Source organism: Corynebacterium felinum (genome assembly GCF_030408755.1).
GTDB classification, from domain to species: Bacteria; Actinomycetota; Actinomycetes; order Mycobacteriales; family Mycobacteriaceae; genus Corynebacterium; species Corynebacterium felinum.
Genome location: NZ_CP047209.1, coordinates 1,325,903 through 1,787,275, shown reverse-complemented (window position 1 = coordinate 1,787,275; position 461,373 = coordinate 1,325,903). Strand labels below are relative to the sequence as shown.

Annotated in this window: 365 protein-coding genes, 9 tRNA genes, 3 rRNA genes, 3 pseudogenes and 1 CRISPR repeat array (2 of these 381 only partly in view); of the genes and pseudogenes, 213 read left to right on the top strand and 167 right to left on the bottom strand. The window is 53.3% G+C overall.

The genetic code is table 11. The features are described from left to right. Positions 1-1,466 carry the 3' portion of a urocanate hydratase gene (gene hutU / locus CFELI_RS07650; protein WP_277103770.1) on the top strand. The gene continues 220 nt to the left of window position 1, outside the view, so 1,466 of the gene's 1,686 nt are visible here — the last part of the coding sequence; its start codon lies off the left edge, out of view; the stop codon is at positions 1,464-1,466. Positions 1,467-1,496: 30 nt separating this feature from the next. Beyond that, the gene (gene hutI, locus CFELI_RS07645; RefSeq protein ID WP_277103771.1) at positions 1,497-2,675 is read left to right on the top strand and encodes an imidazolonepropionase; all 1,179 of its coding nucleotides are present in this window, start codon (positions 1,497-1,499) and stop codon (positions 2,673-2,675) included. Between the two features lie 188 nt (positions 2,676-2,863). On the opposite strand, the gene CFELI_RS07640 is transcribed toward hutI, so the two are convergent. The 4 genes from CFELI_RS07640 to CFELI_RS07625 form a co-directional block, all read right to left on the bottom strand. Continuing rightward, positions 2,864-3,127 carry an HPr family phosphocarrier protein gene (locus tag CFELI_RS07640; RefSeq protein WP_277104993.1) on the bottom strand — a complete coding sequence of 88 codons (264 nt, stop codon included), beginning with the start codon at positions 3,125-3,127 and terminating at the stop codon, positions 2,864-2,866. Positions 3,128-3,549: 422 nt separating this feature from the next. After that, positions 3,550-5,691, bottom strand: a complete 2,142-nt coding sequence (locus tag CFELI_RS07635; RefSeq protein ID WP_277104994.1) for a PTS fructose transporter subunit IIABC — start codon at positions 5,689-5,691, stop codon at positions 3,550-3,552. 211 nt (positions 5,692-5,902) lie between these two features. Next, positions 5,903-6,865, bottom strand: a complete 963-nt coding sequence (locus tag CFELI_RS07630) for a 1-phosphofructokinase family hexose kinase (protein ID WP_277104995.1) — start codon at positions 6,863-6,865, stop codon at positions 5,903-5,905. Beyond that, complete coding sequence (locus CFELI_RS07625; RefSeq protein ID WP_277104996.1) at positions 6,862-7,668, bottom strand: DeoR/GlpR family DNA-binding transcription regulator; 807 nt, start codon at positions 7,666-7,668, stop codon at positions 6,862-6,864. The genes CFELI_RS07630 and CFELI_RS07625 overlap by 4 nt, the downstream gene beginning before the upstream one ends. Positions 7,669-8,259: 591 nt before the next feature. On the opposite strand from CFELI_RS07625, the gene ptsP reads away from it, so the two are divergent. After that, positions 8,260-9,960 (top strand): phosphoenolpyruvate--protein phosphotransferase, encoded by a 1,701-nt coding sequence (ptsP, locus tag CFELI_RS07620; protein ID WP_277104997.1) that lies wholly within the window; start codon positions 8,260-8,262, stop codon positions 9,958-9,960. 67 nt (positions 9,961-10,027) lie between these two features. Here the strand turns inward: ptsP and sugR are convergent, their stop codons facing one another. Both sugR and lexA read right to left on the bottom strand, forming a co-directional pair. Further along, on the bottom strand, positions 10,028-10,807 hold the full coding sequence (gene sugR, locus CFELI_RS07615) for a transcriptional regulator SugR (protein WP_277104998.1): 780 nt from the start codon (positions 10,805-10,807) through the stop codon (positions 10,028-10,030). A 514-nt stretch (positions 10,808-11,321) separates the two neighbouring features. Continuing rightward, positions 11,322-12,035: a transcriptional repressor LexA gene (gene lexA, locus CFELI_RS07610; RefSeq protein WP_277104999.1), complete on the bottom strand. Its 714-nt coding sequence runs from the start codon at positions 12,033-12,035 to the stop codon at positions 11,322-11,324. Positions 12,036-12,442: 407 nt separating this feature from the next. Between lexA and CFELI_RS07605 the strand changes: the two genes are divergently transcribed. Continuing rightward, a complete protein-coding gene (locus CFELI_RS07605) occupies positions 12,443-12,805 on the top strand; it encodes a hypothetical protein (protein ID WP_277105000.1) in 363 nt (120 codons plus the stop codon). An 89-nt stretch (positions 12,806-12,894) separates the two neighbouring features. Then, complete coding sequence (gene nrdR, locus CFELI_RS07600; protein WP_277105001.1) at positions 12,895-13,353, top strand: transcriptional regulator NrdR; 459 nt, start codon at positions 12,895-12,897, stop codon at positions 13,351-13,353. 39 nt (positions 13,354-13,392) lie between these two features. Here nrdR and hrpA read toward each other — a convergent pair whose 3' ends face one another. Continuing rightward, a complete protein-coding gene (gene hrpA / locus CFELI_RS07595) occupies positions 13,393-17,559 on the bottom strand; it encodes an ATP-dependent RNA helicase HrpA (RefSeq protein ID WP_277105002.1) in 4,167 nt (1,388 codons plus the stop codon). Between the two features lie 453 nt (positions 17,560-18,012). Here hrpA and CFELI_RS07590 point away from each other — a divergent pair, with 453 nt between their 5' ends. Both CFELI_RS07590 and CFELI_RS07585 read left to right on the top strand, forming a co-directional pair. Beyond that, positions 18,013-18,933: a hypothetical protein gene (locus CFELI_RS07590; RefSeq protein WP_277105003.1), complete on the top strand. Its 921-nt coding sequence runs from the start codon at positions 18,013-18,015 to the stop codon at positions 18,931-18,933. Positions 18,934-19,333: 400 nt separating this feature from the next. Continuing rightward, positions 19,334-20,431 carry a hypothetical protein gene (locus tag CFELI_RS07585; protein WP_277105004.1) on the top strand — a complete coding sequence of 366 codons (1,098 nt, stop codon included), beginning with the start codon at positions 19,334-19,336 and terminating at the stop codon, positions 20,429-20,431. Positions 20,432-20,521: 90 nt separating this feature from the next. Here CFELI_RS07585 and CFELI_RS07580 read toward each other — a convergent pair whose 3' ends face one another. Continuing rightward, on the bottom strand, positions 20,522-21,475 hold the full coding sequence (locus tag CFELI_RS07580) for a hydrogen peroxide-inducible genes activator (protein WP_277105005.1): 954 nt from the start codon (positions 21,473-21,475) through the stop codon (positions 20,522-20,524). 670 nt (positions 21,476-22,145) lie between these two features. Here CFELI_RS07580 and CFELI_RS07575 point away from each other — a divergent pair. Together CFELI_RS07575 and ahpD are read left to right on the top strand one after the other, a co-directional pair. After that, on the top strand, positions 22,146-22,742 hold the full coding sequence (locus tag CFELI_RS07575) for a peroxiredoxin (RefSeq protein WP_277105006.1): 597 nt from the start codon (positions 22,146-22,148) through the stop codon (positions 22,740-22,742). Beyond that, positions 22,743-23,270 (top strand): alkylhydroperoxidase, AhpD family, encoded by a 528-nt coding sequence (ahpD, locus tag CFELI_RS07570; protein ID WP_277105007.1) that lies wholly within the window; start codon positions 22,743-22,745, stop codon positions 23,268-23,270. A 156-nt stretch (positions 23,271-23,426) separates the two neighbouring features. On the opposite strand, the gene CFELI_RS07565 is transcribed toward ahpD, so the two are convergent. Continuing rightward, complete coding sequence (locus tag CFELI_RS07565; RefSeq protein ID WP_277105008.1) at positions 23,427-25,964, bottom strand: DEAD/DEAH box helicase; 2,538 nt, start codon at positions 25,962-25,964, stop codon at positions 23,427-23,429. 119 nt (positions 25,965-26,083) lie between these two features. Next, positions 26,084-27,064, bottom strand: a complete 981-nt coding sequence (locus tag CFELI_RS07560; RefSeq protein WP_374724733.1) for a PAC2 family protein — start codon at positions 27,062-27,064, stop codon at positions 26,084-26,086. Positions 27,065-27,471: 407 nt separating this feature from the next. Between CFELI_RS07560 and CFELI_RS07555 the strand changes: the two genes are divergently transcribed. Further along, positions 27,472-28,584 carry a DUF4192 domain-containing protein gene (locus tag CFELI_RS07555; RefSeq protein WP_277105009.1) on the top strand — a complete coding sequence of 371 codons (1,113 nt, stop codon included), beginning with the start codon at positions 27,472-27,474 and terminating at the stop codon, positions 28,582-28,584. A 203-nt stretch (positions 28,585-28,787) separates the two neighbouring features. Here CFELI_RS07555 and CFELI_RS07550 read toward each other — a convergent pair whose 3' ends face one another. The 5 genes from CFELI_RS07550 to CFELI_RS07530 form a co-directional block, all read right to left on the bottom strand. Next, positions 28,788-29,471 (bottom strand): metal-dependent transcriptional regulator, encoded by a 684-nt coding sequence (locus CFELI_RS07550; RefSeq protein ID WP_277105010.1) that lies wholly within the window; start codon positions 29,469-29,471, stop codon positions 28,788-28,790. 496 nt (positions 29,472-29,967) lie between these two features. After that, entirely contained in the window at positions 29,968-31,200 is a 1,233-nt protein-coding gene (locus CFELI_RS07545; protein WP_277105011.1) for a sigma-70 family RNA polymerase sigma factor, read from the bottom strand. Positions 31,201-31,557: 357 nt separating this feature from the next. Then, a complete protein-coding gene (dtd, locus tag CFELI_RS07540; protein ID WP_277105012.1) occupies positions 31,558-31,992 on the bottom strand; it encodes a D-aminoacyl-tRNA deacylase in 435 nt (144 codons plus the stop codon). Between the two features lie 6 nt (positions 31,993-31,998). Then, on the bottom strand, positions 31,999-33,600 hold the full coding sequence (locus CFELI_RS07535) for a DUF7782 domain-containing protein (RefSeq protein ID WP_277105013.1): 1,602 nt from the start codon (positions 33,598-33,600) through the stop codon (positions 31,999-32,001). Between the two features lie 143 nt (positions 33,601-33,743). Then, positions 33,744-34,346, bottom strand: coding sequence for a DUF3099 domain-containing protein (locus CFELI_RS07530; RefSeq protein ID WP_277105014.1), 603 nt, complete (start codon positions 34,344-34,346; stop codon positions 33,744-33,746). A gap of 58 nt (positions 34,347-34,404) precedes the next feature. On the opposite strand from CFELI_RS07530, the gene CFELI_RS07525 reads away from it, so the two are divergent. The 4 genes from CFELI_RS07525 (at position 34,405) to CFELI_RS07510 (ending at position 38,661) form a co-directional block, all read left to right on the top strand. After that, positions 34,405-34,641, top strand: a complete 237-nt coding sequence (locus CFELI_RS07525) for a DUF3039 domain-containing protein (RefSeq protein ID WP_277105015.1) — start codon at positions 34,405-34,407, stop codon at positions 34,639-34,641. Then, positions 34,641-36,359 (top strand): DEAD/DEAH box helicase, encoded by a 1,719-nt coding sequence (locus CFELI_RS07520; RefSeq protein ID WP_277105016.1) that lies wholly within the window; start codon positions 34,641-34,643, stop codon positions 36,357-36,359. The genes CFELI_RS07525 and CFELI_RS07520 overlap by 1 nt, the downstream gene beginning before the upstream one ends. Positions 36,360-36,686: 327 nt before the next feature. Beyond that, the gene (locus CFELI_RS07515) at positions 36,687-37,154 is read left to right on the top strand and encodes a hypothetical protein (protein ID WP_277105017.1); all 468 of its coding nucleotides are present in this window, start codon (positions 36,687-36,689) and stop codon (positions 37,152-37,154) included. 121 nt (positions 37,155-37,275) lie between these two features. Next, on the top strand, positions 37,276-38,661 hold the full coding sequence (locus CFELI_RS07510; protein ID WP_277105018.1) for a DUF418 domain-containing protein: 1,386 nt from the start codon (positions 37,276-37,278) through the stop codon (positions 38,659-38,661). A 268-nt stretch (positions 38,662-38,929) separates the two neighbouring features. On the opposite strand, the gene CFELI_RS07505 is transcribed toward CFELI_RS07510, so the two are convergent. Together CFELI_RS07505 and ppgK are read right to left on the bottom strand one after the other, a co-directional pair. Further along, entirely contained in the window at positions 38,930-40,555 is a 1,626-nt protein-coding gene (locus CFELI_RS07505; protein WP_277105019.1) for an RNA polymerase sigma factor, read from the bottom strand. Positions 40,556-41,373: 818 nt separating this feature from the next. After that, positions 41,374-42,126, bottom strand: coding sequence for a polyphosphate--glucose phosphotransferase (gene ppgK, locus CFELI_RS07500; RefSeq protein WP_277105020.1), 753 nt, complete (start codon positions 42,124-42,126; stop codon positions 41,374-41,376). 345 nt (positions 42,127-42,471) lie between these two features. On the opposite strand from ppgK, the gene CFELI_RS07495 reads away from it, so the two are divergent. The 3 genes from CFELI_RS07495 to CFELI_RS07485 all read left to right on the top strand — a co-directional run bounded on the left by CFELI_RS07495 (position 42,472) and on the right by CFELI_RS07485 (position 44,740). Further along, positions 42,472-43,272 carry an inositol monophosphatase family protein gene (locus CFELI_RS07495; RefSeq protein WP_374724776.1) on the top strand — a complete coding sequence of 267 codons (801 nt, stop codon included), beginning with the start codon at positions 42,472-42,474 and terminating at the stop codon, positions 43,270-43,272. 298 nt (positions 43,273-43,570) lie between these two features. Further along, a complete protein-coding gene (locus CFELI_RS07490) occupies positions 43,571-43,864 on the top strand; it encodes a DUF4193 domain-containing protein (protein WP_277105022.1) in 294 nt (97 codons plus the stop codon). Positions 43,865-44,449: 585 nt separating this feature from the next. Further along, positions 44,450-44,740 (top strand): hypothetical protein, encoded by a 291-nt coding sequence (locus tag CFELI_RS07485; protein ID WP_277105023.1) that lies wholly within the window; start codon positions 44,450-44,452, stop codon positions 44,738-44,740. A gap of 602 nt (positions 44,741-45,342) precedes the next feature. On the opposite strand, the gene CFELI_RS07480 is transcribed toward CFELI_RS07485, so the two are convergent. Together CFELI_RS07480 and CFELI_RS07475 are read right to left on the bottom strand one after the other, a co-directional pair. After that, the gene (locus CFELI_RS07480; protein WP_277105025.1) at positions 45,343-45,522 is read right to left on the bottom strand and encodes a hypothetical protein; all 180 of its coding nucleotides are present in this window, start codon (positions 45,520-45,522) and stop codon (positions 45,343-45,345) included. A 398-nt stretch (positions 45,523-45,920) separates the two neighbouring features. After that, the gene (locus CFELI_RS07475; RefSeq protein ID WP_277105026.1) at positions 45,921-46,442 is read right to left on the bottom strand and encodes a DUF3093 domain-containing protein; all 522 of its coding nucleotides are present in this window, start codon (positions 46,440-46,442) and stop codon (positions 45,921-45,923) included. Between the two features lie 441 nt (positions 46,443-46,883). Between CFELI_RS07475 and dut the strand changes: the two genes are divergently transcribed. The 5 genes from dut (at position 46,884) to dxs (ending at position 52,700) form a co-directional block, all read left to right on the top strand. Next, positions 46,884-47,321, top strand: a complete 438-nt coding sequence (gene dut, locus CFELI_RS07470; RefSeq protein ID WP_374724775.1) for a dUTP diphosphatase — start codon at positions 46,884-46,886, stop codon at positions 47,319-47,321. A gap of 131 nt (positions 47,322-47,452) precedes the next feature. Further along, positions 47,453-48,283, top strand: a complete 831-nt coding sequence (locus tag CFELI_RS07465; RefSeq protein ID WP_277105028.1) for a DUF3710 domain-containing protein — start codon at positions 47,453-47,455, stop codon at positions 48,281-48,283. A gap of 6 nt (positions 48,284-48,289) precedes the next feature. Then, positions 48,290-48,991 (top strand): DUF3159 domain-containing protein, encoded by a 702-nt coding sequence (locus CFELI_RS07460; RefSeq protein ID WP_310129056.1) that lies wholly within the window; start codon positions 48,290-48,292, stop codon positions 48,989-48,991. A gap of 170 nt (positions 48,992-49,161) precedes the next feature. Next, positions 49,162-50,427 carry a class I SAM-dependent RNA methyltransferase gene (locus CFELI_RS07455; protein WP_374724732.1) on the top strand — a complete coding sequence of 422 codons (1,266 nt, stop codon included), beginning with the start codon at positions 49,162-49,164 and terminating at the stop codon, positions 50,425-50,427. A 359-nt stretch (positions 50,428-50,786) separates the two neighbouring features. Then, positions 50,787-52,700 (top strand): 1-deoxy-D-xylulose-5-phosphate synthase, encoded by a 1,914-nt coding sequence (gene dxs / locus CFELI_RS07450; RefSeq protein ID WP_277105029.1) that lies wholly within the window; start codon positions 50,787-50,789, stop codon positions 52,698-52,700. Between the two features lie 184 nt (positions 52,701-52,884). On the opposite strand, the gene CFELI_RS07445 is transcribed toward dxs, so the two are convergent. Together CFELI_RS07445 and CFELI_RS07440 are read right to left on the bottom strand one after the other, a co-directional pair. Then, complete coding sequence (locus CFELI_RS07445; RefSeq protein ID WP_277105030.1) at positions 52,885-54,105, bottom strand: HRDC domain-containing protein; 1,221 nt, start codon at positions 54,103-54,105, stop codon at positions 52,885-52,887. A gap of 211 nt (positions 54,106-54,316) precedes the next feature. Beyond that, on the bottom strand, positions 54,317-54,940 hold the full coding sequence (locus CFELI_RS07440; protein ID WP_374724731.1) for a DUF3000 domain-containing protein: 624 nt from the start codon (positions 54,938-54,940) through the stop codon (positions 54,317-54,319). A gap of 459 nt (positions 54,941-55,399) precedes the next feature. Here CFELI_RS07440 and hemQ point away from each other — a divergent pair, with 459 nt between their 5' ends. Continuing rightward, positions 55,400-56,104 (top strand): hydrogen peroxide-dependent heme synthase, encoded by a 705-nt coding sequence (hemQ, locus tag CFELI_RS07435; protein ID WP_277105031.1) that lies wholly within the window; start codon positions 55,400-55,402, stop codon positions 56,102-56,104. Between the two features lie 69 nt (positions 56,105-56,173). Here hemQ and msrB read toward each other — a convergent pair whose 3' ends face one another. The 4 genes from msrB to CFELI_RS07415 all read right to left on the bottom strand — a co-directional run bounded on the left by msrB (position 56,174) and on the right by CFELI_RS07415 (position 58,997). Further along, positions 56,174-56,602, bottom strand: a complete 429-nt coding sequence (msrB, locus tag CFELI_RS07430; protein ID WP_277105032.1) for a peptide-methionine (R)-S-oxide reductase MsrB — start codon at positions 56,600-56,602, stop codon at positions 56,174-56,176. Between the two features lie 98 nt (positions 56,603-56,700). Beyond that, on the bottom strand, positions 56,701-57,957 hold the full coding sequence (locus CFELI_RS07425) for a glycosyltransferase family 87 protein (protein ID WP_277105033.1): 1,257 nt from the start codon (positions 57,955-57,957) through the stop codon (positions 56,701-56,703). Positions 57,958-58,008: 51 nt separating this feature from the next. Then, the gene (locus CFELI_RS07420) at positions 58,009-58,782 is read right to left on the bottom strand and encodes a pyrimidine reductase family protein (RefSeq protein WP_277105034.1); all 774 of its coding nucleotides are present in this window, start codon (positions 58,780-58,782) and stop codon (positions 58,009-58,011) included. A gap of 143 nt (positions 58,783-58,925) precedes the next feature. Beyond that, positions 58,926-58,997: transfer RNA gene (locus CFELI_RS07415), tRNA-Val, on the bottom strand. A gap of 1,564 nt (positions 58,998-60,561) precedes the next feature. Between CFELI_RS07415 and CFELI_RS07410 the strand changes: the two genes are divergently transcribed. The 18 genes from CFELI_RS07410 (at position 60,562) to CFELI_RS07325 (ending at position 77,713) form a co-directional block, all read left to right on the top strand. Further along, positions 60,562-60,637 (top strand) — tRNA-Gly (locus tag CFELI_RS07410). 29 nt (positions 60,638-60,666) lie between these two features. After that, positions 60,667-60,738 (top strand) — tRNA-Val (locus CFELI_RS07405). A gap of 34 nt (positions 60,739-60,772) precedes the next feature. After that, positions 60,773-60,845: transfer RNA gene (locus CFELI_RS07400), tRNA-Gly, on the top strand. A gap of 43 nt (positions 60,846-60,888) precedes the next feature. Then, positions 60,889-60,962: transfer RNA gene (locus tag CFELI_RS07395), tRNA-Cys, on the top strand. Between the two features lie 5 nt (positions 60,963-60,967). Next, a tRNA-Val gene (locus CFELI_RS07390) sits at positions 60,968-61,039 on the top strand. A gap of 33 nt (positions 61,040-61,072) precedes the next feature. Then, positions 61,073-61,145 (top strand) — tRNA-Gly (locus CFELI_RS07385). A gap of 579 nt (positions 61,146-61,724) precedes the next feature. Then, a complete protein-coding gene (gene ltrA, locus CFELI_RS07380) occupies positions 61,725-63,047 on the top strand; it encodes a group II intron reverse transcriptase/maturase (protein WP_290258958.1) in 1,323 nt (440 codons plus the stop codon). Positions 63,048-63,747: 700 nt separating this feature from the next. After that, a complete protein-coding gene (locus CFELI_RS07375) occupies positions 63,748-64,347 on the top strand; it encodes a copper resistance CopC family protein (RefSeq protein ID WP_277105039.1) in 600 nt (199 codons plus the stop codon). Positions 64,348-64,460: 113 nt separating this feature from the next. After that, positions 64,461-65,054, top strand: coding sequence for a copper chaperone PCu(A)C (locus tag CFELI_RS07370; protein WP_277105040.1), 594 nt, complete (start codon positions 64,461-64,463; stop codon positions 65,052-65,054). A gap of 306 nt (positions 65,055-65,360) precedes the next feature. Next, complete coding sequence (locus CFELI_RS07365) at positions 65,361-66,668, top strand: Dyp-type peroxidase (protein ID WP_277105041.1); 1,308 nt, start codon at positions 65,361-65,363, stop codon at positions 66,666-66,668. Between the two features lie 432 nt (positions 66,669-67,100). After that, complete coding sequence (gene thrS / locus CFELI_RS07360; RefSeq protein WP_277105042.1) at positions 67,101-69,173, top strand: threonine--tRNA ligase; 2,073 nt, start codon at positions 67,101-67,103, stop codon at positions 69,171-69,173. Between the two features lie 590 nt (positions 69,174-69,763). Next, positions 69,764-70,387, top strand: coding sequence for a CAP domain-containing protein (locus CFELI_RS07355; protein WP_277105043.1), 624 nt, complete (start codon positions 69,764-69,766; stop codon positions 70,385-70,387). Positions 70,388-71,838: 1,451 nt separating this feature from the next. After that, on the top strand, positions 71,839-72,429 hold the full coding sequence (locus CFELI_RS07350; RefSeq protein ID WP_277105044.1) for an ATP adenylyltransferase: 591 nt from the start codon (positions 71,839-71,841) through the stop codon (positions 72,427-72,429). After that, on the top strand, positions 72,422-73,093 hold the full coding sequence (pgsA, locus tag CFELI_RS07345) for a phosphatidylinositol phosphate synthase (protein WP_277105045.1): 672 nt from the start codon (positions 72,422-72,424) through the stop codon (positions 73,091-73,093). Before CFELI_RS07350 ends, pgsA begins: the two co-directional genes overlap by 8 nt. Before the next feature lie 111 nt (positions 73,094-73,204). Then, positions 73,205-74,134 (top strand): phosphatidylinositol mannoside acyltransferase, encoded by a 930-nt coding sequence (locus tag CFELI_RS07340; protein WP_277105046.1) that lies wholly within the window; start codon positions 73,205-73,207, stop codon positions 74,132-74,134. Positions 74,135-74,487: 353 nt separating this feature from the next. After that, entirely contained in the window at positions 74,488-75,603 is a 1,116-nt protein-coding gene (locus tag CFELI_RS07335) for a glycosyltransferase family 4 protein (RefSeq protein WP_277105047.1), read from the top strand. 2 nt (positions 75,604-75,605) lie between these two features. Beyond that, a complete protein-coding gene (locus CFELI_RS07330) occupies positions 75,606-76,058 on the top strand; it encodes a hypothetical protein (RefSeq protein WP_277105058.1) in 453 nt (150 codons plus the stop codon). 35 nt (positions 76,059-76,093) lie between these two features. Continuing rightward, positions 76,094-77,713 (top strand): cryptochrome/photolyase family protein, encoded by a 1,620-nt coding sequence (locus CFELI_RS07325; protein WP_277105048.1) that lies wholly within the window; start codon positions 76,094-76,096, stop codon positions 77,711-77,713. Here CFELI_RS07325 and CFELI_RS07320 read toward each other — a convergent pair. Both CFELI_RS07320 and CFELI_RS07315 read right to left on the bottom strand, forming a co-directional pair. Beyond that, on the bottom strand, positions 77,708-79,024 hold the full coding sequence (locus CFELI_RS07320) for a glycosyltransferase 87 family protein (RefSeq protein ID WP_277105049.1): 1,317 nt from the start codon (positions 79,022-79,024) through the stop codon (positions 77,708-77,710). The two genes, CFELI_RS07325 and CFELI_RS07320, sit on opposite strands and share 6 nt — an antisense overlap. Positions 79,025-79,211: 187 nt before the next feature. Beyond that, positions 79,212-79,685: a DUF3817 domain-containing protein gene (locus tag CFELI_RS07315; protein WP_277105059.1), complete on the bottom strand. Its 474-nt coding sequence runs from the start codon at positions 79,683-79,685 to the stop codon at positions 79,212-79,214. Positions 79,686-80,216: 531 nt separating this feature from the next. On the opposite strand from CFELI_RS07315, the gene CFELI_RS07310 reads away from it, so the two are divergent. Both CFELI_RS07310 and CFELI_RS07305 read left to right on the top strand, forming a co-directional pair. Beyond that, positions 80,217-81,107 (top strand): acyl-CoA thioesterase, encoded by an 891-nt coding sequence (locus CFELI_RS07310; protein ID WP_277105050.1) that lies wholly within the window; start codon positions 80,217-80,219, stop codon positions 81,105-81,107. Between the two features lie 153 nt (positions 81,108-81,260). After that, positions 81,261-82,016, top strand: coding sequence for a YebC/PmpR family DNA-binding transcriptional regulator (locus CFELI_RS07305; protein WP_277105051.1), 756 nt, complete (start codon positions 81,261-81,263; stop codon positions 82,014-82,016). 200 nt (positions 82,017-82,216) lie between these two features. Here the strand turns inward: CFELI_RS07305 and CFELI_RS07300 are convergent, their stop codons facing one another. After that, positions 82,217-82,360: a hypothetical protein gene (locus CFELI_RS07300; RefSeq protein WP_277105060.1), complete on the bottom strand. Its 144-nt coding sequence runs from the start codon at positions 82,358-82,360 to the stop codon at positions 82,217-82,219. Here CFELI_RS07300 and ruvC point away from each other — a divergent pair. The 6 genes from ruvC to secF all read left to right on the top strand — a co-directional run bounded on the left by ruvC (position 82,326) and on the right by secF (position 88,796). Further along, positions 82,326-83,054, top strand: a complete 729-nt coding sequence (gene ruvC, locus CFELI_RS07295) for a crossover junction endodeoxyribonuclease RuvC (RefSeq protein ID WP_277105052.1) — start codon at positions 82,326-82,328, stop codon at positions 83,052-83,054. The genes CFELI_RS07300 and ruvC overlap by 35 nt on opposite strands. 58 nt (positions 83,055-83,112) lie before the next feature. Beyond that, entirely contained in the window at positions 83,113-83,727 is a 615-nt protein-coding gene (ruvA, locus tag CFELI_RS07290) for a Holliday junction branch migration protein RuvA (RefSeq protein ID WP_277105053.1), read from the top strand. Between the two features lie 107 nt (positions 83,728-83,834). Continuing rightward, on the top strand, positions 83,835-84,953 hold the full coding sequence (gene ruvB / locus CFELI_RS07285; protein ID WP_277105054.1) for a Holliday junction branch migration DNA helicase RuvB: 1,119 nt from the start codon (positions 83,835-83,837) through the stop codon (positions 84,951-84,953). Between the two features lie 90 nt (positions 84,954-85,043). After that, on the top strand, positions 85,044-85,355 hold the full coding sequence (gene yajC, locus CFELI_RS07280) for a preprotein translocase subunit YajC (protein WP_277105055.1): 312 nt from the start codon (positions 85,044-85,046) through the stop codon (positions 85,353-85,355). 469 nt (positions 85,356-85,824) lie between these two features. Next, positions 85,825-87,696: a protein translocase subunit SecD gene (secD, locus tag CFELI_RS07275; protein WP_277105056.1), complete on the top strand. Its 1,872-nt coding sequence runs from the start codon at positions 85,825-85,827 to the stop codon at positions 87,694-87,696. Positions 87,697-87,698: 2 nt separating this feature from the next. Then, a complete protein-coding gene (gene secF / locus CFELI_RS07270; RefSeq protein WP_277105057.1) occupies positions 87,699-88,796 on the top strand; it encodes a protein translocase subunit SecF in 1,098 nt (365 codons plus the stop codon). Between the two features lie 257 nt (positions 88,797-89,053). Here secF and CFELI_RS07265 read toward each other — a convergent pair whose 3' ends face one another. Next, positions 89,054-89,848, bottom strand: a complete 795-nt coding sequence (locus CFELI_RS07265; RefSeq protein WP_290258955.1) for a transposase family protein — start codon at positions 89,846-89,848, stop codon at positions 89,054-89,056. Between the two features lie 691 nt (positions 89,849-90,539). Here CFELI_RS07265 and CFELI_RS07260 point away from each other — a divergent pair. From CFELI_RS07260 to CFELI_RS07250, 3 genes are all read left to right on the top strand, one after another. Continuing rightward, positions 90,540-92,114 (top strand): ABC transporter substrate-binding protein, encoded by a 1,575-nt coding sequence (locus CFELI_RS07260; protein WP_277105644.1) that lies wholly within the window; start codon positions 90,540-90,542, stop codon positions 92,112-92,114. 111 nt (positions 92,115-92,225) lie between these two features. After that, positions 92,226-92,798, top strand: coding sequence for an adenine phosphoribosyltransferase (locus tag CFELI_RS07255; protein WP_277105565.1), 573 nt, complete (start codon positions 92,226-92,228; stop codon positions 92,796-92,798). 160 nt (positions 92,799-92,958) lie between these two features. Beyond that, a complete protein-coding gene (locus tag CFELI_RS07250) occupies positions 92,959-95,247 on the top strand; it encodes a RelA/SpoT family protein (RefSeq protein ID WP_277105645.1) in 2,289 nt (762 codons plus the stop codon). Between the two features lie 75 nt (positions 95,248-95,322). Here the strand turns inward: CFELI_RS07250 and CFELI_RS07245 are convergent, their stop codons facing one another. From CFELI_RS07245 to CFELI_RS07230, 4 genes are all read right to left on the bottom strand, one after another. Continuing rightward, entirely contained in the window at positions 95,323-95,769 is a 447-nt protein-coding gene (locus CFELI_RS07245) for a hypothetical protein (protein ID WP_277105566.1), read from the bottom strand. Between the two features lie 352 nt (positions 95,770-96,121). Further along, a complete protein-coding gene (locus CFELI_RS07240; protein WP_277105567.1) occupies positions 96,122-96,475 on the bottom strand; it encodes a hypothetical protein in 354 nt (117 codons plus the stop codon). A 272-nt stretch (positions 96,476-96,747) separates the two neighbouring features. After that, positions 96,748-97,029: a hypothetical protein gene (locus CFELI_RS07235; protein ID WP_277105568.1), complete on the bottom strand. Its 282-nt coding sequence runs from the start codon at positions 97,027-97,029 to the stop codon at positions 96,748-96,750. A 462-nt stretch (positions 97,030-97,491) separates the two neighbouring features. Beyond that, a complete protein-coding gene (locus CFELI_RS07230; RefSeq protein ID WP_277105569.1) occupies positions 97,492-98,373 on the bottom strand; it encodes a peptidylprolyl isomerase in 882 nt (293 codons plus the stop codon). 212 nt (positions 98,374-98,585) lie between these two features. Between CFELI_RS07230 and tpx the strand changes: the two genes are divergently transcribed. From tpx to CFELI_RS07210, 4 genes are all read left to right on the top strand, one after another. Next, complete coding sequence (gene tpx, locus CFELI_RS07225; RefSeq protein WP_277105646.1) at positions 98,586-99,092, top strand: thiol peroxidase; 507 nt, start codon at positions 98,586-98,588, stop codon at positions 99,090-99,092. Positions 99,093-99,204: 112 nt separating this feature from the next. Beyond that, positions 99,205-99,843 (top strand): MBL fold metallo-hydrolase, encoded by a 639-nt coding sequence (locus tag CFELI_RS07220; RefSeq protein ID WP_277105570.1) that lies wholly within the window; start codon positions 99,205-99,207, stop codon positions 99,841-99,843. A gap of 63 nt (positions 99,844-99,906) precedes the next feature. Further along, the gene (hisS, locus tag CFELI_RS07215) at positions 99,907-101,172 is read left to right on the top strand and encodes a histidine--tRNA ligase (protein WP_277105571.1); all 1,266 of its coding nucleotides are present in this window, start codon (positions 99,907-99,909) and stop codon (positions 101,170-101,172) included. A gap of 1,681 nt (positions 101,173-102,853) precedes the next feature. Further along, a complete protein-coding gene (locus tag CFELI_RS07210) occupies positions 102,854-103,213 on the top strand; it encodes a hypothetical protein (RefSeq protein ID WP_290258954.1) in 360 nt (119 codons plus the stop codon). Between the two features lie 1,741 nt (positions 103,214-104,954). Here the strand turns inward: CFELI_RS07210 and CFELI_RS07205 are convergent. From CFELI_RS07205 to CFELI_RS07195, 3 genes are all read right to left on the bottom strand, one after another. Next, a complete protein-coding gene (locus CFELI_RS07205) occupies positions 104,955-106,313 on the bottom strand; it encodes an L-serine ammonia-lyase (RefSeq protein WP_277105573.1) in 1,359 nt (452 codons plus the stop codon). Between the two features lie 21 nt (positions 106,314-106,334). Continuing rightward, positions 106,335-107,039, bottom strand: a complete 705-nt coding sequence (locus CFELI_RS07200) for a hypothetical protein (RefSeq protein WP_277105574.1) — start codon at positions 107,037-107,039, stop codon at positions 106,335-106,337. A 75-nt stretch (positions 107,040-107,114) separates the two neighbouring features. Then, on the bottom strand, positions 107,115-107,768 hold the full coding sequence (locus tag CFELI_RS07195; protein ID WP_277105575.1) for an NAD(P)H-dependent oxidoreductase: 654 nt from the start codon (positions 107,766-107,768) through the stop codon (positions 107,115-107,117). A 210-nt stretch (positions 107,769-107,978) separates the two neighbouring features. Between CFELI_RS07195 and CFELI_RS07190 the strand changes: the two genes are divergently transcribed. The 3 genes from CFELI_RS07190 (at position 107,979) to CFELI_RS07180 (ending at position 113,781) form a co-directional block, all read left to right on the top strand. Further along, a complete protein-coding gene (locus CFELI_RS07190; protein ID WP_277105576.1) occupies positions 107,979-108,836 on the top strand; it encodes a hypothetical protein in 858 nt (285 codons plus the stop codon). Continuing rightward, positions 108,833-110,842, top strand: coding sequence for a YhgE/Pip domain-containing protein (locus tag CFELI_RS07185; RefSeq protein WP_277105577.1), 2,010 nt, complete (start codon positions 108,833-108,835; stop codon positions 110,840-110,842). The genes CFELI_RS07190 and CFELI_RS07185 overlap by 4 nt, the downstream gene beginning before the upstream one ends. A gap of 119 nt (positions 110,843-110,961) precedes the next feature. Next, positions 110,962-113,781, top strand: a complete 2,820-nt coding sequence (locus CFELI_RS07180) for a DEAD/DEAH box helicase (RefSeq protein ID WP_277105578.1) — start codon at positions 110,962-110,964, stop codon at positions 113,779-113,781. A gap of 221 nt (positions 113,782-114,002) precedes the next feature. Here CFELI_RS07180 and ypfJ read toward each other — a convergent pair whose 3' ends face one another. Then, a complete protein-coding gene (gene ypfJ, locus CFELI_RS07175) occupies positions 114,003-114,887 on the bottom strand; it encodes a KPN_02809 family neutral zinc metallopeptidase (protein WP_277105579.1) in 885 nt (294 codons plus the stop codon). Between the two features lie 98 nt (positions 114,888-114,985). Here ypfJ and aspS point away from each other — a divergent pair, with 98 nt between their 5' ends. From aspS to CFELI_RS07110, 13 genes are all read left to right on the top strand, one after another. Further along, positions 114,986-116,773 (top strand): aspartate--tRNA ligase, encoded by a 1,788-nt coding sequence (aspS, locus tag CFELI_RS07170; RefSeq protein WP_277105580.1) that lies wholly within the window; start codon positions 114,986-114,988, stop codon positions 116,771-116,773. A 103-nt stretch (positions 116,774-116,876) separates the two neighbouring features. Further along, positions 116,877-118,223 (top strand): phosphotransferase, encoded by a 1,347-nt coding sequence (locus CFELI_RS07165; protein WP_277105581.1) that lies wholly within the window; start codon positions 116,877-116,879, stop codon positions 118,221-118,223. Between the two features lie 7 nt (positions 118,224-118,230). Beyond that, positions 118,231-119,559: a replication-associated recombination protein A gene (locus tag CFELI_RS07160; RefSeq protein WP_277105582.1), complete on the top strand. Its 1,329-nt coding sequence runs from the start codon at positions 118,231-118,233 to the stop codon at positions 119,557-119,559. 52 nt (positions 119,560-119,611) lie between these two features. After that, a complete protein-coding gene (gene alaS / locus CFELI_RS07155; protein WP_277105583.1) occupies positions 119,612-122,278 on the top strand; it encodes an alanine--tRNA ligase in 2,667 nt (888 codons plus the stop codon). Between the two features lie 239 nt (positions 122,279-122,517). Then, positions 122,518-123,027 carry a Holliday junction resolvase RuvX gene (gene ruvX, locus CFELI_RS07150; protein ID WP_277105584.1) on the top strand — a complete coding sequence of 170 codons (510 nt, stop codon included), beginning with the start codon at positions 122,518-122,520 and terminating at the stop codon, positions 123,025-123,027. A 51-nt stretch (positions 123,028-123,078) separates the two neighbouring features. After that, positions 123,079-124,230 (top strand): endolytic transglycosylase MltG, encoded by a 1,152-nt coding sequence (gene mltG, locus CFELI_RS07145; protein ID WP_277105585.1) that lies wholly within the window; start codon positions 123,079-123,081, stop codon positions 124,228-124,230. A 212-nt stretch (positions 124,231-124,442) separates the two neighbouring features. After that, entirely contained in the window at positions 124,443-125,291 is an 849-nt protein-coding gene (locus CFELI_RS07140) for a shikimate dehydrogenase (protein WP_277105586.1), read from the top strand. Positions 125,292-125,400: 109 nt separating this feature from the next. Continuing rightward, positions 125,401-125,961 carry a prepilin peptidase gene (locus CFELI_RS07135; RefSeq protein ID WP_277105587.1) on the top strand — a complete coding sequence of 187 codons (561 nt, stop codon included), beginning with the start codon at positions 125,401-125,403 and terminating at the stop codon, positions 125,959-125,961. Positions 125,962-126,008: 47 nt separating this feature from the next. Further along, on the top strand, positions 126,009-127,214 hold the full coding sequence (gene aroC, locus CFELI_RS07130) for a chorismate synthase (RefSeq protein WP_374724730.1): 1,206 nt from the start codon (positions 126,009-126,011) through the stop codon (positions 127,212-127,214). A gap of 9 nt (positions 127,215-127,223) precedes the next feature. Next, positions 127,224-127,721 (top strand): shikimate kinase, encoded by a 498-nt coding sequence (locus CFELI_RS07125; RefSeq protein WP_277105588.1) that lies wholly within the window; start codon positions 127,224-127,226, stop codon positions 127,719-127,721. 18 nt (positions 127,722-127,739) lie between these two features. Continuing rightward, positions 127,740-128,834, top strand: coding sequence for a 3-dehydroquinate synthase (gene aroB, locus CFELI_RS07120; RefSeq protein WP_277105589.1), 1,095 nt, complete (start codon positions 127,740-127,742; stop codon positions 128,832-128,834). A gap of 29 nt (positions 128,835-128,863) precedes the next feature. Then, the gene (gene aroQ, locus CFELI_RS07115; RefSeq protein ID WP_277105590.1) at positions 128,864-129,307 is read left to right on the top strand and encodes a type II 3-dehydroquinate dehydratase; all 444 of its coding nucleotides are present in this window, start codon (positions 128,864-128,866) and stop codon (positions 129,305-129,307) included. Between the two features lie 264 nt (positions 129,308-129,571). After that, a complete protein-coding gene (locus CFELI_RS07110; protein WP_277105591.1) occupies positions 129,572-130,663 on the top strand; it encodes an aminopeptidase P family protein in 1,092 nt (363 codons plus the stop codon). Positions 130,664-130,793: 130 nt separating this feature from the next. Here the strand turns inward: CFELI_RS07110 and CFELI_RS07105 are convergent, their stop codons facing one another. Further along, positions 130,794-131,984 (bottom strand): hypothetical protein, encoded by a 1,191-nt coding sequence (locus CFELI_RS07105; protein ID WP_277105592.1) that lies wholly within the window; start codon positions 131,982-131,984, stop codon positions 130,794-130,796. A 272-nt stretch (positions 131,985-132,256) separates the two neighbouring features. Between CFELI_RS07105 and efp the strand changes: the two genes are divergently transcribed. The 3 genes and pseudogenes from efp (at position 132,257) to CFELI_RS07090 (ending at position 135,275) form a co-directional block, all read left to right on the top strand. Further along, complete coding sequence (efp, locus tag CFELI_RS07100) at positions 132,257-132,820, top strand: elongation factor P (protein ID WP_277105593.1); 564 nt, start codon at positions 132,257-132,259, stop codon at positions 132,818-132,820. A gap of 21 nt (positions 132,821-132,841) precedes the next feature. Next, positions 132,842-133,289: pseudogene (gene nusB / locus CFELI_RS07095) on the top strand (transcription antitermination factor NusB); the annotation flags it as partial. Between the two features lie 1,248 nt (positions 133,290-134,537). After that, positions 134,538-135,275, top strand: a complete 738-nt coding sequence (locus CFELI_RS07090) for a hypothetical protein (protein WP_290258952.1) — start codon at positions 134,538-134,540, stop codon at positions 135,273-135,275. Between the two features lie 276 nt (positions 135,276-135,551). On the opposite strand, the gene CFELI_RS07085 is transcribed toward CFELI_RS07090, so the two are convergent. The 3 genes from CFELI_RS07085 to CFELI_RS07075 form a co-directional block, all read right to left on the bottom strand. Beyond that, complete coding sequence (locus CFELI_RS07085; protein ID WP_277105595.1) at positions 135,552-136,031, bottom strand: hypothetical protein; 480 nt, start codon at positions 136,029-136,031, stop codon at positions 135,552-135,554. After that, positions 136,031-136,417: a type III secretion system chaperone family protein gene (locus CFELI_RS07080; RefSeq protein WP_277105596.1), complete on the bottom strand. Its 387-nt coding sequence runs from the start codon at positions 136,415-136,417 to the stop codon at positions 136,031-136,033. Before CFELI_RS07080 ends, CFELI_RS07085 begins: the two co-directional genes overlap by 1 nt. Before the next feature lie 229 nt (positions 136,418-136,646). Further along, entirely contained in the window at positions 136,647-138,224 is a 1,578-nt protein-coding gene (locus CFELI_RS07075; RefSeq protein WP_277105597.1) for a TIGR01777 family oxidoreductase, read from the bottom strand. 884 nt (positions 138,225-139,108) lie between these two features. On the opposite strand from CFELI_RS07075, the gene pyrR reads away from it, so the two are divergent. From pyrR to pyrF, 6 genes are all read left to right on the top strand, one after another. Then, the gene (gene pyrR, locus CFELI_RS07070; protein ID WP_277105598.1) at positions 139,109-139,675 is read left to right on the top strand and encodes a bifunctional pyr operon transcriptional regulator/uracil phosphoribosyltransferase PyrR; all 567 of its coding nucleotides are present in this window, start codon (positions 139,109-139,111) and stop codon (positions 139,673-139,675) included. A 6-nt stretch (positions 139,676-139,681) separates the two neighbouring features. Continuing rightward, positions 139,682-140,623 carry an aspartate carbamoyltransferase catalytic subunit gene (locus CFELI_RS07065; protein ID WP_277105599.1) on the top strand — a complete coding sequence of 314 codons (942 nt, stop codon included), beginning with the start codon at positions 139,682-139,684 and terminating at the stop codon, positions 140,621-140,623. 61 nt (positions 140,624-140,684) lie between these two features. Continuing rightward, positions 140,685-142,055, top strand: a complete 1,371-nt coding sequence (locus tag CFELI_RS07060) for a dihydroorotase (protein WP_277105600.1) — start codon at positions 140,685-140,687, stop codon at positions 142,053-142,055. A 95-nt stretch (positions 142,056-142,150) separates the two neighbouring features. Continuing rightward, a complete protein-coding gene (carA, locus tag CFELI_RS07055; RefSeq protein WP_277105601.1) occupies positions 142,151-143,305 on the top strand; it encodes a glutamine-hydrolyzing carbamoyl-phosphate synthase small subunit in 1,155 nt (384 codons plus the stop codon). A gap of 53 nt (positions 143,306-143,358) precedes the next feature. Beyond that, complete coding sequence (gene carB, locus CFELI_RS07050; protein ID WP_277105602.1) at positions 143,359-146,712, top strand: carbamoyl-phosphate synthase large subunit; 3,354 nt, start codon at positions 143,359-143,361, stop codon at positions 146,710-146,712. A gap of 15 nt (positions 146,713-146,727) precedes the next feature. Continuing rightward, entirely contained in the window at positions 146,728-147,576 is an 849-nt protein-coding gene (pyrF, locus tag CFELI_RS07045) for an orotidine-5'-phosphate decarboxylase (protein WP_277105603.1), read from the top strand. A 658-nt stretch (positions 147,577-148,234) separates the two neighbouring features. On the opposite strand, the gene CFELI_RS07040 is transcribed toward pyrF, so the two are convergent. Beyond that, positions 148,235-148,411 (bottom strand): hypothetical protein, encoded by a 177-nt coding sequence (locus tag CFELI_RS07040; protein WP_290258951.1) that lies wholly within the window; start codon positions 148,409-148,411, stop codon positions 148,235-148,237. Between the two features lie 403 nt (positions 148,412-148,814). On the opposite strand from CFELI_RS07040, the gene mihF reads away from it, so the two are divergent. The 22 genes from mihF to CFELI_RS06930 all read left to right on the top strand — a co-directional run bounded on the left by mihF (position 148,815) and on the right by CFELI_RS06930 (position 176,707). Continuing rightward, positions 148,815-149,138 carry an integration host factor, actinobacterial type gene (gene mihF, locus CFELI_RS07035; protein ID WP_277105605.1) on the top strand — a complete coding sequence of 108 codons (324 nt, stop codon included), beginning with the start codon at positions 148,815-148,817 and terminating at the stop codon, positions 149,136-149,138. Positions 149,139-149,143: 5 nt separating this feature from the next. Continuing rightward, positions 149,144-149,725, top strand: a complete 582-nt coding sequence (gene gmk / locus CFELI_RS07030) for a guanylate kinase (protein WP_277105606.1) — start codon at positions 149,144-149,146, stop codon at positions 149,723-149,725. 308 nt (positions 149,726-150,033) lie between these two features. Next, positions 150,034-150,312: a DNA-directed RNA polymerase subunit omega gene (gene rpoZ, locus CFELI_RS07025; RefSeq protein WP_277105607.1), complete on the top strand. Its 279-nt coding sequence runs from the start codon at positions 150,034-150,036 to the stop codon at positions 150,310-150,312. A gap of 124 nt (positions 150,313-150,436) precedes the next feature. Beyond that, positions 150,437-151,723 carry a bifunctional phosphopantothenoylcysteine decarboxylase/phosphopantothenate--cysteine ligase CoaBC gene (gene coaBC, locus CFELI_RS07020; RefSeq protein WP_374724774.1) on the top strand — a complete coding sequence of 429 codons (1,287 nt, stop codon included), beginning with the start codon at positions 150,437-150,439 and terminating at the stop codon, positions 151,721-151,723. Positions 151,724-152,002: 279 nt separating this feature from the next. Continuing rightward, complete coding sequence (metK, locus tag CFELI_RS07015) at positions 152,003-153,247, top strand: methionine adenosyltransferase (protein WP_277105608.1); 1,245 nt, start codon at positions 152,003-152,005, stop codon at positions 153,245-153,247. 111 nt (positions 153,248-153,358) lie between these two features. Beyond that, a complete protein-coding gene (locus CFELI_RS07010; RefSeq protein ID WP_277105609.1) occupies positions 153,359-155,455 on the top strand; it encodes a primosomal protein N' in 2,097 nt (698 codons plus the stop codon). 268 nt (positions 155,456-155,723) lie between these two features. After that, complete coding sequence (gene def, locus CFELI_RS07005; protein WP_277105610.1) at positions 155,724-156,233, top strand: peptide deformylase; 510 nt, start codon at positions 155,724-155,726, stop codon at positions 156,231-156,233. Positions 156,234-156,455: 222 nt separating this feature from the next. Further along, complete coding sequence (gene fmt / locus CFELI_RS07000) at positions 156,456-157,403, top strand: methionyl-tRNA formyltransferase (protein WP_277105611.1); 948 nt, start codon at positions 156,456-156,458, stop codon at positions 157,401-157,403. Next, entirely contained in the window at positions 157,400-158,980 is a 1,581-nt protein-coding gene (locus CFELI_RS06995) for an RsmB/NOP family class I SAM-dependent RNA methyltransferase (protein WP_277105612.1), read from the top strand. The genes fmt and CFELI_RS06995 overlap by 4 nt, the downstream gene beginning before the upstream one ends. A 123-nt stretch (positions 158,981-159,103) precedes the next feature. Continuing rightward, entirely contained in the window at positions 159,104-159,787 is a 684-nt protein-coding gene (gene rpe, locus CFELI_RS06990) for a ribulose-phosphate 3-epimerase (protein ID WP_277105613.1), read from the top strand. A gap of 368 nt (positions 159,788-160,155) precedes the next feature. Continuing rightward, entirely contained in the window at positions 160,156-160,761 is a 606-nt protein-coding gene (locus CFELI_RS06985) for a riboflavin synthase (RefSeq protein ID WP_277105614.1), read from the top strand. Between the two features lie 247 nt (positions 160,762-161,008). After that, complete coding sequence (locus CFELI_RS06980) at positions 161,009-161,569, top strand: PH domain-containing protein (RefSeq protein ID WP_277105649.1); 561 nt, start codon at positions 161,009-161,011, stop codon at positions 161,567-161,569. Positions 161,570-161,711: 142 nt separating this feature from the next. Further along, entirely contained in the window at positions 161,712-163,745 is a 2,034-nt protein-coding gene (gene uvrC / locus CFELI_RS06975) for an excinuclease ABC subunit UvrC (RefSeq protein ID WP_277105615.1), read from the top strand. Between the two features lie 60 nt (positions 163,746-163,805). Then, complete coding sequence (rapZ, locus tag CFELI_RS06970; protein ID WP_277105616.1) at positions 163,806-164,702, top strand: RNase adapter RapZ; 897 nt, start codon at positions 163,806-163,808, stop codon at positions 164,700-164,702. Positions 164,703-164,756: 54 nt separating this feature from the next. Further along, positions 164,757-165,773: a gluconeogenesis factor YvcK family protein gene (locus tag CFELI_RS06965; RefSeq protein ID WP_277105617.1), complete on the top strand. Its 1,017-nt coding sequence runs from the start codon at positions 164,757-164,759 to the stop codon at positions 165,771-165,773. A 337-nt stretch (positions 165,774-166,110) separates the two neighbouring features. Further along, the gene (gene whiA, locus CFELI_RS06960) at positions 166,111-167,097 is read left to right on the top strand and encodes a DNA-binding protein WhiA (RefSeq protein WP_374724729.1); all 987 of its coding nucleotides are present in this window, start codon (positions 166,111-166,113) and stop codon (positions 167,095-167,097) included. A 790-nt stretch (positions 167,098-167,887) separates the two neighbouring features. Next, on the top strand, positions 167,888-168,892 hold the full coding sequence (gene gap / locus CFELI_RS06955; RefSeq protein WP_277105619.1) for a type I glyceraldehyde-3-phosphate dehydrogenase: 1,005 nt from the start codon (positions 167,888-167,890) through the stop codon (positions 168,890-168,892). Between the two features lie 438 nt (positions 168,893-169,330). Continuing rightward, positions 169,331-170,545: a phosphoglycerate kinase gene (locus CFELI_RS06950; protein ID WP_277105620.1), complete on the top strand. Its 1,215-nt coding sequence runs from the start codon at positions 169,331-169,333 to the stop codon at positions 170,543-170,545. 288 nt (positions 170,546-170,833) lie between these two features. After that, positions 170,834-171,616, top strand: coding sequence for a triose-phosphate isomerase (gene tpiA / locus CFELI_RS06945; RefSeq protein ID WP_277105621.1), 783 nt, complete (start codon positions 170,834-170,836; stop codon positions 171,614-171,616). 289 nt (positions 171,617-171,905) lie between these two features. Then, positions 171,906-174,674 carry a phosphoenolpyruvate carboxylase gene (gene ppc, locus CFELI_RS06940; protein ID WP_277105622.1) on the top strand — a complete coding sequence of 923 codons (2,769 nt, stop codon included), beginning with the start codon at positions 171,906-171,908 and terminating at the stop codon, positions 174,672-174,674. Between the two features lie 352 nt (positions 174,675-175,026). Next, positions 175,027-175,263 (top strand): preprotein translocase subunit SecG, encoded by a 237-nt coding sequence (gene secG / locus CFELI_RS06935; protein ID WP_277105623.1) that lies wholly within the window; start codon positions 175,027-175,029, stop codon positions 175,261-175,263. Positions 175,264-175,678: 415 nt separating this feature from the next. Further along, positions 175,679-176,707, top strand: coding sequence for a hypothetical protein (locus CFELI_RS06930; protein ID WP_277105624.1), 1,029 nt, complete (start codon positions 175,679-175,681; stop codon positions 176,705-176,707). Between the two features lie 74 nt (positions 176,708-176,781). Here the strand turns inward: CFELI_RS06930 and pgl are convergent, their stop codons facing one another. The 5 genes from pgl to tkt all read right to left on the bottom strand — a co-directional run bounded on the left by pgl (position 176,782) and on the right by tkt (position 183,780). Next, a complete protein-coding gene (pgl, locus tag CFELI_RS06925) occupies positions 176,782-177,498 on the bottom strand; it encodes a 6-phosphogluconolactonase (RefSeq protein ID WP_277105625.1) in 717 nt (238 codons plus the stop codon). Between the two features lie 182 nt (positions 177,499-177,680). Then, a complete protein-coding gene (locus CFELI_RS06920; RefSeq protein ID WP_277105626.1) occupies positions 177,681-178,643 on the bottom strand; it encodes a glucose-6-phosphate dehydrogenase assembly protein OpcA in 963 nt (320 codons plus the stop codon). 14 nt (positions 178,644-178,657) lie between these two features. Further along, positions 178,658-180,232 (bottom strand): glucose-6-phosphate dehydrogenase, encoded by a 1,575-nt coding sequence (zwf, locus tag CFELI_RS06915; RefSeq protein WP_420869447.1) that lies wholly within the window; start codon positions 180,230-180,232, stop codon positions 178,658-178,660. 152 nt (positions 180,233-180,384) lie between these two features. Continuing rightward, complete coding sequence (gene tal, locus CFELI_RS06910; protein ID WP_277105627.1) at positions 180,385-181,467, bottom strand: transaldolase; 1,083 nt, start codon at positions 181,465-181,467, stop codon at positions 180,385-180,387. 222 nt (positions 181,468-181,689) lie between these two features. Further along, on the bottom strand, positions 181,690-183,780 hold the full coding sequence (gene tkt, locus CFELI_RS06905; protein WP_277105628.1) for a transketolase: 2,091 nt from the start codon (positions 183,778-183,780) through the stop codon (positions 181,690-181,692). A 596-nt stretch (positions 183,781-184,376) separates the two neighbouring features. Here tkt and CFELI_RS06900 point away from each other — a divergent pair. Beyond that, positions 184,377-185,309, top strand: coding sequence for a heme o synthase (locus tag CFELI_RS06900; protein WP_277105629.1), 933 nt, complete (start codon positions 184,377-184,379; stop codon positions 185,307-185,309). A 163-nt stretch (positions 185,310-185,472) separates the two neighbouring features. Here the strand turns inward: CFELI_RS06900 and CFELI_RS06895 are convergent, their stop codons facing one another. The 5 genes from CFELI_RS06895 to mptB form a co-directional block, all read right to left on the bottom strand. Then, on the bottom strand, positions 185,473-185,625 hold the full coding sequence (locus CFELI_RS06895; protein WP_277105630.1) for a hypothetical protein: 153 nt from the start codon (positions 185,623-185,625) through the stop codon (positions 185,473-185,475). Positions 185,626-185,725: 100 nt separating this feature from the next. Continuing rightward, positions 185,726-186,661, bottom strand: a complete 936-nt coding sequence (locus CFELI_RS06890) for a COX15/CtaA family protein (protein WP_277105631.1) — start codon at positions 186,659-186,661, stop codon at positions 185,726-185,728. 96 nt (positions 186,662-186,757) lie between these two features. Beyond that, on the bottom strand, positions 186,758-187,537 hold the full coding sequence (locus tag CFELI_RS06885; RefSeq protein ID WP_277105632.1) for an ABC transporter permease: 780 nt from the start codon (positions 187,535-187,537) through the stop codon (positions 186,758-186,760). Positions 187,538-187,556: 19 nt separating this feature from the next. Further along, a complete protein-coding gene (locus CFELI_RS06880) occupies positions 187,557-188,486 on the bottom strand; it encodes an ABC transporter ATP-binding protein (protein ID WP_420869448.1) in 930 nt (309 codons plus the stop codon). Positions 188,487-188,492: 6 nt separating this feature from the next. After that, positions 188,493-190,313 (bottom strand): polyprenol phosphomannose-dependent alpha 1,6 mannosyltransferase MptB, encoded by a 1,821-nt coding sequence (mptB, locus tag CFELI_RS06875; RefSeq protein ID WP_374724773.1) that lies wholly within the window; start codon positions 190,311-190,313, stop codon positions 188,493-188,495. 419 nt (positions 190,314-190,732) lie between these two features. Here mptB and CFELI_RS06870 point away from each other — a divergent pair, with 419 nt between their 5' ends. From CFELI_RS06870 to CFELI_RS06840, 7 genes are read left to right on the top strand one after another with little or no spacing between them, the layout of a single operon-like run. Further along, the gene (locus tag CFELI_RS06870) at positions 190,733-191,461 is read left to right on the top strand and encodes a helix-turn-helix transcriptional regulator (RefSeq protein ID WP_277105634.1); all 729 of its coding nucleotides are present in this window, start codon (positions 190,733-190,735) and stop codon (positions 191,459-191,461) included. Between the two features lie 14 nt (positions 191,462-191,475). Then, a complete protein-coding gene (gene sufB / locus CFELI_RS06865) occupies positions 191,476-192,918 on the top strand; it encodes a Fe-S cluster assembly protein SufB (protein WP_277105635.1) in 1,443 nt (480 codons plus the stop codon). A 5-nt stretch (positions 192,919-192,923) separates the two neighbouring features. Continuing rightward, positions 192,924-194,111, top strand: coding sequence for a Fe-S cluster assembly protein SufD (gene sufD / locus CFELI_RS06860; RefSeq protein WP_277105636.1), 1,188 nt, complete (start codon positions 192,924-192,926; stop codon positions 194,109-194,111). Positions 194,112-194,148: 37 nt separating this feature from the next. After that, positions 194,149-194,907: a Fe-S cluster assembly ATPase SufC gene (gene sufC, locus CFELI_RS06855; RefSeq protein ID WP_277105637.1), complete on the top strand. Its 759-nt coding sequence runs from the start codon at positions 194,149-194,151 to the stop codon at positions 194,905-194,907. A gap of 38 nt (positions 194,908-194,945) precedes the next feature. Next, complete coding sequence (locus CFELI_RS06850) at positions 194,946-196,226, top strand: cysteine desulfurase (RefSeq protein ID WP_277105638.1); 1,281 nt, start codon at positions 194,946-194,948, stop codon at positions 196,224-196,226. Beyond that, positions 196,223-196,672: a Fe-S cluster assembly sulfur transfer protein SufU gene (sufU, locus tag CFELI_RS06845; RefSeq protein WP_277105639.1), complete on the top strand. Its 450-nt coding sequence runs from the start codon at positions 196,223-196,225 to the stop codon at positions 196,670-196,672. Before CFELI_RS06850 ends, sufU begins: the two co-directional genes overlap by 4 nt. Then, positions 196,669-197,043: a metal-sulfur cluster assembly factor gene (locus CFELI_RS06840; protein WP_277105640.1), complete on the top strand. Its 375-nt coding sequence runs from the start codon at positions 196,669-196,671 to the stop codon at positions 197,041-197,043. The genes sufU and CFELI_RS06840 overlap by 4 nt, the downstream gene beginning before the upstream one ends. Positions 197,044-197,056: 13 nt before the next feature. On the opposite strand, the gene CFELI_RS06835 is transcribed toward CFELI_RS06840, so the two are convergent. Continuing rightward, the gene (locus CFELI_RS06835) at positions 197,057-198,250 is read right to left on the bottom strand and encodes an HNH endonuclease signature motif containing protein (protein ID WP_277105641.1); all 1,194 of its coding nucleotides are present in this window, start codon (positions 198,248-198,250) and stop codon (positions 197,057-197,059) included. Between the two features lie 148 nt (positions 198,251-198,398). On the opposite strand from CFELI_RS06835, the gene CFELI_RS06830 reads away from it, so the two are divergent. From CFELI_RS06830 to ltrA (CFELI_RS06820), 3 genes are all read left to right on the top strand, one after another. Beyond that, a complete protein-coding gene (locus tag CFELI_RS06830; protein ID WP_277105642.1) occupies positions 198,399-200,030 on the top strand; it encodes an ABC-F family ATP-binding cassette domain-containing protein in 1,632 nt (543 codons plus the stop codon). Positions 200,031-200,051: 21 nt separating this feature from the next. Continuing rightward, on the top strand, positions 200,052-201,152 hold the full coding sequence (locus CFELI_RS06825) for a hypothetical protein (RefSeq protein WP_277105643.1): 1,101 nt from the start codon (positions 200,052-200,054) through the stop codon (positions 201,150-201,152). 712 nt (positions 201,153-201,864) lie between these two features. Then, positions 201,865-203,187, top strand: coding sequence for a group II intron reverse transcriptase/maturase (ltrA, locus tag CFELI_RS06820; RefSeq protein ID WP_290258968.1), 1,323 nt, complete (start codon positions 201,865-201,867; stop codon positions 203,185-203,187). Between the two features lie 94 nt (positions 203,188-203,281). On the opposite strand, the gene CFELI_RS06815 is transcribed toward ltrA (CFELI_RS06820), so the two are convergent. Both CFELI_RS06815 and CFELI_RS06810 read right to left on the bottom strand, forming a co-directional pair. Then, positions 203,282-204,646: a PFL family protein gene (locus tag CFELI_RS06815; RefSeq protein ID WP_277103716.1), complete on the bottom strand. Its 1,365-nt coding sequence runs from the start codon at positions 204,644-204,646 to the stop codon at positions 203,282-203,284. A gap of 20 nt (positions 204,647-204,666) precedes the next feature. Then, positions 204,667-204,936, bottom strand: a complete 270-nt coding sequence (locus tag CFELI_RS06810) for an ACT domain-containing protein (RefSeq protein WP_277103715.1) — start codon at positions 204,934-204,936, stop codon at positions 204,667-204,669. Between the two features lie 27 nt (positions 204,937-204,963). On the opposite strand from CFELI_RS06810, the gene CFELI_RS06805 reads away from it, so the two are divergent. Next, positions 204,964-205,449 (top strand): DUF1990 domain-containing protein, encoded by a 486-nt coding sequence (locus tag CFELI_RS06805; RefSeq protein ID WP_277103714.1) that lies wholly within the window; start codon positions 204,964-204,966, stop codon positions 205,447-205,449. Here CFELI_RS06805 and CFELI_RS06800 read toward each other — a convergent pair. The 3 genes from CFELI_RS06800 to acnA all read right to left on the bottom strand — a co-directional run bounded on the left by CFELI_RS06800 (position 205,422) and on the right by acnA (position 209,730). Further along, positions 205,422-206,150 carry a glutamine amidotransferase-related protein gene (locus CFELI_RS06800; protein ID WP_277103713.1) on the bottom strand — a complete coding sequence of 243 codons (729 nt, stop codon included), beginning with the start codon at positions 206,148-206,150 and terminating at the stop codon, positions 205,422-205,424. The two genes, CFELI_RS06805 and CFELI_RS06800, sit on opposite strands and share 28 nt — an antisense overlap. A 24-nt stretch (positions 206,151-206,174) precedes the next feature. Further along, the gene (locus tag CFELI_RS06795) at positions 206,175-206,738 is read right to left on the bottom strand and encodes a TetR/AcrR family transcriptional regulator (RefSeq protein ID WP_277103712.1); all 564 of its coding nucleotides are present in this window, start codon (positions 206,736-206,738) and stop codon (positions 206,175-206,177) included. A gap of 217 nt (positions 206,739-206,955) precedes the next feature. After that, on the bottom strand, positions 206,956-209,730 hold the full coding sequence (acnA, locus tag CFELI_RS06790; RefSeq protein ID WP_277103711.1) for an aconitate hydratase AcnA: 2,775 nt from the start codon (positions 209,728-209,730) through the stop codon (positions 206,956-206,958). An 813-nt stretch (positions 209,731-210,543) separates the two neighbouring features. Here acnA and CFELI_RS06785 point away from each other — a divergent pair. From CFELI_RS06785 to CFELI_RS06775, 3 genes are all read left to right on the top strand, one after another. Continuing rightward, complete coding sequence (locus tag CFELI_RS06785) at positions 210,544-211,011, top strand: Rv1476 family membrane protein (RefSeq protein WP_277103710.1); 468 nt, start codon at positions 210,544-210,546, stop codon at positions 211,009-211,011. Positions 211,012-211,355: 344 nt separating this feature from the next. Continuing rightward, positions 211,356-213,155 (top strand): DIP1281 family NlpC/P60 protein, encoded by a 1,800-nt coding sequence (locus CFELI_RS06780; protein ID WP_277103709.1) that lies wholly within the window; start codon positions 211,356-211,358, stop codon positions 213,153-213,155. A gap of 119 nt (positions 213,156-213,274) precedes the next feature. Then, entirely contained in the window at positions 213,275-214,351 is a 1,077-nt protein-coding gene (locus CFELI_RS06775; protein ID WP_277103708.1) for a ferrochelatase, read from the top strand. Here CFELI_RS06775 and CFELI_RS06770 read toward each other — a convergent pair. Further along, on the bottom strand, positions 214,315-215,097 hold the full coding sequence (locus CFELI_RS06770) for an Rv1486c family protein (protein WP_277103707.1): 783 nt from the start codon (positions 215,095-215,097) through the stop codon (positions 214,315-214,317). The two genes, CFELI_RS06775 and CFELI_RS06770, sit on opposite strands and share 37 nt — an antisense overlap. Positions 215,098-215,126: 29 nt before the next feature. On the opposite strand from CFELI_RS06770, the gene CFELI_RS06765 reads away from it, so the two are divergent. From CFELI_RS06765 to CFELI_RS06755, 3 genes are read left to right on the top strand one after another with little or no spacing between them, the layout of a single operon-like run. Beyond that, the gene (locus CFELI_RS06765) at positions 215,127-215,957 is read left to right on the top strand and encodes a DUF3097 domain-containing protein (RefSeq protein ID WP_374724727.1); all 831 of its coding nucleotides are present in this window, start codon (positions 215,127-215,129) and stop codon (positions 215,955-215,957) included. A gap of 10 nt (positions 215,958-215,967) precedes the next feature. Beyond that, positions 215,968-216,399 carry an NfeD family protein gene (locus CFELI_RS06760; protein ID WP_277103705.1) on the top strand — a complete coding sequence of 144 codons (432 nt, stop codon included), beginning with the start codon at positions 215,968-215,970 and terminating at the stop codon, positions 216,397-216,399. Positions 216,400-216,408: 9 nt separating this feature from the next. Continuing rightward, positions 216,409-217,581 (top strand): SPFH domain-containing protein, encoded by a 1,173-nt coding sequence (locus tag CFELI_RS06755; RefSeq protein ID WP_277103704.1) that lies wholly within the window; start codon positions 216,409-216,411, stop codon positions 217,579-217,581. 79 nt (positions 217,582-217,660) lie between these two features. Here CFELI_RS06755 and CFELI_RS06750 read toward each other — a convergent pair whose 3' ends face one another. Both CFELI_RS06750 and CFELI_RS06745 read right to left on the bottom strand, forming a co-directional pair. Continuing rightward, positions 217,661-218,221: a MarR family transcriptional regulator gene (locus CFELI_RS06750; protein ID WP_277103703.1), complete on the bottom strand. Its 561-nt coding sequence runs from the start codon at positions 218,219-218,221 to the stop codon at positions 217,661-217,663. A 34-nt stretch (positions 218,222-218,255) separates the two neighbouring features. Further along, positions 218,256-218,966: a TVP38/TMEM64 family protein gene (locus tag CFELI_RS06745; RefSeq protein WP_277103702.1), complete on the bottom strand. Its 711-nt coding sequence runs from the start codon at positions 218,964-218,966 to the stop codon at positions 218,256-218,258. A 281-nt stretch (positions 218,967-219,247) separates the two neighbouring features. On the opposite strand from CFELI_RS06745, the gene CFELI_RS06740 reads away from it, so the two are divergent. The 6 genes from CFELI_RS06740 to CFELI_RS06715 all read left to right on the top strand — a co-directional run bounded on the left by CFELI_RS06740 (position 219,248) and on the right by CFELI_RS06715 (position 228,767). Next, complete coding sequence (locus CFELI_RS06740; protein ID WP_277103701.1) at positions 219,248-221,056, top strand: methylmalonyl-CoA mutase family protein; 1,809 nt, start codon at positions 219,248-219,250, stop codon at positions 221,054-221,056. Positions 221,057-221,061: 5 nt separating this feature from the next. Next, the gene (gene scpA, locus CFELI_RS06735; protein WP_277103700.1) at positions 221,062-223,272 is read left to right on the top strand and encodes a methylmalonyl-CoA mutase; all 2,211 of its coding nucleotides are present in this window, start codon (positions 221,062-221,064) and stop codon (positions 223,270-223,272) included. Positions 223,273-223,434: 162 nt separating this feature from the next. Next, a complete protein-coding gene (gene meaB, locus CFELI_RS06730) occupies positions 223,435-224,538 on the top strand; it encodes a methylmalonyl Co-A mutase-associated GTPase MeaB (RefSeq protein WP_277103699.1) in 1,104 nt (367 codons plus the stop codon). Between the two features lie 82 nt (positions 224,539-224,620). Beyond that, on the top strand, positions 224,621-225,049 hold the full coding sequence (locus tag CFELI_RS06725) for a cupin domain-containing protein (RefSeq protein WP_277103724.1): 429 nt from the start codon (positions 224,621-224,623) through the stop codon (positions 225,047-225,049). 202 nt (positions 225,050-225,251) lie between these two features. Then, positions 225,252-226,877, top strand: coding sequence for an ABC transporter transmembrane domain-containing protein (locus CFELI_RS06720; protein WP_277103698.1), 1,626 nt, complete (start codon positions 225,252-225,254; stop codon positions 226,875-226,877). Positions 226,878-227,024: 147 nt separating this feature from the next. After that, on the top strand, positions 227,025-228,767 hold the full coding sequence (locus tag CFELI_RS06715; RefSeq protein WP_277103697.1) for an ABC transporter ATP-binding protein: 1,743 nt from the start codon (positions 227,025-227,027) through the stop codon (positions 228,765-228,767). A 27-nt stretch (positions 228,768-228,794) separates the two neighbouring features. Here the strand turns inward: CFELI_RS06715 and CFELI_RS06710 are convergent, their stop codons facing one another. After that, positions 228,795-230,366 carry an SDR family NAD(P)-dependent oxidoreductase gene (locus CFELI_RS06710; protein ID WP_277103696.1) on the bottom strand — a complete coding sequence of 524 codons (1,572 nt, stop codon included), beginning with the start codon at positions 230,364-230,366 and terminating at the stop codon, positions 228,795-228,797. Positions 230,367-230,575: 209 nt separating this feature from the next. Between CFELI_RS06710 and CFELI_RS06705 the strand changes: the two genes are divergently transcribed. Next, a complete protein-coding gene (locus CFELI_RS06705; protein WP_277103695.1) occupies positions 230,576-232,075 on the top strand; it encodes a carbohydrate-binding domain-containing protein in 1,500 nt (499 codons plus the stop codon). Between the two features lie 290 nt (positions 232,076-232,365). Here CFELI_RS06705 and CFELI_RS06700 read toward each other — a convergent pair. Next, a tRNA-Leu gene (locus tag CFELI_RS06700) sits at positions 232,366-232,451 on the bottom strand. A gap of 170 nt (positions 232,452-232,621) precedes the next feature. Between CFELI_RS06700 and CFELI_RS06695 the strand changes: the two genes are divergently transcribed. From CFELI_RS06695 to CFELI_RS06680, 4 genes are read left to right on the top strand one after another with little or no spacing between them, the layout of a single operon-like run. Beyond that, positions 232,622-234,184: an ABC transporter transmembrane domain-containing protein gene (locus CFELI_RS06695; protein WP_277103694.1), complete on the top strand. Its 1,563-nt coding sequence runs from the start codon at positions 232,622-232,624 to the stop codon at positions 234,182-234,184. After that, positions 234,181-236,079, top strand: a complete 1,899-nt coding sequence (locus CFELI_RS06690) for an ABC transporter ATP-binding protein (RefSeq protein ID WP_277103693.1) — start codon at positions 234,181-234,183, stop codon at positions 236,077-236,079. Before CFELI_RS06695 ends, CFELI_RS06690 begins: the two co-directional genes overlap by 4 nt. A gap of 15 nt (positions 236,080-236,094) precedes the next feature. After that, positions 236,095-236,640 carry a YbhB/YbcL family Raf kinase inhibitor-like protein gene (locus CFELI_RS06685; protein WP_277103723.1) on the top strand — a complete coding sequence of 182 codons (546 nt, stop codon included), beginning with the start codon at positions 236,095-236,097 and terminating at the stop codon, positions 236,638-236,640. Beyond that, the gene (locus tag CFELI_RS06680; RefSeq protein WP_277103692.1) at positions 236,633-237,022 is read left to right on the top strand and encodes a hypothetical protein; all 390 of its coding nucleotides are present in this window, start codon (positions 236,633-236,635) and stop codon (positions 237,020-237,022) included. The genes CFELI_RS06685 and CFELI_RS06680 overlap by 8 nt, the downstream gene beginning before the upstream one ends. A gap of 97 nt (positions 237,023-237,119) precedes the next feature. Here CFELI_RS06680 and CFELI_RS06675 read toward each other — a convergent pair whose 3' ends face one another. Beyond that, positions 237,120-238,235: a quinone-dependent dihydroorotate dehydrogenase gene (locus CFELI_RS06675; RefSeq protein WP_277103691.1), complete on the bottom strand. Its 1,116-nt coding sequence runs from the start codon at positions 238,233-238,235 to the stop codon at positions 237,120-237,122. Positions 238,236-238,431: 196 nt separating this feature from the next. Then, on the bottom strand, positions 238,432-239,457 hold the full coding sequence (locus tag CFELI_RS06670) for a hypothetical protein (protein WP_277103690.1): 1,026 nt from the start codon (positions 239,455-239,457) through the stop codon (positions 238,432-238,434). A 358-nt stretch (positions 239,458-239,815) separates the two neighbouring features. On the opposite strand from CFELI_RS06670, the gene CFELI_RS06665 reads away from it, so the two are divergent. From CFELI_RS06665 to CFELI_RS06610, 12 genes are all read left to right on the top strand, one after another. After that, positions 239,816-240,640: an undecaprenyl-diphosphate phosphatase gene (locus CFELI_RS06665; protein ID WP_277103722.1), complete on the top strand. Its 825-nt coding sequence runs from the start codon at positions 239,816-239,818 to the stop codon at positions 240,638-240,640. Positions 240,641-240,885: 245 nt separating this feature from the next. Next, on the top strand, positions 240,886-242,169 hold the full coding sequence (gene mshC / locus CFELI_RS06660; RefSeq protein WP_277103689.1) for a cysteine--1-D-myo-inosityl 2-amino-2-deoxy-alpha-D-glucopyranoside ligase: 1,284 nt from the start codon (positions 240,886-240,888) through the stop codon (positions 242,167-242,169). After that, positions 242,166-242,567, top strand: a complete 402-nt coding sequence (locus CFELI_RS06655; protein ID WP_277103688.1) for a hypothetical protein — start codon at positions 242,166-242,168, stop codon at positions 242,565-242,567. The genes mshC and CFELI_RS06655 overlap by 4 nt, the downstream gene beginning before the upstream one ends. 256 nt (positions 242,568-242,823) lie before the next feature. Beyond that, positions 242,824-243,732, top strand: a complete 909-nt coding sequence (locus CFELI_RS06650; protein ID WP_277103687.1) for a hypothetical protein — start codon at positions 242,824-242,826, stop codon at positions 243,730-243,732. A 239-nt stretch (positions 243,733-243,971) separates the two neighbouring features. Further along, positions 243,972-247,562: a methionine synthase gene (gene metH, locus CFELI_RS06645; RefSeq protein ID WP_277103686.1), complete on the top strand. Its 3,591-nt coding sequence runs from the start codon at positions 243,972-243,974 to the stop codon at positions 247,560-247,562. Positions 247,563-247,972: 410 nt separating this feature from the next. Continuing rightward, positions 247,973-248,185 carry a hypothetical protein gene (locus tag CFELI_RS06640; RefSeq protein WP_277103685.1) on the top strand — a complete coding sequence of 71 codons (213 nt, stop codon included), beginning with the start codon at positions 247,973-247,975 and terminating at the stop codon, positions 248,183-248,185. 48 nt (positions 248,186-248,233) lie between these two features. Next, a complete protein-coding gene (locus CFELI_RS06635; RefSeq protein WP_277103684.1) occupies positions 248,234-248,893 on the top strand; it encodes an HAD family hydrolase in 660 nt (219 codons plus the stop codon). After that, positions 248,872-249,165 carry a phosphoribosyl-ATP diphosphatase gene (locus tag CFELI_RS06630; RefSeq protein WP_374724726.1) on the top strand — a complete coding sequence of 98 codons (294 nt, stop codon included), beginning with the start codon at positions 248,872-248,874 and terminating at the stop codon, positions 249,163-249,165. Before CFELI_RS06635 ends, CFELI_RS06630 begins: the two co-directional genes overlap by 22 nt. A gap of 8 nt (positions 249,166-249,173) precedes the next feature. Continuing rightward, on the top strand, positions 249,174-250,019 hold the full coding sequence (gene hisG / locus CFELI_RS06625; protein WP_277103683.1) for an ATP phosphoribosyltransferase: 846 nt from the start codon (positions 249,174-249,176) through the stop codon (positions 250,017-250,019). A gap of 369 nt (positions 250,020-250,388) precedes the next feature. Beyond that, positions 250,389-251,066, top strand: a complete 678-nt coding sequence (locus CFELI_RS06620; protein ID WP_277103682.1) for a hypothetical protein — start codon at positions 250,389-250,391, stop codon at positions 251,064-251,066. Between the two features lie 271 nt (positions 251,067-251,337). Next, positions 251,338-252,849, top strand: coding sequence for an aspartate ammonia-lyase (aspA, locus tag CFELI_RS06615; RefSeq protein ID WP_277103681.1), 1,512 nt, complete (start codon positions 251,338-251,340; stop codon positions 252,847-252,849). Between the two features lie 258 nt (positions 252,850-253,107). After that, the gene (locus CFELI_RS06610; protein ID WP_277103720.1) at positions 253,108-254,757 is read left to right on the top strand and encodes a formate--tetrahydrofolate ligase; all 1,650 of its coding nucleotides are present in this window, start codon (positions 253,108-253,110) and stop codon (positions 254,755-254,757) included. 76 nt (positions 254,758-254,833) lie between these two features. On the opposite strand, the gene CFELI_RS06605 is transcribed toward CFELI_RS06610, so the two are convergent. Both CFELI_RS06605 and CFELI_RS06600 read right to left on the bottom strand, forming a co-directional pair. Further along, entirely contained in the window at positions 254,834-255,070 is a 237-nt protein-coding gene (locus tag CFELI_RS06605) for a HigA family addiction module antitoxin (RefSeq protein WP_277103680.1), read from the bottom strand. A gap of 493 nt (positions 255,071-255,563) precedes the next feature. Then, a complete protein-coding gene (locus CFELI_RS06600; protein WP_277103679.1) occupies positions 255,564-256,361 on the bottom strand; it encodes a RecB family exonuclease in 798 nt (265 codons plus the stop codon). Positions 256,362-256,395: 34 nt separating this feature from the next. On the opposite strand from CFELI_RS06600, the gene CFELI_RS06595 reads away from it, so the two are divergent. From CFELI_RS06595 to tatC, 10 genes are all read left to right on the top strand, one after another. Next, positions 256,396-257,661, top strand: coding sequence for a M18 family aminopeptidase (locus tag CFELI_RS06595; protein WP_277103678.1), 1,266 nt, complete (start codon positions 256,396-256,398; stop codon positions 257,659-257,661). A gap of 6 nt (positions 257,662-257,667) precedes the next feature. Next, a complete protein-coding gene (locus tag CFELI_RS06590; protein WP_277103677.1) occupies positions 257,668-258,504 on the top strand; it encodes a tRNA (adenine-N1)-methyltransferase in 837 nt (278 codons plus the stop codon). Positions 258,505-258,809: 305 nt separating this feature from the next. Further along, positions 258,810-260,387 carry a proteasome ATPase gene (gene arc / locus CFELI_RS06585; RefSeq protein ID WP_277103676.1) on the top strand — a complete coding sequence of 526 codons (1,578 nt, stop codon included), beginning with the start codon at positions 258,810-258,812 and terminating at the stop codon, positions 260,385-260,387. A gap of 80 nt (positions 260,388-260,467) precedes the next feature. After that, positions 260,468-261,943 (top strand): depupylase/deamidase Dop, encoded by a 1,476-nt coding sequence (gene dop / locus CFELI_RS06580; protein WP_277103719.1) that lies wholly within the window; start codon positions 260,468-260,470, stop codon positions 261,941-261,943. 3 nt (positions 261,944-261,946) lie between these two features. Beyond that, on the top strand, positions 261,947-262,132 hold the full coding sequence (locus CFELI_RS06575; RefSeq protein ID WP_277103675.1) for a ubiquitin-like protein Pup: 186 nt from the start codon (positions 261,947-261,949) through the stop codon (positions 262,130-262,132). Positions 262,133-262,207: 75 nt separating this feature from the next. Beyond that, positions 262,208-263,626 carry a Pup--protein ligase gene (gene pafA, locus CFELI_RS06570; protein ID WP_277103718.1) on the top strand — a complete coding sequence of 473 codons (1,419 nt, stop codon included), beginning with the start codon at positions 262,208-262,210 and terminating at the stop codon, positions 263,624-263,626. Next, the gene (locus CFELI_RS06565) at positions 263,619-264,806 is read left to right on the top strand and encodes a helix-turn-helix transcriptional regulator (protein WP_277103674.1); all 1,188 of its coding nucleotides are present in this window, start codon (positions 263,619-263,621) and stop codon (positions 264,804-264,806) included. The genes pafA and CFELI_RS06565 overlap by 8 nt, the downstream gene beginning before the upstream one ends. A gap of 39 nt (positions 264,807-264,845) precedes the next feature. Further along, positions 264,846-265,976, top strand: a complete 1,131-nt coding sequence (locus tag CFELI_RS06560) for a helix-turn-helix transcriptional regulator (RefSeq protein ID WP_277103673.1) — start codon at positions 264,846-264,848, stop codon at positions 265,974-265,976. Between the two features lie 81 nt (positions 265,977-266,057). Continuing rightward, positions 266,058-266,342 carry a Sec-independent protein translocase subunit TatA gene (gene tatA / locus CFELI_RS06555; protein WP_277103672.1) on the top strand — a complete coding sequence of 95 codons (285 nt, stop codon included), beginning with the start codon at positions 266,058-266,060 and terminating at the stop codon, positions 266,340-266,342. A 36-nt stretch (positions 266,343-266,378) separates the two neighbouring features. Continuing rightward, entirely contained in the window at positions 266,379-267,410 is a 1,032-nt protein-coding gene (tatC, locus tag CFELI_RS06550; RefSeq protein ID WP_374724725.1) for a twin-arginine translocase subunit TatC, read from the top strand. Positions 267,411-267,619: 209 nt separating this feature from the next. On the opposite strand, the gene CFELI_RS06545 is transcribed toward tatC, so the two are convergent. The 3 genes from CFELI_RS06545 to CFELI_RS06535 all read right to left on the bottom strand — a co-directional run bounded on the left by CFELI_RS06545 (position 267,620) and on the right by CFELI_RS06535 (position 270,816). Then, the gene (locus CFELI_RS06545) at positions 267,620-269,407 is read right to left on the bottom strand and encodes a hypothetical protein (protein ID WP_290259910.1); all 1,788 of its coding nucleotides are present in this window, start codon (positions 269,405-269,407) and stop codon (positions 267,620-267,622) included. Then, on the bottom strand, positions 269,404-270,036 hold the full coding sequence (locus CFELI_RS06540) for a hypothetical protein (RefSeq protein WP_277103196.1): 633 nt from the start codon (positions 270,034-270,036) through the stop codon (positions 269,404-269,406). The genes CFELI_RS06545 and CFELI_RS06540 overlap by 4 nt, the downstream gene beginning before the upstream one ends. Positions 270,037-270,186: 150 nt before the next feature. Continuing rightward, positions 270,187-270,816: a DUF3558 family protein gene (locus CFELI_RS06535; protein WP_277103195.1), complete on the bottom strand. Its 630-nt coding sequence runs from the start codon at positions 270,814-270,816 to the stop codon at positions 270,187-270,189. A gap of 751 nt (positions 270,817-271,567) precedes the next feature. Here CFELI_RS06535 and CFELI_RS06530 point away from each other — a divergent pair. From CFELI_RS06530 to CFELI_RS06500, 7 genes and pseudogenes are all read left to right on the top strand, one after another. Continuing rightward, positions 271,568-272,359 (top strand): alpha/beta fold hydrolase, encoded by a 792-nt coding sequence (locus tag CFELI_RS06530; protein WP_277103194.1) that lies wholly within the window; start codon positions 271,568-271,570, stop codon positions 272,357-272,359. Between the two features lie 711 nt (positions 272,360-273,070). Further along, complete coding sequence (locus CFELI_RS06525; RefSeq protein WP_277103193.1) at positions 273,071-275,836, top strand: DEAD/DEAH box helicase; 2,766 nt, start codon at positions 273,071-273,073, stop codon at positions 275,834-275,836. 113 nt (positions 275,837-275,949) lie between these two features. Then, positions 275,950-277,098, top strand: coding sequence for a M24 family metallopeptidase (locus CFELI_RS06520; RefSeq protein WP_277103192.1), 1,149 nt, complete (start codon positions 275,950-275,952; stop codon positions 277,096-277,098). Continuing rightward, positions 277,095-277,873: pseudogene (locus CFELI_RS06515) on the top strand (SDR family oxidoreductase). The gene CFELI_RS06520 and the pseudogene CFELI_RS06515 overlap by 4 nt, the downstream one beginning before the upstream one ends. Before the next feature lie 125 nt (positions 277,874-277,998). Then, positions 277,999-279,273 carry a precorrin-6y C5,15-methyltransferase (decarboxylating) subunit CbiE gene (gene cbiE, locus CFELI_RS06510; RefSeq protein ID WP_277103191.1) on the top strand — a complete coding sequence of 425 codons (1,275 nt, stop codon included), beginning with the start codon at positions 277,999-278,001 and terminating at the stop codon, positions 279,271-279,273. Continuing rightward, on the top strand, positions 279,274-280,047 hold the full coding sequence (gene cobM, locus CFELI_RS06505; RefSeq protein ID WP_277103190.1) for a precorrin-4 C(11)-methyltransferase: 774 nt from the start codon (positions 279,274-279,276) through the stop codon (positions 280,045-280,047). Further along, a complete protein-coding gene (locus tag CFELI_RS06500) occupies positions 280,035-280,772 on the top strand; it encodes a cobalt-precorrin-6A reductase (protein ID WP_277103189.1) in 738 nt (245 codons plus the stop codon). Before cobM ends, CFELI_RS06500 begins: the two co-directional genes overlap by 13 nt. Before the next feature lie 89 nt (positions 280,773-280,861). Here CFELI_RS06500 and CFELI_RS06495 read toward each other — a convergent pair whose 3' ends face one another. From CFELI_RS06495 to CFELI_RS06475, 5 genes are all read right to left on the bottom strand, one after another. Continuing rightward, the gene (locus CFELI_RS06495) at positions 280,862-282,049 is read right to left on the bottom strand and encodes an MFS transporter (protein ID WP_277103188.1); all 1,188 of its coding nucleotides are present in this window, start codon (positions 282,047-282,049) and stop codon (positions 280,862-280,864) included. A gap of 264 nt (positions 282,050-282,313) precedes the next feature. Next, positions 282,314-282,628 (bottom strand): hypothetical protein, encoded by a 315-nt coding sequence (locus CFELI_RS06490; protein ID WP_277103187.1) that lies wholly within the window; start codon positions 282,626-282,628, stop codon positions 282,314-282,316. Between the two features lie 151 nt (positions 282,629-282,779). Beyond that, on the bottom strand, positions 282,780-284,309 hold the full coding sequence (gene cobJ, locus CFELI_RS06485; RefSeq protein WP_277103186.1) for a precorrin-3B C(17)-methyltransferase: 1,530 nt from the start codon (positions 284,307-284,309) through the stop codon (positions 282,780-282,782). Positions 284,310-284,392: 83 nt separating this feature from the next. Next, a complete protein-coding gene (locus CFELI_RS06480) occupies positions 284,393-285,067 on the bottom strand; it encodes a precorrin-8X methylmutase (RefSeq protein ID WP_277103185.1) in 675 nt (224 codons plus the stop codon). Continuing rightward, a complete protein-coding gene (locus tag CFELI_RS06475) occupies positions 285,064-286,263 on the bottom strand; it encodes a ferredoxin-like domain-containing protein (protein ID WP_277103184.1) in 1,200 nt (399 codons plus the stop codon). The genes CFELI_RS06480 and CFELI_RS06475 overlap by 4 nt, the downstream gene beginning before the upstream one ends. A gap of 587 nt (positions 286,264-286,850) precedes the next feature. Here CFELI_RS06475 and cobN point away from each other — a divergent pair. After that, the gene (cobN, locus tag CFELI_RS06470) at positions 286,851-290,474 is read left to right on the top strand and encodes a cobaltochelatase subunit CobN (protein WP_277103183.1); all 3,624 of its coding nucleotides are present in this window, start codon (positions 286,851-286,853) and stop codon (positions 290,472-290,474) included. 51 nt (positions 290,475-290,525) lie between these two features. Here the strand turns inward: cobN and CFELI_RS06465 are convergent, their stop codons facing one another. Then, positions 290,526-290,771: a hypothetical protein gene (locus tag CFELI_RS06465; protein WP_277103182.1), complete on the bottom strand. Its 246-nt coding sequence runs from the start codon at positions 290,769-290,771 to the stop codon at positions 290,526-290,528. 616 nt (positions 290,772-291,387) lie between these two features. Here CFELI_RS06465 and CFELI_RS06460 point away from each other — a divergent pair. Genes CFELI_RS06460 through CFELI_RS06450 form a run of 3 tightly spaced genes read left to right on the top strand, consistent with a single transcriptional unit; the run spans position 291,388 to position 294,335 of the window. Beyond that, positions 291,388-291,900 carry an FxsA family protein gene (locus tag CFELI_RS06460; RefSeq protein WP_277103181.1) on the top strand — a complete coding sequence of 171 codons (513 nt, stop codon included), beginning with the start codon at positions 291,388-291,390 and terminating at the stop codon, positions 291,898-291,900. Positions 291,901-291,951: 51 nt separating this feature from the next. Beyond that, positions 291,952-293,514 carry an apolipoprotein N-acyltransferase gene (gene lnt, locus CFELI_RS06455; RefSeq protein WP_277103226.1) on the top strand — a complete coding sequence of 521 codons (1,563 nt, stop codon included), beginning with the start codon at positions 291,952-291,954 and terminating at the stop codon, positions 293,512-293,514. A 17-nt stretch (positions 293,515-293,531) separates the two neighbouring features. Further along, positions 293,532-294,335, top strand: a complete 804-nt coding sequence (locus tag CFELI_RS06450) for a polyprenol monophosphomannose synthase (protein WP_277103180.1) — start codon at positions 293,532-293,534, stop codon at positions 294,333-294,335. Positions 294,336-294,393: 58 nt separating this feature from the next. Here CFELI_RS06450 and CFELI_RS06445 read toward each other — a convergent pair whose 3' ends face one another. Then, a complete protein-coding gene (locus CFELI_RS06445) occupies positions 294,394-294,795 on the bottom strand; it encodes an RNA polymerase-binding protein RbpA (RefSeq protein ID WP_277103179.1) in 402 nt (133 codons plus the stop codon). A gap of 366 nt (positions 294,796-295,161) precedes the next feature. On the opposite strand from CFELI_RS06445, the gene CFELI_RS06440 reads away from it, so the two are divergent. The 3 genes from CFELI_RS06440 (at position 295,162) to CFELI_RS06430 (ending at position 296,457) form a co-directional block, all read left to right on the top strand. Next, positions 295,162-295,494, top strand: coding sequence for a hypothetical protein (locus CFELI_RS06440; protein WP_277103178.1), 333 nt, complete (start codon positions 295,162-295,164; stop codon positions 295,492-295,494). 11 nt (positions 295,495-295,505) lie between these two features. After that, positions 295,506-296,198, top strand: a complete 693-nt coding sequence (locus CFELI_RS06435) for a YceI family protein (protein WP_277103177.1) — start codon at positions 295,506-295,508, stop codon at positions 296,196-296,198. Positions 296,199-296,262: 64 nt separating this feature from the next. Beyond that, the gene (locus CFELI_RS06430; protein WP_277103176.1) at positions 296,263-296,457 is read left to right on the top strand and encodes a hypothetical protein; all 195 of its coding nucleotides are present in this window, start codon (positions 296,263-296,265) and stop codon (positions 296,455-296,457) included. Positions 296,458-297,101: 644 nt separating this feature from the next. Here the strand turns inward: CFELI_RS06430 and CFELI_RS06425 are convergent. Then, positions 297,102-298,079, bottom strand: a complete 978-nt coding sequence (locus tag CFELI_RS06425) for a bile acid:sodium symporter family protein (protein ID WP_277103175.1) — start codon at positions 298,077-298,079, stop codon at positions 297,102-297,104. A gap of 211 nt (positions 298,080-298,290) precedes the next feature. Between CFELI_RS06425 and CFELI_RS06420 the strand changes: the two genes are divergently transcribed. The 5 genes from CFELI_RS06420 (at position 298,291) to CFELI_RS06400 (ending at position 304,702) form a co-directional block, all read left to right on the top strand. After that, complete coding sequence (locus CFELI_RS06420) at positions 298,291-301,146, top strand: FAD-binding and (Fe-S)-binding domain-containing protein (protein WP_310128883.1); 2,856 nt, start codon at positions 298,291-298,293, stop codon at positions 301,144-301,146. 230 nt (positions 301,147-301,376) lie between these two features. Then, the gene (locus CFELI_RS06415) at positions 301,377-302,279 is read left to right on the top strand and encodes an ABC transporter ATP-binding protein (protein WP_277103174.1); all 903 of its coding nucleotides are present in this window, start codon (positions 301,377-301,379) and stop codon (positions 302,277-302,279) included. Between the two features lies 1 nt (position 302,280). Continuing rightward, entirely contained in the window at positions 302,281-303,036 is a 756-nt protein-coding gene (locus tag CFELI_RS06410; protein ID WP_277103173.1) for an ABC transporter permease, read from the top strand. Next, on the top strand, positions 303,033-304,100 hold the full coding sequence (locus CFELI_RS06405; RefSeq protein ID WP_277103172.1) for a sensor histidine kinase: 1,068 nt from the start codon (positions 303,033-303,035) through the stop codon (positions 304,098-304,100). The genes CFELI_RS06410 and CFELI_RS06405 overlap by 4 nt, the downstream gene beginning before the upstream one ends. Beyond that, a complete protein-coding gene (locus CFELI_RS06400; RefSeq protein WP_277103171.1) occupies positions 304,097-304,702 on the top strand; it encodes a response regulator transcription factor in 606 nt (201 codons plus the stop codon). The genes CFELI_RS06405 and CFELI_RS06400 overlap by 4 nt, the downstream gene beginning before the upstream one ends. On the opposite strand, the gene CFELI_RS06395 is transcribed toward CFELI_RS06400, so the two are convergent. Beyond that, complete coding sequence (locus CFELI_RS06395; protein ID WP_277103170.1) at positions 304,699-306,024, bottom strand: class I SAM-dependent methyltransferase; 1,326 nt, start codon at positions 306,022-306,024, stop codon at positions 304,699-304,701. The genes CFELI_RS06400 and CFELI_RS06395 overlap by 4 nt on opposite strands. A 428-nt stretch (positions 306,025-306,452) precedes the next feature. Between CFELI_RS06395 and CFELI_RS06390 the strand changes: the two genes are divergently transcribed. The 3 genes from CFELI_RS06390 (at position 306,453) to CFELI_RS06380 (ending at position 309,910) form a co-directional block, all read left to right on the top strand. Continuing rightward, positions 306,453-307,850 carry an NAD(P)/FAD-dependent oxidoreductase gene (locus CFELI_RS06390; RefSeq protein WP_277103169.1) on the top strand — a complete coding sequence of 466 codons (1,398 nt, stop codon included), beginning with the start codon at positions 306,453-306,455 and terminating at the stop codon, positions 307,848-307,850. A gap of 83 nt (positions 307,851-307,933) precedes the next feature. Then, a complete protein-coding gene (locus tag CFELI_RS06385; protein ID WP_277103168.1) occupies positions 307,934-308,755 on the top strand; it encodes a bifunctional hydroxymethylpyrimidine kinase/phosphomethylpyrimidine kinase in 822 nt (273 codons plus the stop codon). An 87-nt stretch (positions 308,756-308,842) separates the two neighbouring features. Next, positions 308,843-309,910, top strand: coding sequence for a magnesium and cobalt transport protein CorA (locus CFELI_RS06380; protein ID WP_277103167.1), 1,068 nt, complete (start codon positions 308,843-308,845; stop codon positions 309,908-309,910). On the opposite strand, the gene CFELI_RS06375 is transcribed toward CFELI_RS06380, so the two are convergent. After that, positions 309,907-310,323, bottom strand: coding sequence for a PaaI family thioesterase (locus CFELI_RS06375; protein WP_374724772.1), 417 nt, complete (start codon positions 310,321-310,323; stop codon positions 309,907-309,909). The genes CFELI_RS06380 and CFELI_RS06375 overlap by 4 nt on opposite strands. Before the next feature lie 178 nt (positions 310,324-310,501). Here CFELI_RS06375 and gnd point away from each other — a divergent pair, with 178 nt between their 5' ends. Next, positions 310,502-311,956 carry an NADP-dependent phosphogluconate dehydrogenase gene (gene gnd / locus CFELI_RS06370; protein ID WP_277103165.1) on the top strand — a complete coding sequence of 485 codons (1,455 nt, stop codon included), beginning with the start codon at positions 310,502-310,504 and terminating at the stop codon, positions 311,954-311,956. Between the two features lie 313 nt (positions 311,957-312,269). Here gnd and CFELI_RS06365 read toward each other — a convergent pair whose 3' ends face one another. The 7 genes from CFELI_RS06365 to CFELI_RS06340 all read right to left on the bottom strand — a co-directional run bounded on the left by CFELI_RS06365 (position 312,270) and on the right by CFELI_RS06340 (position 317,713). Further along, a complete protein-coding gene (locus CFELI_RS06365; protein WP_277103164.1) occupies positions 312,270-313,904 on the bottom strand; it encodes a hypothetical protein in 1,635 nt (544 codons plus the stop codon). Positions 313,905-314,155: 251 nt separating this feature from the next. After that, positions 314,156-314,563 carry a transposase gene (locus CFELI_RS13630; RefSeq protein ID WP_353959545.1) on the bottom strand — a complete coding sequence of 136 codons (408 nt, stop codon included), beginning with the start codon at positions 314,561-314,563 and terminating at the stop codon, positions 314,156-314,158. Next, complete coding sequence (locus tag CFELI_RS06360) at positions 314,559-315,506, bottom strand: transposase (RefSeq protein ID WP_290260029.1); 948 nt, start codon at positions 315,504-315,506, stop codon at positions 314,559-314,561. Before CFELI_RS06360 ends, CFELI_RS13630 begins: the two co-directional genes overlap by 5 nt. A gap of 279 nt (positions 315,507-315,785) precedes the next feature. Further along, positions 315,786-315,908: a hypothetical protein gene (locus tag CFELI_RS06355; RefSeq protein ID WP_277105249.1), complete on the bottom strand. Its 123-nt coding sequence runs from the start codon at positions 315,906-315,908 to the stop codon at positions 315,786-315,788. After that, positions 315,905-316,546, bottom strand: coding sequence for a DUF3558 family protein (locus CFELI_RS06350; RefSeq protein WP_290259884.1), 642 nt, complete (start codon positions 316,544-316,546; stop codon positions 315,905-315,907). Before CFELI_RS06350 ends, CFELI_RS06355 begins: the two co-directional genes overlap by 4 nt. Positions 316,547-316,690: 144 nt before the next feature. Then, positions 316,691-317,329, bottom strand: a complete 639-nt coding sequence (locus CFELI_RS06345) for a DUF3558 family protein (protein ID WP_277103364.1) — start codon at positions 317,327-317,329, stop codon at positions 316,691-316,693. A 132-nt stretch (positions 317,330-317,461) separates the two neighbouring features. Beyond that, positions 317,462-317,713 carry a hypothetical protein gene (locus CFELI_RS06340; RefSeq protein ID WP_277103365.1) on the bottom strand — a complete coding sequence of 84 codons (252 nt, stop codon included), beginning with the start codon at positions 317,711-317,713 and terminating at the stop codon, positions 317,462-317,464. Between the two features lie 417 nt (positions 317,714-318,130). On the opposite strand from CFELI_RS06340, the gene CFELI_RS06335 reads away from it, so the two are divergent. The 5 genes from CFELI_RS06335 (at position 318,131) to CFELI_RS06315 (ending at position 324,554) form a co-directional block, all read left to right on the top strand. Continuing rightward, complete coding sequence (locus CFELI_RS06335; protein ID WP_277103366.1) at positions 318,131-319,528, top strand: DEAD/DEAH box helicase; 1,398 nt, start codon at positions 318,131-318,133, stop codon at positions 319,526-319,528. 128 nt (positions 319,529-319,656) lie between these two features. Continuing rightward, entirely contained in the window at positions 319,657-321,063 is a 1,407-nt protein-coding gene (locus CFELI_RS06330) for a hemolysin family protein (protein ID WP_277103367.1), read from the top strand. Further along, positions 321,063-322,121 (top strand): hemolysin family protein, encoded by a 1,059-nt coding sequence (locus CFELI_RS06325; protein WP_277103368.1) that lies wholly within the window; start codon positions 321,063-321,065, stop codon positions 322,119-322,121. Before CFELI_RS06330 ends, CFELI_RS06325 begins: the two co-directional genes overlap by 1 nt. 2 nt (positions 322,122-322,123) lie before the next feature. Then, the gene (locus CFELI_RS06320; protein ID WP_277103369.1) at positions 322,124-323,008 is read left to right on the top strand and encodes a 3-methyladenine DNA glycosylase; all 885 of its coding nucleotides are present in this window, start codon (positions 322,124-322,126) and stop codon (positions 323,006-323,008) included. Positions 323,009-323,141: 133 nt separating this feature from the next. Then, on the top strand, positions 323,142-324,554 hold the full coding sequence (locus CFELI_RS06315) for a vWA domain-containing protein (protein WP_277103370.1): 1,413 nt from the start codon (positions 323,142-323,144) through the stop codon (positions 324,552-324,554). A gap of 116 nt (positions 324,555-324,670) precedes the next feature. Here the strand turns inward: CFELI_RS06315 and CFELI_RS06310 are convergent, their stop codons facing one another. The 5 genes from CFELI_RS06310 to secA2 all read right to left on the bottom strand — a co-directional run bounded on the left by CFELI_RS06310 (position 324,671) and on the right by secA2 (position 329,910). Beyond that, the gene (locus CFELI_RS06310; RefSeq protein ID WP_277103371.1) at positions 324,671-325,216 is read right to left on the bottom strand and encodes a MerR family transcriptional regulator; all 546 of its coding nucleotides are present in this window, start codon (positions 325,214-325,216) and stop codon (positions 324,671-324,673) included. A gap of 202 nt (positions 325,217-325,418) precedes the next feature. After that, complete coding sequence (locus CFELI_RS06305; protein ID WP_277103372.1) at positions 325,419-326,036, bottom strand: bifunctional nuclease domain-containing protein; 618 nt, start codon at positions 326,034-326,036, stop codon at positions 325,419-325,421. A gap of 5 nt (positions 326,037-326,041) precedes the next feature. Beyond that, on the bottom strand, positions 326,042-326,776 hold the full coding sequence (gene ftsR, locus CFELI_RS06300) for a transcriptional regulator FtsR (RefSeq protein ID WP_277103373.1): 735 nt from the start codon (positions 326,774-326,776) through the stop codon (positions 326,042-326,044). 142 nt (positions 326,777-326,918) lie between these two features. Further along, positions 326,919-327,341 carry an oxoglutarate dehydrogenase inhibitor Odhl gene (gene odhI / locus CFELI_RS06295; protein WP_277103374.1) on the bottom strand — a complete coding sequence of 141 codons (423 nt, stop codon included), beginning with the start codon at positions 327,339-327,341 and terminating at the stop codon, positions 326,919-326,921. Between the two features lie 274 nt (positions 327,342-327,615). Then, positions 327,616-329,910: an accessory Sec system translocase SecA2 gene (gene secA2 / locus CFELI_RS06290; RefSeq protein WP_277103375.1), complete on the bottom strand. Its 2,295-nt coding sequence runs from the start codon at positions 329,908-329,910 to the stop codon at positions 327,616-327,618. Between the two features lie 300 nt (positions 329,911-330,210). Here secA2 and CFELI_RS06285 point away from each other — a divergent pair, with 300 nt between their 5' ends. From CFELI_RS06285 to CFELI_RS06260, 6 genes are all read left to right on the top strand, one after another. Continuing rightward, positions 330,211-331,401 carry a bifunctional alpha/beta hydrolase/OsmC family protein gene (locus CFELI_RS06285; RefSeq protein ID WP_277103376.1) on the top strand — a complete coding sequence of 397 codons (1,191 nt, stop codon included), beginning with the start codon at positions 330,211-330,213 and terminating at the stop codon, positions 331,399-331,401. Between the two features lie 99 nt (positions 331,402-331,500). After that, positions 331,501-331,896 (top strand): YchJ family protein, encoded by a 396-nt coding sequence (locus CFELI_RS06280; protein ID WP_277103377.1) that lies wholly within the window; start codon positions 331,501-331,503, stop codon positions 331,894-331,896. A gap of 9 nt (positions 331,897-331,905) precedes the next feature. Then, the gene (locus CFELI_RS06275) at positions 331,906-332,601 is read left to right on the top strand and encodes a type 1 glutamine amidotransferase (protein ID WP_277103378.1); all 696 of its coding nucleotides are present in this window, start codon (positions 331,906-331,908) and stop codon (positions 332,599-332,601) included. A 51-nt stretch (positions 332,602-332,652) separates the two neighbouring features. After that, positions 332,653-332,726 (top strand) — tRNA-Pro (locus tag CFELI_RS06270). 213 nt (positions 332,727-332,939) lie between these two features. After that, entirely contained in the window at positions 332,940-333,560 is a 621-nt protein-coding gene (locus CFELI_RS06265; protein ID WP_277103379.1) for a hypothetical protein, read from the top strand. A 1,498-nt stretch (positions 333,561-335,058) separates the two neighbouring features. Next, positions 335,059-335,967, top strand: coding sequence for a hypothetical protein (locus CFELI_RS06260; RefSeq protein ID WP_277103380.1), 909 nt, complete (start codon positions 335,059-335,061; stop codon positions 335,965-335,967). 103 nt (positions 335,968-336,070) lie between these two features. On the opposite strand, the gene CFELI_RS06255 is transcribed toward CFELI_RS06260, so the two are convergent. The 4 genes from CFELI_RS06255 to CFELI_RS06240 form a co-directional block, all read right to left on the bottom strand. Further along, the gene (locus tag CFELI_RS06255; protein ID WP_277103381.1) at positions 336,071-336,574 is read right to left on the bottom strand and encodes an FcoT family thioesterase; all 504 of its coding nucleotides are present in this window, start codon (positions 336,572-336,574) and stop codon (positions 336,071-336,073) included. A gap of 40 nt (positions 336,575-336,614) precedes the next feature. Next, entirely contained in the window at positions 336,615-337,484 is an 870-nt protein-coding gene (gene scoE, locus CFELI_RS06250; RefSeq protein WP_277103382.1) for a (3R)-3-[(carboxymethyl)amino]fatty acid oxygenase/decarboxylase, read from the bottom strand. Positions 337,485-337,873: 389 nt separating this feature from the next. Next, positions 337,874-339,400: a glycerol kinase GlpK gene (glpK, locus tag CFELI_RS06245; protein ID WP_277103383.1), complete on the bottom strand. Its 1,527-nt coding sequence runs from the start codon at positions 339,398-339,400 to the stop codon at positions 337,874-337,876. Next, positions 339,400-341,124 carry a glycerol-3-phosphate dehydrogenase/oxidase gene (locus tag CFELI_RS06240; RefSeq protein WP_277103384.1) on the bottom strand — a complete coding sequence of 575 codons (1,725 nt, stop codon included), beginning with the start codon at positions 341,122-341,124 and terminating at the stop codon, positions 339,400-339,402. The genes glpK and CFELI_RS06240 overlap by 1 nt, the downstream gene beginning before the upstream one ends. Before the next feature lie 374 nt (positions 341,125-341,498). Here CFELI_RS06240 and CFELI_RS06235 point away from each other — a divergent pair, with 374 nt between their 5' ends. Beyond that, positions 341,499-342,587: a DMT family transporter gene (locus tag CFELI_RS06235; RefSeq protein WP_277103385.1), complete on the top strand. Its 1,089-nt coding sequence runs from the start codon at positions 341,499-341,501 to the stop codon at positions 342,585-342,587. 20 nt (positions 342,588-342,607) lie between these two features. Here CFELI_RS06235 and CFELI_RS06230 read toward each other — a convergent pair whose 3' ends face one another. The 3 genes from CFELI_RS06230 to CFELI_RS06220 form a co-directional block, all read right to left on the bottom strand. Next, positions 342,608-343,618 (bottom strand): hypothetical protein, encoded by a 1,011-nt coding sequence (locus CFELI_RS06230; protein ID WP_277103386.1) that lies wholly within the window; start codon positions 343,616-343,618, stop codon positions 342,608-342,610. Positions 343,619-343,734: 116 nt separating this feature from the next. Beyond that, positions 343,735-345,312 carry an AMP-binding protein gene (locus tag CFELI_RS06225; protein ID WP_277103387.1) on the bottom strand — a complete coding sequence of 526 codons (1,578 nt, stop codon included), beginning with the start codon at positions 345,310-345,312 and terminating at the stop codon, positions 343,735-343,737. Between the two features lie 83 nt (positions 345,313-345,395). Then, a complete protein-coding gene (locus tag CFELI_RS06220) occupies positions 345,396-346,448 on the bottom strand; it encodes a thioesterase domain-containing protein (RefSeq protein ID WP_277103388.1) in 1,053 nt (350 codons plus the stop codon). Positions 346,449-346,561: 113 nt separating this feature from the next. Between CFELI_RS06220 and CFELI_RS06215 the strand changes: the two genes are divergently transcribed. Together CFELI_RS06215 and CFELI_RS06210 are read left to right on the top strand one after the other, a co-directional pair. After that, complete coding sequence (locus CFELI_RS06215; RefSeq protein WP_290259848.1) at positions 346,562-348,055, top strand: hypothetical protein; 1,494 nt, start codon at positions 346,562-346,564, stop codon at positions 348,053-348,055. A 15-nt stretch (positions 348,056-348,070) separates the two neighbouring features. Continuing rightward, entirely contained in the window at positions 348,071-349,183 is a 1,113-nt protein-coding gene (locus tag CFELI_RS06210) for a glycosyltransferase (RefSeq protein WP_277103421.1), read from the top strand. Positions 349,184-349,362: 179 nt separating this feature from the next. Here the strand turns inward: CFELI_RS06210 and CFELI_RS06205 are convergent, their stop codons facing one another. From CFELI_RS06205 to CFELI_RS06150, 12 genes are all read right to left on the bottom strand, one after another. After that, positions 349,363-350,139: a glycoside hydrolase family 16 protein gene (locus tag CFELI_RS06205; RefSeq protein WP_277103390.1), complete on the bottom strand. Its 777-nt coding sequence runs from the start codon at positions 350,137-350,139 to the stop codon at positions 349,363-349,365. Between the two features lie 50 nt (positions 350,140-350,189). Next, positions 350,190-351,338, bottom strand: a complete 1,149-nt coding sequence (locus CFELI_RS06200) for a glycosyltransferase family 2 protein (protein WP_290259844.1) — start codon at positions 351,336-351,338, stop codon at positions 350,190-350,192. A gap of 162 nt (positions 351,339-351,500) precedes the next feature. Next, positions 351,501-352,682, bottom strand: a complete 1,182-nt coding sequence (locus CFELI_RS06195; protein WP_277103392.1) for a serine hydrolase domain-containing protein — start codon at positions 352,680-352,682, stop codon at positions 351,501-351,503. Further along, the gene (locus tag CFELI_RS06190; protein ID WP_277103393.1) at positions 352,679-352,918 is read right to left on the bottom strand and encodes a hypothetical protein; all 240 of its coding nucleotides are present in this window, start codon (positions 352,916-352,918) and stop codon (positions 352,679-352,681) included. The genes CFELI_RS06195 and CFELI_RS06190 overlap by 4 nt, the downstream gene beginning before the upstream one ends. Beyond that, a complete protein-coding gene (locus CFELI_RS06185) occupies positions 352,915-355,149 on the bottom strand; it encodes a hypothetical protein (RefSeq protein WP_290259839.1) in 2,235 nt (744 codons plus the stop codon). The genes CFELI_RS06190 and CFELI_RS06185 overlap by 4 nt, the downstream gene beginning before the upstream one ends. Positions 355,150-355,259: 110 nt before the next feature. Beyond that, a complete protein-coding gene (locus CFELI_RS06180) occupies positions 355,260-356,330 on the bottom strand; it encodes a glycosyltransferase (RefSeq protein WP_277103395.1) in 1,071 nt (356 codons plus the stop codon). Positions 356,331-356,431: 101 nt separating this feature from the next. Then, a complete protein-coding gene (locus CFELI_RS06175) occupies positions 356,432-357,361 on the bottom strand; it encodes a glycosyltransferase family 2 protein (protein WP_277103396.1) in 930 nt (309 codons plus the stop codon). Further along, positions 357,358-358,116 (bottom strand): glycosyltransferase family 2 protein, encoded by a 759-nt coding sequence (locus tag CFELI_RS06170; RefSeq protein ID WP_277103397.1) that lies wholly within the window; start codon positions 358,114-358,116, stop codon positions 357,358-357,360. Before CFELI_RS06170 ends, CFELI_RS06175 begins: the two co-directional genes overlap by 4 nt. Before the next feature lie 289 nt (positions 358,117-358,405). Next, positions 358,406-358,579, bottom strand: coding sequence for an antitoxin (locus CFELI_RS06165; protein ID WP_277103398.1), 174 nt, complete (start codon positions 358,577-358,579; stop codon positions 358,406-358,408). A 218-nt stretch (positions 358,580-358,797) separates the two neighbouring features. After that, positions 358,798-359,589, bottom strand: a complete 792-nt coding sequence (locus CFELI_RS06160) for an ABC transporter ATP-binding protein (RefSeq protein ID WP_277103399.1) — start codon at positions 359,587-359,589, stop codon at positions 358,798-358,800. 3 nt (positions 359,590-359,592) lie between these two features. Then, positions 359,593-360,477 carry an ABC transporter permease gene (locus CFELI_RS06155; RefSeq protein WP_277103400.1) on the bottom strand — a complete coding sequence of 295 codons (885 nt, stop codon included), beginning with the start codon at positions 360,475-360,477 and terminating at the stop codon, positions 359,593-359,595. Then, complete coding sequence (locus CFELI_RS06150) at positions 360,474-361,466, bottom strand: ABC transporter substrate-binding protein (RefSeq protein WP_277103401.1); 993 nt, start codon at positions 361,464-361,466, stop codon at positions 360,474-360,476. The genes CFELI_RS06155 and CFELI_RS06150 overlap by 4 nt, the downstream gene beginning before the upstream one ends. A 411-nt stretch (positions 361,467-361,877) precedes the next feature. On the opposite strand from CFELI_RS06150, the gene CFELI_RS06145 reads away from it, so the two are divergent. Together CFELI_RS06145 and CFELI_RS06140 are read left to right on the top strand one after the other, a co-directional pair. Further along, on the top strand, positions 361,878-362,744 hold the full coding sequence (locus tag CFELI_RS06145; protein ID WP_277103402.1) for a class I SAM-dependent methyltransferase: 867 nt from the start codon (positions 361,878-361,880) through the stop codon (positions 362,742-362,744). Positions 362,745-362,798: 54 nt separating this feature from the next. Next, positions 362,799-363,572, top strand: coding sequence for a hypothetical protein (locus tag CFELI_RS06140; protein ID WP_277103403.1), 774 nt, complete (start codon positions 362,799-362,801; stop codon positions 363,570-363,572). Positions 363,573-363,830: 258 nt separating this feature from the next. On the opposite strand, the gene der is transcribed toward CFELI_RS06140, so the two are convergent. From der to bioA, 7 genes are all read right to left on the bottom strand, one after another. Beyond that, positions 363,831-365,531, bottom strand: coding sequence for a ribosome biogenesis GTPase Der (gene der / locus CFELI_RS06135; protein WP_277103404.1), 1,701 nt, complete (start codon positions 365,529-365,531; stop codon positions 363,831-363,833). A gap of 5 nt (positions 365,532-365,536) precedes the next feature. Next, positions 365,537-366,253 (bottom strand): (d)CMP kinase, encoded by a 717-nt coding sequence (gene cmk / locus CFELI_RS06130; protein WP_277103405.1) that lies wholly within the window; start codon positions 366,251-366,253, stop codon positions 365,537-365,539. Then, complete coding sequence (locus tag CFELI_RS06125; RefSeq protein WP_277103406.1) at positions 366,253-367,221, bottom strand: pseudouridine synthase; 969 nt, start codon at positions 367,219-367,221, stop codon at positions 366,253-366,255. Before CFELI_RS06125 ends, cmk begins: the two co-directional genes overlap by 1 nt. A gap of 156 nt (positions 367,222-367,377) precedes the next feature. Beyond that, complete coding sequence (scpB, locus tag CFELI_RS06120; protein ID WP_290259821.1) at positions 367,378-367,941, bottom strand: SMC-Scp complex subunit ScpB; 564 nt, start codon at positions 367,939-367,941, stop codon at positions 367,378-367,380. A gap of 6 nt (positions 367,942-367,947) precedes the next feature. Then, the gene (locus CFELI_RS06115) at positions 367,948-369,534 is read right to left on the bottom strand and encodes a cation:proton antiporter (RefSeq protein ID WP_277103408.1); all 1,587 of its coding nucleotides are present in this window, start codon (positions 369,532-369,534) and stop codon (positions 367,948-367,950) included. A 904-nt stretch (positions 369,535-370,438) separates the two neighbouring features. Then, positions 370,439-371,185 carry a dethiobiotin synthase gene (gene bioD, locus CFELI_RS06110; RefSeq protein ID WP_310128819.1) on the bottom strand — a complete coding sequence of 249 codons (747 nt, stop codon included), beginning with the start codon at positions 371,183-371,185 and terminating at the stop codon, positions 370,439-370,441. Positions 371,186-371,281: 96 nt separating this feature from the next. Next, positions 371,282-372,700: an adenosylmethionine--8-amino-7-oxononanoate transaminase gene (bioA, locus tag CFELI_RS06105; RefSeq protein ID WP_277103410.1), complete on the bottom strand. Its 1,419-nt coding sequence runs from the start codon at positions 372,698-372,700 to the stop codon at positions 371,282-371,284. A gap of 244 nt (positions 372,701-372,944) precedes the next feature. Here bioA and CFELI_RS06100 point away from each other — a divergent pair, with 244 nt between their 5' ends. Then, positions 372,945-374,408: a peptide MFS transporter gene (locus CFELI_RS06100; RefSeq protein ID WP_277103422.1), complete on the top strand. Its 1,464-nt coding sequence runs from the start codon at positions 372,945-372,947 to the stop codon at positions 374,406-374,408. A gap of 67 nt (positions 374,409-374,475) precedes the next feature. On the opposite strand, the gene bioD (CFELI_RS06095) is transcribed toward CFELI_RS06100, so the two are convergent. From bioD (CFELI_RS06095) to CFELI_RS05945, 31 genes and pseudogenes are all read right to left on the bottom strand, one after another. Beyond that, positions 374,476-375,078 carry an ATP-dependent dethiobiotin synthetase BioD gene (gene bioD / locus CFELI_RS06095; protein WP_277103411.1) on the bottom strand — a complete coding sequence of 201 codons (603 nt, stop codon included), beginning with the start codon at positions 375,076-375,078 and terminating at the stop codon, positions 374,476-374,478. Positions 375,079-375,154: 76 nt separating this feature from the next. Further along, positions 375,155-375,979 (bottom strand): segregation and condensation protein A, encoded by an 825-nt coding sequence (locus tag CFELI_RS06090; RefSeq protein WP_277103412.1) that lies wholly within the window; start codon positions 375,977-375,979, stop codon positions 375,155-375,157. Further along, complete coding sequence (locus CFELI_RS06085) at positions 375,980-376,852, bottom strand: ParA family protein (protein ID WP_277103413.1); 873 nt, start codon at positions 376,850-376,852, stop codon at positions 375,980-375,982. Positions 376,853-377,185: 333 nt separating this feature from the next. Continuing rightward, positions 377,186-378,100: a site-specific tyrosine recombinase XerD gene (gene xerD / locus CFELI_RS06080; RefSeq protein WP_277103414.1), complete on the bottom strand. Its 915-nt coding sequence runs from the start codon at positions 378,098-378,100 to the stop codon at positions 377,186-377,188. Further along, entirely contained in the window at positions 378,097-378,747 is a 651-nt protein-coding gene (locus CFELI_RS06075; protein ID WP_277103415.1) for an NUDIX domain-containing protein, read from the bottom strand. Before CFELI_RS06075 ends, xerD begins: the two co-directional genes overlap by 4 nt. Then, positions 378,747-379,706: a copper transporter gene (locus CFELI_RS06070; protein ID WP_277103416.1), complete on the bottom strand. Its 960-nt coding sequence runs from the start codon at positions 379,704-379,706 to the stop codon at positions 378,747-378,749. Before CFELI_RS06070 ends, CFELI_RS06075 begins: the two co-directional genes overlap by 1 nt. Before the next feature lie 23 nt (positions 379,707-379,729). Then, positions 379,730-380,938 carry a putative cytokinetic ring protein SteA gene (steA, locus tag CFELI_RS06065; RefSeq protein WP_277103423.1) on the bottom strand — a complete coding sequence of 403 codons (1,209 nt, stop codon included), beginning with the start codon at positions 380,936-380,938 and terminating at the stop codon, positions 379,730-379,732. Positions 380,939-381,109: 171 nt separating this feature from the next. Then, the gene (gene recN / locus CFELI_RS06060) at positions 381,110-382,849 is read right to left on the bottom strand and encodes a DNA repair protein RecN (RefSeq protein ID WP_277103424.1); all 1,740 of its coding nucleotides are present in this window, start codon (positions 382,847-382,849) and stop codon (positions 381,110-381,112) included. Positions 382,850-382,965: 116 nt separating this feature from the next. After that, entirely contained in the window at positions 382,966-383,919 is a 954-nt protein-coding gene (locus tag CFELI_RS06055; RefSeq protein WP_277103417.1) for an NAD kinase, read from the bottom strand. Further along, positions 383,919-384,743 carry a TlyA family RNA methyltransferase gene (locus tag CFELI_RS06050; protein WP_277103418.1) on the bottom strand — a complete coding sequence of 275 codons (825 nt, stop codon included), beginning with the start codon at positions 384,741-384,743 and terminating at the stop codon, positions 383,919-383,921. Before CFELI_RS06050 ends, CFELI_RS06055 begins: the two co-directional genes overlap by 1 nt. Before the next feature lie 24 nt (positions 384,744-384,767). Further along, a complete protein-coding gene (locus CFELI_RS06045; protein ID WP_277103419.1) occupies positions 384,768-384,926 on the bottom strand; it encodes a hypothetical protein in 159 nt (52 codons plus the stop codon). Further along, on the bottom strand, positions 384,923-385,912 hold the full coding sequence (locus CFELI_RS06040) for an HAD hydrolase-like protein (RefSeq protein WP_277103425.1): 990 nt from the start codon (positions 385,910-385,912) through the stop codon (positions 384,923-384,925). The genes CFELI_RS06045 and CFELI_RS06040 overlap by 4 nt, the downstream gene beginning before the upstream one ends. 19 nt (positions 385,913-385,931) lie before the next feature. Next, on the bottom strand, positions 385,932-387,194 hold the full coding sequence (locus CFELI_RS06035) for a tetratricopeptide repeat protein (RefSeq protein ID WP_277103420.1): 1,263 nt from the start codon (positions 387,192-387,194) through the stop codon (positions 385,932-385,934). 104 nt (positions 387,195-387,298) lie between these two features. Then, positions 387,299-387,415: ribosomal RNA gene (gene rrf, locus CFELI_RS06030) — 5S ribosomal RNA — on the bottom strand. A gap of 106 nt (positions 387,416-387,521) precedes the next feature. Beyond that, positions 387,522-390,608 (bottom strand): 23S ribosomal RNA (locus CFELI_RS06025). A gap of 385 nt (positions 390,609-390,993) precedes the next feature. Then, a 16S ribosomal RNA gene (locus CFELI_RS06020) occupies positions 390,994-392,516 on the bottom strand. The 16S, 23S and 5S rRNA genes sit together here, the layout of an rRNA operon. Before the next feature lie 607 nt (positions 392,517-393,123). Next, a complete protein-coding gene (locus tag CFELI_RS06015) occupies positions 393,124-393,537 on the bottom strand; it encodes a DUF2871 domain-containing protein (protein WP_277104353.1) in 414 nt (137 codons plus the stop codon). A gap of 40 nt (positions 393,538-393,577) precedes the next feature. Then, on the bottom strand, positions 393,578-394,477 hold the full coding sequence (locus tag CFELI_RS06010; RefSeq protein WP_277104354.1) for a hypothetical protein: 900 nt from the start codon (positions 394,475-394,477) through the stop codon (positions 393,578-393,580). 35 nt (positions 394,478-394,512) lie between these two features. Beyond that, complete coding sequence (tyrS, locus tag CFELI_RS06005) at positions 394,513-395,772, bottom strand: tyrosine--tRNA ligase (protein ID WP_277104355.1); 1,260 nt, start codon at positions 395,770-395,772, stop codon at positions 394,513-394,515. A 173-nt stretch (positions 395,773-395,945) separates the two neighbouring features. Continuing rightward, positions 395,946-396,128, bottom strand: a complete 183-nt coding sequence (locus CFELI_RS06000) for a Trm112 family protein (RefSeq protein ID WP_277104356.1) — start codon at positions 396,126-396,128, stop codon at positions 395,946-395,948. A 79-nt stretch (positions 396,129-396,207) separates the two neighbouring features. Further along, positions 396,208-397,056: a hypothetical protein gene (locus CFELI_RS05995; RefSeq protein WP_277104357.1), complete on the bottom strand. Its 849-nt coding sequence runs from the start codon at positions 397,054-397,056 to the stop codon at positions 396,208-396,210. Positions 397,057-397,314: 258 nt separating this feature from the next. Then, positions 397,315-398,748 carry an argininosuccinate lyase gene (argH, locus tag CFELI_RS05990; RefSeq protein WP_277104358.1) on the bottom strand — a complete coding sequence of 478 codons (1,434 nt, stop codon included), beginning with the start codon at positions 398,746-398,748 and terminating at the stop codon, positions 397,315-397,317. 218 nt (positions 398,749-398,966) lie between these two features. Beyond that, positions 398,967-400,163, bottom strand: coding sequence for an argininosuccinate synthase (locus CFELI_RS05985; RefSeq protein ID WP_277104359.1), 1,197 nt, complete (start codon positions 400,161-400,163; stop codon positions 398,967-398,969). Positions 400,164-400,308: 145 nt separating this feature from the next. Next, positions 400,309-400,794 (bottom strand): annotated as a pseudogene (locus CFELI_RS05980) (arginine repressor); the annotation flags it as partial. A 15-nt stretch (positions 400,795-400,809) separates the two neighbouring features. Beyond that, complete coding sequence (argF, locus tag CFELI_RS05975) at positions 400,810-401,796, bottom strand: ornithine carbamoyltransferase (protein ID WP_277104361.1); 987 nt, start codon at positions 401,794-401,796, stop codon at positions 400,810-400,812. A gap of 45 nt (positions 401,797-401,841) precedes the next feature. Beyond that, positions 401,842-403,086, bottom strand: coding sequence for an acetylornithine transaminase (locus CFELI_RS05970; protein ID WP_277104362.1), 1,245 nt, complete (start codon positions 403,084-403,086; stop codon positions 401,842-401,844). 39 nt (positions 403,087-403,125) lie between these two features. Continuing rightward, positions 403,126-404,061 (bottom strand): acetylglutamate kinase, encoded by a 936-nt coding sequence (argB, locus tag CFELI_RS05965; RefSeq protein WP_277104363.1) that lies wholly within the window; start codon positions 404,059-404,061, stop codon positions 403,126-403,128. A gap of 86 nt (positions 404,062-404,147) precedes the next feature. Beyond that, positions 404,148-405,305, bottom strand: coding sequence for a bifunctional glutamate N-acetyltransferase/amino-acid acetyltransferase ArgJ (argJ, locus tag CFELI_RS05960; RefSeq protein ID WP_277104364.1), 1,158 nt, complete (start codon positions 405,303-405,305; stop codon positions 404,148-404,150). Between the two features lie 89 nt (positions 405,306-405,394). Then, positions 405,395-406,438 carry an N-acetyl-gamma-glutamyl-phosphate reductase gene (argC, locus tag CFELI_RS05955; RefSeq protein WP_277104365.1) on the bottom strand — a complete coding sequence of 348 codons (1,044 nt, stop codon included), beginning with the start codon at positions 406,436-406,438 and terminating at the stop codon, positions 405,395-405,397. A 299-nt stretch (positions 406,439-406,737) separates the two neighbouring features. Next, a complete protein-coding gene (locus CFELI_RS05950; RefSeq protein WP_277104366.1) occupies positions 406,738-408,117 on the bottom strand; it encodes a YeeE/YedE thiosulfate transporter family protein in 1,380 nt (459 codons plus the stop codon). A gap of 282 nt (positions 408,118-408,399) precedes the next feature. Continuing rightward, on the bottom strand, positions 408,400-409,191 hold the full coding sequence (locus CFELI_RS05945) for a YwiC-like family protein (RefSeq protein ID WP_277104367.1): 792 nt from the start codon (positions 409,189-409,191) through the stop codon (positions 408,400-408,402). 350 nt (positions 409,192-409,541) lie between these two features. On the opposite strand from CFELI_RS05945, the gene CFELI_RS05940 reads away from it, so the two are divergent. The 3 genes from CFELI_RS05940 to CFELI_RS05930 all read left to right on the top strand — a co-directional run bounded on the left by CFELI_RS05940 (position 409,542) and on the right by CFELI_RS05930 (position 417,065). Continuing rightward, complete coding sequence (locus tag CFELI_RS05940) at positions 409,542-410,378, top strand: DUF4132 domain-containing protein (protein WP_277104368.1); 837 nt, start codon at positions 409,542-409,544, stop codon at positions 410,376-410,378. A gap of 20 nt (positions 410,379-410,398) precedes the next feature. Next, positions 410,399-414,778: a hypothetical protein gene (locus CFELI_RS05935; RefSeq protein WP_277104369.1), complete on the top strand. Its 4,380-nt coding sequence runs from the start codon at positions 410,399-410,401 to the stop codon at positions 414,776-414,778. A gap of 466 nt (positions 414,779-415,244) precedes the next feature. Continuing rightward, a complete protein-coding gene (locus CFELI_RS05930) occupies positions 415,245-417,065 on the top strand; it encodes a hypothetical protein (RefSeq protein WP_277104370.1) in 1,821 nt (606 codons plus the stop codon). A 155-nt stretch (positions 417,066-417,220) separates the two neighbouring features. Here CFELI_RS05930 and CFELI_RS05925 read toward each other — a convergent pair whose 3' ends face one another. The 3 genes from CFELI_RS05925 to CFELI_RS05915 are packed head-to-tail and all read right to left on the bottom strand — an operon-like array spanning position 417,221 to position 423,100. Then, a complete protein-coding gene (locus CFELI_RS05925) occupies positions 417,221-418,705 on the bottom strand; it encodes a hypothetical protein (protein ID WP_277104371.1) in 1,485 nt (494 codons plus the stop codon). Continuing rightward, a complete protein-coding gene (locus tag CFELI_RS05920; protein ID WP_277104372.1) occupies positions 418,702-421,998 on the bottom strand; it encodes a DUF5682 family protein in 3,297 nt (1,098 codons plus the stop codon). Before CFELI_RS05920 ends, CFELI_RS05925 begins: the two co-directional genes overlap by 4 nt. Beyond that, positions 421,985-423,100: an ATP-binding protein gene (locus CFELI_RS05915; RefSeq protein WP_277104373.1), complete on the bottom strand. Its 1,116-nt coding sequence runs from the start codon at positions 423,098-423,100 to the stop codon at positions 421,985-421,987. The genes CFELI_RS05920 and CFELI_RS05915 overlap by 14 nt, the downstream gene beginning before the upstream one ends. A 389-nt stretch (positions 423,101-423,489) precedes the next feature. On the opposite strand from CFELI_RS05915, the gene CFELI_RS05910 reads away from it, so the two are divergent. The 6 genes from CFELI_RS05910 (at position 423,490) to CFELI_RS05885 (ending at position 433,717) form a co-directional block, all read left to right on the top strand. Then, a complete protein-coding gene (locus tag CFELI_RS05910; RefSeq protein ID WP_277104374.1) occupies positions 423,490-424,086 on the top strand; it encodes a type I-E CRISPR-associated protein Cas6/Cse3/CasE in 597 nt (198 codons plus the stop codon). 31 nt (positions 424,087-424,117) lie between these two features. After that, positions 424,118-425,494, top strand: a complete 1,377-nt coding sequence (locus CFELI_RS05905) for a type I-G CRISPR-associated protein Cas7 (RefSeq protein ID WP_277104375.1) — start codon at positions 424,118-424,120, stop codon at positions 425,492-425,494. A 3-nt stretch (positions 425,495-425,497) separates the two neighbouring features. After that, positions 425,498-426,892 (top strand): type I-G CRISPR-associated protein Csb2, encoded by a 1,395-nt coding sequence (gene csb2 / locus CFELI_RS05900; RefSeq protein WP_277104376.1) that lies wholly within the window; start codon positions 425,498-425,500, stop codon positions 426,890-426,892. Continuing rightward, complete coding sequence (gene cas3g / locus CFELI_RS05895) at positions 426,885-430,571, top strand: type I-G CRISPR-associated helicase/endonuclease Cas3g (protein ID WP_277104377.1); 3,687 nt, start codon at positions 426,885-426,887, stop codon at positions 430,569-430,571. The genes csb2 and cas3g overlap by 8 nt, the downstream gene beginning before the upstream one ends. A 40-nt stretch (positions 430,572-430,611) precedes the next feature. Next, a CRISPR array of direct repeats spans positions 430,612-432,592; the repeat unit is 29 nt; unit sequence GTAAGCCCCGCACACGCGGGGATGATCCG. A gap of 611 nt (positions 432,593-433,203) precedes the next feature. Then, positions 433,204-433,449, top strand: a complete 246-nt coding sequence (locus tag CFELI_RS05890; protein ID WP_277104378.1) for a type II toxin-antitoxin system Phd/YefM family antitoxin — start codon at positions 433,204-433,206, stop codon at positions 433,447-433,449. Positions 433,450-433,459: 10 nt separating this feature from the next. Next, positions 433,460-433,717, top strand: coding sequence for a type II toxin-antitoxin system RelE family toxin (locus CFELI_RS05885; protein WP_277104379.1), 258 nt, complete (start codon positions 433,460-433,462; stop codon positions 433,715-433,717). A 176-nt stretch (positions 433,718-433,893) separates the two neighbouring features. Here the strand turns inward: CFELI_RS05885 and pheT are convergent, their stop codons facing one another. The 4 genes from pheT to CFELI_RS05865 all read right to left on the bottom strand — a co-directional run bounded on the left by pheT (position 433,894) and on the right by CFELI_RS05865 (position 439,474). Then, entirely contained in the window at positions 433,894-436,392 is a 2,499-nt protein-coding gene (gene pheT / locus CFELI_RS05880; RefSeq protein WP_277104380.1) for a phenylalanine--tRNA ligase subunit beta, read from the bottom strand. A gap of 27 nt (positions 436,393-436,419) precedes the next feature. Further along, entirely contained in the window at positions 436,420-437,451 is a 1,032-nt protein-coding gene (gene pheS, locus CFELI_RS05875; RefSeq protein WP_277104381.1) for a phenylalanine--tRNA ligase subunit alpha, read from the bottom strand. Between the two features lie 336 nt (positions 437,452-437,787). Then, a complete protein-coding gene (locus CFELI_RS05870; RefSeq protein ID WP_277104382.1) occupies positions 437,788-438,558 on the bottom strand; it encodes an alpha/beta fold hydrolase in 771 nt (256 codons plus the stop codon). 103 nt (positions 438,559-438,661) lie between these two features. Continuing rightward, positions 438,662-439,474, bottom strand: a complete 813-nt coding sequence (locus CFELI_RS05865) for a TrmH family RNA methyltransferase (protein WP_277104383.1) — start codon at positions 439,472-439,474, stop codon at positions 438,662-438,664. A 104-nt stretch (positions 439,475-439,578) separates the two neighbouring features. Between CFELI_RS05865 and CFELI_RS05860 the strand changes: the two genes are divergently transcribed. From CFELI_RS05860 to CFELI_RS05850, 3 genes are read left to right on the top strand one after another with little or no spacing between them, the layout of a single operon-like run. Next, the gene (locus CFELI_RS05860; RefSeq protein ID WP_277104384.1) at positions 439,579-439,746 is read left to right on the top strand and encodes a DUF8730 family Cys-rich protein; all 168 of its coding nucleotides are present in this window, start codon (positions 439,579-439,581) and stop codon (positions 439,744-439,746) included. A gap of 3 nt (positions 439,747-439,749) precedes the next feature. Continuing rightward, a complete protein-coding gene (locus CFELI_RS05855; RefSeq protein WP_277104385.1) occupies positions 439,750-441,363 on the top strand; it encodes an FAD-dependent oxidoreductase in 1,614 nt (537 codons plus the stop codon). Positions 441,364-441,368: 5 nt separating this feature from the next. Further along, a complete protein-coding gene (locus CFELI_RS05850; protein ID WP_277104386.1) occupies positions 441,369-441,629 on the top strand; it encodes a metal-sensitive transcriptional regulator in 261 nt (86 codons plus the stop codon). Positions 441,630-441,844: 215 nt separating this feature from the next. On the opposite strand, the gene CFELI_RS05845 is transcribed toward CFELI_RS05850, so the two are convergent. The 4 genes from CFELI_RS05845 to infC form a co-directional block, all read right to left on the bottom strand. Beyond that, a complete protein-coding gene (locus tag CFELI_RS05845; protein WP_277104387.1) occupies positions 441,845-442,405 on the bottom strand; it encodes a TM2 domain-containing protein in 561 nt (186 codons plus the stop codon). 317 nt (positions 442,406-442,722) lie between these two features. Further along, positions 442,723-443,106, bottom strand: a complete 384-nt coding sequence (rplT, locus tag CFELI_RS05840) for a 50S ribosomal protein L20 (protein WP_277104388.1) — start codon at positions 443,104-443,106, stop codon at positions 442,723-442,725. A gap of 68 nt (positions 443,107-443,174) precedes the next feature. After that, positions 443,175-443,369, bottom strand: coding sequence for a 50S ribosomal protein L35 (gene rpmI, locus CFELI_RS05835; protein ID WP_277104389.1), 195 nt, complete (start codon positions 443,367-443,369; stop codon positions 443,175-443,177). Positions 443,370-443,399: 30 nt separating this feature from the next. Next, complete coding sequence (gene infC, locus CFELI_RS05830; RefSeq protein ID WP_277104390.1) at positions 443,400-443,942, bottom strand: translation initiation factor IF-3; 543 nt, start codon at positions 443,940-443,942, stop codon at positions 443,400-443,402. Between the two features lie 301 nt (positions 443,943-444,243). Between infC and CFELI_RS05825 the strand changes: the two genes are divergently transcribed. Further along, positions 444,244-446,316, top strand: a complete 2,073-nt coding sequence (locus CFELI_RS05825; protein WP_277104391.1) for a hypothetical protein — start codon at positions 444,244-444,246, stop codon at positions 446,314-446,316. A gap of 80 nt (positions 446,317-446,396) precedes the next feature. Here the strand turns inward: CFELI_RS05825 and ltrA (CFELI_RS05820) are convergent, their stop codons facing one another. After that, entirely contained in the window at positions 446,397-447,719 is a 1,323-nt protein-coding gene (gene ltrA / locus CFELI_RS05820; RefSeq protein WP_290259768.1) for a group II intron reverse transcriptase/maturase, read from the bottom strand. Between the two features lie 754 nt (positions 447,720-448,473). Between ltrA (CFELI_RS05820) and CFELI_RS05815 the strand changes: the two genes are divergently transcribed. Both CFELI_RS05815 and CFELI_RS05810 read left to right on the top strand, forming a co-directional pair. Beyond that, the gene (locus CFELI_RS05815) at positions 448,474-448,773 is read left to right on the top strand and encodes a hypothetical protein (RefSeq protein WP_277104134.1); all 300 of its coding nucleotides are present in this window, start codon (positions 448,474-448,476) and stop codon (positions 448,771-448,773) included. Positions 448,774-448,859: 86 nt separating this feature from the next. Then, complete coding sequence (locus tag CFELI_RS05810) at positions 448,860-449,000, top strand: hypothetical protein (protein ID WP_277104133.1); 141 nt, start codon at positions 448,860-448,862, stop codon at positions 448,998-449,000. Here CFELI_RS05810 and CFELI_RS05805 read toward each other — a convergent pair. Then, a complete protein-coding gene (locus CFELI_RS05805) occupies positions 448,997-449,305 on the bottom strand; it encodes a hypothetical protein (protein ID WP_277104132.1) in 309 nt (102 codons plus the stop codon). The two genes, CFELI_RS05810 and CFELI_RS05805, sit on opposite strands and share 4 nt — an antisense overlap. A 204-nt stretch (positions 449,306-449,509) precedes the next feature. Continuing rightward, positions 449,510-452,368, bottom strand: a complete 2,859-nt coding sequence (gene uvrA, locus CFELI_RS05800) for an excinuclease ABC subunit UvrA (RefSeq protein ID WP_277104131.1) — start codon at positions 452,366-452,368, stop codon at positions 449,510-449,512. Positions 452,369-452,454: 86 nt separating this feature from the next. On the opposite strand from uvrA, the gene CFELI_RS05795 reads away from it, so the two are divergent. The 3 genes from CFELI_RS05795 (at position 452,455) to CFELI_RS05785 (ending at position 456,505) form a co-directional block, all read left to right on the top strand. After that, complete coding sequence (locus tag CFELI_RS05795) at positions 452,455-453,054, top strand: MBL fold metallo-hydrolase (RefSeq protein ID WP_277104130.1); 600 nt, start codon at positions 452,455-452,457, stop codon at positions 453,052-453,054. 159 nt (positions 453,055-453,213) lie between these two features. Further along, a complete protein-coding gene (locus CFELI_RS05790; protein WP_277104129.1) occupies positions 453,214-454,080 on the top strand; it encodes a DoxX family protein in 867 nt (288 codons plus the stop codon). Between the two features lie 157 nt (positions 454,081-454,237). Then, positions 454,238-456,505, top strand: a complete 2,268-nt coding sequence (locus tag CFELI_RS05785; protein WP_277104128.1) for a HelD family protein — start codon at positions 454,238-454,240, stop codon at positions 456,503-456,505. Positions 456,506-456,684: 179 nt separating this feature from the next. Here the strand turns inward: CFELI_RS05785 and CFELI_RS05780 are convergent, their stop codons facing one another. The 4 genes from CFELI_RS05780 to uvrB all read right to left on the bottom strand — a co-directional run bounded on the left by CFELI_RS05780 (position 456,685) and on the right by uvrB (position 460,434). Continuing rightward, positions 456,685-456,831 (bottom strand): hypothetical protein, encoded by a 147-nt coding sequence (locus CFELI_RS05780; RefSeq protein ID WP_277104127.1) that lies wholly within the window; start codon positions 456,829-456,831, stop codon positions 456,685-456,687. Between the two features lie 558 nt (positions 456,832-457,389). After that, on the bottom strand, positions 457,390-457,830 hold the full coding sequence (locus tag CFELI_RS05775; protein ID WP_277104126.1) for a universal stress protein: 441 nt from the start codon (positions 457,828-457,830) through the stop codon (positions 457,390-457,392). Between the two features lie 60 nt (positions 457,831-457,890). Further along, positions 457,891-458,340: a universal stress protein gene (locus tag CFELI_RS05770; RefSeq protein ID WP_277104125.1), complete on the bottom strand. Its 450-nt coding sequence runs from the start codon at positions 458,338-458,340 to the stop codon at positions 457,891-457,893. A gap of 30 nt (positions 458,341-458,370) precedes the next feature. Next, positions 458,371-460,434, bottom strand: a complete 2,064-nt coding sequence (gene uvrB, locus CFELI_RS05765) for an excinuclease ABC subunit UvrB (protein WP_277104140.1) — start codon at positions 460,432-460,434, stop codon at positions 458,371-458,373. A gap of 84 nt (positions 460,435-460,518) precedes the next feature. Here uvrB and CFELI_RS05760 point away from each other — a divergent pair, with 84 nt between their 5' ends. Continuing rightward, positions 460,519-461,373: the 5' portion of a glycoside hydrolase family 183 protein gene (locus tag CFELI_RS05760; protein ID WP_277104124.1), read on the top strand. Its footprint extends 621 nt past the window's final position; only the first 855 of its 1,476 coding nucleotides appear in the window; the start codon lies at positions 460,519-460,521; the stop codon falls past the right edge of the window.

Sequence of the window (461,373 nt, the reverse complement as noted above, 5' to 3'; positions counted from 1 at the left end):
ACAACGAAACTCTCCTGGTTCAATCCGGCAAACCCGTCGGCGTATTCACCACCAACGTGTGGGCACCGCGCGTTTTGCTGGCAAACTCCAACCTTGTTGGCGACTGGGCAAACTGGCCGGAATTCCGCCGCCTCGAAGCCGAAGGACTCATGATGTACGGCCAAATGACAGCAGGATCATGGATATACATCGCAACCCAAGGAATCCTCCAAGGAACCTACGAAACCTTCGCCGCCATTGCCCGCAAACGCTTCAACGGCACCCTCGCACACACCATCACCCTCACCGGCGGATGCGGCGGCATGGGTGGAGCACAACCACTAGCCGTGACCCTCAACGGGGGAGTGTGCATCATCGCTGACGTGGACAAGTCCCGTCTCGAACGACGCGTAGCAAAACGCTACCTCCACGAAATCGCCGACAACCTCGACCACGCCATCTCCCGAGCCAACAAGGCAAAAGAAGACGGCGAAGCAGTCTCCATCGGACTTGTCGCCAATGCTGCCGACGTTTTCCCAGAATTGCTGGCACGCCACAAAAACGGTGAAATCACCATCGACATCGTCACCGACCAAACCTCCGCACACGACCCACTGTTCTACCTCCCACGCGAAATCCCCGTGGAGGACTGGGAGCGCGAACGCACCGAAGACCCCGTCACCTTCACCAAAAAAGCCCGCGAATCCATGGCCGCCCAAGTCCAAGCAATGGTCGAATTCCAAGACCTCGGAGTAGAAGTCTTCGACTACGGAAATTCCATCCGCGATGAAGCACGACTCGCCGGATACACCCGCGCCTTCGAATTCCCAGGATTCGTCCCAGCCTACATCCGCCCACTCTTCTGCGAAGGACTCGGGCCCTTCCGCTGGGCAGCGCTATCAGGCGACCCCGAAGACATCAAAACCACCGACGCCGCACTCAAAGAACTCTTTCCCGACAACGAACACCTCCACCGTTGGCTCGACGCGGCAGAAGAATTCGTCGAATACGAAGGACTACCAGCCCGAATCTGCTGGCTCGGCTACGGCGAACGCCACCAAGCAGGCCTTTTGTTCAACCGCCTCGTCGCCGAGGGCGAAGTATCTGCACCAATCGTCATCGGCCGCGACCACCTCGACTCCGGCTCCGTCGCCTCCCCCTACCGCGAAACCGAAGCCATGCTCGATGGCTCCGACGCAATCGCCGACTGGCCACTACTCAACGCGCTAACAGCCACCAGCTCCGGCGCTACCTGGGTCAGCATCCACCACGGCGGTGGCGTAGGCATCGGCCGTTCCATCCACGCCGGCCAAGTCTGCGTCGCAGACGGCACCGAACTTGCCGCAGCAAAACTCACCGCCGTACTCACCAACGACCCCGGCATGGGCGTCATCCGCCACTTCGACGCCGGCTACAACCGCGCCCACGAAGTAGCCACCGAACGCGGCGTACGCATCCCCATGCCATTCCACTCCCGCGAAAACTAGCCACACAACAACCACCCCAAGGGACACACCGTGAGCAGCACACTCTTCCACAACATAGGCGAACTCCGCACCGTCGGCCCCCACGGCACCATCCACAACGCGGCACTGGTCGCCGACAATGGAACAATCGCCTGGATCGGCTCACACGAGCACGCCCCCGACTGCGATCACGCACACGACCTCGGCGGGCGTGCCGTCCTACCCGGTTGGGTTGACTCCCACACCCACATGCTTTTCGACGGCAACCGCGCCCACGAATTCGAAGCACGCATGGCTGGCCAAAACTACGCGGCAGGGGGCATCAACATCACAGTCGACGCCACCCGCGCAGCCACCACCGCACGCCTCGAACAACTCCTCATCGACCGCATCCGCGCCGCCCGCCACCAAGGCACCACCACCATAGAAACCAAAACCGGATACGGACTCGACGTCGAAAGCGAAGCACACGCCGCCCAACTCGCACACCGCTACGTCGACGATGTAACCTTCCTCGGCGCCCACGTCGTACCACGAGGCGCGAACGCCGAGGACTACGTCACCCTTGTATGCACCGACATGCTCGATGCCGTGATCGACCACGTGCACTGGATCGACGTCTTCTGCGAACGTGGCGCATTCAACGAAGACCAGGCGCGCCAGGTTTTGCAGGCAGGTAAAGATCGTGGGCTTGGGTTACGGGTCCACGGCAACCAGTTGGGTGAAGGCCCAGGTGTGAAGCTGGCGGTTGAGATGGGGGCGCGGAGCGTCGATCATGTGAATTATCTCAGTGCCGATGATATTGAGTTGCTTGCAGCCCATGACACTGTGGCGACGGTTTTGCCGGCCTGCGATCTTTCCACCCGCGCACCTCTTGCGCCCGCTCGCACGCTTCTCGACGCCGGGGCAACTGTGGCTATCGCATCGAATCTCAACCCTGGCACAAGCTATACATCAAGCATGAATTTCTGTGTGGCTACAGCGGTGCTGCAAATGCATTTGAGTTTAGATGAAGCGATTTGTGCTGCAACTCATGCAGGTGCGGTTTCGTTGAATCGTCATGCAGTTCATAACGGCCTAGATCCCCGTGGTCGACCAGCCGTGGGTAGCCTCGTCGAAGGGGCAGAAGCGAACCTGCATGTACTCGATACCCCTCATGCGATTGATTTAGCGTATCGGCCAGGAATGCCGTTGAGTTGGGCTACGTTTATCCGCGGGGAGAAAGTCTAATCCACCCTACTGGTTAACCACACAACTGAGGTGACTTGGGATAATGTTTATCGCTTTCTTTGTCAACCAAGGGAATAAAAACTTCACAGTCTTGGTTGGGGGTTAGTGAGGAGATAGTAAAAGTGGCGGTGCTCCTTCTTAGAAAAGAAGGAGCACCGCCACTTTTTTAAAGCGCTTATCAGGCGATCTTAAGCGTCGAGATCCTGTTCGATCAACGCAGCAATCTTTTCAACAGCCTCGGCGTTTTCTGAGGTGACAGTTACCTTGTCGCCCTTTTCAGCACCCAAAGCCATAATCATCAGGGAAGAAGCGGCATCGGTTTCTTCGTCTTCTTCACCCTCGAGGAACAAGAAGATGTCCTCATCATACTCGCCAGCAGCCTCGGCGATGATGGAAGCTGGACGAGCGTGCAGACCAACTGCAGAACCGACAACTACGGTCTTGGAAGCCATCTCAATGGGTCCTTTCATAAAAACCGCGCACTACCACCCCACGCCCGCAAGCCTAGGGGAGTGCCACGAAACAATAAGTGAATGAAGCTGCCCGAATATTCCCACAGCTTCCTACCCAACGCACAGATAGCACGAAAGTAGCGTGAATAAAGTGGGAACAACCAAAGCAAACCTATGTCCGATTCTATGTCTAAATCTGTGTTTGCGCCATCAAACGGACACAATGTTCATAAGTGCTGTGTCACATGATGCGGAGTAGTTTTCACAAAGGTGACAAAGGTGCTGCTCAGTGCGTGCATACGGTGATTTCATCGTCAAAAACTGTGAACAAAATCCCAGTATCCGGTCGGGCTCACTTGTGTATGCACAGCCGCAGAAAACACAACCATCCCCACAGTGACCAACACTTTTAAGTTTTCACATTAGGTTTGAAGAGCCTTCGACGGCCAAAATTGCTTGAGCAACAACACCGCCACAGCACTGACAATCACACCGGCGCCCAAAGCCACGAACCAAGCCCACAACGGTTCAACTGCAAAGAACACAAACATACCACCATGTGGAGCGCGTGAACCTACACCAAAGCCCATCGATAGTGCACCAGCAGTGGCTCCACCGAGCATCAGTGATGGAATGACCCGCAATGGATCGGCGGCAGCAAAGGGAATAGCACCTTCGGAAATAAACGCACATCCAAGAAGCCACGCCGATTTAGCGTTTTCTTGCTCCGCAGCACTAAACAAATTTCGTCGGATCAATGTCGCTATTGACATAGCAATTGGTGGAACCATGCCGGCAACCATAACGGCAGCCATAATCGCCAACGAGGCTTTATCGCCAGTCGATAGCCCCGCAGTGGCGAACAAATACGCTGCCTTATTCACAGGTCCGCCCAGATCAAAGCACATCATCACACCCAATACGGCACCTAAAACCATGGCGGAAGTCCCACTCATGCTTCCAAGCAACATTTGCAGCAGATCTAAGGTTTTATGGAGTGGCCGACCCAAGAAAAAGAACATGGATACACCGACTAGCATGCTGGTAACAAAAGGAATAATCACCACCGGCATCAACGAATTCACCACGCGGTGCACCTTGATCCGTGCCAGCCCCATTGCGATGAGACCTGAAAGCACACCAGTGACAAGACCACCGAGGAAGCCTGCCCCAATGAGCACACTGACAGAACCGCCAATAAAACCTGGGGCAATACCGGGTCGGCCAGCCAAAGCGAATGCAATATAGCCAGAGAGCGCAGCCACAATAAAACTCATCGCCGACTGGCCCACCCCGAACAACACCGCACCGAAATACAGCATAAACCCAGATCGGTCAGTAGTAATCGTATAACCAGCAGCCTCAATCGTGGAGCCTGGAAGCGTAGACAGGGAATGGAAAAGGACAATTTCTTTCCACGCAGGTGCCATATCGTAGCCACCAAACAGGAAACCTAAGCCAATGAGCAAACCGCCAGCAGCGACGAAAGGCACCATGTAGCTAACACCAGTCATCACGGCCTGCTGGAGACGTTTGCCTATGCTGAGCCCAGAGGCAGTAGACACCCCATGAGACTCATCGCCCACGCGGCACGGCCCAGCACTGACCCGTCGGGCATGAGGATCATGCACTGCAAGCGCGGCGGATTCCAACAGCTGTTTCGGATGATGAATCGCCTTTTTCACACCAGATTCGATCACGGGTTTACCGGCGAAGCGCTCGCGATCCTTCACACCAACATCAGTGGCAAAAATAACCGCATTAGCGTGCGCAATATCGGTGCTTGAAAGCGAATTATAAGCAGAAGAGCCTTGAGTTTCGACCATGACGGTCACGCCAGGCATGGATTCACTCGCCTGCACAAGAGCATCCGCAGCCATATACGTGTGCGCAATGCCGGTGGGACAGGCGGTGACTGCCACAATCCGAATCTCCTGGTCAGGCGCTAAGTAAGGAGAGGATAGGGATTGCGGCGAATCGAAAGTTTGCGTGTCAGTCGCATGGGCACCACCCACGGGGTGATCTTCCGGGGAATTAGATAACGAGCCCGAAGGCGAGCTGATAATTCCTGTGCGTGGTGCCGATGTGGACTGATTCTTCGGGGGAGTAGGGGAATCAAACACGCCCTCAATGAGTGCAACAGCCTCATCCGGCGACGAAACTGCGCGTAATGCCGCAACGAAATCTTTCTTCAACAAAGCGCGCGCAAGCTTTGACAACAGCACCATATGCTGACGCGACTGTGAATCCGGAACAGCAATAAAAAACACCAGATCACTAGCCCCGTCAGGGCCCGAAAAATCAACCGGGTTGCTCAACCGAACAAAACACAATGTCGGTTCGACTACTGTGGCGCAGCGACAATGTGGAATAGCCACCCCACCAGGAATACCCGTCGGCGACTGAAACTCCCTCGCGCACACGGCGTCGAAAAGCAGATCCACGTCCTTTGCCCGACCTTGAGCCACAACGAGCTCAGAAATAAACCGGGCGACAGACTCAACCGACCCACCACACTCAACATCGAGCCGAACCAAATCGCTCGTCAACACAGCGGAACTCATCGGAAAACCAAAATCCTATCCAAGGCTAAAACAAGGAGAAAAACTAACCCCTCACAATCCCCACACAACACAAGACAAACCACAAACAACACTCATGCATTGTCACAAGGGAAGTCACACTCAATAGGTGCGCATACCAAAGAAATTCTAATCCGAAAACACCCGATATGAACGCACAAATCTCCCAAACGGGGGAGCAAGCCCTTCAACGCTACAACTCACGCAACTCAATCTCATGCTCAGACGCCTGCTGCGGACACGGAATCATCGTGCCTGGCAACAACACCGCAGCCGAACCAAAACCCACACCATAAGCCAACGCATCCGGAGCCGACAACCCCCGCACACGACCCATCACATACCCCGCCAAGGTGCAATCACCAGCACCGACAGTCGAAACCACGTCCAACGGCGAGGTGGAAGCAACAAACGCTGCACTGGCGTCGACAAGCACCGCACCAGCCGAACCCAACGTCACCATCACCTCAGGAACACCGCGAGCAACCAACTTTTGCGCCGCCGCTACAACCGGCTCAAAATTGCCTTGTACAGCCTCCAACTCCAAAATCTCGCCAGGAATACCCACGATCTGCCCCAGCTCCATGCTGTTCGGAGTGATCAAATCCGGCGCCGAACGCTCAATATTGTCCGTCAACGACTTAAACGGACGATCCGACGTATCAACAGCCACCTTCGTGTCCGGAGCATACGCATGAATCAGCGACACCAGCTGTGAATACCAATCAACAGGAGCCCCCGGCGGCAACGAACCAGCTAACACCACCCACTGAGCCAACGCCGCATGCTCAACAACCATCGCCTCAAGCGCAGCGACCGACTCAGCAGAAAGCGTGGCCCCCACACCATTCAACTTCGTTGTCGTACCATCTGGGCTCGTCAATGTCGTATTCACCCGCACCGGCTCATCAACCGAACAATACTGAAACGGAATACCCGTCTCCTGCATCAACTGCACAAAGCGATCCTGTGCTTGCGCTGGGAAAAGTGCCAACGTGGGCACACCAGCCTTCAAAACAGCATGGGCAACATTAATGCCCTTACCCCCAGCCACACTCACTGCCGCATTCAAACGGTGAACGTGTCCCGGAACCAACATTGACTCCAACGCAAAGGTCATATCAATGCTCGGATTCGGAGTGAGCGTCACTATCACGGAATCACCAATTCAGTCTCAAAGGAACGAAGAACCTGACCAAAACCCTCCGGCGCATGTCGATCTGTCACCACAACATCAACATCACGCACCGAAGCAAAACTCACCCCAACACGCCGACCCAATTTCGTCGAATCACACAAGACCACAGAACGCACAGATTGCCCAATCATCGTCGACTTCACCTGTGCCTCCCGTGAATCTGACGTACTCAAGCCAAACTCAAGATCAAGGGCATTCGTTCCCATAAAAGACACATCAGCGCGTAACAAACGCAACTGCTCAACAGTGCTTTCACCAACAACTGCCTGGGTGCGTGCCTTCAAAAAACCACCCACCACGCACACATGGGGAACCCCAGCAGAAGCGACGATGCGGGCCACATTGGGAGAATTGGTCACAACCGACCAATTCTGGCCGACATAATTCTTCGCCAAAACATTGGCGAAAGCCTCAGTCGTTGACCCTGCATCAATAAACACCGAACCACCAGGTCCAGGCATTAAACCAAGTGCAGCCTGCGCAATAAGCTGCTTACGGCGCTGCGACTGATGCGTCGGCAGCTGGTCATCATCCTCATCGATTGCCATGAAATCGCCAGGGGAGGAAGGCAAAGAAATAACAGCACCCCCATGCACTCGACTGAGCAGGCCCTGTGCCTCAAGCGCTTTAAGGTCACGGCGAATAGTCTCGGCGGTCACCACGAAGCGCTCAGCCAAATCAGCGACAGCGACCCGACCATGATCATTCACCAAGGAGACAATTTCTTCGTGTCGTCCATTGATGTGAGCAACAGTTGCCATGATGATCCGAGACGAGCCTTTCGCAAATAATCCGTATAAACACTTCCCCTTAATGGACAATGGCGACACCGCCCGAAGCGGGGCGTCGAAAGTGCAGCGTGCCCGAACCGGTACGTGTGTGAAAAATTTTCTCAGCAGTACAAGGAGGGAAAATGTTCAGTTGTATCAACAAGATTGTAAAACGCACACACTCGTTGTCAGTGAGAAACGGCGACAGTTTCCCCCAAGTCAGGGGAAAAATCTCCAGTTGTGACCAACTTGTCTCAGTCATTTCGCACACATTCCTTCATGGGGTGGAAGGGATAGGTTACAAGCCGACCAAGGGCGGAAGGTAGTTAACTCTAGGCACATCTAAAATCTTGTGTTCACGTTGGGTTTTTCCGAGCCTCAGGCGCGAAAAATGTTGGAACTACCCCTCACTTTATGTCCAATTATTTTTGATTGTCAATTAATTTCTTCGCTTTTGCTCCCGAGTTTGTGCCCGTTTAGCGTCCGCTTGGGCGTTTGAATTGTTGGAGTTTGGTTGCGCACGTAGGCATTTTGTGGTGTCCTAGTGCTAATAGACACTCAGAAAGTGAGGATAGGTATCTGATGTACAGCAATGTGACAAACGACACCGTTATCAAGGGCACCGCAGTCGTCCCCGGTGTACGCTACGCTAAAGCCGTGTGGATCAGCCCACGGCCAGAACTCCCCCAAGCAGGAGAAGTTATTGACGAACAGGCACGCGAAGCAGAACTTGAGCGATTCACTCTAGCCGCCGACACCGTGGCATCGCGATTGCTCAACCGTTCCGAAAAAGCAACGGGCGATGCAGCAGCCGTGCTGAAGGCTACCGCTGGCATGGTTAATGACCGCGGTTGGCGCAAAACAGTGAAGAAAGGTATCAACGGGGGACACCCTGCTGAATACGCGGTGGTTGCTGCGACCACGAAATTCGTGTCCATGTTTGAGGCAGCAGGCGGAATCATGGCGGAGCGCACCACCGATCTACGAGATATTCGTGACCGTGTGATCGCCCAACTGCGCGGCGAAGCTGAGCCAGGTTTGCCAACCGTGAGCGATCGTGTGGTGTTGTTCGCCGACGATCTTTCCCCAGCCGATACCGCCGCGCTGGATACCACCTACTTTGTGGGTCTTGTTACAGAACTGGGTGGTCCCACCTCCCACACTGCGATCATCGCGCGCCAGTTGAATGTGCCGTGCATTGTCGCGGTCGGCGAAGATGTGCGTCAGATTGCTGACGGCGAACCAGTGCTTATCGACGGCTCACTCGGCACCGTGACCGTGGGCGCTGATCCAGAAACTGCTGTTGCTGCAGAGCAAGAATCCAAGATTCAGGCAGAACGCATCGCACAATGGCGCGGTCCAGCACAAACCAAGGATGGGCACCGTGTGCAGCTTCTAGCAAATGTACAAGACGGTAACGCAGCACGTCTTGCCGCACAGAACTCTCAGGCAGAAGGCGTGGGCCTGTTCCGCACTGAGCTGTGCTTCCTCACCGCGACTCAAGAGCCCAGCGTTGAGGAACAAGCGGAGGTGTATAAGAAAGTCTTGGAGCAGTTCCCTGACTCCAAGGTGGTTGTGCGCTCTCTCGACGCAGGTTCAGATAAGCCAGTTGCTTTCGCCACTATGGCCGATGAAATCAACCCAGCCCTAGGCGTGCGTGGTTTGCGCGTGGCACGGGCTAATGAGTCGTTGATGACCCGCCAGCTCGACGCAATCGCCAAGGCTGCAAATGATCTTGGCCGCGATGAGAACTCGCCAACGTGGGTAATGGCGCCAATGGTTGCCACCGCGCGTGAAGCCAAGTGGTTCGCTGATCTATGTAAAGAGCGTGGATTGATTGCTGGTGCGATGATCGAGGTACCCGCTGCAGCGTTGATGGCAGACAAGATCATGCCACATCTTGACTTTGTTTCGATCGGCACCAACGACTTGACCCAGTACACCATGGCAGCCGATCGCATGTCCCCTCAGTTGGCATATCTCACTGATCCATGGCAGCCAGCTGTTCTTCGCCTTATTGAGCACACCTGTAAGGAAGGTCAACGCCTTGGCACTGCAGTGGGTGTGTGCGGTGAGGCAGCCGCTGATCCGCTGCTTGCTTGTGTGCTGACTGGTTTGGGTGTGAATTCCTTGTCTGCTGCTTCCACTGCAATTGCCAGCGTAGGCGCTCAGCTTGCTGCGGTGGATCTTGATACCTGCAAGAAGGCTGCCGCAGCTGCGCTGAATGCAGAGGGAGCAACCCAAGCTCGCAGTCTTGTGCGTGAAATCTTGATTAGCGTGTAACGCACCTTTCACGTAGATGAAACCCCGTTACAGTATTGTGGCGGGGTTTCACACATTAACTGGAAAATTAGCCGGCGATAATAACCTCGACATCGCGCTCCCGTAGCGCCTTAACAAAGGATTCTGGGGCGTTTGCGTCGGTGATGATCACATCGATGTCGGAGATAGCACCGAAGCTAACGAGGTAATCAGTACCCATCTTGGTGGAGTCACATAACACAACAACCTTGTGCGCGTTGGTGATCATTGCGGACTTAATTGCTGCTTCTTGGGAGTCCGCAGTTGACAGGCCGTGGTCCAAAGTCAGTGCGTTCGTGCCAATAAACGCCACCTCGGCGCGCATGAGGGCGAGGGTGCGTAGTGCAGTATCACCGACGACAGCTTGGGTAATACCACGCACACTGCCGCCAAGAAGCTGAATTTCATCCAGCCCGGCATTAGCAAGCGTCAATGCGATCGATAGCGAGTTAGTGACGATCGACCAGTGCTTTGCTGAAGGCTGCATTGCGATGAGGTCAGCCAGTGCAGCGGTCGTGGTGCCGGCATCAAGAAACATGCCACCCTGGGATTCGGGGAGGAATTTCAGGGCAGCTTGCGCGATAGAGTTTTTCGCGCCTGATGCTGAGCGCGCGCGGGTGTCGAGTGAATATTCTGCAGTTTGGAACGTTTGGTTCGCTACCGCACCGCCGTGCACGCGGTGCACCACGCCCTCGCGATCCAAAACTGCAAGATCGCGACGAATGGTTTCGGCGGTGACGTCGAAACGGGCAGCGAGCTCGGTTACGTTCACGCGTCCCTCAACGGCGGTCAAAGAGGCGATTTGGCGGCGGCGTTCCTCCGAGTACATGGCCCTAAAGTCACTCCTTCAAAATGTGAGTTGTCAACATGTGAGTTTTTCTGGGCAATGTGTGTTTTAGTGGGATCAAACGAAGATCCAGATACACTTGCCCGTTTCCGCATCCGTGGAAGCGGAAATTTCTCCACTCATTCTTGCACGCATTCTGTGATTTTTGTGCTTGTATTCTCAGAATGACAGTTTCAAACGGGCAGACTCTCACGGTCGGACGCGCGTTTTAGCACGAAGTATAGCGTCATGTGGTGCGCAAACCTCACAAATATGTGGCTTTGTGTGAGAGTATGTGATTCTTCATACAGGAGCTCTAATGGGGGTAGTTTTTCGGGGGTAGGTTTTGTGGGAAAGACGTATCTGAAGAGGCTTCAGGTTTTAGACATCAGACGAATTAGGTACGGCTAATGTGCCCACTGAGGTCAAAATCAAACATATAGGCAAAGCCTTCCCCGGAGAGCTTCATTGAAAGGTTGAAGTGGGGGAAGGCTAGTGTGAAAAATACAGAGGTGTTCTAGAGCTTGCGCAATACGGAGACTACCTTGCCAAGAATCTCAGTGTCGGGGGTAACGGCAATAGGGTCGAAGGCATCGTTGTGTGGCAGCAGCCAAATGCCAGTGGAGTCTTTGAAGAATTCCTTTACAGTCGCTTCATTGTCAATCATGGCAGCAACGAACTCGCCTTGTTCGGCGACCTTTTGCGAGCGGATAACAACGTAGTCACCGTTGAGAATTCCAGCATCGCGCATAGATTCGCCAACAACTTCCAGCATGAACAAATCGCCATCGCCGGTAAATTCCTCTGGCAGGGGATAGTAGGTGGAGACGTTTTCCTCAGCAAGAATTGGGCTTCCGGCAGCAATCGAACCTACAAGGGGGACGTACTGAGAAGCGGATGATTCTTCAAGTGGAGGAACGGCCTGGAGCTTCTTTTTTGGCTTTGGGCCCACCTTCGGAATGTTGTCATTTGGAAGGGTGCGAAGATCAACGGCACGTGGCTTATTAGGATCACGGCGCAAGTAGCCCTTACGTTCCAATTCTTTGAGCTGATACGCCACAGAGGAGGTGGACTGCAAGCCTGCGGCGTCGCCAATTTCGCGGATGCTTGGTGGATAGCCGCGCAGAACCACTGCATCGCGAATTACTTGAAGAATACGGCGCTGGCGTTCCGTGAGTTTTTCTTGACCTTGGCCCTGGGTGGCCGATTTAGGGCCTGGCTTCCGTGGCATGTTGTGGACTCCTTGGATCTGGTGTGGCTGGACAGTGTGGTGAAATGACACGTTCGAACAATGCTCTTGAATGAGACATGTCATAAACCTGAACCCCAATTGATGGTTGTTCGAAAATATTGGGGGAGGGTTTCGTGTTCGAAGGAAAAGTGTTTCTCTACTACCACCATAGCGGAAATGGGGGTAGAGACAAGACATTTGTTCGAAATTTTTTCAAAAGTGTTGACAGCATGTTCGAATATGGGCATAATTCGAACAAGAAAGATCAATTCGAACACACAGTCGCGTATCACTTCTGACATGTTTGTCTTGCTGCGTACGATTTCTCTTCAGTTAATACTTCAGAGTTCTCGTGAAATCGTTGATGCTCATTGGTGTTCCTAGTTGTACATGAAGAGAGGTTGCTCATGACTATCGCTGCATTTTCTCACAAGAATACCCCTGCTGTTCGTGCAGTGGTTGTCCCACCAGCGGCAGTGTGGAATGGTGGAAGGCTTATTGACCCGTTGATCGGCGAGCATAACGGAGTCGATTCTGGGGCCGGTTTGGGACATGTCTTTTATGATTCAGTTGTTCGAATGCCTGCGGGGGTGGATGGGGCGCATGGGGGACGGCGTGTCTCCGAGAATGCGTTGAGCTATTTTTGGGCAGTTTTCTTTGGGCTAAGCGTTGCCATCGGTATTTTCCTGGCCGGTTCTCATGATTCTGATTTCAGTGAACAGCCCGTGCCGGTGCAGTTCTCCCAGACTGAATTTCCTACTTCGCGGTAGGGCGAACCACGTTACGGGCGTGAATGGTCAATAATGATTAAAGGACTTGTGCCTTAAGCTGTGTCTTCATAGGAGAGGTTGACTATTTCATGCATTGCCCGTTTTGCCACCACGAACATTCCAAAGTCATTGATTCCCGTGTGATCGATTCTGGTACCGCTATCCGGCGGCGCCGCGAATGTGGGGCGTGCAATCGGCGTTTTACCACGATTGAAAAGGCCCAGTTGTTGGTGATGAAGCGTAACGGTCTTACTGAGCCCTTTAGTCGTGAAAAAGTGATTGTGGGTGTGCGTCGTGCCTGTCAGGGCCGTGATGTGTCTGATGATGCTTTGAAAAAGCTGGCGCAGCAGGTTGAGGAAAAAGTACGTGCTATTGGTCATTCCCAAGTGCATGCCAATGATATTGGCTTGGCAATTTTGGAACCGTTGCGCGAGTTGGATGAGGTCGCATACTTGCGCTTCGCCTCTGTGTATAAGAGTTTCGAGTCAGCAGAAGATTTTGAATCAGAAATTCGGCTGATGAATCGGCGTGATCGCAGCGTTACATAGACAAACAAAATCCGGGGCGATTGCCCCGGATTTTGTGTTTTAACGAAGCGCTGCGATTGCCTTTGCAATCTTTGACTCGCTGACCTTATAGGCAGTGCCGAGTCGCTGGGCAAAGAAACTCACGCGCAGTTCCTGCATCATCCACTGGATATCTTTAACCGCAGTAGTTTTACTACGGTTTGGCGGAAGTTTCGACAGTTTTTCGGCAAGCAAATCTTCCAGATCATTGATAATGTCTTGGCGAATAGAATCACGGGTAGGTTGAATGCGCATCTCCTCCAAGCGAACCTTCATCGCTGCCAGATAACGCTGCAAGTGGCGCAGCCGGGAAATTCCATGAATCGTCACAGCGTTTTTCGGTAGAAGGAATGCCAACTGATCCTTCATATCCTCAATCGCAGGTCCTTTTCGTTGGCTAAGTTCAAGCTGAAGTGCGTGGAAATCAACCAACGCTGGAGCAAGCTGTACAACCATCTGGCGTACCAAAGACGGGACCTCGCCACGGATTTTCTCTGCCAATTGGGCAAAAACATCTGGATCGCGAACAGCGCCACCGTGTGCCATTAATGCGTCACGAACTGCAGACACTCGAGCGTCTTCGACAAGTCCTGCGGCACCCCCGTGTGGGAAGTTTTCCACGCCTACTCGTTCCTTTAACGGCAAACCATTGAGCACCTTTGAAGCGTTGACAGTGATTTGGCGTAAAAGAAGCGTTAATGTGGCGGTGATCATTGACGCATCCGCCTCAGCTTGAGTACCCATGACTTTTAATGCCACACCATCAGCGGTAGCAACCAGAGCTGGGAAAGTCGTAACCTTTTGGCCGTCAACTTCAGTGACAAACTCTTCAGGGATTGTGCCGAGAGTTTCAGATGTCCAGTGGGTGGCAGGGGGAAGTTCCATTCCTTGGGTGACTTGGGAAACAGAGGATTTAATTTGTCCCTGGCGGCGCTCTTTCAACGCGGTCAGGGACTTATCCGTGTCGATGACTTTTCCGCGCCGATCGATTGCCGCAAAAGTCATGCGCAGATGCTGCGGTAAGCCGGCAAAGTTGAAATCTTCAGCGTTAATGCCTTGACCACCGACTTTTCGCAACGCTTGAGCAAGCTGAAGCGCAAGAGGGACAGGCTGGTTTGGTTGCAGAAGGGGTAAGACCCGAGCAGCGAAATCTGGAGCCGGAACAACAGTGCGACGAATTGTTTTCGGCAAACTGCGGATAAGCTCAGTGACAAGATCAAGCCGCATGCCTGGGACAAGCCACTGGAAACTTTCGGCGCTCAGTCCAGCGAGCAGCGGTACGGGGATGCACACTGTGACGCCGTCGTCAGGCGTGCCCGGGGCGAACTGGTAGCTGAGCTCAAATTCTAGTTCCCCTTCCTGCCACAAGCTGGGGAAGTCTGCTTCCGTGACTTCGGCGGCTTGCTCATACACGAGTGTGTCAGGGTCAAAGTCGAGCAGTGTGGGGTTTTTCGCGCGGTTCTTTTTCCACCAGTTGTCGAAGCTTGCGCCACTGGCTACGTGGGCGGGAATGCGTGCATCGTAGAACGCAACGAGTGTCTCTTCATCGACGACGATGTCGCGGCGACGCGCACGGTTTTCCAGGTCCATTGCTTCGTCGAGTTTGCGTACATTCTCGTGGAAAAAGTGGTGTGTTGTGCTCCATTCACCGTTGACCAGTGCGTGGCGGATGAACATCGCGCGTGCTGCTTCTTGGTCGACGTGGTGGTAGGGGACGAGTCGGTCGGTGACAATCGGGACGCCGTAGAGGGTAGATCGCTGGTTGACTACTGCGCTGGCGCGTTTGTGGGACCAGTGCGGATCGGAGTATTGGTGTTTGAGTAGCCCGGCTGCAAGTTTTTCCACCCAAGCTGGGTCGATTTCGGCGACATCGCGAGCCCACAGGCGCGAGGTTTCTACTAGTTCGCTTGCCATCACGCACTGGGGGGTGGATTTTGCTACGGAGCTGCCGGGGAAAATGGCGAAGCGAGTATTGCATGCGCCAATATATTCGCGGGTGTCACCCTGACGAATGCCAATGTGAGACAGTAATCCGGCTAACAGTGACTGGTGCAGTGCGGTGGCTTGGGAGGGGTCTAAGCTAAATGACCTTGGGTCCTCAGTGACGTTGACCAGTGCTTGTGCAACGCGTTGGAACGGTTTGGTCGAGGACGAATTTTTTGCCTTGTCGCGGGATTCAGGGATTAAACGGTCGAGGGAGGAATCGTGCAGTTTAGTCCACCCAATTTGTTCACAAATTGCTTTGAGTTGGCGCACGAGGTCGAACCACTCGCGAATGCGCATGTAGTGCAGGAATTCTTGGGTCATCCGCTTTTTAAAGGCGTTGCCGGTGTTTTCATTGCGTACACCGGTGACGTATTCCCACAAGGTGAGGTAGCTGAGGAAATCCGACGACTTGTTTGTAAAACGTGCATGTTGTTGGTCTGCTTGAGCTTGGAATTCTAGGGGGCGTTCCCGTACATCTTGGATGCTTAATGCAGCCACGACGATTTGTGCTTCCCGCAGGACACCGAGCCTATTGGCTTCCACTAGCATGCGTGCCATGCGTGGGTCGAGTGGAATGCGGGCGATATCTCTACCTATTGGGGTCAGTTGTGGGTTTCCGTCTGAGCTTTCGCGTTGTTCGAGGGCACCGAGTTCGTGCAGTAGCGCTAGGCCGTCGCGGATGGCGCGGGTATCGGGGGCTTGGATGAAGGGGAATTCTTCAATGTCGCCGAGTTTGAGTGCCGCCATCTGCAAAATCACGCTTGCTAGGTTGGTGCGCACGATTTCTGGGTCGGTGAATTCGGGGCGTGAGAGGAAATCTTGTTCGGAGTAGAGTCGAATAGCGATACCGTCGGCGACACGTCCGCAGCGGCCTGAGCGCTGATTTGCCGATGCTTGTGAGATAGGTTCGATCGGCAGGCGCTGTACTTTGGTTCGGGTTGAGTAGCGCGAAATGCGGGCTGTGCCGGTGTCAATAACAAAGTGAATGCCGGGCACGGTGAGCGAGGTTTCAGCGATATTGGTTGAAAGCACGATGCGACGCGTGGAATGGGGGCTAAAAACTTTGTGCTGTTCTTGGTTGGATAGGCGTCCAAACAAGGGGGTGACTTCCACGTTCGGGTAGCGGCGGGCTTCGATTGCTTCCATGGCTTCGCGGATATCTGCTTCGCCAGGGAAGAAGCAGAGAATGTCGCCGTCGCCGTATTCCATGAGTTCTTCGATGGCGCTGAGGAGGCCGTCGATCGGGTCAATGTCGATTGTTTTGTCGCCCATCTCTACCTGGAGTGGGCGGTAGAGAATTTCGACAGGGTAGGTGCGGCCTGAGACTTCGATGATCGGTGCTGGGTTACCGTCGGCGTCGGCAAAATGTTCGGCGAAACGCTCAGGGTCGATGGTGGCGGAGGTGATAATGACTTTGAGGTCTTTGCGGCGGCGTAGAAGCTGCTTTAAGTAGCCGAGAATGAAATCGATATTGAGGCTGCGTTCGTGTGCCTCGTCGATGATGATGGTGTCATATGCGTTGAGGTAGCGATCGTGTTGCATTTCGGCCAGCAGGATGCCGTCGGTCATAAGTTTGACCGTGGTTGTGGGGTTGACGTGGTCGTCGAAGCGGATGGCGTAGCCTACGGTGTCGCCTACTCGTTGTCCGAGTTCGTCGGCGATGCGTTCGGCAACTGTGCGGGCGGCCAGACGCCGCGGCTGAGTGTGCCCGATGAGCCCAGTGCGTCCGCGCCCGAGTTCAAGGCAAATTTTTGGGATCTGGGTGGTTTTACCTGATCCCGTCTCACCAGCGATGATCACAACTTGGTTGTTGTTAATTGCTTCAGCAATGTCGTCTTTGCGGGCGCTGACAGGTAGCGACTTCGGGTAGGTAATTTCAGGGATGCGCTCAAGGCGTGCGTGGAGGCGTTCCCGCGCATGACTCATGTCTGTGGCAATCGCGTGGAGTGCTTTGAGCGAACGTGCGTTGGTGATTCGGCGTCGAAAAGCGAGTGCATCAGTCAGCGCAAGGGAGTGAGTATCTTTTTTAAGCGTATTTTGTAGCTCGATAACATCGGGTGATAACGGGGAGTGAGTGCGTCTTCTTTTCGTTTTTCCGCGACGTTTCTGGTTCTGCTGCGCACTCTCCGCAGGCTGCGTGCGCGGGGTGGGGGTGTGGTCGGTGTGGGCGTTGTGCGACAAAGGCGTGGTGTTGTTAGACATAATTATTCAATATTCTAGCGCCCACCGGCGGGAGGTTAGGTGTCGCGAACTGAAGTGCTAGGACGTTCGCGCAAGCGCCACAGCGTATCGACGGCGGGGATAGGGTGCCACCGCAACCCACTGCACCCTTCGCGGCACTGTAGGGACACAGTATCGTGGTGTACAAAGGATGAAAGCGCAGGCAGACGTGCGAACAACAGTGGTGAGCACGGGATCAATGTAGTGTTTAGATCCCCCAATAGTGGTTAAGGAATATCCTTAATTTCTCACCATCACGGCATAAAAGTGCAGGTTATGGTTTTGGGCCAAACTCAGACAATATTTAACCAAGATTACCCATGAGCAAACGTTGTTCACCCTGCATACACTACTTTTCAATCGCAATAGTGTTCTTCAAAGCCTATGAAAAACACGCCCACCCTTAGACATGCAAAGAAAAGAGTGATCCGACGAGTGGATAATCAACCATTTAATCCATACATGCCCACCAACCCGTATCAAGGCGCACAACCGGCACACAACCCATACTCGCATACACCGACTATGCCTTACACTGGGATGCTATCGATTCGCGCTTCTCTAAAATACGCATTCACCGCAACATTCAATGCACTATGGATATGGCTGGCACTATCCTTGCTCCACACGGCCACTCTCGGTGTGACAAATGCAATCCAGGAACGTATTCGCCAGAATGACTTGTTGGTGGAGCACTTGATGCACGGCGACGAATTTCCTTGGCTTGAGATCCTCAATGTTGTATTCGCACCACAAAATCTCGCGATCAGCTTTATCTTCCACTTGCTGACCACCACATTTTTCGTGCCCCTATTCCTCGCTATTGCGCTGGTGCAATTGGATGGGCTCAAACTTCACTGGGAGAACATCAAACCTAAGCTCTCAAGCCTCAGAGGATTTGTCACCGCGGCTTTGCTATGGGTCATCGTCCAAACCCCACTAGCCGTTCTGATGATCTTTTTCCTCGACTTACCTTATCGTGACCTCGTTACTGGTACTATCGTTGGATCTTTTAGCTACTCCATCGCAGTCTTTTGTGTTGGCACAGCCTGGGCAGTGCTGACCATTACCCTCTTTTTCTTTATGGTGCACAGTGTGCTTGATGGTAAAGCAACGGTATTTGGCGCATTGGGCGAGTCTTTCTCACTGTTTGCTCAACACCCCTTGAGAGTCTTTGCCGGACTGCTCTCCATTCATGTGATTAACACACTTATGACCCTTTCAACCTGCGGATTAGGAGCGCTTCTTGTCGCACCCCTGCTTGCTAACTTCTCAGCACACCTCTACCGACAACTCAGTAATCAACGGTATACACAGGTATTAAGCGCAGGGAACAATCCCCCATTTACACCATGAGCACAATCGCGCCGAGTCGATGCCTTTGTTACTAAAAGAAAGGCTCCCCTTAAGTGGGGGTGGATTTGTGGCTGTGTGAGCGATGAAGATAGTGAGAGATTTTCTGGGTTGTTCAATCGGTGGACACGTTTCGGTTGAAGTCGCATTATCCCTGTCATAGCTGCATTTTTTGAACAGCGCTTGTGGAGCAGAACCATGCTCACTTGCGCAACGCTCGAAGCGCGAAAAGATAACAGGTAAGTGTGCCTTGAGGTCGATCAACGTGTTTTGTGAATATGATTGGGTGCGGAAGTCTCCGCTTTGCACACCTTCACAAGTAGTCGCACGAAATACAGTGGGGGATAGAACGCTGTACAGCGAGGGAGAGTCAAATTAATGTGTGAAAGAAAGGACGTGTTCCATGAGCGACGATCAGAATCGAAATAACGGTATGCCTTCGCAGCCTGAAGATCGGCCCGCACACAATCAGGACAATTCAGATTCCACTTTTGGTTATGGCCCCACAAACCACCCTGAAGACCACACCGGATTTGGAACTCAGCCACCCACTTACCCAACTTACCCAACTGGTGAAGATCAAGGACACTATGGCTCCTACGGTCATGGGTATGACGTCGGCTATTCTGATCCGCATGCGATGAACGCTGGCCATAGTGGTCAATTAGATGAACTGAACCGTTATACAAATACGCGCATGGTGACTCGTTCACAGGGTGCAGATTTTATGATGGCCATTAACTACGGCTTCAAAGCAACCTTTGCTAAGCCACTGTTTTGGTTGGGCACGACAGCCATTATCATCATCATCACGATGATTATTGGCCTCATCGTTTTCTTCTCCAATCCTCTCTTTGGGGCCTCACTTGATCCGACAAATATGGATCCAGAAACATTGGCTCTGTTGCAGGATCAATCGAAGTTGGATGTAGGCCAAGCGCTGGGCTCCTCCTTTGCCACGATTATCATGATGTCGATTGTGACGCCATTCTTTGTTGGCGCAAGCTTGGCTCAGATCGATAACAAGGATTTGAACTGGAAGTCGATTACAGAATCGGCAAACATGCCAGTCAGCTTCCTAGCGGCATTTTTCGTCATGCTCCTGACGCAGCTACCAACCACTTTCATTCAGTTGGCGCTGTATAAAGAACCGGAATTTGATCCAGATACCGGACTGCCATTGATGGGGGGCTTCAGTGCTTTCATGCCTAGTTTTGTCAGCTTTTTGTGGGCAATATTCGTGGCTATCCTGTTCACCATCGCTGTGCATTTGGTGGCTGATCGTCGTGAAACCAGTGTTGGGTCGATCGGTGCCTCGGCACAAATTGTTGGCCGCAACTACTTCCAGTTCTTCTTCGGCTCGCTGGCCGTGAGCATCATTTTGGGCTTCGGTACTGTTCTGACGTGCTTTATTGGTTCGATCGTCTTCTTGCCCATGATGTTTAACTACCAGGCGCACCTTTACCGCCAAGCAGCTCAAGGGCGCTATCCCGAAATGTAAATGTAGAAATACTTTTGGAGATGAGACATAGGTGACAATCAAAAAGTTCCCACCCTCGTAGACTCTACGAGGGTGGGAACTTTTTAGTCCTTATGAGGTTTCTTGAGCGGGACGTCCAGTGACTTTTTCAAAAGCCCGGGTGACCACATTGCCCAACAACTCAAAATCATCGACGCGAGTAGAGGAAGCGCGGAAGGTCAAACCAACAGTGCGGGAAGCTGAAACATCCTCAGCAAAATGAGCAGTCGTTAATCTCAGACGAGTACATTCAATATCTTTTGCCGATTCAGGAATCAACGTTGCACCCATACCAGCTGTAATTAACTGAAGCACAGTCGTCAGTGATGATGCTCGTGTTTCAGTTTGTGTGTTCAACATAGGATTGAATTCGGCATGGCGACACAGATCGACAACTTGGTCGCGAAGGCAGTGGCCGTCATCGAGAAGCAGTAAGGATACATCCTTAATATTATCCAACGAAAGATCGTCACGTCCCGCCAGCTCATGATCGTTTGGAACAACCATGATGAAGTTTTCCTCAAAAAGTTCGATTTCTTTCAACCCTGGGGTTGATGTCGGCAATGCGACGAGCGCACAGTCAATTGCGCCATCGCGCAACGCAGTGAGCAAGTGTTTTGTCTGGTCTTCAACGATGTGAAGTTCAAGCTCCGGATATTCTTCGCGGACAATCTCAATGATAGTGGGAAGCAAGTAGGGTGCAACGGTGGGGATAATGCCGATAGACAACGGTCCTGATAAAGACCCAGTGGCACCATGTGCATGCGCCAAGAAGTTGTCGGCGGCATCCAACGTTGCTTTGGCTAAGGGGAGCAATTTTTCCCCCGCAGGAGTGATAATCACGCGACGGGTAGAGCGCTCAATAAGTTGAACATTCAAGCCTGCTTCTAAGGCAACGAGTGCCTGGGAGAGAGAAGGCTGTGAAATATTAAGCTTTGCCGCTGCGGTGCCAAAGTGCTTGTTTTCAGCAATGGTGACGAAAGTGCGCAACTGGGCCAGCGTTGGCCGGTACTCTTTATTGCTCATGCTTATAAACACTAGCAAATCTATTTAAGAAAATGTATTTATACTGGTCAGTGCGCCCGTTAGTTGTGAGCAAACTGACGCTCGGGGGTGGCTTAAGGGGGTGTGTTAGTGGGCTAATTCTACATTGACTGCCCGTTATTTCGCGGGTGATGAGAGCTGTGGGGTGATTAAGGCTATTTTACTTCGGTATGCGTGGTGGCGGTGCGCGAGCGTGTGAGATTTTTATTCCACTTTAGTGCTGGGCTTGAAGAAAAACTTGGGAAACGCAGGTGGTGGGGGCTGGACGAAGGGGTGGTGCTGGAGGTGGTAGAAACGTAACGCTCATCACAAATCTATTGTTAAATTTTAGTTAAAAATGCAGGACATCGGGTTGGTCTGATTAGGTCTAATAGGCTGTGTCTCATTCACTATTTAGAAATAATAGGTAGGTTTGCTAGGGTTGTGTTTGTGTCCTCGTCTACCAATGAAGCATCAGTTTTTGCCCGCAAATTCTTTCCTTGTGTCGTCTAGCGCGCATGGAAGTAGGCGTTTGCGCTGATTGGTCTACTCTTTCGGCGTGTAGCGTCTAGTGCGAAGGACGAGGCGGGGGTGTTACGTATGTGAACAGGATCCTCTTTTTCCTTAATTATTTATTTCAGTTTTCCGCACTCTCTATTCCATTGGAGGAATAATGGCTGTTTTGTCCGTTGGTGAAAAGTTCCCTGAGTTTCGCTTGACCGCTCTCAAAGGTGGCAACTTGCATGACGTGAATGCTGCTGCACCAGAAGACTACTTTGAGACTGTTTCCCTAGATTCCTACGTGGGCAAGTGGAAGGTCATTTTCTTCTACCCTAAGGACTTCACTTTCGTATGCCCAACCGAGATCGCTGCTTTCGGCAAGCTGAACGAAGAGTTCGAGGATCGCGACACTCAGATTCTGGGAGGCTCCGTGGACAACGAGTTTTCTCACTTCAACTGGCGTGCACAGCACCCAGAGCTGAAGGAAATCCCATTCCCAATGTTCTCTGATATCAAGCACGAATTGATCCGTGCTCTTGGCGTTGAGAATGCTGATGGCGTTGCCGATCGTGCTACCTACATCGTCGATCCTGACGGCATCATCCAGTTCGTAACTGTGACCCCAGACGCTGTAGGCCGCAACGTTGACGAAGTTCTTCGTGTTCTGGATGCGCTGCAGTCTGAAGAGGTGTGCGCGTGCAACTGGCAGAAGAATGACCCAACCAAGAATATTGACCGCTTCGAGGAGCTAAAGGCAGGACTGAAGTAAATGAGCGTTGAAAACCTGAAGTCTGCTCTCCCTGACTACGCGAAGGACCTCAAGCTGAACTTAGGTGCCCTCGCTCGCCAGACTGTTTTGAGCGACCAGCAGAAGTGGGGCACTTTCCTAGCTTGTGCTGCAGCAACGAAGAACCCTACCGTGATTCGTGAAATCAATGAAGAGGTTGCTGCGGTTTTGAGCCCAGAAGCACAGTCCGCAGCTTTCGCAGCTGCGTCTATCATGGGCATGAACAACATTGCTTACCGTGCCAAGGGTTGGTTGGGTGAAGAATTCGCACACGTCCGCATGGGCTTGCGTATGAACATCATGGCTAATCCTGGCGTAGAAAAGGCTGACTTTGAATTGTGGGCTACTGCTGTGTCCGCCATCAATGGTTGCGAGCACTGCACCATTGCTCACGAGAAGGTTCTCACCGCAGAAGGCGTGAGCAAGGAACAGATCTTTGAGGTAGTCAAGATTGCTGCCACTGTTTCTGGTGTTGCTCAGGCACTGAGCATTCAAGAGGCACTGGCCTAAACTTTATATTTCGCACTGTCACTCCCTGCACCACTGATGAAGAGGTGCGGGGAGTGAAGTCATTTCACAACAGCACATGCCTTTGAGTGAAATTCACACACGCAAAAGCGCCTGAACCGGTCATCATTAAGAACAATTCAGGCGCTGAAGTGGAATTTAGCTTTCAAACGTGAGGGAACTCAGCCGGACTTCACCTGCAGCGTCGGAAGCATCAAGATCGATTGTTGCACGGAAGCGGAAAGCATTATCACCTTCGGGATCTTTGATAATCTGGGTTGCCGTCCATATGCGCCCGTTTTTTACAAGACGGAAATACTCAGGACCACGAGCTTCAGGTCCGGTGTCGAGATCAGAATACTCATCAAAGTACTCGTCCATGGCGGCGCCAAAATCAGGTAGATCCTCAACATACTCAAACATGCTTGCTAGATCGTCTTCCTTTTCATCAGCGAAAAGGCTGACAATACGGAACATAAGGTTGCGTACCATAATGGTCAACGCTCGCTGATTAGCAGACAATGCTGTTGGATCTTCCACCCCGAAGGCGAGTTCACGTGCCAGAGTATCGGCGGAAATTGGAGTATCGGGATCAGCCATTTGAGCCCACTCATCCACGAGTGAGGAGTCAACCTGGCGCACGACCTCACCAAGCCACACAATGATGTCGTCTAGCTCATCCGTCACAAACTCGGCAGGTACGGAATGCTGTAACGTACGCCAAGCATCGGTGAGGTAACGAAGCACAACACCCTCAGCACGAGCCATGCCATAAGTGGCAATAAGATCAGAAAACGTCATGCCATTTTCGATCATGTCCCGCACGACCGACTTCGGGCTGAGATCAAATTCGCGTGCCCACGGCAGTTGCTTGGCATACATATCGTATGCCTGTTGCAGTTCCTGCGCTAACGGTTGGGGCCACGTAATTTCCTCAACAATGGCCATGCGCTCGGTATAGTCAACACCCTCAGCCTTTAGTGCTGCTATCTCTTCACCGCGACGAGCTTTTTGCTGTGCGATAAGCAGAGCCCGAGGGTCTTCCAAAATTGCCTCATAAGTACTGACCACATCCAAAGCGTAGGTAGGGGAGTCCTTATCCAGAAGCTCAAGTGCTGCCATAGCAAAAGGCGCAAGAGGTTGGTTCAAGGCGAAATCGCGCTGAAGTTCCACCGCAAGACTGTATCGTCGCCCCGTGGGGTCCGGCTCGTCGAGACGAACAACAATCCCGGCGTCGACAAGGCTACGCACTAGCTCTAGAGTTTTCAGAATGTCTTTGTTCTGCTTTTCCCGCGAATCATGGTTCCCGCGAAGGAGGTTTCGAAGGTGCTCGAATCCGTCACCAGGGCGGGAGAGCACGTTAAGAATCAGCGAATTGCTTACCCTAAATTGGCTTGTGAGCTGTTCAGACTCGGCCGTGATGAGGCGTTCGTACGTTTTTTCAGTCCACGTCACCTCGCCGTCGCGGGCAGACTTCTTTCGGAGCTTTTTCAGCTTCGCGGGATCTTGACCGGCACGTTGACGCAAGCGATAGTTCTCGATTTCATGCTCGGTTGCTTCGATATACACATGACCTTGGGTATCGTAGCCTGCTCGCCCCGCACGCCCGGCGATTTGGTGGAATTCACGGGAGGCCACAATGCGCATCTTAGAGCCGTCGAACTTAGCCAAGCCGGTAAACAACACGGTGCGAATCGGCACATTGATGCCCACGCCAAGGGTATCAGTGCCACAAATAACCTTCAATACACCAGCTTGGGAGAGTTTTTCCACCAATCGACGGTATTTAGGAAGCATCCCAGCATGGTGAACACCGATGCCACGGCGCAACAGCTTCGATAGTGTACGGCCGAAGGTAGTAGTGAAGCGAAAATCACCAATCTCAGCAGCGATACGCTTTTTTTCTTCAGCATTAACCATGCTGAGCGACGTCAGGCTTTGCGCCCGCTCTGCAGCCTCGCGCTGCGTAAAGTGCACCACATAAATAGGTGCCTTATCGGTGGAGAGCAACTGTTCAATTGTTTCGTGCACGGGCGTATACACGAACGTAAATTCTAGCGGAACCGGGCGAGTGGCTTCGCTGCCCACCAGCGATGTGGTGCGCTGAGTGCGCCGCGAAAGATCCTCCGAAAGCGCTGTTGTATCGCCGAGTGTGGCTGACATTAAAAGGAATTGGGTATGGGGGAGCTCAAGGAGCGGAACTTGCCAGGCCCAACCACGATCAGGTTCGGAATAGTAATGGAATTCATCCATCACCACCTGGTCAATAGTGGCGCGAGCGCCATCGCGCAGCGCAATGTTGGCCACGATTTCGGCAGTGGCGCAAATAATCGGTGCGGAACCATTCACCGTGGCATCGCCTGTCATCATGCCAACTGACTCAGGGCCAAAGATCTCACACAGGGCGAAGAACTTTTCACTCACCAATGCCTTGATAGGCGCGGTATAAAAACTGCGTTGCCCACGCGCAAGAGCAATAAAGTGAGCAGCAATCGCCACCATAGACTTACCACTGCCAGTGGGGGTCGCGAGAATAACGTTATCGCCAGCGAGAATACCCAACGCTGCCTCTTCTTGGGCGGGGTAAAGCTCAATACCGCGGTGCTTTGTCCATGCAAGAAAGGAATCGAAGATTGATTCGTCGATGAGCGATTCGGGGACTTCCTGCAAATCGGGCAGCATTTGGGTCAAATTCACACTCCCCACACTATCCTAGGTTGCGTGAAATTCTGCTGAGTTACACGCAAAAGGTGGTGAAGACAAACCCCCTTCACGTGCATGCGGCTCGCACGTGAAGGGGGAAGGTCTTGGAATGTTTAGATTTGTGGATGCTCTGGATCTTCAGGGCTATCGAGATCAGCTAAGAACTTCTCAAACTCTTCACCCAATTCTTCGCCCGACGGCATCTCGTTAGGATCGATATCGACGACCACGGTGTCAGTTTCAGATTCGAGCTCTTGCTGCTGCTGTTCCTTCTCGTAACGAGCCATCGCCTCGTCGTATTGTTGTTCAAGAAGCTCAACAACGGTAGAAACTTCATGGGACTGAGCCATTTGCTCCTCGATTTGCAGCGCTACTTTCGCAGCGTCTTCCTCCAAGGTGCGCAATGGCAGTTCCAACTGAGCGACCTCCGCTACTGCTTCAAGAAGCTGCAATGTGGCTTGCGGATAGGCAGAAGCTGACACGTAGTGGGGAACATGCGCAGTGAAACCAACCACGTTACAGCCACGCTTGACCAATTCCCGCTCAATATACAGCGCAGCTGAGCCGGGGATTTGGAAGCGAGCATCCATGCGGTGATGGGAACCAAAAAGCGAGTGATCGTTGCCGTGGGCACTAATCATCAGCGGCCGCGTATGCGGCACTGCCATAGGGGCTGCGTAGAGGCACACAGTTTGAGACACGTTGTAGCGTTCGACAAGGTCACCGACTACTTCGCTAAAAGCTGTCCAGCGCAAGTCTGGTTCAGGACCAGACAACAGCAAGAAAGACTGTTCGGCATTGTCGTGAACAGCGTGGATTCCCAAGTGGAGATCGTCGATTTCAGCGAGCGAATTGTGATCGAGGGTAACGACCGGCCTACGGGAGCGGTAGTCAATGAACTCGTCGTTGTTGAAAGAAACGACAGGGCGGTGTTCTAATGCGGCTAGCAGGTGTTCGGAACTAGCATCGACGGCATGGCCAGCGTCTGCGTAGCCTTGCAATGCAATCACAAGGGTGGGTCCGGAGTTTTTCTCTGTGGACAGTACTGGTGCAGGAAACTCTAGTTCGTACATGGGCTTGATGTGCTCGTTCACGATGAAATCCTCCTTTTAACCTTTCACTATCCCCATTTGTTTGTTCTTTGTTACTCTTTTCCGCATGGTTTTAGCAATTGCGGCGCACAAGCGTGCAGCTGAGAGTCGGCGCTAAAAAACCCAATCTTACCTTAAGACATGCTGTTTTTCATGTTCCTAAGCCTTAAGCGTGTCTGTTCTCACACCGCGTTGAGTGGGCGTGTTAGTGCGGTGAAAACTGCCGTGCTTTTCACATGCAGTTGAGTGAAAATTTTTAACCACAATTAGTTCCGGCTCGCAACTCGAAACAACGCAAATTGCCAAAATCTGTGGATAACTCGGGGGTGTTTTTCAAATTCCACAGATTTTGGTGCTGCGCTGAGTGCTTCGATTTGCGCGCCGTAGCATTTGGCCTTCAAGTAGAAAGTATGACTAGTTCGTATTGCCAGCTTCCTGGAACGTTGCTGGCGAATATTCCAGGGATCTTGGGTTTCTACCCCCATGATTCCGTTGTTTTCGCTGTCTTTACTCACCCAGAATTGAGTGAGGATGTCGATGGCGAAGCTGGGACGAGTTTTGATCTCGGTCCAGTGCTCAGGATTGATATTTCGCGCCTGCGTTACCTACCAGACTTGGGTGCAAGTATCGATGAGCTCAATCCCGCGTATGTGTTTGCCTTCATCATTTCCGATCGCGACAAAGACCCCAACTTTGTGGATCAGGCCTACCTGTTGCTCACACAGGGAGCTGATGCACAAATCGTGCATATCGATGCATGTTGGCACACAAACGACATTATGAGTGGCAATCCGTACCACTTATGGTTCCAGCGCGAGCCGCGAGGCGAAGTGGATCAGACACAACGCGTATTTCCGCCAGTAGACCCTAAGGGTGTGTGGATGAAAGGATCGATTCCATCTGTGGCGCAGGCTGTGAGCACGCAGTCACTGCTCAAGCAAGGGTTTTTGCCGGAACTGAGTCGGGATGATTGTGTGGCGTATTTCGATGCTCACGTTGAGCCTGAGTCGCCGACGCATTGGCGGCGCAGGGATGCGGTCATTCAGAAATCGTCAGCGATGCTTTTCGACGCCGAAAACGACGTCGAAACGCTCACGCCACACTTTGCGCGACTTCATGCTGTCATCGATACGCTCGATCACGATCCCGACTACACACTCACCGAAGCGGAGTTGGAATTCGTGGGTGCGATACTCGCGCGACTTGCGTTAAGAGATGCGTTTTTACAAACCCTGACAAGCAAGGCACAACCGTGCCTGAATTTGGCACTCCAAGTCGCGCGGGCACACCGCGACCAGGTACGCTGCAACGCCTTGTGCGTCTACGCGCTGACTGATGCGATGCACCTTGCCAGCCCACGCGTATTCCATGCTCTTATCGCCTCCCAGGAGGAGAACCCCGAGCATCGGCTCACGCAGTTACTGCTCACTGGCTATCAGCATGGCAAACTACATCAGGCAGTAGCAGCAGTGACCAAAGGCAGCGAAGCAACCTTAAATAACTTTGGGAAACGAGCTGCCTAACTGCTCGCGCACAGAAATTTGCACAGAGACAAACCCCAGTAAGTATCGAAATTACGAAGGTTTAGGCAACTGTGTAGCCACATGAGCGACACTAAAAAACACTGCGCGCAGGCCTTCTCCCCACCGGAAGATGTGCCTGAGCGCAGTGATTATTTTTTGCCTATACCCTCACGCCTAGTCTGAATCCTGCTGATATGCGGGAACTAGATAAGCTCGATGCGAACAGCGTGGGCGAGATCATCATCCAATTCAACAATCATCTCACCGTTGATCAGGCGGATCTGACCATCCTTGTGCTCAAAATCGACCTCGGAGCCAACCTCAATACCTGCATTTAGCAGAGCCTTGAACTGGCTTGGATCAACCTGAAGAATCTCGTTAATCTGAACAATGCGGACTTTGCGTGCGATATCACTTTCCTCAGTATCGATCGTGCGCAAACCCGGTGCCACAGGCTCTTTTATCTCGACACCAAGTTCCTCCAACCCTGGAATCGGATTGCCAAATGGGGAGCGGTCATATACGTCCAACACACTAACCAAGCGACGCTCAACCTCATCACTCATCACGTGCTCCCAGCGGCACGCTTCCTCATGCACCTTGTTAATGTCGAGGCCAATGATATCGGTTAACAGACGCTCAGCGAGACGGTGCTTACGCATCACAGCAATCGCAAGCGCACGACCCTCAGGAGTCATTTGCAGGCTCCGGTCGGAGGCAACAACTACGAGGCCGTCACGCTCCATGCGGGCAACGGTCTGGCTAACAGTTGGGCCGGACTGCTCAAGGCGTTCGGCGATACGCGCCCGAAGGGGAGTAATTCCTTCTTCTTCCAGCTCGTAAATGGTGCGGAGATACATTTCAGTGGTATCGACCAGATCCTTCACGTCAAAAGCCTTTCGTGCAGTTTTTCGTATCCGTTTGTAAAAAATTCATAGTGAGCAGCAGGCCCCACAACGCTCGGTCACACGATATGTGACCACAGCTATCGCAGCACAGCGGTATGAACTTGTGGGTAAAACAAGAAAAAAGGGGGCATAGACTCAAGTAATGGAGTGGATTCTCATTGTAGAAGAAGTGTAAAGCTTCCGCTATGAAAACGTTCCCACAGCATCATCAAAGGGTAGCGGCCGCCGCAACCTTGTCTTACTGTCACCAATGTCCTCAATGATAGCCTATTTGTAATTCTGAGGCGAAAATGTATAGGCCCAAACTATTTGCAATGTTTTAGCTGCATAACCAACTGCCTTCCAAAACTTCACAAGGTCTTCCTAGCTCGCGATGAACTCATCATCACCGAAACACACTTTGAACAGCATCAAACAAAGCCTGGTTGCACATTCATGCAACCAGGCTGAAAACAACGGGGGAGAAGAACTCACACTAATGAGCGTAGGCGCGAAGCTTATCGGCACGCTCACCGTCACGTAACTTCCGCATAACTTCCCGCTCAATCTGACGCACGCGCTCGCGCGACAAACCATAACGACGACCGATCTGGTCCAGGGTGCGTGGGACGCCGTCGTCAAGCCCGTAGCGCATGCGGATCACATCCTGCTCGCGCTGTTCGAGAGTGGCAATCACCTCACGAATATCGGAATGGCGTAAGGAGGCAACCACGGCGGACTCAGCATCTGCAGCTTCGGAATCTTCAATGAAGTCGCCCAGCGGAGCTTCCTCATCAGCACCGACCGGCATATCCAGCGATACAGGATCGCGGGACTGGCGAAGAAGCATCTCAATCTTCGACTCATCGATACCGGTCTCTTCAGCCAGCTCTTCATGAGTGGCTTCACGACCCAAGTGTTGGTACATCTCACGCTTAATACGCGAAAGTTTATTCACCTGCTCCACCAAATGAACTGGTAGGCGAATCGTGCGAGACTGATCTGCCATGCCACGAGTGATAGCCTGGCGAATCCACCACGTAGCATAGGTAGAGAACTTAAAGCCCTTGGAGTAATCGAACTTCTCCATTGCGCGGATCAACCCTAAATTGCCTTCCTGGATCAAATCCAGCAATGGCATTCCACGGCCCGTGTAGCGCTTTGCTAACGACACCACCAAACGAAGGTTTGCTTCCAATAAATGAGAGCGAGCCTTGCGCCCTTCCTTGACCAAGACCTTCAAATCACGCTTCATCGCACGAGTGAGATTCTGGTCGGAATCATTAAGCAAATACTCGGCATAGAGACCAATTTCAATGGTCTGGGCCAAATAAACTTCATCTTCAGCGCTGAGTAGTGCAGTTTTACCAATGCCGTTCAGATACACGCGAACAAGATCAGCGGAAGGGTTATCGTTCGTATGCCCTCTTCGGGAACCCCGATCTAGTTCTTTAGCTTCCTCATCGTCGAGCTCGTCAACATTGACGTTATCGGGCGAAGCAAGGGAAATTGTCCGCACCGAGCGGGAAGGGTCATCCTCTTCCTCCGAATCCGCCACATCATCTACATCATCTACATCATCAATGAGGGCAGGATCATCGGAATCATCGACGTCAAGGGAATCGATGGCGCTACCATAATCGTCTCCTTCGGCAGGAGTAGGAAGATCATCACCGACGAACTCGTATGAATCGTCTGAGTCAAATTCCCGAAGGGTAGAACTGCTCATACTTGCCTCCTGAAGACACTCGTTGATTATTCACACCACTTAACGCACGAACTTCGCATTAAGTTCCCAACTATCAATCCCGGAGCATTTTACGAGGTCACCTACAAAAAGCGGGGGTAGCAAAATGGGGGTAGTCCACGTTGGTGAACTACCCTGAAAACTGGCAAGAACAATCGCAATCAAAACAGAAAGTGGGTTAAATCCCCGAATTTAAGGGGGTAAAATGCCTCTACTTGTTCCTTGGATGTACAGGCCACTCACAGCTTTGCATTAGCAACTCTTTACTTTTTAATAGTCTGCAGTCGGCAATGAACACTGAATCTACTAGGTGACTTTGGTGCCTTCAGATAGAGGGCCCTAGCACTCGATAATGACGGTGAACGGGCCGTCATTGACACTGTGTACATCCATCATTGCGCCGAAACGACCTTGTTCAACCTCAATCCCGCGCGCCTGCAAACCCTGAGCTATCTGATTGATCACCGGTTGGGCAACGTCGCCACGCGCCGCATCGGACCACGAGGGGCGACGCCCCTTCTTCGTCCTCCCCATCAAGGTAAACTGCGACACCAACAACACTGGTGCGCCAGCCTCCTCCACCGAACGCTCATCACGCAAAATGCGTAGTTCGGCAAGCTTACGCACCATTGTCTCCCACGCATCAGGAGCATCATCAGCGCCAACACCCACCAAGGCTAACAATCCGCCAGTTTCTGGGCATTCAATAGCACCCACAGTTTCACCATCAACCACCACACTCGCTTGAGTGACGCGCATGACAACAGCTTTCAAAAGAAACTACTCCTCATTATCGCTATCATCGCTTGCACGCATCAAATCAGCGGGCAACAACAGCCCATGGCGAACCAAATCCACCACAGGGCCAATCACTGCTTCACGCACAACCTCAGGATCAAGCCCGCGACTGAGTGCAAACAAATCAACAATCTCACCCAAACATAATCCTTGTGGATGCATGCCACTAATAATCGACACCAGACCGGCATCAACCTCGTGGCTCCAGCGAGGACCATCCATCCGCACTAAGCGAACAACCTCGACGCTAAAGCCCATACCAGCATCACGATCAGCAACGCTGACTTCTTCCTTAGCTACGGTTGGGCGCAACATGAAACAGGAATTCACAATGTCCTCGGCCGAGCGTTGGTTTAGCCACTCCAAGCGAAGGAAATACTCCTGAATTTCTTCACCCAACTGGGAATCAGTGGCATGCGAAAACTCCTCCAAAAGAACATCGGAAGCCTGATTATCATCAACGCGAACAATGGCTATATAGCCAAAACCAATAGCCTCCACCTGTTCACGGGCGAAATGCTCCAACCACTCACGCGTACGGCGTTGACCTAATTCTGAGCGGGGATCAATCGACTCATCCCGCAACCAGGTACCCACATAAGTCTCCGGCGAAACAACATCACGCTGCAAAATTAATGCGCACACCCCCTGATCAGGAAGCCAACTAGCCACACGCTCCCGCCAGGACTGTCCACGAACATGCGCCCACGCCCCCAACAAATGAGCACTGCCATGCAACGCCAAATGCTCGCATGCGCCCCCAACCACAAGCTCAGTAGCGCCATCGAGATTCAATCCAGAATCGCGGTACACCAAATCAACTGCACCAGCACCGACAACAAACGGAGGATTCGCAATAATCCGGTCAAAACTTCGCCCAGCAACCGGCTCAAACCAACTGCCTTCGAGCAACTCAATCTCCGAGCCAGAACACCCTGCCAACGTAGCCGAAGCAAAATCCAATGCCCGGCCATGAATATCCGTTGCACAAATAGAACCAGCAACCCCCAACTGGCCCAACACCTGAACACCAGAACCAACACCTAAATCCAACACCGTATCTACAGGCGTGGAAGGAGTGGTGGCCAAAAGCGACAGACTCGCCGCACCCACACCAAGCACATGCTCCGAACCCGGAACATAATCGACAAGCTGGGACGCATCTACATCGGAGAAAACAAAACAGTTCCGGCCAGCAATGATGTGCGGCTGCACATCAATGAGTGCTGTCAAACCTTTATCCTCACACGGTGACTTCATGAAAACACTCCGGCTACCCAAAACCCCGGCGTCGATAAGCGTGCTCACCAAATCCTCGCCCAAGACACGCTCCAACTCTTCGCGAGCAACAGATGCATGTACCAAAAACGCGGAAATCAGAACCGCCAACGGCTTGTGCTTACGAGACTCCACAGACCACAACACCGCACCGGGCTCACCCCGACGCAACGCCGCATACCCCTCCGCGCCTAAAAACGACTGAATGCCCCCAACATGGAAACCACAATCAAGCAACTTCGCCTTTAACTCACCAGCAACCGCCCCCAACACACCACGGGACGGAACAAAACCAGAATCAGACACCTTTAAACTCCCCAACACGCACCAGCAACAACAATCAAAACCCCCCACGAACACCAACCGCAAAGAATCTAGGCATTGCGACGAAGCTGTAGGAGAAAATACGCACCTACATTACTATCCGCAAACCTAGTCAGCGAGCTGAGCTAGGAAACGTCGTCTGAATCCACTACAGAATCATCCCGCACGCTTGGCAAGGACAATGGCCCACCGCCAACACTTTGCTGCGAGGAAGCGTGAATCTGCGAGGCCATCTGCGCGCGAATCGCGGCCGGTTTATACACTGCCGGTGCTCGCGAATCTCGAGGCTCACCCACGCCATTAGCGATCACCACAGCAATCCAAGGCAACGGCACCGAAATAATAAACAACACCGATGCAATAAGCACCGAATTGAAATACATGTACGCCAAGGCCGCAAGGACCAAAAACGGCAAGCGCACACCCTGAATCCACGTGTACTGTTTTTCACGCTTGCGACGATTCTCACTGACAGACTGGCCAGCAGTGGTAACTAAAATCACATTCTTGCGACGCTTCAGCGACAACTTTCGCCGCTTAATCCCAGCCCCAGAATCACCCGCGTTGGAAGAATCACCTTCGTCTACATCAACAACATCACACTCGCTGGCATCAAAAAATCCCGCGTGTTCAGTGCGCGCGTAATCCTGTGCAGCAGAATTTCGAGTGTGGTGGCTGAAACCATCAGCAGAAAAAGGTCGGGAACCGTGTTTTTTATCTGGGTCCATACATACCAACCTAGCCCCGCGTGGCGCGAAGAGCGAACGATGGGGCAATATAGGTAGGGTGACTACTAGTACCCAAACCATTGAACGTCCAGATGTTCGCGAAGATATTTCGACGGATGACGATACCCCTCAGTTTTTCCACTACGTGAAAAAGGATCAAATCGTGGAGTCGGCTGTATCAGGCCGGATGGTTGTCGCGCTCTGCGGAGAGGTCTTCCCTGTAACTAAGCAGGCTAAACCTGGATCACCGGTGTGCCCCGACTGCGAGCGTGCATATAGGAGTCTGCGTAAATAGTGAGTAGTGATCTTCGCGTTTGGCAGCGCCAAGCGCTGACGAAGTACCTCATGAACAAACCGCGAGACTTCCTCGCGGTTGCAACGCCAGGTGCCGGTAAAACAACATTCGCCCTCCGCGTGGCCACCGAACTCACAGCAGCACGGACAGTTGACCGTGTCATCGTTGTGGTGCCCACTGAACACCTCAAGATTCAGTGGTCGGAAGCTGCAGCTCGCGTGGGGCTTTCACTTGACCCCACATTTAAAAACACGGATGCGGTCAATCCCCAATATCACGGAGTGGTTGTCACCTACGCACAGGTGGCCATGCATCCGTACAAGCACTATGCGGTTGCTACAGCGAAGCGTTCGCTTGTGATCTTGGACGAGATTCACCACGGTGGCGATGCAAAAAGCTGGGGTGACGGTATCCGAGAAGCCTACCGCGATGTCGAACGACGCCTCGCTCTGACCGGTACGCCATTCCGATCCGATGATTCCACGATTCCTTTCGTGCGCTACGAAGAGGATGGTCAGGGGCACCTCGTTTCCCAAGCAGACCATACCTATGGCTATTCCGATGCGCTTGCCGACGGCGTGGTGCGCCCCGTTGTGTTCCTTGCGTATTCCGGTGAGGCGCGGTGGCGTACGAGTGCCGGTGAAGAATACGCGGCCAGGTTGGGTGAGCCGCTGAATCCTGAGCAGACTGCGCGTGCATGGAAGACTGCGTTGGATCCTAAGGGTGATTGGATTCCTGCCGTGTTGAAGGCTGCGCATACGCGTTTGTTGGAGCTGCGTAAGGTGATTCCTGATGCTGGTGGTTTGGTGATCGCTACTGATAAGACGACGGCTCGTGCCTATGCCCGTATTTTGGAAACGCTCAGTACTACGCCGGTGTCGGTGATTCTTTCTGATGAGCCGGGTGCGTCTGATCGGATCGAAGAGTTTTCGGCTGGTGATGATGAGTGGATGGTTGCGGTGCGCATGGTGTCGGAAGGCGTGGATGTTCCGCGTCTTGCGGTGGGTGTGTATGCGACGAGTTCTTCAACACCTTTGTTCTTCGCGCAGGCTATTGGGCGTTTTGTGCGTAAGCGTCGTCCGGGGGAGACTGCGAGCGTGTTTTTGCCGTCTGTTCCGGTGTTGTTAGATTTGGCGGCGAAGCTTGAAGTGTCGCGTGATCACGTGTTGGGTAAGCCACATCGTGAAAAGGATGGTTGGGATGACGACTTGTTGGCGCAGGCGAACAAGAAGGAATCCGAGGGTGAGTTGGAGAAAAGCTACGAATCGGTGGGTGCTGAGGCAGAACTTGATTCGCTGATTTATGACGGTTCGACCTATGGGACTGCAACTTTGGCTGGTTCTGCGGAAGAAGCGGACTATCTTGGTTTGCCTGGGTTGCTGGATGCTGATCAGATGCGTGAATTGCTTCGCAAGCGTCAAGCTGAGCAGCTTGATGCCCGGGAAAAAGAGGCGAAGCAGTTGCGTGCGCAGGCGGAGAAGGATAAAAAAGAGAAGCTTCAACAGGGCGAATCTGATGAGGATTCGCAGGTGGCCAGTAAAGAGATTCCTCAGTTGCGTCGGGAGCTTAATGCGCTGGTTGCTATTACTGCGCAGCGTACGGGGCGTCCTCATGGGGCGATCCATACTGAGGTTCGTGCTAAATGCGGGGGTCCGCCGACTGCGATGTGTACTGCTGATCAGTTGAAAGCACGTATCGAGTATTTGCGGCGCTGGTAGCCTTAGGGTCCTAGAATGCTGCTTTTCTTGAACTGTGAACAGTGGAGTGAAAAATTTTTTGCCCAAACTTTTCCACGGTTTAGGAAAAGCTTATCGACGACCCTCAGATATCGCCTGTACGCTGGGGGTTTGCGGGCAATTGGGGTTAGTTAAAAGTTAGAGTTTTGTGCCGACTTTTAGGGCAATATTCTCAACCAGATGGTGGAAAGGGTTCTGTACTTGACAGCGATTTGCGGTATTGTTGGGTGTTGGCTTGAGCGCCGTTGTATGTGTAACCCCTAATTCTGCGGACGTGGAATGTGAACCGCTGAAAGCGAGTGAGACTTTATGACTACCCCAAATAATGATCCTTATGGTTCTCCTGAGGTTCCTGCCTATAATTCCCAGAACTTCGATGCTGGTTTCAATGATCAGTATCTAGCCTCTGGTGTTGACCCTGTTGCTAAAAATGGCTTGGCCTTGGCCGGTTTGATTGTCAGTGTGATCGCTGTCGTTGCACTCATTTCTTTTATCGGTACGGCTCTCGCGTGGGCACCTGCGATTGTTGGTTTGATTTTGAGCATCATTGGCCTAGTAAAGGCCAAGAAGTTTGCTCCAGGCAACGCACGTAAGGGTATGGCTGTTGGCGGTTTGATTCTGTCGATTCTTGTACTGGTTATTTCTGTCGTGCTTTTGTTCGTGGTGTTTTATTTTGCCGGTGATGCAATCACCGAGTGTTCTCACCTGACTAATCCACAAGAGCAGCAACAGTGCATCATGGACAATCTTGAGCAAAAACAGCGCGAGCTTTCTTAATTGTTGTTTTGCTGATCATTCCCATTAATGGGAATGAAATCACGAGGGGTACATCTCGCCGGTAGCACTGGTGCTGAAGTGCCCCTTTTGTGTGTCTTATTTAGAGAAGAGTGTTAAAGATTTGAGTTCCCAAAATTTAGAGAAGCAACAACGCTTGCTCACCCCAGACTTTGCGCGTGGAATTGCGCTGTTGGGTATTGCCATTGCCAATGGTTTAACAGCGTGGGCGACAAGTCCGGACTCCTCAGCACCGGGAGCAACGACCAGTGGTTTGATTGTTGATGGTTCTATGGTGGATAAAACTGCCGTGATTTTCAGCGCCATGTTTGCGCATGTCCGTGGCTTGCCTATGTTTGCTACATTGCTGGGCTATGGCATTGGCATGATTATGATTCGCCAATTAAATAAGGGCTACAGTGTGCGCGAAACACGTGGGCAACTTTTGCGCCGTTATGGCGCTTTGGTTGCGTTCGGTGCAGTACACACTGTTTTTCTGTTCTGGGGTGACATCATGTTTACCTACGGTTTGATCGCGCTCGTGGTAATTTTCATGCTGGCATTAAGTGACAAAAGGCTTGTGCGCATTGCGGTGATCGTGTGGGCAGTGTCCCTTCCCCTCATTGCTCTGAGTTTTGGATTCTTCGGGTTAGGGGATGGAATGCAGGTTGCAGGCGGACTTGTCACTGATTCTTCCACCTATTTTCAAGGGCAGCTGAAACCTGGGTTTTTGCAGCTATTGTTTGGCATTTTTGGGGCAGTCCTCGTTGTTCCCATGATTGGGCCACTGATCATTATTGGATTTATTGCTGGCCGACGTGGGATGCTGGCTAATCCGGAACCGTATGAGCGTTTTCTCAAACCCTGCATGTGGGTGACCGCGGCAATCATTGTGGGCATCGGACTTCCCTTGGGTTTGTCGCAGGCTGGGTTCATCCCGGGTGTTTCGTGGTGGTGGGCGCTGAACAACACCGTGGGCTTTCTCTCGGGCCCAGGCTTTGTAGTTGCGGCACTGTATATTTGCCGTTTTCTTGCGCGGAATAACTGGCAGTCCGCGTGGCCGGTCACCATGATTACTCGGCTCGGTGCGATGAGCATGACTGGCTATATTCTTCAGTCCGTTTTGTTTGGCATTTTTGTGGCCAACTACGGTTTAGGGATAGGATTCGACGCCGGTGCAGCTATGGTCACTGTAGTTTCAGCACTGGTGTGGGTTGGTACCTTAATTTTTGCCAACCTGTGGGCTTTCAGCGGTAAGCGTGGGCCATTTGAAATCGTGCACCGCGCATTGGGCTATGGCACACCACTACCACCGGCAGCACAGTCTGAGAGGATGCAGGCTTCACAGGCAATGGTGAACCCACCAACTCAGCCCCCTGCTGAGGGGGTTCAGGGGCCGACTGCACGCACGATGCCGCCACATAGTGTTAATGACCGTGAAGGCTTTTCGCAGCCGCATACGCAACCTGGTACATATCCTGGGTATCCACCGGAGGAAAGCACTCACTAGGATTTCTACCGTTTTACCTGGCACATGAACGAAGAGTCACATTCAAGATGTGCGCAGCCGGTGGTGTGGGGTTGAACGAAACGTTCGCGAACCCAGACCACCGGCTGAGTTGTTCAAAGGGGAAAAAGATAAAGCTCAATAGTGTAGGAGGGGGGGAGAAAGAGGTAAAAAGGGCGGAGTGCGCACAAGAGTAAAAGTGTGGGCGATATGCCCACACTTTTACTCTTGTGCGTTTTATGTTTGAAACGCCAGGTGTTACTTGAAGTTCCTAGTCGAGGTAGTCGCGCAGCACTTGGGAACGCGATGGGTGGCGCAGCTTCGACATGGTCTTCGACTCAATCTGGCGGATACGTTCACGAGTAACACCGTAAACCTGACCAATTTCGTCTAAAGTGCGAGGCATGCCATCGGTCAGACCGAAGCGCAACTTCACCACACCTGCTTCACGCTCAGACAGCGTGTGCAAAACATCTTGGAGTTGATCCTGCAGCAAGGTGAAGGACACAGCATCAACTGCTATTACGGCTTCGGAATCCTCAATGAAGTCACCCAGCTGCGAGTCGCCTTCATCGCCAATGGTCTGGTCGAGAGAAATAGGCTCACGCGCGTACTGCTGAATTTCCAGAACCTTTTCCTCGGAGATATCCATCTCCTTAGCCAGTTCCTGAGGGGTTGGTTCACGGCCGAGATCCTGCAGCAATTCGCGCTGAATACGACCCAGCTTGTTGATCACTTCCACCATGTGCACTGGGATGCGGATGGTTCGGGCCTGGTCGGCCATTGCACGAGTGATGGCCTGACGGATCCACCAGGTGGCGTAGGTGGAGAACTTATAACCCTTGGTGTAGTCGAATTTCTCAACTGCACGGATCAAACCGAGGTTTCCTTCCTGAATAAGGTCAAGGAAAGCCATGCCACGGCCGGTGTAACGCTTGGCCAAAGAAACAACAAGACGAAGGTTTGCTTCCAACAGGTGGTTCTTTGCCTTACGTCCATCACGGGCAATCGCACGCAGATCACGCTTCACGGCAGGGGTCAGCTTCGCATCCTTATCCCCTTTGTTGTACGCCTCTTCCATCTGCTCCATGCGATAGGTTGCGTACAGGCCCGCCTCGATGCGCTTAGCGAGGGAAACTTCTTCTTCCGCGTTCAGCAGGGCAACCTTGCCGATCTGCTTCAGGTAAGCGCGAACAGAGTCAGCGGATGCAGTCAGCTCCGCATCCTTACGGGCTTGGCGCAGGGCAGCGGACTCGTCCTCGTCCCACACCGAAGAACCGTCATCTTCCTCTTCTTCGTCAGACTCGTCAGAATCTTCATCGTCTTCCTCAGAATCGTCGAAAGAGTCGATATCGGCGACGAAACTAACGTCATCGTCGTCATCGTCATCCAAGCCGAAGTCATCGTCGTCATCGAGGCCGAGATTGTCGTCATCGTCATCCAAGCCGAGATCATCATCAGTTACCACTGGTGTGGCTTCAACAACAGCTGGCTTCTTCGCAGTAGCTTTCTTTGCGGTCTTCTTGGTCGCCTTCGCCGCTGCCTTCTTAGCAACCTTCTTGGCAGCTTTCTTTACAGGAGTTTCTTCCTCTTCGGAAGGTAGCTCCAAAATCGGCTCATCATCGAGGTCAGGACTAAACGTTGGCTTCGGAACCTTCGGCGCCTTCTTTGCCACGGCTTTCTTGGCAATCGACTTCTTCGCTACCTTTTTCACAACTGTGATAGCGGTGTCATCACCAGCGGAAACAGAAACCTGCGAAGAAACGGTCTCTTCAATAGGGCTATCAACCGAGGATTCAACTGGAGTTGCAGCACGGGGTGCAGCAACTTTGCGTGCAGCCTTTCGTGCAGTCTTTTTCGCAACCTTCTTGGCTGCCTTCTTCGGAGTTTCAGTCACAGTTGCCCCTTCGTCGGCGTCGTTGTTTCAGCACAGCATCTTCACAATCCTTGCCGTACCCACACCGTGTACAGGCAATGCTTGGAAGACCATGATGAAAAAGTGCAGCAGAAATGTGAATATTTCGGCATGTCACTTAATACTTTTAATTTTTAACTTCGGGCCAGTGCAGAAAATTCCCACATCAATGAGTAGAAACTCGCTGCACTTCCCGCTTTCGCGCTGACCTACGATCCATGTCCTTCAATATCACAGTGATGGCAGGATCCCATGAAAACCAATACCTTAAGAATACCTAAGGGTTAGTGAGTGGGATGTCCTGGGGGTTTGACCATGCGATGAAGATCATGCTTGAAAAGGTAGGGAAGTATATTTCCTAGCCTTGGACAAAGTGCCATTATAAATCACTCGTTAAATTTTTGCCGAAACGAAAAGTGTTTCTTGGTCACGGGGGCAAACCTTTTTACGAGTTGTGTCACTTGCGCAACCGTGCATATCGCTAAAACGCGATGAGAAAAATCTTGAAAAAACAACCCTCAACCTCCCCAAACGATGTTCATCGAATGGGGGCTTAGCTACGAGGGCAATCCGTGTGGATAGGGGGGTGGAAACATAAAGGCACAGTAGATCGGTCGTAGCCAAAGCCCTGGGGAACTGAGGGTTGTCAAGGTGTTGATGGGTACGTGACGTTCTGGCATATACGATACTGTGGCGCACCAATGCTGTGACGCCCATCAACCCACAAATCTGATTCTGTGGACAGGTGAATTGTGAGCTGGTGTCACCAAAAATTACGCCACAAATCTAAGAAGCGTTTTTTAAGGCTTGAGGTTTTGCTCAGCTGCCATCGCCGCGCCCACAATACCCGCACGATTGCGGAGCTTTGCCGGTACTACCGGTGTGCTACAGCTCAGCTTTGGAACCCACTTGTCAGCTTTGCGTGAAATGCCGCCACCAACAATAAACGTGGCAGGGTTGAAAAGGCGCTCAATTTCGCACAAAACCTCTGATACGCGCGCAGCCCATTTGGTGTAGCCGATTTCGTCGCGATCCTTGGCCGCGGAGGACGCGAAGCTTTCAGCTTCCCTGCCTCCAACGATCATGTGGCCGAGTTCAGTGTTGGGGTAGAGTACGCCGTCGATAAGCAAGGCGGAGCCAATGCCTGTGCCGAAAGTCAGCAAAACTGTTGCGCCCTTCGCAGCGTCAGGTACACCGTAGCGAGCTTCGGCTAAACCTGCGGCGTCGGCGTCGTTGAGCACGCAAACGTCTCGTTCTGCTAAATGCTGGGCAAACAGTTCGCCTACATTGATGCCGATCCAGCTGGGGTCGATGTTTGCTGCGGAGAGAACGAACTGGTTTTTGATCACCGAAGGCAATGTGATGCCGACGGGGCCGTGCCATTGTGCAATGCGCAGGATTTCGGCGCAGGTTTGGGCGATGGCTTCAGGGGTTGCGGGTTTGGGGGTGAGAATTTTGATGCGGTCACCGATGAATTCGCCGGTGTCGAGATCAACTCGGGCGCCTTTGATACCGGAGCCGCCAACGTCAATACCAAATCCTATTCTGGTCATAAGACATATCTTAAGCGACAAAGTCTTCTATTAAAGATCTGTGCTGACGTGAGAAATATCGCGTGTGTATTTTTGTCACACCCACGTGCGGGTAATGGGACCGCTGCGATTTTTCTGATTTGCTGTGTTAACGCTTCGCAGTGTGCGTGGTCGCTTCGAGGGGGAGGGGGTGTTTTCAGGTTTGTGGCCTACAATGGCGTCGGTATTCATAGTCAAAAAGAAGGTTGTGTTGTTGTGGCTACTCACTGTGTACCTGATATCGAGCCGTTGCGGGAGGAACACGTATCGTTGCAGCGTGCAAGCAATGTCAACGCGCAGTTTGCCCGCCGCGCGTTTGTTGCGGAGTTGGGTGTGGTGGCTGCGGAGATTGCGGTTGATGCAGGGGTGGCTGTTGCTGCGAAGCGTGCTGAGTTAGGCGATGTGAGGGCGTTTAGTCAGTCGAAGTCGTCGCCGGTGGATCCGGTCACGATCGCAGATACGTTGGCTGAGGATTTGATTGATGAGCTTTTGCTTCAGCGTCGGCCCGAGGATGGGTTGATCGGCGAGGAGGGAACACAGCGGGTTTCGGTGTCGTCGGTGACGTGGATCGTTGATCCGATCGATGGGACTGTGAATTTTATTTATGGGTATCCGCAATACTGCGTGTCGATTGCCGCAGTGTGTGATGGGGCGCCGATTGCGGGCGCTGTGTTTAATCCTGCAACGGGTGAGCTGTTTGCTGCTAGTGAGGGCAATGGTGCGATGAAGTTCAAGCCAGGTTGCCCACCGAAGCGACTGTCGGTCACAGCGGAGTCTTCGTTGGGCCAGGCGCTGATTGCTACTGGTTTTGGGTATTCACACAAGCGACGATCAGCCCAAGCTGAGTTTTTGGTTGAGGTGTTGCCGAAGGTGCGCGATATTCGACGGTTGGGTAGTGCTGCGCTTGATTTGTGTGCGTTGGCTGAGGGTTTGGTTGATGGTTTCTATGAGCATGGTTTGAATGCGTGGGATTATGCTGCGGGTGCAATCATTGCGCGGGAGGCTGGCGCGGTGGTGTCTACGCCGGCATTGAGCACGCCGAGTTCGCAGGGCGAGCTGGTGGCGGGGTGGACGCCTGGTATTGGGGATGCTTTTCAACGCCTGCTCGATGTGGCTGGGCGCATGTAGCTGTTGTGTGGGGGTTGGGGTGGAAAAGATGGCGAAAGTGCGTTGAGTTAGCCGTTGCAGTCGTGTGGGTTTTTTGCAGCTGACGCGCGTGTTCAAGAATTCTTTTTTCGCCAATTGTATGCCCCTGTACTGGGGTTTTTCCTATTCGTGTGGTGTAGTTGCTTGCAATGCGTGTGACAAGCTTTGTGATTACGTGTATAACTATCGGCAACTACCGAAAAAACTGTATTCACCACGGGGGATTGTTGTATTCCTCGGGTGCATGTTGTGTACATAGGAAAGCGAGAGAGTCTAGGACATGGCAACCGATTACGATGCACCACGCCGCCGCGCTGAAGACGAGCTTGAGACTGATTCTCTTGAAGGTCTCAAGGCAGCCGAGAGCGTAACCAATGATATGGATGACGACGGCGAGATTGTGGATTCTTTTGATATCCCGAGCATTGATTTGACCGGCGAAGAGCTTAATGTCACCGTCATTCCACGTCGCGCAGATGAGTTCACCTGCTCGTCTTGTTTCTTGGTTCAGCGCAACAACCGAATTGATCACACCGAGGACGATGGTTCTGTGATCTGTAAGGACTGCGCTTAAACTGTAAGCCAGTAATCGCCGGTGGGTAGTGCGCGTTTTAAGAAGCGTACTGGTTATGTCGCAGGCAGTTTAAGTGCATCATGTATGCACCACAACAATTGTGGCTGTGAGCTTTATCAAATGAGCTCGCAGCCTTTTTGCATGCCAACCAAACTTTTAGTGTGGCTGTTGATTGAGGTAGGCCATATCTCGTGCGCAAGCCTGCTCGGCAGGCATTGTTCGCTCAGGGGGGAAGAAACACCTGTGTGCTGTGCGGTACGCCGTTTTGTATGATGGTGTGATGTTCACAAGCCCCAACCAAAACTTAGCCCTGCGTGCTTAAGCGGTTAAGTACCACCCATCAAACCTCAGATAATCTGAGAGTGGGTTTTCACGCAGCTTTGTGCCGAGAAAACCTCAATATCTAGTGCTAGTGAGCAAATCTCAGTAGACTTCGTGAATAAGGCTTTAGTTGGGAAGCTGAACTTCACACCCATTAATCACTCTCGCGTTGATTGAGCGCGGGTGGGTAGTGGAGATTAAGGTGTGTGGATCTCCACCGCAACGCAGTGATCAAACGGTTTTTGGGTGAAGAGAGGAATTGACATGGGAGTCGAAAGTTTCACACCGCGCATTCCAAGCGGCGTTTCATATGGCCTTTTGGGAACATGGCTTGTCTCATCAGTGTTGCTCATCTTCTTTCTGAGCGGAGTGATTTCCAAAGGGGAAATTACCGCCCTGACGATGTTCGCAGGTGCTTCCGGTATCCTCAGTTCAGCATTACTTGAAAAGCTTGTCTTTAAATATTGGCAAAAGAGTGTTCCTTATGTCATTTTGATTGTCAACACTATTATTATTTCTGCCATTATTTTTGTTCTTGGTTTAAGTATAATCTAACGATTATCTTTAGTGCTTAGGCTTGCATATCGATGAAATATAGCCAAAGGAGCCTAAAATGTTGCGAACGTGTAATTCGTAGCGGTGTGGTAACTATCGTGTAGCGCTTGGGTGAGGATCGCGTAGCGCTTTTTATCGCCAGTGATGTGACCTTTGGAGTAGCACCCAGCAATCCGGTTGCGCGCGATACATGGAAAGTTGCCTGCCGTGATTCTGAGCAGTTGATCAGGGCGTTGCTGTTACAAGGCATGTCTTGCTGCGACATTATTGCCTGAACTCGCGCATCATGTTGTGACGGGGTCTCTCTTGAAAAGGCTCATCGGTGTGATGATCCCAACATGCGCCTGAAACCGACAAGTCACAACTAAAGCAAAATCACCCTCAAGTCACCGAGGAACCTGACCCCGTTTAGTAGATCCAAAGGTGTCTTGAGGGTGCTACACGATGCCCACTCTGGCGCTACTCGATCGTTACCACACCGCTACGAAAAGCTCGTCCGGAACACCTAAAAATTAGACGCCCAGATCCGCTGGTGGCATTGAATCGTTGATGGGGTAGGTGTGTGACTGCTTTTAGGTGAAGCTCCTCGTAGCTTTTGCTTACTATTGGCTACGTTCTTGAGCTTGCTTGATTACATTGGCGATTGCGACTTCTACGTCGAGCTCACCCAGCATAATGAGCTCCAACTGATGCTTCGTTTCTTCATCGAGAGGTGCACCTGCCATTTCGGCAGAAGCGATAATGTTTGCGAGCTCCAGGCGCTGTTTTGGTGTCAGGGACATAATGAGACCTTTCTGGTGCTAATCGTAAGTTCGTTTATCGTGATTAACTGAGCTTTTCGCAGAAGATAACTATTTGTTGGCGACTTGCTGCTGGACACTAAAGGCAGTGAAGATCTTAACGGGGATGTTTGCTATTTTTCCTCGACTCCCTTGTTTGGTTGGGTTGCGCCCAGAACCAGGTGCGGGTTGTCGAGGTTGGATACGTTGGTGGGGGTTATATTTTAACATGCTAAAATTTTGTGATAATGCTCTTTTATGCATCATTTTCCCCTATTTTCGTGAGAAAATCCCACGCACTGTAATCATGTATTAGTGCGTGGGGTTTAGGAAACTATGCGAAAAAGTGGGGTAAAGCCACCACGGAAAACGTGCCGGCAAAACCTCAAAGCATCTATGCGCTAATGCGTGCGCAAACTCTTCGTTGCGCTTTCAGCCTGTTCAGGAACAAAAGCTTGCAGTAAAGCCTCAGGGTTGCGGGTGGCAATCAACCAATAAGGGGTGGGGTCTTCAGGATCGTCCAGAACCAGCATCACCATCTCCGGCACCCAGCCATGGGAGACCACGAACGCAGCCGGGTCCAACTGACGTCCCATAGCATTACGCTTTGCAGTGGCGGGAACAGCCAAAGAACGAGGAACAACAGTATTCGGCAAATTTGCCTGGCCAGTAACCAACCAGCGCGTGCCATCAGGATCAAGCTCAACTCGAACCCGAGTGTCGGACATGCTCAACAGCACCCAAACAGCTAAACAGCTCAGTGTGATCGCGGGAATATACAGCCACAAAACAGAACGATTGAAACTCAATTGGGCAGAAATTAACGCCACAATAAATGCGGCGATCAGCCACCAGTACCACGGCACCCATTGGCGCTCCGAGTACAGGATCTTCGGACCATTTTGCGTTTGCGTATCACTCACAACCCACCAGCATACCGCCAACACCAGTGATAAAGATAGCAACAAGATTTTCCACCCCACGCCGACTGCCCGCTCACTGAACTAATCAGCGGTTATCGTTGCGCAAGAATAATCGCATGAGAAGAAAAAAGCTTCAGGAAAACCACCACAACAACCTTTAACGCTCGCGCTTGTGCGTGTGGCGGGGTAGTCGACGGCTGGGAGGCACCGCACCAATGTGGGTGTAGTGATGCGATAACTGCGGACAAGTGGAATACACCGCAATCGAGCACGACTGAAGAAAAAGCATGTGCACCGCTATCTGAAACACTGAAGAAGCCAGCGGTAGGGTGGGTTGATGAAGACAATGGTATTTTTGTACCTTTCTGAACGTTCATCTTCCTTCACATGAAAGGCAGCACTTAGCCAGTGAGCACACCAACCAACTTTTATTCTGAGCCAGTGACCAGCATTCGGCTCAAGCGACTCGACAAACAACTGCCGGTGCCCACTCGTGCGCACCGCGGTGATGCCGGCGTGGATCTTTATGCCGCAGTCGATGTTGAACTGCAGCCAGGACATCGCGCACTCGTACCCACCGGTGTTGCTATCGCCCTGCCACTGGGCACTGTGGGTCTTGTCCACCCACGTTCCGGCCGAGCGCTAAAAGAAGGCTTGTCTATTGTCAATGCCCCTGGCACCATTGACGCTGACTACCGTGGTGAATTGAAGGTGTGCCTGATCAACCTGGACCCCACCACACCTATTCGCATTGAGCGTGGTGAGCGCATCGCACAGCTGGTAGTGCAAAAGGTTGAACTGTTCGACTTTGAAGAGGTCGAAGAACTCGATCAGACAGTGCGCGGCGATCAAGGACACGGCTCTACAGGCGTGCACTAACTGCCCTCATATCACCTAGACTGACCTTTTTCGGTGACGAAAGACTCATCAATGAGCTACTCCGGGTGATGGTGGACTAGCATGTGAAAACATAACGAAGTGACAACAATTGAGAGTTAGAGGAATGACTCATGGCATTATGGCCCTTTGGTAAGAAAAAAGAGGACGACGCCGCCGCCCACACCAGCGCTGAGATGGAAACCCAGCCAGTAGATGAAACCATTGATCTGGTTGGCAAGAACCTCACCGATAACGAGGCTGCGTTTGAGGGCGACGATGATGACCTACTCGCACCAGACCCCATTCATGATGCAGTTGAGGGTGAATCCGGTCCCTTCGATGGGGATACCGTCGCCTTCGAGGATTTTGACTTCAGCGATTTCGGCCAAGGCGCACTCAATCTTGGGTCCCTGCTCATTCCACTTCCCCACGGAAGTGAAGTACAGGTTGAGATGGGTCCTGAGGGCCCAAGCATGCTGCACATCCTCACCCAGTACGGTCGTTGCACCCCAGTAGCCTTCGCTGCGCCCCGCAGCCCAGGCCAGTGGCGTGAAACTGTGCGCGAACTCTCCGAAGACATGCGCTCCCAAGGCCTTGAAGTCACCATTGAATACGGCCCTTGGGGTCGCGAAATCGTAGGATCGCGCGAAGATGGTGGCGGAATCGTGCGCATTCTCGGCGTCGATGGCCCACGGTGGATGCTGCGCATGACACTCGCCGCCCCAACCGAGCATGCTGACGCAATGGCTCAATTGGGTCGTGAAATCACTGCCCGCACTTTCGTTTATCGTGGCAGCGAACCAATCTTGGCGGGCACCTCCCTTCCGGTGGCACTACCACAGCCTTTGGCGGAGCAGGTGCAAAAAGAAATGGAACGTCGCCAGCGGGCCCAAAACCAAGCACAAACAACGGCGCAGGGTTTCCCCAACAACCCGAGCCCATTTGGTACCCCAGGGAATTAATAATTTATGAACGAACACGAGCACGTCGACTTTCACGCAGAAAACGGCGCCCAGCATTCCGAATCGCCAGAAGTAGAAACTGCGGAATCGGAGAGCGACACTCCCACGTTATTGGATCAAATGGGTGGGCTTGGGGGCCTAGTGTCCTCCACCTTGCCAATCTTGGTGTTTGTTCCAGTGAACAACAAGTGGGGGTTGAATGCTGCACTTGTGTCGGCCCTGATCATCGCCACAGTTATTTTGCTGTGGCGAATCGCCCGTAAAGAAAATCTCCAGCCGGCCATTTCAGGGTTCTTCGGCGTTGGCATCGGTGCCGCCATCGCGTGGTACACAGGCTCAGCAAAAGGCTACTTCCTCTATGGCATTTGGATGTCTTTGCTCTATGCGGGCGTGTTCTTCGTCTCTATCCTGGTCCGCTGGCCTTTGGTCGGCGTGATCTGGAAAGGCATCAATGGCGATGGTATGGATTGGCGCAAAACCCCTGCTGCCTTGTACGCCTACATGTGGGCGACCGGGGCGTGGGCGACCGTGTTCCTTATGCGCTTTATTGTGCAAAACAATTTCTACAATGCCGACGATACTAATGCGCTCGCGATTGCGCGTATTGTCATGGGGTGGCCTTTAACTGGTCTCGTGATGCTCTTTACCGTGTTCATGGTGAAGAAAGCAGCTGCGGCAACGTCTGCGTCGACCCAGCTGGAAAAGTAGGAACCCTCCGCATAGGGCAAGCGGCGTTTCGGCGTCGATACGCAGACAGCTGATTTTTCACACCTCCCGCACAACTTTTGCTCACGTGTAGCACGGTGTCAAACGCCGTGTATCACGCGAGTACGCGGGATGTTTTACTACTTTCAAGGAAGGCTTTAGGCCAGATAACGTTGACTATCAACACCGAACATCAGTCCTCGCACGCGCTCGAAAAGGGAACTGAGGCAACCTTCGACGTGACGCGCTGTGCACACGGGGGTGAAGGCATAGCAGTTTTCGACGGTCGTGTCGTCTTCATCCGCGGCGCCTACCCCGGTGATATCGTGCGCGCACAGATCCACACTGTGAAAAAGAACTTTGCCAAAGCTGAGCTTATCGAAGTGATGACACCGTCACCGTTGCGTGTTGCACAGCGATGCGAGGCTGCGGCGCAAGGCGCAGGCTGCTGCGATTTCGGGGATCTCGATCCGGAAAAAGAAGCTGAGTTCAAAGCAGAAATCGTGCGTGGCCAGCTGCAAAAAATTGGGCGCGTGAATCCGCTTCCACCTATTGAGGTCGTTGATCTCGCACCGAATGCTGGCTGGCGTAGTCGTGTGCGTTTGGGAGTTGATGCGCACGGTCGTGTGGGTGTGCGTAAGGCACAGTCGACCGATGTAGTTGCAGGTTTAACATGCGCTCAGGTGGTACCGGGACTGTGCGACGGTGTAATCGGTGCTGATGCTCAGCGATTCACCCCAGGTGCCGAGGTTATCGTTGTGCGTGACGACGCCGGTGCCCGCCACGTTGTCGAGGTGCGGAAAGCCTCCCGTGGGCGTCGCAGTGAAACAGTGACCAAGGTTTTAGAAGGTTCCGGTGTAGCAACGCAAAAGGTTGGGGCTTGGGACTTTGAGATCCCCGCGACGGCTTTCTGGCAGGCGCACACTGCAGCTGTGTCTGCCTACAGCACGCTCATCGCGCGGTGGGCACAACCTGCAGCAACCCAGGAAGATGCACAACGCCCGAGCCCCGTTGTTGCGTGGGACCTGTACGGTGGTGTGGGCGCATTCGCCCCAGCATTGTTTAACGCTTTGGGTAATGCTGTAGAGATTCACTCAGTGGAATCTTCCAAGAGTGCAGCACTAGCTGGGCGCAAGGTGTTGGGGGACAAAGTTGTTTTCCATTCGGCAACGGTTGAAAACGTGGTCAGCCAGCTGCCGAAGCCACAGGTAGTTGTGCTTGACCCACCGCGTGTGGGCGCGGGCGCACGTGTGATCGAAGCTGTGGCGCAGTCCCGCCCGAAACGCGTGATTCACATTGGCTGCGATCCGGCAACCTTTGCCCGCGATGTGTATACCTGGTCGCAGCAAGGCTATGAGTTGGCTGAAGCTGTTGTGTTTAATGCGTTCCCTGGCACTCATCACTGCGAAACAATTGGCCTGTTGTTGCCGAAAAGCTAACTGGGTCTAGCCCGCGGTTTGTGCTGTTTTCCGTGGTGGTTGAGGGTAGGATGTGTTTTCATTCACCGTAGAGTTCTTCTTTCATTGAAGATTCAGAGTAGGATAGTCGTAATATATCCAGCCCTCGACAATGTGCGTGAGCTGACACCTGACCAGATGGTGCATCAAGGTTAGTGTGTGCTGATGAAGTGCACACTTTGTGTGCTGTGTGGGTGTATTCATAGCAAGTGAATGCATGGCCTATCATGGTTTAAATCTGTGAATCATGAAAGTGGGGTGTTTTTTCTTCGTGCTGTTGTGGTTGGTGCTTTCTTCATTCTTATCCCCCGAGAAAGGGTACAAAGGTTTTCCCTCCGCCCATGAGTATTCTCTCTACTATTTCAGCCCCGGCTGACCTAAAGAACCTTGACTTAGGTCAACTTGAGCAGCTCTCTCATGAGATCCGCCAGTTCCTTGTGAGCAAGGTGTCGGTTACTGGCGGGCACCTAGGCCCGAATCTAGGTGTTGTGGAACTCACCATTGCCTTGCATCGGGTTTTTTCTTCCCCACAGGACCCGATTATTTTTGACACCAGCCATCAGTCTTATGTGCACAAGATCTTGACTGGCCGGGCGGATCAATTTGATACGCTGCGACAAAAAGGTGGTCTGAGTGGCTACACGTCGCGTGCAGAGTCAGAGCATGATTGGACTGAATCGTCACATGCTTCGGCCGCGTTGAGTTATGCCGACGGTTTGGCTAAAGCCTTTGAAATCAAGGGTGAAAAAGACCGCACTGTGGTTGCGGTGGTAGGCGATGGTGCCTTAACTGGCGGCATGTGTTGGGAAGCGCTGAACAACATTGCAGCGTCGAAGAAACGCAAAGTGGTCGTGGTAGTCAACGATAATGGCCGTAGTTATTCCCCAACTATTGGTGGTTTTGCGGAGAATTTGAAAAATCTGCGCATTCAAAGCTCCTATGACAAGGTCATGGAACATGGTAAGTCCACATTAAAATCCTTGGGTTGGGTGGGGGAGCGCACCTTTGAGGCCCTGCACGCTTTCAAGGAAGGCGTGAAGTCCACGGTGATCCCTACCGAAATGTTCAATGAGCTTGGCATGAAATATGTTGGCCCAGTAAATGGACATGATTCAAAAGCTCTTGAAGCTGCGCTTAAGTATGCACGCGATTTTGAGGGACCCTTGATTGTGCACGTGGTTACTGAGAAGGGTCGTGGTTACGCGCCGGCGGAAAACGATGTGGCGGAACTGATGCATTCAACTGGTGCCATCAACCCTGAGACCGGGTTGCCGCTGAAGATTAGCAAACCGGATTGGACCTCTGTTTTTAGTGCAGCTTTAGTGGAGGCTGGACAGCGCCGTGACGATATCGTTGCCATTACCGCGGCGATGGCTGGCCCAACTGGTTTGACTGCGTTTCAGCAGGAGTTCCCTGAGCGCTTTTTCGACGTCGGTATCGCTGAGCAGCATGCGTTGACCTCAGCTGCTGGTTTAGCTTTGGGTGGTTTGCATCCAGTTGTGGCTATTTACGCCACATTTTTAAACCGTGCGTTTGATCAGCTGTTGATGGATGTGGCATTGCTGAAGCAGCCGGTTACCGTGGTGCTCGACCGCGCTGGTGTGACTGGTTCAGATGGTGCGAGCCACAATGGTGTGTGGGATTTTTCGATCACGGGTACTGTTCCTGGTATCCGCGTGGCTGCGCCACGTGACGGTGTGCAGTTGAAAGAGCTTTTTGATGAAGCTCTTGAGGTTGCAGGACCCACGGTTGTGCGTTTCCCGAAGGGGGAGTTGGCTTCGCCTCGTGCGGCACTGTCTCGTTTGGCCGATGGCGTTGAGATTCTTCATGGTGAGCATTCTGCGCAGGGTGAGGATCAGCCGAAGGTACTGATTGTTGCAGTAGGCCCTATGGTTCACGCTGCGCTGTCGGCTGCTGTGCAGCTGGAGCAGCGAGGTTGCGCTGTCACGGTTGTGGATCCGCGGTGGGTTGTTCCCATTCCTGCGTCAGTGGTGGACTTGGCTCAATCACATGATGTGGTGATCACAGTTGAAGATGGTGTACTTCAAGGCGGTGTGGGGACGATGGTGGCGTCGGCCATGAGCACGGCAGGTATTGATACGCCGATTCGCCACTGTGCTTTCCCCATGATTTTCCCTGAGCATGCAACTCGCCCAGAGATTTTGGCGGACGTTGGCCTCGATGAGGCTGGGATTATTCAATCCTGTCGAAGCTGGGTTGAGGAACTGTTTCCGGCAACCACTCCAACTCATTAGGGACTTTCCACGCTAAAAGTCGCACACCCCACTGGTGGGTTGAGCCGCACAATTGTGAAGCGTTGAGGTTTTCACTTCCACGACCACTAGAACTTAAGCGGCTTCGGGAAAACTTGCCAGGTGGATCCGCGTGCATAAGAGTAAAGCCACCGTTGTGATATCACGGTGGCATTTTCAATATGCCCTAGAGGATGCGCAGGAATGCGCGCATACATAATTCTTGCTGCCACGGGCGCACCCCCACACTCTCCATGGCGGCTTGCAACTGCGCGCGGGAGGAAATGAGCCCTTCGTGCTTCATCTGCCACACTAACGTGCGCATATCGCCAGGGGAGATGAGATTTTCCAGCGGCAACTGATTTTTCTCCGCCACAACGTCCAACATGGTTTTCACACGATCCAAAGCGGAATACACAACCGGATAATCCGCCTGCAAACTCCGCTTATCCGGCACACCGCTAAACTTTGCGGCGTGATAAGCAATAACCTCTGCTGGCTTCGGCCAACTACGCCTATTACTCGCCTTGGCAAACGTGACTTCTCTAGCCCAGATGGTGGCGCTCTTACGCAACCGTGGCGGATAGTTCTTCACACTCATCACCTGGTGCGCGGCAGTCGGTAATTCAGCGGCTAAAGCAACCAGTGCGCGATCTGGCAGCAACGCAGACGGCGCAGTATCAGTCGAACGTGCCTGACGATCGCGCACCTCCCACAGATGCTTAGCCACCGCCAACTTCATCGGCGTGCGCAAATTGGACAAGCCCTTAAGATCAAGCCACGTTTTGGGGCTAAACTCATAGTGCGCAAAACGCTTCTGGATATGCGCACACTCCTGATCAGCCCACTCCACCTTATTCTGACGCTTCAAATCTTTAGCCATCGCACGCGCCAAGTCTAAAAGACACTCAACATCTAAAGCAGCATAGGCCAGCCATTCTTGGGGTAACGGACGCTTCGACCAATCCTCAGCACCATGCCCCTTGGCAAGATCTACACCACAGTAGTGGTTCACCATCGCAGCCAAATTCACCCGCTCGTGGCCAAGCAGCCGACCAGCCAATTCCGTATCAAACAACCGGCCGGGATACAGATCGAGGCGGGACAAACACGGCAGATCACTCGGGGCAGCATGAATAATCCAATCGGCACCACCAAGTACTGGCTGCAACGCTGCGGTAGTCGCAGTCGGTGACGATTCGACGTCGATAAGCACAGTGCCCGCACCCGCACGACGGATCTGTAATAAGAAAGCGCGGTCGTCGTAGCGGAAACCGCTCGCCCGCTCAGTATCAACAGCAAAAGGGCCATGGCCTAGCGCTAAAACATCAGCGGCCGCAAAAATCCCCGCTTCACCAGCAGACACCAACGGAACGCCATCACGAGGAACAGAAAGAAAATCGGGCATACAATGACTCACACACTTGAATAAGACAACAATTTGGTCAAATAAACAGCAACAAACAATGTGCAGCCACAACCCACACATAACCACGCACACACGCAGTGGCGAAGAAAAAACGCTTCAAACACTATGAGTTAAAAATACCAGTGCTTGAAGCGAAGAAAACACACCCCCACACTCACCTGCACAACAGAGAATCCGGGGAATACGAGCTTTAGCGACCCAACTGAGCGATCCCCTCAGGTGGAAGACCAGCAACATTAGCCAACACTTTGGAAAATGCCACCACATGCGGAGTTAAATTGATTCCTGACGCCGTCCACGAAGCACGCATCTCCAACTGATAGGCGGAGGGAGGGCCGCCAATCTCACCGAAACGAACGCTTGACGTCGAGGTGACAGTGCCGCCCAAATTCGTGTAATCAGCACCGCCTTCGCTCAAACCCTCCGTCAGCCACTGCCAAGCAACTTCAGGCAACAAGGGGTCGGAAGCAACAGCGTGATCCATATCAGCTTGAATGTAGGCGACCAGTCGCATGCTGCCATCCCACGCATCATCGGCGCCAGGATCGTGGAGCAAAATCAGACGACCAAAAGCGTCACCCTCAGCATCAGCGGGATTGACCAAATCCAACTCGCTGCCACGAATAACTTCCAAACCAATGGCATGGCTGAAAGGTGCGAGACGCTGCGGTGGGCGAATCGTGCCGAGCGAAATTTCGGGACGCAGCCGTGCCTGATGCATGGAATCAACCGCACGTGAAAAATCGTCAGGCGCGGAGTTGTCTGTGCCCTTATGCAGCGGTACTGCTTGCGGCGAATGTGGGGTTCCAGTCACGTGAAAAACGGTATCGAAAATTTATTGATAGGCGGGATTGCCACGCCGATGGTTCACTTCGAAAAGCACGCTCCCCATGATTAGGGTAGTCCGTGGCATGCTGTGTGAGTGTCCGGCGGGTAGTTGGTGCGTGAGATCTGGATAAGTTTGAGTGGGGGAGTTTTGCAAACATGTGCTTCGAACTGGGGATTTGTAGAGTTTTACGTGATATTACGTGAGGTCAGGTGAACCTATCCTTGTACAAAAGTAGGGTTTAGTACCACTGTTTGTTTAGTTGTTTTACTCAAACTTATGGTGGATACTTGGGGGAGTGTAAGCATCGATGTGCGTATAAAGAAGATGTGTGAACACACGTTTCTTTCCGGCGTGTTGAATGTTTACGTGTTGAATGGGGCCAAGCTGTGCTGCCGCTGGCGATGGCCCTGATCGCTATCTTTTAGAAGGTGAGTGGGAAAAACCATGGCTGAAAAACTGAATTACGACGAACTCAATAGCATGCAGCGTTATACGCAGTGGGCAGTGTTCCGTGCCATCCCAGGTGCATTGGGGACCGAACGTGACGAGATTATCGAACAGGCTCGCGCATTTTTCGCGCAGCTGGAGCAGCAGGGAACGGTTGTTGTTCGGGGCATTTATGATCTCGCAGGCTGCCGCGCCGATGCTGACTTTATGATTTGGTGGCATGCGGAAGAATTCGATGATGTTCAGAAAGCTTTTGCCGATTTCCGTCGAGAGACATCATTGGGCCAGTTGACGGAAGTCAGCTGGATTGGTAACGGTTTGCACCGACCAAGTGAGTTCAACAAGTCCCACCTTCCAAGCTTCATCATGGGTGAGGAGCCTGGCGCGTGGATTACGGTATACCCATTCGTGCGTTCCTACGATTGGTATGTAATGGATCCGAAGGATCGTCGCCGGATTCTTGCCGAGCACGGTATGCAAGCGCGTGATTTCCCAGACGTGCGAGCCAATACCGTTCCATCCTTTGCATTGGGTGATTACGAGTGGATGCTTGCCTTCGAGGCACCGCAGCTGCACCGCATTGTTGATTTGATGCACCAAATGCGTTACACAGAGGCACGTTTGCACGTGCGTGAGGAAATCCCGTTCTTCAGTGGTCGCCGAGTAGGCGATATTGCTGAACTGGTGCGCGTTTTGCCTTAAGTATTTACACAAAAAACTACGGTTACTTTCCCGCTGTATGGAGAAAGTAACCGTAGTTTTTATTTGTTATTAGTTGTCGTCGGTTGCTGTTTCGATAGGCTTTTCCTCAAGGCTAAGGCAGATGGAGTTAATGCAGTAACGCAGGTTTGTGGGGGTATCGTAGCCTTCGCCGGAGAAGACGTGGCCAAGGTGGGATTCACATGTGGCGCATAACACTTCGGTGCGGACCATGCCATGGCTAAGATCTTGGCGCTCGATGATCTTGTCGCCGGCAAGGGGCGAGAAGAAGGAGGGCCAACCACAGTGGGATTGAAATTTTTCACTGGAGCGGAAAAGCTCGGTGTTGCATGCTTTGCAGGAATAGACACCCTCGGTGGTGGTGTTGGTGTACTCGCCGATATGTGGTGCTTCGGTGCCTGCTTGGCGTAGTACGCGGTATTCCTCGTCGTTGAGGCGCTCACGCCACTGCGCGTCGGTGATGAGCTTGAAGTCGGTCATGTTTTCTCCTGTATTCGTGGGTGGATTGGATTGGGTTTGCCCACTTGCTGGGTTTTGAGGATAGAGGTGAAAAACCTAGGTCGTGGTGGTTGTTTCATTCAACCCTGGGTGGATCTGTTTTTATTCCCACGGTGTGCTTTATCTTCCCACCACCACAGTATGGCGGTGGCGCTGATGGCAATGATGAGAATAGCCCAGCCAGTGGTGGCTTGGAATACGTTAAGCCATCGGCCCAAGTTGGGGTAGTTGACGAGGGTGAAGTCGAAGGGGGTGAGGCTAAAAAATGCGCCCAACCACCCAGCTGCGCTGTGCATGACTGAGCGTGAGCGCAGGACGGTAAACAGGAGGGGGAACAGGAGGATGGAGTAGTACATTTGCCCGAGGGCAGACAGGAAGAAGACTCCAGTCAGTAGCAGGGAGGTAGTGGTGATCATCCATACGAGGGGGTCGGCATTGCGGATGCGCAGAAGGAAGATAATACCGACGATGATGGTGAGGGCAAAGAGGATGAAAAGCCCGGTTTCAACGATGCTGGGGATGGAAAAGTAGGTGGAGAATCCGCGCATGGAGGCGTTGGCGTAGTTGCGAACTTCTTTGAGGTAGGGGATTGTGCGGTGGATGTAGTTGTTTGCCCCTGGTACGAGAAACCATCCGAGGAGATTAAAGGCTGCAGGTACGCCGATACCGAGGATGATAGTGCTGATTTGGCCTCGGATAAAGGGCAAGAACAGTAGTGGCAGGAAGATGGGTTTAATGAGAATCGCAAGCCCAATGATGATTACGGCGGTGATGCTTTTCTTGCGGTGAAGCGCCCAGATGTAGCAGGTGAGTGCTAGAAAGAGGATGCCGTTGATGTTGGCGAAAATAAGGGTGCTCTGGACTGCTTCGGTGAGGAATGCAATCGTTAGCGCAACGGGAAAGATAGCGGATTTCAAGCTGTAGTGAAACAGTCTCGTAAGTAGTGCTAGTCCTGCGATAATGGCGAGTGCGTTGACGATGATGAAGATCATTCGTGCAACGGTGATGTTGTCGAAATACGCCAGTGGTGACAGCAACAAGGTGGCACCGGGGTTGTAAAGGTAGTGGGGGTCGACATAGTAGTAGGTTTCGCTGTAAACGTCGATGCCGTCGATGTGGCGGCGGAGTGCTTGGTAGACAGTCGTGTAGTCGTCGGTAATGGAGCCGTTGGCGGCGAGGAAGAACACGCGGTGCACGATGGTGAGAATCGCGATCGGCCACAGCGCGATTGTTGCGAGCGCATCTATGCGGGTGCGCTGGGGTGTGTCGGGCGCTGTGGGGGCGTTGTGCGGGCTGGTCCATATGTGCTGGAGGCGGTGGGTGAGTGTGGGTGTCACGGGGCTGGGCTTGGTCTTCCTTGTGTGGTTTTTTTCTTCTGAGTGTCTACTTTATCGTGTTCGGCGTTGGTAGCGGAGGAAGAGCAGACCGTCGTCGCTTGTGGCTGTGGCTTCGAGTTGGAGGTGGTGGGTGTATGAGGTGGTTGCGGGAAAAAGTGGGTGTGTGGTGGGCTGTTGGATGCGCGGGCTGATGCTTAAGTGGAGGGTGTCGATGAGGTTGTGGTGCAAGATGTCTGCGAGTGTTGTGGGCCCGCCTTCGACCGTGATGCGAGGGTAGCCGCGGCGTTTGAGTTCTTTTATGCAGGCCTGCGGTGTGAGGTTGGGGATGTCGATAATGGTCACGCCGTGTTCGTTGAGTGCGTGTCGACGCCGTCGCCACGTTGAGTGCTCGATACTGGTTTGGTGGGGGTTTGTGAAGATAAGTGGTGGCGCAGCGGCGTGAATGAAAGGGGAGTGTGTGTCAAAGTTCAAGCTGTTGCTCAGCGTGGCAATAGGTGGGACGGCGGCTTGGTTTAAGCGCTTACGCCTAAGCTGCGTGCGTTCATCGAGAACTGCGCCTTTATAGTTTTCGCTACGGATCGTCTGCGCCCCGACGAAGATGACGTCAGCCCACGCGCGCAAACCATGAAGAATAGATTGGTCAACGGTGTTGCCAAGTGCGCCACTGGTGCCGTTACTTGTGCTCGAGCCATCCAGGCTCATAATTGCACACGCCCGCACCCCATGCGTGGAGTCCTGTGTGTTAAGAAGAAACTCACGCTGGCTATCAGTAGGTTCGCAGTGGGCGGGCAAACAAATAGGCAAGTGTTCTGGCAGGGAGCTCATGGGGCTAGTGTAGCGGTTTGTTTCCCCCAAGAACGGCCACATAAATACAGAATCGAAAACCCTGCGAGAAGTCCTCTCGTCGGATTTTGGAATCTCTGGTGGTAAATGTAAAAAACCCAGAAGAAAAATCTTCTGGGTAATTGTGGTCCTAGCTGGGATCGAACCAGCGACCTTTCCGGTGTGAACGGAACGCTCTTCCACTGAGCCATAGGACCATAAAGCACTAACAAGCTGTTGTTGCTTCGGCACAAAATTTAACACGAACTTCCCCCGTTCGCATAATTACACACATGGAATCCATAAAAAGACCAGTTCATGCACGTTTCCATGGGGGAGTAGGGCACGATTTTATTAAGCGAAGTCAAGGCACGATCGGAATAATCCGATTACAACCTCAGCTATGAACAAGCGAGTGCCACCTCAGCTATGTGCGGTCGATGATAATACGGGAGACAACCAACACCGCTGTACATACGGGAGAAGACCAACACGGCTGTAAATAAGGATGTAAACGCATCCACAGGCAGCACCCACATTCCCTAGTGATAGCTCACTTCACCTCAACACGAGCAACGCGCATCCGCCACCATCTTTCCCCAAAAACCCGCCCACCATTGGTGCTGAATGCCAATGATCGCAAACCCAGTAAACCCTCAACCCACATTCATCCAGACCAAGCGGGAAGCTGCGCACAAATGCTCTGCATTCCTCACCCCACGCTCAACCTGCTCCACAAGCCTTGCCATATACAGATGCACATACAGATATAGACGCCAAGTAAACACGCTAGGCGGAACCCAAGTACTTGGACTTCAAGTACTTGGACTTAAGGAAATAACAAGCACCCAATCGAACAAACATCATGATGAGGCAATGAAAAACACAAAATGAACCACAGGGCAAAGACATCCGTCCTCGTGTAGGGACACTGCGTTATATGGGACATTGCGTTGCGAACAATCGGGAACCCGCCACTACTTACTACTTGAGCCACGCTCCCTAGCTACTCGCGAACCTCGACGCGAGCGCCCCCAAACACATAGCTCGCTACAAAACTCCAGCGAAACACAAGCAGAAAAAACAACACCCAAGCGCAGACTCGCTAAAAAGGCGCACCAAACAACAGCTCGCCGCACCTCCGATAAATTGACGCCTACCGCACCACATAAACAACTGATACCTTGCGACCATCCCCGCGCCAGCCACATTAGGCAGCCAAACATCGCCAAACACAACAACTGCCCTTATAGAAACACACCCCATTTGAATGCCGCGGCACACGCACGCAGATACCGAAGGCAAACCCGAGACGACGTCGACACGCACAAAACCCACACACCCGCACTTTTGCAAGCGCGCCGGGTCCAATGGACAAGCGATGTGATTGTGCAAAGACTCGCGCAATCAAGCACCGGCCATGCGAGCTAGGGCATGGGGATAGTGGCAGCAAGGGGATCGGCGAGAAAGGTGGCGTGCAGGAAGCGGAGCAGGAGGGTGAGTAACGGCGCGGCAAGAAAGCGGAAGACAGGTGGCGTGGGGGACTGGGGAGATTAAAAAAACTAGGAAAGCGGGTGCGGAATCGTTGAAATGGGGGCAAAAGTGGGGCAAAAGCCCACGAATTACAGCGATGTAGTTTTTCCTCACTGGGGACAATGATCCTAAAACATGCTCCGAACTGGGGATTTGCGAAAACCCTGAGAACGCAATAAAGTACTTTCTCGCACCGCAAACAACGGCTTCCAGCAGAACGAAGGAAGTTGAAGTTGCTCAAGGTGCAATGCGGATGTAGCGCAGTTGGTAGCGCATCACCTTGCCAAGGTGAGGGTCGCGAGTTCGAGTCTCGTCATCCGCTCCAACATTCACTTGTGAATGTTTAGCCCGAAAGCGCGTTTAGCTCAGCGGGAGAGCGCTTCCCTGACACGGAAGAGGTCACTGGTTCAATCCCAGTATCGCGCACACAGAGCATGGTAAGCTCTTTAAAAAAATACATGCGGATGTAGCGCAGTTGGTAGCGCATCACCTTGCCAAGGTGAGGGTCGCGAGTTCGAGTCTCGTCATCCGCTCAGGTACTTTCTTACGAGGTACTCACAGGGGCAGGAATGCCACGGTGGAATGGCCGAGTGGTGAGGCAACGGTCTGCAAAACCGTGCACACGGGTTCGATTCCCGTTTCCACCTCCACCAAAGCGCGTTTAGCTCAGCGGGAGAGCGCTTCCCTGACACGGAAGAGGTCACTGGTTCAATCCCAGTATCGCGCACACAGAGCATGATAAGCTCTTTAAAAAATACATGCGGATGTAGCGCAGTTGGTAGCGCATCACCTTGCCAAGGTGAGGGTCGCGAGTTCGAGTCTCGTCATCCGCTCAGAAGAAAAGCCTTTCCCGATAAAAAGGGAAAGGCTTTTCGCGGTTCGCCCGACATGGGCATGTTCTTAAGGGTGTGAGTCCCTGATAGTGAAGGTGGTTTAACTATGTAGCTGATGGCAACTGCAGCATCGTGAGGTGTTGTGGGGAGGAAGCTTCAAGCGAAATCCTGCACCGAGGTATACGAATCACATATAAGGCGCGCTGATCTGGGTAAGGCTGCCGAAGAAGTCGAAGCCCGTTCCATCGAAGTGGTTAGTGCGTAGATGTGGCGGTTGTAGGAGGAAAGAGCATGTTCTTAATCGGGGAGGCCTGTCACAGACTGTGCCAAGTAGGTGTGGTAAGCCCTGTTGTGGGTTGGTGTGGTAGGAGTCAGCCGAGGTCATAGTACTCGTGGGAGACACCGCGGTCCGCGGTAGCCCTTATGGTGGGTGAGCGAGGAAGGACTGAACTTTACATTGTTGAGTATGGAACCTGGATTGTAGTTATGCATAACGGTGAAAGCTGCCAACCACGTGTGTGTGGGCATTATGGGGAGGATAGGGTGAATCCCGACGATAGCCATGGTGTGCTTAGTTGTGTGTCTGCCGATGTAGGGGAAGTGTCAACTGGTGCGGGTGCTGATCTGTGGAATCAAGTCTTTTCAGGTGGCAATCTCCGCACTGCATTAGAGCGGGTTAAGACGAATAAGGGTGCTGCTGGTGTGGACGGGGTAGGTGTTGAGGATATTGACGTTTATCTGCGCGAACACTGGAGTGGCATTCGTGAGCGTCTTGACGCGGGAACGTATAAGCCGTTGCCGGTTCGTGAGGTGATGATCCTAAAGCCTTCGGGTGGTTGGCGTATGCTTGGTGTTCCGACTGTTGTTGATCGTGTGATTTGTCAGGCGATCGCGCAGGTACTTACGCCTATCTTTGATGTGGGGTTTGTGCCTGTGTCTTTTGGTTTCAGGCCTCAACGTAGCGCACATATGGCGTTAAAGACCGCACGTGGGTTTCTTAACGAGGGGTATGTGTGGGTTGTTGAGGTTGATTTGTCGAAGTATTTCGACACGGTTAATCACGACATGTTGATGTCGAGGGTGGCTCGTAAGGTTGACGATAAGCGCGTGTTGAAGCTTATTCGGGCGTATTTAAACGCTGGGATTATGGCTGATGGTGTTGTTCGGTGTAGTGATGCAGGGACTCCGCAGGGGTCACCGTTATCGCCGTTGTTGAGCAATATCATGTTGGATGATTTTGATCATTATCTTGCATCTAAGGGCACGAAGTTTGTTCGTTATGCTGATGATATTCGGGTCTTTGTTCGTTCCAAGCGTGCTGCGCAGCGTGCGCTTGCCCAGTCTGGGAAGTTTCTGGAGGGGAAGTTAAAGCTGCGGGTTAATCAGGAGAAGTCCACTATTTGTCATGCGATTAAGGCGGAGCTTTTAGGCTATGGGTTCTATCTGGTTCGTGGTGATCAGTATCGGTTTCGACTTACTAAGGCCACGAAGGTGAGGGTTTTAGCCCGAGTGAAAGAGCTTACGGCAAGATCGTGGTCGGTGTCGATGGAGTATCGCATTGACCGGTTAAACAAATATTTGCGTGGATGGCTTGGTTATTTCGCGTTGGCGGATGCGAAGGTGTTTCTTAACCGGCTGGATGAGCATCTTCGTCGTCGACTGCGGATGTGCGTATGGAAGCAGTGGAAACGTATCCGAACGCGGATACGGAACCTCTGCCGCTTGGGTGTGGATAAACAAAAGGCCTATGAGTGGGCTAATACCAGTAAGTCCTACTGGCGTATCGCTGGCTCGTGGGTGCTTACAACCACGCTTACTAATGCGTATTGGAATGACCAGAACCTCGTATCAGCCGTGGCGTATTGGAACTATAAGCACAGTCAATACTCTGTATTGGTGTAAGGAACCGCCGTATGCGATGAACCTCACGTACGGTGGTGTGAGAGGGCTGCCGGGAAACCCGGCACCCTACTCGATTACCCGCAACTATTGTGCCAAAACTGGGTTGAAGATTAAAGGACAAGCTTAAAAGCAGGGCTTAGGGGACAAGCTAAAAAGCAACAAGCAAGTACTCGTTCACTCAAGTGCTGCAGTCACCTGGGAAGACGGTGCGCCGTCAGTTCGGCACGATTGTTGAGCCTAACGCGACGTTCGGGGAAAGAGGCGCGACAGTGGGCGCGATATTCTTCGACAGTACGATATAAACATTTGTGACATGGAAGCGATAAACCGCAGCAGATGAACAGACAATAATAAGCCGGGGCTACAACAAGTGCGAGTAAGCAGCGCGGAATAACGTCGTATCATCTCGTGTCAAAAGTTGTACGGGTGTGTGCGAAAATACGACAAAAAGCTGAGAAACGCACCACAATTAAAAACCCAAAGATTGCGATAAACAGGTAAAACGTTACTCAGTGGCCTTTGTGAAAAAAGTTAGGGAACTAAACCGCAATCCGCACCGACTACTATAGTGACCGAGCGCGTGCGCCACGAAGATATCACCGATGGACCCTCCACCAAGAAGGTTGGTCGATGAATTGTTGTGGTGTACGCGTGACGTTATGGAAACCGAAACAAACCCACAAGGGAGTGTGCGCAACACATGCAAAGGAAAACGCTCAAGCAGCGCCTCGCAGCTTCCAGCTTGGCAGCAGGGCTGACCCTCGCAGGAGCAACCACCTTCAGCATTGCCAGCCAGCACAACCACGCCTGGGCACACGATGCAGTAGTAGGTGGCAAACCTTTCGACGGCGAAACCCTCGAAACAATGCCAGACACACTCGTGCTGGAATTTTCAGGCGAACCCAAAAACGGGTTCAACACCATGGCAGTCAGTGACGCCAACAAAAATGTCCTCTTCAGTGGTGAACCCACCGTCGAAGGTCGAAATATCAGCATCAAAGTTCCAGACAACATCGAATTCCCACCAGGCGAATACACCATCGGTTTCCAAATCACCTCCTCCGACGGGCACTCCACCCGCGGAAAAACTAACTTCTTCATCAGTGATTCAGCCCAGCAAACACCCACGCCAACAACCAAAAACACCCCAGCGGAAACAACAGCCCAAACAGGTGACCCAGTGATAGATGGGATCACCGCCGCCGGATTCGGAGGCGTATGGTTGTGGGTGGCTGCAGCAATCGGGGTTTGTGCCCTCATCGCACTGGCAGTCATGACCATCATGCGGAACAAGAAATAACCACCCGCACACAATCACAGGTAGGGCATCAAAACGGCGCTACTACGAAGAAAACAGCCCACACCCTCGCCAACAGATGGCAGGCGTGGAAACACCAGAAAGTTGATATAAGTATGTCTTTGAAACTCAACCGTCGCGCAGGACTTGCACTGACCGCCGTTACCGTCGCCGGACTTTTGCTGGCAGGCTGCTCCAACTCCGCACAAGACTCCACCGCAAAGGTAGACACCGCCTCCAGTGCAGCAGCAACCACCTCCGCTACCGCAACCGAAGCACAGAAGATCACCTTCACTGACTCCTACATCAAGGCAATGGCCCCCGGTGCTGACATGACCGCAGTCTTCGGCGTTTTGCACAACAATACTGACAAGGACATCAACATCGTTGCCTTCAAGGCAGACATTGATGCCGATGTATTTGAACTTCATGAGGTCGTTGACGGCAAGATGCGCATGAAGGAAGGCGGTTTCATTATCCCAGCAGGTCAAGACTATGTCCTTGAACCAGGCTCCGACCACTTGATGATCATGAACGTCCATGACCCAATCGAAGCTGGCGAAGACACCGACATCACCATCACCCTAGCCGACGGCACGGAGCTGTCCTTCGAGAACATCCCAGCCCGCACCATCGCATCCGGCGACGAAGAATACGTCGGCGGACACGGTGAGCACGGCAGCCACGGTGACTCCAAAGACAAGCACTAAAAACACCCACCACACGGTGCAAAAACTTGGCTCTTGTGGTGAATTCACCGCAACGGGATTCACCACAATGAGCCACCACCATGCTCAAACGTGAAGCATGGTACACACAATCAGAGATTTCACGACTGTGAAAAAAGCTGTACTCCACTACTCGTGGCACACTCACCTGCAAATCTGTACATTCCTTCGCTTGCACACCACTAGGCAAGGACTACAGGTTTTTTCTCAATCGTGAAACCCTGCCAGCTGCACAAAAATGCGCAGCACAACACTCACAGACACACATTCAAGGGTCGAAAAATAACCATGTCCTCGCTTTGCCCACACAACGCCAACGACAACAATCGCCACCACGAACCTTCCGGTCCCGTACTTAGCCGCCGCAATTTCATGCTCGGCGCCTCAGTTGCCTCCTCAGCAGTAGCGCTCGCCGCCTGCAGCAACGCAGTCACCGCAAGCACCGATTCCTCCGCGGAACAAGCTGCTGACCCGCAACTACACCTCACCACTGCGACGGTGCCTTTCGACGGCGAACATCAGGCGGGCGTCGATACGCCAGGGCAAGCCCACGTCAACGTCATCGCTTTTAGCCTTCGTGCCGGAAACAACGCCGAATCCGTCTCCCGTCTGCTGAAACTCTGGACCGAAGATGCACGACGCCTCACCCAAGGTGAAAACCCCCTCGGATCTCTCGAACCAGAAATGACAACCACGCCCGCAAATCTGACCATTACCTGCGGATTCGGGCCCCGTTTCTTCGATATCATCGGCAAACCAGAGCAACGCCCTGAATGGTTAGCGCCACTACCAAAATTCAGCGAAGACAAACTCGACCCAGCCTGGGGCGACTCCGACATCGTCCTGCAAGTGTGCTGCGACGACCCCGTCACCCTTGCCTTTGCAACGCGACACATGCACCGCGCAGCAGTCGACTTCGCTCAAATCCAATGGATGCAGCAAGGATTCCTCACAGCCAACGGCTCCCGAAAACCAGAATCCACCCCACGTAACCTCTTCGGACAGCTCGACGGCACAGTAAACCCACGAAAAGATGAAGAATACGACGACTACGTCTGGATCAACTCCACCAAACAAGCACCCAAGTGGGCACAAGGCGGAACCTGCATGGTCGTACGACGAATCAATATGGACCTCGACCGCTGGGAAATCCTTGACCGTTTCTCCCGCGAAGAATCGATGGGACGTTTCCTCCACAACGGTGCGCCGCTGACAGGCACTGACGAATTCGACCCAGCGGATTTCGAAGCCCGCGACGACTACGGTCTACCTGTCATCGACCCCCGCAGCCATATGGCACTGGCGGCACCAGCTGCAAACGAACCCAAGCAGCGCATGCGACGCCGCGCCTACAACTACGATGAAGCCCCAATTCCAGGCTCAGACCAGTCATCCAATGCAGGTCTTATCTTCATCTGCTTCCAGCAAAATCCACTGACACAATTTGTTCCCATCCAGCAGCGCCTCAACGACGGCGACCGCTTGAACGAATGGATCACCCACATCGGATCGGCAGTCTATGTTATCCCTCCAGGAACATCGGAGAATGAAAGCACTCGTGACACCTACTGGGGTCAGTCCTTGCTGGAATCTTAAGGTGCACATCAGCTAGGATAAACCTGTTACCCACCTTCAAATCTTATGCAATGATCTCGCTTGGGATTCTCGTGGTCTTCAAAGCGTCGATCCTGTGGGGTGCGAGACTTCCATCCACTTTCGTTGGGTGTTCTCGAGCCCCACTTTTGCATTTTCGCATCACTATGTGATGAAAAACACTGAAGCAAGTATCCCCACATCGTGTGTAGACACAGTTTGCCCTATCAACGCTGGATACAACGTTTACCGCCGTTTCTACCAGTACTAACTGTGAACCTCACACAATGGGGGAGCTTGTTCTGCAAGGATTTCTCTGTCTCGTGCATGTGAAAACCTCAAAGGGTGGGTGGCGCCATACCATAACTTTTCCTATGCACCTCGCGTCCAGGTATGACGTGTGGGTGCCTGAGCTCACAAAGGAGCGCACTACTCATGGCACAGTTCACTACTGCTGCTGCAAATCCACACAAGCCTTTCACGGTACCCGCCGGAACCCCAGCTGGTGCTGCTATGCGCGAGTTGGAATTGCCAAACAAAGGCCCCGAAGCCATCGTTTGCATCAAGGATGTTGAGGGAAACCTGAGGGACCTGTCCTTCGTTCCCGACACTGATATGGACGTCACCCCAGTTCCCGCAAACACTGAGGAAGGCCGTGGCGTCATCCGCCACTCAACCACACACGTGTTGGCTCAAGCTGTGCAATTAGAGTTCCCCGGTACCAAACTTGGTATCGGCCCAGCCATCGACAACGGCTTCTACTACGACTTCGATGTAGCTGAACCATTCACCCCAGAAGATCTTCAGCGTATTGAAAAGCGCATGAAGAAGATCATTAAGCAGGGTCAAAAGTTTGAACGTCGCGTTTACGCTGATCAAGCTGATGCTGCCCAAGCACTGGCAAACGAGCCCTACAAGCTGGAACTGATCGAGGACAAGGGATCCGTTGATCCTGACTCTGATGAAGCAACGGAAGTAGGAGCAGGCGAACTCACCGGCTACTACAACCTCAACCCCCGCACCGGCGAAGTTGAATGGTACGACCTGTGCCGCGGCCCTCACGTTCCTACTACGAAGTACATCCCAGCGTTCGCGCTTACCCGCTCCTCGGCAGCATACTGGCGTGGCGACCAGTCGAAGGCTGGCCTGCAGCGAATCTACGGCACCGCCTGGGAGTCCCAAGAAGCACTCGAAGAGTACCAGCACCAGCTGGCTGAAGCTGAAAAGCGCGATCACCGTCGCCTTGGCTCCGAACTCGACCTCTTCTCCTTCCCAGATGAAATCGGCTCCGGCTTCCCAGTGTTCCACCCCAACGGCGGCATTGTGCGTCTTGAGATGGAAGAGCATTCGCGTCGCCGTCACATCCAGGCCGGTTACTCCTTCGTAAACACCCCTCATATCACCAAGGGGGATCTGTTCCAGAAGTCAGGACACCTGGATTTCTATGCTGATGGCATGTTCCCTCCGATGCAGCTTGACGGCGAAATCGACGAAGACGGAAACGTGACCAAGCCTGCGCAGGACTACTACGCAAAGCCCATGAACTGCCCGATGCACAACTTGATCTTCGCATCCCGCGGCCGCTCTTATCGTGAACTTCCCCTACGTTTGTTCGAATTCGGTACCGTATACCGATACGAAAAGTCCGGGGTTATTCACGGTTTAACGCGTGCCCGTGGCTTCACGCAAGACGACGCCCACATCTACTGCACCGAGGATCAGCTTGAACAAGAGCTGACCACAGTTTTGGACTTCATCATCTCGTTGCTCCGTGACTATGGCTTGGACGACTTCTATCTTGAACTGTCCACCAAGGACCCCAACAAATTCGTTGGCTCAGACGAGATCTGGGAAAAATCTACCGCAATCTTGCAGCGCGTAGCTGATGCCTCCGGTTTAGAGCTCGTTCCAGACCCAGCCGGTGCAGCCTTCTATGGCCCGAAGATTTCCGTCCAGGCTCGTGACGCTATTGGCCGAACCTGGCAGATGTCGACCGTACAGTTGGACTTCAACTTGCCTGAGCGTTTCAACCTGGAGTACACCGCCAACGACGGTGCCAAGAAACGCCCAATCATGATTCACCGTGCACTGTTCGGCTCAATCGAACGATTCTTCGGAGTTCTTCTGGAGCACTACGCTGGGGCATTCCCCGTGTGGCTTGCTCCGCATCAGGTTGTGGGTATCCCGGTTGCTGATACGTTCTCCGAGCATTTGGAGAAGATAACCCAGCGTCTTCGCGATCAGGGTATCCGTGCGACGGTGGATACTTCCGACGATCGTATGCAGAAGAAGATTCGTAACCATACTCAGGGCAAAGTTCCGTTTATGTTGCTTGCAGGTGCCCGAGATGTGGAGTCAAACGCCGTTTCCTTCCGTTTCTTAGATGGAACTCAGGTAAACGGGGTGCCGGTTGATGCCGCTGTTGAACTTGTTGCTGAATGGGTGCGTTCTCGCACGAACGTTCAGCCAAGTCAGCAGAATGTTTCTGAACAGTTGGGCACCCATTAAATTTGCTTTAAGCAGGCCTTAGTCTCTGACTAAGGCCTGCTTTTTTAGTGCCCTCTAGCGTCGAGCAAAAAGACAACCTTGGTTTAAAAAGGGGGTGGTCACGGGGGTAAACTGACGGTCTATTGGCGAACGCTATTGGAGAAAGCTGTAAGGACTAACAGTGCGTTGAGGTTTCCGATTTTGGGGAAAGTGGACAAAAGTTAGTTGTCTTTTAAGGTAATTCAGTTTGGTTTTTAAGTTGTTCCTTATGTGTCTCGCACTCGTGCACAAATCTTTCATCTGTAGCCCTGCGGCGGGGGTGGCAGAAAAAATTTTTTAACGACAGTTTTCGACTGGATTTAATAAGACGGAAATTTCCATGTTTATTACAATTCTGCAGGTTATTAGCTTGTAGAAAGGTTGTCAAAGATGTGTCGGGCCTTTTGTTGACACAAACTACTAATTTGTTGACTGTGTCTACATTTTTTGACAAGGATCACTTTTATTTGATGTTGTTTTTTTGAGCACTTTCTTAGCTAAGTGACCAAAATGCTCGTGTCCCTGAGCTTTTAGCTCATTTGTCAGACTTTACAAGCGAGGTGCTATAACCCATGGACACCAAGATTCGGCGTAATCTAGCCCTAATTTTCGCCACTGTTGGCATCGCACTACCCTTCGGTGTCAGCCACTTTGATCAAGACGTGAAGGATGAGACGTCTTCATTGTCCTACCAGGCTGCATCACCTCAATTCCCAGGTGTGCCTGTGCATTTCACGAATCTCAGGACGGTTGATCCCGCCGGTCTGAGCTCGATGATTACTGCGCAAGTCAATGGACACCGCTTGATTCACGGCAAGAAATCAGTCAATCAAGCTTCAGACCTGGATGCCAGCGCTCAGCAATGGGCTGATCACTTGGCTCGTACCGGCGAGTTCTATCATGATAGCGATGGTCGGAACATGTGCTCCCATGGCTTCTGGCATGGCGAGAATATTGCCGTGACCTTCCGTGACCAGCCTGAACGTGCATTTGGTATGTGGGTGGGAAGCCCGGGCCACAATGCGAATCTCCTGGGTGGTGGCTACCGTGAGGTAGGCCACGGCGTGGCGATCTATCAGACCGGTAAGTACAAAGGTCAGCCAATTGTTGTGCAACGTTTCCGCTTAGAACATAGCTGCACGATCCCTGATGCTCCACAAGCAACACGGGGCACTCTCGGATTGCTCAGCTCCTAGCGCTTCTGACGGCTGACGTCCCTTAAAGGTTGGGTGTGGGTTGGTGCTGAAATGACCTGTGATGATTCCCGGATTACAGTGCATGCGCACTATCCCCACCATTCCTTAAATCCAGAACGTTAGTAATAATTTGGTGCTCTTGTGACGTCGTTTTCTAGGCGCTCACATACGCACTGTTCGATCCATACCGCAGGTTTCTTGGCAATGTCTGCGCAACAATATTGCTATTTTTTCTTCAAAACTTCGCGGTGCACCAAGCTGTTTTCGGGCGAAAGAGCAGGGTCAATAACGAAAAATGCCTCATTTTTTCACGAGGGTATAGATTTGAATAACTCTCGTTTCCCGCGATAGTGTGTTCAAGAACCAAATGGTGGGTAATGGTTAAGTAAATTCAATAGGGCGACCGTAGCAAAATATTTTACGAATAGGCTTTCGGCGATCTATCACTACGTACTCGCTGGCCTCGGAAACTAGAATTTGTATTTTTCTCGTTATTGACTACTGGCCTTTGCTTATGGTGATAACGAGGCATTACATGCGTGGTGTAGCTTTCAATTTCAGTCTCAATTGTTGAGTGTTGATCGGGTATTGATCGGGAGCTTGGGCTACGAATTTGTCAGCGGGGTGTCAACCTCTCACCTAGGGCTTCTCAGACTGGAGGTGACCATAGAATCAGTCTTCTACCTGCGATTTATTTGGGCATGCCAGACCCAGTTCTTCGCGGGAGGGCGCCTGGAAATGGCAGAGCGATCGTGTGGTGTTGCGTCGTGTGCACGTGCGTAATCGCTCGTATTTTATTATTTCGTTATAATGCTTTTGGTGTGATTAAGTAGCTTCGGAACTTCCCTGCATAACACACATCTTTGTTGGACGTTTATGGTTTCCTTTTGCTGCTTGTGTTGTACAGCGCAAGTATCAGAGCTGGTCGCGGCTCGTTCCTACACATTCGAGGTTGGACTAGCAGGAGGTAATGCTTTCAACGGGGATGGTTTTGAAAAAGTTCTCCCCATGTGTGTGATGGTTTAACGCATTCTGTTTGTTGATTTCGGGGGTAGGGCATTGTTTTAGGCCGTAACAGGCCGGGGGAGAGGGGGTGAATTGGATGTACAGGTGGAGGTCGGCAGCTGGCTACTTTCAGGTTTCCCATCGTGCGGGTGTTGTTGAGCTTCCTTCGCAGCGGTGTGAAAAGTAGTGGGCCGGATCAAAGCCCTTTGATAGGCCCGCAGACAAAAGTCCTATGGTGTGGATTTAGTTCATAGCACTGTGTGGTTGACACTGCCTAGGGTAGTGGCTACTCGGGATAAAATGGGTTGGTGCTGCGTGGCCAGAATGCTTTTCGCATTGGGTGCAGACTAAGATAGTCGGAATACTCATTCTCTTGTGCCGCGTGGGCGTGCGCTGCGTGTTTGGTGCGCGGAGGGCTCCTTGTTATCGGCAGAAACGGAAAAATAATGACCAGCGAACAGGATTTTTGCGATCAGGGTGTCGGTATCCCTGACCGGTTGGAACGGCTGTGGGCTCCGTACCGTATGAATTACATTGTGAACAAAGGGGCACAGCACGAAAGTTCACCGAAACGCAAAAACCCTTTCGTTGAGATTCCACAGATGAGTGACGAAGAAGGTTTGATTGTTGCTCGTGGTGAACTGGTCTATTGTGTTCTCAACTTGTACCCCTACAATTCGGGCCACATGATGGTGGTGCCTTATCGCCAGGAGCCGAATTTAGAGAATCTTTCCGTGGCGGAGTCTGCTGAGCTAATGGCTTTCGCGCAGACTGCGGTGAAGGTGTTAAAGCGGATTTCACAGCCAGATGCGTGCAATGTTGGTTTTAACTTAGGTCGTTCGGCAGGGGGAAGTGTGGGTGAGCATCTTCATTTGCATATTGTTCCGCGCTGGAATGGGGATGCGAATTTTATGACGGTTATTGAAGGGACGAAGGTGTTGCCGCAGTTGTTGCGGGAAACCCGTTCGTTGCTCGCTCAGGGGTGGGCTTCGTTAGTTGCGGAAGAACCGTTGACTCCAGGGGTTGCCCGTGCTTAGTGTGAAGGGGCGTAAGCCTGCTGCTGTTGTGATGGAGCCTATCGCGCGTGGGTTGTTGCGGATGGGTTTAAGCCCGAATGCTGTGACGATTGTGGGCGCTGCGTGCACGATTGCTATTGCGGTCGTGTTGATTCCGATGGGGCATTTGTTTGCTGCTGCTGTGTTGTCGGGTGTGTTTGCGGCCTTTGACATGGTGGATGGAACGATGGCTCGTATGAAGGGGTCGGGGACGAAGTTTGGTGCCACGCTTGATGCAACGTGTGATCGGATTACGGATGGCGCGTTGTTCGCGGCTATTACGTGGTGGCTGGTTTTTGGTGTGCAGGCGCATGGGTCAGTGATTGCTGCGAGTTTTGTGGTGTTGGTTGCTTCCCAGGTCATTTCGTATGTGAAGGCTCGTGGTGAGGCGAGTGGTTTGACTGTGGTGGGCGGGCTTATTGAACGCCCTGAGCGGTTGATTCTTGGTCTGTTGGGTGTTGGCTTGAGCGGTTTGGGCGTGCCGTTTGCGCTTGAGGTTGCTCTTTGGTTGCTTGCGGTGGGCAGTGTTGTCACGGTTGTGCAGCGGTTGATGTTCGTGGCTCGCGATGAGCATGCGAAAGATGCGTGTGCGGCTCCTGCTGGTGCGAAGGAGCATCCGCAGGTTGAGAGTGGTTCGCAGCGGTAGTTTCGGGCAACTGTGCTTGTGTGTGGGGATGCGTGTCGACGTCGTCAGGCATTCTCGTACCGTTGCGGTTGGGTGAATGGGTGTTGTGTGGGGTTTTTTATAAGGAGCGGTATGAAGCGGTTGGGTTTGGTTTCGTGGGCAGATGTGAAGTCTGCTGTGAGTGCGCAGGGGTATCTGTTGGGGTGGAAGTGTGTAGGTTGGTTGCCGTTGCCTGTGGCGGCGTGGGTTTTTCGCGTGGGGGCTGATTGTGTCAGTGATCGGGGGCGGGGGATGGATCAGTTGCGTCGTAATTTGTCGCGTGTGGTGGGGGCGGAGAATGTGACACGTGAGTTGGTGCGTGATTCGGTGCGTTCGTATACGCGCTATTGGTTGGAGGCTTTCCGGTTGCCGAAGATGTGTGATGATCCTTCATTGGTGGAGCGGATGGATCGCACGATTGAGGGTAAGGAGCATTTGCTTGCTGCGACGCAGAAGAAGTCGGGGACGGTGATTGTGCTGTCGCATTCGGGCAATTGGGATATGGCGGGATTGTATTTGGTGCGCACCTGTGGGAGATTTAGCACGGTTGCTGAGCGGTTGAAGCCGACTGAGGTTTTTGATGCTTTTGTTGATTTCCGCACGAAGCTGGGGTTTGAGGTTCTTCCACATGTGGGGCCGGAGGGCGAATCCCCCTATCCAGTGTTGGTGGAGCGTGCGCGTGAGGGCGGGATTGTGTGCCTGTTGGGTGAGCGGGATTTGAAGGGTAGGGGGGTTGAGGTGGAGTTTTTTGGGGAGAAAACGACGATGCCGATTGGTGCTGTGCGTTTAGCGCAGGAGACAAATTCGACGTTGCTTGTGGCCCATACGTGGTTTTTGGGTTCGGATACTCAGCCGGAGTGGGGGATTCGTATTTCAGCACCTGTCGATACTTCTGATCTTGTGTCGGCTGTGCAACAGCAGGCGCGGTTGATTGAGGAGAATATTGCGAAGAATCCTGTGGATTGGCATGTGTTACAACCCTTATGGATAGCGGATCGTGATCGGAGGCCGGTCCAGAAGTAGGCGAAGCAACACGCGACCAAGTTGCCTGAAAAATTGACAGGTAAGTAAACGAAGGCGCACTGCATCCTGTTCGAAAAGCTTCATGCAAAAGTAGGGTGCAACAGTGGTTTATTAGTGGTGAGTGTGGCGATTGTGGTGGCGTATACACTGGTGGGGAATTTCACCTGTGGGTTCGTTGGAGTGTATCCGCTTGTGTTCGGTGTGTGATGGATACACTGGGAGGAATAATTGCGGAAGTCTGCTTTTTCTCATGCAACGTTAAAACACTGGTTGTTGTATGAGTAAGTGCGTGGGCTGTTCGTGAGTGATGCGTTGGTTCGTGGTTTTTTGCCGGGTTACAAGGAGTACAAGTTATGCGTATTGGGTTTGTGTGCCCCTATTCTTTTGATGAACCTGGTGGTGTTCAAGCCCATATCCTTGATCTTGCGCATGTGTTGATTGATTTAGGCCATGAGGTGAAGGTGATTGGGCCGTGTTCTGCTGATACGGTCGTGCCTGATTTTGTGGTCAAGGGTGGCAAGAGTGTGGGGATTCGCTATAACGGGTCGGTGGCGCGTTTGAGCTTTAGTCCGCGTACGTTCCGGCGTGTTCGTGACTTTATTGCGGATGGTGATTTCGATATTGTGCATATTCATGAGCCGAATTCGCCGAGCTTTTCTCTTGCGGCACTGATGGTGGCGGAGGGTCCCATTGTGGCGACGTATCATGCGTCGTCGTCGGGGTCGAAGGCGTTGAAGGTGGCGTTGCCGGTATTGCGTCCGTTGCTGGAGAAGATTCACGGTGGTATCGCGGTTTCTGAGATGGCGAGACGGTGGCAGGTGGAGCAGTTAGGTGGGGACCCGGTGTTGATCCCCAATGGGGTCTATACTGCCCTTTTTCATGAGCGTTTCCGTGCCGTGGCTTCGGATAAGAAGCCACAGGAGAAGGTTGAAATTGTTTTTTTAGGCAGGCTTGATGAACCACGCAAGGGCCTTGACGTGCTGGTGCGGGCTTTTGCTGGGTTGGAAGATCGTGCACACGTGGTTGTGATCGGTGGGGGAACCAAGCGAAAAGTGGCGGGTATGAGTTTTGTGGGTCGTGTGAGTGATGAAGAGAAGGCGGAAATTCTTGCCCGTGCTGATATATATGTGGCACCGAATGTAGGTGGTGAGAGTTTCGGCATTGTGTTGGTTGAAGCTATGGCGGCGGGCTGTGCTGTTGTGGCGAGTGATCTTGAGGCGTTTGCTGCAGTCTGTGATGCAAATGGCCCTCAACCGGCGGGTGTGTTGTTCCGGACGGGTGATTCGGCTGATTTGCGGGCGAAGTTGGACATGCTCATTGCATCGCCACAGATGCGTCAGCAGTTGGTGGAGGTTGGTCGGGCGCGTGCAGCGGTTTTTGATTGGTCTTCGGTGGTTAAGGAAGTGTTGCGTGTGTATGACACGGTTGCGGATGGCACGAAGGTGAAAGTGACCAGGAGGTTTCGATGACGCTGACGACGATGGTTGCGGTTGTCACCGCTGTAGTGGTGACTGTGCTGGTGTTTTGGGCTAGTTCGACTGCTAATCGGCTGCATCGTTTGCATGTGCGTACTGAGGCGGCGCTGAATGCGTTGCAGGCGGCTTTGGATCGTAGGTGTGCGGTGTTGGCGGCGTTGTATCCGCAGCATTGGTTGTTGGCGCATGAGGCGGAGTCGGTGAGTTTGGATTATCAGAGTTTGGAGCTGCGTGCGGAGAAAGAGCGCGCGGTGGCGTCGGCGATCGCACAGTTGGGTCAGGAACTTCCGCCGGCAATTGTGGATGCTGAGGCTCGTGTGCAGTTGGCGCATCGTTTTTATAATGACGCGGTGACCGATACGCGGCATCTTCGCGTCCAACCGGTGGTGCGGGTGTTGCGTTTGGGTGGTACTGCGCGTTTGCCGGAGTATTTTACGTTGGCAGTGTAGATTGCATAGTTCGCCCAGCAGGGAATAATGGGGGGATGTCTATTATGGTGCAGGGTCTTGAGCATTCGGTATTTTCCTCCTCTTCGCAGGGGAGTGGCTCTGGTGTTGGGGTGGGTGAGCAGGTTCGGCGTCTCCTCGCTGATTATGGTTGTGGGTCGGCGGATCGGGTGATGTGGTTTCGCGATGATCTTCGTCTTCGCGATAATGCTGCGTTTGAGTGGCTGTGTGGTGGGGGTGTGGGTGGGAAACCTGCGTCGGTTGTGGCTGTATTTGTTCTGGAGTCCCAGCAGGGTTCACGTCCGCTGGGGCGGGCTTCGAAGTGGTGGTTGTATCACAGTCTGTTTAGTCTGACGCGGGATTTGGCACAGGTGGGCGTTCCGTTTGTGGTGTGCGCTGGGGATTCTTCTGTAGTGGTTCCGGAGTTGGTGCGGCAGTTGGGGGCGAGGAAGGTGGCGTGGTCGAGGCGTTATCATGCGCCGTTGTGTGCTGTTGATGCGTCGGTGAAGGAGACGTTGAAGCAGCGTGGGGTGGTTGCGCGCAGTTGTGCTGGTTTTTTACTCACTGAGCCGTGGCAGGTGCGCACCAATCAGGGTGGGGATTATCGGGTGTATGGTCCGTTTTCGAAGAAGGCGATGCAGGTTCTTGAGCAGGAGCGTATCGACGCCCCTACTAGCTTGTCGCACACGGTTACTGCGGATCTCAGTGCTGTGCGTTCGAGTGTCGGTGGCCGTGAGGAAGCGACTATGGCAGCTGTGGATGGGTTGTGTTTGCTGCCTGCACAACGGGGTGAACCTGCGTGGGACAAGGAGTTTGCGCAGCATCACAGGCCAGGTGAAATTGGTGCGTGGGCGAGGGCGGAGGAATTTTTTAGAACTATTGGCACGCGCCACGGTGATGATGGCTATGCTTGTGGGCGCGATTTTCCTTCTAAGCAAGTGGTCAGTGGGTTATCGCCACATTTCCGTTTCGGGGAGATTTCACCGCGCGTAGTGTATGACCAGGTCATAGGTGTGGGCGGGCAGGATGCGCTTGTGTTTTGCAAGGAATTGCTGTGGCGTGATTTTGCATGGCATAGGTTGTTCCACAACCCGTTGATGGAGGTGGAGTGCATTCGCGGTGAATTTGAACAGTATCCGTGGGCGCGTTTTCCTTTAGAACTCGACGTGGTTTATCGCAGCCAGCCTGCGGGAAGCAGGGATGAGTTTCGCCTTGTGAGTGAACAGTTTTCGACCCCAGGTTCTGATTTTGTGGCTTGGGCGCGAGGAACTACTGGGATTTCGCTGGTGGATGCCGGAATGCGGGAATTGTGGCGCACCGGTGTGATGCACAACCGGGTGCGCATGGTGACCGGCTCATTGTTGACGAAGAATCTCGGTATTGATTGGCGTCTGGGCGAGCAATGGTTCTGGGATGCGCTGGTGGATGCTGATCTCGCTGCGAACCCATTTAACTGGCAGTGGGTTGCTGGTTGCGGTGATGATGCGGCCCCATTCTTTCGTATTTTCAACCCCGATACCCAAGCCAAGCGCTTCGACCCTGATGCGACCTACCGCAAGGAGTTTATTGAGGAGTTTTCGACCCCAAGCTACCCGCCACCACTAGTTGATCTGAAAGAATCACGCCGCTGCGCTTTAGATGCTTACCGTTCGTTATGAGCGTTGCGCTACAGCGCGGCGCAGCTCGCTGTAGGCGAAGCTGCAGGCGATGATTGTAAGAACTAGAATGCTGAGGTTGCGTAGCACCAGCATGGTGATTCCCGTACTAGCGGCGAAGGGAACAGTGAGCATTTCATCGTAGTGGAACGGGTAGATCACTTGCCCCATCACGGCCACCGCGCACACACCTGCGGCAAGAACATAGACGTAGCGAACAGGGTGCAGCAGTAAAGCTACTGCCAGAATAGGCCCTAACCATACGATGTACTGGGGTGAGAACACTTTATTGGCGGTTATTAGTAGGAAGATCATTGCGATAAAAAAGCTCAACGCAGCATGAGGTGTCCATGCATTCTTCCACGCCATCACAAGTGCCCACGCAATCCCTGCAAGTACTGTGCAGACCATGACAGTCGTGCTCAGTTGCAACCCGATGTCCACCCCAGGGCCTGTGATTTCAAAGCTTTTCGACGGCGCATACCACACCGCATAACTACCCGAGTGGTCCTGACTTGCGGCAAACATAAAGGGAGTAGCGGCAATGGATTCGATCTGCAAACCCCGCTCGTCTTGATACTCCAAAGGGGACGTCAGGCGGGAAAAACCACCGGTGACTGCTACCAATGCACCCAGTATTACCAAGCTGAAAGAAAACCATCCCAAGGAAACGTAGGTTGAACGGTTTTTCCACCCAGACACTAATCCAGCGGTCAAGGCAACCGGCCACAGCTTAATCATGGTAGCTAAAGCCAAAAGCGCACCGCTGACAGCAGGTCGGGTAAATAACGAAAGCCCCGCTAATGCCACAATAACCGCAGGGTAGAGATCAAGGCGGTGGACAAAAGTGGCACCAGTAGCAGGGGCAAAAACAATCCACATCAGCGCCGCAGAAATAATAGTGCAACTCGAAGACGCGGAAACCCCGCGTAACAAAACGGCGAAGAATACGGCGTCGATAAGCAAACAAGCCCCTATAAACTGCGGCAAGTACTGCTCAATCGAACCATCAGTGAAAAAATACACAAGATGAGCCGGCCACACCCCAACCGCCGGATACTCCCGCATCGCCTCCGGCGCCAACCCCGAAACCCCCAAAAAATAATAGTGAACATCACCCGTTGTCCACTCATTCATGCTAGTCAACCGCAACAACAACACGCGACTGATCAACCACGCACCCCACAACACCGCGCCAATACCGACACCGAGCCTCGGCCGGGGAAAACCTAAATTCCCCACTTTATCAGGCGAAACAGTAGAAACATCGCCTTGGGCGGGGGAAGTATCGGGGAGCGATTGAGGAATAGTCACAATGGTGAAGAGTACTTTCGAAAACAGTGTCAAGCGAAAAACACGGCACCCACACTCCCACCCCACGAACCTGGGCACCGCCACAATGAAAAATAATTCATTGATTCAACACAGCTTGCACCATCACGCACACCCCGTCAAGATCGAAAAACAAAGAGGGGGGTACAAACAAAGCACAGCGAGCTTTCTACGAAGAAGAGCTCAACGCCTTTTCCACATCCACAGGCGGACCCAGATGCAGCAACACAGTAAACACGAACGCCACCAGCACTACACCGACCACTACCGCACGCACTGGATTCCGCACCACAAGCGCTAAAACCTTCTCCGCGACAGTGCGAGGCTGCTCACCATCACGGAAGCGCCAATCCTGGTCCAACAAACCCTTCTTTTCGGCCAGCAGCATGAACGGCAAAGCCGCAAAAGGAATCGCTGACACTGCAACACCCAGCACACCCCAGGAAGCTGGCCAGGAATTATTTACCCAAATAGCGAGAGTGAAAATAACAAAGCACAAGAAACCGAAACCATGAATGCCACCAGCAATCGGAACAACCGCCGCAGTGGTGGAGGAATACTTCAAGATCATGCCAATAATCAGAAAAGACCAGGTAAACATTTCCCCAATCGCCACAGCCTTATGCACACGGCGAGGATGCATAAAACTAAACGTGGGCGATTTCGACTCGGCTGCGAAAGAATTCATGCACACAACAATGACAGACTCGCGCAAAGAAAACCAGCTTCAGCGCGCTCACGGCCAACAAATACATCGAGCTGACCGATCCACACTCAACCCATCGGTTGAGTAACAACCCACCGACATGCCCCATACAGTGGAAAACGGGCCACGATAGACGACTCACGCACAAACGCAACCGAGAATAGTGGCGAAAAAGTAGCTCTTTAAAGCAGCAACTTCAATGAACAACGCCGTGTGAGAATAACCAAGATACCGCGACTTAACAGCAAAGAATACGGATTCATCCCCCCGCGTGTAGCCCCTGTACTTCAGGGATTGATGATCAGCTTCGTTAGGATGAACGAAGACTTACACGCTGCCACCACCTTCCATCAAGTACACACGCATGAGCGCGTAATCTATTCACGGTAGGTGGGAAAGGTCAGTAGTGTCGGAAAGTGACAGTGCATAACTATGACAACACTGGAGACAAAGAAAGCTAAAAGTCCCATGAACGTAACCGCCCCACACTTTTCTGAAGGCGCAGGCATCGCCGACATCCTCACCTTAGAAAAGATCGACCCGGGCCTCTACCGCGGACCCGTCATCCCCTCCTTGCTCACCCGCACATTCGGCGGGCAGGTAGCTGCCCAAGCGCTGTCGGCTGCAGTCGATAGTGTCGACCCAGAATGTGCACTGCATTCACTTCACGGATACTTCGTCGGACCTGGTGATTCCACCAAACCCACCATTTTCCATGTGGATACCGTGCGGGATGGCCGCAGCTTCCGCAGTCGCCAAGTAACCGCTGTACAAAACGGCGAAGCAATATTCATCATGAACTGCTCTTTCCACCGCCGCGGTGACCTAGGCCTTGAGCACAGCGACGAAATCCCCGACGTGCCCAAACCACACGACATTCCAGTGGACTACGATGCGCTACCCGAAAGCGCGCAAACACTGTTGAAATCGTGGACCGAATGGGACTTTAGGATCGTCAACACCGCCGACTACGACGGACGCACCCACGCGCGCCAACTCGTCTGGTTCAAATCCAAAAAACGACTGCCAGATATTGAACACTTCCACCAGTGCACCTTGGCCTATATGTCCGATATGACCCTGCTGTACACAGCACTCGTGCCCCATCCAGGTGCAGAAATCCAAATGGCCTCACTCGATCACGCCATCTGGTTCCTGCGCCCATTCCGCGCCGACGAATGGCTGCTCTACGACCAAATCACCCCATCCGCCCACGCCGGTCGTGCGCTCACACACGGGCGAGTATTCAACGAAACAGGCGACCTTGTTGCCATTGTTACCCAAGAAGGACTGACCCGCAACCGCGCCAAAGGTGTGAGTATCCTCCCGATGACTCAAGCAAACCCCGCCACCACATAGCCGGATAAAACCCGACAAACACACTAGAGGTAGGGGTGAGGGCACCTTTTGCCGTATAATTTTTATTTCGTCAGAGCACATCGGAGAAACTAGAAAAATTCTAGGGACACATTCTCACGATATTCCCAGCTACAACGAGCAGAAAGGGACCCAATGGCAGGCCATTCTAAATGGGCAACCACCAAGCACAAGAAGGCAGCGAACGATGCCAAGCGCGGCAAAGAATTTGCCAAGCTCATCAAAAACATCGAAGTAGCTGCACGCACCGGTGGTGGCGACCCATCCGCCAACCCAACGCTCGACGACATGATCCGCAAGGCAAAGAAAGCCTCCGTCCCCAACGACAACATCGAACGCGCCCGCAAGCGTGGCTCCGGTGAAGAAGCCGGTGGTGCCGACTGGCAAACCATCATGTACGAAGGTTACGGCCCCAACGGCGTTGCAGTGCTGATCGAATGCCTCACCGACAACCGCAACCGTGCCGCCACCGAAGTACGCACCGCCATGACCCGCAACGGCGGCAATATGGCCGAGTCCGGCGCAGTGTCCTACATGTTTGAACGTAAGGGCGTTGTCCTCGTCAACAAGGGTGAGCTCAGCGAAGACGACGTATTGATGGCTGTGCTCGACGCCGGCGCTGAAGAAGTATCCGAAGTAGGCGACAAGTTCGAAGTTCTCTCGGCACCAGGCGATATGCCAGCGGTGAAAGCAGCCCTAGAAGAAGCAGAGATTGAAGTCGAAGATTCCGATTCCGACTTCCGCGCCTCTGTAGAAGTTGAACTCGGTGTTGAAGATGCGAAGAAGATTTTCAAACTGATCGACGCCCTCGAAGACTCCGACGATGTTCAAAACGTGTTCACCAACATGAACCTTTCTGAGGACGTACTCGCAGCCCTCGAAGCAGAGTAAAATCTATCCTTCGTCTAAAGTTTCCCACAGGCCCCAACCGTGCTCGAAGATGCACAGTTGGGGCCTGTAGCTATCGCTGCTTTCACGCTGCGTAGGCGAGGCAGTGGGAGCAAAGCAAAATCGCGAAGCTGTCCTAGCACACCAAGCAGTACAAAGCCCGCATTTTTAGCACTACTGTGCTAAGTTATATACCAATTGACTTACTTAACAAGGCAGGAAGCGCCGATACGTTCGCACGCCACAACAACGGTGAACATGTGAATGCCGATGCCCAAAGCCCCAAGCTCGTGAAAAGGAGGTGGCGGAACGATGAATGTCGTATCCATCGAAGGAATGCGCGTCATGGGAATCGACCCTGGGCTTACCCGTTGTGGCCTTTCCGTCGTGCAAGCAGGCCGCGGGCGAAGTGTTATTCCAGTAGCCGTCGGGGTGGTACGAACCCCAGCTGACGCCGATCTTGCCCACCGTCTCCTCGAACTCAGCGACTCGGTCAACGAATGGATGGATGAATACCAGCCCGACGTCGTTGCAATCGAGCGCATCTTTGAACGAGGAAATGTCTCCACTGTCATGAACACCGCCCATGGCGTAGGTGTCCTCATGCTCGCCGCCGCACAACGCGGCATCGACGTACATATGTATACCCCCAGCGAAGTAAAAAAGGCTGTCTCCGGAAACGGTCGCGCTGACAAAAAGCAAATGACCAGCATGATCACGAGGATCCTCGGGCTGACTGAGGCACCGAAACCAGCTGACGCTGCCGACGCACTCGCGCTTGCAGTATGCCATTGCTGGCGTGCCCCCGTACTCGCTATGCATAAAGACAATGCCGAACGAGCCGCAGCCCAAGCAAAACGCACCCAAGGGATACTTGGTCAAGCCAAACAAGCACAAGCCCGAAGCCACGGTCGCCAATCCCAACACCACATGATCGAAGGCATGGCCACCAGATCCCCCATGTCAGGTGGCATGACCCCTGAACAACTCAAAGCCCAGCTACAGTCACAAGCACAGGTGCGTGGAGCATGGCGTCGATAAGCGCTGAATAACTAACACTCGCACACCTTTTTATTCACGAAAGAAACCCCAGCACACCATGATTGTTTCACTCCGCGGAACCGTAATCGATATTGCACTCGGTAGCGCCGTCATCGAATGCAACGGCGTAGGCTACCAAATCCTCGCAACGCCCCACACGCTCAGTCAGCTTGTGCGCGGAGAAGAAGCACGCGTGCTTGTAACCATGATCGTGCGCGAAGACGCACATACTCTCTACGGATTCCTCGACGCAGATAGCCGCGCCCTGTTTAGCCTCCTGCAAACCGTCTCAGGCCTTGGCCCGAAACTCGCACTCGCCGCGCAATCAGTACTGAGCGCAGCCGAGCTTTCAGCAGCTATCGCTCACGGCGACTCTAAAACCCTGCAAAAAATCCCAGGCGTGGGCAAACGCATGGCAGAACGCATGGTAGTAGATCTCAAAGACAAGGTTACAGCCTTCACTACCGCTGCAGTAGACACCGCAACCACCGCCCACGCGCCGATGGCTGGAAACGCTCTCGTTGTGGCCGAGCAAGTGATTGAAGCGCTCGTCGGCTTGGGCTTTAGTGAAAAAATTGCTGAACCTACCGTCACAGCAGTGCTCGCCGAAAACCCCGATATCAACACAGCCCAAGCGCTCCGCACCGCACTGGCAGCGTTGGGCACAAAATAAAACACGTGCACAATCATTGCACAAACCTCATGGAATAAGGTTGAACTGTAAAGTTGGACCCAGCTTATAAGCAGTAATTCACCGTACACACTAAGGCACAAAGAACAATGGCGAGCGTAGAAAAAACAGAGTTCGTGGTTCCCGAACCACACCCACAGAATCGGGCAACCCACGACCCATCCGCGCCCGCACACGGTTTAGGGCGCGATGCGGAAGCAGCAGTGGATGCGCGCCAACACAGCGGTGAAAATGATATTGAAACCACCCTTCGCCCACGAAGCCTCGGTGAATTTATCGGGCAGCCCAAAGTACGCGATCAGCTCAATCTCGTGCTCACCGGTGCAAAAAATCGTGGAGTGACCCCTGACCACGTGTTACTTTCAGGCCCGCCTGGGTTGGGTAAAACCACCATGGCAATGATTATCGCCTACGAACTCGGCACCTCCTTACGCATGACCTCCGGCCCCGCCTTGGAGCGAGCAGGGGATTTGGCTGCCATGTTGTCGAACCTGATGGAAGGTGATGTGCTCTTTATCGATGAAATTCACCGTATGGCACGCCCGGCCGAAGAAATGTTGTACATGGCAATGGAGGATTTCCGCATTGACGTGATCGTGGGCAAAGGACCTGGCGCAACCTCCATTCCTCTAGAATTAGCACCATTTACCCTCGTGGGGGCGACCACCCGCTCCGGCATGCTTACCGGCCCATTGCGGGATCGCTTTGGTTTCACCGCGCAAATGGAGTTCTATAACACCGAAGATTTAACCAAAGTGGTTACCCGTGCGGCGAAAATCATTGGGGTCAGCATCGACCCAGATGCGGCAGTCGAAATTGCTTCCCGTTCTCGGGGCACCCCGCGCATTGCCAATCGTCTGCTGCGTCGTGTGCGTGACTATGCGGAAGTGAACTCCAATGGTCACATCGACCTTGCCGCTGCGCAGGCTGCACTCGTTGTGTTCGACGTAGACGAAATGGGGCTCGACCGCCTCGACCGCGCAGTGCTTGAAGCACTCATCAAGGGACACGGTGGTGGCCCAGTAGGTGTCTCGACCTTGGCAGTAGCAGTGGGTGAGGAGCCTTCGACAGTGGAAGAAGTCTGCGAACCCTACCTCGTGCGTGCCGGCATGATTAGTCGCACCGGACGCGGCCGTGTGGCTACTGCCGCTGCATGGCTCCACCTTGGCCTCGAACCTCCTGCTGGGATCATGAACACTCTATACTGATCACCGTTCGAGTTCGCATGCGCTCAGAGCAGTTTGTTGTGTGAGTGTTGAGCTCGCACTTTTGGTGGGTCTTTGGCAAACTTAATCACCATGGATTCAATTATTTTGCTATTGCTGATCTTGGCTGCCGTCATGGTTCCCAACATCATGATTCAGCGCAAGCAGCGTCGTCGTCTCGCAGAGATCCACCAGATGCAGGAAGACCTCAAGATTGGCGATCAGGTGGTAACCACCGCAGGGCTCTATGGAGTTGTGACAGGTATTGAAGAAACTCGTGTCGAACTGGAGATTGCACCCCAGGTGCGCACGTGGTGGGAGCGCCTTGCGGTTGTGCGTAATGTGACCAATGAAGAGCTCAAGTCCACCGCATCTGTAGACGACACCCAGCCAACCGTTGAATAGAATAAGTAGCCTGGTGGTGCGCTGTGCTGGCGCACGATGAGGTATCAGATACTTGTACTCAGCTTTTCGACGCCCACACATCCTCATTGACTCTCGCGGCAATCCCCCCTAAACGTGGGTGAGGGTAGGCTTAGCTGTGGCCTTGTTGCTGCGTGTTGCTCTCTATCGGCATAATCGCGAGTGGAAATCAGCGAACCTTCTGTGAAAAATCTTAAGGTGTCCTGATTGTGCCGTAGCATGGTCGATGAAACATTTATTGCCCCACACTGTCATATTCGCCTGCGTGGATATGGATGTGTTGGTGGCAGTCCTGCATTCTTACTCGTACCCACCTAGTCGTGGGTTCGGGGATGTAGTGTGGTGCGGATTCGACACCGCACGGTGGGTTTCGGTTTTAAAGTGCAGTAGCGTGCTGTCTATTGTGAATTAAGAAAAATAACTTTCATTTCTCATACAAGGAGATTGTTCATTGGCTTCGTCATCCCGAAGCGGCGGGACTCGATGGGAAACATGGCCCCGTAAGGCCATTGCTTTTTTCATTGTGCTCCTCGTCTCGATTTATGCCCTGATATTCCTCACCGGTGATCGCAGCGCTACACCAAAGCTGGGCATTGACCTGCAAGGTGGTACCCGTGTCACTCTTGTTCCTCAGGGAACTGAGCCGACCCACGAGCAGCTTAACCAGGCGCGCAATATCTTGGAGAACCGCGTTAATGGCATGGGTGTGTCCGGCGCCAGTGTTGTTATCGACGGTAAGACCTTGGTGATCACTGTCCCAGGTGAGGATACTTCCCAGGCTCGTGCTGTGGGCCAAACCTCGCAGTTGTTCTTCCGTCCAGTGGCGCAGCCGGGCAATGCTGATCTGACTCAACTGTTGCCAGCAATTGAAGAGATGGCTAACCGTTGGGTTGCCGCCGGTGTAGCTACTGCCGATCAACTCAAGCCAAAACTTGAAGAGGCAGAAAAGAACTTCAAGGCAGCTCAAGAAGCAGCTGATGCTGAGAAGAAGGAAGGCGAGCAGGAAGCCGCTCCTGCTGAAAGCAAACCTGTTGAGTCGATCAAGATTACTGCTCAAGCTCCTAGCCAGCCAGCAAACTCCATTGAGTCAGCTGATCGCCGCGAGGAGATTATGAATGTGCTTAAACAGGATCGTCAATCAACCGATCCTGTGGTGCAGCTGGCAGCAGCATCGTTGATGACTTGCGATGATACCCCAGATTTGTTGCAAGGCAGCGATGACCCCGCTAAGCCATTGGTTGCCTGTGAAGCAGACAGTAATCAGGTCTATATTCTTTCCCCAGTGCCATTGTTGGTGGGTGAAACGGATGAGGCCACTGGTAAGCGTTTAACTGGCGAAGAAATCGATACCAACCGTCCGATTGCTGGTGGGTTAAACTCCCAGAGTGGCCAGATGGAAATTAACTTCGCATTCAAGTCAGATGGTGCAAGCCAAGGTTCGGCTACGTGGGCGAAGCTCACCACCGACTATCTCAAGCAGCAAGTAGCTATCACACTGGACTCGAAGATCATTTCCGCACCAGTGATTCAGTCGGCAACCCCAGTGGGCTCGGCTACTTCGATTACTGGTAGCTTCAGCCAGCAGGAAGCGCAAGACTTGGCAAATAACCTCCGTTATGGTGCGTTGCCATTGTCTTTCGCTGGCGAAAATGGTGAGCAGGGTGGTACCGCTATCACTGTTCCAGCATCTTTGGGTGTGGCATCCTTGGAGGCTGGTTTGATCGCTGGTCTTGTGGGTTTTGCACTCGTGGCGTTGTTCTCCTTGTATTTCTACCGTTTCTTCGGTGTGATTTCGCTGGTTTCTCTAGGCATGTCTGGGCTGTTTGTCTTTGGTTCGCTTGTCCTTTTGGGCCGTCTGATTGGTTATTCTCTTGATCTTGCCGGTGTGGCTGGTTTGATCATTGGTATTGGTACTACTGCGGACTCCTTCGTGGTGATTTACGAACGCATTAAGGATGAGATTCGTGCTGGTCGCACGTTCCGTTCTGCGGTTCCGCACGCATGGGAGCGAGCAAGGAATACTATTGTGACGGGTAACTTCGTCACCTTGATTGCTGCGGTTGTGGTGTACATTCTCGCGGTGGGTGAGGTCAAGGGCTTCGCCTTCACTTTGGGTCTGACTACTGTCTTCGACCTTCTGGTCACCTTCCTGTTCACCGCACCGTTGGTTATCATGGCTTCGCGTAAGCCGTGGACAGCCAAGCCTGCTGCAAATGGATTGGGTAAGGTCATGGATTTGGTCAAGCGCGAGGGGCCTATTCGGAAGTCCGAGTCCGATGCTGAACGTGCCGCCGCGTTCGCTGAGATGGAAGTAGGAAAATAACAGTGTCTTCCTCTAGTACTTTTTCAAAGATTTTTACCGGCGAAGGCGGAATTGATTTCGTAGCCAAGCGTCGTGTCAGCTACATGGTCACTCTTGCGGTGTTGGCTGTGTGCGTGTTGAGTGTTTTGCTGCGTGGTTTCAACCTGGGTATTGATTTCCAGGGTGGTACTAAGATGAACATGCCTGCGGGCACTCTTGAAACTCACGCCGTTGAGCGGGTTTTCGAGGAGGCAACCGGTGTTGATCCGGTTCTCGTTCAGATTGTGGGTTCGGGTGACACCCGCATTTTGGAAGTGAACTCTGAGCGTTTGCCGCAAGCGAAGATCGATGCTGCTCGCGAGGCATTGTTTGAAGAGTTTAAGCCTGTCGACGCCACGGGCACCCCAACTCCTGATGTGATCGGTGATTCTACGGTTTCTGAGTCGTGGGGTTCAACGATTACCAACCGTATGCTGATTTCCATGGGCGTGTTCCTGCTGGCAGTGTTCGTTTATATCGCATTGCGACTGCAACGTGAGATGGCCGTGGCAGCTGTTGCTGCTTTGGGTGTCGACCTCGTGTTCATCATTGGTGTGTATGCACTGTTTGGTTTTGAGGTGACTCCTGCCTCGGTTATTGGTTTGCTTACAGTGTTGGCCTTCTCTTTGTACGACACCGTGATTGTGTTTGATAAGGTGCGTGAGAATACGGTGAATTATTTGGGTAATAGTCGTGTCACTTATGCGGAGCATGCGAACTTGGCTATTAACCAGACTGTGATGCGTTCGATTTCGACGACCGTTATTTCGGTGTTGCCAATTCTGGCGCTGATGGTGATTGCTGTGTGGCTGATGGGTGTGGGCACATTGAAGGATTTGGCTCTGGTTCAGTTGATTGGTGTTGTCGAAGGTACTGTGTCGTCGATTTTCCTTGCCACACCGTTCTTGGTGTCGTTGAAGAACCGTACTCGTGCAACGAGGGAGCATAATGCGAAGGTGGAGCAGCTACGCGCGACTCCTGTAGGGTATGTGCACCCAGTGTGGCCGGAGCCTGAAAAGCGCACGGTTGTGTCTCCTGAGCAGCCGTCGTCTGGTACTGCTTCTTGGCGCCCTGGCACCTAGATCTTGAAAGGGATTAATCGGTGACAGTTTTCCCCTGTGCAGTGGTAGTAGCGGTTTGCTCTCCACTGCACAGGGGGTTATTTTTGTCCGGTACGTAGGCGATACCCGCACCATTTATAAGCAGCCTTGCGATTATTCGGCATTCATTTATATCAGAAAGGAAAGAAAAGTAAATGTCTATTGACCCAATGGTGATTATTCATACAGAAGGTTCCGATTCTTTTTCCAACGAAGTTGTTGAGGAGATTGAGGTTTTCTCACCAGAGTATTTTGCGGGCTAGGTGTAGGACGACTAAAGCAGTTTTTGCGATGGCTGTAATGGTTTTAGGGCATAGTGTTACACGCCGTAGTGCTTTGAGTTGTTTGAGCATGGCGTTTGCTCGTTCTGATGGTGCTCGCAAACCGTTAAGACGACGGTTGTACTCGTATTCGTCATCTGCCAGATTCCTTCCTCTGATCGGTGTGTGTACGTTGTGACCTGCACCAATGTAGCCTTTGTCGGCAAGAACGCAAATATCAACAGTGCTTATTGCATCAAGAACATGCTCACGCGCTGCTGTGATGTCGTGGGTTGATCCAGGAGATACTGAGGATACCCATAGTGGGTACCCACTCTCGTCAGTGAGCACCTGTACATTGCCACCAAATGCCTTATGTTTTCCGGAATACCACAGATCGTGACGGTTTTTCGGGTTCTTTCTCGCTACGCGGTCTGTTCGGATGAGTGTTCCGTCAAGGCAGACGAAAAGATTATTGGCGTCCTTGGCATGGCGTAGTGCGTCGATGAGGGTGGGAGATTTGGCGGAAACAACCCTGAGTGCTTCATGGATGTAGCGGTAGCCTGTGGCTTGTGAAACACGAGCATCACGAGCAATAGTAGCGATACTTGTTGCTTCATAAAGCCAGCGTAGAAGCATAATTGCTTGCTCCCAACACGTTGTGGCACGTTGATGGGGGCGAAGGTCATGTCGACGGCGATGAGCTTGAAGCCAAGCGCTGATGGTACGTGCAGTGGAAATTGGGACGTCAAGTGTGGCAGAATAGCGAAGCACGCGGGAGTTCCTTTCAGTTTGATTTTCCTGTATCAAAAACCATTCTGAGTAAGAACCCCGCGTGCTTTCGTTACGACACACCCACAAAACCCCCAAAACCACAGGTCAGCGTTTCAAACGCATTTCCCCGGTGAGAAAACCTCATTGAGCGCCGAGTTCGTGATAGCTTCGGGAGTGGAGAAAGACCTATCCTTTATTTTAACCCTACACGTGAAGATTTTGACGATTGGATCGGCTATTTTTGTACGTGCAAAGATATTTCCGAAGCGAGTATCAAGGCGATTGATCGGTTGTATCGGGAATTGGAAGCGACTACTGATTGGGCTATTGAGCTGGATTGGGCAGGGCTTGAAAACCCATCCTACGAGGCTGTCGATGAGTGGGGTCTTCCCTTATGCAATCGGCATAGGGGAGTATCTGACCCTGGTTACTAGCTCAATTTTTTTGGTGCTAGGCACAGTGCGGTTGCGATATTAATCAGGGTCACAGTTTCGGTGGTGTTTGGGGGATTGTGCCCCAAGCGCGACTAGACTCGTGGGCATGCGCTTTTTGCCCAACCATATGGTGGGTGTGACGCGTGTGTGTTTTTAATTCTGATTTTTAAAGGATGTGACCGTTCATCGTGGGCAGTAATAGTTGGCAACCCAATCTAGGTTCGTTCAAACGCGGTGCTAGGGTGTTGGTGTCATCGATGATGGTCTGCGCGTTGGTGCTAACGGGATGTTCTTCGTCAAGGGATCCTAAGCAGTCGTCGAGTCATGAGTTTTTCGGTTATGCCATTGATGATTATTTGGTTACCACAAATGCTGGATCCAATGAAGGCGTGTCCACGAACGCGCATCAGTTAGCCGGCCGACTCTACCCAGGTGTCTATGTCACCGGGCCAAAGGGGCAGCGGATTCCGAATACGGATTTGGTGCAGGCACGCCCACTGCCGGGTGAGACGAAGCGTTTGCAGTTGCGTATTTCTGATAAGGCACAGTATTCCGATGGTGCGCCAGTAACCTGCGATTCTTTCTTATTAACCCAAGTCGCCGCCACAACGCGCCCGATGTTTGATTCCTCAATGCCACTACATGAGCAAGTGGAGCGTGTTGAGTGTGTGCCGGGGACGAAATTAGCCACAGTGGTGTTTAAGCATGATTTTGGTCCGCGCTGGCGCCAGCTGTTTGCGGCGGGTACGCTGATGCCGGCACATGCGATTGCACGGAAGCTAAATATGGATTTACCGAAGCTCAATGAGGCACTGAATTCAGGTGATCCTGCACGGTTACAGCCAATTGCGGATATTTGGAACCATGGTTTTGATCTCGGCGTGTTGGATCCGATCTTGCAAGTCAGTGCTGGCCCATTCAAGGTAGATTCTGTGGGGCCTGAAGGGGAAGTGACTCTAGTTCGAAACGAGAATTACTACGGTGAGAAAGCTGTAAATGATAAATTGGTGCTGTGGCCCAAAGGTACTGATTTAAAGCGGCTGGCTACAGAAGGTAATCTTCAGTTGGCTGAGGTTGATGCAGTGCGGGATTCCAATTGGGTGGATCGTAATGATCCGAAGAATCCATACCGGTTAAAGACCACCGCGGGTATTTTGAGCGAGCAGCTGGTGTTGGCGACTGCGGGTGTTTTTTACGATGTAGAGAATCGTCGCGCTTTCGCAGCGTGCGTGGATCAAGCAAAGCTGGCTGAGGTGAGCTCCCAGGAATCTGGGGTGGAGTTGAAGCCGACGTTGGCGCGTACTGTGCGTCCTGAAGATCCGGTGATTGCGCATTTCCATGACATCATCGACCACCGGGTGGCGGTGGATATTCCTACTGCTGAACGTTTGCGGGGACAAATCGTTCGAATTGGGTATTACGGAACTGATGAGCGTAAGGCTGCAATGGTGCGCGCGATTGCCGATAGTTGTGCCCCCGCAGGTATTACTGTTGTGGATGTGTCGGTGGGGGCGCAGGCGTTGAATATGCTCAGTGAGACGTTCACGAATGCCGCAGGTTTTGAGACTTATACTGAAGGCGGTGCTGATGCTATTTTACAGGCGGTTGATCCGATGTTCTGGTTTCCGCATGCGCCGCGTTTGAGTGATGATATTGAGGCTGCGCGTGCTGCTGAGCATGAGAGTTGGGAGTTGATGCAAACGATTCCTATTGCGCCGGAGCCACGTGTCTTTATCGTGGATAAGACGGTTCGTAATGTGGTGGAAAATACTGATCTGTATGGTATTGGTTGGAATATGGATCGTTGGCAGGAAGAGAATTTGCATAACTAGTATTCAGCTTGTGCTTTGTGCGGGGTGAATTTGGCATTAGTGCTTGTCACCCCGTATTTTTTAGGGTGTAGTTTCGTTGTTGTTGTGTGCACTGGGAGCAAATTTTTTTCCATGACTGAGTCTGATATGACCACCACTGATGTTCGTTCGTACGTTGATGCTCGTGATGCGTTGGCGAAGAAGACAAGGTTTGTGCCGGGTTTCCCTGCAGAGGGGATTGTTTTTGAGGATTTGACCCCTGTGTTGGCGGATGGGGAGGCGTTTGCTTTGCTTGTCGACGCCCTCGCGGCGAAGGTTCGTGAGTGGGGCGCTGACATGGTGGGGGGATTGGATGCGCGAGGTTTCTTGTTGGGTTCGGCAGTGGCTTATAAGTTGGGTTTGGGGATTTTGGCGATCCGCAAGAAGGGGAAACTTCCGCCTCCTGTGTATACGAAAACGTATGCGTTGGAGTATGGTACTGCGGCGTTGGAGTTGCCTTCTTCAGGCATTGAGCTTGGGGGTAAGAAGGTAGCGTTGATTGATGATGTGTTGGCTACTGGTGGCACGTTGGTTGCTGCGAGTGAGTTGATTTCCGAGCTGGGTGGAGAGGTTGTTGGCTATGGGGTTGTGTTAGAAGTTGAGGGTTTGGGGGCGCGTGAGCGTTTGCAACAAGCTCCTGTGTTTGTGGTGAATGTGGATTCTTAAGTTGTGGTGTTGTGGTGTGTGCACGGGCTGATGGTTGGTAGGAGCGTTGTCCGTGGAGTGGGTGTGGGGTTGGGGGTTACCCCGCATTCTTGTGAATGTCGTTCTTCTGCCTAGAATTGTCGTTTAAGGCTTTTGTTGAGTGAAAGGCATGCAGCACAAGATGAATCAGCAGCGCAGTGTTAAGCAACCTACTACTATGCGGAGCATGTCGGCGCGTTTGGCGCGAAGTTTGACGGGTAATCGGGTTCGGGTGAATCCGGTGTTGGAGCCGTTGCTGAGCATTCACCGTGAGTTTCATCCGAAGGCGGATGTTGAGGCGTTGTCGCGTGCGTATGATACTGCTGAGCGGTTGCATGAGGGGGTGTTTCGCAAGTCGGGGGAGCCGTATATTACGCATCCGTTGGCGGTTGCGACTATTGCGGCTGAGATTGGCATGGATACGACCACGATTATTGCGTCGTTTTTGCATGACACGGTGGAGGATTGTGAGGATTATTCTTTAGAGGATCTTGCTCGCGATTTCGGGGATGAGGTTGCTAGGCTTGTCGACGGCGTGACTAAGCTCGATAAGGTTGCTCTGGGTGCGGCGGCTGAGGCTGAGACTATTCGGAAGATGATCGTGGCTATGGCTCACGATCCGCGTGTGTTGGTGATTAAGGTTGCCGACCGTTTGCACAATATGCGCACGATGCGTTTCTTGCCGCCGGAGAAGCAGGCGAAGAAGGCTCGCCAAACGTTGGAGGTTATTGCTCCGTTGGCGCACCGTCTGGGTATGGCGAGTGTGAAGTGGGAGTTGGAGGATCTTTCTTTCGCTATTTTGTACCCGAAGAAGTATGACGAGGTGGTTCGTCTTGTTGCGGATCGTGCGCCGTCACGGGATCGGTATTTGCGGGAGATTACGTCGCTTCTTCAGCAGGGTTTGAAGGAGAATCATATTGATGCTGAGGTGATGGGGCGTCCGAAGCATTATTGGTCGATTTATCAGAAGATGATTGTGCGGGGGAAGGATTTTGACGAGATTTTTGATCTCGTGGGAATTCGCATTTTGGTTGATTCTGTCAATAATTGTTATGCCGCTATTGGTGTTGTGCATTCGTTGTTTGCGGCAATGCCTGGCAGGTTTAAGGATTATATTTCCAATCCGAAGTTTGGCGTGTATCAGTCGTTGCACACCACTGTGATGGGTGAGGGCGGAAAGCCCCTTGAGGTGCAGGTTCGTACCCACGAGATGCATTTCAACGCAGAGTATGGCATTGCCGCGCACTGGCGCTATAAGGAAACTAAGGGCAATCATAGTCAGGGTGACGCTGAGGTTGATCAGATGGCGTGGATGCGCCAGCTGTTGGACTGGCAGAAGGAAGCTGCTGATCCAAACGAGTTCTTGGATTCGCTGCGCTATGATCTCACCTCCCAGCAAATTTTTGTGTTCACCCCGAAGGGTGATGTGGTGAATTTGCCGGTGGATGCCACCCCTGTTGATTTCGCGTATGCGGTGCATACAGAAGTGGGGCATAGGTGTATTGGTGCCAAGATTAATGGCAAGCTCGTTGCGCTTGAATCGAAGTTAAAGAGTGGCGACCGTGTCGAGATTTTCACTTCCAAGGATCAGAGTGCTGGACCGTCGCGAGATTGGCAAGATTTCGTTATCTCTCCTCGCGCGAAGGCGAAGATTCGCCAGTGGTTTGCCAAGGAACGGCGTGAAGAGTACTTAGAGGCTGGCCGTGATGCCTTGGCTGCTGAGGTGCAGCGTGGTGGATTGCCGATGCATAGGTTGTTTACTGCGCAGTCGATGAAGACGGTGGCTCAAGAGCTTCACTATGCCGATGTTGATGCGCTGTACACCGCTATTGGTTCTGGCTCAATTTCTGCAGGACATGTGGCTAATCGCTTGATGGCTGCATTTGGCGATATTGAAGATGCCGCCGATACGTTGGTGTCTCGCACTCCGTTCTCTGAGCTGATCTCTTCAAAGGCGAAGGCACAAACCTCGGATGGTGCTGGGATTTTGGTGGAGGGTTCGCCGGATGTGATGGCGAAGTTGGCCAAGTGTTGTATGCCGGTTCCTGGTGACCAGATTTTTGGTTTCGTGACTCGTGGTGGCGGTGTCAGTGTGCACCGTACGGATTGTACGAATGCCGATAAGTTGAAGGAAGAGCCTCAGCGTATGATTTCTGTGTCGTGGGCTTCAGAAGGCCAGGGATCGGTCTTCCAAGCTACGTTGCAGTTGGAGGCCCTCGATCGTACTGGGCTGCTTATGGAGCTCACGAGGGTTATTAATGAGCAGAAGGTAGCAGTGGTGGCCATGAGTTCTCACGCCACGGAGGACCATATTGCGACAGTACGTTTCACCTTCACAGTATCGGATACCAAGCAGTTGGGTTCGCTGATGACGCAGCTGCGAAATACCGAGGGCGTATTCGATGTCTACCGCGTCACTTCTGGTGGATAGTTTTCTCAGCCATTAAATACGTTCAGCCGGAGTATCTGTAGTAGATACCCCGGCTGATTCGATTTTCAGGTGTGCTTAGCGACGCAAGCCTTGTGCTGCCCCGATTAAGCCGATCACACCAGCGAGAGCTGTGAGAACGCTACCGATGATCTTGATCCATGCGGTTGCCTCCTGCATAGGAGTTTGTGGGGTGTCTTCATCTTCGCCGGAGTCCTTGCTCAAACCCAAGATGGTGGAGAACTTACCGCCGGTGAGGAAGTTGATGATGGTCAAGATGGTGCTGCGATCGATCGAGCTACCGCTTGCTGGCTTTTCTGGCTCAGAAGTAGGAGCACTAGAAGTGCTGGTAGTACTTGGAGTAGCACTTTCATTGGCCGGTTTAGTGGTAGTGGTGGTAGCGGCCGCAGTGACGCTAGGGGTGGTTGTGCTTTCAGTTGCTATTGCTGGAACGGTAACGGTGCCCAGTGCGACAGAAACAGCGGTAACGGCGGCAAGGCTGGCCTTGAGGGTGATGTTCTTCATGCTAAAGGGTTAATTCCTTGGAGGTCTGTGAGGCGTCGTACTAGAGACACCGATAACGGGAGTAGATGTGTTTTCCTTGCAAAAGGATAATTGCTTTATGGGTGAGAAGCAAGAGCAAGGGGGGGTCTAGCTTGATTCATGATGCGAGACGCACCAGCTAAATCAAAGGCACTGAAAGCACCTTTTTCTTAAGTGTCGAATGAACGAGCAAAATCGTTACGCCGACTGCTCGACCCAGCGAGGGGGTGCGTGTGTAGACGAAAGCCACCCTGCCGTTGGTGTGCAGTAGGGTGGCTGAGTCTAGGTTAAAGTCTGAGGATGTAAGACTTTTATGTTTACAAAGCCTGAAAAACTAAGCCTTGAACATGTTTGGCAGCTTGGCGAAGAAGCCGAGCAGGGAGGTCAGCACGGTGATCACGGTGCCGATGATCGCGATCCACTCACCGATCTTCTTAGGAGAAACGTTGCCCTTGTCGTCCTTGGAGCCCTGGCGCAGCTTCTCAGTGGAAGTTAAACGATCATTTTCGGCCTTCTCCACGCAGTTCTTGTAATCAGTCTTGGTGGTGTCTGGGAACTTTTCCTTGCACTTCTGGATCTCCTGAGCGAGGCTGTCAGATGTGTCTTGCGCCATGACAGGAGTGAAAGCACCAGTGGAGATTGCAGCAGCAGCGGCCAAGGAAACAATGGCCTTGCGGGTGATCTTCATAAAGAATCCTTCGATGAATAAAAGAATGGGATGATCTGAAAGCGAAAATGCTTATCAGAAGCTGGAATGTAGAATACACGAAATAATCTACTAAAAGAAGCGAAACACCAAAACTTCTTCACAGAAGTTTAGTAACTGAGGCTCGCCATATGGAGTTTTCTGGACATCCGCGCTCACAATCCCAGAGAAATCGAAAAAGAACTTCGAACCACAGTGGGACAATAAGCATAGATTTCTTCACCTCTTCCCCCGGAACGAGGAGAGATGATGTATTAACGTCCGAGGTTACCCGCGAAGTTGGTCAAAGAAGTCAAAGTACGAACGATGGTCTCGATCAACTGGAGCAGCTCACGAATCTTGGAAGGACTGATGAGACCGGTGTCATCGGTGGACATAGTTGTCAAACCATCAAGTACGGATTCCTTGCTTTCTGGAGCCTCGGTAGTGGTCGCAGTGGTGGTGTCCTGCGCGAATGCTGGAGCCGCAACAGTTGCGGTAGCAAGGGTTGCTGTCACAGCCATAGCTGCAACGGAAGTGCGGACGAAGCGCTTCATGCAATGCCTACTTTCGAAAGAAAAGTGTGAGTAAAGCTAAGGGATCAGACAACGAGCTTTCCATATCATCGTCAGAGAAAAACGGAATAAAAAGCAGGTCGAACACGATCCTTGTATTAGATATCGTGACCCTCACTCAGCTTTGTTACTGATGAAGCGGGTCTCTTGAAACAAGATAGGCCGAAAGATTGCTTTTAGCAAGGTGTTTAGCATCACTGCACCGTGAACAATAAAGATGTGGAGTGGACATATAGCAAAGAAAACCATTCTCACATGCAGTTATGGGCAAGGGCTCATAACAATTGAAATTACGAAAGCAGTAACAACAGGCTTGACTCAGTAGTGATTGTGTGACGTAGCCTGAAAGCACTTTTCCTGCTGATATGTTGGGGTTATTAACAATGAGAAAAATCCTGCACAAGTTGATTCACCCGTGCAGGATTTTCAGTAGCAATGGGGAAGCTACTTCACTTCAGCCTTCGTGATCTTCACTTCCTTGGCTGGGGCGCCATCGGCACCACCTTCCGCCACGCCCTCAGCAGCAATCGCATCCAAGACCTTCAGGCCCGAATCGGAAATCTTGCCGAAATAGGTGTACGCAGGAGGTAGTAGAGAATCGCCGTAGTTCAAGAAGAACTGGGAACCATTCGTATCAGCCCCGGCATTCGCCATCGCGATCGTGCCACGTGGGTACTTCACAGGATTCAAAGCATCCTGTCCCTCAAACTCATCAGTGGGGTACTCGTTCTTGAAGTTAAAGCCAGGGCCGCCTGCGCCAGTGCCGGAAGGATCACCACACTGCAGCACCTTCAGACCCTCGCTGGTGGTCAAACGGTGGCACACAGTGTTGTCGTAGTAGCCTTCCTTTGCAAAATGCTCAATCGCATTCACAGTACAAGGCGAAACCGAACGATCCAGCTCAAGTGGAACCTCACCCTGGTTAGTGTTCAACACAACATTGACAGTGCCAGTTGCAGGAACGTCCTTCGTTGCAGGCTTCGAAATTTCCTTCGCAGCCTCACCAGAATCCTTGTACTCACAGGTGACCGTCTCAGGCAAAGCCTGTGCACGCGCAAGTGCCAGTGGCTCAGTAGGTGGCAACGTAGGCGTTGTCATTTCCTCTGTTGTTACTGGTGCGGCCTGCGTTTCGGAAGCGACAGTCTCTTCCTTCGAACCACCTGTGTACAACGTTGCCCACACAATGCCACCAACAATTATTGCAATGGCAGCCGCAGCCATAAGAATCAGGCCTAAAGGCTTTAATTTCTCCGAACGATCGCGCGAAGCGATCGCTGATTCCAAGCTACGCATAGCTTCAGCGCGGCGTTTTGAATTATCGCTCACTAAAATTTCCTTAATCTAGAAAAACGTGATTCCCACACGCACCCATCACGGATACGTGTACACATCCAAAATATTCTAGTCCGGACAAAAACCATCACGCCAAGGCACGAACGTAAGCGGGGGGATCATACACACTCACTCACGGTGTGCAGACGACGTCGATACGCGAAAAAATAATGGCACGATACGCACAATCCGACTACGCTGTTGTCATGGCTAAAACTCATTTCAAAGGTACAGAAGCAAACACCAACGGCAACCTGCCCGAAGTAGGATCCACCATCCCAGAATTCAGCCTCGTCGGCGCGGATCTGGCCGACATCACCAACGCCACCCTTGCCGGAAAGCGCGTTATCTTCAACATTTTCCCCAGCATCGACACCGGAATCTGCGCACAATCCGTTCGCCGCTTCAACGAAGCAGTGACCAAACTCGACAACACCGCAGTTGTGTGCGCATCCGCTGACCTACCATTCGCACACGCACGGTTCTGCGGGGCTGAAGGTATCGACAACGTCATGGCCGGCTCCGGATTCCGCTCCAGCTTCGGCGAAGACTTCGGCGTACTGCTCACCGACTCCCCACTCCAGGGCCTATACGCCCGCGCAGTGATCGTCACCGACGTCGACGGTACCGTGCTTCACACCGAACTCGTCGAAGAAATCGGCACAGAACCAACCTACTCCAAGGCGCTCGAAGTCCTCGAAGAGCTCGCTTAACACGAAAAATAAGCTCTCGCATGCCGTAAACATGTGCTGCGGGTCAAGCCCCTGATAGTTTTCTTGGTCAACAAGTGCGACGGTCAGGGGCTTGTGCTTTAGGGTAGTAACCATGGAAATTTTCGGCTTCGCTTCTGGCCCCTACAAAACAAACTGCTTCGTGGTGATCAACGACGGTGCTGCCACAGTCATTGATCCCGGAATGCACACCTACAACTACCTCGTTGAGTATTTCGAGGAGCACAACGTGACGCTCGAACAAATCCTGCTCACGCACGGGCATATCGACCACACCCGCGATGCCGGAACCCTCGCTGCACGCTATCACGCGCCGGTTTACATCCACCCCAGTGACGCGTTCATGCTCGAAGACGGCAAAGGGGTGTCCGCCGAATCCCGCGTGCTTTTCGACGCCGCCAACATGACCCCCATCAAAGATCTACGCCACCTGAGTCATGGCGACGAACTGAAAATCGGGGGTGAAATCTTCCACATTCGCCACGCCCCAGGTCACTCCCCAGGATCTGTCCTCATTGTGGGGGATGAAGTAGTGTTCGCCGGCGACGTCCTATTCAAGGGTTCAATCGGGCGCACCGACCTGATGCAGTCCGACCCAGAAGCTATGGATCAAAGCCTGAAAAATCAAGTACTCACCCTTTCCGATGAGCTTCAAGTACTACCCGGGCACGGGCCATTGACAACCATGCGGGCGGAGCGTCGCACTAATCCCTTCCTCGCCCGACTGCCATAAAACTCGCGCGCAACACACTTTCGCAACTTCGTTTCACAACCAGAACGCATTAAGGTATTTCACGTGACTGATAAGAAGCTATCTAAAATTGCCGCACCCAAAGGTGTGCCGGACTATATCCCGCCGCAATCCGCCGAGTTCATCCACATTCGTGACATGTTCGCGCATCAGGCTAGGCTTGCTGGATACGAGCACATTGAGCTTCCAGTCTTCGAAGAAACCTCCCTGTTTGCCCGCGGTGTCGGCGAATCCACCGATGTGGTGAGCAAAGAAATGTACACCTTTGCCGACCGTGGCGAACGCTCCGTCACCCTGCGCCCTGAGGGTACCGCTGGTGTGATGCGAGCGGTCATTGAGCACAATCTTGATCGTGGTCAATTGCCTATCAAGCTTAATTACTATGGCCCTTTCTTCCGCTACGAGCGCCCACAGGCTGGGCGATACCGCCAGCTGCAGCAAGTAGGTGTTGAAGCAATCGGTGTTGACGATCCTGCGCTTGACGCTGAAGTGATCGCCCTTGCAGATCGCTGCTTCAAGTCCATTGGCTTGACTGGATACCGTTTGGAACTGACTAGCTTGGGCGATAATACTTGCCGCCCGCAGTACCGTGAGAAGCTTCAGGAATTCCTGTTTGATCTTCCACTGGATGAAGAAACCCGTAAGCGTGCTGAGATTAATCCGCTACGTGTGCTCGATGATAAGCGCGAAGAAGTACGCGCTATGACCGCCGATGCGCCGTTGATGCTGGATTATCTCTCGGATGAGTGCCGCAACCACTTTGAAACCGTCACTGGTTTGCTCGACGATCTTGGGGTGGGGTACATCATCAATCCTCGCATGGTGCGCGGCCTTGACTACTACACTAAGACCTGCTTCGAGTTCGTCCACGACGGACTTGGCGCACAGTCCGGTATTGGCGGCGGTGGCCGCTACGACGGGTTGATGGCTCAGCTCGGTGGCCAAGAGCTTTCGGGTATCGGCTTCGGTTTGGGTGTGGACCGCGCATTACTTGCCCTTCAGGCTGAGAAGAAACACGTGACCGACGGCTCCCGCGTCGATGTTTTTGGCGTGGCTATGGGTGCTGATGCAAAGCGTGCCATGGTGCGCCTGCTGGATTCGTTGCGTGCCAGCGGTGTACGCGCCGATATGTCTTATGGTGACCGTGGACTTAAGGGTGCTATGAAGGGCGCTGACCGTGCCGGTGCACGCTACGCTTTGGTTCTCGGCGACCGTGAGCTCGACAATGGTGTTGTTGCTGTCAAGGACTTACGCAACCAAGAGCAAACTGAGGTGTCCTTGGATAAGGTCATCGAGTTTGTCACCCGCTAAATAAGAAACCACGGCTGAGCTATCTGCGCGTTAAAGTTTCGTGTGCAGCGTATCTTAAACCAACGCGGCACACAATGAGCTTTTCTCACCAAAAAATTGCCTGTGAAACGTTGTCCAGTGGTTTTAGGGGAGTGGTGGGTGTGTCATAGCGAAAGCACGCGGGATTCCAAGTTCAGAATGTTTTTTTAAATGGAAAATCAAACTGAAAGGAACACCGCGTGCTTGCGTGTTCCGGACGAGCTTTTCGTAGCGGTGTGGTAACGATCGAGTAGCGCCAGAGTGGGCATCGTGTAGCACCCTCAAGACACCTTTGGATCTACTAAACGGGGTCAGGTTCCTCGGTGACTTGAGGGTGATTTTGCTTTAGTTGTGACTTGTCGGTTTCAGGCGCATGTTGGGATCATCACACCGATGAGCCTTTTCAAGAGAGACCCCGTCACAACATGATGCGCGAGTTCAGGCAATAATGTCGCAGCAAGACATGCCTTGTAACAGCAACGCCCTGATCAACTGCTCAGAATCACGGCAGGCAACTTTCCATGTATCGCGCGCAACCGGGTTGCTGGGTGCTACTCCAAAGGTCACATCACTGGCGATAAAAAGCGCTACGCGATCCTCACCCAAGCGCTACACGATAGTTACCACACCGCTACGAACTACACGTTCGCAACACTTGCGTTTCTGCCACACTTTTTCGTCCCAATTTCTACTGCACGTACCATCAGTGCTTAGTGTCGCCCCCTCCGCAAACGCCATGATCGCCGTCCCCATCAACGTGCCACAACCTGTTGGACGAAAAGGATTATGCTTCTGCGCTAGATTTATGAAGCTACAAGCTTTACTGCCATTGCCTGTGATGCACGTGTTTCACAAGGCATCAGGTTATCGCCATATTCATGAAGCACTGAAGGGTGTTTCCTTAAAAATCTCCCACCTCATAGTCGTACGACAACATGCCAAGGAGAACAATAATCTTTTCGTCTGTCTGGCCGGAACGTCTATCCGAACAGATCGGGTAGCATGAACACCCCCCTAAGAGTCGCCCTGGCCTGTGGTATTCCGGCAAGTACAAGGCGTTTGGTGGCAATGTGCAGGCACCAACTGACGAGTGCGGCTATCCACTATGGGGATCCCCAGTGTCCCCTAGCTCTGTTCAGGACATCACCGCAGCGCGTAAGCCATGTCCTTAATGAATTAGACAGCGTCGATATCCACATTCTTGCCAACGAAGGAAACATTGGTGCAGTTCACAATGTACACATGCCGATCAAGGGGAAGAATTTAGTGGATGCCGAATACGAGTAGAACCGTCGTGTGAAAGGTTTGCGAGCACCAGCGGACGCTCTGCTCAAACAGCTCAAAGCTTTACGGCGTGTATCCCTATGCTCGAAGGTGACTACAATTTTCGTCAAAACCGCACGTGTTTTCTTACGCCTCAACCACAAGAAATTCTGCTGAGAAAACCTCAGGGGCTTAGAAAACTGAACAGCCCCAAGAGGCCGCAGCACTCAAGGGGCCGAGACATGCTACTGCTGGGAATACCAGGTTCCCAGAAGACACATGCTCCATGCGTGTAATTGTAGCGATGTCTATAATTTTTGCAACCCTATTTTCAAAAGTTTTCAAAGAAAGCCGCGCGATTGTTTGTCGCTTGCCAATAATCGTTATATCTGCAGTCATTGTGGAAAAAATGGGTAACGCCGAAGCTGCCGTTGGTGCAGGTATTGCTTCGATAGGGCTTGCGCACACCGTGTGGCAGTTGGTGCTTGCAGCGTTGCTGATCGTGCTTGCTAACGGTGTGCACCACACGTGCATGTCTGGGTTTATGCTCAAACGGATTGCCGCTGATCAGCGTGCCTTCCAGATGCCGGAGTACATATTGGTTATTCAGGTGTCGGTGTTTCTTGGCTTTTTAGGTGCGGGGTTTGACCCAGTGTATGGGGCAGGATCTGTGCTCGTTGTAAGTGGAATTGTGGCGTTGTGTATTGGGGTAGTGGGGGCACTTTTTAATCGCTCAAATATCTCAAGGTTGCAGGTGTAGGCAGTTTTTTACTTACAGGTGTAGGCAGTTTTCCCTTGAGTTTCCTTACAGCATTAGTGTTAGTTTTCTTAGCAGCCCTGAGTAGGGAAATACTGATTCGACATAGAGTAAGTGCTATCTGCAAAACCGCAGGTCAATTTTTAACAACTGTGCTGAAGGTCGAATCAGTGTTTTTGAATCAATCCCCCCGTATTGATAGGTGTTTTTGTTAGGGTGGGTGCCTTGTCGCCGCACTCATTCCGCAGGGGCTTAGTTCCTTGTGGAAGGATAATTCTGCGCAGAGGTGCTTCCCTAGGGAGAAAACCTCCTTGTATGACTTCAGGCCGAATGTTTCGTTAAAGTTAACGAAACATTCCGCTAGAACTATATGAATCAAAGCTGATCTGAAGGAATCAGAGCGAAAGGGGCTTTCGAACGCGGGCAGAAGATTGTACTGGATTCGCGAGCACCTTCCCTAGAATGCCGTTTTACCTTCCGATCAGCTGCAACAGTGGAAATCGTTTGCTATAAAGGTAGTCCAAACATCATTATGCACGGCTGTGATAAAGTGCCCTCGGATGGAATCCGTACCGTTGGTACTGAAGGAAAGGGCAGGGTATCAATGCAAACACTTCGGTTTTTCTGCGTTTTGCTCTTAGTCTGGGCAGGTTCGCAAATAATTACGTGGGGCTACTCGGAACTCATCTTGAAAGGTAGCCAACTGGAACGCATGCTAGGGCTCGAAGATGTAGGCTTGCCCTTAAAAATCTTTGTCTATACCCTGTTCCCACTTCCTTTCTCCGTGGTTATCACACGCCGTTTACTGGGGGGAGAGCCCTACTTAGTGTTAGGCACTAGTACTTAGAGGGTTTCTCACGGGAGAATGCGCCTGCGCAGAATTATCGCACGGGAAAGGGTAGGGAGCTGCGGGATAAACGAAGTGGTTAGGTGTTCGCCTCGGCAAAAATTTTCCTATTAATACGAGGGAATTGATTCAAAAATACTGATTCGACTTTCAGTGACCATGTCAAAATCTGACCTGCGGTTTTATGTGTAGCACTTGCTCTATGTCGAATCCATATTTCGCTTATACATTAAAGCCCTCGAGCACCACCGAAGCGCACACGATCACAGTTCAGATACGTTCAACGTCGCGTGCTGTATGCGCGATCCGACTACCACTCCTTTGCAGCATTTCGAGCGCATAAAGTAAGGGGGTAGAGGTTAAGGCAGTTGTAGTTTTTCCAGCAGCGTCGATCAGGATTTGCCTATCCCCGTAGGATCTTGAAAGCACTACGTGCGGCTGTGATCTCCTGTGTAGCCCAGGCCGAAGCTTAAGCATGCCTGTAGTGGGTACCCAGTGGGGCAGAAAGTACAAGTGCACAGGTGTTTTTTGATCAGGGCGTTTTTCCAGGGCGACAACTTACATCACACTGGGTGCTTGGCGTTGATGAGACCCTCAAACCCACAGGTTGGGGTCTCACACGCAGTTTCCTGGCGTGAAAACCGCATTATCCACTCTGGTTTCCCGGACAGGAAGATGTCTGTAAAACTTTGGCGAGTAGTTATGTTGAGTTGGTGGCGGTATTGCCACGGACATTCAGGGAAGTTCATGTTCACACGTGATTGTTTGAAACCTAGGCTCATGTGCTTTGGGGTATGTTTATCCGTTTCGCAATTGAGAGGTGTTGCCCGTACCTTTTCGGCACTGTAATTCACATTGGCGCATAACTAGCTGTTGGCTGATTCGCACTGAGCAGAACTAGCACTCGGTGATGGTCACGGGCAAACCAAGCATCACGGCAAGACCACCAGTAGCAGTCTCCTTGTACTTACTCATCATGTCGTGACCGGTTGCAGCCATCGTGGCCACGGCGTCGTCAAGCGTGACTCGGTGTACACCAGAACCATGCAAAGCCAGACGCGCAGCATTCACCGCCTTCACCGCAGCAATCGCATTACGCTCAATGCACGGAATCTGCACCAGACCACCCACCGGATCACAGGTCAAACCCAAATTATGCTCTAAGGCAATCTCAGCAGCATTCTCCACCTGCTTCGGCGTGCCGCCGATCACCTGACACAAGCCGGCAGCCGCCATTGCCGCCGCTGAACCCACCTCACCTTGGCAGCCAACTTCAGCACCAGAAATAGAAGCATTTTCCTTAATGATCATCCCCACCGCACCAGCAGCCAACAAAAACTCCCGCGGCCACTTCTCATTCTTCGGGGCACAAAAATCCCGAATATAGTGCATCACCGCAGGGATAATGCCAGCAGCACCATTCGTCGGGGCAGTAACCACACGACCACCAGCAGCATTCTCCTCATTCACCGCCAGCGCATAGAGATTAATCCACTCCATTCCCGCCAAAGCGTCAAAACCAAAAGCAGACTTTGGGCTTGCCAACCGCTTATACAAATCAGCAGCACGCCGCTGAACCCCCAAACCCCCAGGCAAAATACCCGAAGTACGCATTCCCGCCTTCACGCACTCCTGCATCGTTGCCCACACCCGATCCAAATGATCGCTCATCACTCGGAAATCACCGTGCAACACTTCCTCATTCGCGCGCATAATCGCTGGAATAGATAAACCAGAATCCGCACACACCTGAAGCAACTGAGTGGAAGTAGTAAAAGGAAACGGTAACGATTGGGCACTCACAGCAACCGCAGCTGCGCCAGCAGCGGCTTGGTTTGCCATCTCATCTTCACGCAGCACAAAACCGCCACCGACAGAAAAATAGCGCCACGAAACATCGTTGCAGCTAAAACTAAGGCCATTCGGATGCTCCGGCAGCGGGGTAGGGTCGAAAACAATCGAATAAAAAATCCCATTGATGCATCCCGTGGGCTCAACATCAGCACCAGGAGTTGGCTCTTGGGCCGGATCAACAGTGGCAGGATCTAGGCCTGCAAGCCCGAGTAACACCGCACGGTCTGTGCCATGGCCTTTGCCCGTGGCGGCAAGAGAGCCATGAAGAATTATTTCAACATGGTCGCCAGCATGGACATTGCCATGCTCAAGGAAAAGTTTGGCGGCCTTCATGGGGCCGACGGTATGCGACGAGGATGGGCCGATACCGATGCTAAAAAGATCCACAACACTGATGGTCATAAAGATAAGAGTATATGAGATCTAGGTCACTAACATAGCGAGCTCTGTGGGGGTGATAATCCGCAACGGCTTTTGATCGGCCGTGCCCTGCTCAGTGATGATTCCAGCCCGCGGAAGATATTTCCCCATTGGGGTAGTCATTGCCCGCATCACCTCCACCTTGGTGGCATTTTTAGGCAAGAACACACAACAGTGTGGCGCCCGCGATGCGGAGATAACCTCACCTAAAGTCGTGGCCGGATCGATACAATAGTCCGGTTTTGTGCGCTTGAGCCACGTCACAATATCTTGGGCAACAATCAGGCCCTGGAAGATTTTGTGCTCATATACCGGAAATTTTGAAAACGGCTTCTTCAATGCCTCAATGAGTAAAAAGTCAGGTGCAAACACACTAACTTTTTGCTCTGGTAGTAAATCCAACACCGCGGTAGGGTTGGTCAAAAGTGTGCGCAAGGCCATGATTTGGTCCACGGTCTTTTGATTCGGCTCGGCAATCGGCTCAAAATCGTGATCATAGGCCCCATGAGAAATAGCGTTACGCAGCTCTGTAAATTCCAACAACATGTGAGCCTGAGGAGTGGTCAAATAACGTTCCCGCTCCGCCTCACGGATCAGGCGGGAAAAACTCTCACCGGACTTTGCATCCAGCTTGGAACGAATAAAAGCCTCAATGTCATTAAATGCCGCCAGAAACGGGTAAGCGCGATGGATGTGTGCTGTGCTCATGGTATTCAAGCTTATTGCTTCGATAAGCATCTAGGGCACACATTGGGCAGGATTACGCGCACAACGCCGCGGCGACTAGGTCGACGCTGACGGCGTGGTGTGGTTGGGCAGCAGCGAGATAAGTTCCTCGGCGGCCCGAGCAATGCGGGATTCGAACTTCGCTTGGGCTTCAGGCGAACCAGGATCACGATCGGAGGGTGTAAACAAAATACTGGTCGGAACAACCTTGGCTTTTAAGAAGCTAAAGAGCGGGCGCAAACTGTATTCCAACACCAGTGCGTGGCGCTGTGAGCCAGCATTAGCGGCAATAATCAAAGGCTTACCCTTGATCAGATCACAGTTGAGCACATCGAAAAACATTTTGAAAAGCCCAGTATAGGAAGCTTGGAACACAGGTGTTACTGCAATAAGTGCATCGCTTTTTTCCACCAGTGCGAAAGCCTTGTCCAGCAAAGGAGTGTCAGGTGGTGTAGGGGAATAGAGCTGCGTCATAGCTACTGCTAATTCCAGTGCGAGATCTTTAAGCTCGATCACCTCAACAGTGCACGACTGCGAACCTGAAACCATACTGGGGAAGTTCCGTAAATTCCCCTGAGGCTCAGCTTGTTGCAAGCTGTGCGAAAAATGAGATTGTGCCTGCTTAATCACGGCATCTGCAATGGATAAACCTAAGCGGGTGGAGGTCGATGACTCGGAAAGTCCAGCGGAAATAACGGTTAAAGTAGCCATATCAAGAAAAATAATACTCCCGTTTTCCGCCGTGTTTAGTGAAAAAGCTCAAGGTACGGGGGAGTGCAGGGGGTGGATGAGAATTACACAGCGCTAAAACTTTCACACCGACTACCATGGACTGCAAAACGTGACAATCACTCAGTGCAGGACAAAGATAGATGCTTAACTTCACCGTGAACACGTGCAAGATAACGAAAGCTAAGAGCCGTGAACAACATCATAACCGTCGAAGAATTGACGGTGATTTCGGGGGTAACATTCCCCAACTTTTCTCTCCCACGTGAGGGACTAACCCTCATCAAAACCCAACGCGAGCAATCCGCAACCACCCTCTCCATGACCATTGTGGGACGTATGCACCCACAATCCGGTCGAGTAGTGTTGCACACCGACTCGCATGATTTGGAAAGCAGCCGCCAGCGATTTTTCGCTATTGCCTTTGCAGGTGTCCCAGAAATTGACACGTTAGAGCGCCTAGTTCCTGTCCGCAGCGTGATTCGGGAACAAGCAGCGTGGCATTTGCCGTGGTACAAGCTCACCCCACGAAGCATCGACAACATCAGTTCCTATGTGCACGCCGCACAAGTCGTGGGCTTCCACCCATTCGGTGGCGATTTTATGAGCAACGAGCAGGCGAAAACGTTGAAGGTGAACGATTTGAATCCTTCTGATCGTTTCCTCTTGCGTGTGGTGCTTGCTATTATGGCGCGTCCTGATGCAGCGATGTTGCTTGTCGACGACCTCGACCAGGTCCGCAGTTTGGAACTACGCGATCACCTGCTGCGAGAGCTGAAGAAATTCAGTGCGATCATGCCTGTCGTAGTGTTCTCCTGTAATCCTGACTCGGAAAATATTTGCGACACGGTGATTGACTTGTCGCATCTTTCTTATTCCGATAACCCGGCGCGTTTGAGTACTGAAGATAACACTGCGCGCTACCGAAACCAACATGCAAAGAACAAGCGTATAAGCCTGCGGGGACGCACTAAGCCACAGGCTATGGACGAAAACATTCGCACCATTTCGGCTGCGCATGACCACAACACCGAGGGAGGTGCACAATGAGCCTTGTGCACATAGGCACAGAATTGCGCCGCTTTGGTAGGGGCAAGCTTCCACCGCTGGCCTTACTTGTCATCATCTTGATGCCGCTGTTATTCGGTGGACTTTTTGTGTGGAGCTACTGGGATCCAATCGGCCGCATGCCACAATTCCCTGTAGCACTTGTCAATTCTGACGAAGGAGCAAAGGTAGGGGATAAGCAGCTGAATGCCGGTGACCAGATTGTTGAAAAGCTACTGGAAACCAAAGCCGTTGATTTTCACCCCGTCAGCGCGCAGCAAGCACGAGAAGGTGTTGAAGATGGCACGTATTACTTTGCTATCGAATTCCCCACAGACTTCTCCCAAGCAGTGGCGAGTGTGAATACCGATTCGCCACATCAGGCCACCATGCATGCGGTGTATGACAACACCAATGGCTTGCTGGCCACCACTTTAGGTAACCAAGTGGTAATGCGCGTGCTGTCGGAAGTCAACGATAATCTGGGTGAAAAGATTGTTGATCAGCTCATCGTGGGCTTTGAAACCATCAACCAAGGGTTGGATAAAGCAGGCCATGGTGCCGAAAAGCTCCACGAAGGTTCCACTAAAGCTGGTGAAGGTGCAGCAAAGCTGAATGATGGCGCGGAGAAACTCTCCGCCAACCTCGACACAGCAGCCGAAGGTGCAGCAAAGCTCAATGATGGTGCACAGCAGCTCAACGACGGGCTTGGTGTTGCATCAAACGGTTCCGAACAGCTTGCCCAAGGCTTGGAACAACTGTCAGCCGCAACCGATCGCCTCGGTGACGGTGCGGGCCAAGTTGCTGCCGGCGTCGATACGCTCGTCGGTGGCGCCACTCGCGCAGTCGACGCGCAAAATCAAGCACTAGCGCCACTGATCAACTTAAGCACCCAACTGCGCCAAACAGGGATCCCGCAAGCAATTCAGCTTGCCCAAGCTGCCGACGACCTTGTTGCCAACATCCAAGCAAACGGCCTAGGTAACGGCACAGACATCGTGAGTAAACTCAACCAGCTCAACCAAGGTGCCGCAGAAATCCATCGCCAACTGACCGACCCCGAAGCTCAATACCGCGGCGGTGTGGACAAAGCCGCCGAGGCTGCACGCACTCTCGCCCTAGGCTTGCATAAGCTCAACGATGGTAGCGAAAAACTCGTGCTGGGCACACGTACCCTTGCCGACGGCACCAGCAAGCTCGCCGCAGGATCGCAGCAGCTTACCGTCGGGGCAAACCAGCTCGCCACCGGCCTTGTCAGCCTCGATGAAGGTACAGGGGAGCTGGCGCTGAAACTGAACCAGTCCGCGGAGAAAATCCCCAACTTCGGCGATAACGCCGCACAGGCAATCTCCACACCCGTGAAGCAGGTGGAAACCCGCGACAGCATGGGGCTATTTGGGCAAGGCCTCGCCCCCATGTTCATCTCACTGGGGCTGTTCATGGGTGGAACCGTCACCTTCATGCTGCTGCATCCGCTGCAGCGTCGCGCCATCGACTCCGGCGCAACCCCCATACGAGGTGTGCTCGCCAGCTACCTCCCAGCCGCAGTTGTGGGTATTGCACAGGCAACCGTCATGTTCTTAGTTCAGCGCTTCGGTCTCGGCATGCATGCAGAGCACGAGCTTGGACTGTTGCTTGCCATGTGCCTGACTTCAGTGGTGTTTATGACAATCACACAGGGGCTCAACGCCGTATTCGGCGCAACGGTGGGACGTGTGCTGTGTATCGGCTTAATGACACTACAGATCGTTTCCTCCGGTGGACTTTACCCGCCTGAGACTCAACCTGCGCCACTGCGCTGGTTCCACACCTACGACCCGATGACCTATTCGGTGAACCTCCTGCGTGAGATGATCTTCACCACCGACTACTGGCAGGACCCACGCACCCTTCAAGCAATCATGGTGCTTTTCGGCATCGGTGCGTTGTTCCTCACTGCCTCCACATTGGCAGCCCTGCGCGACCGACAGTGGCGCATGAAGGACTTCCGCCCAGAAGTATCTGTGTAACACGCGAAAAGCACATGGCATTTTCACCAACTCCCCGTTTCTATCCTCCACAAAACAAAGGGTAGAAGCGGGGAGTCTGTGTATCCAAAGCCAGTCGGTGTGGCCTAGCATTGAAAGCTATGGACCGAAACCGCCTCAATGCTCTTCGCAACCGAGCAGCAGCCCTGAATTCCATGCTGCCTGCCCTTCTCGCTTTACAGGCTGACTTGACAAGTGATCGGGCAGCGCAGGTGAGTATCCCACAGCGCATCAGCATTGAATCGGCAAAGGAATATCTTTATCTCATCGATCCAGCCACCGTTGCCTGGCCCCACGGATTGTATGTACGTGCCGAACTACTGGGTACCCACAGTGGCATTGATACTCGCGCGAATGCGCCTGAGGTGGAAACGGGGACTTCGGCTAATTCGTCTGAATGCTTCGCAGTACTATCTGCGTTGATTGAGAAAATTCAACCACTAGGCCAGCTTTATCGTGACTCTCAGCATGCCGCTGACGGATTCTTTGGCAAACTCATGCGCGGTGGCGCAGTAGAGCGTGCGCAACTGGCAGCGGAAGAATTAGAGCAGCGCCTTATGGATCCACATCTACTTGAGTTAGACACTCAGGCGCGTTTCTATCTTCAGCGTGCCGCGGATGCGCATAGAAAGCAGCAGGCGGGAGTGTCTTTGACAACCACAGATTACCCCGAAGCTGTGCATGCGGCTCTATGTGAAGCGCTCGATGTGCACGCCCCGAAAGTAGACACCCTCGACCGCAGCTTTATTTATCCGGCAGTGCAGCTGGTGGCACGCATTCACCAGTGCCCCTATGGTGAGCCGATGCTCGCCCAAGCGGCTACACAGGCGTTGGCACGGATTCGCGCTGAGCGTGCCGAGGTTCTGATCAAAGCGATGCCCTTGGAAAAGCTGAAGGATGTGACCAATGAGCGCTTACGCTTTCAGGGAGTTGAACCCGCCGGAATTTGTACCGTCTACGACGTGTACAAAGCACCACTGAGCGCTTTGACCCAAATCTCAGGCATTGGCGTGCAAACAGCAAGCAGAATGAAAGCCGCAGCCCAAACACTGTATACGGAGGCTGCAACGAGTACCGATATGCGCATCGGCAATGAGCCAACCCAAGCAGCGATGGAACTGGTCCGCGTTTTAGCGACCTATGCAGCAGCGGATACGCTAAATGCTGAACAAAAGGCTCGCCGTGAGCGGCTGTTAGGTTATTTCACCCCAGTGCCGACACTGTCGCCCACGGGGGCGCCCTTCATAATGCTGAGTAATTCTCAGGCGTTGCCGAGTCAGTTTTTAGATGATTTAGCATGGGCCGGCGCTGTCCCAGATTCTTTCCTTCCGCCAGAACCCGCCCCAATTTCCGGTGATACAGCCTGGGCCGACTATCTTACGCGCCCTGCCCATTACCAGTCGTTACTTAACAGTTTGGTAGGGACGGGGGATTATTCCACTGACCTAGGCTTAGATGACGATACTTTACAGGCGATTCGGGAACTAAGGCTGAACGACACACTGCTCAAAGACTTGTATCTACGTGGCTATCAGAGTTTTGGTGCGAAATTTGCGATCGTTCGCGCGAAAACTGTGCTCGGCGATGAGATGGGTTTGGGCAAGACTGTTCAGGCTTTGGCTGTCGCAGCGCATATCGCCGCTGACGGTGGGCGTATTGTGTGCGTGGTTCCCGCAAGTCTGATTGTGAACTGGGCCCGTGAGACGGCGAAATTCACCCATTTGGATGTGCATATCGGCCACGGGGATGCTAAGCAACTGGTGGTGGATCAGTGGGCAGAGAATGGGGGCATGCTCATTGTTACTTATGAGGGTGCGCGGTCGTTGACGATCCCGAAGCCTACATTAGTGATCGTTGATGAGGCGCATATGGTGAAGAATCCTTCAGCGTTGCGGTCGAAGGCTTGCGCACGTTTGATTGCGGAAGCCGATTGTGCGTTATTGATGACCGGCACGCCGATTGAAAATCGCATCGGCGAATTTGTGCAGCTGATTCGGTATGTACAGCCTGAACTGGTTGCTGGTTTGGATCAGGCGCGTTCCCCGCAGGCGTTTCGAAAACAGGTGGCTCCGGCTTATTTGCGGCGAAACCAAAAGGATGTGCTTGATGAACTTCCGCAGAAAATCGAAAGTGTCGAGTGGGTGGAGCTGAGTACTGCTGATCACGCTGAGTATGCGGATGCGATTGCGCAGGGGCATTGGATGAAGGCACGTCGCGCGGCCTTCGTCGCACCTTCCCCGATGTCGGCGAAGGTTGAACGCATCCGCGAAATAGTGGAAGAAGCGACCGCTGAGCAGCGTAATGTGTTGATTTTTTCGTACTTCCGTGACGTCTTGTCCAGGTTGGAGTCGGAGTTGGGTGCACGCTGCGTAGGTGTGATCAGTGGCGATGTTCCCCCTGCTGGCAGGCAGACGCTTGTCGACGCACTCGGACAGAGCGGCAATGTGTTGCTAGCGCAGATTGGTGCTGGTGGTGTGGGCCTGAATATTCAAAAAGCGAGTGTGGTTATTTTGGCGGAGGTGCAGGTGAAGCCTTCGTTGGAGGATCAGGCTATTGCCCGTGCTCACCGTATGGGGCAGACCGAAGTGGTACAGGTGCACCGGATGGTGGGGGATGAAACCGTGGATGAGATTTTGTTGGATGTTACTGCGGGCAAGCGAAAGATTTTTGACGAGTATGCGCGTGTGTCGGAGGTTGGGGAGATTCCTGATGCGATTGATGTTTCGGAAAGCAAACTAGCCGCTTTCATTATTCATGCTGAACGCGAACGCCTTGGACTGCTTGTGCCCAGCGATGATCAGAGTGTCGAAGAAAATGCTCAAACCGAGGCCGGAGATACTGGCGTGATCGACTCTAATGCAGATGCCAGCGGTGCAGAGAGCACGCCTGTTCAACCTGATCACAAGGACGTTGTGGGGTAGTAGGTAGTGGAAATATCACCGACAAACTGCTGCGTTTGCACACTATTGCGCTCAATCCCACACCAGCGTGCGGTTACGACGTTCGCTTGCGTGCAGCCGTGCTAACAGGTGGCGGTGATACTGACTGGGGTAAGGTGGGGTCGTCGAAACGCACGACGGCACCTAGCCTGCAATAGTGGTGTGCACACTATCTGTGACGCCAGTATGAACATCGCCTGCCACTACAGCGTGCACGCCTTCATATTTCCCGTGGAATAGCCGGTAAAGAATGCCTGCTGGCGCTGCTCAGAAGAACCATGTGTGAACAAATCAGGACGCACCTGACCACCCGAACGACGCTGAATATTATCGTCACCCACCGCTGCGGCAGCCAACATCGCATCAGCGACCTGCTGCTTCGTAATAGGCTGCAAGAACGCATCTGCACCCTTATCGGCAAAATGAGCCCACACACCTGCATAACAATCAGCTTGCAACTCTAAACGCACAGCAGCTGAATCAGGACCAGGCTCATTATAATTACTCTTGCTCAATGTGCCCTGCATGTGCTGCAAATGATGCCCAAACTCGTGCGCAATAATATACTCTTGCGCAAACGGTGCATTCTTCGCGCCAAAACGATGCAACTGATCAAAAAACGTCACATCAAAATACGCAGTCTGATCAGCTGGACAATAAAACGGCCCAGTCGCGGCACTCGCCATGCCACAACCAGAACCAGTCGAACCTTTAAATACCTTCACCGCAGGTGGCACATACTCCATACCAATCTGGCGTGGCAGCTGTACGCCCCAGACCTTATCCAAAGACAACGCGGTATACTCCACGCGACAATCAGCGTACTTATTCGCAGAATCGCTCACATCACAGTGATCCAAACCCCGTTCGCCCTGATTCTGATCCTTACCCTGTTCAATGGCAGGCTGTTGATTCAAAATCTGATTAATATCCTGCACATCCCCACCCAGCAGCCATACGATACCAATCAACACTAAGGTGCCAATGCCGCCGCCGACCGCTATTCCGCCAGCCCGGCCACCTGAACCCCGGCCACCCCCAGTAGTCACACGATTACCGGATTTCCTAATATTGCCTTTGAAAGTCATACCCTACATTGTTTCATATTGACCCACCTTGGTGTGCGGGGTGTACAATTCTTAACTCTGAACACAGTGTAAAAATAAATTGAAAGGATTTGGTGCACGTGCTGCGCACTCATCTCGCGGGAGAACTCCGCAAGGAGACAGCTGGCCAGACAGTAACCCTGACAGGCTGGGTATCCCGCCGTCGCGACCACGGTGGCGTAATCTTTATTGACCTACGCGACTCCTCCGGCATCGCACAGGTCGTATTCCGCGAGAATAAGGTAGCGGAGCAAGCTCACCACCTCCGCAGCGAATTTTGCCTCAAGATCACCGGCGTTGTCGAACTACGACCAGCAGGATCTGAAAACCCCAACCTCCCATCTGGCGACGTCGAAATTAACGTCACCGAAATGGAAGTGCTCAATGAGGCCGCACCACTGCCATTCCAAATTGACGACTCTGCCAAGGGGGGCGAAGTAGGCGAAGAAGCGCGACTCAAGTACCGCTACCTCGACCTGCGACGCCCAACCCAAGGCGGCGCACTACGCTTACGCTCGAAGGCGAATCAGGCAGCACGCAAAGTTCTCGACACCCACGACTTTGTGGAAATCGAAACCCCCACTCTCACCCGTTCCACTCCTGAAGGTGCGCGCGATTTCCTGGTTCCAGCACGCCTCAAGCCAGGCTCTTGGTACGCGCTGCCTCAATCCCCACAGCTGTTCAAACAGTTGCTCATGGTTGCGGGCATGGAACGCTACTACCAGATCGCACGCTGCTACCGCGATGAAGACTTCCGTGCTGACCGCCAGCCAGAATTCACCCAGCTCGACATCGAAATGAGCTTCGTGGATCAGGAAGACGTGATCGCGCTTGCCGAAGAAATCGTTGCAGAGTTGTGGAAGCTCATCGGCTACGAAATCCCACTGCCAATCCCACGCATGACCTACCACGAAGCCATGCGCCTTTATGGCTCCGACAAGCCAGACCTGCGTTTCGACATTCAGCTTGTCGAATGCACCGAGTTCTTCGCCAACACCCCATTCCGTGTTTTCCAAAATGAATACGTCGGCGCAGTGGTGATGGAAGGTGGCGCATCCCAGCCACGCCGCCAACTTGACGGCTGGCAAGAATGGGCAAAGCAGCGCGGCGCCAAGGGCCTTGCCTACATCCTCGTGGGCGAAGACGGTGAACTCGGTGGGCCTGTAGCCAAGAACCTCTCCGATGACGAGCGCGCAGGAATCGCAGCACACGTCGGCGCTAAGCCAGGCGACTGCATCTTCTTCGCAGCAGGCGACACCAAGAGCTCCCGCGCACTGCTCGGCGCAGCTCGTGGCGAAATCGCCCGCAAACTCGACCTCATCAAGGAAGACGACTGGGCATTCACCTGGGTCGTCGACGCCCCAATGTTCGAGCCATCCGCTGACGCGACCGCTTCCGGCGACGTCGCTCTCGGACACTCTGCATGGACCGCAGTTCACCATGCATTCACCTCCCCGAAGCCAGAGTCCCAGGACACCTTCGATACCAACCCAGGCGAAGCACTGGCATATGCATACGATATCGTGTGCAACGGCAACGAAATCGGTGGTGGCTCCATTCGTATCCACCGTCGCGACATTCAAGAGCGCGTGTTCAAGGTGATGGGCATTAGCGAGGAAGAAGCACAGGAAAAGTTCGGCTTCCTGCTCGAAGCCTTCGCATTCGGTGCACCTCCTCACGGCGGTATTGCATTTGGCTGGGACCGAATTGTCTCCCTGCTGGGCGGATTCGATTCCATCCGCGACGTCATCGCCTTCCCGAAGTCCGGTGGCGGCGTCGACCCACTGACCGACGCGCCAGCCCCAATCCCAGCGCAGCAGCGCAAAGAAACTGGTGTTGATTTCAAACCTAAGGCTGAAAAGAACTAGCGCAAGGTAACATGGAAGACCTATCTCCACATCCCCACGACATAGTCGCGGGACACAAGGGGATAGGTCCTTCTTGATTGTTAAGCAAAGAGGTTTCCTAAGGATGAACAACCCTAGCCCAGAACTGACCCAAGAAATTGTTGCCAATGCTCAAGCATTACTCTCGCAACGATTCGGTGGCACCCAGCAACTATTAGAGGCCAAAGACCTCGCTGGTTCTGGAAACGCTGTGGTCATGCGCGTAAAAGTAGCGCCCTCACCGTTCTTGCAACACAAATCCGTGGTACTCAAATACGTGCCCAGCGCCGACAACGTTGCTGAGAAAGCAAGCCTCATTCGCGAAATCGTCGCCTACCAATTCACCACCAGCCTCAACGAAGAAGTACGCCCTGGGCCAGTGCTTCTCGCTTATGATGTGGAGAAGAAACTCCTCGTCATTACTGATGCTGGCGACGGCGACACCGTGGCGGATCTACTGACAACCAAAGAAGACAGCACCCGCCTTTCCCTGCTGCGCAACCTTGGGCGTGCACTGGGCAAAATGCACTCGGGCACCGCAAGTAAAGAGCAGGACTTTCATATCCTTCTTGGGCGCATGCTTGCACGCCACCCGAACATCAAGAGATTCCACGAATATCGTGAACGCATGATCCAGCTCGCAATCCCCTGCGGGCAACGACTCGTGGCGGCAGCAGGGATCACGATTCCCGACGACGTGCACAATTTTGCAACTGATGCCAGCCGTCGACTCGTGTCGGGGCAACATCGGGCATTCACACCCTTTGACCTGAGCCCAGACAATATTTTGGTTGCCGATCACCGCACCCACTTCCTTGACTACGAATGGGCTGGATTCAGGGACGCCACCTTCGATGTTGCCTGTGTGATTGCAGGTTTCCCGCAATTCTTAGGCACCCAACCCATTTCCGATCAGGAAGCAGATGCTTTCATCGACTCGTGGGTGCACGAAGTGTCGAAGATCTGGCCAAACGTGAACAATAGGGAACGTCTGCACGCACGGATCGTCACGGCGCTGGTGGGCTGGAGTTTCTCCTCCGTTGCCCTCATGCACTTTGGAGTGGATGAAGAAACATTTAGCACCCTTGATCTCGAACGCTTCGATTCCGAAGAGTTCATTGCTGAATTGGTCGAGACATCCGCACCGTGGGCTATTGAATTGCTTTCTGGTAACCCCTTAAGCTCCGCCAACCCACTCAGCGGGGTGGCAACTGGCTCTAGCAATACTATGGCTGGTGCAATTCGTAGTGGCGAAAACTTCGACTCTTCGGATGAAATGGGGGCGATTGACCCAGTCGAAGATCTTCGTTTAATTCGCCGCGACCTTTTTGAAACCTTCGAAGCGCTGCACCGTTTCGCCTCCCGCGGCAAAGATGCGCGCTTCCCAGCCGTGGCAGAATTTGCCCACGATGTCGTTGAACGGTTGAGCTAAGGCCTTGATGCTTTTCGACGACCCCACGCCGTCACCCGACTACTTCGAAATCTCCGCGCACGCGCCACTAGCCGCACGAATGCGGCCGCGCACGCTGGAGGAAGTGGTCGGGCAAGAGCATGTGTTAGGCCCCGGTCGGCCTTTGCGCAGGCTTATCGACGGCCATGGTGAGGCCAGCGTGATCCTTTACGGTCCCCCTGGAACTGGTAAGACCACCATCGCCTCCTTGATCTCCACTGCAACCGGAAAGAAGTTCGTGGGGCTTTCTGCGCTGAATTCTGGAGTAAAAGAAGTCCGCGCGGTTATCGATCAAGCCCGCCGCGATCTTATTCACGGCACCACTACGGTGCTGTTTATCGATGAGGTCCATCGCTTTTCTAAGACACAACAAGATGCACTATTAGCAGCTGTTGAAAACCGCGTGGTTTTGCTGGTCGCTGCAACAACGGAAAACCCCAGTTTCTCCGTGGTTTCGCCACTATTATCACGTTCTCTTCTTATTCAGTTGCAACCGCTGTCGGATCAAGCAGTAACGCAAGTGATTCACCGTGCGCTCGTCGATAAGCGAGGGCTTGGCTCACGCATCACCGCAGAAGACGACGCTATTAATGTGCTTGTCTCTCTCGCCAGTGGGGACGCTCGGCGCAGCCTCACCTATCTTGAAGCTGCCGCCGAAGCCGTCCCCGATGGGGGAGTACTCACACGAAGAATCGTCGAAGACACCATCGATAAAGCTATTGTGCGCTACGACCGCGACGGGGACCAGCACTACGACGTCACCAGTGCCTTTATCAAATCGATTCGTGGATCCGACCCCGATGCAGCACTGCACTACCTTGCCCGAATGGTCGACGCTGGGGAAGACCCACGTTTCATCGCACGACGCCTCATCGTGCACGCCGCCGAAGACATCGGAATGGCCGATCCCCACGCCCTCCCGATTGCAGTAGCCGCCGCCGAAGCCGCCCAACTCATCGGACTACCTGAAGCACGGATTCCACTAGCAGAAGCCACCATTTATCTTGCGACAGCACCGAAATCTAATGCTGTTCTTAGAGCAATTGACGCCGCTATCGCAGACGTTCGTGCCGGAAAATCTGGAACAGTACCCGCACACCTGCGTGACGGACACTACTCAGGGGCAGAAGCACTGGGCAACGCCGTCGGCTACCTGTACCCACACGATCACCCAAACGGCGTGGTCAGGCAACAATATCTTCCCGATACGCTCCAAGGAGCACAGTATTATCAACCCTCTAACCACGGAAATGAATCCCGCATTCGTGCAGTTATGAGCAAGCTAAAAGCATTAACTCGTGGCAAGGTGCTAAAGTAAGCAAACTGTGTATGCGCTTTGAAAAAGAAAGCGCAAATGAGAAAGAGGAAGAATGCAAACTCACGAAATTCGGGAGCGATTTACCAACCACTTCGTTAAGGCCGGGCACGTTGCAGTCCCGTCCGCCTCACTAATCTTGGACGACCCCAACCTGCTATTCGTCAACGCGGGTATGGTCCCCTTCAAGCCCTACTTCCTCGGGCAACAAAATCCACCCTTCGAAAGCGGCACCGCAACCTCGATTCAGAAGTGCGTGCGTACTCTCGACATCGAAGAGGTTGGAATTACCACCCGCCACAACACCTTCTTCCAGATGGCCGGCAACTTCTCCTTCGGCCAGTACTTCAAAGAAGGTGCGATCAAGCATGCGTGGGCTCTTTTGACCAACTCCGTTGACGAAGGTGGCTACGGCTTTGACCCGGAAAAGCTCTGGGTCACCGTCTACCTCGACGACGACGAGGCCGCTGAAATCTGGGAGAAGGAAATCGGTCTTCCTGCTGATCGCATTCAGCGCCTCGGCATGGCTGACAACTACTGGTCCATGGGTGTTCCCGGACCGTGTGGCCCGTGCTCGGAAATTTACTACGACCGTGGCCCAGCATACGGCAAAGAAGGCGGCCCTATTGCCGACGATTCCCGCTACCTCGAAATTTGGAACCTTGTGTTCATGCAGAATGAGCGCGGGGAAGGCATCGGTAAAGATAACTTTGAAATCCTCGGTCCACTGCCGAAGAAGAACATCGATACCGGCATGGGTGTCGAGCGCGTCGCCTGCCTGCTGCAGGGCGTCGACAACGTGTACGAAACTGACCTTCTTCGTCCTGTTATCGATGCTGCGCAAAAGCTTAGCGGCTCCGAATACGGTAAGGACAAGGACAGCGATATTCGCTTCCGTGTAATCGCTGACCACTCCCGCACCGCAATGATGCTGATTCTCGACGGAGTTACCCCAGGTAACGAAGGCCGTGGCTACATTCTGCGCCGCTTGCTGCGTCGCATTATTCGTTCTGCCCGACTACTGGGTGCACAGTCGAAGACCATGGATGTATTCATGAACACCATCATGGACACCATGACTCCGTCTTACCCAGAAATCGCGGACAACCGTGAGCGCATTCTTCGCGTCGCAATTACCGAAGAAAACGCTTTCTTGAAGACCCTCGAATCCGGCACTCAGCTTTTCGAAGAGGCAGCAGCCAAAGTCAAGGCTTCCGGTGCAAGCACCCTCGTGGGCAAAGATGCCTTCGCATTGCACGATACCTACGGTTTCCCTATCGACCTCACTTTGGAGATGGCTGCCGAAGCTGGCCTGAGCGTTGATACCGAAGGTTTCGATACTCTCATGGCGCAGCAGCGCGCCCGCGCCAAGGCCGATTCCCGCGCTAAGAAGCACGGACACACTGATCTGTCCATTTACCGCGAGTGGGTGGACAACAACCCTACCGAGTTTGTTGGTTACGACAACTTGGAAGCTGAATCCACGATCGTTGGCCTGATCTTAGACGGCGAGAAGGTCAACGAGGTACATGCAGGCCAGCAGGTTGAGGTCATTTTGGATGCCTCACCATTGTATGCAGAGTCCGGTGGCCAGATTGGTGACCGCGGTGAAATTCTTGTCGGCGACACTGTTCTGAAAATCAACGATGTTCAAAAGATTGGTAAGAAGCTGTGGGTACACCGTGCCACAGTGGAAACTGGTGGTTTGGGCCTAGGCGATACCGTCACCGCTCAGGTGGATAAGGCGTGGCGCCATGCCGCACGCCAGGCACACTCGGGTACACACTTGATTCACGCAGCATTGCGTGAAGTTCTTGGACCAACAGCGGTTCAGGCTGGTTCCATGAATAAGCCAGGCTACCTGCGTTTCGACTTCAACTACACGGAGGCACTGACTCCTGACCAGCTGAAGCAGATCGAAGAAGTCACCAACCAAGCAGTGGATGCTGACTGGGCTGTGAACACTATCGAGACTTCGCTCGACGAAGCAAAAGCAATGGGTGCACTGGCCCTGTTCGGTGAGAACTATGGTGATCTGGTGCGTGTTGTAGAGATTGGTGGCCCTTTCTCTATGGAGCTATGTGGTGGTACGCACGTTGCGCACTCTTCTCAGATCGGCCCTGTGGCGGTTTTGGGGGAGTCTTCCGTGGGCTCCGGTGTCCGCCGCATTGAGGCTTATTCCGGTCTTGATTCCTTCCGCTACCTGTCGAAGGAGCGCGCTGTGATGAGTGGAATTGCTACTGCGTTGAAGGCTCCTTCTGAAGAGGTTCCTGACCGTATTGCTGCGCTGAGCCAGAAACTCAAGGAAGCAGAAAAGAAGATTGAGGATCTGCGTCAAGCTCAGCTGATGGCACAGTCTGGTGATCTGATCCACGCTGCACATGACATCAATGGTGTGCGTGTGGTTTCTGTGCGACTTCCGGACGGCACTTCTGCCGGCGACCTGCGTACCTTGGCGTTAGATGTGAAGAACAAGCTCGGCGAGAACGCCGGTGTGGTTGTATTGGCAAGCGCTGAAGGTGCAAAGGTACCATTTGTGGTTGCTGCAACGAAGGCTGCTGTTGCCAAGGGCATTAAGTCCGGTGATCTTGTCAAGGCTATGGGCGAGTACGTCGATGGACGTGGTGGCGGTAAGCCTGATATGGCTCAGGGCTCCGGTTCCCGTGCTGAGGGCTTGGACGCTGCGTTTGGTGCTGTGGCAACAGTAGTGTCTCAGATCTAGTGTGGTCCGCCTGAGCGCGGACAAGTCGAGAAAGTAAAACCACTAAGGTTTGTAGCGTTGTAGTGGTTTCTGCTCTCGGCGAGGGGGAGTGCTTTGAGAGGTTACTTTCAAAGCGCTCCCTTTTCTGGTTTTCCTGTGTGGAGTAATCCTGGGCGTAGTTGTTGCGAATGCTTGCGGTGCGAATGGCTTTCGCCGGGAATAGGACAATAGCGAATTGTATGTGAGGATGGTTAAGGTTTATGGCTCAAATTGTTCCCGATCAGCCTGGCGAAAATGATCCAGGTGCTGGGCGTCGTCTGGGTGTTGATGTGGGCACGGTGCGCATTGGTTTAGCGCTCTCAGGCTCCGATGCAACACTTGCTATGCCGTTGGAAACTGTGCCCCGGAAAACGGGTTTTAAGGATTCTGATCAGGAAGATATCGATCGGATTGTGGAATTAATTGCACAGCATTCTGTGGTGGAAGTTGTGGTGGGTCTTCCGCGCACCTTGAAAGCTTTAGATTCGTCGAGCATAAAGCATGCGAAGGAAATTGCGTTTCGTATTCGTCGCCGGTGCCCACATATTCCGGTGAAAATGGCTGATGAGCGCCTTTCGACTGTGATTGCGGCGCAAGCACTGCGTGCTTCTGGTGTGTCTGAGAAGCACGGACGTAAGGTTGTTGATCAGGCCGCGGCGGTGGAGATTTTGCAATCGTGGTTGGATGGGCGGGCCGTGTTCCTTAGCCACGTCAATGAAACCAACCAGTAGTATGGAAACATCTGTAACTGTTTTAGGCAACCGAAGGAGAACCAGGTCACTATGCGCATGGAGCCTAAGTATGTAAAGAGGCGGCAGCGTGCGGCAGCAGTGCTTATTGCTGCCCTGGTCCTTTTGATAGGGGCAGTCGTGTATATCGGTGTCTCAATTGTTAACCGCCCGCCTACTGATTATGTGGGGCAGGGTAATGGGGTTATTCAATTGGTCACGATTGAAGAGGGGTCTTCGATTTCTGAAATTGGCCCAGAGCTTGCTGAGCGGGGGATTGTGGCCACAAATCAAGCCTTTCAGACGGCTGCTTTAAGTAATCCTAGAGCAGCGAGTATTCAACCGGGTGTGTATCGGCTTCAAGAAATGATGAGTGCTGATTCCGCAGTGGCAGCATTATTAGACCCCAATAACCAAGTGGAAATGCTGGATATTCCTGGTGGTTCGACGTTGATGGATGTCACGGTGGTTGCGGGTTCTACTCGGCCGGGTATTTATAGCCAGATTTCGCAGGTGACGTGTTCGGCGGGGTCTACAAATTGTATTAAGCCGGAAACGTTGCACAATGTTGGTGCTACTGCAAAACTTTCTGATTTGGGTGTTCCGCAGTGGGCGCAGGAAAAGGTGAGCGCCCGCGGGAATGATCCGCGTCGTTTAGAGGGCTTGATTGCCCCTGGCAAATATGTGGTGAATCCGAATCATGATGCACGCCAGATTTTGTCGGATTTGATTTCGCGTTCGGCTAAGCAGTTTGAATCTACTGGTATTCAGCAGCGTGCTCAGGCTGTGGGTATGTCGCCTTATGAGCTGTTGATTGCTGCTTCTTTGGTGGAGCGCGAGGCACCAGCTGGTGATTTTGATAAGGTTGCGCGGGTTATTTTGAACCGTTTGGCTAAGCCCATGCGTTTGGAGTTTGATTCAACCGTGAATTATGGGCTCAGTGATGTTGAGGTGGCTACCACCGATGAGGATCGTGCCCGTGAGACGCCATGGAATACTTACGCTAAGGATGGGTTGCCAGAAACGCCTATTGCAGCGGCCAGCTTGCCAGCTCTTGAAGCGATGGAGAATCCTGCTGAGGGTGACTGGTTGTTCTTCGTGACCACCCATACTGATGGCACGACGGTATTTACGAATACCTTCGAGGAACATCTCGATGCTGTTCAGCAGTCGTTAGCTAATGGTGTGCTGAATTCTAATCGTTAGTTTCAACGCGAAGGAAAAGCAGGTGTGGTTGTGAAAGCCGCATCTGCTTCTTTTATTTTCGGTAGTGATGCGCCTTATGGTTTCGCACAAGTGTAAATATCGCGTGTCACGAGCGTGCGAGGAGTGTGCGGGGTGTGTGGGGTGGGTTGTTCGTACTGGTGGGGTAGAGTATGCGCACAGAGTTTTTCAGTGAAGAAAGTAGGTTTGTTGGCATGGCTGGTAGTTCACGTGCTGGGGTTTTTCGTGCTGCTGTGTTAGGCAAGCCCATTACGCATTCTCGTTCGCCTGTGCTGCATAATGCTGGTTATAAGGCGTTAGGTTTGGATAACTGGGTGTACAGTGCGATCGAATGCGACGATGTGCAGCTTCCTTCCGTTGTGGAAAATGCGGGAGCAGAATTTGTTGGCTTTAGTGTGACTATGCCGGGCAAATTTGCTGCGCTGGCGTTTGCGAGCTCGGTGACTCAGCGGGCGCAGTTAATTGGTTCGGCGAACACGCTGGTGCGTGATGGCGATGGTTGGTTAGCTGATAATACTGATTGTGACGGAGTTGTTGGTGCACTTGATGAGCTTATCGACGCCGACATCACGCCCGAAGATTATGCACTGATTATTGGTGCAGGCGGCACAGCCCGCCCAGCGTTGTGGGCGTTAGTACACAAAGGTGTGCGCCGTGTGGTGATTGTGAACCGTTCGGATCGTCGTGCTGAGTTTTCGTCGCTGGTCGATGCGTTGGGTATTGAAGTCCAATGGGTTGATTTTTCTGCGGATCTGGCTGCTTTGGCAGAAAAGGCTGTGGTTGTGGTGTCGACGGTTCCTTCGGCGGGAATTGCAGATTATGTGGATGCATTGGCTCGCACGCGGGTGTTGGATGTGATCTATGATCCGTGGCCGACGGTATTGGTGTGTACTGCCCAGGCGCGTGGTTATCAGGCTGTGGGAGGACACGTGATGTTGGCGCATCAAGCCTATGGGCAGTTTAAATTGTTTACTTCGCATGAAGCTCCGCGTGAGGCGATGTGGCAGGCGTTGTGTGCTGATCTTGGCATTGATGCTGGTTGATGGCGATCAGCTGTGGTGGGTTGAAGAATTAGCTGATAAGTTGCGAGGAATCGTGGTGTTTTCGCGCTATTTCGCGGATTGAAGGGGCGCACAATTCTATGCTGTATGCATGATGTGGGTTGGGTTTGGTTATGCGGTCGCTATTATTTGGGCGTTGGCTTTAAGTTATTATGATTTCCGTTATTTACGCCTGCCTAACTTTCTGACTCTTCCCGCGATTCCTGTTGCTGCTCTTTTTATTCATCCGTGGTGGCCAGGTGTGGTGTGGTTTTTGTTTTATCTCCTGTTCAATCTCACACTCATGTTTTTCGATCCTCGAAGGGGGCGAAGTGCGAAAACGCATGCGGCAGTAAGTGTGGATGATGATTGTGGTTCTTCCCAACAACTGCCACTGAGCGGGGAGGAGCCCGATAGTAGCGGGGTTAGTTCTGAATGTCGGAGGTTAACGCAGGCTGGTGGTATAAAGCCACGGATGCGCCCCATGGGCATGGGGGATGTGAAACTTGCGTTTCCTGCTGGTGTGATTGCCGGTGAATCCGTTTTTATTGCGATCCTGGTCGCGCAAATTTTGACTATTCTCGGTGCAGTGATTAGTCGGAGGAGTAGAGTTCCTCATGGTCCTGCGATGCTCCTGGCTGCTTTTGGTTGTCATTTTTGGTGGGGTGCTTAGGGGGTAGAGTTCATTAATTTAATTGAAACCATGTAATAATTGCGTTCATGCTTCGTTGGACTACTGCAGGAGAATCTCACGGCCAGGCGCTGGTGGCAATGCTTGAACATATGCCCGCTGGCGTCCCAATTACGCGGGAGGAGATTTCATATCAGCTTGCTCGTCGCCGTCTCGGCTACGGTCGTGGTGCTCGTATGAAGTTTGAGGCTGATGAGGTCACCATGCTGGGCGGTATCCGCCACGGTAAGACCCTTGGTAGCCCGATCGCTGTCATGATTGGTAATACTGAGTGGCCGAAGTGGACTACCATCATGTCTGCAGATCCCATTGATATGGAGGACGAAGAGGTTCGCTCGGCAATGAGCTCGGGACGCGGTGCGAAACTGACTCGCCCACGCCCCGGACATGCGGATTTTGCGGGCATGTTGAAGTACGACCTTGATGAGGCGCGCCCCATCTTAGAGCGCGCGTCGGCACGCGAAACAGCAGCACGCGTAGCTGCGGCGACTGTTGCCCGCAATTTCTTAAGAGAAACGCTCGGCGTGGAAGTATTCAGCCACGTGATTTCTATTGGTCGCTCCGAACCTTTCGCGGGGGAAGACCCTACGTTTGCCGATCTTGAGGCTATTGATGAATCGCCTGTGCGCGCTGCATCGAAGGCTGCTGAAGAGTCCATGATTGCTGAAATTGAGGCTGCGAAAAAGCAGGGCGATACTCTCGGCGGCATTGTTGAAGTGCTTGTTCACGGTCTTCCTATTGGCCTTGGCTCCCATATTTCCGGGGACGATCGCCTTGATGCGCAACTAGCAGCAGCGGTTATGGGTATTCAGGCCATTAAGGGTGTGGAAATTGGTGATGGATTCGAAGAAGCTCGTCGCCGCGGTTCTGAAGCGCACGATGAAATGGTGCGCGAAGAAGACGGTACCGTGTGCCGTACAACTAATCGTGCCGGTGGTCTCGAAGGCGGTATGACCAACGGTGAAACGTTGCGTGTTCGCGCAGCTATGAAGCCAATTTCTACTGTGCCGCGTGCGCTTAAGACTGTGGATATGGCAACGGGTAAGCCTGCAACGGGTATTCACCAGCGCTCCGATGTGTGCGCGGTGCCTGCAGCCGGTGTCGTTGCTGAAGCGATGGTAGCGTTGGTGCTGGCACGTGCTGTGTTGCAGAAGTTCGGCGGGGATAGTCTTGCTGAAACGAAACACAATATTGCCTCCTACCTTGAGCGCGTTGAGCATAGGTTGCAGTTCTAAGGAGTTTTCATGGCACCTCTCGTTGTATTGGTCGGCCCTCCGGGGGCTGGGAAGTCGACGATTGGCACACGCTTGGCTCGTGCTTTGAACAGTGAGTTTGTTGATTCGGATCAACTCATCGAGCATAAGTTGGAGAAAAGTTGCGCGCAGATCGTCGCGGAATTCGGTAAAGAGAAGTTCCGCGAGATTGAGGCTAAGGTCATCGCCCAGGCGCTTGCTGAAGAGGGTGTGCTTAGTGTAGGGGGCGGTGCGGTTGTTACTGATTCCACTCGCGAGCTGTTGAAAAAGCACCAGGTTGTGTGGGTTGATGTGAGTTTAAAGGAGGGTGATCGTCGCACGTCGTGTGATGATTCCCGACCGTTTTTGCGCGGTACGAGTTATGCTGAGCTGGTTGGGCCTCGAATTCCGTTGTATCGTGAGGTAGCGCAGTTCCGTGTCCGCACTGATGGGCGTACTGAGCAGCAGGTTGTGGCAGAGATTCTGTCTTTTATTGAAACGAACAGCTAGAAAGGGGACAGCTGCGTCATGTCGTTGAGTGCTACTGTCACGGTCCAAAGTCAATCTCCGTACACGGTTATTATTGGGCATGATTTGAAGTCGGGGATTATTGATTGCGTGGCTGCGCATTCGCCTTCCCAGGTGGCGATTATCACCCAGCCTGCTGTGGCTGCGTATGCGCACACGCTTGCCGACGCCGCCACTGACGCTGGCATTACACCCACTGTTTTCGAGGTACCCGACGCTGAAGCAGGAAAAACGCTGAGTGTGTGTGAGGATCTGTGGAATGCTCTCGGGCAGAAGGCATTTGGTCGCACTGACATGGTGATTGGTCTCGGTGGTGGTGCAGCTACTGATCTGGCTGGTTTTGTGGCAGCAGCATGGATGCGTGGCATTAAGGTGGTGCAGGTTCCTACAACATTGTTGGCCATGGTGGATGCCGCCGTTGGTGGCAAGACTGGTATTAATACTCAGGCAGGTAAGAACCTAGTGGGTGCTTTCCATGAGCCTACTGGTGTTTTCATTGATCTTGATTTCCTTCCTTCGTTGCCTCAGGCTGAATTAGTTGCGGGAAGTGCGGAGATTATCAAGACTGGTTTTATTTCCGATACTCGCATTCTTGAGCTGTATGAGACTGATGCGAAAGCCTGTTTGAAGGTTGATGGTTTCCTGCCTGAGTTGATTCGGCGTTCGGTGACTGTGAAGGCTCGTGTGGTGGGTCAGGATTTGAAGGAGTCTGGCCTGCGTGAGACTTTGAATTATGGGCATACTTTTGGTCATGCAGTGGAATTGGCAGAGAATTTTACATGGCGCCATGGCAACGCAGTGGCGGTTGGCATGATGTTTATTGCACATTTGAGCCATATTGTGGGGTTGATTGATGATCAGCTTGTTGCTCGCCACGCGAAGATTCTGCGTTCTATTGGTTTGCCTACCAGCTATAGTGGGCATGATTTCGATACCTTGTATCAGGGTATGACTAGGGATAAGAAGAATCGCGACGGCAAGATTCGTTTCGTCGCACTCACCGCTGCTGGTGAAACCACTCGACTTGAAAATGCCACCTATGAGCAGCTGCTACAGGCCTATGAGCGGGTGTCCGTTACAGAAGAACCCAGTTAGCGTCCCGTAAAGCAAGGAAGTGGAAGATTATGAATCGCAGTGTGCTTGTTCTCAACGGGCCGAACTTAAATCGCTTGGGCAAACGTCAGCCTGAGGTGTATGGCACCACGACGTTGGCTGATGTGGAGACAATGATTCATGCCCGCGCCAATGAATTGGGTTTGACTGTCACCTGTAAGCAGTCGAACCACGAGGGGCAGTTGATTGAGTGGATTCATGAGGCTGCCGATAAACAACAGCCGGTGATTATTAATCCTGGTGGTTTTACCCACACGTCAGTGGCGTTGCGTGATGCTTTGGCGGAGATTGCCGATGGGGCTGGTTTTGTTGAGGTGCACATTTCTAATGTGCATGCCCGCGAACCGTTTCGTCAGCATTCCTACTTAAGTCCGATTGCTCGAGGAGTGATTGCTGGACTCGGGGTGTACGGTTATGTTCTCGCCTTGGAGTATTTCGCGTCGTTGATGGGGTAGGCCCCGTTTGTCTGTCCGCCACCACCTGCATGCTTGCGTGTGTTGGTGTTGGTTTTTTCTGCTGTGGTTGCTTGGTTTGTGGGGGCGTGGTGTGTGGTGGGGGTAGCACTGTGGTGGGGCAGAGTACTATTAGTCACATATTCACTTTTGGTGGTTTTCTTCGTCTGGGTGGATATGTGAGGTTGTTTCGTTGTGTGTTTTTATGCCTTTGTGGTGAATGCACAATGAGCTGTTGTGAGTTTTATTGAATCGAAAGAGGCTTTCATGGCACTATCTGATACTCGGTTTCTTACTCGGCGTCGGGCATTGGCAGCAACGTTGGCTGCGCAACGTGTCGATACTATGTTGGTGACGCACCTTACTCATGTGCGGTATCTGTCGGGGTTTTCGGGTTCCAATGGTGCTGTGATTGTGTCGAAGGATCTTTCTGCCCTGATCGCCACTGATGGTCGTTATACCACCCAGATTGCTGAAGAAGTTCCTGATATCGAGGTTGTGGTTGCCCGCAATTGTGCTGTGGAGTTGCTCAAAGGCATTGAGGGTCCTCGTCGAGTGGGCTTTGAGGCTGATTTTGTTAATGTCGCGCAATTGGAAAAGTTGAAGGAAGCGTGCCCAGAGGATGTCACTTTAGTGCCTATTTCTGGGGTGATTGAGAAGATTCGGATCACCAAAGATCCGATTGAACGTGAGCGTCTGCGTGCGGTTGCTGATCTGGCTAACTCGGCTTTCCAGGAGCTGCTTGATGAGGGTGGCATTCGCGCAGGTCGCACTGAGCGTGAAGTGGCGGCTGATCTTGAGTTTAAGATGCGTGTGAAAGGTGCGGAGCACCCCAGCTTCGATACTATTGTTGCCTCCGGCCCAAATTCTGCGAAGCCTCATCACTCGGCGACGGATCGGGTGATTGAAGTTGGCGATCTCGTTACAGTGGATTTCGGCGCGCACGATCGAGGGTTCAACTCTGATACCACTCGCACCGTGGTTGTGGGTGAGGCGAATGCTTTTAGCAAGGAAATTTACGACATTGTGCTCCAAGCGCAGCTCGCGGGTTGCGCTGCCGCGGTTCCGGGTGCGAAGCTTGCCGACGTCGACAAGGCGTGTCGCGATGTGATCACCAATGCTGGCTATGGAGAGTATTTTGTGCACTCCACTGGGCACGGTATCGGCTTGGACGTTCATGAGGCGCCGTGGGCGGCGGCAACTGGCACTGGTGAGCTGGAAGAGCATATGACTTTGACCATTGAGCCGGGTATCTATGTGCCGGGTAAAGGCGGGGTGCGTATCGAGGATACGTTGATTATTACGTCCGGTCGCCCTGAGAATCTCACCAATCTCAGTAAGGATCTCACCATCGTCTAGTATGACGGCCTGACTACAACCCGCACCCGGATGCGTGTTGGTGCGACAGTTGAGCCCTCGTTTCTTATCACGGAGAAAGAAACGAGGGCTTCAATAGTGTGCCTATTGAGTATGGATAGGCTGTGCGGTTTTAATCTAGCCACTTGGGCGATGATGCAGTGGGGTCAGGGGAGTAGCCTTGATTCAGCAGCACATAGTCGTATCCCACTGGGGTCTTCACCCTGCTCTCTGATCCTTCGCCGAGGTGGAATTGGACATGCCCGTGGCTGTAGATTTTTTCACCCTCGTCCACGGTGGGTGCTTCCGGAATCTCAGGCAGCTGGGTGCTGTCACCTTCAATGAAGTGCTGCGGCGCTAGACCACCTTCGTATGTTCCCATGACCTCACCATCGTGGCGGACGGTGCAGAAGTAGTGCCCCTTGGTATTGATATACCCGCGCGCATCGGCATCTGGTGTGGGGATAAAGCACGTATGCACGTCGGTAACTTCTGGGCCGTCAGGCCAGGTGAATTTTCGACTGTGGCTAAAGACAACGCCATTGAGTCCCTGATATTGGGTGACAAAGGTATTTCCGCGTGTAGGGCCTGTATGAGCCAGTGCTTCTTTTTCACCGTTGTTGTCCCATACTTTGTGGCCATCGGTGACAAAGAAAGTGCCCTGTGCATCTTTGCATCCGAAGTAGTTCAACTTTTGGGCGCACGTAGCCGCATTGGTTGTAATCATGGATCCTACGGGGAGGGTGCGAATGAAATCGCCAGCTAACCGTTCGGTTTGGCTAGGCATGTTCATTTTCACTGCATTGTCGATCACAATTTCACTGGTGAAGGTTGTGCCAAAGTCTGAGTCACAAACCACTGGCTGGGCGTTTTCGGAGGAAAGACGCGTTAGGCACTGGATTCCGGTGTTAGCGGAGCTGATCAGAATATGCGAATAAGGGTCAGGGATGGAGGTGGCATTGAGGCTGCGCTGGAAGTCTTCGGGGTCGAGTGCACGACCTGTGAAAAATGTGTCGACTGAACCGAAGGGATAGTCTGGGGTTGGCGATTGGCTGGTTGTTTCCGCAACACTTGTTGCTGCTTGTGTTTGTGTCACAGGCGCGGTGGGGGTGGTTGTGGATTCTGGGCTGGGAGTTGAACACGCAACGAGGGTTGCTGCGCCTACGGTGACCATCGTTGTGATGATGAACACCTTGCGTTGTTGGTACGTGATCATCAGGCAAGCTCCTTCGAGGCTGGGTTCTATCCTTCTATGAATGCCCATCATACGCAGGATACAAGTGTCGCCGGTGGCCAGTTTGATGGCATTGTGGACATGAGTCATAACCTCAACAAGCTAGTGAAGTGCTGGAATGCTATAAATAATGGCTAATATCCACACGCTATTACTCAGTGAATCGTGCAATCATGGGGCTTAATCTATGGGCGTAGAGTGTCGCCGCCGCTGTCATGGTTTGAGCAAGGGTGCATGGTGTGACAGTGAGCTAGGGCTGGTAGTGGGGTCTGGCGTACTGAGGAAAAGTATGTTTTGGGCGATTTTTCATGTATCATCGAACAGTTAAAACATGACATCGACCTAGAAGGAAGTACCCTCCCGTGGCAACTACCGCTGATTTCAAGAACGGTCTTGTTCTCAAGATCGATAACAAGCTGCAGCAAATCGTCGAGTTCCAGCACGTGAAGCCGGGCAAGGGCCCTGCATTCGTGCGTACCAAGCTCAAGGATGTTGTATCTGGCAAGGTTACTGACAAGACCTTCAACGCTGGTGTCAAGGTCGAGACCGCAACTGTTGATCGTCGCGATATGACCTACCTGTACCATGACGGCACCTCCTACGTTGTCATGGATGAGAAGACCTACGAGCAGGTTGAGCTTCCTGAGCACATCGTTGGCGATGGCGCAAAGTTCCTGCTGGAAAACACCACCATTCAGGTGTCCTTCCATGAGGGTGAAGCATTGTTCGCTGAACTTCCTATCTCTTTGGACTTGAAGATTTCCCACACTGAGCCTGGCCTGCAAGGCGATCGCTCCAACAGCGGCACCAAGCCTGCAACTTTGGAGACCGGCGCTGAGATCCAGGTTCCTTTGTTTGTTGAGACCGGCAATGTGGTGAAGGTCGACACCCGTGACGGTTCTTACCTGTCTCGTGTGAACAACTAAGCTGTGGGTGCTCAAGATACAATGACCCCATCCTCTAAGGATTCCAGCGATAACGAACGCCGGTGGAAGCGTCACGGCTCGCGCTACAAGGCTCGTCGTCGCGCTGTGGAAATTCTGTATGAAGCAGAAGCTCGTGATGTTGATCCCGTGGCAATCGTGCAGGATCGAATTTCGCTTGCGCTACATCAGGAAAGCAACGTTGCTCCGGTAGCTCACTACACTCGGGAGATTGTTTCCGGTGTGGCTGAGGAGCTGAATCGTATTGATGAAATCATCGCGGCCTACCTGTCGAAGGATTGGGAGCTTCACCGCATTGCCGCTGTTGATCGCGCTATCTTGCGTGCATGTGTGTGGGAGATGATTTTCAACGAGGATGTTCCTGTTCTTACTGCTGTGACTGAAGCGATTGAGTTGGCTTCCCAGTATTCCGCTGATCGCGCACCTGCGTATATTAATGGTGTTCTGGACGCTGCGGTGAAGAATATTGATGCGTTGAAGTCACCAGTTGATGCCGATGTGGCTGAGGTTAATGTTCAGTTCGATGACGGTGTGGATACTGAACATGATGCTGAAATTTCTGGTGCTTCTTTCGCTGAGGCGTTAGCTGAAGCTGAAAATTTGGTTGAAGCAACAGATGATGAGTCGGTATCGGATTCCGATGATGCTTCTGATGTTGATCAAAATGTGGTTGATACTGCTGGAACGGTAGCTGTGGAGCCTGACGCTGATGCTGTACAGTCAGATGAGTCTGTTGGGCAGGATAGTGTCGAAGAAGGGGATGCGCACGATGCGGTCACCGGATCAGCTTCGGCAGCCGATGATTCACAGGAGTCCCACTCCTAATTGCGGCAGTGGATGCTGTGTGCTGCGCATGCTGAAACTCGCCTAGACTTGAAGCCTTTCCTTTTTACGCCGGTCGAGCGTGAACAGGGGAAGGCTTTGTGCATTTTGACTAACTGTGTGAACAACTATCAAAATGGCTGGTGAGGGGTAGTTCGAGTGTGCACTTGCGTATCGACGTCGTGTCCGTTTTACCTGAAAATTATCCGTTCGCAACCGCACTGATTTTTCGCCCCCCAATCAACTGTGCACAACTCGGCTTTTCGTCACTGTGGAACAAAGCGCTGAGTGCCACAAGGGTGGCAAGAGCCCTTGCTAGGCGAGTGTGCGTACTCATTGTACGCTGAGCAAACCTGCTGTATGCGATGGGGTGTTTAGCTGTTTTCTATCGCCACAATTTTCATCACCTCAAGTCAAGCCCCGAAGCTAGAATTAGTGGGCGAAGGTGGTGGAGCGCCTGCAAAATATCTAGGGCATTTAACAAGTATAAAAGCAAGCTGTTGCCTAGGTCCTTTTTGTAGGGGTGAAAGCCACAGTTTTTAGATGCAGCATGTGCTGCAGCGAGTCGAGTGGGTACAACGATGGGTGAGGGGGCGTCGATAAGCAAGCACGTGGTTATGAAAACCTGTCTCGACTCGCCCTAGGGTTTATGGATGGTTGTGCCCCAGCTAAAGGTACCTAAATTAATTGTTAGTGTATATTATCAAAACCTCCCTAGCTTTTCTGTGAAGATTGTGACTAGAATGAACAAAGTTACTTCTGTTAATTGAGTTACTGGTGTTGTTGTCTTGCATTCATCAACCCCCAGGATCTCACAGCACTGCTCAACACCGCGTTGAGCAGCGTGCACACAGGAAAGAAAGTGAGTAGTTCACATATGAAGCTTAATCTGCCCGCAGTCGGCGACATCAACATCGATGCCAATATCCTTAAGCAGATCATTTCCCTGATGACCACGGTATTGCTCGCCATTGCCGGCGGAACAAGCCTCGATACCGCACAGCTGAAAAACATGGTCCCCGACAACGCACTGGCCGCAGTGAAATCAATCGGTGCCGATATTCTCAAGGAACAAGGACTTGGCGACGCCGTCCCATTCGTCGACCGTATCCTCAGCGCAGACCCTGGCACTGCCGAACTTCCACTTGCGCTCGAAGATTCCGCCAATGCAGCTACCCGCAGCATCACCGACAGCGCACCGCAAACCGAAAAACCCCGCACAGTAGCACCGGTTGCGGAACAACCTCATGATAACGTCCCAGCATCCGAAACTTTCATGGTGGCCAACTTCCCTCAAGCGCCAGCAGCAGACGAAGAAGTCCCAGTTGTCTTCAGCTTTGTAGAAAAGAAAGATGGCAAGGTTACCCCATTTGAAAAAGGCACTTGGTCAGGCACGATCAATGGGCGCGACGTCAATAGTTACAAAGCAAAAACTAATCGCGAACTCGCCGAAGGCATTCTTGCGCTGAAGATGAAGCCAAGCGAAATGAAAGACATTGACGTGCAATTCGAGTCACAGTCCACCGCAACACTCGGTGCAAAGTCTGCTCGCTTCCACAAAGACAGCATCAAACTCGACACCGCAGGTCAAACCACACTATTTAGCGGCAAATAGTATTGTGGCTAACCAACCAGCGCTGATGTAGTGAAAACTCAGGCCACAAAACTGCGCAGATTTTCTTTCCCTCTTCAGAACACCCCCCAGACTTTCACACCGAACGCATTCCACACTTGAAGAATGCGCCGACACAAGTCTGGGGGTTTGCTATTCACAATGCACACAACCACAACCCCTCATTCCATGTGGGGCACACACGCGCGACGGAATAGCAGTCCCAGTAAAAAAGCCGTTGCGGGCGCAAACACATCCACAACGGCGAAAAGAAAAACGTTAAAAAGAATGCTGCGCAATCTGCTTGTGACTGAGCTCAAAACGGTCCAGCAAACCAAAAACCTGATCAACGCTCGCTTTCAGGGCAGATTTCAGCTGCAGCGGAGTCAAACCCGCAGCAATCGTGATCTCAACCTCTGCACGCACACGCAAATCCTCCTCCAGGTCCATAACGCAAACGCTGCCGGTTACCGCCGAATTAGTCACCTCATTGGCAGCAAGGAAAAACGCTGGACTCGCACCAAAAGTCTGCACACCCACATCACGATCGCCACGGACAAAAAGGGTTGCAGGCAACAAACCAAAACTGAAACAAACATCATTAAGCACAGCGTGCGCCATTGTGCCCTGCTCATTCGCAGGCATTAAGACAACGCCCAACAAAGCCATTGCCTCAACCACATTCAGCATATGAACAGGCGCAGCCACATTCACATCATTCTCGGCTGGTGCGCCATGAGCATTCGGTTCAATCCCCATCACAGCTCCTCATCCCACGACACATAATCCGGCAACTGCACGGCAGCATTATTCCAACACGCCATAAATGCATCAATACTTGTCACCACGAACGCACCCACCTGATTAAAACTCACACCTTCAGCCACGCGGAAAGAACGCACAGCCGTAAGCGCCAACGTCTCAGCATCACGATTATGAAAACGCAACGAAGGCATCAACTGGTGCAGATTCCACTCATGGCACAACCCCAACACATCCGCCGCACGAGCCACCGGAATCTCACCGCGCCACTGCGAAGAGGCCACAAGATAGTTTCCACTGATGCTAAAAACAATCGACTGATCAACAAAACCAGTGCGTACCTGATCATCGAGGCGCTCAAAAACCACGTTTTCTTTCGCCAAAACCCGACAAAGAGCATGAAAAAGGGGAGAAGGATCAGCCTCAAAAACTCTTTGAGGCTCCAACTCCCACAAACAAACACCGCCACCTGACGGTGAATCCGAGAGGGACAAATTTTCCACCATATATCAGCACAATACTAGACCAACGCGCACTCACCCCGCACCCAAACGCACCACCCCCCAAGAAACCCACAACAAAGGGAAACGTGAGGGGGTGGTACAACACAACTTAGAAACCAGGTAAACGCCAGCGCTTCGATTGCCCCTGCGACACCTGCTCACCAGCACCCTGATCGCTTAGCGCACCTTTCTCACCAGAGGCACAATCCTCACCGTCAGAATCCATATCCTTCGCCGAAGAACGCAACATCTTGACCTTTTTTAACGAAATCTTTGAGGATTGTACATCCTGAGTTGACTCAACAGAATCATCACCGGCAACGGTCGCGGGGGCGTCGAAAAGCTTCTCATTGCCCAACTCATGCGCCAACGCAGCCGACAAATCCTCATAACGAAACACATGCCCGCGACTAAGCAACGCAGTAGGAAGCACACGCTGATCAGCCAACGCAAACTCCGCAGCACCCTGCGAGCCCAACAACACCTTCGGACCAATCGAAGGAATAGGAAAACGCGCCGGACGCCGTAACTGCTGACCCATCGTGCGGGCAAGCTCCTTATTAATCACCGGATTCGGGGCAGTCACATTCACCGGACCCGACAAGGAAGAATCAAGACACGCAGTAATAATCACATCAGTCACATCATCCAACGCAACCCACGAAAACCACTGCTGACCATCATCAAAATGACCACCCAAACCAGTAGAGAACAACGTACGCAACACCGGCAAAATACCCCCACGGCCAGAAATAATAATGCCCGTCCGCAAATTCACCACACGCTTACCCTCAACCTGGGCAGGAACAGTCGCCTCCTCCCAATTCCGCGCTAAATCAGCCAAAAAGCCCTGACCTAACTCAGAATCCTCACTCAACGCCACCTCACCACGGTCATGGCCATAAATACCCACCGTCGAAGCAGAAACAAAAGTATGACACGACTTCGACACCGCAACCAGCTTCGCCAACGCCTCAGTCGGACCCACCCGCGAATCCCACAACGCCTTCTTATGCGCCTCAGTAAAACGCCCAAAAATCGGCTCACCAGCAAGATGAACAAGCACATCAACCCCATCAAGCAGATTCACATCAGGCCGCACAGGATCCCACAACCGCTGACCAGGCTTCGGATTCGACCGCACTAACGGAACAACCTCATGACCGAGCGTTGTCAACTGCGCCGATAACGCACGACCCACCAAACCCCGGGAACCAGTAATCGCCACCGTCAACCTGCGCGAAGAAATAGCCTCAAAACGTGCCTTCGCCCGCATATCCTCAATCAACTGCTGCTGACGGTACGCAAACATAGGTGCCAAGGTTGCTTTCGGCAACCGCGTAAACACCTCATCAGTGACAGTCGTTGCAGGGCCAGAATCAGCAGAACTGGCATCAAGAAAATTATGGACATGACGCCAATTAGCCAACGCCTTAATCGGCGCAGTCACACACACATCAGTGAATTTAAAGCCCTTCACATAACCAGAAAGATCATGGCGGGCAACCCACCGCAACCCAGCAGGCAACGCAAATACAGTCGTCCCAGTACTTAAAGAATCAGCTTGCTGAATCGGAGTGAAGGGGAAGAAAGGGGGGCTTAAACGAGCAACCGCACCAGGGCGGGTATGCCATTGCCACACCTCAGACCTACTGGCAGGAACAACATGGGAGGTAGTAAGACTCATGGATTCTTCCTTTACTGTTCCTTAAAAAATGACACGTCGGCGACGGGAAACAACCTGCGCATGCACTGCCCGAAGGCACAGACGCTTAACCTGTGCGAGTGATTTGCTCAACGCACAAGTAACAACAGGTGCGAGGCCACAACTTTTTTACCTAGCCTACAGCGTGCAGCAGCGACCTGATCTACAGGCAGGCTGAAAATTAAGGGAAAATTCTTAAAAATTTTCGTCGTCGATCACGCACATGCCTGTACTTCAAGCACGGACTACTGCACAAGAGGGTTCACCAACCATCGGGGGTGTGAAACATGCGCACTGAAACGACTCACCGCCGAAGAATTGCGCGTGTTCACGGCTGCGCTAAATAGTGTCGCGTATTCAATCCTTGATGCGCCGGTGACGAAGCTTCAAGGAATGCCTAACGTGAACGTCAACCACCGTACTTACACATTCCCCCCTCGATGGGGGGAATGTTTAGTGCCCAATGCCACCTATTCAGCACTGGAGGGCGAAGGGAACAATGTTCCGACAATGTTGAAGTGATGCGCAGCGTTCATCATGGCACTGCTTCGCGCCATGCTGGGATGATAGTGGGAGAACTGCCTAAAAATAGTAGGCAAGGTGCGAAGCAATGATTTCGCCAGCGAAGTAAATGGGGCCAAGACAGTGCATGTGCAGCAATTTTGCGAAAACGGTTGATAAAAACCGCAGTGGCAAAAAATGCTAAGCTTTTGCAAGAGCTTGTATGCGACCACAACCCATGCGTAATTTCGCGAGGGTCGTTGTGAGCGTGCAACTTTGAAAAACAAAATCTCAAACAGGGGCTGTTCCTCAGCCCTAGGACATCCTTTAACGGACCGCACAGAGAGGCGGGGAAGGAGGTCACGATGAGTGAAAATGTTTCCGACATTGTCGAGCTGCTCAGCGCAGAGGACGTGTCGCGTACTATCGCACGCATCGCGCACCAGATTATTGAAAAAACGGCACTTGATGCCCCTGATGCTTCACCAGTTCTTCTGCTGGGCATCCCCTCGGGAGGCGTGCCACTAGCGCAGCGATTGCAAGAAAAAATCGCCCAATTTACAGGTACCAAGGTGCCCGTGGGCAGCCTTGACATCACGTTGTATCGGGATGATCTGCGTACCAAACCACATCGTGCTCTGCAACCAACAACCATTCCATCGGGGGGAATTGATGGGATGAACATCATTTTGGTTGATGATGTTTTGTTCTCAGGTCGCTCCATCCGTGCGGCACTTGATGCTTTGCGTGATCTAGGCCGCCCAGAATCAGTTCAGTTGGCGGTTTTGGTGGATCGCGGTCACCGTCAGTTGCCGATTCGCGCTGATTATGTGGGGAAAAACTTGCCTACCGCACGCTATGAAGACGTTTCCGTTTTGCTGAAAGAAATCGACGGCTGCGATGCTGTCATACTCACTCGAGGGGAAGCTTAGTTACCCATGAAGCATTTGCTTTCTATTTCCGACCTCACCGCCGACGAAATTGTTGGGTTGATGGATGAGGCGGATCGTTTCCGTGAAGCGCTTGAGGGTCGGGAGTTAAAAAAACTTCCTACTTTACGCGGACGCACGATTTTCACAGTTTTTTATGAAAATTCCACCCGCACCCGTTCGTCTTTTGAAACGGCGGGGAAGTGGATGAGCGCAGATGTGATTAATATTTCTGCCTCCTCCTCCTCGGTGAAAAAAGGGGAGTCGCTGAAGGATACTGGTTTGACGCTGAGCGCAATTGGCGCTGATGCGTTGATTATTCGCCATCCTTCTTCCGGCGCTGCGCAACAGTTGGCGCAGTGGGTTGCCCCAGGTGGTGTGGGCCCGAGCGTGATCAACGCTGGCGACGGCTCCCACCAGCATCCCACTCAGGCGCTTCTCGACGCCGTCACTATGCGTCAACGCCTTGGCGGCATTGATGGGCGCAAGATTGTGATCGTCGGTGACTGCCTGCATTCACGCGTGGTTCGCTCCAACGTTGATCTGCTATCGACGCTTGGTGCTGAAGTAGTACTGGTTGCCCCACCAACGCTGTTGCCCGCTGGGGTAGAGAACTGGCCTGTGCGCATCAGCTACGACATGGATGCAGAAATCTACGATGCCGATGCCGTGATGATGCTTCGCGTGCAGCAAGAACGAATGCATGGTGGATTCTTCCCAAGTCACCGCGAATACGCCACTTTGTACGGGATGAGCAAGGAACGCGCAGCAAAGCTACAAGATCACGCGATTGTCATGCACCCAGGGCCCATGTTGCGAGGTATGGAAATCAACTTCGCTGTTGCTGATGCCCCGCATACCGCTGTTTTGCAGCAGGTCAACAATGGTGTTCACAGTCGCATGGCTGTGTTGTTCACCTTGATTTCTGGTGCAGAAACCCCTGGTTTTTAAACAGCTCAGTTGCTTCTCGCTCCCCTTTACTCAGCCCATTTGAATAGGACTCGTAGATTTTATGTCTGATCATTCTTCCCCCTCTAGCTATCCGGCTACTGGTGAACTCGCCCCTGCTGAAGCTGGCACCCTGCTGGTGACTAATGTTCGCCCCTATGGTGAAGGTAGCCCAGTGAATATCTTGATCACCGATGGTGTGATTAGCGCGGTTGATGCACCAGCGGATACTCACGCTGACCGCATTATTGATGGGCAGGGTGGTGTTCTGCTTCCCGGTCTTGTCGATATGCATGTGCATTTGCGTGAGCCTGGTCGCGAAGATACTGAAACTATCGCAACTGGTTCAGCGGCCGCCGCTAAGGGCGGTTTTACTGCAGTTTTCACCATGGCGAATACGACCCCTGTGATGGATCAGCCGGTGATTGCTGAATCTGTCTGGTTTAAGGGCCAGAACGTTGGGTTGTGCGACGTGCACCCAGTGGGTTCTATTACTAAAGGCCTTGAAGGTAAAGAACTCACCGAATTTGGCATGATGGCTCGTTCTGAGGCGAAAGTTCGCATGTTCTCTGATGACGGCAAATGTGTGGATAACCCCTTGCTGATGCGCCGAGCAATTGAATACGCGAAGGGCTTGGATGTGTTGTTAGCACAGCACTGCGAAGACCCCCGCCTGACCGAAGGCGCCTGCGCGCACGAAGGCGAAACCGCAGCCCGTTTGGGTTTGCGTGGGTGGCCTCGTGTGGCTGAGGAGTCCATTGTTGCCCGCGATGCTATCTTGGCCCGCGACTACGGCAATCGGATTCATATTTGCCACGCATCCACCGAAGGAACTGTGGAACTGGTGAAGTGGGCTAAGTCCCACGACATTCCAATGACCGCTGAGGTCACTCCACACCACCTGCTGCTGACCGATGAACGCCTCGAAACTTACGACGGCGTCAACCGAGTGAACCCACCATTGCGGGAGCACCGCGACACCATCGCACTGCGTGACGCATTGTTGGACGGAACTATTGACTGCATTGCCACCGACCATGCGCCACATGGTTCCGAAGACAAGTGCTGTGAATTTGAGCATGCAAAGCCCGGCATGTTGGGACTGGAAACGTCCTTGTCCATTGTGGCGGAACTGTTTGTGAAGACTGGTCTGGCTGATTGGCGTTTCATTGCCAAGGTGATGTCGGAGCGTCCCGCTGAGATTCTTCGCTTGCCAGGCCACGGTCGCCCGATCGCAGTCGGTGAGCCCGCAAACCTCACAATTGTGGATGAAGGCAAGAGGTGGACTGTGCGCGGCGTCGAACTGGCATCGAAGGCGGAAAACACCCCGTTCGAAGGCATGGACTTTGATGCTAAAGTCACCACCACCATTCTGCGCGGTCGCCTGACCTGTGTGGATGGGCAAGCTCAGCAGCCCCGCAACGCTGGTAACTAGGTTGCCCTCGGGGATGAACACCCCCCCGCACTATTTTCCAAAGCTTTGTTAAGACAATTCTTCTCTTCACGAGATTTTTCGAAAGGTATTACGCTGTGACCTCCACACACACCGCTTGCAACTCACGGGCTAAGGCCTTGCTAGTGCTCGCTGATGGCCGTGTCTTCCAAGGTGAAAGCTTTGGTGCCCAGGGCACTACTTTGGGTGAAGCCGTATTCACCACCGCAATGACCGGTTACCAGGAAACCATGACTGATCCTTCCTACCATGGTCAGATTGTGGTCGCTACTGCTCCACAGATTGGCAACACTGGTTGGAATGATGAAGATTGCGAGTCTTATGGTGACAAAATTTGGGTCGCCGGCCTCGTGATTCGTGACCTGTCTGTTCAGGTTTCTAACTGGCGCGCAAAGCGTTCCCTTGAAGATGAAATGATCGCCCAGAACCTTGTGGGTATCTCTGGTGTAGATACCCGCGCAATCGTGCGCCACCTGCGTAACTTCGGTTCCGTTTCCGCCGGAATTTTCTCCGGTTCCGATGCCCACAAGCCTATTGAGGAGCTTGTTGAGATCGTCAAGCAACAGCCTTCAATGGCCGGCCTCGACCTCTCCGAGCAAGTATGCACCGATGAACCTTACGTGGTTGAAGCACAAGGCGATGCGCAGTACACCGTGGTGGCCTACGACATGGGCATTAAGACCAATACGCCACGCAATTTTGCGAAGCGCGGAATCCGCACCATCGTGGTTCCAGCTAATACCCCGTTCGCAGAGATTCTGAAGCACAACCCTGATGGTGTGTTTATCTCTAACGGCCCTGGCGACCCTGCAACAGCTGACGTGATGGTGGGGATTGTTCAGGAAATTCTTGCAGCCAAGCTGCCACTGTTTGGCATTTGTTTCGGCAACCAGATTCTTGGTCGCGCCCTAGGTTTGGAAACCTACAAGCTCAAGTTTGGTCACCGCGGCGTGAACGTCCCAGTATTAAATCACTTGACTGGCAAGATCGACATCACTTCCCAGAACCATGGCTTCGCACTCAAGGGGGAAGCAGGCAAGGTCTTCAGCACTCCTTTTGGTGATGCGCAGATCACCCACACGTGTTTGAATGACGGCACTGTTGAAGGTGTGGCGTTGGTTTCTGGCCTTGCATATTCGGTTCAGTACCACCCTGAATCGGCTGCTGGCCCTAATGATGCGAACCCGCTGTTCGATCAGTTCATCGAGCTGATGAACGCGAATAAGAAGTAAATCACCAGGAAATATCCGCACACCCTTTAATAGTTCAAGGAAGAGAAAAGTATATGCCAAAGCGTAGCGATATTAATCACGTCCTGGTGATCGGTTCCGGCCCGATCGTCATCGGCCAAGCGTGTGAGTTCGATTATTCCGGCACCCAGGCCTGCCGCGTGCTCAAAGAAGAGGGATTGCGCGTCACCTTGATCAACTCGAATCCGGCCACCATCATGACCGACCCTGAGTTCGCTGATCACACTTATGTTGAACCAATCGAGCCTGAGTACATTGAGGCGATTTTTGAAAAGGAAATCGCTCAGGGACACCCCATCGACGCTGTGCTCGCAACCTTGGGTGGCCAGACCGCATTGAACGCAGCAATCCAGCTGGATCGTCGCGGATCGTTGGAAAAGTACAATGTTGAGCTCATTGGTGCAGACATCGATGCGATTGAGCGTGGCGAAGATCGCCAGAAGTTCAAAGACATTGTGGACAAGATTGGTGGCGAGTCGGCTCGCTCCCGCGTGTGCCACTCCATGGAAGAGGTTCGCGAAACTGTTTCCGAGTTGGGCTTGCCAGTGGTGGTTCGCCCATCCTTCACCATGGGCGGTTTGGGCTCTGGCCTTGCTTACAACGATGAGGATCTGGAACGAATTGCAGGCGGTGGCTTGGCAGCTTCACCTGAGGCAAACGTGCTGATCGAAGAGTCCATCCTTGGGTGGAAGGAATATGAGCTAGAGCTCATGCGCGATGGGGCAGATAACGTGGTCGTGATCTGTTCGATTGAGAACGTGGATGCTTTGGGTGTCCACACAGGTGACTCGGTCACCGTTGCGCCAGCCATGACCTTGACCGACCGTGAATACCAGAAGATGCGTGACCAGGGTATTGCGATTATTCGTGAGGTCGGCGTTGATACTGGTGGTTGTAACATCCAGTTCGCTCAAAACCCGGTGGATGGTCGCCTGATCACCATTGAAATGAATCCACGCGTGTCGCGCTCTTCGGCACTGGCGTCGAAGGCTACGGGCTTCCCCATTGCGAAGATTGCCGCGAAGCTGGCTATTGGTTATACCTTGGATGAGATCACCAACGATATCACTGGTGTTACCCCTGCAGCGTTCGAACCAACCCTTGACTACGTGGTTGTCAAGGCTCCACGCTTTGCTTTTGAGAAGTTCGTCGGCTCTGATGACACCCTGACCACCACGATGAAGTCGGTGGGTGAGGCTATGAGCTTGGGCCGTAACTACATTTCGGCACTGGGCAAGGTGATGCGTTCGCTGGAAAATAAGCAGGCTGGTTTCTGGACTGTTCCAGATGAGTTCTTCGCTGGCGAAAAAGCTACTGATGTCGCTGCAGTGCTCGAAGATCTTAAGCGTCCTACTGAGGGTCGTTTGTACGATGCTGAGCTGGCCTTGCGCCTGGGCGCGACCGTCGATGAGGTGTATGAAGCATCCAGCATTGACCCTTGGTTCCTCTCTGAGTTGAAGAATCTGGTTGACTTCCGCGAAGAGCTCATTGGTGCAAAGACTTTGGACGAGCACCTGCTGCGTAAGGCAAAGTTCTTTGGTCTTTCGGACCGTCAGATTGCGGTTTTGCGCCCTGAGTTCGCGGGTGAAGATGGTGTTCGACGTCTACGTTGGTCGCTGGGTATCCGCCCAGTTTTCAAGACTGTGGATACCTGCGCTGCTGAGTTCGAAGCGCAGACTCCTTATCACTACTCGGCTTACGAGATGGATCCTGCTGCGGAGTCTGAGGTTGCGCCTCAGACCGAGAAGGACAAAATCATCATTCTTGGTTCCGGTCCAAACCGTATCGGCCAGGGTATTGAGTTCGATTATTCCTGCGTGCATGCTGCGCTTGAGCTGTCCCGCGTGGGCTACGAGACCGTGATGGTCAACTGTAACCCTGAGACTGTGTCTACTGACTATGACACCGCTGATCGCCTTTACTTTGAGCCTTTGACCTTCGAAGATGTGATGGAGGTCTACCATGCTGAGTCATTATCCGGCACTGTGGCTGGTGTGATTGTCCAGCTGGGTGGTCAGACTCCGCTGGGTCTTGCTGAGAAGCTTCGCGACGCCGGTGTCCCTGTGATTGGCACCAGCCCTGAAGCCATTGACTTGGCGGAGGATCGTGGCGAATTCGGTGAGGTTTTGCGTAAAGCTAATCTTCCTGCGCCAGCTTTCGGTACTGCTACTTCTTTTGAAGAAGCAAAGGAAGTAGCTGCGAAAATCGGTTACCCAGTTCTGGTGCGCCCATCCTATGTTCTGGGTGGACGCGGCATGGAGATTGTCTACGATGAGGCTTCTCTGCACGACTACATTGATCGTGCTACCGAGATTACTTCAGACCACCCCGTGCTGGTCGACCGCTTCTTGGATAACGCCATTGAAATCGACGTCGATGCGCTTTGCGACGGCGAAAACGTCTACCTTGCTGGTGTTATGGAGCACATTGAGGAGGCTGGTATCCACTCCGGTGACTCCGCGTGTGCACTGCCACCAATGACTCTGGGGCCAGAGGATATTGAGAAGGTTCGTCGATCCACTGAAGCTTTGGCTCACGGTATCGGGGTGAAGGGCCTGATGAACGTCCAGTTCGCTCTGAAGGATGACATTTTGTATGTGATCGAAGCGAACCCTCGCGCATCCCGCACGGTGCCATTCGTATCCAAGGCAACTGGGGTACACCTAGCTAAGGCTGCCTCGCGCATTATGACCGGCGCCACCATTCCTCAGCTGCAGGCAGAGGGCATGATCCCGACCGACTACGACGGTGGTTCCTTGCCTTTGGATTGCCCAATTGCAGTGAAGGAAGCTGTTCTGCCATTCAACCGCTTCCGCCGCCCAGATGGCACCATGCTTGACACTTTGCTCAGCCCCGAAATGAAGTCCACCGGTGAGGTTATGGGCTTGGCTGATAACTTCGGTGCAGCATACGCGAAGGCTGAGCAGGCTTCCTTCGGCACCTTGCCAACCGAAGGCACCGTATTCGTTTCTGTTGCAAACCGCGACAAGCGTACGTTGATCTTCCCGATCCAGCGCCTAGCGTCGATGGGCTTCCGCATGCTGGCTACCGCTGGTACTGCAGCTATGCTGCGCCGTAACGGTGTCGCTTGTGAGACTGTGTTAAAGCGCTCTGAGGTGTCGGAAGGTACTCATGAGGGCAAGCAGTCGATCGTTGATTTGATTCGTGCGGGCGAGGTTGATCTGATCCTGAATACCCCTGCAGGTTCTTCTGGTGCACGCCACGACGGTTACGAAATTCGTGCCGCTGCTGTCAGCGTGGGAGTTCCACTGGTCACCACTGTTCAGGGTGTCACTGCAGCAGTGCAGGGCATTGAGGCGCGTCGTTCCGGTGATTTGTCGGTGCGCGCACTTCAGGAACTTGAGCACGCCCCAAGCACGAGCAAGTAAAGGTGTGAACTAACGATGACTTTCCAACCAGTGTCTGCTGAATATGGTTTCGGCGAAGCGCTCAAAGCCGCAGGAGCTAAATTTGGTCGCCTATGTGTGGGCATTGATCCCCATGCTCAACTGTTAGAAAAGTGGGGTTTGGGGGCTAACGTTGATGGCCTGAAACGCTTCACTGATGCTTGCGTGGTTGCGTTTTCCGGTAACGTCGCATTGGTTAAACCTCAGGTTGCTTTTTATGAGGCTTTTGGTCACCAGGGTTTTAAGATCCTTGAGGATGCCATTGACGCTCTGCGTGCAGCGGGCACTTTGGTGGTTGCCGATGCTAAGCGGGGTGATATCGGTTCGACGATGGCAGGTTATGCCACTGCGTGGTTGGAGGATCGTTCACCTTTGTGCTCTGATGCCGTGACGGTGAGTCCGTTCCTTGGTTTTGGTTCCCTGTCACCTGCATTTGAGGTTTCTCAGTCAACTGGTCGGGGAGTATTTGTTCTGGCGGCAACGAGTAATCCTGAGGCTCGGCAGTTGCAAGATCAGGCTAATGCTGATGGGGTATCTATTTCTCAGCAAATGGTGGATGCGGCGGCTGCGCTCAATGCTGCTGCTGGACACCAAGGGCAGGCTGGAAATATTGGAGTTGTCATTGGCGCAACCTTGGCAGCACCACCGCGTTTGAATGAGCTGAATGGCCCAGTGTTGCTTCCAGGTGTGGGAGCACAAGGTGCTTCGGCTGCTGATGTTGCTCGCATTACCGAAGGCGTGGAGGATTTAAGTTTCGCCAACATTTCCCGCGCGATTTTAAGCGCAGGTCCTTCCGCGAAGGATCTGCGTGATGCAGCGCTGCGTGCAGCAGCGGAATTCTCCTAACGTTAGTTTGAATCAGTAGAAAAAGGGACGCTTGGAGTGTCCCTTTTTCTATATCCCAGGTTGGCAGTGAACGGCGAAGTTGAAGGAAATCAGGAGTAGGGAAATTAAATTGCCGTGTCATTGCGCCATCACACGATACCCGTGGCAGTATCTGATTTCTTTATTGTGTCGTCAATTCCCCACAAACAACAGCATCTTCAGTGGGGAAAAGCATCAGCGCTTGTGCGATTGATCTACGTTTGCGTTCGTTCAGCTATCGTCTACACACACCAGGAAATTAGCGTCTCATTGAATATGGCAATAGTCCCAAGGCGTTGATCCTAGGGGCGGAAAACATTGCCACAGTTGCTCGCACTCCTTATTGTCTTACCTAGCGCCGGAGTAGCGCATAAGATTGCCGTGGTTTTATAGCGTTAGGCTGAGGAAAACGTCGTTTTCATCTCATGCTCGGCTGCTCATAACCAGAGGAAAAGACAACGAATCACGAGCGAATACTGCCGAAAATCCGCAGCCTGAAGTAGTACGTAAAACTAGTGGGATCGATTAGCGAGTTCGTTTTTCTCGAAGTGCTCGTCCACGAACAAGCGCCACTAGACAGATTAGGGACTGTTTGCCCAACGCGATTGGCATTGGCACGGATATAGGATTTGGGTGCGGTTTAAAAAAGGGGGAGAGGTACGAACACCACTACTGCCAGAGTGCCAAGCAGCTGTTGGACATCTTCCTTGTCCAAGGTGACGGAAGACACCTCGGTGCGTTGAACGTGCATCAGAAGCACGCGCGGTTGATTCCGTAGCCAGCGGATGCTCGTGAGGTCGAAACCCGTGAAAAGCACGAACGATGAATGTACTTTTTGCGTTACTCCTGTCACAAGATTCATCGACGAGGACACTAAAATTGCCGCCAGCGCGCCGAAAAACAAGAAGTTTTCTAGGTATTTTTCGCTTGAATCTGAATGATAAGTAAGGAATAGCAATTTTACATTTGTGCAGGTAGAGATAGGTTTTGGGTTTGCCGAAGAGAATCTGCAGTGACCTGCGGATTTAGTTTTCAAACACGCCGTTACCTGAACTTTTATCTTTCGGTGCTACACTTGAGCACAATCTATCAAGACTTGCAGCGTTGTAATGCCTAAAGTGTGTGGTAGATTTTCGCTTGTACGGTTTGCCCCATGGGGTAGGTTGGTACAAAGTTTTTCAAGACGATATCCATTTTCATTATTGAATCGGAGGCACCCCGTGGCACTTCCACAGTTGACCGATGAACAGCGCAAGGAAGCTCTGGCTAAGGCAGCCGAGGCTCGCAAGGCACGTGCACAGCTCAAGGAAGAGCTCAAGCGTGGCGACATTTCCCTGAAGGAAGTTCTGGATAAGGCTTCCAGCGACGAGATCATTGGCAAGACCAAGGTTTCTGCACTTCTGGAGTCCCTGCCAAAGGTGGGCAAGGTTAAGGCTAAGGAGATCATGGACGAACTGGAGATCGCCCAGACTCGTCGCCTGCGCGGTCTTGGTGACCGTCAGCGCCGCGCACTGCTCGAGCGCTTCGGCTTTTCCGAGGACTAATCAGAGTGAGTGGCGATAACCCCCGCGGCCAGCTCGTAGTATTGCTTGGCCCCTCCGCCGTGGGTAAGTCCACGGTGGTTCATCGCCTGCGTGAAGAACTCCCTGAGATGTACTTCTCGGTCTCAATGACCACTCGGGCACCGCGCCCAGGGGAAGTACATGGCATTGATTATTTCTTTGTAAGCCCAGAGGAGTTCCAGCAACGAATTGATGCCGGAGAAATGCTTGAATGGGCCGACATTCACGGGGGCTTACAACGCTCCGGTACTCCGGCAGGCCCCGTCGACGAAGCACTAGCAGCTGGGCGACCAGTGCTGGTCGAAGTTGACTTAGTAGGTGCCCGTAACGTTGCTGCACTCAAGCCTGAAGCCCACACTGTGTTTCTTGCCCCACCGAGTTGGGAAGTTCTTGTAGAGCGCCTTACCGGCCGGGGAACGGAGTCTGAAGAAGTAATCCAACGTCGATTGGAAACTGCTCGGACTGAAATCGATGCACAAGATGAATTCCGCCACATCGTTGTCAACGACGATCTGGAAGAAACAGTAGTGGCGCTTCGAAACATTCTGTTGGGAACCCATAGCTTTTAAAATGTGCACACGAAGGTGTAAGTGCACCTTCTCTTGAGCATTGAGGCAGAGGTTGAATATTATGCCCCTTCTCCTTGAAGCTACGGTAAATAGAGGTGGACAGCATCCTCATGACGAAGGTTTTGTTCCCACAGTTTCTTCGCTATGCTTTCCGATAGAGAATGTCCAAGCTGTATCGGAAAAATTCGCGATTGACGGACTTTCGGCAGCTTTCAAGTACCAAACTCCGCAATCCTAAGGCAGTGGTTGGGAACAACCACAAAGTCAGACTTTAAAATTTTCAATACATAAGGTGAGTAGTGACCAACGTGAGCAACGTGATCGAGAGTAACCAGGGTGTTTATGACAAGCCGACTGGTATTACTGCCCCTCCCATTGATGAACTCCTAGGCCGTGTTTCTTCAAAGTACGCGCTCGTAATTTTCGCAGCGAAGCGTGCACGCCAAATCAACTCCTACTTCCAGCAGGAAGACGAAGGCGTGTTTGAATTCGTTGGCCCACTGGTCAACCCAGACCCACAAGAAAAGCCTTTGTCGATCGCACTTCGCGAAATCGAAAGTGGCCTCTTGGATCACGAAGAGGGATAGTCCTTTCACCAAACTACACCTCCGCCCTTTTTGGCCTCGGCCTGAAAGCGGGGGTGTTTTGCTTTACCAGCGCTACAATAGCTACAAAACAACCACCACTGACCGCGCGAAAGTGAGAATTGCCATCAACGCCCACAACCACACCCCACCATCCCACACAGCCACCACTTTAGGGTCCGGCCGCAATATCGTTGTGGGTGTTGCAGGGGGAATCGCTGCATACAAGGCCTGCCATCTTATTCGAGATTTCAAGGAGGCAGGGGACATTGTACGAGTGGTGCCCACTGAGGCAGCGTTGCAATTTGTGGGCAAAGCGACCTTTGAAGCTCTCAGTGGCAATCCTGTCTCCACAACAGTCTTTGATGCCGTAGATGAAGTCCGGCATGTGCATGTGGGGCAACAAGCAGACCTTATTGTCGTAGCACCCGCAACCGCAGACCTGATTGCACGCGTCACCCATGGCCGCGCCGATGACCTACTAGCCGCAACCATTCTGATGGCGACCTGTCCGGTTGTCTTAGCGCCAGCAATGCACACTGAAATGTGGGAAAACAAAGCCACACAGGCTAATGTTGACATTCTTCGCTCCCGCGGAATCGTGGTCCTTGAACCCGCCCACGGACGACTCACTGGCACGGATACAGGCCCTGGCCGACTGCCAGAACCAAGCCAAATTGCCACACTCGCCCGCGCTGCTATGGAAGGTGTGCTCTTCGATCGGTCCCTCGAAGGGAAGAAAATACTCATTACAGCAGGTGGTACCCGTGAAGCCCTCGACCCTGTCCGCTTCCTAGGCAATCACTCCTCCGGTCGTCAAGGCTTCGCCTTGGCTGAAATCGCAGCCCACCGCGGGGCGGAAGTAACCATCATTGCAGGAAGCATCGACAATGATCTCCACACCCCAAGCGGGGCACGAATCATTAATGTTTCCAGCGCTCGGGAAATGTACACCGAAGTGCATCGCCATGTCTCGGAATCCGACCTAGTGATCATGGCGGCCGCCGTCGCCGATTTCAGGCCCGCGCATCAAGCCGAATCAAAGATGAAAAAGGGCAGCGAAGCCCAGCAGGCGCTGGAGCGCATTGAACTGATCGAAAACCCCGACATTTTGCGTGCGATAACAACAGCCCGGGCCACGGGAGAGATCCCCAGCGACCTCGTGGTAGTGGGCTTTGCCGCAGAAACCGGTGACGAAAACACCTCAGCCTTAGAATTTGCTCGAATAAAGCTGACAAAGAAAGACGCCGATTTTCTCATGTGCAACGAAGTCGGTGAAGGGAAGGTGTTCGGCCAGCCGAAAAATTCCGGCTTCCTGCTCTCGCGCACAGGTGAAATTACGGAGATCGAAACCGCCGATAAACACGTGGTAGCTGGGCGAATTCTCGACGTCGTGACGCAAAAAATCCGCTAAAACCACTCGGGGTTGTTTTATTAGACAGCTTGGTCTATATTTAGCTGGGTGTGTGAGAACGCTTCATTTCATAACTCAGCCATGAAAAGGCACAGGCAGCACACATGCTGAATGCACACTGTTTCCAATTCTCACATCCATTACGAAGTGGATTCCGCCCCCAGTGAGCACCACTTTTCTTTGCACTAAACATATTAATGCCCATCACAACTTGGCGCGCTTTGGCTCCTAGGGCGCGTTGCTTATATTCACATTTACTATCGTTCAGGAAGAATTACGTTGACTCTCAAAGCTTCGCGCGGTTTGCGCCTCTTCACAAGCGAATCCGTTACTGAAGGGCACCCAGATAAAATCTGCGATGCCATCTCCGATGCCGTATTAGATGCAATGCTGGCCATTGATCCCCACTCGCGAGTGGCGGTTGAAACCCTCGTGACCACCGGCCAGGTTCACGTTGTGGGTGAGGTGCGCACCGAATCGTATGTTGATATTGCCACCCTCGTGCGCAAGACACTCGTCGATATCGGATTTACCTCCTCAGCTGTCGGTTTCGACGGCACCACCTGCGGTGTGAATATCGCAATTGGTGAGCAGTCTGCCGAAATTGGCGATTCTGTATCTACCTCCCAAGAAGTGCGCGAAGGGGCACAAACCGATGAAGATGACCAGGCAGGCGCAGGCGACCAAGGTCTCATGTTTGGTTATGCTTCCGACGAAACCCCTGAGTTCATGCCTCTTCCTATTTCTTTAGCCCATCGGTTATCCCGCAGGCTGACCGAAGTGCGCAAGTCCGGGATCGTGCCTTCCCTGCGTCCTGACGGTAAAACCCAAGTCACCTTGTCCTACGATGACAACGGTGCACCAGTTGCACTCGACACCGTGGTGATTTCCACTCAGCACGACCCTGATGTCACCCAGAAGTGGCTGGCAGAACAGATTAAGACTCATGTTGTTGAATGGGTGATCAACGACACCGAGTTGAACAAGATTATCGCCACCGACTCCTACCAGCTACTGGTGAACCCTTCCGGGTCCTTCATCCTTGGTGGCCCAATGGGCGATGCCGGCTTGACTGGCCGAAAAATTATTGTCGACACCTATGGCGGCATGGCTCGCCACGGTGGTGGTGCTTTCTCAGGCAAGGATCCTAGCAAGGTTGACCGCTCGGCAGCATACGCCATGCGCTGGGTAGCAAAGAATATTGTTGCCGCGGGCCTTGCCCGGCGCGCGGAGGTACAGGTTGCGTACGCGATTGGCCGTGCAAAACCAGTCGGGCTGTATGTAGAAACCTTCGGTACCGCACAACATGGCCTCAGTGATGCACAAATCCAAGAGGCGGTACTTAACGTCTTCGATTTGCGCCCAGCCGCCATTATCCGTGAGCTTGATTTGCTTCGCCCCATTTATCGCCAAACTGCAGCGTATGGGCACTTCGGGCGAGACGATCTTGATCTTCCATGGGAGCGTACTGACCGCGTCGAAAAGCTGCAGGCAGCAGTGGGGATCACCGCACCAACGGTCTAAGCCGCAACCTGTCTTCCGCGCAGGGTTAAGCACGTTTGTAGTAACGTCGAAAGCTGCTCAACACGCAACTAAACTCGCGCATAAACCGCAAATTTCTAGTATATTGCTGGTATGCCTAAAACCCGTGAACCTGCCCCATACGCGCCGGTAGCACGGGTTTTACCTCTTTTAGGGATTTCACATCTTGACCGAGTCTTCGAATACACCATCGACACTGAGCAAGATGCCCTCGCACAACCCGGTGTGCTTGTGCGCATTCGCTTCGCAGGACGCCTCATCAACGGATTGTTGCTCGAACGCAGCACGAGCGCACAACACACCGGAAAACTGCAATGGCTCGACCGCATCATCTCACCAGAAGTGGTCTACCCCGAACGCACCCGGGCGTTGGTGGAATCCCTCGCACAACGCTATGGCGGGATTACCTCTGACATCATCCGCGCAGCAATCCCGAGCAGACACGCCAAAGCTGAAGAATCTGATACCCACACCCCGTGGGAAGATCTAGGGGAGGTCACCGAACCCGACCTGAGTTACTGGTCCTCCTACCAGCACGGGGAGAGCTTTGTCGACGCCGTCTTAGGTGGCACCATCGCACGCGCAGCCTGGCAAATGACCCCCGGCGAAGCCTGGGCAGACGCGCTTTCCGCACTCGCCGTTAAAGTAGTGCTCGGCGGTAAAGGTGCACTGATTATCGTGCCGGATCAACGCGACCTCGACACGTTAGAAGAGGCTCTAAAAAAGCTCATTGGCCCGAAACAAATCACCGTTTTAAACGCCGCACTGGGAAACCAAGCACGCTACCGACGCTTCCTCTCCATCCTGCATGGACAGGCTAGGCTGGTGATCGGCACCCGCAGCGCCGCGTTCGCCCCACTGGTCAACCCGGGGCTTATGGTGATCAAAGACGACGGCGACGACAACCTCGTCGACCCGCGTGCACCGTATATTCACGCACGAGAAGTACTCACAACTCGCTCCACCTTGGAAAAATGTTCACTGATCCTTGCTGGTGTTTCGCGCAGTACTGAAACCCAATTACTGGTCGAGTCTGGTTGGGTACACGATCTCGTGGCCAGCCGTGACACTATTCGCACGCGCATGCCGCGCATCCGTGCAACAGCTGATAGTGATATCGCCCTAGAACGCGACCGATTCGCAGCCACCGGTAGACTCCCAGCCCTTGCATTTAGTGTTATCCGGGATACACTCGCCCGTGGCGAATCCGTGCTTGTTCAAGTACCACGCACAGGCTATGTGCCAACCCTCGCCTGCAAAAATTGTAAAACCTCCGCTAGATGTAGGCATTGTAACGGCCCATTAGGAATTCCCGAAGTGCGAAGCAATGGCCAGCAACCACCTGCCCACATCCTGCCAGGTCCGCACAATCAGCGCAGGGGAAATAATGAACAACTCTGGCATGCTGCAGTGCCCACCTGCCATTGGTGTGGGCGTAAAGACAACCATTTCACCTGTTCGTCTTGCGGGCATCATGCCGTACGCGCCGTCGTGTTAGGTCAAGCACGCACCGCTGAAGAATTCGGTCGTGCATTCCCCAAAACCCGCATCGTCACGTCAGGCGGCAATCGCGTGCTCGACACCATTCCCGCCGGCGCATCGCTTGTGATCGCAACCCCAGGCGCCGAGCCAAAAATCAGTCAGGGAAGTTATGGCGCGGCGGTCCTGCTCGACAGTTGGGCTCTCCTTGGGCGTCAAGATCTTCGCGCAGCCGAAGACACCTTCGCCAAATGGACTGCTGCAGCAAGCCTGGTGTGCTCACACCTTAAAGGTGGGGAAGTAGTAGTTGTCGCCGACGCTGCTCTTTCCGTAGTGCAGCATTTCATCCGCTGGGATGTAGTCGGTCGCGCTGCCCAAGAACTTGCCGAGCGACGCGACGTACGTTTCCCGCCAGCCGTGAACATGGCCGCTGTCGACGGACCAAGTAAAGCATTAGACCAGTTCATCGACATCGTTGAGCTACCTGAGCATGCAGAAATCCTCGGACCAGTCGACCTCCCACCTGGTGTGAAACTTCCCGGTGAATATGACGAGGCCACGTTTGGGCCACCCCAGCGACTGTTGATCAGAACACCGCTAGGTCCACGTGCCCAACTTGGCAAAGCACTGCGCGCTGCACACCAAGGACGTCTTGCGCGCAAAGATGCGCTTCCGTTGCGGATCCAAATCGATCCTATTCGCATCGGCTAAACCAACGTATTGTGGCAGTGCAGCTGGGGAAAGTTCTCAGCGTTAAGCTACAATAAGTTTTTTAAAAAAATACAGTCGTCACTCTTTCAAGCGCTTACGATCACGAACGCCTGACACCCCCACACGCAGTTCTTAAGACCAAGTAGGCAGGGCAAGGCTTAATCACTGTGACTTAAAACCTTGACCGCACACAGCAGTGACAACAAATATTTATGGTGTGGGCAAAACACAGTAACGCACAGCACCTCGTGAGAACAGAAGGAGTTTCATGACCATCCGCGCAATCCGACTTTTCGGTGATCCAGTACTAACCACTCGTGCACAAGAAATCACTGAATTCGATGCTGCACTAGAAACACTCGTTAACGACATGCTCGAAACCATGGATGATGCTGGGGGAGTCGGCCTCGCCGCCAACCAAATCGGAGTGCTACGACGGATCTTCGTCTACGATTGCTCCCACACTGAAGATGGCCTGCGCGGACATATCATCAACCCAGTATGGGAACCTGTGGGAGAAGACACTCAAACAGGAACCGAAGGATGCCTGTCGATTCCCGGCATTTCTGCGGAAACCGAACGTTTTGAAACTGTGCGCGTATCTGGACAAGACATGCACGGCAACCCTATTTCGATGGTGGCCTCCGGACTGATGTCTCGCTGTATCCAGCATGAAACTGACCACCTTGATGGCCGGTTGTTTATCAAGCAGCTGAGCCCACAACGCCGCAAAGAAGCAATGAAAGCGATTCGTGAATCCGACTGGTTCCAGCTGTAACCACTTCAGGAAACGAGCAACGACTTCACTAGGTATAAATCTAGCTGCATGTGTGCACGGACAGTGTTATGCACAACCTCAGCACACTAACAGGTAGTGACCAAACCTCCTCACCCATCCTCTACATGCGGCGACGTTGCTCTTTTGTACACTTAGTGGGTACACACTGCCCCTTAGACTATCTCCATTCTCCTCCTTTTACAGAAACGAGTCGTTTCCAGTATGCGCCTAATCTTCGCTGGTACTCCAGAACCCGCCGTGGTGGCTTTAGAAAAACTCCTTGCCTCTGAGCACGAGGTCATTGCCGTACTTACGCGGCCCGATGCTCCCAAAGGGCGTGGACGCACCCTGCACCCCTGCGCGGTAGCAGCATTTGCTGAAAAGCACGGCATCGAAGTTCGCAAACCCGCCACCTTAAAGCAAGGTACTGAAGACGGCGATGCCTTCCGTGCGCGTTTGCAGCAACTAGCCCCCGATTGTGTGCCTGTAGTCGCCTACGGCAACCTCATTCCACAAGACGTGCTCGACATGGTTGAACACGGCTTTGTTAATCTCCACTTCTCCCTACTGCCGAAATATCGTGGTGCTGCACCAGTCCAAGCTGCAATCGCAGCAGGCGAATCAATCACGGGCGCAACCACATTCCGGATCGATGCCGGGTTAGATACCGGTGACATCCTGGGAATGATCGAACAGCCCATTGAAGCCACCGATACCGCCGATGACCTGCTCACCCGCCTAGCCTATAGCGGTGGCGATCTATTAGTGCGCACCATCACCGGGTTGGAAGCTGGCAGCATCGAACCTCGGAAACAACAGGGAGACCCAAGCCATGCGGCAAAAATCTTGCCCGCCGATGCGCGCATCGACTGGAATCTCCCAGCCGAAATTATCGACCGCACCGTGCGTGCTGTTACCCCAGCACCAGGTGCTTGGACGATGCTCGGTGACGATCGAGTCAAGCTCGACCGCTTGACACTCAATCCCACACAGATCGAAGAGATCACCCTAAGCCCTGGTGAACTCCACATCCAGAAAAAACAAGTCCTCGTCGGCACCGGCACCACCGCCTTAGCTCTGACCCGCATTCAAGTACCCGGCAAAAAAATGATGAACGCCACCGACTGGTCGCGCGGAATCCACAACCCAGAAGGGATCACGTTCCAATGAGCCTCAACAACACAGGCGGGTTCCGATCACGCGCCCAAAGCAAAGGCGCAACCCAAAAGCCACGCCAAGAACAACAACACCACACCAGTGAACAACGCCCGCAGCGACGTCGACACGCTGTAGAGCAACACTCTGGCAGCGGACACAATCATCGCAGCAACAAAAACCAGGGTGCTGCGAAATACCAACACCAGCGCAGCAGCCGCACCCAAGGATATACACCCGGCTCCGACCTGCGCGGGCTCACCGGAGTCGACCTGCCCCGCGCACTAAGCTTCGATATTGTCTACCGCGCGAACGAAGAAGGAACATACGCCAACCTAGCGCTCCCCAAAGCGCTGCGCGTAGCTGGATTGCACGGGCGTGATGCCGCATTTGCTACCGAACTCAGCTACGGCACCCTGCGCACACAGGGCGTGCTTGACGCGGTGATTGCCGACTGCTCCTCCCGACCACTAGATAGCCTCGACCCCGGCGTGCTCAACGCCCTTCGTGTGGGCGCCTACCAGTTGCTGTATACTCGCGTCGACCAGTATGCTGCCGTCAACTCCACCGTAAACCTCGTGGTTGCGATCGGACAGGAAAAAGCGAAAGGCTTTGCCAACGCTATTCTGCGCACAATTACCCGCACCGAGCCTGCACGATGGTTCACACGCCTTGAACCCACCGGAGAGATTGCTGCCTGCGCTTTCCGCCACGCACACCCAGAGTGGATCGCACGCAGCTTCTCCCAAGTTGTGGGCTTAGGGGAACTCGAAGAAGCTCTGCGGGCGGATTCTATGCGTCCACAAGTCCACCTTGTTGCTCGGCCCGGCGAAATTTCTGCCGAAGAATTAGCGCTGATCACCGAGGGTGAGGAAGGCAAGTACTCGCCTTATGCGGTCTATCTGCCCGCCGGTGATCCAGGCAAGCTCGCGCCCGTGCAAGATGGTTTGGCTGCCGTGCAAGATGAAGGTTCGCAGCTGATCGCCCGCGCGCTTGTCGAAGCCCCCATCGAAGGCGAAGATCAAGGGCGCTGGCTTGATTTATGCGCAGGCCCTGGCGGCAAAGCGGCGCTTGTGGGCTGCTTAGCTCGTATTGATGGCGCGCATGTCGATGCCGTCGAAATCCAGCCGCATCGCGCTCAATTGATCGCGCAAACTGTTCGATCACTCCCCGTCACCGTGCACACCGTTGATGGGCGCAACCCTGGCCTTAAGCCCGGTTACGATCGCGTGCTTGTGGATGCTCCGTGCTCGGGCCTTGGTGCTTTGCGACGCCGTCCCGAAGCTCGGTGGCGCAAACAAGAATCCGACATTGCAGAGCTGAGCACGCTTCAGTACGAATTGCTTTCGTCTGCCATCTCACTGGTGCGCGACGGTGGTGTGGTAGTGTATTCCACTTGTTCACCTGATCTGCGCGAAACCCGTCAAATCGTGGACAAGGCAGTAAAAAACTTTAACCTCGAAGAACTTGATGCTGCAGCATTGACTAATGGTATGGAAAACACTGGCGAATATAAGTCTGTTCAAATGTGGCCGCACCGCCACGGTACCGATGCGATGTTCTTTGCCGTTCTGCGCAAACCAGCGGTCTAGTGTTGCGTTGAAGAAACGCGCAGGAAAAGCCTAGGCTTTAGGTGGCTTGGGGATAATGATGGGGCGTAGGACTTTACCCCCGCGTCCACCACTTTCGGTATGGATGGGGACTAGAATGAGGGCATGTCAGGAAATCCACGCAGCGTTATTATGTCCCCGTCGATCCTTGCAGCTGACTTTTCCCAATTAGGGAATCAAGTACGCGCCGTATCCAATGCCGATTGGATACATGTGGATGTCATGGACGGGCATTTTGTTCCGAACCTTTCTTTCGGCGCCGATATTACCCATGCGGTTTCTCAAGTCACGGAGTTGCCGTTGGATGTGCACCTGATGATCGAATCCCCTGAAAAATGGGTGGATCACTATGTGAAGGCGGGGGCAAGCTGCATCATTTTCCATGTGGAAGCCACTGATGATCCCGTCGCGTTAGCGCGCACTATTCGTGCTGCTGGTGTGCGTGCTGGCTTCTCATTGCGGCCGGGTACTCCCATTGAGCCATTCCTGCCAACCTTGGATGAATTCGATCTCGTGCTGGTGATGAGCGTGGAACCTGGTTTCGGGGGGCAGAGTTTCATGCCTGACCAGCTTGAGAAGGTGCGTCTACTGCGTGCAGAGATTGATGCTCGCGGATTAAATACTCTCATCGAAATTGACGGCGGAATCAGCACAGCAACCATTGCGCAGGCTGCGCAAGCCGGCTGTGATGCTTTTGTTGCTGGCTCTGCTGTCTTTGGTCAACCTGATCCTGCTGCTGCTGTCGATGAGTTGCGTGCACTTGCCACGAGCGCTCACACTGCAATTTAAGCACCTATCCTTTTATTCACCCCCGCGGAAATGGGTCTCACATCTGGTGAAATTTACGACTGTGGGCTATCGATGCCTGTTTCACGCGCAGAACCAAGACACGATTGATCGCAGCGCACACTGGTGTTCGGTGTCTTAGCTACGAGAACGCTGCTGCGGGGGTTAGAAGGAGTGACTACATCCACCGTTTTTATTCGAATAGCCTTGTGGCAGCTACCTTCAGGCATGGGGTTTTCGTACATCTAATTTTCACGCGCACACCTTGGTGTGAACAGCGCCTTTCACCCTGTGGGCGAATCTTCCTCCCACTTTTTGCCCGCAAACTATCACCACCATTGACCAACGAACACCCCTAAAGGAGCAGCAACGTGTTTACCGGAATCATCGAAGAAGTGGGAATCATCAACTCCATTACTCCCATTGGAGATGGAATTGCTGTGGGCATTGATGCCCACACCGTTGTAAGAGATGCAGAAAAAGGTGCGTCCATTGCTGTCGATGGCGTATGCCTCACCGTCACCGATTTCACTCCTGCATCGTGGACGTGCTTCATCATGCGCGAAACCTTGAACAATTCCACCTTAGGAAATCGTGTCGTGGGGGATAAGGTTAATCTTGAGCGTGCCATGCGAGCCGATACCCGCTTTGGTGGGCATGTGGTCGAAGGACACGTTGATTGCACGTCCACGATCCACAGTGTGGAAATTACCGAACAGCAAAAAGTACTTCGCTGTTCACTGGCTCCTGAGCACGCGGGACTTGTTGTACACAAAGGATCCATTGCAATCAACGGCACAAGCTTAACTGTGTCTACGGTGGGCCTCGACTTTTTTGAGGTAAGCCTCATTCCGACCACTCGCGCACTCACGAACCTTGATGCGCTTGCGGTGGGTGACGAAGTCAACCTCGAATTCAACGTGATGGGTAAATACCTTGCCCGTTTCTTTGAGGTTGCTCAGGCTCTACCGGTCTAGGATCAGCCGGGCTTTCTTGTGACTGCTTGTCCTGTTTAGCTGCGTCAAGGGGAGTTTCTTGGGAAAGTTCGCTAGAATCTTATAACGGCTTTATGCATGCTGTTTGTGCATAAGGAAGGTGCGATATGATGCCTGCGCATTGGCAAGCAGGAACGGTGGTTTCTCTTCGTCGGTGTCATGTCCCGCTTCACAGGTACGCTTGGGTTGAATAACATCGAAACGTACACCGGCCCACAAGCAATCAATGATGGATGAAGAAGTGGAAAACCAGGAACCGAAGAGTACTGAACACCGCACACCCCCGCTGTTGAGTGAGCGTGAGGTTCATCAATATGTGGCGGCTGATGCTGCTTTGACAACAACGAAACCGTGGGAGTTGGTTATCACTAGCGCCCGCATGAAGATGTATGCAATCATCGCCGCTGTGGTTACCGTTGGTTTGCACACCTTCCTTGCGTTTATCGTCGCAGTGGGCGATACTGGTGCAGCCGTCACAAGGATCGACCAGTGGGGTTATTTCCTTGTTGGCTGTCTTTTCGCCACTGTTATTTTCCTAGGCATTTACCGGCCGCGAGTACGTGTCAATGAAGACGGTGTTGATGTGCGCAACTTTGTGGGTTCGCACTTTTACCCATGGTCAGTGATTTACGGATTGAATTTCCCCCAAGGTGCCCGTATGGCTCGCCTTGAGTTGCCGGAATTTGAGTATGTTCCACTGTGGGCTGTTCAGTCGGCTGACGGTCATGCGTGCGTGCGTGCGGTTGAAAAGTTCCGTGAGCTTGAGGCTCTTTACATGCCGGAAGATTAGTCTTCACTTTCAGTGGTGCCCTTTGTGCGTTCATTGGGCACCACTGTTGTGCTGTTTTATTTAATTATCTTTGTTGCAGACACCTGCCACTGTTTTTCGCGTTGGTGTTTTTAAAGAGAAGCGCTTTAGGGGGCTGTTTTTCGTGGCTGATCCTTCAACATACCGCCCTCTTCCTGGCAGCATTCCGACTGATCCGGGTGTGTATAAGTTCCTGTCTGGCACAGGTCGCGTGATTTATGTGGGTAAGGCGAAGAATCTTCGCTCGCGACTGTTGAGCTATTTTCAAGATTTAAGCCAGTTGCATCCGCGTACGCGGCAGATGGTTACTACTGCTGATTCCGTGGAGTGGACGGTGGTGGGTACTGAGGTTGAGGCATTACAGCTGGAATACACGTGGATTAAGAAGTTTGATCCGCAGTTTAATGTGAAGTATCGGGATGATAAATCGTACCCGGTGTTAGCGGTGAGTGTAGGGGAACGGGTGCCGCGTGCGTTTTTCTATCGGGGTCCGCAGCGGAAAGGTATTCGCTATTTTGGTCCGTTTTCGCATGCGTGGGCGGTGCGTGAAACCTTGGATTTGCTTACGCGGGTTTTCCCGGTGCGTACGTGTACGAAGGGGGTTTTTCATCGTCATGAGGCGTTAGGGCGTCCGTGTTTGCTCGGTTATATCGATAAGTGTTCGGCTCCGTGCGTGGGGAAGGTTTCGGAGGCGGAGCATCGGGAAATTGTGAACTCTTTTTGCTCGTTTATGTCCGGGCAGACAGATCGGGTGACCCGGGATCTCGAGGCGGAGATGATGCAGGCTGCTGAAGAGTTGAATTTTGAGCGTGCGGCGCGTCTTCGGGATGATTTGATGGCTGTTCACAAGGTGATGGAGCAGCAGGCGATTGTGTTCAGTGATGGTACTGATGCTGATGTGATTGCTGTGGAAGCGGATTCGTTAGAGGCGTCTATTCAACTGTTTCATGTGCGCCAGGGGCGGGTGCGTGGCCAGCGTGGCTGGGTCGTGGAGCGCAGCGATGATACTGATGAACAGTTGGCTGAGATGCTGCAGTCTTTCTTGATTCAGTTCTATTCGGATGCACTGGAGCAAGAAAACTACACCTTGGAGTCGGAAAAGAAGGTGGTGCGGCGTGGTGTCGACCAGTTCTCTCTCACCGATGATGCTCCTGCGTTACGACGCCCAGCCGACGTGATCCCGAAAGAAATCTTGGTGCAGGTGCTTCCTGTCGACGTGGACCATACACGCGCGGTGCTAGAGGGTTTGCGCGGCACCCAGATTGATATTCGTGTACCGCAGCGTGGCGATAAAAAAACGCTGATGGAAACTGTGCATCGTAATGCTGTGGATGCGTTGCGTCAACACAAGCTCAAGCGGGTTGGTGATCTCACCGCGCGCTCCGCTGCTTTGCAAGAGATTCAAGATGCGTTATTTATGGATTCGGCTCCGCTGCGTATGGAGTGTACGGATATTTCGCATATTCAGGGCACAGATGTGGTGGCCTCGCTGGTCGTGTTTGAGGATGGTCTGCCGAAGAAATCTGACTACCGTCGCTATAAGATCAAAGAAGCTGCAGGCGATGGGCATTCTAATGATGTGGCTTCGATTGCGGAGATTGTTCGCCGTCGTTTTGCTAAGCATCATCGAGATAAGCGAGCGATGCCGGAATTGGAGGAGTTTGAGGATTCTGCGGTCGAGGAGAACTCTCGTTTTGCCTACCCTCCGCAGTTATTCATCGTTGACGGTGGATTGCCGCAGGTGAATGCTGCGCAGCAGGTGTTGGATGAGTATGGGATTACGGATGTCACACTCATTGGTATTGCGAAGCGATTAGAGGAAATTTGGCTGCCAGGGGAGTCTTATCCGTTGATTTTGCCACGCAATTCCCAAGCACTGTTTCTGTTTCAACATATTCGCGATGAAGCGCATCGTTTCGCTATTTCTTTCCATCGTCAGCAGCGTAGTTCAAGGATGCGTCGAAGTGAGCTTGATGAAGTCAAGGGGCTAGGTGCTGCACGTCGTAGTGAGTTGATTAAGCATTTCGGTAGTGTGAAGAAGTTGAAAGAGGCTTCTGTCGACGACATTGCTGCGGTTAAAGGTTTCGGCCCAAAGTTAGCCTCCGATGTGTTTAGTGCTCTGCATCCTGTTGATGAGGCGTCGAATACTGAAAGTTAAATGCCTTATTGCTGACCATGCGCGCACCGCGCGGACTGATTCCACAGTAGAATACAGAGAATGAACTTCGATGCACCTATTCTTGAGCCGGTAACTGAATTTCCCCCTGTAATTATTACGGGGATGTCGGGTGCTGGATTGTCCTCCGCAGCGCGTGTTTTGGAAGATATGGGCTGGTATGTCACCCAGAATCTGCCGCCTCAATTGGTTGTTTCACTGATCGAGTTCTGTAGCCAAGATAGTTCTCCGGTGAACAAAGTGGCGTTGGTGTCCGATGTGCGTTCCCTTGATTTTTCGTGCAGTTTGGATTCAGTGATCGCTGCGTTGAGTGAAAAGGGTTTGAAACCTTTAGTGCTCTTTATGGATGCTCGCGATGACGTATTGATCAAGCGCTTCGATAATCTGCGTCGCACTCATCCCCTCCAGGGTTCAGGAACTCTGTTGGTGGGCATTGAGCGTGAACGCGAACTTATTGCGAGTTTGAAAGAATCCGCTGATGTTGTCATTGATACGTCTGATTTGTCGATTCACGATTTGCGTCGTGCCATTGAGCCTAACTTCTCGAATTTGGCGGCAAAACAGCAGCATGTGACGGTGCAGTCCTTCGGCTTTAAGCACGGTACGCCACGCGATACTGACATCATGGTGGATGTTCGATTTTTGCCTAACCCGTTTTGGGTGCCAGAATTGCGGCCTTTCCGCGGCGTCGATAAGCCGGTGTCGGATTATGTGCTGAGCCAGCCGTCCGCGCAGGAGTTTCTCGATAATTTCTTCCGCATGTTGATGGATATGAAAGATGGTTTCAAGCACGAAGGGAAACGTTTTATCACTGTGTCCATCGGCTGCACCGGCGGGCATCACCGTTCGGTGGCGATCGCTGAAGAAATCGCTCGTCGTCTGTCCACTATTGAGGAGCTCGATGTGACAGTGAGCCACCGCGATATTTCTCGAAATTAGCAGTTTAGCTTTAATTTCTTCCAGCCCGTTGTCTACCTACTACTTCGAGAAATCATGAACACATCCACCTTTAATCATGCGAGTTCCTCGCACCATTCCCCGCGCCCTGAGGGGCTTTGCGTTGCTAGTTTTGGCGGCGGACACGGCTTGTTTCAAACATTGCGTGCTGTACGCCTCCTTGATCCCGCCTCGATTACAGCAATTGTGACTGTTGCTGACGATGGGGGTTCGTCGGGACGCATTCGGCGTGAATTAGGGCAGATCCCACCTGGTGATTTGCGCATGGCGCTGGCAGCACTTGCACCTCAGGATGAGGAGGGGAAAATCTGGGAAGAAGTGCTGCAGCACCGTTATGGTGGCTATGGTGCTCTTGCCGGTCATGCCGTGGGCAATTTGCTGATAGCAGGGCTTTACGATGTTTTGCAGTCGGAGGTTCAAGCTCTTGATGCGGTCGCACGCATGATTCGTGCACAGGGCCGTGTGTTGCCTTTGTGCGAGCAACCTTTAGATATTGAGGCAGATGTGGCGGGGCTGGGCGCTGACCCGCGTATTATGCGTCAAGTACGCGGTCAGGTCGCCGTGGCGACGACGGTGGGGCAGGTGCGACGTGTTCGATTGATCCCAGAGAGCCCGCAGCCGTGCGGGGAGGCTATTGAGGCGTTGCAGAAGGCAGATTTGGTGACATTGGGCCCAGGTTCGTGGTTTTCGTCGGTGTTGCCGCATCTTCTCGTTCCTGGCATTGTGGATACGTTGAATTCGATTTCGGCGATGCGCGTTGTGGTGTTGAATTTGGATGCTGAGCCAGGGGAAACTGCTGGTTTTACTGCTGAACGGCACTTGCATATTTTGACCCAGCATGCCTCGGATTTCCGCGCTGATGCCGTGCTTGTCGACGCCCTCGCCTTGCCATCAGAAGCGGATCGGGTGCATCTTGAACGGGCTGCGGCTAACCTTGGGGCACGCATCAGCTTCCATGATCTACGCGAGGCTGATTCTGCGGGAGTGTATACCTCCCGCCATGACCCAGACAAGCTTGCCGCGGCGTTGAAGAAAGTGTATTACGGCAACTAAAGCACTCTGGCTGTAAAAATTGTAAAAGTTTTGTTCGCGGCGTGTCGTTGTACAATGGGGACTCTCAAGCCTTCGGCCTGAATTAGCTCATTGTGATCAAGGCTTGTGCCTTGAAGAATCACGTTGGGTTTTCTGTGTTGTGTCAGGGTTTTCGTGAGCAACTTTTCTCCTACCCCCAAAGGAAGTTTCTCCAATCCCATATTTCTCTTTGTCACCAGCAGTGTGGTTTTTGAAGAGATTATGTTTGCGTTGTACTGGCACTTAGGGTGCCGATAAATAAAAGCTGGGGGTATGTTTTGTCCAAGATGATTGCGAGTAAAGGATGAGTGGGCGACTAGTGAGTAGCTTGACCAGTCAGGTAAAGGAAGAACTCTGTACGGTTAATGTCACCCGACAGAGTGCTCGCGTTGCTGAAGTTGCAGCAATGATCCGATTTGCTGGCGAGTTAAACATAGTGGCCCACAATCTTGTGATCGAGGTTGAGCTCGATGAAAAAGCTGTGGCGTTGCGTTTAAAAAATGCCATCGAAGAGCTTTTCGGTAATGACGTGAACTTGTTGGAGTTAGGTGCTTCGTCGAGTCGGCGGGCTTCTAAACATTTGTTGCGTATCACTGACGACGCTGAAAAACTCATTCGTCGCATCGGTCTTGTGACCCGCTCTGGCCATCAAGTATTAGGTTTGCCACCCCATGTAATTTCTGGGGTTGTTGCTGATGCCGAAGCAGCTTGGCGTGGTGCTTTTTTGGCTGCTGGGCATTTGGGCGATCCTGGCCGCTCCAGTGGTTTGGAGGTTGTTTGCCCTGGCCAGGAGTCTTCACTTGCGCTGGTAGGCTGTGCTCGTCGCATTGGAATTGTGGCAAAGACGAAAGAAACTCGTGGCGTGGAGAAGGTCGCGATTCGTGATGGTGATGCCGTAGGCGCATTGCTGACCCGTTTAGGAGCACACGCTACGCGCTTGCAGTGGGATCACAAGCGTCAAACACACAAGGCGCGACCGACCGGCAACCGTTTAGCTAATTTCGATGACGCGAATTTGCGCCGTTCGGCCCGCGCAGCGGTCGCTGCGGCTGCCCGTGTGGAGCGTGCTATGGAGATTTTGGGCGATGACGTTCCTGATCATCTGGCTGAAGCCGGACAGCTTCGCGTGTTGCACCGCCAAGCATCCTTAGAAGAACTTGGGCGATTGGCTGATCCGCAGATGACGAAAGATGCCGTCGCCGGCCGTATTCGCAGGTTGTTGTCGATGGCGGATAAGCGTGCCGAAGAAATCGGCATTCCTGACACCCAGGTTGCTGTGACCGATGACTTGCTCGAAGAAATCTAATTGCTTGCAAACCACGAATTAGGTCACTGACAAGCTACTTCTTGGTACCGGTTCATTCACGCTGCGTCTCGGCTGTCTTTCACCACGGTGAACTCTTGGGCAGTAGGGGTGTAGCGTGTTGCTTTCCTTTGGTCTCATGCACCCGCACCTGTGTCAACTTGTGAAATCTCAAGAATTGGTGTGCACTATTTTCACTCTTTTTGATCAGCGACGGTGATGCGTGCTTTCTGTGGCTTTGTTTTTGAACGAGGTAGCGATGTGGTTTCGGGCGTGGGCTTCAAGCAATACTGCTCTAAAAATGTGGTTTTTATTTTGTATGTGTTGACCTATTGATCTTTTTTCAGGTATTTATCCCATGCATTCACAACTTTTGCGTGGTCCAAACAGAAATAAACACACCTTGTGACTAGCTTCACATTCAGATGAAAATGTGGAGACTTTCGGGCATGAACCAATGGCTGTGCTGTGGATTCGCAATACCCCCACAGGGGTGAGGTGGTGGCGTCTACCTGCGGAGAAACGGACATAAAAGCAGGAAAAGCAACAAGAAAATTCTTGGCCCACCCCTCAAACGGGCAAGCGCAAAAAAGGGAATCTGGGCCTAAAACTGCTGTGCTACATGCGCAAATTAAGAATCGAAGCTAAACTATGGAGTCGAAGGGCATCACGTTCCACGAGAGTGCTGATGAGTTTCAATCGGAACTAAATACACACGATCCTAAGTTCTTTCGGTCGAACTCTGTGGGCGAGCCCCGCCAAGAAGCACTTCTACTTTTGAGGAGACACAACTGTGACTATTCGCGTAGGCATCAACGGCTTTGGTCGTATCGGTCGTAACTTCTTCCGCGCTATCGAAGAGCGCGGCGCTGATATTGAGATCGTTGCAGTCAATGACCTGACCGACAACAAGACCTTGGCTCACCTACTTAAGTACGATTCCATCCTCGGACGTCTTGGCAAGGAAGTAGAGTTCGACGACGAGTCCATCACCGTTGGCGGCCACAAGATGGTTGTCACCGCTGAGCGCGATCCAAAGAACCTCAAGTGGGGCGAGTTGGGCGTTGATATCGTCATCGAGTCCACCGGTTTCTTCACCGACGCTACCGCCGCAGCTGCCCACATCGAGGCTGGCGCAAAGAAGGTCATCATTTCCGCACCTGCGAAAAATGAGGATGCAACCTTCGTTGTCGGCGTCAACCACACCGATTACGATCCAGCCAAGCACCACATCATTTCCAACGCTTCCTGCACCACCAACTGCCTGGCACCAATGGCCAAGGCCCTCAACGATGCGCTCGGTATCGAGCGTGGCCTGATGACCACCATTCACGCATACACCGGTGACCAGCGCCTGCACGATGCGCCTCACCGCGACCTGCGTCGTGCTCGCGCTGCAGCCGTGAACATGGTTCCTACTTCTACCGGCGCAGCTAAGGCAGTCTCTTTGGTTCTTCCTGAGCTGAAGGGCAAGCTGGATGGTTACGCTATGCGTGTTCCAACCATCACCGGTTCTGCAACCGACCTGACCTTCACCGCTTCTCGTGAGACCACTGTTGAAGAGGTTAATGAGATTGTCAAGAAGGCAGCCGAGGGAGCTCTCAAGGGTGTTCTGGCTTACACTGAGGACCCAATCGTTTCCACTGACATCGTGACCGATCCTCACGCCTCCATCTTCGATGCTGGCCTGACCAAGGTCATGGGCGACCAGGTGAAGGTTGTTTCGTGGTACGACAACGAGTGGGGTTACTCCAACCAGCTCGTCACCATCACCGAGTACGTTGGCGAGCGCCTCTAATACATACTGCTGTTCCAACTGCGTAGTGGTGTGAATCCCTTGTTCAATGGGTCCACGCCACGCGCACAAGGAATACGTCTCATTCACGCTTAATATTTCTTCTTTGCTCATCTGCCGGATGCTCTCAGTACGTTCGGGGAGACCTTCTTCAGGGCGTGAGTTTGATGTAAGTGTGAAAATGGGGGAGTCCCGGTGCATAACTTCACGTGTGCGCCGGGACTTTTGCATACACTGATCTTCAAGGGATCATGATTGCCCGCATTCCCGCCATCGCCTGCGAAAAATGGGGGGGGTGCTGTGCGCGAGATTGATCACAGTACAATTTCATAGCGAAGACCTATTTGTTTTCCGATGTAAGGTAGCAGCTAGGTGTTCGTTGGTAACAAATTTTATTCTTCACCGTTTTTTCCTCTTATTCGGAAAGGTTGGAAATTTTCTATGTCTGTTAAGACTTTGCATGATCTCATCACTGAAGGCGTTGAGGGCCGTCACGTTCTCGTTCGTTCCGATTTCAATGTTCCTTTGAACGATGATCGCGAGATCACCGATGCTGGTCGTATCACCGCATCTCTTCCAACCATCCAAGCGCTTGTCGACGCCGGCGCCCGCGTGATCCTTATGGCGCACCTCGGTCGCCCAAAGGGCGAGGTCAATGAAAAGTTCTCCCTTGCACCAGTTGCTGAAGCTTTGTCTGAAGCATTGGGTCAGTACGTTGCACTCACAGGTGATGTGGTTGGTGAAGACGCACACGAGCGTGCAAACGGCTTGAATGATGGCGATGTTTTGCTTTTGGAAAACGTGCGTTTCGATCCGCGCGAAACCTCCAAAGACGCTGCCGAGCGTGGCGAATTCGCTGACCAGCTGGTGGCACTTGCAGCAGAGAACGGCGCATTTGTTTCTGATGGTTTCGGTGTTGTTCACCGCGCTCAGGCATCTGTATACGATGTGGCGCAGCGCCTACCTCATTACGCTGGTGGTTTGGTGCAGAAGGAAATCGACGTTTTGAAGAAGATCGTCGAAACTCCTGAGCGTCCATATGTAGTTGTTCTTGGCGGTGCGAAGGTTTCCGATAAGCTCGGTGTTATTGAGGCGCTGGCTCAAAAGGCTGACAAGATCATCATCGGTGGTGGCATGTGCTACACCTTCCTTGCTGCTCAGGGTATTGATGTGCAAGCTTCTTTGCTCCAGGAAGAGCAGATTGACAAGTGCAAGGAGCTTCTGGCAACTTTCGGTGACAAGCTCGTGCTGCCAGTGGATCTGATTGCTGCAGATGGTTTTGCTGCTGATGCAGAAAACAAGGTTGTTTCCCTTGATGCTATTCCTGCTGGCTGGATGTCTTTGGATGTGGGTCCTGAAACCGTCAAGCTGTACGCCGATGTGTTGAGCACCGCGAAGACCGTATTCTGGAACGGCCCCATGGGTGTGTTTGAGTTCGAGGCGTTCTCCGCTGGTACTCGCGGTGTAGCTGAGGCCATCATTGCCGCCACCGCTAAGGGTGCGTTCTCTGTTGTCGGCGGTGGCGATTCCGCCGCCGCAGTTCGCCTTCTGGGCTTGGATGAAGAAGGTTTCAGCCACATTTCCACTGGTGGTGGCGCTTCTCTTGAGTTCCTTGAGGGCAAGGAACTTCCTGGCGTCACTGTTTTAGAAAGCTAAGCTTGAGCTCATCATTGCAGTAAACAATGATCTAATACGAGATCGCTGCGCACAAAAAGCATATGTGTGTGAAAGCTGACGGTCTTTCCCACACATGCTCCCGCACCTGTACGTAAGCTTTAGTCCAATTCCGCAAAGTCACCGTGTTGTACGACCACCCCACCATGCTGGGGCGCTTGCGACGGCGTCGATAAGCACTATGCACACTTACAGGCAGGCGGATTACACACTTTGTTTCACAATTTCACACTGAATTTTCGACGTGAACTCCGAAAGGACTCAGTAACTATGGCTCGTAAGCCTTTGATTGCCGGTAACTGGAAAATGAACCTCAACCACCTTGAGGCAACGGTTTGCGTGCAAAAGCTCGCATTCGCTTTGCCGAAGGAATACTACGAGAAGGTTGACGTCGCAGTCACCGTGCCCTTCACCGATATTCGTTCAGTGCAAACCCTCATCGAAGGGGATAAGCTCAAGATCACGTACGGTGCTCAGGATGTTTCCCGCCATGAATCTGGTGCATACACCGGTGAAATTGCCGCATCTATGCTGGCTAAGCTTGGCTGCACCTGGGTTGTTGTTGGACACTCGGAACGCCGCGAATACCACGGTGAAACGTCTTTGCTTGTGTCGCAAAAAGCTAAGGCTGCTTTGTCTCACGGCATGAGCCCAATTGTCTGTGTTGGTGAGCCTCTTGAAATCCGTGAGGCAGGAACTCACGTGGACTACGTTGTGGAGCAAACCCGCGAGTCCTTGGCTGGATTGGATTCCGAGGAACTCGCACGCACCGTGATTGCGTATGAACCTGTGTGGGCTATTGGTACCGGCAAGGTTGCTTCTGCTGCTGATGCGCAAGAAGTGTGCGCTGCAATTCGCGGTTTGCTGGTTGAACTGGCTGGCGCTGAGGTTGCTGAGTCGATGCGCATTCTCTACGGTGGATCCGTCAAGGAAGAAACCGTAGCTGAGATTGTTGGCCAGCCTGATGTTGATGGTGGCCTCGTGGGTGGCGCATCTTTAGATGGTGAAGCTTTTGCTCGCCTCGCTGCTCAAGCTGCAGGTGGCCTGAACTAAAACCATCGCCTGCCCGCTTTCTTTGTCGCTGTTTTAGTCCAGCGACAAAGAAAGTGCAGAACAAACGTCCATAGTTGAGGTGTGTGCCGTTACCGGTATGAGGGCGCAAGCTTAGCCAGTGACTGGTGTGGTCACGTTGGGTGCATACCTCAACTTTGGTGTTTTTTCTTCCATATATTTTCACAAGATATAGGTGGACTTGTCGAGGTAGTGTGTGCCCTTGTGAAAGCTGGGGGCAATAAGAGCCGACCTGTATCTGCATAAGCCAAAGTGAAGGTTTTGTGAGTTGATGACAACCACTATTTCTGTCAAAGAAGACATCCGTTATTTAGGTCGACTGCTGGGTAATGTTATTGCTGAGCAGGAAGGCGAAGAGGTCTACCTCCAAGTTGAAGCTGCCCGTCAGGCTGCGTTTCGTGTGGCCCAAGGCAAAGCTGATATGGATGAGCTTGTCGGCATGTTTCGTGGTGGGAGTGCGGAATCGTTTATTCCTATCGCCCGCGGTTTTTACCATTTTGCGCTTCTTGCCAATGTGGTCGAGGATCTGCACGATAATGCCAGCCATGTGGCCCATTTGGAAGCAGGTCTACCAGCGCCAGATTCTACTTTGGATGCGACTTGGCGCAAGCTAAAAGAGTCGGAAGTCAGTGGCGCAGCCATCGCGTCGATGTTGGAGCATGCGGAAGTTGCACCGGTTCTGACCGCACACCCGACTGAAACTCGTCGTCGTACCGTATTCGATGCTCAGGAGTATATTTCCGACCAGCTGAAGAAACGTCACGCTATTGTGTCGGTGCCTCACAATGCACTCACGGATTCTCGTCTGGCTGAGGTAGAAGCCAATATTAAACGCTGTATGACTTCTTTGTGGCAAACCGCTCTGATTCGGGTGGCTAGGCCACGCATCGAGGACGAAATTGAAGTGGGTTTGCGCTATTATGCGCTGTCGTTGTTGCAGGCAATTCCTGAGCTTAACCGTGAGGTAGGCAAGCAGTTACGGCAGCATTATGGGGTGTCTGGTGTTGGCACGGCGGTGATCAAACCTGGTTCGTGGATTGGTGGGGATCACGATGGTAATCCTTATGTCACAGCCGCAACCTTGCGATATGCCACTACTCGTGCGTCGGAAACTGTTTTGAAGTTTTACGTCCGGCAGTTGCATCAACTTGAGCATGAGTTGAGTTTGTCTGATCGCTTATCCTCGGTCAGCGATGAGTTGATGGAGCTTGCGAAGCTGGGCTTGAATGATATTCCAAGCCGTGTAGATGAGCCGTATCGGCGCGCTGTGCACGGTATTCGCGGTCGAATGATGTCGACTTTGGCACATTTAATTGGTGAAGATGCTGTTGAGGGTACGTGGTTTAGGGCTCATCAACCCTACGAGAAGCCTGAACAGGTGCTCGACGATCTACGCATTATTGAGCGTTCGCTGCGTGCCAGCAGTGATGATGTGATTGCCGATCATCGCCTTGCTGATATTTCCACTGCCGTTTCTACTTTTGGCTTCCATTTGTACTCGATGGATTTGCGTCAAAACTCTGAGAGTTACGAAGACATTCTCACTGAGGTGTTTGCTCGCGCCCAGGTTGCTGAGAATTATCGGGGCTTGAGTGAGGATGAGAAAGTGGAGTTGCTGTTGAGGGAGCTTTCTTCGCCACGGCCGTTGTTGGGACCTGACGGGGGTGAGTTTAGTGAGGCAACGCAGCGGGAATTGGATTTGTTGGCGGAGGCAAAGCGTTCTATTTCCGCGTTTGGTCCGCGGATGATTCCGCATTCTATTATTTCGATGGCGCAGTCGGTTTCGGACATTTTTGAGGCCATGGTGCTGTTGAAGGAGTGTGGCGTTATTCGTGCGCAGGCTGATGCTCCGACGGGCACGATGGATATCATTCCGTTGTTTGAGACTATTGAGGATTTGCAGGCTGGGGCGACCATCCTTGAGCAGTTGTGGAGTATTCCGCTGTACCGGAATTATGTGCGGCAGCGGGGTGATATCCAAGAAGTGATGTTGGGCTATTCTGATTCCAACAAAGATGGTGGCTATTTTGCTGCAAACTGGGCGCTTTACGACGCCGAATCCGCGCTCGTTCGTCTCTCCCGCGCACACGGGATTACGTTGCGCTTGTTCCATGGGCGTGGTGGCACGGTTGGCCGTGGCGGTGGCCCTTCCTATGAGGCTTTATTGGCGCAGCCGCGGGGTGCGGTCCATGGTGCGGTGCGTATTACTGAGCAGGGTGAGATTATTTCTGCGAAGTATGGATCGGTAGAAACTGCCCGCAGGAATTTGGAAGCGTTGGTCTCTGCCACGATTGAAGCAACCTTGTTGCGGACGTATGTTCCCGATGATTCCCGTGAAGAAGCCTATGAGATTATGCGGGAGATTTCGCAGTTAAGCCAGCGGAAGTACTCGGCGCTTGCGCATGAGGACCCAGGTTTTATCGAGTATTTCACTTCCTCAACCCCGCTGTCTGAAATCGGGTCATTGAATATCGGTTCGCGACCTTCGGCGCGGAAGCAAACCAAGGCGATTTCGGATCTGCGTGCAATCCCGTGGGTTTTGAGCTGGGCTCAGTCGCGTGTGATGTTGCCTGGCTGGTTCGGTGTGGGTACCGCTGTAAAGGAGTGGATTGGCGAGGGCGAAGATGCGCAGCAGCGCCTGGCTACTTTGCAGCAGCAGTATCAAAAGTGGCCGTTCTTCCGTTCTGTGCTGCAGAACATGGCTCAGGTGATGAGCAAGGTGGAGTTGACCTTGGCACGACTGTACGCCGATTTAGTGGAAGATCAACAGGCTGCTCAACGCATATACTCGACGATTGTTGAGGAGTTCGAGTTGACTACCAAGATGTTCTTAGCGGTTACGGGTTCGCAGGAGTTGCTGGATGAGAATCCGCAGATGGCTCGTTCGGTACGTCGGCGCTACCCCTATTTGCTGCCGCTGAACGTGATTCAGATTGAGTTGCTTCGCAGGTACCGCGATCAGGAAGATGATCCGAATGTGGGTTACGGTATCCGCTTGACGATGAATGGTCTCGCTACTGCTTTGCGCAACTCTGGCTAATGGCGGTGTGCTCACGTGTAGTTGTGACGAAGGTTTTCTTCACTTTTGAATATGCATTCGCGGGCACATACTCAATCAGCAAAGGTGAAGAGTCTGTCGGTAGCTCATCGTCACAGGAGATACTGACAGGCTAATTTTTGCCTTTCTGGGCGTTACTATGGAAAAGCATTGTGTTGTTATTGGTGGTGGTTGGGTGTGGGGGAGAGCGCAGCCGATTACCAATAGAACCTGAGTGGTGGTGTATTATTGACGAGATGTAACTGGCATGCCCGCAATGTGCTTTTTTGAAAGCAAGAAGTTCCTCGGCTGTTTTGCGGGTTGGTACGAGTGTTTAGAATGAAGGTTTAAGTAGATGGTTCTCGCCCTCCAGATCGTTCTGGTTATTTCCAGTATTCTGATGACCCTATTCGTGCTCTTGCACCGTGGTAAGGGCGGCGGATTGTCAAGCCTTTTTGGTGGCGGTGTCCAGTCGAATCTTTCCGGCTCCACCGTGGTTGAGAAAAACCTTGACCGTTTCACCATTTTCACCGGTTTGGTATGGATCGTGTGCATTATCGCACTGAACATGGTGCAGGCCTACGCAGTCTAGTTTTCCCAAATGTACGTTCCCCTGAATGTGTCACAGTACATGTTCAGGGGTTTTTCGTGAGTAGAAGATTTTATTTTTCCGGAGAATACTGTGTAAACTCGTGGTGTTGTTTACAGGTCTACATTCCCGCAGTGCACGGCATTGTGGGCGTTTTCCGTTACGTGGAGACGAACCGTGCTTGGGGAGCATGTGCGCATGAAAGCTCAACGGCAGCGCAATTGGTGAGTGAAACACTGCTCAATGTCACCTCAATGCATGAAGGCTCGGGTGCACGTGTAAGAAAACAAGGGTTGTCTTGGCTAGTATTTCATGCAGCTTAAGATAAACACAGTTAAAATGAGAGCGTTATGGTTTTTCCTTTAGCTGATTCCCTAACAATTTTGATAAAGCCCCTATTATTTTTGAGAGGAAGTTCATGAGGCGAATTGCTGCCACCGCACTTACTGCACTGTGCGTTGCGGGCTCAGCAATCCAGCCAGCGCTGGCGCAAGGCGAATACGACGACCCTATTAACTACTCGGTTGTCTATGATGGCACACACTGCGTGTTCTCGGTGAAAAAAGAAGAGGATCACGGCGATGAATTTGCCTTGTTGATCCGCAGCACCGTATCACCCACGCTCGATCACTTTTTTGCCACCACAGGTGTTTCCCAACAAGCTCTCAAACGTTACGGCGAACTTGGTGGGGGAGACATCACTTCTGCTGTCCCGAGTCCTGACAAAGGTTTTGCGCACGACCACTCGTCCCTCACTCCTGTAAACCCAGATTATTTGGCAGCACTGGATCGGGTGGAAACAGAACTGAGCAACGTGGGCTTTGGTAGCGCCGATGTGTCGTGGTTCCGTTGGCACCTGACTGTGTTGGTGCGTGCACGTTACGCAGACCAAGATTTCGTGAACTCCATCCGTCGTTCCTGGCGCATCCCAGTGCAAGAACTTCCCGATGTCACCGACCATGACTTTGAAGAATGGATGCGCCAAATCGCCGAAACACCGGGCATTTACCCTTCAAGCGAAGCAAAAAAATCTGACCAAGTTGCACTCGCAATTCAAGCCACAACAATTATGTGGCGGCTTGAGCAGTACCATGAGCAGATTCTCGCCGGTATCCCTGAAGAAAAACAAACCCTTGTCGCACCCTTGTTGCGTACATTCCGGAAGATTCACGCGGCAGTGGTACGGAAACAAACTTTTGCACTACGCCAGTGCGGCAAAGCAGAAGAGTTTGATAAATATGATGCCACTGCGGTGGAGCCTACTAATCAACCGACTGAACAGCCCCGAATTTCAGCTACCGTACGCCCCAGCGAGGTCCTGACGTCACCCACTGGGCCGGTGAAAAAACGGATGCTCATCGTGAGCGCTATCGCGCTGTTTTTCATCATCCTTCTCGGACTGTATCTCCTGCGCATTGTGAAAAACACAGCACCTCTAGAGCGCTAAAGTCCCAACAAAAACACCCCATACTTTACTCCCTGTTTCTCGGAGGGGAAGCAAGTATGGGGCGTCGATACGCGTTACAGCAAGCCAGCAGCACTCTGCGCGAGATACAAACGTGTCTGCTCGCTCCCCTGAGCACCAGCAGCAGGCCACTCAGACGCGGAAGACCCCCGCACCACATGCGCGGCAGCTTCAGCTTTTTCCTCGCCGGCAACTAACAGCCACACCTTAGTCGAGCGTGCGATAGCCGGCAACGTGAGTGTTACCCTTTCGCTCGGGGGTTTCGGCGAATCGTAGATGGGAAGCACCAGCTTCGTTTCCTCTGCGACCGCTTGGGTGTGGGGGAACAAGGAATTAATATGCCCCTCACCACCCATTCCTAGCACGTGCAAATCAAAACCCTGCGGAGCGAAATCCTTCAGCACAGCCTCATAAGCCTCAGCAGCATCAGCCATATCCACACCACCGAGCCCGTAACCGTGAATATTCGCCTCCGGAATGTCCACATGTTCTAACAACGCGGTGCGGGCTTGTCCCTCGTTAGAATCGGGATGTGTGACATCGATATTGCGTTCATCACCAAAGAACACATGCACAAGTTCCCAGTTGATATCGGCATCTTTCAGCTCACGCAGCATCCCAATACCTGCGCCACCGCCGGTGAGTACCACGCGGGCGAGACCATCGCCATGCTTGCCCCCATTCTTGCTCACATCACGCACAACCTTGGCAAAATCACCGGCTGCCTGTTTGCATACCTCGTCGAGAGAATCAAGCTTCAGAACTTCAAGCATGGTGTTTTAGTCAAACTCCTTAAAAAGAGGAAAAAGAAATTCACGGACAATGCGATAACCATTCGCATAGTAAAAAACTTGTGAGAATAGCTATCAAGAAAAGGCATAAGCCTTGGCCTTAGGAACAAAGTTTATCCCACAAAGCCAAGGCTATGAAAGAGCACATGGGCGAAAGTTTTTCACTACACCACAGGGTAGTACACGCGTGTTAACCCATGAAGGGCGCGCTCGTAAGCGGAATCTGGGTCGAGATGACGCAGTTCCTCAGCCAAACAATCAGCTTCTGTACGCAGATTCACCGCAACTTTCGCAGTCGCGCGACCTGGCATGGTCACTGCAATAGTCTCATTATGATCGCACGCTTCCAACACAATCGTTCCCGAGGGGCGGATCAACTCGGCACGCATCACAGGAACCACATTGCGACGCTTCGAACAACCACAATGCTGCTGTGATTCTGGGGTGATCATTCGCGTGACAGTCACGCCCAAGCGATCAACCAGCCAACCAGCAGCCAGATCCACCGATGGGGAAGAAGCCGGGCCATAAACCTTAGCTTCCACCACCATCTCGTGCGGTGGCTGGTCCAAAGCGGACGCTAACACACCACGCCAAGGGGTCAGTCGCGCCCACGAAATGTCGGAATCGCCGGGGGCGTAGGCATTACGGCGGTTGTACAAAGCATCCACCAACGGATCAAACTCTGCATCTGTGATGCGGCGCTGTGCAATTTTACCCAGCTGATCCTCCGAAGGATGAACAGGGGCAGTAAAGGGCCACCACACCACAATGGGGGTATCAGGAAGAAGAAGGGGAGTGACCACATGAACGAGATGATGAACAACTTCACCGTTCAGACGGATCACAATCAACTCAGCGGCACCCGCATCGCCACCTATGCGCACCTCAGCATCCAAGCGGTGCTCAGCATGAGCATCACCGGTGACAAGAACAATCACACGAGATGGGTGCTCGCGTGAAGCATCCTTAGCCGCATCAATCACAGCGCTGAGATCATCGGTGGCCTTAGCAACCACAATGAGGGTCAGTACACGCGAGGTGGTGGATTGCACTCCGTTGTCGCGAATACGCACCAAGGTTTTGGCAATTTCCCTCGTATCAGAGTTTGGTAGTTCGAAAATCATTCTTCTTTTACTCCTTAAGGGCGTCGCCATGCACGATTGTGGCGTGCGAGCATCCGGTCAGCCGATTCCGGACCCCACGTACCAGCTGGATACTCTTCAGGTTGGCCACGCTGCGCCCAATACTCCAAGATGGGGTCGAGGATCTTCCACGACAATTCCACCTCTTCATTTGTTGGGAACAGGGACGCTTCATCCAACAACGCATCCAAAATCAAACGCTCGTAGGCTTCTGGGGACTCCTCAGTGAAAGCCTCCGAATAGGAGAAGTCCATGTTCACATCACGAACTTCCATGCCAGAACCTGGCACCTTGGAACCGAAGCGCATCAGCATACCCTCATCAGGCTGCACACGAATAACCACCACGTTTTGGCCCTGCGCATGGCGCGAACCCTCGCTGAAAGGCTGGTGAGGTGCATCTTTAAATACCAAAGCGATTTCGGTCACGCGACGGCCCAAACGCTTACCGGTACGCAGATAAAACGGCACACCAGCCCAGCGACGCGAATTGATCTGCAGTGTGCAAGCAGCATAGGTTTCGGTGGTTGAATTCGGATCGAAGCCCTCTTCTTCCCGCAAACCCTGAACATATTCGCTGCCCTGCCAACCCGATGCATACTGACCACGAGCGGTCGTTTTAGCAAAAGGCTCCACAGGAGACGTAGCTCGAAGCACCTTGATTTTCTCGGCCTGGAGTTGCTCAGGGGTGAAGTCGATAGGTTCTTCCATCGCCACCAAAGCCAGCAACTGAATAAGGTGGTTCTGAATGACGTCACGCGCGGCGCCAATTCCGTCATAGTAGCCGGCGCGTCCACCCAAGCCGATATCCTCAGCCATGGTGATTTGCACATGATCGATGTAGTGGGAATTCCACAATGGGTCGAACAGTTGGTTGGCGAAACGCAGCGCCATGATGTTCTGTACGGTTTCTTTACCCAAGTAGTGGTCGATGCGGAACACTGACTTTTCAGGGAAAACAGAGTTAATCAACCTGTTCAGTTCCCGTGCGGTCTGTTGATCATTGCCAAAAGGCTTTTCGACGATCACACGACGCCACGCATGCCCCTGCGCGTGAGCCATCCCTGAACGTTGCAACTGGTGACACACGTCAGAGAAATAGTCCGGTGGAACAGAAAGATAGAAAGCCCAGTTCCCAGCAGTGCCACGGGATGCATCCAATTCCTTCAGTTGTGCGGCCAAGGCATCAAACGCTGCATCATCATCGAAATTACCCTTGACAAAGTGCATACCCTCAGCCAAACGCTGCCACACGTTTTCGCGGAACTCCGTGCGTGCACCAGCTTTCACGGCTTCAAGAACATACTGCTCAAAATCTTGTTTCGACCAGTCGCGACGCCCGTATCCCACCAATGGGAAACCTGCGGGCAAAAGCCCACGGGAGGCGAGGTCATAAATTGCTGGAAGTAGCTTCTTTTTCGCTAGATCGCCGGTGACACCGAAAATGACCATTCCGGATGGGCCTGCGATTAAGGGGAGGCGTTTATCGCCCGCATCGCGCAATGGATTTTCCCATGGCGCGGATGAAAATTTTGCTTCCGTATCCGATTGGTTACTCACGCTTTCACTCACGTCCTAGCAGTCTACCTGTGGAAGGTTGGTAGCACATAACCCACTGCCACACGTCCACATACGTTTACACAATCACATAGATGTGGAATGAAAAATGTGCCTACGACCATAGTAGTCAGGTAGGCACATCCATTGTTTCTGAAGGAAAACGCTTAGCTCAATCGCGCTTCCATCAGTTCGAGCAATTCATTCCAGGCTGCCACGAATTTCTCCACACCTTCACGCTCAAGAAGTGCAAAAACATCTTCGAAGTCAATACCGATATTTTCTAGTTCCTTAAACAAATCCTCAGCGGCCTGCGCCCTACCCGAAAGGGTGTCACCATTGATATTCTCGCCCGCAAGGACAGCATCAATGGTGGACTCTGGCATCGTATTCACAGTGTGAGCACCAGCCAATTCACGCACATACAAATCTTGAGGGTACTCGGGGTTCTTCACACCGGTAGATGCCCAGAGTGGGCGCTGCAGATTCGCGCCTTCAGGCAGTGTGGCGGCGTCGAAAAGCTCAGTAAAAACCGCATATGCACGACGAGCATTGGCGATACCAACCTTGCCACGCAACGCAAGCGCCTGCTCAGTACCGATCTTATCCAAGCGACGATCCACCTCAGTATCTAGGCGGGACACGAAGAATGAAGCGACCGAGTGAATCTTGGACACATCCAAGCCTGCTTCCGCAGCACGAGTAATGCCCTTGATGTACGTAGCAACCACTTCGCGGTAGCGGGGAACAGAGAAAATCAACGTCACATTGACACTAATACCCTCCGCCAAAGCATCAGCAATTGCGGGAAGGGAGCCTTCTGTCGCTGGGATCTTGATCATCACATTTTCACGATCAACTTTTTTCCACAGTTGTCGCGCCTGCGCCAGCGTTGCATCCGCATCCTCAGAAGTACGCGGATCGACCTCGATCGATACCCGACCGTCTGCGCCCGCGCTGTGTTGGTAAATATCTGCAAACAGATCGCAAGCAGCACGCACGTCCTCAATGCTCATGGCGTACACGGCTTCATCAGCCTTCACCCCAGCTGCTTTCAGCTGATCAATCTGAGCATCGTACGCAGTACCCTTGCTCATAGCAGCAGCAAAAATAGCCGGGTTAGTGGTCACTCCCACAATATTCTTGCTCGCGATGATCTCTGATAGGTTGCCCGATTCAATGCGCTCGCGGCTTAGATCATCCAACCACGTCGAAGTGCCAACCTGCGCCAGCTGTGTAATTGCGTTCATCGTAATACCTATCTTTTTCACTATATGTTGAACAAAACGGGAAAGGCTTCCACTGATACTAGTGTGACAACCTTTCCCGTGACTAGAGCTAAGAGGGGAGAATCACTGTGAGTTTTTTCTCTCTCGCCACGAATCTCCCCAGCAACGACCTCCACCATGGACCCCACTCTCGCAACAGAGATATTGTCAAAAACTGCGTGCGGGAGGGGATTGGTGGAATAATTAGGCGCTCAAGGAATCCTTTGCAGCAGCAACGACTGCAGCAGTGGTAATCCCGAACTCGTCGAACAACTTCTGGTATGGCGCAGAAGCACCGAAGTGCTCCAAGCTCACCGCGCGTCCGCGGGTGCCGAGGTGGCGGTACCAAGGCATCGCAATACCTGCTTCAACAGACACACGAGCTCTCACAGCTGCTGGGAGAACAGACTCACGGTAGTCAGCATCCTGCTCTTCGAACCAATCCAAGCAAGGTACAGAGACAACGCGGGCAGCAATGCCCTCAGATTCCAACTGCTTGGCAGCCTCAACGGCCAGCTGAACCTCAGAACCGGTGCCCATCAGAATCACATCTGGAGTAGCCTTTGATCCTTCGACCAAAACATATGCGCCACGGGCTACACCTTCAACTGCCTTTTCCTTAGTACCTTCCAGCACTGGCACATTTTGACGGGTTAGAGCAATGCCCTTTGGTGCTGCCTTGTATAGCAAGGCGGCCCGCCACGCTGCCGCAGTTTCATTGGCGTCGGCAGGGCGCAGCATCGACATGTTGGGAATCGCGCGAAGTGTCGCAAGCTGCTCAACTGGCTGGTGGGTTGGGCCGTCTTCGCCCAAACCAATGGAATCGTGGGTCCACACGTAGTATGCGTCGGTTCCCATCAAAGCAGCCAAGCGCACGGCAGGGCGCATGTAATCAGAGAAGATCAGGAAGGTACCACAGTAGGGGCGGGTGCCGCCATGCAGAGCCATACCATTGACGATGGAACCCATGGCGTGCTCGCGAATACCGAAGTGCAGGTTACGGCCACCTGGTTCTGCAGTCCACGTATCCGTGGTGATAGTGCTTGGGCCGAAGGATGGCTCACCCTTGACCACAGTGTTATTAGAGCCTGCCAGGTCAGCGGAGCCGCCCCAGAACTCTGGAAGTTTCGCAGCCAATGCCTGGATGGTTGCCTCAGAGGCCTTACGGGTTGCCACGGAATCGCCAGCGTCCCAGGTGGGAAGATCCGCATCGAAATTGTCAGGCAAAGTACGGGTCGACATGCGGTCGAACAGCTTCTTTGCTTCAGGATTGTTCACTGCCCACTGGTCAAACTTCTGCTGCCATTCAGCGTGCTTGTTCGCACCGTGCTGAACAAGGCGACGGGTGTGCGCCAGCAATTCTTCGGTCATGGGGAAATCAACCTCGGGGTCAAAGCCCAATTCCACCTTGGTGGCGGCAACTTCGGCAGCGCCAAGAGCTGCACCATGCACAGCACCGGTGTTCATCATGGTTGGTGCTGGGTAACCAATGATGGTGCGCACTCGGATGAAGGTTGGGCGAGAGGTATCAGCTTGTGCTTCGGCTACTGCCTTTTCGAAAGCAACGATGTCTTCGCCGCCGTCGATTTCTATGACCTGCCAGCCGTACGCGCGGTAACGGGCACACACGTCTTCGGTGAAAGCGATTTGGGTGTCTTCTTCAATGGAGATACGGTTGTCGTCCCAGAAAACAATGAGGTTGCCCAGCTCCTGGGTACCTGCCAAGGAGCACGCTTCGGCGGTGACGCCTTCTTGCAGGTCACCGTCGGAAGCAATGACGTAAATGTAGTGGTCGAAGGGGGACTGCCCGGCTGGAGTGTGAGGGTCGAACAGATGACGTTCGCGGCGAGCCGCCATGGCCATGCCAACAGCGGAGGCTAAACCTTGGCCGAGTGGGCCGGTGGTGATTTCGACACCCTTAGTGTGGCGGTATTCAGGGTGACCTGGGGTGAGTGATCCCCACGTGCGCAACGCTTTGAGATCGTCCATTTCCAACCCGAATCCGCCCAAGAATAGCTGGATGTACTGGGTCAAGGAGGAGTGTCCGCAGGAAAGTACAAAGCGGTCACGCCCAGCCCAGTCGGTGTCGGCGGGGTCAAGGTTCATCACGCGCTGGAACAGGGTGTAGGCCAATGGGGCTAGTGACATTGCGGTACCTGGGTGACCCGATCCGCATTTTTGTACGGCGTCAGCAGCCAGGATGCGGGTGGTATCGACGGCGCGGGTGTCTAGTTCGGTCCAGTCTTGTGGGTAGTTTCGGACTGTGTATTTCGCGAGTTCTGGGGGCAAAGACACGATGGGAGATTCCGTCCTTCAGCTTTGTTCAAACACATTGTGCTTGTTGGGGCAGGTGGGCTAGTACAAGATTGTGAAATTTTTCCATGGGGGTTTCGAGCGTGTAACGACACTTGTGTCCCCATACAACACTCTAGCCCTAACAGGGGCGCAAGCGCTGAAATTGCTCAAGAAACTTCACTGTGTTGATTCTTACACCAGCGGTTTTGCATTTTTAGCGGGGGAGCGGTGTGGGTTGTGAGCAATTGTGCTGTGCTTGTCTCCGCCCACCCCTACTCTTAAGTATTTTTTAGATTGCTGGGGTGGCTGGATGGGGCCAAAGCACCATTTCAGGCTGTCGAAGTGGGGAAAATGAACAATCAGCGCTACCATGATGAGGTTGCGCGGAAGTTGCGTGCCTGAGATTTGTGCATAAATTTTGTTGAATCCGGGAACTAAACAGTCCTCACGTCCGACTACTGTGTGACAAGTAGCCTTTTCGCCTTGATATCCTGCTTAAACATAGATGGTTTGCGCATATCAAGATGCGTGATTATGGCCTGTGGACTTGTTAAAACTGTTTATTCTTAGTGAAGATTTTGTGGAGGAGAACCCCCTTGGAGACGATCAAGGCCTATATTGCGTTGACGAAACCCCGGGTCATTGAGCTCCTCTTGGTTGCTACCATTCCCGCGATGTTGCAGGCTGAACGTGGTGAAAACAATATTGCGTTGATTTTGCTCACGGTGATCGGTGGCTGGATGGGCGCCGCGGCAGCGAATACCTTTAATATGGTGGCGGATTCTGATATCGATCAGAAGATGGGCCGTACGCGTGCAAGGCCTTTGGTTCGCCATACTGTGAGCAATCGAAATGCCACTATTTTTGCGTGGACGCTGACTGTTTTAAGCTTCTTGTTCTTGTGGCTGCTGTGTAATTCGCTGCTCGCTGCAATTTTCGTGATGATCACGATCGCTTTCTACATCTTCGTGTACACAAAGTTTCTCAAGCGTCGTACCCACATGAATATTGTGTGGGGAGGCGCTGCAGGTTGTATGCCGGTTCTTGTCGGCTGGGCTGTAATCAAGGACAATCTTGAGGTTGCTGCGCCTTCACAGTGGTGGCAAGCCATCGTATTGTTCATGATTATTTTCTTCTGGACCCCACCTCACACATGGGCGTTGGCGATGAAGTACAAAGAGGATTACGCAGCTGCCGGCGTTCCCATGCTCCCCGTTGTGCGCACTGAATCCCAGGTGACTCGCCAGATCGTGTGGTACACCGTGGCTACGGTGTTGACCACTGCGCTGCTCATTCCAGCTGCTGGCTGGATTTACGCCGCTGTTGCGATTGTGACTGGTGTGTGGTTCCTGCTGATGGCCATTCATCTTCATAACGGTGTGAAGAATGGCGCAGAGGTCAAACCACTGAAACTGTTCATCCTTTCCAACAACTACCTTGCATTGCTGTTCGTTGGCCTTTCCATCGATGCAGTGATGGGTCTTGAAACTATTGGTGAGATGCTCAACTGGAACCTCACCTTGTTCTAACACGGCAGCATTGTCCTTCCCTCACAGTCATTGTGGGGGATTTTTTATACCTAGAATCCTGGCGAATTCTAGAGGTCGTGGAAACACCTGACATGTGTTAGGTGTTTCCACGACCACTAGAACTTAAGCCGCCCCGTCCCAGCCTGCCCACGCGCGAAGCTACTCAGCTTATCTTCCCCGCGTACAACCCCAGCCACTTCTCAGCGCTGCAGGCACGGCACACATGCGTGACGACGTCGACAAGCATCGAAGCCACGATCAACCATGCACACACTCGCGAATCATCCGCACGAGCACGGATAAGCTGCGGATACATTCGTCTACGCACCCGGACACCGACACAACAGAGGCAAAAACTGCCCCATGCACACGTTGCACAGCAACGCACAGGGGCAGTACAGCAAGTAAGGGAAAGCCTACGCTACAGGCTTAGGGGTGCGACGCCAACCCAACGTAAATAAAAACGAACAGTACGCCACAACCACAGAGCTCATACCGATATGCACCGGCACACTCCAGCGCGGAACCCCCAAACGATACTGCGCAATACCAATTAGCGCCTGAATGACCACTACCACCATGACCATCCAGCCAATACGACGCACCTCAAGTGCAACGCGGTGAATCAACAACGACGCAAACAACAGTGCCAAAACCGCCAAGAATGTGTACATCGTCCACGCGTGAACATGAGCAATCCAGTCAATATCGACCTCTAAACGGCCCTCCATGCCCACACCGGAATCACCCGAGTGCGGACCCGCACCAGTAACCATCGTGCCGGTGATCAACACCACCGACAAACCCACAGCACACAACGCCGCCAACACCCGCAACGCCGCAGGATAGGAACGAACCGGTGCAACATCATCAGGTTCCTGGATTCGCACATACAACATCGCTGCCAGCCACACTAACACCATCGACGGCAAGAAATGCACCGCCACCGACCACCAACGCAGCTCCAGCAAAACAGATACACCACCGATCACAGCCTGAGCAATCACGCCCACACCCTGAATCACCGAATGAACCACCAGCTCACGGCGACGCTTAGCCATCAACACAGCAACAAACACAGCAACCACACACGCCACCAACACAAAAGTCAGCATGCGGTTGCCAAACTCAATAGCTTGGTGGATCGCCGGCGCCGCCCCCTGAATCGGAACCAACGACCCCTCATGACAATTCGGCCACGTATTACACCCCAAACCCGAACCTGTCACACGAACAATGGAACCTGTTACCGTGATCCCGCCCTGCGCGCACAGCAGCAACAAAGCCAGCTTTTTCTGCACAGCCACAGTAGGGTTCCAACGATTCTTTTTCTCCGAAACAGTGCTAGTCACAAGCAACCATTCTACCGGCCACCCACCCAAAAACCTTAAAACCCACAACCATCAACCCAACAGTTGTGGGATATCCCACCCAAAAACTCTTACACGCTAGTCAGCAAACTTAAACCACTTCGCAGCACCCAATATCCCCACCACTGTCCACAGCAACAAACTCACAAGTGCAGCAACAGGAAACAGTCCCGCAAACGCCGCCTTAATCCCCTCAGCCAACGCAATCGACGGAATCGCCAGTAACCAGCCCGAAACATCCACACCACTAAACGCACAGTATCCAGCAACACCCACCAACAACAGCCACACCAAATTGGCCAAACCCAACACCAACTCAGAGGACAAAGTGCCACCCATCAGCATGCCCAAAGCCGTAAAGCATGCCACACCGAAGAAAAACACCCCAAAACCCACGAGAGCAGCAACAACCGGGACATGCCATCCAAGCATCATCGCCACGACCGACAAAATCACAGCTTGGAGGACAGAAACCACGACCAAACCGATAATTTTGCCACCAATAATCGTCCACGCCGGAACACCCGACGCACCCGTGCGCTTCAAAGCCCCGTAGCGTCGATCGAAGGCCAAGGCAATCGCTTGCCCGGTAAAACCAGAACTCATGGCCGCAATCGCTAACATCACCGGAAAGCCCACAGTCAACGGCTCAGCATGCTTGATCATTGGCACAAGCCCAACAACCAACAACATGCCCACTGGAATGATGAAACTCAACAGCAATTGTTCGCCGTGGCGTAAAAACAGCTTCGCCTCAATCAATCCTTGGGCACGCAACATAGCACTAGGATGCGCACGCTGCGGCGAAGGGCGAAAAGTACCCGGTTCAAAACTGTGCTCAACAGCATTGTCCTGCATAATAGTCACCATCGCCTTTCTAGCTGCGCAGCTCGCGCCCAGTCAAATCCAAAAACACATCTTCCAAACTGCGTGAATCAGTCGACAACGAACTGATCAACACCTGTTCCTTCGCAGCAGTCGCTGCCACACGCGCAACCACATCAGGATCAGGATGCACACGCACCACATAGACCCGCGGACGCAGCGCCTCCACACCTAATTCCTGCCACAGCGGCAAGGACAGATCAAGATCACGATCAGTCTCAAAACGCAGCACTTGAGCAGTGGCATGCTGCAACTGCGAACAACTACCTTCAGCCACAATCTCGCCATGATCCATAATCACCACATAATCCGCCAACGCTTGGGCTTCATCCATCACATGAGTCGTCAGCACCACAGTCACCCCATCAGCGCGAAGTTGTTTAATTAACTCCCACACCAACAACCGGGACTGAGCATCCATACCCGCCGTAGGCTCATCAAGGAAAACAAGTCGCGGCCTCGAAATCAATGCAAGAGCCAAGGATAAACGCTGCTTTTGGCCACCCGATAACCTTCGATAGGTTGTCGAACGCACATTGTCCAACCCCACCAAATTCAACAACCACTCGGGATCTAGTGGATTCGCATTATAGGAAGCTGCCAGGTGCAGCATTTCTGCCACCTTAATCCCCGAATACGAACCAGAATCCTGCGGCATGATGCCCACCTGGGCACGAACCTGATCAGGCTGCGACGTCGGATCTAGCCCCAACACCCGAATGGAACCAGACGTAGGTTTTTGAAAACCCTCACACATCTCAATGGTCGTCGTCTTACCGGCACCATTCGGCCCTAACAACGCAAGCACGGTGCCTTCAGCCACCTTCAAACTCACGCCTTTAACAGCACGCACAGCCCCAAAAGACTTTTCAACATTATTCAGCTCAAGGGCATATACCTGAGATTGATCCAACACAGTCACAAGCAACTAGTGTAGGCCAATCACGCCCCGACGCTTCAAAATGACATACGAAGATCCGATAATTATGCCGAATCCAAAGATGGAGGCAATATAAATCGAAAGAACGGTTGTAGGTGGTAAACCTAAACCGCGGGGGAGCACAAAGAAACTCAACACCAATGTATAGGCAATAACCGCACCCCTAAACAGCTCCCGGTTCGCCCAAGCCGACAAAGGCAAAATAGCCCACAACATGTACCACGGGTGCACCACCGGAAAGAAAATCACCATCACGAAGGTAGATACCCCCAAAGCACCCACGGGATGAATTCGGCCCGCGTAAGTTGCCAACAACATGCGCACCATAAACACCCCCGCAATAGCAATACCGACCATTCGGGTCACCACAAGCATCGCATCCGAATGATTACCCAAAGCCAATTGCTCAGCAACCCACGAAAATACCACGCCAATGGCAGTCGACATCGACATCCAACTACGAATCGTTGCCGCACCACCTTGCCCGCTGATCCAGCCCAACGAAATGCCACTCATCCAGGTCACCAACGCCACCGACACGCACAACAAAACAGTTTGGGCGAGTATCGCTACAATCCAGCTGAGAAGAACAGAATGCTCCCGTAACCTGATTGAACGAGCAACCGCCATCCCAATAAAACCCAGACCGATAAAGCCTGTAACCTTGACCATTCCGGCACAAGAAATCAAAAAACCACTCGCTACAAGCAGCCAGCACGCGCGATAAAATAAGCCCAAGCGCAAATAATCAGCAGCCCGCAAACCCAGCTCCACACCGGCTAGTAGTAAACCCAACAAAATGGACTCGTTATGAATACCGCCAACAAGATGCAAGATTGTCAACGGATTCAAGATCCCTAACCACAACGCCGCCTGCGGAATCACCCGACAACGACGCGCTAGTTGCACCACAGCCCAACCAGCAAGGGCAACACCAGCAATGGCAGTAATGCGGTGAGCGATCACGCCTAAAACAATGCTGTCGTTAGTCAACCATGAAATAATCGCCGCAACACCCAACGCCACAGGACCATAAGGAGACGAGGAGTGCGCCCAAATAAACGGAACCGATCGCGCCAACACATTCTCAGTGCCCAACAAATCAATAGGCCCACCCGAATAAGGATCCAACCCAAGCCGAATGATCGAACCATTGGCCAAATATGAATAAATATCCTGAGTAAACATCGGCGCACTCGCCACAATAGGCAAGCTCCAGACCAAAAATGTACGTCGCATCATCGACATACTGATCACACCGGTGCGCACATGCCCGCGTCGTAAAGCAACACCAGTAAACGGCGCCATTAACAACCACGCCACAACAATCAAACTCACTCCCACAAAACACAACATGGTGGAAGTTTGCAGCATGCGCCACATCAAGGAGCCGCCAGGAAACTCCGCATAAGGCGAGTTCACCACCGGCATCGCCCCAGCGCCTAATGCGCCGAAACCCAGCAGCAATGCGCCCAATGTGCCAAGCCATCTAAGGAAAGCAAAACGGCGCAACTCTTGATAACCCAAAGTAGGGAACACAAAACCGCGGCGCGATTCCGGGCGAGTCAAGTTTTTAGACTTGCTCTCAGGGAGTGTGCCGAAAGGAATGACGGAACCGTCCCGGGAAGGAGTCAGCAAATCGACACCACTGGCAGCCTTCACCAGAACCGACACATTGTCATAGCGGCTGAGATCATCGCCAAACTCATCCTCAGCCACATGTAAATGTGCCGAACGTGAACCCGCAGCACCTACCTGGGGCAGGATTCCCCACGCACGCCTCCACCATGACACGCGCTTGAGCGGCAACGCCGAAGCAGAACCATCAGAAGCAGAATCCCCGGAACAGGAGTTCTCATCTGTGGTTCGAGGCCGTGGCTGCGCAGAATCGCTGCGCTGATCATCAATCACACAAGCCATGCTAGTAAAAGCACCATCCCCGCACCCGCCCAACCCGCCCTAATCCATGAAACTTCCCACACACGCACCCACGCGCGCCCTAAAAACTGAGAAAAATACCGTGAAAAAGCGTGGCTAAAAATCAATTGTTTGACACCATTCAGGGGCAAAATTTTTATATAGGGTGCCCTAAATAATCAAGGTGAGAGCCATAGGTAAAATGCTGGGTTGTAAGTTGCACTGGATTTAGGGAACACTAGTGTTGTCTAAAGGTGTTTATCTGATCCGCTAAGCACACAAACCCCATCACGCAAGGAGGTGACGCAACCATGGCCGAACACCCACAAGTCGAGCACCGAAGCACCGACGGCGAAACTCGCCGAACCATCATGCTGACCATGCTCCGCCACGGAAGCATCACCGCCACGCAATTGGGCAGCCTTCTCGGGCTATCCGCGGCGGGAATACGCCGACACCTAGACAACCTTGTGGAGGAGGGACTAGCAGAACTAGCACCACCCCGACCTAAAACAGCACAGCAAGGCTCACGCGGACGCCCCGCCAAAGCCTTCCGACTGACTGCAGCAGGCAGAAACCACTTCGGACACGACTATGACTCACTAGCAGCCCAAGCCTTGCACACCCTCAGAGAAACCGGGGGAGACCAAGCAGTACGCGAGTTTGCGCGTAAACGGGCCGCAGCGATCGTTGCCGACATCGACAAGCGTGACGACGGCGGCGAAGACTCCATCGAAAAAGCAGCGCAAGCTGTCGTCGATGCCTTCAGCCGAAACGGGTACGCCGCCACCGTGACCAAAGCAGGACACGGCGTACAAATCTGTCAGCACCACTGCCCAATATCCGGCGTCGCCGCACAATTCCCAGAACTGTGCGAAGCGGAACACGAGGCCATCGCCGAACTACTCGGCCACCACGTACAACCGCTCGCCAAAATCATTGACGGGCACGGGATATGCACAACCAACATACCGCTAATCCCCATCCACAAACCCCGCCCACGCGGAACAGAGAAGACACCTCACACCAAGAAGCTTTGAAAGGAGCTAGGTTAATGACCCAGGCACCATCTGGTACCACCGGCGGTCCAACCACCGACGACGAGATCATCGAGTCAATCGGCCCCTACAACTACGGCTGGCACGACCCAGACGTCGCAGGCCAAAGCGCACGCCGCGGCCTGAACGAAGATGTTGTCCGCGACATCTCCGCCAAAAAGAACGAACCAGAATGGATGCTGGAGCTACGCCTCAAGGCACTGGGAATCTTTGACAAAAAGCCCATGCCTACGTGGGGAGCGGACCTGTCGGGAATCGACTTCGACAACATCAAGTACTTCGTTCGCTCCACCGAAAAGCAAGCAACCAGCTGGGATGAACTCCCCGAAGACATCAAGAACACCTACGACCGCCTCGGCATCCCCGAGGCCGAAAAGCAACGCCTCGTCGCAGGTGTAGCCGCACAGTACGAGTCTGAGGTTGTCTACCACCAAATCCGCGAAGACCTCGAACGCCAAGGCGTGATCTTCCTCGATACCGACACCGCTCTCAAAGAGCACCCAGAGTTGTTCCGCGAGTACTTCGGCACCGTCATCCCAGCAGGCGACAACAAGTTCTCCGCACTAAACACTGCAGTGTGGTCCGGTGGTTCCTTCATCTACGTGCCGAAGGGTGTCCACGTGGACATCCCACTGCAGGCATACTTCCGCATCAACACTGAAAACATGGGCCAGTTCGAACGCACCCTGATCATCGTTGATGAGGACGCCTACGTGCACTACGTTGAGGGCTGTACCGCACCAATCTACAAGTCCGACTCCCTGCACTCCGCAGTCGTCGAGATCATTGTGAAGAAGGGCGGTCGCTGCCGCTACACCACCATCCAGAACTGGTCGAACAACGTCTACAACCTAGTAACCAAGCGCACCAAGTGCGAAGAAGGCGCAACCATGGAATGGGTCGACGGCAACATCGGCTCAAAGGTCACCATGAAGTACCCAGCAGTATGGATGACCGGCCCACACGCCAAGGGCGAAGTTCTTTCCGTCGCCTTCGCCGGTGAAGGACAGTTCCAAGACACCGGTGCCAAGATGGTTCACATGGCTCCCTACACCTCCTCCAACATCGTCAGTAAATCGGTGGCACGAGGCGGCGGACGTGCAGCCTACCGCGGACTCGTGCGCATCAATGCGAACGCGCACCACTCCACCTCCAACGTCGAATGCGACGCACTGTTGGTTGACAACATCTCACGCTCCGACACCTACCCATACAATGACATCCGCAACGACCACGTCTCCCTCGGTCACGAAGCCACCGTTACTCAGGTCTCCCAAGAACAGCTGTTCTACCTGATGTCTCGTGGCATCGCCGAAGACGAAGCAATGGCCATGATCGTCCGCGGATTCGTTGAACCCATTGCCAAGGAACTCCCCATGGAGTACGCCCTTGAACTCAACCGCTTGATCGAACTGCAGATGGAAGGATCGGTGGGCTAACCGCCATGGCTGAAACAGTCAAGAACGCAACCGTTCACAACACCAAAGGTGACCTCTTCACCTCCTTTGACGTCGACGACTTCGCCGTACCCCACGGCAAAGACGAAGTCTGGCGCTACGTCCCCCTCCGCCGCCTGCGCGGCCTCCACGACGGAACCTTCGCTGAGCCCATCGCTCCGATCATCGACGTCGAAATCCCGGAGTCGGTCGAGGGTGCAACCACCCAGATCGTCTCCCGCACTGACGCACTCGTAGGCCGTTCCGGCAAAGCCGTCGACCGCGTCGGCGCCCAAGCCTTTACCTCGGCCGAAAACGCACTGGTGCTCAGCTTCGCCGCTGGTTCGGTCAACAAGACCCCAGTAGCGATCAAAGTTCAAGGCGCAGGCCTTGATAACACAACCTTTGCCCACCTCGTCATCGACGTCGAAGCAGGAGCAGAAGCAGTCGTCGATCTGCGCTACACCGGCACCGGCACCCACGCCGACAACGTCGAATTCGTCATCGGCGACAACGCCAAGCTCACCGTCATCGTCGACGCATCCTGGAACGACGACGCAGTCCACATGTCAGGACAAACCGCCATCCTCGGACGCGACGCAACCCTGCGCCACTCCGCAGCCGTCTTCGGCGGCGAAGTCGTGCGCATCGTCCCACGCGTCAAATTCACCCAACCAGGCGGCGACGCAGAAATGCTTGGCGTCTACTTCGCCGACGACGGCCAGTTCTTCGAGCAGCGACTCCTCGTCGACCACGCAGTACCCAACTGCCGCTCCAACGTCTTGTACAAGGGCGCACTCCAAGCAGACCCCACCTCCGGGAAACCAGAAGCACACACCGCATGGATCGGTGACGTGCTCATCCGCTCCAACGCTCTAGGTACCGACACCTACGAAGCAAACCGCAACCTCGTACTCACCGAAGGCGCACGTGCCGACGCCGTGCCTAACCTCGAAATCGAAACCGGCGAAATCGCAGGTGCAGGTCACGCAGCAACCGTCGGACGCTTCGACGATGAGCAGGAATTCTACCTCCGCTCCCGCGGCATCCCACCAGAAGAAGCACGCCGTCTCATCGTCCGCGGATTCTTCTCCGAAGTCATCGGACGCATCCCCGTGGCAGAGATCCGAGAAGAACTCGAATCCCGTGTCGCAGCCGAACTCGAATCCCTCCAAGCAAAGAAAGCCAACGCCTAGCCCCGGCGTCGAAACGCAAAAAGGAAAGAAACACACAATGAGCACACTCGAAATCCGCAACCTGCACGCACAAGTCCTGCCTGCGGACGAAAACGCAGAACCAAAGCCGATCCTCAAAGGCGTCAACCTCACCATCAAATCCGGTGAAACCCACGCAATCATGGGCCCCAACGGCTCCGGCAAGTCCACCCTTTCCTACACCATCGCAGGTCACCCACGCTACGAAATCACCGACGGTGAAGTGCTTCTCGACGGCGTCAACATCCTCGAACTCGACGTCGACGAGCGCGCCCGCGCAGGCCTGTTCCTTGCCATGCAGTACCCAACCGAAATCCCCGGTGTCTCCATGGCCAACTTCCTGCGCACCGCAGCAACCGCCATCCGCGGCGAAGCACCAAAACTGCGCGACTGGATCAAGGAAGTAAAGGAATCCCAAGACAAGCTCGCCATTGACAAATCCTTCTCCGAACGCTCCGTCAACGAAGGCTTCTCCGGTGGCGAAAAGAAGCGCCACGAAGTCCTCCAGCTCGATCTCCTGAAGCCAAAGTTCGCCATCATGGACGAAACCGACTCCGGCCTCGACGTCGACGCACTGCGCATCGTCTCCGAAGGAATCAACCGCTACCAAGAAGAAACCAACGGCGGCATCCTCATGATCACCCACTACAAGCGCATCCTCAACTACGTCAAGCCCGACTACGTCCACGTCTTCGCAGACGGAAAAATCGTAGCCTCCGGAGGCCCCGAAATGGCCGACGAGCTTGAGGCGCACGGCTACGACCGCTTCTTGGCATAACCCCCCTCCGAGAAAAATACCTAAGGATCAAGTAACCAATGTTCGTAAATTCCGATGGATCGCTCAATACTGACGCGATCCGCGCAGAATTCCCCATCCTCAACCGGACAGTTCGCGGGAATAAACCATTGGTCTACTTAGATTCTGGCGCCACCTCCCAACGGCCCCTACGAGTATGGAAAGCTGAAGAGGAGTTCGTACTCAACACCTTCGCACCCGTACACCGCGGGGCCTACCAGCTGGCTGAAGAAGCAACAGACGCCTACGAAAACGCACGCAGTGCCATTGCAGAATTCGTCGGCGCCGACTACGACGAAATCGCTTTCACCAAAAACGCCACCGAAGCACTTAACCTCATCGCCTATACCCTCGGCGACGATCGAGCCGGCTCTCTTCGCGTCTCGGAGGGGGACACCGTCGTCGTAACCGAACTTGAACACCACGCCAACCTTGTCCCTTGGCAAGAACTCTGTCGCCGTACCGGCGCAACACTCCGCTGGTATAAGGCAACCCCGGAGGGGCGAATCGACTATGATTCCCTCGAACTTGACGACACCGTCAAGGTCGTCGCTTTCGCACACCAGTCCAATGTGACTGGTGCTGTTGCCGACGTCGAAACGCTCGTGCAGCGTGCCCGCAAGGTTGGTGCACTTGTCGTACTTGACGCCTGCCAATCAGTACCCCACATGGCGACCAATTTTCACGACCTCGACGTCGATTTCGCAGCCTTCTCAGGGCACAAAATGTGTGGCCCTGCCGGAGTGGGTGTCGTGTACGCAAAAGCACACCTGCTTAAGCAGCTGCCCCCATTTTTGACCGGTGGTTCGATGATCGAAGTGGTAAGCATGGAAGGCTCCACCTACGCCAGCCCGCCGCAACGATTCGAAGCAGGGACCCAAATGACCAGCCAGGTCGTCGGCTTGGGCGCGGCTGTCTCCTTCCTCCAAGAAATTGGGATGGATGCAATCGCCAATCATGAACACACGCTGACAAGCTACGCTTTGGAGAAACTCCAAGAAATTCCGGGAGTGCGGATTGTGGGCCCTACCTCCTCCGAGAATCGCGGGGGCGCGATTAGTTTCCTCGTTGAGGGGATTCACCCGCATGATTTGGGGCAGTTGCTTGATGATCATGGTGTGTGCATTCGTGTGGGCCATCACTGTGCTTGGCCAGTGCATAGGAGTTTGGGTGTACAGTCGACTGCGCGTGTGTCGTTCTATTTGTATAACACTGTGCAGGAAGTGGATGTTTTTATCGCGGCTGTGCGGGCGGCGCGTGCGTTTTTTGGTGTTGATGAAGTAAAGAAAGATTTTTCATGAATCTAGAGTCGATGTATCAGGAAGTGATTCTTGATCATTACAAAAACCCTTCGCATGCGGGTTTGCGGGAACCTTTCCTCTCCGAGGTTCATCATGTGAATCCTTCGTGTGGCGATGAGCTGACTTTGCGGGTGATGCTTTCCGACGACCTGTCTACTGTCACCGATGTGTCCTACCATGCTGAGGGTTGTTCGATCTCTCAGGCGTCGACGTCGGTCATGGCTGATGAGATTATCGGGCAGCCTGTGGCTGCTGCGTTGGAGAAGCTTGAAGAGTTCGAAAAGATGATCACGTCGCGCGGCCAGTACGCTGGTGACGATGACATTATCGGTGACGGGATTGCGTTTTCTGGCGTGTCTAAGTATCCCGCCCGCGTTAAATGTGCGCTCCTTGGTTGGAAAGCTTTCCAAGCAGCTGCATCTGAAGCATTGGAGAAAAGTGAATGAGTGAAGAAAACACCCCTGCGGAAGAAAAAGTGATCCCCGAGCAGTCCCCGGAGGATTTGGCGAAGGCATCCGATGTTGAAGAATATATGCGTGATGTGATCGACCCTGAGCTTGGTATCAATGTTGTTGATTTGGGTTTGGTGTACGACATTTGGATCGAAAACGGCAACGAAGCACACATCAATATGACGTTGACCAGCCCTGCGTGCCCCCTGACCGACGTGTTGGAGGATCAAGCACAGTCTGCTGTTGTCGGCAGCGGGGTTGTTGAGAAACTCACGTTGAACTGGGTGTGGATGCCGCCGTGGGGTCCTCATATGATCACCGAAGAAGGCCGCGAACAGCTTCGCGCCCTTGGTTTTTCGGTGTAATTTCTGGGAGGGGTTATTCTCGCGCCCATCTCAACTCCGCCAAATATTTTCTGATTCCTTTGCGCATCAGTGGGTTGAGGTTGAAATCGAGCGGTTCGCCGGGTCTTCTTCGTAGGCCCGGTATTCCTGTTTTCGGGCACCGTTCGATCCTGCCGTGCTTGACGACGTCGGAGAGGTCGTCGTTAAGCCCATTATGTTCAGCACACAACGGCACCATATTTGTTTGCAAGGTTTCGCCGCCTCGCGCCCACGCATGAATGTGGTGTGCTTGGCAGTTGACCGCTTTGCGGTCGCAGGCCGGATGCGCACACAAGGGCGTCTCAAGTGCACCAACGAAGCGCTGGTGGTCGGTGAAAAAGCGGCGGGTGCCGTAGGTGGCGACGTGTTCGTAGTCCCCACCCTCCGAGAGTGCGTAGACTACGGCGTAGCCAAGGGGGTTGAGTTGCTGTTCGGCTAGTTCTTTGAGGGGGATTAGTGAACCGTCCGTTGTCATGGCTTTTCCGTCTGCATGGTAGCGGTATGTGGGGTCGAGGACGAGAACGTAGCAGGGACGGTAGGGCAGGTAGTGATCTGTGGTGGGTGTTTCCCCCGCCGAGAATTGGGCTGCGAGTAGAGCATCGTAGTCTCTGGCTGCGCACACTTTGTTGTAGAGCACGTGGAAGAGGGCTTGGGAGAGTTTGATTCCTTGGTCTGGTCGTTGTGCGCGGTATTCGTGGGCTTCGGCAACGAGGATTGATTCCATTTCTGCGACCATGGTTGATGGTCCTGCGCCTTGGAAGAATAGTTGGTCGTTTGCGTTGGGGGTTCGGTTGAAGGCGAGCCGAGCGCGGTGTGGGCGAAAGTGGTTTGCGTTGACTTCTTCCATCATTGCTTCTGCGTGTTGTTTCAGTTCGTCGCAGGTGACGGTTCGCCCGTGATCGAGCATGCGTAAACCTAGTTCGCTGAGGTTTGCGTTTTCATCGCGGCATTTGTTTAATGCGGAGGCGATGATGTCCATCTTGGAAAAACCAAGTCCGTATGTGGTGTTGGCGTGAAGGACGTCGACAGGGATTTTCTTTATGACCCATAACAGGCGGCGTGCTTGTTTTTGGCTGAGCTCTGCCCAGTCGGCGATGTCGGCCGCGGTGAGTTGGTGGGCGGCCATTTCGCTTAAAAGCACTGCTTCTTGGGCGGCGCGGGTGCGAAGCATGGTTTGGATCGAGCTCATAATGGTTACGCTATCTGTGCCAGAAACAGCGCGCAAGGTTAATAAGATTTCTGGGAGGGGAGTGTGTGAAAATTCTTAATTTAGTGATTTTTGGTGGCTTTTTGGGGGATGGTGGGCTTTTGTTGGGGGTTTGGTAGGATTTCCCCTTGTGATTGTGACCAATGATTTTGAGGTTCGCGTGGGTGCTCGCACCCTTCTTTTGGCTCCGGGGCAGCATTTGCGTGTGCAGCCTGGGGATCGTATTGGTCTGGTGGGCCGTAATGGTGCTGGTAAGACTACGACGATGCGTATTTTGGCGGGGGAGACTGAGCCTTTCGCGGGTAAGGTTGTTCGTTCGGGGGATATTGGGTACTTGCCGCAGGATTCTCGGGAGGGGAATATTGAGCAGTCTGTGCGGGATCGTGTCTTAAGTGCGCGTGGTTTGGATCAGATTCGTCGGAGTATGGATCGTCAGCAGGAGATTATGGAGACGACTGTTGATGATCGGAAGCGGGATCAGGCGATTCGGAAGTATGCCCGGTTAGAGGAGCAGTACCATTCTTTGGGTGGGTATGAGGCGAATGCTGAGTGCGCCCAGATTTGCGATAATTTGGGTTTGCCTGCCCGTATTTTGGATCAGCAGTTGAAGACGTTGTCGGGTGGTCAGCGTCGTCGTGTGGAGTTGGCGCAGATTTTGTTTGCGGCGTCAGCGGGTTCAGGTAAGTCTCAGACAACTTTGCTTCTCGACGAGCCGACGAACCACTTGGATGCTGATTCCATTGTGTGGTTGCGTAGTTTTTTGGCTAAGCATGAGGGTGGTTTGATCATGATTAGCCACGATGTTGAGCTGCTGGAGGATGTCTGTAACAAGGTGTGGTTCCTTGACGCGGTGCGGGCTGAAGCTGATGTGTACAACATGGGCTATAAGAAGTATTTGGATGCTCGTGCAACGGATGAGGCGCGTCGACGTCGTGAGCGTGCGAATGCGGAGAAGAAAGCTGCGGCGTTAAAGGATCAGGCTGCTCGTTTGGGGGCGAAGGCAACGAAGGCTGCGGCGGCAAAGCAAATGTTGGCGCGTGCTGAGCGGATGATGGGCAGTTTGGATGAGGTTCGTGTGGCGGATCGGGTGGCTGCGATTAAGTTCCCGGAGCCGGCGCCGTGCGGTAAGACTCCGTTGAATGCGACTGGGCTGACGAAGATGTATGGGTCTTTGGAGGTGTTTGCTGGTGTTGATCTGGCGATTGATAAGGGTTCGCGTGTTGTGGTGTTGGGCTATAACGGTGCAGGTAAGACCACGTTATTGAAGTTGCTTGCTGGGGTTGAGCGTACCGATGGCGAGGGCGGTATTGTGACTGGCCATGGTTTGAAGATCGGGTATTTTGCCCAGGAGCACGATACGATTGATCCTGCGAAGACGGTGTGGCAGAACACTATTGATGCGTGTCCGGAGGCGGGCGAGCAGGATTTGCGCGGGCTTTTGGGTGCGTTCATGTTTTCGGGTGAGCAGCTGGATCAGCCGGCGGGTACTTTGTCGGGTGGTGAGAAGACTCGTTTGGCGTTGGCGGGTTTGGTCTCGTCGCGGGCGAATGTGTTGTTGTTGGATGAGCCGACGAACAACTTGGACCCTGTCTCGCGCGAACAGGTGCTGGATGCGCTACGCACATATCAGGGTGCTGTGGTGTTGGTGACGCACGATCCTGGTGCGGTTCAGGCGTTGGAGCCGGAGCGGGTTATTGTGTTGCCGGATGGGGATGAGGATCTCTGGAACGACGAATATATGGAAATCGTTGAATTATCATAGAAATGTTCTAAAATATCACTTATGATTTGTGCCGAACGGGGAGCTACACTCAGCGTGATTGCCCTGTTCGGCATATTTTTATCTGCTCTTATCCGCCCTTATCTTGGCCCCATGCTTGTTGAATTTGGGGCGCACCCGTTCTGGGTGGGAGTGGGCTTCGGTCTTGGCGCCGCCCTGTACATGCTTATCGACGGCCACACCGTGCGGCAGTTCTTCTTCTGGTTGTGCGCGGCAACAGCGCCGCTTCTTTTCTTCGGTGGTCACGTAGGAATTATTGCAGGGCTGGTGTTTGCGTTTGGTTCGCTTTCGCTGTTGCATATGCACTATGCGGCGTTTATAGGGGCGATGAGTGCAAGTGTGGGGTTATGGTTGGCCCCTGATCTGCATTTTCTTGCTTTAGCCAGCATTGCGGTTGCGGGGGCAGCTGTGGTGGTGCGGTTTATGTCACGTGACGTTTCTTATGCTGCGCCATCTGTGCCATCGCATCCCCTCCAAGAAAATCCTGGAGTGTGGTGGGCTGCGGGTTTAGTGTCGGCATCTGTTGTGAGTTTTGGTTTCATTGCTCTGCATTTGGTCAGTTTGCATTCGTTTCCTGTGTGGGGTGTGGGGTTGGTGTATGCGGCTGCGGGGGTAGTTGTGTGGGCGTCGATGCGTGTCGGAGGCCGAATGGGGGTGTGGGCTTTTGTTGCGTTGCCACTCGTGGCGTTGTTGAGTGTTGTGGTGGTGTTGAGTTCACAATTGTATGTGAGCTTGGTGGGGGTATTTTTGTGGGCGAGCGCGGTGGGTTTGCAGTATGTGACTGTGTTTCCGGCAAGTCTGCGTACTGCGAGTGGGGCGAGGTTGGCGGCATCGCAGGTTTTAGGTGGGTTGTGCGGTTCGGTGTTGTTGGGGTCGATGTGGTTGTATAGTCAGGCTGCTGCGGTGATTTTTCTTGCGCTTTGTGCGGGTATTGCGGTGGTTATTATGGTGGAGGTTGTTACTGGTAGCGTGAGGTTAGCTGGGGTTGGCCCGGCTGACAGGAAAGGAGTGGCGCGTGCGCGTTTCGTTGACAGAATTGACTACGTTAAGCCCGAAGATGAAGAAGGCGGTGTGTGGCCTGATACTTTTCGACGTCGTGGCTAAGCTTGCTGCGTGGCATTTTTTGTATCATTTGCCTGCTGATCGGATTCGAGGGAAGAAGCGAAATTGGGTACTTGCGACAGTGTTGACTGTGTCGGGATCGCCGTGGTTTTTGATTCGGGGTATTAAACGTTAGCCCAGAAAAATGCCACCGTGAATTTTTTCCCGGTGGCATTTTCGGTTCGCCCGACATGGGCATGTTCTTAAGGGTGTGAGTCCCTGATAGTGAAGGTGGTTTAACTATGTAGCTGATGGCAACTGCAGCATCGTGAGGTGTTGTGGGGAGGAAGCTTCAAGCGAAATCCTGCACCGAGGTATACGAATCACATATAAGGCGCGCTGATCTGGGTAAGGCTGCCGAAGAAGTCGAAGCCCGTTCCATCGAAGTGGTTAGTGCGTAGATGTGGCGGTTGTAGGAGGAAAGAGCATGTTCTTAATCGGGGAGGCCTGTCACAGACTATGCCAAGTAGGTGTGGTAAGCCCTGTTGTGGGTTGGTGTGGTAGGAGTCAGCCGAGGTCATAGTACTCGTGGGAGACACCGCGGTCCGCGGTAGCCCTTATGGTGGGTGAGCGAGGAAGGACTGAACTTTACATTGTTGAGTATGGAACCTGGATTGTAGTTATGCATAACGGTGAAAGCTGCCAACCACGTGTGTGTGGGCATTATGGGGAGGATAGGGTGAATCCCGACGATAGCCATGGTGTGCCTAGTTGTGTGTCTGCCGATGTAGGGGAAGTGTCAACTGGTGCGGGTGCTGATCTGTGGAATCAAGTCTTTTCAGGTGGCAATCTCCGCACTGCATTAGAGCGGGTTAAGACGAATAAGGGTGCTGCTGGTGTGGACGGGGTAGGTGTTGAGGATATTGACGTTTATCTGCGCGAACACTGGAGTGGCATTCGTGAGCGTCTTGACGCGGGAACGTATAAGCCGTTGCCGGTTCGTGAGGTGATGATCCCAAAGCCTTCGGGTGGTTGGCGTATGCTTGGTGTTCCGACTGTTGTTGATCGTGTGATTTGTCAGGCGATCGCGCAGGTACTTACGCCTATCTTTGATGTGGGGTTTGTGCCTGTGTCTTTTGGTTTCAGGCCTCAACGTAGCGCACATATGGCGTTAAAGACCGCACGTGGGTTTCTTAACGAGGGGTATGTGTGGGTTGTTGAGGTTGATTTGTCGAAGTATTTCGACACGGTTAATCACGACATGTTGATGTCGAGGGTGGCTCGTAAGGTTGACGATAAGCGCGTGTTGAAGCTTATTCGGGCGTATTTAAACGCTGGGATTATGGCTGATGGTGTTGTTCGGTGTAGTGATGCAGGGACTCCGCAGGGGTCACCGTTATCGCCGTTGTTGAGCAATATCATGTTGGATGATTTTGATCATTATCTTGCATCTAAGGGCACGAAGTTTGTTCGTTATGCTGATGATATTCGGGTCTTTGTTCGTTCCAAGCGTGCTGCGCAGCGTGCGCTTGCCCAGTCTGGGAAGTTTCTGGAGGGGAAGTTAAAGCTGCGGGTTAATCAGGAGAAGTCCACTATTTGTCATGCGATTAAGGCGGAGCTTTTAGGCTATGGGTTCTATCTGGTTCGTGGTGATCAGTATCGGTTTCGACTTACTAAGGCCACGAAGGTGAGGGTTTTAGCCCGAGTGAAAGAGCTTACGGCAAGATCGTGGTCGGTGTCGATGGAGTATCGCATTGACCGGTTAAACAAATATTTGCGTGGATGGCTTGGTTATTTCGCGTTGGCGGATGCGAAGGTGTTTCTTAACCGGCTGGATGAGCATCTTCGTCGTCGACTGCGGATGTGCGTATGGAAGCAGTGGAAACGTATCCGAACGCGGATACGGAACCTCTGCCGCTTGGGTGTGGATAAACAAAAGGCCTATGAGTGGGCTAATACCAGTAAGTCCTACTGGCGTATCGCTGGCTCGTGGGTGCTTACAACCACGCTTACTAATGCGTATTGGAATGACCAGAACCTCGTATCAGCCGTGGCGTATTGGAACTATAAGCACAGTCAATACTCTGTATTGGTGTAAGGAACCGCCGTATGCGATGAACCTCACGTACGGTGGTGTGAGAGGGCTGCCGGGAAACCCGGCACCCTACTCGATCGTGTTCGGTGTGAAGTGGCTAGTTTCGGAAACCGTGGACTGGTGCGGGGATGAAGCCGCCGCGGCTGATGAAATCGGAGTTGTCTACGGTGGAGACAGGTATGACAGGGGCGTAGCCCAAGAGTCCGCCGAAGTTGACTTCGTCGCCTGGCTTTGTGCCAGGTACGGGGATAACGCGCACGGCGGTGGTCTTATGGTTCATCACGCCGATTGCAGCTTCGTCAGCGATCATTCCGGCGATGAGCTGTGCGGAGGTGTCACCGGGGATTGCGACCATATCAAGTCCGACGGAGCAGATTGCGGTCATGGCTTCGAGCTTGTCGATGCTGATATTTCCAGCACGTACGGCATCAATCATGCCCTTATCTTCGGAGACGGGGATAAAAGAGCCGGACAGACCGCCGACGCGGGAGCAAGCCATCATGCCACCCTTTTTCACGGCGTCGTTTAGCAAGGCAAGTGCTGCGGTAGTGCCGTGGGTGCCGACCTGCTTTAAGCCCATGTGTTCCATGATGTGGGCAACGGAGTCGCCGAGTTCGGCGGTGGGTGCCAGCGAGAGGTCGACGATGCCGAAGGGGACGCCAAGGCGTTGCGACGCCATGGTGCCGACCAGCTGACCTGCGCGGGTAATCTTGAAGGCAGCTTTTTTGATCGCTTCGGCCACCTCATCGAGGGTGGCGCCGTCCAGATCGCCAAGCGCACGGTTGACCACGCCGGGGCCGGAAACGCCGACGGAAACGACGCAATCGGGCTCTTCGATGCCGTGGAAAGCACCTGCCATGAAGGGATTATCGCCCACCGCATTGGCGAAGACGACGAGCTTGGCGCAGGCAATTGCGGAGTTGTCTTTGGTTAATTCCGCGGCTTCCTTGACAATTTCACCCATCAGGGCCACAGCATTCATGTTGATGCCAGCACGAGAAGAACCGATATTGACCGAGGAACACACCACGTCGGTCACAGTGAGCGCTTCGGGAATGGAACGGATCAAACGCTCATCGCCAGGCGTCATGCCCTTTTCCACAATGGCTGAATAGCCGCCGATGAAGTTCACGCCCACGGTTTTTGCGGCGCGGTCGAGTGCCTTCGCAATCTCAACGGGCGAGCCGTCGACTGCTTGCGCAATCAGAGCGATAGGGGTGACGGAGATCCGCTTGTTAACGATGGGGATTCCGAGCTCCCGTTCAATCGCTTCGCATTCGGAGACGAGGTTTTCAGCTTTCGTGGTGATTTTATTGTAGACCGCCTCACAGGTGTCCTCCATAGTGGAGCGCACGCAGTCAAGCAGGGAAATACCCATGGTGACGGTGCGGATATCGAGGCGGTACTTCTCGATCATGTCGATAGTTTCGAGGATCGAGGAAGAGGAGTGGTGAAAAGTCATGAACTATCCTTATAGTTTGCTTAGATGATGTTCATGGCGTCGAAGATCGCCTGAGACTGGATTCGGATCACGAGCTTTTCTTGCTTTTCCACTTCAGTCATCTTTTCCTGAATGGTGCCCATATCAACTGCTTTTTCGTCGAAAGCGACGTGCAAAATCATGGTGAAATACTCGCCCATGAGGGTTTGTGACACGTTGTGGATATTGACGTCGAGTTCAGCAAGCGCGGTGGATACTGCGGCGATAATGCCGGTGTGATCAACACCCGTTACAGTCATAATGGCAAACATGCACCACATCTTACCCTGAGAGAATCCATGATTAACTACCCACCACACCTGAAATTAACAACACTTGACCTCGCAAAGGGATCTAGGTCACATCTCGTGTCACCGTGGCGTGTTCTCGACGAATCCCGAGTGCTTGGCCATGGTCGACAGACTTTTGCGCGCGCTAGCGAAAAACTACTATGTTGGCAGGTCCACGAAGAAGCTGGCATGAAAGTAACCGCACACGAAGGCTGGGTGGAGCTAAAATGTGGCCCAACCACCAACGAATGCGACATCCTGCTTATCGACGCCCAACCAGCGCACACAATCATGGTGTACGGAACCCGTGCTCGACATCTCGCAAGCGGCGAAGAAGCCTTCATCATCAGCATTGATTCTCACGACACAGTAACTGGACGATGCGTCGCTTTTTCTCAACCCAATCATTGGATCACCACACTAGGTGCTCCAGCTGCCAGGTGGGCGCAGCGACGCATCACACAACGCTATTTGGCGGCCATGGCGCGACAATGATGAACAAAATTATTGATCACCGCATGTGAGTGCGACACGTCAAAGTCACGGATATTGGAGACGATCTCGTCATAATCTTCGGGTGAGAAATAGCCGTGATTCATAAAAAATGCCATGCGAACCTTCATCGCATCCGCATCCATTTCCGGATGGAACTGGGTTGCCCACACGTGATCGCGGTAACGCACCATTTGCGCAAAACACGTAGGCCCTTGAGCAAGAATAGTGGCCCCATCACCCAATTCAACAGTGGATTCCTGATGCCCGGTTAATGCAAGGAAACGTTCGGGCAGCGAAGCAGTCAAAGGATCAGGTACGTCGCTAAGAACCACTTCAGTAATGCCCGTGACCTCAGGGCGACTCCGATCCACCTTGCCACCCGTTGCCTGCGCTAAGAATCCCATGCCAAAGCAGATGAGGAACACCGGAATATCAAGACCAATGAGTCGAGTGAGCTCAGAATGCACGTGGGTCTGGAACTCATCATAGGTACTTGTTGTCACATTAAGCGCACTACCCCCAACGATGACCCCTACGTAGGAGTCAAGGTGAGGAATACACACGTTCGTGGAGTCGATAATGAGGTGGTCGACCTCGTGAGCACTAAGAACTGTTGAACGCAGCAGGTCACCGAGTTCAGCCTGCGCGATTTCGCGTGAATGCTCACCGAAGCGCAGTGAGATAAAAAGAAAATCAGCCATCGAAAAATCTAGTCTAGTCCAGCGTTAGTGTTTTCTGACACTATCTTCAACAAGGTGGAGCACAGCTGACAAATCTTTCGTCGACGCCCCTGAAGCAATGCGGGTGATAAAACCGTCTAAAACGGTTTCGAGATAGGTGTGCAATACATCAACTTCGACGTCGTTACGCAAGCCCCCCTTGGACAGATTTCCGCGCAATCGAGCGCGAACGGCGTCGTCAAGCACTTGCTGATGCTCCTGCCAGCGAGCCCGAAAACTGGGATCAGTACGCAACATCTTCGAAATTTCCAGCCGGGTTGACAGCCAATCGTAGCGTTCAGGATGGGCGAGCATATCGTGCATCACCTCTACCAAACCATTATCTGCAACAACCTCAGCCATACGAGCAGCATCTTCACGAGCAAGCGCTAAGAATAAGTTCTCTTTATCACCGAAGTGATGGAAAATCGCACCCCGAGATTTCCCAGTCGCCTCTTCGAGACGACGAACCGTGGCTCCCTCATAGCCATGTTCAGCAAAGCAGCGGCGGGCACCATCAAGGATTTCTTGCCGACGCGAGGAAAGCTCGACACTGGAGACCACAGGCATAGGAACCGACTCACTCCTCTCACTGAAAAACGAATACATCTTCATACCGCAATGAAGGGAAAAGAAAGTGGGGCCGCCACACGTCAAAACATTGTTTCGGCCCCACTTTAGTGTTTAACCCACCCCAAGCAATGTGATAAACCTCACCCCCTCGTCGCACAACGATAAGGGGGAAGCTTAAATCACACCATGAGCGGGGAGTACAACACAGTGCAAACTAGGACTGCGCCATGTTGCGGAGCACGTACTGCAAGATACCACCGTTGCGGTAGTAGTCAGCCTCACCAGGGGTGTCGATACGGACAACCGCATCGAACTCGACAACATCGCCGGATTCCTTGGTTGCGGTGACGTGAACGGTCTTCGGAGTGACACCGTTGTTCAGCTCTTCGATACCGGTGATATCGAAGGTCTCAGTGCCGTCCAGGCCGAGAGACTCGTGGGACTCGCCAGCAGGGAACTGCAGTGGGATAACACCCATACCGATCAGGTTGGAGCGGTGAATACGCTCGAAGGACTCGGTGATCACTGCCTTCACACCCAGCAGGTTGGTGCCCTTTGCAGCCCAGTCGCGGGACGAACCGGTGCCGTACTCCTTACCACCAAGGACAACCAACGGAATGCCGGCTGCCTTGTAGTTCTGGCACGCATCGAAGATGAAGGACTGAGGTGCACCCTCCTTGGTGAAGTCGCGGGTGTAACCACCAGCGATGTCCACCAGCTGGTTCTGCAGGCGAATGTTCGCGAAGGTACCGCGCATCATAACCTCGTGGTTGCCACGACGCGAACCCAAGGAGTTGTAATCTTGGCGTGCAACGCCGTTAGCATCCAAGTACTGAGCAGCAGGGGTGCCTGGCTTAATGGAGGAAGCAGGGGAGATGTGGTCGGTGGTGACCGAATCGCCGAGCTTAGCCAGAACGCGAGCGCCCTTGATGTCGGTGACTGGCTCTGGATCCATGGTCATGCCATCGAAGTAAGGAGCCTTACGGATGTAGGTGGAAGCCTCATCCCATTCGAAGGTCTTACCAGTTGGGATCTGCAGTGCCTGCCACTGAGCGTCGCCCTTGAACACGTCAGCGTAGTCAGCCTCGTAGAGTTCACGGGAGATGCACTCAGCAATCGTGGATTCGATCTCTTCAGTGGATGGCCAGATGTCCTTAAGGAACACATCGTTGCCATCCTGATCCTTGCCCAAAGCCTGGGTTTCGAAATCGAAGTCCATGGTGCCGGCGATAGCGTATGCGATCACCATGATCGGGGAAGCCAAGTAGTTCATCTTGACGTCTGGGGAGATGCGGCCTTCGAAGTTACGGTTACCGGACAGTACCGCGGTGGCAGTCAGATCATGCTCGTTAATAGCAGCGGAGATTTCCTCAGGCAGTGGGCCGGAGTTGCCGATGCAGGAAGTACAACCGAAGCCAGCGAGGTAGAAACCAAGAGCTTCAAGGTCCTTCCACAGGTCGGCGCGCTGGTAGTAGCCGTCAACAACCTGAGAACCTGGTGCGCAGATGGTCTTCACCCATGGCTTAGCCTTCAGGCCCTTCTCAGCAGCCTTGCGTGCGATCAAGCCAGCACCAACCATCACGGATGGATTGGAGGTGTTGGTGCAGGAGGTGATGGACGCGATAGCGACCATACCGTGATCCAAGGTGTACTCGCCACCATTCGGGGAAGCAACTACCACTGGGCGGGAAACGCGACCCTCAGCGCCTTCAGCTGCGGATTCACCGAAGCCCTGGCGGGAGGAGTTGAAGTTAGCCTCGAAGGTGCCAGATGCCTTCACTGGCGCAACGGTCTCGGTGTCGTTGGTGTAGTTTGGCAGATCCTTACGGAAAGCTGCCTTTGCCTCAGACTGCAGAATGCGGTCCTGTGGACGCTTTGGACCTGCAAGGGAAGGAACTACGGTGGATAGGTCGAGCTCAAGGTACTCGGAGTACTCTGCCTCTGGAGCATCCTGCTCCAGCCACATACCCTGAGCCTTCGCGTAAGCCTCAACCAGAGCGATCTGCTCTTCTGGGCGACCGGTCAGGTGCATGTACTTGGTGGTCTCTTCGTCAATTGGGAAGATCGCACAGGTGGAGCCGAACTCTGGGGACATGTTGCCAATGGTGGCACGGTTTGCCAGAGGAATAGACTTCACACCGTTGCCGTAGAATTCAACGAACTTCTGCACCACGCCGTGCTCACGCAGCATCTCGGTGATGGTCAACACGACGTCGGTCGCGGTCACGCCGGCAGGGATCTCGCCGGTGAGCTTGAAGCCAACAACCTTTGGAATAAGCATGGAGACTGGCTGGCCGAGCATTGCAGCCTCAGCCTCAATGCCACCAACACCCCAACCCAGGATGCCTAGGCCGTTTTCCATGGTGGTGTGGGAGTCAGTACCGATGCAGGTGTCTGGGTATGCCAGGCCGTTGTTGTCGAAGACAACGCGAGAGAGGTACTCAATGTTGACCTGGTGGACGATACCGGTTCCAGGAGGAACAACGCGGAAGTTGGAGAAGTTCTCAGCACCCCAACGCAGGAACTGGTAGCGCTCTTCGTTGCGCTCGTACTCGATGTCAACGTTCTTCTGCAGGGCTTCTGCAGAGCCGAAAGCTTCGACGATCACGGAGTGGTCGATGACCATTTCCGCCGGGTTCAGTGGGTTCACCTTGTCTGGGTCGCCGCCGAGGGTCTTCACAGCTTCACGCATGGTTGCCAAGTCGACAACACAAGGAACACCAGTGAAGTCCTGCATCAATACGCGTGCAGGGGTGAACTGGATTTCGATGCTGGGCTCAGCGGTTGGATCCCAGTTTGCAATTGCCTCGATGTGCTCGGTGGTGATGTTAGCGCCATCTTCGGTGCGCAAAAGGTTCTCGCCGAGAACCTTCAGGGAGTAGGGAAGCTTCTCCATGCCTGGCACTGCGTTCAAAGCGAAGTAGTCGTAAGACTTGTCGCCGACTTTCAAAGTGCTCTTGGCGTTGAAGGAGTTCTTGCTTTCAGTCACGTTGAGCTCCATTCCTTTTCAACAGGGGGGGATAGTAGATATGAAGCGCTTTAGCGATGGATTGCCCCTGTGCCTGCCACGTTCACTGAGTGGCGGTGGGGGGTGGGGAAAACCATCGTTATGGTCGCTTGCGTTCGCGGAGTTGTGTTCTAAACAACCGCGTCGCCTGACGCTCATTCTAACAGTACAACCGTTCTGTTGTGGAATTTTCGCTACCCCTAGCCAACACGATCACCACAAGAAACCGCCGGTCACAGCCACAAAGTAGCTTTGGCTACCCTAAAAACACTGGACATGTTCAGCGAAGGTGAACATCATTTTGCGTGCTTATCGCATAAAAATCGAACATGCCCACAGCGCAAGACACAAAAGCAGCTCTCGAAGGGCGGGGGAATTTTTCCCCAATCGACTACCCACAGTTAGGGGGAGCTCTTCACTGCCATTGACTAGCCAGTGAAATAAAACATGCGCATTTCACCCTCAGTATTTCGCAGAGGATAATTAACCAATCCCACAGAATACATTGACGACAGCGACGACGTAGGCATCGAAAAATCAGGGCGCGTACTACGGCAACACTATAGATAAGGAATGAGGAACTATAGATAAGAAATAAGGAGAAGATGTATCATGCCGCGATCCTACGGCCCACACCCGCCAAGGGAGCCATCGTCAAAAGTAAAACATAACGGAAATCAAGCTATGACACTTGAATGTAAGAGAAACTCTACAGTGAATTGCCCTGCAAACCCTTAGGTCTTCAAGTCGGGAAAAGGCTTTGATGGCAGGATTTGCAGCTAGGATAAGGAATTAATGATTCCTGAAGGCATACACATTTCCGACCTCACCACGCAATTGCTTGACGACGGCGTGGCATTTGTCCACGATGATCCCGAATTACACGCACAACTCGTGGCATCCCGCGAACAATCACCGGTACTACACGACGCAGGGTTCGTTGTTCTCAACTTCACACCGGCACAACCGGCCGATCTTCGCGATATTGCCCAAGATCTCTTACTGTCGACCGATTTGTCCACGATCGTCGTTCGAAGCCCTGACAGTGGTGCAATTGTCAGCACTACATACAGTCGTGCCCATCTTGAAAGTGCGCAACATGCTTTTCTTAGCGCCCCAACGATAGAGGCTGGTGTAGCAAAGTTAAACCAAGAACTTGAGGCTAGTCCAGCTGTTGGCGGAACGTTGACACTTATTCTGGCCAGTGTGATTTTCCTCGTTTCCATTGCTCTCACACTTGTAAAAGTCAAGCACACAGACTAGATGCCCCGTTGGGGTATACATACACTTTTTGTGCCCATGGCAACGAGCCACGCCGCTATCACTACTATTGTGATTAATATCACACCTAATGTGCTTAGTAGATAAAAGCCAAGGTCATGGTACCAATGTTACAGATGTGAATATTGGTATTAACTCATACTTCTCTGACTTTTGATGCGCACTGAGGGTGGAGTGCTCTAATGTTCGAAGTGTCGACTACTGAGTCGATTCTAGAAACTTGACTCCCAATAGACTTTCTTGTGCACGTGTGGGGAAGCATGAAGCAGAAAAATTTTTTTGGTAGTCACAGTTTCGCTTGTTGTGTCCCCAACCAAGGAGAATCTGTGAGCACACTGGGTCGTCGTTGGGCAGCCGTTACGGTCGTTGCCTGCCTTACAGCCGTGAACCCGTTCGCCTTAGCCGAGCCCACAAATCCCTCAGATAGCGACATCACTCAGGCTCACAGCGCAGTCAATGAAGCGGAGACCAATGTTTCTGCACTCATTGCCACCATCGCTACCTCCAATGCCGAGCTCAACGCTATGGAAATGGAGATGGGTCGGCTGCGTGAAGCTGTAAACAAGAGTTTGGTCGACTATCACGACGCTCAGCACAAAGCTGCGGAAGCACGCGAAGGCGTAACCGAGGCTCGCAGCAAGTTGGAATTCACGCAATCTGAGATGGTCAAAGCTCAGGAAACCTTGGATGAGATTTCTCGCTCCACCTACCGCCAAGGCGCGACGAGCGTCGTAGGCGGTATTGCAGGTACCACCAACACTGAAGACGCACTCGACCGCCAGACGTACCTACGTACCAACGCTGCAAAGCAGAAGAAGTTGATCGATGATCTCGATCGCCTGCGGACCCAGCAAGCCAACGAAGAATCCCTCCTTCGCGAAGCCCGCAATATTGCCCAAGCACGTGAAGAGGAAGCGAAGCAAGCTAAAGAGGATGCAGAGCAGAGCTTTGAACGCAATAGCGCGGAGATTGCGCGTCGACAAGCAGAGCACCAGAAACTCGAAGCTGAGCGCAACAATGCTCAGATCAAACTAGAGCTGGCACGATCCAATGCTTCTGCACTGAACACGCAACGTTCTGAATACCTGGCGTATCAGGAAGCTGAACAGGCCCGCGTTAAGGCTGCAGAAGAGGCGCATCGGGCAGAAGAAGAGCGCCACAAGCTCGAAGAGCAAGCACGCGCGAAGGCTCAGGCGCAGGCCGAAGCAGAAGCTGCAGCCAAGGCAGCAGCAGAGGCGGAAAAACAAGCACGTGCAGAATCTGAGCGCAAGCAGGCCGCCGAGCAGAAAGCCAAGGCACAGGCTGAAGCTCAGGCTGCGAAAGAAGCCGCAGAAAAGGCAGCGCAGGCAGCCCAGCAGCAAAATAACGATGCACAACAGGCCGCCCAACAACAGCAGCAAGCAGCTGAGGCCGCCGCAAAAGCCGCTCAGGAGCTTTTGGCGGCAGCCACACAAGATCAAACTGCCACCACTCCAAGCCCCGATAACACTGGTGTTCTCAACGTTGATTCGGCCACCCAAAGCACCGACACTGGCACTGTTGATCTAGGTGACCAGTCACCACAAACGACAACGCCCGCACCGGAGCAGAGCCAGCCTAGTACTGATAGCGCGGTGCAGAATGCGCTCGAGGATATTTTCGTCGTTCTCGATGATCTTGCAAACAGCACAAGCAACGCCTCCACCGCAGTCATCAGTGGCGACCGTAGCGCGAAGATCGAGGCAGTGATCGCACGTGCGCAAAGCCAAATCGGCACCCCTTATGCATGGGGTGGTGGCAATGCTCACGGCCCAACCAAGGGCATTCGCGACGGTGGCACAGCCGACCGGCATGGTGACTACAATAAGGTTGGCTTCGACTGCTCAGGGCTTGTGTTGTACGCCTTTGCCGCTGCTGGGATTTCTCTTCCGCACTACACTGGCTACCAGTATCAGCGGGGAACGAAGATCAATCCCAAGGAAATGCAGCGTGGCGACCTCATTTTCTACGGCCCAAACGCAGAGCATCACGTTGCAATCTATCTGGGTGATGGCACCATGATCGAAGCTCCCCAGTCAGGATCTACAGTGCGTATTTCTCCAGTGCGCTGGGGTGGCATGAGTCCTTACGCAGTGCGCTTGATTTAATAGTCACAGGATTTATCTGAGCACACTTTTTGGGTGCTCACTAGTTATTACCCCTTGATCGGAGGCTTCGATCAAGGGGTTTTCTATATCAATCAAAAGTAGTGTTAGACTCGCTACTTATGAACACCCCCGTGGATGCGCTCCTTCTCTTAAGCTTTGGTGGCCCAGAAAAGCCCGAAGATGTTATGCCTTTCCTCCGAAACGTCACTCGGGGACGTGGCATCCCCGACTCCCGGCTGGAGGAAGTGGCCGTTCATTATCATCACTTCGATGGTTATAGCCCACTTAATGACTGCAATCGAGAAATAATTAGCAATATCGAAACTGAGTTGGGGCTACGCGGAATTAGCCTGCCTATCTATTTCGGCAATCGCAACTGGGCTCCGTATGCTTCCGATGTTGCTTTAGAGATTGCCCGCGCGGGCCATAAGAAGGTCGCTGTATTTGCTACAAGCGCATGGGGTGGCTATTCGGGGTGTCGCCAATACGCCGAAGATATCGCACTCATGCTTGAGACACTTAACACACATAATGCTGGGCACGTCGACTTCTACCGCCTGCGCCAGTTCTTTGACCACCCTGAGTTTATTGAGGGCAACGTCCACGCCATCAATGACGCATATGAAGCATTTTCCCGACAGGGGATCAACAAAGACGAGATCCGCCTCGTTTTCACGGCCCATTCCATCCCGATCATTGCTGACACCAATTCTGGCACTGCGGAAGATGGCCCGCTGTACTCCCGTCAGGTTAATGAGTCTGCACGCCTTGTCGCACAACAGCTCGGCGTTAGCGATTACGACGTCGTGTGGCAATCAGCTTCCGGCGACGGTAAAGTTCCGTGGCTTGACCCCGATATTGTTGACCATGCTCATGAACTCCATGCACAAGGGGTTAACAACCTAGTAGTGTGCTCGATTGGGTTTATTTCCGACCACATGGAAGTGGTGTGGGATCTGGATAATGAGCTGCAAGAAGAAGCGGAAGAAATGGGCATGAAAGTGGTTCGTGCCGCCACGGTTGGCCACACGAAAGAATTTGCTTCTATGGTGGTTGATCTACTCTTTGAAACTTTCGGATATCAACCACCGTTACATCTCGGTACGGTGCCATCGAAGGGCTGCACGGTGAATGGATCGCCGTGCGAGGTTGACTGTTGTCAACCAGCTAAACGTCCCCATTCCATTACCGCATAGTTCACAGCAGCCATTCGCGCTGCGCGGATGTGCTGAGCTAGTGATAGCAGTTGCGGGTCAAAATAGTGGTCACCGAGTGTTTCCGTCACTGTGGATACAATCGCACTCACCTGGTCTGCTCGCGCAATGAGTTTGGCGCAGCGTGGTGGCACGGCCGAGGGCAATCCTGGGCTTTCGTAGAAATCTGTCAATCGCCCCACACTCAGCCGTGGGGCGACTAAGTCACGAATGTTGTAGTTGGAGTTTTCAATAAAGCGTGCAGCCATGCGCGTAGCATTACTGAGTGCGATATCGGCTTCCCCTGGAGAAAGATAGGCACGGGGTGGTCGCGTGCTTGTCAAGAGTGACCACCCCGTGCCGGATCGATCATGGTGCGGAATGCATACTGTTTCATCGTTGAGCACGATTGCTTCAAAGATGCTGTCATCCACGGTGCTATTGTCACCAGCCGCTGGCACGTGCGTGTCGACGTCGCTATCGTTGTGTGCTACTAATTGACTGCTGGCGATCACGGGATCGCCTGGCCCGCCTAACCAGAGCCCCACGCGGGGGACATGAGGCATGTGCGAGGCTTGATCGCGGATAGTTTTGGCGAGGATGAGAAAGTTAAATTCCTCGCCTGCACGACGATGGGGTCCGTGCAGCTCGCCAAGTGCGTTATTGAGTTCCTCAAAGGATTCGTATCCGTAAAGCCAGGCTGCCCACCAGAGGGCAATATTCTGACACGGTGAGTAGAAGTGTTTCATCGGGGCTTAATTTTAGTAGGGTTTTGTCTGTGAGAGACTATGGAGACATCCTCAAAGGACATGCACGTAATCAAAAGCCTTCCTTCCCCAGTGTCCCCGCCGCACCGGGCGAGGTTGTGGAGGTGCTTGCCGACGGCTTCGTTGGTGCCGTTGTAGGTTTTGAAAAGACCTATGATGGCGATTTCATTCGCTTGGAGGATCGCCGGGGTGTCACCCGCTTGTTCAAACTTCGTCCAGGTGCGTTCTTGGTTGATGGGAACCGCGTTACCCTTACTCGCTTCGTGCCCAAGCAGCAGCCTCAGCGCTCAAATTCTGGCTCCACGCGGGTCGCCAATGTGGAGGCGAAAGTAGCTGCACCGTCTCGTATTTGGGTGGAAGGCGTCCATGATGCTGCGATTGTGGAGAAGATCTGGGGCCATGACCTTCGCGTTGAAGGTGTCGTAGTGGAGTATTTGGAAGGCTTGGATAACTTAGAGCAGCGCTTGGCGGAATTCCAGCCAGGCCCTGGGCGCAGGATTGGGGTATTGGCTGACCACTTAATTTCCGGCTCTAAGGAGACTCGACTGACGCAATCTGTTGGTCCACATGTGCTGGTTACTGGGCATCCTTATATTGATATTTGGGCAGCAGTGAAACCTGAGCGGTTGGGGTTGAGGCATTGGCCCGAGGTGCCCTATGGCCAGGATTGGAAAACTGGGGTGTGCCAACAATTAGGTTGGTCTGATCCGCGTGAAGGGTGGAGCCGGGTGTATGGTGCGGTGAAGACTTTCCGCGATATTGATTCAACCTTGATTGGTGCTGTGGAACGTTTAGTTGATTTTGTAACAAATCCCGAACTTTCGAAGGAGGACTTACTGTAGTCTTGGTGGGGTGGGTGCACTTATTTGGTTAATTATCGCAGTTGCATTGATGGGCCTCGAATTGGTCCTTACCGCTGGTGAGCTGACCTTACTGATGTTGGGTTTAGCTGCGCTGGGTACGGCAGGTGTGGCTGCGTTTGGGGTTCCGTTGGGGGTAGAAGTCGTAGCTTTTGCCCTGATTTCCGTGCTGATGCTTCTGTTTTTGAAGCCAGCACTGAAATCACGAATTAATCAAGCCCCCAAGCTTGATACATCAGTGAAGGCTCTCGAAGGGGAGCGCGCTGTTGTTGTTGAGAGCGTGTCGAGTGATGGAGGCCAGGTTCGGTTGGATGGCTCTATTTGGTCGGCGCGAGCCCTCTTCCCTGACGTTCATTTTGAAGAAGGGGAAAGTGTTCACGTGGTTTCTATTGAAGGAACGACTGCTATCGTCTGGAAGGACTGATTTCGTTTTATGCCAACACTTATTTTGCTTGGTCTAGTGATAGCCCTTGTGGTTATCTTCGTGTTAAAGACTATTGTGTTGATTCCGCAGGGTGAAGCTGCCGTCATCGAAAGGTTGGGTAGTTATACTCGGACTATTTCTGGCGGTATTGGCATCCTCATTCCATTTATCGATCGGGTGCGTGAACGAGTTGATACTCGTGAGCGCGTGGTCAGCTTCCCGCCTCAAGCCGTGATCACTCAGGATAACTTGACTGTTGCTATCGATACTGTGGTGACTTTCCAGATCAACGATCCTGCACGCGCAATTTATGGCGTCGATAACTACATCGTGGGCGTGGAACAGATCTCGGTAGCCACGCTACGTGACGTCGTTGGCGGCATGACCTTGGAAGAGACTTTGACCAGCCGTGATGTTATTAACCGTCGTCTGCGTGGCGAGCTTGATGCTGCTACGACCAAGTGGGGCTTGCGTATTTCCCGCGTGGAGTTGAAGGCTATTGATCCACCACCATCGATTCAGCAATCGATGGAAATGCAGATGAAGGCTGACCGTGAAAAGCGCGCTATGATTTTGACGGCTGAAGGTCGCCGTGAGTCGGATATTCGTACCGCTGAGGGCGAAAAGCAAGCGCGCATTTTGGCGGCTGAGGGTGAGAAGCACGCCGCTATTTTGAAGGCTGAGGCTGATCGTCAAGCAGCTATCTTGCGTGCCGAAGGTGCTCGCGCAGCGAAGTTCTTGGAGGCTCAAGGTGAGGCACGTGCAATTGAGCAGATTAATACTGCGATTAAACACTCTGAGGTAACTCCTGAACTGTTGGCTTACCAGTATTTGGAGAAGCTGCCGAAGATGGCCGAGGGCCAAGCATCCACGATGTGGATGATTCCGAGCCAGTTTGGTGATTCTCTTGAACAGTTTGCCCGCGCTTTGGCTAAGAAGGATGATGACGGCGTGTTCCGTTACGAGCCTGTGAAGGTAGAAAAGGATTCAACGGAAGGCTCCGTGCCTGAAGAGTGGTTTGAAGCTTCAGCAAATCCAGAAATTGCAGCTGCGGTTGCTGCAGCAAACGCTGTGGCGCAAAAGCCTGTCGATGAACCAGAGCCAACGGCTGCTCCTGCGCAAAATGAGACTCCGGCAGTGAGTTTTGATCTAGGTCAGCTGCACAAAGAGCTCGATAGTTAGTTTCTGTTCGCGCAGCGAACAGAAAGTGTGGCTTCACAGTTTTCTCATTTCAGTAGAATTCTGTGAAGCCACACTTTTTTTATTTGGTTTTCGCATCGGCTTGTTCGAGCAATCTCACTGCGAGCCGCCAACCAGCAAGTTCTGCTTGCCAGCCAGCTGCTTGAAGTCTTTGGCTCATGGCCTGTTTGGAGATTTCAAGCTCGGCGGCTGCTTCGTTTTGGTTGTAGCCGCTACGCATGAGGCTGGTGGCTTCGCGCCCTTCAGGGGTGCGTTTCGCCAAGATGTGCGCGAGCATGAGGAATGCACCAGCTACATCTTGTGCCGCTTCTTTTTGACGCCGGATACCTACTTTTACTTGCCCTGCCCGTGCATGGGCTCCAAGTGTGGTTCGGGCAAGGTTGAGGGCTTGTTCATCGGTAGGGGCGACGCCAATTGCTACTGCCCAATCTCCGTGCGAAAGTAATGCCATGGTGGTGTCACAGGTTGCGCTGGGGGTGTCGATGGTGGCTGCGATATCTTCAACACCAAGCACACTGAATTCACCAACCCCGGGGAGGGTGGATAGTGCTTGTGCGGAATTGCGCACCAGTTCTGCTCTGCGTCGCTCTCGGCCTCGATAGCGTGCGTGTATGGCAAACACCCCGGTGACTCCTTTCACTACTCTTAAGATTTTTCTAGTCTTTGTCCTTGACTGGAAGTCTATGGTCTAGAACTAATCCGATGGCACCTAGACACGCCAGAAGCAGGCTAAAGATGATTAATTGTGGTTCATAGTGTCCGGTAAGGGCATCGCCGAAGATGACCGTCATGACCGTTCCGGGGGCGGAGCCGACTAAGGTTGCTAAGCAAAAGCTCATGATTGGGATGGGGGTTAGTGCGGCGGCGTAGTTCACCGCGCAGAAGGGGACGCCTGCAATCATTCGCAGGCTTGTGACGGCTAACCATCCGCGTTGTTTTAGCCGTGTGTTGATTCGATTAACGGCGGGATGCGTGAGTGTCGGCCCAATCCAGTCACCGACGAGGTAACGCATGGTCAGCAAGGAAATTCCCGCGGATACGGTAGTGGCGGCGAGTGCAATTCCGATGCCGACGCTAGGACCGAAGAGTATTCCTGATGTGAGGGTGAAGAAGGTGCGCGGGATGGGGAATTGAGTAACGAGGACGTAGCAGCTGAAGAAGACAGGAATGAACCAGTGACCGTTAGATTGGGACCAGGCTTGCCATTGGGCAAGAGGCGGGATGTTATAGGTGAGAGTGATAATTATCATGATCACTGCCACCACCGTCAGTGCCACTAAGCGGGTGGTGGGGATACTGCCACGCAGTGTGCGCCATGCTTTATGCAGTTTGTTGTGCATTTTAGGGGTAGGTGTGGGAGTGTTCATTCTAGGGGTGTATCTTATCCCTCGATGGGGGTTGGGGGAAAAATTTTTCGCTACTTAACAATGCCAAAACTTTTGTGCGTTAGGACTAGACTGAACTGTGGTTGTGAGTTAAAGCATTCTGTGATCAGTGTGCTTTGCACACCACTCTAAGCATGAAGTGTTCGATGATCTTTCTGCTGTTACTGGTTCCACTTGTGTGGTTTCTTGCCGGTTTGAGGCGCAGTTTGTTTTGTTGGATGCTGTTGACAAATGATATGGAAAGAGGGGAGTGGGTCCCTATCGTGACTGACACACGACATTCCTTAACTGAAGAGTTTGAGGCCCGTCAGCAGGCTTGGTACAAGTCTGTGGCTGGCGTTTTTGCGCGTGTCCAGAAGAAGGACATTGCTGATGTCCCGTTGGATAGTTGGCGGAAGCTGATTAAAACAACGTATGAGGGCATTGATGTTAATCCGCTGTATACCCGTGCTGATGAGCTGGAGCAGGATCCGATTCCGGGTGTGTTCCCGTTCCGTCGTGGCGCGAAGGGTGTTGGCCATCAGCATCAGGGCTGGGGGGTGACTGAATCTTTTGATGCCAAAAGTTCGAATGCGGAGTTGATGCATGCTCTCAATAACGGCACGACGCATGTGGTGGTCAAGGGTGAGGCTGATCTTGCAGCGCTGTTGAAGGGTGTGCTGTTTCAGTACGCTCCTGTGCGTTTGGAGGCAGGCTTAGCGCTTGTTTCCCAAGCCGAGGCGCTATTTGCGCTTGTCGACGCCGAGGATGCTGATCCTGCTTTGATTGAGCTTGGCGCGTCCCCGTTGACATCGCAGGTTGATGGTTCTGACTCTGTTGACCTTGAGACTGCTGTTTCTTTGGCAAAGACGTGTGCTGCTCGCGTGCGCACGCGCGCAATTTTGGTTGATTCTGCAGCTTTTTCGAATCAGGGTGCTACTGATGCGGAGGAGATTGGTCTGGCTTTGGCTACGGGTGCAGACTATCTTCGTGCGTTAACTGATGCTGGCTTAAGCGTGGAGCAAGCCCTTGACCAGCTTGCTTTCCGTTTCGCGGTGTCTGATGATCAGTTCGCTCAGTTGTCGAAGTTGCGTGCGGCCCGCCAATTGTGGGCTCGTGTGGCTGAGATTGTCGGTGCACCCGACCATGGTTCCTGCCCGCAGCATGCGCAGACTGCACCTGTCATGTTTTCGCAGCGTGATCCGTGGGTGAATATGCTTAGGTGCACTGTTGCTGCTTTTGCTGGCGGTGTTGGTGGCGCGACGGATGTTGAGGTTTTGCCTTTTGATTGGGCGATTCCTGGTGGTTTGCCAAATACTTCGCGCACCTTTGCCCGTCGTATTGCTCGTAACACCAACCTTCTTCTACTGGAAGAGTCGCACTTGGGTCACGTTGTGGACCCGGCTGGTGGTTCGTATTTCGTGGAGGCTTTCACGACCGAGCTTGCTGACAAGGCTTGGGCTGTGTTTAGCACCATTGAAAAGGAGGGTGGTTTTAGGGCCGCTGTTGCTTCTGGTTCGGTCAAGGCGTTGCTTGATGCCTCGCATGAGTTAACGCGTGCCGATATTGCTCGCCGTATCAAGAAGGTGACGGCTATTAACGAGTTCCCGAACTTGTTGGAGGCTCCGTTGGCTTCTGAGTTACGAGTTGAGCCTCATGGTGTTCGCCGTTGGGCTGCGGAGTTTGAGGCATTGCGCAACCGTTCGGATGCATTCTTGGAGTCGCATGGTAAGCGTCCGCAGGTTGCGTTGATCCCGCTGGGGCCTTTGGCTAAGCACAATATCCGCACTGGTTTTGCTACGAACTTGTTGGCTTCTGGTGGTATTGAGGCTGTTAATCCGGGTCAGGTTGTTCCAGGTACGCAGGAGTTTGCAAAAGCCGCGAAGGCGAGTTCGATCGTCGTTATTTGCGGTACTGATCAGGAATATGAGGAATCTGGTGCCGAGGCACTCACGGCACTGCGTGAGGCGGGTGTTGAGACTGTTTTGCTTGCGGGTGCTGCAGGTAGCGGTGTTGATGCCGATGGTTACTTGAACCTCAAGATTGATGCGGCTGATACTTTGGCTCAGCTGCTTGAGAAGTTGGGAGCATAACCACTATGAGCACTATTCCTAATTTTTCCGAATACACAGCAACTGTGGAAACCAGTGCTGCCCAAGATGCGTCGGCGCTGAAGGCACAGGTGTGGAATACACCTGAGGGTATTGATGTTCCTCGTGTGTTCGATCGTGCTGACCGCAACGAGACAGTCGACGCACAGCAACTTGATTCCTTCCCAGGTATGCCACCGTTTATGCGTGGCCCTTATCCTACGATGTACACCAACCAGCCGTGGACGATTCGCCAGTACGCTGGTTTCTCCACTGCTGCGGAGTCGAATGCTTTCTACCGCCGTAACCTTGCGGCTGGTCAGAAGGGTTTGTCCGTGGCTTTCGACTTGGCTACCCACCGTGGCTACGATTCTGACAATGAGCGTGTGCTTGGCGACGTCGGTATGGCGGGCGTTGCTATTGACTCGATCTTGGACATGCGCCAGCTTTTTGAGGGCATCGATTTGGGCAATGTGTCCGTATCGATGACCATGAACGGTGCTGTGCTCCCAGTGCTTGCGTTGTACATCGTTGCTGCTGAGGAGCAGGGTGTTACTCCGGACCGCTTGGCAGGCACCATTCAGAATGACATTCTGAAGGAGTTCATGGTTCGTAACACCTACATTTACCCTCCGAAGCCTTCGATGCGTATTATCTCGAATATTTTCGAGTACACCTCGCTGATGATGCCTCGCTTTAACTCCATTTCGATTTCTGGCTACCACATCCAAGAGGCAGGAGCGACGGCTGACTTGGAGTTGGCTTACACCCTTGCTGATGGTGTGGAGTACATTCGTGCCGGTATGGAAGTGGGCTTGGATGTTGATAAGTTCGCTCCTCGTCTGTCTTTCTTCTGGGGTATTTCCATGTACACCTTCATGGAGATCGCTAAGATGCGTGCTGGTCGTTTGCTGTGGAGTGAGCTGGTGGCGAAGTTCGACAATAAGTCGGCGAAGTCCCAGTCGTTGCGTACGCACTCCCAGACTTCTGGTTGGTCGCTGACTGCGCAGGATGTGTTCAATAACGTTCCTCGTACCTGTATTGAGGCTATGGCTGCAACGCAGGGTCACACCCAGTCGCTGCACACCAACGCGCTGGATGAGGCGCTGGCTTTGCCCACTGACTTCTCTGCGCGTATTGCTCGTAACACTCAGTTGTTGCTCCAGCAGGAGTCGGGGACTGTTCGCCCTGTTGATCCTTGGGCTGGTTCGTACTATATCGAGTGGTTGACTCAGCAGTTGGTTGATCGTGCGCGTGCGCACATCGAAGAAGTTGAGGCTGCTGGTGGTATGGCTCAGGCAACGGTGGAAGGTATTCCGAAGTTGCGCATTGAGGAGTCCGCTGCGCGTACTCAGGCTCGTATTGATTCGGGCCGTCAGGCTCTGATCGGCGTGAATAAGTACATCGTCGAAGAGGACGAGCAGATTGAGGTTCTGAAGGTTGATAACACTAAGGTGCGTGCAGAGCAGTTGGCGAAGTTGGATAGGCTTCGCGCTGAGCGTGACGAGGCTGCCTGCCAGGCGGCTTTGGATGCGCTGACCGCCGCTGCGGCAAAGGATACCAAGGAGCCAGGTAATCTCGATGAGAATCTGCTGAAGTTGGCGGTCGATTGTGCCCGCGCGAAGGCTACGGTGGGTGAGATTTCTTACGCGTTGGAGAAGGTCTTTGGCCGCCATGAGGCGGAGATTCGTACCTTGTCTGGTGTGTATAAGGATGAGGTTGGAAAGGAGGGCCGCGTGGGCAACGTCGAAAAGGCTATTGCTATGGCTGATGCTTTCGAGGCTGAGGAAGGTCGTCGCCCTCGTATCTACATTGCCAAGATGGGCCAGGATGGGCATGATCGTGGCCAGAAGGTTGTTGCTTCTGCCTACGCCGATCTTGGTATGGACGTGGATGTCGGACCTTTGTTCCAGACCCCTGCTGAGGCAGCGCGTGCCGCTGTCGACGCCGACGTGCATGTTGTTGGCGTGTCCTCTTTGGCTGCTGGTCACTTAACTTTAGTTCCAGCGTTGAAGGAGGAGTTGGCGAAGCTGGGTCGGGAAGACATCATGATCGTGGTCGGTGGCGTGATTCCACCGGGTGATTTCCAAGAACTGTACGATGACGGTGCTGTCGCTATTTACCCACCGGGTACTGTGATTGCGGATTCTGCGATCGATTTGTTAACGAAGCTGAGCGCCCAGTTGGGTTTTGAGCTTGAGGTTGACGTGGAAGTGTAATGCTTTCGTGTTGATGGAAGGCATTGTCTATGCCATGGCATTCATGTCTTTAAGCCTTCCTTGCGTGCACTGTGTGCACTCTTGTTTGGCCGGCCATGAAGGTTTCTTTTACCTTATTGATTCCTTTGTGGCCGGTTTGTTTCTACGAGGAGTTTTCTTCCCATGCCTGTTGATAACGAGTATCTTGAGCATCATTTGGGGTCGTTGACTACGACCGCTGGTACGGATTTGGGGGAACAAACTGCGGTAGCCCCAGAGATTGTTGTGAAGGCGCGGCGCAGGATTAATGTTGATGAGCTTTTCGACGGCGTGCGGGCGTGTAATCGAACAATGATTTCGCGGGCTATCACGCTGTTGGAGTCCACTGCTCCCGCACATCGTGTGTTGGCGCAGGAGTTGTTGGTTCGTTTGCTGCCGTTTAGTGGCGATGCATTGCGAGTCGGTATTACGGGTGTGCCTGGGGTGGGCAAGTCGACGTTTATTGAGTCCTTGGGCATGAAGCTCATTGGTGAGGGCCATAAGGTGGCCGTTTTAGCTATCGACCCGTCGTCGACGAAAACGAGGGGTTCAATTTTGGGGGATAAGACTCGTATGGCGAAATTAGCGCGCAAGGATAATGCGTTTATTCGTCCGTCACCGTCGGCGGGGACGTTGGGCGGTGTTGCGAAGGCGACGCGTGAGTCGATGGTGGTGTTTGAGGCTGCTGGTTTCGACGTCATTTTGGTCGAGACTGTGGGGGTGGGACAATCCGAGGTCGCTGTTTCCCAGATGGTTGATTGTTTTACGTTCTTGGCTTTGGCAGGTGCTGGTGATCAGCTTCAGGGCATTAAGAAGGGTGTTCTGGAGATGGCTGATGTGGTGGCGATCAATAAGGCGGATGGGCCGAATGTGAAGAATGCTAAGCGTGCTGCGCGTGAGTTGGCGGCTGCTTTGCGTTTGGTGAGGCCAGAAAATGCTGTGTGGCATCCGCCGACGATTACGTTGTCTGCTGTGGAGTCGCAGGGTACTGATGAGTTCTGGCAGTTAGTTGTGGATCATCATGAGGCGATGGTTGCTTCTGGTTTCTTTGAGAGTAATCGCCGTGAGCAGCAGGTGAAGTGGATGTGGTCGATGGTTCATGAGACGATTTTGCAGCGGCTGAATACTGATCCTGATGTGATGGCGATGCGTTCGCTCGTCGAAAAGCAATTGCGCCATGCCCAGATCACACCGACGTTGGCTGCGGAGCGGGTGTTGCGGGCGTTTGATAAGGCAGAGCAGGTTTAGTTCGGGTTGGTTGTGTTTTTATCTGCGCGTTGGTCGATCCATGAGTACGATGGGTATGAGTTCTATTGTCGAAAAGAAAGGCATGGCCACACTCATGGCTGATTTTGGCCCACATCCATACGTCCTTGATATTGAGGAAAAGACCCTGTCCAACACTAATTTCCGTGATACGGTGTGGACTGGCCAGTTCCTTCAGATGACGGTGATGGACATTCCTGCCGGTGGCGAGATCGGTGCGGAAATTCACGATGATCATGACCAATTCTTGCGCTTGGAGTCCGGTAAGGCTCGCGTGATGATTGGTGCAAGCGAGTCTGAGCTTGATATTGATCAGGTTGTGGAGGACGACTGGGCAGTGTTCATCCCTGCTGGCAAGTGGCATAATGTGCTCAATGCTGGTGATGAGCCTGTGAAGCTGTACTCCATTTACGCTGCCCCTGATCACCTTCCTGGTACTGTTCACGCCACGAAGGAAGATGCTGATAACGATCCAAACGAGCAGCATCACTAAAATTGCGCACGTCAGCGCTTTGTCCTGACGTGTGTGCACGCCACCATAGTTCTTTGTGTCGCCAGTGCGGTGCGCAAGGGGGTGTGGTGGCGTTTGTGAGTCTTGAGCACCTAGTGTGCTGGTTGTTTTACACACACAGGGGCTGATTAGGTGAGCTACGGCACTTTTGTTTCGGCATTGGAGAGCGGTAGTCTCATACTTTATGAGATATCAAAGAATGCGCACGTGGGCGTGGGCTGCGCCATCGGATCCGCCGACGCATGATCCGCGTGCCTTGGGCTTTGGAGATCATGCAGCGGCGTTGTGTTTGCGCGTTCTTCGTTCTTTTCCTGGCATTTCGGCATCGTTGATTCTAGCAACTCTAGCGGGATCGTTGGCCTCTGCAGTTACAAATCGTGTCGTGGGCTTGACTGTTGATTCAGTGATTGGGCATCAGCCTGTTTCGGCTTTGGTATTTCCAGTGCTTGCGGTTGTTGCGTTACTGCTGTTTTCTTGGTTTATGGAGGCTACGGCCGACGGTTTGACCGATGTTGTGGCTGCACGAAGTACGCACGGGTTGCGGATGGAGTTGTCTCATAGGTTGATGGCGCGCGCACCGCGTACGAAAACGCCAGGTGAGGTTCTGAATACAGTTGATGATGACACGTCGATTGTGGGTGAGCTCAAGCATATTTTGAATTTCCCTGTCACGATGGCGGGTTATTTGATCGGTACGTCGATAGTGCTTGCACCGATTTCACCGTTGTTGGCCGTGCTGGTTCCGTTAGGTGGAATTTCGACTGCGCTTGTTGCGCGTGCAACTGTGGGGCCGATTAATAGGGCTAATAGTGCGCGTCGTGTTGCTGAGTCTCGTGCTGTGTCGTTGGCAACGGACTTTGCTCAGGGTGTGCGGGTATTGAAGGGGATGGGATCTACTGGGCGCAGTCAACAGCGTTTTGATGAGGCTGCACGCACAACGTTGGAGGCGACCCGTGCGAATGCACGGGTGATGGCATGGTGCGATTTTGCTAGGCAGTCGGTCCCTACTGTTTTCATCACTGTGATTATTGGCTATGCGGGCTTCTTGCTTTTCGACGGCGACATCACGCCCGGCGACATGGTCACTGTTACGTTGCTTGTTCCGCTGTCGCTTCAGGTGATGGGTATTTCTTTGGGAATGATTGCAGAATATTGGGGCAGGGCGACGGCGTCGGCTGCCCGGCTGAATGCTCTCGTAAGCGATTTGGAGGAAGCTGAGCACAGTGAACCAGATGTAGATCAAGCATTTGAGCACAGTTCTTCGGTATTTCAGCCGGATCGCGCTGGTTTAGAGGTGTGGGCTTTAGGTACTGAGTCTGCCCGAGTCAAGGCGCAAGAGTTGGCGCAACGGTATGTGGTGGAGTGTGAAGCGGTGTATCCGCCTCATGTTGTTGCGGTATTTGAAGGTACGCTTGCCGATAACGTGGAGTTTGATGCCCAATCCCGCATTGGCTTGGATGCGGCAGCTTGTGGCGATATTGTGCAGCGTTTGGGTGGATATGGGCCTATGGGCCAGCTTCCTACTGCACCCATTGGAGAGAGTGGTTTGAACCTTTCCGGTGGACAACGTCAACGCATAGCGTTGGCCAGGGTGTTGAATATGGATCCAAATTTCCTCATCCTTGACGAACCCACCACAGGTTTGGACGCGGTGACCTTAAGTTCGGTAGCTGCGGCAGTTGTCCAGTTGCGTAAGGCTAAGCGCACGATTGTGATTACAACGTCCCAGGCGTGGATCAGTGCGGCTGACGTGGTGTTCACTGATGAGGATTTCCTACTCGTGTCTTCCGCTGACACACCTAACACGTAGCGATGTCACAAACTTGTGCTGAATCTCATCCGTCGTCCGCTGAGAAATGCCCACCGACGAGCTTATTGTTTATCCCCCAGCGCTTTCATGCCGATAGTTTCTCATTTGCCCAACCTACTACTGCGCCATTGGAAATAGTGACACACAATGACTACTGATTTATCTACCCCTGCATCTTTACAAACCTCAATAAAATTTCTTCGCACTCTTCCGGCCCGCCCGGCGCGCCGCTGGTGGGTGGGGATGGGGTTGAGTTTTGGTGTGTTGTTGACCGTGATGGTGCTGACTTCGTCGTTGTTGGGGAGGTTGGTTGATTATAGGGATGATCGGGGGATATTTTTTAGCGTCCTTGCGGTGATTGTGGTGGCGTTGCTGTGTGAGAATGTGGCGCGGAATATTGGTCAGTATTTGTTGGTAAGTAAGATTGCTGAGCTTGCGATTTTCTTGCGTCAGGCCTGTGTTCGTTCGGTGTTAGCGGCGCCGATTCCGCAGGTAGTCCAGTTGGGGACTGGCAATGTGATTTCGCGATTGACTAAGGATGTGGATCGTTTTTCTCGTGCGTTTCAGGAGATTGGCGCACGTCTGGTGATTACGGCCTTTATGTTCCCGTTTACGACTGTGGCATTGGCTTTTGTGCATTGGTCGTTCATCGTTATTGTGTGCGTGGTCGTTGTGGTTGAGTACCCGTTGGTGAAGATAATTGTGCGGGATTTTCCGCCGGCGACGAATGCGATGTCGGAAAAGGAAGCTACGCGGAATAATACATTGTTGGACACGATTAAGGGGTTGGGAACAATCCGTGCGCTTGGTCGTCACCGGTGGGCCTTGGCGCGTGTGGAGCAGAAGAATTGGGCTGCGGTGCAGGCAATGGCTGGTCGTATCCCTATTTTTAGCCGGTTGTTGCTGTTTGGTACGACTGCGTACGGGCTGTTGCTGTGTGCAACGCTTGTTCTTGCCACGTTTTTGGCGCATGAGCAGGTGTTGAGTGTGGGGCAGGCTGGTGCTGCAGTGATTTTGGTGGCGCGGTTAGAGATTCATTTGTTTAATGTGTTGACTTTTTCGGCGCATATTCAAAATGCGGTGACGAGTCTAGGTCGCGCGGTTTCTCTTGCTTTGTTGGGGAAGGAGAATACCACGTGTGAGCCTGCTGATCTTTCGTCACCTGAGGTGATCGTAAGTAACGTGAGTTATTCCTACCCGCAGGGTGCTGCAATTATTGAAGATCTTTCGTTGCGGTTGGCTGCAGGGAGTACGACTGCCCTGGTGGGGGCATCAGGTGCGGGCAAGTCGACGTTGGCGGCGCTGATTGCTGGGCTGCAGCAACCGACGGCGGGAACGATTTATATCGGTGATGTGGATACCCGCTTGGCCCCTGATTCATGGATTGCGCGGCATGTGGCACTTATTAGCCAACAAGTGCATTTGTTCTCTGGCACATTGCGGGAGGATTTGCATCTAGCAGCAGAAAACCCTGATGATGAACAGCTCTTGGAGGCTTTAAGTGCTGTTGGTTTAAGTGGCACGGTGTTTTCACGATGGTTCCCGCAAGGATTAGATACGCCAATTGGGGCTGGAGCTGATGAGCTTTCCCCCGAGGTTGAGCAGCAAATCTCGCTAGCGCGGATCCTGCTACGGAATCCGCCTGTGCTCATTATGGATGAATCCACCAGCGAAGCCGGCAGCGAGCACGCTAAGACATTAGAGCATGCGGCAACGTTGGCCACTCGTGGGCGCACGAGCCTAATTGTCGCACATCGTCTGGATCAGGCTCGTGGTGCCGATAGGATTATTTTGATGGACAATGGGGCCATCATTGAAGACGGCACCCATGATGAACTCATAAACGCAGGCGGTGCCTATGCGAAGCTGTATGCCCACTGGGATGCATAACGCACTAAAGCTAGGGGAGTAGAAGGTTTACCACGGGTGAGGGCGGAAGTCTTTGAGGAAGCAGCCGTAGAGATCAACGCCGTTTTCCCCTTGCACAATCGGGTCATACACTCGTGCTGCACCATCGACGAGATCTAAAGGTGCGTGAAAACCTTGGCTTGCCATCTGCTGTTTAAGCGTGTGGGGGCGCTCATCAGTAATCCACCCAGTATCTACTGAGGTCATTAAAATTCCATGCTCAAACAGTTCCGCGGAGCTGGTGCGGGTGAGCATATTCAGCGCCGCTTTCGCCATGTTTGTATGCGGATGCCCAGGCCCTTTATACCCGCGGTGAAAAACCCCTTCCATAGCCGAAACATTCACCACATACTTACGCCGCGCCTTCGATGCTTCCAAAGCTGGGCGCAGGCGATTGAGCAAAATAAATGGCGCTGTCGCATTACACAGTTGAACTTCTAACAGCTCAAGCGGATCAACCTCACCAATGGTTGCCACCCACGAATTATGCTCCACCTGATCAGGAATCAACCCACCAGCATCCACTGCCGTGCCATCAGCAACACGCTCCAGCGCCGCCGAACCACCCGTGAGCGCCAGCGCTGCTAAGCGCGCGGCATGAATCTGTGCAGAAACCGCATCCGCATCCACAACTGGTCTTGGCGCAGCCTCGCCCAACGCCTGGGCATCGCCACCGACCAACACTGCGGGGTGCAGGGTTGATGTTGCCCCCAAACTCACACAATCAACGCTGCTTTCCGCAGCAGTAAGTGGCGCAGTTTCGGCGTCGATAAGCCCACTGTAGGCGCCAGGCAAACGCCGAACAGTCTGGGCAGCATTATTAATCAAAATATCGAGCGGTTGGGCCGACATCCGCTCTGCTAGATCTTCAACCTGATTCGGATCACGCAAATCAATACCCACAACGTGCAGTCGATCAAGCCACGCATCTGAGTCAGCCACTGCACAAAAGCGACGCACCGCGTCTTTCGGAAAACGCGTCGTGATTGTCACATCCGCGCCATCGCGCAACAGCTTCAGCGCAATATACATACCGATCTTCGCCCGTCCACCAGTAAGCAACGCACGACGACCCGACAAGTCGACCCGCGCCTCACGCCGGGCACGATTGTCTGCAGCACAGTCAGGACACAGCTGGTGGTGGAAGGAATCGACCAAAGTATAAGGTTGCTTGCAGATATAGCACTTGTTCGCCCGGTACAGTTTTCCGGCCCAGCCGTGCGGTGTCGCCACCTCAGCAGCGATGCGCGCGTGAGTATTCCCCAGAGCCGACTGCCCAGAATCAAGGTGCGCGCTCGTCGGCGGCGTGAGTGCGGCGGGGGTAGGCACAAGCCCAGCAGTCTCATCATCGATGCGCTGCGGGTTCGCGGTTGCGGTGCGGGCAAGCACGGAGGCGTCGTTTGTTTGGCGGCGTTGCTTCGCTGCTTGTCGACGCTGTTTTTTCACCGCTTTGAAAAGCTTGGCTACCGCTTGTTGAAGTTGCCTCGATTGCAGGTGATCGCTAGGGAAGTCACCTACCTGTTCAAGCACCCTCAAGGTGATGCGAAAATCTTCTTCAGGTATTTCAAGGTCTTTGTTCACAGCAGCGACTTTCTCCTTAAGTTAAGCCTTCTTAAAGCTATCGAAACCAAAAGTAGACAGTGTGCAAACTAGGCTCCGACATGCGACGGGGAATTTATACGGGTTTTGCCATTTTTCGAGCGGTGGAATACTCTAATAAGCTATTTCTTAAAGACAACGATTGCGTTATCAACAACACATCACGACAAGCTTAAGGAGAAGCTCCTCATATGCGATCTGTGCGTTTAGCCCTCGCCATTTTAACCGCAGGAGTCCTTACTGCTTGTACCCACAATCTTCCAACCGAAGAACCGCGGACCCCAGTACCCCAAACCGCCGATACTTTGACCCAAACGAACTATCAGCGTTTGATCTCCGTCACCAGGGAAGAAAACGAAACCTTTGAAGGCGTACACGAGTCCCAATGGACCGCAGTCGCCTCCGCTGAATTCAACCCTGAGCAAGACATTACCCGCGGGGGTAGCTATACCCTCAGCGGCGACTTGCCCGCTTTAACCATTAATGCCCCCGAGGAACTGGTTGTCATTCGGTTGGCCAATGCCACACTTCCATCGATCACTGTGCAATCCGCCCGCAACGTTGTAGTGGTAACCGAGGGCGATAACAGCAGTGGTGTGGTGCGCTCGAACGTCAATCTCACGTTCGTTGGCACCGGCCAATTACGTATTACCAGTAACAGCACGGGCATTTCCGCAAACAATGTCGCAGTCCTTGGTGGTGCACTCTATATTTCTGCCGACGGACACGGCATTGAGGCCTACGACTCCGTCTATGTCCGCGATGCCCACATTTCTATTGATGCCGGCGCTCACGGCATTACCGCAACGGATACAACCGATCCTGCACATGGTGTCATTGATTCTGCCCGCAGTGTGTTAAAAATTGCGGTACAAAAAGACGGACTCAAAGCTGGCTCGGATGTGATTATGGAAAGCGGCGCCTATGAAATTTCCGCCGGAAACAATGCAGTCAACGGTGAAGAACTGGTGATCTTGAAGGCAGACTTCAATGTGAAGGCTGGCCGCAAGGGTATTGAATGCGAAGGCGACGCCTTTATTCTCGGCGGGATCGTCACCATTGATGCGGAATATAACGGCATCAACGCCACCACGACCGCTGTGATTACTGGCGGCGAAGTCAATATCGTGCGCGCCTTGGAGGGTATTGAGGCACTGACCGTACTCATTGAAGGTGGCACGATCAATATCACCGCAACCGATGATGGCATCAATGCGTCCTCTGGCAACTTGCCGGAAGATCGCCCCAACTACTTCAAGCCTTCGATCACCATTACCGGTGGCGACCTGTCTATCAATGCTGGCACCGACGGCATCGATTCCAATGGCGAGTTGCGAATCACCAACGGCAAGGTGCGAATTTTCGTCCAAGATCCGGGCAATAATGGGTTCTTTGATGTGGATGGATCTTTTGAAATCACTGGTGGCACGGTCTTTGCCGCGGGTAAGGATCATGAACCGATCGGCGTGACCTTAGGTGCGCCATGGATTCGAGAACCGATGGATATTGGCATCGGTGAGGCCATTTCGATCCGTGATGCTAAAGACACAGTGATTCTCGAAGAACTGGTGGAGGTCGAGGTGCGTCAGATCTTCTTCAGCAGCCCCGAGCTGAAGGCAGGGGAGACCTACACCATTTCGGCCGAGTCCGGATCAAAGGAAGTCGAAGCCAAAAAGCCGGCCGTGCGTTAACAACTCGCAGCTTGTAAAAAACCATCACGGCGTTGATCTACTTTCGGCTACCATCAGCACACGCCACAGTACTTCAACCGTGATGGGATTTTAACCCTAGGAGAGTACTTCCCAAGAAGTCAGCCTCGCAATCGTTTCTTTGTGAAGCTTCACTTTTGGTCCACACTTTTTGTCCCTTCAGCCCCAAAGCCCCAAAAGTAGCAGTGGCATGGGAAAAAAGGCTGTGAAACTCTCCGAAGAAAATTTCACAGCCTTTATTCAAAACTCAACACTACAACAAGTGTATCGAGTGCCCGAGGGGGGACTTGAACCCCCACGTCCGTTAGTAGGACACTAGCACCTCAAGCTAGCGCGTCTGCCATTCCGCCACCCGGGCTTGGGTTTTGTTTTCAGCCTGTTGGCTGGGCACTCCCAAAACTATATTAGAGAGCTTTGACTATGACAAATCGCCAGCTCAAAGGCCATTTTTGGGCAAGTCTTTGAAATTCTTAACTTCTGTTCCAATTCCGCATCATCTATCGAACAATTAAAAGTAAGGTTATTGATATGCTTTTCAACACCCCGAAACGAGCGAAGTTGTGGAGCTGGTTCGCCCCAGCCACACCGCCACACAACGACACCGCCGTCCAACCCCACCGCTGGCGCAGCCCCACCGCACTCATTCGGAACCTCCTTTTCGCCTACCGCTCAGCCGTGATACTCCAAGTGATCATCCTCGGCATCGGCTCAGCCATTTCCGCTACCACCCCTCTTGTCATCGGCTGGATCATTGACCACGCTTTTGGTTCCACTGATCCGATCGTTGTGGTAATCCCGCTGCTGATATTGCTCAGCATTCTTATCTTCCACATCTATTCCGAAGGTTTAAGTGATGGATTTTCCGAAGTAGGCGTCAGCCGCGTGACCCACAATGTGCGCGTCTATCTCACCGAAAAGCTACTATCGAGCCCCCGTAGCGAGCACTCGCCTGGAACAATCCTCAATACGGTAGACGCAGATGCTGATACTGCAGCAAATATTCGCGAAATATTTAACTTTCCGGTGATGATGTTCTCCTATATCGTGGGAACAACCATCAGTTTGGCTTCCATTAGCTGGAAAGTAGCACTCATTATCCCCCTAGGGATGATAGCGACCGCAGCTGTTGCAGCGTGGAGTGCGAAACCGATTGAGAAAGTAAGCTCCCGACGTCGAGAAGCAGAAGCAAAAGTTGCCGGACTCGCAACCGATGTTGCTCAAGGCTCACGCGTACTCAAAGGACTCGGGGCAGTCGAACCCACGCGCGCCCGTTTTTATGCAGAAAGCGAGCACGCCCTTGAGTGGATGCGCAAAGACGTACAATTAAGTGCAACGTTGAATTTCCTACGCCAACTAACACCTGCACTGTTTAGCGTGCTGATCATTGGCGTTGGAGCTTACCTGACCCGCAGTAACGAAATTAGTGCCGGCCAAATGTTAAGCATCACACTACTCGCGCCGCCTGCGTTGACATGGTCTGGATACGCCTTAGGCACACTCAGTACCACCTGGGCCATTGCTATGGCTGCTGCTAAGCGCATCATAAAAATCCAACCCCAGCAGGAACTCGACGAACACCCCAGCGAACTCATCCCTATCCCTGCTCCGGGCTTGCATGTGTGGAAACCCACCGCCGAAAACTACACCCTTTTCCAACAACTCGCCCGACACGAGCGCGCATTGGCCACACCGCACGTCGTGAGCATCTTTGAAGGCACCTTGGAAGATAACATCAACCCGCTTGGCGATATCGATCTTACGCATCTTCGCGCCAGCCTCGATGCTGCGGCCTGCGACGATATTGTCAAACGCTTCGGTGGCTACGGCCCTAATGGCGAACTGCCTTCAGCCAGTATTGGCGAGGCCGGATTGAACCTGTCGGGTGGACAACGCCAACGCATCGCCTTAGCCCGCGCATTTGCCCGCAACCCAGAGATACTTTTGCTCGACGAACCTACAACTGGTTTGGACGCAGTGACCTTAGACAAGGTTGTTCACAATACGGCACAGCTTCGCAAAAACCGTGTCACCGTGGTTATTTCTGGGCGCCAAACATGGGCTAGTGCAGCACGTCAAGGAGGACTGAAATGACAACTGGAAAAAATAACTCCACCGCCGATCCAGAAAAGAAATCTCTGATCACACGCTGTTTTCAGCGATTTTTCCAGCGCCAAAACACTTTCGTGCCCGCGTTGGCTTCAGATGCTTTAGCGCCGGAAAGCCTTGGTGAGACGTTCCGCTTTTTCACTACATTGCCACATTGCTGGTCGCGCAGATGGGTGCTGGGAATCATCGCCTTGCATTCAGTGATCTTGAGCTTTTTCGTCCTCCAATCCACGGTTTTTGGCCATGTTGTGGATGCGTTGCGCGGCACTGAGGTACCTGTTGGGGGCACCGGCATGGACGCGGCGTTGATTCTCATCGCTATCGGCGGTTTGTCATTGATCGTGGATGCGTTGGGGCGCGCGCTTTCCGAGTACTTTGTGGGGCTGAAACTGCGCACTTTAAGCGTGGATCTCAAACGTGCTTGCTTGGATTCGGTGTTGCGTGCACCGATTCCTGAGGTGATGAAGCTGGGCACCGGCAACGTGATTACTCGCATGACTAATGATGTCGACGATTCTATGCGGGTACTTATCCCGATCGGCAGCAGGATTATTAATACGGTTTTGCTTTTCCCTTTCACCCTCGGGGCTTTAGTGCTTATCGACGCCCGGTTCTTGCTCGTTTTCTTAGTCTCGCTGGTGTTGGTATACCCGAGCACGAAAAAGACGTTGCGTGCACTCCCGCAGGTGTCCAACCACATGAGCGTGGCTGAAGCACAACGCAATTCCACATTGCTTGATACTTTGCGTGGTTTGCCCACGTTAAGGGCGTTTCACTATGGCGACTGGGCTTTAGAACGCATGAAAAAGAACAGTTGGGCTGCGATGCAGGCAAGCGCCGATCGTGTGCCTTACTTGGTGCGCCTGTTGTATTGTGGGCAGTTCGCCTATGGTGCGTGGCTTATTGGCACCATCATTCTTGCGCTGTGGTTGGTGCATCAGGGAAGTGTGAGTGAAGGCCAAGCCGCCTCGGCAATCTTTTTGGTTGTTCGTGCCGAAATCCACATCTTTAACGTGGTGTTTTTCTCCGGCGAAATCCAGGCCGCAGCGACCATGCTGGGCCGTGCTGTGTCCTTAGCGAAAATGCAGCAGGCAAGTGACAAGCCAGAGCCTGCTAATTTGCATGCTCCTGCGGATATCACGCTGAACAATCTGCGCTTTACTTATCCCGGTGGTGGGGAAGTGATACCACCACTAAATTTGCATCTTCAGGCACATACAAAAACTGCACTTGTTGGTGCTTCTGGTGCCGGAAAATCAACCCTCGCTGGCTTGATTGCAGGCCTGCATATTCCCACTGGTGGGCAGATCCTCATTGGGGATGTGGACACTCAAGAAGTCTCCGATGCGTGGACTGCCCGTAATGTCACACTGTTAAGCCAAGAAGTGCATGTCTTTTCTGGCACATTGCGCCAAGACTTACAGTGGGCTGCCCCATCGGCCACGGATGAACAACTGCTTGAAGCTCTAGCAACAGTGGGGCTTAGCACAAAAACCCAGGCTTTTCAGCGCTCTTTCCCCGATGGGCTAGACACTTTAGTGGGTGCAGGCGAGGAGGAAATGAGCCCAGAGATTGCCCAGCAGATCGCTCTAGCCCGCGTGGTGCTGCGACAACCTCATGTGGTTATTTTGGATGAAGCCACCAGTGAGGCAGGCAGTGAACACGCTCACACTCTCGAACGGGCCGCGATGGCGGTGACCGAAGGGAAAACCGCACTAGTGGTTGCTCACCGGTTGGATCAGGCAGTGAGCGCCGATCGGATCATTGTGATGGAGGAAGGAAGGATTGTTGAGGATGGCACTCACGATCAGCTCGTGGCGTTAGGGAAGAGGTATGCGCAACTTTATGCGCGTTGGAGTGGCAACCATCACAAGGATTAGGGTATGAATGAGTACATGAATACCTACGCCAATGATCCCCGCTTCCCGGGCCCCGACCCTTATGCGCCTTTGAAAGATCTGCCCACCTTTGATCTTCGCTCCGATGATCTGAGCAATGGTGAGAAGATCGGTGAGCTGTTTGTTGCCCCTTCCAATGTCAGCCCGCATCTTGCTTGGGATAATCTGCCCGAAGGCACCAAATCTCTTGCTATTACCTGCTTTGACCCTGATGCCCCAACCGCTAGTGGTTTCTGGCACTGGGCTGCGTTCAACATTCCTGTCTCGGTGACCGAAGTTCCTCAAGGCGCGGGTGCTGCCGACCAGAAGCTTTTAGGCCTTGATGAGGTTGTTACCCTTCGTGGTGATTCCGGCATTGCTGGCTACTACGGACCGCAGCCTCCATCGGGGCATGGGCCGCACCGCTACTTGTTTGCTGTACATGCAGTTGATGTAGAAAAGCTCGATATTCCTGCCGGCGCTACTCCAACTGTTCTCGGGTTTAATCTCTATTTCCATTCCCTTGGGCGAGCCATCGTGTGGGGTTGGTACGAGAATGACTAAAAAGCCCACTGCTGAAGTGAGCATTCCTGCACCAATCCGTATTGGTGGTGCTTTGATGGCTGTGGCGATTGTGCTGGCAATTTTCACCGCTTTTGAAGTGATTACCCACGGCTGGATGAGCCCTTTTCCAGTGACTCCTCGTTTTCTTCTGATCGTGGTGGCGGGTGCCATTTTAGGTGGATTTGCCACGATGACCCGTAACCAAAAATCCAGCATGGCCCAGGTGGTTGCACTTGGTATTGCGTTGGTTTTGGTAGTTATTGGTCGTTTTATCCCACAGCCTGTGCTTATGGTGTGGGATCAGTACTGGCTTCCGGCCTATGCGCTCTTGGCGTTTGCCTGCAGTCTTGCTATTCGTCGCGCCATGATCCCTAAGGGCTAGGTTCCTTGCGTTGGGAACAATGAAAGGTGGCATCTTTGTTTTACTACGAAGATGCCACCTTTTTTCTTTTACCTTCAGTGAAAAAGGGTGTTCGATGTTAGTCGAGTGTCCATTTCAAACCGCAACCTATGGCTTGGCTAATATTGCTGAAACCATGGGCGCGCAGTTGAGCGGCGATTCCGAGGTGAATATCGCGAATCCACTCTGGGCCGCCGTAGATCAGGCCGGTGTATCCCTGCAGAAGGGTAGCGCCAGCAGCAATACGTTCCCAGGCTTGCTTCGGGGTGCTAATGCCGCCAACACCAATGAGCACCATGTCTTTGCCCACGCGAGCATACAGACGGCGAAGGACTTCTACTGCACGGTCGGCAACTGGGGGACCGGAGATACCACCAGCACCCATTGCCTCAACCTCAGATTGAGGGGTTTGAAGCCCCTCGCGGGAAATGGTGGTGTTGGTGGCCACGATACCGTCGAGCCCAAGTTCCACGGCGAGGTCTGCGACTGCATCCACGTCTTCGTCCGAGAGGTCAGGGGCAATTTTCACCAACACTGGGGTGGATGTTGCCTCCTGCACCGCAGCCAGGATGGGACGCAACGATTCTACTGCCTGAAGGTCACGCAAACCTGGGGTATTAGGGGAGGAGACGTTGACCACGAGGTAGTCCGCGAGATCACCGAGCAAGGAAGCGGAGCGACGGTAATCATCAACCGCATGCTCTGGTTCAACCACCTTGGTTTTGCCAATATTGATACCAATCACGTTGGTGCCGCTGCGGCGGCGAAGATTGGTGGCTACTTCAGCAGCACCGGCGTTGTTAAAGCCCATGCGGTTGAGAATCGCTTTGTCTGCTGGCAGGCGAAACAGGCGTGGGGTAGGGTTACCCGGCTGTGGGGAAGCGGTGACGGTACCTAATTCGGCATAGCCAAAACCCACAGCAGCCCATGCGTCTGGGGCGTGCCCGTTTTTGTCAAAGCCTGCGGCCAACCCGAGTGGGCGGGGAAACACAGTGCCAAAGACGCGCTGCGAAAGAATAGGGTCGTTGACAGCTATAACTTTGTTCATCAGTTTGCCAACTGGCTGGGCGCTTTGAAGAACGTCCATGCCCTTGGCGATAATCCCGTGGATTCGCTCTGGTGGCAGCTTAAACATGAGCTTGAGCGCACCCTTGTAGGCGTGTGTGCGGATTTTTTTGGCTGTCACATTCGTCATTTTCGTGCTCTTTTACTGTCGGAATCGTCAAAAAATGTTTTAAAAAAGTACTACGGCGCTTAACGCACTAAAACTTGCGTGCCTCATCCCACCTGCCACACACCACTTGCACCCGGGGTGTGGGCCACCACCACACAATCACACCCAATGTGTGTCTGTTAGCGGTGGGAATAAGACGTGAAAGTGCGATGAACCCTCATGAGCGTGCTGTGGTGCGAAGTGTTGCAGCATCAATAATGTGCACCTTCGGGCTTGTTGCTGATGCCGCTACTAGCGAACCATCGGCGACAGTCGTGAGATTGCGTGCATCCATGACCGTATCCAGCTGGAATTTCTCTTCCCCTGAACCGCTAGAAATGTCATAACCACGCAGCTTGTTGTCGCTGGTGGTTGCCGCCCACACATGCTTGTTTTTCGCATCCCACGCAACATCCCACACGGATTGCCCTGCGGTCGGGGTGGTTTGGTGCAAGCGAATCACATCGTGGGCGAAATAGACGCCGAACTGGTGACCCACAGCATCAGCGGTCAAAGCCATACCCTGTTCGGCCGCCGACACCTGACCCACGCCAAGACCCACCCGCAAAACAGCACCTGAGCTTTGCTTATCAAGGTAGATGTTTTGAATGATGGTTTTTTCACGGTTAATGCGATAAACCGCATCCTCGCCAGAATCCTGAGCAACGCTCACCAGCTGATCAGTTATGCCCTCGGTACGGATAGTTGTTTGCCCATCCTTGTCATACATCAAAACCTCAGGCTTGTCCGCACCTGCTGCAAGATACGAACCAGACGATGTTTTCACAGCGGACGTTACCGCATAGGGGGTTTCCTGCACACGCGTGGCCGCAGGCGAAGACGCAGTGGCATCAATGCTATAAATGCCATCTGGGCACGCAAGGATAAACTCTTCACCGCTGGTCGTGATATCCCCACAAGCTTCATCCACACTCAAGGACGCATGTTCGCCCGCTTTAAACTCTTCCACAGTCCCCATCAACACCGTCGCCCCCGAACGCAACGCAAGGGTGTTATCTACAGCTTCAAGATCCTCAATGCCATCAAGACTTGAGACATTCACAACGGTGCCTAAGAGTTGATCATCGGATTTTTCTTGCTTCGGTGAAGCAACGGGAGTGGCGTTACCCATCTGCTTCGGTAGCTTCTGTTCAACACTAGGGGGAGTACACGCCGACAAAGAAGCAGCGACGCTCAGACTCATGCACGCGACGATCAAGGCTTTAGATTTCACAAAACACCAGCTTAGCACGCAACACCGAACTTACCCTGATTCCTCCACAACCCCATTCAACTAGTCCAGAATCGCTCGTCTCTACAAAGCCACAGGAAGCATTCACCCCCTGCACACACCAACACCACCCGTCCACCTCATCACCACAACACACCCCCGTGAACAAAAAGCCTCACCACAGATGGGTGATAGCTCACCACCATGGCCGAGATGTTGAAAAATTCACCCAAATATTCCTCTAACCAATACCTATAATCACTCAGCTTTCGGGGTAGCGTACTAAGTTGTGATCAATACCGAAATCCTCGCCCAAGCATCTGTCGAACAGATGTCATGGCTCCAAGTTATCGTGCTCTCCATCGTGCAAGGGCTCACCGAATTCCTGCCGATCAGCTCCTCAGGCCACCTGAGGATCATTAGCACCATGTTCTTCGGCCAGGACGCAGGCGCATCCTTCACCGCCGTGGTTCAGCTCGGCACCGAAGCAGCAGTCTTGGTGTACTTCGCCCGCGACATCATCACCATCCTCATCGGCTGGTTTAAAGGCCTATTCAACAAAGACGCACGAGGATTCGACTACCGCATGGGCTGGATGGTCATCGTCGGCACACTGCCAGTAGCCATCCTAGGATTCCTCGGCAAAGACCTCATCCGCGAACACCTCCGCAACATGTGGATCACCGCCACCGTACTGGTTTTGTTCTCCTTCGTCTTCATCGCAGCAGAAAAATACGGCAAAAAACAACGCACCTACGATGAACTCACCATGAAAGACGCCATCATCATGGGCCTTGCCCAATGCCTCGCACTCATCCCCGGGGTATCCCGCTCCGGCGGCACAATCTCCGCAGGCCTATTCGTCGGCCTCAACCGCGAAGTCGCCGCCCGATTCAGCTTCCTCCTTGCCATCCCCGCAGTCTTGGCATCCGGACTATTCTCACTCGGCGACGCCTTCGCACCACAAGCAGGCCAAGCAGCATCCGGCATGCAACTACTCGTCGGCACCGCCATCGCCTTCGCCCTCGGATATGCCTCCATCGCATGGCTACTGAAGTTCGTTGCCCACCACTCCTTCAGCTGGTTCGCCGCCTACCGCATCCCAGTAGGCCTCGGCGTCATGGCACTACTGGCCACCGGAATACTAATCCCCTAAAACCACACTCACACCACATCCCCGCACACAAAACAATCACCGCGTGCGGGGATTTCCTTACCCCCTCATCACCCAACCCGACACGCACAAGAACCCACAACCTCACACAACCACCAACCGCAACACACCCACACACAACCCACGACGTCGACACGCACCCCACACGACACCACGAAACAAAAACCCACCAACACCAACACGCGCGAAATCGGATAAAGCAACACCCCTTAGGTAAGCTTACATTCATGCATTCTTGGCCCCAGCCCGAAATACCCACCCTCGAAGGCGACGCAATCGCACTCAGCCTATACGACACCGCCGACGGCGTAGTCAAACCCGTAGAAATCACCAACAACACCGCCGGCATGTACGTCTGCGGAATCACCCCCTACGACTCCACACACCTCGGGCACGCAGCCACCTACCTCACCTTCGACCTCATCGGGCGCATCCTCAAAGACCAAGGAGTAACCGTCACCTACGTCCAAAACATCACAGACGTCGACGACCCACTCTTCGAACGCGCCGAACGCGACGGCGTCGACTGGCGCGAACTCGGAACCAGCCAAATCAACCTCTTCCGCTCCGACATGGAAGCACTGTCCGTCATCCCACCCGAACACTACATGGGCGCCATGGAAACCATCGACGAAGTCATCGACATGGTCACCACACTGCTCAACAACGGCGCAGCCTACATCGTCGACGACCCACAACACCCCGACATCTACGCCTCCATCACCGCAACCCCACAATTCGGCTACGAATCAAACTACTCCCGCACCCTCATGGAACAATTCTTCGCCGAACGAGGCGGCGACCCCGAACGCGAAGGCAAACGCGACCCACTCGACGCACTCATCTGGCGGGCGCGCCGGGAAGGTGAACCATTCTGGGAAGCACCTTTCGGCGCAGGGCGCCCCGGCTGGCACGTAGAATGCTCCGCTATTGCCACACGCAGGCTTGGGCCACATTTTGCGATCCAAGGTGGCGGCTCTGACCTCATCTTCCCACACCACGAGTTCTCCGCAGCACACGCCGAAGCAGCGCACGGACACTCACGCATGGCAGGGCACTACGTACACACGGGAATGATCAGCCTTAATGGAGTGAAAATGTCGAAATCTCTCGGCAACCTCGTATTCGTCTCCAAGCTCACCGAACAAGGCCACGACCCTTCGGCAATCCGCCTCGGTGTCTACGCCGGACACTACCGTAAGTCCCGCGACTGGTCTGATGAAGTGTTGGCGCAGGCCGAATCCCGACTCGACAACTGGCGCCATGCAGCACAGGTAGCAACGAACAAGAATGCAGCCGCCGAGCTGGTGCAACGAGTTCGGACGTTGCTTGCAAATGATCTGGACACCCCAGCTGCACTCAATGCCATAGACCAGTGGGCGCAAGCAAGTAGCCACACTAGTGATTTCGGTGAAGAATCTGAGCTTTTGCATAATCCGTCGGAGTCCTTTACTCAGGCTGGTGCACTCGTAGCACGCGCAATTGATGCGCTGCTGGGGGTGAAATTGTGAGCGCTTTCGATACGTGCCGTGAAGCGGTGAAAGAATTCATCGTTGACCTGCACACATTTGCCACAGGCGCATATCTGCGAGAGTCGGAGCGCGCATTTTGGGACGCTCCTTTCGATGAGCACGCGCTTCCAGAACTCGAGTCTTTGCTGCTGGGGCAAATTGACACCATCGAGAGTTTTTCCTCCTACGCTGATAGTGAAGCGGTAATCGCCAACACCCGCGGGTTCTACGATCAACTCGCAGCGTTCAACGAGAAGTACGCCTGCGCAGTGATCGAACCGGAAGAAGAGGCAGATATTCATACCCTTATGTGTTCGTGGTGGCAGATTCGGGGCGTGGAAACTGAAACACTAGCCACACTTCCTACGCTGCATGACACAGCTGAGAATGAGCCTTAGCCACATTCGTAGTTCTTGTTCCCCTCACAGTGCACCTAGTGAATTCTGGTATCTAGGCAGTACCGGCCTGCGTGCACTGTGAGGGTTTTTCTGTCAAAAATCTTCTAGGGGTGAATTGGGGGAGGATAACACTCGACACACCACACCACTGGTGAGGATTTGTTGAGTAATTGCTCATCAGTTTTTTACTATTACCTGAGGTATTCTCCTGCTTATATGTTGATCCATTTTCCACCCAAGCCCTTGAACACTAACCATGACACTTCGCCTCTTCTCTACCATTGCACTCACCGTAAGCATCGCTGCATCAATCGCACACCCCACACTTGCCCACGAAGCTGCTTCCCAGTGCCCGAAGGTCACGATTGTGGCCGCACGTGGCAGTGAACAAAACAGTAATCTGATCCCCACCCGCTATTCTGAGCAAGCGCCCGCATCCTTTGGCTCCAATGGATTTGAAGGCGAGAATATTCGGGGAATGCTCAAGCACGCAGAAGCCCGCTATGCACAGCTGCACCCTGGCGAGTCGTTACTGAAAGATGTCGATATCATCGGCCTCGACCACAGCGTGTATCCTGCCCTTCTCCCCGTGCCGGAACTTGCCAAACAAGGTGAAGTACTCAGCCTGTGGGAAACATTTACTCGTGCGGTAAAAATTCTGTGGCAAACCCCGTTGTTCAGCATCATCGACCATGCAGTGCGCAATTTGTACGAAAGCATCCTGACAGGAATTGGGCACACGCCGGAGTTTCTAGCCCGCTACGAGCATGAAACAGGCTGCCAACCGGACTATATTTTCACCGGCTACAGCCAAGGGGCCATCATCTTGAGCACCCATGAGCGGTATTTTGCCCAACGCGGAAAACTTCGCGGCGTCGTATATTTGGGCAATCCCTACATGCGCATCGAAGATCACGCCCAGCATGTGTTTGGCAACCCATTGTATGGGATCGGAATGCTCAGCGCAGTGCCTCTTCAAAGGGGCACAGTTCCACGGATCAATTACTGCCTAGCCAATGATTTCACTTGCGACAGTTCACTACGAGGCATGCTGAAATCCAGCGGGACTGGGGGAGGAACCCATCCTACGTACTTCATGCCTGAACATTCGCGCCACAGTGATGATGAACTTGTAGATCTGCTTGCCCAATGGATCAATAAATAAGAAGTAGCCAGCTACCAAATACCATGTTTCCCCATGCCATGAAGGGGCAGAACAAGCACTGCGGAATGAAGCTCACCACAAGTAGGGTGAATATAATTATTGCCTTAACAATCTCGGGTTGCTTAGGTTCCTAACTGCTAAAACTATGTGCGTGGTCGATGGTATGGGGAACCTATGCTCAGAAAATACAGAGACACAATTTCAAGACTGCGTTCAATACGTACTAAGCTGTCTACCCGATGACTACGCACATGAATCTGCCTCTTAAAAGCAGCGAGTTCCTTGACTGCCTCAAATCCACAGTCCTGATTGGCGACGGCGCCATGGGCACCCAACTCCAAGGCTTCGACCTTGACGTTGACGCTGACTTCCTAGGCCTTGAAGGCTGCAACGAGATTCTCAACCACACCCGCCCTGATGTGGTTGCGCAGATTCACCGTAATTATTTCCTTGCTGGCGCCGACCTGGTGGAAACGAACACCTTTGGCTGCAATCTGCCTAACTTAGCTGATTACAACATCGCTGATCGTTGCAAGGAGTTGGCGTTTAAGGGTGTCAAGATTGCCCGTGATGTTGCCGATGAGCTGGGGCCGGGACGTAACGGGATGCGTCGTTTTGTTCTTGGTTCCATGGGACCTGGCACAAAGCTTCCTTCCCTCGGGCATGCGCCTTATGAGGATCTGAAGGAATATTACAAGCAGGCGGCCCTCGGCATGGCCGAGGCTGATGCTGACGGCATCTTGATTGAAACCGCCCAGGATTTGCTGCAGGTGAAGGCATCGGTCCATGGTTGCCAAGAAGCTTTTGAACAGCTGGGGTATCGCCTTCCGCTGGTGTGCCATGTGACGGTAGAAACGACCGGTACCATGCTGTTGGGTTCGGAGATTGGTGCGGCCCTGACCGCTCTTGAACCGTTGGGCATTGACATGATTGGCCTGAACTGTGCAACTGGCCCAGATGAGATGAGTGAGCACCTGCGCTACTTGTCGAAGAATGCCCAGATTCCTGTATCCGTGATGCCCAACGCTGGTTTGCCGGTGCTCGGCAAGGACGGTGCTGTTTATCCACTTGATGCTGAAGGTTTGGCTGTTGCCCTGAAGCGTTTTGTTGAAGAGTATGGTCTGTCCATGGTGGGTGGCTGCTGCGGTACCACCCCGGAGCACATCACGGCAGTCCGTGATGCTGTGATCGGCACAGATAAGTGCCCAGCAGCGGTACAGGCAGCACGAAATGTGACCCAAGGTGATGCAGTTTCGTCGCTCTACACCTCGGTCAACCTGACTCAGGAGACGGGTATCACCATGATTGGTGAGCGCACGAACGCAAACGGTTCAAAGGCGTTCCGGGAAGCAATGTTGGCTGCTGATTGGGAAAAATGTGTTGATATTGCCAAGCAGCAAACCCGCGATGGCTCGCACATGCTGGATTTGTGCGTGGACTATGTTGGGCGCGATGGCCGCGATGATATGGCGCAGCTCGCTTCTTTGTTGGCGACTAGCTCGACGCTGCCGATCATGATTGACTCTACTGAGCCTGAGGTTATCCGCGTCGGGCTGGAGCATTTGGGTGGTCGCTGTGCTGTCAACTCCGTGAACTTTGAGGATGGCGATGGCCCAGATTCGCGTTATCAGCGGATTATGGCATTGGTGAAACAACACGGTGCCGCCGTCGTTGCTTTGACGATTGATGAGGAGGGGCAGGCGCGTACCGCTGAGAAGAAAGTGGAGATCGCCGAGCGTCTTATCGCCGATATCACCGGCACGTGGGGGCTTGATGAGTCGGACATTATTGTCGACACCCTGACCTTCCCGATTTCGACAGGGCAGGAAGAAACTCGCCGCGATGGTATTGAAACGATCAATGCGATCCGGGAGCTGAAGCGTCGCCACCCTCGCATCCACACCACTTTGGGTCTGTCGAATATTTCCTTCGGCTTGAATCCTGCTGCCCGCCAAGTATTGAACTCTGTGTTCTTGCACGAGTGTATTCAGGCAGGTTTGGACTCTGCGATTGCGCATAGCTCAAAGATTGTGCCGATGAATCGGATCGACGAGCGCCAACGCGAAGTCGCCCTCGACATGGTCTATGACCGTCGCCGCGACGATTACGACCCGCTGCAGGTTTTCATGGAGCTTTTCGACGGCGTCAGCGCTGCCGATGCTCAAGATGCACGCGCCGAAGCACTAGCAGCAATGCCCCTCTTTGAACGACTTGCACAACGCATTATCGACGGTGAAAAGAACGGCATCGAAGAAGACCTCGACGCTGGGCTTAAAGAGAAGTCCGCAATCGAGATCATCAACCAAGATCTTCTTGGCGGAATGAAGACCGTCGGCGAGCTGTTTGGATCGGGCCAAATGCAACTGCCATTCGTGCTGCAATCAGCAGAAACAATGAAAGTGGCCGTCGCCTATCTCGAAAACTTCATGGAAGCTTCCGACGAATCCGGTGGCAAAGGCACCATGGTCATCGCCACTGTTAAGGGCGACGTCCACGATATTGGCAAAAACCTCGTCGACATCATTTTGAGTAATAACGGCTACAACGTTGTCAATATCGGTATTAAACAACCCATCGCCACCATTCTTTCGGCTGCCCGTGAGCACAATGCTGATGTCATTGGTATGTCGGGGCTGTTGGTGAAGTCCACTGTGGTGATGAAAGAAAATCTCCAAGAGATGAATGCCGATGGGGCTTCTGACATCCCCGTCATTTTGGGTGGCGCCGCCTTGACCCGCACTTATGTGGAAAACGATCTTGATGAAGTGTACGAAGGCGAAGTGTTTTACGCCCGCGACGCTTTTGAGGGCCTCCGCCTCATGGATGAAATCATGGCCGCTAAACGTGGCGACGGCCCCACCCACGATCCCGAAACTCTTCGTAAGCGCGAAGAGCGCAAGGCTCGACGGGAGCGCTCGCTACGTATTGCCGCGGAACGCAAGGCAAAAGAAGAACCCATCATCGTTCCCGAACGCTCCGACGTCGCCTTTGATGTGCCCGTAGCAACTCCACCGTTTTGGGGAACGCGCATCGTTAAAGGCCTTCCTTTGGCGGAGTATCTGCCTACACTCGACGAACGTGCACTCTTCATGGGCCAATGGGGGCTTAAATCCACCCGTGGCGACGGCCCTGACTATGAAGAGCTCGTTGAAAGCGAAGGGCGCCCACGTTTGCGCGCATGGATCGACCGTTTGAAGTCGCAAGGCATTCTTGACCATGCCGCTGTCGTCTATGGTTATTTCCCCGCGGTCTCTGACAAAGACTCCGTTTATATCCTCGAAGAACCTCATCCTGACGCACAAGTCCGCGCCCGCTTTGACTTCCCCCGTCAGCAACGTGGTCGCTTCCTGTGCATCGCCGACTTTATCCGCAGTAAAGAAGAAGCGCAACGTACCGGACAAGTCGATGTTCTCCCATTCCAGCTCGTCACCATGGGCAACCCGATCGCGGATTTCGCCAACGATCTGTTTGCCAAAAACGAGTACCGCGAATACCTCGAAGTCCACGGCATTGGTGTTCAGCTCACTGAGGCCCTCGCCGAGTACTGGCACTCCCGTGTACGCGCCGAACTCGCATTCTCAGATGGCACTCGCGCTGGCGATGAAGATTCGGAGAACACTGTTGATTTCTTCGATTTGAAGTATCGAGGTGCTCGTTATTCCTTTGGTTATGGTTCGTGCCCAGATTTGGAATCGCGCATCACCATGGTTGAGTTGCTGGAGCCGGAACGTATTGGCGTGGTTTTGTCGGAGGAACTCCAGCTCCACCCTGAGCAGTCGACGGATGCTTTTGTGCTCTATCACCCTGAAGCGAAGTACTTTAATGTCTAGTTCGCGTGCTCTGATCACAGCTACGGTTAGCATCTAGCTTTATGGTGTAGATGTTTAGTCACCTGTGATCTTCAGCGGTAGGGGAGAACAACCCCTCTTCTTCCCCGAAACGCAAGCTCGTAGCCTAGTGGGCTTTCATGAAACCCACTAGGCTTTTCGCCTTTCTCACATTCATTTTGAGTCCAGGTTTTTCGGGTGAAAGACATTCGAACGCAAATCGAACACGTCAGTAGCTTCAGCCACCGCCGAAAGATATCGTACAATTGTGCTAATCTATGTTTCTTGTTGCACCACCAATCCCTTGTGCACTTTTGCTCCCGCCCACGTGACTGTCCTCTACTAGGTTTTCCCACCACCTCGCCGCGTATCCTCCCCCTCATTCTTCCGACACAAGGATCTCCTGTACTTCCATGAACACCGCCGACCTTTTATCTTCCGACAATCTCGTCCCCCTCATCCTCGGACTAGCCGCGATCTATGCGGTGTTTAAGCTCATCCGAAGTGTCATCAACCGCATCCTGTCGCTCGCAGCGACCGCACTCGTTGTTGGCGGCGGGCACAAGGTGGGCATCTTTGACGGCTTAGGAAATACGCTTAGTGACATCGCGCATTTCTTCAACTAAACCCCACCGATTTGGCACCTGCCCGCACACTCAACAACGATAGAGATCATGAAAGCAGTGCTGTGGGACATGGACGGAACCCTCATCAACTCAGAACCACTCTGGGAAATAGCCACCTACGAACTCAGCGAGTCCATGGGGCGCAGACTCACCCCCAAGCTCCGCGAGAAAACAGTTGGTGGTTCCTTTCACAACACAGCCACCATCTGTGCCGCGCACGCTGGGATCAGACTCACCGAGAGCGATTACACCTATTTTCAATCCATCATGTTCGCCCGCATGCGCGAACTTCTTGCCAACGCACCGATCAACCCCGGCGTCGACACGCTTTTACGCTCGCTCAAAGATGCGGGCATCCCTTCTTTCATTGTCACCAACACAACCCGGGAGCTTGCACACCCCGCAATGAAGGCGATTGGGGCAGATCTTTTCGCCGGATCAATCTGTGGCGACGAAGTCGCACACGGTAAACCCGACCCACTTATCTACACCACTGCGGCACGCATACTCAAAACTCAACCGCATAATTGCCTTGTCTTTGAAGACTCCACTCCCGGTATGACCGCCGCCGTGAACGCAGGATGCATAGTGTTTGCCGCGCCGAACGCAACACACGACCGCCCACAGGGAGTTCATAATATGCACACACCCTCTTTTGTGGGGACACAAGCGAAAGATTTACGACAATGGTTTCGGGCTGTGCAATAATCGCACAGGTGAAGAACTTTGACTCGCTGTACGAAGAATTACTTGACCGCGCCGCAACCCGCCCTGAGGGTTCCGGCACTGTTGCTGCCTTAGACAAGGGTGTGCATCATCTGGGCAAGAAAATCATCGAAGAAGCCGGCGAGGTATGGATTGCTGCTGAGTACCAGTCTGACGAAGAACTTGCCGAGGAAATCTCCCAGCTTGTGTACTGGACTCAAACCATGATGGTAGCCCGAGGCATTCGCCCGGAAGACATCTACAAGTATCTCTAGGAATCCCTATGTTAAAAGTTGCAGTCCCCAACAAAGGGTCATTGTCTGACACTGCTGTTGAAATCCTCCGCGAAGCTGGGTATACCAACCGTGGCGACAGCAAGGCTCTAACCCTCCTTGATAAAGCAAACAACGTCGAATTTTTCTTCCTTCGCCCGAAAGACATCGCAATTTACGTTGCCAACGGTCACCTCGACCTCGGCATCACTGGGCGCGACCTTGCTGCCGATTCACAGGCGAATGTCACTGATGTGCTCAGCCTCGGCTTTGGTTCGTCGACTTTCCGCTACGCCGCACCGAAAAACGAGTTGTGGACTATCGACAAGCTTGCCGGAAAGCGCATTGCTACCTCGTACCCCAACTTGGTCCGCAACGATCTGCGCGCACGCGGCATTGAAGCTGAAGTACTGCGCTTGGATGGGGCTGTGGAGATCTCCATCAAACTCGGTGTTGCTGATGCGATTGCCGATGTCGTTTCGACTGGCCGCACCTTGCGCCAGCAAGGCTTGGAGCCTTTCGGGGAACCGCTGGTCAATTCTGAAGCTATTGTTGTTGCTCGTAGTGGGGTAGAGCTCACCCCAGAAATGCAGGTGCTGTTGCGCCGCATTGAAGGCATTGTGCATGCCCGTAACTTCCTGATGCTCGACTACAACGTGGAGCGCCGTTTGCTTGACGACGCCACCGCCATCACCCCAGGCATTTCTGGCCCCACTGTGTCGCCGCTTGCCAACGATCAGTGGGTTGCGGTTCGCGCCATGGTTCCACGCAAGGAGGCAAACACTGTAATGGATGAGCTTGCAGCTCTCGGCGCCCAAGCAATCTTGGCTACCGAAATCCGAATCGCACGCATTTAAGATGACCCGCACACACTCCCTATGAGGCCATCAGCATTCTTTATGCTGATGGTCATTTATTTACCCTTTTTCACACCTTTTTCTGAATCTGTTATAGGGCAATTCACAGATCAAGCCATGATTGTGTCGCCCACCCCACCGTTTTGTCACGCTTGTGAGCTCGACTGATTCTTTTAGGCCACCATCGAAAACCTCTGTAGTTATATAAATAATGGATGGGAAGACCTGCACAGCCCACGAAACTTTACCCCCATTGCCCCCAAAAAAGCACTTCACTGACGCAATTTCGCGACTTTTTGCTCTAAAAGTTTTATCGTTTTCCTATCGGCTCTAAAACGTAATGTATGGAAAAACACAAGGAGGGTTTTCGTGAAAAAATACAGCGCACCACAACCGCTTCGCACTGCACACACATTCCTCCCAGCACTGTGCCTTATCGCATTATTACTCGGAATCGTTCTTAGCGGCTGTAGCGTAGCAGTACCATCAGCTTCTTCTTCCGCACGAGCCGACTCTACCAGTGCAGAAAAATATTCCTCCGATCTGATTTGGAAAAGCACCATGATCCCACTTGATCCCGAAAGAAGATACTTCGAAGCATTCAACCACAGGGATGGATCGCTTAGCTTAATCGACCCCTGCGAGCACTTCCCACCGAGCCTTTTCGAAGAAGCTGGAATCATAGTAGAAGTTAAAACCATTCAGTTTTCTGACCCCAAACTAGTCTGTATGGTGCGCTACTCCAACAATGTTTTAAACACGGACGAGATTTTACGAATAACCAGCGATACCGTCACCTATCGATCATTAAGAAGAACAAAACTCTTAATTCACGCCTCTTTTAAAGATGCACACGAGCGCATCTATTTTGCCCTTTCCCCAGAACTTCCCCACACACCCCACTGCGTTTCAGCACTGAGCACACCACGCGGCCGATTTGCCGTCACCTACACCCACGCACGCGCACAGGATCTCACCCAAGATATCCTATGCCGCCGAGCGTACGAGCTACTCCATTTCATCCACGCCAGTGGCATGCTGCCCTAAAACTTAGTGGCCCGCAAAAGGGGAGAAGTGAAAAAGCAACGGTGCTACAAACGCTGCTGTTGTAGCGACGTCGAAAAGCTCAAACCCCAGTACACAAGGCGTAACCTCACCATTTTTTCGGCGATGAAAAGTACTGCAATTTTCGATATGTACAACCTTGCGCCAACTTCTTCACCACAGTGTCTGAACATCTTGACACAGAATGGGATTTCTCACGTAGTGTTGGGGCTTGTAAACACTCACAACTCACAGGAGAATGGTCTTTCACACCATGGCTAAGTCTTCGAAGAAGAACCCAGAAACCCTACACGCTGCAACCACAACCGAGTCTGCAGCTCACGCCCCGGCAACGACCGCGCACAAAGCAACGCGCACCGAAGTTGACCTCCTCGGCTCAATGGAAGTACCCAACGAGTACTACTACGGTATCCACACCTTACGCGCAATAGATAACTTCCAAATCTCCGGAACCACCATCAACGATGTACCAGAGTTCATCCGCGGCATGGTTCAGGTCAAAAAAGCCGCGGCCATGGCTAACCGTCGCCTCCACACCCTGCCGGGCAAAAAGTGCGACGCTATCGTGTGGGCATGCGATCAAATCTTGGAGCACGGTCGCTGCATGGATCAATTCCCCATCGATGTCTTCCAAGGCGGGGCTGGCACCAGCCTCAACATGAACACCAACGAAGTGATCGCTAACCTCGCACTCGAATTCTTGGGTAAAGAAAAGGGCGACTACGAAGTCATCAACCCCAATGACGATGTGAACATGTCGCAGTCAACCAATGACGCATACCCCACCGGCTTCCGCCTTGGTCTCTATGCCTGCATGATGAAGCTCATCGACCAGGTCGACGCGCTACAGCAAGCATTCCACGCCAAATCAGGGGAGTTCGTCGATATCCTCAAGATGGGTCGCACCCAGCTTCAAGATGCAGTACCCATGACGCTTGGTGATGAATTCAACGCTTTCGCTCACAACCTTGCCGAAGAGCAAGCAATCCTGCGCGCCGCGGCAGAACGTCTCCTAGAAATCAACCTCGGCGCAACCGCCATCGGCACCGGCCTGAACACCCCTGCCGGCTACCGCCACCAGGTCACCGCAGCACTAGCTGAAGTAACCGGACTGCCCATCAAATCGGCAGCAGACCTCATCGAAGCAACCTCCGACACCGGCGCATACGTACTCGTGCACTCCGCAGTCAAGCGTGCTGCCATGAAGCTGTCGAAGATCTGCAACGACCTGCGCCTGCTCTCTTCCGGTCCACGCGCTGGCCTGAATGAGATCAACTTGCCTGAACGCCAAGCTGGTTCTTCCATCATGCCAGCAAAGGTCAACCCAGTGATCCCTGAAGTGGTTAACCAAGTCTGCTTCAAGGTATTTGGCAACGACTTCACCGTACTCATGGCTGCCGAAGCTGGCCAGCTGCAGCTCAACGTCATGGAGCCTGCGATTGGCCAGGCACTGTTCGAGTCCATCGATATCCTCGGCAACGCAGCGGACACCCTGCGTGAGAAGTGTGTCACGGGCATCACCGCAAACGCTGAGGTGTGCCGCGCGTACGTAGATAACTCCATCGGTATTGTCACCTACCTCAACCCATTCATCGGCCACCACAATGGTGATTTGATCGGCAAAGAAGCAGCCCGCACCGGCAAGTCTGTGCGCGAACTGGTTCTAGAAAAGGGCCTGATGGATGAGGACACCCTCAACCAGGTGCTGTCCACCGAAAACCTGATGCACCCTGTGTTCCGCGGAACCTTGTATCTCGATAATTAACACATTCCCACACCACTGATCCTGTTTAGTCTGGGACGTGGGTGTCTCAACGGGGGCGACGAATTCTCGTCGCCCCCGTTGTTGCGTTCAACTTCCGATAGATTATATGTGGCACCGTTCAACGATTCTTCACACGGGCACAGTCAGATTCTGCGCGAAACCCTGAGCACAGGATCACACCCTTGTTGTGAAAGTTCCCGAACCAAAGGAGACACTAGCGCCGTGACACCACCGACCACACTGACCCAGCAAGCACCCCTGACCGATGTCGAAATCGCCCAAGCACACACCCTAGAACCCATTCAGATCATCGCCCAACGCGCAGGCTTACCCGACAACGCCGTGATTGGATACGGGCGAAACAAAGCAAAAATCGATATCTCCCAGACCACCACCAACCCCCAAGGAAAACTCATTCTGGTCACAGGCATGTCGCCCACACCAGCAGGAGAAGGTAAATCCACTGTCCTTATCGGCCTCGCGGATGCGATCCGAGCACAGGGGCACTCCACCATCGTTGCTATCCGTGAGCCCTCACTCGGACCCGTATTCGGCATTAAAGGCGGCGCTGCCGGCGGCGGTTATTCTCAGATTGTGCCAATGGAGGACATCAACCTTCATTTCACCGGTGATTTCCACGCCATCACCGGTGCCAACAACACACTGGCTGCACTGATCGATAACCACATTCAGCACGGCAATAGTCTTGATATCGATCCACGCCGCATCACGTGGCAACGATGCCTCGATGTCAACGATCGAAGCTTGCGCCATGTCATCACCGGCCTTGGCGGAAAGGCTCATGGTACCCCCACGGAGACTGGCTTTAGCATTACTGCTGCAAGTGAAATCATGGCGGTGCTGTGTCTCGCTACTTCAGTGGAGGATCTTGAAACACGCTTAGCAAACATGGTGGTTGCACAAAGCTACCAAGGTCAACCAATCACAGCGGGCGATCTTCACGCCCAAGGCGCACTAACTGCGCTGCTGAAAGAAGCACTGAACCCGAATCTTGTCCAAACCTTAGGTGGCACTCCCGCCTTTGTCCATGGTGGCCCGTTTGCCAATATTGCCCATGGATGCAATTCGTTAATCGCCACAACCACGGCTTTGAGCTACGCCGATGTGGTGCTGACCGAAGCTGGTTTCGGCTCCGATCTGGGCGCAGAAAAATTCTTCGACATTAAGGCCCGCGCGGGTGGACTCGACGTTGCTGGGTGCGTCATCGTTGCCACCATTCGTTCCTTAAAATACAACGGTGGTGCTGCAAAGGAAGCACTCACCGCAGAAAATATCCCAGCGCTGGCTAAGGGAATTATCAACTTGGAAAAGCATGTGCGTAACGTGCGCAAGTTCGGTGTCGAACCCATTATCGCGCTGAATCTCTTCAGCTCCGACACGGCTCAAGAGCAAGACTGGATGCTGTCCTGGGCCAAAGAGTTCGGCGTGGGATTATATCCTGTCACTGTATGGGCCAATGGTGGTGACGGTGCGGATAATCTTGCACAAGCAGTGTTAGAGCTTGAACAAGACACCCCTTCACACTCGCTCTATGACCCCTCCGAAGGCATTGAAGAGTCGATAAGCACGATCGCGCAGGAAATTTACGGTGCACACACTGTGCAGTGGTCAAAACAGGCACGTGCGGATCTGGAGTATTTAAAGGCCCACGGATGGGATGGTCTGCCGGTGTGCATTTCAAAAACCCAATATTCGTTCAGCGACGATCCCACGGCACTTGGCGCTGCCGAAGGTCACACTGTGCATGTGCGCCAGTTGCTGCCGCGCATTGGTGCGGGGTTCATTGTGGCACTGACTGGCGATGTGATGACCATGCCTGGACTACCAAAGGTTCCTGCAGCGGAAAAGATTTCCGTTGATCAGGGCTTGATCAAAGGGCTATTCTAGATCCGCTTCCTGTAAGCAGGCATGCTCAGCAGAAATTTAAGGGCGATGTGAAATAACACATCGTCCCTTTTTTCGTTTAGCTGTTGGCTGCGTCCCAGTCGCGTTGGGCTTGAAGCCAAAAGGTTTGGTCGGTGCCAAAGACGCTGGCGAGGCGTTTGGAAAGATTCCACGTAACGCCAATACTTCCCGCAACAAGTTTGTCCACAACTCCTTCAGCGGTGTACATGCGCTTTGCTACATCGTAGTGGCTCATTCCGGCTGGCTGAATAAAGTCTTGCTCCAGAATTTCTCCTGGATGCCTGGGCTGTGCCATGGGTTTTACCCCCTTCTTCAATGTGGGTGGCGGGCGGGTGTCGGTGCTATAGAAGCATGTGCGTTGACGCGATGTTTCCATGTTAGGGGGAAAGACTATCCGATTACCACGAAGGTTAGGCTTAAGACACTTTAAATAGAAGCAAAGGTAGAAGGCCTATTTTTAGCTTATGCTTAACTAACTTAGTTCTTTCATAGTTTCCATATTTGATTGACACGATACTTCCACTTTTCCCGCGAAGCACCGAGTAGCGCAGACACACCCATACCCATATCACCCCAGCGCACTCACCCCTAAACTATGCTCCTGTACAGCCATTTCAGCCTTAATCAAATACTGCGGCACCCGATGTGCACTGCCAGCAAAAGTGGGCAAAACCAGCGATCGGCTACTCATAGCGTGTACCCACTATTGCCGACACGTCACAGAAATGTCTCACAGAGCGTTAGCACACACACTCACTTAGATAATCAGCGAACTATTAGGAATTTTTTTAGGAGTTCACCACGGCAGCGGCTGGAAATTCTGGTGGGGTGCCCCCAAATTCGGGGCATAAGTTTTGGTGTGGACACCAATTACATAGCTTGGAGGTTTTGGTTTTAAAACTTTGCTCACGCAGATCACCCATAATCTTTTCCCACAAATCGCCAAGGTCACGCTCAAAATATTCCAGCTCTTCTTTGGAGGGCGCTAAAAACAGAGAGTCGGATACTTTGAGATACATCAGGCGTAGCTGGTGAGGGATCACACCGTGTAAGCGCCACCACACAAGCGCGTAGAAGCGCATTTGAAATTTCGCCTGGTCACTGAATCGGGGAATAGGCTTTTTACCAGTTTTGTAGTCGACTACGCGCACTTCGCCGGTGGGGGCGATATCGACGCGATCGATGAATCCACGCACTGGCACTCCGTTGGGCAAGGTGGTGTCAACAAACATTTCACAGGCATGCGCATCAAAGCCTTGCGGGTTTTCCATTTCAAAATAGCCGCGCAGCAGGCTGCGGCATTCGACGAGGAAGTCGAGGGTTTCTGCTTCAGGTACGAGTTGGGTAAGTTCTGGGTCTTCCTCGCACATGTTGGCCCAGTTTGGTTTGAGCCTTTTGACCACTGCTGGATACGTGCGCTCTTGTTTTGGCCATGAATGCATGTCTTCGAGGCAGGCATGGACGAGGGTGCCTTTGACTTGAGCGACAGTTTTGGGTTCCGGCAATTTGTCTAGTGCGCGAAATCTATACAGCAGCGGGCATTGCTGGTAGTCGGATGCGCGGGAGGGGGAGAGAGCTAGTTTCACAACCTCTTACCATATCTGACATACACTGAAACTCATGTCTTGGGATCTGATTAGTTTTATTGCTGCTTCGCCGAGTTCCTTCCATGCTGCGGACTTTGGTGCACACATGCTGAAAGAGGCTGGGTTTGTCCAGCAGGAGGAAACGAAAAAGTGGGATGCTGCCCCAGGTGGGCATTTTTTGGTGCGCGGTGGTGCGCTTGTGGCGTGGTTTGTTCCCGAGACGGCGTCGACACGCAGTGGTTTTCGGGTGATTGGTGCACACACTGATTCGCCTGGTTTTAAGCTGAAGTTCAATCCGGATCTGCGTTCTCACACCTTTGGCCAGGCTGCTGTGGAGGTCTATGGGGGCCCGATTCTTGCGTCGTGGTTTGATCGTGAGTTAGTGCTGGCAGGCAAGATTGGGCTTGCCGACGGCAGCACCACGTTAGTGTCTACCTCACCGTTGTTGCGGATTCCGCATTTGGCGATTCATTTGGATCGTAGTGCAAATGATTCATTGAGCATCGATCGACAGCGTCATGTGCAACCAATTTTCAGCGTCGGTGCTGATGTATCGGTGCTCGATGTTCTTGCGCAGGCGGCAGGGGTCGAGGCCGATCAGATTGTGTCGCACGATCTGATAACTGCCGATGCTCAACCAGGCGAGATTTTTGGCCACAATTCGGAGCTCCTTGCTGCGGGTCGACTTGATAATTTGAGCTCTGTTTTCGCAGGATTACAGGCGTTTCTGCAAGCCACGTCGGCGGTGACCATTGAGCAGGCTGGCAGCGATGATGTGTTGGTGCTTGCATGTTTTGATCATGAGGAAATTGGGTCCGCCTCGACCACTGGTGCAGCAGGGCCTTTGCTCGAAGATGTGTTGACTCGAACAGCTTCTGCTTTGGGTGCAACTTTTGATCAGACGCGCCAAATGTTTGCCCGTTCGAGTTGTGTGTCGGCGGATGCTGCGCACTCTGTTCATCCGAATTATCCGGAGCGACATGATCAGGGTAATTTCCCTGTGTTGGGTATGGGGCCAGTGCTGAAGATTAATGCGAATCAGCGCTACGCATCGAATACTGAAACTGAGGCTTTGTGGGTGCGCGCATGCCGTGCGGCTGGGGTGGATACGCAGGTGTTTGTTGGTAATAATACTTCGCCGTGTGGTTCAACGATTGGGCCGATTACTGCAACGCGGTTGGGTATTCCGACGGTGGATGTGGGTGTGCCGTTGTTGTCGATGCATTCTGCACGTGAGTTGTGTCATGTGCGGGATATAGAGTTGTTCGAGAAGTGTTTGGTGGCTTATCTGGTAGCGTAATTCGACATGGCATATTCTGGTCCTTTTCAACCTGGCGATCGTGTTCAGCTCACTGATCCGAAGCGTCGTCACGCAACTATCGTCTTGGAGCAAGACGGGCAATTTCATACCCACAAAGGCATGATTGCACACAACGATATTATTGGTGCGGATGAGGGCACTGTGGTCAAGTCGGAGCAGGGGTATGAGTACTTGTGCTTCCGCCACTTGTTGGTTGATCATGTGCTGTCGATGCCCCGTGGCGCTGCTGTGATCTATCCGAAGGATTCGGCGCAGATTTTGGTCGAGGGTGACATTTTCCCTGGTGCTCGTGTGCTTGAGGCTGGCGCGGGATCGGGTGCGTTGTCGATGTCCTTGTTGCGTGCAGTAGGGGATCGTGGCGAGGTTTTCTCTTATGAGATTCGTGAGGATCATTTGCAGTTCGCGGAGTCGAATGTGGATCAGTATTTTGCTGGACGTCCTGCGAACTGGCATCCACGTTTGGGTGATTTTAAGGAAGTCACCGTCGATGATCTCGGCGGCCCTGTTGACCGCATCATTTTGGACATGTTGGAGCCGTGGGAGTGCTTGGAAACTGCTAAAAATCTTTTGCTCCCCGGTGGCGTGTTCATGGCGTATGTTGCGACTGTCCCGCAGCTGATGCGTGTGATGGAGGGGATTCGTGAGCAAAAGTGCTTCACTGAGCCTCGCGCGTGGGAGTCGTTGGTGCGTGAGTGGCGTGTGGAGGGTCTAGCGACCCGCCCTGAGCACCGCATGAATGCGCACACTGCATTCTTGGTGTGCACGCGCCGTCTTGCTGATGGTGTGACTCCGCCGCGCCCGCAGCGCCGCGCCCGCAAGTAGTGTTCGCCTTATCCTTGCCACTCATTTGTGGTCGGGCATGAGTTTCCGCAGTGACATCGCGTGAGCGTCACTGCGGTTTTTTCATGCGTATCGACGCCTAGGCTATGTGCAGGTTAAGCACTGTGTCGACGTCGAAACGCATGTAGTTACCCACCAGTCAGCGTTGTGGCCGGGGAACTGTTGCTTACCGTGTAAAAATATTGGTTTCGCTACCTTCACACCTTCCTAAACATTGTTTAGGATTTCTTGGGGTTGCGGGTGCAATCAGGGGGGCTTAGGGTGTGCTCAATAGTAGAGTTGTGGGCATGGACTCTCAAGGCGCCTCAATCTCCGCGCAGGACTCTCCCCGCGCTTCCGCATACCAGCTGCATAAGACCAATCAGGAACTTGCAGCACGCAATGAAAAACTTGCCGAAATGCTCAAAGCATCGCGGGATAAACTCAACGTTTTGCACCAGCAGTTGGAAGAAATCGCGGCGCCCCCTTCCACCTACGGTACTTTCCTCGAATTTTCCCCGCGCGGGCACACCGCAGAAGTGTTTACCGCAAACCGCAAAATGCGACTGGTGATCTCCCCACTTGTTGACCCCACAGCACTTGTGCCCGGTGTGCAGGTGCGCTTGGGCGAAGGTAATCAAGTGGTCGAAGCCTGCGGTTTCAACGAAACAGGTGAACTTGCGATCCTCATCGAAATGATCGGCACATCCCGCGCACTGGTTGCCGACCACAATGGTGAAGAACGCCTCGTGAAGCTGGCAGCCCCCTTGTGCCCGAACGAGCACACGCATGTGCGCAGCCCGCGAGCGGGCGATACTGTCTTGATGGATTCCAAGGCCGGCTACATCTTTGAGGTGATTCCTAAAACAGAGGTGTCACGTTTGGCACTGGAGGAGGTTCCAGATGTCACCTATGCCGATATCGGTGGTTTGGATTCCCAGATTGAACAAATCCAGGATGCTGTGGAGCTTCCTTTCGCTCACCCCGCCCTGTACCGCGATTATGATTTGCGCCCACCGAAAGGTGTGCTTCTGTATGGCCCGCCTGGCTGTGGCAAAACTCTGATTGCTAAAGCTGTGGCCAATTCCTTGGCTTCGCGGATCGGCGACGGCTCATCGAGCTATTTCATTAATGTTAAGGGGCCTGAGCTTTTAAATAAGTTTGTGGGTGAAACCGAGCGTCGAATCCGCTTGATCTTTGAACGGGCCCGCGAACTGGCCGAAGATGGCCGCCCTGTCATCGTGTTCTTCGACGAAATGGAATCGATCTTCCGTACCCGTGGCTCAGGTGTGTCCTCCGATATGGAGACCACGGTGGTTCCGCAGCTTTTGACCGAACTTGATGGTGTCGAAGGCCTCACGAACGTGATCGTGATCGGTGCAACGAACCGTGAAGAGCTCATCGACCCTGCTATTTTGCGCCCCGGTCGCCTCGACGTGAAAATCCGCATCGAACGTCCCACCAAGGACAATGCCCGCGAAATCTTTGCTCGCCACCTACGCAGCACAGTGCCCGTGCATGGTCATGTACCCGACCTCATTGAGACCGCCGTCGACTACATGTACCGCGACAACCCCTATGTGGAACTGGTGCTCGTCACCGGCTGCGCTGAAGTGTTGCACTACCGTGATTTCGTTTCTGGTGCGATGATCGCCAATGTGGTCGACCGCGCAAAGAAATACGCAATCAAGGCACACCTTTCTGGCGACACCACCGGTATCACCGCTGAGCATCTGTGTGCAGCAATTGACGCCGAAAACCGGGAAAGTGAAGATATGCCGAACACCGCAAACCCCGACGAATGGAGCCGCATCCTTGGTCGTCAAGGAGTACGCGTCATGCATGCCAGGGTAGTTGGGCTAAGCAGGGAAGAAGGCCACCGCTGATGACACAGGACACCCGTTATCCGCAATCGGCAACGGCTGCAGCTGGCGGCGTCGATACGCATGCGCCTTTCATCCGCGTGATGGGAACAGAGACTGAGTATGGAATTGCCACCCCCAGCAACACCAGCCTCAGCCCGATCGTCACCTCAACCCATGCAGTAGTTGCATTTGGCCAGCTAGAAAACTCCGCCAGCGGAATGCGCTGGGATTTCACCTCCGAACATCCCTTGCGCGATCGCCGCGGTTTCGACTTAAAACACTACAGCACCGTTCCCGTTGTCGACCCCAACGCGCTAGGCGTGGCAAATGTTGCACTCAGCAACGGGGGACGCTTCTATGTTGATCACGCGCACCCTGAATACTCCAGCCCAGAATGCACCTCCGCATTCGCAGCGGCACTCTACGACCACGCCGGCGACGTCATCCTCAACCGTGCCGCACAAATCGTGGCAGAGTTGACTGCGCACAACAGCTCCATATTGGACAATCATGCGCCCTGCCCAGAGCTGAAACTGTATAAAAATAATGTTGACGGCAAGGGCGCCAGTTACGGTTCGCACGAAAACTACTTGTATTCCCGCGACACGGATTTTGCCACGCTCGCACAAGCTTTGATCCCATTTTTTGTCGCCCGCCAAGTGCTGGTAGGTGCAGGACGTGTCGGGCTGGGCATGTTCGGGGAGGAAGCTGGGTTCCAGATTTCGCAACGCGCCGACTACATCGAGCAGGAAATCTCGCTGGAAACAACACTGAATCGTGGCATCATTAACACCCGCGACGAACCGCACGCGGATGCTAATCGTTTTGGGCGTTTGCACGTGATCATTGGTGACGCGAACATGTCACACATATCCACCGCGCTCAAGCTGGGAACAACCGCCCTGGTGCTCGATGCAATTGAGGCGGGGGTTGATTTTAGCGACTTAAAGCTTGCCGACGCCGTTACCGAGGTGCGTGCTGTTTCCCGCGACCTCACGCTGACACACACGCTTAAGCTTGCGGATGGTCGCACAATGCGCGCACTGGATCTGCTCCGCGAATATGCCGCCCGCGTAACCCCCGACGAGCAGGTGTATCCGTTGTGGGTCGAAACAATGGATCTGTTGGAACGCGGTGGTTATGCCGCCTGCGCCGATCGACTGGATTGGTGCGCGAAATGGGCGTTGATTTCTTCCTTCCTTTCCAAAGGTTTGGATATTTCCCACCCGAAATTGCAGCTCATTGACCTGCAGTACAGCGATATCAACCCTGAGAAAAGCTTGTATCACGCGCTCGTTCGTAAACAACGCATGCGTACGCTTTTCAGCCCCGAAGATATTGAGCATGCCGCGTGGAATCCCCCTGAAGATACCCGCGCCTATTTCCGAGGACGAATCGTATCCCACGGTTTAGGCGCGGTGGAGGCTGCGAGCTGGGAATCAGTGATCGTTGGTGGACACCGCATCGAAATGCCGGAAACAACTACACTTACCAAAGACCACGTCGGCGATATTTTTGACCACATAGTCAGCGACGAGGATTTATTAGAAGTTTTAGAAAAGAAAGGTTTGATTTAACTCATGGGCACTTCACAGGTTTTCTCCTCCGGCGGCAAAGACAACAACGATGAGGTAGGGGAGGTTTCGGCCGGACAGATCCAGATCAACACCGAAGGTGTCGATGATCTTCTCGACGAAATTGATGGTTTGCTCGAAACCAATGCCGAAGAGTTCGTGCGCTCCTACGTGCAGAAAGGTGGCCAGTAAGTGGCGCACCCCAACACCGTCGAGACTGCGGAAAATCCTTCGGGCTCGGTAACAACCAGCGGAAAAAACGTCTACATCCGACGTATCGCCGGTGTGGAAACGGAATATGGCATTACCTGTGTGGCCGAAGGCGGCAGCCGAAAACTTGGCCCTGATGAAATTGCCCGCTACATGTTCCGCCCCGTGGTGGATCGTTGGTCAAGTTCAAATATTTTCCTACCTAATGCATCCCGCCTGTACCTAGATGTCGGCTCACACCCAGAGATTGCCACAGCAGAGTGCGATAGCATCAGCCAGTTGATTGCCTATGATCGTGCCGGTGATCTCATCGTGAATGAGCTTGCGCAGCAGGCGGAATTGTCGTTGAAAGCCGAAGGTGTGGATGCGAAAGTATATCTGCTGAAAAACAATCTCGATTCAGTGGGCAATTCCTACGGCTGTCACGAAAATTATTTGGTGGGCAGGGAAGCGGTGTTGAAGACACTCGGCAAAACGCTGCTGCCGTTTTTGATTACTCGCCAGTTAATTGCCGGCGCGGGCTGCATTAAAGATGGCGCTTTCCATATTTCCCAACGTGCCGAACACGTTTGGGAAGGCGTGTCGAGCGCAACCACACGTTCGCGCCCCATCATTAACACCCGCGATGAACCCCATGCTGATTCGCACAAGTATCGGCGTTTGCATGTGATTGTCGGGGATTCCAACATGGCTGAGCCTACCTGTGCGCTCAAGGTTGGTTCAGCGATGCTGATGTTAGAGATGATCGAAGCGGGTTTCGACATTCCACACATTGAGCTTGAAAACGAGATCAATGCTATCCGCGACTGTGCGAAAGATATCAGTGGTCACACCTTGATTGCGCTAAAAAATCAGGAGCCGATGACAGCACTTGCTATTCAACGCGCCTACTTTAATGCCGCTCGCGAATGGTTGAAGGTGCGCGAATCTTTCCGCGCAGCTGATCCACAGGCAGCGGGTGGCACCAGCGATGAAGAAATGCACAAGGTTCTTGATCTGTGGGATCGAACACTGCAGGCGATCGAGACTCAAGATTTTTCGGGTGTTGATAGTGAGATTGATTGGATGATCAAGCTCAAACTGTTGCGTACATATCAGGCACGCTTAGGGCTAGATCCAGAAGATTTCTCCCACCCGAAGCTCGCTCATGTGGATTTGACCTACCACGATATTCGCCTTGGTCGTGGCATTGCCCCTGTGTTAGAGCACAAGGGTTTGATTAAGCGGTGGGTGACAGATGAGGCGATAGCTCATGCCCGCGATCATGCACCGGCAACAACTCGTGCCGCACTACGGGGTAAGTTTTTAGAGAAGGCAACGGCGCTTGGCGCTGCGTTTTCTGCGGACTGGTTGCGGTTGAAAGTTAACCGTCCCGAACCTCACATGGTGGAGCTCGGGTGCCCGTTTAGCACTGTGGATGCGCGCGTCGATACGCTTATTGAGTATATGGAAACCCACGCACAGACTGATGACTAGCACCTCTTTTCCCGATAAAACCACATCTCAACCAGCTGCGCACAGCGAACGGTCTGCGCCTCTGGCAAGCCCTGGCGTTGATTCTTCGCGCGGGCACGGGGCGATGCCGCGAAAAGATCGCCGCGACCAGCAGCTAGAACGCGTCACAAATCTCACATTTGCGCTGCTTAATGCCGCAAATCAGGGACGGGAGTATGTGAGTCGGGAAGAGATTATTCACCAGGTGCCCGGCTATCTTCTCGATGATGCTGGACAACCGCGCAACCAGGCAGCGATCAATGTGCTGTTTAGTCGTGACTGTGCCAGCCTCATTGCCCTGGGTGTTCCGCTGGAATCCTTCAAGGTTGATGGCGCAACAGTATGGCGGATTCAGCGCGGGGAATACGAGCTGCCCGAAATTTCTTTCACTCCCGCTGAGGCAACAGTCTTAGCGTTGGCGGGGAAGATGGATACGTCGAGCCCGCTCGCGACGTTTAGCCGCTCAGGGTGGACGAAGCTTGCCGCCCGCGGACTCGATAACGCGCTGAGCCCCTCGCCGTTGTATACCCCGATTAATGATTTGAATGTGCTATCAGCCCAGGTTGTTGATGCGATACATGTAGCCGTGCGCACCAAGCAGCGGTTGCGGTTTTTCTACCGCCGCAACCCCGCAAGCGATTTCAGTGAACGCTGGATCGACCCGTGGGGTTTAGTCACGCTCAACGAGCGAGTGTATTTAGTTGGTTTCGACCTTGATCGTGGCCAGGCACGCTGCTTCCGTGTGACTAAGTTGGCTGATATCGATATTTTGGATGCCGATGCTTACGACATGAGTGGTTATGGTGATTTCCAACCTGCGCCTGATGATGTTGCCGTGACTGAGCTTGTGCGTGCGCAGATCGCCGGGGGTGCGTCGCAGGCTACTGTGCGAATCAAGATTCAGGCTGGGCATGGTGAGCAATTGCGCAGCCGTGGTCGAGTGCTCACGTTCGACGAATGTGTTGCAGCCGGGCTTCCCGATGTGTCTGATGATCCGGATTCTCACGTGTATGAGCTTGTCGACGTCGACACCGACTGGCTGGTACGGCACGCTGCTGTGCTTGCTCCCTATGTGACAGTGCTTGATCCACCGCCTGTGGTTGACGAAGTTATTTCGCTTTTAAAAACTGCGGCAGGTATACCCCAGCACGACGGTAACTAAGCGAGACCCCACAACGACAGTGAGAAGATTTCTAGGCCTATGAAGGACAACAACCCCAAACTGCCAAATGCGGATGTGCACCCAGCACGAAAGAAAACCCATATTCCTGAGACGCGCTGGATGGATATGGTGCGCATGCTCAATATTTTGCCGTATTTTGAAAAACACCCAGGGCGTAGCCTGATGGCGGCCGCAGTGGATTTGGGTACTGATGTCAAGACCCTGCGTGCCGATCTCAACCGCCTGTTTTGTTGTGGCATTGGACCTCTACCACACCAGTTAGTTGATCTCGACCCGGAAATGCGTTCCGTTCGGGTATTTAACCATCAAGGTATGGATCGGGCGTTGCGTCTTACTCTTACTGAGGCCAACGCATTGGTGCTGGCTTTAGACTCGCTCGGAACCGTCGCTGGGCTGGTTGATGATTCTGCAGTTCGCTCTGCCTCCCAGAAACTTCGTAGCCTCATGGGGGAGCACACCCCGCAGGTATCCGGTGGGGACTTCTCGCTTGATGATCCAACCGTGGAATCCTCACCAGCAGTGGCGACGGATTCTTCCGAAAATGGCGGTCCTGCCAAGCCAACAGCAGACGACGAAACCTCTGATTCTTCACCTGGGCTGGCGCACACCCTTGGGGTGTTGCGACAAGCCATGGAAACTGCTGTTGAGGTTGGGTTTCAGTACTATTCGCGCACGAAAGATACGTGGAGCCACCGCCACGTTTCGCCCACTCGCATTTTTTCGCGCGAGGGGACTGTGTATCTCGCCGCCTATGATTCTGGGGTGAAAGCGCACCGAAACTTCCGGATCGAATTGATGCACAATGTTGAGTGCTTGAGCACACCGGCGACTCCAAAGTTAAGCGAGCTCACTTTTGACAGTGCGGACCCGTTTCGCTTCAGCAGCGCTACTGATCAGGCTCAGGTAGTTTTCTATCCCGAGTCGACGTGGTTGGCTGAAACTATTCCTTGCGAGGTTGAGGGAGTGGACGAAGACGGTAATCTATGGGTAACACTTCCGCTAGTGTCACGCGAGTGGCTTATCCAATTTGCGCTCGCTCACGCCGACCGAATGTGGGTGGAGGAGCCGAAGGAAGTTGCACACGCCATTAGTGAACGCGCTTCAACTGGACTAGGTGCGTATGATGAAGGCGTTGTCTCAGACATCTGACGAATCCTTATTTTGGGTCAGTTATTGGTAGTGTCGAACACAACACTATCTTCTTATTTCGCGAAAGGACCGTGAACCCCTATGTCCCTTGGACCACTCGAGATCGCAGTCATCGTCATTTTGTTCATCCTGCTTTTCGGCGCAAAGAAGCTCCCTGATGCTGCACGCGCCTTGGGTCGCTCTATGCGCATCTTCAAGTCTGAGGTGAAGGAAATGAGCAATGACGACAAGCGCTTCGAAGAGCAGCAGCGCGCGATCGAGGCTCAGCCTATCGTTCCTAACCCAGCTCCTTCCCCCATCATTGATGCTCAGCCTGTGCAACCGCAGCAGCCTGTTCAGAACCCCGGCCAGCAGCCACAAGCATAGTTTTATCGTTCCTCAACGTTACGTCCTGCTTGAATCATGAGTTCATCGACGACTTCCGCCGCACCACATGCGGCGAAGAATACTAAGAAGAAGCGGTTTAAGCGGAAATCCAACCCTGAGGGGCAGATGACTCTGGTTGCGCACCTCCAAGAGTTGCGCCGTCGCATCATCATCTCTGTTGTGTGGCTGGTCATTGGTTCCATCGCTGGTTTCATGTGGTATCAGCATTCCGTGTTTGGGCTGGAAAGCTTAGGCGAAATTCTGCGTGGACCGTACTGTTCACTCCCTCCTGAAAAGCGTGCTTCCTTGACTTTGGATGGTGAGTGTCGTCTGATTGCGACCAAGCCTTTTGAGATGTTCTTGCTCCGCATCAAGATTGGCGCTCTTGCTGGTACTGTTTTTGCTTCCCCTGTGTGGCTGTACCAAATCTGGGCGTTTATCACCCCTGGGCTGAAGAAGAACGAACGCAAATGGACTTTCGCTTTCGTCTTTTCCGCTGTATTCCTTTTTGTTACCGGCGCAGTTCTGGCTTACTTTGTCCTCGCTTACGGCTTGGATTTGTTGCTCACCATTGGTGGCGAAACTCAGGTCGCGGCACTATCGGGTGGCTATTACTTTGACTTCATTTTGAGCTTGCTGCTGATTTTCGGTGTGAGCTTTGAAGTGCCACTGCTCATTGCCATGCTCAACATTGTGGGTATTCTGTCCTACGATGCAATGAAGGATAAGCGCCGAGTCATCATTTTAGGTATGTTCATTTTCGCAGCATTCATCACTCCTGGCCAAGACCCTTACTCAATGTTGGCTCTCGCCTGTGCGCTGAGTGTGTTGGTGGAGTTAGCTATCCAGTTCTGTCGTATCAACGATAAGCGTCGGGATGTTGAACGCCCCGCGTGGATGGATTTGGATGATGAGTCTTCCTCTGCCCTTGATGAGGCTCCGTCGACCATTGGTGGTTCGGGCCCACTTGCGGATGCCTCTGCAGGTTCGTCTCCATTGCCGAAACCTGCGCCAATTCCGCCGTCAGCTGGGCAAGCAAAACCCAACTATTTCGACGACATCATTTAGCGCTGTTTGCTTCTGATGTGAAAAATTCAACAATGATCACCGCCTTCTTCCACATTGCTGGCAGAAGGCGGCTTTCTCGATTCTAGGCTCAAAACAGCGTTGGAGAACCTTCCAGAATTCGGGTAATTCGGGGAGCAATTTATACAAGCCGCGTGAAAAATGCGGGTGGTTAAGGTGGCGGTGGCGGACTTATGCCACCGCCATAGGTGTTATTTGTCGCGTTCGTGGCGTGGTTTGAATACGTCTGCGCCGATGACGCGGGGGACTACTTTGGGTGCTTCGCCTAGAAGGTCGAGGAGGTTTTTATCCCGTTCTGCTTGTTGGAGTACTCCTTTAACCGCTGTGCGTCGTGTCCGGTTGGTTGTACGCTTGCGATTATTCGCCTGCTGCCCACCACCAGCACCTGCACCAGCACCGCCCATGGGTGCCCCGCCTGCCATCGTTGATCCACGACCACCAGCACCACCAGCACCAGCACCGCCAGTACCACCAGTATTGGAATTGTTTCCTATGCCTTGCCCATTGTTGTAGGGACTGTGACCCCGATGGGACCCACCCGAACCCGAACCAGAGCCCGAACCGACGCCAGAGCCGGTTGGGTTATGTCCCCTACCAGTGTGAGAGCCACCCGAACGATGAGAACCACCAGCACCAGAACCTGCACCATAGCCACCAACACCAGCACCATACCCACCTGCACCTGTACCTGTGCCTCTACCACCACCGGTGCCGGTGGTGGTGTTGGTTCCTCCAACATGGTTGCTACCAGATTGGTGCGGCATCGTATGCGACACCCTATTATGCTGCGTGTTTCCACCGGTAATGTGTGACTGTGCTGTGCCACCAGCATAAGAACCACCACCATAGCCTGCACCTGCACCTGCACCCCAAGTAGTACCGCTACCAACACCGCTGTGTGTGGTTGGGTGTTGGTGGGCATTAAGTGGGTTAATAGTTGTAGGGTCCAGCCCTAGCGCGGATTGCTGGGTTGCTACCTGATCTAACACCCGTTCGGCGAGTTCGTGGGGTTCAAGGTCAAGCTCTCTAGCTGCTTGTTGGGTATTCTGTACCCAGTTGGTGGTGGAGATTGTGCTGGTTGCTTCGTTTGTGCTTCCTCCGCCTGCGCCTGCGGGTGCAGGTTCCATCAGGTGGCGTGTTACAGGCATTGCTGCGGTTGCTGCGGTTGCAAGGGCTGTACGGAAGCCTTGGAGGAAAAGTTGTTCTGCTTGTTGGGCAACAACGATGCCTCCTTGGGTGGCGCGGAGTGCGTTGACTTTAGCAACTGCTGCTGTCACCTGCGGGGCAAACCCTGGTGCGATTGCTGATAGCGCGGTGGTAGATTGTGCCATCAGTGCTGCATTCTGAGCAAAGTTCATGCCTGATTGCGCCATGGTAGTAATAGCGGTGTTTGCTTTTTCAAAGGGGGTGCCTTTGTTTGCTGCGATCAGTTCACTGGCCACGCTGTTTAACCGGTCGCTGATCGCAGTGGCATCACGTGCCAAAGTAGCCCAGAGGTCTGCAGCTTCTATCGCTGCAGCGTTGTTGGTGGAAGCAAGAGCTGAAGCAAGTTGTTCTAAGCTTGCTGCTTGATTCACAACTGGTGGTGGGAAGTTAAACCCTTCGAATCCTAGATCAGGGCGGGTAGGGAAATAGACCCTAGGAAACATTGGGACTCCGGTTTCTTCCAAGATGCGGTCGAACTCATCGGTGGCAAACCGGTTCATGCCCGAAAGTGAGTAGTAGTTGGCATAGAGGTTTTCTTCCAACCATTTCACCTGACGTTCAAACGCCTCCAACATTGCGTGAGCACTACCAGCCCCACCATGAAGAACCCGGCCGTGTTGTTCCCCGAGCTGGTCTAAACCACTCACCGAAGAAAAACTTCCGTTAAGTGGGCTTTTAGTGGAATACCAAGCAGCAGATTTTGACTCTTTGCTGAGTTGTTCAAGGGCGTGAACGCTGTCGATAATTTGTTGTTTATCCATGAAAAGGGTCATTGGAATCCTCCTTTGGTACGTAGTTTTTCAAGGGTTTCATACGCCTTCCAACACAACTCATCCTTCGTTGGTGTGGCTTTACCAGTGTGCCCGAAGGTGATACTGATTCGCCCATGCGGTGTACTGATGGCAGCATCACAATGCGCATTTTCATCTTCCCTAGGCAGGTTGCTGAAGTAGATGCGCTCATCAATACCGGGGAATGTCGCATCAATAATCAACCCATGATCGCGAAGAAATGAATACTGGGCAAAGTGCGTTGATACGCTGAATGCTCCATGGATGCCGTCGGTTGTGTGAACCTCGCTCATGCCACAATCAATCATCGGAGATGAGTCCCGACTAGTCGGAGAGATTTTCTCGAGTCCAATCTCTGCGAGTTCTTCTGGGGTGAAGGTGTCGCACAGATCGTAAAGGGTGTTGTTGGGGTCATCTTTGTCGAAGGCCTCAACGTATTCCCTGTTTGGTGGCAGGGGGATCATGCTGGGTTTGGGTGGCGACTCCCAGGTTTCAAAGGGGTAGGTTTCTTCAGTAGTCGTGCTGTCCGCGGATTGGATGCCCTGTGGTGGTGCGCAGCCAGATACCGCCACACCACAAGCAACGAGTGCTGTGAGAATACGTGTCCGCATTAATCCTCCCAAAGATGTGTGCTGGCCTAGGGTTTTATTCCCTTATATATAAAGACTGGAAAATCAGGGTGTGCGTTCCCAAAATTTTTCCCACCCCACGCTCTCCACCCCTATGCGGGGGTAAATGGTGGTTGTTGGTGCTGAGGATGTTTAGGTGAAGTTGCCTTTGGTACGTAGTTTTTCAAGGATTTCATACACCTTCCAACACAACTCATCCTTAGTAGGCTTGCCATCGCCACCGTAGCTATAGGTGACATTAAGGCGACCATGTGTGGTGCTGATGGATGCATCGCAATGCCTAGCGGTATCAGGATCAATTTGACTGAAATAGATACGTTTATCCACCTGAGGAAAAGTGGCATCGAGCACAACATCCAAACTTTGCAAATATTCGAACATGACAAAGTCAACAAGAACGTTAATAGTTCCGTTAGCAGCATCAATATGATTGATTTCACTCATTCCGCAATGGATTAAAGGCTTAGAATGGCGATCAGTCCCTCCCGTTTTTTCGAGGCCGATTTCTGCGAGTTGTGTTGTGGTTAATCCATCGCATGGATCGTAGAGAGTCTGGCTTCGATCATGAATATCGAAGGCCTCAACGTATTCCCTGTCTGGCGGCAGGGGGATCATGGTGGGTTTGGGTGGTGACTCCCAGGTTTCAAAGGGGTAGGTTTCTTCTGTAGTCGTGCTGTGTGCGGATTGGGTGTCCTGTGGTGGTGCGCAGCCAGATACCGCCACACCACAAGCAACGAGTGCTGTGAGAATACGTGTCCGCATTAATCCTCCCAAAGATGTGTGCTGGCCTAGGGTTTTATTCCCTTATATATAAAGACTGGAAAATCAGGGTGTGCGTTCCCAAAATTTTTCCCCACCCAAAAACGCACCCTCATTTGGGGGTGTACGGCCTGCTCATTATCGGAGCAACCGTGAGCAGTTTTGTCTCCTATCTCAAACAAGACAAGAACCACAAGGGAATAGACTCGGCTAAGTGCTACTGAGCTGGCGCCCTCAAGGCAGGCTCTTCACCTGACTTGAGGGCACGGAGGTGGACTTATACTCCGGTACACTCTCCGTTGAAAACAATCACTCACCTGAGCTTCTGTAAATACAGGTTTTGCAGAATCCACGAACCTACACAGCTAGGTTAAAGGGGCTGCTTGCAGAGGAATGTACAGCCTGCCGATGGCAGATTTCGCTTAGGGTGTGCCGCAATGCGGCCCGAGGAACGTGATTAACCTTATGCCTGCAAGCGTCGCGGATCTCTATCACGGTCTCATCCCTGGTTATCTCACCGCGTGTTACGGTCCTACAGGGCGGAGTGGATGACTTCGGTGCTCCAGAGGCGTGGAGGGGTTCTTGTTCCCGTTGGCACCGTCCACCACCCCGTTGCTGTACCTGAGATCGTCAGCATACGCGGCAGGTGTTCGGGGATCGTGCTATCCATCAGTCTTTCACCCGACTCGGCTGGCGGGGCCGACGATAGGGTGGTTGTGTATGGAAGATATTTTGGCGAGAGAGGCGCGATCATATGAGTCACAAGATTGAGGTACCCCAGAGCGGGTGCCGGTTAGTCGGCGAGGTCGGAGGACACGGAACCGATGTTGTCCTTATTCATGGTGAGGGCATGGATCGGCGCATGTATGACCTTCAGGTCGCTCCTCTGCAGGATGCTGGCTGCCGCGTGCTCGCTATGGACATGCGTGGTCACGGTGAATCACGACCAGCAGTCGCTGTTCCCGAAGCCACCCCAGAGTCAGACGTACTTGCGATGATGGACGATGTGGGCATGGATAGTGCCGTACTGGTGGGGCAGTCACTAGGAGGAAACGTCTGTCAGTCATTGGCCAGAAACAACTCAGACCGAGTACGCGCCCTTGTGATCATCGACTCCGCCTGGAACCGTGAACAGCTCACACCCCTCGACCGTCTCAGTTTGTGGATATCGACCCCTCTGCTTCGAATCTCTCCGTGGCCGTGGCTCGTAGGCCACATGGCCCGCGCAAGCGCAGTGACACCCGAGGGGGTGGCTCTGGCGCGACGCAGCTTCAGCCAGCTGTCAAAGGGAGAGTTCCTGCACGCCTGGGAGCTTGCCAAGAGCGCGCTGTCTACCCAAAACGACGGAACACCAAATCTCCCGCTGCTACTCATCTGTGGCGAGAAGGACAGCACTGGCAAGATTCTGCGTTCTATGCGGACGTGGGCCGACGAGACGGGCGTGCCCCTGTACATAGTCCCCGGCGCCGGCCACCTGTCCAACGTAGACCGCCCTGACTTCGTGAACCAGGTTCTCCTGGACTTCCTCGCTCAGTTTCACGAGTGAGGAAGTTTACCTAGTCTTGAGAAAAGTAATCTACCCAATCTTGAACAAGTTTCATCCAGAATTCGATTTGCCTATTTGATGGCGTGCCCTTTTTACGGATGTGTAACGAAGGGCTAATTCGAGTACTTTGATTATCAAATCTCCTTGACCACAATCTCTTTAACCTGCTTAGATAGCTATAGGGATTGACGACTCTCGGTCGTGCATAACTGCGATGGAAATGATCCTGATTGCGTCACAAAGCCAGCTTCAGCAATAGGATTGATTGCGTTACACAACGCTGCAGCACGCTGGCGTTGGTGGCGGTCACTAAAATCTACAATGGGCGTGACGCTAAACGATGATGGTAAGGGCAGTAGAACATGCGAAGAAAGCGCGAGAAAACACAGGCATTCAGATCGCAGTAGTACTTCTTCTAACAAAAGCGTCCTGGCAACGAACCGCGTGTAGTTAGCACAAGCGATTCACATACCTTCCTAACCACAGATCAGCGTTTCACAAGCGTTTTCCCAGCAAGAAAACCTGAAGGTTTAGACGCAAATGAAGCTCTGATTAGCATCCAATGCATAGGCATTGATCTTTTGATCTTCGCCTGCACGATTCCACAACGCCAACTTCTTCAACCAGTATTCCGACTCACGTTATATGAATGGCAAAACTAGGCATTGACCTTTTTGGGGCAATCTTCTGCGTTTCTGTAGCCTTGAGTACATGACTTTCACAACTCACCTCGACGAGTTTCGAGCTGGACTAAAATTCCCCCTCGACGATTTCCAAATTCAAGGCTGTACAGCGGTGGAAAACGATCGCGGGGTTTTAGTATGCGCCCCCACCGGCGCCGGCAAAACAATCGTAGGTGAGTTCGCGGTAAGCCTCGCACTTCAACGCGGTACAAAATGCTTCTACACCACACCGATCAAAGCGCTGTCGAATCAGAAGTACCACGATCTCGTCAAAGCGCACGGTGAAGACGCAGTCGGACTACTCACTGGTGATGTGTCCATCAATCATGGTGCCGACATCATTGTGATGACCACCGAAGTGTTGCGCAATATGATCTACGCCCAATCCGACACTCTCGAACGGCTGTCGTATGTAGTCATGGACGAAATTCACTTCCTTTCTGACAAATCCCGCGGCGCAGTGTGGGAGGAAGTTATTTTGGGACTTCACGATTCGGTCCAGGTCATTGGCCTGTCCGCGACTGTGAGCAACTCCGAGGAGTTTGGGCGCTGGTTAGCGACCGTTCGCGGCGACACCGAAGTGATCGTCACCGATCACCGTCCTGTGCCGTTGGACCAGTGGATGATGGTAGGCAAACGTGTCTACCCGCTGTTCGAACCCGGCACTGATGGTGAGGTCAATCGCGCACTTGAGGCGCACATTGAGCGTATCGACGGCGAAGAACTGCAGCGCGGCCGCGACGACTTTGCCCGCCGCCAAAGCTTCCGATCACGAGCCCACGGTGAAGATTTTTCCCGTTCAGGCCGCCCGCGCCCCCAAGATCGATTCCGACCCCTCGGACGCCCTGAGGTCTTAGATGTTTTACGTGGTATGGATATGCTCCCATCCATTACCTTTATTTTCTCGCGGCTCGGCTGCGACTCCGCGCTTGCACAATGCTTGCGTTCGAGGTTGGTATTGACCTCCCAGCAGGAGGCTGAGGAAATCGCCGCAATTGTCGATGCTGGGGTCAGCGAAATTCCCGAAGAAGATCTGAAGGTGTTGGGCTTTAGGCAGTGGAAGGCTGCTTTGTGTCGCGGTTTTGCCGCCCACCACGCGGGTATGCTGCCGGCGTTCCGCCACATTGTGGAAGAACTGTTTACCAAGGGACTAGTTCGTGCCGTTTTTGCCACTGAGACTCTCGCCTTGGGTATTAATATGCCTGCCCGCAGCGTGATTTTAGAAAAATTAGTGAAATATGACGGTGAGGGCCACGTGGATCTCACCCCGGGCCAGTACACTCAGCTGACTGGTCGTGCTGGGCGACGAGGCATCGATGTGATCGGTAATGCTGTAGTGCAGTGGGCACTTGCGATGGATCCTGCACGGGTGGCTGGGCTTGCCTCCACCCGCACCTACCCGTTGAATTCAACGTTTGCCCCTGGCTATAACATGAGCGTGAATTTGCTCAAGACTATTGGTTTTGAGCCTGCACATAGGCTGTTGGAGAAGTCTTTCGCCCAGTTCCAAGCCGATGGTTCTGTGGTGGGTGAGGTGCGTGAAATTGAGCGTGCCGAGGAAGCCGAACGTAACACCGAGGCGGAGCTGATTCAGGCGTTGAGTGCAGAGGGGATTCCTAGTGAGAATCCTATCGAAGAGTTTCTCAGCTACATCCAGTTGCGTCGTGATTTAAGCACGGAGGAAAAACGTGCGAAACGCTTCGCCATTGAGCAGCGAGAAAAAGAAGTTGTGGCGGTCTTATCAAAGCTTCAGCTCGGTGATGTGATTGCAATGCCAGGTAAAAAGCGCCCAATTTTGGCTGTTGTCATCACCCCGGCATCGAACGCTCGTGATCCTAAGCCCTTGATTGTGATGGAGTCGGGCTGGTCGGGTCGGGTCGATCCGCAGGCTTTCGCTCTCGCCCCGCAGGTGGTGGGATCGATGCGTGTTCCGCGTGGTGTGATCGCGAATCCGCGGCGGGCCTCGCGTCAGGTGAAAGAAATGTTTGCGCGAAATAGTTTCCCGCGCCCAAAGAAGTTGCGGGATACTGCACGCAATCGCCCAACGGAAAAGGTAAAGGCGTTGAGGACTGCGCTCAAAGATCATCCTGCGCATTATTGGCCGCAGGTCGAAGACCTTGCCCGCATTGGTGAGCGTTTGATGCGCGAGCGCGATAAGGTGGCGCAGTTGCAGTCGAAGGTCAGTGCTGCCACTGACACTCTTGGACGGGAGTTCGACCGTATTTTAGAGCTGCTGTCGGAAATGGATTATGTGGAATTTGATGAGTCGAATACTCCTCGTATCACGGAAGAAGGGGAGCGCCTTGCCTTAATTCACAATGAGTCCGATTTGTTGGTGGCGCAGTGTTTGCGCCGTGGCATCTGGGATAATTTGGATCCTGCGGAACTCGCCGGAGTGGTCAGCATGTGCACCTTTGAGAATCGTCGCGAGTCGCGTGGTGAGGCTGAGGGCGCAACCGATGCAATGGTCGATGCGATGAATCATACGATTCGTATTTGGGAACAGCTTGCTTCTGATGAGCAGCGTCATCGTTTGCCGATCACGCGCTACCCAGAGGCGGGGTTTGCATTAGCAATCCACCAGTGGACCGCTGGTGCACCGCTGGGATATTGCATGGCCGCAGCAAACGAGTGCGGTGCGGAGCTTACCCCTGGTGATTTTGTGCGCCAAGCTCGCCAAGTCATTGATCTGCTTGAACAAGTGCGCAAGACTGCTTACAACGATGAGACCGCACGCCATGCGCGTCAAGCTATTGATGCGATTCGTCGTGGCGTGGTTGCTATCGGCACATAAGAGGGGAAAACCCAGCCCTTGAAGTGTATGTACGGCATGGTGGAGCACCCGCCGTGTGTACACAAGTAGGGGATTGGGGTGGAAACTCGCGGTGCCGGTTTAAGATGAAACCTATGTCTGATGTGTTTCCTTCGCGAGTGTATGAATCTCGCATTCAGCGCGCCCAGCACCTGTGTACCGAGCATGGCTTAGAGGGGTTAATTATTCCCGCTGGTGCGCAGCTTGCCTACCTCACTGGATCGTGGATTAGTACCCACGAACGCCTCGCTGCTCTCATTATCCCCGCTGCAGGTACACCCACCTTCATCCTTCCTGCCGTTGATCGAGGTGACGTAGCAAAATCAGCCATCCCTGAACTCGACATCACAGTAGTGGGGTGGGTTGATGGTGACAACCCGCATGCTCTTGCTGTTCAGGCGCTCAGCCCTACTGGCTACCACAAGGACCCGACCAAGGTTGTGGGTGTTGGCGCTGACCTTACCGCCGATCATCTTTTGCCCATCCAAGAGCTACTCGGGTGTCGCACTGTTGTGGCCACCACCGTTCTTGCAGAGCTTTTTGTGCGCAAAGATCAGGCAGAAATTGAACAACTCCGCCTTGCAGGTGCTGCCATCGACCGCGTGCACGCCCAGGTTCCACAGCTGCTGCGTCCGGGGCGCACCGAACGAGAAGTGGCAGAGGATATCGAAAAACTGATTCTTGCTGAGCACACTGCCGTTGATTTCATCATCGTAGGCTCGATGGAAAACGGCGCGAACCCGCACCATGATTTTTCCGACCGCCAACTTGTGTCCGGGGAGATGGTTGTCGTCGATATCGGTGGTACTTTCGGGCCTGGCTACCACTCCGATTGCACGCGCACCTATATCGTCGGTGGCCCTGCGTCTCTTGATACTCACGTGCTTGCTGCGGAGATGAACTCCATGTACGAGGTGTTGTTGTCCGCCCAAGAACAGGCTGTGGCAGCGGTCAAGCCCGGCATGAAGGCATGTGAAATCGACCGCATTGCGCGCGACGTGATTACCCAGGCAGGGTATGGGGATTATTTCATTCACCGCACAGGTCACGGCATTGGGCTTTCGACCCACGAAGAGCCCTTCATCATGGCAGGCAACGAACTGGTCCTCGAATCGGGCATGGCGTTTTCAGTTGAGCCTGGTATTTACATTCCTGAAAAATTTGGTGCCAGGATCGAAGATATTGTCGTCGTCACCGACACTGGTTGTGAACGTCTCAACGCTCAGCCCAGGACGCTGCAATGAGTACAGAAAACAGCGAGGCGGCGTCGACAAGCAAACCCCGCTGTGTGCTGGTTCTTGGCGCTACCAGTGAAATTGGTGGCGAAATAGCAACAAGGCTCGCCCCTGGCATGCATATGGTGCTGGCCTCACGCCGACCCGCTGATCTCAGCGCTCTTGCACATACGCTGCGCGAATCGGGTGCGCTGGGTGTGGAGTCATTGCTTTTCGACGCCGCCAACTTCCCCGCACACGCCAAGCTGATTGCCGACGTCGCTGCCCGCTACACCATCGAACACGCAGTGGTGTGCTTCGGCATTTTGGGTGACCAACAACGCGCCGAATCATCCTGGGAACACGCAGCCGAGATCGCCACTGTCGACTACACAGCACAAATCGTTGCCCTAACCAGCCTTGCCCAACAGCTGTTAGCGCAGGGGACAGCTGCCACGATCACCGCTTTTCGTCCATTGCGGGCTGGCGGGCGCGGCGGGCAAACTACGTGTACGGTTCCACAAAAGCAGGACTGGACGCATTTTGCCAAGGACTTGCCGACCGACTTCATGGCACACCCGTGCGCCTCGTTATCGCCCGACCTGGGTTCGTGATCGGAACCATGACACGCGGCATGAACCCTGCCCCGATGTCGGTGACCGCCCCGATTGTGGCCGACGCCGTGGTCAACACCATCCGGGGCACACGCACCAGCACGACCATCTGGATCCCTAAAAAGCTGCGAATTCTTGCCTGGATCATGCGTTGTGTCCCGCGACCGCTTTGGCGGAAAATGCCCCGTTAGTTTTTCACCGCCATCAATTCTCGCTCATCGAAGCGAACGCAATTGTTCTTACTGCGGATGGTTGGGACGAACACGCGCGCGTGCAAGGCCGAAGCGTGGGTGGAAGTTTCGGTAGTATACGCTGTATGACCCGAGCACACGCCCACATCCCCAGCGACGCTGGCGATGCCACTGCAGAGGATGGCAGCGTCAGCGTCGTTGGCATTTCTGCTATTGGTATGTCCGAACTAGGCCAGAAAGCGCGAACTGCCCTCGCCCGCGCCGACGTGATCTTAGGCTCGTGGCGTCAATTGAATTTGCTCAGCGAGGATATCACCGCCGAACGTCGCCCATGGCCTTCGCCTATGTTGCCTGCTTTGCCGCGCATCTTTGCGGAGCTTGAGGGAAAGAAAATCGTAGTGCTGGCCAGCGGTGACCCAATGTTCCATGGGATCGGCTCCACGCTGCGCCGCAAATTTCCCGATATGCCGATTACGGTCTATTCCCATGTTTCTTCCGCTTCCTTGGCCTGTGCCCGCTTAGGTTGGGCTGTGGATCGCACGCCTGTGCATTCACTGGTGACCCAAGTTGTGGAATCCCTGATCATGCCGATTGAAACGGGGCGACCGTTTTTAGTGTTGGGGCGAGATGAAAAATCTCCTGGGGAGATTTGTGCCCTGCTTAATCAGATGGGGCAACCGCACGCTCGAGTGGATGTGCTTAATGATCTCGGCAGTGAGGATGAAGCGCACTCTTCCGGCACTGCAGCACGGCCTCCTGCGGTGATTAGTGCGCTGAATGTGATTGCGGTCATCCCCGAACGTGCAGGTTATCCCCGCACGCCGGGGTTGCCGGATGCGACCTATTCCCATGATGGGCAATTAACGAAATCGCATATGCGGGCGTTGACAGTTTCGGCTATCGCTCCGCGCGAAGGCGAAGTGGTGTGGGATATTGGTGGGGGTGCCGGCAGCGTTGCTATCGAATGTCTCCGCGTAACCACAACAACGAGGGCTGTGTGCTTCGAATCAAATGAGCTGCGCCAGCAGCGTATTTTGGCCAATGCTCGCACTCTGGGAGTGTCTCATCGGATGGCAGTTCAAGGTTCAGCCCCTGAATCTTATGTTTGCGTTCCGGATCATCCTGATCGCATTTTCATTGGGGGTGGACTTACTGCAGAAGGTGTGTTTATGGGTGCGTGGGAGCGTTTGAAAGTGGGCGGCACCTTGGTAGCGAATGCTGTGACCATTGAGTCGGAGCGCCTGCTGTGGGAGCTGAAGCAAACCTTTGGGGGTGAACTCACCCGTATCGAGATTGCTAAGGAGCATCAGGTGGGCAACTTTAGTACGTTTAAACCGTCCCTGCCTGTCACGCAATGGGTAGTGGTGAAAAAGCCTGCGAGTGGAAGAAAGAATCCTTAGATGACCGTTTATTTCATCGGCGCCGGTCCTGGTGCTGCAGACCTGTTAACGCTTCGCGCCGACGCACTCATTCGTCGCTGTGGCGTGTGCTTGTATGCAGGTTCCATTGTGCCTAAGGAGGTACTTGCCAACTGCCCAGCTGATGCTGAAGTGATGAATACAGCTCGAATGCCGTTGGACGAGATTACTGCGACAATTGTCAAAGCTCATGCTGAAGGTAAGGATGTTGCGCGGCTACATTCCGGTGATCCCAGTATTTATTCGGCTGTGGCGGAGCAGGCGCGGCGTTTAACGGCTGCCGGTATCGACTATGAAATTGTGCCAGGTGTGGCATCATTTTCTGCCGCGGCTGCGGTTCTTGGGCATGAGCTCACTGTTCCCACGGTGGGGCAGACGGTGATCTTGACTCGTGTGTCGGGTCGCGCATCGGCTATGCCTGAAGGTGAAGATTTGGCAACGCTGGGCACATCAAAGGCGACGTTGTGCATTCACTTGGCTGCGCACGATATTGACCGTGTGGTTGCGGAGTTGCTGCCTAACTATGGCGCGGATTGTCCCACTGCCGTAGTTGCCTATGCTTCGCGCCCTGAGCAGCAGATTGTGCGTGGCACGTTGAGTGATATCGCGCAGAAGGTGAAGGATGCGGGGATTTCGCGCACTGCTGTGATTGTGGTGGGCGCGGTATTGGGTGCTGAGGGTTTCCCTGATTCTTTCTTGTATTCTGATGATCGTCCGCGCGATGATCAGGGCAGGACGATTCCATGCGTGCACTGATTCTGGGTGGCACTGGGGAGGGTCGTGAGGTTGCGCGGTTGCTTCACGACGCCGGTTGGGATGTCACCAGTTCTCTTGCTGGGAGGGTGGATAATCCGAAGCTTCCTGTAGGTGCTGTACGCATTGGTGGTTTTGGTGGCCCTGCGGGTTTAACTCAGTGGTTGCTGCATAATCGGGTGACGGTGATTATTGATGCCACGCATCCTTTTGCCGAGCGGATTTCCATTTCCGCTGCTGAAGCGGCTCGCGCTACGGGTATTCCGTTGATTGCGGTGCATCGAAAGCAGTGGGAGCCCAAGCCGCGTGATCGGTGGATTCCGGTGCAGTCCATGGAGGAGGCAGCGAAGGTAGCGGCGCGGGATTTCCACCATATTTTTCTGACCATTGGTCGCCAACAACTGGCGCCTTTCGCTTTCGATCCCCATAATTTGTATGTGATTCGTACGGTGGAGCCGCCACAGGTAAAGCTGCCTCCGCGCCATCGTTTAATTCTTTCTCGTGGTCCTTTTACCAAGGACGATGAGAAGAAGTTGATGCGCGACAATCAAATTGATTGTGTGGTGACGAAAAACTCTGGTGGTGCGCTTACCCAAGCGAAGCTTGATGCGGCACGAGAGTTAGGTATTCCGGTGATTATGGTCCAGCGCCCTGAGCTTCCCACAGTTGCTTATTGCGTGCACACCCCGCTCGAAGCATACGAGCTGGCGGAAGAGATTGCGGGTTAAATATCCCGATGTGGGTATTTCAGTCTGACGAAAGCTGCGTGAGGATTGTGGTGCAGCCGGCCGCGAATAATTATGAGGTCATGGTGCGCTTATTGCAGTATCTTGCTGCGCCACACACAAGCGGCTATCGCTAGCTCCACAACGGCACACACAATAAATAGCGTACTCAGGCCACCATTTTTGGCGCACCACCCGCCTACCAGAAGTGCGAGTGGGTAGGCTCCTTGGCCGAGGAAGCGACGCGCACCGAATACGGACCCTTGAATGCTCGTGGGCGTTCGTTCCTGCCAGAATGCGGTGAGTGGAGTATTTGCCCATTGCGTGCACACATTGCGCAGAAAACTTACCAATACCACCAACGGGAATATTCCTACAACCAGTGGCACCACGAGGCGACCACATACCGCACCACCAACTATGCCTGCCACAACAATCACGGGCCGCGGAAGCCTTCGTGCCACCCACAGCATAGTTGCTGCGCCTAGTATGAGACCTGCAGCGTTGGCAATGTTGTACACGCTGAGGCGAAAGGATTCCGGCCATGTCGATTCTGTACTTATAACTACGGCAAGCAGTGCAGGCACTGCAAGGCCGTGAGTAAAATTTACTACTCCAAAACTGGCCTGGATTTTTCGCAGTTCTGGTTGGGTGAGGATAAAACGAAATCCCTCAATCGCAGCTGTTGGAGCCTTTCTCCTGTGGGTTGGAGGAAATGGAAGCAGCGCCACTACGATGACCACGATTGTCGCCACGACTGCCTCTAAAGCAAACAACGCGACCGCTGACACGAGTGTGTACACCAAAGCACCGATGAGGGGACCAACGAAAAGCGGAATATTATCAACAAGTGCCACTGCTGAAGCTACCGTGGTCAGGTTCTTCTCAGTGCGAATTTCCCGCACGGTTGCTTGCAAACTCAACTGTTGGGCACTCATGCCGCAACTGTGGATGAAGACCAACACCAAAACAATGGGGAGTCCTGCTTCGACAAACGCTGCTATTGCTAGGCCTGCGCTGCTGAGTGCAATGGTACTGTCAGCCAGCATGATCCCCGTCTTGCGGGAGTACCGATCCAGCCACGTGCCAATAAGCGGCGATAAATAGATCATGGTGCCATAGGTGATGGCCATCATGAGCCCCAGCACAGTGGCTGACCTGCTTACCGCGTACACCGTGAGTGTAACTGCAATCGCACTTCCCTGGGATGCTAGAAGAAGAACAAATTGCGCTGCCCACAGAAGGGTGAACGTGAGGTTAGGCCGTGTGCTCGAACTCAACCGTTTTCCACCTCACCGAAGAATGAATTTTCATACTGGCATGCCCTCTCCTTACCAGAAGATGAACGACAGGTTCATAATGTGTGATCGAAAAATTATTGTTGCAGCAGAAAAACACTTTTTGATTTCTGTAGCACAAAACCAAAAAGTGGAGGAACTTGGGAAACTAACCTACCCTCACCCACATAACCTTTCAATTCCCCCCACCGCCACGTCCTAGTGGAGTACGCGGTGAGTAAGGAGTGAACGAGGGGCAAGAAAATACTAGATCTTGAACAGGTTGAACAGGATCAGTCGTGCTGGGCCGATAACAAGAGCAACGATCTGGAGAACCCCGAAGGCGATCAGAAGCTTTTGCACCCAACCTTGCTGGCGATCAAACCAACCAGTGGCACTCGACCCCTTATTGGTACCTGGCATTGAGCTATTGGAATCAATAGAACCAAGATCCCGGTTGAATGACTGCTTGGAGCTCGCATCGCTAGGTGCAGCAGAAACAGCAGCTACAGGGCCAGTGGTAGCAACAGCAAAGGCGGTCGCGGCGGCAATCACGCCCCGCTTGAGTGAAAGCTTAGTCATCGAAGCTTCTTCCTCTCAGTAGACTTTTTTACAGTGGACGAAGGAGATAGAGCACACATCTACCTTCCACAGTCGGGAGCTTTGGCCCCCTCACACTGCACGAACGTATGCATTAAACTTTATCGCTCGTGCTCCACAATCTTTTACAAGGCTAGTACAAATTTTCCTTCGCGTCATAGTATCGCGAAGTAAACACACGTAAAGCACCGAAGCCATCCTCATAGCAACGCGTCGTCGACGCACCCATAATCACCATGGTGCGCATATCCACAATCTCAGGATCAAACTCGGCCACCGTCGTCACCGTCACCTTCTCGCCATCACTTCCCACAGCCCGCGCCACAATCACCGGGGTTGTCGGAGCCTGATATTCCGCAACGATGTCACGCAATCTCGCCACCTGCCAGCGCCGCTCTTTCGATGCGGGGTTATACACCGCAAACGCCATGTCGGCACCAGCCAAGGCACGCACACGCTTTTCGACGATCGAAAACGGCTTCAAACGATCCGACAGCGAAATCATGCCGAAATCATGCCCCAAAGGAGCGCCCACCCGAGAAGCCACAGCCTGTGCGGCGGTCATACCAGGGACAATGCGGACCGGAACATCACGCCACTGATCTTCCTCAGCAACCTCCAAAACAGCCGCAGCCATAGCAAACACCCCTGGGTCACCGGAGGATACCACTGCCACTTTCCGGCCCCGGCGCGCGAGGTCGAGTGCCATGAGTGCGCGTTCTGCTTCCACTTTGTTGTCGCTTGGGTGGCGGCGTTGGCCTGGGTATTCAGGAACGCGGTTAACGTAGGTGGAGTAGCCGACGATATCGGTGGCTGTTTTCAGTTCGGCGAGAACTTCTGGTGTGGTCCATTTGTCGGCCCCTGGGCCTAGTCCTACGACCACGACTTCGCCCTTGGTAGGTTCGGCTGTGGTGCCGGCGATGCGGGAGGGGAGTACCGCAACAGCGAAATAGGGGATGTCTTTGGCGTCGGCGTCGAGAAGCTTGATGCTGCGCTGGTCGTGCATGCCTACACGGATGGCCACATAGGCGCGTTCGGCTACGCCTGCTTCAACCATGGCTTCTTTGACTTTGTCAAAGGTGCGGCCCAGTTTCATCACAACCGCCGAGTCGGTTTCTTTGAGTTTGGCTGTCAAGGTTGCTTTGTCTAAGGTGCCGGGCAGGATGGTGAGAATTTCATCGTCTTCACATAACGGTTGTGCAATGAAGTCGGCCGCGGCAGTGATCGAGGGAATTCCTGGGATAATTTCTGCAGGGAATTCTTCGGCAAGGCTGCGGTGAAGGTGCTGGTAGGAGGAGTACAGCATGGGGTCGCCGAGAGCGAGTACTGCCACGGTTTTCCCCGCACGTAGGTGTTGTGCGAGACGCTCGTGCGCATGGGCGTAGAAATCGGCCATCGCTCCGGCGTAGCCACCGGGGTGGTCGGTGATACCCGTGGTCACTGGGTATTCCAGCAGTTCGAGTTCGTGGTGGGGTAAAAAGTAGCTTTCGGCAATGCTTCGTGCGGTAGACGTGCCACCGGTACGTGCATGGAAAGCGATGACGTCGGCGGATTGAATTGCCTTGATTGCTTTAACGGTGAGTAATTCTGGATCACCTGGTCCTACACCCACGCCGATGAGTCGTGGGTGTGTGAAGGTGTGATTCGCCATTGTGTCTGCCATGTTTTTCGCCCTTGTGTGGAATTTACGCGCCTGAGTAGATGCGCGTGCACGAATGTGGAGTAGTTGTTGTCCTGCGCTGGGGACTAGAGGATTTCTTTGTCCGTTGCTAGTGCGTTGATTGCTGCACAGGTGATTGCTGAACCGCCGCGGCGACCGTGGACGGTGAGAAATTCCGTACCCAGTGCAGTTGCCACCTGTGCCAGTGCTCGTTTGGATTCCGCAGCACCGATAAATCCTACGGGGATACCGAGGATTGCTGCTGGTCGCGGGCGGTTGGGGTCTTCGGCCAACCAGTTGAGCAAGTGGAACAGCGCGGTGGGGGCGTTGCCGATGGCGACGATGGCGCCGTCGAGAAGCGGGTGCCACAGTTCCACCGCCGCAGCGGTGCGCGTGGTGCCTAGTTCGGCAGCAAGGGAAGAAACGCGTTCATCTTTGAGGAAACAAAGTGCCTCATTATTGTGGGGCAAACGCGCACGAGTAATCCCTGAGTGGACCATGTGCACGTCCGTCACAATGGGCTTAGCGGCCGCAAATGCGCCACGCGCGGCAGCTACCAGTCCTGGGGAGAATTCAATATCTTTTGCTAAATCGGTCTGGCCTGCCGCATGAATCATGCGGACAGCAACTTGCGCCTGCTCTGGGGTGAAGGCGCTTAAGTCAGATTCTTCGCGGATCATGGCAAAAGACTGGCGGTAGATTTCATTGCCATCAGTAATGTAAGTAAAGGGAAACTCGTGTGAGTGTGTTGGAGTTGTCATCGGGTTGTTACCTCATATTCCCCGTCGCCGGTGGCAACGTATTCGGTGTGGTGTCCAAGCGGGTGACCGCAACGGCGATCGCACCCTGAAAAGTGTACAAGGCTTCGCATTGGTTCCCCCGAGGAAACCAACAAAGCTGCATCCTGTTTCGTGTTGGACAGGGATTTCTCACAGCCCGGCGCGCCTGTACACGCGGTGACTTTCAACCACGGGGAGTTAGCATCAAAGATCAGTCCTTGGGGGGCAAGTACTTTGGCGACAGCTTCGGCGTCGCCTTCGGCAAGATTGTGGATCACAAGCGAAGACCAGGGGGTAATGCTGGTGTGTGCGCCGATCACGCCGAGCAGCGTGGCAACCTGTGCGCTTAAGAATCCGAATTGGAGGCCCACCCCGAGAGTGACTGTGCCATCCGGGTTGTCGATCCACCCGATGGGGCGGTGTGTTTCCGTATCGTGGATGATGCCACTGGGGGTAGTGGCAGTGGTGGTGAAGGTGTGGCGGATCAGCGCGTGAATGTTGTCTTGAGCCTTGGAGTCTTCGACTAGACGCCATTTGCTTCCGCGTTGGGTTTGCCAGTGTTCGGCAGCGAACACGAGGGCGGAAATCGCATCGTGAATATCAAGGACTGTGCCTTGTCCTTCGCCTGCGAGGATCAGCTCGAAGGAATCTTCTGCTTTAAGGCGACGAATGCCGAAATCAACGCGTTGGCTTTGAATATCCCCCTTTCCTGCGTCGATGCCGAAAAGGGTGCGCCCCGATAAGCCTGCGACAAGCCGGTTGGTCAGTAGCGCGTTGTCGAGGGCTTCTGCTAGTTCCCACAATTCTGGGTGGAGTGGGGAACAGAGGATGTTGCGAATTTTGTCGTGCTCATGAGACGGCAGAAGCCCTGCGTTTTCGACAGCGCTGATGAATGCGGCATCGTCGCTGATGCCACGAAACTGCATGTTGCCGCGGGTGGTGATGTGGATGGTGCCGTCGCCAAGCGTCGTGGCGATCTGCGCTACGTTTTCCCAGTTCGCTGCGGTGACTTTGCCACCGGGAAAGCGCACGCGACCAATTTTGCCGTCAGCAGCACTATGGAGGTGGAGCGTGCCTGGACATTTATCGCCACGGTTGCGGTCGGGGTGGGCGATGAGCTGGGCGGGGTCGGTGGTTGCACATGTGGGTGTGGGCTGTGAAAGGTTGTGCGGACTCATACTCGTTTATGTTACGGCCAGCGGGTGCAAGAGTAGAACTTTGATCACCGCCTAACAAGAAACGAGCACTACGTAGTGCTGCAGCCATGATGCTTCGCACAGGGTATCTGCACAAGTACGTCTCTTCGTTCTCCTGTTTGTGTATCGGTAGCAACCACCCCCTCAGTAGCAGGTGTTTAGACCTCCTTTTGCTAAGGTGTACCTATTGCATTTCCCCAGTGCGTATTTCTTTCACGAGACACTCTTCATCCACGCTGTGGTGCAAAGTTGTGTGCGAAAGGGCTACGGATGGTGTGCGGAAGAAAGTTGTGAATCCCGGTGAAATTCCGTGGGCGGTCGCGCCACTGTGAAAGTCAGACCATAACTTTTTTAGCCACTGCTTTTCACCACAGGGGAGTGTGAGGCTTGATTGTGACGGCTTTGCGCCGCCGTAGGTGCGGTGCGGGGATGTCTTCTTAAGCGCGTTTCTTAAAAGACCTTGTCAGCACTGGGGCGTTCTCAGACACCATGCGCGTTTTCCGCGGGGGTGACAATGGAAGGTTCTGCTCTGTGCCACTGCCTTGGAAAGGACAGTTGTTTCTTCGCCTATGATTACCCTGCTTTCTACCTCCGATACTGATCTGCTTTCAGCTCAAGCTGCAGCCGAGTCCGCAGATGTTTCCTACCAATACGCGAACCCCAACTTCGTCACTGAAGCACGACTAAGCGAACTGATTGACACCACGGATGTATTCGTTGTGCGTCTGCTTGGCGGCAAGCGGGCATGGGAATGGGGCGTTGAAGCGCTCATTGCTAGTGGCAAGGTCACCGTGTTCGTTTCTGGCGAACTTGCCATGGATGCAGAGCTGACTGAACTATCCACCCCGCCTGCGGGTGTTGTCACCACCGCGCACACTTATCTCGCCGAGGGCGGGCGGGTCAACCTCGTCAATCTGCACAACTTCCTTTCTGACACACTCCTGCTCACTGGCCTCGGCTTCGAGCCGCCTCAGAACATGCCACTGTGGGGGCATTTGGAGCATGCTGAAGGTGGCAACTGGGATCGGGGGGCAAATGCCCCCAAGGTGGGCATTATTTACTACCGCGCCCAACACCTAGCAGGCAACACCAACTACATTCAGGCGCTTGCCGACGCCCTCTACACGCGCGGGGCAACGGCAATGCCGATCTTCGCAGCCTCGCTTCGTCAAGCCTCCGAGGATCTGCTTGCTGAGCTAGGCACCTGTGACGCATTGATCACCACCGTGTTGGCCGCTGGTGGCACCAAACCTGCCACCGCCCAGGCCGGTGGCGACGATGAGGCCTGGGATGTTGCAGCACTCGCCGCACTCGACATCCCAATTATCCAGGGCCTTGCCTTGACCAATTCGCGTGCTGAATGGGAGGAATCCGACGAGGGGCTTTCCCCGCTGGATGTTGCCACCCAAATCGCTGTTCCTGAATTCGATGGCCGTGTGATCACGGTGCCATTCTCCTTCAAGGAATTCGACGCCAACGGGCTTTTCGCCTACGTTCCGGACCATGAGCGCTGCCAGCGGCTTGCTGGTATTGCGTATCGCCACGCCAAGTTGCGCCACATCCCGAATGCGGAAAAGAAGCTGGTGTTGATGTTCTCCGCGTACCCGACAAAGCACGCGCGCATTGGTAATGCTGTTGGTTTGGACACCCCACTTTCGACTCTCCGGCTGATCCGTGAATTGCACAACCAGGGGTACACTCTTGGCGATATCACCGCTATTCCTGGGTTTAGTGTGGATGGTGAGCTTGACGGTGATGCGTTGATGCACGCGGTGATCGGCGCTGGCGGGCATGATCCTGAATGGCTTACCGAGGAAGTATTGGCATCCAACCCCTTAAAGCTCAGCGCCACGGACTACCGTGAATTTTTCAACTCCCTGCCTGTAGCGATGCAGGAAGAGATGACCACGCACTGGGGTGAAGCCCCTGGCACCCACTACGTCAACCCCGAAACCAACGAGATCTATATCGCTGGTTTGCAGTTCGGCAATGTGCTGGTGATGGTGCAGCCCCCACGTGGCTTCGGTGAAAACCCAGTCGGTATTTACCATGACCCTGATCTTCCAGCGAACCACCACTACTTGGGCACCTACTTCTGGTTGCGTGAGATCTTCGGCGCTGACGCTGTGGTGCACATGGGCAAGCACGGCAATATGGAGTGGCTGCCAGGTAAGAATGCAGGCATGTCCGCTGATTGCTATACCGATCAGGCTATTGGTGAGCTTCCACTGATCTACCCATTCCTCGTCAACGACCCGGGCGAAGGCACCCAAGCGAAACGCCGTGCGCACGCAACGTTGGTAGACCACATGATCCCGCCAATGGCGCGTGCGGAATCTTACGGTGATATCACCCGTCTTGAGCAGCTTCTCGACGAGCACTCCACCATCTCCGCTATGGATCCGGCGAAGCTGCCGGCTATTCGCCAAGAGATTTGGACGCTGCTTCAGGCTGCGAAGATGGATCGCGATTTGGGTTGGGATGAGCGCCCCGACGAGGACGCCTTCGACGACAAGATGATGGAAATCGACGGCTGGCTGTGTGAAATCAAGGACGTGGCCATCCGCGGTGGCCTTCACATCCTTGGTGAAGTTGTCACCGGCGAGGTGCGGGTCGAATTGGTACTGGCTATGCTGCGTGCCCGCCAACTCTGGGGTGGGGAATCCGCTGTTCCTGGCCTGCGCGAATCGCTCGGCCTGTCCGAGGAGGGTGATGAAACCCGCGGGCGCGTTGATCAGGTGGAAAAGGTCGCTCACCAGTTGCTTGCTGCGCTTGAAGAGCGTGACTGGAACATTGATGCCATCGATCACGTCCTTGCGTCCGCTGATTACCTCCCCAACGAAACCGATGGGGAAGTGCTCGCACACCTGCTGCGCTTTGCGTGCGAGGAGATTGTTCCACGTTTGGCTGAAACTTCCCGGGAAATCTCCCAAATCTTGCGCGCACTGGATGGTCGCTTTATTGAGGCGGGCCCGTCTGGCTCCCCAATGCGTGGCCTGATTAACGTGTTGCCGACTGGACGTAACTTCTATTCCGTTGATCCAAAATCACTACCGTCGCGTCTGGCATGGGAGACCGGCCAATTGCTGGCGGATTCGCTGATCAACCGCTACAAGGATGAGCACGGTGGCTATCCGAAGTCGGTGGGTTTGTCCGTGTGGGGCACCTCTGCGATGCGCACCTCTGGTGACGATATCGCCGAAGTATTTGCACTGCTCGGTGTGCGCCCGGTATGGGATGAAGCGTCGCGGCGTGTGGTGAGTCTTGAGGTAATTCCGCTTGAAGAGCTCGGGCGCCCCCGCATTGATACCACCGTTCGCATTTCTGGCTTCTTCCGCGATGCTTTCCCGCACGTGCTTGCATTGCTTGACGACGCCGTCCAACTCGTTGCCAACCTCGATGAGCCGGATGAGCTGAACTTTGTTGCCGCACATGCGCGCGTCGATAAGCAAGAAAACCCTGATGCACCTGTGCGCCGCATTTTCGGTTCGAAGCCAGGCACGTACGGCGCGGGGCTTTTACAGCTCATCGAGTCCGGCAACTGGCGCGACGATCAGGATCTTGCTGCGGTGTACACCACCTGGGGTGGCTACGCTTATGGTCGCGGCATCAACGGTGTGGAAGCCGCTGATGATATGCGCACCGCGTATAAGCGCATTCAGGTCGCGGCGAAGAATGTGGACTCCAAGGAACACGACATCGCCGACTCCGACGATTACTTCCAATTCCACGGCGGTATGGTCGCAACCGTGCGCGCGCTGACGGGCAAGGACCCGGAAGCCTATATTGGTGACTCCACCCGCCAAGAAACGGTGAAAACCCGCACTCTGCACGAAGAGTCGCGTCGTGTCTTCCGCGCCCGCGTGGTCAACCCACGTTGGATTGCCGCGATGCGCAACCATGGCTATAAGGGTGCGTTTGAAATGTCCGCCACCGTTGACTACCTGTTTGGCTATGATGCCACCACTGGGTTGATGGAGGACTGGATGTATGAGACGCTGACGCAGACCTATGTTGCTGATGAGGAAAACCGCGAGTTCTTCGAAAAGTCCAACCCGTGGGCACTGCGCGACATTTCCGAGCGCCTGCTGGAAGCAGCCGAGCGCAAGCTGTGGGAAAACCCCAGCCAAGAAGCACTGGATACGCTGCGCAACACCTTCCTTGAAATGGAAGGAACCTTAGAGGATAAGTAACCTCACCCAAGAAAAAGTGCGCTGCACGGGAATGGCTGTGCAGCGCACCTTTTAGTGTGCTGTTGAAGGAGCTTTGGGCAGCTTCTTCATAATGTATGTTGCAGCGCGCAAACTCAATGCGGGTTCTTGATCACGCAAAGTCTTCGTCGCGGCAAAAGGGTTCTGTTCTGGATTAACTCCAGCCTCGTTTAAGGTTTTCTTTGCCCATTCCACGGCCGCACCCACAGGATCGTCGACATTGCGGAAGATACTCGCCAGCTCATCTACAACGAAGGTGCTAGAAAACAGTCCACTCATACTCGTTCCTTTCACAAACCATCAAACAAATATGCGCTCATCACTTAACATCTTTTCAGCGAGGTGTTGTGCGATCCGCAGATCTGCTTTCCCATCTTAAAAACATTGTTCAACACAATCAAGGTTTTTGTGCATATTTGCAGCAAAAAAACAAAGATATTGCTCCACGCAGCAGAACATCCACCCACTACGCATGCTTACCCCATGACTCGGATTCCCCGCTGAAGAGAATGCGCACAAACCACATACAAACAAATCTCAGGAATGCATTGCGGTTGAAAACGTGCAGGGAATCATCAACACGGCAGGGGAGTAGGCCATTGCCGCCTAAGGAAAAGACACCTATTAATCCATTGAGAATTGATTGGAAAATACTGATTCGACTTTCAGCAATCCTGGGAAAAATTGACCTGCGGCTTTTTAGGTAGCATGTGCTCTATGTCGAATCAATAGCTCGCTCATAGGCCAACCCCCGGCACTAAAAAGAGCCAATTCCAACGGTTTTCGGTTCACCAGCCATCACCGTCACCGCACTCGACATCCCCAGTGCGAAAACCTCACTGTGCATTCGCAGCGCATAACCACCAAAGAAAATTCTTAGACTATTCTTTAGGTCATGCCTTTATATCTTGCGGTCCCATACTTCATTATCGAAGCTCTCGCGTTCTGGGCAGTAGCCAGCTGGCTCGGCGTCGGATACGCACTCTTACTCCTGTTCGCCTTCTTCTTCGGCGGACTCATCCTCGCCGCAATAGAAATGCGCCGCATCGCCGCCACACTCAGCCGAGGCACCAGCAACCCCGGCAAAGCAGCAGGCGATATAGGCCTGATCGCCGCTGGGGCAGTAGGCGTTGCCATGCCAGGCTTCGCCACCAGCATCCTCGGCCTGCTTGTCATCATCGCACCCACTCGCGCAATCATCCGGCGCTTGCTCGCGAAAAAACTGCGCACCACAATCGAAGACATGGGAGTCCGCAGCTTCCAAGCAACCAACGCCTACCGCCAACGCGCCAGCTACGGCAGCTTCAGCACCGGCACCAACTCCCAGATCGTCATTAACGAGGAAGAAATCCAACAATGGAGCACCAACCTCGACCCAGACGACTTCACAGACAAAAACAACCACTAGACCGGCACATACGTGACTACACTCAACACCCCCACCGAAATCCCCAGCCTCATACCCGCCGCACTCCGCGTCGGGATAGCACTGCTCAGTGGTGTCTTCGTCTACGCCTCCTACCAGCCCCTTGGCTGGTGGCAAATAGGCATTATCGGCATTGGCCTGTTCATCATCGCTCTCAGCCGCTGGGGTTCACACAACATCAGCGCCCGATTCGGCGCACTGATCGGCTTTACCCACTCCGCCACCGTCTACCTCCTGCTTTTACCGTGGGTAGGGGAGTATGTGGGCGCGATGCCTTATATCGCACTCGCACTGTTCATCTCCTGCTGGTCACTCATCCTCGGCACCATTGGGGCGAAAATCCTACCCCATAGATGGGGCATGTGGGTCTTCGCGCTCCTCTATGTGGTTGTGGAATGGGCACGCTCGACCGTTCCCTTCGGCGGCTTCGCGTGGGTTCGCCTCGCCTGGGGGCAAGTATCCGGCCCGCTTGCACGGATCACAAGCATCGGCGGACCTGCTCTTGTCACCTTCATCACCGTGCTGCTCGCCGCAACGATCGTGGCGCTTCTGTGGCGACGTCGACAAGCTCCCACATTCATCGCACTGTCACTGATCGCAGGGCTTCTCATCTCAGCCCACATCGCCCCACGCGCCAACAGCATAGGCACGGTCACAGTCGCCGCCATCCAAGGCAACGTCCCGCGACTCGGCCTCGACTTCAACGCCCAACGTCGCGCAGTACTCGCCAACCACGTGCGGGAAACAGAAAAACTCGACCAACCCGTCGACCTCGTAATCTGGCCAGAAAACTCTTCCGACGTCAACCCCTTCACCGACCCGCAAGCATCAGGACTTATTAACGAAGCCGTCGGCGCAGTAGACGCCCCCATTCTGGTCGGCACAATCACCAGCGACGAAGTAGGCGCCCGCAACACCATGCAAGTCTTCGACCCCACCACAGGGCCAGGCGACTACCACCACAAAAAATACCTCCAACCCTTCGGCGAATACATGCCGTTTCGCTCCTTCTTCCGACTATTCTCCGAATACGTCGACCTAGCCGGAAACTTCAAACCCGGCACCGGCACAGGAACCGTCACCATGCACGCAGCTCAACGCGACATCGACGTGACCGTCGGCATCGCCACCTGCTACGAAGTCGCTTTCGACGCCGCCGCCCGCGACGCTGTACTCAACGGGGCAACGCTTTTAACCACCCCCACAAACAACGCCACCTTCGGTTTCACCGACATGACTTACCAGCAACTAGCCATGAGCCAAATGCGCGCCATCGAGCTAGACCGCGCAGTGGTTGTCGCAGCAACCTCGGGAGTATCAGCACTCGTGTCCCCGGATGGTACAGTGACTCAACACACCGAAATTTTTCACGCCGCCACCCTCGTGGAAGACCTACCGCTGAAAAACTCGATCACACTTGCCGCCCGCTTCGGTTCCTACATTGAATGGGCTTTGGTTATCATTGGTCTAATAGCGTGTGCATTGTGTTTGAGAACAAGCCCTCAACCAGCACGGGGTCGATCCCCGCAACGGGCACAATCAGGCCGAAAAGAAGCACGAACCTCGGCAACACGCGCACAAGCGTACAAGAAATAGGAGACTTACAGTCCATAATGAGCGCACCAAGCGACAAGACTCTCGTCATCATCCCCACCTACAATGAGCTGGAAAACCTCCCGCTGATCGTCGGTCGTGTCCGTGCCGCCGAACCCAAGGTGCATATCCTCATCGTCGACGATAACAGCCCCGACGGAACCGGTAAGGCCGCCGATGCACTCGCTCATGACGACGCCAACATCTTCGTCCTGCACAGGGAAGGCAAAGGCGGGCTCTGTGGGGCTTATGTCGCCGGATTCCGCTGGGGATTAGAACGCGACTACCAAGTTCTGTGCGAAATGGACGCCGACGGCTCCCACGCACCCGAGCAACTCCACCTGCTGCTTAGCCAAATCGACGCCGGTGCCGATCTTGTTATCGGCTCCCGCTACGTCCCCGGTGGGGAAGTGGTGAACTGGCCAAAGAATCGTTGGGTATTGTCCAAGGGCGGAAACATCTACATTTCCCTCGCCCTCGGCGCTGGCTTGAGCGACATGACCGCAGGCTACCGCGCCTTCCGTCGCGCTGTGCTTGAAGCAATTGATCTCGACGAGCTTTCCAACGCCGGCTATATTTTCCAAGTCGACATGGCATGGCGCGTTGTCCAGGCTGGTTTTGATGTCCGCGAAGTGCCCATCACGTTCACTGAGCGCGAAATCGGGGAGTCGAAACTGGATGGTTCATTTGTCAAAGATTCCCTTATGGAAGTAACCAAGTGGGGTCTCAACCACCGCAAGAACCAAATCACCGAGCTAGTTACCACTTTCTCCGGCCAGTTGGGCCATGAAATCAAGAAGTGGCGCAAAAAGCACTACCTCTAAAAAGCAAGAAAAACCACGACCGTTCGTTTTATGAACAGTCGTGGTAATTTTTTAAATCTTATTCGCCAGCCTGAGCAGCAGCGGCTGCAGCTGCTTCTTCTTCCTGCTGCTTGAGCAGACGAGCAGCGTTACGACGGCGCTTGCGCAAAAGCTCGATACGCTCCTCAAGAAGAACATCAAGTTCTTCAATGGTACGACGCTCACGGAGCATATCCCAGTGAGTACGTGGGGGCTTCGCGGGCTTCGACTCAACCCCTTCGCCTTCCATCAAATGACCAATCTGGCCATTCTTGCACATCCAGGTACCAGGAATTTCGGCATCCTCAGCGAATGGGACATCGTAGATCTCGCCGGTTTCAGTCTTGTATCGGACCATCTGGCGTGGTGCCAGATCGTGGTCGCGGTCAGTCTCGTAGCTAACGGCACCCATACGGGAGCCGCGGAGAACGCGATCTGCCATAGTGCTGATCAGTCCTTTCGTTGTTCAACGCTGATGAACGCTACTTAGCGTTTCACGAGGTTTTAAAATCCCCAAGTCTTCTTACTATAACGTACCGAGTCGAAAAAAGGTTCCCGCCTCCAGTTTTCGCCTCACTACCTTTTCCGTTTCCCGCCGCTTTCCAGTACGCCAGATCTCACCCAAAAGCACTACTGAGCAGTGCTTTTAGCTAAGAAGTAGCAGAGGGAACCGTCGTGATTCACCGTGCACCTTTCAGTAGCGAATACTCAACGGTGGGGAAGTAGCTGGGAGATTTGTGGGGGCATGTTCTTAGGCTTCAACCCCTTCAGTTCGGTGTGGGGCGAAGATAGGACTAGACTTATTCAAATGGCAGTGCAGCGACAGCCCACCTGTGAATGGTGCGGAAAAGACCTTGGCGCAACAACCCGGGGTCGGCCTCGCAAATTTTGCAGCCAATCCTGCCGTCAGCGCGCATATGAACAGCGTAATGCTGTTTCTGGTACGCAGATTCCTGCCTCTGCTGTGATTATTCAGCCCGACAAAGCTGATCGACTTCTCGACTCACTCTTCGAGCTGCGCTGTGCAGCCGAAGATATTAAAACTGCCGCCGCCGAAGGTTGTGAACCTCAGGAAATGCAGCAACTGTGTGAGGAACTAGTCGACCTAGCCAGGGACATAGAGAAGCTCAGATTAAGGTGAGTGTTGAATTAATGAATTCGAAGCGTAAAGCTATCATCATCAGCACCGTAACTGCTGTTGTATTGCTCGGATTATTTGCCGTGGCTTCTGTCATCATCCCAATCCTGCAAGGACCTGGCGTTAAAACAGGTGAACTCGATGCCTCCAAGGCCAAGCCCGCGACCACAGAACTTGATGGTACATGGAAGGTCATTCGTGGTGACGCGCCTAATATTTCTTCCGTAGGCTTTACTTTTAACGAAACCCTTCCGTCCGATAAGCGCACAACTTCTGGTTCCACCCGTGGCGTGCGCGGATCGATCACTATTGAATCGGAAAAGCTTACCTCAGGCACCGTTGAAGTGGATATGACAAGCATTTCCACAGATACTGAACGTCGTGATATCAATGTGCGCACAAAGATCTTCAATACTGATGCGTATCCAATCTCGTCCTTCACCGTGACGAGCCCAGTGGATCTATCCAAGGTTCCAGGCAATGGTTCTCCCGATGTGGTGAAGGTTAGCGGTGATTTGACTATTAAGGGCAAGACCAAGGCAGTGGCGAGCGATTTCACAATCGTTCGCGATGCAGACAAGATTTCATTGAGCTCCACAGTTCCGATCAATCGTCTTGATTTCGATGTAGAAACCCCCGAGTTTGTTGCCGCTAAAATTGCTGAAGAAGGCGAATTGAACATTCTGCTCACATTCGTCAAGAAGTAAGTTTTCTTAAGGTTTCACTTCGCGCCACAGATGTGTGGGAGCAGGAAAGAAAAAGGTGTTGGTTATGTTAAGTCAGAGAATGCTTCCATTTCTGTGGCTGCGCTTGATCGTAGTTATTGGTTTTACTGCCTTTGTCGCATACCAAGGCATGTGGTTGATCGCACTGATCGGCCTAGGACTGACAGCGCTGACTGGCTACCAGATTTATTCCGCGCTCCGGTTCCGCGGATCTCATCATAAATCCGAAGATCCGCGCTAAAACCTCAAAAAACTCCCAACTGGAAGCCCCCTTTATTTTTGTCACAATGACGAAAATAAAGGGGGCTTCGGCCAATACTGCCGCAAGGGTAGAACAAGTTCTCACAATCATTACACCTTAGCGGCAAGGACACCCACAGTAGCATCCATGCTCAAGTGCTCAAGGCGGAAGGTGAAAGGCGGAAGTTGCGATGTCGACAAGCTCTAAGCATGACAGCTACCGCAAGGGGAAAACGCACACGCGCATCAGCGTGGTCGACCCACGGACGCGCACAGAACGAAAGATGTGCGGACAGAATAAATGAACCCCAACAGCCGGAGGCATCGGCAACTAGGATCGCGTGATTCCGCACTACAGCGACGAAGCTGAAGATGATCCTAGAGATGACCCTTCGACATCAGTGCGACAAGCCACCGCAGCGAGTGCGCCGAGCAGTGAGTGAGCGCTGTGGATCACCAGCAATTGATGCGCAAAACTACATATAGACGCGAGTTTTAGCTGAAAGGATCATTATCCCTTTTGTTCCGATAATGTACATTATGTCATTTTACACGTCCCCCAATAGCCTCAAGGACTCAATCCTTAGGGCTTTTACTTATTCACTTTGTCCTTTTGCTAACCCACCTTGACCTTGGAGTTTTTACTTACTCACCGTGACGACGAACAATTGCCGCGTAGATCGCACCAGTAATGTTGGCAAGAATGGTCGCGATCGCCCCAGGCAACGCTGCTTCGGGCGTGAAAAACTGGGTGGCCATGCCCGATGCCAGCGCCGAGTTTTGCGTGGCCACCTCGATGGCGGTTGTTCGGCACGCTGCTTCACGCTGCTTGCTCAGTCGCGCGGACCAGTAACCGGCGATAAAGCCGATGAAGTTCTGGATACCCACGCCAACAACAACGACCAGACCAACTGTTGCCAGCTTCGCTGCCGCACCAGCAACCACCGTAGCAAGCACCACACCGATAATGACGATTGACAGCCATGGCAACATAGGCAGTACTTTATCCACCGCGCGCGATGCCATAATGCGGATTACGAGTCCGGCTACTACTGGAATCAGGACAGTTTTAAACAAGGCCCAAATCATTCCCGTTGCATCCACTGCCGTGCTTTGACCAGCAAGCAACAACATGATCATCGGAGTGACGATCGGTGAAACTAAGGTAGAAACGCTGGTCATCGCAACCGAAAGGGCCACATCCCCCTTTGCCAAATACGCAATCACATTACTGGCAGTACCCCCTGGCACGCTGCCGAGCAAAATCAAGCCGATGGTCAATTCCGTGCTCAGCCCCAGCATCTTCGCTACCAGCACTGCCGACAATGGCATCACCACGAACTGGCACACTACTCCCAAGACGATTGGGATTGGGCGGGACGCAACCGTGCGCAAGTCTGGGAGTGTAATAGTCAACCCCATGCTAAACATGATCAGCATCAAACCCGGCATGATATACGGCTTCAGTGGCGTAAAAGAGTCAGGGCTAAGCCATGCCAGCACTGCCCCACCTAGAATGACGACAGGGAAAGCGAGTACAGCAAGAGCTGCGGAGCGATCTTCCGTTGTGTGGACTTCCCCGCTTGGTTTCGCAACTGCTGTGTGATTATCAACCATAGACATCGTGAATAAAACACTTCCCTTCGGCTTAAAAAATTTGTAGACACGTGCAACATATCTCATTTCATGCAATCATGATTCCATGCTATGGAACAACTCAAAGGCCAGCATTTCATTATGCGGGACATTTGTGGCAGCTCACGCTCCATACCGACTACTACCCCACCCCCAATACTCACCCCCGATATTCAGGTAGGGGTCTAGAGTGGTTGCCATGAGAAAGCTCTTCACGCCCGACCCCACACGCATTGGACGCCCATCCGGTGCCACAAGCCAAGCCGATGCTGTCGGAATCGACCAACTCCACGGCACACCCACCGAACTCGTCAATGACCTCTCTAGCATCGTGGGAAGCGACAACGTTCTTGGCCGTTTGAGTGATCTCGTGCGCTACGCCTCCGACGGCAGCCCTTACCGCACCGTCCCACAGGTTGTGGTTCGTCCCCGCAACGAGCACGATCTTTCAGAGCTGATGCGATACGCCAGCACCCACGGCCGCAACCTCGTTTTCCGCGCTGCGGGCACCTCCCTCAATGGCCAGGCAATGACCAACGATATTTTGGTCGATATCAAAACGCACTTTATCGGCATGGAAGTGCTCGACGACGGCGCACGGCTGTGGTCACGCCCGGGTGTCGTCTTAGGTGACGCCCAAGCTGTGCTCAACCGGTACGGCTTCATGCTTGGTCCCGATCCCGGTTCAACACCTGTGTGTACCATCGGCGGCGTCATCGCCGATAATGCTGGTGGCATGCGCTGCACCGTTGAGCGCGACAGCTACCACTCCATTGAAAACGCCCGCATCGTGCTTCCCTCTGGCAGTGTGGTCGATACCGCTGCCGGTGACGATGCTTTCGCAGCTGCCGAACCGGAACTTCACGCTGGCTTAGTTGCCTTGCGCGATGAAATCCGCGCCGATAGAACACTCGTTGCGCGTTTGCGGCAAAAACTCTCTATCCGTAACACCAACGGCATTCGCCTCGATGCGTTTTTGGACGAAGATGAACCCGTGCGCATCCTTTTGCGCCTGATGGTCAGCTCCGAAGGTATCTTTGGCGCAATTACGGAAGCGACATTGCGCACCATCGAACTTCCGCGCAAAAAGGCTGTGGCTTGGGTTATGCTGCCCAACCTGCGCGATGCAGCACACTTCGTGCAGCCCCTCGTGCAGGCGGGTGCTGAAGCGTGCGAAATTTTGGTGGCCCCTGTGCTACAACGCGCGGTGGGCAACTTCCCGCATGCTCCTGAGTGGTGGGCCACAATCGATGATAATGCTGCTGCGCTTCTTCTCGAAGTTGGCGGCGTCGATGAGGCTGGCTTAAATGCTGCTATCGACCGTGCTCACGCAGTGCTTGCCGACGCCCCATTGCTGTCCCCGCTCGAATTCGACACCACCGATTTAGGTATGCGTGCTTCGTGGCAGATCCGTAACGGACTGTTCGGGCTCATTGGTGCCGACCGCCCTCAGGGCTCGACGCTGATTACCGAAGATGTGTGTTTCCCTCCGAATATGGTGGGTCAAGGTGCTGCGGATCTGTTGGATTTGCTTGCCCGCTACAATTATCCCGAAATGGTGATGGGGCATGCGGCCTACGGAAACCTTCACTTCTTCTTGATCCCGAACTTCGATCACGAGGAAGAACGCGTCGCTTATGCGCAGTTCCTCGATGATCTCGCTGAATTGGTGCTGAACAAATACGATGGCTCGCTTAAAGCTGAGCACGGCACTGGCGTGAATATGGCACCATTTTTGCTGCGCGAATGGGGTGAGCAGGCGTGGGAGTTGATGTGGAAGGTCAAGGAGCTCATCGATCCACAGGGCATCCTTGCCCCTGATGTGAAGCTCACACGAAGCCAAGATATTCACCTGCACAATTTCAAGTCTTTCCCGAAGATTGAAGATGAAATTAATTCCTGCGTGGAGTGCGGTTTCTGCGAATCGGTGTGCCCGTCACGCCATGTGACTCTCACCCCGCGCCAGCGCATTGTGCTGCGCCGTGAGATGGCGCGTCAAGAGCCTGACTCCCCTGTGCTTGGCAAGCTGCAAGAAGAGTACCAGTACGATGCGATCGATATGTGTGCCGCTGACGGTTCTTGCTCAGTTGCCTGCCCTATTTCGATCGATACGGGCGCTGTAATGAAGAGCCTGCGTGCCCAGCAAACTCAGCCCAACGCCAACAAAATTGCACTTCAAGGTGCGAAAAAGTGGGAAGTTGTTGAAAAGCTGGTGCGCGCTGGCCTTGTGAGCGCAAAGTTTTTAGGTTCACGCACCCTCAAGATGGGTGCTGATGCTTCACGCAGCATTATCAGCCCAGATCTTGTGCCCACCATTCCAGGCGCTTTGCCCAAGGCGGCCTCCAAACTGCCACACACAAGCAAGGATGGTGCACAGGCCGTGTACTTCCCTGCCTGCATTAACCGCATGTTCGGCAATTCTGTTACTCAGCCGCAGGATAGTCTAGAAACTCCGCATGCGATCGTGGAGCTTGGGCGTCGCTCTGGTGCTCCTGTGTGGATTCCAGAGGATGTTGCTGGCGATTGTTGCGGCACCCCGTGGAGTTCAAAGGGCTACAAGGACGGCTTTAAGTTCCAAGCCTCGCGCATTGTTAATGATTTCTGGCGCTGGTCTGATCAAGGCCGGTTGTCGATCATTGTTGATGCCGCCAGCTGCACCCACGGCCTCCTCGATTCAGTTCCCGACGTCCTTGATGCGCAGGATTTGGAACGTTTCAACCAGCTGCGCATTATCGACGTCGTCACCTGGCTGCATGATGAAGTCGTGCCACACCTACCCATGGTCGCGGACATGGGTCGTATCGCAGTCCACCCAACCTGTTCAGTTCAACACATGGGAATTAGCGATCAGCTTCTCAGCGTAGCTAATGCCGCCGGAACTGCGGAAGTACCTGCAGGCGCTGGTTGTTGTGGTACCGCAGGTGACCGCGTCATGCTGCACCCTGAGCTCGTGGAGTCAGCAACCCGTGAGGAACGTGCCGGAATTGCGGAAGGCCATTATGACTATTTCGTCTCTTCAAACCGCACTGCGAAATGGGTTTGGAAATGGTTGTAGGAAAGACTTACGAAAACGTGGCCACGCTGCTCGAAAAAGCATCTCGCCCAGTCATCACCCCCTAAATCGTTTCCTTCCTCCTAGCACCCCTGCATACCATTTAGCAGGGGCGCTGTCGCGCATCGATTCCGGCGTCGACAAGCAATTACGTCGTTGCACTGACAAATGTCATGCCATATTCATGACACGAGTGAATGCGATCGTTATTTCCACCTACTTAAATGGGGGGTATGAACACACGTACTACCGCATCGACGGTTATCGAAACGATCAATGTGACCAAAACTTTTCGCCGAGGAAAAGTAACCGCACTTCAAGGAATAAACCTACGCATCCAGGAAGGCGAAATGGTGGCGATCGTTGGTAAAAACGGTGCCGGGAAAACCACCCTATTCGACATCTTCTTAGGCCTTGCCAAACCCACTCATGGCGAAATTACCCTGTTTGGACTGCCCCCAGCAACCGCTATTTCACAAGGCTTAGTTGGCGCTCTCCACCAAACAGGCGGATTGCTTCCTGATGTAACAGCACAAGAAATCGTCACCATGATCGCCTCCCTCTACCCGCACCCACGGGACGTCAACGAGATCCTGGAACAGTGCAACCTTAAGGCAATCGCGAGCCGCAAAGTGCGCAAATGCTCCGGCGGGGAAAAGCAACGCATTAAACTCGCAGCCGCACTCGTGGGTAACCCGAAGCTGATCGTGCTCGACGAACCGACCGCCGGCATGGACCCTCAAACCCGGCAACTTTTGTGGAACACCCTCAACGCACTGTCTCATCAAGGCTTGACCATTGTCTTCTCCACCCACTACCTGAAAGAAGCAGAAGACTTCGCCAGCCGGATCATCTTGCTCGACCACGGACTTATCCGCGCAACAGGTGCCCCACACGAAGCGCTCAGCGACCATCACCCCGTGATTGTCGAATTCAACGCCCCCGCCCACAACCTCGATGAGAAGCTGCCTGAATATTCGGGCGTGACGCATTGGGAAACAACCACACAAGGATACCGAGTATTTACTCACAACTCAGATGACTTCGCACGGGAAATACTAAACCACCCCGATGTCACAAACCTAAGAATCCGCTCCCGCAGCTTGGACGAAATCTTCGCAGAGGAAGGACACTAAAGTGACTGCATTTATGCGCCTGACAATCATTCGCCCGTTACGCGAGCCCGCGAATGTCTTTTTCTCCATCATTCTGCCCGCCATCATGTACCTGATTATCGGCAGCGCACAATCTTTCGCCCACGTCCAACTCCCCCACGGTGATCTCAAGGGCCACCTGCTCGTAAGCATGGCACTCTACGGTGGCGTGACTGCCGCAGTCAGTACAGCTGGATCAGCCGTTGTCGACTACAACTCCGGCTGGGGTCGCATGCTCAAAGTCACTCCATTGCCACAACGCACCAACATACTGACCCAAGTCATCACCGTGCTCGCATTTACCCCGCTACCTATCGCCACAGTGCTATTTGTCGGATACTTAAACGGCGCACACATCGAAGGTTTTGGCTGGCTATGGGCATTTCTGATCAGCTGGGCAGTAACTGTCCCCTTCGGATTTTACGGGCTAATCTGGGCACAACTGATCCCTAGCCCCACAGGTATTTCCATCGCCGCAACCACAGTTGTTCTGCTAGCATTTGCTGCTAATATGTTCTTCCCACTCAGCCACAGTCTGCTCGAAATCGCACGCTTCACCCCGCTGTTCGGCGCTGCCATGCTTGCCCGCTACCCAGTGGGAGAACTGATTCAAATCATCGACAACGGAGCCTTTGATACCTCCACCCCACTGTGGGCGGCCTTTCTTAACATTGGAGTGTGGACCATCCTGTTTATCCTCATCACGGCAGGGCTCGCACACCGTGAGCGCAGCCGATGAACTCCCGATTTAATACACCGCATGCTGCCTTTGCTGGAATTTGGCTTGTGTTTCTTGCCTTCCCACTCTGGTTTGTTTACACCGCTATCACACTGCCGAGCTTCATCCTCGTCACCATCATCACAGTAATATTCAGTACCGTGTACGTGTGGGCATTTGGATCCATCGAGTATTGCCCACAAAACTTTAGCAAAACTGCACGCTCATGGCTTTATACAGGTGCACTCGCTATCCTCATCCTCATCCTTGTGCCCATCGCAGACCTCCTCGCGGTCAGCATGATCACATACCTGTGTGCATTTGTCGCTTTCAACTTCCGCCCCATTTACGCGGCGGTCATCCTCATACTGCTTTCTGGCTGTGGTCTGGGCCTCGGACTGTTCTTCGCTCCAGATGAGCTTTTATTCCACCTCATCATCTCAGTATTGTGGCCGATCCTGATCTACATTTTGGCGCTGGTGAGCTCAAAAGCAGACAAACGCAACGACCTTGAAAAACAACTCCAACTCGCCCAACAACGTGAAGCCATCGCCCGTGATGTCCACGACCTTTTAGGCCACACCCTGACTGTCATTAATCTTAAAGCTCACCTTGCTTATCGCCTCATCGACACCGACTGCGAAAAAGCCCGTGCCGAACTCGCCGATATCTCCACTCTTTCACACACCGGATTGTCGGAAGTACGGTGTGCTGTCACCCGCCTGGCTCACCCAGGGCTCGACGGCGAAATACAAGCGTTACGACGTGCACTCGACACCGCAGGAATAGCACTGCAAATTTGTGGCACCATGCCCGACACCCCTGACCCCATCTTTAGCTGGGTACTCAGAGAAGCAGGAACGAACATCCTACGCCACTCCCACGCTTCCATCGTCACCGTCACATTCAGCCCTCACACACTGTCGATCACCGACAACGGCTGCGGTTTCAACCCCGACACCACCAATGGCGGACTCCAAGCACTCACAGCCCGCGTTCACGAAGCAGGTGGCGAACTTACCATCACCTCACAACCTGGCAACACCTGCCTAATCGCCACCCTCAATCCAAAGGAAAACCCATGATCCGCGTCCTCGTCGCTGACGACCAAGCCCTAGTCCGCGCCGCACTGGCTGCACTACTTAATCTCGAAGCCGACATCGAAGTCGTCGCCGAAGCGCACTCCGGAAACCACGCTGTACAACAAGCACACCAACACCAACCCGATATCGCCCTGATCGATATCGATATGCCCGACGGCAACGGCCTCGACACTACCTTCCGCATCACCACAGAAATACCTCACTGCCGCTGCATCATCGTCACCACCTTCGGCCGCCCCGGCTACCTCCGCACCGCACTCAAAGCAGGAGCCAGTGGCTTCGTAATAAAAGACACCCCACCCGAAGCACTCGCCGACGCAATCCGAAAAGTCCACTCAGGACTACGTGCCATCGACCCCCAACTCGCCGAAGAATCACTCCTCGTACCCGACTGCCCACTGACCGAACGCGAAATCACCATCTGCCAACTCCTATTAAAAGGAACAGACGCCAAAACCATCGCGAAAAAACTCTTCATCACAGCAGGTACCGTACGAAACCTCTTCTCTAGCATCATCACGAAAACAGGAACAACCAACCGATACGAAGCAGCCCGAATCGCACACTCCTACGGATGGCTCTAACGCCGACGAAGACGCAACCGCGCAGTCACCTTCAACTGAACCGCATCCAAAGCCCCCACCATAAACAACGCTTCCTTCAACGCCAACTGGAACAACCACAACCGACGATAGACCAAATCATAACCATCAGCAGCAGCCTCACGAAGCTTCCCCTCAAAAGTCTCCCGCTGCATCCGCAACCCATGCACATAATGCCCGCCCACATGCGTCTGCGCAATAATCCGCAAACCCGTATGCGCGTCGAAAAGCTTATGTAAACCCTCCACCGATTCATAACGCAACGCCGGCGACACATACGCCCGCACCACATCCAAACTCTGATCCGCCGCCGAACTCATCCCCGCAGCAGCCACCACAGTCTGCACAGCAACAAACCCGCCAGACGCCAACATCTGATCCAAAAACTTCACATACTCACGCTGCCCACCCAAGCCCATATGCTCCAGCTTCTCCACACTAGTAATCGCATCATAATGCACCGGCCACGCCCGCGGCGACGGAAACGGATCATCAATCGGCTCCACATGCACACTGGAATCCACATCCGTCAAATCCAAAATACGACGCACAGCCCGCACATGATCAACATCCGCACTCAACACATCAACAGTCGCATGCCGCGACGCCGCAGCAATCGGCAAAGCCGGACCCGACGAAGGAAAATCCAACACATGCGTACCCACACCCACCTGCGCCAAATCCAACAACATCGTCACCGAACGCAACTGCGCATCAGCCAAATCAGCCCGCTCCACCCACGTCGGATCAGACAACTCAGTCACATCCACAAAATGCGAACCCGGCTCAAAACCCCGACCCGCGCCGGGCACAAAACTCTTCACACTCGTGCGCTCAGTAGTCGGAACACCAGAGGAAAACACAGTGCCATGCACACTCATACCATCACCGGAATAATGCTGCACCAAACTCATCGGAACCTCAGCACCCGCATACGGTCCACCAATATCCGCCTGCGCAAAACGTGGACGATACCCCACTTGAAGCAGCTTGACCAGCACATTAACGAGATCTTCAGTCACCCACTCGCCAGCCATGAACCCCTCAGCCAACCCCAGCCAGCCTGCATGAGCAATTCGCGCAAACAGTTCTTCATGCACCACCTCAAGATCAGCATCAGCACCGTGCAGCACCAAACCAGCCTTCTCGCAAGCAGCAGCGAACTCTAATTCTGCGCGCCTCGTACGCCACCCAGATAAAAACCCATGCGGAATTTCAACAATTCCAGGCCAAGCATAAGCATCCACATACGCAAGATGATTCTTGCGGGAAGAATTACGCGGAAATAACGGGTTACTGGTCACGGGAGAAAACGACGCTCCTTTTTCAGCACAGAAATACACGAAAGTCTTAAAAATCTAAGCATAGCCCGCCGTTACCGCCACAGCCCGCATTGCCACACATGCATACTCACCTATCCCTTTCCAATAACCATGAAATTGTTGATCAAAAGCACTGGAAGATGAGCATTTTCTCATGTTTACTCAGGGTGAAAAACTCTCACCCGATTCCAAGTATGAAAACGCGCCACCACACGCTACGATGGTAAAAATCACAACGTGAACTCATGCACAGTTGTGGGCACTACTATATAGCAACTCGCGCACAGGAATTTTTTCCTCAACGCCCTTCCGTTTGACACACGGCGCCCAAAACACCCTCGTGTGGCCTTTTCGTTAGGGAAGACAGGATGAAAAGTTCGCACTGGGACGCGCACAAGGAGAAAACGTACATGTCTGAAACACCATTCCGTCCGGAAGGCGGCCGCCACCATGTGGTTGTTATTGGTTCTGGCTTCGGTGGCCTGTTTGCAGTCCAAAACCTCAAGGATGCAAACGTCGACATCACCCTGATCGACCGTACCAACCACCACCTCTTCCAGCCCCTGTTGTACCAGGTAGCTACCGGCATTTTGTCTTCTGGTGAAATCGCTCCGTCCACCCGCCAGATTCTGGCGAAGCAGGAAAATGTGGGCGTATTAAAGGGTGAAGTCACCGACATCAACGTCACCGAAAAGACCGTCACCGCCCAGCTGGGCGACTTTGAGAAGGTCATCTCCTACGACTCCCTCGTCGTTGCCGCAGGCGCCGGCCAGTCCTACTTCGGTAACGATCACTTCGCCCAATACGCACCTGGCATGAAGTCTCTGGACGACGCACTTGAGCTACGTGCCCGCATCATTGGCGCTTTCGAGCGTGCTGAACTGTGCGAAGATCCCGCCGAGCGTGAGCGCCTGCTGACCTTCGTCATTGTCGGCGCTGGCCCAACCGGTGTTGAGTTGGCCGGTCAGGTTGCTGAAATGGCGCACCGCACCTTGGCTGGTGCTTTCCGCCGCTTTAATCCTTCCAGTGCCAAGATTATTCTTCTCGACGGCGCACCTCAGGTACTGCCTCCATTTGGCAAGCGTCTAGGACGCAATGCTCAGCGTTCCCTAGAAAAAATCGGTGTGACAGTGAAGCTCAACGCCATTGTTACCGATGTAACCGAGGATTCGGTTTCCTACAAGGACACCACCACCGGCGAATCCCACACCTTGGACGCATACTGCAAGATTTGGTCCGCTGGTGTGGCTGCTTCCCCACTAGGCGCTTTGATTGCCGAGCAGCTGGGTGTTGAGGTGGACCGTGCTGGTCGCGTCCCAGTGAACTCTGACCTGTCTGTTGCTGACGATAAGAACGTGTTTGTCATTGGTGACATGATGAACTACAACGGTCTTCCTGGCGTTGCTCAGGTTGCTATCCAAGGTGGCGAGTACGTTGCTGAGCAGATCGCAGCTGAAGCTGAGGGACGCCCGAATACTGAGCGCCCTGAGTTCGAGTATTACGACAAGGGTTCGATGGCTACTGTTTCCCGCTTCAACGCTGTGGTGAAGATGGGCAATGTGGAGATCACCGGTTTCTTCGGTTGGGTTCTGTGGCTGATCGTTCACGTCATGTTCTTGGTTGGTTTCCGTAACCGCCTGACCGCTGCTATTTCATGGGGCATTAACGCACTGTCTCGTAAGCGTTGGCACTTGGCAACCACCCGCCAGCAGATGCATTCCCGTACTGCATTGCAGAAGCTGTCGGAATTGGTCACTGAGGAAGCAAAGCCTATCGAGCTGCGCGAAACTGAGCGTTTCAAGAAGTAGTGTCTTTTTTAGTCACCGCCCCCTTCAACTCACCATTACACTGCGGTGTGAGGGGGCGGTGTTTGCTATAGGGAGGTGTGTTGATGTCGTGTGCTCGCGTGCTTGCGATTGCGGGAACTGACCCGGTTGCCGGTGCTGGCTTGTTTGCAGATCTCAAGTCTATTTCTGCAGCCGGTGGTTATGGATTGGGTGCAGTCACAGCTTTGGTTGCGCAAAATTCTTCTGGGGTGCGTGCTCAGCACATTCCTGATGCACGTTTTCTCCTCCAACAACTCGAGGCTGTTTCTGACGAGGTGCCCCTAGATGCAGTAAAAATTGGAATGGTCGGTTCACTCGAAAACTTCACCGTTCTACGAAACTGGCTTCACACTCTGCCCAATATTCCTCTTGTGGTCGATCCTGTCATGGTTTCTACTAGCGGGCATCGCCTTTTGCCCGAAAACGCAATCGATTCCCTTCTCGCACTGATTACTCACGCGACTGTACTGACCCCAAATATTCCTGAGTTAGCTTTACTCTCAGACAGTGATCCTGCTACAACCTTAGATCACGCTATTGACCAGGCACAGGTGTTTGCTTCTTCGAGGGGCGTAAATGTGGTGGTGAAGACTGGCCACTTGGAAGGATCTGAAGCGGGCAACGCTTGGGTTTCGCCTTCTGGCCATGTTGATGTGGTTTTAAGCGAACGAGTGTCTACTCGCAACTCGCGGGGTACTGGCTGCTCGTTATCGTCCGCGCTTGCTACCCGTTTAGGTGGTGGTGAAGATTTTTCCGTTGCATTGCGGTGGTGCACAACATGGATGACCGAAGCGCTGCGCGGTGCTGATTCATTTAACGGGGGTAGGAGTAACGGCCCCATTGATCATTTTGCCCATGTACGCCCGTTTCTTCCTGGCTCAGCATAAGCAGTAATTGCCGTTTCGTGCTGCATCTTCTCTAGAGTCAGTGGTGGGAATGTTGTTTTCTTCGTGAAAGGTTGTTGAACCCCAGTTATGCCTACTCCTTTTCAGCCCCCCAAAAAACCTGTGTCTGCTGATGCTTCTTTGTCGCAAGTGGTGGACCATTGCCGACTGTTTGTTAATGGCAAGCAGATCCCTGGCGAGGTGAAGCATTCTGCCGCGCTAGGGTTACTGGCTGAACGGTGCAGCGAAGAGGATTCTGGTTTTGTGTGGTTGAGTTTGGTCGAGCCTACTCAGCAGCAGATGACTCGTGTGGCCGAAGAGTTTGGGATTCACCCCTTGATCATGGAAGATGCGGTGACTGCGCATCAGCGCCCCAAGGTTGAGCGCTATGAAGATCAGTTGTTTATTGTGGTGCGGACGGTGAAGTATAGCGGTTTTGATATTAATGAGGATTCGATTGCTCGTTCTCGCCAGATTATTACCACGGGTGAAATTCAGATGGTGATTGGTCACGGGTTCATCATTACGATTCGCCACCGCACGGCGTTTCCTGATGTGGGTTCACGTTTGGGCATTGAGGCTACTGTGGCGTGTGGGCCGATGTCGGTGGCGTGGGCTGTCGCGGATGTGGTTGTGGATAATTACAACAAGATTGCCCGCGAATTAGCTTTGGATGTTGATGAGCTGGAGGAGGAAGTTTTTACTCCGCAGTCTTCGTTTAATGTGGATCAGATTTATTTGCTCAAGCGTGAGATTTTGGAAATGCGCCATGCGATTGATCCGCTTGATCCGGCGTTGCGGATGCTTATGGCGGGCAATGTTGATTTGATTGATCCGCAGATAAGTTCCTATTTCCGTGATGTGTTGGATCATGAAATTGCTGCGAAGGATGATGTGGCGAGTTTTGATGAGCGTTTGACAGCGTTGATTTCGGCGGCTGTTGCGAAGGTTACGTTGCAGCAAAATTCGGATATGCGTGCTATTTCAGCGTTTGTGGGTATGGCTGCGGTTCCGACGTTGATTGCAGGCGTGTACGGCATGAATTTTGAAAATATGCCGGAACTTGCGCAGCCGTATGGGTACTACACCGTGATCGCTGTGATGGTGGTGTTGGTGCTGACGATGTGGTACTTGTTCAAGCGGTGGAATTGGCTTTAAGCTTGCGGGATAACCATGGTGCGTAGTGTTGTTTTTGCTACGAGCCGTTCGCGGTGGAACATGTTAACTTCAATCACTTGAGTGCTTCTACCTGCGTGAATAACTGTGGTTTCCGCCACGATGACTCCTGCTGTGACGGGGTGGAGGAAATCGGTGTTGTTGTTTACGCCGACAACAATTTTCCCTGGCGCTAAGACCAGTCCCATGACTGAGCCGACAGTTTCGCCGATGGTTGCGAATACTCCACCATTGACGAGTCCTGCGGCTTGCAGGTGTTCTTGTCCGATGTGGAGTTCAGCGGCTACTTCTTCGGGGTTTACTGCGGTGAAGCGTAGTCCGAGGTTTTCGGCGAATCCTCCTAGGAGGTTTTGAAACAGCGCGAGTTCGCGCATGTGCAGCCCGGTGCTGGGCATGTTTTTGATGAGTTCGAGTACTTCTGTTGCTTTTTCTGGATGTGTCACAGTTTTCTAGCCTAGCGTGTCGACGTCGGGACGGGAGTTTTGGCTGCGCATGTTGCCGTGACGTGGGTTTTTTATAGATGATTGTTCTCAATATTCGTTAGAGGCTTCGACGGGGGTAGACTATCTAACCATGACTGAACACAGCAATTTAGCGCAGATCGGTGTTGTTGGTCTCGCCGTTATGGGGTCCAATCTTGCACGTAATTTCGCCCGCAAGGGCCATACTGTTGCTTTGTACAACCGTAGCTTTAGCAAGACTCAGGATTTGATGGACAATCATGGGTCTGAGGGGAATTTCATTCCTGCTGAGACCATTGAGGATTTTGTTGCTTCTTTGGAGAAGCCTCGTCGGGCGATCATCATGGTGCAAGCTGGTGCGGCTACTGATGCTGTGATCAATCAGCTGGCTGATGCCATGGAAGAGGGCGACATCATCATTGATGGCGGCAATGCTTTGTACACGGACACTGTGCGCCGTGAGAAGGAGATTGCTGAGCGTGGCTTGAACTTCGTTGGTGCTGGTATTTCCGGTGGCGAGGAAGGCGCTTTGAACGGCCCTTCGATCATGCCTGGTGGCCCTGCGAAGTCTTGGGAGGCTTTGGGCCCGTTGCTGGAGTCTATTGCCGCCGAGGTTGATGGCACTGCCTGTGTCACCCACATTGGTCCAGATGGTGCTGGCCACTTTGTCAAGATGGTTCATAATGGCATCGAGTACGCTGACATGCAGGTTATCGGCGAGGCATACCAGCTTTTGCGCTATGGCGCTGGCATGAATCCTGCTGAGATTGCTGATGTGTTCCGCACGTGGAATGAGGGGGATCTTGATTCTTACTTGATTGAGATCACTGCCGAGGTTTTGTCGCAGGTTGATGCGGAAACCGGCGTGCCACTGATTGATCTGATCGTTGATTCCGCTGGCCAGAAGGGTACCGGCCGTTGGACTGTAAAGGCCGCTTTGGATTTGGGCATTCCGGTCACCGGTATTGGCGAGGCTGTTTTTGCCCGTGCTTTGTCGGGTGCGCGTGCGCAACGTGAGGCAGCTATTGGCAATTTGCCTTCTGGTGAGTTGAGCTCTTTGGATGCTTTGGGCGTTGACCGTGAGACTTTCGTTGAGGATGTTCGTCGCGCACTGTATGCATCGAAGTTGGTGGCTTATGCTCAGGGCTTTGATGAGATCAAGGCTGGTTCCGATGAGCATGGCTGGAATGTGGATCCGCGTGATTTGGCTACCATTTGGCGTGGTGGCTGCATCATTCGTGCGAAGTTCTTGAACCGTATCCGTGAGGCATACGATGCGAATCCTGAGCTTGCGACGCTGCTTCTGGATCCGTATTTCAAGTCGGAGTTGGCTTCGTTGATTGATTCGTGGCGCCGCGTGGTTATTGTGGCAACCCAGATTGGTCAGCCGATCCCTGTGTTTGCTTCTTCCCTGTCTTACTACGACAGCTTGCGTGCAAAGCGTCTGCCTGCTGCTTTGATTCAGGGGCAGCGTGATTTCTTCGGTGCCCATACCTATGGTCGTGTGGATAAGGAAGGTGCTTTCCATACCTTGTGGTCGGGTGACCGCACCGAAATTCAGGTGTAAGCGTTTCTAACCATCGTTTCAGACCCCCATGAGTTGATCTGCGTGTGCAGGCCTACTGATGGGGGTTTCGCATTAGCCCTTCGAATCTTTTTGCAGGTTTAAAAGGGCAGCTTCTCCGGGTAAATTATCCATGCCTACACACCACTACCACCAGAAATCACTAGTCTGCTCAACAACATCTCACAACCTGACTAAAATGTCACAAGTCAGGTCACTCGTGGATTGCCCCTGAGCGTGTGGAGACTATTCGTGGTTCTGGCTACAGGTTGAAGTAGTTAATGGTGGTGGCAAAAGATGCCACCACCATTATTTTTTAGCGTTGGTCGCGGGGTTTGAATACGTCCGCGCCGATCACGCGTGGGACTACTTTGGGTGCATCGCCTAGAAGGTCACGCAAATTCCCTTCCCGCTCGGCTTGCTGCAGTATCCCTTTCACTCCTCCGCGTCGTGTGCGTGGTGTAGTCCGCCGACGATTCTCACGACCCCCAGCACCACCGGCACCACCAGCGCCAGCACCACCCATGGGTGCCCCACCCATCATTGTTGAGCCCCGACCTGAAGAACCAGCAGCACCAGCCCCCGACGACCCCTGCCCAACATTCGACCCTGTACCCGAACCTGTTCCCCCACCACCTACATGGCCACCCCGACCCGAACCAGACCCAGCCCCAGATCCTGAACCAGAACCAGTCCCGCTTCCGCGAAGCCCACCAGCATTATATGCACCACCTGCACCGGAACGAGAACCACCACCGCTGTTACTGCCACCAGCGCCTACCCCGCCTGATGAGCCATGCCCACCTGCAACTGGTGCACCCCCAACACCATAGCCTGTACCTGAGCCAACCCCAGCGCCGGTGCCACGACCGCCAGTACCATGCTGGTTGAACGCACCAGACTGACCACCAGCAGTATTCACCCCACCTAGTCCACCGGCACCTGCTATGGGGTTCATTCCACCTGGTCCACCGGTATTTGGTCCCCAGCTTGTGGTGCTTGCGCCGAGGCTGTTTGCCCCACCGGGGTATTGATGCATATTCAAGGGGTTGACCACATTCGGGTCAAACCCGAGCGTGGCTTGTTGTGATGCGACAGTATCTAGCACCTGTTCTGCTAGTACTTGTGGTTCAATGCCCATCCCTGTAGCAGTCTGTGAGGTTCTCATGATCCCTCCTCCTGCATATCCTTGGCTTATTGCAGCGGGTGATTGACCACCACCGGCACCGGCAGATGCAGGTTCCATGAGATTGCGGATTACCGGCATCGCTGCTGTGATGCTTGTTGATAGTGCTTCTTTGAACCCAATCAGATACATTTCTTCGGCTTGCTTTTTTATTAATGCACCCACTTGGGTTGTTTGCATTGCTTCAAGGGAGGCGATAGCTGCCCCGACAGCGGATGTAAATGAGGGCGCGATCATGGCAAGCTGTGCTACTGACTGTGACATCAGTCCTGCGTTATGTGCGAAATTTGCACTGGCATTCGCCATTTCAATGATTCGTGGTGCAGCGGCATCAAATACCTCTCCGCGGTTTGATGCGGTCATATCATTAGCAACCTGCCGTAACTTGGTGCTCATATCCAATGTTCGACTCGACAGGTTCGCCCATGTAGCTGCAGCATCCAACGCTCCAGCGTTATTTGTTGACATCAGCCCTGATAATAGCTCCTGTAGCGATGAGGCTCGTGAGGTCACAGGCGTAGGGAAATCAAAGGCTTCAAAACCAAGCTCCGGGCGTACCGGATACCTAACCCCAGAAGTACTAGGTGTGCCACCATTTTCAATAGCATCGATCGCTTCAGCGAAAAACCGATCCATCCCAGATAACGCATCTAAATTCGCGTGAAGATTCCGCCCCAACCACTGCACCTGGCGTTCTAGGGCGGCCATCATCTCTTTTGCGCTACCAACAGAGCCTTCCAGCACCTGACCGTGGTAACGGCCCATTTGATCCAAACCACTTACAGATGAAAAACCATCAAGCAGACCAACATCCTTAACCCAGATTTTTCATGGGGTGGGTTTGGTGGTGGTGGGTTGGGGTGGTGTGTTTGTGGGGTTGGTTGGGGCACCTTCGCCTTTGGTTGTGGTTTTCAATGGCAAGGTGTACGTCCGTGTTTTTGTGGTGGGGTTTTGTGGTGGGGTGCCTGCGGTTGGCTGCCGGTGGTGGGGTCTGCTGCGTGTTGTGGTTGAGGGGGTTAGGTTTTTCGTTTTTTAAGGGGGCGTAGGAGGTTTTGGGTGTATTCCATAAGTGTCACCAGTGTGGGGGTGTGTGTGCTTTGTTGATCGAGGTGGAGGTATATGCGCCTGCTGCTTGTCGTGATTTTTGCAGAGATTGCAATAAACCTTGCTCGAATGGTTTTTGGTGCCCATGTCCACCACGGGTTGTCGGATTGATTTCGTTTCTTGTTGTTGCCGCTGTTGTGGTTGTTGTAGTGATGGTCGAGTAGTTTTGTCCAGGTGAGAAGTTGGTGGGCTAAGGTTATGATGAGACACCAGATTTGGTTAGCTTTGAACTGGCAAAACGGTAGTTTTGCAAGGCCTTGATCTTTGGCGTCTTTGATGTGTTGTTCGCATAGTGATCTTTGGCGATAGTACTGGTCAATGCGTTGAATATTGCAGTTGAGGTTTGTTGCGCATAATTGGGTGCGTATGCCGAGTTGATTGAAAATGCTGTGTTGGCACCCTGCGTGGGGGGGATTCTATCCGTGCGATCACGCGCATCGTGGTGGGGTAATCAGTAAGAAGGTTCACCAGTGGTTTGTCATCTTCTAGGTGTGCGGTTTGTAGTAGTCCGGTGATGTCTTCAAGGAAGTGTTGGTCATCAAAGCTGATATCCCCATTGCCACGCACAATTGGCACACGGGTGTTACGTAATGATCGATAATCTGTGTGACTAGTTGCTTCGTTACCGGATCTGATGTGCTCATTGAGGAGGATACTTGCTGTAGGTGAGGGTGAAAAGCCAACAACATAACCGAGGTCATGGTCGTCTAAGGAGCTAAGGAATTGTTTTGTCCCACCAGCACTGTCAGCACGGATAACAAGTCGTTTGCCCCAAGGTTTGCCATCGCTGTGATCGGGGAGAGCGGTCAGGATTTCTTTGACAAGCTGGCAATGATCATTAGCGGTGTTTGCTCCCGCGTTACCTGGGCGAAGCAGACAGGTTAAAAATTCCCCACCAGTTAACCCTACGCTGGTGTAGTCGATAAAAGCACATAATGGGTGGAAACCAAACCCCTTCTTATAGGTAGGTGCGGCTTTTTCCTTGCCAGAATGCGCACAGATCAGTGTCGCATCAATATCTACTATCAGGGGTTTGTCTACTGTAGCGAGCTTATGTGGGGCTTGATCGCCCAGCAGGTTCCATAGTGTGCTACGGGCGTATTTGATCGCGTGAAGGAATTCTTCACGTATTTTATCGCTGGTGTCTTTATGCTCTGTCAGTCGCCGCCACAGGGTTGATACCGACGGCAATGGCTGAGACGATAATGCTGTCGAAACAGAATCTAACAAGTTGATGTCTTTAACATCGTCACCACCAGCAATTAACGATAACGCTAACCCAGTACACGCATCACCAAAAGTATGTGTTAACCGTTGCCGTGAGAAACACGATCAAGGCTGGCACCAATCCCGACTAATTGAGCTACATGAGCAAAGGGTAACACCCCCGCGCGGGAAACAAGACGGGTGCAGCTGGCCATCATAGGGGTGTATGTAGTAGTCTTCACCATGAAAGTGCTCCTTTTCTGCTTGGAATAAAGGCTTAACAACATCTCTATTCTAGCAGGTCAAGAAGCACTTTCTTTACTTTTTACACACCTTTTAAGCCCCACCCCATGAAAAATCCGGGTTAAATGCTGAACCTACTGCTGCAGCATTATGAATAGATGCCAACGCGTCGATACTCTCGACGAGTTGCTGAACATCAATATGTAGTGATGTCATTTGTATCCTCCTTTAACTCGAATTTTTTGTAGGACTTCAAAAGCCCTGCGGCAAAGCACATCCCGCCCAAGTGACTCTTCCCAAGCATTGGTATACACCACGCTCAGGCGCCCATGGGTGGTACTAACCGCAGCATTGCAATGCTCATTGTGATTACCAATCTCACTGAAATACACCCGATCATCTGCATCCGGGAATGTCGCATCAATCATCAAGCCACGCGACTTAATCCCTTCAAAAGTCACAAAATGTGTGTCGATGTTATACACACCGAATTGATGAGGGACTTGCATGCCACAATCAATCAACGACGTCCCGTTGTAAACGGTATCCACTATCTTTTTTAGTCCCATTTCTGTGAGATCTTCAGCTGTGAATTCATCGCAGGGGTTATAGAGTTTTTGTGTTCGATCCGTCGGATCGAAAGCTTCGACGTATTCACGATCTGGTGGAAGCGGGATCATGGACGACACCGACGCTGCCTGTGTTGTTTCAGACGGCAGCGCTGGCTGCTGTGTTTCAGGCGCAACAGTCGATGCTGTGCCACCAGCATCAGCGCTCACATCCTTATCTGAACAGCCAGATGTAAACAGGCATGCGGCAACAAGCACTGGGATAAAGGCTGTACGTAGATTCACGTATTCTCCTCTCCAACTAGAAATCACTTGTCTTGGCCGAGGCGATAACAAAACGCCTCTATTTATATGAGACTGAAAAACACCTTTTGCGTTCCCAAACGGGGGTAGCCCCAATTACCCCCACTGTTACACGAGTGCAAGCAATCACTCGTAACCACCCTTGACCCGCAGTTTTTGTAGTACTTCAAAAGCCCTGCGGCAAAGCTCATCCCGCCCAAGTGACATGTCCCTCGCATCGGTATACACCACGCTCAGGCGCCCATGAGTGGTACTAACCGCAGCATTGCAGTGCTTATCTTCATTGCCAATCTCATTGAAATACACCCGATCATCCGCATCTGGGAACGTCGCGTCAATCATCAACCCACGGGATCTAATCCCTTCAAAAGTCACAAAATGTGTGTCGATGTTATACACACCGAGTTGATGAGGGTTTTTCATGCCACAATCAATCAACGACCCATCGTGACGTGTCCGACCCACTTTTTTTAGCCCTATTTCCGCGAGATCATCAGCAGTGAATTCATCGCAGGGGTTATAGAGTTTTTGTGTTCGATCCGTCGGATCGAACGCTTCGACGTATTCACGATCTGGTGGAAGCGGGATCATGGACGACACCGACGCTGCCTGTGTTGTTTCAGACGGCAGCGCTGGCTGCTGTGTTTCAGGCGCAACAGTCGATGCTGTGCCACCAGCATCAGCGCTCACATCCTTATCTGAACAGCCAGATGTAAACAGGCATGCGGCAACAAGCACTGGGATAAAGGCTGTACGTAGATTCACGTATTCTCCTCTCCAACTAGAAATCACTCGTCTTGGCCGAGGCGACAACAAAACACCTCTATTTATATGAGACTGAAAAAACACCCTTTACGTTCCCAAACGGGGGTAGCCCCAATTACCCCCACTGCTGTCTCAGGGTAAAAAATCACTCGTAACCACCCTTGACCCGCAGTTTTTGCAATACTTCAAAAGCCCTGCGGCAAAGCACATCTTTGCCCAGAACATCACTCCCCGAATGGTTGTGAGACGACCACATTTAGTGCTAATCGCGGCATCGCAGTAATCCGCAGAGCGAACGCCCATCTGGGCGGCAACCACACTGCTGCATGCTTCCATGTCATGTTTATCAAGATTGGGGGCGTAGGCATGGAAATCTTCAAACACAATCTAGGCGCACACACCTTCATCGGAAATATTCACACACAAATACCGCACCACATGCGACTTGTGCGGGTTCGTAGCGGTTGTAGCCACCTCCTCGTATTCATCCAATCCCGCACTAGGTGACAGCGAAAGTAACGTGAGGCTAACAACGGCACTAACACGAGTGTTCGCCACTAACCCGGAAAGTTGAAAACGGGGCCAGTGAAAACCACAGAAAACAACTTCAAACTGGGTTTACTGAGAGCCCACACACTTTTCAGCGTCAAGATTTAGGGAACACAATTACGAAAAAATCATACGGGGTAACGATGATGACACCGGTTTACCTCCCCTACTGCACGAGGCAACGCACGTAGTCCATATCACCACCAAGACCCCAGTGCAGAAAGTTCCAGCTCATTGTGTACCATTGAACAAATGACTAGTTTCGCCGAGCTCGGCTTACCACGCCCCATCATTCACGAACTCTCTAAGCTCGGAATCACAGAAGCTTTCCCCATCCAAGAAGCCGCCATCCCCGATGCCCTCGTCGGCAAGGACGTCCTTGGACGAGGCCCCACAGGATCCGGCAAAACCTTTACCTTCGGCCTCCCCATCCTCACACGACTCTCCGAAGCTGGCGCATCCCGCCCAGGCCGACCACGTGGCCTCGTGCTCGTACCTACCCGCGAATTAGCCGCCCAGGTCCGCGAACGCCTCAGTGACCCCGCAGCCGCCCTAGGCTTGCGCGTCCTCGACGTCGTCGGCGGTGTGAACATCAACCGCCACATCCGCGCACTTGCCGCACCTGTTGATCTCCTCGTAGCAACTCCCGGTCGCGCACAAGACCTCCACGATCAGGGCTACCTTAAATTCGACCAGGTCCTCATCACAGCGCTCGACGAAGCTGATCAAATGGCTGACATGGGATTCCTCCCACAGGTGCGCAAACTCATGCGCCTGACACCAGCCCAAGGCCAGCGCCTACTCTTCTCCGCCACCCTCGATGGCGACGTCGATAAGCTTGTTAAAGAATTCATGAACAACCCCACCGTTCATTCCACCGCACCCGTCGAAGCAGCAGTGGATACCATGTCGCACTACCGCCTCCACGTAGGCAACCGCGACACCCGCGCCGAGGTCGTCGCCCGCATCGCAGCACGAACCGGCAAAACCATCATGTTCATGCGCACCAAGCACGGTGTCGACCGACAGGTGAAAAAACTGCGCCGTGTTGGCATCAATGCAGCAGGACTTCACGGCGACAAAGGCCAAGGTGCACGCACCAACGCACTGGCAGGATTTGCCGAAGGAAGCGTCCCAGTTCTCGTCGCCACCGACATCGCTGCGCGAGGCATCGACATTTCCGATGTCGACCTCGTCGTACACATCGACCCACCAGCGGAACACAAAGCCTACCTACACCGCGCAGGCCGCACCGCCCGCGCAGGCGCAACCGGCACGGTAGTCACCCTGGTCACCGACGAACAGATCAAAGAAGTGACCGCCTTGCTCAAAAAAGCTGGAGTCGAGGCTAAGACCTTGACTGTGCACGAAGAATCCCCAGAACTCGTCACCCTCACCGGTGCACGAATGCCCTCCGGGAAAGTACTCGGCCCATTCGGAGCTGCAAATGCGAGCAATAAATTTGCCCACACCCGTCCAAACCGCCGTCGTGGCGAAGATCAGCAACCACGCCGACGCAAGAAAGACAACACCGACGACAGCCAGGGTCGAGCACGGTCGCAAGGTGGCGGTCGACGTCGACAAGCAAGCAGCACGAAAGCTGGAGACACGTGGGGCAACTCCGCACCGACCCGTCGACGCAGTCGCTAACCCTAATTCCGCTACACTATAAAAGAAGTTTCGATAGAAAGGTTCAAACGTACTTACACGTGGTATCCCGCAACCCTTATAACTTCTCAACAGGGATGCCACACCCCCCCTTTTTTAAAACCCTCATAATGGACATTCTCATAAGCATCCTCTCGCTTGTCGGATTCGTACTCCTCACCGCAAGTACGGGTCTCTTCGTCGCAGTGGAATTCGCGCTCACAGGACTAGAGCGCTCCACCATCGACCAAGATGTACACGAGCGCGGGGACAAACGATCTCATGCGGTGAAACGTGACTACCAAAACCTCTCCTTCGTGCTCTCTGGAGCACAGCTTGGAATCACCGTCACAACCCTCGCAACAGGCTTTCTGGCCGAACCCATCCTCGCCAAATTCCTCCACCCCATCTTGGAATGGGCCGGAATGCGCCAAGACTGGTCAACCCCTGTTGCACTCGTTCTCGCACTCATCATCGCAACTTTCCTCTCCATGGTGTTCGGCGAACTTGTGCCCAAGAACATTGCTATCACCGACCCTTTGAACACCGCACGATTCGTTGTCGGCCCAGTCCACGCCTTCAACTTCGTGTTCAAAGGTTTCATCAAAATTCTCAACCGCACCGCCAACGCGCTGGTGCGAAAACTTGGGATCGAACCAGCGGATGAACTAGCAACCGCCAGGTCCACCCAAGAACTCACCGCTCTCGTGCGTAACTCCGCCGAACAGGGCGGGCTCGATGAAAATACCGCGCTCGTCCTCGACCGTTCGTTACGATTCGGCGAAACCACAGCGGAAGAACTCATGACCCCGCGCTCCACCATCGAAACATTGTCGCACGACGATACTGTTCTCGATCTCATAGCCCTGGCACAAGAAACGGGGCATTCTCGCTTCCCCGTCATCCGCGGCGACCTCGACGACACCATCGGCGTGGTCCACTACAAAGATGCATTTGCTATCGACGCCGACAAACGTGGCGAAACGAAGCTGTCCAGTATTGCCAGGGAAGTAAAAGTTATTCCCGAAAGCCTCGACGGCGATGCTGTTCTAAGCGCTGTACGAACAGCAGGATCTCAAATGATCCTTGTGGCTGACGAATACGGTGGCACCGCCGGAATCATCACCATTGAAGATGTAGTGGAAGAAATCCTCGGCGAAGTCTATGACGAACACGACGATGCTGAAGCCGAACGCGACTTCCACCGATTCGGATCCTCCTGGGAGGTCTCTGGCCTCGTTCGACTCGACGAGTTAGAAGAAAAGGTCGGCTATGTTGCCCCCGAAGGCCCTTATGAGACCCTTGGCGGCATAGTAATGGCGACCCTTGGCCGCATTCCTGTGGTCAATGACCTCGTGCTGCTGCCACAAAGCGATAACCAAACACTGGCGGAATTTACTACCGCGATCACTGGCCGTTGGCAGGCGAAGGTCGCATCGATGGAAGACCGCCGCGTAGATAAGGTGATTTTGGTGCCGATCAGCGACGAAGAAGCTGAGAAGCTCAAGCCTCAAGCGCCTGCAAAGGAGAACAGCTAATGGGTATCTTTCCCACGATCGCCATGATTCTTGGGCTGCTGGTAGCCAACGCATTTTTTGTCGCTGCAGAGTTCGCACTGATTTCTTCCAGGCGTGACCGCATTGACTCACTCATTGCCCAAGGGCGCCCTGGGGCCCGCCGCGTTTTGTACGCAACCGAGCACTTGTCGATCATGCTGGCTGCCTGCCAATTTGGTATCACAATCGCGTCTCTTGTGCTGGGTAAGGTCGCTGAGCCTGCAGTCGCGCACTTCATTGAAGAACCTTTCCATGCTTTAGGTTTGCCGGATCAGTTCCTGCACCCTGTTTCCTTCGTACTGGCGCTGGGATTCATCACTTTCTTACATATTCTGTTCGGTGAGATGGTACCGAAGAATATTGCGCTTGCTGGGCCGGAAACATTGGCTATTTGGCTAACCCCAGCATTACTTGCTTTCGCGAAGATTACTCGACCATTGATTGCGTTCATGAACTGGATTGCCCGCATGACTTTGCGTGCGTTTGGTATTGAGCAAAAGGATGAGTTGGATTCGATGGTGGATCCAGATCAGCTCGCCTCCATGATTTCCGAGTCGCGCTCCGAGGGCCTGTTAGATGCTGAGGAGCATGCGCGTTTGAATAAGGCGTTGCGCGTGGAGGATCGCCCTGTTATGGAAGTCGTTATCCCCTTAAGTAAACTGCGTACCCTTGACTATGGTCGCCGTGGTCCACTGCTCTCCGATTTGGAACAGGCTGTGGCTGAGACTGGTTTCTCCCGTTTCCCCGTGGTAAACAAGGACGGCTCACTCAAGGGCTATGTACATGTCAAGGATGTGCTGGATCGTTTCTTGGAAGGTGAGAACTACGGCCCAGATGCCATTATTCATAATGCGGAGATTCGCCCTTTGACCATTGTTGATGCGCTGGCGACAATGGATGATGCCTTGCATACGATGCACCGGAAGTCGGCGCATATGGCGCAGGTGCGTGACCGCGGCGAGCTGTTGGGCGTGGTCACGTTAGAAGATCTTATTGAAGAGTATGTAGGTACTTTCTCAGATTGGACGCATGAGCAGTAGAAATGATGCACACAGATACTGTTGAGTTTTGTGGTAGCCAGGCTCGCGTGCTCAAGTCGTGGTCCCAGCGGGAGCAGGCGCACCATGAGCGGGCTGCGAGGTTTACTAACGATCACATTGCGCGCCGGAAGGCGGGTGTGAAGCATCCCGTTTTTGACTTCTTGTTTGAGTACTATCCGATTCGGGCAGCGCACGTGTCGCGTTGGTATCCTGGCGTAGGAGTGGTGCTTGCCGACGCCGGAACGAGCATCCAGGCAGGCTGGAAGTTTTACCGCACTCAGGATGGGTTGACGGGTGTTGATGTTGATCGTGTGCGATCGCAGCGGTTGACTACTCTGACCTATATTCGGGATTTGTTGTCAAAGACGGTGTCTAATCCAGCTCATTTTGATTGCTTTGGTTTGCATGAGTGGGCGATGGTGTATAAGGCTTCGTCGGTGCGCCATGATCTTCCTTTGCGTTTGAGTTCGGCTGAGACTGATGCTGTGGTGGAGCAGCATTCGATTCGGTGTACTCATTTTGATGCGTTTCGGTTTTTCACTCCTGCTGCCCACTCGTTGAATCTGCACGTGTTGGACCGAGAGTCGCAACCGGATTTTGAGCAGCAAGGCTGTTTGCATGCGGGCATGGATTTGTATAAGTGGGCTGCGAAGTTGGGGCCGCTTGTGCCTGGCGAATTGTGGCTGGATGCTTTTGAGGTTGCGTGGGATGCCCGGATTTTAGATATGGAGGCATCGCCGTATGATTGCCGTGGTTTCGGGTTGTCGGTGGTGGCGATTGAGACGTCTGCTGGTAAGCAGGAGTATGTTCGTCGGCAGCGTGAGATTGCGGCGCGGGCGATGGTTGTGCGCCAAGGTCTGCTCGCTGTGCTTGATTCTGTCCTATAGTTTAGGGGGGTTAATATGCATAGTTTTTATGTGATAGGTGTGCGTCTGTTTATCGCATAGCATGTTTTTCTGTGTATTCTGCTGTATTGATTGTCACTGTTGGTAGTAGTTGGTGTGAGAGGAGTGCCTGCGCATGGGTCGCCATTCCACGGGTAGGAGCAATTTTCGACTGTCTTTGTGGATCTATGTGTCGTTAGCGTTAGTGTTGGTTGCTGCTGTGGCTACTGTGTTGTGGCTGCGCGCTATTTCTGATACTTCGGAGCAGGTGCAGGCTGGTGAGTGTTTGCAGGGTGATTTGGTTCTTCCTGTTGCTTCTGATGATCCGCTGTCGGCGATGAAGCTTATCGACGCCTACAACTCCTCTGCCCCTGTTGTTCGCGATTTTTGCATCAAGGCGCAGTACACTTTCGATGTGGACAAGGCTGGCGTTTTTGTCACTGCTGCTTCTGATGGTCAGGTGTCGAAGCTGCTGGAGGAGAATAAACGTACGGTGACCTCAGTGGAGTGGCCTACTGTGTTGGAAAAGCAGGTAGGTGTGGCTGCCCGTTCGAAGGTGGATGTGCAGTCTATGCCCGCACCTGTGTATCCGGTGGCTGATAATGCTGTTGCTTCGGCTCTTGTGGCAGCGCATTCTGGGGGTGCAGATGTGGCGCGGATTGTGTCAGTGTTGAAAGATAATGCAACGGTGACTGTGTCTGATTCTGCTGAGCAGTCGCAGCCGATGATTATTGTCACTGAGGATCAAAAGCCGTTGAGTTTTGTGTTCACTCCCATTCCGGATGTCAAGCAGCCGGTGCGTGCGGTGGTGATGAACACCACTGAGGGTGTTTCTGAGGATGTTGTTCGGGCGGGTTCGGATTTTGTTTCGGCTAGTCGGGTTTCAGATGTTCCGGCGTTGAGTGTCGCCGCTGTTGCGGCGAATGAGGCGCTTCATGAGTTTGATAGCACCTTGAGCCATCATGATCATGATGATGCGCATCATCATCCCGAAGGTGTGGAGAATACTCTTTTCCTCTTAGATACTTCGGAGGCTATGGGCGCGGATACTGGTAATGGGGTGTCTTTCCACTCGGCGTTTACCCAGGGCATTTCTCAGGTAGCTAAGGAGATCGGTGCTCAGCACAAGGCGGTTGCTTTGTGGAATTACTCGTCCCCTATTAATCCTGGTGTTGTTCGTGGTTGGCGTACGAATATCAATTTTGATGATGGTACGTTTGGCCAGGGCGCTGCCAGCTATGTGCTTGGTTTTGGTACTGGTGGTCGCCCATTGACCCGTGTGTCTACTCAGGCAGCTGTGGAATATGCGGCTACATATGCCCACGAATCAAAGCAACCGGTTCGCGTTATCTTGGTTACTTCGGGAACGACGGATTCCTCAGATATTCATGTGTTGCGCGATAAGTTGAGCGAGGCTGTTGATTTGCATGTGATTCATGTCGGCCCAGGCCAGAAGGATCAGGAGCTTGCAGATGTGGCGCATGCTTCTGCCGCTGTGAACACTGCCGATGAAGCGGTTCCTGCTTTGCGGAAAGCTGCTGGCTTCTAACGCTTATTCCCCCATGGAGAGTTTTCCATGGGGGATTTTTTCGGACACAAAGAAACCCCTTGGGTTTTCTGAACAGCCAGAGAGGAAAACCTAAGGGGACTTTAGTAGGGCTAGTTTTAGGAGCTACGGCGACGGCGACGGAACTCAGCGAGTTCGTTGATGGGTTCTTCTTCCACAACATCAACGGAAGTAGAAATACGCTCAGAGGGGAACGCAGAAATTGTTCCGGTGAGTTCTTTCATGATTCCAGGAACAGCAATACCGAACACGCCTTGCCCACCACCGAGCAGGTCGATGACCTCTTCGGCGCTGCGGCACTCATATACGGTAGTGCCGTCGGATACGAGAGTGATTTCTGCGAGATCATCGACGCCGAGGTCACGCAGTTTGTCGACTGCTTGGCGGATGTTTTGCAGAGAAATGCCTGTATCCAACAGACCTTTGACAATCTTTAATACAAGAATGTCTTTGAAGGAGTACAGACGCTGGGAGCCGGAGCCACGGGCATTACGAATGCTTGGTTCAACCAATTTGGTCCGAGCCCAGTAATCAAGCTGCCGGTAAGTAATTCCCGCTACTTGGCATGTGATGGGTACGCGGTAACCCGCCTCCTCATCAGGGCCCATATCAAACAGTGATTCTTGCACTGGGCGTTCGGTCATGGTGTTCACTCCTTAGTGCGCTCTCTGGCTTCGCATCAATTACTTTCGCAGCATACAAAAAGTGCTGTGTTATCAATTCTTAGGCAAGAATAGCGAAGCGTCAAGAGGAAAGAATGGCGACACGCCCAAAAAGTTCAACCTCAACTTGAAACTTTTTAGCATTAGTGCAGGGCTAGGCCCTGAACACATGTGGAATTCTCCCCTATCGATCACCGTCGGAGTCGGAATCTTCGTCCGTCATGAAGCCATCGAGGAAGGGGGACTCTCCCAAACCCATCAAGTCTTCTTCGCTCACTCCAAGGCTGGCCATGAGCTGAGTAAAGTCCAAGTCGGCTTGCGGATCTTGGGAGGCAGAGTCGTCGAATCCTGCTTGGGTAGGGTCTTCCCCGAAGTCTAAGCCCAGCCAGATCGACATGTCTGCATCGGAAACAAATACGCTCGCTTGAGCCAAGACATCAGCGCTGGCAAAAACGGGGATACCCCACGCATGAGCAATGGCAATTCCATCGGATACGCGGCAGTCGATTTCTTCGCCGCTATCGGTCACCAAATATGCAATGAAAGACCCTAGGTAATAGTAGGAGATGCGCAGCTCTTTGAATCCTCCACCAAAACGTATGCAGGATTCACTGAAAACATCGAGCAATCGGGGGCGACGTGGGGGTGGCAATTCTTCTCGTGCTATTTGCGCGCGGGCGTCATCAGCACCGATCCAAATGGGAAGAATGCGTTTCTTTTCATTCCAGCGCAACACAATGCAGTGTTGCTCAAGGGTAAAAGCGTTGATGTGGAGGTATTCAACCTCGTGAAACTTCTTCACTAAAATTAGTAACCAATCTGATCGCGGACGGCGTTTTTCACCAAAACCGCATGGAGCGATGCCACATGGGCGGTGATCTGCTGGCTCATTTCTGCTGCTCGCTGCTTCGCGTCGGCGTTCTTGGCGCGCGCAACCGGCACCACTGCTTGCGAAATCAACGATGCTTGACGGTTGGCAGCATTAACCAGTGACTTCAAGTGGCGGAGATCAAAACCGAATTCACCCAGCGACGCTGCGGTGGAGGCCACTCGCACATCATCGACGGTAAAAAAGCCGGAAGCATCTGGTTTGATAATGCCAGCTTTGGCAAGTTCCACCACGAAAGATTCTTCGACACCGGCCTGTAAGGCCACATCACTGTCGGTGAGCCTAGTGATTGCTGGCGCCCGGAATTTTTCAGGGCTGATCATCGGCTGTGCGTCAGCAGTTTTCAGGATTGGCGTGACAGCACCGGAATCCATCGCTTCAAGTTGTTCGCGAATGACCTTCAGCGGCAGGTAGTTGTCTCTTTGGGTTGTCAGAATATAGCGCAGGCGATCAACATCGGCCTGGACAAATCGTCGGTACCCAGAGGAGGTGCGCTGTGGGGTGATGAGACCTTCCGATTCCAAGAACCGGATCTTTGACACGGTCACATCCGGAAATTCGGCATTAAGAATTTCCAAGACAACGCCAATAGACATGGTCTTTTGTGGCTTCGCTGGGCTTTGCTGAATGCGTGCTTTCTGGAGTGCGCTCATGGCTTTCTACAAAGAAACTCTCAAAGGGGGGGATGGACAGGTAAAACTCATCGATAGTGTGCGGAAGAAACCAGCGCCCTCCCGCTCACTCCTTCTTGCCCACAGCACTGCGGGCCAAGAAGGAAGTAGGGGGTGGCGGTGATTAACCTGCGAGGAAAACCAGGCGGAACTTACCGATCTGGATTTCATCGCCGGAGGCAAGAACCTCAGAGTTACGTGGCTCGCGGTTGACGTAAGTTCCGTTGAGGGAGCCAACATCGACAACCTCAAAGGAGCCATCGTTCAAACGGAATTCGGCGTGACGGCGGGAAACGGTGACATCGTCAAGGAAGATGTCGGACTCAGGGTGGCGACCAGCGGTAGTGGTTGGCCGATCCAACAGGAAGCGTGCCCCAGCGTTTGGCCCACGTTTCACAATCAACATGCCTGCACCAGCTGGAGGGGCAATTTCGGAACCGGTGGCGGGCGAAAGGCCAGCGCCGTTTTCCATTTCTTTCAGCAGATCTGCGCGGAAGACCGAAGTCGTCTCGACCTGGATATCCTGAGTACCGTTGTTCTCACTCATCGTGAAACCTCCAAATAAGAAGTTTGGTTCCGCCACCCCCGGTTTTCCAGTGGGAATGTGTGGGAGAGCGTAACCCTCGTGCTTGCTTAGCGAAAAGTGCAGCGTGATGCCTCACCGATTCAACCAATGCTTTACATAATAGCGGTTAACACGCCAATCGGGGTGCTAGATAGTTGAATCTAGCCCATCCACTTGACTTTGCAATAATAACAGGAATCACATGAGTGCAATTCATTAACAGTGACTGCACTAAGTACACCCCAGTTACTGCCGATTATCGGAAGATACTTCCGATCCCCTTGATCACAGAGTTTCCAGAGCCCGAAAGTGGATTATCGCTGACCATATATGTCCACGTTGCCGATGGGCGGGCTAGGCCGTGATCATCAAGGTGCGCCCCTTCGGCGTCGATAAGCACTGTGTTAAAGGTGTCCACTGCTTCAGCCACAGCCTCGTTGGCCAGGTTTTTAAATTCCCGCACTGCAATACGGTGATATTCATCGATAGGCGTCTCACGAGCAATAGCGCGAAGATGGATGGACTCACGCACATCATCCATCAACGCAAGGTGCTCACTCCAACCAAAGTCAAGGTGATACAGCATGATTTCACGCGCTGCCTGCTCAAGCACCGCCGCATCAATGCTGCCTGCAAGCTCTTGGGCACGTTCGGGGCTGCGTTCGGCGAGTTCATTCCACGCTGTCGGGGTGTCGAGCAGCTGACTGCGACGCTCGTCGATGATATCTCGTTGGTCTGCGAGGAGTTTGTTGTACTTCCAGGTTTGAGAGTGGATTTCCAGCAGCTGCCCTTCAGTCACGCGCTGACAGTGCTCAACCCAGTCCTGAATGCGCTTCGAGTCGATCCGACCGTCCGCTTCGGGCCTAGCCGTCACGTCTTCGCCAGCACCGCCAACGGCAATCATGTCATCTTCGAGTGAAACGAAGAAAAGTGACAACCCAGGATCACCTTGACGCCCTGCACGCCCGCGCAGCTGGTTGTCGAGGCGAGCAGTGCGATGGCGAGCAGTTCCGATCACAGCTAATCCCCCGAGTTGCACCACGGCGTCGTGGTCAGATTCGTCCGCGCCACCGAGCTTGATGTCGGTGCCACGACCCGCCATCTGCGTGGAGACGGTGACGCGACCAATATCGCCAGCTTCGGCAATAATTTGCGCTTCTTCGGCGTCGTTTTTCGCGTTGAGTACATTCACCTCAACATCATGTTCGCGCAGTGCAGCTGCGAGTTCTTCTGACTCTGCAACATCCTGAGTGCCGACGAGAACGGGTTGTCCCGTGCTGTGAATGCGGAGAATCTCATCGACAATCGCTGCGTTTTTCTCTGCCATTGTCGCGTAGATGCGGTCAGCTTCATCGAAGCGCCGGAGGGGCTTGTTGCGTTCAATCACCGAGACGCGAAGATCGTAGAAGCTGCGCAGCTGGTCGGTTGCTTCCACTGCGGTGCCGGTCATGCCGCACACTTCGGGGTAGCGTCCCATGAGTGCTTGGAGGGTGATGGTATCGAGGATGCGGCCGCCTTCGGTGACGGCAAGTCCTTCTTTCGCCTCGACTGCTGCTTGGACACCGTCTGGCCAGCGCTGGAGGTCGGCGACGCGCCCTTTGGAGGCGTCGATGAGTGCGACTTTTCCGTCGCGCACGATGTAGTGCACATCTTTAATCAGGAGTGCTTGGGCGTGCAGTGCGAGGTTAACCTGCACGAGGGTGGTTCCTACGTGCTGATCGTCGTAGAGGGAATTGATTCCTAGCGCGCGTTCGAGTTCGTGAGCGCCTTCATCGGTGAGGAAGACGTTGCGGCGCTCGTCGTCGACTGTGTAGTGGGTTTTTTCTTTCAGCCGCCGCACAATTTCAGTAATACGTCCGCTGGGTGCTGCGCCGGGTTCGTTGCCGGCGAGAACGAGTGGGACTAGGGCTTCGTCGACAAGCACACTGTCTGCTTCGTCGACGAGGGCGACGTCAGCGCCGTGCTGCACAGCATCTTCGCGGGAGGTGATTAGCTGGTCGCGCAGAACATCGAATCCGATTTCGTTGACGGGTGCGTAGACAATGTCGCTTCGATACGCTTGTCGACGCTCATCCGGGGTCATCCCTTCCACCACTGCGGCCACACTCAGGCCGAAGAAGGACACGAGTGGGCCCATCCATGCCGCGTCGCGGGCGGCGAGATAATCGTTGACGGTAATGGTATGGACTCGTTTCCCCATCATCCCAAAGCCCGTGCTTGCCATGGCACCCACGAGAGTTTTTCCTTCACCGGTGGCCATTTGAATAACGTCGCCTTCGAGAAGCCGCAGCACTGCTTGGGATTGCACCGGGAATGGGGAAAGCCCTAAAGTGCGCTCGGCTGCGATGGCGAGGATGGCAAGAAATTCGGCGGGGTCGCTCAGATTTCCGCCGTCGCAGAGTTTTCTGGCGCGGGCGCTTAAGGCTGCGTCCTCTAAGTTACTGAGTTCTTCCCTGCGGGCTTCGGATTGGTCGACAATGGCGAGGCTGCGCTTTTGATTGCGCCCTTGTTTGCCACCCATTGCTTTCCAAAACCAGTCAAACGCTGCCACGGCTTTCGTATCCTCCACTTTTAGCCAATAAATAGTGAGCTAGATTGCACACACCCGTTAAGCTTAACCAACATGACACGCATGGGGGTGGGAACTTCCCCTTACTGTGATTTAAGCTGGTGCATACAATGGCTTGCACTTCCTCTGGGTTGTGCACCATCTTTCTATACAAACATCGAACATTTTCCTTTCTATTCCCGCCTTTTCTGGTGTTGTGTGGGGAAAATGTTTGGTTATTGTGTTGCAGTTTGTGCCCACAATCTTCATTGTCGTTTTTTAAGGGAAGGAAACGCCACCACCGTGCATTCCATCAGTGTGAAGCTACCTAGTTCCAAGGGTCATGTCATGGCTGGAACTCTCGATATGCCAGACACGGAGCCAGTGGCATTTGCGATGTTTGCGCATTGCTTTACGGGGTCTCGTTTCACTCCTGCGGCAGCTCGTGTGAGTAAAACGTTGGCTGAGAAGGGCATTGCTTGTTTGCGTTTTGATTTCCCTGGGCTTGGTCAGTCTGGCGGAAATTTCCACGAGACTTCTTTTTCAGAAAACGTCTTAGATATTGTGGCTGCGAATGAGTGGTTGAAGGAGAATTATTCTGCCCCGCAGTTGCTTATTGGGCATTCGCTTGGTGGTGCGGCTTCGTTGAAGGCTGCGACGATGATCAAGAATTTACGTGCGGTTGCTACCATCGGCGCTCCTTTTGATCCTGCGCATGCTGTGTTGCACTTTGCTGATCGGATTAGTGAAGTGGATGAAACTGGTGCTGTAACGCTGACCTTGGGTGGCCGTGATATCACGATTTCGCGTGAGTTCTTGGAGGATTTGGCTGAGACTAATCCTGAGGCATATTTGCCAACCTTGCGTAAGCCTTTGTTGATCTTGCACTCCCCGATTGATCAAACCGTGGGCGTGGATAATGCTCAGAATATCTTCCTGATGACTCGCTACCCGAAGTCGTTGGTGGCATTAGACAAGGTTGATCACTTGTGCACGAAAGCCGGGGCTGCGCAGTTAGCTGCGGAGATTATTCACACGTGGGTGCAGCAGCACATCATTCCTGAGAATGCAGCGTTGACTGAAGAGGCAATTCCCGAGGGTGTTGCGATGTCGCGTTCGACGAAGGCTGGTGCGTTTACTGATGTGATTCAGACGGGAACGCACACGATTTCTACGGATCGTGAGAAGTCGCTGGGCGGTAAGAATCTTGGCTTGAGCCCGACGTCGTTGATTGTCTCGGCGTTGGCTGCGGCAACCAGCCAGGCGATTCGTGCGGCGGCGAAGGAGTCGCGGATTCGTTCCTTGGATGATGTTCGGGTGACAGTGTCGCGGATCGTATCGGCTAATTCGCAGGTGCATTTGCGTCGTGAGATTAGCCTGATCGGTGATCTTCATGATGAGCAGCGCCAGGAGCTTTTTGCTGCCGCAAGTAATAATGATGTTCAGGCGATGTTGGCTGGGACTGTCATTATTGAAGATTTGATGACCAGCTAACGTTAGTGTTTTCCTTCCTCCCCCCCTTCGTTTCCAGGAGCGTGTGTTCAGCGTTGCCTGTCAGCGGAGGGGGTTTATATTTGTCCGAAAGGGTGTGTGATGGTGGTGTCGCGTCTTTCTTCTGATCGTTGTCCGTGCGGTTCGGGGATGGTTTTTGGTTCGTGTTGTGAGCCTATTATTCGGCGGGTGAAGAATGCGCCGACTGCGCAGGCGTTGATGCGTTCGCGTTTTAGTGCGTTTTGCGTGGGCGATTGTGATTATTTGCTGTATTCGTGGGCCCCGGAGACAGCCCCTGTTGATCTTGAGTTGGATGAGGATTTGCGGTGGGAGCGTTTAGAGATTTTGTCGACGGATGAGGGTGGGTTGTTTGACCAGTCGGGCACTGTGACCTTTGTTGCGCACTATCGCGCACGTGGGTCGGCAGGTTTTCAGCGTGAGTGTTCATCTTTCCGCCGCCACGAGGGGCGCTGGGTGTATGTCGATGGTGAGCTTTAAGATATTTTCATGATCACTATTATGCAGCTTGATCCGTGGGTAGGCCCGGATCGTATTTCTTCGTGGCTGAGCGATGTTCCCACGCAGCTTGTCGATCTTTCGCATGCCGACGTGCCGTCGCTAAGCGCGCTGGGCGATGGTTTGATTGTGCTTGGGGGTCGTCACAATGCGCTGGATGAGGTCGCTGCACCGTGGCTGGGGGCATTGAAACAGTTGCTTATCGACGCCCGCACAGCTGAGTTGCCAACGCTGGGGATTTGTTTGGGGCATCAGGTTGCCGCCGTGGCTTTCGGGGGCGAAGTGGAACTAGGAACAGCACATGAGGAGGGCCCCTTTGCTGTGACGAAAACTGCGGCTGGGCGCACCGACCCACTTTTCGAAGCACTGCCCGATGTCTTCCTCACCGCACAGTCCCATTATGACTGTGTGTGCACTCTCCCACCGGGGGCGACTGCCCTTGCGTCTTCCAAGCTGTGTGCGATTCAGGCTTTCCGCTCGGGTTCATTTGTTGGGGTGCAGTTTCACCCTGAAGCATCACCTGACACGATGGCTCGGTGGGCGATGGGCGAGCGCGAATCCTCTGGGGCCGAGTGCGTGCTAGAAGGTGAACGCATGCGCGATTTAATGGTGCCACGAGACGAGGAAATTGCCCTGTACGGCCGCACCATAGTTCGGGCTTTTGCGCAGGTCATTGCCATGAATTGACACTAATAGTCCCCTGTAGTGTACATTATAGGAGTTGCCACAAGGCAGCAGCGGACTGTGGCGCAGCTTGGTAGCGCACTTGACTGGGGGTTAAGGGGTCGCAGGTTCAAATCCTGTCAGTCCGACATTTTCACCCGCTTCACACTTCTACAGAGTGAAGCGGGTTTTGTTATCAACACTACGGCCACGCAATTTGGCCACATTCTCGCGTTTTCCCATTTTCTATTGGTTCCCTTTTGCAAATACGTAAGAAACCGCTAATATTATCACCGCATAATATTTGCACTTTGACTGGTTTCTTTACGTCAAATACTTGTCTTTCAGAAAGGAATTTTTCAGTGTTGAAGCGTTTTAGTTCAGCCCTCATCGCTGGATTGCTCACAGTAGTTATCGTCACCCCCGCTCAGGCGCAGAACAATCGTTTGGTTGCGGCAGACTGCCAAGCCGTTGACGTACCTGTCTCGATTTCTGTCACCCGTAACGGGCAAACACTTGACCCTCAAGCACCAGTCCAAGAAAATGACGAGCTCACCTACACTTTTAAGATTAAGAATAATGGTGAGCCAGATAGCACCAACGAAACTGGTCCAATTTTCATTGATAGATTTCGAGTTGATGGCGTCGACGATCAGGCAAGTTTCGATAAAATCACATGGCCTAACCCTGCTAAAGAGTTCGTTATCAACATAGGTGAAACTGCTACTGCGATTTTCCCTGGATACAAGGTGACCGCCATGGAAGTAAGCAAAGGTAAGGTAACGCGCACCTTTGAAATTCCGGTATCCACTACCAACGGCAACTCAAATACCTGCTCTGTTTTGCTTGAAACTTCCCACACCCTACCGCGCCCTGCACAAAGCAGCAACGGCCCACTGATTGGAGGCATCGTTGCAGCTATCGCGGCAGTGCTTGCCGTTGTGGGTGGAGTTGTGGCGTGGTTCGCCCGGCTGATCCGTTAGCACCGAAACCCCATGTGAAACTGCGTAAAAATAGGTGCAGCCTCATCCATAGTGCTAGGCGCATGTTTCCGCATTGTAGTTCCAGTGATTAGGCACTGATCCTAGTTGGCCAGCTAGGATCAGTGCCTAAGTTTGTTTTTACTTGAGGTAAGTGCAGTTTTTACATGTGCCATGCTCATTAGTAGTTTCACTGTTAGGACGGGGCGTACGGAAGTTTGAAGTCGTTAACATAGCTGACTTCCTTGTAAATGCCACCTATGCGCAGAAAAACCTGTGCCGGACACAATATTCAACAAATGAGGGAGTCAACAGCCGAATTAGCATTTTGCGATTGTCAGATGCGGGTTTTTGGTACCGGTATTCCAGTAAGTAGGTACCGGAAGATTCCGGATATGGGGTACTGGGCCTGGGAGTGTGGCAAGAGCCAGTGATATTAGTTTCGTTAACCGCTACCGAACCTGTTGACAAGAGAGCCTGCGCCACAATGTATCTGGATAACGCTTTAAACCAGTATGTGCCCTTAAATTCATGATCTTCCTAGCGTTAGCCATAACAGCAAACTCTGTCGAAATCTCAGCTGACACAGTGCTACAAAAACTACGAAACTACGAACTCCAACAATGAAGAAAACACCCCAGTACCAACTATCCAGAAGCCCAGTACCAACTACGCGGACTCTCGGTACCAACTACCCCGAATCGACAGCGATCAATCATCTATAAATTGATAGGCTATCTTTTCCATGAGTTCGTTCCCCTTGTGGATATCAACCAGTCCCACCAACCTTGACCCCTCCTTACCCGGCATAACCAACGGTAACTTTAACTTTCTTTTCGGTGAAATTTCCTCGTGCCTTCTCTTGGTGGAAGGCTCATTGAAAATCAATTCATTGCAGCACAGACAATCACAACAAGCACAAGCCTTTTTTCATCACAGAGTCCTTTACCCTAAGCCACCCCGACTCTTGCCACAAACACCCCCGCCCAACACTGCACACCCCAACCGCAACAAAGCCGGATAACAATGCCCAAATGGTCGTTAAATAATTTTAATCAATTATTCCTATCCATAATTACAGCAAAACCTCACCAATCATTTGTAGTTGACACGCGATACGCATGGCCCGAATTATCGCGAGAAAAACTAGGTTAGTTTCACAGATAAAAAGACAAAATTTTGGCGAGATGGTATAAATTTTTACTGAAACTTTGAAGTTTATCCATAATTTTACACAATTGTTTCCAAATCGTTATCATTGGAAACCCGCAGGACAGTCCGAAAATTTCCCGATCTTAGACCTGAATGTTTAACATTCACCTATTGGTAGCCACGAAATTTGACGTTAAAATTGGAATTGTCCGAGATTGCAAGGCGGGATTTCCTGCACCGAGTTTTTTAGGATTTAGAAAAAGTGAAGCCAGTCACTTTATCTAGACTCAAACTCTGTTATAGATCCCCCGCTTTTGATCTTTCCCGATTCCGAAAGGAAGTGCTGTATATGAAGAAACTCACCAGTGGCCTCGTGGCAGGTTCGGTGGCAATTGCGTTGGCAACAGTGCCAGCACATGCACAAGATTCGTTCACTGTGAACGTCAATGTGTCCGGCAACCACTGCTACTACTCCGCTCCTGGGGTAGGCAATAACGTGATTTCTGCACACGTAGCCAAGCGCACCCAAGCCGGCAAGGAAGCACTCAACACGCTGTCAAACATCCTTCAAATTCCAGTAGCTGCGTTCGATCATGACAAGACTACTGAAGCTGCTTTGATGGCAAAGGGTGTTGCCCCTTACGAGGCCGACAAGCTTGCTGACGTGATTGATGATGTATTCGAAGACACCCACCGTGGCTTCGACTACGCATGGGGTGATGGAAACGCCTACATCGCATCCGTGGGCGATGATGATCTGCGTGAATCCATCGGTGAAGCAAACCGAGAACTGATGGAGATCCAGCGCGACCGCAATGCTGCGGCCGGTGTTAAGGATGCTGCTCTTCGTGATGCCCTGGTACGTTTGATCGACGTACATGACGAGTCAACCGGCCCGATGACCGTTGCTCGCCAGAAGTGTGTCAGTGGCCAAGGCAACCAGCCAACTCCACCTGCACCTCCTACACCACCAGCGCCACCAACACAGGCTCCGACTCAGACTCCGAAGCCAACTACCCAGGTACCTACCCCACCAACCACCCAGACTCCGGCGCCAAAGCCCACGACTACCGCGCCGAAGCCTACCACCACGGCTCCAAAGCCAACTACCCAGGTACCCACCCCACCAACTCAGAGCCCGAAGCCACCAACGGGACCTGATTTCCGCTCCATCAAGGACTTCTTCAAGAGTTTCGTTTCTTGGTTGACCGGTACCATCTCCAAGTTCATTGAAAAGCTGTTCGGGTTCGATTTCTAAAGAAAATCCACCCCGAGGATTCCTTCGATGAGCAAAACCGCCCGTGGAAAAGTTTTTCCACGGGCGGTTGTCTGCGTCTGAAAGCGAAAACGAGTTCCTGGCTTTAAGTTGTTGCAGGAATATTTGTTAAAGCAAGTAGCACTTTTCCGCGGGCACGACCACCGGTAGCATCGCTAAATTCAACGGAGGTATGCAGTTTGACGATCCCACGCTCACGACGAGAAAAATCCACTTCGTCGATAACAAATTTCCCAGAGAAATTCCGCGCGTTGATCGGGCGAGTGTAACGTGAATCCAACTGCTGAATCAACACATGTGGTAGCTGGCGCTCCCAAAAATCCTCCATGCTCCAGTTCTCAAAAGGGTGTGCCTTGTGAAAAACCCCAGCGCACAAGCTCATATACATCAGCTGGTTGTAACACATAACAAACTCAGCGGCATTAAAATGCCCCGTATCGTCAATGTAGCAGGACTCAGCAATGCTGAACTGTCCTTGGGATTCCATCGTGGCCGTATCGATCTCACAGCTTCTCAGGTAAATCGCCCCTTTAGAACGGTAAGGGTCGAGGCAGCGGTGAAACAGGGGGTTGGAATCGTCGAAAAGCATGCGGCTCCTTGTGCTGGCAGACAGTAAAAATACGAGAAAACTAGTGGGCGCTCAACGGCAAGCCATCAACAACGGTCACACGATGTGACACTGCTGGGCCGTCGTGAGTCACGTGCAATGCACGGTGCGACAATGCACGGTTATCCCAAATCACGATCTCACCCGGCTCATAGGGGTGGCGTTGAATGTTCGGATGCTCAAACTCCGGATCAAGCATGCCAATTTCTTCCAACAATTCCTGCACCAAACCTGGTTGATCAACGATCTGATTGGTGAAACCTTCAGAAATATACAAAATTTCCTCACCAGTCACAGGGTGCGTGATCACCGTAGGGTGCACAGATGCTGGGCTTTTTGCCTCAACCTCATCAATAATTTCACCCAGCGGACGATACACATCTTCAGGGCGAATCTTGAAGAAACGACGCACGCTGTGCTCCGCATGCGTGCCCCTAGCCTTCATCTTCAACTGCTCAGGCAGACGCTCAAATGCTTGAGCCATATCGATGAAGAAAGTTCCGCGGTTTCCCTCTGGGAGAATCTTCGGCGCGAAAATCGTGAACGCAAAAGGCTCTGGCTTGAACTGGTAGTCAGAATGCCAAAATTTACCAGTCCGTGGCACGCCCAGCTGCTTACCATCCTGAGTGATGTTGGAGGAAACAAAAATCTCGTGATGATCTGGGTGGTGGTACATCGGCTCGTAGTATGGAACCACCGTTCCCATCTGAGTACCGAGATGGACAAAATCGCCCGGGTCAATGTCATGCTGATCTTTCAAAACAATCAGACGGTGGTCATAGACTGCCTGCTTCATAGCCCGGTAGTCGTCCTCAGTTGCGGTTTTCGGGTCAAAACCCCGGATAATCACGCCAAGTTCGCCGTTTTCGGGATACGTAAATTCGAGTGCCATACACACCTTTTCTGGTTGTCGTGGAAGAGCCATTGATGAACACCGCTAACACTACGCCTATATTTACAAGAAAAAACTCCACAAAGGGCGGGAACTCTCACCGCAATCCGCACGACAACAGAGAATAGTCAACCAATTAAATCTCCTCAAGCAGCAATTTAGAATCACTCACGATTCTTTTTCTTGCTCACGGGAACTTTCCCACTCCCCCGTTTGTGGGTACCAATTGAGGGGTAACCTGCTCATCTGCTAGGCAACCGTTGTGAGTACACAGTTGAACAAGTGAGAGAATGCCTTGGACAAGCCTTCGTTGATTGTGTTCACTGCAAACGGCCACAACGACAACCTTTGGGCCCTATGCAGCGCACACCGAATCTCACAGCTGGGAGCTATTCTTCCCAATTCAGAGTACGTTCGACCGCCTTGTTCCACTCCGCAAACAGCTTGTCGACGTCGTCAGCAGGCATCTTCGGATCCCACGTTGCATCCACCGCGCTTTGCGCATGTAGCTCATCGAGCGACTCGAAAAAGCCCACGCCCAACCCTGCTGCAAAAGCCGCGCCTAAAGCCGTAGTTTCAATATTGCGTGGCCGTGCTACTTGGGCACCCAAAATATCCGCCTGGAACTGCATCAATAGCTCATTTTTCACCATTCCCCCATCCACTTTGAGAGTAGTGACAGGAACCTGCGAATCCGCGACCATTGCATCAACAACTTCACGAGTCTGATAAGCAGTAGCTTCCAGCACCGCACGGGCAATATGGTGTTTGTTCGCAAACCTTGTCAACCCCACAATCACGCCGCGGGCATCGGCACGCCAACGGGGCGCAAACAGGCCAGAGAAAGCAGGAACAATATACACTCCACCATTATCAGGCACCTGAGCTGCAGTTTCCTCAATTTCGTGCGCACTGTTAATCAGGCCTAGGTTATCGCGCAGCCATTGCACCAAAGCGCCACCCATAGACACAGAACCTTCCAGCGCATACACCGGCTTTTGATTCTCAATCTGATAGCAGACTGTTGTAATCAAACCATTGGCGCTCGACTTCGGCTCTTTGCCTGTATTGAGCAGCAAGAACAGTCCAGTGCCATAGGTATTCTTCGCATCACCTGGTGAAAAGCACGCCTGCCCAAACATGGCGGACTGCTGATCACCCAGTATTCCGGCAATCGGAACCCCACCAATGGTGCCCCGCTGGCGGACTGTACCAAAATGAGACACGCTCGGCTTGATCTCAGGCAGCATCGATTCCGGAATTCCCATTTCGGCGCAAATCTTCAAGTCCCATTGCAGCGTTTTTAAATCCATGAGTAAAGTACGCGAAGCATTGGTCACATCTGTGGCGTGTACCGCGGGCTGATCTTCATCCCCCTCAGCACCGCCTGTGAGATTCCACAGGATCCACGAATCAATTGTGCCAAACAGGAGCTCACCACGTTCAGCTTTCTCCCGCGCTTGGTCAACATTATCTAAAATCCACCGGATCTTAGGGCCTGCGGGATAGGAATTGAGTAAAAGACCCGTTTGTTCCCGCCACCGATCAATGCCATGACCGGCCGCTAGTTCTTCGCATATCGAACTGGTACGAGTATCTTGCCACACAATGGCGTTATACACCGGCTGGCCTGTGTTTTTATCCCACACCACAGTGGTTTCCCTCTGATTGGTAATGCCCACCGCGGCGATGCTCTCCCGCGGAATGTTAGCCTCGGCAAGAGCGGTAGCTACACAACGACGAACATTGTCCCAAATCTCATTGGGGTCGTGTTCAACCCAGCCTTTTTGCGGAAAAATTTGTTCGTGCTCATACTGTCCTACACCAACCACGGCTGCGTTTTCGTCGTAAATCACGCACCGTGTTGAGGTGGTTCCTTGGTCAATGGCAGCAATAAAGTGTGGGGAAGTTTGCATTAGCGGTCCTGTGAACGGTCAATGTGGGAACGTGCCTCAGGGGCAGTGATCACAATCTTATTCGCTGCTGCATCAGTCAGCTCCTTTTCCGCTTGCTTCGCGGCAGTAACAGCTTGGATATAGCGATCGATTTCTGCAGCGCTTGTCGACTCATCCCAACCAAGAAGTGGCGCCACAATATCGACAACTGCCTGTGCACTATCGACACCACGGTGGTCATATTCCATGGAAACGCGGAGTCGGCGCTGCACAATATCATCTAAGTGCAAAGCACCTTCGTGTGTCACTGCATACCTCACTTCGGCACGCAGATAGTGTTCGGCACCGTCAAGTGGTTCAAGGAGTTCAGGGCAATCTTCCGCTGGGGCTAAAACTTCATGGATAAGCGATCCGTAGCGGGAAAGCAAATGCTCCACCTGGGTTTCGGTGATTGTGAAACGCCGCGCAAGCTGTGGAATTTGATTCGCCAGTGCATGATAGCCGTCGGCGCCAAGAATCGGGGTGGAATCAGTCACCGATTCAGCCACTGTGCCAGGAATTTCCTGAGCAGCCATGTCCACAGCATCTTTACCGATAACACGGTAGGTGGTGTATTTGCCCCCGGCAACGGAGATCATTCCAGGTGCGACGCGGGCTACGGCATGGTTGCGTGACAAGTTGGTGGTCGAGTCTGATTTTCCACTCAGTAGTGGGCGCAGGCCCGCATAAACTCCCACGATGTCATCTGTGGTGATCTTTCGTCGCACCTTGGCGTTTACATGGTTGAGGATATAGTCGATATCTTCGCGCGTGGTTGCAGGATGAGCCAAGTTCTTATCCCATGGGGTGTCGGTCGTACCAATGATCCAGTATTGGCCCCACGGAATGACGAAGAGGACAGATTTTTCGGTGACAAAGCACAATGCAGCATCCGCATCAAGGCAGGATTTCGGAACTACAATGTGCACGCCTTTCGAGGTGGATACGGAGAATTTTCCTTCCACTCCTGCTAGTTTTTGCAGTTCATCGTTCCATGGGCCGGTGGCATTGATAACGGTGCGTGCCGTGATTGTGGTGGTTTCACCGCTATCAGTATCGGCTACTTTTACTCCCGTGATTGCACCATTTGTTTTATCAAAACCTACGACTTGAGTGGAGGGCCGAATCACTGCGCCGAATTCTGCTGCGGTTCGCAGAACCATGAGGGTGTGGCGGGCATCGTCGACGAGTGTATCGTAGTAGCGCACGCCGCCGACAAGGGCGTCTTCTTTCAAGCCCGGGGCGATTGCCTTCGTGGCCTTGTGGCTGAGGTGTTTTTGCATGGGCACAGTTTTTGCCCCGCCCATGAGGTCATAGAGCAGGAATCCGGCTGCCATGTAGGGGCGTTCCCACACGCGGCGTGTGAGCGGGAATATAAAGCGTAAAGGCTTGACTAGGTGGGGTGCCAGTGTTGACATTGAGAGTTCGCGCTCACGCAATGATTCGGCGACAAGCTTGAAATCAAGCATTGCAAGATAGCGCAATCCACCGTGGAACATTTTGGAGGATCGTGATGAAGTTCCGGACGCAAAGTCGCGTGCTTCAACAACCGCAACTTTCAGCCCTCGGGTGGCTGCATCAAGTGCAGCACCGGCACCGACAGACCCACCCCCGATAATGACCAGATCAAATTCTTCTGTTTGGAATTTCTTCCAAGCAGTATCGAAGGATTGTTGATTCAACGCTTGGGTCGAGGTCGTTGCCACGATTACACTCCTTGCAGAAGAGGAAATAGACACGAAGAAAAGCCACGCGAACACTTCTAGTCCGTACTCTGGTGTCGTGCGAAGGAAAAGACGACTCGAGTACGTGTGCGCCCTACACAGCTTGTGTTTTGTGGGGAACACCCCGAAAAACAATTCCCATCCTAAGCCATCTACCTGCAATTTTGCGATGCTAACTAATTTTACCTGCGAGTTTCATACGCAAGGGAAGCGTCCTGCAAAAGCTTTCACGGTGTGAGCGATGGTGCGTACTATGAGAAACGCATTCTAGGCGTTGCACTTACATAGATGCTCCGTGCAGCAATTAGTATGTGCGATTGTTTTAGAGGCTTCAGTATCAAGAAAAGGTGTCAGTGATGAGTAGTGTGTTTAGTACAAAGTCTCGTGCAATTTTTTTCGCGATTGCGGCTGCGGCATTGTATGCACTGTCAGCACCGTTGTCGAAGAACATTCTTCACCACACTGGCCCGACAATGGTGGCTGCTTTTCTGTATATGGGTGCGGGGATTGGTATGGGTGCGTATTGGCTTGTCAGTGCTCGTACGAAGGTGAACGATGAGCCATTGACACGAACTGATTTTCCTTATGTTCTTGCGATGATTGTCCTTGATATCGCCGCGCCGATATTACTGATGTGGGGTTTGAAAGAAACGACAGCAGCCACTGCGTCGCTGCTGAATAACTTTGAAATCGTTGCCACCTCATTAATTGCGCTTGTGGTGTTTCGGGAGGTGATCTCCCCAAGGCTATGGGTAGCCATTGTGCTAGTGACGATCGCAAGTATTCTGTTGAGCTTCCAGCCAGGCAGTATCGAGTTGGATCACGGTGCATTGCTAGTGTTGGCAGCCTGCGTGTGTTGGGGTGTGGAAAATAACTGTACAACTCGTTTGGCGTCGAAAAGCGCGGCGCAGATTGTGATGCTCAAGGGTGTTTTCTCCGGCTTGGGCTGTGTGATTGTTGCGTTGTGGGCAGGCGAAGTGTTCCCCGCTGCTGGCTGGATTGTCGCCACGATGTGTTTAGGATTCGTGTCCTTTGGGCTAAGCATTACTGTGTATATTTTGGCGCAGAAGGATCTCGGTGCTGCGAAAACGTCCGCATATTATGCACTGGCACCGTTTATCGGTGTGGTATTTTCCATTGTATTTTTGTCGGAGAAGCTCAGCATCACTTTTGTCATCGCGCTGGTGATTATGGCGTTGGCGACGTGGTTGATGGTGCGCGATAGCATCGGGTTACAGCATACGCATCCGCATGGACATGCCCATAGCCATGCGCATTGGCATGGAGATGTGCTGCACACGCATGAACACTCGCATCATCATGATCACCGGCATACGCATGGCAACGATGGGGATGAGTCAGCCCATGCGCATGATCACGCTGCTTTCTCAGATCGGGAGCATTGGGCTACTGGGCATGAGGATCATCAACACGACTCGCTGTAGCTGCACTGCTGGGTGTCGCTTCAAGCGTGTCGACGCCCCACTGCTAGTGCGTGGCAACGTACCCACACCCACACTGCGGCAAGGAGTGTAAGGAAACCAAATATTCCCACGATGCTGCCCCACGGCAGAATCATGGTGGCAGGTGCTGATGTAAATACTGGGTAGGACGATTGGCTGCCATCTGTTTTTGTGTACGGCACATGGATTGCAAATGTCGGGGCCACTGCAAGCCCCGGAATGACTGGAATTTCCGTGTCCACACTCAGGCTTTCACCAGGGAAAAGCACAAATGTTTTCGCGCGTTGCGCATCATTGGTTTCGGAAGAGTCCGGTGTGATCACACGAAATGGTGTGGCTGCTGGACTAGGAGCGTTTTCTTCACTGCTTATGGATGTGCCGTTAAATCCGAAGGCGCCGTCCATACCAATTTCGGGTTCGCCCCACACCATCTGATTTCCCGTGTTGCGCACCTGTAGTGCAACGTCGGCGTGGGATCGAGTCAAAGGCCACAACGCCACACCTGCAGGCTGGAAGTCAACCGATTCGAGGCTTAACTCCATACTGCGTTGGCCGGATACTGCCACCACAAGTGGGAACAACCATGCTTCGCCGTTGATGGTTTCAACCCACACTGCCACAGGATAGTCCCCAGCTGGAGCATCCGATTGTATCGATGCCTCAACTACCAGCACAGTATCCGCCGTAGCGGTATCACTGTCGTCGAGAGGAGTAGGATCTGTCTGGCTTAACTGGAGTGTTCCAAAAGGAAAATCGACGACAACACCTTCACCAATAGTCTGCGTTACTGTGTGCACGCGCGTTGCCACCGAGGATGTATCAATCCTGCCTGATCGGGTAGTTAGTGGCACTGCCGCTACTTTCAACTGCTGGTCTAAAGAAACACCTGAACCGGAAAAACCGAAACTCACACGAGCATTTTGCCCCGCAGAAGTACCCAGCACCCGCATACCACCCATCGTGCGGGTAGCAGCAGGCTGCACAACCTCCACCGAACGTGTAGCCGAAACCACCTCACGAGCTGTAGCGTTGGGTGAAGCTAGTGCTGGCGTCGATAAGCTAGAACACGCAGCGACCACACAACACGCTGCACGAAGGCGATAGGCCCTACCGTGAGCAAAACGCACTCTTAATTCACCTTTCGATCGCGCCCAACCCAATACTTCTCACGCAAAGCGCGCCGCAAAATTTTGCCCGAAGGATTCCGCGGAATCTGTTCAATGAACTCCCAACGCGAAGGAATCTTAAACGCAGCAATCTTGCCACGCACTGCCAACAACAAGTCACGCGTCGTCGGCCGTGGTTTGGAAGGATCAGGAACAATGAGCGCCAGCACTGCCTCACCCGAACGGTCATCCGGAACACCAATCACTGCACAATCAGCAATCCCGCATTCACGTAGCAACACTTTTTCCACCTCAGCAGGGAAAACATTCTCCCCACCAACCAAAATCATGTCCTTAATGCGGTCCTGAATAAACAAAAAACCTTCATCGTCAACGAAACCCGCATCGCCCGTACGAATCCAGCCCGCATCAGCTTCATCTACTAACGTCTCGCTCGTCGCTTCAGGCAAATTCCAATACTCCACCATTCGCGCAGGGGTATACAAAAGCACCTCCCCTACCTCATAAGCTGGGAGAACAGTATTGTCCTCATCAACGATCCGCACCGCAAAACCAGGATAAGGACGACCCGCCGCCTTTAAACGTGGCGAATCCGGATAATGCTCCTCAGGGGGCAAGCAGACTGCCGTATTGCCGGTCTCGGTCAAGCCGTAAATCTGGGCAAATCGCGCCCCAAACACCCGCACACAGTTCGCCAACACCGAATCCCCAATCGGTGCACCGCCGTAGATAACCTGCCGCATATGCGCGAACGCATCGGGGTCGGCAGGGCTTAACTCCGCAATCGATGCCATCATTGCCGGAACAAGGATCGCCGAGGTCACGGCTGCCTGCTTGAAAATCTCTCGAGCACTCACAGGATTAAATTCCTCCACCGAGTACACAGTTTGACCAGCATTAAACACCTGCATTGCGTACCACATACCCCCCACATGGAAGCCGGGGATACCTACGAAGCACACATCATTTTCTTCAAAGCTGATCCACTCAACACCCGCTTCACCCAAAGCATTGCGCACAGCAAACCATGAACGGTGCGCCAACACAACGCCCTTCGGCAACCCAGTAGTACCGGAGGTGTACAGCTGACACACAGGAGTATCTGGGGTTGGCTCAAAACCTGCAGTAAGCAGTGACTGTGTGTCTGATTCTTTCAGTTCTGCTGCACTCAGCCACGCCTGCCACGCCTGTGGCAAAGTGTTAATCTCAGTGATGCCTGTGGTATTAAAAAGCTGATGATCGCCATCAATCAAGATCACGCCTGCCCCAGAATCCTTCAGAATATGCGCGACTTCCTCCTGGGTGAGTTTCCAGTTGATCGGTACTATAACCGCACCAATGAGTGCACAGGCGAAGGTTGTTTCCCAATAACTGGCGCGTTCTTTGGCAATAAACGCCACCCGATCCCCTTCCCCTACGCCGAGTTGACGCAGCTGGTGCGCAACCAGCTCTGCATTGTGGGCAAGCTGAGCATAGGTCAAGCTGTGGGTGGGGGTCATGACTGCCACATGATCACCGCGAGTGCGGGCATGGAAGGCAAGTGAGTCTTTTAGGGTGGCTAGTTCTGGGAAAAAGAGCATGGTCACTAGTCGCACCACAACACCAGTTAGTTCCCAGCAGGCTTGAAACTCATAAAAATTTTTTTCTTCAAACCCTGTGGGGCTCAGTCCCCTGTGATGATCGATGCGACCTGCGGGACGTAGCGCATATCCCGCAAAACGGACAGGTGATCACCGCCTACGTGCACGATCTGCGGTGCCGGGTCGAGTTTTTCCCACAATGGCTGCTGGATTTTATTGTCGTCGGTGATTACCACAATACTGCCCGCTGGCACACCTGAAAGTCGTGTTCGATTTTGGATGCGTACCGCTTGCTCCCAGAAGATGTGTTGCTGGGTTTGTACATCACGCATAATGATTCCCGCGGTATAGATGTGCACATGGGTGCGCAGCTGTTTTACCACTGAGCGAATCTTTGAAAAGCGCTTTTTGGACTGTGTTTTTTCAGCTTCTTGCGGGTGTGGGTGGGTTTTGAAGTCTGCTACTGACACTCCATCGCGAGCCATCACGCTATCGAGAATCACTGTGCGCTTGGGGCTAAAGCCCTGTTCTTCGAGTGCAAAGCTAGCAAAAATGGCGATGTAGCCACCGAAGCTGTGCCCGATCACTGTCGCAGGGGTGGTGCGTAACCGCTGTTCAAATTGAGGGATGTGCTCGCGAGCTGATGTGAGGTGTCGTTTCACATGTGCACGCACGGTCCAGTCTGGGATGCCTCTGCTTAAGAATCCATGGGCGTGGAATGCCCAGCAATCAAACGATCCTGAGAGTTCGCGGGCAAGCATCCGATAGCACACCCCGGTGGCACCAGCGCCCACGAACAGCAAGGCTAGTGGCTTATCGTCGTTACCGGGGGTCAGATGTGTGCAGGTGGGACTAGAGGTAGTGAAGCTTTCTTTGCTGTGTTGTTCGATCCGCTGTGCAACCTCGTGGATTCGAGGTGCTTCGCTTTCGCCCGCGAGAGGGGCAAAAAGTTCGAGGGGCAAGTCTCGCCCGAGCGCGTGCTGGAGATGGATGATCACAGATTCAACATCGAGACTGGTCGCGCCTAAGTCTTCCGGCCGGTCGGTGCGGCAGATGGGGGTGATTCCGAGCTGTTTTTCCCAGGCGAGAATCAAGGTGTTTTCTAACGGCGTTTGCGCGGGTTGGATTTCAGACATTTTCGGGGCGTTTTCCTCGTATAGGGCGTGTTTTCTTTTCAGTGTTGGATCCCACCACACGTTGGTTTCCTTCGTTAGTGCACAGTACACGATGGGTGTGTTGGTGCTTGCCTATGAGTATGATGAAGCAGTCATGGGTGTGGGGTTTTGTAGTTTTGTGCTTGAGCATGGGTTGTTTGACTTTCAGCGCATGGTTTAGTGCACGGATTCTCAGTAAAAGTGGTGGTTGTGTGGGTGCTGGCAGTTGGTTACTAGCTCAGTTGTCGCGGCGGTTTCAGGTTCGCGGCGCTGCTAGGCCCCAGGCATTTCCGGATTCGCGCTTTTTGGTTCTTGCTGCGGGCATTAATGCTGTGGCGGGCGTGTTTTTTTGGGTGATTGCGTCGCGTTTTTTCTCAACGACTGCGGTGGGGCAGGCTTCGACTGTGGTGTCGGTGGGAACGTCGGTGGCGTCGCTGTCGTTATTGTCGATTGGCCCTGTGATCGAGCGTTATTTTCCGGTGTTGAGCGTTCAGCGGCGGGTGCGGGCGGCGTTGCTCAGTTGCGTGGGGGTTGTGCTGAGTGCTGTGCTGTGTTCGGGGGTGTATGTGTGGGTGTGGGACAGCAGTGTCGTTTTCCCAACCTTGGTGAGTAAGTGTGCGTTTTGTTGCTGTGTTGTGGTTTTGGCTCTGTTTGCGCTGAGTGATTCGGTGTTGAATGGTTGGGGTGTTCCGCGTGTGATGGGGTGGAAGAATGTGTCGCAGGGGGTGCTGAAGGCGGTTGTTGTGGGGGCTGTTGCCGCGTGTGGTGTGTCGTCGGTGGTGTGGGCGGGTTGGTTGCTGGTGTGGTGTTGGGTGGGGGTTTCTGTTCTTGTGTTGCTTGCGGTGGTGGGGGTTATGGTTGCTCGTGTGCGTATCGACGCCGCCACAGACTCCTCGCATGTTTCGGCTATTTCTCAAGATAACGTTCTCTCCCCTGCCGATGATGGCATTCCTGTACGTTCGCAGGCGATACGGTTTCATCGCACGAGTATTGTGTGGCTTGTGGGGCAGAGTATTCCGGGGTTGTTTATTCCCAGCATGGTGGTGTCGCAGGCGGGATTGGAACAGGCAGCGTTTTTTAATACGGCGTGGTTGATTGTGAATGCTTCGTTGATGGTTATGGCTATTTTTACTGGTCCTTTTGTGTCCAAAGCGGTCGCACCGGGCGCTGTTGTGTCCGCATTGTGGCCGCAGATGAAGGTGACAACGCTTCGGGTTAGTGCGCTTCGTTTTGTGGGGGTGAGTGTGATTGGCCCGCTGGCTTTGTATGTGTATGGGGCTGAGTATGCCCGGGCGGCAGGGTGGTTGTTGGTGTTGATGGGGATTGCCCATGTGGTGGGTGCGCCGGCATTCTTGTTTGGCGTTTTATCGAAAGTGTATTCCCGTATTGTGTTCCCGGCTTGTGTTCAGGTGTGTGCGTCTGTGGTGTTGGTTGTAACGGTGTGGTGGTTGTTGCCGCATTTCGGCATTGTGGCGGTGGGTGTGGCCTATTTGATTCAGGATGTGGGGATTTTATTGGTGGCGTGGATTCCGCTGCGCAGGCTTGTGGCTTTAGGTCATGCGCAGTCGTCTTCGCCGGTGGAGGTGTAGGGGGTTGTGGAGTTGATGCATGAGAAGAATCGTCGCCCCGAAGTGGTGAAGGTGGCTGTTTTTCGTCTTGAATTGTTGCCGTTGTCGGAGACTTTTATTAGGGATCAGGTGGATCATTATGAGTCTTTTTCGCCGGTGTTGTTTGGGGCTTATGCCACTGCGGGTGAGAGTTTGGCTCGCGGTGATGAACGTGTGCTTTATGATCTCAGTCGTCGCGGCGATCGGTGGGCGTTGGCGTTGGCGCAACTGACGGGGGTTGCGCCCCGGGTGAAGAAGGCGTTGGCGTCGTCGGGTGTGCGTTTAGTGCATGCCCATTTTGTGAAGGATGCGTGGTTTGTTCATCGTGCGGCTCGTTCGTTGGGGTTGCCGTTGGTGGTCACAGCGCATGGGTATGACGTGACTGCGCTGCCGCGTAGTTGGGTGTATCGGCTGCGAGCGCGTTGGGTTTTGTCCCGGGCGCATACGGTGGCGGTCAGTGAGTTTATTGCCGGCTGTGCTCGGCGTGTGGGGGCAACAGATGTGCAGGTGTGTTATACGGGGATCAGTCTGAATGAGGTTGAGTCCTCCCCTAGTGAGCCTAAGGAAGAGTTGTTGTCTTCTGATGTGTTGTGTGTGGCGCGGCTAGTGGAGAAAAAGGGGGTGGATGTGGTAGTTGCGGCTGCTCGTCTGCTGCCTGATGTGAGTTTTGTTATCGCTGGTGATGGCCCGCTGTGGGATCAGTTGCATCGCGATTGTCCGAAGAATGTTCGCTTTATTGGTGCGGTGTCGCAGGTGCAAGTTAGAGAGCTTTTGGCTAGGACGAAGGTTTTTGTGTTGCCGTCGCGTACTGCGTCTAATGGTGATGCGGAGGGGTTTGGGCAGGTGTTTTTGGAGGCTGGTCGTGCCGCACGGGCGTGTGTGGGTACGTGGCATGGGGGAATTCCGGAGGCGGTGGTTGATGGTGTGACAGGTGTGTTGGTGCCGGAGTCGGATGCTTCTGCTTTAGCTCAGGCGTTGGGCACTGTGCTTGACGACGCCGACTTGCGTGAGCAGCTCGGTGCGGCGGGTTTTGCTAGGGTGCGTGATCATTTTGATATGCGTGATCGCACTGCACACTTAGAGTCGTTGTATCAGCAGTGGATTAACTAAACATCCCCCCTTTTTTTGAACAGCGCACTACTCAATGTGGTCTTAATGTGGTCTTCTCTATGGTCTTAATGTGGTCTGAATCAGGCCTGCCAGATTGGTGACCTGAATCGAACCTGCCAGATCGGTGGCATGATTGAGACCTGCCAGATCGGTGGTGCGCGGATAGTGGAGAGGTGTTTTTATTGTGGCTGGTAAGGGGTGTAGGTAATGTCGCTTATTTCGAGGATAACCACGGGGCGTTGGTCGCGGTGGCTGGTGTGGCGACCTTCGGAGGCGTGTGTTTCTACTTGGATGGCTAACCACATAGGTTCGTGCGGGATTGTTTCTCCGGTGTAGTGGGCGTAGGCACTGTTGTCGCACAGGATGTGGATGTCGGTGGGGGTCCAGCGCACGCTCCAGGTGTGCCAGGTGGTCGCGTCGATGTCGATGCTGGCGCTTTGTTTTGTGCGGTGCCCGTTTTCGGTGTAATGGATGAAGCTGTGGGTTTTTCTGCGTTCGGGGTCGAAGCTTTCGGCAATGTCGATTTCTGGGGGCCATTTATCGCTTGCTGGCCACAAAAGTAGGTGGTAGCTGAGTACGGGGTGTGCGGTTGCCCGCATAGTGATATCCCACTGGCCGTATTGGTGGGTTTGGCCCCAGTTGCTCACTCCACCGGTGATGGCGCGGTTGCCGTCCCAGTGACCCCAGAGTCGAAGTGTGTTGTTGTTGATGTCGACGAATTTTGGGTGCCATCTGGTGCGGGGGTCGCTTCGGGCAAAGTTGTCGTAGGCTTGCCAACCGGTTGGAAATCGTGGGCCGTTAAAGGTTTGACGAATAAGTGTGGTGGCCTTGGTGGTGTTTGCTGGTGTGCGAGGGGTGTGGGTGTGGTGTTGTTGGCAGCTTGAGAGTGAGGAGCTGCCAAGTGCTGCGGTTATGAGTGCGGCTGTGTGGAGGAACTGGCGGCGGGTGAAGGTCATAGGTGTTCCTTGGAAAGGTGCGGGTGATCAAGGCTGCGGTGTGAATGTGTTCAGCCTTTGAGTCGAGTGTAGAGCTTAAGGCCGATTCCTGGTTGTGGCTGGGTGAACAGTATGCGGTGAATGAGGGCATGGATGCTGATTCGCAGGGGGTGGTTTTTCAGGAAGTGCAGCAGCGACTGCCGTGTGGGTGAATAGTTCAGTTGGGTTTTTAGCTGGCGTGCACGTTGGTAGTGCTGGTGGGCTTTTTCCTGTGAGTGTTCCTTCGCGGCGTGGTCAAGCAGTGTGTTTGTGCATGGGATGATTCCTGCCCACAACAGAAAGTTGTTGATCAGGTGGGCTGGTTGTGTGGGGATGTTTGGTAGGGCAAGTACTCGCTGGATGCATTGGAGGGTGTTGTCGACGGTGTGTGTTCCAGCGGTTGTCGAGAGTTGCTTAGGGTGGTGAATGTAGTGGTAGTAGATGGTGGGGTTGTAGGCGACGGTGGCTGTTGGGTGTGCTTGCAGGAAGCTGATGAGCAGGTTGAAGTCGTTTTGGGTTGTGGAGTGGTAAAAGCCTTCGGTTGCCAGTGCGCGCAGTTGAGGGCCGGGAATGAGTTTGTTCCAGAGGTAGCCGCGAATGTGTCCGTTGAGGATGTGGCTTAAAAGGTTGCTGGTTTTAGTGCTCGGCACGAAGTGTGTGGTGGTGTCGGCGGTTTTTCGCAAACTGTAGAAAGGAACTGTGCGGCTAGGCCACGGTGTTTCAACTGGTTGGGGTGCTTTGTTGGGGAAGGTATGTTCAGCGCCAAGGTGGAGCAGAGTGGCAGATGGGTAAAGGTTGTGCAGGTGTGCGAATTCGGTGAGGATGTTTTCCTCAAAGGTGTCGTCGACATCAACGAACCAGATCCAGTCCCCTGAGCTTTTAAGTGTTGCTTGTTCGCGGGCGTGTGATACGCCTGGCGTGGTGGAGTTAAGGATACGAATTGTGTTGGTTTGTTGCGTGTACATCGGGTGGTTTTTGATCAGCGCAAGGGTGTTGTCAGTGCAGTGGTCGGCGATGATGATGCACTCGTAGTTGGTGTATGTAAGTGCTGCTAGTTGGGTAAGAAAGCTGCTGATGTGTTCTTCGGCGTTGTGGACAACAACAATGATGCTGATGAGCGGGTGGCGGTGATCGTGGCGGTAGCGGGTCGATGTGTGCGCGGGGTGGGTGTGGGAATCCATGAGGTTACGTTCCTTCAATGTTGGAAGTGTTTCTTTTTTAACTGATGTGGGGCAAAAGCCGCGCGTGAGTGACTGCAAAAACACAAAGGGGTGCCTTAGCCCCATTGCTCATAATGAGGTCAGGCACGGTGATGGTTGTAGTAAAGGTGTGGGGGGAATCTTTTAGGGTGCGCGGTCTTCCTGATAGCGGTTTCGCCAGCAGTTTTCCGCTAGTTCGGTGATGTCAGCGTTGGTGTCGGAGAGCATGATCATGGCGTGGTAGTTGACTGGGTCGAGGATGATCTGTGAACGAAAGCCCGCTGTAGTTCCGCTTCGGCGCAGCACGAGGGTGCCATCGAGGGTGGCTTTGTTGAACCCTTCGAAGATTTCCACACTGGAGTTCTCGCTGGGCACGGGGATTTTGCCTTGCTCGTATTGGTCGAGTAGATAGCGGGTAAATCGACCGAGATCGCGTGCAGAAGATCCTAGCCCGCCGGCTGGAGCGAAAGCACCAAAGGTAGAGGGTGGCAGTGGCCGTTGGGCTTGGTTGAAACCGACCGGCGGGTTGTGGGCTTCGGTAACGAGCACGGTTGTTGCAGGAAGGCTCAGTGGGCCTGTGATTTCGGTGCGCAGTAGTTGGGCGTATTCCATATCCTGGGCTTTGGCGAGTGCCTGGCCAAGAAGCGCGATACCGAGGTTGGAATAGTGAAACTGCCCTTTGGTGGCACGTGCATCCTCGCGGGCGCGTTGAAGTAAGTCTGAGGTGGTTGAGTCACGGTAGATGAAATTGCCGAGGTTATCAAGGTACGTGTGCCCATGAGCTGCGTCGTCGGTGTTGGCACCCCAGGCGCTCAGCCCTGAGGTATGGGCGAAAAGCTCGACGAGTTTGATGTTTTTGATGTCGGATTCTTCTTCCGGGAAGATTTCGCCCAGTGTGGTGGTGGGCGTTATTTTTTGTTCCGCCAGCGCACGGCGATACAGCTGCGCGGTCAGAAGTTTGGATAAGGATCCGATTTCAAAGCGGGTTGTAGGTGTTGCCCGCAGAAAGGCCGCTTCGGCACCGTCAGTGTTGACGAAAACAACTGCCATGGCGTGGGTGTTGCCACTGTGGTAGCTCAGCGCATCCGCGAGGATGCCTGTAGCACGTTCATCCCCAGTCAGCGCTTCTTGCGCAGCGATTTCGACAGGTCGCTGCACTGTGGTGTCGGGGTGGATTCCGACGACACTCATTCCTGCCCCACCGAGAAAGATTATTCCCAGCGTGGCGAGCAGAATTCTGGTGCGCACGGTCGTGGTTTTTCCTTGTGTTGGGTTGGAGCTAATCACAGGTTCTTCGATTGCCTCGTGGGGGTTGTCTGTGTTCATGACAATGCTCCTAAGCGCAGGTACAACGCAACCGCAGCGGCGAAGCTCACCGCAGCCCAGGTGCAGAAAAAGATCGGGTGGGAGTGCGTGATACTCCAGATCTCCGGCTGTGTGCGCTGCGAATAGTTGCGGCGCATAAGAGCATACATGCTCATCCCGAGGCTGAGGAAAAGCAGGATGGCGCAGCCTGGCCCGATCAGGAAATCAATCACGGAGTCATTGACACGTACAGTCACTGTTTCGTCCCTTCCGCTGTGTCGTCGGTTGTGGATGTGCTGTTTTCAGCGAGTCGCTGGGGCTGGTCCACACCAATAATTGTGGATATTGGCTGCCCATTGGTGAGCCGCTCGAGCACGATCACGTGCGCGCTGCGGATGATGATGCGGTAGTCGTTTGTGGCTTCGAGTCTGGCAGCAATCTCCTCGTACCAGTTCAGAGGCGCACCGTTAATATAGTGCTCGTAGTTTTCCCGCATGCTGGTGAGAAAAACATAATCCGGTGCTTGTTGTACAAGACGGGTGAAAGGATCGGCGTCTCCCTCAATGGTGGCTGGGTGGTGCAGTTCACCGACGCGGGCGTGGCGCAGCGCCCCTTCTGTGCTCAACGGGCGTACCGTTGCACCGTTTGGGGCAATGCTCAGTACTGTTCGCGCTGCCGCTATCACATCGTGCGGGGTGCGTTCAAAGCTGAGGTTTACCCCGCGCAGTGTGACTGCCGTGACAATTACTCCGCACACGACTACACCCATCATCACCGTAGCGCTCACGCGACGTCCATAACCTGGTGTGCGTGACATCTGAGTGCCTTCCGATGCAGCTGCACTTTCTACATCACGATCCCCAGTGCGTGGCATCAGGCAGCGCTGATAAAGCAGTGCTGTCCCCACGGCGAGCACAGGTGCAAGCATCACAGACATGTACAGCATGATGCGCACGGCAATCTCGCCACCATAAGCCTGGCCGAACACGAGCAACACTGGTGCAGCTACCATCACCGCGCTCATCACTCGCGCTTTCCCCAAGAAGAACCAGCACACGCCCGCGGCACACACACAAACAGCACTCATGACAATGCGCACGCGCTGCATCAACGCATACACTTCATCGCCGTGGGCTTGCGTGGCACGCGTGACGACGCCGCGCTCAAGGGCATCCCCAGCCTTACCGAAACCCTCAATCAAGATCGATAAATTACCCGTCCACCAATCCGTAGCACCAAACGCAAACCATAGACTAAAAATCACACCCACGCTCAACCACAACGCACGCATCCGCACCTGGCCGAACACACTCCAACCAGCCAACACAAGAATCAACGCCACCGGCGTCAACTGATGCGACACCACCAAAGCACACGATAGGAACAGCACAAACACCACACGACGGCGCTCAAGGGAAAGATCATGCGCGCCGGGAGTGTGTGCCCACCCCCGCCACCAGCGATAGTGTTCATGCATGATCGATGAGGTGCGGGCGTCGATAAGCACTGCGCAAATCGCAGCATAAAAAACCACAGCCAGCGATTGTGGCGAAAAATAGTCCTGCTGTCCCCACGCCACGGCGAGGAAAATAGGAACAACCAGCACCGATGCCAGATCACGCACGCGATCGCTCACGCCTGCCAACACCGCAACACTGCGGGTAATGCTCACTAAAGCCGCAGCAGTCACCACCACAATCACCGCTGGATACAGCACCAACCATGAGCTCACTGAAGTCATCCCCGCCCACTGGGACAGCACCGCGAACGTGACAAAAAAGCCAGGCCAGCTAAATCGCGCATCCATCCCAGTCAACCCCGCGCCACGCTGGGAGAAAGCATCGACAAAACCGACATGCACATACCCCGTGCCCATGACCGCGCCCTGATCAACCACATTGACCGAAATGGTGCACAAACACACCACCAACACGAGCCCAGCACCAACTGGGGCGAAGTTCACCGATGCTCCACCCAAGAATCGGGTAGCACTCAACACAGCAACGCTTGCAGCGAGAAGCACAAAACTGGCAACAAACCACACTGGCAACACCCCAACAAGTCCAGCACCGCCCGCACTATCAAGATCAAGGTGGCCTAAACTAAAAATCCAGCAACCCCACGCAGCAGCCACGAGCCCCCACTGCAACCAGCTCACAGGCGCACACCCACGCCACTTGGGCACGCTTAAAGCTGGGAGTTGATGTCGACGCAGAAAAACCCACGCCGACACACAACCCACGCCACCAACCAGTGTGGCAGTCAGCGGCGGGAACCACATCCCCACCATCACCTGCGCTAACGCAACCACCATCACCAGCGCCATCGAGGCTGCCGGAGTAATCGCAGCAAACAACCATACATTCCGTGGCGCACACCACGCACTTATTCCCGCGCCACACACGCACGCAAAAACAATGACCCCCAGCTGCGCCAACCACTGCGACGGCGCCCACCACGCCACCCACGGCGCTAGTGCACTGAGCACACAAGCACACACAACCACCCAGAAAACGAAAGGGTGTACAAGCGCTGAAACGCGCACACGATCGTGCTGCGCGCGTGGATTAGTCCTGTCGTCTACTTCAACCACTACTTTCACCCTTCACCATGTCCTGCACCAACACCAGCTGATTGACGACGTGCGCGCCGATCAGCCAGCATTGTTGCCACCCACAACGGGATTCCCGCAAGATATCCACACAACTCAGCCGCTACCAGCGTACGCGGATAGCGTGGCGCTGAAGCATCAAGCACTGTCGTAGCGCGGTCGCGACGCCGACTCAGCACCACAGCTAAACCGCGGGGCACATTCTTGCCAATAAATACCAACGCTTTCGGATCATCGAACACCGCCCGGCATAAACTCGCGCTCATTCCCGAACCATAACCAAACATTTGCTTGCTCAAAGCCCACCGCGATTGCCGATGCCGATGCGACGCACGAGCCTGCGCACGGTAGGCGATCATACCGCCCTGAAGAATCACCGAACGGAATGCGTGCAGGTCTTCCCCACCCCTCGTTGCGCGACCCGCGCCCAATTCCTCCGCGAAACCACCAATGCGGCTGAGCGCACTGCGGCGAAAGGCCATATTATTTCCACTGCCGAAGCAACCTGCCGGATACGGGTAAACCATAGGCAGTTCAACGGCTGTGACTTTCTCACCGATCGTGTGTGCAGCGTCTTTCGACCACTCCACAGAATCTGCGCCCTTATCAAAAGAACAGCCCTGCTCAAACCACTGTTCTACGGTCAGTGCAGTACTCGTTGCCAGTGTCCGCCCAGTCACACACCAGATCTCTGGCCTGCTAAAGCCCTCCCGAAGAGCATAAACCCAGGATTGATCTACAAAAGTATCGTCGTCAGTGAAAGCCACATACTCACCACGAGCATGCAACACTCCCACATTCCGCGCCCGTGAAAGACCGTAGAGTTCGGCGCGTACAACACGGATTGGGATAGTTGAGTTCAGCACCGGAACAAGCCCAGGGGTGCTTGCCACCCGACCATGTGAAGAATTGTCCACAATAATGATCTCCGCTACCACCCCCTGCGTGGCAGCGTGTTGGACTGCACGCGCTACAGAAGCCACTGCGTGTGCGAACAGGGGTTGTTTGCCCGACGTGCACACAATAATTGACATATCGACAGTATTTTCCGAGTTCATCGTTTCCTCACTCTGGACAAAATTCTTCACACGTCACCGCTTTTCTACTCACAATTCACGTCACCATTGCGTCACAACTCTTCGTGCTCATCAGCACTCTTTTACCTTCGCCTGCCACCACCCAAGATTTGACGGGTTGTGGTTACAAGACGCCGGAAACCTACTGTCGTACTTCCGCGCACCAATCCCAGCCCCAACCCCACCATGACCGTGACAACCACGGGGGCGGTGCGAGGATTTTTTCGCAACGCGCGCCAGACGACTCGAAGGTGGCGTTGCTCAGCACCCAATGCGTGGGGGTATTGAGCCTGAAGGAGGGCTTTTGCGCACCCTTCTGCATAAGCGCGGCGAAAACAATACTGAAGCTGGAGCCGTTCGGGTTCTACTTGGTGTTTCACCACAAATCCTGTGCTGCGCCGGATGAGTGTCTGTGGGTTGTGTTCTGCGAGTCGAACGAAGAACTCCGTTTCTTCCGCCGCCCCTGCAACAGCACCGATCCGCCCGTAGTCAGTGCTGAAACTGTGGTGAGTGAACGCTTCTTTGCGTACCGCCATAGCTGCACCGATGGGATTGCGCACAGGCATACCAGGTGCTGGCATGCCTTCGTAGTCGCAGCCAAATATCCAGCGCATGGTGGCGGGAAAATTCTTTGGCTGTGCACCCCTGTAGTCGGGTTCCACAATTCCCGCCACCGCAGTCACTGTTGGATCTGCGAATGCCTCAGTCAGCCCGGCGCGCCATCCGGGTTGGGGTGTGGCGTCGTCGTCGATGAAGACGATGATGTCTTTTGTGTTGTGTGTTATTCCTGTGTTGCGTGCGCCTGCCAGGCCGTGTGGGTGTGTGTTGGGGTGGATGTGTGTGTTGGGGTAGGTGTTTTTGAGGTGGTGTTCGAGTTGTGGGTTGTGGTCGACGATGATGGTGAGTGTGTCTGTGGGGTGTAGTTCGTTGGTGAGTGCGGTGATGCAGGTGTGGAGTGTGTGTTGCCGGTTGGGGTTGTGTGTGCAGATGATGATGTTGTAGGTGGGGTTCATGGGTTAGTGGTGTGTGGTTGGTGTTGTGGTGTGCGGTGGTGGTTGATGAATTCTGTGAAGATTGTGCGGAGTACTTTTTTGCCGTCGTGCCAGGCGTGGAGGTTGCTTCGTCCGTGGACTCGGTGGTGTTCGAAGGAGGGGACTTCGGTGATGGTTAGTTGTGCGGTTGCTGCGCGGCAGATGAACAGTGTTTCGATTTCGAAGCCGTCTCCCCATTGGTAGTTGTGGGTGTTGCCGTTTGGTGTGGGGAGGTTGAGTTTGTTCAGGATGTCGGTGCGGAAGGCGTTGTATCCGTAGCAGAGGTCGGTGAAGCGTTGGTTGAATAGGATGTTGGTCAGGAGTGTGAGTGCGCGGTTGCCGAGTGAGCGGATGTGTGTGAGGTCGGCGCTGCCGCCGGTTGGTTTGTATCGGGTTCCTTTGGCCATGTCTGCGCCTTGGGTGAGGGGTGTGATGAATGTGGGGATTTCGTTGGGGTCGGCGGAGCCGTCGGCGTCGAGCATGATGATGTAGTCGCCTGTGGCGTGTGTCCATCCGGTGATGAGTGCGTTGCCTTTGCCGGGGCGTGGGTGGGTGATGACGTGGGTGTTGGGTCGTAGTTGTTGTGCGGTGTGGAGGGTGCGGTTGTAGTTTTTGCCTTCGACGATGATGACTTCGTAGTGGGGGTTGAGTTGTGGGAGGAGGAAGGTGAGGTTGTCGGTTTCGTCCATGCTGGGGATGACGATGGTGACCTTGGGTTGGTTGTGGGTGTAGGTCACGGTGTGTGGTCTTCTTTCTGTGGTGGGTTTTGTGGGTGGTGGCTTTGTTCTGTTTTTTTTGGTTTTGTGGTGGGTTGTGCTTCAAAGGTCTACGTTAGAAGTCGTGTGTGAGGGGGAAAAGTTCCCGTTGTGTGGTTTTTGATTGTGGTGTGGGGTAATTGGTGGGGGTTGGTTTTTGTGTGTGGGGTTGTGGTGGTGGGGCAAGAAAAAGTTCCCCGTTGTGCTGCGTTTTTGTTGCAGTTCAACGGGGAACGTGTGGGTGTTTTAGTTATTGCGAAAACGGGTGGGGTTATTCGTTGCCAAGTTTTTCGTCAGCGGCTTTGCGTACTGCTTCGATTTTGTCGGCTTTATCGGCGCCGAGTTTATCTTTGGCGAGATCTGCTGCTTTGTCTAGTACTGCGTCGGAAATTTGCTCGCCTTTCTCGGAGTTGAGAAGTTCTTTGGCTTTGTCGAAAACGGACATGGTGTTCTCTCCTAGGTGTAGTGAAATGTGTGGTTGTGTTTTCTTACACGGCTTCAGGTTGTGCTGTTGCTGTGTTGATTCATATGGTACCGATTTTGTGCTGGTGCTGTTGGGTTGTGCGCGAGAAAAACCACCGTTTCGTTGTGTGTGCTCGATGTGAGCGGATTCAGCGAAACGGTGGAGAGTGTCTCATGGTGTTTGTGTGTGGTGGGGAGATTTTAGCCGAGGAAGGCTTTGTCGGAAAGTGTTGCGCCTTTGATGGAAACGAACTGCTGGAGTAGGTCATGCACGGTTAGTTGTGCTTTCTTTTCCCCTTGAGCTTCGTAGACGATCTGGCCTTCGTGCATCATCACAAGGCGGTTGCCTAAGCGGATTGCTTGTTCCATGTTGTGTGTCACCATGAGGGTGGTGAGGTTGCCTTCCGCGACAATCCTGTCCGTGAGCTGAGTGACCAGCTCTGCGCGGGAAGGGTCGAGGGCTGCTGTGTGCTCGTCGAGAAGCAAGATGCGCGGTTGGGTGAAGCCTGCCATGAGCAAGCTCAACGCTTGGCGCTGGCCGCCTGAGAGCAACCCTACTTTCGCGCCGAGTCGGTCCTCCAACCCTAGTTCCAGTGTTGCCAGTTTTTCTTTAAACAAAGCGCGCCGTTGCGAGTTAAGGCCAAGCCTTAAGCCACGGGGCTTTCCGCGCAGCAACGCTAAGGAGAGATTCTCCTCAATAGTCAGGTTCGGGGCGGTGCCTGCGAGTGGGTCCTGGAATACGCGGCCAATGTATCGTGCCCGTTTATGCTCGGCAAGCTTATTCACATTCGTGCCATCGATCTCGATAGATCCCGAATCGATGAACAGGCGACCAGCAATCGCATTTAAAATGGTGGACTTTCCCGCACCATTCGACCCGATGATGGTAACAAAGTCGCCCTCCTGCAAGTCGATGCTAAGGCCCTGCAGTGCTTTGCGTTCGTTAATTGTGCCGGGGAAGAAAGTCTTGCGCACATCCGTAATCGTCAACATAACCTATGTACCTTTCTTCACAAGCGCAGCTGAGGATCGTGACATCATCGCTTTCCAGCGAGGGACAATAAGGGCAATGATCACCAGTACTGCTGTTACAGCACGCATATCATTTGGGTTGAGGCCCACCGACAGTGCGAGGAAAATAATGATTCGGTACAGTACAGCGCCGAACGTCACCGCAATGACAGCAACCCACAGTCGTTTGGTGCCCACGATAGCTTGGCCCATAATCACTGATGCCAAACCAATCAGAATCAAACCAATACCCATAGAGATATCAGCAAAACCTTGATACTGGGCAACCAAGCCACCGCACATACCGACGAAACCGTTGGATAGTCCCAAGGTCAGTGTCTTCGTGAAATCAGTAGACACACCAAAGGAGGTAATCATTGGGCCATTGTCGCCTGTTGCGCGAATAGAAAGGCCCACATCAGTATTCAAAAACCACGTCACAATAGCTACGGCAACGACCACCACGACAATTAGCAGCGCAACCGATGCCCACGTGCCTAACAGCTTCGCGTCTTTGAGCGGACTCAACACTGTCTGCGCACGCAGCAAAGGAACATTCGCGCCACCCATGATGCGCAGGTTAATCGACCACAGTGCGATCATGGTCAAAATACCCGCGAGCAAACCATCAATCTTGCCCTTGGTATGCAACACACCAGTGACAATGCCGGCGATAAACCCTGTGGCAAAACCGCATGCGGTGGCAAGAAATGGATTCCAGCCGGAAGCAATAGCAATTGCTGCGGTAGCGGCACCAGTGGTGAAACTTCCATCAACCGTCAGATCGGGGAAATTCAACACTCGGAAGGTAAGGAACACCCCCAGTGCCATCACACCATAAATAAGACCTAGCTCAACTGCGCCGATCATACGCGCTCAGCCTGATCAAGAATCTCCTGCGGAATAGTCACACCCTGAGCCTTGGCTGCTTCTTCATTGACAATGTAGGTGAACTCAGTAGCCGTCTCTACCTTCATCGACGCAGGATCAGCACCATCCTTGAGAATACGCAGCGCCATCTCACCAGTTTGCTTACCCAACTTCTTGTAATCAATACCCAACGTTGCAATAGCGCCACCCTCAACAGTGCCGCCCTCAGCACCAATCACAGGAATCTTCTTCGCCTCAGCAACCTGCACCAGCGAAGCAATACCGGAAACAATCAAGTTATCAGTCGGCACATAAATAGCATCCACATCACCCAACGCCTCAACAGCCTGCTGGATCTCAGTCACAGTAGACACCGTCTGGGTTGTGATCTCCAGGCCAACGCCTGGGGCAGCTTTCTTCGCCGCATCCACCTGCACCTGCGAATTCACCTCACCGGAGGCGTAGACAATGCCCACCTTTTTCGCATCAGGAACGATCTGCTTGAGCAGCTTCAGCTGGTCATCGATCGGTGCCGCATCAGAGGTACCAGTCACATTGCCACCCGGGGCATCATTGCTCGCCACCAGCTCCGCAGCCAAAGGATCTGTTACCGCTGTAAACAGCACAGGGATATCGGTAATCGCCTGCGCGGTCGCCTGGGCAGCTGGGGTTGCTACCGCCAAGACCATATCCAAATCCTGTCCAGCGAATTGCTGCGCAATCGTCAATGCTGTCGCCTGCTCACCGTTCGCATTGTGCTCAGTGAACGACACCTCAACACCGGCCTGCTCAAAGGCTTGCTTGAACCCCTCAGTTGCCGCATCCAAGGCAGGGTGCTGAACCAGCTGATTAATACCAATGCTGTAGGTAGAATCCGAAGACTTCTTCGTAGCTTGCTTATCTCCACCATCAGTGGAGCTGCAGCCCACCAGAGTTAAAGCAGAAAGAGCAAAAGCTGCAACCAGCTTCCGTGAACGCTGAACAAACATGCGCAATTCCTTTTTAAATAATGGAAAACTTGTACATAATCATTGCCCAAGTTCCCCGCCATTGACATTGAACGTGAATAATACTGAAGAACCAGCGCAAATTATGCACATATCCGCCATGTGATCAAACATTCGCAAGAAAATCGCTCAAAGTTGCTAGATTTGAATAGCTTTTATTGAAATATAGGCAATATTATTTCAAGCTAGACGCTGTCCTTAATATCTCATTTCTCATTCTTTGTGACACTTACCGTCTCACACGCAGGCAGAAATGTTGCAATACCTGCACAGTTTCCGATACCTACCCAACCGCAGATAATGCATAGTATGCGTTGACGCTATGCACCACTTATTATTCTTCGCACACACATACTGCTCCTCGTGCTACCTGAACTACACTTAACAATCATCATGCGCAAAGAATCTACCCCGCAGGCAGCACAGTTAGGCGTTGATCTCTCACACATCGAGGCTGATGCAATCAACGCGTCCTCACCGAGCCACATCCCACGCGTTTCCCAACGCAACGTCCCTAAATTTGCCGACAGTACTCACCGCGGCATATCCGCCACAGCGTTTCACACAGGTGCTGAAAACTACCACGATATTCGCCCGAGTTATCCCCAAGATGTGCTGAGTCTTCTTTCACCAGCGCGGAAAGTCTTAGACATCGGCGCTGGCACAGGTAAACTCACCATTTTGCTTGCCACCCACCCCAACTTTGAGCAGGTATACGCCCTCGACCCCAGCAAAGACATGGTGGCAACCTTGCGCACTCACCTGCCCCAGGTACCAGCGTGGCAAGCAACAGCAGAACATACTGCATGCGCTCACTCGCTTTTCGACGCCGTGACCATAGCCCAAACCTGGCACTGGGTTGACCCGACTGCTGCAAGCATTGAACTTGACCGCATTACCACCGACACTGCGGAAGTGCTCTTGGTGTGGAATACCCTCGATGTGTCGATCCCGTGGGTTCATCGGCTCTCGCGCATCATGCACTCCGGTGACACATTGAAAGAAGGGTTCCTCCCCCAGATCGACACACCGTGGCGGATTGATAAGATTTTGCGTTCAACGTGGCAACAATCCATCACCCCAGAAGAAATCCACCGTTTGACACATACCCGTTCTTATTGGCTTCGGTCGAATGAAAAAACCCGAGCTAAAGTGACACAAAATCTCAATTGGTACCTGTATGATCATCTCAACCTGAAGCCAAACGTCGCAGTCCAACTACCCTATCGCGTGGATGGGTTTGTTCTGAAAAAATCCTGATATTTTCAAAATAACTATGGACGGGTGTGTGTGTTCTCATTACGCTTATGTGTTATGAATACACTCACCCACAGACGCACGGTCATCATTTTGCTCATCAGTGCATTCGCAGTGTATTTCACTATGCTCTACACAACCCTACCCACGCTTACTGTGATAGCTGGCGGTCAATCCATGTTCGATCTGGCACCACAGAATTTCCGCCCCGAATCAGCCCAGGCACTCCTTAAATCCCTCGGCGAGGCGGGGCGAACCTATTATCTCCACCGCCAACTCCCCCTGGATTTCCTTTACCCCCTTCTTGCCGGCTCAGCTTATACGCTCGGCATCAAGGCTTTAAGCGATCGTCTCCGGTGGCGGCACTTTGTGTTGTCTCTGCTCACACTGACACCATTAGCGGCAGGGTTGTTGGACTACATCGAAAATATCGCGATTGTTATTATCCTTCGCAGCTATCCGGAACTACCCACTACCGCCCTCGCGTTTGGTTTTTATGCAGGAACTGCTAAACAGGTGTTTTATAGCATCGGGATTGGTAGTTTTCTCATCCTTGTGATTATTAACGCAATCCGGGTCTTAAAAAACTACCGTTCTACTCGCAGCACTTCTCAATCCTTTGAGTCACAAGATGCCCCTAGCGGGCAAGAATCCACCCAGGCGGCACACCGAGCTCCTGAGGAGCAGACCTTCCCGCACGATATTCACCACCCCACCGGTAGGCATTCTCTTACCCCTGAAATAGCTGGGGAAACAAACACAGAGCACAGCCCATCTTCCCCCGCGCATTCAGTCGATGAACACACCCAACCCCACGACTTCAAAATTTAGGTTCTCCGAGGCACAACCTGAATGCACGCTCTCGTCTCGTGCGGACCTTCCGTGAAAAGCAGTTCGTCACCGCTTCCTTTGATTGTTTCCCCGGCACCCACTTCTTCTTGGAGGTGAATAAAAATGGGCTTAAGGGAGAAAAACGCCCCCGTGTGACCAGTGACGAGGCAAATGTAAAATCCTCAGCCACGTGGCACACGGGGGTAAAAAGATGTCAGAGTTGTTTTAGGACATCGAGGTACTCACGCACAGGATGTGTTACTTGCGGGTGCGGCGCTCACGCACACGCACAGCAATGCGCACAGGTGACCCCTCGAAGCCGAAGGACTCACGGAACTTCCGCTCCAAGTAACGGCGGTAACCAGCATCCAAGAAACCAGTGGTGAACAAAACAATCACTGGTGGGCGCGTCGAGGCCTGGGTAGCAAAGAGCACGCGAGGAACACGTCCACCCTTCATTGGTGGTGGGTTTTGTGCAATCACTGCACGCAACCAGTTGTTCAACTGGCCGGTAGTCACACGCTTATCCCAGCTCTCCAGAGCCTGAAGCATATAAGGCTCAAGGCGCTGCAACGCACGACCGGTCTTCGCCGAAATATTGATGCGTGTTACCCAAGGAATGTGCGCCAGCTGCTGCTCGATTTCACGCTCCAGCTCCCAGCGACGATCATCATCCATCAAGTCCCACTTGTTAAACACAAGCACAAGTGCCTTACCGGCTTCGAGGATCATGTTGAGCACACGCTGATCCTGCTCGGAAACAGGTTGCGAACAATCGATCATGAAGATGCAGATTTCAGCAGCATCAATGGCACTGCGGGTACGCAAGGAAGCATAGTACTCGTGGCCAGAGGCTGTCTTCACCTTCTTACGCAGACCCGCGGTATCAACAAACTTCCACAGGTTGTTTTCCAGCTTCACAATGGAATCGACAGGATCCACGGTGGTGCCAGCGACGTTATCAACCACAGAACGTTCTTCGCCGACGATCTTGTTCAGCAGCGAGGACTTACCCACATTGGGCTTACCCACCAACGCGACTCGGCGTGGGCCTTCGGTGATGGAGGAATCACGAGGTTCTTCGGGGAAGGATGCAAGGATCTTATCCAATACGTCCGCACCGCCACGGCCGTGCTGTGCAGACACTGGCCACGGATCACCCAGACCCAGCGCATAGAATTCCGCCATATCGGCATACATGGTGTCGGAGTCGAACTTGTTCGCCACCAAAATCACCGGTACTTCCGCACGCTGAAGCTTCCGAGCCATTACCGCGTCAGTCTCAGTAATGCCGACCTTGGTGTCAACAACCATAACAATGACATCAGCGGTTTCCATGGCTACTTCAGCTTGGCGGGCAATAGCGCCGTGGATGCCCTTCACGTTTGGATCCCAGCCACCAGTATCTTGCACCCAGAAGCGCTGTCCGCCCCAGTCTGCAAGATAAGAAATACGGTCGCGGGTCACGCCAGGGAAATCTTCGACAACCGCCTCACGGCGACCAATAAAGCGGTTAACAAGGGTGGATTTACCCACGTTAGGGCGGCCGACAATTGCAACAGTGCACAGCTTTTCACGGATGTGCCCATCACGTTCGAAGCCGAACGCACGCTCAACTTCTTCCCAATCCTCATCGGAATAGCCTTCGCCGAAATCGGGGTCAGCGAAACCAGATTCATCGAATTCGCCGTCCTCGGTGAAGTAGACGAATGTTTCGTCGCCGTCTTCCCACTCGTCGTCGTCAAACTCAGCGTCGGCATTATCCTCAGCGTCGAAGTCGTAGTTAAAGTCTTCCGCGTTGAAATCGCGGGAAGCATAGCCGCCACCGGCAACAACGACGTCTTCTTCGATGAAGGCTTCTTCCGCGCGAACTTCACCAGTGTTGGTGTGGTAGACGAAAACGGTTTCGTTCTCGTCGTTGTCGTGCGGGTGGTTTTCAGGATGTGTATGTATAGCCATGAGTTTTAGTTCTCCTTTTCGGCGCCAGAGTTTTCCACCAGCGTAATAAGGGTTTGGATAACCTCGTCCAGGCTGAGGTTGGAGGTATCAACAACAGTGGCGTCTTCGGCAGGACGAAGTGGGGAAATCGCACGATTCGAATCGAGTTCATCGCGGCGGATCACATCTTGAAGCACATCGTCGAATGACACACTGCGCCCTGCGGCCATGTCCTGGTCGTAGCGGCGTTGGGCACGCACCTGCGCAGTAGCGGTTAAGAAAACCTTGACTGGGGCGTCGACAAGCACCACGGTGCCAATATCACGGCCGTCGAGCACGCAGCGGTGCGCTTGCGTGGCGAGTCGACGCTGCAAGGCAACGAGGTTTTCGCGTACCTCGCCCACGGCAGAGACTGCGGACACGTTCTGGGTGACGTCTCGGCCACGGATTTCACTGGATACGTCGTCACCTGCGAGTAGCACAGTTTTAGCATGCGGATCGTCGTTGACTTCCAGCGGCAAATCTGCGGTTGCTTTCGCTACAGCCTGCGCGTCGGTCGGGTCGATCCCCTGGCGGAGTACGTGCAGGGTTGCTACTCGATACATCGCGCCGGTATCGAGATATTTTGCACCAAAATGTGCGGCCACTGCGCGGCACACGGTGGATTTACCGGCACCGGAAGGACCATCGACGGCGACGATGAGTCCGCCGTTTGGTTGGTTGGATACTGCGTTTGGGTTCATTACATATCCACCGCCTTGTACAGGCTGGTCAGCTCCATATCGTTCAAGGCGCGTATGGTGCCTGGCTTTTGTTCACCCAGCTGCACGGTGTGCAGTTTGGTGCGTACCAGTGCTTGAACTGGGTAGCCTGCTGCTTTGAGCATGCGGCGGACGATGTGCTTGCGGCCTTCGTGGAGTTCAACGCGGATCAGCGACTTGCCTTGGTAGGTGTCGATGATCTGCACGTAGTCGGCTTTCGCCGGCCCGTCGTCGAGTTCAATGCCGTCACGCAGCTGCTTGATCAGTGCGCGGTCGGCTTCGCCGAGCACGGTTGCTAGGTAGGTTTTCGACACTTCGTACTTCGGGTGCATCAAGCGGTTGGCGAGTTCCCCGTCGTTGGTCAAAAGCAGCAGGCCTTCGGTGTCGGCGTCGAGGCGGCCGACGTGGAACAGGCGCTGACCGGAGGCGATGCGTTCGGAAATGATGTCGCCGATGCAGGGGCGTCCGAGTTCGTCACTCATGGTGGAGTGCAAGCCGCGGGGCTTGTTGAGCACGAAGTATTGGTTCTTTTCGTTGACGTTGACGCGCACACCATCGACACGGATGACATCGGTATTAGGGTTGACCCTGGTGCCTTGTTCCATGATGATTTTGCCGTTGACTTCCACGCGACCTGCGTCAATGAGGATTTCTGCGTGGCGGCGCGAGGCAACGCCTGCTTTAGCAAGTACTTTTTGCAGGCGGATCAGTTCGCCTTGCTCCTGCTCATTGGTGGCACGTGGTGCGACGTGCTGGCGTTTTGCGGGGCGTGCGTTCGAGAGCAGAATTTCAGAGTCGCGCTGTTTACGTTGTTGTTTTTCCGGTTTTCCGGCAGCGGCTTTGCCCCGCTTGTTCAGGTTCTTAGCTCCCTGGCCGCCACGTTGTGGGCGGGCTTTCGCGTAGGAGCGATTGTTTTCCGGTGTGCCGTCTCGGCGAGCGGTTCTAGACATGAAAGTCCTTCTTTAAAAAAATATGCGGTTATAAAACATCACCACTCTAGTTGAGTTTTTATGAAATCGCTAATAAAGCATGCGCTTTCAGGTGTTCTCGTTGTGCGTGAATGCGCAAGTGGTGATGCTCAGTCGCTCCCTGTAGTGGGGGGTGTGTCAGTTCACGTCGAATTCGTCGATGTGGTCGATATCGGGCAGCAGTGGGGCGAGATCAGGTAGGCGGTCGAGGGAGTCGATGCCGAGTTGTTCGAGGAATAGTTCGGTTGTTTCAAAGCGGTGCGCCCCAGTGTGTGCTTCTGTGTCGACTTCGCGAATGAGTCCGCGCAGTGCAAGTGTGCGCATGACACCATCAACGTTGACTCCGCGTACGGCGGCGACTTGGGCGCGGGTGGCTGGTTGCCGGTAGGCGATGATGGCGAGTGTTTCGAGTGCTGCACGGGAGAGTTTGGTGTGGCTGCCGTCGAGGAGGAATTTTTCTACTGCGACGGCGTTTTCTTGGCGCGTGTAGTAGCGCCATCCGCCGTCGCTGTAGCGCAGGTCGATGCCACTGCCGCGTTCGTTGAGTTCGTCTTGCATCTGCTTTAGCAGCGTTTCGACGTCGTGTTCGGCGACTTCCAGTGCGTGCGCGAGTGCGCTGGCTGGGGCGGGGTTGTCGATGACGAGCAGGATGGATTCAAGGCGTGAGCGCAGTGTGCTCACCGGTTCAAGTGGGGCGTACATGGCGGTTTAGCTGGTCTTTCCGTAGATGCCTTTTTTCACGCCTAAGATTTGCTGGTCGACGTCGAAGAGTACTTCATCGAGGATGGCGGGGTCGACGTCGCGTTCTTTTCGTGCGTTGAGCAGTTCGCGTTGGGCGGCTTTGAGGGCTTCGAGGTGGATGCTGGCCATCTTTTGGGCGTGTTGGCGCAGCATTTCGCGGCGTGCTTCGGGGCTCATGTGGTCTTCGTCTTCATCTTCGAAGTGGATGGTTTCTTCGAAGCGGGTTAAAAGTGCCTGCATTTTTTCTTGTGGGAGCTCATCGATGTGGCTCATCATGGTTGAACGGGCCGCGGTGCGGGCGCGGGCGACGAGTTGTTCGCGGGCAATATCGCCGAATGCGTCTGGGCCTGCATCGAGGCTGAGTTTTTTCATCAGCCATGGCAAGGAGAGCCCTGGGATCACCATGGTAATCACCAAAACGATGAGGGCGATAACGGGAAGTTCGCGGTAGAGGGCGAAGTTGGTGGAGGCAGGGATAGACATAACCAAAGCGAGGGTGATCAGTCCGCGCATGCCTGCCCAACTGAGCAACAGTACTTCTTGGAGCCTTAAAGGCGAACCGGTTTTGCGTTGCGTGCGACAGTTGACTTTGTATTGGATGTAGAACCAGGTCAGTCGTACTACGATGGCAACGACTGAGAGCACAATGCCTACCCAGACTGCTTCGAGCAGTTCGCGGCCGACTTCGTCGATGGCTTGGCGTACGGTCATACCGATAAGTCCAAAGGCCATGCCGGTGAACAGTAGTTCCACGATTTGCCAGAAGGCGGTGCCGGATAGGCGGTCTTCGGCACCGATATTGACCCGGGAGTTAAATTCGATGGCTGCGAATACGATGGCGACGACGCCGGAGGCGTGAATGGCTTCGGCCCCGAGGTAGGTTGCGAAGGGGATGATCCAGGTAAAGGCGTTGCGGGAGACTGATGAGCTCATCCAGTCGGTGAGTTTTGCTGCCACGAATCCAATGATCCAGCCGACGATGACCGCAGCTCCTGCGGAGTAGATGAGGGTGAGGATTGCCGACCACCAGTTTGGGGTTTCGTTTTTCACGATCACCCCGAGTGCAAGGTTGAAGACGACGATGGAAGCGGCGTCGTTAAACAGCCCTTCGTTTTGGAGGGTGTTCGATAACCTGCGTGGTACACCGGCGGGTTCTGCCACAGCGTCGACTGCAACGGGGTCAGTGGGTGCGATGGCTGCGCCGATCATCATTGCCCCCGCCAGGGAGAGCGTGGGGATTAGCAAGTACGCGCTGAATCCTACTGCGAATGCGCTCACGACGGTGAGGATGAAGGCAAGCAGGATCACTTCGCGCCAGTTGCGTCGGATTGCAGCCCAGCTGGTGCGTCGCACGAGTGCCCACAATAGTGGTGGGATGAAGATGGGCAGCATGAGTTCTGGGGGTATGGGAATGTCGGGAATCCCGGGGATTAAGATCGCGCCACCTGCGAGTATTGTCAGCAGTGCGGGCCATGGGAGGCCGGTTCGGTCGCCGATTGCCACCATGATGACGGTGGCGAAGAGTAGCCCTATGAGCGCGATCATTATTTCCATGCGCAATGTCCCCTTATTTTCGCATTGTTGGTTGGTGAATCAAACGCGTGCGAAATCAACAATATTCAACTTCAGTTCACGCAAGTGACTATACCTGTTGCCGGATTGAATTCCGGAACTGGGTTCCCCCACAGCGCACAGCACACAATCGGTGGCTGGCTATCAGCTCAATGGCAGGGCGCAGTTAGCAGCACTTGAGTGTGAACACACCCACTCGCAGCTCTCACCTCTTCGCTGAAAGTCGAGTCAGTAGGGGTTTTCTCATCAAGAAAAAAACATCGTGACCAGAAAGCGCGGGAACCGACAGGGCACTAAAACATGATCGACGTGATTGGGCAGGAAAAGGCTTGCGCACCTCGACCGAACAGTATGCCTATGAATAGGTGGGGATTGATTCAAAAATACTGATTCGACTTTCAGCACACAAGTGAAAAATTGACCTGCGGTTTTACAGGTAGCACTTGCTCTATGTCGAATTAATATTTCTCTTATATTTCCAAAGCCCCCTACCGCTACTAAGCACAGTGCTAGATATGCACACACGATCACAGATCGAATGCGCTCAACGCCACGTACCTGCGAGGCGATCCGACTTCCATACCCAACGAAATATGCGGTTGAAGGTTACGCTCGCCAAACTGCATGCTACGAAGGCAGTCCTAGTTTTTCACTACGTGCCCTGGTGATCGTGCGAGTAGCTCGTGGTCGAAACTTTCGGGTTACCCATTGTGACAAAACATACAAGCACGAACGTGTTTAAAATCAGCGTGATTTTCATGGTCCCAAACCACTCTTTTATAAACCCCCTCGCTCCCGTGTGCGTGGGCTTGCATCCACAATCCAACACGGGCGTGATACTCGCGATGTGGCTCGATTAATAGTCGCTGGGGGGTATTACTCAGCACTAGTCAGTGGATTCTTTATCAATATGGGCAAAAAGTTCCGCTAGATCCACATGCCCGCGCAACCGAGGCCGAGTGATGTGTGAATAATACTCGTGCGAATCTGCATTGCCACCTAGCCCCTCAGGCAAGGCACCGAAAAATGGCCGCTTGGTAATACGCGGCAGTTCCTCAAGATTCAGGGTGGTTGCCAGATCCGGCTTACTACTGATACTCCCGCCGATAATGCCGAGCACGTCAATCCCACGTGCGTTCGCCGCCTCAACAGTAAGTTCAGCCGCATTCAGTGAACCTAATCCCAGGGAGGTCACCACAATCAGCCCGCAACCTAAGAGTCGCACCACATCTGCGAAATTTTCTTGCTCGTTAATCCGAACGAGCAACCCGCCTGCACCTTCCACCAACACCACGGGCGGCAACTTACCCGTACCAGCATGTTGAGCTACGGCCTGGTCATGGAACACACCAATACGCTGCGCCACCTCTTGAGCAGTCAGCATGGGCATAGCAGCCCGGCGCGCGGCAAGGTTCGGTGCTAGGGGTTCGGGGTAGCGGATGAGTTCGTGACCTTTTATGCCTGTGAGTTGCTCGATGGTGTAGATATCGCCTGCCCCTTCTGCTTCCCCGGTTTGGATGGGTTTGATGATGTCAACGTGGTGTCCGCGGTGGGATAGTTCGGCAGCAAGTGCGGCGGTGGCAATGGTTTTGCCGACATCGGTGTTGGTTCCGGTTATGGCGATGATCATCAATGGGGTCTTTCTGTGGGGAGGGTGCAGAAGTGTGTGGCTGGAGTGTGTGGCTGGAGTGTGTGAGTGTTCAGCCTGTGTTTTTTAAAGGCGCAGGCGTTAAGGCCCGTCGACAATTGCTGTGATGGCGGTGCAGATGCGTGCAACTTCGTCGTTGGTGGCGCAATATGGGGGCATGGTATAGACCAGTCGCCCGAAGGGGCGTAGCCACACCCCGTGCGCGCAGGTGGTGGTTGTTGCGTGCTGCATGTCGACGGCGTCGATAAGCTCAACGACCCCGATCGCGCCGAGTACCCGCACATCCGCAACCCGTGGATGCTGGCGCAAATGCGCAAGCCCTGCGGATAATGCCTGTTCAATGCGGGCAACATCGTCTCGCCACTGCCCTTCCTGGATCATGGACATGGACTCGGCGGCAACAGCACAAGCAAGCGGGTTAGCCATAAATGTCGGGCCATGCATCAGCGCCCCACCCCCAGCGGGAGTATCGATCACGCGGGCGATTGTCGATGTTGCCACCGTGGCTGCTAGCGACATGAAACCGCCCGTGAGCGCCTTGCCCACGCACATGATGTCCGGCATCACGCCCGCTGAGGTGGTGGCAAACAGCGTGCCTGTGCGCCCAAAGCCAGTTGCGATCTCATCGGCGATGAACACCAGCTCATGCTCGTCGCACAGTGCGCGCAACTCAACCAACAATGCATCGTCATGAAACAGCATTCCGCCTGCGCCTTGGACTTTCGGTTCCACGATCAAACCTGCAATATCTGGGCTGATGAGATCGAGCACTACCGCTACATAGTCGGCGATCTGCGCCGCACTACTTCCCCGTCGTGGAGGTGCGGGCGCAAACACGTGATCAGCAATCACCCCTGTCCACATCGCATGCATGCCCCCATCGGGATCGCAGACAGACATTGCCGCAAACGTATCACCGTGATAGCCACGCCGCCATGTCAGAAAACGCTTGCGCTCAGGCTTTCCCCTACCCCGCTGATACTGCAACGCCATCTTCATCGCCACCTCGACCGCAACCGACCCAGAATCGGCGAAAAACACCTTCTCCAGCAGCAAAGTGCGTGTCGACGCCGCCAGCGACTCACCTGCATCCGCACGACCGCGCCCGGCAGCGCGCGCCTGAGCAAAGTCCTGGGCAATCAACTCCAGCAACACCTTTGCGGCCGACACCGCTGGGGCATGACTCAAACCACCAAACATCACATGGCTCATCTTCGCAATCTGCGCCTGCGCAGCAGCAACCAAACGCGGATGGCTATGCCCATGAGCCGCAGCCCACCACGAACTCATCCCATCAATCAATCTTCGCCCATCAGCACAGACCAAATACGCGCCTTCCGTGCGATCAATGATCACCGGATCAACGCGCGCCGGGGTGGGGCTGTAGGGATGCCAAATGTGCGCTTGGTCGAAATGGACCAGCTGGTCGATTTCTTCAGGCGTTGCTGGTGATGAAGCAAGGTGGGTGCTATGTGGATTCTGGTACGAGTGTGGGGTCATTGGTTGCTGCGATTCTTAACACGAAGTGGTGGCATGAAGGTGTGCCACGCCGATAGGTAGGATTTTTTTGGTTATGTTGCCTTGTCAAAGCAATTTTTGAACACTATTCAAGAAATTTTAGCCTAAAAGCGTCACATGACATCTTTTTCAAGGAATAATGCCATATATGACCAAACTTGAACAGCGTACAGCGGTGGCGGACCGCCCCCACACCCCACCTACACCATCGACACCACGCAACCTTATGACCACAGTTCATGCCGAACATCCACTCGCAACCTTCAATCTCGTCAGCATCGAAGCATGGGAACGGTTCAGCTTCTACGGAATGCAAGCCATCCTCGCCTTCTACCTGTACTACAGCGTCAGCGAAGGCGGCATCGGCATCGACAAATCACATGCCACCGCACTCATCGGCGCATACGGCGCCCTCGTGTATCTGTGCACCTTCGCCGGCGGCTGGGTCGCCGACCGCATCCTCGGCCCCGAAAGAACACTGCTGATAGGTGCAGGCCTACTAGTCGCAGGACATCTCATCCTCTCGCTTGCCCCACACCCAGTTATCGGACTCGCCCTCGGGCTTAGCCTTATCGCAGTCGGCTCCGGCTCGCTGAAAACAGCCGCGATCACTATCCTCGGCGCGGTCTACCGCGAAGACTCCCACAACGCCCGCGAAACCGGCTTCCAATTCTTCTACCTCGGAATCCAAATCGTCGCCATCCTAGGCCCACTAATCACCGGATGGCTTGCCCAAGCCTACAGCTTCCACCACGGGTTCTTAGCCGCCGCCGCACTCATGATCATCGGCATGATCTCGTATATAAGCCTCCGTCGCAGAATGATCGACGCGCTCGACCCCGACATTCGCACCACCATTACACAACCAGCAAACCCCATCAACACCACCTATGCCATCTTCATCTTCAGCTGTGGCACCGTGATCTTCAGCGGAGTCGTCACTATGGCCGCCACTGGAACAATCCAGCCCGCTGACCTCGCCTTCTCCCTGCTCATCGTCACCTGCCTTGCCGCACTTATCCTGCTGGTTGTCATCATTCGTTCCCCCAAAACCACCACGGTAGAACGTCGCAAAGTCATCGCCTTCCTCCCCCTCTTCTTCGCCTCCGCCTGCTTCTGGGCAATCATGAACCAAACCTACGGCGTTCTAGCTGTCTACTCCGACATCAGACTCAACCGCATGCTCTTCGGCTTCGAAATCCCCGCAGCCTGGACCCAATCACTCAACCCCTTCTTCGTGATCACCTTCGCCCTCCTACTCACCTTTCTTTGGGCCAAACTCGGCAGCAAAAACCCACAACCAACCACCAAACTCTCCCTCGGCGTCATGATCGCCTCACTGAGCTTCTTCGTCTTCATCCCCTTCGCAGGCGGCGCTAACAACACCACCCCCTTTATCATCTTCGCCTTCGCCGTCTGGATCGCCGCCATCGGCGAACTCCTCTGCGGCCCAGTCGGCATGGCAGCCACCGCCGAACACGCCCCTCAAGCCTACCGCACCCAATTCTCCGCACTGTTCTTCCTCACCATGGCCATCGGCACATCACTCGCAGGCACCATATCCCGCTTCTACGACCCGGAAAACCCTCAGGCAGAAATCACCTACTTCCTCACCTGCGGAATATCCGCCCTGATCATCGGCCTGATCACCTTGATCTTCGGCCGAATCCTCCACCAACGCCTCACTTAACACAAACACGCTTAAGGCCGCAGGATCCCTCAAGGTTTCCCTGCGGCCTTTGACAATTGTGCCCACACTACCAATGCTCAGGCAAGAAAATCGTCTGCGTGGCCTCAGCAAAAGCCTCAGCACCTAAAGAACCCACCCCATCATTCAAACTGCCAATGAACGGAACCCCCGTCGCATTCGCCACCTCCATCAAAATCAGCCGCGTCCGCAAATCTGCACCGGCCGGCAACTTTCCACCCAACAACCCCTCAACACTGGCCCCACAGGCGTGGGCAAAATGCACCGCCTGAGTAGCAACCTTGACAGCCTCGTCATCCATTCCAGACACAACCACTAAAGGCGCATCCAACTTCGCCGCAATATGCGCAATCGTATCCTCACCTAACAACGGCACACTCAACCCACCAGAGCCTTCAACAACCACCGTCTTGCCGGCGTCGGAAAGCTGCTTGACAACAGCAATCGGATCTAAAGCATCAGAAAAATCCTCACCCTTAATCCCCGTCAACTTCTCAATCGTGCCAATATCCAACGTAGTACTGGTACGCAAACGCGCCACCTTCACAGGAATCACATCCCGCCCCCGATCCTGCAACACCCGCACAATCGCCGCCGCCGCCGTCGTCTTACCTACACCCGATGCCAAACCAGACACAACCACAATACCCACGGCACACACCCCTCTTTTTTGGATCACAAGCACTTCCACACAACGCAACCACAGCTACGCTTAGAAGCTTAGCAAGCTACTCCCAAGTTGCAGCCGCAACCACCGCCGGATCTACCTCCACGCCCGTCCAACACACACGCAACTGACCCAACGACTCCTGCTGCTCCAACTTCACCGCCTGCGCTTTATACAATTCAAGCAGCGCCAAAAAACGGCCCACAACCTGCATCGACACAGTACAATCCTGCACCAACGCTGAGAACGTCAACCACTCACCGGCACCGACAACACGCAACAAATCCAGCACACGACCAGCCTGCTCCGGCACCGAAACCGCAACCTGGTGAATATGGGCAGTGCCCACCAATTCAGGGGGCTTCGGGCGAAAAACACCCGCCGCCAACTGAGCAAAACTTTCCGAATCATGCCCCAAATCCACTTCAGGTAACAACTGGGCAAACCGCGGCTCCATCCCCACCGCCCGCGGATACCGTAGCCTAGCCCCCGCCTGCCACACAGCAAACAAATCAGCCACCTGCTTATATGCCCGATACTGCAACAACCGAGCAAACAGCAGATCACGCGCCTCCAAAAACTCCAGATCAGCTTCACTATCCACCGAACCATGAGGAAGCAAACGCGCAGCTTTCAAATCCAACAACGTGGCCGCCACAACCAAAAACTCGGTGGTTTCATCCAAACTCGAAAACTCACCCAACTGCTTGGTATACGCCACAAAATCATCGGTCACCTGAGCCAAGGCAACCTCAGTGACATCCATCTTCTTCGAGCTAATCAGCTGCAACAAAAGATCAAAAGGGCCTTGAAAATTATTTAAGACAATACGAAAACCAGTAATCTCCGGCTGAATTGCATCATCATGCGTGGAAAGCTCGCTCATTTAGCCGTTCGTGCGCTCAATAACCTCACGCGCCAACTGACGATACTGCTGCGCACCAGCCGAGGACGGAGCCCACGTAATAATCGACTCGCCAGCCACCGACGTTTCTGGGAAACGAACCGTGCGCGTAATCACGGTGTCAAACACGCGATCTTCAAACACCTCAACCACCCGCGACATCACCTCACGCGCGTGCGTGGTACGACGATCAAACATGGTGACCAAAATACCAATGATCTCCAAATTAAAATTCAAACGATCGCGCACCTTCGACACCGTATCGTTGAGCAACGCCAAACCGCGCAACGAGAAATACTCACATTCCATCGGAATGATCACACCATGAGCACAGGCCAAAGCGTTCACTGTAAGCAGCCCTAATGAAGGCTGGCAATCTAAAATGATGTAATCGTAATCCTTCATCACAGGGCGCAGCGCACGCGCCAACGTTTGCTCGCGACCGACCTCATTCACCAGCTGAATCTCAGCGGCCGACAAATCAATATTCGCCGGCACCAAATCTAAACCAGGAACACCAGTCTTATGGATCGCTTGGTGAATCGACGTACGCTGATCCACCATCAGGTTATATACCGTGACATCCAGCTCATCGAAAGGTACCCCCAGCCCCGCCGATAGTGCACCTTGTGGGTCCAAATCCACCAACAACACTCGACGGCCCGCCTCAGCAAGACACGCACCGAGGTTGATCGTGGAGGTGGTTTTACCTACCCCGCCCTTTTGGTTGCACATTGCAATAATCCTGGCGGGACCGTGCTTGTCTAATGGCTTCGGCTCCGGAAACTGCCTCAAGGGACGACCAGTTAAACCAACCTTTGGATCAGAGGTCGGAAAAAGACCTTTCTCAGCCACTGTCAATCCCTCTTCCTTGATTTTCGTTGAATTACGTCTCCTGAAGACCCCCGCCCGAAAACACCTACACCCCTGCCATCTCCCAGAGCTTCGCGATTAAAGCAGACAGTGAAAGCATTAAGGCGCAACGGTGGTTTACTTCGCAGTTTCCTCACATATTGTGAAATCACAACAGTGTTATTTTACGCCGGTACGTTTGCCTATAGCCACCATAAAACCAAAGTGGCACAAGCGTGTGCACAAACACGCCGATAGCAACAATGTCAAGGAAACACCCTTGCCGCACTCACAGCATCCACTCCGCCGACACACGGCCACAGTCACACTTTGCTACTAATTACGCGGATGCGAGCTCAGCCACACGCTACGCAGATTCTCCGCCGACACATGCGTATAAATCTGGGTGGTGGTCACAGAGGCATGCCCCAACAATTCTTGAACCACCCTGACATCCGCGCCGCCTTGCAGCATATGCGTTGCAAAGCTGTGGCGAAGTGTGTGCGGGGAAATCTCTTTCTCAATACCTGCGCGCTGCGCCGCAGTTTTAATAATCGCCCAGGCTGACTGGCGCGACAACTCACCCCCACGCTTATTAAGGAACAAGGCGTGCGATTGTCCGCGCGATAAACTCGGCCTGCCGCGCACAAGATAGGTTTCCACAGCGCGCAGCGCCTGCCGTCCTACGGGCACAATGCGTTGCTTATTTCCCTTACCGCGAATGCTGAGCACACCTTCGCAATCCGTGCAATCGTCCACCACAAGACTGGTAATTTCGCTGATACGTGCACCCGTGCCGTAGAGCAATTCTATTAAGGCGCGGTCACGAAGATCACTCGGCGTTGCATGCTCCCCGCTGGGGATGGCGTCGATAAGCGCTGCAACTTCCTCAATGCTTAAGGTATCGGGCAGATGCTTACTTTGCGCCGGCGGCGACACTTCCGCCGCCACGTCGGTATCAACGAGCCCCTCAAACAGACAAAATTTATGCAGACCGCGGGCAACGCTCAGCGCCCGCGCCGCCGAGGAGGCACTCAGTGGCGCCCCGGCAAAACCGCGACGCATGTCTGCAACATATTTTTCTAAATCGAGGCTTTGCACATCACGCACATCACTAATCTGTGCTTCCTCAAGCCACTGGAGGTAGCGGTTCACGTCGCGTCGATAGTTGCTCAGCGTGTTTAAGCTCAACCCTTTTTCCACAGCAAGGTGGGTAAGCCACAGCTGCGCTGCCTGCTGCGGGGTGTTCACGGGCGCTTCTTCATGTCCTTGTCTAAGCCTTCAGCTTGTCGACGCCGCGCCAAGGCCGTTGGTCTGATCGCGAAAGGCTGCGCACACTCTCGCGCCTTGTGCCCGTTGTATATAACCTGCCACGCCGACATGATGCCCGCAATAGCGATCGAGTTATGAATCTCACCCGACAAAACCATGGACACCGCATCATCGAGTGACACCCACGTCCGATCCATGTCCGCTTCCTCATCACTAGCCTCAGGGATAGCAACGTGGGCAAGATCTTGCGCTAAAAACACCCGCACGGCCTCATCACAAAAACCAGGGCTGGTTATCAGATCACACAGCACAGACCACTGCTGAGCTTGCACACCTGCTTCCTCTTCCAATTCGCGCTGCGCACAGGTGAGCTCCGGCTCGTTTGCGAAATCCAACAAACCAGCAGGCAATTCCCACAGCCTCAAGCCACAGGCGCGACGGTATTGGCGAACAAGCGCAATCTTCTCGCCATCAAAAGCAACAACCGCAACGGCACCGAAATGCTCCACCACTTCGCGCGAGGCAATGGAACCCCCCGGCATGACTACCTCATCGCGACGCAGCGCCAGAATGGGGGCGTCATGAAGCAGCTCGGAAGAAACGACCTGAAAATCATGCGCACCCATTAGCCCACCTTCGGCGCAGGCGAGGCCGCATCCGCACTAGCAGCAGCACCGTATGCGCCGGAACCGCCATCAACCTTTTCTTTCAACGCCAACACCGTTGCCATCTGCCCCCACATACGATTCACCGAATCAACGGTCGACACCTTCTCACGCAGCGTCTCATCGCCACGAATCAACCCAATCACACCCGTTTCCGCAGCGGTACGCACACGACCAGCCACAACGACCGGATCCCCCTTTGATGCCAACGCCTCAACAAATGCCACCTGGGTGGTGGGCACAAAGTTGTGCCCCTTCGTTCCATGCTCATCGCCGACAACCATGATCACAGCATCAGCCTCAGTAACACTACCGTCGGTGTAATCGACAAATCCCGCTTCTTTCAAAGCACCAAGCACAATAGCCCGATCCTCTGGTGAGGCACCCGGTTTCCTTTCCTCAGAGCCTTCCTGCGACTCCTTCTTGAGCAAAGCAGCCTGCAAAGCCTCACCAGCATGAGTACCTGGATCAAGCTTATGTTCACTCAACTGCGCGCCTGCCGGGAGAGTTAAAGCAACAGTATTTTTCAAACTATCGGCACCATCTTGGTGGAAGAAATTCCGCTTCAACGCAATCACACCAGCGTCTTTCGCACCAGCCGACTTCACCATTTCACGAAGATCATCCACATCCTTCGCATCCGCATCCGCCGAATGCAACACGACTACAGACAGATCCTTGAGAGCATCGTGGATCGCCGAACCAGCGAAACTGGATACGATCGAATCAGCACTCGTTGCCTGCGCTAAGGCAATGTCAACATCCTCACGGGCTCGATCCCGCTCCTTAGTTAACACCTCCACCTGTTGAGTACTTCCACCTGGCAAATTTGGGGCCAACACAAACGTTCCCGCGACAATGCCAACAGCCACGCCCACAGTCAACCCCGAAAAGAGTGTACTTCCGCGTCCCTTTTTCATCTTTGCTCCTTAGGAAAAACGTACTAGCTGCTCAACAAGTCCCGGAACAACCCTTGGAAAGTCAGGGCAATGTTATTCCACGTATCAATCAAATTGTCCGTAAACGACCCCTGCCCACCAAAACCAGCAATCACAATCACCGTTGCGGCCAACACAAACACGCCAAGCAGAACCCACAGCCAACCCAAATTGCCGCCACCACGGACAAAATACAACTTGGCAATAGCATCGGCATCAACCAGCCGCGGCCCCAACTTCATACGCGCCAACAAAGCCGAGGGGCTGGCACTTGACGCTTGGGCAAACAACGAATCCAAATCTACCGGTGCGCCAGCATTCACCACGATCTCAGCATCATGGTAGTCAGCCAACAGCAACGCCAAATCCGTCGCCGACTCCACAGCCGACGGGAACGTCATCGCACCAATACCCAAATCCTGAATACGCTCCAAGCCCACAGCATGACCATCAGGAGCAGCAGGCAGCACCACACGCGCCCCACTCCGAAGCGCATCAGCACCAATACCTGCCGGATCACCAACAATAAAATCAGGCTTATAACCCAATTCCACCAAGGAATCCGCAGCAGAATCCACACCCACAATCACCGGCTCATACTCCCGAATGAAATGGCGCAAATTCTTCACCTGCTCCTTATGCCCCACCCCCGGGCTTACCACCAGCACCTTCTTACCCAACAACTCATGGGCAACATCAGGCACCCCCAAACCATCAATCAGCAACGGCGACTCAGAATGAATGAACTGGATAGTGTTTCCAAAAAACGCCTCCATATAGTCCACCAAATGCTGCTGGGCATCCTCAAAAGCCACCTGGGCATCACCACTGGTGAGCACATGGCCGGAAGCAATCAGCTTCTCCCCATAAAACAGCTGACCCTCATCAGTCAGCCGGCCCTTCTTCCCATCCTTCAACGGCAACCACACATCAGCGCCGACGCCCTCCACCAGCATAATGCCGGCGTCGAGAAGCAACTGCGGGCCGAAATTCGGGATCGTACCAGTACTAAAAAGACCAGTATTGACCACCGCCGCAGGCTTGGCATCAATGAGTCGCTGCGCAAAACCCCGCGAAATATCCGGGGCATCCACAACCGCAATATCACCAGCCGACAGACGCTTCATACCTTTACCCGAAGCGGAAAGGTCGCGAGTTGCACCATGCAAACCAGGAAGATCAGAAGAACGAGAGAACAGACTCATGTGCCCTATTGTGTCGAGAAAAACCCGCTCACATTGGTAGCCACGCAGAAAAACCCCCAAGTTTTCTTTCAGCTTCTGATCAACTACCCCACCACAGCCACACACAGCCGACCCCACATCACGGCAGTACAGCCTCCACGATAAGAACGCGGTACGGACGAAACATGAGTAAGCATCCACCTAAACGCGCATTGCAGCAACCTCCTGTTGCGCCTTCTCCAACAACTCCTTCGCGTGAGCACGGCCAGTATCCGTATCCTCCAGCCCCGCAAGCATCCGCGACAACTCCTCAACCCTACGCTCAGTAGAAAGCTGCACCACACCAGAAGTCACAGACTCCTCCGACACCTCCTTCGACACATGCACATGCACATCCGCATACGCTGCAACCTGCGGCAAGTGAGTCACCACAATCACCTGATTGTTGCGCGCCAGCCGAGCTAGACGACGCCCAATCTCCACCGCAGCCAAGCCACCAACACCAGCATCAACCTCATCAAACACCAATGTAGTGCCCTGCGTAGCGGCCGAAAGAATCACTTCCAACGCCAACATCACACGCGACAGCTCACCACCCGAAGCCGACGACGCCAACGGACGCGGCTGCGCCTTGGCATTCGGCGCAAGCAAAAACTCCACCTCATCCAAGCCCATCGCCGACGGCTCTATCGGAGTTATCCGCACACTCAACTGCGCCTTCGGCATGGCCAAACCATGAAGCTCCTCAGACACCTGTGCCGCCAACGACTCCGCCGCAGCCGCACGCGCCTTCGACAACGCACGACCAGCGCTGAGCATCTTCTTTTCCGCAGCAGCCACGCTCTTTTTCAATTCCTCCAACGCCTCAGGAGAAATATCAATAGTCTTTCGCTTCGCCACTGCCTTCGCCAGCCACGCCAAAACCCCATCAATATCAGGAGCATACTTGCGCGTCAGCCCCTTCAAATCCTGCTGACGCTGCAAAAGCTTTTCTAACTCCTCAGGATCTGAAGGTAAAGCACTAATAAAACTCCCCAGCTCCGCTGAAATTTCACCCAGCTCACTCGTAATATGCTCAAGACGCTGAGCAATCTCGGCTAACGCTGGATCTTGGCTACCTCGAACCGCTGATACTGCCTGACCCAATAAATCGGAGGCACAGGAGACATCCTCGCCTTCAGCGCCACCGAAATCAGCCAAACCACCCACACCATCAATGGCCCCCAAAGCGCCCACGGCCTGTTGTTTGAGATCATCAACGTCTTGAAGCCGACGAATCAACGTTTGCAGATGAGCATCCTCACCCGACTGCGGATCAATCGAACTGATTTCCTCAATAGCAAAATCAAGGCGATCCGCCTCTTGGGCTAACTCACGCCGCGATTTCGTACGCTGCGCCAAATCTTGCGCCAACGTGCGCCACTGCTGGTAAGCCACCTTATATTTCTCCAACAGCTGGCTCACCTTCGGATCCAACCGATCCAAGGCCGACAACTGCTGTTCCGGTGCCAACAAGCGCAACTGATCATTCTGACCATGGATTGTTAAAAGCTCAGAAGAAAACTCCCCCAAAACCGCCGCCGGTACCGCCCGACCCCCAAGATATGCTTTCGAGCGACCTGAGGAGCTGACGATACGCGATGCGATAAACTCACCGTTCTCATCTGCACTACCCCCAGCAGACTCGGCAATAGCTGCAGCAGCTTGGGCTGTATGCTCCTCCAAACCACTGAGAACAAAACGCCCCTCCACAGCTGCTTGGGCTGCACCAGTGCGTACTCGACTAGCATCAGCACGCCCACCCACTAACAGGCGAAGGCCAGTGACAAGCATAGTTTTACCAGCGCCGGTTTCACCGGTGAGTACGGTCAAGCCTTCACTTAATTCCACTGTGGCGTGAGGAATAACACCAAGGTTTTCAATCGCAATATCGGCGAGCATGCACTCAATCATAGCCAACACTCACACAAATGTGCGAAACTTTGTGAATTTTCCCCCGCCACCAAAGGCTGTATTAAGAAAAACTACTGTGGTGCCCCACCAACAAATACGGGCACCTAATTATCGCTCGTGGTAGTTTCCCCAGTCCGCTTTTTCATCGGGCCACGCCACCCTTCCACAGGAAGCTGCAGCTTTGACACCAAACGATCGGTAAAAGGGCGCTCATCCAATCGAACCCATTTGATGCTGCGATCTCCACGAGTGACCTCCACCCGCGCACCGGGCGGAAGGTTCAACGAGCGGAAACCATCCATGACCGCCCGCGCGGGAAACGATGATGGCCGCGACTCCACAGCCACCGTCGACGATGGGCTGACAACCAGTGGTTTAGTAAACAAGGCATGCGCATTATTCGGAACAACCAAAATGGCATCCAGTTCTGGCCACAGCACTGGCCCGCCGGCCGAAAAAGCATAGGCAGTAGAACCCGTCGGCGTCGAAATAATGACGCCATCGCAACCAAAAGCGCTCACGGGGCGACCATCAATATCCAAGATGGCGTCCAACACACCAGAGCGAGTGAGGTTTTCCACACTCACTTCATTCAAAGCCCAGCCAACACCTAGCAATTCCCCATCGGGGCCGTGTGCTTCCACTGAAATTGTCATCCGTTCTTCGATTCGGAACTCACCGCTAATCACGCGGGAGACTGCCTCGTCGAGGGAATCTTTCTCCCATTCCGCCAAAAAGCCAATGTGGCCTAAATTAATACCCAAAACGGGTAAGTCAGCGAAGTGCGCAAGGTCTGCGGCTCGCAAGAATGTGCCATCGCCACCCATGACGAAGACAAAGTCCACACCATCGACAGCCTCGGGCCCGTGCTTGACCGTGGGAAACAGCGAAAGGATGGGGTGAGCTGCCACGATGGTGTCGTGTTCATTAACAAGGATTCGGACTCGAATCCCGGCGTCGCTCAGCAGCTCGGCAGCAAGTGCCGCGGTGGCCACGTTTGATTTCCGCCCGGTGTGGGGTACGAGTAATACTTCCCGGGGGTGTTCGGAATGCGGCATTATTGGGGTCCTTCCACCACGGCGCGATGCACCATACGTTGGATTTCTTCAGCACTAGCGTGTGCAGCACCACCATCTTTAACCAACCACAGGAAGAACTCGACATTCCCCGATGGTCCAGGCAGCGGTGATGCAACTACTGCTTTTAAGGATAGGCCAAGTGTTTGGGCGAACTGTGCAACTTCGATAGTGACATCTTCGCGTAACTGCGGTGAACGCACCACCCCGCCCGAACCTAGGCGGTCTTTGCCCACCTCGAATTGCGGTTTCACCATAGGAAGAAGATCAGCACCTTCAGCCATGGACTCCACAATGGCTGGCAAGGTAAGTTTCAAAGAGATGAAGGACAGGTCACCCACCATGGCGTCGCACGGCCCCGCGCACATTTCAGGTGTGAGGTGACGAATGTTCGTGCGGTCCAGTACCATCACGCGGTCGTCGTTTTGCAATCGCCAGATCAACTGCCCATAACCAACATCAACTGCAACGACTTCGCGAGCTCCCCTGCGCAAAAGCACGTCGGTGAAACCACCGGTGGATGCCCCAGCATCCAGAACTTTTTTGTCGGCGAGGTTCAGCCCGAGTGGTTCGAAAGCCTCAAGTGCGCCTAGCAGTTTATGTGCACCACGCGATGCCCAATCGTCGACAGCTGAGACGTCGACGCGGATGGAGACCTCTGGGGTGACTTGGGTGGCGGGCTTGGTTGCGAGAATGCCGGCGACGAATACTTGGTTGTTTCGGATCAGTTCGGTGGCGTGTTCCCTAGATCGGGCGATTTTGCGGCGGACGAGTTCGGCATCGAGTCGTTTGCGTGTGGCTGCCATGGGTACTGTGGTGTGTCCTTGTGTCTAGTTCAGTGCTCGACGGAGCACCTCGTGCGCGGCTTGAAGTTGCTGGGTTTGCTCCGCGAGGGTGGAAGTTTCTTGGTCAAGAATGGAATTAAATTGTGCTGTGATTTCTTCAGGTAGCGGAACCTGGCGCACATCGTGGGGTTTGGGGCTGGTCATGGGAGCCATCCTTGAAGCGCTCGATGTGCATGTTCGCTTTGTGCTTCGATGGTGCCGTCGAATGCTTCTGGTTGGGTCCAAGCCTGTGCAAGTACAGTGCGTAATGCGTGGGCGCTCGTCGAATCGTCTGTACCGCCGCTTAAGGTGATCGTGTCACCATTACGATGCGCGTGGAATTCTCCTTGTGCGCTCGGGGATAGCTGAGTTGGTTCGGCATGGATGTCCGCTAGATTTTCAGCAATATAGGTTGGGCGATGCTCACAAGGTGCATGAACGAGTGACCAGTGCTTAGATACGCCTGTGAGCAGGTGGAAGGTGTCGTATCCTGCTGCTACGCCGCCTGCGATATCAGTGTCGAGGCGATCGCCAACTGCGAGTGGCTTGACAGAGTTGAGTGCGCCTGCTGCTGTGTGGAACATGGCGGCTGCAGGCTTGCCAGCACTGCTCGGGGTTACGCCTGTTGCGTGGATGACTGCTTGGACCATCGATCCGTTGCCAACCATGAAGCCACGCTCCATCGGGAGGGTGGAATCAAGATTGGAGGCGAAGTAGCGTGCCCCACGCTGGATGGCGAGTGCTGCTTCGGAGAGCTGTGCCCAACCAGTTTCCGGGTTGTGCCCGTGAAGTACTGCTTTGGGGTTATCGTCGGCTGAAGTTGCGACGTTAAATCCGGCTTCACGCACGAGATCTTTAAAGGAATCTGTGCCTACTACGTAGATGCTGTCGCCTGGGTTGAGGTGCTGCGCTGCCATGAGGATGGCGGCTTGTGCGCTGGTGAGTACTTGCTGTTCTGTGGTGGGGATGCTCATGGTGGTGAGCATGTCTGCGACTGCTCGTGGGTGCCTGGAGGCATTGTTGGTGATGTACATGACGGGCAGCGTGGTGGTGTTGATCAGTTCTGCTGCATGCGGCAACAGCCTACCGCCTTCCCAGACGGTTCCGTCGAGGTCGAACAGTAGGCTGTCGTAGAGGTCAAGTACGCAAATTGTCATGCGTTTTAGTGTACTAGCCTAATTCGCGCAGACGCTCATCGGCGTCGAGAATCCCGTCTTCGTCCTGTGCTGCTGCGTGGGTGAACCAGGTGCGGGCGTCGTCGATGCGCCCTGCTGCGGCAAGCGTATCAGCATATGCATAAGACAGTCGCGCGTAGGATGGGTGAATCTTGGTGCCGTCGGGGTTTTGCTGTTCTAGGGTTGTTACAGCGGAGTCGAATTGGCCTAGGTCTTGGCGTGCGCCGGCGACGACGATGGCGAGTTCGATTTGGGTTTCCCGATCGAGGCCCTCAGTTCCTTCTTCGCGTGCGAGTTCGAGGGCTTTTTGTGGCTGGCCTAGTCCGCGTAGGCAGTCGACCATAACTGCGATGAGGCCTGGGCCGCCGGACATGCGGCGTGCTGCACGCAATTCGGAGAGTGCTTCTTTCCATTCGCCTGCATGGTAGGCAGCGATGCCGCAGGTTTCGCGGACAACTGCGATGCGTCCGGCGCGGTCTTTAGCGGCGCGTGCGTGGCGCAGTGCTAGTTGAGGGTCGTCGGCAAGCCAGGTTGCAGCCATGATCATGTGCTTGGCTGTGGCGCTGGCGTTGTCTTTGGACAGCACTTTGAGGTCTTGCAGAACTAGCGGGTCGAGATCCTTGACATCGATGTCGCTGGGCAGATCGGGTTCGTTGAGACGCTTGTTCAAGCGTTCTTCGCGGTAGCCTGGGCGTTGTGCGTGGCTCATGTTACGGTTCTCGCCACGATCGGAGCCGGCACGATTTGCGTGACGACGATCATCACCGCGGCCGCCATTGTCACGGCGGTCATCGCGACGGCTGTCCCGACGATCACGATCACCGAATGAGCGACGATCCCCGTCCCGACGACGGTCGCCACCATCGCGGTTGCCATAGGAACGACGATCCCCGTCGCGGTTACGATCACGGTCGCCGAATGAGCGACGATCCCCATCGCGACCACGGTCACCGTAGGAGCGGCGTTCACCGTCACTGTGACGATTACCAAAGGAGCGACGATCCCCGTCACGACCACGGTCACCATAAGAACGACGATCTCCATCGCGACCACGATCACCGTAGGAACGGCGCTCGCCGTCACGGCGGTTGTCGCGACGGTCGTTGTTGTCATCACGACGTCCGAATCCACCCCGGCCTTCACCCCGACGATCATCGTTGTTGCTACGACGATCGTAGCCATCGCGACGTTGTCCGTCGCGACGATTGGAACCGCCCTGACGGTTTCCACGTGATTCAAAGCTGTTGTGTTCTGTCATGATGTCCTAATTTAATTGAGAAAAGGAAAAAGCGTGATGTATTGATAAAGGTTGTTACCTCATTATCAATACATCACGCTTTCTCGTTGCACTTTGAAGTTTTTGGTCGGCGGTGTCTTACTCTCCCACAAACTCCCGTTTGCAGTACCATCAGCGCTGTCGGGCTTAGCTTCCGGGTTCGGAATGGGACCGGGCGTGTCCCCGACGCTATGACCACCGACACATTTTTTTTGGGTTGTGTGTGTTTTTGGGGTGTTTGTGTTGTGTCAGTGACTGTGTAGTGGACGCGGTGTTGTGTTTTGTTTGTTGTGTTTTGTGTTTTGTTTTGGGGTTGTTTGTTGGTGTATTAGTACCAGTCGTCTTCTCACATTGCTGTGTTTGCAACTCTGGCCTATCAACCCGGTAGTCTTCCGGGCACCTCAAGTGAAACCTCATCTTAGAACAGGCTTCCCGCTTAGATGCTTTCAGCGGTTATCCCTTCCGTACGTAGCTAACCAGCTATGCCACTGGCGTGACAACTGGCACACTAGAGGTACGTCCGTCCCGGTCCTCTCGTACTAGGGACAGCTTTCTTCAAGTTTCAACGCGCGCGGCGGATAGAGACCGAACTGTCTCACGACGTTCTAAACCCAGCTCGCGTGCCGCTTTAATGGGCGAACAGCCCAACCCTTGGGACCTACTCCAGCCCCAGGATGCGACGAGCCGACATCGAGGTGCCAAACCATCCCGTCGATATGGACTCTTGGGGAAGATCAGCCTGTTATCCCCGGGGTACCTTTTATCCGTTGAGCGACACCACTTCCACTCGTAGGTGCCGGATCACTAGTCCCTACTTTCGTACCTGCTTGAGTTGTCACTCTCACAGTCAAGCTCCCTTGTGCACTTACACTCAACACCTGATTGCCAACCAGGCTGAGGGAACCTTTGGGCGCCTCCGTTACTTTTTAGGAGGCAACCGCCCCAGTTAAACTACCCACCAGGCACTGTCCCCAACCCAGATCATGGGCCAAGGTTAAGGTGCTCAATCCGATCAGAGTGGTATTTCAACAACGACTCCACCACACCTAGCGATGCGGTTTCCTAGTCTCCCACCTATCCTACACAAACCGAACCAAACACCAATACCAAGCTATAGTGAAGGTCCCGGGGTCTTTTCGTCCTGCCGCGCGTAACGAGCATCTTTACTCGTAGTGCAATTTCACCGGGCCTGTGGTTGAGACAGCAGGGAAGTCGTTACGCCATTCGTGCAGGTCGGAACTTACCCGACAAGGAATTTCGCTACCTTAGGATGGTTATAGTTACCACCGCCGTTTACTGGGGCTTAAATTCTCCGCTTCGCAACACAAGTGTTGCTAACAGGTCCTCTTAACCTTCCAGCACCGGGCAGGCGTCAGTCCGTATACATCAACTTCCACGTTTTCGCACGGACCTGTGTTTTTAATAAACAGTCGCTTCCCTCTATTCTCTGCGACCACCACCAGCTCAACCAGTTTGTCACCAGCAGTGGTCCCCCTTCTCCCGAAGTTACGGGGGCATTTTGCCGAGTTCCTTAACCACAGTTCACCCGAACGCCTTAGTATTCTCTACCTGACCACCTGTGTCGGTTATGGGTACGGGCCATATATGCACTCGCTAGAGGCTTTTCTCGGCAGCATAGGATCACCAACATCCCCACACACATGTGGGTACGCATCACGCCTCACCCTTCTATGCAGAACGGATTTGCCTATTCTGCGGGCCACACGCTTACACCACAATCCACTAAGTGGCTTGGCTACCTTCCTGCGTCACCCCATCACTTGACTACTACCCACTCAGATCCCACGCACGCGCACACCAACACTACAAGTAGTAATCAGTGTGTTTGTGGGTGGTTAGTATCATGGATTCATCATTGGGCGCGCATATACGGGTACCAGAATATCAACTGGTTGTCCATCGACTACGCCTGTCGGCCTCGCCTTAGGTCCCGACTCACCCTGGGAAGATTAGCTTGACCCAGGAACCCTTAGTCATCCGGCGGACATGTTTCTCACATGTCATTCGTTACTCATGCCTGCATTCTCACTCGCACACATTCCACACCAGCGGTTACCCGGGTGCTTCAACACGTGCACGACGCTCCCCTACCCAACCAACCCCAAAAGGAGTTGATTGCCGCGGCTTCGGCGGTGTACTTGAGCCCCGCTACATTGTCGGCGCAGAACCACTCGACCAGTGAGCTATTACGCACTCTTTCAAGGATGGCTGCTTCTAAGCCAACCTCCTGGCTGTCTTCGCGATCCCACATCCTTTCCCACTTAGTACACTCTTAGGGGCCTTAACCGGCGATCTGGGCTGTTTCCCTCTCGACCAACGGAGCTTATCCCCCGCAGTCTCACTGCCGTGCTCTAACTTCACCGGCATTCGGAGTTTGGCTGACATTGCTAAGATTGTGGTCCCGCTCAACCAACCAGTAGCTCTACCTCCAGGAAGAAACACACGACGCTGCACCTAAATGCATTTCGGGGAGAACCAGCTATCACGGAGTTTGATTGGCCTTTCACCCCTACCCACAGCTCATCCCCTCAGTTTTCAACCTAAGTGGGTTCGCGCCTCCACAGCATCTTACTGCTGCTTCACACTGGCCATGGGTAGATCACCCCGCTTCGGGTCCAGGACATGCCACTAACTCACCCTCATTAGGATTCGCTTTCGCTACGGCTACCCAACACTGGTTAACCTCGCGACATGCCGCTGACTCGCAGGCTCATTCTTCAAAAGGCACGCCATCACCCAAACAAATCAGGCTCTGACGGATTGTAAGCACACGGTTTCAGGTACTATTTCACTCCCCTCCCGGGGTACTTTTCACCATTCCCTCACGGTACTTGATCCGCTATCGGTCACACTAAGTATTTAGGCTTACCGGGTGGTCCCGGCAAATTCACAGCAGATTCCACGAGCCCGCTGCTACTCGGGTATCCAACAACACAACACAACATGCTTTCACGTACAGGACTCTCACCTTCTACAGTGGGCGATTCCACACCACTTCCGCTAACACATCATAAATTATGCCCAGGTGTGACAGCACCTAGAAAGTCAAACCCCACGACCCCGCACACGCAACCCCTGCCAGGTATCACACGCATACGGTTTAGCCTCATCCACGTTCGCTCGCCACTACTAGCGGAATCACAATTGTTTTCTTCTCCTGCGGGTACTGAGATGTTTCACTTCCCCGCGTAAACCCCCACACCAGCTATGAATTCACTAGTGGGTAACTACACATAACTGCAGCCAGGTTTCCCCATTCGGACACCCTCGGATCAACGCTCTATTGGCAACTCCCCGAGGCTTAACGCAGCCTTACACGTCCTTCATCGGCTTAGCATGCCAAGGCATCCACCGTGTGCTCTTACTCAAACAACACACCAAAATGACAAAAAACACTAAGACAAACAAACACCACACACAAAAAAGAGAGTGTGTGAACATCTGTCATCAAAAAAAATTAAGAATAAAGATAAAAATGCTCGCGTCCACTATACAGTTCTCACACAACACACCAACACCAACCACCACCACAACCCCCACAAGGAGCCACAGCAATTACTGATATCGGCCACCAGGAAAACACACATGTCATCCCAGACACCCAACAGCATGCCAACACACACATATAATTTTTTTGCTTGAAGTATCACAATTTTGTTACCCCGTGTGATATCTGATCACACACAAAGCGGGTTTGCTCCACCCGGATTTATAAAAAATATAGAGCTCACACAACTGTGTGAAACAAAAAGCTCCTTAGAAAGGAGGTGATCCAGCCGCACCTTCCGGTACGGCTACCTTGTTACGACTTCGTCCCAATCGCCGATCCCACCTTCGACAGCTCCTCCCAAAAAAGGTTAGGCCACTGGCTTCGGGTGTTACCAACTTTCATGACGTGACGGGCGGTGTGTACAAGGCCCGGGAACGTATTCACCGCAGCGTTGCTGATCTGCGATTACTAGCGACTCCGACTTCATGGGGTCGAGTTGCAGACCCCAATCCGAACTGAGTAGGCTTTCAGCGATTCGCTCACCCTCACGGGCTGGCAACGCGTTGTACCGACCATTGTAGCATGTGTGAAGCCCTGGACATAAGGGGCATGATGATTTGACGTCATCCCCACCTTCCTCCGAGTTAACCCCGGCAGTCTCTCATGAGTCCCCACCATAACGTGCTGGCAACATAAGACAAGGGTTGCGCTCGTTGCGGGACTTAACCCAACATCTCACGACACGAGCTGACGACAACCATGCACCACCTGTATACAGACCACAAGGGAAACTACATCTCTGCAGCCGTCCTGTATATGTCAAGCCCAGGTAAGGTTCTTCGCGTTGCATCGAATTAATCCACATGCTCCGCCGCTTGTGCGGGCCCCCGTCAATTCCTTTGAGTTTTAGCCTTGCGGCCGTACTCCCCAGGCGGGGCGCTTAATGCGTTAGCTACGGCACAGAAGTCGTGGAAGACCCCTACACCTAGCGCCCACCGTTTACGGCATGGACTACCAGGGTATCTAATCCTGTTCGCTCCCCATGCTTTCGCTCCTCAGCGTCAGTTACTGCCCAGAGACCTGCCTTCGCCATCGGTGTTCCTCCTGATATCTGCGCATTCCACCGCTACACCAGGAATTCCAGTCTCCCCTACAGCACTCAAGTTATGCCCGTATCGCCTGCAGCTCCGGAGTTAAGCCCCGGTATTTCACAGACGACGCGACAAACCACCTACGAGCTCTTTACGCCCAGTAATTCCGGACAACGCTTGCACCCTACGTATTACCGCGGCTGCTGGCACGTAGTTAGCCGGTGCTTCTTATACAGGTACCGTCACAAAAGCTTCGTCCCTGTCGAAAGAGGTTTACAACCCGAAGGCCGTCATCCCCCACGCGGCGTCGCTGCATCAGGCTTGCGCCCATTGTGCAATATTCCCCACTGCTGCCTCCCGTAGGAGTCTGGGCCGTATCTCAGTCCCAATGTGGCCGTCCACCCTCTCAGGCCGGCTACCCGTCGACGCCTTGGTAGGCCATTACCCCACCAACAAGCTGATAGGCCGCGGGCTCATCTCGTACCGAAAAAACTTTCCACCACCAACACTAAATGATGGTCCTATCCGGTATTAGACCCAGTTTCCCAAGCTTATCCCGAAGTACGAGGCAGATCACCCACGTGTTACTCACCCGTTCGCCACTCGAGCACCCCAACAAAAGCTGAGGCCTTTCCGTTCGACTTGCATGTGTTAAGCACGCCGCCAGCGTTCGTCCTGAGCCAGGATCAAACTCTCCACAAAAAACAAGAACAAAAACTATTCCTGCCCAAGGCTCGTGAAAAGCCCAACCAAACCGGCAAAAAAACAAACAACCAGCCCACACAACACCCAACCCAAAAGCCAGGCACCATGCGAAAATGATTGAAAAAAACAAAAAAAGACAACAACCTCCCCCAACCCGACGGGGCAAAAAGCGGGGAAGGCCAAAGAATCGAATCATCAATCCCGTCATCCAACAGCAAAAAAAAATTTAACAAGCAAGCCACACTTGCCGGCCAAACCCACCATCAAACAACAAAACCAACAACCCAAACAAAAAACAAAAGTACATTGGCACACTATTGAGTTCTCAAACAACACGCCCGCAACCTCTCAAGCCAAAACCCATCGGAAGCGGTAAGAAGAAACCTTAACCGAATATAAACACCCTGTCAAGTAGCTTTCTCCTGCCACCACAACAACCACAATCCCGACTTCGGAACCTAGCTGCTCTCGCGGCGACTCGGATAAATCTACACACAGTTTCTCAAACACACAAACATGCAGGTCAAAGTCCCTATTACTGCAATTTGTTCTTCAAGAAATAAACAAAGCCACCTCCACAGAAGCGGAAGGTGGCTGTTGAGTGCTACTGGTGAATCTTGACTTGCTTATACAAAACCTTGAACAACAGGAAGATACCCACCGTCAAAATGATGTGGCCGATACCGGACAAACCAGCCATCATCGGACTCATGACAAAGTCTTGATTTTCTACTTGCGCGATTCCCTTATATGTCATGAAGGCTGCAGTCCACACAACGCCACAGTTGTACGTCCAGAAAAATGCGGTGAAATTCTTATTCTCGTGGATCTTCAGCGTGGCAGCCAGTGCCAGCATCACAAGGAAGAAAATCATACCCAACACAAGAATGTGAGTATGCACGGTGGACAGACGAGTTTGTCCCACAAAATCTTGAGCGCGAGTGAACTCCCGGTAGAAGACACCAGCAAGAAGACCAAGGACGGTATAGAACGCTGCGGCGTTGAGAAGTTTCTTCATACTCTTAGTTATATCTAAGAGTACGGGGCGTTTTCATCAATCATGTGGTTGATTCAGTACTCCGTCGGCTGAAAAGACCAACCGTCGCATGCAAAACAACCAATTCAACAAAGGTCTGGCACACAAAAACAGCCGGAATTACGGGATTGTCAAAACTTAAAGCCAAGGGCATCATCACCAGCGAATTTCTCGTCATTGCTGAAAAAGTACAGTTCACACGATCAGTCCACTCCACTTTCAGGGCACTGGCGAGCACAAACGTGCATAGCCCTGACGCCGTCGCAAAGCTTGCAAAAACCAACGCCAACAACGCGAACACCGAAACCGGAAGAGATAAAAGGGGAACAGTCGATGCTGCAATCACCCACAACACCGCCACCATCAGCGGATCCATCGCCCGTGAAACCGGCAACACCAGCGAAGGAAGATAACGTTGAATGAACCACGCTGCACCCAACGGAACAACGATCAGCATCCCCACCGAACTCAGCAGACGCATTGAATCAACGCTGCGACCTGCAATAATTGGAACGATCATAAGCTGTGCAACTAATAGCAGTGGCGTCACCAACGCTAAACGAGCCGCATTCCCACCCGCTTTTTGGGCAAAAACCACCACATAGTCCACGCAAGGAGTAAGCAACACCAACAGCGCCCCAAAGGAAACCGCCTGTTCCAGCGTGTTCTCTGCAGCAAGGAGCCGCGTCAACAACCACGCACAACTGGGGGCAATCACACCGTTCGCAATACCTAACGCGAGAAGAAAACGTCGCGGCATCGCAGGAAAAATGGAGGAATCAAGGCGCGGAACGCTCACAAAGGTAGCGAGCAACAGTCCCGCCAACAGTGGCATCACACAGACACTAAAGGCGGTACTAGCTGGGAAAACCCAACCACATACCGCCCCAAGAATAATGGCAGACAAGTAGAAGAAGCTCACGAAGAGAAATCTACCAGCCCTATCCAGCGAAAACTTTAAGCACCCAGTCGGGCACCTGCAAAGTTCTTCTTGCCCTTACGCAACACTAACCAGGAACCATGCAACAAATCAGAAGCGGAAGGCTCCCACTCTTCCGACTCAATACGCTGGTTATTCACGTACGCGCCGCCCTCCTTCACTGTGCGACGGGCTGCACCCTTCGAATCAGCAAGACCCGCAGCAACCAGCAAATCCACAATTGTGCGTGGGTCCTCGGCACCCACCTCAGCAATAGTGGTCTCGGACAAAGCACCGCGCAGAGTATTTTCATCTAACTCTGAAAGCTCGGCCTTGCCGAACAAAGCTTCGGCAGCCAACTCCACAGACTTCGTGGCCTCAGCACCGTGCACAAGAGTAGTCATCTCCTGCGCGAGACGACGCTGAGCTTCACGCTTGAAAGCCCGCTCCGCCACAGCCTCCTCGTAACCTGCAATTTCTTCCTGGCTGAGGAAGGTGAACCACCGCAAGTAATCAATAACCACGGAATCGCCAGCATTCAAGAAATACTGGTACCAGGAGTATGGGCTGGTCAATTCCGGATCCAGCCACAGTTTTCCACCACCGGTCGACTTACCGAATTTCGCGCCCGAGGCGTCAGTCACCAAAGGAACAGTCAACGCATGAACCTTCTTCTGGTTCATACGACGATTCAAATCAACGCCGGAAACAATATTGCCCCACTGGTCGCCGCCACCGATTTGCAGCTGGCAGTCAAACTCGCGATTCAGATGTACGTAGTCGAAAGCCTGCAACAGCATGTACGAAAACTCAGTGTAGGAAATGCCGTCACTTTCAAGGCGACGCTTCACGGTGTCACGATCCAACATGGTGTTGAGAGAGAAATTCTTACCCAAATCACGCAAGAATTCGATCAGGCTCATCTTGCCCAACCAATCCGCATTGTTCACCATGATGGCGCGGCCATCGGTGTAATCAATAAAACGACGAATCTGCTCTTTGATGCTTTCGACGTTTTGAGCAACCTCTGCCTCAGAAAGCATTGACCGCTCCCCCACATCACGAGGATCACCGATCATGCCCGTAGCACCACCGGCGAGGGTAAGAATGCGGTGACCAGCGTCTTGAAAACGCTTCAACATAACCAAAGGAACGAGGTGACCGGCGTGCAAGGAAGCACCAGTTGGATCGAAACCGCAGTAGACAGTGATTGGGTTTTCGCAGGTATCGCGTAGTTCTTCCAGATCGGTGGACTGGTTGATCAGTCCGCGCCAGCTCAATTCGTCAATGATATTCATGGTTTTCTTTTCTGTCAGTGTGACAATTTCAATAGAGGAAAAGGGTAATTAGCTCGCACGCATCCGGAGGAGAAACTTTTGCCATAAAAGGCTTTGGGCGTTAAAAAGGAGATGCGCCACCGACGTACATGGGTGGCGAAAAGCAGACAACGGATGCGTGGAGTTGAAGGAAATTATTTAGCTACAGGAGGCCAGCTGATTGCTTCGTCGATTAGCATGACCGGAATTCCCTCATCAATCCGATAGGCGATGCCGAGGCGGGAGTTGATGAGCACCTGCTCATTTTCACTATATTCCAGTGGTCCCTTATCTTGGGGACACACCAAAACCTCAAGCAACTTCGGATCAATACTCATAGCCTTCAACCCTACCCCACTGCCACCTTTTTTAACGAATACTTCGCCACACCCACCAAAGGGCATGTGGCGGGTCCTTTTAACCCACACCCATGGGGTCATACCACCCCACATACGTTGCCCGTATAACATTCGTCCACCACAGTTTCGGGCTTTCCACAAGCCGTGGTTCACCGTTGTCATAGGCTGGGCCAACAGAGGCTCGCCATTGGGGGTTGGAATCATCGATGCCTGCAAAACTGGTGAGGTCAGTAAACTCGTAGATCCACGTTCTGTCTTCGCACACGTAGCGTGGATTCCACCCATTATTCATGGCCTGTTCTGGGAGCGTGAATTCCAACCCAGGGGTGTATATGCACTCAGCGCCATTGTCTAATGTTATTCGCCACGGTGCGATGCGGTAGTGCTCGCCCTCAAAGCGCTTCGGGGAACCATCGTGTGTTGCCCTGATCAAGACATCTGCATCGGGTTCTTCGAGGCACAGCACAGTCTGTGGCCACGACAAGTCGACATAGCAGGTGTTGTACACTTTTTGCTGTTCATCGGTGGACACGCACGAGTAGATTCCAGACTCTTCTGCAGCAAGGGACAGCATGCACCAGCGTACTGCGATGGGCTGAATCTGCGTGGCGGGATCAACAGTGTAGCCAGGCGCTAGATCTCCGGAATGCCATAACGCACGCACACTATCAATATGCGTCACGTCGGCATCTGCCAGATTGTGGCTATCGCCGGGGTCGAGTGATGAAGGCGGTGCAGATCCGCTCAACCCTTGCGCATCTGAAGGTGGAGTTTTGGTTTCTAAAGGAGGTGTGGGATTTGGGGCAGGTGGTGGCGTTTGCTGACATGCGACCATGAGGGTGCTGGCAAGAAACGCACCAAGAATGCAACTGAGCTTTTTCAGTGTTAATTGGGTTCTCTTCGACATGACCGTTCTGCTTTCTTTGATAATGCAAGCGAACGCGCCTGTGGGTGACGAAGGGAAAGTGTTGCACTGCTGACAGGCACAACGCTTGCCTGACACTACCTTTATTTTTTCAAGGCTTCACTTTCCATACTAGGGGGTTTGGATGATAGAAGGTGCTGGCTGCGCCCCCACAATCAAAGGTGGGCGATCCCTCACAATTACGAGGGATCGCCCACCTTTAAGTGGTTCACAGCGCGGGTTTAATGCCCTAGCGAGCGTCTAGTTGCGCACGGGGGTGTGTGCCCACTTTTCATACTCGGCGTTGAGTGCGTCGATCTTGGCACGCTGTTCATCGACACGCACCTGTGCGGTTCCGCCAAGGGTTGTTCGGGAGGCGACAGCGCCTTCAACGGTGAGCACTTCACGCACGCCTGCGTGCAGTCGCGGGTCGACGCCGGCAAATTCTTCGTCGCTCAACTCGTGAAGTTGTACGCCACGTGCCTCGGCAATGCGCACGCATGCCCCCGATGCTTCGTGGGCTTCGCGGAATGGGACACCTTCGCGCACCATCCACTCCGCCAAATCGGTCGCGAGGGTGAATCCGGCGGGGGCGAGTTCGCGCATACGCTCAGGGTGGAAGGTGAGAGTAGAAACGAGCCCAGTCATGGCAGGCAGCAACAGATTGAGCTGTGCAACCGAATCAACGATTGGTTCTTTATCTTCCTGCAGGTCACGGTTGTAAGCTAAGGGCATTGCTTTGAGTGTTGCCATGAGTCCTGCGAGGTTGCCGATCAAGCGCCCCGACTTGCCACGGGTGAGTTCTGCGACGTCGGGGTTCTTCTTCTGCGGCATGATGGACGAGCCGGTTGACCAGGCGTCGTCAAGCGTGATGTAGCCGAATTCTGGGGTGCACCATGCGATGATTTCTTCAGCTAGTCGCGACATGTCAACCCCAATTTGGGCGAGCACGAATGCGGTTTCCGCTGCGAAATCGCGTGACGACGTCGCATCGAGGGAGTTCTCGGCGGCAGCATCGAAGCCCAGCTCTTCAGCGATTGCTTCTGGGTCGAGCTTCAACGAAGAGCCTGCCAATGCACCGGAACCGTAAGGGGAGACAGCAAGGCGTTTATCAAGATCCTGCAAGCGCTGAATATCGCGCAGCAATGGGTGTGCGTGCGCGAGAAGTGAATGCGCGAGAAGCACGGGCTGGGCTGCCTGAAAGTGGGTTTTCCCTGGCATGATAACACCCTCGTGTTTCGCCGCCTGCTCAGACAGTGCGGCGACAAGTTGTGCAGTTTGGGCTGCGATGTCGCGGATTGCGTCGCGCACCCACATGCGGAACAAGGTTGCTACCTGATCGTTGCGGGACCGGCCAGCACGTAAACGACCGCCTACTTCTGGACCGACAAGGGCGATCAAGCCGCGTTCCATTGCACCGTGGACGTCTTCGTCGGTGGGCTCAGGGGTAAATGTTCCCGCAGCGACTGCCTCGCCGAGTTCGCGAAGACCGTTGAGCATGGTGTCTAAATCAGCATCGCTGAGCAAACCTGCTTTATGCAAGACTTTGGCGTGTGCTTGGGAAGCGAGCACATCGTAGGGGGCGAGTACCCAGTCGAAGTGGGTTGAAACGGATAGTGCGAACATGGCTTCGCTCGGGCCGCCGGAGAACCGCCCGCCCCACAGGGCGCCTTGGTTAGTTCCGTGTTTCTGCATGGTTGTCATCCTTGTTTTTCACGTGTGTGTTGCTGCGTGCATGGATTCGGCTGCGGCTTATGAGCCGCCACAGCCAAATAGCTAGATTCTGAAAATAAAGTCTGTTGCCTAGACTTCTGGCCCAAGAGGATGCTTTCCCCTTGGGCCAGAAGTTCTTTTTCTTCTACCGTGCTAGCTACGCGCTAGGTCTGTGGTGAAGAAGGAAAGCGTGAAGTACTTTAAGCCTCGCGGTCGCGGCGGTTTGCGATCTTGGAGGACAGGCCGTGCAGTTCCACGAAGCCCTTAGCCAAGGTCTGGTCGAAGGTATCACCGGTGTCGTAGGTTGCAAGGTTGAAGTCGTAGAGGGAGTGATCGGACTTGCGGCCGTTCACCACGCAGGAGCCAGCGTGCAGCACCATGCGGATATCGCCGGTGACGTGCTCTTGGGTGGAGTCGATGAAAGCATCGAGCGAACGCTTCAAGGGGCCGAACCACAGGCCATCGTAGACTTCTTCGGACCAGCGTGCGTCGATCAGGCGCTTGTAGCGGGCCAGTTCGCGCTCAACGGTCACGTCTTCCAGTGCTTCGTGAGCAGTGATCAGCGCTACCGCACCTGGTGCTTCGTAGACTTCGCGGGACTTAATGCCCACGAGGCGGTCTTCAACCATGTCGAGGCGGCCAACGCCCTGAGCGCCAGCACGGCGGTTCATTTCTTCAATGGCTTCCAGAACGGTTACTGGGCGACCGTCGATGGCAACTGGGACACCGGATTTGAAGGTGATGGTGACTTCATCAGGTGCGTTGCCGAGTGCTGGGTCTTCGGTGTAGGCGTAGAGGTCCTTGGTTGGTGGGTTCCACAGGTCCTCCAGGAATCCGGTTTCAATGGCGCGACCCCAGACGTTTTGGTCGATGGAGAATGGGGACTTGGTGGACTGCTCGATCGGGAGGTTGATCTCCTCAGCGAACGCGATAGCCTTGTCGCGGGTCCACGCGTAATCGCGGGCTGGTGCGATGATTTCAAGTTCTGGCGCTAGGGAACGGAAGCCTACTTCGAAACGAACTTGGTCGTTGCCCTTGCCGGTGCAGCCGTGGGAGACGTGGGTGCCGCCGAAGGTTTTTGCTGCTTCGACGAGGTGCTTGACGATCAGTGGGCGGGAAATGGCAGACAGCAGTGGGTACTGCTTCATGTAGGAGCCATTGGCCTTGATGGTAGGCAGGCAGTATTCATTGGCGAATTCGTCTTTGGCGTCAATGACTACCGATTCCACGGCACCGCAGTCGAGGGCGCGCTGGCGCACGGATTCCATGTCTTCGCCGCCCTGGCCGAGGTCGAGGGAGACGGCAACAACTTCACCACCGGTCATTTTTGCTAGGTAGGGGATGGCCACGGAGGTGTCGAGGCCACCGGAGTATGCGAGTACGACGCGATTGGTCATGGGAGGAATCTGCTCCTTATGTTGCAATGGGTTGGGAAGTAAATGGTGATTGATAGTTTTCCGAAGATGATCCGGAATGTGTTGAGATGTTCGGTTATGGTGCAGTGCTGCCTGCACACCGCGTGTCTGCACGAGTGCAGTGGGATTAGCGGCTGCTGAGCAGTTCTGCGAGTTCTTTTCCGCTGAGTGGGTCGCGGGCGAGGACGAAGACGGTGTCGTCGCCTGCGATGGTTCCCACTACCTCGTCCATGCCTACTCGGTCGATGAAACTTGCAAGGAATGCTGCCGCACCCGGGGGTGTTCTCAGCACTGCGATGTTGCCGGAGTAGTCGGAGGAGACAAGGAGATCGTCGAGCATTTTGCGCAATTTTTCTCGCGTCCCAGCCGTGGTGGGTGACGTGGGTTCTTCTACCCCGCCGACCGCATAGAATGCACGCCCATTTTCGGGGCGGATCTTCTTTGCTCCAAGCTCATCAAGATCCCTCGACAGTGTTCCTTGGGTTATTTCCACGCCTTTGTCTTTGAGCAACTCGGAAAGTTGCATTTGGCTGGAGACAAGGTTTTGTTCAAGAAGATCCAAAATGAGTGCTTGACGAACTGTGCGGGTTATTGGCGCATTGCTCAATTCTCGTTCCTCTTTTTGTCTCTACTGATTCTTCGGCTGGTGTGCGATGAGCCATGTGAGTAGAGCCTTCTGCGCATGCAGTCGGTTCTCTGCTTCATCGAAGACTACTGACTGTGGGCCGTCGATAACCGAGGCAGTGACTTCACTTCCGCGGTATGCCGGCAAACAATGCATAAATATAGCATTTTTATTAGCCTTCTGCATAATTTCATCGTTGACTTGATAGGGCATAAATGGGGTGGTGCGATCCAGCCCGTCGTCTTCCATTCCCATAGATACCCACGTGTCGGTAATGACCACGTCAGCGCCGTGAACTTCGTTCAGATCAGAGGTGACCACAACCTGTGCGCCGGTGAGTAAAGCACGGGTGCGTGCGCGTTCCACGAACTGGGCTTTTGGCTGGAACTGTTCGGGGGCAATGATGGAAATATCCATGCCTGCTGTGGCGAATCCGAGCATATACGAATTGGCCATGTTGTTGTCGCCGTCACCGAGGTACACGGCTTTGCGCCCCTTAAGCCCTGCTTGCCCTTGGTCGGGGCACAGGTTTTCAATGATGGTCTGCAGGTCTGCCAAGATTTGGCAGGGATGGAAGTCTTCACACAGTGCGTTGATAATGGGTACGCGGCTAGTTTCGGCCATGGCCCAGAATCCGGCGTGGGCGTAGGTGCGCCACACAATCGCTGTGACCATGCGTGACAGCACGGCTGCGGTGTCTTGGTAGGTTTCACCTTTGCCCATTTGGGTTTTGGCAGTTTCAACAACGATGGGGTTACCCCCGAGTTCGGCAATGCCTGCTTCGAAGGAGAAGCGGGTGCGGGTGGAGGTTTTATCAAACAGTACTGCTACTGATTGTGGTCCTTCCAAGGGGCGTTGAGCATAAGGGTTTTTCTTCAACTCGGCTGCAAGTGCAAGTACTTCTGCTTGCTCGGCGGGGCTAAGGTGATCGTCGGCGATGAAGTGGCGTACCCCGTTGCAGATGGGGTTGGTGATATCAAGGCTAGTCATTGGCGTGTTTCTCCTCATGTGATGAGTGGTGATGCAGTCTGGGGGTTAGTCTGTGGCATCGTTGGTTACGGCGTCGATAAGTGCGCAGAGTCGGTGGGCGGCTTGGGCGAGTTCTTCGTCTGTGATCACCAGCGGTGGGGTGAGTCGGATGACATGCTCATTGGGTGCGTTGAGAATGAGTCCGTGTTCTGCAGCGTGGGCAACAGCCTGCTTTGCGACGGGGGCATGTAGCACCACTCCAAGCATCAAGCCCCGTCCCCGAATCTGGGTGATATGTGGGGATTGTCCAAGCAACTGGGTTAAAAGCTCACCTTTGCGCTTGACTTCTTCAAGGAATGGCTGGTCAATGATGGACAGCACAGCACGTGCAGCGGCACAGGAGATGGGGTTTCCGCCGAAGGTCGTGCCGTGTTTGCCTGGGCTGAGCAAGGTGGCAGCGCGCCCGCGTGCTAAAACCGCACCGATGGGGAGTCCACCACCGAGCCCTTTGGCCATGGTGACAATATCGGGGCGAATATTTTCGTGGTGGAATCCGAAGAAGTCTCCGGTGCGCCCAATGCCGGTTTGTACTTCATCGCAGGCGAAAAGGATGGTGTGGGTTGCGCACAGCTTCGCAATACCACTGAGGAATCCTTCTGGTGCGGGGATCACTCCTGTTTCACCTTGGATAGGCTCAAGGATAATCATGGCCACATCAGTGGGATTGATGGTGATAAGTTTCTCAAGGTAGTCGAGATCCCCATAGGGGAAGAATTCAACACCTTGAGGTAGCGGGCTAAAAGGCTGACGTTTATCGGGTTGCCCTGTCATGGCAAGTGCGCCCATGGTGCGCCCATGGAATCCGTGCTCGGCGGCGAGGATGCGTCCGCGCCCTGTGAGCCGCGCGATTTTCAAGGCTGCTTCATTGGCTTCAGCACCGGAGTTGCAGAAGAATACACGGGTTTCTTCGCGCTGCTGGGTTGGGGTTGTACCCCAGTAGCGGTCGATGAGTGTTTCGGCAACATCGACCACAGGTTGCGAGGCAAACAGGTTGCTGACGTGGCCGAGTGTGTTCAGCTGCGTGGTCACGGCGTCGATAAGCACCGGATGCCCATGCCCTAGTGAGTTAACGGCAATGCCAGCAAGCATGTCGATATGCTCGCGTCCCTGGGCATCAATGACTCTACTTCCCCGCCCAGAGACAAGCTCAAGGCTCGGGGTGCCGTAGGTGTTCATGATGACTTCGGGCCACTGCTGACGTGCGCTTTTGTGCGCTGCCGCCGCTGGCTGCGCGTGTGTATCTGTATTCATAAACGAGGTATCCGGTTCTTCTGCTGCGTGCAATTGGGGTTAGTTATCGTGCGTTTCAGCGCTGCGGTAGATGGTGGGTGAGGTGCGATCGGCCACAACATCATCGCGCACGACCATGGTTCCGATACCACCCTCGGTGAGTAGTTCTAACAACACGGAGTGGGCGATACGCCCGTCGATGACGTGCGCTGCCCGCACACCTTCTTCGACTGCGTGCAAGCAGGATTCCATTTTCGGGATCATGCCGGCGTCTAAGGTCGGGAGAATTTCGGCGAGCTCCGATACAGAGGTGGAGCTGACCAGCGATGTTTTGTCCGGCCAGTTGGTGTACAGCCCTTCAACGTTGGTGAGAATAACCAGGCGTTCAGCGTTCAACGCTGCGGCGAGCGCACCGGCGGCGGTATCGGCGTTGATGTTGTACACTTCCCCATCCACACCTGGCGCAATAGTGGAAACAACAGGGATTCGGCCTGCTTCGATAATATCCATCAAGCTGGTGGCATCGACGTTGACGATGTCGCCGACGAGTCCGATATCAACACGCTCACCGTCAACATCCACGAGTCGTTTTTCGGCGGTGAATAGGCCGGCATCTTCACCGGAGGTGCCGACCGCATAGGGGCCGTGAGAGTTAATAAGCCCCACGAGGTCGCGGCCAACTTGTCCAAAGAGCACCATGCGCACGACGTCCATCACTTCCGGAGTAGTAACCCTGAAGCCGCCCTTGAATTCGCCTTGGAGGCCAAGCCGCTCAAGCATGCTGGAGATCTGAGGGCCTCCCCCGTGGACCACTACGGGTTTTACTCCGACGGTTCGCAGAAACACCATGTCTGCGGCGAATGCTGCTTTGAGCTGTTCGTCGACCATTGCGTTGCCGCCGTACTTGACTACCACGATCCTGTCGCGAAGGTGCTGTAACCAGGGCAGGGCTTCGGCAAGAACGGTGGCGCGTTTCTGTGGGGAAAGATCAGTCATGGTGAGTACCTACAAGTGTGTTGTGCGTGGTGGTGGGTGAGCTGTGGGCGAAAAGTGCTCAGCGTGTTCGCTTCAGCGCCTGCTTTTTAAGTGGTGTAGGCGGAGTTGAAATCCACATACTGGAGGGACAGGTCGGTGGTGCGCACCGTCGCGCGCCCTGCCCCGCCGGTGCCGAGGTCGACGTGCACTGCGATATCGGTGCCGGTGAGGTCGACCTCGCGGGCACCTTCGGCACCGCAAGAGTCGATGCACACGGGCTGGTCGTTGAAGTAGACCGAGATTTTATCGGGGTTCATGTCTGCATCCGCCATACCCACGGCAGCAAGTGTGCGCCCCCAGTTCGGGTCGGAGCCAAACATGGCGCACTTGAAAAGTTGATCGCGCCCGATTGTGCGTGCAGCATTGCGCGCCATGTCGTCGGTACTGGTTCCGGTGACGGTGATGGTCACGCGCTTGGTCACACCTTCGGCGTCGGCTTGCATTTGTGCTGCTAGTGAGTCGCAAACGGCGAAAACTGCGGCGTCGAGTTCTTCTTGTGTCACCTGTACTGTGGATGCACCCGAGGACATTATGATCACGGTATCGTTGGTGGAGGTAGATCCGTCGATATCGAGGGTGTCGAAGGTGGTGGCGGTTGCTTTCTTCAGCGCACGCTCCAACATCTCAGGGGTGGCGACTGCGTCGGTTGTCAGGCAGACGAGCATGGTGGCGAGGCTTGGCGCCATCATCCCCACGCCTTTACCCATGCCCCCGAGCACCCACCCGTTTCCTTCATACAGTGCTTCTTTTTTCACTGTATCGGTGGTCATGATCGCTACTGCGGCGTCGGTGGAGTGGTCGCCCAAACCAGCAACGAGGGTGGTTGCGCCGTCGATAAGCTTGGGCACGGGTAGCGGTTCGCCGATCAGCCCAGTTGAGCAGGCAGCAACATCATAAAAATCGACGTTGAGTAGCGAAGCAACATGCTTGACGACGTCGGCACAATCCTGGTCCCCCTGCGCACCATTGCAGGCATTCGCGTTGCCGGAGTTAAAAATCACAGCCTTCACCTGCCCTGTATTTCCCTCAACTAGCGCAGCACGACTGTGCTTGACGGGCGAGGCAACAACTCGGTTGCGGGTAAACACACCGGCCGCAGCAAAATCAGGCCCTTGGTTATAGACCAACGCCATGTCGGGTTTTGCGGAGGGTTTGATACCTGCGGTGGTACCTGCGGCGAGAAAACCAGCAGCAGCTGTAATCATTGCAATTGACCTTTACTTTCGTGAGTGCGAGTGCGAAAAACACTGGGAAATAATGCGGAAAATTTTGAAGAAAACCGAACATGCATGCATTAGGGAGCAACGCCATTGATGGGAAGACCTGCGGTTTCATCCCACCCGAGCGCAATATTCATGCACTGCACCGCAGCGCCTGCGGTACCTTTGCATAAATTATCAATGGCAGTGGTCACCAACAGACGTCCTGCTCGTTCATCGACCTCCACCTGAAGATGGCACATATTTGTCCCCACAATATTTTGCGTGTGCGGCTGAATGCCGGGCGCAAGTACGTGAACAAAATACTCATCCTGATAAAACTCACAATAGGTTTCACGCGCCTGCGCTGCTGTAACCCCTGGGGCCAAAGGAGCGCTCGCGGTAGTGAGAATTCCACGCGGCAACGGTGCAAGCACCGGGGTAAAACTCACCGTAATTTCCTCGTCGCTAAATGCCTGCAAGTTTTGCGTGATTTCCGGGTTATGGCGGTGCGCACCAGCGGTGTTATATGCCTTAAGCGACCCCATAGTCTCAGATCCCAACAAGCCCACAGAAGCCTTCTTCCCGCCACCTGAGACACCGGTGATGGAGACAAAAGTCAGTTCTGGCTTGACTAACGACGCCGCAACAGCCGGCAGCATAGCCAGCGTTGCCCCTGTGGGGAAACAACCAGGAACGGCTACACGAGTACTTCCCGCCAAAGCTTCACGCTGACCTGGCATTTCAGGAATACCATACGGCCACGTGCCCGCGTGGGCAGTGCCATAAAAATCTTCCCAATCCTGCGAATTCTTCAATCGGAAATCAGCTGCGCAGTCAATAACCAACACTGACTCGCCCAACTGAGCAGCAATGGCAGCCGAATGCCCATGTGGCAACCCCAGGAAAACCACATCGTGGCCTGCCAGAGTGTCTGCGGTGGTCGGCTCGATCACTCGGTCGGCCACGCCCACCAAATGTGGCATCAACGCGGCGACAGACTCCCCTGCGGTGGATGCGCCGGTGAGTGCGCCGATTTCTAATTCCCCCGAAGCAAAGCGTGGGTGCATGAGCAGAAGTCGAATGATTTCTGCTCCCGCATATCCGGAGGCTCCTGCGACAGCTACCTTGATTGACATGCAGACAATCCTAGCATTTATGCACAACGACGTAAATTATGTGCCACTTAAGGGGGTGAAGTTTTTCTTCATCAGCCCCACCCGCACCAAATCAACGCAAGTCAATACCAATTTATTCCACAGTTCACAGATCACAGAAAAGGAATATTTTGCCCCACAATGCACATATACCTCATATTATGTACACATTTATTCACCGTGCACTCAAGCCCCCAACACCTATAAATGAACACAAAAATGCGGGGCATCACAGCCCTTCGGCGTGCACACCCCGCAATTGCTACACACATAGCTGGTTGTTAGTTTTCACCTTTCACCACGGTCAACTGCCAGCCAGCTGCCTGCGTCTGGTGGAAATTCTCAATCTTATGCCCATTATCGGCCGCCCACTGCGGAATACTGTCCGTTGCTTGAGTGCAATCAAAATCAATCACAAGCTTCTCCCCCGCTTCGAGACGGCTCATCGCATTTTTGGCGTCGATAAGCGGAAACGGGCAGATAGCGCCAACCGTATCAAGCGCATACACCCCAGCTGCGAGTTGCCGCACACCAGCCTGACTCGGGGCAGCAACCTTCAGCGCTACAGGTGCTGTGGCAACACTGCCATACTGACGCGCAATTCGATCATGATCAACCGGCCGCACGGGCTGTTCCTCCGTGCTGCGCTGCAGTGCTACAGACTGCGCGGTGGGCTTGAGCCACAGCTTCGCCGCCGCACCCACGCCAAGGCCGATAGCCAGCAATGCAACCCAACCCTGGTAACCGAACAAGCTCGTTTCCACCATGCCGTTACCCACGGTGCAGCCACCCGCCAAGCATGCGCCCACGCCCATCAGCACGCCGCCAACGAGTGCACGCACAGCAGCCTGCGGGTCCGGAACACGAACCCGAAACTCGCCAGCAGCACGCGCGGAAAAGTGCGCGCCAACCAGAATGCCGAGCACCAACAACACACCCCAGTCAAGATATTTCAGATCGCCGGACACAATGAAGTTCGTCAGGTTTGCAGAAGGACCCGTAATACCTAGCCCCGAATCACGGCCCGCCGCACCCGACAACGGCCATGCGATCACACCAACGATTCCGATCAGCAACCCTGCCGTGTACTGATGAAGCGGACGACGCCAACCCCGCACACCAAGATCACCCTTGACCTGGCTACTCGCACGATTGCGGTAGTTAACCACAGCATAAGCAGTAAGCAGGCTCAACCCGATCACGAAATACCATGGGGAAACACCAAGGCTTTCAGGAATTGTGGTGGCATCAACCGTGAAACCGCGAAGCCACGCATTAAAACCGCTCAGCGCACCAGTTTTCATCGCCGCGGAGGTTACCGCGTAGGCAATCAATGCAACCCAGGAACCTACAAGCCCCTCACCGGAGCGATACCACGTACCGGAGGCGCAGCCGCCTGCAAGAACGATGCCGAGACCAAAAATGAAACCGCCGATCACCACAGCAATGGGAGCGAAAGTATCGACTGATGTTGAAATTATTCCGGCAGAATCTAAGGCGGTAAGCCCGATTGCGTGGACGGAGATAACGATAAGGAGGGCGACGAAACTGCGCCACGTTTTTGTCAGGAAGATATCGCGCAGCATTCCGGTGACGCAGAATCGTCCGCGTTGCATAAGTGCGCCGAGTACGAGGCCGACTATTAATCCAGTGATAATCATGGCAACTTGAGGGTTCAACTTTCTTTGATTGTGTGTACGCAAAAGGGTTGAACCACATAGTAGGCCGGTATGTACAGGACGGTAAATATAAAATAGACTAAGCAGTCTGTTAAATCGCCCCATGCAGCACGAATACATCAAAGTGAAATGAATATTATTAATTCAATCTCCACCGTGAGTGAACAATTACACCCTCACTACAGATCCGCTCACGAAAACTCACACATATGCACAATCGTGCAACTCTCACACCAATCACAGCCACACGATAATCACCCCCCACTAGAACGGAGAATTAAACGGCAAGGTGGCAAAAATTGCAATACTGAACACAATTTCCAAGCGCCCAATCTTGCGTGGGCTAAAGCGTTTGCCACGACGCTGCGCAATCACTGGCAGCGCGTACGCACGAATAACAAGTGCGAACCACACAATCACATGCAGCCAGGACACATACCCAATCCACCCCAACACCGCCACGATGCCGAAAGCTAGGAGGTGAGTCGTCACCGATCCAATAAACCACGCCTTCGAACCGCTTTCCCGAATGAGAGTTTTTACCAGTGGAACCGTGGTGGCAAAGTACAAAGATAAGAGGGCAGTAAAGAACCACGCGTGCAGGCTTACTCCCCCTTCGGCAAACCATGGAAGTTTCGTGGGAAGATTCACCGCTACCGGAAGAATCAAGGCGGCAGCAGCAATGGCCACAAGCCGAGACGTAAGTTCACGTTCACGCTTCTGCCAGGCCCGATGAAAAGAAAGGGCCACCAAGGGCGCAAACACAAGCCCCCACCATGCAAGATGCGGTGCGCCAATAAGGAGAATGAGACAGAAAACGTTCGTTAAAACCAGATAGGTGATGAGCGCTGGGCGATAGCGCGGCTTGAATCTAAACTTCAACCACTTCTCAGCCACCGCGAAGAAGAAAAACCCGAAAGTCCACGCACCCACAAGCGCAAGATGCAGCCAGTGACGCTGGGCGAGAACGAGCCCAAAAATAAGTGGCGCAAACCCCATTGCCCACGACCCGTGCTGATCCGTGATCCACCCGTTTTTCATCGCATTTCGTGCCATACTTTCCCAATATAGAGAAGGGGCAATCCTGCCAGTGTTCAGGGTGAAAATAATCACCCAACCCCACCCGAGCTCAACTCAACATAAGAAAACTAACCACGCCGCAAGTCGCACCTGCCCCAGTTGTTCACCAGGCTTTAGAGAGATAAAACCGACACCCACCATCCCCTAGCTTAAAGATGGTTAAGAATAGTCAAACTTTTACCCAAGCTTGCGCGATATTGGCACAATTGTTCTGATGCTTTGCCTAAAATACCCTCGTAGAGCGATCAACACTGCCCTTGTATCACTGTCATTTCTTGGTGCCAGTGAATAAGGGGCAACACAACAACTCGGGATAGGTTTAGTTCATGACTGATTCTGCTGATGGGTGGATCCCCGCCGGAGACTACTTTCTGAAAGTTGAAGATGGGCAGATTAAAGCCCGCAATGCCAAGGGGAGAGTATTAAAATCTGTACCGGCGAAAGCAAAAAAGACTCCTGCTTTTGATCGACTTGCAGGTTTGCTCACTGTTCTTACTCAGCATGATCAAGAATGCGCCCAAAACGTTGCAGAGTGGTTCCTCCACGGGCATCCGATCCCTGTTATTGCGATCCAACAGTTGTGGCCAGACCCAATCTGGCGCAAATATCTGCACAACCTTGTCATCACCGATGGCACAGTTGTAGGGCTTTTACGCGATATACGGCACACAGGTGTGGCTGTTGCGGATCTTGACGGAGAATCCGTAGAGATCACCGCTGAGACCATCACTATCCCCCACCCTGCTGTTCTTTGCGATATTGAGGATTGGCGCGAGTTTTCTTCCGAGCTTGGGGCAACTCAAGGAATTGACCAACTGTTTCGCGAAATCCACCACAAACCCGCAGATGCACAAACGCAGCGCGAACATGTGCAGCGCTATAAAGATGCACATTTTGAACAGGCATCCCATCTTTTTAGTCGCGCCCGTAATGGTGGGTTCAAGGCAGATATGTATGGTGCCACCGTCGAAGTAAACGAAGCTGGCCAACGCATCAATGCCCTGCTTGAGCTGGAAGCCTACGATCCCTTCAGCGAAGCACATCTGGGAGTTTTGAAATTTTTTAGTGCGAATACTGAAATACACACACACACGATGTTGGGCCTATTGCCTGGAGTGAAGGAATCCGCATGTGCGAATACATTTATGCAGGTAGAAAAATAGAAGACGAGGGCTAAAGACTCATGAGTATTGGACAAATCCACACACATGCACGCACCAACGATGTTCCCCTTGTCGCTTTAAGCATTGATACTGGACTAGGCACAAACGCACCACTGATTAAATTAGTTGCCCAGCCTTTGATCGAAGCTGAAACTTTAGCCTTAGATACAGTCGGCTTACGCACAACACACAGCAAAGAGGTAGGTTTCACCCCTAAACGCGCCATCGGTTTTCCCGCATGGGCAATTCTCAGCGATCCCCCAAACGCACGGCATGCCCTGAACTTAGTCAAAGACGTCGAGTGGGCGCGTCGAAAAGCAAAAAGTGAGCCAAGCAAGGTCAGAAAGCACATCACCGAACTCGCTGGCATGCTCCAAGCTTCAGCTCCACATTTCCTCCCCACCTTCTTGGAAGAAATTGCCCGCATTTTCAACGACGTTGAGAACACAAGCTATGCAAAACAGTTTTTCAGTAAAGCGCGTGAAACCGAACGCAATCACTCGCTGAGCATCGATCCGCAACGTCATGCCCACGCTTTCGCCGAGTTTGCTTCCTTAGGCATAGTGAGTGCTAAAACTCTTTCCCAAGAAGCTCGCGATGCTCTCTCACGCAGCCAACCGCAGGAAGCCTACGATTATTTCTTCCAGCTTCTGCTTGAGCAGGCCAAAGCTGGTGTCGGCATTTACGCGAACGCTTTTAAAGACCTCCATTTCATTGGCAAACACCTCGGGATGAGCCTGCGCGAAGTCGAGCACTCTTTTATCGCCGCTTATGTGCCCACCCGAAGTTTCCCTCGTTCCTCAGAAACGTTGCTGAAAAAGATTATCAAGGCGCTACCTGAGCTCTTAAAAACGCAGCCGAATTTAGCTGAATGCCTTTACACCATGATCCCGCAGCAGTGGGATGCCGATGAGTACGTGCGCACATTGCAAAAACTCAAGTTATGGGATCCGTTGCGCACAAACCCAGATAAGTTTGCCCAATGGTTAGATTCACTCATCAGCCATGGGCATTCCACCTGGCGGTTCTTCGCAGAAAGTAACCCTGACTTACTTGAAGCTATCGTGGGCAACACCGAAAGGCTCACAGGCGTGCCCATTCGCACCATCAGCGTTAAGTACCACCTTGACTATCTTGATGCTTTCATTGCGGCACAAACCGACTGGAAACCAATCCCTCCGCAATATCATTGGGAACGCCGTTTTAGTTTTGATGAATGGCTACGTCAACGGCACCGCGATCTTCGGTATTTGGTTGAGCAGGAAAGCATTCGTGATGACCTTGTTAAAGGATTGGACACAAAAGCCCTAGAGCACAATCTGAAAACATTGCTTGCGGGAGAACCCACCCGAAAAGTTGTGGAATGGAAACTCCAAGCACTACTCGATCAACGTGCTATAACCGGTGGGTCAAAAGCACAGTGGGAGAATTTTGATAACCATCGCCGCCACCTCGACACTCCGTTGTTGCGCACGCACTTTTCCGAATTGGTCGAAGCAATTCTCCACATTGATCTCGCTGAGGAGCTTGCAGAACGACTTCGTCGCGGAACACTCGTGGAATACACGTGGCCATTATTTGAAGATCAAGCCCCCGAAATAATGACGGAAAATACCCACATTTCCGCCACCTACCCATGGGTGTGTCTGCAAAACGGAAGGGATCTCCATACTTTTAACGGCGACAATTATCGGAAATACCGGCTGCCAAGCAACTACCACGGCAAAGTCATTCCTACTGATAATGACGTTTTTTATGCCTATTATGATCATTCAGCAAATGAGCATCAATGGATGTGGCTATCCGAGGGTGTGGCACACACCATCACGGAAAATTTCTCCAGTCACTCCGTCGAAGAATACGTCAGCGTTATCGACCAAACTTTGTATATTGGCCCGACTGCCATTACCGAAGGGCAGTTAAACACGGCACCGTCCGGCCCGCACGTTGGTTTCAACCCGGTATATGCTGTGCGTAGTTCAGAGGATTCCGTTGTGGTTGCCCTTCCTGATGGTGAGAAGATCCCACGCAAAGATTTTCATGCGCACGTGGTTACAGGTTCACTGCCAGGATTGGATGTGCCCGAGCTTTCGGCAGCTGTTGATCCTCGTGCTGAATTAGATTTCACGCACAGTTTTGCCACCCGCGTTACTTCAAGCACGAGCGAATCTCCTTTGGGTGTTGCGGGTGATCGGATTTTTGGATTGTCATTTCACACCGACGAAGAAAAATCGGTGTATGTCAGCCCTTTGGGCACCTTCCATTTCGAGCATGCGAACTATAGGGCACTAAAAAAGCCAGGCGCACAGGTGTGGTATTTAGACACTAACTATTTTTGGCGACAGCCTATTGCGCTGTGCGATGCTGCAACCATGACCGCGATTGCGCCTGCGCTGACACACACCGGCAAGAAGCATGTGCTGAATACCCTCAATGCTGTTGGGTTCCATCAATTGCGGGTACGGAATCAGGCTGTGAGTACGAAGATGCGTCAATGCACGACGGAACAAGCTGCACAGCTTATTTCTGAGCCAACACGCATCCTTGATTTCGCGGAAGGCGATGAGACTCTTGCTGCTGCTATCGCTGGAATTATCGTCGATATCAGTGAAATTTATTGTGTGCAGATTGATCTTCCACATCTGAAGTCTGTGCCGAAGCCTCTAAGCTACCTGTATGCCTCGCTTGAGAAATCACCGGTGCAACAGGTGAACATTTCACAGCCGCCTGATCCCATGCCTCATAAGACGTGGAAAGGTTCTGTCAAGGCGGTGTATAAGACTGCGGTGTTGCTCAATACACCGCAGCGCGATGGGAGTTTCCGTACGCCGTGGGAAGCACGTTTCCTTTGGGATACTATTGGTCAAGAAATGCGGTGGCTGGCGTGGCTATCAGGCCCTGGTCTTCCGCTGGAAAAAGTGCGCCATTACCATGAGTTTTTAACCTGGTGCGTGGATTCGGGTGTGCTTGGCACATGGCGAAGGGTCACAGTGCGATCTGATTCTTTGGATGCAGAACCTGATGTTTTGTGGGATAATTTCTCGATTGTTGAAAGAACTCCAACGAGCTATACCCGTTTCTGGAATCCTGATTTATCGGAAAAACCCACTGAACCGGCGGAGTATGAGGTTATCGATGATGGGCTTTTTGTTCCGAAAGAGGAATTTCAGTCAGCCCTTGATGAGATTCTCGCCTGGCATGTCAATCGCCATTCGACGCCGGGGCAGCTCAGCCCTAGTTGGGATAATGCCACGATTACCGAAATAGCTGAGCAGGCAGCGGCTGTCACTACCTTCCCGCCACAGGTGTGGGCTTTGCTTTTTGGCGGTGGCCTTCATGATTATGAAATGCCATTCCATAATGAAACTACAGCTCAGGTCAGTGAGGTTTTGGCTGTATCAAAGAATGACGTTGATAGTTTTAATGATATAACCCGCCGTGTTCTCCCCGATCAGCGCTGGCGACTTTTGGCATTGACGTGGCATAAAGATTTTCTTAGTACTGGGCCCGATGTGGCTGCGTTGGCTGATGCTTGGCAACGTCTCTGGGGTAAGCCATGGATCACTCTTGAGTGGCAACACTGGGATTTAATTCCGCTTTCTTTGCGCACATCGTTGGATCATCACTTTATAGACGATGTGTGCGATGAGCCAAGCCATCTTCGCTACTATGGCCCGAAGCTGCTTGCTGTTTTCATTCATCTGGCACATGCAGTTGAGCCTTCGAGTGTTGCGGCAGGTAATTTGGCCGAGCGCATTCGCAAGGTGTGTGACGTCACGATCGAAGATCCACATATCCCTTTGGGCAGTGACTTTGATAATGCCCCTTGGCGAAAGTCCACGCCGGATGAGCATGCTCTGCGGCTGGTTAAGGAAGGCTATCTTGATTCCTTGCTTGACTATCTCACGCAGGGTTCTGTGGTGGAAGGGGTCAAGGAGGATCCTTCTGTTGTTGCTCCTGCGGTTGTTGCTGAGGCCTCGCGTACGTTGGGGCTCAGCAGCGATGCGGCTCGCTATTTCTTGCAGTTGGCTGCTTTGACTCGCCCGATGGATAACTCTATTAAGAAGTGGAACGGCTGGTCGAAGAAGCAGTTGGATCAGGTGGCAGCTGAGCTTGTTGATAAGGGCCTTGTTGTTACTGCTAAGCGTGCAGGCACCGGTCGCAGTGTTTTCTTGCCGGGTGGTTGGTTGGAAAAATCTGACACGGGCCCTGCGATGGAGGTGTGGAAAGCTCCTCATTATCTGTTGTGGAAGTCTGCGAAAAACCGTCCGATTGTCGCTGGTTGCCCACCGATCGTTCCCTACGCTGATCTTTTTGCGGAGGTGTGGCAAAGGTACGTTTCTGGTGATATCCCCGGCTATGAGGAACTCACCACTGAACGGTATCGCCAGCGACGCTGATGCGATCAGCCGTGGAACACTCAGGTGAATAACCGCTAGTAGCTCACCTGAGCGCTTTTGAGCAGGGGTAGAAACGATAGCTGCGAGAGCACGGGGATCATCCCCCACTTTCATCGAAGGAATTGTGAGTACTGCATTGCTCCCAGACAAGCCCCACGTCTTAGTCGTGGTGCTGCACCCAGGTGAACGATCAATGACATGTGAGTCTCAAGCCAAGAATACTTGGGTGCTATTTCAAGCCACATTTCGTGCACTAACTATCAGCACACACCTGAATCACCTTAAGTAAAACAACAACCATTTGCTGATTTGGCCGATTATGATGAGTAGCTAGCCACGGGGAAGTACTGGAATGAGTTCCTCAATTGCCACTGTGGGGAACCCACACCTAAATTCCCACCAATGAAAGGCTGAACACTACATTCACCTCACCACTGCACAACTAAGGATTAAGGAAACCCCACGAATGCACGATGCCTTGTTCTTCGCCCGAGCTGCCGAAGGGTACATATCCATTGATTTGTATATTGACGATCTCATTGAAACGGGCTATTGGTCTAAGATAACCGGCACCAAAAAGATTCTCATTACCTGGCTTGAGCACCAGTTCATCCTCGCCGACTGGGGATATCTGAGCGTATCCGATCCGCGCTTGCTTGAGGCTATCGCTAAAATCGCCCCCAGCCCGCGCAGAGTTTTCCGCATCGCAGATAATGCGAATATTCACCTCGACTACCTCGATGCCCTTGCCGCTGTAGGAATGGGGTGGAAAATCAACCCCGAAGATATCAGCCTCGACCCGTGGCTGGAAGAACATCACCGCGATCTTCGCCACCTCGTCAAAAACCGGGAGGCCCGCACTGCGTTGCTCGCAGCGCTCGAAATATGCTTCGACGCTGAATTCAACGATGCTTTCGAAACCGACCTTGCCGTCCTCCTTGACAATGCTGTGACGCGGCAACTGGTCGTCGACAAGCTCGATGAGCTAGCACAAGACCACCACTGCATTATCGGCTCGGGAATAGCATGGAAGATTTTTCTCAACTCTTTCAGCCAGCTCAACCGCCCTGAACTGAAAGAACTCAATCCCGGCGCGCTGCGCACGATGTTTACTTTCGATCCGGCGTTGGAGCTTGCTACTCGTTTAAATCGGGGTACTTTCGTCGAGTACACGTGGCCGGAGTTTGAACAAGTGGTGGAATTAGCGGGCCCTGATGCCTCGGTGACTGGTAATTTCCCGTGGATTGGTGTGGCTTTTGATTCGACTCTCACGCTGTTGAATGGGAATGAACGTGTAACCTATACGATTCCTGCGCATGAGCATCTTAAGCATGCGATTCCAGTCGATGGTGATCTTTACTTGCAGTATAACGATCCTTATGAGCCTTATTATTGGTGGGCGAGTACTGATACTTGCACACCGTTTTCCGAGCGTGCGGGTGATTTCGATGAGTTTTTCTGCGACTCTTATTTTCTCGATGGGCGTGCGTTTGTTGGTGATGTGGAGTTGACTCCGGGTGCACAGTTGTCGCGTCAGCCGGGTGGTCGCATTTTTGGGCAGCAGCAGTTGTATCACCGTAATTTCCGGGAGCTGACTACTACTCCTGTGTTTAGTTTCCACTCCCCCGATACTGATGGTGTGTCGTGGAAGGATTTTGATAAGAAGTTGCGTGCACGAAAGCTTCCGGGTGTGAGCTTTTATCCTCAGGGGTGGAAGAAGGCTCCGCGCAATCTCAGGTTTAATTTTGAGAGCTTTATTTTTCCTGCCCTGTCCGAGACTCTCGATTCGCCGTTGGGGACGGATAATGGGTTGCATTATAACTTAGTTTTCGGCGGGGAAGTTGAGGAAAACAGTGTGGTGTTGTGTCCGTTGGGTCGCTTCGACTTCACTAGTTTTGATCGGGTTCCGGTGCGGCGTCCGGTTGAGGGTTCGTGGTTTGCGGAGGAAACGCAGCTGTTCGATTATGCTTCAAACACTCCTATTTCGCTGTCGCGTACGGCAACGGGTCAGCCGCATCCTCTCCACCAGCTTGCCTCCTCGGGTATGCATTATTTGAAGGTGCGTAATCAGAAGGTGAGTGAGAAGATGCGTGAGTGTACGCCAAATCAGGCGCAGCTGCTTCTCGATGATCCTACAAGTATCCTTGCTTTCGCTGAGAATGATGAGGTTTTGGCTGCTGCGATTGCTGGGATTATTGCTGAGATTGCGGCAGTGGAGGATTTTGCTCTTTCGCTTCCGCAACTTGATGAGGTGCCTGAGTATCTTGGGTATTTGTACTCCCGATGATGCCTAGGTGTTCTTCAGTGGGGTTGAGTTGGTTGTAGGTTTTGGTGCTATGTGTGCTGGTGCGACAGTGTGGTTCTAAGGGGGCACTGTCATCAGTATTGCCCTCGCCTGTGTGCAAACAGCACACAGGCGAGGGGTGATAAGTTACGAGCTTTCTACTGTGTCTTTGTGGCTGATGCATAAAACGCTAGTGCGGTGACCGTGTGCTGGTTGTAGCAGGTTGCTAGGCGTTCAAGGAGTTGGGCTGCTGTTGGCGCGTTGAGGCTGCGGAGTTTTTCAACGTCTCGTGCTATCTGTGTGTGACAGATGCCTCGGTTGCCTTGGAGTGCGAAGCGTTGTATCCACGAGGCGATAATTGTGTGTGGGGTGGGGTGGATATTTGCTAGTTGTGTGAAGGCACTAAATTTTGCCACATCAGCACCGCGGAGATCGAGTCCGGGGATGAGTCGTTGCTGCCCGAGCCATATCGCGCGAATTTTTTCTTCGCTGATGATGAGGGTGATTTTTTCGCCCAGGATTTTGCTTACTAGCCCTGCTACGCCGCAGCGTTGTGCCGTTGCGCTAAAGCTGTATTCACCCCCAGACCCTAGTGATACTTTGGCAAAATCGGCATAAGTCACCTCGCCAGTTACTGAGTGGACACCGGGGATTGCTCTGACGTGTTCGAGTAGTACTTCGTGTCCTTGTGCAGCGCGGGTCTTTTTCCCTGCGCCAATGCGTCCGTCGGCGCTGACGGTTCCGCCGGAGATAATCACTGTGCGGGTCGAAAGCTGGGCAAGTGAGGTATTGATGTCGCCTAGTTGCACTGGTCCTTGCCATACTCGTGTGATTGTGTCGCTGTTTCCCGGCGGGGTTTTGCCCACGGTGAACAGTGTGCCTGTTTTATCTGCAAAGGTGACCACCGCGCCGGCAAAGCCTGAATCCGTGATTACTGGTTCGGCGAATATGGGTGTGAATATGCCGTCGTCACGCCCGGGTGTTAGTTCTGCATAGACGCGTCGTGCTACACCAACGGTGGCGGGGTTGAAAGGTTGGTGTGTGATCAGGTGGGTGATTTCTAGCAGCGCGCCGAACGCGTGCGCTAGTGCTTGTCGACGCGGTCTCGCCGTCGCCTGTGTTGTGCGGCATTGCTTCCACAGCCTAGCCACGGCGGTTAAGGAACGCTCAAGGCGGTGGAGTTTGTGGGTGCGCGCATGGTGCACCGCAGCTACTAATTGCGCATATCCCAGCGGGTTGAGTGCTGGGATTCCGTAGAACACCAATTCTTTGATCACTGGTGCAATAAGATCGTGTGCCTCTTTCAGCGCCTCCTGCTGGGTTAGGGTCGTGGTAGTTTCAGGCGGGTTCTCCCCCGTGTCTTGAGCTGTGTGTGCAGGCTGTTGGTCTGTTTGTGTTTCTTCTATGTCTGCTGCGAGAGCGACCGCACCGCAGTGTGCGCACTTGGGCGACAGGAGGCAATCGCAGGCGAGTGAGCCATCTGTGAAGCTGACCGTGTTTGATCCAATGACCACGATTAACGGATCAGGGCTAATGGTCCATGAGCTGCTTTCTGCTGTGAGTGCTTCTGCACGCTTTTTCAACCTCGTGGGCAAGCCGCTAACAATCTCATGAATAAGCTGTGGTGGTAGTTGATATGTCACTTCAGTACCTCCGTCACCCACCGCGCTAACTCCAAGGGCGTTACCTGCGCAACGCGCATACCTGCGCTGACCACTTGTTTAACAATAGCTTCGTTATAAGTCGCTTGTCCGGAATCATCCAAGGCTGCACAGCCCATGAGTCGTACCCCGCTGCTGTGCAGGCGTCGGATTGCATCCACCAGGGGGTTTGTCGGACCGAATTCCTCAAAATCTGTCACCAGAATCACTGCTGTGCGGGAGGGGTTGCTCACACGATTTTCCGCATAGCGTAGCGCCCGAGCAATATTGGTGCCTCCGCCGACAGAAATTTCCAGCAGCAAACTCAACGGGTCATCAGCATGGTCGCTTAAATCCACCACTTCTGTGTCGAAGGTGATGAAGGTGACTTTCATGGTGCGGATCTGGGTGAGGATCGCTGTGGTCATCGCGGCGAAAATTGTCGATCGTTCCATTGACCCGGACACATCGACCACCACGATCACATGCCACGGTGAGATTTTTTTCTGGGTTTGGAAAAACTTCGGATTCACCGGAACAATGCTGGGGCGGCCATCAATCTCCACCACATTCTTCACGTTCGCACGGATTGTGGCGGGAAGGGCGAGCCGCGCAGATTTCTTCGTCCCCACCTTGGCTGCGGTTAGCTGCGAGAGCGCTGGCCGGATCTGGCTGGCTAGTTGCTCGCTGAGTTCTTTGACAATTTTTTCCACTACGGGTCGAAGTTTCGCCACCCTCGCTTCAGGGAGTGCACCTTTTATGTTGAGGATTGTTTGCAGTGTTTCCACACTCGGGACAACGGAATCGGCATCCAGATGCGCAACAACATCACTGCGCCCTGCTTCTAAGGCATCGGCAAAGATTTCTTGCACGCCTTCGTCGCCAAATAATAGCTCAATGTCTTGCTTCCATTCCCGAGTAGAAATGGTGCCTGGTTTATTCCCCGCTCTCACCCGGCCATCCCCACCGAATGTTTCCTCAGGGCTGCTACCGTAAAGCTCATCCAAGGTGGCTGCCATGGTGCGTGCGTTGCCTTCCAGCTGGTCGGGTTGCGCCCCGAGCACAAGCCGCCACCTGGTGGCAGGGTCGAAGCTTAAGTCCATTAATCCAAGGGTTTTAAGCAACTTGCGCGCGTTGGCGTCTCTTTGGGCAAATTCCAGTGCGTCTTCGGGTGAAAGCCCGGAAGAAAACTCTGTGTCAATGCTGCCCAACCGTTCTTCGAGTCGATCAAGAAACGCCTCACGATCAACAGGGCTTGTGTGATCGAAAACGGCGCGGTAGTTCGGGAGGTGTCCAACAAATGTTGCGTCAGGAAGAGTCTCAATGTTGTGGATAAATTCTTCTAGGAGGGGTGATTCCGGCCATGCGGAACCTAAAGCCGCAAAAAAGCCAATCAGTTTCGGCTTTGAGGCACGATCAACCCACGACCCCACCATCGCTGAGGTATTCCTTTCAGGCGCAAGCGCATAGGCCGCGCCTTGCATCAGGTCGCTACCTTTAGTTTTCATTCGCCTCAGCGCATAATTAAGTGCGCCTTCGTATTCGCCCCCAAAAGACATCAGCTGCCCTAACGCGCGGGCATCATTCGGGTCTGAAGAACCCGCAATGCCTTCAATGCTGGCGATAATAATAGGCACGAGCTCTTGGGATAGTGCCACGCACTGTTCTTTCGTGGATTCTTCCAGCATGAGCGCACCAGCATCCGTGGCAGATACCACCCCAGACAGTGTTTCAGCTACCGTGACTGCGTGGCGCAGGCTGAGTTGCTGCAACCACGAGGTACTCAACTCCTCCACAATGTGGCGCACAACTAAATCGAGGCCACAGCCGATGGCTGTTTCGAGTGCGCCCAACATTTTTTCTAAGGTCAGGTCCATCCCCTGAAGCCGCACAAACAGAAGATGGGTGACTGCTTGCGCTAGGGTCACGCCGTGCGCTGCCGCGAGATTAACAGCTGTTTCTGCGCTTGGACTCCACGTGCAACTTACCTTGTAGCCTAGCGATTTGAAGCCGCGGTTATATCCCACGGTTTTATCCACCACGTACGGAATCTTGAGCGCTTTTAGCTGGTTTAAGAGCACGTGGCGTTTTAGTGCGGTCGGCCCGCTGAAGGGGTCGAGGCGAAAAGTTTTGGTGGGTGCGGAAATATCGGCAGGTAGTTTAACTTTTTCTAGTTGCCGTTTGGTTTCTTCCACCAGCGCTGGTGTGGGTGTGCCTGGTGCGACTTTCCCTAAAACATTTCCCACCAGCACTTTTTCTAATGCGCGGGCGACGGCGCGTCCCCGACCCATGATTTCACCGTGGGCGAAAACTGTGGTCACTGCTTCAATTACTTCTCGACGCCCTACACTGGGCAGCTGTCGAAGCCCAGCTAAGTCGCAGGCAACCCGCACCGCCTCAATGGTTTCCCCAGTGCCCGCCGAATGGCCTTGTGCACGCAACTGCCTCGTAATTTTCACCATGACTTCATAGACGAGCTGCGTTATTTCCTCTTTGCTTGCGCCCAGCACTTCTTGCTGCCACCAAGGGTCGCGGATTCCCGCCCCGTAGCCGGATCGGGAGTCTAATTGCGCATAGGAATAGGGAACGATGGATGTGGTCACTGTGTCACAGTCTGCGAGGCTATCGATGCTGGCACCGTCATCTTCTAGGAGCCCTTTACAGTGGTAGGAACCCACCACAATGAGGGTTCGCTCGGGAACCGATTTCAGCGCATGGCGCATGTAGCGTTCGCGTCGCAATGTGCGCAAGTCAGGCCGCTCGACAAGCCGGGTGGCTACACCTACAGCTAATGCCGCTGTGCGGATAGCCTGCCAGGATTGGCCTACCGCACGGGTTTCCACACAGGTATCCCAAGTTTCTTGGCTGATAATCTCTGAACTTTGACTAAGCTCTGTGAATCCATCCAATTCTTCTAAGCCTGCAGCTGTGCCGATGGGTGCGCCAACGGGAAGGTCGATGGGATAGATGGGGATGTTGTGTGCGAGTGCCCAGCGCATGATTGCTAGTTCTGGGGAGAATTCTGCAAATGGGTACAAAACCCCTGAGTTTAAACGCCCAGCCACCGCAGCGGCGATAGCTATGGGCGGTTTCGTTTCCTCATGCGCGATCCAATGCACGCAATCGGCAAGGTCGGCGGGAAGTTCCACCGCAATTGCCTGCACATTGAGCGCCTTGGCTGCCTCAACCACCATGCGCGCGCATGCCGGCGAGTGGTGCCTAATCCCCACGATATAGGGGTAGTCCCCCAGGCTTGCGAGTGCCTTTCTAAAGTCCAACTCATTAACTAATTCCATGGCGGTTATCCCACAAGATAGCCCACGGCGAGTTGGGGTTGGCGTTCGCGCGGCGTTGGATGGCTTTGTCGAAGTAGGCGATGATTCTTTCGGTATCTTTCTCATCGTCTTTGCGCACCGCACCCAAAATGTGGCCCGGGATCAGGGCGAGCTGCGCACCCGAATCCGGAAAATAGGCAGCTGCCAAGCTGATTGAGGTGGAAATGGCGACAGCCTCCGCAGTGGACATCACTGTTGTTGGTTTCGCCACGCTCCAGCCTTCTTCAGTAATTCCGCTGCGGAGGTCTTTGAAGATGGTCACGAGTGTGTCTACGACGGCGTCGTCGACGTCGATAAGCGCCTGCGCATCGGCGATTGCACGCTGGGTGCGGCTTTTCACAAGCGCAACCTCGGCCTTCTTGTCGGCAATGGGGTCGACGTGTTCGAAGTTGAAGCGGCGCTTGAGGGCGGCGGACATTTCGGACACGCCACGATCCCGCAGGTTCGCGGTTGCGATTACGCAGAATCCTTCGCGGGCGGGCACGCTGTAGTCGCCCAGTTCGGGGACTGCTATTCGACGCTCAGACAGCACGGGTACAAGGCTGTCTTGGATTTCGGGTTGGCAGCGGGTGATTTCTTCAATTCGGGCCACCTTCCCTGCCCGCATCGCGCTTAATACAGGTGAGGGTACCAGTGCTTTTTCACTGGGGCCTTCGGCTAACAGCATGCCGTAGTTCCAGCCGTAGCGTAGCTGATCTTCGGTGGTGCCCGCGCTGCCTTGGACGGTGAGTGCGGAAGTCCCACAAATAGCTGCGGAAAGAAGCTCGCTCAGCATGGATTTCGCAGTACCTGGTTCACCGACCAGCAATAAACCACGCGCCCCAGCAAGAGTAACTACGCAGCGTTCGACCAATGATCGATCCCCAATGAATTTGGGCGCAATATCCATGCGCTGATTATTTTCAAGCCGCAGCCCCGATCCCCCACAGATAAACACCACGACCGCTTTGGGTGTCAGTTCCCAGCCCGGTGGCTTGGGCCCATCATCCCACTTTTTTAAGAACGCAAGCTGATCAGCGTATTCATCTTCAGGCAGGGCTATTTGAATGGGAACAGTTTTCATAGCTACTGATTGTAGTTTTCGCATCGAACATGGCAGGACAAAATGCAAAAATTTTTTCGAACGCCTCCATCAAACTTCACAGCTCCACCACACAGTAAACTTACTTTTCATTCCAGGATTAAACACTGTAAAACTGAGAAATACTCATCAGCACCCACAAGACGTAAGGCCACCCCCAATATTAGGTAAAAATCACGGCAACCTGCTGGAAAACAAACTGAGTTTCACTTTTTATCGACAATCCCTTCCGGCAAGAGTGTGAGCAAACTAAACTAACAAAACCAACAGGGAAACCTGCTGAAGCTAAAAATCTCTCATATTAATCAGGGGATTTCTTGAGTAAATTACCAACAATACAAAGAACAATCTTAGTGGAAAAAGTTGACCTAGTGTCTTGCTTCCACAATTCTCGCCGTGATGCCCACAAAGTTCTTATGCGTTGCCTCGACGGAAGCAATCTTGATGCCGAATCTCCTCGATCTGATGCCGAGCTGCTGTGGCACTTCGATATAACCAGCCGAGTTCTTACCGTGCGACACCACGAAAAAGCTACGTTCACCAAGCCCAAAGGAACGACCGAACTAGCGTCTCAACAATTCACTGCACCCACCGGCGCGCTTAGCGCCCATGTGCTCGTGGCTCGCCAATACTCCCCCTCTGTGCCAAGGAATCTTGAATTAGAGGAGTTTATGAAATCGCAAGGCTTTGCTATCAAACGCCCTCGCTCACGTTTAACGCCTGTGCCTGTCTCAAACCTTGAAAATTGGGCGCGACAGGTTTTCCAACGTCAAGGACTCACGATCACTGACTTGTCAGTTACCCAAACAGACAGCATTTATTTGTCGCGCATTCGAAAGAAAGAATCAATTCCCACAGCTTCGATCGTTTTAACCGCCGAAGGTGAAAACAACACCCTATCTACGTTGCTTCGTACTGGAATCGGCCGTGGTAGAAACTACGGCCTGGGCCTCATTCGACCACTCTAATCCACTTTGCACTTTCAGAAAGGAAAATTAAATGACCACTACGCTTACCCATGATCTCCTTCTCGAACTCGCCGCTGACAGAAATGCTGCCATCATTCTTTGCGATACGACTTACGAGCCCGCTGCTGGTGTTGGCTCACCCATTGCCCCTGCCACTTACGCAAAATCTGAATCCAAAGCTGACGCGAAAAAACCGTCCGAGCCAGCATTCACCGAACGTACAGTATTAAGAAAACCGAATAGTCTTGGTTTCCACACTCCAATTATGGACAACGATTCTCCGCGTATTGGCAGCGCAGTCCAAGTTGCCTCTGTTGGGGATCAAGCAACACGTGTGGAAAATGCTCTCTGGGCCGAGCGTGATGCTCTTGATCTTCCCGGTATTGTTCTCAATGTTGATGAAAGCGCATTGAATCTAGCCGAGGAAGTATTTAGGAACGAGCTGAAAAAGCGAGCTAAGAAATTTAATCACCCAACTGAGCGCAGTGAAAGCTATCTGCCCGAGTTTCTCCGACTCATGGAATTTGGCGGTGTCTCATCGTGGACTGCACCACACCGTCATGCGGACGCTTGGTTGCGCACCTCCATTGATCCTCGAACGAATAGGCCGGTTTGGGCTGGGGGCGATTTGTACAACACAATCATTTCAGGTGGCCCTACCAATGTCCTCCCTTTGTTAAAGCTCAGCCCCAACGCCCTTTTATTCGGCTATTGGCTATCCATCGGAGCCCCAATCGCCCATAAAATGGCTCGTTCTTTCACTGCATCCATCATAGGATATGACGCCCACAAACTCTGGATATCAGCGACTAAAGGTTCCCCCTACCCCGCTTCCGGCAAGACCGCCATGTCCACCGATCCCCAGACTGGTGAAATCACTTTCCAACCCAATCAGAGCGCCAAGAATGCAAAGGGATTCGATTCACCTTCACACTTTGGCTTTGGCATGGTACCAACCGCTTGGTCAAACAAGCTTGTTACCTGCGCAAACATTTTGGGATCCACCACGATCTCGTTAACTGGTTTGCGCGCAGCGGTAGCACAAGATCAAAGCTTAAATGGAGAACAGAAAACTGCAGTTGTTGCTGCATTAGCGGCGTTGGGTATTTACGGCCGCATCCTCGCCAACGAAAATTCTTTCCTTCGTTCAGGTTGCGATCTCATCGATACCAACAATTCATGGGGCTTACGCCGTCGAGGGACACGAGAAATAGATTCTCTAAATATTGGCAATGACAAGTCGGTACTTCTTCCAACAGTGAAAGAGACTCTCGACCATGCCCGCAAGTTGGGAGTATTCGGTAGCTCAAAAGACCGAATTTACCTGGTACCTTCTAAGCAAGGTTTGCAGATCATTACTGAGGCTATCCTAAACCAGTCCTCTGGCAGCAGCAAGGAAAGCGATTAACCGGTGTCAACTTTTTTGGCAATTAACGTTCATTGGGAAGGTGAGGCCACTTTCAGTGGTAGGTTGCCCCAACAAGGCACCAACCGTGAATGGCCACCTGCTCCCTCGCGAATATTTGCGGCTTTAGTCGCTGGGGCTGCGGCATCATTAGATGCCAAAAAGTGTTTTGATACCCTTGAAGTTCTAGAATCGTTGCCAGCTCCAATAATTGTTGCTGGTGAGGCTTTCGACGCCATCGATCCATTGCATTACACGCCGAAGGTTAATAAGTATCCTTTCCCAGATTGGTTTTTCGAGAATCGTAGTAAGCCGAAATCTGCGAAGATGGAGGATCTCAAAGGCTGTTTACGCATCAGCGATTGGCATGAACTTCGAGCTTTTTCGGAACACGTTTCTTACGGAAAACGACTCAACGGTGCTCGGACTGTCTCGTCTCCTGATCTTTCTTATTTGGTTTCCTTGGATTCCCTTTCACCTAAGGAACAATTGCAGCTTTGTGCGATTTTAGATCAAGCTGCCGAAGGAATACCTTACTTTGGTTGCTCAAACGATTTGGTGACTGTGGTTGTAGAGTTCTTTGAAGGAGATTTGGCGTCATTCGATAACCAAGGGCGGCGACTCTACATTCCCAGCCTCAGTTCAACTGGACTGAAGCTTCGTGGCTGGGCACCAGGCTACTTGCAAAGTCTTAAGAGTCGTCATGAGGAACGAACTACTGAGGGTCTAGTCGATTCTGGGGCACCTGACCTCCAATCACCAGATATCCATTACGTTTCAATTAACAACCATGACTGTGATCCATTTTTTATCTTCGCTGTAGAGCCCAGTGTAAGGGCACATTCTTGTGCTCGATATCTAAAAGAGATTTCAGATCGCACTGATTGCTCAGTTACCCCTCTCGTATTTGGGGACGATCTGCATGGCGATGGACGGCTTATGGGCGTTATGGTTCAAGCGAAGTCTTTTGAAGAAGTTATTCTGCGGACTCAGGAGCTTCTTCCACTTGAGTGGGTTGTCGAACCTTCAGACTACAAGCAAAGTTTGGATCCTCGGAATATTTTCCTATCTGATCATTTGTGGCGATCTGTCACTCCGGTGCGTTCTTACAACAAACTTGACTACGCTCATGCTCATATCCTCATGGAACTTCGCGATAAGACAGGGCTAGATGTTCCTGAGATCAACATCCTTGAAATTAAGCCTGCCCCGTTATCTCAAGGGAGTGGCAGAGCACCGAAGGTTGGCCCTTCTCAGTTTTTAACCCCAGGGTTTGTTGATTGGCACATACATGTGAAATTCGAATTCCCCATTACTGGGCCGATCACTGTTGGATTCGATACTTCTGTTGGGTGTGGGGTTCTTACCCAAGCTTCTTCTAATGGAGGGCACAATGCTTAAAAGAGATTTTCCTACTTTCGCTGACTTCTTCCAAGAAGTACATGGCTTTGCCCCCTATAATTGGCAAATCGAGCTTTCTAACTTTGTAGCGAGTACTGGTAAATTCCCTGATCGAATCGCTATTCCAACAGGGTTAGGCAAAACTAGTGCTATCGATGTGGCAGTTTGGGCTTTAGCAAAACAAATTGTTGAAAGAGTTCCTCGGTCAATTGGCCAAAGAATCTTTCACGTTGTGGAACGTAGGATTGTTGTTGATGGCGCCTATCAGCATGTCGAACGTCTGCAGGAGGCAGTAACCAAAGGTGAAACGCCAGCTGTTCGTGCTGTCGCATCAGCCCTTAGTAGCCTTCAGCATTCAGCGCAGATGTCTCCGTTGGGCATCACAAGTTTCCACGGTAGCAAACATGATCAGTTTGATTGGCTGGATGTCAATGGCGCTAAGATCATCGTGACTACCGCAACTCAATTTACGATGCGTGTTTTAGGCCAAGCACCAGGCGTTTCTTCTGCTACCCGCCCCATTCACGCAGCGCTTACTGCCTTGGATTCAGTCGTTCTTTTCGATGAACCACAGTTAGCCGCTGTCCAAGTTTCTACGCTACGAGATGTGGCTGAAATTCAAGCTCCCCGCTGCGAGAAACTTGGTGTTCCTCCTATGCAGATTTCACTTTTAGGCGCAACGATTCCGCCAGAACTTGTTCGCGATCATGACTCGCAAATCCATGTGAATGTGAAAAAGGAATCAAAGCACTTACAAATTTTGTGGAAAGCATTGCGCCCAGTAATGGTTGAGCGCTTAATGGCTCAAAACCCGAATAAAACTGTTCAGGCAATAACTGAGTCAATCGTTACAAGTGTTTTTAATTTTTACGATCGAACGCCGCAAAAAGACGCTAAGGCTGCAGTGGTTGTTAATTCTGTTCAGCAGGCGCGTTTAATTGCGGAAAAACTTGAAAGTGAATTTAGGAAGCGTAAAGATTCGCGCCAAGTTAAGCTCATAACTTCACGCATACGTGCTGCAGATCGCCCAAAGGAATCCTCGGAGATTGTTTCTCCTAACCATATTCTTGTAGCAACCCAAACAGTTGAGGTTGGCGCAGACTTTTCAGTGGATTTCCTTGCAACTGAACTTGCGCCTTGGCCCAGTTTAATTCAGCGATTCGGCCGCCTAAATCGCAATGGACAGTCACAAAACCCCCAAGGTCTAGTGGTTATTCCTTTACTCGAGAACAAAGATGCGGTTATTGGTTCTGATGCATCGAAGGCAGTTTACGGCGAAGAACCACTTTTGGCCACCAAAGAACTCCTTGCTCTCATGACGGAAGAAAACCAGTCGATCTCTGCGTCTCTTTGCGATGTGCATGAGGCACTTGAGCATACACCAAATGAGCTCCTAAAGAGGGTTTGGCCTGCTCCAGCACGAACCGCGAAGTTTACTTTTGAGATAGCCAAGCATTTTTTGGCTACTACCACTCCGTATTCTCCTCCATTAGATGTGGATGCATGGCTTACCGGACCTGATTCTACAAAGCGCGCTGAACTTGTCACCATCGCATGGCGGGCGGACTTGAATACACTACAGACTTGCGTTTTACAGCCAGCAGAAACAATTGAATTATCAATTCATGAAGTGTTGGCTTTTCTAGGCGAGGATCATAGAGCTGATTCACTTATAACCGATATTGATTTGCATTCATTCGCTCCAAATAAATTAAATAAAGAAAAGATTGAAGAGAAACTCAACCGTATTCGTGTTTCTTTTGGCGATCAGTGGTTCACTCCAGAAAAACTCTCAGATCTTCGTCCAGGCTGCACCATTGTTTTTGCTACATGTTTGGGAGGATATTCTCCCTCGTTAGGCTTTTTGCCTAACAATGCCCATTGCTGCACTATGGAAGTTCCTGATGTTAGTTTGGCTTTAGCGCTGGAAAATTCTCAACCTTTCTGGGCGCCATTAAATGCTAATACTTATATTTCTGCAGGTGGTGAGAATTGGGATGAAATTGATGAACTTTTGAACAATACCGAGATTTTGCGACGTGAACGTAGATCGCTCATCGCGGAACATATTCGGTTAAGTTTTCCTCAGTTCGGTTCCGCTCGTGTACGTTTCACAAAGCAGGGAAAGTCGGTATTGCTATGCCGCAATTCGGGAAAGGATTCCCATTCTAACAACAACTGTGTAACTCTTGCGGAGCATAGTACGCAAGTTAAGAAGCTCACTGAGCAAAAGCTTTCTTACTTTGATATTGATAGCCAGCTTCGTGAAGATTTGCTGGATGCTGCCTTTTTGCATGATCACGGAAAAGCTATTGATTCTTTCCAAATGATGTTAGGAAAGTTGGCTCACGACCCATTGTTGGCGAAAAGCTACAATCGGCATTCGATTAGTTCTAGCTTAGCTTTACTGCCGGAAAGCTATGATCATGCTAGTGCTGCGGCGATCGCAGCAGAAAAGGTTGGCTTTTCTCCTTTAGTTTGCCATTTAATTGCTTCCCACCATGGCGGTGCTCGTGGTGTGAATCGTTTGAATGCTGCGACTGCAAAGTGGATTAATCGTTTTGTAGCACTTAGTGGAGAATTTGGCCTTTGGGGCCTTTGTTGGCTGGAGTCTGTGTTGCGAATTTCAGACTGGGAAGCATCTGCTTTTCCAGATCCTAGCGTTTCACCTCTTTCTTTGAATACCGATGTTATCAATCATATTCAACACTCTGGCGTGCGACCTGATCATGATTTTTGTCATGATTTTGTTCTAAAAGAAACGCCTTTGCTCGGTTTAGCTTTGAGGAAGGCTAAAACATTGAACTGGTTTGCTTCCATGGGTGTCCTTTCCTTCGTTAGCCTTTACGATGAAAAGGCACGATTGGAGTTCAGAAATGGGGTTCCGATCATCTTAAGCAATACGGATATTGACACAATTTTTAATAAATTTTATGATTTTTGGCAAGGTTTTGTGGTTTCTACTAATAAAATTCTCAAGGAATTAGCAAATTCAAAACTCTCAACCAAAAATCAAAAATTGAAAATTTCTCCCGCACTGGTCGATTATTTGGAAAAACATGATTGGCCGGACGATTATAAGCGCATTGCGACTGCGCTTTGGTGTTCACATTTACCCCGCGATTCGGTTAAAGAAGAGTATGTAGTCCCTCGCTGGATCAATCCGTCTACGGGGGAAGAGGTTCCTCAATGTGTGTGCTCCGACACGTATCTTTTACCTTTAAGTTTGCTTGCTCGAAACTCGTCTGCATTCAATTACCCTGATTCTTTCGATGTTAGTGTGCTTTGGAGCGCTGGTAAGGGATGGTCCCATGAAACAGAGCTGAGGGGTGCGGGAGGTTTAGATATGGCCTCGGATGGTTCGAGCAATTTAGCCACCGATTCGCTTTCGCGCTCTTTAGTGGTTCCTTTGGCCTTATTCGGGGTGTTGAGCTTGGGTAAAACGTTAGCACCGTATGGAAATGGAACTTTTTCTTTCCGTCGTGGTTCTTCGGTGGTGTTTAACAAGTATCAATTGCCCATTGTCGAGCGTGAATCATTTACAATCTCCGAGTTCGAGTTCTTGATTCGGGTAGCGCCAGAGCTTATTTCTCATCAACTATTGATCGCTGATGTTTCTACTCGTGCCAATGAAAAAATGTGGGCTTCAACGAACTCAAGAATAACTAGAATTGAATGAAATCATCCTCACATACTGCCATCCTCCCTGTTAAACTAGGGTAAGCCCCGCACACGCGGGGATGATCCGCGCTGCAGCTTCACCCCACCGCAAGCCAACCGGTAAGCCCCGCACACGCGGGGATGATCCGAAGCATCTCGGAGAACCGTGCTGGCAGCTCGTGTAAGCCCCGCACACGCGGGGATGATCCGTTGAAAGGGTCTGCGCCTGCCGCGTTTGATACGTAAGCCCCGCACACGCGGGGATGATCCGGGCGCGTTGAACTCGATTACGAGGACTGGGCTGTAAGCCCCGCACACGCGGGGATGATCCGACGTCGCCGCATACTGCATAGTGGCACCAAACGTAAGCCCCGCACACGCGGGGATGATCCGGACATATAATGCGGTATAAAACACAGCCTGGAGTAAGCCCCGCACACGCGGGGATGATCCTAACGGCTACCTCGGGGCGTATTCCGCCCATGAGTAAGCCCCGCACACGCGGGGATGATCCGGGCGCGTTGAACTCGATTACGAGGACTGGGCTGTAAGCCCCGCACACGCGGGGATGATCCGGTTATGCCCGCTGCGAAGGTGGCTAAGGTTAAGTAAGCCCCGCACACGCGGGGATGATCCGCGACTATCAAACCAACGGTTCAGGGCGGGGAGATAAGCCCCGCACACGCGGGGATGATCCTGGGTTGGTCTGACATCTCAGCAGACTGCGATGGTAAGCCCCGCACACGCGGGGATGATCCGCTATGGGTGTTGCCGATGATGTTATTCATGTGGTAAGCCCCGCACACGCGGGGATGATCCGCGAAGAAGTCCGCTACAGGCTAAGCGACGTACGTAAGCCCCGCACACGCGGGGATGATCCGCTATCAGAATGAGCATTAATGAAGCTGTCCAAGTAAGCCCCGCACACACGGGGATGATCCGATGCATCGACTGGCGCTTCGCTTCTGCCACGCGTAAGCCCCGCACACGCGGGGATGATCCGAAATGATAGGGAGCGTTATATCCATTGCAGAAGTAAGCCCCGCACACGCGGGGATGATCCGCAAGAACTAGCCCCGCCACGGTGTGCACAACCGTAAGCCCCGCACACGCGGGGATGATCCGATTGGCGGCGGGTTGGCTATTCACTTTGTTCTGTAAGCCCCGCACACGCGGGGATGATCCGCGCTCATGACGCTGCTAACTGAGCAGACCAGCGTAAGCCCCGCACACGCGGGGATGATCCGTCGTTTACCGCATTACGGAAAGTCTCGCAATGGTAAGCCCCGCACACGCGGGGATGATCCGAAAGGTATCCCGTTCGTGGAGGAGGTTGCGGAGTAAGCCCCGCACACGCGGGGATGATCCGCGAGACACGCGAGCCGTCATTCAGGATGCCCAGTAAGCCCCGCACACGCGGGGATGATCCGCCGTTGAGAGGTTCTACGAGAACAACACTCGTGTAAGCCCCGCACACGCGGGGATGATCCTACGCCCTTGAGTGGATCAAACTGGGCGACACCGTAAGCCCCGCACACGCGGGGATGATCCGAAGATTCCGCAGCAAATGCTCTACGCCAAAGCGTAAGCCCCGCACACGCGGGGATGATCCGGTGTTGCATCTCCGCTAGGGCTTGTGGATTGTGTAAGCCCCGCACACGCGGGGATGATCCTGGCTTCAACGCTTGTTGCATCAACCGCCCCTGGTAAGCCCCGCACACGCGGGGATGATCCGTCCCTAAGGGCTGGAACACCCATAAGCATCCGGTAAGCCCCGCACACGCGGGGATGATCCGTACGAAGTAACGTAACTGGAAATTCCGCTAATGTAAGCCCCGCACACGCGGGGATGATCCGGTAACGCGGCCATTTTCGTGGTGGTAGTACTCGTAAGCCCCGCACACGCGGGGATGATCCGCAAACTATCCCCCCTAACCCCCTTAATCACATGTAAGCCCCGCACACGCGGGGCTGATCCCGTGGGCACCGCTCCGACGAGCACCATCACGCTGTAAGCCCCGCACACGCGGGGATGATGCGGTTTTTGCATTCTTATCGAGCCACCACGATCGCGAAAATTGGGAGCTGAAGAAAATACCATTTCACTAGGAAAAACACATCCAAACTACTGCTAAGCAAGGACCTCCCAGTTAAGGAAGCAACCGAAATATGTAACACACTGCTTGAACGATTTTCCCTAGCTTGATCCAGTACACCCCTAGTTCTCTGAAAGTCACCTACAACGATAATGCTAATTCAAGCCCCATATCCCCGAACGTGTGTCAACCATGGACGTGAGAAAACACGACCAAGACTGGCAACATTCCCAACGAGTTGGGCTTTGTAAGCAAAGGCCAATACCCTGGCGTGGGAAACACGATGTGTACAGTTCGCCACCTTGCGGGTGTATGCAGTAGATCCCACTGTGAAAGTTCACCTTCTCTGCTTGGTTTATTGCTTTAATCAACGTTATTTCATCAGTTCAAAGATGCTTTTCTTTCTACACACTCTTACCCGCACCCCATGAAAAATCCGAGTTAGTCCTTGAGGGAATAAACGGATCAGCGGCGATGAAAACATAGTTAGTCAATGCCTGAAAACTTCGACAGAATACTAGACGTACAACTTGTACAAGTAGTACACTAAGACCCATGACTTACGTAACGCTTTCCCAATTCCGCGAAAAACAAAGTGATTACATTGCGGCTGCACAGCGCGAACCTGTAATTGTCACGTCGCGTGGAGCAAGGCGTCGCGCAGTTGTGGTTTCACCTGAGTTTTATGATCGAGCCATGCAAGCAATCGAAGATCAAGAAGATATTCGCGCTGCAACCGAAGCACGCAACGAGATCGGACGCGTCTCTCATGATGAGCTAATCCGCGAACTCGGGATCTGACGCTTCATCTATGCCATACGAAATTAGCTACGTTCCTTCCGCTGCAAAAGCAATAAGAAAGCTCGATAAGCAAACTGCCATAAAAGTTGTTAACGCGATCAGCGAATTAGCAAACAACCCACGGCCAAACGGTTGCATTCAGCTTCGAGGCGGAAATGGTGAATATCGCATAAGAGTAGGCAGCTATCGAATAATCTACGATATCCACGACCAAGAACTCATCATTCTTGTGCTCCGGGTAGGTCATCGGCGGGAAATATATCGATAAACCCAGTTAAGGTCTTTTGATTTCGGTAAGAGCTACCACCCCAATTGTCCGCAGAGACAGAAGGTGAAAATTTCAGCACAGAGCAGAAGGCAGCGACACTGCGTACCAGACTCGCTGCCGAAAAGATTAAAGGCCCTCACAATCGTCAATCGTGAGGGCCTTAGTGCTAAGAAATTTTACGCTCGCATCTGTGCACCGAAACGCTGCGCAGCTAGGTCTGCTGCGGCGAGGCGTCCGGTGGAGCACTCGTCATCAGTGAGGGTGCGGTCAGGGGCGCGGAAGGTCAGGGCGAAGGCCAAGGACTTCTTGTCCGCGCCGAGATTCTCCGCGCGGTAAATGTCGAACAGCTCCACCTTCTCAAGAAGCGGACCAGCGGCCTCAACAATTGCCTGGCGCACAGCCTCAGCAGGAGTTTCCTCATCGACCACAAGCGCCAAATCCTGCTTCAAGGTGGGGAAAGCCGACAGCACAGGAGCCGGAAGGACCTCAGTCACCGGAAGCTTTGACACATTCAACTCCATAGCGCAGGTGCGCTTCGGAAGGCCAAGGCGCTCAACAACCTGTGGGTGCAGTTCGCCGGCATGGCCGATAATTTCGCCGTCGACAAGCAAAGCAGCACAGCGGCCAGGGTGCCACGGCAAGTGCTCCACGTTCTTAAGCTCCAGCTCAACACCGGCTGCGCGAGCAACAATCTTCGCCGACTCAATCGCATCCGCATAGGTGTACTCGCGTCCCTTGCCCCACGGACCTTCGAACTCAACAAGTCCGGTGCCCACGGTTGCCACATAGAGTGGCTGGTACGGCAGCGACTCAAGCAGCTCATTGACTTCCTCAGCGCTGGGGCGCTTTGTCACATCAGGCATCGGGGAGATACCCGCGCCACGAGCAAACGCCACTTGCTGCTGGCCGAACAAGTACAAATCAGTGAGTCCGCGAGCCACATTGCGCGACAGCGCCTCCAACATAGATGGCAGCAACGTGGTGCCCAGCACCGCATACTCCGCATCCAGCGGATTTTGCACCTTCACCACAGCGCGGCGCTCATCATCTTCAGCCAAATCCCACGTATCAAACGTGTCTTGGCGGATGAACGGGGTGGGCAAGATCTCCACATAACCGTTGTACGCAAGCGCATGGCCAATCGCACGGCGACGCTTCTGCACTGGGGTCAAGCCACGGCCCACAGGTGCGGGCGGCACGATGGAAGGAATATCCTCCAAGCCCTCAAGGCGCAGAATCTCCTCCACCAGATCACAAGACTCGGTCAGGTCAGGACGCCACGTCGGCGGGGTGACCTCCAGCTTGCCACCGCAACTGGACTCTTCCACTTGGCAACCAACCTCTTCGAGGCGGGCAATCACAGTCTCACGGGAATACTCCACGCCCGCGATCTGGGCAGGACGATTCGCTGCCATGGTAATCACAGGCATCGCAGGAACCTCGCCCACCAAGGTGCGACCGGCCTCAATGGTGCCGCCAGCAATCTCCTGCAACAGGGAGCAGGCCATATCCAAGGCCACCTCAACCAGGGCAGGATCAACACCGCGCTCAAAACGGCGCGATGCCTCACTCGACAACTTGTGACGGCGGGAAGTACGCGCCGTGGTGATCTGATCCCAGTTCGCAGCCTCAAAGTACACATTGGTGGTCTCATCCGAAATCTCAGATGTCGATCCACCCATCACTGCAGCCAAAGACTGAATACCGTTATCGTCACAGATAACAACATCCTCAGCATCCAAGGTGCGCTCCACATGGTCGAGGGTGAAAAGCTTCTCCCCCGCCTGCGCAGTGCGCACAACCAAGTTTCCGGAAATCTTATCCGCATCAAAAGCGTGCATCGGCTGGCCCAACAGCAACATCACATAGTTAGTCACATCCGTAGCCACATTCACAGGACGCTGACCAGCCAGCATGAGCTCGCGCTCCATCCACAATGGGGTCTTGGCATGAGGATCGATGCCTGTGACCTTGCGCAACCCGAAACGGCGCGCTTTCGTCTCAGCCTTGAGTTCGACGTCGATAAGCGAGCCGGATGCAGCCGGAACATTCGCAAACGTTGCCTGCGCAGGATCGTTGTACTTCAAGCCGAAAGCCGAAGCCAGCTCGCGGGTCAAGCCACGGGCAGACAGTGCGTAACCGCGGTCTGGGGTGATGTTCACATCAAACACGGTGTCGTCGAGCCCCAGCACTAAACGGGCGTCATCGCCAGGTTCACCTAGCTGAGGGTCAATGGTCATAATGCCGGATGCCTTATCGATCAGACCCAGCTCAGCGGCAGAACAAATCATGCCCGCCGACATGCGACCATACGTTTCACGTGCAGCAATAGCGAAATTGCCGGGCAAAACCGCGCCAGGAAGCGACACAATAACAGTGTCACCTTCAACAAAATTGCGGGCACCACACACGATCGACTGCAGCTCACCCGTGCCGTTCGCTTGACCCACATTCACCATGCAGTGACGGATCGGCTTTTTAAAACCCTCCAGCTCCTCAATAGACTCCACGCGACCGATAACCAGCGGACCTGTGGTTTCGGGGATCGACTCGTACCCTTCAGTTTCAAAACCGACGCGCACGTAGCCAGCATCCAGCTCGTCAGGGGTTACGCCCTTCCATTCAGGGTTTGCCTCACTAAGGAGCGTGCTCACCCAGCTTTGAGTAATCAGCATTATTTTCTTCCTTCTCCTTCGTGTGAGTTAAGCCTGAATGCCGAATGGCATGGTGAAACGAACATCGCCCTCAACCATGTCACGCATGTCGTTGAGGCCGTTGCGGAACTGCAAGGTGCGCTCAAGGCCCATGCCGAACGCAAAACCGGTGTACACCTCGGGGTCGATACCCGCTGCACGCAGCACGTTCGGGTTCACCATGCCGCAGCCGCCCCACTCGATCCAGCCAGCGCCACCCTTCTTATTTGGGAACCACACATCTACCTCGGCGGACGGCTCGGTGAAGGGGAAGTAGTTGGTACGCATGCGGGTGCGCGTATCGGGCCCGAACAGGGTCTTTGCCAGATGATCCAGGGTGCCGCGCAGGTGCGCCATGGTCAGCCCCTTATCCACGGCCAAGCCCTCAATTTGGTGGAAGACTGGGGTGTGGGTTGCGTCAAGCTCGTCAGTGCGGAACACGCGACCAGGGCACACAACATAGATAGGAACATCGCGGTCGAGCATGGTACGCATCTGCACAGGAGACGTGTGCGTGCGCAGCACCTGCTTCGAACCAGCAGAAGACACATGGAAGGTGTCTTGCAGCGTGCGCGCAGGGTGGTCAGGGATGAAGTTAAGCGAGTCGAAGTTGAAGTACTCCGCCTCCACCTCGGGACCATCTGCAACCTCGTAGCCCATAGCGACGAAGATGTCGGCGATGTGCTCGCTCAGCGTCGTGATGGGGTGCAAGGCACCAGTTTGGGTGCGGGTGGTGGGCACGGTGACATCAATGCGTTCAGCTTTGAGCACCTCAGCATTGCGCTTTTCTTCCAGCACAACCTTGGTGTCGGCATAGAGCTTTTCGACGCGGCCACGTGCCATATTGACCAAGCGGCCGGCCTCCTTGCGCTCTTCCTTGGGCAGGGAGCCCAGAGCGCGACGAGCCTGGGGAATCGGGGCGTCGTCGCCGAGGTGATCACGGCGAGCAATGGCTAACTCTTCGAGGTTAGTGGCAGCAGCGAAAGCTTGAGCAGCAGCCTCAGCTGCAGCATTCAAATTCGCTTCGGAAAGCTCAGACACTGGTACTTGTCTCCTTATACACCTTTAATGAAGGTTTTTTATTAACCCAACCATATTAGCTCTAGCAGGCACCACTGCCCCAATCTAGGTGCATGCCACTGCCTCAAACCCTAAAGAACCCTAATCACCTCATCCTCACAGGCTGGAGCCTGAGGGCAGCATTTCACCCCCACTCCGATCCCCACTCCGGCCAAAAGGCGTCGGATGCTCACTAAGCCCGCCGAACCCCTCATGACGTTCAGCAGGCACACTGCACCCCACCGCAAAGTCAGCGTTGAGCGCACTGCGAGGGTACACGCACTGCGTGAACACGCGCTCAACGATGCACTGTGTGGGCTAGAAAAAATGCTGCTGGATCAATCTGGTGACTTCCCGTTCACTTTCGATATTGATGAGGTGGCCTTCTGCATCCACTTCAACAAGGCGAGCATTCGGAATAAGCGCTGCGATTTCTTCCAATCCTTCAACTGGGGTCACACAATCGCCGCGTCCAGCAATCACAAGGGTGGGCACACTGATCTGGTGAAGACGAGGGCGGAAATCTTCTTCCCCGAGCGCACGGAAAGCAGCGACAAAACCTTCACAGGAAATCCCTGCGATCATCTGCTGGAAACCTGCCACCGTGGCGGGGTGTGTTTGCGCAAAATCGCGCCCAAACCACTGCGGAATCATCGCAGCAGCCTGCGCTTCCATTCCGTGAGTGATCGCATGCTCAATATAAGCATCCCACTGGCTGGCAGGTTGAAATGTTGCCCGCGTTGCTAAAAGCGCAACCTTTGTTACTCGCTGAGGGTTTACTAATACCATCTGTTGGGCAACAAGGCCACCGAGCGATAACCCCACCACACCACATTTTTCTACACCGAGTTCATCAAGCGTAGCCACCACATCTTCTGCCATGGCAGCCACGCTGAGCGGACCTTCTTTCAACGCACTATTTCCATGACCGTGATGGTCAAAGGCAATCACGCGACGGGTTGATGCCACTGCATCCAACTGGGGAATCCACATCTGCCAAGTGGAGGCAAGGGACCCGAGAAAAACGATCGGCTCAGTATCGCGCGGGCCGAAATCAACAAAGTGAAGGCGTGTGTGTCCTGTATTCATAGCGCCCACAGTAGAAAAAATGGGCATGCCCAGAGAAGAAGTGTTCCACACAGCGGACCTCATCGCAGGCGATGCCCTCAAATGCACAGGCATTCACTGTGCATTAGTCAGTGCACAAGTGCTTCGCTGATTCGTACAAGCAAATCGATGCTGCTGTTGCGAGATTCAATGATTCGGCACGGCCACGGATAGGAATGCGGACACGGTGATCGGCCAAAGCGAGCAGCTCTTCACCTAGTCCATGGGCCTCGTTGCCAAACAACCACGCAATCGGCTTGGTCAAAAGTTCATCAGCCTCATCCAGATTTACCTCACCGTCAGCACTGGTGGCCAGAATCTGCAAACCTTGGGCTCGAAGCTGCCCCACAACGTCCTTGATATTTGTTTCCCGCGCCACCGGAAGGTGGAACAACGAACCAGCTGAGGAACGCACTGCTTTACAGGACTGCGGATCAACCGTTTCACCAGCAAATACCACTGCGTCAGCGCCCATGGCATCAGATACTCGGATAAGGGTGCCTGCATTGCCGGGATCATTCGTTTCCACGGGCACGCTCACCAGCTTCGGCCGACCTTGAAGAGCCTTGCCCACCTTCCACAGCACAGGAGTGCACACAGCAAAAAGACCAGTGGTGGAAATAGTGTCCGACAAATGCTTCGCGGCACGATCGGTAATGGGGTGAACATACACGCCCATATTTTCTGCTAGGCGCACAATCGGTTCGAAGCGTTGCGCTGCTTGCTCAGTGACAAACACGTCAGTGGCAGCACCCGTGGCAATCGCGGCTTCCACCGAATTTTCCCCTTCCACGATGAAGGCATTGGCCTTCTTGCGGGCGGCGGATCGGTGCAGCTTAGCGGCGTTAACGATGCGGGGGGTGCGCTCGGTGAAAGCCACAGTAAAGTCGAGGTTCATTTCACACACTCTAGCACGCCCCCAATTGACCCGATCATACCCCTAGGGGTATAAATGAGTTCAGTGAAATCCACATCCCTGAAAAAATCTTCAAAGGAGAACACATGTGTCGTCCAGTTGCGTGCAAACAGTGCGGTAAGACCACCTGGGCTGGTTGCGGCCAGCACATCGACCAGGTCAAACGCCAAGTCCCCGCCGGACAATGGTGCACCTGCGACCGCTCCAAAGCCCCATCGGGTGGCTTCTTCTCACGCCTATTTGGAGGTAAATAACTCATGTCCACCACTGTCATCATCGGCGGTGTTGCCGGCGGCATGTCCACGGCAGCACGCCTGCGTCGGCGCGACGAAAACATGACGATCATCGTGTTCGAAGCTTCCGGCAACGTCTCCTTCGCCAACTGCGGCCTGCCCTACTACGTTGGTGGCGTTATCCCTGAGCGCTCTTCACTGCTGCTGCAAACTCCCGAATCGCTCAAAGCGCGTTTCAACCTCGACGTTCGCGTCAACCACCGTGTCATAGCAATCGACACCGCCAACCACACCGTCACCGTGGAGCATAACGGCGAGACCTTCACCCAACACTACGATCACCTCGTGCTCTCCCCTGGTGCTCGGCCGATCATTCCAGACATTCCCGGCATTGAGCGGGCACTCACGCTGCGCACAGTTGAGGACGTCGACATGATCGTCGACACGCTCGATAACACCGTGAAATCCGCAGCAATCATCGGCGGCGGCTTCATCGGCCTCGAACTCGCCGAAAACTTCCGCCACCGCGGCCTTGAGGTCACCCTCATCGAGCGCGCACCGCACATCTTGGCACCACTGGATGAGGAAATGGCCGGAATCGTCACCAAGCACATGCGCGACAACGGCGTGAACATCCTAACCAACGCCAACACCACCAGCATCGAGGACAACACGCTCACCCTCAACACCGGTGAGGTCGTCCCCGCCGACATCGTCATCGCCGCAATCGGCGTTACCCCCGAAAACACGCTCGCCCGCGAAGCCGGAATCGAACTCGGCGCACGCGGCGGCATCAAAGTGGACGACCAGCTACGCACGAGCGCACCCGACGTTTTCGCGCTTGGCGACGCCGCCGAAAAACGCGACGCAATCTCCGGCGCCGACACACTCATCCCACTAGCACAAACCGCAAACCGCCACGGTCGCCTCGTCGCCGACATCATCACCGGCCGCGACGTCCACCGCCTAAGCACCCAAGGCACCGCCATCGTAGGCGTCTTCGGGCTTGCCGCCGCAACCGTTGGATGGAACGAACGACGCGCCCGCGCCGAAGGAAAAGACGTGCGCATCGTCCACGTCCACCCCGCCGACCACGCCGGCTACTATCCAGGGGCAACACAAGTCCACCTCAAACTCGTCATCGATGCCGCAACCGACGCCATTCTGGGTGCCCAAGCTGTCGGCGAGAACGGCGTCGATAAGCGTATCGACGTCATCGCAACCGCCATGCGCGCCGGACTGACCGCCTCCGACCTCACAGATCTTGAACTCGCCTACTCCCCGCAGTACGGCTCAGCAAAAGACCCCGTCAACATCGCCGGAATGGTTGCAGACAACCGCATCAACAGCGAACAGTCCGTGCAGTGGCACGAGATTCCCGCAGCAATCGCGGCCGGCACTCAGCTCATCGACGTTCGCACCCCTAGTGAATACGCCGCTGGCACCATCGACGGCGCCCGCAACATCCCCGTCGATGAACTGCGCGAACACCTCGACGAGATCAGCAACGATGCCATCGTCTTCTGCCAAGTAGGCCTGCGCGGACACGTTGCCTCCACCCTGCTACAAGGACACGGCATCACCGTGAAAAATCTTGACGGAGGTTACCTCAGCTACTACCACTCAACGCTAATATAAACCTCATGCAACTCGAACCCGCCGACCTCAAAAACTCCATCACCCGACTCAAGCGTGCAAACGGGCAACTCGCTGCAGTGATCCGCATGCTTGAAGAAGGTGAAGACTGCCAAGCAGTAGTCACGCAACTAGCTGCAGTATCCAAGGCCATTGACCGGGCAGGATTTTCCATCATCTCCACCGGACTTAAAGCCTGCATTAACGAAGGCGAATCAGCTGATGTTGACCTAGCGAAGCTAGAAAAACTCTTCCTAAGCCTTAGCTAACATCCTCTACCCGCTTACCCAACACAACAAATCCCTGCATCACTTCCTTAACACAGCAACACTCCTGGCAAAACAGGTGTTTGTGAAAGAACAGAAGCAGGGATTTCTGTTTATCCAAATCCGCTAAAACCGCCCGAATTTACACCTTTAGCACGAGAAAAGGCGGCGACGAAGTCGGTTTATCGCGATTTCAGCCAGTGATGAAACCAAATGCCTTAACGCAACAAAAGCACACCACGGGCGTCGGTATCATACCCACCAGCACCAGTTAAGGTCATAATAATCTCCACGAACACCCACACACCAACAATCATGAGCAAGAAAATACCCACCACCAAAATAGATGTGAGGATACCCAAAACAGTGAGTGCCAATTGGGCAAAAGCACGACCATTATTACCCAAATAGAAATTGTGGGCGCCCCAACCGCCCAAGAAAAAAGCCAACACTAACGTGACCACCCAACTTTTTTGCACCACGGGAACCGCATAACCTGGCTGCATGGGCACCATCGCGGAGTGGAATGGCTGCTGGTGCATAAAAGACGAAGGCGTAGACTGCATATCCGCAAACGCAGGATTCAGCGGATAAGCGCCCGAAGGCGATTGGTACTGAGGAGCAATCTCTGGAGTTGCATAAGGCACATCCGCTCCCGAAACACCACTGGTGCCGTGTACCGGTGGATAGGAAGCGGAATTGAAAGGGTTGGAAGCAGGTTGTGAATTCGAAGAATTCCATTCATTGCCCTGATCACCAAAATTATATGGTTGCGACATTACATTCCTTTCTGCACCTGAAGAATACCTACGCTGCGCATTCTTGAGGCATACCCACTCTCATAGTTACCACACTGGCACAAGGCTACCTTGATACAACGAGAGTAACCACTACCCTAATACAAAGGGAATTTTATTATGAGACACCGTGAAAGAAAAGGGCTTGCGCACAGATGGGAAGATCGTCCATACTCTCACTGAAAAACACCTGCTCACCAATACCCCCACCCCTTCTCTCTTCTTAAGTGCTACGAAAAAGATCCCCCTACTACCCACGCATGGGTAAGGGGGATCATCAGCACCGAAGTGCAAAAAGCTTAGGCAGCCTTTGGTGCGTTAACGTCAGCTGGCAGAGCAGCCTTCGCAGCTTCGCAGATTGCGGAGAACGCAGCGAAATCATTCACAGCGAGCTCAGCGAGGATCTTGCGGTCAACCTCGATCTCAGCAAGACGCAAGCCCTGGATCAGACGGTTGTAGGTAATGTCGTTCATACGAGCTGCAGCGTTGATACGGGTGATCCACAGCTTGCGGAACTCAGACTTACGAGCGCGACGATCGCGGTAAGCGTAAGTCATAGAGTGCAGCCACTGTTCCTTAGCCTTACGGTACAGGCGGGAACGCTGGCCACGGTAGCCCTTGGCGGACTTCAGGATTTCGCGACGCTTCTTCTTAGCGTTGAGTGAGCGCTTGACACGTGCCACTGTTCAAACTTCCTTTGGTATTTAAGATTCTTACTGTATGTGATCTAGGGAGGGAAAAGGCTAAAGAATTAAGCCTTGCCCAGCAGGCGCTTCACGCGCTTGACATCAGCTGGAGCTACATCCTCAGTGCCCTTCAGACGACGGGTACGGGTGGATGGCTTGCCCTCAAGGAGGTGGCGGCGGTTGGCCTGCTCACGACGCAGCTTGCCGGAACCGGTGGTCTTGATTCGCTTAGCGGTACCCTTGTGGGTCTTCTGCTTCATGGGATTTAACGTCCTTTAACTGTTTAGTCTTTACTTCTTGCCCTTGCGCACCGGGCCGAAGACCATGGTCATATTACGACCGTCCTGCTTTGGCTTCGACTCGACGACGCCGTACTCGGCGACATCCTCTGCCAGACGCTCAAGAAGGCGAGTACCCAATTCAGGTCGCGACTGCTCACGGCCGCGGAACATGATGGTGACCTTTACCTTGGAGCCCTTTTCGAGGAAGCGGATCACATTGCTCTTCTTCGTCTCGTAATCATGGTCATCGATTTTCGGACGGAACTTCTGCTCCTTGACCACAGTCTGCTGCTGATTCTTGCGCGCCTCACGAGCCTTCTGGGCCTGTTCGTATTTGAACTTGCCGTAATCCATGATCTTGCACACGGGCGGCTTAGCATTAGGCGCAACCTCAACAAGGTCGAGGTCAGCATCATATGCGAGCTTGCGGGCATCGTCGATACGAACGATACCAACCTGCTCCCCGTTTGGGCCGACTAGGCGGACCTCGGGAACTCGGATTCGCTCATTAATGCGAGCTTCAGCGCTGATGGGGTACTCCTCAAGTAGCAAAGTTGAACTATTTGTGATCTACCGTTTATCGCTTTGGCTTCTATCCCCAGAACACAACAAAACCCCCGCCTGTCTAACAGGCGGGAGATCTTTGGAATGTTCATACAGCAGCAACCACTAGAAAAAAGTTACTGACGTACACTTTTACCTTGTGCCTACACCATCATGGGCGGCTTCAGGTGGGAAGATCTCCACTTGCGACCTGCGCTTATATAAGCTCAGGCGGTAGCTCGATAAAGATAACATAAATTCTTGCCAAATTGCAAAATCTTCTACCGCACTCAGCTATAGACTCGTAGGCATGTCCAATAACACTTCATTATTAGACGTCATGCGCAGGCTCGAGATTGCTGAACGCAATATTACCGAAGCCCGCGGAGCCCTCAATTCATTGATGGCTCACTCCGGTTCGCAACAACCGTTGCACAACCCTACCTACCAACCCAACCCATATCAAGGTGCAGACGTAACTCCTACCATCACGCCTACACCCACTGCCGTTGGGCACAGTGCCGGTATTCCAGCGAACCAACCCGGACATTCACCACGTCCACAGCCTCCAGTTGGCACACTGCCCCACCCAGGAGCACAGCAACCTACAGCTCCCTCTCACGTTGGGCATGGGCCGTACGGGCCACCGAAGAGTCCACAGCATTTTCAGAAGGGTGCTGCTATACCCTCTGGCGTGTCCAAGACTTCAGAAAAATCAACTCCGTGGTGGAGTAACGATAAGATTGTCACCCGCCTGCTCGGCATCTTTGGCAGCGTGGTCACTTTTGTCGGCGTGGCCTTTTTGGTCACCCTGGGCATTGAGTACGGCATCATTGGCCCGCCAGCGCAAGTGGGGCTTGCTGTCACTTTGGGCTTAGCTTTGCTCGCCGCCGCTGTAAAGCTGCGTGGCGGCAAAGTCCAAGAAGCAGTGATCACCGCACTGCTGACAACTTCCCTTCTGGTTTTGGGCGCAACCACGATGGCGGTGGGTTTTGTTCTTGAGTGGATACCCGAAATGGGAATCACCATCATTTTCGGGCTGTTGGGCATCGGCTTCTTAGCAATTGCCTACCTTTGGAACAACAAATATGCACTGATATCGGTGACTGGTGCGTGGTATTTCCTCGCACTATGGCATGCCGCGGAAATGCTGCACAGCATGTACTGGACTTACAGCTTTATTGGCATCCTCTTGTGCGCACTTGGTGTGATCAAGAAGTGGAACGTTAACGCAATTGTCGGCACCGTCACCGCGCTCGGTGCGGCAGTTACCTTTGATTTCTATGCTGATTTTGCCATTCGCTTGCACTACATCTTCCTTGCCTGCGCCGTGGCCTATATGGTGGTGAACTACCTTTTCCCCCACCTTTGGGCAAAGATCGGTACGGTTGGCTTCTTTGTTCTTGCATGCTCGGTAGCTGTGAATCATTCCGGCTATCCCGTATCAATGGTGATTGATGAACGCGTTGTGCTGTGGACTACCTTCGCGTTGGCGTGCGCATGGATCTATCTCAAAGGCGATTTCTTTGCGTGGACTTTTATCCCCGTACACTTGTGCGCGATTGTGATCTGGGGTTCAGATTTCGCCATTGCAGGTATCCCCGGTACAACAGTCACCGCCATCCTCTACATCTTGATGCTTGTGTTTACGGTATCCCAGCTGAAAACTACTGCCAAGACAACGTGGGTCTGGTTCGTGTGGCTAGTTTTCCTAATTCCACATGTCTACTCCCCGATCGTTCACACTATGCTCCGCGAACCGCAGTCAATCATTCGCTATCGCGAATCCTTAATCGGTATCGCGTTGGGCCTGCTGGTAGCTTTCTGCATCTACGCTCGCAGGCGTCTACCTCAGCCAACAATCCTCTTCGGCATCGTCGCTTTAGTCATGTCTATGGTTAGCACCGTGACCATTACCACCACTGTTGGCCACTCTCTCGGCGCTTATGAGGGTATGTGGTTGGGGTATCTCACTGGGCATTCCGTTGTATCCATCGCATGGATTTTCATCGCCGCATGGTTAATTCTTGGGCGCTATACTTCGCTGGGGGTCGGTGTTTGCCTAGCTATCGCTGGCACTGTGAAATTGGTGTTCTTGGATATGGCCAACCTCAATGGTTTGCCACGAGTCTTGGCATTCATCGTCTCCGGTGTGGTTCTCATCGTTGTGGCCACCAAACAGGGAAAGCAAGCACAAGGCCACTCTAGCCCAGCAAGCACGAGCACCCCTAGCCCTCAGCCGGTGCCTGTGGGGGCTTCTCAGCTAAGTGAAAACTCCAACCTTGGGTCACACAAGGAAAATTCGACGCCGATCTCACAACCGGCCACCAAACCTGCTGATTCTCAGCTAACACCACCGAAGGCTTCTGAGCCTGAGGCTTAACTCCAATCGAGTAGGGTGCCGGGTTTCCCGGCAGCCCTCTCACACCACCGTACGTGCGGTTCATCGCATACGGCGGTTCCTTACACCAATACAGAGTATTGACTGTGCTTATAGTTCCAATACGCCACGGCTGATACGAGGTTCTGGTCATTCCAATACGCATTAGTAAGCGTGGTTGTAAGCACCCACGAGCCAGCGATACGCCAGTAGGACTTACTGGTATTAGCCCACTCATAGGCCTTTTGTTTATCCACACCCAAGCGGCAGAGGTTCCGTATCCGCGTTCGGATACGTTTCCACTGCTTCCATACGCACATCCGCAGTCGACGACGAAGATGCTCATCCAGCCGGTTAAGAAACACCTTCGCATCCGCCAACGCGAAATAACCAAGCCATCCACGCAAATATTTGTTTAACCGGTCAATGCGATACTCCATCGACACCGACCACGATCTTGCCGTAAGCTCTTTCACTCGGGCTAAAACCCTCATCTTCGTGGCCTTAGTAAGTCGAAACCGATACTGATCACCACGAACCAGATAGAACCCATAGCCTAAAAGCTCCGCCTTAATCGCATGACAAATAGTGGACTTCTCCTGATTAACCCGCAGCTTTAACTTCCCCTCCAGAAACTTCCCAGACTGGGCAAGCGCACGCTGCGCAGCACGCTTGGAACGAACAAAGACCCGAATATCATCAGCATAACGAACAAACTTCGTGCCCTTAGATGCAAGATAATGATCAAAATCATCCAACATGATATTGCTCAACAACGGCGATAACGGTGACCCCTGCGGAGTCCCTGCATCACTACACCGAACAACACCATCAGCCATAATCCCAGCGTTTAAATACGCCCGAATAAGCTTCAACACGCGCTTATCGTCAACCTTACGAGCCACCCTCGACATCAACATGTCGTGATTAACCGTGTCGAAATACTTCGACAAATCAACCTCAACAACCCACACATACCCCTCGTTAAGAAACCCACGTGCGGTCTTTAACGCCATATGTGCGCTACGTTGAGGCCTGAAACCAAAAGACACAGGCACAAACCCCACATCAAAGATAGGCGTAAGTACCTGCGCGATCGCCTGACAAATCACACGATCAACAACAGTCGGAACACCAAGCATACGCCAACCACCCGAAGGCTTTAGGATCATCACCTCACGAACCGGCAACGGCTTATACGTTCCCGCGTCAAGACGCTCACGAATGCCACTCCAGTGTTCGCGCAGATAAACGTCAATATCCTCAACACCTACCCCGTCCACACCAGCAGCACCCTTATTCGTCTTAACCCGCTCTAATGCAGTGCGGAGATTGCCACCTGAAAAGACTTGATTCCACAGATCAGCACCCGCACCAGTTGACACTTCCCCTACATCGGCAGACACACAACTAGGCACACCATGGCTATCGTCGGGATTCACCCTATCCTCCCCATAATGCCCACACACACGTGGTTGGCAGCTTTCACCGTTATGCATAACTACAATCCAGGTTCCATACTCAACAATGTAAAGTTCAGTCCTTCCTCGCTCACCCACCATAAGGGCTACCGCGGACCGCGGTGTCTCCCACGAGTACTATGACCTCGGCTGACTCCTACCACACCAACCCACAACAGGGCTTACCACACCTACTTGGCACAGTCTGTGACAGGCCTCCCCGATTAAGAACATGCTCTTTCCTCCTACAACCGCCACATCTACGCACTAACCACTTCGATGGAACGGGCTTCGACTTCTTCGGCAGCCTTACCCAGATCAGCGCGCCTTATATGTGATTCGTATACCTCGGTGCAGGATTTCGCTTGAAGCTTCCTCCCCACAACACCTCACGATGCTGCAGTTGCCATCAGCTACATAGTTAAACCACCTTCACTATCAGGGACTCACACCCTTAAGAACATGCCCATGTCGGGCGAACCGAAAAGGGGGCTGTTTCTATAACAGCCCCCTTTTCGCTACGTAGCTACTGGAGATTTTCAAGGCACTGAGGTTTTCTCACCGGCGAAATGCGCATGAAACGTTAACCAGTGGTTTTTGGGGTTTTGTGGGCGGAACGTCAACGCAAAGCACGCGGGATCTATCAAGTCCATTGTCTAGGGCCAACAGCTAGTACTGCTCTATTGGTAGACTGCCGAATATGGAGGAGAAAAAACTATCGTCTTTAGTATTCGGAAACGTTATCCTTGAATCTCAGATTTTGGGGACAACCATCCGAATATACGCTGATGACATGCGGTCTTATTCTTTTCGACCTAGCCCTTATGTCTCCCTCTCCGTCCCTTTAAACGAGTTAAAAGGGCAGCTCCAGCCTGACCACGCCGAAGCTCTCGCTAAAAGAGTTTTCGATTCTGTATCTGAAGAGCTCAACGAAAACTACCCAGGTGGTTGTGAGCGCGCAGAAAAAGAACTAAAAGCCTGGCTCATGGGCACTAACTAGTTCACATTGCACGGAAGATGAACTTCACTAGAGATGCCAAAGCCATGATGCGATCCAGCAAAAATCTCTCCAGAAAATCGGTAATCATGACCGGAAGTACTTGGCCCGCAGATTGCTTCTCCACGGACAAATCCGTAGCCGCCTTCGGTAAGGCTCTTGAAGGTTTCGTCTACAGTCTCATAGAAAAATCCAAGATGTTCTTCTTGGGGTCGGATCTTTGCGCTTAACGGAAGGCAACCAGTTCTAGTGCATCTGACATGCAGGCCCTAAGAAATGATTCCCCAGCTTCTACCCGAGGATCGGCGAATGTTCCTGTACATGCCCCTGCGTTCACAGAACGAGTAAGCACTCCATCATTCAAAGTCTCATCATCAAACGTAAAAGTAAAGCTTTCACCAGGCTCGACCACGACGCGAGACGTTGCGTCCTTTGGTAACGCGTCCGAAGCAGCAGCTGCCATTGGGCAAGAAAAAACAAGAGCCGAAAAAACAGTTGCAACGGCGGCAAAAGAAGATCTGATTTTAGTACTCATAAAATGAGCATAAAAGTAAACAAACTAGTGAGGTTTTCTTACAGGGGGAAATAGGTGTGAAACGTTGACCAGTGGTTTTAGGGGTTTTATGGGTGGAACGTCAACGCAAATCACGCGGGGCACTTGGTTCAGAATGGTTTTTGTCAATCTGAAAGGAACACCGCGTGCTTTGTGTTGACATTCCACCCACATGAGAAAACCTCACTAAGTGTTTGCCAGCATTTCTTTCAAGAACTGACCCGTATAGGATCCCTCCACCTGCGCAACCTGCTCTGGTGTACCTTCGGCAACCACTCGGCCACCACCGGAACCACCCTCCGGGCCCATATCAACAATCCAGTCGGCAGCCTTGATCACATCGAGATTGTGCTCGATAATAATCACCGAATTGCCCTTATCCACCAGCCCTTGAATCACCAGCATCAGCTTGCGAATATCCTCAAAGTGCAAGCCCGTAGTAGGCTCGTCGAGAATATACACAGTCCGGCCATTAGAGCGTTTTTGCAGCTCCGACGCCAATTTCACACGCTGAGCCTCACCGCCCGACAGCGTCGTGGCCGATTGCCCCAAACGCACATAGCCAAGACCAACCTCAGTGAGGGTTTTGAGATAACGATGAATTGACGTGATTGGCTCGAAGAAATCTGCCGCCTCCGCGATAGACATCTCCAAAACCTCCGCAATGTTCTTGCCTTTGTAGCGCACCTCAAGCGTTTCACGGTTATAGCGGGCACCATGGCAGACTTCGCAGGGCACATACACATCAGGCAGGAAGTTCATTTCGATCTTCAACGTGCCATCACCTTGGCAGGCTTCGCAACGACCGCCTTTCACATTGAACGAAAAACGCCCCGGCTTGTAGCCACGCACTTTTGCCTCAGTGGTTTCGGCAAACAGCGTGCGCACCTTATCAAACACGCCCGTGTAAGTAGCTGGGTTTGAGCGCGGGGTGCGCCCAATGGGGCTTTGATCAACCTGAACAAGCTTGTCGAGATGTTCGATGCCCTCCACGCGCGTTGCTCGGCCTGGTACTTGGCGTGCACGATTCAGCGCGTTGGCGAGGTTTTTCGCCAAAATTTGGTTCACTACGGTGGATTTACCGGAACCCGACACCCCTGTCACACACGCGAGAACACCCAAGGGGATTTCCACATCAATACCCTGAAGGTTGTTCTCCTTCGCACCGACCACTTTCAAGGTGCGTAAAGGGTCGATAGTGCGTCGTGTGTCGGGCACACCCAATTTCATGCGACCCGACAGGTAGGCGCCGGTGATGGAATCTTTACACTTCTTAATTCCTTCAGGCTTACCTTGGTACACCACTTCGCCGCCAAATTCACCAGCATTGGGACCGATGTCGATGAGCCAGTCAGCTGCACGGATAGTGTCTTCATCATGCTCCACAACAATCAAGGTGTTGCCGATATCGCGCAAACGCTCCAAAGTGGCGATCAAGCGTTGGTTGTCGCGCTGGTGCAAACCAATCGAAGGCTCATCAAGCACGTATAACACACCTGCCAAACCCGAACCGATTTGGGTTGCCAAGCGAATGCGCTGGGCCTCGCCACCAGAAAGGGTGCCTGCGGCACGGTTGAGCGTGAGGTAGGTCAAACCCACATCGATGAGGAATTTCAGGCGCGCTTGAATTTCTTTCAACACGGCACCCGCGATCATTGTCTGACGGGAATTAAGGCTCAACGAATCTAAGAATGCTGCTGCTTCTTCCACACTCAGCGCGGTCACATCAGCAATGGACATCTCACCATGCGACTGAGAGCCAAGGCGCACCGCGAGAATTTCAGGGCGCAGACGCGCCCCCTTACAGGTAGGACACGGCGTTTCGCGCATGTAGGCCATGAGTCGGTCTTTTTGAGAATCTGAATCCGTACCTTCGAGGCGACGCTGAAGGTTCGGCAACACGCCTTCATAGGTGGAACTCCACGTGCGTGAACGCCCATAACGGTTTTTGTATTTCACCGTCACCTTATCGGGTGCACCATTGAGAATGAGGTCGCGCTGCTCATCAGTGAGCTGGTTGAAAGGGGTCTGAGGATCCACATCAATCACTTCACAGAAACCGCTGAGGAGTTTTTGGTAGTAGCCTTCGCCTGCACCAATGCTGAAAGGATGGATCGCCGAGATAACTGGTGCATCCTTATCGGGTACCACAAGATCGAGATCAACTTCCATCTTTGTGCCCAAACCGTCGCAGGCAGGACACGCGCCGAAAGGTGAGTTAAAAGAAAATGAACGCGGCTCCAACTCATCCACGCCAATAGGGTGGTTGTTGGGGCAGGACATCTTCTCACTGAAGCGGCGAATCCGCGCTGGGTCGTCTTCGGGCAGTGAGATGAACTCAAGCTCGACCACGCCGTCGGCAAGCGTCAGTGCTGTTTCCACGGAATCGGTCAGTCGCTGCTTCTGCGATGCTTTTACCTGCAAGCGGTCGACTACCACTTCAATGTCATGCTTGATCTGTTTTTTCAGCTCAGGCGGGCTCGTGAGCTGGTGCACCTGACCGTCGACGCGCACACGGGCGAAACCTTGGGATGAGAGCTCCTGGAACAAGTCAACGAACTCGCCTTTGCGGGAACGCACGACAGGGGCAAGGACCTGAAATTTCAGCCCCTCTTCCATCTCCAACACCTGATCAACGATTTGCTGTGGCGTTTGGCTCTCAATTTTTTCATCACACACTGGGCAGTGCGCAACACCCGCACGCGCGTAGAGAAGACGCAGGTAGTCATACACTTCGGTGATGGTGCCCACGGTTGAGCGCGGGTTGCGGTTGGTCGATTTTTGGTCGATCGACACTGCCGGTGAGAGCCCTTCGATGAAGTCGACATCAGGTTTATCCATCTGGCCGAGAAATTGGCGGGCGTAGGCGCTGAGGCTTTCGACGTAGCGCCGCTGCCCTTCAGCGAAGATGGTGTCGAAGGCGAGGGAGGATTTACCGGAGCCAGAAAGCCCTGTAAATACCACCATCGCGTCGCGCGGTATGTCGATGTCGACGCCTTTTAAGTTGTGTTCGCGCGCGCCGCGGACCACGAGACGGTCTGCCACAGTGAATCCCCTTCGATAGTGGTGAGAAAATCAAATATCTATTCGAACATAGCAACGAATTGAAAGTTTCGCTACTCTTGGGTTTTATGAAACCTTTAACGCTTAACCGTATCGCAGTTGACCCCTTTGATAACAATTGCTACTTTGTGTGCGCTGGCGATGAAGCTTTGCTTATCGACGCCGCCAACAACGCCCCCGCACTTTTGAAGCGCGCTGAGGAACTTCAGGTTCGGATCACGCATCTGCTCACCACCCACCGGCATGCCGATCATGTTCAGGCTCTTGCTGAGGTTCTCGCTGCTACTGGTGCTACGCATTTCGCTTCCGCCCTCGATGCCCCTTCCCTGCCCGTGGCTGTGGATGTGAAGTTGGAGCATGGCGATGTACTGCCGTTTGCTGGCTATGAGTTCCCAGTGATTGTTCTGCGGGGACATACTGAGGGTGGTGCTGCACTCGTGGTGGAATTGGATGGGGTCACGAATATTTTTGTTGGCGACAGCTTGTTCCCAGGCGGGGTAGGTAAAACGGATTCCCCTGAGCACTTCGAGCAATTGTTTTCCGACGTCACTACCAGGCTGTTTGATGTTTATGACGATGACACTGTTATTTGGCCGGGCCATGGTGCAAACACCACATTGGGTGCGGAGCGCGGCGGTCTCGACGAGTGGAAACAGCGGGGTTGGTAACACCTAGTTTTTACTGCGCGACTAAAGATGTGACCTTTCGAAAACCTATGCCTTCTAGGCTAAGAAAGTGGCTTATCAACAACTTCCCCACCGCTCGGTACTTGTTTTCGTCTACGATTGGTGAAGTATCTTAAAAGAGATCTAAGGAGAAATTTCTTCATGCTTCGTAAGCTCGCTCGCCCAATGGTGGCGTCCGTCTACATCGCCGATGGTGCGGATACTGTTTTGAATACCCAGGCTCATGTTGAGGGCACTCAGATGGTTATGCGTCAGCTGCGCGTTGTTTTGCCCCGCCGCTACTACAAGATGATTCCGCAGAATCCAGAGCTGATCACTCAGGCTATTGGTGCGACAAAGGTTGCTGCGGGGTCGATCCTTGCACTGGGTAAGGCTCCTCGCACTTCCGCTTCTGTTCTTGCGCTGTTGAGTGTTCCTACGATTCTTGCCCGCCACGCTTTTTGGGAGACCCAAGATGCTGAGGAGAAAACGGCGCGCCGTCAGGGCTTCCTCACCTCTGTTGCTTTGCTGGGTGGTTTGTTCATTACCAGTGCTGACACTGCCGGTAAGCCGGGGTTGAAGTGGCGTGCGCAGAAGGCTGCGAAGAAGGCCAATAAGCAGATCCAACAGGCGTTGCCTACTCAGTCGGAGTCGGAGAAGATTGTTGCTTCCGCCTCTGAGTGGTTGGATGGTGCACGTCAGGAATCCTCGAAGTTGGTTGATTCTGCTTCTGAGTGGATTGAGGATGCCACTGAGAAGGTGTCGAGCTTTGTTGAGGACAATCGCGACGATTGGGCTGATACTGCCCGCGAGTGGTTGGATCGTGCTCAGGAAAATTCCAAGGTGGCTAAGAAGAAGGTGCTGAAGGCTGCGGTTGCAGCTCAGGATAAGGCACAGGCTGCTTTTGCTGATGCGCAGGATGCTACCGGTCGTACGGCGAAGAAGGCGACGAAGCAGGCTGATAAGTTGCAGGTTCAGGCGCAAAAGGCGTTTGCTCGTGCGCAGAAGAAGTTGGATAAGAAGTTCTAGTTTCTTCCGTTTCGGCTTAAGAGTTTTTACTCTTAGTTTTTCAGGGTGTGTACCGCACAGGCACACACCCTTTTTGTTATGCCGGTTGTGGGGGTGGTATTTGCGCTAAAATTGGAACTTTCGTTTTTTATTCCTGCCTTGAAGCAAGTGAGGATGCATGCTGAATAAGGATCAGATTGCGGCGGAGATCGCCCGTGAGCAAAGTTATGTCGATGGGCTGTTTTCTCGCCTTGATCGGGAAGTGTCCCAGGCGCAGGAGCGTTTGGCGCAGGTGCAGTTGCGTGTGGATCCTTCGAATCCGGATGCTGAGGCTTTGGTGGATCGTGAGACGGAGTATCACGGTTTGCATGATCGTATTGATCGGCTGAATATCGCCCAGTTGGGTTTGGTTTTTGGACGTATTGATGTGACTGTGGATAATCCGAGCTTGATCGATAATCCGGTGGCTGAGAATGTGGATCGCCGCTATATCGGCCGTATGGGTTTGGATGATCGGGAGGATGATTACCGAACATTGCTTGTGGATTGGCGCGCGCCGATGGCTCGTCCTTTCTATTTGGCAACTACTGCACAGCCGGAGGGTGTGCTTGTTCGTCGGCATATCCGCACGAAGGGCCGCACGGTTGTGGGGGTGGATGATGAGGTTTTGAGTGGCGAGTTGGCTGCTGATGAGCTGCGTGAGGAGTCTACGGGCGGGCATGAGGCTCGTTTGGGGGTTGCGAGTGAGTCGGCGTTGCATCGTGCGTTGCATAAGGCTCGTACTGGGCGTATGGCCTCGATCGTGGAGACTATTCAGCGCGAGCAGGATGAGATTATTCGCGATGAGACGCGTGGGGTGATGGTGGTTGAGGGTGGCCCGGGTACGGGTAAGACTGCTGTGGCGTTGCATCGTGTTGCGTACTTGTTGTACACGTGGCGTGAGCAGTTGGCGCGTACGGGTGTGTTGATTATTGGTCCGAATCGGACGTTTTTGGATTATATTTCGCGCGTGTTGCCTGAGTTGGGTGAGACGGGTGTTGTGTTGACGACTGTGGGCGAGATGTTTCCGGGTGTTGTGCCTGCGCATTCTGAGTCATTGTTGGCGCGGGAGATTAAGGGTTCGGTTGAGATGGTGACGATTCTTGATCGTGCTGTGAAGTCGTATCAGTCGCTTCCCGACTCGCCGCGTGTGGTGACGATCGAGGGCATTGAATTGCTTATCGACGCCGCCACGATCAAGGCTGCGCGGACTCGGGCTCGTCGGGCTCGTCGTCCGCATAATGTGGCGCAGCCACTGTTCGCCGAGGCTTTGGCTGAACAGTTGACGATCCAAATGGTGGAAAAGATTGGTGCGGATCCTTTGGGTGGGAAGAATTTGTTGGGGCTGGGTGATCGGGCGCAGCTTCATGATGATATTCAGGAGGATCCGGTCACTCATGCGTTGGTGCAGGAGTTTTGGCCGTTGCTACATCCGGCGCAGGTGTTGGCGGAGTTGGTGGAGAGCCCTGAGCGTATTGCTGAGGTTGCTTTTGATTATGATGAGGAAACTCAATCGGCGCTTGCTCGCGAGTGTGGCACTGCGTGGACGGCTTCTGATGCTGCGCTGGTTGATGAGATTGCTCATCTGATTGGTGTGGATGAGCAGGAGGATTCGCTTTCGGCGTGGAGTGCGGAGTTTTCAGCTGCTGAGGAAACGTTGGAGGGTTTGAGTTCTTCGGCGAGTTCCGATTTGGATGATGAGTTGGATGCCGAGGTTTTGTCGGCTTTCGACGTGATTGATGCCAGCGAGTTGGCGCAGCGTCAGGTGGTGTCGGATTCGCGTTCGACGGCGCAGCGGGCTTTGGCTGATGTGCAGTGGGCTTATGGACATGTGATTATCGATGAAGCCCAGGAGTTAAGTCCGATGGAGTGGCGTATGGTGATGCGTCGTGTTCCTAATCGGTGGATGACGATTGTGGGTGATACTTCGCAAACGAGTAGCCCCGCTGGGGTGGATTCGTGGGCGGATACGTTGGCACCGTTTGTGTCTCAGCGTTTTAAGAAGCACCAGTTGACTATTAATTACCGCACGCCTGAGGAGATTATGGCGGTGGCCAATGATGTGTTGGCGGTGTTTGCGCCGGATGTGGTTCCGAGTGTGTCATTGCGTCGTTCGCATCATCCGGTGGAGTTTAGTTCGGAGGATCCGTTGGTTCTTGCCCAGCGGTTACGCGAGCAGGATCCGCAGCGTTTGACTGCGGTGATTGCAGCGGAATCTGCGCCTGGTGTGTTGGGTGTGGAGGAGATTAAGGGTTTGGAATTTGACCACGTGGTAGTGGTTGATCCTGTTCGGATTGTGGAGGCTTCGCCGCAGGGCTATCAGGATCTATTTGTTGTGCTCACGCGGGCAACACAGACACTGACAATCGTCGGCGATTTAGAGCAAGTTTTAGTACCGCAGAAATAACCACAAGTCTTTTACGCAAGATTCCGCATGAGATTTACCGTGGGCTCTTATCACCGCGTCTAAATGCACACCCGTACGCTTTGCGCCGATTACCTCTGTTATGTTTGAGCGTGCCCTCGGCAGTTATTCCCTCGCCTTGCTGAGGAAGTATCTTTGGCGATGTGAAATTTTCTGCGTAGCTAGTCCAAGATGAGATGTGCTAGTTCCGTTCCAAGCTGCGCACCGATTGCTAGTCCGATGAGCACGACGAGAGCACCGATGGCGAGCATCAGTGGGCTTAACTTATGGGGGTTTTCTTTGCCCCAAAGTTCTGATTCTTGGTTCATCGTGACTTCATCCTTTCCGCACTGTAGGTGGTGGGTGGAATTTTAATCAGGATAAAGCACGGTATGTGGGCTATTTCCCACCCAATAAAATTGAGAACGTTCCAAGAAATCTAATATTTTGGAAACTTTTTACTCTCAGCACCTGAGAATTATTTTCTCAACCAAACGTAAACACCAGCATACGCTCCACAATACTGATACAAGCTTAAGAAATTGGCTGTGAACAGTGTGAGAATAATTAATGATCAGGCAGATATTTTCATCCAGAAATCATCCCCCACTTTGGGGGTATTAAAAAGACTGCGAGTCTAACCTATTTGTCCGATCACCCGATATTTCCTCAATCCTCATCCCCATCTACGCATCTTTTTAACCTGAGGTTCACTCCCCCAAAGCATGTGTCGATTCATGAGCCCCAAAACGCTTCTGAATTGAGATCTTACGTGGGCTGTCGGTTCAAACGGCACGTGGCACTTTGGCAGTCTAAGACGCCAAAAGGCGTTGCCTCCCTATATTTCTATGGGGGCAACGCCTGAAAAAATTCGACGTGATGCGGTTTTAGCTCACGGTATGAACGATCATGACATCACAATCAGACTGGCGAGCCACATCAGCAGGGACGGAACCCAGAAGGCGGCCGGTCAAGGAATTGATGCCACGGTTGCCCACCACAAGAAGGTCAGCATTGTGCTCATTCACAATCGCCATCAAAGCCTCAACAGGGGTGCCAGGTCGAACAGCGGTCTCAATGCGCATTGAACCAATGGTGCGCGCAAACTCCGCAGCCTTATCCAGGTTTTCTTGGGCTGGATCGGTACCCAAAACAGTGACAGAGTCTTGGCGCAGGGTCTTCGAAGCCTGCTCCTTGGACTCGTAGTAGGCGCAGCCAATAACCAGGGTTGCATCGAACGCAGCAGCAATACGAGCCGCACGCTCAACAGCCAACATGGAAGACTTTGAGCCGTCCGTTCCAACAACAATGGTCTTATAATCGCTCATGTGAAAACCTTCTTTAGAAGTAGTGTTTAAAGCCTCAGTACAGTGTAACAAACAAGCTAGTTACGCTTCTGCGGTGTTAACAAGCATCACGTCAACTGAAGCCTTGCGAGATACCTCACCCGGAATATTTCCCAGCAGACGCCCCATCAGCGAATCCAATCCGCGATTACCCACCACCAGAAGATCCGCCTCAAATTCATCGACAACCTGCAACAACACAGCAGCAGCGGAACCCGACTTCGTAATCGGAGTGATATTGTTCGCACCTTCTTCGCGTGCGAGCGCTTGTGCTTCATCCACAATCTCATTCGCGCGATCCTCACTGAACACGGGCAGCGCATGGATTTCCGCGTGTGCCTTTGCCGTCAATGGTTCAGAATCACCAAAGAATGCGCACACAATTCCAAGTTCTGCCCCATAAGCCTGTGCAAGACTAGCGGCTGTGCGCACCGCTTTCAGGGAGCTCTCAGAGCCGTCCGTTCCAACGATTACTCGGGAATAAGAAACCACGGTGGTTCTCCTTTTGGTGTCACTCGTGTATTAAATGCCAGCTTCTTTCATGCCTCGTAGCTCCTTTTTCAGATCTACGATTTCATCACGCAGCCTGCCCGCAAGTTCAAATTTCAACTCGCGTGCCGCCGCACCCATCTGGGTTGTGAGTTCTTCAATGAGTTTCTCCACCTCGCTTGTTGCCATGGAGCTTGTATCTTTACGCCCCACCACAGCAGCATCCGCAGTAGCAGAAGAAACATCACCTTTTTCATTATCGCTCACTTGATCAAGAATGTCAGCAATCTTCTTACGCAAAGGTTGCGGATCAATTCCATGCTCAGCGTTGTAAGCCAACTGCTTTACGCGACGTCGCTCAGTTTCATCAATGGCATGAGCCATCGAATCCGTGATCCGGTCGGCATACATGATCACCTCACCCGACACGTTTCGAGCAGCACGTCCAATGGTCTGAATCAGCGAAGTAGTGGAACGCAAGAAACCTTCCTTGTCGGCGTCCAAAATGGCCACCAAGGACACTTCTGGCAGGTCAAGCCCCTCACGCAGGAGGTTAATGCCCACCAACACATCGTATTCACCTAAACGAAGTTGGCGCAGCAGCTCGACGCGCTGCAAGGTATCAATATCGGAGTGCAGATAGCGCACCTTAATGCCATTTTCCAACAAGTAATCAGTGAGGTCTTCGGCCATTTTCTTGGTCAGCGTAGTGACCAAGATGCGCTCGTCTTTGTCAGTGCGCAGTTTAATCTCATGAATAAGATCATCGATTTGACCCTTCGTGGGGCGCACCGTGACCTTGGGGTCAACCAAACCAGTGGGCCGAATAACCTGTTCAACGTATTCGCCACCAGCTGCCGCAAGTTCATAATTGCCTGGGGTGGCGGATAGATAGACGGTTTGGCCCACGCGGTCGGAAAATTCCGTCCACGTTAAAGGGCGGTTATCAAGGGCGGACGGAAGTCGGAATCCGAAATCAACGAGGTTGCGTTTGCGCGACATGTCGCCTTCAAACATGCCGCCGATTTGGGGGACGGTCACGTGAGACTCGTCGATGATGGTGAGGAAATCTTCGGGGAAGTAATCCAACAGAGTTGCTGGTGCGGTGCCTGCCGCACGCCCGTCAAGATGGCGGGAGTAGTTCTCAATGCCGGAGCAGAATCCGACTTGCTCGATCATCTCTAAATCGTATTCCGTACGCATACGCAGGCGCTGTGCTTCTAAGAGTTTGCCCCGGTTTTCTAGATCGTCGAGGCGTTGTGCGAGTTCTTCTTTAATATCTTCGATGGCGCGTGCCATGCGCTCAGGGCCCGCCACGTAGTGGGTGGCGGGGAAAATGCGGATTTCTTGGACTTCGCGCAGCACTTCACCAGTAAGTGGGTGAATGTAGTAGAGGGCGTCGATTTCATCGCCGAAGAATTCCACGCGCACTGCGGTTTCTTCATAGGACGGAATGATATCGACGGTGTCGCCTTTCACGCGGAATGTTCCACGGGTGAAGCCCACATCGTTGCGGGCGTATTGGATATCGACAAGCAAGCGAAGGAAGCGGTCACGTTCCACTTCCTCCCCTACCTCAAGCCATACACTGCGGTCGAGGTATTCCTGTGGTGTGCCCAGACCATAGATGCAGGAAACGGAGGAGACCACCACGACGTCGCGACGCGAAAGCAAGGAGGAGGTGGCGCGGTGACGGAGGCGCTCAACATCGTCGTTGATGGACGAGTCTTTTTCGATATAGGTATCGGTTTGGGCGATGTAGGCTTCGGGCTGGTAGTAGTCGTAGTAGGAGACGAAGTACTCAACAGCATTGTTGGGGAGAAGTTGTCTCAGTTCGTGGGCAAGCTGGGCGGCGAGGGTTTTATTCGGTGCCATCACGAGGGTGGGGCGCTGCTGTTTTTCAATCAGCCATGCGGCGGTTGCGGATTTGCCGGTACCGGTTGCGCCGAGCAAGACGATGTCGCGTTCGCCGCGGTTGAGTCGCATGTCGAGTTCGGCGATGGCTTGGGGTTGGTCGCCGCTGGGGGTGTAGTCGGAGATGACTTCGAAGGTTCCGTCGGCGCGGGCAATATCGCTGATTGGCCTATGGTTGACCATTTCGGGGCCAGTGGTTGGGGAATTATTGAGGTGATTGAGGTCTTCACGCGACGAATTCATACCTTTGATATTAGAGTGAACATCATGCGTTTTCTGAAAACCGTCGTCTCTGCTCACCGTCCGGCTGTTTCTGTAGCGTCCGTGTCGGTGCTTGCGGGTGTGAGTCTGTGTGTGTTGGCGCCGTCTGCAACTGCTGCGCCCTGCGATTATCGTGTGGTGCCGCAGGAGGGTGAGGTTATCCAGTCTGGTTTGAGTAGTGGCAGTTCGTCAAGTGGGCTGTTGTCGTCGTTGTTTGGTCATGATTCGAAAAATCAGGGGCGTCACCCTGGCCAGATTCCGGTGCTGAAGGGCCATACGCAGGCTGTTCATTTGTTGACTGGCCCGGGTTCTCCACAGCGTACTGACCGGCTATTTTCGGTGTCGGGCACTGATTTGGGTATTGCCTGGACTGGCCCAGATGGGACGTATATTGCCTTCGGCGATACGATGAGCTGTTTGGGTGAGGGTGACGGCTGGCGTTCAAATGTGCTGATGCGCACCACCGATGTGGATTATTCTGATTCGTTGCGTGTCGAGGAGGCGGTGACTGATGCTGGTTGGGCTCGCCGAGGGTGGGCGCGTGAAATTATTTCTTCACTGAAGACTCCAGGTATTGAGCACACGACGATTCCGACGGCGGGTATTTATGTGAATGGCAAGCACTACATGGATTACATGTCGGTGCGCAAGTGGGGTGATCCGGGGTTCTGGTCGACGAATTATGCGGCGACTGTGGAGAGCACGGATGGTGTGCACTGGTCGTTGGTGCCGACGTCGATACGCGTCAATAATGGTGCGTTGAAGTTGCCGCAGGTTGGTTCGCTCAGTGCGTTCCGTTCGGGCAATCAGAATCTGCAGATGAGTGCTTTTGTGCTTCACGACGGCTATGTGTACCGCATG

What these genes read in the sequence shown, in the direction of transcription:
- metH (WP_277103686.1), top strand. Translation starts at nt 243,972, where the DNA reads ATGACTACGCACATGAATCTGCCTCTTAAAAGCAGCGAGTTCCTTGAC.
- CFELI_RS06100 (WP_277103422.1), top strand. Translation starts at nt 372,945, where the DNA reads ATGACCACAGTTCATGCCGAACATCCACTCGCAACCTTCAATCTCGTC.
- CFELI_RS07480 (WP_277105025.1), bottom strand. Translation starts at nt 45,522, where the DNA reads ATGTCCCTGACACCAAAACAGCGCCTGGAGCTCGCAAACATTATCGCT.
- CFELI_RS07090 (WP_290258952.1), top strand. Translation starts at nt 134,538, where the DNA reads ATGAAGCTTAATCTGCCCGCAGTCGGCGACATCAACATCGATGCCAAT.
- CFELI_RS07350 (WP_277105044.1), top strand. Translation starts at nt 71,839, where the DNA reads ATGACCAGCGAACAGGATTTTTGCGATCAGGGTGTCGGTATCCCTGAC.
- CFELI_RS06280 (WP_277103377.1), top strand. Translation starts at nt 331,501, where the DNA reads ATGGTGGTGTCGCGTCTTTCTTCTGATCGTTGTCCGTGCGGTTCGGGG.
- carB (WP_277105602.1), top strand. Translation starts at nt 143,359, where the DNA reads ATGCCAAAGCGTAGCGATATTAATCACGTCCTGGTGATCGGTTCCGGC.
- CFELI_RS06090 (WP_277103412.1), bottom strand. Translation starts at nt 375,979, where the DNA reads ATGAGCGAGCTTTCCACGCATGATGATGCAATTCAGCCGGAGATTACT.
- dop (WP_277103719.1), top strand. Translation starts at nt 260,468, where the DNA reads ATGGGAACAGAGACTGAGTATGGAATTGCCACCCCCAGCAACACCAGC.
- ypfJ (WP_277105579.1), bottom strand. Translation starts at nt 114,887, where the DNA reads ATGACTTTCAAAGGCAATATTAGGAAATCCGGTAATCGTGTGACTACT.
- CFELI_RS06235 (WP_277103385.1), top strand. Translation starts at nt 341,499, where the DNA reads ATGAGTAGTGTGTTTAGTACAAAGTCTCGTGCAATTTTTTTCGCGATT.
- odhI (WP_277103374.1), bottom strand. Translation starts at nt 327,341, where the DNA reads ATGAGTGAGAACAACGGTACTCAGGATATCCAGGTCGAGACGACTTCG.
- CFELI_RS05865 (WP_277104383.1), bottom strand. Translation starts at nt 439,474, where the DNA reads ATGAACCTCGACTTTACTGTGGCTTTCACCGAGCGCACCCCCCGCATC.
- CFELI_RS06055 (WP_277103417.1), bottom strand. Translation starts at nt 383,919, where the DNA reads ATGCCGCATTCCGAACACCCCCGGGAAGTATTACTCGTACCCCACACC.
- CFELI_RS07365 (WP_277105041.1), top strand. Translation starts at nt 65,361, where the DNA reads ATGTCCTCGCTTTGCCCACACAACGCCAACGACAACAATCGCCACCAC.
- CFELI_RS07220 (WP_277105570.1), top strand. Translation starts at nt 99,205, where the DNA reads ATGGAAATTTTCGGCTTCGCTTCTGGCCCCTACAAAACAAACTGCTTC.
- tpiA (WP_277105621.1), top strand. Translation starts at nt 170,834, where the DNA reads ATGGCTCGTAAGCCTTTGATTGCCGGTAACTGGAAAATGAACCTCAAC.
- CFELI_RS06460 (WP_277103181.1), top strand. Translation starts at nt 291,388, where the DNA reads ATGCCTTTATATCTTGCGGTCCCATACTTCATTATCGAAGCTCTCGCG.
- CFELI_RS06560 (WP_277103673.1), top strand. Translation starts at nt 264,846, where the DNA reads ATGAAGGACAACAACCCCAAACTGCCAAATGCGGATGTGCACCCAGCA.
- CFELI_RS06685 (WP_277103723.1), top strand. Translation starts at nt 236,095, where the DNA reads ATGAATACCTACGCCAATGATCCCCGCTTCCCGGGCCCCGACCCTTAT.
- CFELI_RS07545 (WP_277105011.1), bottom strand. Translation starts at nt 31,200, where the DNA reads ATGAGCAGTTCTACCCTTCGGGAATTTGACTCAGACGATTCATACGAG.
- CFELI_RS06785 (WP_277103710.1), top strand. Translation starts at nt 210,544, where the DNA reads ATGATTCCTGAAGGCATACACATTTCCGACCTCACCACGCAATTGCTT.
- CFELI_RS07310 (WP_277105050.1), top strand. Translation starts at nt 80,217, where the DNA reads ATGAACGTAACCGCCCCACACTTTTCTGAAGGCGCAGGCATCGCCGAC.
- CFELI_RS07355 (WP_277105043.1), top strand. Translation starts at nt 69,764, where the DNA reads ATGGACACCAAGATTCGGCGTAATCTAGCCCTAATTTTCGCCACTGTT.
- CFELI_RS06640 (WP_277103685.1), top strand. Translation starts at nt 247,973, where the DNA reads ATGAACACCGCCGACCTTTTATCTTCCGACAATCTCGTCCCCCTCATC.
- cas3g (WP_277104377.1), top strand. Translation starts at nt 426,885, where the DNA reads ATGCTTAAAAGAGATTTTCCTACTTTCGCTGACTTCTTCCAAGAAGTA.
- ftsR (WP_277103373.1), bottom strand. Translation starts at nt 326,776, where the DNA reads ATGAGCGCACTCCAGAAAGCACGCATTCAGCAAAGCCCAGCGAAGCCA.
- CFELI_RS06275 (WP_277103378.1), top strand. Translation starts at nt 331,906, where the DNA reads ATGATCACTATTATGCAGCTTGATCCGTGGGTAGGCCCGGATCGTATT.
- CFELI_RS07340 (WP_277105046.1), top strand. Translation starts at nt 73,205, where the DNA reads ATGAAGCGGTTGGGTTTGGTTTCGTGGGCAGATGTGAAGTCTGCTGTG.
- CFELI_RS06530 (WP_277103194.1), top strand. Translation starts at nt 271,568, where the DNA reads ATGAGTCACAAGATTGAGGTACCCCAGAGCGGGTGCCGGTTAGTCGGC.
- argB (WP_277104363.1), bottom strand. Translation starts at nt 404,061, where the DNA reads ATGACTGATCTTTCCCCACAGAAACGCGCCACCGTTCTTGCCGAAGCC.
- CFELI_RS06835 (WP_277105641.1), bottom strand. Translation starts at nt 198,250, where the DNA reads ATGAGCTCGATCCAAACCATGCTTCGCACCCGCGCCGCCCAAGAAGCA.
- CFELI_RS06310 (WP_277103371.1), bottom strand. Translation starts at nt 325,216, where the DNA reads ATGACCGAACGCCCAGTGCAAGAATCACTGTTTGATATGGGCCCTGAT.
- CFELI_RS07255 (WP_277105565.1), top strand. Translation starts at nt 92,226, where the DNA reads ATGACTGAGTCTGATATGACCACCACTGATGTTCGTTCGTACGTTGAT.
- CFELI_RS07335 (WP_277105047.1), top strand. Translation starts at nt 74,488, where the DNA reads ATGCGTATTGGGTTTGTGTGCCCCTATTCTTTTGATGAACCTGGTGGT.
- CFELI_RS06635 (WP_277103684.1), top strand. Translation starts at nt 248,234, where the DNA reads ATGAAAGCAGTGCTGTGGGACATGGACGGAACCCTCATCAACTCAGAA.
- CFELI_RS07490 (WP_277105022.1), top strand. Translation starts at nt 43,571, where the DNA reads ATGGCAACCGATTACGATGCACCACGCCGCCGCGCTGAAGACGAGCTT.
- CFELI_RS06210 (WP_277103421.1), top strand. Translation starts at nt 348,071, where the DNA reads ATGCATGAGAAGAATCGTCGCCCCGAAGTGGTGAAGGTGGCTGTTTTT.
- CFELI_RS06045 (WP_277103419.1), bottom strand. Translation starts at nt 384,926, where the DNA reads ATGACCAGCCCCAAACCCCACGATGTGCGCCAGGTTCCGCTACCTGAA.
- CFELI_RS07375 (WP_277105039.1), top strand. Translation starts at nt 63,748, where the DNA reads ATGCAAAGGAAAACGCTCAAGCAGCGCCTCGCAGCTTCCAGCTTGGCA.
- CFELI_RS05920 (WP_277104372.1), bottom strand. Translation starts at nt 421,998, where the DNA reads ATGGAATTAGTTAATGAGTTGGACTTTAGAAAGGCACTCGCAAGCCTG.
- CFELI_RS06070 (WP_277103416.1), bottom strand. Translation starts at nt 379,706, where the DNA reads ATGAAAAAGGGACGCGGAAGTACACTCTTTTCGGGGTTGACTGTGGGC.
- ptsP (WP_277104997.1), top strand. Translation starts at nt 8,260, where the DNA reads ATGTACAGCAATGTGACAAACGACACCGTTATCAAGGGCACCGCAGTC.
- CFELI_RS06000 (WP_277104356.1), bottom strand. Translation starts at nt 396,128, where the DNA reads ATGAGTATTGATCCGAAGTTGCTTGAGGTTTTGGTGTGTCCCCAAGAT.
- CFELI_RS05790 (WP_277104129.1), top strand. Translation starts at nt 453,214, where the DNA reads ATGCTTCGTAAGCTCGCTCGCCCAATGGTGGCGTCCGTCTACATCGCC.
- aroQ (WP_277105590.1), top strand. Translation starts at nt 128,864, where the DNA reads ATGAATCGCAGTGTGCTTGTTCTCAACGGGCCGAACTTAAATCGCTTG.
- CFELI_RS07165 (WP_277105581.1), top strand. Translation starts at nt 116,877, where the DNA reads ATGAACAACCCTAGCCCAGAACTGACCCAAGAAATTGTTGCCAATGCT.
- CFELI_RS05995 (WP_277104357.1), bottom strand. Translation starts at nt 397,056, where the DNA reads ATGTCGAAGAGAACCCAATTAACACTGAAAAAGCTCAGTTGCATTCTT.
- secG (WP_277105623.1), top strand. Translation starts at nt 175,027, where the DNA reads ATGGTTCTCGCCCTCCAGATCGTTCTGGTTATTTCCAGTATTCTGATG.
- CFELI_RS06325 (WP_277103368.1), top strand. Translation starts at nt 321,063, where the DNA reads ATGGGTATCTTTCCCACGATCGCCATGATTCTTGGGCTGCTGGTAGCC.
- CFELI_RS07460 (WP_310129056.1), top strand. Translation starts at nt 48,290, where the DNA reads ATGAACGAACACGAGCACGTCGACTTTCACGCAGAAAACGGCGCCCAG.
- CFELI_RS07575 (WP_277105006.1), top strand. Translation starts at nt 22,146, where the DNA reads ATGGCTGTTTTGTCCGTTGGTGAAAAGTTCCCTGAGTTTCGCTTGACC.
- CFELI_RS06630 (WP_374724726.1), top strand. Translation starts at nt 248,872, where the DNA reads ATGGTTTCGGGCTGTGCAATAATCGCACAGGTGAAGAACTTTGACTCG.
- CFELI_RS06825 (WP_277105643.1), top strand. Translation starts at nt 200,052, where the DNA reads ATGATTTGTGCCGAACGGGGAGCTACACTCAGCGTGATTGCCCTGTTC.
- CFELI_RS07205 (WP_277105573.1), bottom strand. Translation starts at nt 106,313, where the DNA reads ATGACCATCAGTGTTGTGGATCTTTTTAGCATCGGTATCGGCCCATCC.
- CFELI_RS06145 (WP_277103402.1), top strand. Translation starts at nt 361,878, where the DNA reads ATGCGCAAAGAATCTACCCCGCAGGCAGCACAGTTAGGCGTTGATCTC.
- CFELI_RS06665 (WP_277103722.1), top strand. Translation starts at nt 239,816, where the DNA reads ATGTCATGGCTCCAAGTTATCGTGCTCTCCATCGTGCAAGGGCTCACC.
- CFELI_RS05905 (WP_277104375.1), top strand. Translation starts at nt 424,118, where the DNA reads ATGACCACTACGCTTACCCATGATCTCCTTCTCGAACTCGCCGCTGAC.
- CFELI_RS07160 (WP_277105582.1), top strand. Translation starts at nt 118,231, where the DNA reads ATGCTTTTCGACGACCCCACGCCGTCACCCGACTACTTCGAAATCTCC.
- CFELI_RS07555 (WP_277105009.1), top strand. Translation starts at nt 27,472, where the DNA reads ATGACTAGTTCGTATTGCCAGCTTCCTGGAACGTTGCTGGCGAATATT.
- CFELI_RS07605 (WP_277105000.1), top strand. Translation starts at nt 12,443, where the DNA reads ATGACTATCGCTGCATTTTCTCACAAGAATACCCCTGCTGTTCGTGCA.
- CFELI_RS07110 (WP_277105591.1), top strand. Translation starts at nt 129,572, where the DNA reads ATGGCACTATCTGATACTCGGTTTCTTACTCGGCGTCGGGCATTGGCA.
- CFELI_RS06525 (WP_277103193.1), top strand. Translation starts at nt 273,071, where the DNA reads ATGACTTTCACAACTCACCTCGACGAGTTTCGAGCTGGACTAAAATTC.
- ahpD (WP_277105007.1), top strand. Translation starts at nt 22,743, where the DNA reads ATGAGCGTTGAAAACCTGAAGTCTGCTCTCCCTGACTACGCGAAGGAC.
- CFELI_RS06075 (WP_277103415.1), bottom strand. Translation starts at nt 378,747, where the DNA reads ATGGGTGCGCATGATTTTCAGGTCGTTTCTTCCGAGCTGCTTCATGAC.
- argJ (WP_277104364.1), bottom strand. Translation starts at nt 405,305, where the DNA reads ATGATTACAGCTGCTGCTGGTTTTCTCGCCGCAGGTACCACCGCAGGT.
- ruvC (WP_277105052.1), top strand. Translation starts at nt 82,326, where the DNA reads ATGAATGTCGTATCCATCGAAGGAATGCGCGTCATGGGAATCGACCCT.
- CFELI_RS06745 (WP_277103702.1), bottom strand. Translation starts at nt 218,966, where the DNA reads ATGAACACTCCCACACCTACCCCTAAAATGCACAACAAACTGCATAAA.
- CFELI_RS05810 (WP_277104133.1), top strand. Translation starts at nt 448,860, where the DNA reads ATGACCGGAAGTACTTGGCCCGCAGATTGCTTCTCCACGGACAAATCC.
- CFELI_RS06260 (WP_277103380.1), top strand. Translation starts at nt 335,059, where the DNA reads ATGAAGAAACTCACCAGTGGCCTCGTGGCAGGTTCGGTGGCAATTGCG.
- cmk (WP_277103405.1), bottom strand. Translation starts at nt 366,253, where the DNA reads ATGAACCCAAACGCAGTATCCAACCAACCAAACGGCGGACTCATCGTC.
- CFELI_RS06500 (WP_277103189.1), top strand. Translation starts at nt 280,035, where the DNA reads ATGCGTGCACTGATTCTGGGTGGCACTGGGGAGGGTCGTGAGGTTGCG.
- CFELI_RS06810 (WP_277103715.1), bottom strand. Translation starts at nt 204,936, where the DNA reads ATGTTTGCCATTATGACTGTAACGGGTGTTGATCACACCGGCATTATC.
- CFELI_RS06465 (WP_277103182.1), bottom strand. Translation starts at nt 290,771, where the DNA reads ATGAGTGGACTGTTTTCTAGCACCTTCGTTGTAGATGAGCTGGCGAGT.
- CFELI_RS07515 (WP_277105017.1), top strand. Translation starts at nt 36,687, where the DNA reads ATGACTACCCCAAATAATGATCCTTATGGTTCTCCTGAGGTTCCTGCC.
- CFELI_RS06205 (WP_277103390.1), bottom strand. Translation starts at nt 350,139, where the DNA reads ATGACCTTCACCCGCCGCCAGTTCCTCCACACAGCCGCACTCATAACC.
- CFELI_RS05885 (WP_277104379.1), top strand. Translation starts at nt 433,460, where the DNA reads ATGCCATACGAAATTAGCTACGTTCCTTCCGCTGCAAAAGCAATAAGA.
- CFELI_RS07075 (WP_277105597.1), bottom strand. Translation starts at nt 138,224, where the DNA reads ATGAGTCTTACTACCTCCCATGTTGTTCCTGCCAGTAGGTCTGAGGTG.
- CFELI_RS05985 (WP_277104359.1), bottom strand. Translation starts at nt 400,163, where the DNA reads ATGACCAATCGCGTCGTACTCGCATACTCCGGTGGCCTCGACACCTCC.
- meaB (WP_277103699.1), top strand. Translation starts at nt 223,435, where the DNA reads ATGCCTGTTGATAACGAGTATCTTGAGCATCATTTGGGGTCGTTGACT.
- CFELI_RS06590 (WP_277103677.1), top strand. Translation starts at nt 257,668, where the DNA reads ATGGCATATTCTGGTCCTTTTCAACCTGGCGATCGTGTTCAGCTCACT.
- CFELI_RS06725 (WP_277103724.1), top strand. Translation starts at nt 224,621, where the DNA reads ATGGCCACACTCATGGCTGATTTTGGCCCACATCCATACGTCCTTGAT.
- scpA (WP_277103700.1), top strand. Translation starts at nt 221,062, where the DNA reads ATGAGCACTATTCCTAATTTTTCCGAATACACAGCAACTGTGGAAACC.
- sugR (WP_277104998.1), bottom strand. Translation starts at nt 10,807, where the DNA reads ATGTACTCGGAGGAACGCCGCCGCCAAATCGCCTCTTTGACCGCCGTT.
- CFELI_RS06320 (WP_277103369.1), top strand. Translation starts at nt 322,124, where the DNA reads ATGATGCACACAGATACTGTTGAGTTTTGTGGTAGCCAGGCTCGCGTG.
- CFELI_RS06650 (WP_277103687.1), top strand. Translation starts at nt 242,824, where the DNA reads ATGACACTTCGCCTCTTCTCTACCATTGCACTCACCGTAAGCATCGCT.
- CFELI_RS06215 (WP_290259848.1), top strand. Translation starts at nt 346,562, where the DNA reads ATGAGTATGATGAAGCAGTCATGGGTGTGGGGTTTTGTAGTTTTGTGC.
- CFELI_RS07585 (WP_277105004.1), top strand. Translation starts at nt 19,334, where the DNA reads ATGAGCGACGATCAGAATCGAAATAACGGTATGCCTTCGCAGCCTGAA.
- CFELI_RS05850 (WP_277104386.1), top strand. Translation starts at nt 441,369, where the DNA reads ATGCAACTCGAACCCGCCGACCTCAAAAACTCCATCACCCGACTCAAG.
- def (WP_277105610.1), top strand. Translation starts at nt 155,724, where the DNA reads ATGACCATCCGCGCAATCCGACTTTTCGGTGATCCAGTACTAACCACT.
- aroC (WP_374724730.1), top strand. Translation starts at nt 126,009, where the DNA reads ATGCTTCGTTGGACTACTGCAGGAGAATCTCACGGCCAGGCGCTGGTG.
- nrdR (WP_277105001.1), top strand. Translation starts at nt 12,895, where the DNA reads ATGCATTGCCCGTTTTGCCACCACGAACATTCCAAAGTCATTGATTCC.
- aroB (WP_277105589.1), top strand. Translation starts at nt 127,740, where the DNA reads ATGTCGTTGAGTGCTACTGTCACGGTCCAAAGTCAATCTCCGTACACG.
- CFELI_RS06965 (WP_277105617.1), top strand. Translation starts at nt 164,757, where the DNA reads ATGAACACATCCACCTTTAATCATGCGAGTTCCTCGCACCATTCCCCG.
- CFELI_RS06775 (WP_277103708.1), top strand. Translation starts at nt 213,275, where the DNA reads ATGAACACCCCCGTGGATGCGCTCCTTCTCTTAAGCTTTGGTGGCCCA.
- CFELI_RS05940 (WP_277104368.1), top strand. Translation starts at nt 409,542, where the DNA reads ATGACTGATTCTGCTGATGGGTGGATCCCCGCCGGAGACTACTTTCTG.
- CFELI_RS05845 (WP_277104387.1), bottom strand. Translation starts at nt 442,405, where the DNA reads ATGTCGCAACCATATAATTTTGGTGATCAGGGCAATGAATGGAATTCT.
- CFELI_RS06385 (WP_277103168.1), top strand. Translation starts at nt 307,934, where the DNA reads ATGTCGTGTGCTCGCGTGCTTGCGATTGCGGGAACTGACCCGGTTGCC.
- yajC (WP_277105055.1), top strand. Translation starts at nt 85,044, where the DNA reads ATGGATTCAATTATTTTGCTATTGCTGATCTTGGCTGCCGTCATGGTT.
- CFELI_RS07315 (WP_277105059.1), bottom strand. Translation starts at nt 79,685, where the DNA reads ATGCATCCTCGCCGTGTGCATAAGGCTGTGGCGATTGGGGAAATGTTT.
- recN (WP_277103424.1), bottom strand. Translation starts at nt 382,849, where the DNA reads ATGCTCGCCGATATTGCGATTGAAAACCTTGGTGTTATTCCTCACGCC.
- CFELI_RS06490 (WP_277103187.1), bottom strand. Translation starts at nt 282,628, where the DNA reads ATGACTAAGCTTTCACTCAAGCGGGGCGTGATTGCCGCCGCGACCGCC.
- mltG (WP_277105585.1), top strand. Translation starts at nt 123,079, where the DNA reads ATGCGCATGGAGCCTAAGTATGTAAAGAGGCGGCAGCGTGCGGCAGCA.
- CFELI_RS06980 (WP_277105649.1), top strand. Translation starts at nt 161,009, where the DNA reads ATGGATGAAGAAGTGGAAAACCAGGAACCGAAGAGTACTGAACACCGC.
- CFELI_RS06365 (WP_277103164.1), bottom strand. Translation starts at nt 313,904, where the DNA reads ATGGGCCGTTACCACGGTCAGGTGCTGGAAGGCTCTGTTGGTAGCGCA.
- CFELI_RS07180 (WP_277105578.1), top strand. Translation starts at nt 110,962, where the DNA reads ATGGACCGAAACCGCCTCAATGCTCTTCGCAACCGAGCAGCAGCCCTG.
- CFELI_RS06770 (WP_277103707.1), bottom strand. Translation starts at nt 215,097, where the DNA reads ATGAAACACTTCTACTCACCGTGTCAGAATATTGCCCTCTGGTGGGCA.
- CFELI_RS06435 (WP_277103177.1), top strand. Translation starts at nt 295,506, where the DNA reads ATGAATTCGAAGCGTAAAGCTATCATCATCAGCACCGTAACTGCTGTT.
- CFELI_RS07065 (WP_277105599.1), top strand. Translation starts at nt 139,682, where the DNA reads ATGAAGCATTTGCTTTCTATTTCCGACCTCACCGCCGACGAAATTGTT.
- CFELI_RS06125 (WP_277103406.1), bottom strand. Translation starts at nt 367,221, where the DNA reads ATGTCTAGAACCGCTCGCCGAGACGGCACACCGGAAAACAATCGCTCC.
- CFELI_RS07085 (WP_277105595.1), bottom strand. Translation starts at nt 136,031, where the DNA reads ATGGGGATTGAACCGAATGCTCATGGCGCACCAGCCGAGAATGATGTG.
- ruvB (WP_277105054.1), top strand. Translation starts at nt 83,835, where the DNA reads ATGGCGAGCGTAGAAAAAACAGAGTTCGTGGTTCCCGAACCACACCCA.
- CFELI_RS06815 (WP_277103716.1), bottom strand. Translation starts at nt 204,646, where the DNA reads ATGACTTTTCACCACTCCTCTTCCTCGATCCTCGAAACTATCGACATG.
- CFELI_RS07125 (WP_277105588.1), top strand. Translation starts at nt 127,224, where the DNA reads ATGGCACCTCTCGTTGTATTGGTCGGCCCTCCGGGGGCTGGGAAGTCG.
- CFELI_RS07305 (WP_277105051.1), top strand. Translation starts at nt 81,261, where the DNA reads ATGGCAGGCCATTCTAAATGGGCAACCACCAAGCACAAGAAGGCAGCG.
- argH (WP_277104358.1), bottom strand. Translation starts at nt 398,748, where the DNA reads ATGCAGAAACACGGAACTAACCAAGGCGCCCTGTGGGGCGGGCGGTTC.
- CFELI_RS07420 (WP_277105034.1), bottom strand. Translation starts at nt 58,782, where the DNA reads ATGAGCTCCCTGCCAGAACACTTGCCTATTTGTTTGCCCGCCCACTGC.
- CFELI_RS07370 (WP_277105040.1), top strand. Translation starts at nt 64,461, where the DNA reads ATGTCTTTGAAACTCAACCGTCGCGCAGGACTTGCACTGACCGCCGTT.
- hrpA (WP_277105002.1), bottom strand. Translation starts at nt 17,559, where the DNA reads ATGTCTAACAACACCACGCCTTTGTCGCACAACGCCCACACCGACCAC.
- tatA (WP_277103672.1), top strand. Translation starts at nt 266,058, where the DNA reads ATGTCCCTTGGACCACTCGAGATCGCAGTCATCGTCATTTTGTTCATC.
- msrB (WP_277105032.1), bottom strand. Translation starts at nt 56,602, where the DNA reads ATGACCGACTTCAAGCTCATCACCGACGCGCAGTGGCGTGAGCGCCTC.
- ruvA (WP_277105053.1), top strand. Translation starts at nt 83,113, where the DNA reads ATGATTGTTTCACTCCGCGGAACCGTAATCGATATTGCACTCGGTAGC.
- CFELI_RS05970 (WP_277104362.1), bottom strand. Translation starts at nt 403,086, where the DNA reads ATGAATACAGATACACACGCGCAGCCAGCGGCGGCAGCGCACAAAAGC.
- argF (WP_277104361.1), bottom strand. Translation starts at nt 401,796, where the DNA reads ATGACTAGCCTTGATATCACCAACCCCATCTGCAACGGGGTACGCCAC.
- CFELI_RS07195 (WP_277105575.1), bottom strand. Translation starts at nt 107,768, where the DNA reads ATGGCTACTTTAACCGTTATTTCCGCTGGACTTTCCGAGTCATCGACC.
- CFELI_RS06950 (WP_277105620.1), top strand. Translation starts at nt 169,331, where the DNA reads ATGTCTGTTAAGACTTTGCATGATCTCATCACTGAAGGCGTTGAGGGC.
- cobJ (WP_277103186.1), bottom strand. Translation starts at nt 284,309, where the DNA reads ATGGCAGACACAATGGCGAATCACACCTTCACACACCCACGACTCATC.
- CFELI_RS06535 (WP_277103195.1), bottom strand. Translation starts at nt 270,816, where the DNA reads ATGCGGACACGTATTCTCACAGCACTCGTTGCTTGTGGTGTGGCGGTA.
- tpx (WP_277105646.1), top strand. Translation starts at nt 98,586, where the DNA reads ATGGCTAAAACTCATTTCAAAGGTACAGAAGCAAACACCAACGGCAAC.
- CFELI_RS07135 (WP_277105587.1), top strand. Translation starts at nt 125,401, where the DNA reads ATGATGTGGGTTGGGTTTGGTTATGCGGTCGCTATTATTTGGGCGTTG.
- CFELI_RS07635 (WP_277104994.1), bottom strand. Translation starts at nt 5,691, where the DNA reads ATGAGTTCCGCTGTGTTGACGAGCGATTTGGTTCGGCTCGATGTTGAG.
- CFELI_RS05785 (WP_277104128.1), top strand. Translation starts at nt 454,238, where the DNA reads ATGCTGAATAAGGATCAGATTGCGGCGGAGATCGCCCGTGAGCAAAGT.
- CFELI_RS07260 (WP_277105644.1), top strand. Translation starts at nt 90,540, where the DNA reads ATGATGGTCTGCGCGTTGGTGCTAACGGGATGTTCTTCGTCAAGGGAT.
- CFELI_RS06690 (WP_277103693.1), top strand. Translation starts at nt 234,181, where the DNA reads ATGACAACTGGAAAAAATAACTCCACCGCCGATCCAGAAAAGAAATCT.
- CFELI_RS06795 (WP_277103712.1), bottom strand. Translation starts at nt 206,738, where the DNA reads ATGCCTGTGGTCTCCAGTGTCGAGCTTTCCTCGCGTCGGCAAGAAATC.
- CFELI_RS05775 (WP_277104126.1), bottom strand. Translation starts at nt 457,830, where the DNA reads ATGAGCGATTATAAGACCATTGTTGTTGGAACGGACGGCTCAAAGTCT.
- CFELI_RS06605 (WP_277103680.1), bottom strand. Translation starts at nt 255,070, where the DNA reads ATGGCACAGCCCAGGCATCCAGGAGAAATTCTGGAGCAAGACTTTATT.
- bioA (WP_277103410.1), bottom strand. Translation starts at nt 372,700, where the DNA reads ATGACCCCACACTCGTACCAGAATCCACATAGCACCCACCTTGCTTCA.
- CFELI_RS05855 (WP_277104385.1), top strand. Translation starts at nt 439,750, where the DNA reads ATGTCCACCACTGTCATCATCGGCGGTGTTGCCGGCGGCATGTCCACG.
- CFELI_RS06840 (WP_277105640.1), top strand. Translation starts at nt 196,669, where the DNA reads ATGAGTGAAGAAAACACCCCTGCGGAAGAAAAAGTGATCCCCGAGCAG.
- CFELI_RS06220 (WP_277103388.1), bottom strand. Translation starts at nt 346,448, where the DNA reads ATGTCTGAAATCCAACCCGCGCAAACGCCGTTAGAAAACACCTTGATT.
- CFELI_RS06670 (WP_277103690.1), bottom strand. Translation starts at nt 239,457, where the DNA reads ATGAGTCTGAGCGTCGCTGCTTCTTTGTCGGCGTGTACTCCCCCTAGT.
- CFELI_RS07485 (WP_277105023.1), top strand. Translation starts at nt 44,450, where the DNA reads ATGGGAGTCGAAAGTTTCACACCGCGCATTCCAAGCGGCGTTTCATAT.
- CFELI_RS06575 (WP_277103675.1), top strand. Translation starts at nt 261,947, where the DNA reads ATGGGCACTTCACAGGTTTTCTCCTCCGGCGGCAAAGACAACAACGAT.
- CFELI_RS07200 (WP_277105574.1), bottom strand. Translation starts at nt 107,039, where the DNA reads ATGAGCACAGCACACATCCATCGCGCTTACCCGTTTCTGGCGGCATTT.
- CFELI_RS05915 (WP_277104373.1), bottom strand. Translation starts at nt 423,100, where the DNA reads ATGAAAACTGTTCCCATTCAAATAGCCCTGCCTGAAGATGAATACGCT.
- dxs (WP_277105029.1), top strand. Translation starts at nt 50,787, where the DNA reads ATGAGTATTCTCTCTACTATTTCAGCCCCGGCTGACCTAAAGAACCTT.
- CFELI_RS06545 (WP_290259910.1), bottom strand. Translation starts at nt 269,407, where the DNA reads ATGACCCTTTTCATGGATAAACAACAAATTATCGACAGCGTTCACGCC.
- sufC (WP_277105637.1), top strand. Translation starts at nt 194,149, where the DNA reads ATGAGCACACTCGAAATCCGCAACCTGCACGCACAAGTCCTGCCTGCG.
- CFELI_RS06805 (WP_277103714.1), top strand. Translation starts at nt 204,964, where the DNA reads ATGATTAACTACCCACCACACCTGAAATTAACAACACTTGACCTCGCA.
- CFELI_RS05780 (WP_277104127.1), bottom strand. Translation starts at nt 456,831, where the DNA reads ATGAACCAAGAATCAGAACTTTGGGGCAAAGAAAACCCCCATAAGTTA.
- CFELI_RS07105 (WP_277105592.1), bottom strand. Translation starts at nt 131,984, where the DNA reads ATGACTCATGTCCACAATGCCATCAAACTGGCCACCGGCGACACTTGT.
- CFELI_RS06390 (WP_277103169.1), top strand. Translation starts at nt 306,453, where the DNA reads ATGTCTGAAACACCATTCCGTCCGGAAGGCGGCCGCCACCATGTGGTT.
- CFELI_RS06445 (WP_277103179.1), bottom strand. Translation starts at nt 294,795, where the DNA reads ATGGCAGATCGCGTTCTCCGCGGCTCCCGTATGGGTGCCGTTAGCTAC.
- cbiE (WP_277103191.1), top strand. Translation starts at nt 277,999, where the DNA reads ATGACCCGAGCACACGCCCACATCCCCAGCGACGCTGGCGATGCCACT.
- CFELI_RS06715 (WP_277103697.1), top strand. Translation starts at nt 227,025, where the DNA reads ATGACTACTGATTTATCTACCCCTGCATCTTTACAAACCTCAATAAAA.
- fmt (WP_277105611.1), top strand. Translation starts at nt 156,456, where the DNA reads ATGCGCCTAATCTTCGCTGGTACTCCAGAACCCGCCGTGGTGGCTTTA.
- CFELI_RS05815 (WP_277104134.1), top strand. Translation starts at nt 448,474, where the DNA reads ATGGAGGAGAAAAAACTATCGTCTTTAGTATTCGGAAACGTTATCCTT.
- CFELI_RS06895 (WP_277105630.1), bottom strand. Translation starts at nt 185,625, where the DNA reads ATGTATCCGCAGCTTATCCGTGCTCGTGCGGATGATTCGCGAGTGTGT.
- CFELI_RS06920 (WP_277105626.1), bottom strand. Translation starts at nt 178,643, where the DNA reads ATGATTTTCGAACTACCAAACTCTGATACGAGGGAAATTGCCAAAACC.
- CFELI_RS05890 (WP_277104378.1), top strand. Translation starts at nt 433,204, where the DNA reads ATGACTTACGTAACGCTTTCCCAATTCCGCGAAAAACAAAGTGATTAC.
- CFELI_RS05935 (WP_277104369.1), top strand. Translation starts at nt 410,399, where the DNA reads ATGAGTATTGGACAAATCCACACACATGCACGCACCAACGATGTTCCC.
- ppgK (WP_277105020.1), bottom strand. Translation starts at nt 42,126, where the DNA reads ATGACCAGAATAGGATTTGGTATTGACGTTGGCGGCTCCGGTATCAAA.
- CFELI_RS06430 (WP_277103176.1), top strand. Translation starts at nt 296,263, where the DNA reads ATGTTAAGTCAGAGAATGCTTCCATTTCTGTGGCTGCGCTTGATCGTA.
- CFELI_RS07445 (WP_277105030.1), bottom strand. Translation starts at nt 54,105, where the DNA reads ATGCCCGATTTTCTTTCTGTTCCTCGTGATGGCGTTCCGTTGGTGTCT.
- pyrF (WP_277105603.1), top strand. Translation starts at nt 146,728, where the DNA reads ATGACTTTCCAACCAGTGTCTGCTGAATATGGTTTCGGCGAAGCGCTC.
- tal (WP_277105627.1), bottom strand. Translation starts at nt 181,467, where the DNA reads ATGAACGCAATTACACAGCTGGCGCAGGTTGGCACTTCGACGTGGTTG.
- thrS (WP_277105042.1), top strand. Translation starts at nt 67,101, where the DNA reads ATGGCACAGTTCACTACTGCTGCTGCAAATCCACACAAGCCTTTCACG.
- CFELI_RS07235 (WP_277105568.1), bottom strand. Translation starts at nt 97,029, where the DNA reads ATGAAGCGCTTCGTCCGCACTTCCGTTGCAGCTATGGCTGTGACAGCA.
- CFELI_RS05860 (WP_277104384.1), top strand. Translation starts at nt 439,579, where the DNA reads ATGTGTCGTCCAGTTGCGTGCAAACAGTGCGGTAAGACCACCTGGGCT.
- CFELI_RS06930 (WP_277105624.1), top strand. Translation starts at nt 175,679, where the DNA reads ATGAGGCGAATTGCTGCCACCGCACTTACTGCACTGTGCGTTGCGGGC.
- CFELI_RS07240 (WP_277105567.1), bottom strand. Translation starts at nt 96,475, where the DNA reads ATGAAGATCACCCGCAAGGCCATTGTTTCCTTGGCCGCTGCTGCTGCA.
- scoE (WP_277103382.1), bottom strand. Translation starts at nt 337,484, where the DNA reads ATGGCACTCGAATTTACGTATCCCGAAAACGGCGAACTTGGCGTGATT.
- pgl (WP_277105625.1), bottom strand. Translation starts at nt 177,498, where the DNA reads ATGCTTGAAGTTCTGAAGCTTGATTCTCTCGACGAGGTATGCAAACAG.
- CFELI_RS06380 (WP_277103167.1), top strand. Translation starts at nt 308,843, where the DNA reads ATGCCTACTCCTTTTCAGCCCCCCAAAAAACCTGTGTCTGCTGATGCT.
- CFELI_RS06115 (WP_277103408.1), bottom strand. Translation starts at nt 369,534, where the DNA reads ATGGAAATAATGATCGCGCTCATAGGGCTACTCTTCGCCACCGTCATC.
- cobM (WP_277103190.1), top strand. Translation starts at nt 279,274, where the DNA reads ATGACCGTTTATTTCATCGGCGCCGGTCCTGGTGCTGCAGACCTGTTA.
- CFELI_RS06800 (WP_277103713.1), bottom strand. Translation starts at nt 206,150, where the DNA reads ATGGCTGATTTTCTTTTTATCTCACTGCGCTTCGGTGAGCATTCACGC.
- alaS (WP_277105583.1), top strand. Translation starts at nt 119,612, where the DNA reads ATGCAAACTCACGAAATTCGGGAGCGATTTACCAACCACTTCGTTAAG.
- CFELI_RS07060 (WP_277105600.1), top strand. Translation starts at nt 140,685, where the DNA reads ATGTCTGATCATTCTTCCCCCTCTAGCTATCCGGCTACTGGTGAACTC.
- ruvX (WP_277105584.1), top strand. Translation starts at nt 122,518, where the DNA reads ATGGCTCAAATTGTTCCCGATCAGCCTGGCGAAAATGATCCAGGTGCT.
- CFELI_RS06420 (WP_310128883.1), top strand. Translation starts at nt 298,291, where the DNA reads ATGAGAAAGCTCTTCACGCCCGACCCCACACGCATTGGACGCCCATCC.
- CFELI_RS06595 (WP_277103678.1), top strand. Translation starts at nt 256,396, where the DNA reads ATGTCTTGGGATCTGATTAGTTTTATTGCTGCTTCGCCGAGTTCCTTC.
- CFELI_RS07245 (WP_277105566.1), bottom strand. Translation starts at nt 95,769, where the DNA reads ATGAAGAACATCACCCTCAAGGCCAGCCTTGCCGCCGTTACCGCTGTT.
- CFELI_RS05930 (WP_277104370.1), top strand. Translation starts at nt 415,245, where the DNA reads ATGCACGATGCCTTGTTCTTCGCCCGAGCTGCCGAAGGGTACATATCC.
- sufU (WP_277105639.1), top strand. Translation starts at nt 196,223, where the DNA reads ATGAATCTAGAGTCGATGTATCAGGAAGTGATTCTTGATCATTACAAA.
- CFELI_RS06015 (WP_277104353.1), bottom strand. Translation starts at nt 393,537, where the DNA reads ATGAAGAAACTTCTCAACGCCGCAGCGTTCTATACCGTCCTTGGTCTT.
- CFELI_RS06255 (WP_277103381.1), bottom strand. Translation starts at nt 336,574, where the DNA reads ATGCTTTTCGACGATTCCAACCCCCTGTTTCACCGCTGCCTCGACCCT.
- CFELI_RS06480 (WP_277103185.1), bottom strand. Translation starts at nt 285,067, where the DNA reads ATGACAACTCCAACACACTCACACGAGTTTCCCTTTACTTACATTACT.
- rpmI (WP_277104389.1), bottom strand. Translation starts at nt 443,369, where the DNA reads ATGAAGCAGAAGACCCACAAGGGTACCGCTAAGCGAATCAAGACCACC.
- hisG (WP_277103683.1), top strand. Translation starts at nt 249,174, where the DNA reads ATGTTAAAAGTTGCAGTCCCCAACAAAGGGTCATTGTCTGACACTGCT.
- CFELI_RS07140 (WP_277105586.1), top strand. Translation starts at nt 124,443, where the DNA reads ATGGCTGGTAGTTCACGTGCTGGGGTTTTTCGTGCTGCTGTGTTAGGC.
- uvrB (WP_277104140.1), bottom strand. Translation starts at nt 460,434, where the DNA reads ATGGTCAACCATAGGCCAATCAGCGATATTGCCCGCGCCGACGGAACC.
- CFELI_RS06995 (WP_277105612.1), top strand. Translation starts at nt 157,400, where the DNA reads ATGAGCCTCAACAACACAGGCGGGTTCCGATCACGCGCCCAAAGCAAA.
- CFELI_RS07580 (WP_277105005.1), bottom strand. Translation starts at nt 21,475, where the DNA reads ATGAGCAATAAAGAGTACCGGCCAACGCTGGCCCAGTTGCGCACTTTC.
- CFELI_RS06180 (WP_277103395.1), bottom strand. Translation starts at nt 356,330, where the DNA reads ATGAACTCGGAAAATACTGTCGATATGTCAATTATTGTGTGCACGTCG.
- gnd (WP_277103165.1), top strand. Translation starts at nt 310,502, where the DNA reads ATGACTGAACACAGCAATTTAGCGCAGATCGGTGTTGTTGGTCTCGCC.
- CFELI_RS06520 (WP_277103192.1), top strand. Translation starts at nt 275,950, where the DNA reads ATGTCTGATGTGTTTCCTTCGCGAGTGTATGAATCTCGCATTCAGCGC.
- ppc (WP_277105622.1), top strand. Translation starts at nt 171,906, where the DNA reads ATGACAACCACTATTTCTGTCAAAGAAGACATCCGTTATTTAGGTCGA.
- CFELI_RS06165 (WP_277103398.1), bottom strand. Translation starts at nt 358,579, where the DNA reads ATGTCCGTTTTCGACAAAGCCAAAGAACTTCTCAACTCCGAGAAAGGC.
- CFELI_RS06160 (WP_277103399.1), bottom strand. Translation starts at nt 359,589, where the DNA reads ATGTTGACGATTACGGATGTGCGCAAGACTTTCTTCCCCGGCACAATT.
- CFELI_RS06175 (WP_277103396.1), bottom strand. Translation starts at nt 357,361, where the DNA reads ATGAACCCCACCTACAACATCATCATCTGCACACACAACCCCAACCGG.
- CFELI_RS06720 (WP_277103698.1), top strand. Translation starts at nt 225,252, where the DNA reads ATGAGATATCAAAGAATGCGCACGTGGGCGTGGGCTGCGCCATCGGAT.
- CFELI_RS05945 (WP_277104367.1), bottom strand. Translation starts at nt 409,191, where the DNA reads ATGGCACGAAATGCGATGAAAAACGGGTGGATCACGGATCAGCACGGG.
- CFELI_RS06330 (WP_277103367.1), top strand. Translation starts at nt 319,657, where the DNA reads ATGGACATTCTCATAAGCATCCTCTCGCTTGTCGGATTCGTACTCCTC.
- mshC (WP_277103689.1), top strand. Translation starts at nt 240,886, where the DNA reads ATGCATTCTTGGCCCCAGCCCGAAATACCCACCCTCGAAGGCGACGCA.
- CFELI_RS05950 (WP_277104366.1), bottom strand. Translation starts at nt 408,117, where the DNA reads ATGATTATCACTGGATTAATAGTCGGCCTCGTACTCGGCGCACTTATG.
- CFELI_RS06565 (WP_277103674.1), top strand. Translation starts at nt 263,619, where the DNA reads ATGACTAGCACCTCTTTTCCCGATAAAACCACATCTCAACCAGCTGCG.
- der (WP_277103404.1), bottom strand. Translation starts at nt 365,531, where the DNA reads ATGGCTATACATACACATCCTGAAAACCACCCGCACGACAACGACGAG.
- CFELI_RS07010 (WP_277105609.1), top strand. Translation starts at nt 153,359, where the DNA reads ATGCCTAAAACCCGTGAACCTGCCCCATACGCGCCGGTAGCACGGGTT.
- arc (WP_277103676.1), top strand. Translation starts at nt 258,810, where the DNA reads ATGGACTCTCAAGGCGCCTCAATCTCCGCGCAGGACTCTCCCCGCGCT.
- rapZ (WP_277105616.1), top strand. Translation starts at nt 163,806, where the DNA reads ATGAACTTCGATGCACCTATTCTTGAGCCGGTAACTGAATTTCCCCCT.
- CFELI_RS07625 (WP_277104996.1), bottom strand. Translation starts at nt 7,668, where the DNA reads ATGGCAACTGTTGCTCACATCAATGGACGACACGAAGAAATTGTCTCC.
- CFELI_RS06200 (WP_290259844.1), bottom strand. Translation starts at nt 351,338, where the DNA reads ATGGATTCCCACACCCACCCCGCGCACACATCGACCCGCTACCGCCAC.
- CFELI_RS05870 (WP_277104382.1), bottom strand. Translation starts at nt 438,558, where the DNA reads ATGAATACAGGACACACACGCCTTCACTTTGTTGATTTCGGCCCGCGC.
- CFELI_RS06755 (WP_277103704.1), top strand. Translation starts at nt 216,409, where the DNA reads ATGCCAACACTTATTTTGCTTGGTCTAGTGATAGCCCTTGTGGTTATC.
- CFELI_RS06680 (WP_277103692.1), top strand. Translation starts at nt 236,633, where the DNA reads ATGACTAAAAAGCCCACTGCTGAAGTGAGCATTCCTGCACCAATCCGT.
- CFELI_RS07250 (WP_277105645.1), top strand. Translation starts at nt 92,959, where the DNA reads ATGAATCAGCAGCGCAGTGTTAAGCAACCTACTACTATGCGGAGCATG.
- CFELI_RS06405 (WP_277103172.1), top strand. Translation starts at nt 303,033, where the DNA reads ATGAACTCCCGATTTAATACACCGCATGCTGCCTTTGCTGGAATTTGG.
- CFELI_RS06850 (WP_277105638.1), top strand. Translation starts at nt 194,946, where the DNA reads ATGTTCGTAAATTCCGATGGATCGCTCAATACTGACGCGATCCGCGCA.
- CFELI_RS07325 (WP_277105048.1), top strand. Translation starts at nt 76,094, where the DNA reads ATGTCTATTATGGTGCAGGGTCTTGAGCATTCGGTATTTTCCTCCTCT.
- CFELI_RS06450 (WP_277103180.1), top strand. Translation starts at nt 293,532, where the DNA reads ATGAGCGCACCAAGCGACAAGACTCTCGTCATCATCCCCACCTACAAT.
- CFELI_RS06695 (WP_277103694.1), top strand. Translation starts at nt 232,622, where the DNA reads ATGCTTTTCAACACCCCGAAACGAGCGAAGTTGTGGAGCTGGTTCGCC.
- CFELI_RS06050 (WP_277103418.1), bottom strand. Translation starts at nt 384,743, where the DNA reads ATGGCAGCCACACGCAAACGACTCGATGCCGAACTCGTCCGCCGCAAA.
- scpB (WP_290259821.1), bottom strand. Translation starts at nt 367,941, where the DNA reads ATGTACGCCCCACTTGAACCGGTGAGCACACTGCGCTCACGCCTTGAA.
- pyrR (WP_277105598.1), top strand. Translation starts at nt 139,109, where the DNA reads ATGAGTGAAAATGTTTCCGACATTGTCGAGCTGCTCAGCGCAGAGGAC.
- CFELI_RS05795 (WP_277104130.1), top strand. Translation starts at nt 452,455, where the DNA reads ATGAAACCTTTAACGCTTAACCGTATCGCAGTTGACCCCTTTGATAAC.
- CFELI_RS06140 (WP_277103403.1), top strand. Translation starts at nt 362,799, where the DNA reads ATGAATACACTCACCCACAGACGCACGGTCATCATTTTGCTCATCAGT.
- tatC (WP_374724725.1), top strand. Translation starts at nt 266,379, where the DNA reads ATGAGTTCATCGACGACTTCCGCCGCACCACATGCGGCGAAGAATACT.
- CFELI_RS07465 (WP_277105028.1), top strand. Translation starts at nt 47,453, where the DNA reads ATGGCATTATGGCCCTTTGGTAAGAAAAAAGAGGACGACGCCGCCGCC.
- CFELI_RS07640 (WP_277104993.1), bottom strand. Translation starts at nt 3,127, where the DNA reads ATGGCTTCCAAGACCGTAGTTGTCGGTTCTGCAGTTGGTCTGCACGCT.
- CFELI_RS06705 (WP_277103695.1), top strand. Translation starts at nt 230,576, where the DNA reads ATGCGATCTGTGCGTTTAGCCCTCGCCATTTTAACCGCAGGAGTCCTT.
- CFELI_RS06335 (WP_277103366.1), top strand. Translation starts at nt 318,131, where the DNA reads ATGACTAGTTTCGCCGAGCTCGGCTTACCACGCCCCATCATTCACGAA.
- cobN (WP_277103183.1), top strand. Translation starts at nt 286,851, where the DNA reads ATGATTACCCTGCTTTCTACCTCCGATACTGATCTGCTTTCAGCTCAA.
- CFELI_RS05825 (WP_277104391.1), top strand. Translation starts at nt 444,244, where the DNA reads ATGTCCAATAACACTTCATTATTAGACGTCATGCGCAGGCTCGAGATT.
- CFELI_RS06035 (WP_277103420.1), bottom strand. Translation starts at nt 387,194, where the DNA reads ATGACAGAACACAACAGCTTTGAATCACGTGGAAACCGTCAGGGCGGT.
- sufD (WP_277105636.1), top strand. Translation starts at nt 192,924, where the DNA reads ATGGCTGAAACAGTCAAGAACGCAACCGTTCACAACACCAAAGGTGAC.
- CFELI_RS06150 (WP_277103401.1), bottom strand. Translation starts at nt 361,466, where the DNA reads ATGTTTGTTCAGCGTTCACGGAAGCTGGTTGCAGCTTTTGCTCTTTCT.
- aspA (WP_277103681.1), top strand. Translation starts at nt 251,338, where the DNA reads ATGGCTAAGTCTTCGAAGAAGAACCCAGAAACCCTACACGCTGCAACC.
- CFELI_RS05805 (WP_277104132.1), bottom strand. Translation starts at nt 449,305, where the DNA reads ATGAGTACTAAAATCAGATCTTCTTTTGCCGCCGTTGCAACTGTTTTT.
- rpe (WP_277105613.1), top strand. Translation starts at nt 159,104, where the DNA reads ATGTCAGGAAATCCACGCAGCGTTATTATGTCCCCGTCGATCCTTGCA.
- CFELI_RS06225 (WP_277103387.1), bottom strand. Translation starts at nt 345,312, where the DNA reads ATGCTCTTTTTCCCAGAACTAGCCACCCTAAAAGACTCACTTGCCTTC.
- CFELI_RS06355 (WP_277105249.1), bottom strand. Translation starts at nt 315,908, where the DNA reads ATGACATCACTACATATTGATGTTCAGCAACTCGTCGAGAGTATCGAC.
- CFELI_RS06425 (WP_277103175.1), bottom strand. Translation starts at nt 298,079, where the DNA reads ATGTCTATGGTTGATAATCACACAGCAGTTGCGAAACCAAGCGGGGAA.
- CFELI_RS06675 (WP_277103691.1), bottom strand. Translation starts at nt 238,235, where the DNA reads ATGACGAATGTGACAGCCAAAAAAATCCGCACACACGCCTACAAGGGT.
- CFELI_RS06885 (WP_277105632.1), bottom strand. Translation starts at nt 187,537, where the DNA reads ATGCAGGACAATGCTGTTGAGCACAGTTTTGAACCGGGTACTTTTCGC.
- CFELI_RS06195 (WP_277103392.1), bottom strand. Translation starts at nt 352,682, where the DNA reads ATGAACACAGACAACCCCCACGAGGCAATCGAAGAACCTGTGATTAGC.
- CFELI_RS06155 (WP_277103400.1), bottom strand. Translation starts at nt 360,477, where the DNA reads ATGATCGGCGCAGTTGAGCTAGGTCTTATTTATGGTGTGATGGCACTG.
- hemQ (WP_277105031.1), top strand. Translation starts at nt 55,400, where the DNA reads ATGGCTGAAAAACTGAATTACGACGAACTCAATAGCATGCAGCGTTAT.
- CFELI_RS06315 (WP_277103370.1), top strand. Translation starts at nt 323,142, where the DNA reads ATGGGTCGCCATTCCACGGGTAGGAGCAATTTTCGACTGTCTTTGTGG.
- CFELI_RS06475 (WP_277103184.1), bottom strand. Translation starts at nt 286,263, where the DNA reads ATGAGTCCGCACAACCTTTCACAGCCCACACCCACATGTGCAACCACC.
- CFELI_RS06375 (WP_374724772.1), bottom strand. Translation starts at nt 310,323, where the DNA reads ATGCCCAGCACCGGGCTGCACATGCGCGAACTCGCGCTGTTTCAAAAC.
- pheT (WP_277104380.1), bottom strand. Translation starts at nt 436,392, where the DNA reads ATGCTGATTACTCAAAGCTGGGTGAGCACGCTCCTTAGTGAGGCAAAC.
- CFELI_RS07530 (WP_277105014.1), bottom strand. Translation starts at nt 34,346, where the DNA reads ATGGACCCAGATAAAAAACACGGTTCCCGACCTTTTTCTGCTGATGGT.
- CFELI_RS06400 (WP_277103171.1), top strand. Translation starts at nt 304,097, where the DNA reads ATGATCCGCGTCCTCGTCGCTGACGACCAAGCCCTAGTCCGCGCCGCA.
- sufB (WP_277105635.1), top strand. Translation starts at nt 191,476, where the DNA reads ATGACCCAGGCACCATCTGGTACCACCGGCGGTCCAACCACCGACGAC.
- CFELI_RS07185 (WP_277105577.1), top strand. Translation starts at nt 108,833, where the DNA reads ATGAGCCTTGTGCACATAGGCACAGAATTGCGCCGCTTTGGTAGGGGC.
- CFELI_RS06415 (WP_277103174.1), top strand. Translation starts at nt 301,377, where the DNA reads ATGAACACACGTACTACCGCATCGACGGTTATCGAAACGATCAATGTG.
- tyrS (WP_277104355.1), bottom strand. Translation starts at nt 395,772, where the DNA reads ATGAATATCATTGACGAATTGAGCTGGCGCGGACTGATCAACCAGTCC.
- glpK (WP_277103383.1), bottom strand. Translation starts at nt 339,400, where the DNA reads ATGCAAACTTCCCCACACTTTATTGCTGCCATTGACCAAGGAACCACC.
- lexA (WP_277104999.1), bottom strand. Translation starts at nt 12,035, where the DNA reads ATGCCACGGAAGCCAGGCCCTAAATCGGCCACCCAGGGCCAAGGTCAA.
- CFELI_RS06440 (WP_277103178.1), top strand. Translation starts at nt 295,162, where the DNA reads ATGGCAGTGCAGCGACAGCCCACCTGTGAATGGTGCGGAAAAGACCTT.
- argC (WP_277104365.1), bottom strand. Translation starts at nt 406,438, where the DNA reads ATGTCAATCAAGGTAGCTGTCGCAGGAGCCTCCGGATATGCGGGAGCA.
- CFELI_RS06540 (WP_277103196.1), bottom strand. Translation starts at nt 270,036, where the DNA reads ATGCGGACACGTATTCTCACAGCACTCGTTGCTTGTGGTGTGGCGGTA.
- CFELI_RS07300 (WP_277105060.1), bottom strand. Translation starts at nt 82,360, where the DNA reads ATGACGCGCATTCCTTCGATGGATACGACATTCATCGTTCCGCCACCT.
- CFELI_RS06870 (WP_277105634.1), top strand. Translation starts at nt 190,733, where the DNA reads ATGGCCGAACACCCACAAGTCGAGCACCGAAGCACCGACGGCGAAACT.